We start from the raw sequence: 389,380 nt of genomic DNA, 5'->3' as shown, positions 1-389,380 counted from the left end.
TCAACATGGGCACCTCGGACGACGGCCGGGTCAACATCACCGACGGCGCCAAGGTCGCGGCGGTGCGGGCTCTGCTGGACAGGGCCTGATACAGGCCGTGCGGCGCCATGGTGCCTCTCTCTGTGACATCAACATGGGCACCTCTGACGACGGCCGGGTCAACATCACCGACGGCGCCAAGGTCGCAGCGGTGCGGGCGTTGCTGGACAGGGCCTGATACAGGCCGTGCGGCGCCATGGTGCCTCTCTCTGTGACGACAACATGGGCACCTCGGACGATGGCCGGGTCAACATCACCGACGGCGCCAAGGTCGCAGCGGTGAGGGCACTGCTGGACAAGGCCTGATACAGGCCGGGCGGCGCCATGGTGCCTCTCTCTGTGACGTCAACATGGGCACCTCTGACGACGGCCGGGTCAATATCACCGACGGCGCCAAAGTTGCAGCGGTGCGGGCTCTGCTGGACAGGGCCTGATGCGGGCCGTGCGGCTGCATGGTGCTCTGTTTTGCTCCCTTCTCCCCTTGCGGGAGAAGGGGTGGGGATGAGGGGGCCGATGTGAGGCGTCTCCCACCGGCGGGCAATTGAGGGGCGTCTTGGCAGCACGGTGCAAAAAAGTCTGTTATCATCCCGTCTCTTTTACCATCAGGACCCGGAGCAACCTCTCAATGTCCCAATACGACTCTATCGAACAGAAGGCCAGCTACGGCATCGGCCGCAACATGGGCGACCAACTGGCTCAGCAAGCCTTCGCCGGTCTGGATATCCCGGCCCTGCAACAAGGTCTGGCAGATGCCCTGAACGGCCTGGAGTTCGCGGTCAGCCGTGACGATATCAACGATGCCTTCCAGGTCATCACCGCCCGCATGCAGGAAGAGCAGGAAGCTGCCGCCAAGGCCGCAGCCGCCGAAGGCGAAGCCTTCCTGGCCGACAACGCCAAGCGCGCCGAAGTGAAGACCACCGACTCCGGTCTGCAATATGAAGTCATGGTCGAAGGCAATGGCGCCGTGCCGGTTGCCGGTCAGTCCGTGCGCGTGCACTACCACGGTACCTTCACCCACGGTGGCGTGTTCGACAGCTCCGTTGCGCGCGGCCAACCGGCCGAGTTCCCGGTGACCGGCGTGATCGCCGGTTGGGTGGAAGCGCTGCAGATGATGCCGGTTGGCTCCAAGTGGAAGCTCTACATTCCGCAGGCTCTGGCCTACGGTGCCCGTGGCGCCGGCTCCATCCCGCCGTACTCCGCTCTGGTATTCGAAGTGGAGCTGCTGGACATCCTGTGATCCGGCTGGCGTGATGCAAACGGCGACCCTGAGGTCGCCGTTTGTTTTTGGACCGCCCAAACGGGCCATGTGCCTTCGGCGGGGATTTGGATATAGTCAGAGCGTCGTCCATTCCGGCCATGTGAGGGAGACACGCCATGGCAGCCATCATCGAGGTCGTCGATCTCGTCAAGCACTTCCCCGGCGTCAAGGCGGTGGACGGGCTCAGCTTTGCCATTCCCGCCGGCAGCTGTTTCGGCCTGCTCGGCCCGAACGGGGCGGGCAAGACCACGACCATAGAGCTGCTGGAGGGGATCCTCACTCCGGACAGCGGCCGGATCCTGTTTCACGGCGCCCCGCGCGGCCCGGATTATCGCTCCCGCATCGGCATCCAGTTCCAGCACACGGCGCTGCAGGATTTCCTGACGGTGCGCGATACCCTGCGTCTGTTCGCCAGCCTCTACCCCAATCCCTTGCCACGGGAGCTGCTCATCGATCTGTGCGCCTTGGGCGAGTTCATCGACAGGGACAGTCGCAAGCTCTCGGGGGGCCAGCGTCAGCGCCTGCTGCTGGCCCTGGCCCTGCTCGGGGATCCCGAACTGCTGTTTCTGGATGAGCCCACCACAGGACTGGATCCCCAGGCGCGCCACCACTTCTGGCAGCGAATAGAGGCGATCAAGGCCCAGGGCAAGACGGTGGTGCTCACCACCCACTACATGGACGAAGCGCAGCAACTGTGCGATTTGATTGCCATCGTCGATCACGGCCACCTGCTCAGTCTGGATACGCCGGCGGCCTTGCTGGCGCAACACTTCGACGGCGTGCTGGTGCGCCTTGGGGGGCACCCGGCCCTGGCTGGGCTCGGCTATCCCCTGCGTCCGGTAGGCGATCAGGTGGAGCTCTGTTGCCCCGACGTGGCGACCCTGCTGCCAGCCTTGCTGGATCTTGGTGTGCCGCTCACCGGCATGCAGGTGCGCTCCCCCAATCTGGAAGATCTCTTCCTGAACCTGACCGGCCACAGCCTGCGGAGCGGCGCATGAGAGGGATGACCGAGTTCTGTCTGACCGTGGCCCCCGTGCTGTGGTACGCCTTGCCGACATGTAATCCCGGGAGTGGACGATGAAGGGATCCCTCAAGCGCATCGGGGCGCTCTTCTATGCCCGCACCCTCGAGTTCGTACGCGATCGCGCGGCCCTGGTGTGGAACCTGCTTTTCCCGCTCCTGCTGGTCATCGGCTTCTCCCTCATCTTCTCCGGCCCGCCCAAACCGCTGGTGCAGATCGGGGTGGTGGGGGAACTGCCCGCAACCTATGCCCCGCTGCGCGCCGTGCCGCTGCTCAAGATCATCCCCTATGACGAGGCGTCGAGAGGCCAGCTCAAGGTCCGTCACCATCAGCTGGACCTGCTGCTCTCACCCGCCGGGGGGCGTTACTGGATAAACCCGGACGCCCCTCAGGGGGCCATGGCCGAGTATCTGCTGCGCCAGGCGGTGCAGGAGCCCTTGCAAAGAGAGTCCCTGAGCGGGCGCGCCATCCGCTACGGCGACTGGCTGCTGCCCGGGGTGATCGGCATGAACCTGATGTTCTCCGGCCTGTTCGGGGTCGGGTTTGTCATCGTGCGTTATCGCAAGAACGGGGTGCTGAAACGGCTGCGAGCCACGCCGCTCGGCGCGCTGGAGTTTCTCTTCGCCCAGTTGCTGTCACGGGTGCTGATCACCCTGGTGGTGAGCCTGCTGGTCTTCTGCGCGGCCTACTGGCTGCTGGATGTGCCCCTCATCGGGTCGGGGTGGCTGCTGCTGGTGATCGCTCTGGCGGGAGGAACGGCCATGGCCTCCCTTGGCCTGCTCATCGCCGCTCGCCTGCAGAACGAGGAGCTGGCGAGCGGTTTGCTCAATCTCATCAGCTTGCCCATGATGTTTTTATCCGGTGTCTGGTTCTCGCTGGAAGGCGCCCCCGCCTGGCTGCAGCAGCTTGCGGCCAGGCTGCCCCTCAGCCAGATCATCGAAGCAGCCCGCGCCGTGATGCTGGAAGGGGCGGGATGGCAGGAGGTGGCAGGCCCTCTGGGTCAGGTCATGGTGTTCGCCCTGGTGTGCATCTCGCTGGGAACTATGCTGTTCAAATGGAGTGCAAAATGAAACCTGTTCTGTGGTTGTTGCTGGTGGCCGCCTTGCCTGTGCAGGCAGGTACCCTGCGTTGCAAGAACGCCTTGCTGACCGAGGGAGACACCACGGCAGAGCTGCTGGTTCGCTGCGGCCAGCCGATGCTCAAGGAAGATCTCACCCGCTTCGAGGAGAACGGCTTCGGGGCGAGAGTGACGGTCAAGTATGCCGAACGCTGGACCTACAACTTCGGCAAGCGGGAATTCATGCAGTTTGTCACCGTCGAAAACGGCGTCATCACCGACATTGCGGATGGTCCACGGGGAGGATGACCTCCTGGTTTTCTGAAGCCCAGCCTGCGGGAGATGAGGTCGCCATTTCCCCGCCTTTTACCTCTTTTTCTGTTTCTTTTCCCTGCCTGTTATCGCCATTTTTCCATATGGGGTCATGCTGCCTCACTCTGGTGCTTTTGGCATAAAACCGAATCTGATGAGTCAGTTGTCAGCAGAAATGGCTGCCCCAATGCGGTGCAGCCGATTTATTTTCGAAAAATAATCCTCATGCCATGAAGGGTTTTAAGCAGCAGGCTATTTGGCAAATAAGGGTCTACTTTTGATTCTGAGAGTGCATATTCCCCCGTTTAGATATTTTGTTCTGTTGCACCATGGTTGGGCCGGATTGCACCGATTGACAGGTTTTTCTGCGGCTGGATAAGCTGCCAAAAAGCAGGGAAACGATGGCATCTCGCTAGATTTTGATGCCTGTTCGAATCAAACCACAGGGAAGAGTGACATGAAGCAGATACACAAGGCAGGTATGGTGATGGCGCTGTCGCTGATGGCAGCCAATGCGTGGGCGGACGGTACGCTGGATGCCGTCAAGAAGAAGGGATTCGTGCAGTGCGGGGTCGGTGACGGCCTGCCCGGGTTCTCCAACCCGGATGCCAAGGGAACCTGGACCGGGCTCGACGTGGACGTGTGCCGCGCCGTGGCCGCCGCGGTACTGGGGGACGCCAGCAAGGTCAAGTATGTCTCCCTCACCGCCAAGGAGCGCTTTACCGCCCTGCAGTCCGGGGAAGTGGATCTGCTCTCGCGCAATACCACCTGGACCCTGACCCGGGATGGGTCGCTGGGCCTCACGTTCGCCGGGGTGAACTACTACGACGGGCAGGGGTTCCTGGTCAAGCAGTCCCTCGGGGTCAAGAGCGCCAAGGAGCTTGACGGTGCCGCCGTCTGTATCCAGTCCGGTACCACCACCGAGCTCAACCTGGCTGACTATTTCCGCGCCAATGGCGGCATGAAGTACACCCCAGTGGTGTTCGATACCTCGGATCAGACCGTCAAGGGCTTCGAAGCCGGCCGCTGTGACGTGCTGACTTCGGATCAGTCCCAGCTCTATGCCCTCAAGATCAAGCTCACCAAGCCAGAGGAGGCCGTGGTGCTGCCGGAGGTCATCTCCAAGGAGCCGCTGGGCCCAGCCGTGCGTCAGGGTGACGATCAGTGGTTCAAGGTGGTGCGCTGGAGCCTCAACGCCATGCTCAATGCCGAGGAGGCCGGGGTCACCTCTGCCAACGTGGACGAGATGCTCAAGTCCACCAATCCTGACATCCGTCGCCTGCTGGGGCTGGAAGAGCCCAAAGGGACTGTGCTGGGGCTGGATGACAAATGGGCCTACAACATCGTCAAACAGGTCGGCAACTACGGTGAATCCTTCGATCGCAACGTCGGTGCCGGCTCCCCCCTCAAGATTGATCGCGGCATCAATGCCCTCTGGAACAAGGGCGGTCTGATGTACGCGCCACCCATCCGCTGAGTCGACAGTCACCGGGGGGCCTGGCCCCCCATGTTTTCCCTGGCTTTGTCGGAGTCATCCTCATGGCGTTACACGCATCAAACCATAGGAAAGAACAGGGCCGCTGGTGGTATGACGCCAAGGTGCGGGCGCTGCTCTTCCAGTGCCTGGCCATCGCGGCGGTTATCGGGTTTCTGTTCTACATCGTCAACAATGCCCTGACCAATCTGGCCACCCGTGGCATCACCACAGGCTTTGATTTTCTGGGCAACACGGCCGGTTTCGGCATCTTGCAGAGCCTCATCCCCTACGACGAGACCTATACCTTCGGTCGCACCTTCGTGGTGGGTCTGCTCAACACCCTGCTGGTCTCCGTGCTCGGCATCCTGTTTGCCACCCTGCTCGGGTTCGCACTCGGGGTCGCGCGCCTGTCGCGCAACTGGCTGGTGGCCAAGATAGCGGCCGTCTACATAGAGACGTTTCGCAACATCCCGCTGCTGCTGCAGATCTTCTTCTGGTATTTCTCGGTGCTGCGTACCCTGCCTTCCCCGCGTCAGAGCGTGGATATTGGCGGGCTCGCCTTCCTCAACGTGCGGGGCTTCTATCTGCCCAAGCCCCTGTTCGAAGAGGGATTCGGCTACGTGCTCTGGGCACTGGTGCTCGCGGTGCTGCTGAGCTGGGGGCTGGGCCGCTGGGCTCGCCGCCGTCAGGCCCTGACCGGCAGGATCTTCCCGTTCTGGCGCTGTGTGGCCGCCCTGGTCATGCTGCTCCCGGGGATCACCTTCCTGCTGGCGGGCAGCCCGCTTAGCTGGAGCGTGCCTGCGCTGCAAGGGTTCAACTTCCGGGGCGGGCTGACGGTGCTGCCGGAGCTCGCGGCCCTCTTGCTGGCGCTCACCATCTATACGGCGGCCTTCATCGCCGAGATAGTGCGATCCGGCATCCTGGCCATCAGCAAGGGTCAGACGGAGGCGGCTTCCGCCCTCGGGCTCTCGCCCACCAAGACGCTGCGGCTGGTGATCATTCCCCAGGCCATGCGGGTCATCATTCCTCCCTTGACCAGCCAGTATCTGAACCTCACCAAGAACTCCTCCCTGGCGACCGCCATCGGCTATCCGGATCTGGTCTCGGTGTTCATGGGGACGACTCTCAACCAGACAGGGCAGGCCATCGAGGTCATCGCCATGACCATGGGGGTCTATCTCGTCATCAGTATCACCACCTCGGTGCTGATGAACATCTACAACCGCAGAATGACGCTGGTTGAGCGCTAGGGAGCTGTCATGTTCGTGAATGAATTGCAGGAGGCGCTGCCGCCTCCCAACCACCGTCGGGGGCCGCTCGCCTGGATCAGGCAGAACCTTTTCCCCAACTGGTGGAACGGCCTGCTGACCCTGGTGCTGGCCTATCTGTTGCTGCCACTCATCTGGTCTGCACTGGACTGGGCGCTGTTCTCGGCCACCTGGCAGGGGAGCAGTCGCGAGGCCTGCGTCCAGGGCGGTGCCTGCTGGATCTTCATCGAGAGCCGGCTGGGGCAGTATCTCTATGGCTTCTACCCGGCTGATCAGTACTGGCGCATCAACCTGACCTTCGCCGGTCTGGCGGCGCTGCTGGCCTTGCTCATCTGGCCAAAGACCCCGCGCAAGGGGTGGCTGGCGCTCTTCACTCTGCTGGTGTTCCCTGTCATCGCCTTCTTCCTCATCCATGGGGGAGCGGGGCTGGAGGTGGTGGAAACGAACCGCTGGGGCGGGCTGATGCTCACCCTGGTGCTGGCGGTGGTGGGCATAGTGGTAGCACTGCCGTTCGGCATCCTGCTGGCACTGGGGCGTCGCTCCCACATGCCGGTCATCTCCAGCCTCTGTACCGTCTACATCGAGTTCTGGCGGGCGGTGCCGCTCATTACTGTGCTCTTCATGGCGTCCGTCATGCTGCCACTGTTCATGAGTACCGAGGTGGAGCTCGACAAGCTGCTGCGGGCGCTCATCGGCATCATCCTGTTCCAGGCGGCCTATGTGGCCGAGGTGGTGAGAGGGGGGCTGCAGGCGATCCCCAAGGGGCAATATGAGGCGGGGGATGCCCTCGGGCTCTCCTACTGGAAGGTGATGGGCCTCATCATCATGCCCCAGGCCCTCAAGATCACCATTCCTTCCCTGGTGAACACCTTTATTTCCCTGTTCAAGGACACCAGCCTGGTGCTGATCATCGGGCTGTTCGATCTGCTGGCCATCTCCAAGGTGGCCCTGGCGGATCCGGCCTGGCTGGGGTATTCCACCGAAGCTTATGTCTTTATCGCCATGATCTTCTGGATGTTCTGTTTTGGCATGTCCCGCTACTCCATCTATCTGGAGCGCAAACTCAACACGGGCCACAAGCATTAGGAGTCGTTCTGATATGAAAACGGACGCAGTTGTCGAACTGAAAGAGGTCAACAAGTGGTACGGTGAGTTTCACGTGCTGCGCAACATCAACCTGCAGGTGGGCAGAGGGGAGAAGATCGTCATCTGTGGACCATCGGGGTCGGGCAAGTCCACCATGATCCGCTGCATCAACCGGCTGGAAGAGCACCAGAGCGGAGACATCCTGGTCAAGGGCACGGCCCTGACCTCGGATCTCAAGAACATCGAGACGGTGCGCCGGGAGGTGGGCATGGTGTTCCAGCACTTCAACCTCTTCCCCCATCTGACCGTGCTGGAGAACTGTTGCCTGGCGCCCATCTGGGTCAAGCAGTTGCCGCGCAAGGAGGCCGAGGAGATCGCCATGAACTTCCTGCGCCGGGTGCGGATCCCCGAACAGGCGCTCAAGTACCCGGGGCAGCTCTCCGGTGGCCAGCAGCAGCGGGTCGCCATCGCCCGCAGTCTGTGCATGAATCCCCAGGTGATGCTGTTTGACGAGCCGACGTCTGCGCTGGATCCCGAGATGGTGCGGGAAGTGCTGGATGTGATGGTGGAGCTGGCCCACGAGGGGATGACCATGCTCTGCGTCACCCACGAGATGGGGTTTGCCAAGCAGGTGGCGGACAGGGTGATCTTCATGGACCGGGGGCAAATCATCGAAGAGAACGTGCCGGATCAGTTTTTTGACAACCCCCAGTCCGATCGGACCAAGCTCTTCCTCTCCCAGATCCTGCAGCACTGAGGCAGGGCACAACCTTCAGAAAAACAGCCCGCACGCTCGAATGAGCGGCGGGCAAATGTGTACATGGAAGTCGACGACAGACAGAAAGGAGTATGTCAGCCCGGCAACAGGGTGGTGGTGCGCAGATCGCGCACGGCCAGGTTGATCTGCCGGGCCAGGCTCAGCGCCTGATGACAGCTCAACGGCTTCACATCGATGATCCCCCCTTGAAACTCAAACCGCCCCAGTGCTTCAACCATGAAACTTCCATGATGGAAGCTCTTGATATAGCGAGCAATTCGACGGGGAGACCACTGCTTGAACACCTTCATGGCAAGAGACCCTGTTGTTTGGACAGGGCACACTATGCCGACGGACCGTGACACTGATGTGACACTTAATAAAGATTTGTATGAATCTGTCTTGTGATCGACTGGCGTGCAGCCCCGGCGTTGAAAAAGTAGTGAGAGTCCGGGTCCGGGGCCCGATATACTGCGGCCATTGCAGACATGACAAAGGTGCCGCACGTGGAGTGGGTGGACATAGTAGACGAGCAGGACAGGGTGATCGGGGTGGCCGAGCGCGCCAGGGTGCGTCAGGAAAACCTGCGCCATCGTGCCAGCTACATCCTGGTGCTGGATGAGGCTGAGCGCATCCTGGTGCAGCGGCGCACCCCGAGCAAGGATTTTTGCCCCGGCATGCTGGATGCCTGCGCCGGTGGCGTGGTGACCACGGGGGAGGCCATGGCCCTTTCCGCACGGCGTGAGCTGGCCGAGGAGCTGGGGATCCGCGACGTGCCCCTGCAGGATTACGGCACCTTCTATGCCGAAGGGGAGGCGAGCGGCAGCCGCTACCGGGTCTGGGGCGGCCTGTTCAGCTGTCACTATCAGGGGCCGCTGCAACTGCAGGCCGAAGAGGTGAGCGAGGTGCACTGGATGAGCCTGGGCGAGATAGCCGATCGGGCGGACGAGTTCACGCCCGACTCCCTGCTCGCCATCGCCACCTGGCAGGCAAGGTGCCTGCCATCAGGCCAGAAATAGGGGCGACAGGCGTTCGCCCCCGATCGCTTTGTTGCTGCTCGATGGACCCCTTCGCCTTCTGGTGGAATGGGGTAGACTGGGCCTCTTTGAACCACAGAAGGATGCGTCATCATGATCACGGTCGGTCAATCCCTGCCCGCAGGGGAATTTACCTTTATCACCGCCGAGGGCAAGCAGGTGAAGGATACCCGGGCCCTGTTTGCCGACAAGCGGGTGGTGCTCTTTGCGGTGCCCGGCGCCTTCACCCCCACCTGCTCCAACGCCCACCTGCCGGGCTACGTGGTGCTGGCCGATCAGTTCAGGGCCAAGGGGGTGGAACTGTGCTGTCTGTCGGTCAACGACGCCTTCGTGATGAAGGCGTGGCAGGAGGCACAGAACGCCGCTGACATCACCATGCTGGCGGACGGCGACGGCAGCTGGACCCGAGCACTGGGTCTTGCCAAGGAGACCGGGGCCTTCGGCGGCGTGCGGGCCCAGCGTTTTGCCCTCATCGCCAACGATGGTGTGGTGGAGCGGCTCTTCGTGGAGGCGCCGGGCAAGTTCGAGGTGTCGGATGCCCAGAGCCTGCTGGCGGCGCTGTGAAAGATTAATCGGCGTTTGATTACACCTTGAAATAGCAAGCGGCCCCGTTACACTGAGGCCGCGTTTGGATGGAGCCAGGCAACTTGCCTGGCTCTCGTGTTTGCCGTGGATGAGATAGAACAATATGACCCTGGCTTTTGTTGCCCTGATTGCCGGACTGGCGTTGCTGGTCTGGAGTGCCGACAAGTTCGTGGACGGCGCCGCCGCCACCGCCCGTTACGCCGGTATGCCGCCGCTGCTGATCGGCATGGTGATCATCGGTTTTGGTACCTCGGCCCCCGAGATGGTGGTCTCCGCTCTGGCGGCTTCCCAGGGCAATCCCGGGCTCGCGCTCGGCAATGCCTATGGCTCCAACATCACCAATATTGCCCTGATCCTGGGTCTGACCGCCCTGATCAGCCCGATCGCCGTCGCCTCCCAGGTGGTGCGCAAGGAGATCCCCATCCTGCTCGGCATCACCCTGCTCTCCGGCGCCCTGCTCATCGATGGCAATCTGGGCCGGATGGATGCCGCCATTCTGGGGGCCGTGTTCGCAGTGCTGATGGGCTGGTCCATCTGGGCCGGCATGAACGGCAAGGGGGATGCGCTGGATACGGATACCGAGGAGGACATCGTCTCCGAGGGTATGTCTCTCAAGAGCGCCATCCTCTGGCTCATCGTCGGCCTGGTGCTGCTGATCGGGGCTTCCCGTCTGCTGGTGTGGGGGGCGGTGACCATCGCCCAGGGCTTTGGCATCAGCGATCTGGTGATTGGCCTGACCATAGTCGCGGTGGGGACCTCCCTGCCGGAGCTGGCATCGTCCCTCATCGCCATCCGCAAGAACGAGCACGATCTGGCCCTTGGCAACGTGCTGGGTTCCAACCTGTTCAACACCCTGGCCGTGGTGGGCATCGCCGCTGGCATCCACCCGCTCGAGGTGGCGCCCGAAGTGCTTTCCCGCGACTGGAGCATCATGATGGGGCTGACCCTGTTGCTGCTGGTGATGTGTCTGGGCCGCAAGGGGCAGGGGCGCATCAACCGGCTGGAGGGGGGCGTGCTGCTCGCCTGCTTCGTCGCCTACACCGGCTGGCTGCTGACGAGCCAGTTCATCTAGTATGGTGATGAAATGAAAGAGGGGACGCCGCGGCGTCCCCTCTTTTTTGTGCGCGGGGCCTGGTCTCAGGCCACGGCAACCAGCTTCTGCTTCTGGGCGCTGTCCAGGATCAGGATGCTCGCCTTGGGGAAGAAGTTGAAGGTGGACGCGGAGGCCCAGGTGTAGGCCCCCATCACCCGACCCACCACCAGCTCGCCGATCTCGAGATCCGGCAGCATGATGCTGTCGCGGATGACGTCCACGCTGTCGCAGGTGGGGCCGGAGAGCACCGCATTGTGCAGTTCGCCGTGGGCATAGGGCGTGCTCACCGGGTAGGTGACGTGGTCGTAGAGCTGGCCGTTGTAGCTGCCGTAGAGACCGTCATCCAGGTAGTACCAGATCTTGTCGCCGCGGTGGGCCTTGCCCATCACGCTGGAGACCGAGGTCATGGCCGGCGCGCTGATGAAGCGGCCCGGCTCGGCAATCTTCTGCACCGTGGCGGGCAGCTTGGCCAGGGCCTCGCGGATCGGGGCGCAGAAACCGTCGATGTCGAACTCGCCGCCGTCATAGTCCACCGGGAAGCCGCCGCCGATATCCAGCACCCAGGGCTTGAGCCCTAGCTCCCAGGCCTGCTCCATGATCTCGCGGCAGGCGTCGATGGCCTGCACGTGGCGACGGGCGTGGGGCACCTGGGAGCCGACGTGGAACGACAGCCCCATCACCTTGATCCCCTTGGCCTGGGCCAGTTGCAGCAACGGCAATGCCTGCTCCGGGGTGCAGCCGAACTTCTTGGAAAGATCGACCTTGGTCTCGGGGTTGGGGAAGCTGACCCGCAGCAGCAGTTTCACTTCATCCTTGTAGGGCAGGAACTTTTCCAGCTCCAGCGGGTTGTCATAGACAAACACGGTGCAGCCGAATTCCAGGGCATAACGGATGTCGCTGTCACGCTTGATGGGATGGGTATGGATGCAGCGTCCCGGGCGAACCCCTTGGCTGCGCACCAGATCCACTTCGCCATTGGTGGCCAGATCGAAACAGGCCCCCTCTTCCTTCAAGACAGAGACCACCGCCTCGTGGGGCAGGGGCTTGAGTGCATAATGCAAGCGCACATCGGGCAGGGCGGCCGCCAGGGCCCGATACTGTTTGCGGACGGCTGCCTTGTCGAGCAGCAGCAGGGGGGAGCCGAATTGTTCAACCAACTGACGGTAATCTTGTGCGACCAGGGTCTCGTTCATTCTCTTTTGATAGTCCTTAGGGGGCGTGATATGCCCAAGCCATATGCGATTGAACCGGCGACGGCCGGCTCAGGCGAGCGGTCCGGAGGGACCCACCAGGCACATTGCATAACTCCCTTGCAAAGTGCTTAGTTATGCGCGGGATTATCGGCTTATTGAGTTTGTGTGCAAGCATTTTGATTGGATATGTCGGCAAGTTTTTCTGGTCGAGACGAAACAGGCTCTTGATACGGGGAGCGATCAGGGCCGTGATGGGGAGCACCTCCGAAGGGAGCTTGATAAGCTGTTGATAGTTAACGAACTAATAACATCAGGCCTGGGGGTTGAGGCCAGGTAAAAAGGGGGCGCCGGGGCCAGGGAGTGCGAGACAGCTCACATTTTTTGGATTACCATGCCCGCTTCCTGATCCAAACTAGTTCGGATGAAGGTAGCAGGAGAGCGATGGGCAACCATCCACCGAAGAAGTGAATCTTTCAGGTACCGGGCAACCGGTGTGGACTGCTACTGGACGATACTCTGGAGAGACCCGTTGAATCGGGCGCCGAAGGAGCAAGGTACCGTGATTGCATCGCAATCTGGCGCCGGAAACTCTCAGGCAAAAGGACAGAGGGGATGGGATGGTTGTACCTGGGCTTGGCCCGCATCCGATCGCCTCTGGCCGATCGCGACACCTATGGGAAGATCATCCTTCTCCTCCTTAATCGTTGTTTTTTAAGGAGGATGCATGTCATCAATTCAATCGGCGCTCGCCGCCATCGATAGCTTTATCTGGGGTCCCCCCCTGCTGATCCTGCTGGTCGGGACCGGTATCTATCTCACCTGGCGATTGGGTCTGCTTCAGATCGTGCGTTTGCCGCTGGCCCTCAAGCTGGTCTTTGGCCGCGATCAGGGGCAGGGCAAGCAAGGGGATGTCTCCAGCTTTGGTGCCCTGTGCACCGCCCTCTCCGCCACCATCGGCACCGGCAACATCGTCGGGGTCGCCACCGCCATCAAGCTCGGCGGCCCGGGCGCCCTGTTCTGGATGTGGATGGCCGCCCTGTTCGGCATGGCCACCAAGTACGCCGAGTGCCTGCTGGCGGTGAAATATCGCCAGCAGGACGCCAACGGCCAGATGGCAGGTGGCCCCATGTACTATCTGGAGAAGGGGCTCGGCTCCAGGCCGCTCGCCAAGCTGTTTGCCCTGTTCGGCATCGGCGTCGCCTTCTTCGGCATCGGTACCTTCCCCCAGGTCAACGCCATCAGTGATGCCATGAGCCTCTCCTTCTCGGTACCCCGTGAAGTGACCGCCGTGGTGCTGACCCTGATCGTGGCGCTGGTGACCCTGGGGGGTATCCAGTCCATCTCCAGTGTGTCGAGCAAGGTGGTGCCCTTCATGGCCATCTTCTACATCGTCGCCTGTGCCGGGGTGCTGGTGAACAATGCAGGCGCCCTGCCCGATGCGGTCATGCTGGTGATCGGGAGCGCCTTCACCGGCCATGCGGCCACCGGCGGTTTCGTCGGCGCCGGCATTATGCTGGCGATCCAGTCCGGGGTGGCGCGCGGGGTCTTCTCCAACGAGTCGGGCCTGGGTTCGGCCCCCATCGCGGCGGCGGCGGCCAAGACCGATTCCTGCGTGGAGCAGGGGCTGGTCTCCATGACCGGTACCTTCATCGACACCCTCATCATCTGCACCATGACCGGCCTGACGCTGGTGGTGACCGGGGTGTGGAGCGGCGATGCAAGCGGTGCGGCCATGACCAGTCTGGCCTTTGCCCAGGGGCTGGATGCCCATGTGGGCCAGTATCTGGTGAGCATCGGCCTCCTGTTCTTCGCCTTTACCACCATCCTTGGCTGGAACTACTACGGCGAGCGCTGCACCGAGTACCTGTTCGGGGTGAAGGCGATCCAACCCTACCGCCTCATCTATCTGGTGCTGGTGGCGAGCGGTGCCTTCCTCCATCTGGACCTGATCTGGCTCTTGGCCGACATCGTCAACGGCCTGATGGCGGTGCCCAACCTCATCGGTCTCATCGGCCTGCGCCACGTGGTGATTGCCGAGACCCGCGCCTACTTCAGCCGGGACCGGGATACGGAGTCCGAGCCCGAGCCGCAGACGGCCTGATGAGAGGCGGGCCTGCGGGGAGCCCTGTCACCGGGCCCCCCGTCCATGGCGTCAACCGGGATCCGGGCTGGGATGGCAAAACCCGGGGCTTGATCCCGGCTCCTCTGACAATATCTGTGCGAAATACGCAAAAGCCACGACGCTCATCGTGGCTTTTTTGCATTTTACGCAATGAATGGCGGCGCTTGTCACCCAAAGAGGGTCAGGGGGAGGGAATATCTCCGGTGAGCCGCTGCGCCAGCGCCCTGCTCACCCGGCTCACCAGGGCCGCCTCATCCCCCTGCCAGCCAATGGCGTGGGCCAGGGTGGTGGAGGTGTCCGGAGCAAAGAGCAGCTCGCCCCCGGCCAGTTCGTAGAAGCGGCTCGCCATCCGGGTGCCCTCGTCCACATCCCCCGCCACCAGCAGCATGGCCTGGGCCAGCACTGCGCCGTCGTGATCCCGGCCCGGCGCCAGCCAGCGCTGGGCTGTGCCGGTCACCTTGCGCCCTCCGATCACCAGGTTGTACTGGCCGTCGCAAAACGAGCCGGGCACGAAGTCGTAGCTGCCCGCAAGACCGTGTTCCTCCAGCAGGGCGAGCAGGGGCGCCCCCAGCAGCCGGTAGTAGTGGGCCAGATCCGTGGTGGTGCGGGGCAGCATGAGGGAGAGGTTGAGGATGCCGGCGCCGTGGGGCACGGCGGTGCCGCCGCTGTCGCGCACGAACACCGGCCAGTCCTCGGCGGCCAGCTGCTCGCAGGCGGCCTGGTAGCGGGGCAAACGGGTATCCTTGCGGGTGACGATGAGGCATTGGGGGCCCTGCCAGAGGAGGGCCCTGGGCTCGCCGTCACCGGCGCACTCCCGCAGCCAGCGCTGCTCCTCGGCCAGGATCTGGTCGGGTGTCTGGTGGGCGGGCGGCGGGGGCAGCAGGGTATAAGGCATGAGAGGCATCCTTTGGCAGAGGCTGCCAAGCACAGTACGCGCGGGGGCAAACAAGGTAAAGCCCCGCATGGCGGGGCTTTGGTGCAAGGATGGCGGAGTGTCAGGCCTGTGCGGCGGCGCGCCTGGGCAGCAGCAGATTGAGCAGGATGGCGGTGAGGCCGCCGGTGGCGACGCCGTAGGAGAGCACGCTCCTGGCCAGCTCCGGCAGGTGTTGCAGCACCTCGGGCACCTGGGCCACTCCGAGACCCATGGCGAGCGACACCGCCAGGATCATCAGGGCGCGGCGGTCCAGCTCCTCCCGGGAGATGATGCGCACCCCGGCGGCGGCGATGGTGCCGAACATGACGATGGTGGCGCCGCCGAGCACGGGTTCAGGTATTTGTTGCACCAGGCTCGCCACCGCCGGGAACAGGCCGAGCAGGGCCAGCATGGCGGCGATGAAGAGGCCGACGTGGCGGCTGGCCACCCCGGTCAGCTGGATGACGCCGTTGTTCTGGGCGAAGGTGGACATGGGGAAGGTGGAGAAGACCGCCGCCAGCATGGAGTTGGCGCCATCGGCCAGCACGCCCCCCTTGATCCGCGCCATGTAGACCGGCCCTTCCAGCGGCTCGCCGGAGATGTCGGAAGTGGCGGTCATGTCGCCGATGGCCTCGAGCGCCGTCACCACGAAGATGATGGCGAGCGGCACGAACAGCTGCCAGTCAAAGCCGAGCCCGTAGTGGAGCGGAACAGGCACCATCAGCAGCGGGCCGTCGAAGGTGGGGACTGCCACCTTGCCCAGCAGCAGCGCCACCGCATAGCCCGCCAGCATGGCGATCATGATGGCGGAGAGGCGCAACCAGGGGTTGCGACTGCGCTGCATCAGCACGATGAGGCCGAGCACCAGCAGGGAGAGAAAGAGGTTGGTGTGGCTGGCGAAGCTGCCGTCCGCCAGGGCGCCATAGCCGCCCCCCATGCTGATGAGCCCTACCTTGATGAGGGTCAGGCCGATGAGCAATACCACGATGCCGGTCACCAGCGGGGTGATGATCCGTTTGACCAGGTGAAGGAAGCGGCTCATGACGACGATGGTGAGGGCCGCTGCCAGCATGGTGCCGAACAGGGTGCCCAGCAGATCGTCGGTGGGCATGGCCGCCTGCTTGAGGGCGAGGCCGGAGGCGATGATGGGACCGAGGAAGTTGAAGCTGGTGCCCTGTACCGAGAGCAGGCCGGAACCGAGGGGGCCGAAACGGCGGGTCTGGATGAAGGAGGCGATGCCGGACATGACCAGGGACATGGAGACGATGTAGCGGGTGTCGTCGGCAGGGAGGCCGAGGGCGTTGGCGATGATGAGGGGCGGGGTGATGATGGCGACAAACATGGCGAGCATATGCTGCAGGGCGGCGAACAGGGTCTGGGGCAGGGGGGGGACATCCTCGATGCCGTAGACCAGTTCGCTGTGGGCTCGCCTGGGGGGATGGGACTCTCGGATGGCGCTTGGGGCGGCAGCCTGTTCCATAAATACCTCGAATGTGTGGGGGGAGGGGAGAAAATTGGGCGCTATTTTAGTGATTGGTATCGCGCTTTCCAGCGCTAATTGAGCGCAAACTCGTTTATTTCTCGATGGGTTGAAACGTTTTCCTGTGGCGATTAAGATCCGCCGGTTTGTGTGAGACCGATCCCTCACAAAGGGGAGGGAGGCTGATGCATCAGGATGGGGACGGTGTAGAATGAGCCCTCGGTTCGAAGATGGAGACTCTGGATGCTGAAGCTGTCGGAGTTCTGGAGTGCCCGCGCCCACTCCGAAGATTTTACCCTGACCCGGATGGGCTTCATGACGGTGCGGCTGCGGCTGCTCACCTGTCTGCTGATGGCGGGGCTCCCGAGCTGGGCCCTGGTGGACTGGCTGACCCTGCCAGCCATCCAGTTCGAGGCGCTGTTCCAGGTCAGGATTTTCTGCCTGCTGGCCCTCTCGCCCCTCATCCCCCTCTCCTATCTCATCCACTTCAAGCGCGAGCGCATGAAGCTGGCGCTGGGCTACCTGATGGCGGTGATGATGCTCTTCTCCCTCATCTGCCTGCACAGCTTCGGCGCGGATCAGGAGATGCAGGCGGGCTACATGGCCTTCCCCTATCTGCTCATCAGCCTGTTCGCCATCTTCCCCATTCCCCTCTCCCTCAGCCTGCAACTGGCGGGGGGCATTCTGGCCACCATGCTGGCGGGCAACTGGTTGCTGGTGGGCCAGCCTCTTTGGAGCGTGCAGACCCTCAACCAGGTCTGGCTGCTGGGGCTCTTTGCCATCGCCAGCGCCTGGGTGCAGTGCGGCCAGCTCAACATGCTGCTGCAACTCTATCGGGAATCCACCACGGACGAGCTGACCGGCATGATGAACCGCCGCCTGCTGATGAAGCAGCTCGAGAAGGCGAGGGCCGCCATGATCCGCAAACAGGCTCCCTTCGCGGTGCTGCTGCTGGATCTGGACCGCTTCAAGCGCATCAACGACACCTTCGGCCATCTGGCGGGGGATGCGGTGCTCAAGGAGGTGGCGGCCACCCTGTCGGAGCAGCTGGAGCCCGGCATGGTGCTCGGGCGTTACGGCGGGGAGGAGTTTGCCATCCTGTTGCCCGGTTGCACGGATCTGGCACAAGCCAAGCGGGTGGCGGAGCGGCTGCGGGTCGCGGTGGAGGCGAGGTTGGTGAAGAGCCCCACCTCCGACGAGCTGCTGGAGGTGACGGTGAGCATCGGTCTGACCCTGGCCCAGCGTGGCGAGGGGGTGGAGGATCTGCTCAACCGGGCGGACGAGTGCCTCTACATGGCCAAGATGGCGGGTCGCAACTGCGTGGTGGCCGAGGCCGGCAAACCCGCTGGCGATGCAGGGCGCACAAAAACGGATGCCGCCTGAGGGCGGCATCCGGTGATGACGGGGCTGGCGTCAGGCCAGGGTGTATTTGCCGGAGAGCTGCTGGGCCAGCAGCTTGAACATGTTGAACACCGCCATGGTCTTGCCGGTCGGGGTGCCGTCTTCAGCCAGGAAGAACTCCCCCTTGAACACCAGAATGTCCCCCTTCTGCTCCACCGAGTCGGCGCGCATGCCGTGGATGAAGTCCTCGTGTTCACGAATGATCTTGTTGGCCATCTCCAGCAGGGCAGTCTCGGTGATCCGCTCTTTTTGTGGTTGCATGCTCGTCTCCTTAAACGACTACTGGGCAGGGGCACAAGGGTCGGCATGGCCGGCGCACCCCGCCTCTGATTGAAGAGGGGGCCAGCATACTGCAAAGCGGGATTTTCTGTCATTGATATGACCCCGCATTTTCCCGCTTTGCGCTCTTCCCTTATCCCAGCACCAGATTGCGCAGCCAGCGCCGCTGGCGAATGCGGCGCTGCACCAGCAGCACCTTGGAGAGCTCCTCCAGCAGGACCACCGCCACCACCCAGGAGAGGGGCCAGCCCAGCAGGCTGACCGCCACCCAGGCCAGCGGCAGGCCGATGCACCACATGCCGACGATGTCGATGAAGATGCTGTAGTTGACGTCCCCCCCCGAGCGCAGTACCCCGACGATCCCCACCATGTTGAACACCTTGAGCAGCATGCCCAGACACATGATGGCGAGCACCTGGCCGGCCTCAGTCATCAGCTCGCCCGGCAGGTTGCCGACCCATTGCAGCAGGCTGCCCTGCATCAGCCAGACGGCGGTCCCCACCAGCAGGGCGCCGACGGGGGCCAGCAGCAGGAAGAGCTGGGAGTGCTGCCAGGCCTCGTCATACTCCTCTGCCCCGAGCCGGTGACCGAGCAGGGTGGAGCAGGCCACCGCCAGCCCGAAGAAGAGGGAGATGAGGATGCTCTCCAGCGTGCCGAGGGTGGTCATGATGGCCAGGGCGTCGGTGCCGAGGTGCGCGTAGAGGAAGCCGTAGAGCAGCATGCCGAAGGCCCAGAGCCCGTCGTGCAACAACAGCGGCAGGGCGATCAGGGTGAAGCGCACCACCTCCTTGCGCCTGAAGGCGGCGAGCCAGTCTTGCTTGCGCGGGATGAGACGGGGCTCGGTACGCCACACATAGGCAAGCAGCAGCGCGGTCTGTAGCAGGCGCGAAAGGGTGGTGCCCCAGGCGGAACCGGCTACTCCCATGGCCTCGGCGCCGAAATGGCCGAAGATGAGGGCATAGTTGAGGATGACGTTGGCGATGATGGCGATGATGCCGATGCGGGTCGGCGCCGCGGCATTGCCCACCGAGCGCAGGGCCGACTCCAGGGGCACCACCACGGCGGTGCAGAGGATGGTGGCGCCGGTGATCATCAGGAACTCGTCGGCCAGCTCGCGCAGCGCGGGCTCCTGGCTGGCAAACCCGAGCACGCTGCCCGGTGAGAGCACATAGACGAGGGCAAAGGGCAGGCTCACCGCCAGGGCGCCCACCAGGGCCAGGGCCAGGGAGCGGCGCACCCCGGCCATCTCGCCACGGCCGAAATATTGTGCCGCCAACACCGAGACCCCGCCCGAGAGCCCCGCTATCACCAGCAGATTGAAGAAGAAGACCCGGTTGCCCAAGCCGACCGCCGCCACAGCCGTGGTGCCGAGCTGGCTCACCATCATGATGTCGATGAGGCCGAGCAGGGAGAACATCATGGATTGCAGCGAAACCGGCAGGGCCAGTCGCCACAGTCGCGTCATGAACTCGCGATCGGTGGTTTGTTTTAAAATCGCTTGCCAATAATTCATTTATGTTAACCGGGTTGGTAAAAATCAGGGTTTGTCGTGGGTATGATAGGGGTGATATCGGGAGGCTTCACTGTGAGCCTCTCTCGGCTTTCTTGTGCAAAACTATCCTGTTGAGGTGCTATGCCATTTATCAGCGAGTGTCTGGAAATCGCCCCGGCCTGCGAAGAGCGGATGCTGGGACGCGAAGGGCTGCCCCTGCTTGGGGAGGCAGGCGTCTTCCTGACCGGCCTCTCGACGATACGGGAGCACTACCTTATCCGCCGCAACCGACCGGAGTTTCATATCCTGATGGTGAGCCATGACGAGGGGGGCGCCCTGCTCACCGATGGCGGGGAGCAGCCCATCCCGGCGGGAGCCCTGGTCTTTCTCCCGGCCGCCGTGCCGGGGGGCCTCAGGCTGGTGGGGGAAGCCTGGCATACCAGCTGGATCCTGCTGGACGACGTGCCGCGCTGGCAGCATCTGCACCGGCTTGGCCATCGCATCTGGCAGGGGGAGGAGGGGGAGCAGCTCTACCACCTGCTCAGCCTGATGCAGGGGGAGGGAATACGTTCGCCGCTCCAGCCCCAGCTGCTGAGCCTGCTGCTGGCGCTCTTGGAGCGGACCCTGCAGGGGGAGGTGCGCGGCACGCCGGAGTTGCGGCTACAGGCGCTGTTTCGGCGGGTGGAGGCACGTCTGGACGAGCCCTGGAGCGTGGCCCTGCTGGCCGACCAGATGGCCTGCTCGGTGCCCCATCTGCACCGGCTCTGCCAGCAGGTGTTCGGCATGGGCCCCATGGCCTGGCTCACCGGACTTCGCATGAACAAGGCGCGCCAGTTGCTGCTCTACACCAACTGGCCGCTGGCCGAGCTGGCGGCCCGGGTCGGATACAGCGACGGCGCCAACTTTGCCAACCGTTTTCGGCGTCTGACGGGTCAGACTCCGGGGGCCTTTCGTCGACTGGGTCGCAAACCTTTCGCAAGGGAGGTGCAAACCCTTTGAAATTGTTGGCTCAAGCCCATAGGATCGACGGGCCACACAGTCAAGGTACCGATCCATGTTTGAAGATAATAATCAGAAACGTCCCCTCTACATTCCCTACGCAGGTCCAGCCCTGCTGGAGACGCCGTTGCTCAACAAGGGCAGCGCCTTCACCAGCGAAGAACGCAGTAGCTTCAACCTGGAAGGCCTGCTGCCCCAGAACATCGAAACCATCGAAGAGCAGGCAGAGCGTGCCTATCGCCAGTTCATGGCGTTTGGCAACGACATGGACAAGCACATCTATTTGCGCAACATCCAGGATACCAACGAAACGCTCTTCTACCGCCTGCTGAACAACCACCTCACCGAAATGCTGCCGGTCATCTACACCCCGACGGTCGGCAAGGCGTGCGAGGAGTTCTCCAACATCTATCGTCGTGCCCGCGGCCTCTTCATCTCCTATCCGGACAAAGACAGGATCGATGACATGCTGCAAAACGCCACCAAGCAGAACGTCAAGGTGATCGTGGTCACCGACGGCGAACGTATCCTGGGCCTCGGGGATCAGGGCATCGGCGGCATGGGCATTCCCATCGGCAAGCTCTCCCTCTACACCGCCTGTGGCGGCATCTCCCCGGCCTACTGCCTGCCGGTGGTGCTGGACGTGGGCACCAACAACCAGCAGCTGCTGAACGACCCCTTCTACATGGGGTGGCGCCATCCGCGCATCTCCGGCGAAGAGTACGACGAGTTCGTCGATGCCTTCATCCAGGCGGTCAAGCGCCGCTGGCCGGACATCCTGCTGCAGTTCGAGGATTTCGCCCAGGGCAATGCCACCCCACTGCTCAACCGCTACAAGGATGAGCTGTGCTGCTTCAACGATGACATTCAGGGGACCGCCGCGGTGACCCTGGGCAGCCTCATCGCCGCCTGCAAGGCCTCCGGTGCCAAGCTCTCCGAGAAGCGGGTCGCCTTCCTCGGGGCGGGCAGTGCCGGGTGCGGCATCGCCGAGCAGATCGTGGCGCAGATGAAGGCCGAAGGGCTGACCGACGCCGAGGCGCGGGGCCGGGTCTTCATGGTGGACCGATTCGGTCTCATCACAGACAAGATCCCCAACCAGCTCGACTTCCAGCGCAAGCTCTCCCAGCCGGTCGAGCGGATCAAGGAGTGGCCGGTGGGGGACAACATCTCCCTGCTGGAGGTGATGGAACACGGTCGCCCGGACATCCTGATCGGGGTCTCCGGCCAGCCCGGCCTCTTCACCGAAGAGGTGGTCAAGACCATGCACAAGCACTGTGCCCGTCCCATCATCTTCCCGCTCTCCAACCCCACTTCCCGGGTGGAAGCCACCCCGGCGGATCTCATTCGCTGGACCGACGGCCAGGTGCTGGTCGCCACCGGCAGCCCGTTCGCACCGGTGGAGTACAAGGGCAAGCGCTACGTCATCGCCCAGTGCAACAACTCCTTCATCTTCCCGGGGATCGGCCTTGGGGTGATCGCCTCCGGTGCCAACCGGGTGACCGATGCCATGCTGATGTCGGCCAGCCGCGCCCTGGCGGATTGTTCACCCCTGGTGAAGGGGGAAGAGGGCTCCTTGCTGCCGGATCTGGCGGACATCCATCAGGTCTCCCGCTACATCGCCAAGATGGTGGCCAAGACCGCCATGTTGCAGGGCAAGGCGGTGCAGACCCCCGATGATGTGATCGATCAGGCCATCGAGGCGAACTTCTGGCGCCCCGAGTACCGCCGCTATCGTCGTACTTCCTTCTGATCCCAAGGGGACAGACATGCAGAAGGGATGCCTCGGCATCCCTTTTTTGTGCACGGCGGTGAAGGAAGAGGAGGTTATTGTGCCGGTTGTTCAGCGGGGGCGGGCTCGGCGGGATTGCTGACACCGGTGACCCGGATTTCGACCCGGCGATCCGGGGCCAGGCAGTCGATGAGGGCAGCCCTGGCCTTGATGGCATCACACTGGGTGCCGGTGACCGGGTTGCTCTCGCCGTTGCCCTGAATGCTCACCTTGTCTGCGGGCAGCCCCTTGCCAATCAGGAAGTTGGCGACCGTGCTTGCACGGGCCTCCGACAGTGCCTGGTTGTTGGCATCCGAGCCGATGCGGTCGGTGTAGCCCATCACCATGGCGTTGCCATCTTTGGGTTTGACGTCGACGATCTGCTGGTAGAGGGCGTCGAGTGCCTGCATCCCCTCCGGTTTGAGCTCCGCCTTGCCAAAGGCAAACAGCACATCCGAACTCAGGTTGAAGGTCTGATCCACCGGCTCGGGAGCCGGGGGCGGCGGTGCCACGACCAGAGGCGCGGCCACCGGCACTGCGGCGACGGTGCGATTGGGGTGAAGTACCAGCTCGATGGTGGCGGTACTGATGTCGCTGACCCAGCGTTTGGTACCGCTGCCCACCTTGTCGTTGTCAGGATCGTCCCCGACTCGCACCATGTAGCGGTAGCGGGTCTGGATGTCTATCCAGTCGCTCAGTCTGGCGGTCAGTCCCAGACCCGCCAGGGGAGCCAGATTGTCATCTCCCCCGTTGACGGAGTCGACGTGATAGAGATAACCGCCCCCTTCGGCAAAGACAGAGAAGATGTCCCCCAGCGGCAAACGGCCAATGACCGACAGGGTGGCCCCTTTGCTGTTGAAGTCCTGGCCGGCAATATCCCAGTCACCGGTGGAGAGGTAGCCGAGCTCTGCCCCCAGATTCTCGTTGTAGTTGTAGCCGACAAAGGCGTTGATGGCGGTTGCGTCCTTGCCGACGTCCTGGCTGAAATCATCGATGTCATGGGCAAAGGCCCAGCCACCCCCAGCCCCCACATACCAGTCGTGAACAGGTGCCGCCTGGGCGGCACTCGTCGCCAGTGCCAATGCAATCCACACAGGTTTCAGTCTTATGTTCATCGCGTATCCTCGTCGATGTTGGGTGTTATAGGGCTCCCAGCCCTTTGCTATGTATAGCCAACATTATGTATAGGCGATGTGAGCGCTTTAACCATTTAAGTGACGCATCTGTATGGAGAATCGGTGGGGCAGGCAGGTGGGCAGCCCGCGTTGGTGGTGCCGTGCGGGCATTAAAAAAGGGGCCGGAATGGCCCCTTTTTGCAACAGGTGGTCAACCTCTTATTGCTGCACTTCCTGTACGCCGGTGACGCGCACTTCGACGCGGCGATCCGGTGCCAGGCAGGCGATCAGCTGAGCCTTGGCCTTGATGCCGTCACACTGGGTGCCGGTGACCGGGTTGGCTTCACCACGACCTTCGATGGATACCTTGCCAGCCGGCAGACCCTTGCCAACCAGGAAGTCGGCCACGGTGCGGGCACGGGCTTCAGACAGCTTCAGGTTGTAGGCATCGGAGCCGATGCGGTCGGTGTAACCCACCACCACGGCGCTGCCATCTTTCGGCTGGACGTCGACGATCTGCTGATACAGGGTGTTGAGCGCAGCAGCCCCTTCCGGCTTCAGGGTGGATTTGCCGAAGGCAAACAGCACGTCCGAGCTCAGGGAGAAGTTCTTGTCGACCATGACGGGCTCGGGAACCGGCTCGGGAGCCGGTGCCGGGGCCGGTGCCACATAGGTGGTGCGGTTCGGGTGCATCACCAGTTCCAGGGTGGCGACGCTCATGTCGGTTTTCCAGGTTTTCTGATCGTCACCCAGATCCCACATGTAGCGGTAGCGGGCCTGCAGGTCGATAAGGTCGGAGAGCTTGGCAGTCAGACCCAGACCCGCCAGCGGCGAGGTCCCGTTGTCGCTCTGGCCGTTGCCGTTGACGTGGTTGAAGTAGGCACCCCCTTCGGCGAAGACGGAGAAGATGTCATTCATGGGCAGGCGTGCGATACCGGACAGGGTGGCACCCTGGGTCTTGAAGTCGACGCCATCGACGCCAGCCTTGCCGGCATAGAGATAGCCGAGCTCGGCGGCAAAGTTCTCGGTGAAGTTGTAACCGCCGAACAGGGAGAGCGCGGTGGCGTCCTTGTCAGCATCCTGGCCGAAGGTATCCAGGTCGTGGCCATAGGCCCAACCTGCACCCATACCCGTGTACCAGTCGTCGGCCGCCTGAGCGGTGGTGGTTCCCATGGCTGCAATGGCCAGAGCAATCAGGGTTGGTGCCATTTTCATTTTCATCGTTTTATCCTCGTTGAGTTGCCGTGCTATGGGCGTACTGCGCACTCTTTGTTATACCGGTCGCAGATGACACTTCATGTGCGACACCGTGAGCGGATCACGGACGGCTTGAATAAAAAATGGATGGAAACCTGGATTCTCATGAAGCTGTTTCTCCATGGACAACTAACCGGGCACTGAGCACTTTTAATAGTTCATCCAATGTCTTACAAGCGTTGCTACTGTATTCTTTTGAATCAGCGTGATCAAGTTTCTGCACAGATATGCAGCGCCGACACCGGTGTCGCGGGGCCGCAATACGGGGGTAAAGGGGAGAAAAGGTGAGACAGAGAGTGTCGCTGGGGGGAGGAGAGAGACAGCAAAAGGGGATGCCGTGGCATCCCCTTTTTTACGTTACCTGAGCGAAGTCAGATTACTTTTGAACTTCTTGTACGCCGGATACGCGAACTTCTACGCGACGGTCCGGAGCCAGGCAGGAGATCAGCTGAGCCTTGGCCTTGACGCCGTCACACTTGGTGCCGGTGACCGGGTTGGCTTCGCCGCGACCTTCGATGGCAACCTTGCTGGCAGCCATACCCTTGCTGACCAGGAAGTTGGCAACGGTGCGGGCACGAGCTTCAGACAGCTTCTGGTTGTAAGCGTCGGAACCGATACGGTCGGTGTAACCAACAACAACGGCGTTGCCGTCTTTCGGCTGGAACTCAACGATTTGCTGGTACAGAGCGTTCAGGGCTTGCACGCCTTCGGCCTTCAGGCTGTCTTTGCCAAAGGCGAACAGCACGTCGGAGTTCAGGGCGAAGTTCTTCTCAACGATTTGCGGAGCCGGGGCCGGTGCTTCTTCAACAACCGGGGCCGGAGCAGGCGCTACGTAGGAAGTACGGAACGGGTGGTAAACGGCTTCCAGGGTCGCAACGCTCTGGTTGGACTTGTAGCGTACGTTGTCGGCGTGCAGGTCAGCCACGTCCCACATGTAGCGGTAGCGAGCTTGCAGATCCAGCGCGTCGTTGACCTTGTAGGTCACACCGGCACCGGCCAGCGGGGATACTTTGGTATCGCTGGTGCCCAGACCGTCGGTGTGGCCCCAGTAGGCGCCAGCTTCACCGAACAGGGAGAAATCGTTGCCCAGCGGCAGACGAGCGATACCGGACAGGGTGGCACCCTGGCTCTCGTAACGGTTGCCGTCGGTGTTGCCACGGCCGGTGTACTGGTAGCCCAGCTCGGAACCGAAGTATTCGTTGAAGTTGTAACCAACGAAGGCATTGGCAGCAGCCGCATCTTCTTCGCCAACGTTCACGCCTTCGATCTTGTTCAGACCGTTGAAGTGAGTTGCACCAACACCGGCGCCGAAGTAGATGTCGTCAGCGGCGTGAGCTGCAGTTGCACCCATGGTGGCCATAGCGATGGCGATCAGGGAAGGAGCCATTTTCATCATAAAATAATCCTCGTTGAGATGGCACGTTGTTCACGTGCTTCGCACTTTGTAATTTATGTAAGCTGCTGGCTCTGTCGACCAACGACGTTGGTGCGAACAGGGATCCTAGATCCATCCAGGAGGCACATATCTGGGTGCACAAGTGCGCGGGTTGCACTGTCGACAATGCATACTCCGCCACGAACAGCCGACGTCATTCCGATGACGTGGCGCACTTTATGCCCATTTCAAAACATGATCAAGCTCACAGATAAGGGATGGGGCAAATTGTGTCGTAGGGATAACTAGCTGTTTCTTGGGATTTATTAGTGATCCAAGTAGGCGCGATGCAGTTTCTTCTCAAGCTTCATATAAGCCTCAGCCCAAGCGTGCCGCGGGGTGGCGTCACCCGCCCTGACCGAGAGGACAGCAAGATAGTCCGCCTCAGTTGCTTCGCACAGCAAGGGTGTGAAACTGAGCAAGAAGTGACGGGCGAGGTAGGGATCGAGAGGCCAGATGTTGAGGATGGCCCGCGCCACGGGCTGGACGGCGGTGGAGCAGATGAAGTGCCGATGACCCGCTTCCAGCCATTGGGCCATCTCGGCGAGGCTTTCTTCCGGCACGATGCCGCCATCGCCTTTCTCCCTGGCCAGCGTCATCGTATGACCATTGCCCAGTGCCAGGGTGCCGTTTTCTGCCACGACGCCGTCGTGGCTGCGCAGGGGAAGCGTCGCCTGGCCTTCAAGATAGAGGCTGCAGCTGTCCGGGAGGGCCGCCAGCACGGTGGTGGCGTCCCCCTGCATGGCCATGGGCAACCAGAACGCTTCGGCCCGGGTCTGCAGACCCTGGGCGAGCTGACGGGGGAGGGAGTCCGGGTCGGAATGAAGACGGGAAATGATGCCGGGAAATGCCATGTTGATGACTCTCTTGAAAATAACCGGCGAATTATACGAGGGATGGCCGGGCAACAAGAAAGGTTTCTTTTCGAGACTGTTTACCTGAGGCGACGCAGCGATTACCATCCCCGAGGTTTGTGAAGGGTTGTCGTCGAAAGACGCTGATTATAGATAGAGGCTCGACCATAACGAGTCCGTTCAAAACTGATACACTTGACTACGAGTCGTCGCGAAAAATAAAGGTGGAGTCAATCCGCCGAACGGAGTATGGAACACATGAATTCAAATATCGTAACTGTTGGCAAGAAGATCCGTCAGATCCGCGAAGCGGTAGGCCTGAGCCGTCCCAAGTTTGCCGATCTGCTGGGCGTCCCCCCAACCACCCTGAAGAACTATGAACTGGGTTACCGTGAAGTTGGAGGCGCCTTCCTGGTTGCCCTGGCCCACCACCCCGATCTGCACAAGTTCACCCTCTGGCTGCTGGCTGACAAGAAAGTCGCCGAAATCGGCCAGATCGGTCCGGACGATATTGCCAAGGCTTGATTCAGTTCAACCTTGATAAAAATGCCGCCCTCGAGGCGGCATTTTTTATTTGTCAAAATGGATGATTATTTAATTAAATAATGCGTTGTGTGCGGTCAACGGCGATTTTCACTAAATCATCTTGTCGGGCTGGATTAATCCACGGAACACTCCGACCCTTTTAATTCAGGCGGTGATCCACACAGCGAGACAACGATGAGCCAATCCATTACCAAAGCCAGAGATGGGTTTACCAGCACCTTTGGCGTGCTGGCCGCGACCCTGGGGTCTGCCGTCGGGCTCGGCAATATCTGGAAGTTTCCCTATCTGACCGGTGAGAACGGTGGCGCCGGTTTTCTGCTGGTCTATGTCATCGCCACCCTGCTGGTGGGATTGCCGGTGATGATCTCCGAGATCATGCTGGGGCGCGAGGCCAGGACGGATGCGGTCAGCGGGCTCATCAAGCTGGCTCCAAAGGGGCAACCCTGGTGGCTGATCGCCGCCATGGGGGTGAGCGCGGCCTTCCTCATCATGTCGTTCTACTCCGAGGTGGCGGCCTGGGTGTTTGCCTACATCTTCAAGGCTGCCAGCGGCGAGATCCTCTCCACCGATCCCGCCGTCACGGGTGCTGCCTTCAATTCGCTTATAACGGATCCCTTGCAGAGTCTGCTCTGGCAGTGGCTGGTGCTGGCCCTGATGGGGGGGATCTTGCTGATGGGGGTCTCCAGGGGGATCGAAGCGGTCACCAAGCGGTTGATGCCACTGCTCTTCATCCTGCTGCTGGTGATAGGCGTGCGCAGCCTGACTCTGCCCGGAGCGAGCGAAGGACTGCATTTCCTGTTCTCGCCGGATTTCTCCAAGGTGACCGCAGGCGTCGTGCTGACGGCCATGGGGCTGGCGTTCTTCAAGCTCTCCATCGGGATGGGCTGCATGATGACCTATGGCAGCTACTTTCGGGACGATCAGCACATCCCTCTCACCACGGTACGGGTGATGTGCGCGGATCTCTTCGTCTCCATGCTGGCGGGGATCGCCATCTTCCCGGCGGTCTTTGCCTTTGGCTTCGAGCCGAGCGCAGGCCCCTCCCTGCTGTTCATCACCATACCCGCGGTCTTTGCCAGCATCCCGTTTGGACACCTCTTCATGGTGCTCTTCTTCGTGCTCTCCGCCATCGCAGCCACCGGGGCCATGCTCTCCATCCTGGAGGTGCCGGTCTCGGTGCTCTCCGAGCGCTTTCACATGAGCCGCACAAGGGCGACCCTGATCAACCTGCTGGTGCTGGGGGCGGTCGGCTCGACCTGTGCGCTCTCGAGCAGCACGCTGGCGGATGTGCAGGTTGGCGGGAAAACCTTCTTCGATCTGTTCGACTTCGTCTCTTCCAACGTGCTGATGCCCCTTGGCGGCATCTTCCTCTGCCTCTTTGTGGGCTGGGTATGGGGATTCGAGCGGATGACGACGGCGCTGACCAATGGAGGCAAGCTGGCGCTGCCCATCCTCAGCCCCCTGTTTTTCATCATCCGCTATGTGTCGCCGCTGCTGATCCTGGTGGTGATGCTCAAGGGGCTGGGGCTGTTCTGAGCCGCGTAGCCCGAAACAAAAAAGCGCCTATTGGCGCTCTTTTTGTCTTTTACCCCGATATGCCTTCATATCAGGCAGAGTCGTGACAGCTCCTCCTTGAGCTGCTCCAGGTTGCGCTCGACACAGGCTTCCCCCTCGTTGATGGCGTCGCTCGCGCGGTGAAAATCCATGATGGAGAGGTTGCCAAGGCGCGGGCAGAGCTGGATCTCGGGGGGATCCCCGGCCATCCGGGCACGGGTGATGCGCTCCTGCATGATGTTGATGGAGCCCGTCATCACCCCCCACATGCCGGGGGTACTGGGTTCGCGCTCGCCCCGGTTCAGCCACTGGCTGAGTAGCCCCCCTTGCACGGGCTCGTCCGGTTCGTCGGTCCAGGGCTGGTGCATGTCGGTGTTGAGGTTGACGGCGATCACCACCTCGGCTCCCATGGCGCGGGCTAGGGAGATGGGGACCGGGTTGACCACGGCCCCGTCCACCAGCCAGCGATCCTCCACCCGGGTCGGGGTGAGCAGGCCGGGCATACCGCAGGAGGCGCGCACACACTGGCGAAGCGGTCCTTCCTGCAACCAGATCTCGCGACCGGTATCGAGTTCGGTGGCGACGCAGGCAAAGGGCAGCGGCAGGCTTTCGATGGCGGGATCCCCCAGATGGCCGGCGGCGATGCCAAATACCTTGTCACCGCGAAACAGGCCGCCGGAGAGGGCAGGATCGAGCAGCCCCATGACCTGCAGGCGGCTGAAGCCGCGCACCCAGCTCTCCAGCTTGTCCAGTTCACCAGCGGCATAGGCGGCGCCGACAAAGCTGCCGATGGAGCAGCCAGCCACCAGATCCGGCTTGACGCCGAGTCGCTCCAGGGCACGGATGATGCCGATGTGGGCCCATCCTCGGGCCGCACCGCTGCCCAGGGCCAATCCCAGACGGGGTTTTCGTGACACAGTTGCGTCTCCTGACATGAAGTGGGAGTCCAGCTTACTCCGGCTTCTCCTGCCCGTCATCCCGCCACGCTTCGCTGCGATTGCGGCCGTTGGCCTTGGCCTGATAGAGGGCGATATCGGCGCGGCGGATCACCTCCTGCAAGGAGATGGCCGGTGACTGGCGACAGTGGCCCAGGCTGACGGTCACCTTCAGCTCGGCCGCGATGGCGCTCCAGGGATGCTCTGCTATGCACAGGCGAAGCCGCTCGGCCAAGGGGGCCAGAGGGATCGCTTCATCGGCGACGAGCAGCAGGAACTCCTCGCCGCCCCAGCGGATCAGGTGGCACTCCCGTGTCAGCAGGGACTGGCAGAGCTGCACCAGACGGATGAGAACCTGATCGCCCACCCCGTGGCCGAAACGGTCGTTGACCTGTTTGAAGTGATCGCAGTCAAACATGATGGCGCCGATGCGTTGGCGGCCTGCCAGGGCCTGGCGGTGTTCGAAGGCATCGAAGTAGTGGCGGTTGAAGGCGCCGGTCAGGGCATCGTGGCGCGACAGGTAGTTGAGGCGCCGGTTGAGGCGCTGGGCACGCAGGCTGGAGACGGTCGCCACCACCAGACAGAGAATGGTGATGAGCGCCGTCGCCGATTGCCACAACAGCGTCTGCAGCAGAGGCAGCAGCGGGATGCGATGGATGAGGGAGAGCGGTGTCTCCGGGATGGGGTAGACGAGCTGCAAGGCGCCCTGTTGCCACTCATATTCCGCTGACTGCGCCGTCCTGACCGGGGGCGGCGCGGTACCGGACTGGCTGCTGGCGAGGATCTGCTGATGGGCGTTGAGCAGGAACAGGGTACCAATCCGGGGGGCGAGGCGGTGCAAGGTCTGCGCCAGCGTGACGGTCTGGATGTCGATGCTGAGCAGGCCAATGATCTGGCCGCCCTGGGTAATGGGCTGGGAGAGGGTGATCATCTGCCCCCGTCCGGCAAAATCCTGGTAGGGGCGCGAGAGCATGGCGTGCTCCAGGTGGGGATACCTGGCCATCGCCTCCTGCCAGTAGGCCTTGCTGTAAATCACGGGATCGAAGCGAAACTGGCTGGATGGCACCCAGGGATAGAGGTAGATGAAATTGTCCGTACCGGTGAAGTAGATCCAGGCCACGTCCCTGTCCAGCAGCTTGCTGGCCGTGGCGAGCAGGGGAGAGAGGCTGAGGGCGAGATGTATTCTGGCTTGCCGCTCGCTGCCGTCGTGGGGCAGCGGGCCCTGCCCGGTCAGGTTGCCGATGAGGGCGGGGGGCAGATCGACGGGGATGCGATCCAGGTTGATGCCGTGCTCCCCGTCGGATTGCAGCGCCTGATAGAGCTGGCGAGAGAGCACGGACTGGGGATTGCTGCGCAGGCGCTCCTCCGCCTGGCCGCGCATGGCCTCAAGGAAGGTCTCCATCCGCTGGTGCTGGCTGCTGAGCTGGGTCGCGGCGTTGATGGTGTCACGCTTGTTGATCTCGGTAACCTGGCGAAACGCATGTTGCAGGGCGAGCAGCAACAGCAGCAGGCCGAGGCCCAGCAGCAGCCACTGCAATCGGTATCTGGCAAAGGCGGGGGAGGGAATGGACATGGGCGTACCGGAAGATGGCGAGAGTCGGCATCAGTGTAAGGCAGAACCCTGACGCGCGTGCCGACAAGATGCGTTTTTGATGATCTTCTCACCGGACTGTTACGTTTTGTCACATTTATACATAGTCACGGCATAGTCAGGGGGTAACATGGTGCCATCCTTGATGAAGCTATCTCTTCTTCCTCTCTCTTTGACTGCATGGATCTTGTGATGAAAACGCGCGTGTGGCTGTGGCTTTTCCCTCTTCTTCTATTGCTGGCGGCGGGCGCCTGGCATCTGCGGCAGGCTGAACCTGCCAGCAAGCCTGCACCAAGAGAGATCAATATCAGGGCCGAAACCGTCAGGCAGAGCCTGGCCGAGCCCTCCATCAAGCTGGTGAGCAAGCTTGCGGCCAATCGCTCCGTGGCCATCAGTCCCGAGGTGACCGGCCGCATTGCCACCATCGCGGTGAGCTCTGGCCAGCAGGTCACACAGGGGCAGACCCTGATCGCCCTAGATGCGGGCAAGCAGCAGGCGGAGCTGGCCGAGCAGAGCGCCAGCGTGCGCGACGAGGCCCGCAAGCTGCGGGACATGCGCAAGCTGGTGGCGCGAGGCGCCGTCACCACCTCGGAGCTGGAGGGGCAAGAGGCGACTGTTGCCCAGGCCCAGGCCCGGGTCGATGCGGCCCGTTACGAGCTCTCCCTGCGCACCCTGGCCGCCCCCTTCGACGGCACCGTCAGCCTCATCGATCTCAGCGAAGGAGCCCTGGTCAACAGCGGCGACGTGCTCTTGCATCTGGACGAGCTGGCAAAACTGCGGCTCGATCTGGCGGTGCCCGAGCGCTACCTCTCCCTGCTGCGCCCCGGCATGGCGGTGACGGCAACCAGCTCGGCCTGGCCGGATCAATCCTTTTCCGGCGTGCTGGAGACCCTCGACAGCCGGATCTCCAGCGACACCCAGAACATCAAGGCCCGCGTCATCCTGCCCAACACCGGCGGTCAGCTGCGCCCCGGCATGCTGATGAACGTGGATCTCTCTCTGCCACCCCAGAAGATGACCCTGATCCCCGCCCAGTCGGTGGAGTACGCCGGCGAGCAGCGCTTCGTCTATCGCCTGGAGGCGGACGGACGGGTGAAGCGGGTGCCGGTGGAGCTTGGCGACACCCATGGCGAGGCCGTCTGGGTGCTCAAGGGGCTCAGCGTCGGCGATCGCATCGCGGTGGAGGGGCTGGTCAATCTGCGCGACGGCGCCCAGGTACGTGATCTGGGCGAGGTGAAAGGCTGATGTGGCTCTCCGATATCTCAGTACGCCGTCCCCTGGTGGCGGTGGTCATCAGCGCCCTGCTCACCGTGTTCGGCCTGGTGGCCTTCAGCAAACTCACCGTGCGGGAGATGCCGGATGTGCAGACTCCGTCCGTCTCCATCACCACCACCTATGAGGGGGCGGCCCCCGAGGTGATGGAGAGCCAGGTCACCAAGCCTATCGAGGATCAGCTCTCCGGCATCAGCGGCATCAAGAACATCAACTCGGTGACCCGCAAGGGGCGCTCCTCCATCACGGTGGAGTTCAAGCTCGGCTGGAACATGCTGGAGGGCACCTCCGACGTGCGTGACGCCATCTCCCGGGCCAGACCCAAGCTGCCAGACGGGGCGGACGAGCCCATGGTGACCAAGGACAACGGCAACGGGGATGTGGCCATCTGGCTCAACTTCAGCAGCACCCAGATGGATCGTACCGCCATGACGGATTACGCCAATCGCATGCTGGTGGACCCTTTGAGCCTGGTGGACGGGGTGAGCGAGGTCTCCCTCTCCGGCGACCTGACCCAGGTGATGTACGTGCGGCTGCGCCCCGCCGACATGGCGGCCCGCGGCATCACGGTGGCCGACGTGCAGGATGCCCTCAAGCGGGAGAACATCGAGCTGCCGGGCGGCGAGATCCGCAACAACACCATGACCATGGCGGTGCAGATTGCACGGCTCTATCACAGTGCGGAAGATTTTCGCACCCTGCCGGTGAAAACCGCCACCAATGGTCAGAGCATCTATCTGGCGGACATTGCGGATGTGGAGGTGGGGGCCAAGAACGAAGACAGCGCCTATCAGCGCAACGGCCGCGAGAGCCTGGGGATTGGCATCGTCGCCCAGTCCACCGCCAATCCCCTGGCGGTGGCCCAGGGCATCGAGAAAAAGCTCGTGGAGATGCAGCGCTTCCTGCCGGAGGGGGCCACCCTTGAGGTCGACTACGACTCCACCATCTTCATCAAGCAGGCCATCGATGAGGTATACGAGACACTCGCCATCTGCGCCCTGCTGGTGGTCGCCGTGCTCTATCTCTTCCTCGGGCAGGGGCGCACCACGCTCATCCCCGCCATCACGGTGCCCGTCTCCCTGATTTCGGCCTTCATCGGTGCCTGGTATCTGGGCTTTTCCATCAACCTCATTACCTTGCTGGCCCTCATCCTCGCCATCGGCCTGGTGGTGGATGACGCCATCGTGGTGGTAGAGAACATCCACCACCACCTGCAACGGGGCGAGTCCCCCTTGATGGCGGCCTGGCACGGCACCCGGGAGGTGGGCTTTGCCGTCATCGCCACCACCGCCGTGCTGGTGATGGTGTTCGTGCCCATCGCCTTCATGGATGGCATGGTGGGGCGCCTCTTCACCGAGTTCGCCATCCTGCTATCCCTGGCCGTGCTCTTCTCCTCCCTGGTGGCGCTCACCCTGACCCCGGCCATGGGCTCCTGGCTGATGCGTGCCGTGGACAAGCCCAACGCCCTGACCGCCACCCTGGACAAGGGACTTGGCTGGGTGGAGGAGCGTTATCGCCGCGTGCTGGGGGCCGTGCTGCGCCGCGCCGTCTGGATGCCCCTGGTGTTGCTGCTCTGCCTTGGCGGCATTGGCGCCCTCTTTGGCAAGCTGCCCGCGAGCCTCACTCCGACCGAGGACAGGGGCGTGCTCTATGTGTTCGTGAAAGGGGCGGAGGGCACCAGCATCGAGCGGATGAAGCGCAACATGCAGCAGGTGGAGGCCGCCATCCTGCCGCTGCTCGGCAAGGGGGTGGTGCAGGCCATGAGCTTCAGCACCCCGGCCTTCGGGCGCGGCGGCGATCAGACCGGCATGGCCATCATCCAGCTCAGCGACTGGGCGGTGCGGGACGAAACGGCCACCGAGTTTGGCCGCTCCCTGAGCGGCCGCCTCGCCGGCATCCCCGACGTGATGATCCGCACCTTCCAGCCGGGGTTCAGAGGCGGCTCCACTGCGGCGGTACAGTTCGTGCTGCAAGGCTCCGATTACGGCGAGCTCAACCAGCAGGGGCTGGCGCTCAAGGAGGCGGCGGCCCGGAGCGGGCTGATGCAGAGCCCGGATCTCGACTATGCCGAGAAGACCCCGGAGCTGCAGGTGACCATAGAGCGGGAGCGAGCCACCCAGCTCGGCATTCCGGTCTCCACCATCGCAAGCTCCCTGCAGGCCCTGCTCGGCGGCGTCAGCCAGACCACCTATGTGGACAGGGGCGAAGAGTATGATGTCTACCTGCGCGCCAACCAGACCCAGTTCAACGGCATCTCCGACATCAGCCGCATCTATTTGAAGGCCGCGAGCGGCGAGATGGTGAGCCTCTCCACCCTGGCGACCGTCACCCAGGTGGCGAGCCCCCAGCGCCTCAACCACTACCAGCGCCAGAAGGCGGTCACCCTCACCGCGGACGTGGCCCCCGGTCACACCCTGGGGGAGGCGCTTGACTTCCTGGATGGCTGGGCCGCAGATCACCTGCCCACCGGCATGTCGGTGGATTATGCCGGCGAGTCCAAGGACTATCGCGACAACCAGGGGGAGATGGCACTGGTGTTCGGCCTGGCCCTGCTGGTGGTCTATCTGGTGCTGGTGGCCCAGTTCGAGAGCCTGCTGACCCCGGCGGTGGTGATGATGACGGTGCCGCTCGGCATCTTCGGCGGCCTGCTCGGCCTCTGGCTCACGGGGCAGGAGCTCAGCATCTACAGCCAGATAGGCATGATCATGCTCATCGGCATGGTGACCAAGAACGGCATCCTCATCGTGGAGTTCATCAACCAGCTGCGCCAGCGGGGTGAAGGGTTCGAGGAGGCGATCATCAAGGGGTCGGTGCGCCGCCTGCGCCCCATCTTGATGACCTCGCTCACCGCCATCATCGGCGCCGTGCCCCTGATGCTCTCCATGGGGGCGGGGTACGAGAGCCGGATGGCCGTGGGAACCGTGGTCTTCTTCGGCTTGTCCTTGGCGACCCTGGTGACCCTGCTGGTGGTGCCCGCCATCTATCACCTGATCGCCAGACGCGCGGGGATGACGGGAGCGCGGGACCGACTGGTGGACGAGGTACTGGCCACGGCAATCCCGGCCAGTCCCTCCACGGTGCCGGGGGCGGTGGCCCCCGAGGGGCGTGACAAACCGGCGGCCTAGCGTGCCGACCCGGATGACAGCAAGCAGGGCGCCAATGGGCGCCCTGCTTGTTGATGAGATCGGAGTCTGTCACGCCGACCCGTCGCGCCCGCTCGAAGGCGCCCCTTCCCCTCGCGTTCTGTAGGGGCAAAAAGCCGTCGCCCCCGCCTTGCTCTGCCGGTATAATGCGCGACCCGAATTGTTCCAGGTGGTCAAAATGCAGCCGGTTACCAACCTCTTCTCCTATCCCCGTTACTGGGCCGAGTGCTACGGCACAGCGCCCTTCCTGCCCATGTCCCGTGCGGAGATGGACAAGCTCGGCTGGGACAGCTGCGACATCGTGCTGGTGACAGGCGACGCCTACGTGGATCACCCGAGCTTCGGCATGGCGGTGATCGGCCGCATGCTCGAATCCCAGGGTTTTCGGGTCGGCATCATCGCCCAGCCCGACTGGTCATCGAAGGATGACTTCATGCGCCTGGGCAAGCCCAACCTCTTCTACGGGGTGACGGCGGGCAACATGGACTCCATGATCAACCGCTACACCGCCGACAAGAAACTGCGCCACGACGACGCCTACACCCCGGGGGATGTGGGCGGCAAGCGGCCGGATCGCGCCACCCTGGTCTATACCCAGCGCTGCAAAGAGGCCTATAAAGAGGTGCCGGTGGTCATCGGCGGCATCGAGGCATCCCTGCGCCGCATTGCCCATTACGACTACTGGTCCGAGACCATCCGCCGCTCCATCCTGATCGACGCCAAGGCCGACATCCTCATCTACGGCAACGCCGAGCGGCCGCTGGTGGAGGTGGCTCACCGCATCGCAGGCGGCGAGACCATCGACACCATGCAGGACATTCGCGGCACCGCCGTGATCCGCAAGGAACCGCTGCCGGGCTGGCGCGGGGTGGATTCGAGCAAGCTCGACCAGATTGGCCGCATCGACCCCATCCCCAACCCCTATATGGAAGGGGCCCCCTGCAGCGATGATGAAGGCACTGCACCGGCTGCGCAGGAGGCCAAGCCCATCCTGGTGCAGCCGCCCAAGCAGAAGCCGTGGGAGCAGACCTACGTCAAGCTGCCGGCGTTCGAGCGGGTGAAGGAGGACAAGGTGCTCTACGCCCATGCGTCGCGCATCCTGCACCATGAGACCAACCCGGGCTGCGCCCGCGCCCTCTCCCAGGCCCACGGTGATCGCATCATCTGGGTCAACCCGCCCGCCTTCCCGCTCGAAACCGACGAGATGGATGGGGTGTTCGGCCTGCCCTACCAGCGGGTGCCGCACCCGGCCTATGGCAACGAGAAGATCCCGGCCTACGACATGATCAAGACCTCGGTCAACATCATGCGCGGCTGCTTTGGCGGCTGCTCCTTCTGCTCCATCACCGAGCACGAGGGGCGCATCATCCAGAGCCGCTCGGAAGAGTCGATCCTCAAAGAAATCGAAGAGATCCGCGACAAGGTGCCGGGCTTTACCGGCGTCATCTCGGATCTGGGCGGCCCCACCGCCAACATGTACCGCTTACGCTGCAAGAGCCCCAAGGCCGAGCAGACCTGTCGCCGTGCCTCCTGCGTCTGGCCGACCATCTGCCCGCACATGGACACCGACCACAGCCCGACCATCAACCTCTATCGCAAGGCGCGCGACCTCAAGGGCATCAAGAAGATCCTGATCGCCTCCGGGGTGCGTTACGACATCGCGGTGGAAGATCCGCGCTACATCAAGGAGCTGGCCAAGTACCACGTCGGCGGCTACCTCAAGATCGCGCCGGAACACACCGAGGAGGGCCCGCTCTCCAAGATGATGAAGCCGGGCATGGGCAGCTACTACAGCTTCAAGGAGCTGTTCGACAAGTACTCCAAAGAGGCGGGCAAGCAGCAGTACCTGATCCCCTACTTCATCTCCGCCCACCCGGGCACCACGGATGAAGACATGGTGAACATGGCGCTCTGGATTAAAGCAAACCGCTTCAAGCTCGATCAGGTGCAGAACTTCTACCCGTCGCCGCTCGCCAACGCCACCACCATGTATTACACCGAGAAAAACCCGCTCAACAAGGTGAGCCGCCAGGGCGGGGACGTGTTCGTGGTGAAAGGGGAGCGTCGCCGTCGCCTGCACAAGGCGCTGCTGCGCTATCACGATCCGGCCGGCTGGCCGATGATCCGCGAAGCCCTGCTGGAGATGGGCAAGGGTCACCTCATCGGCAACGGCCCCGACTGCCTGGTGCCGCCGGAAGGCCGTGGTGAAGCCAAGGCCGAGCGCAGCCGCAGCAAGGGCCTCAAGCCCGCGTTGACCCGCCACAGTGCCATCACCCATCAGCGCAGTAACGGGGCTGGCAACAAGACAACGGGCGGCAAGCCGGTGGGCTCCCAGTTGCAGAAAGGGGCGGGTAATGGCAAACCGGCCGCACATGGCGAAGGCAAGGGCAAACCTACCGGAAAACCCGCCCACAAGGGTAAAACCCCGACCCGTGCAGGCTCTGCCAAGCCGGGTACTCAAGGAGGCAAGCCAGCGGCGAAAGGGAATGGTGCCAAGCGACCGGCTCGGTGAGTTTTCCTGATTTGAAAGCGATAGAAATAAGAAGGCGACCAGATGGTCGCCTTCTTATTGTTTTCTTATATGTATTTTTAATGATTTTTTGTGGATTTTATTTTATCTGAAAAATTACCGAAATATGGCTTTAATGCATCTTTAATAACGGTGCCATTGCTGCTGTTAGCAATTCTTACAACAAGTTCTGCAAGTTCACCATTAGATAGCCCCAAATGTTTACTTATTTGTGTTGACAGTGACTTTCTGTTGTATATTCTCAGAATTAGCTCGTAATCATTATTTTCCACTGCACCTGAGAATAGTGATTTATTTTCTGAATATATATCATCAATATTAATGCTTGATGTGAGACGTTTGAGTTCATCAATTATCCCCCCCTTTCCCTTTGCTTTTTCATTAAAGCAGTTAAGTCTGAATTTTATTTCATTGATGACTCGTAGTGATATTTGGGATTCAATCTCATCTCGTATGCTTTTTATTACGAATTTTTTTACTGAAATGACATCATCATTTTCTTCTCTAAGAAGTTGCTTGCTGGCAATTCTAATTACCTCAGGCACGCAGAATAAGTTTTCAACCTCTGCAACATTTAGTGTGTATATGTCTGAACGCTCTAATTCTTTTATTTCTATGTCGTTTCTTCTATCTCTATCAATTATGCCGAAAACAGTAAGTCTATGTATTTTTTTGTTAATCTTAAGAGATTTTACAATTTGAATAACCTGACTGCAGGAACCACATGGAATAACTAGGTAGTCACTAAGAATAGAACTGTAAAGTGATGAGTCATAGCTACCATTTTCCCCCTCAACAAATACAACAGGCTTTCTGCTTCCAAGTATCTGAATAAGTAAGTCTTCAGGTAAATCCTCCATTTGAGGAACAATCTGCCAATCCCAATTAATGCCATCAAATCCTTTTAGCCATATTTTTTTTGACTCTCGAAGTGAAATGGCAAAGTCGACATCATGAGTTAGATATATAAAAAGACAATCATTACGTAGATTTTCAATCTCCCGCCAAAGAGGAGCTTGGATCGATTTGTGTAAATGAATTTCAGGCTCATCAACGATGATTATTCCATCATTAGGAGCTGCCAGACATTGCCCAATAAGATAAAAAATGACTCGTTCACCATCACTCATTTCTGATGAACTGTATACAGAATCTTTGCTGCCCTTTACGCAAGTCTGAATCCTCAATCCACTTATAATTAGCTCTCTATGTGGAAGTATTTTTTCCCATGTATTTTTTACTAGATCAAGCTTTGTTATTGGTGGAGTTATTCTTGTTTGTGATTTTTTAGAGTCATCCAGATATTTAGTAGACTGTTCTGTATGCTCTGAAAATAAATATACCATTAATTTTTCGAAGTCATTGAGCGATGAAACCGCCGCACTTTTATTACTAGCCCCCCAGCGTCTGTACTCTTTGTACCATAGTGGCCCAGATGAATCGACATTCTGGCTGCCATATAGTAAGTCGCTTTCAGCTAAATTAATAGCAACTGGGGTTGTTGTATCTGGCATTGTTAATAGTTTTTGGGCGGATATTCTATGGACTTTTTCATTTTGTGGTGATTTTAGATCTATCCAAACTCCAAGCCTCGTTTTCCCTGAACCATTAGCACCTATAAATAGCATGCTCTGGTTTGATTCTATTTCAGTTTGATTCCCATTACTATCAGGCAATGTTATTTTAAATTTTTTCATACTCTTAAAAGCCTTAAATTTCTATTTATAAAAACTAGTAGAATTGGGAAATCTAGCGCAGGAATCTGGGACACCCACCTTTCTGTATGGGGCGTAACGTCACCAAATCCCACGCTACCGCCCATGGATTACAGCTTCCAATATGCGCCATTGACCAGCGAGAGGAATCTGGGACACCCACCTTTTTGTATGGGGCGTAACGCCACCAAATCCCACGCTACCGCCCATGGATTACAGCTTCCAATATGCTCCATTGACCAGCGAGGGCAGTGGCCCATCGCAGTTCAACAGGTTCCAGATAGCCACTGTAAGACAAACGAAACTACCCAAGCGAGCCTTAAAATGATGTAACCATCGGAATCACATCGTTTTTTGAACTTGATCAGCAAATTGTGCAATCTGGGGGTGAAATCTGGAGAAATCTGGGACACCCACCTTTTTGACAGCGGCGTAGCCCTGTACTTGGCTTGAGGTGTCACTGTCAGGGAGTGAGCCATGACCATTGCCCGTTCACGTCAAATCAGTTTGCAGGATACGCCTTACTATCATGTGGTCAGTCGCTGTGTGCGGCGGGCGTTTCTGTGCGGGGAAGATGCCCACTCCGGCCAGAGTTACGAGCATCGGCGTCAGTGGGTAGTGGACAAGTTGGGCCAATTGTCGCGACTGTTTGCCATCGGTGTGTGTGCCTATGCGGTGATGAGCAATCACTATCACCTGGTGCTCAAGGTCGAGTCGGATACCGCTGCCAATTGGAGCGAGCGGGAGGTGGCCGAGCGTTGGGCGGCGCTGTTCCAGTGGCCGCTGCTGGTACGACGCTGGTATCAGGGGGAATCCCTGATTGAGCCCGAACTGGCCGTGGTGCAACAGCTGATAGGACAGTGGCGGGATCGCCTGCATTCCATCAGCTGGTTTGTGCGGTTGCTCAACGAAAACCTGGCTCGGCAGTCCAATCGGGAAGATGGTTGCAAGGGCCATTTCTGGGAAGGGCGCTTCAAGAGCCAGGCCTTGCTCACCGAGCCAGCCCTGCTGGCCTGCATGGCCTATGTTGATCTCAATCCGATACGAGCGGGATTGTCCGACCGGCCTGAACAGAGCGATTACACCAGCCTCAAGCAGCGTCTCGATGGCGAGCAGTCCGCCGCCCCATTGCCGCCGTTGCTGTTGCCATTCGCGCACGACGCGCGACCCGATAGCCTACCATATGCCTTTGCGGATTACCTGATGCTGGTGGACTGGACAGGTCGCGCCATCCGAGTGGACAAACGGGGTCATATCCCGGCTTCTCTTGCCCCCATCCTGGTGCGGCTGGGGTTGGACGAGGTGCGCTGGCTCAAGCAAGTGACGCTGTTTCGGCGCCAGGGCATCAGAGTGGTGGGTGACAAAGAGCATTGTCAGCAGTTTGCTTGGCACTGTGGCCAGCGACGGTGTCATCAACCATCCCTTTGAGTGATGAATGCTCGCATCATAACAACGTCCGGTATCGCGCCAGCACCCCGCCTGTGTGATCGCATCTGAATTGGCGTCATCGATGCCAAGACATTCTCTTTAATCCCCCGAGTTTCACAAATGCCATCGCAAATGCTGGATGACGAGTTGTGCTGGGCGCTGGATGAAGGCTTTCTCCAAAAGGTGGCTGTCCTGATAAGGCGCCATGAATTGGCGTCATCGATGCCAAGACATTCTCTTTAATCCCCCCGAGTTCCACAAATACTATCGCAATGCTGGATGACGAGTTGTGCTGGGCGCTGGATGAGAGCTTTCTCTAAAAGATGGCTGTCTTGATAACTCTTTCTCCAAAAGATGGCTGTCCTGATAAGGCGGGTTGGGGAATAGGGGCTATCGGCCCTTTGTTATCAGGCCGTTTTTTCACAACGCTGCGACACCGTGGGTGTTGCTTGAGCAGGTGATTTTTGCATCAGTGAAACAGAGTGGGTGATATGGTTCCTCCAATGGAACAATCCGTACACAAAGATGGCTGTCCCAAATAAAAAGGGACCTTATCTTGCTCGGCCCATGGAGAAGGGGGGAGATGACGACGTCCCTTGGGGATCTTTTACAAGAGTCGGCAAATATGGGGATCCACCTTTCGCTCGCATGACCAAACCTGATGCCAAGGGGCGGGTTTGCCGATATCTCGAATGGGGGCAGCGTTGGCAATAAATAACAAGGGCGACCAGTTGGTCGCCCTTGTGTGATGGGCAGAAGCGCGTGCTCTGCCTGTGAAGGTGACGGTTATTGCAAATCCGTGCTCAGGCTGGGGGCGCCGAAGTTCACCAGGGTGGCATGGGAGTGCTCGAAGTACTGTGACCAGAAGTCACCGAGTGCATCCATGGTCTTGCCGGAACGATAGGCGTGTTTCACCGCGTCGGTCACCAGCCCGGCCCCCGTGACGTAGACGCGAGCGCCTTGCAGATCGGCAAACAGCCCCTTGCTCTTGGCCTGCTTGAGCTCGTCACCGACATTGAGCTGCTTGATCTTGTTGGTGGCATAGAAGCTGGTGTAATCGGAGTGCTCCAGCATGTCCGAAATGAGGAACACGACGCGGTCATTGACGCCTTGCTCGGCCTTCATATCTTCACCCACCTTGCGCAGCGAGTTCATGATCTCGCTCTTGGGGATGTCCTGGCGGGCATCACGCAGTGCTTTCACGAACTGTTTGCCAAAGCCGTTACGAAAGACCTTGGTCTGCGTCGTCAGGCAGGTGTCCAGGCCGCGCAATTTGCGCATGCTGACATCGTCCCGGATCTCCCCTTCCAGCGGCATATCCAGTTGCCCCGCGTAGGCCAGGCGAAGGTATTCGCCTGGCAAGAAGGCGGAGAAGGTATAGAGCTTGACGCGATCACCAGCCTGCACGAACCGCTCGATCTGCCCCCAACTGCTGCGTTGCAGATCGTCAGGCATCGGAATGGTCTGGTCGATGATGACCACCAGTTCGCGGCCGGTGCCCGCAGGCTTGATGTCGGTCAGGCCATTGCGCTCATAGCAGCTCTGTATGTCGTTACGCTCGGCCGCCAACGCTGCACAAGGTAGCGTCAACGCCAGTAGCAATACCTGGGTGATCTTCACGATTAGGCACTCTGCTTGGTGGGAAAGAGGCCCAGGGTCTTGAGGGCCATCTGCTGTTCACGGATATCACGCAACTGCGCTTCGTCCACCCCCAGTGCGCGGCTGGCTGCTGCCAGACTCTCTTCGGGCAGGCCAGTGACATCATGGAAATCGGCGGCCTTGACGGCAGCGCCGGTCTGGCCGGGGGCGTCAGTGGTGGGCGGGAGAGCCGCCTCTGCCTGCGCAACAGCCGGTTGTACGGCGGGTGCCGGCTCGGCTTGCACTGCCGGTGCGATCTGGGGGGCCGCCTGAGGGGCCGGCTTGGGCGGTACGGTGCCTGCCTTGTACTCGATAAAGGCCAGGAAATTGCGATGGGCGGATTTCTCCCCTTCCAGCGCCCCCAGCACACCCGAGTTGGTATGGTCACGGCTCGACAACAGGGTCTGCAAGCGGCGGAGCTTGTCATCGGCATGGCTGGCAATGGCGGTGCGTTGCTGGTCCATCGCGTCCAGCATCTCTTCGGCGGTCGCGTATTCGTGTGTCAGACGCCAGGCTGTTTTGGAATGGGTGCCCGCAAAGTGGTATTTGCTGGCAAGCCAGATGCTGATCCCCTGGATGGCGATGTAGATGAGCGACAGCATGACGTAGGTGGTCAGGCTGGCCTCACGGATGGCCTGCATCTTGTCTTCGATGGTGGCCTCTTCCGCCTCGTTGTTGATGGCTTGAGACTCTTCCGGCAGATCAAACGGCGACCCCATGCTGCTGTCACTCTGTGCCGTTGTTTCGGCGCGCATGTTGTTGACCATCTCGGTTTCGATGCTGTCGAGGGTGGCTGAACGCACCACGAAGGCGCCCACTGCCATGCAGGCAACAAACGAAGCACAGACAATCAGCCAGACAAACTTGCGGCTGACACCTGAATTCACGTCTTTCAGGCGGGCCAGCAGCTGCTCGTAGTCAGGTTTGTCAGAGTCCGAGAAGGAGTCTTCCAGATTGATGGCCTTGTTTGCCTTGAGGGTACGGGAGCGTTTTGAGGGCTCTTCCCCTTGCCACCAGTGACGCGCCCGGGCGATCAGGCTGTTGTGATGCAGGGAGTGTCCGGCCACTTCAGCCAGGAATGCGGATGCAACGGCGAGCAGCAGAGCCGTCGCGGCTGCCAGCAGGTGACGGTCATTGGTGGAGGCATCCATGTTCATCCAGCCTGCCAGCACGTAGGCAAAGCCCATTGCCTCGACCAGCACCAGCACCAGCACCAGAGCAAGCACCCACGCCGGGCGCGGGGAGCGGCCGGCCTCTCCTGCCTTGGCAAGGTAGTCGAGGGAGGCGTTGTAGGCATCTGTCCCCTTTAAATGTTTCTTGTATTCGCGGTAGTACACATTTGACAGGGTCACTTCATGGTTGATCCAGCCATCGCCATCGACCGAGGCCGGCTTGCGGGCGAGACGGGCCACTGTGCCGATCAGCGGCAGGCTGTGCCATACCCGGATCAGGAAGTAGGAAACATGCTCCCAATGCCGCCACACCACCACGGCGCTGACGAGGAATGAAACAATGCCAACGGTCAGCATCTGGTTGGCGAGGATCAGCGTCTTGAGCGCTGCCAAAGAAAAGTCTTCCACTAAGTTTCTCCGTTTTCTTATTTGGAATGGGTGGCGGGAATGGGCATGTACGAAGCCACATAAGCCTCGGAACCTGCCGGATAGAACAGGGCTCCCTGGCTTACCTTGGCGTTGCCTTTGCTGAACACGAGATCCATGCAGGACACCGACGCCTTGGGATCGCTGGTGAAGACGCGGTATAGCACCTCACTCTCGCCCTCATAGGTGTTGGCCACCGCCTTGAGGGTCTGGGGCTTCTTCTGATTCGAGGATTTGTAACCCTGAACGACTTGCAGGATCGGTTGACGATCGACCCGGGCGTTGTCACGCAAGATGGAAACCGGAGAGACAGTCACCAGGTGGCCGTTGACGGTATTGGCCCAGACGCGATTGTTATAGCCGGGCATGTACTCCTTGGTGGCATGGCGCGGGAGAGGCTTGTCGTCTGCCATGCTCAGTACCTGGCCTGCACTGCGTGGCTTATCTGCCTCACAGCTCGACATCGGCATGTCGCTTGCGTATGCGCTGCTGATCAGTGCAAAACCACTCGCCTTGGGTTTGATGTTCTGAGCCATGTTCCACTGATAGGTGCCGGCAGGCTTGCCGCCGAAGTCCACTGCGGCCTTGGCATCGGGCAGTGCCTTGGCCGTGCTGGTGTTTGAGGCGCTCTGCTTGGCGGCGGGTTGGCGAGGGGCGGTTTGCGACGTGGCCGCCACCTTGCTTGAACCGCTTGCGGACTGAGCCGCCGGTTTGGTCGCAGCCACACGCGGTTTGGCGGTATCGGAAGCCCCATAACGCAGATAGCGGGTGTTGTTCTCTTCGGATTGGGCCCGCATGACCAGAGCCTGCTCGTTCGCCAGTTCTACAATTTCGACCCGGCGATTCTGACCGCGAAGCAAGGGGTCGCTGTTGTCTGCGATGGGGCGCGACGAACCCGCGCCTTGATAGTAAATGGAAGAGGCCGGGATCCCCGATGCGACCAGGACCTTGCCGACGGCTCGCGCACGTTGCTCGGAGAGTCGCAGGTTGAGTTCTGCAGGGCCGGTGGCGTCACTGTGGCCGACGAGAAGGATACGGCGCTGATCCGAGGCGTCTGTGGCTGCGGGTTTGGCATAGAGCTGGGCCAGTTTCGTGACCACGCGCAGGCCGCTCTCTGTGAGTTGGGCAGAACCACTCGAGAACATGCCGGAATCGGGGATCTGGGCCACAAGGCCGGCGTCCTGAGGGACACCGGTCACTGCGGCTGGCTCGGCAACGGTCAGCTTCTCGGTAGCGATGTTGAGATTCTCTTCCTTTGCTATCCGGTCAAGCTCTTGTAGCCTGGACTGCCACATATAGCCTGCCGCGCAGCCCAGCGCTCCACCGAGGGCAACCCCCGCGACAGCCCCTTTTTTCCCGTTGATGGCGTAGCCCGCAGCCCCTCCTGCAATCATGCCAGCCCCACAAAGCACCGGCATGCCGTAATCCTTGCCGATATCATTGACCGTGGATTTGAAATTCTGCATCTGCTGAGAGCTGCAACCCACGGCGGCAATCAATACACAGCTGAGAGGTGCAAGACGAAACGATTTATCCATAGCGATTCCTTGCCATTTATATTTAATAGCGAGATTCAGACATGCCAGTGAGGCCAGAGAAAAGCGTCTTCGGGTGGAGTGAAATATCGACACTTGCTGACATAAGAGATATTAACGCGGGCTGATGTTTAATATCGGCGCCAGGCGTGCTCATTCTCGCAAGCGGCTGTGTCTGATATGTCCTGAGTGTCAGAAGAGGCAATTATCTATGCGGTTCAATAGGTATCGAGTGGCTATGATAAGCCAAACGAGCCTGTTCATGCGAGTGGAAAAGTGATGCAACCATAGGAAAAACATCAACTTTCCAATATCTTTGCCCATCTCCCCGACGCTGAACACAAAGAGGGTTATTGTGACGCTCTTGTGATTTGTGAAAGGCGCAGGCCGATTATCGCTATTGAGGATGAGGGCTGTTGGGGGAAGTATGTGGTTACCCCCACTGACAGTGCTGGAGAAATAATGTTCATGGGAAGGATAACGTCTGGCATCCCGTTTATATAATGGATTTATTGTCGATAAATATGTCTGACAACAGTTTATAGAGTGGGGCACAGGCAGTGCGAAGCATTGCAAGAGCATTGTTGAACGCATTGTTTGATAATATTGTCGAAAGGGTTTGGGCAGGAACAATCAGATGGCGATAACAACGCGATCCCGAAGAGAGAAGATTGGGAGCGGGCTCGGGCTGGTGATGGGGCTCATCGCCTTTAACCTGATTGTGCCCCTGCTTCCGGTTGCAACAGAGATGTCGGATATGACCCGGATGATAGGTGCCATGGTCAGCGCCATGCTTTGCGCCGAGCTGGGCGCCAGGATTGGCAAGTGGCGGGATGCCAAAGAGCAGGCCAGGTCGGCAGAGTAACTCGACGTGAGAAGAGCGCCAATCGCCCGAGTGCGGCGGTGTGTGCGGGTGTAACAGGCAGGGCGACATTTGTCGCCCTGCCTGTTTTGCTATCGCGGTTTGCCGCTCAAGCGCCGCGCCGCCAGGGGTCGCTTCGATGGGAGGAAGGTGGCCAGGGTGTCGCGGGGCGATGCCGCATTGCATCAGAAGGCGCCTGGAGCGAGATGACGCCAAGGCTGGATCTGCGAGGGAAATCCTGAGATCGTGCAGGCAGTTATCTGGTTATCCCCTTGAGAGGAGTACCCATGCGCATTGCCCTGATTGGCCTTGGCGATATCGCCCGGAAGGCCTATCTGCCGCTGCTTGCAAACGACGAGCGAGTCACCCCGCTGCTCTGTACCCGGAGTCCCTCGGTGCTCGGCAAACTGGCGCGCCAGTACCGGATTGGCGAGTGTTTTACCGAGGTCGATGCGCTGCTGGCGAGCCGACCTGATGCGGTGATGATCCACGCTGCCACCGCCGTGCACGGCAAACTGGCGGAGCTGTGCCTGCGTGCCGGCATTCCCACCTTTGTGGACAAGCCGCTGTGTGACAACGCAGGAGAGGTGGAGGCGCTCGCCAATCTCGCCATCGCCAGGGACTGCCCGCTATTTGTGGGCTTCAACCGTCGCTATCTGCCCGCCATGGCCGCCGCACGCGGCCAGCCGCTGACCGAGCTCCATTGGCAAAAGCACAGGCACGCCCTGCCAGGGGTGCCTCGCCAGTTTCTGTTCGACGACTGTATCCATGTGCTCGACAGTCTCTGCTGTTATGGCGGCGAGCCGGACGGGGAGCTGCATGCGGTGCTGCGACGCAGCAGTGAGCAGCCCGAGCTGCTGGCCGGGGTGAGCGTCGCCTGGCAGAGCGGGCAGGTGGCAGTGAACGGCAGCATGAATCGCAGCGCCGGCATGACCGAGGAGCGCATCGATGCCTATGGCGACAACCTCACTCTGCATATCGAGAACTGCACCCGTGGCCTGCTTGCGCGAGACAACACAGTGCAGACCCTGGCACCGGGCGACTGGCAGCCCGTGCTGGCGAGCCGAGGCTTTGTCGCCATGCTCGAGCACTGGTATGGGCAGATTGACGTCGGGCGGGCAGACGGGGCGCTGGTCGAGAGCTACCTGCAAAGCCATCGACTGGCGGAGCGCCTCGTCGCCCTAGCAAAGGGATGACCCGGAGGCAAGGGGCTGGTGACGCCGGCAGGCATCACTGGCCAGAGAAGCGGCAGAGCACTGTATGAGATGGTGGCTCCTTGCGCAGTCAGCCGGGAAAGGTGCCAGCGAGCGAGCCAAGCGAAGGCGGGTTTGTTATCTTGGCGGCCATCAAGAGCTGCAGGGCAAGAGATCGCAATGAACAAGGTGTCGAAGATGAGATGGCTGACCGCAGTGGGCGGGGTATTCCGTTCATGAGCATCATTCTGGGGATTGATCCCGGTTCGCGCATCACCGGTTACGGGGTCATTCGCATCGTCGCGGGCAAGGCGGAATATCTGGGATCGGGCTGCATCCGCACCGATCTGGGGGAGCTGCCGTCTCGCCTGAAGCAGGTCTATGACGGGGTGAGCGAGATCATTACCCAGTTCAAGCCGGACGAGTTCGCCATAGAGCGGGTCTTCATGGCGCGCAACGCGGACTCGGCCCTGAAGCTCGGCCAGGCCAGGGGAAGTGCCATCGTCGCGGCGGTCAATGCCCTGCTGCCGGTGAGCGAGTACTCGGCCACCCAGATCAAGCAGGCGGTGGTGGGCACTGGTGGCGCCGCCAAGGAGCAGGTGCAGCACATGGTGACCCATCTGCTCAAGCTCTCTGCCACCCCCCAGGCGGATGCGGCGGATGCCCTCGGGGTGGCGCTCTGCCACTTCCACACCCGTCAGAGCCTCATTCGCATGGCCGGGCGGGCCAGCGGATCGGTGCGCGGCCGTTATCGCTGATCCCCGGAGGAGGGCTACCCGGTGTTGGCAGGGGAGCGCCGGGTGCCGGAGCTGCTGGCAAAATCGCTGGTAGGGTCACAATCTGTCGCGTCCCTCCATAGGACTCCCGTGGAGAAGCGCACCGGGCGGGGGGATATCTTTCTACTTTATCAATAACTTGTGACCTTCATCACATATCCGCGATGAGCCGGGTCGGTTTCGTCTTGCTCCGCCACACTCCCATAATATGGCGCCTGTTCAATAACAGTGTCCGTATGAGCCTTTCTGGCTCTCGTGTTAATCATCATGGGAGAGACAAGAGTGAAACCTTTTGCTGCTGAATTTATGGGAACCTTCTGGCTGGTACTGGGAGGCTGCGGGAGCGCCGTGCTGGCTGCCGCCTTCCCCAATGTGGGGATCGGCCTGCTGGGCGTCGCCCTGGCGTTCGGTCTGACCGTGCTGACCATGGCCTATGCCATCGGTCATATCTCGGGTTGCCACCTTAACCCGGCCGTGACCGTCGGGCTCTGGGCCGGTGGCCGCTTCCCGGCCTCCAACGTGCTGCCCTACATCGTGGCCCAGGTGCTTGGCGGGATCGTGGCTGGTGGCGTGCTCTATGTCATTGCCAGCGGACAGGCGGGTTTTGATGTGAGCGCAGGCTTTGCTTCCAACGGCTATGGCGAGCATTCCCCCGGTGGTTACAGCCTGCTGGCCGCACTGGTGTGTGAAGTGGTGATGACCGGTTTCTTCCTGTTTGTCATCATGGGGGCCACCGACAGCCGTGCGCCGGCCGGGTTTGCTCCCATCGCCATCGGTCTGTGCCTGACCCTCATCCACCTCATCAGCATTCCGGTGACCAACACCTCGGTCAACCCGGCGCGCAGCACTGGCGTGGCGCTTTTTGTCGGTGACTGGGCCGTGGGCCAGCTCTGGCTGTTCTGGGTTGCCCCCATTGTCGGTGCCATTCTGGGTGCATTGGCCTATCGTGTGATCGCCACGAAAGAGTGATGTGTTGCTAGTTAACGTGTGGTATCGACACGCCCCCGGGCGTGTTTTTTTATGTCTGAAGGAATACCGGGCAGGGCGCCATGCTGACGATAGGGTGCGGCATGATCACAGTCCCTTGGCGCTCAGCATCTCTTTGTAGCGCTGATGCAGCAGCTTGACCCGTTCCACATAGGCCCGGGTTTCGGCATAGGGCGGTATGCCGCCGTGTTTTTGCACCGCACCGGCGCCTGCATTGTAGGCGGCGGTGGCCAGGGCCACATTGCCGTCATACTGCTTGAGCAGACCCGCCAGGTATTTCACCCCGCCAAAGATGTTCTGCTCCGCCAGCAGGGCGTTGCCGACCCCGAGCTCGCGCGCCGTGGCGGGCATCAGTTGGGTCAGTCCCATGGCGCCCTTGCGGGAGACGGCCAGAGGATTGAAAGCGGACTCGGCATGGATCAGTGCCCGGATGAGGGCAGGCTCGACCTGATAAGCCTTGGCTGCCGCCTGTATGGTGCTGGCGTAGTCATAGAGGAAGAGGCCTGTCGTGCGCCAGTTGACCTTGGACGCCGGATCGCAGGCATAGCAGTCGTTGAACAACAGCAGTTCGTAGTGACCCTGCTCCGGCATCATGTCGGAATAGCGTATGACCCCGTTCTTTTGTACCGACTTGTAGACCTGGATCTGACGGCTTGCAGGCTTAGCGGGTTCAGGGGAGGGGAGCGGCGCAGTGGTGAGCGCCACGGTACGCGGCGTGGGAACCGGGGGGGAGACAGCCGTCTCCGGGGTCAGGATCACCACCTCGGCCGGTGGCGGTATCTGAGCCGGGGCTGCGTGGGAAAACAGCGGCATCATGCCCAGCAACATCCATGCTTTCAACGGCTTGCTCCTTAAGCCTCGTTAGCCACGTTGAGTAAAGCATTCGGGATGGCGCAGAACAAGTGCCCGTGAACAGGGGAGGCTGGAAATGTGATGGCAGAGGGACGGCCGTCTGTGTGCTCACTCAGGACAAGGGGCGCGGCTCATGGCGTCAAGGGGCGGATGATCGCAACCTCGTCTTTTCCATCGAGTTATTGGCTTTTTTGTAAGTTAAAGCCGTGTTATCTTGCTGTTGCTCCACTCTGGTCAGATCTCTTCGTGGAGCCTGAGAGCGAGCAGGAGAGGGCCGGTATGGCCAGAGCGAAATGGGCATGACAAGCAGGCGAGCGATGGAGCTCACATTCGAAGAGTACTGTGATGCGGATCTTTCCCTCATCAGAGACTATTACGAGACGACGTTTTCCCACTATGTGCCGGATTTGGCAGAACGGATTTTTGTGGTTCGTGATGCGCACTGGCTGGTGGGGGCGGTGCGCCTGCGCGATGAACAGGATTACTACCACTTGTGCGGCTTTCGTCTGCTCCCTCACTACCAGTCTCTGGGGCTGGGGTCCCGCCTGCTGCAGCATGCCTGCCGCGATCTTTCCGACAAGCCCGTGATCTGTCACGCCCTGCCGTTCGAGAAACCCTTCTACCTCAAGGCGGGATTTGACCACCTTCCCCTGCATGAACTCGACGGACCCCTTCACTCCCACTATCACCAGCAGCACGAACAGGGTTACCAGATCGAGCTGCTGGTGCGTCAGGCGAAGGCGCCTGTTTTCAACTGACGTCTTATTGGGGTTTGGTCAGCAGGTGGATCTTGCCTGGTGACAGCTCCAGCCCCAGCAGATTTTCCTTGAGCCAGGCCTGATTGGGGTCCTTGTCATCCAGCTTGTAGACAGGCTGGGTCTCCAGCCGTTTCTCCATGCTTTGCAGCAGCATCCTCAGCATGAAACCAAACTTCTGTTCCGCCGCGGCAGGCTCCAGCTTGTAATCGATGAGCTTCATGTTGTCGAGGAAGAGCGCACTCCTGGCCTTGTCGTAGCGGGGCCTCGCCTCATAGGTCATGTTGAGGCGCGCGTCATACTCGGTCTGATCCGGGAGCGCGATTTTCAACTTGCCTTTGCCAAACACCCTGGCGGTATCCGGGCTCTGGCGACCAATCTGCACATCGCTCTGCTCGAGTTGCACATGGGCCTTGATGATGCCGGGCAATTCCAGCTGTTTGTCCACTTGCACCTGGGATTGCAGGTACTGATTTATCTGCTGCTCATTGATGTCATATGAGCCTTGACCTAGCATGGCCAGACTCAGCAGCATAGATTGCAGGATCATGCTAACGACCTGATAGAATGGGTGTGCCCCATAGCATACCATCCCGACCCTGTGGGGTCTGCCCGTGCCATCTGTCCAATACACCAAGGAGTCGCCTTGCTCGACGGTCTGGAATACGACATTCAGTTGCTGTTTTCCCGCTTTCTCGGCTGGTTGTTGCTGTTGTTTCACACCGTGATCGTGGCAGGGATCTCCCTGCGGGTGGTGATGAAGCGACGTCCCATCGGGGTATCTCTTGCCTGGTTGGCCCTCATCTATGCCATCCCCTTCGCCGGGGTCGGTTTCTACGTGCTGTTTGGCGAGATACGCCTCGGTCGCAAGCGGGCGGAGCGGGCCCAGGCCATGTACCGTCCTTACGCCATCTGGATCCGCCAGCTCGCGCGCCTCTTCCCCCAGCACTGCTGCGAGGTGGGCAGCAAGGCACGCCCGCTCCACGATCTGATCCAGGGGCGCTTGGCCATGCCTATGCTCTCGGGCAACCGGATGACCCTGCTGCACAAGCCCAAGAGCATCGTAGAGGAGATAGTGCGCGACATCCGGGGCTCCTCCCAATCCTGTTATCTGGAGTTCTACATCTGGCACCCCGGCGGGGATGTGGACGAGGTGTGCGAGGCGTTGATGGAGGTGGCGGCACGCGGCGTGGATTGTCGTGTCTTGCTCGACTCCATCGGCAGCAAGACCTTCTTCCGCTCCTCCTGGCCCAAAACCTTGCGTGCCGCTGGTGTCAAAGTCGTGGAAGTGTTGCCGGTCGGCGCCTGGCGCATCCCGTTTCAGCGCCAGGACTTGCGCATGCACCGCAAGCTGGTGGTGATCGATGACAAGGTTGGTTACACCGGCTCCATGAACATGGTGGATCCCCGTTTCTTCAAGCAGGATGCCGGGGTCGGCCAGTGGGTCGACATCATGATCCGGGTGCAGGGCCCCGTGGTGCCGTTGATGTGGTCCACCTTCGTCTGGGACTGGGAGATGGAGACCGGCGAGCGGCTGCTCGACAGTCTGCAACATGAGCCGGAAGCCTGGCCACAGACCAACTATCGAGCCCAGCTCATTCCCTCAGGCCCCTTCGTCGGCGGTGACTGCATCCAGCAGAGCCTGCTGCTCGCCATCTACCAGGCTCGTCACCATCTGGTGCTGACCACCCCCTATTTCGTGCCGGACGATCCGCTGGCTGCGGCCCTCTCTTCGGCGGCGGCCCGCGGCGTGCTGGTGCAGTTAGTTCTGCCTGCGCGCAACGACTCCCTGATGGCCAACCACGCCAGCAACTCCTTCATGGAGGATCTGCTGGCGGCAGGAGTGGAGATATACCGCTATGATGCCGGACTGCTGCACACCAAGAGCGTGTTGGTGGACGATGATTTCGCCCTGGTGGGCACGGTCAACCTCGACCGGCGCAGTCTCTGGCTCAATTTCGAGATCACCCTGCTCATCGACAACCCGGTGTTTGTCGCCGAGATGAACCAGCTGGTGCAGGGCTACATGCTGGAGGCGACCCCCATGTCACTGACCAGGTGGCGTGCCCGCCCCTGGTACAAAAAATTGCTTGAGAACATCTTCTACCTGTTCAGCCCCCTGCTGTGACAGCCAGAGCGTGGAACCCAAGCCGTTGTCTGGCTTGTGTTGATGCCCATCCTCCCCGTAGAGTGCGCCCATGCACCCGCCATTGAACCATTGTGGAGAAACAGAACTGATGAAGAAAAAAGTGGCCTTGGCCGTCGGAGCCGTGTTGGTGGTGGGAGGGCTTGGCGCCTGCTGGTACACGGGCAATACGTTCGACCGGATCCTGGCCGAGCAGATCGCCAGGGCGCAGCAGGAGAGCGGAATCGAAGTCACCTGGAGCCCGGAGACGGAGAATCTGTTCACCCGCGACGGCGTGCTCAAGGTGGTGGTGCCGCCCCAGACGCTGGCGAGTTTTGATCCCCAGCTGGCGGGAAGCGAACCCATCGAGATGCAGTTCGCGTTCAACAGCCGCCTGTTGCCGCTCTATATCAAGAGCCACCTCCAGCTTGATACCGCACAGGGCACGCTGGCGCCCATCCTGACCTCTCTGGGGATGCAGCAGTGGCAACTGGGGGCAGAATCGGCGAGCAGCCTCTGGACCATGAGCAACAGTTCCCGCTTCTGGGTGAGTGACTTCAAGGTCAAGGAGGGGCTCAACGAGTTCACCTTCCTGCCCTTGAACGGCGACTATCGCGGGGATCTCGACGGCAATGGCCATCTCACCGCCCACTGGTTGGGGATGACGGTCCACGATGCCCAGAGCAAGACAGATCTGGCCTTGGCGGATCTCAAGGGCAGTGCCGACATGGCCGAGATCAGCGGGCTCTGGCTCTCTCCCCGCAGCGATGCGACCCTCACGGCCTTCACCCTGACCCAGCCGGGGAACGTCAAGATCACGCTGGAGGGGCTGACCACGGCCACCGAGCTGGCGGGGGACGATCTTCAGACGCTCTCCACTCGCTATCAGATGAAGGTGGCGACCCTCAACATGGAGAGCGAGGAAGACCGGCTCGCGCTGACCCAGGGAAATCTGGATCTCTCCCTCAAGGGGCTGGATCTCGAGGGGTATCAGACGCTGCAAGAGGCCAGCAGCAAACGGGTGGACGAAGCGGCCATCCAGGAAGCGCTGGACAAGATGCTCCAGAGAGGGGCCACGCTGGAACTGGCGGATCTGAGTGCGCGATTGAACGGTGAGCCTGTCAGCCTGCAAGGGGAGGCCAAGCTGGCGTCCACCACCCTGGCACAGTTGATGGGCAGCGAGGAGGGGATGCAGGCACTCTCCGGTCTGCTTCATGCCCACCTTGGGGAGACGCTGGGCCAGGCCGTTCCCCAGTTGGCCCCCATGCTGGAGCAATTCACTGCCATGGGATATCTGAAGGCGCAGGAGTCACAGCTTCAGGCCGAGCTCAAGCTCGACAAAGGGGCCGTGACCGTCAATGGTCTGCCGCTGCACCCGTGAGTGCCGCGCAATGAAAAAGGCTCCCTCGGGAGCCTTTTTTCTGGGGGCGCGCAGCCGCTTACTTGAACACGACTGTCTTGTTGCCGTAGACGAAGACCCGCTCGTTCAGCACCAGTTCCAGCGCCCGGCTCAGCACGGATTTCTCCACGTCGCGTCCGGCCTTGGCCATGTCATCGGCACTGAAGGTGTGATCGACGTGGATCACGTCCTGCTCGACGATGGGGCCTTCATCCAGATCGTCTGTGACGAAGTGGGCGGTGGCACCAATCAGCTTGACCCCGCGGTCGAAGGCCTGACGATAGGGGCGGGCGCCGATGAAGGCAGGCAGGAAGGAGTGGTGGATATTGATGATCTTGCGCGGATAGGCTTCGACGAAGCTTGGGGTCAGCACACGCATGTATTTGGCCAGGATGACGTAATCCGGCTGGTAGCCATCAATGAGCGTGCGCACTTGCTCCTCATGCTCGGTGCGGCTCAGATCCTCGTGGCTCACGCAGTGGAAGGGGATGTCGAACTTGCCGGTCAGCTCGGCGAGGGTGTCGTAGTTGCCGATGACCGCGACGATGTCCATGTCCAGGGCGCCGGCATAGTTCTTCATCAGGATGTCGCCGAGACAGTGGGTCTCCTTGGTCACCAGGATGACGATGCGCTTCTTGCCCGCCTTGACGAGACGACGCTGGGCGCCGGCAGGCAGGGCATCATCGAGGTCGGCCAGCAGGGTCTCGTCGTTGAAGCGCCCTTCCAGCTCGGTGCGCATGAAGAAGCGGCCGTTTTCGTGATCCACGAACTCGTCGTTCTTGTTGATGTTGAGCTGGTGCTTGTAGCAGATGTTGGTGATCTTGGCGATGAGACCCTTGGCGTCGGGGCAATCGGTCAGCAGTATTTTCTTTTCCATCTCTGTCATGATTCCGTTTGTGATGTTGGCACCCGGTCTGCGCGGGCGCGCGCGTTTTTGCTGGCACTATGCCACAAACGAAATCAGAAAGGACAGCGCGCCGTGTATCGGGTGGTGCTCGCGCGAAAATTGCCGTGCAGCCAGCACCCGGTTTGTCTTTGATGGGTTTTTGGCTGGCATCCTGCGTCTTTTTTCTTTAGGCTGTCTGCGCTTATTCTCAGGGCGGGGCGAAATTCCCCACCGGCGGTATCCCGATGTGACTCGGGGAGCCCGCGAGCGCCCGACCCGGCATTCATCCGGGACGGGGTCAGCAGATCCGGTGAGATGCCGGAGCCGACGGTCATAGTCCGGATGAAAGAGGATAAGACAGATATTGCTGGCCAGACCCTGCCGGGTTGGCTGCCGCATGGCTACTTCTGTCTGCCTTTCCATGCCCTGATTCTGGTCCTTGTCTTTTTTAGGAGTCTTACCATGAATCAGTCTCTACTCAGTGAATTCGGTGATCCCATTGCTCGCGTCGAAGCCGCGCTGGCCGCCCTGCGTGCCGGTCAGGGTGTGCTGGTGGCCGATGATGAAGATCGCGAGAACGAAGGCGATCTCATCTTTGCCGCAGAAACCATGACCAACGAGCAGATGGCCATGATGATCCGCGAGTGCTCCGGCATCGTCTGCCTCTGTCTGACCGACGAGCGGGTTCGCCAGCTCGAGCTGCCGATGATGGTGGAGGCCAACTCCAGCCACTATCAGACTGCCTTCACTGTGACCATCGAAGCGGCGCAGGGGGTGACCACCGGGGTGTCCGCCGCCGATCGCATCACCACCATCCGTGCGGCCATCGCCGACGGTGCCCGGCCCTCCGATCTGCATCGACCCGGCCATGTCTTCCCGCTGCGCGCCCGCACGGGTGGGGTGCTGACCCGCCGTGGTCACACCGAAGCGACCGTCGATCTGATGCAGCTCGCCGGGCTCAAACCTTACGGAGTATTGTGCGAGTTGACCAAGGAAGATGGCTCCATGGCCAGGTTGCCGGACCTGGTGGCCTTCGGTCGCCAGCACCGGATGCCGGTCCTGACCATCGAAGATCTGGTGCAATATCGTCAATTGCTGTCAGAACGTTCAGCCTGAGCCTCATACGAAATTGTAATAAGCCCAAATTTTGGTTACGCTTTGTGCGAACCTCATCCAGGGACACTCATTTTTGCTTAAAGTTTGTACGGAAAGTGTGCAACTAAAAAAAAATGAGGGTTTTAACGCATTTATCTGTGATGAGGCCTATCCAAACTATGATTTTTTTGTGCCATAATCACGCCGCTTGCTAAACGTCTGGCGAGTTAAAGGGAGCTTTTAAAAATGAAAAAAATGTTGTTGGTAGGTGTTGTTGGTCTGTCCGCTCTGCTGGGCGGTTGTGCAAACACCAGCGAACTGGAAACTTCCGTTCAGAATCTGTCTAACAAAGTTGACCAACTGGCTCAAGATGTTAGCGCTGTTCGTGCTGATCAGTCCAAGATCGCTGCTGATGTTGCAGAAGCCAAGCAAGAAGCTATGCGTGCTAACCAGCGCATCGACAACATGGCTACTTCCTACAAGAAGTAATCCATGCGAAAAAATGGCGCATTTCAATGCGCCATTTTTTTTGCCTGAAATTCATCAAATTACCGCGTTTCCCCGCTGAAACCCGCCTGACAAGGCAATGCCGACGAATCGGCATCCCCTCTTCTGATTTTCCTGTCGCTCAATAGAGCAGGCTGTAGAGCTTGCGACGATAACTCTGCGCCGCCGGGTGCGCGCCCATGGTTGCCAGCACATCGAGATAGATCTTCTTGGCATCGCCAAAGGCGAGATCACGTTTGAGTATGGTGAACAACAGGGCCAATGCCTCTTCCTGTCGACCAACCTGGCTGTAGAGCACCGCCAGCTCCTGGGCGAGGGCATGATCATCCGGCTGTTCAGCGTGGCGCAGCTCCAGGGCGCGCAGCTCAGGGCTGTCGCTGGCCTGCAGCGCCAGTGAGAGGCGGGAGCTCAGGGTCTGGTAATGATCATCCTGTGCCACCATGGGGATGGTCGAGAGCAGGCTCTGCGCCTCGTCAAGGAGATTGAGATCCAGCGCCGCCTGTATCAGCCAGAGCGTGATGTCGTGACGCTCGGGGGCGAGGCGATGGGCCTGGCCAAGATGGGTGTGCGCCACATCGGCTTGCCCGTTCTCCAGCGCCTGCTTTGCCTGATCGAGCAGCAACTCCTCCTCTTTGGGGGCAAAGGCGGCGAAATACTGGCGCAATGTGGCTTCATCCTGCGGCCCTTCCAGAATGGCCTGCTCATCCGGACGTCCCTGATGGAACAGCACCAGCGCGGGCAGTGCGCGCAAGGCAAGCTGGCTGGCCAGAGGCTGCAACTGGGGGTCGTTCATGTCGACTTTGGCCAGGGTCACCGCCGCATTGGCCGGGCCGACCAGCGCTTCCACTTGCGGGGTCATGGCCTGGCACTCCGGCATCTGGGGCGCGTGGAAATAGATGACGACCGGCTTTTTCATGGACGCATCGAGCAATTCTGCGTGGAAGTTCTGGGGAGTGATGTCGACGATCATGAGTCTGACTCTCGAAAAATGGTGTGGATCAACATGGGGTCCAGCGGGGTGGAATTCAAGCGTGCGTCCAGCAGATGGGCATCGACCCGGCGGGTCGGGGCAGCCAGGCTGAGCCATCCGCTGCCCGTGGGCCAGTCACGGATTTCATAGTGGCGATTGTCGAGATGATTATTGAGCTGCCATGCCTGCTCCGGAAGGAAGCAGATCTTGTCGAGCCCGGCGGAAATACCATCGCCATGCGCCTTGAGCACAGCTTCCTTGCGAGACCATAGCCGATAGAAGGCCGAATGTTGCTCCTCTCGGGGCTGGGCGCTCAACCATTGGTATTCGCTTGGCGCATAGAAGCGTTTGGCCAGCGGCAGTATGGGGCGGTGACGCACTCCCATCTCGATGTCCACCCCAAGGGGGCCCTCCTCACAGAGGGCGATCACCAGCCACTCTCCGCTGTGGCTGAGGTTGAACTGCCAGCGATGACTGAGCAGTGTCGGTTTGCCATGCGCACCGATACCAAAAGTCAGGGCATCGGCCCGGCAATGGAGTCGCTCGGCCAGCAGGCGGCGCAGCAGCACCCGGCCGAGCAGGTACTCATGCTGGCGACCCGCCTGGTGGATCTCGTGCCAGTGACGGCGTTCATCCGGGGCGAGTTCGGATGCCAGCCTGATCACCAGGTCTGCATCAACGCTTGCCGTATTTAACAAATAGAGATCCGCAGATAGCATAATATTTCACTTAAAAATGGGGGTGAAATAGTGATAACAGTCCGTTTGATGCGCTCAAAACCGATGCTTTCAAGATTGTATATTGTTTGGGCATGATCACATAAATTGCGCTAAACAGAGCATTTCCTTGCAAAAATGTGAGGTCGATTGGGATTTTCGCTTGCCTCGATAGAATTCTTGGATATAGTCGGGTGCTGTTGCCTTATAAATTGCCCTTCGGGCTGCATTTTAACAAGTTTCACTCTTTTTGCGGGGATAAAGGATTGCGCCACCTGATGCTACTGCTGGTCGCGCTCGGAATGGTGGGTTGTGCATCGGCACCCCAACCCGAGGTCGCGAGCAAGATCGAGGTTTCCATGATGGAACCCGTGATTGAACCCGAAGTTTCACCAACCCCTGACGTCAACGAAATCCTGACCGTATACAAAGAGTGGCGCGGCGTTCCTTACCGGATGGGAGGCAGCAGCCAGCGAGGCATCGATTGCTCCGCCTTTGCCCGTGAAGTGTTCCGCAATGCCGTCGGCATCGAATTACCCCGTGATACCCGCTCCCAGGTCCATGAAGGCACCCGGGTTTCCAAACAGGATCTGGTCGAAGGAGACCTGGTCTTCTTCAAGATCAACCGCCGCCTCAATCACGTGGGCATCTATGTCGGCAATGGCGAATTCATCCATGCCTCCACCCGCGCCGGGGTGACACGCTCCAAGCTCGACAGCAGTTACTGGCGCAGCAAATTCTGGCAGGCACGCCGGATAGACATCTGAGTCAGGCTGGACAAACGGCTCGCAGTACGGACTGTTTTTCCAACCTCACTTGAACCGGGCCCTCAGGGCCCGGTTTTTTTATGACCCTCGTTTAGACTTTCCCTGGTCGACTCTCTATAGTGTGGCCCCCTTGATCCTCGGCAGGTCCAGCATGACACCCCAGCAGAAAACCGGATTGCACCCGCGCAATCGCCATCAGGCACCCTACGACTTCGACGCGCTCTGCCAGCGTACCCCGGCGTTGACGCCTTTCGTGTTCACCAACGAGCACGGCACCCGAACCCTGGACTTTGCCGATCCGGCCGCCGTCAAGACGCTCAACCGGGCATTGCTGGCACTGCACTATGGCATTGCGCATTGGGATCTGCCCCCCGGCTATCTCTGCCCGCCCATTCCGGGCCGGGTAGACTACCTGCATCGAGCCGCGGATCTGCTGGCCGAGAGCGCGGGATGCGTACCGACGGGCAAGCAGGTTCGAGTGCTGGATGTCGGTGTCGGGGCCAACTGCATCTATCCCTTGCTGGGCGCCCGGGAGTATGGCTGGCGCTTTGTGGGCTCAGACATCGATCCTGTGTCGGTGAAGGCGGCGACCCTGCTGGCCACCAGCAATGGATTGGGCAACCAGATCACCTGCCGTCATCAGGGTAACCCCAAGCATGTCTTTCGCGGGATCCTGGGGCCGAAGGAGCACTTTGCCCTGACTCTGTGCAACCCGCCGTTTCATGCTTCTCTGGCGGAAGCGAGCAAGGGGACGGAGCGCAAGCTGCGCAACCTGGGCAAGGGCCAGGCAGTGGCCGGGGCGCCCGTGCTCAATTTCGGCGGTCAGAAGGCCGAGCTCTGGTGCGAGGGGGGCGAGGCGGCGTTTCTGGCGGCCATGATAGAGCAGAGCAAGGAGTTTGCCAGCCAATGCCTCTGGTTCAGCTCGCTGGTGTCGAAAAAGGAAAATCTGCCGGCCGCCCGCAAGGCGCTGGTCAGGGTCGGTGCACGGGAAGTGCGGGTGCTCGAGATGGCGCAAGGCAACAAGGTGAGCCGGATCCTCGCCTGGAGTTTCCTGGACGATGGGCAGCGCAAGACCTGGTGGACAGCCCAGGGGAGATGATCGAGGACGGGGCTCAGTGGCGACACGGGCCCCGTCTCTTTTTCAGATCAGATGTTGATTCGTTTGCAGCCTTCCATTCAATCGTTTTCCTGCCCGTGTTTGCTCGCATGTTAGTGACCACTCTCGCGCCTGGTACAGGTGTACGCCGAGATTTTTTTGTACTTGCTGATGAAACTTTCATAAAATAGGACTGGTTAGACCTCTTTACAGGCTTTGAATCGAATAGGGATCGGTAAATGAAAGTTGTCGATTTTCTGAAACACAAGCGCGAAATTCTGGCGCAACACCCCTTTGAGCTCAAGGATTGGCTCTCTCCGGCGATCCGCGACTACTGGCGTGAGTTTCAGCAAAAGGCACACCTTCACCCCTTGCTGGGAAGAGTGCTGGATCTGCAGGGGGAGTCACAGGATGCCCGCCAGCAAGAGGCTGCCAGAGTCACCCAGGTCGCGAATGGCCAGCCTGCCCTGGCGCAGGATCCCGTGGTGGAGCTCGAAGGCGAAGCAGCGGCACTCTATGCCGAGTTGCAGACCCGCATCGGTGAAGAGACCCATGTAGGTGAGTGGTTGCAGGTCACCCAGGCGTTGATCAACCAGTTCGCGACCGTGACCGGCGATCATCAGTGGATCCACACCGATCCCGAGCGTGCGGCAGCCGAGTCTCCCTTCAAAACCACCATTGCCCACGGCTTCCTGACTCTGGCCCTGCTGCCCCAGTTGACCGGTTCGGTGGACGAGAGCACGCCGGAGTTCCCGACCGCTCGCATGGTGGTGAATTTCGGCCTGGAACAGGTCCGCTTCCCTTATCCTATCAAGGTGGACAGCAACATCCGCGCCCGTACCAAGCTGTCGCGTGTCACGCCCATCAAGGGAGGCATCGAGCTCCTCAAGGAGATCAAGATAGAGATCGAGGGGATCCGTCGCCCTGGCTGCGTCATCGAGTCGGTCACCCGGATCTATTTCTGACGCGCTCGTCTTGCACCCATGAACACAGGCCCACTTCGGTGGGCCTGTGTCGTTTCTGGCGGGTCAAAAACTCGCCCCCAGGGTGATGAGGTGACGCCACTCCTTCTCGCTCACATCCATGTTCAGGCCATGGTAGTCGAGCCAGGCATCGTCCCAATCCAGCTCGCTTGACCAAGAGAGACGCAAATGATCGCTGAAGTAATACCTGAGGCCCAGGCTGCCGCTGACGGACTGCTTTCTGGTCAGATAGGGGGATGGTTGGTCGACGAACCTTTCATAACTGCCCTTGCCAAACAGCTCGAACTTCTCTTCCCAGAGTGCCAAGGGCTGCCGGTAGTCCCAACCCAGGCTGACGAAGGGGTAATTGATGATTCTGTCGTCAAACAGGTCTGAGTTGCTCCACACCTCCGGCCTGAAATAGGCCCGCTCCAGGCCGAGCTGGCTGATGATCTCCAGCCGGCGTTGTCTGTCATTCCAGAAGCGGTATCCGGGACCGGAGGCATAGTCAATCTCCAGATAGCCTGCCTCGATCATGTTGTAATCGATGTCGACGGAAGATCGCAGGAACCAGTGATCGTCGAAGAAGAAGTCGAGCTTGGGTTTGAGCTTGTACTCGTGGCTGTCGGTGATGTTGTTCGCCGTTTCGTAGATGTACTCGCCATCTAGGCTGTAACGCCAGTCCAGATTGGCAAACTCGGTGGAGACCTTGAGATTGACGTTGTTGGTCTTCTTGGTGTTCTCCTTGAGCTTGATGTTGAGATCCCCGTTCCCCGTCAGCAGCCAGGCATTGGCCTCGTCAGGAGAGTCCAGCAGGGGGATCCCCGTCTTGGTGAGCGGCTTGGGTTTCTCCTGCTTGTCCAGACGCCAGCGCTTGATGGCGTGGCGCGGGACCGTCATGGCCTGGCTGTAGGCGGGCTTGATACGGATCTGCTCGTCCGTGATCTCCTCTATGGTCCCGCTCAGACGATCGCCGTTGCGCATCCAGAGGATGTCCGCCATCGCCGCGGAGCCAGGCAGCAGAAGCAACAGGCAAACCACATGACTGATTCTGTTCATGGTGGTCAGGCCTTCAGCCGCTCACGGGCTTGGGCAGCCCGCTCTTGTGCTCGAGCAGGGCGGTCACCCGGGCACTGTCGATGTCGGGGGCAGCGATGAACTGCTCGGCTTCGGGGGAGAGCACCAGCGGCGCCCCCTGTGCCATCTCCGCTTCGGTGCGGGAGAGGGGGGAGTGTACCTCCAGCCAGCGACGACCGTCGGGTTCCACCGCCATCTTGACCGGCTGGTTGATGACACGGACCGGGGTGCCGACGGGAACAAGACCAAACAGGGTTTCGATGTCATCCGGGCGCAGCCGGATACAACCCGCGCTGACTCGCAGACCGACCCCGAAATCCTTGTTGGTGCCGTGGATGAGGTAGTCCTTGTTGCCATAGCCAAGACGCATGGCGAACTTGCCGAGGGGATTGTCGGGGCCGGGGGGGACCACGGCGGGCAGATCGATCCCCTTCTGCTCCAGCCAGGACTTGCGGACCATGGGGCCGGGCACCCAGGTCGGGTTGGGATTTTTCGCAATGACGGTGGTGGTCATCTCCGGCGTCTCGCGGCCGATGTCACCGATCCCGATGGGCAGCACAATCACCTCCTGCTTGCCCTTGGGGAAGTAGTAGAGGCGAAGTTCAGGCAGGTTGATGACGATGCCTTCTCGCGGCACGTCGGGCAGCAGCATCTGGGTCGGCAGAGTGAGCCGGGTGCCCGGGGTGGGCAGATAGGGGTCTACGCCGGGATTGGCTTCGAGCAGTGCCAGAAAGCCTGTCCGGGTATGCTTGCCGACCAGTTCCAGATGATCGCCAGGCTGTACGATGTAATCTTCCAGGGCGCCGATGAGACGGCTGTCCGCTGGCGGCAGGGGATAGGTGTTGGACCAGACAGGTGCGGCCCAGAGGCTGGCGGCGGCCAGCAGCAGTGAGACGATACGAGTGTTGAGCATGGTTGTTCCTATCGGCTGGGGCGAGGGACGGGTTCCCTTCCAAAAAATGAGCAGAGATTGTCAACGAATCCCGCGGGGATTACCAGTCCGGCACCATGACTGCCGGGAGGGCGGTGGCGAGCGCGTCACAGGGTGTCACTGGCCCATCAGGCTCGCCGTATTCGCCCGCCCGGAACCGGGCACAAAGTGGAGGCCGTGAGTGGGGAGGCGCTGCCGGGTGAACGTCACTGGCGTTGGGAGGGGCGGGATCACCGGATGGCGGTTTTATCGCCAGTCGTCTGATCTGCAACGAGATTTACATTGATTTCCCGGCTAGGGTTGGGTCAATATGAGTGCCCGTGGAGAGATGCCGGAGTGGCCGAACGGGATTGACTCGAAATCAATTGTGGCAGCAATGCCACCCAGGGTTCGAATCCCTGTCTCTCCGCCATTTATTCCCCTCAAGCCCGCGCCCGTCGCGGGTTTGTCATTTCTACTGTCCATCCCCCGCCTCAGCCATCTCCCAATGTCTTTTCCGATTTGGGGCCTGTGGTCACGGGGTCGCGAAGTCTCACCCCATTCTCTCGAATGTCCATTCACCTGATTAGCCACTTGCCGGCCCAGACAGGTCTCCCGGGGTCATCACCAACATGGTGATGGGGCATGGGCCCGCACCTGCAGGGTCATCTGGCCGACCCCGCGAGCTCAGCCATCGCGATCCCCCTGATAGGCGCAGAAAGCCTGCGAGTAGATGTGTCCAGAGCTCGCTATTGGTGCTTGGTTTTCTATCCCGCAGCCATCATCAGAGCAACGTGTCTGCGGGTTGGAGACTCATGCCTTGCGGCTGGCGAGCTGGCGAAGGCGCTGGGTGCTCTGGTGCAGACTCTGGTGCTGCACCTCGTTCAGGGCGCAGTGCTTGAGCACGTACTCGGCGCTGGCCACCACCGTCTTCCAGCGCGGTGCCTTGGGCAGGGTGTCGAGGTTCAGGTACTTGTCGAGGGTGCGGGTCTGGGGACTGGAGCGGTCCATGTAGACCCGCCACAGCTTGCTCTTCTCCGCCAGCACTATCTTGCCCTTGCCGGTGCTCTGCTGCCAGGTCTCCAGGGTGAGACGCATGGTGTCCACCAGGGCGCGGCGCAGAGGTTCGTCATCCTGCTGGCGAATGAGGTCGTCCGCCAGCGACCTGAACTCCCCTCCCAGCCGGCTCAGTTCCCCCAGCAACTGGCCATCCTCGATGATGGCCTGGCGAGAGAGGCTCTTGAGGGCGTTCTCCAGTGCAGCCATGCGATTGTCGTCCTGGCGCGGTTCTGTGCCAAGGGTCAGCGCATAGGCGTGCTGCCCCCCCAGGTTGATGGGCAGGGCGCGGGCGTTGAGGGTGTCTCGCTGGCCCGCCACCAGGAAGTCCAGCTCCCGCTCCGGCTGCGCGGTCATGTCGGGCCACTGGCTTGCCAGCGGGGCGGCCAGCCACTCGTCCAGCATCTGCCCCTCCATGGCTTCCGGCTCCTGACCCAGCAGGCGCGCCAGGGCCCGGGAGGCAAACAGCACCCCTCCTTGCTCATCGAGGAAGACCATGGGGTCGGCCCCCTCGCCAAGCAGGGCGAGGAGCCGTTCCTGATCCTGGTGCAGTTGCTCCTGGAGCAGCAGACGGTGCTCTATCTCCTGTTTGAGCAGGCGGTTCTCCACCAGGGAGGCGCGCCCGGCGCTGGCCTCCAGCAGGGCTCTCACCCGGGCGAACAGCTCCTCCTTGCAGAAGGGTTTCACCAGATAGTCGTTGGCCCCGGCGTTGAAACCCTCTTCAATCTCCTTGGGCTGGTTGAGGGCGGTGAGCAGCAGCACCGGCAGCTTCTCCTTGGGGTGCTGCTGGCGCAGACGGCGGCAGACGTCGAAGCCCGAGAGGGTGGGCATCATCACGTCAAGCAGGATGAGATCCACCGGCTCCTGAGCCAGCTTGGTCAGGGCGTCGTGACCGTCGCTGCTGGGCAGGATGCGATAACCGCAGGGCTGCAGCAGGTGGCGCAGTATGTGCAAATTGATGGGCTCGTCATCCACCACCAGGATGACGGGGGCATCTTGCGGCGGGGGCGGCAGATCCTCGCTCTCCCAGTCCGGCAGGATGACGGGTTGCTGGCGCACCAGCTGGTGCTCTATCTGGCGGCTGTCGAGGGTCAGACTGCCCGCCTTGCCGCTGGCCAGCGGCAGGGTGAAGGCGAAGGTGGAGCCGACGCTCGGCTCGCTTTCCACGAACAGCTCCCCCCCCATCAGGTGCACCAGCTGGCGGGTGATGGAGAGACCGAGGCCTGCTCCCTGCTTGCTCACTTCCGGGCTCATCTGCACCAGGGGCTCGAAGATGTGCTCCAGATGGTCCCTGGCGATGCCGATGCCGGTGTCGGTCACCTTGATGCGCAGGAAGTTGCCCTCCACCAGGGCACTCAGCACCACCTTGCCCTGGGGGGTGTACTTGATGGCGTTGCCCACCAGGTTGTAGAGCACCTGTTCGAGGCGCTGCTCGTCCGCCAGCACAGGGGGCAGTTCGGCGGGGCTCTTGTCCACCAGGGTGAGGGGCTTGGCCTGCACGAGGTGCTGGCAGAGATCCAGCACCAGCCGGATGACCCCCTTGGAGGAGACCGGCTGGGGGTGGATCTCCAACTGGCCGTAGCGCATCTGGTGGTAGTCGAGCAAGTCGTCCACGAGGCGCGCCAGACCGTCGGCGCTCTTGATGATGAGGCCGAGCTGTTTCTGCTGCCCTTCGGTCAGGTCCTGCTGGCTGGCGAGCATGGACTCGGCCATCCCCTTGATGCCGTGGATGGGGGTGCGCAGCTCGTGGGAGGTGTTGGCCAGGAGCTCGTCTTTGAGCTTGTCCGCCTGTTGCAGGCTGAGGTTCTGCTTGTGGGTCAGCTTGACCTGCTGTTGCAGCTCCTGGGTCTGGCGTTCGATGAGCTCGATCTTGTCCTTCACCGAGCGCTGCATGTGGCGAAATGCCTGTGCCAGCCGGTCGATGTCATCGTCGGTGCGGGGGATGGTGATGGGGTGATCCAGGGCGCCGTCCGCCACCTGTTCGGCGGCGGCGGTGAGGGATCGCAGGGGCGCCGTGATGGAGTGGGAGAGCCAGCGGGAGAAGAGGATCAGCAGCAGCAGTGAGCCAGCTCCCAGCAGGATCACCAGGGTCTCGAGCTGGCGGATGGGGGCATAGGCCTCGCTGGTGGAGATCTCGGCGATGAAGGCCCACTCGGTATCGAACACCTTCACCTGGGTATAGGCGGCCAGCACCTCGTCATCGTGGTAGGAGAGGAAGGGGCCGACCCCCTGCTCCCCGGAGAGGGCCTTGATGATGAGGGGGGTCTGCAGCGGTCGGAAGTCGGGGCTGAAGCTGTTCTCCACGCTGAATTCGGGGGCGAGCCAGGCGTTGGCGCGCATCCGCTTGTCCGGGCCGATGAGAATGGTCTCGCCGGTTGCGCCGAGCCCCTCCCGCTCCGCCATGATCTGGTTGAGCTTGTCCGGCAGCAGCTCGAAGATGACCACGCCGCGCACATAGTCGTACTGCATCACGGGAGCGGCGAGGTAGGCGACCACCTGGCCGGTCAGCTCGTTGCGGCCAAAATCGGTGAACTCGAAGATCTGCTGGGGCTTCTGGCCGCCATCGAGGCGGCGCTTGATCTTGGCGAAGGTGTTGCCAAGACCGCTGGACTGGTAGGGTCCCGAGAGCAGGTTGGTGGCGAAGTTGGCCTGCTTGGTGACCGAGTAGACCACGTCACCGTTCAGATCCACCAGGAAGATGTCGCTGTAGTTGGACTTGCGCACCATGTCGGCGTACCCGCGATGGAAGCGCTGGTGGACGCGGCCATACATCTCGTCCGCCAGGATGAGGGCACTGATGGAGGGCTCTATCTCCACCTGACTGTCAGGTTGTTGCAGCTTGTCCCAGGAGCCCGGCACATAGCGGGCCTGGGCGCGGGCGCGGGCCTCCTGCGGCGTGGTGCCGAGCTTCTCGAAGGCACCGGTGAAACCGTAGAAGCGACCGATACTGTTGCCGGCAAAGTCCTGCTGGGAGAAGTTGATGATCTGCTCCTTGAGGTTGCCGAAGTAGTCTTGCAGCTGGTTTTTCTTGATGTTGCGCACCGAGACCAGATGGTTGGAGGTCTGGGTGGTGAGATCCTTGCCGTGGCTATAGAGGAAAAACAGGGTGACGACCAGGAAGGGCACCAGGCCCAACATGAAAAAAGCCAGCATCAGCTGCGGTCTGAGCCCCCGAGGCCTGAAGTTCCATTTCATCGCATGATTTTCAATTGAGAATCCAGTTACTAAGCGCGATGAGTTTCTGACTAAAGGCTAACTATTTCAATGGCTTTATCTTAAATTCGCTCGTCGGGTCACAGGGAGCGGGGGGATTTTCGACCAAGGCGTCTAAAGGGTGAGCAAATAGCACGGGAAAGGGCTCAAAGTGAGAAAAAAGGGTTGTGCCCGGGCTCGGGGTACGTATAATGCGCCTCGTTGTCAGGCAACTGGCACGCAAGCAGTCATGCGGGAATAGCTCAGTTGGTAGAGCACGACCTTGCCAAGGTCGGGGTCGCGAGTTCGAGTCTCGTTTCCCGCTCCAATACTCCATGGCACCAACCATGGACATCACTCTCAAGGCAATGCCTTGTCAGCATGGCGCGTTAGCAAAGCGGTTATGCAGCGGATTGCAAATCCGTTTAGTCCGGTTCGACTCCGGAACGTGCCTCCATCTTCTCCCTGTTTTCCATATCCCTGACGTTGTCCATCCGCCATGGCGGCCTAGGATGATGCTTCATTGCATGTCAGTCAGCCGTGAACAACCCTCCCGTTGCCACGTCTTGTGCAGATGCTGATCCATCTCGGCCAATGCCTCGCCCCTGGATCCGGACCTCTCTTCGCCCCCCTGTTCTGCCAGCGCGGCCATCTCCTTTATCAGCAAACCGCATTGCCACAGGCTGGCGGTGGGGACCCCGTGATAGGGGATGTCGATGGCATCGTCACGATTGAGCCGCCACTCCTGCCACTGGCTCCAGGCGAGCACGCCCAATGCCCCCAGCAGCGCTGCATCTGCAAGTTTCATCCTGTGTTCCCCCGTTCTGGTCCAGTCCTCGTTAACTCTGGAACAGGGGCCGCGTTTTGCCACCTTTGTTGTTTTTTAGTTAAAGAATGTAACCCGGTTTCATTTTTAGGCTTTTAGCCCCGTTTTTAATAAAAAAATGGCGCTGTCGGTGTAGTAATCCTACAATGATTGGCGTAATCTTTGTTCAGTGGTCTTACCAGTGAGGCGTTACATCATGTTTCATCCCTTCTCCCTGACTCAGATAATCCTTCGCCGCATCTTTGTCCTGATGGCGGGTCTGCTCGCCTTCCCGGTGATGCTGTTTCGCCGGGATCGCGCCCGTTTCTACAGTTACCTGCACCGCATCTGGAGCAAGACCAGCACCAAGCCGGTCTGGCTCAAGATGAGCGAGCGAGGGGAGCGGATCTTCTACTGATCCTCCCCGTGACGCCCGCTTCACCCGGCGCCAGACTGGCGTGGCAGGCAGGGCGCACCTCCCGATATAAAAAAACCGACACCCTGGTGTCGGTTTTTTTATGGGTCTCGAACCGCCACCGGCCTTGTATCCATGGCCGGTCCACGTTGTCTCTTGTCCCTGTGGGCGATCCTTTATGCGGCAAACGCCGGCGCACTCTCAGCCGCACTCTCAGCCGCATTCTCAGCCGCGCCCGTGCGACATGACGGGAGGAAGGGCTGGCGGTACTCAGGGCGCTGGCCCCAGGGTGGCCAGCGCCGCGCGCAGACGGGCGAGGCCGATGGGCTTGAACAGGCAGTCGTTCATGCCGGCGGCGAGGCAAAGCTCCCGCTCGCGAGGCTGGGCATGGGCGGTGAAGCCCCAGACGGGCAGGCCATGGCCAAGGGCACGCAGGCTGCGGGTCAGCTCGAAGCCGTCCATCACCGGCATCTGGCAGTCGGTGATGACCAGATCGAAGGGGTGGCTGGCGAGGGCGCGCAGGGCCTCCAGGCCATTGCTGCGCACACTGACGTCGTGTCCCAGGTGCTTGAGCTGCTGGCGCAGCAGGATCTGGTTGGCGTGATTGTCATCGACCACCAGGATATGCAGCCGATGGGGGAGGGGTTGAGCCTGGTGGGGCTGGGGCGCCGGCATTGCCGTGATCGGGGCGGGGGGTTGCAGAGCGAGCGTGAGGGGCAGCCTTATCTCGAGCCGGGTGCCTTCGCCGACCTGGCTGTGAACGGCTATCTCCCCCCCCATCATCTGGCACAGGATGCGGGCGATGTTGAGGCCCAGCCCGCTGCCGGGGAACTGGCCCTGGCCGTGGGCGCGATAGAAGGGGGTGAAGAGCCGGGGCAGCTTGTCCGCGGGAATGCCGGCTCCGGTGTCGGTGATGGTGAGGTGCAGCACAGGAGGCTGCTCGCCCCCGGTCAGGGTGGCGGTAATGGCGACCCGGCCCTGCTCGGTGAACTTGATGGCGTTGCCGATGAGATTGAAGAGGATCTGGCGCAGGCGAAGGGGATCGATCAGCACCCTTGGCATGGGGGTGTCGGGCAGCCTGACCTCATAGAGCAGCCCCTTCTGCTCGGCCATGCCCGCAAAGACCCGGGTGACGGACGAGAGCAGGGGAGCGAGATCGCAGGGGGTGGGAGTCAGGGTCATCTGGCCCGCCTCTATGGAGGCGATATCCAGGCTGTCCCCCAGCAGATCCAGCAGGCCGTTGGCGGAGTCGGCGGCGATGCGCAGCAGCTCGCCGCTGTGACGGCTGAGAGCGGGATCCTCGGTGGCCAGCTCCAGCATGCCGAGGATGGCGTTCATGGGGGTGCGGATCTCGTGGCTCATGGTGGCGAGGAAGTCGCTCTTGGCGCGGCTGGCGCTGTCGGCCTGCTGTTTGGCCTCGCGCAGCGCCTCTTCCAGCCGCTTGCGGTCCGTGATGTCTATCCAGCCGTCGATCACCCCGCTGATGGCCCCCTCCCCGTCGAAATAGGGCACCATCCAGTGATAGATGTCGCTCTGGGTTCCCCTGTGATGGAAGAGGCGATCCGCAAAGATGGGCTGCCCCTCCTGCAATACCCTGGCAAAGTCCTGCTCCAGCACGGCGATGTTGTCTGCATCGAGCACCCCTGACAGCCCCTGGGCGAAGGGCTGACCCAGGATGGCCTTTGGCTCGGCGCCGAGCTGGGTGAGGTATTTGCTGTTGCACAGCAGCACCTTGCCGCTCTTGTCCCGCACGACGATGGGGTGGGGCAGGCTCTCCCCCAGTGCCCGGATGAACCTGACATGGGCCTCCAGTTGCTGGCGGGAAGCCTGCTCGGCGCTGGCCATCCGCTTGAACATGCGGTTGCGATAGAGCAGCACCAGCGCCAGGGTGAGGAGCCCCACGAACACCAGGTAGACGATGTGGGCGTGGCGATCCATGAAGCCGGGCACAGGCAGTTTGCGGTTGCGCCACTCGTAACTCATCATGGCGAGCTCGTTGGGGGGGATGGCGAGGATGGTCTTGTCGAGGATCCCCATCAGCATCCCCTGTCCGGGCAGGCTGGCAAACCCCATCCGGATTGGTTCGTCATCGGCGGGGCCGGCGATGCGCAGCGGGCTCTGGGGATCATTGTCCAGCGCATGGCGGGCAAAATAGAGGGGCACGATGGCGGCATCCACCTGTCCCTGGGCGAGCACCTCCATCGCTTCTGCGGCACTCTCCACCTGGGTGATGCGGCTACCCTCCAGTCTCTGTGCGAGGGGCACATGGTGCGTCATCGCCACCGTCTTGCCCGCCAGACTCCGGAGGGTGTCGATCCCTTGTTCCTCCTGGCGGGTGAGGATCACATAGATGTTGTCGGTGGCGTAGGGCACCGAGGTGCGCAGCCCGTAGTGTTCGGCCACCTGCTGGGAGATGGCGCCGATGAGGTCGATGGCGCCTGACTGCATGGCTTTTGCCAGCTGACGCTCAGTGTCTGCCCGCACGAACTCGAAGGTGAGGCCGGTGCGTGTGCGGATCTTGTCCAGCATGTCCACCGTCATGCCGACCAGCTGGCCGTCATGATCCAGGGCGCCATAGGGGTAGAGGTTGTCCATCAGCCACACCCTGATGGGGGGCGCTTGCCGCATCCAGGCCCGCTCGGCGGCATCATAGAGATCGGCGCTTCGCTCGCTCATGTCGCGGATGGGCCCGTTCCACTGGGTGAAGAGGGTATTGCGCGCCCGGTCGTCGATGGCCGCCAGCCCCCGGTTGACCAGGCTGAGCAGGGCGGGCTCGGTGGCCGGGACGGCAAAGCGGAACTCGGCAGGCGCCAGCTCGGGCGGGGCCTCGCCCCGCTGGCGAAGGTTGTCGAAGCGCTCGCTGTTGAGGTAGTGGGTGGCGTGGGCATCCCCCAGCAGGATGTCGTCGCGGCCGAAGAAGACCGCATCGAACGCCTCCATGTTGGAGGGATAGGTCACCAGGGTGAGGGTGGGGTAGTAGCGGCCAAAGCGCGCCCTGTCTATCTGATCCCGGACGGCGGCCACCCGCTGTCCCGGTGTGAGCAGTGCCCCCCGATAACGTCTGGGCACGGAGAAGACGAGGGGGCTGCTGAAATAGGGGTTGCTCAGGCGGATCGCCCGGGTGTCACTGTCCGCCAGGGTGAGATTGCCGAGGCTGGCGAGGTGTATCTCCCCCCGTGCCAGGGCACGGAGCAGGTGCGCCTTGTCGGGGAAGGCGCTCAGGGCAACGGGTTTGTCCAGCATCCGGGCCAGCAGGTCGATGTAGTCGGCACTGAGGCCCTCGACGCGCTGGCGAGCGATCATGGTGAAGGGGCGGTAGTCCTCTTGCAGGATGCCGACCCGCAGTTGGGACTGCTGGCGCAGCCATCCGAGCTCCGCCTCCGACCAGCGGGGAGGCAGCGGGGCGGGATCGTAGCGGCTGTGCAGGGTCAGGGCCTGCACAGGTTGAAGGCAGAGCAGACAGAGCAGGATCAGTGTTCGATATAGGTTCATCTAGCCACCCGACGCGACAGCCATCCCTGCCAAGCCTCATCCAATGGCCGCCATTCTACCGGAAAATGGCTATAACGAGTCCGCTATTTCTCCACGCGCGTCGGCGGTAGCACGGCAAGCAGGGCGGCCTGGCCGCCCCGCCCTCAACCGAACTGGTAGGCCCCCATGTAGAGGCTGCCGTAATCCCAGCTGTCGTGCAGCTTTCGGGGTCTGTCGGCCCCCGCCGCGCCGAGCGCCACAAACAGGGGGCGCAGGTGATCGTCGTGGGGATGGGATTCCACCGCGCCCGGCGCCCGGGCCCGGTAATCTTCCAGCGCCCCCCTGTCTCCCTCTGCCATGGTCTGCTCCAGCCAGCGGGCAAACTGGCTCGCCCACTGGGGAACCGGCGAGCCGTCCGGCCCGAGGGCACGCAGGTTGTGGGTGATGGCGCCGGAGGCGAGGATGCCGATCCCTTGCTCGCGCAGCCCCTGCAATGCCTCCCCCAGTTGCCACAGCTGGGCCGGGGTGAAGCTGGCCGGGATGGCGATCTGCACCAGGGGGAGTTCACTGTCCGGATCCATCAGGGAGAGGGGGGACCAGACCCCGTGATCCAGCTCGCGGCGTACCGGGGTGGCGGGCAGGCCGGCCAGCAGCAGCTGATCGCTCACCGCTTCCTGCAACCATTGCGGGCTCGTCGCGGGCCAGCGGATCTGGTAGAGGGGCTCGGGGAAGCCGTAGAAGTCGTACATCAGGGCCGGGCTGGGCTCGACGTTGATCTGCAGCTCGCTTCGGCTGAACCAGTGGGCCGAGATCACCACCAGCCCTCTGGCACCCTCGAGGCGCAGTTGCTTCAGGAACCGGGTCGCGGGCTGATCGCGCAGGACCAGATCCGGGGCGCCGTGGGAGATGAACCAGACAGGGGCGATAGACATGACAGACTCCATATGCGTTGTGCCGATGCGCGCGGCGCACCGACAACCCGAGGCCAGGGCGACATGCCGCTGACGATGTGGTCATTATCTGCCCCTATTGATGGGTTAACAATCAGGCTTTATGGATAAGCACTCTTCAATATTGGTTGATAATCTGGCATCAGGGCGAGGGAGAGCGGGGCAGAAACGACAACGCCGGCGCAGTGCGCCGGCGTTGTGATCAGGGTCCGTCGGACGTGGCCTCTGACGGGATGCCCCGCAGCGCCACCGCCAAGATCAACGCGGGCCCCGGGCGGGTTTATTGAATGCCCAGCAGCTCCACGTCGAAGATGAGGACTGAGCCCGGCGGGATCTTGCCGGCGGCGCGATCGCCATAGGCCAGGTTGGCGGGGATGTAGAAGCGGGTCTTCTCCCCTTCCACCATCAGTTGCACCCCTTCGGTCCACCCCTTGATCACCTGGTTGAGGCCGAACTCGATGGGTTCGCCACGGGCGACGGAGCTGTCGAACACGGTGCCGTCCAGCAGCTTGCCCTCGTAGTGCACCTTCACCTTGCTGGTGGCGGTGGGGTGAACGGTACCGGTGCCCGGGGTCAGCACTTCGTACTGCAGGCCGGAGGCGGTGGTGGTCACCAGGGGTTTTTCCTGGTTGCTGGCGAGGAACTCGGCCCCCTTGCGCACGTTCTCTTCCGCCAGCTTCCGGTTGTTGCTGCTGGAGTAGAAGTAGTAGGCGGCGCCGGCGATAAGAAGGGCTATCAGAATGAATTTCATCGGGTTTTCCTGTTCCTTGAAATCAGAGTGCAATGAAGGGGCATCTTATCCCAGCCGGGGAGGGAGGGCGAGGGGGGATGCTGGAGGATGTGACCGGACGGGCAAGGCACCGGGGGCATGATGCCCCCGGTTCGGATTTACTTGACGGCCACCATCATCAGGGCGGGCAGGGCGAAGAAGAGCCCGGCCACGTAACCCAGCGCCAGCAGCTTGTTCTCGCTGCCGACCCGGGCCAGGGCTTCGGCGGCCTTGATGGGCAGCTCCCGCAGGAAGGGTACCCCGTAGATGAGCACCACGGCGAAGAGGTTGAACAGCACGTGGACCAGGGCGATGGTCAGGGCGAGCTGGGCACCGGCACCGCTGATGGCGGTGGCGGCCAGCAGGGCGGTGATGGTGGTGCCGATGTTGGCCCCCAGGGTGAAGGGATAGAGTTGGCGGGTGCTGAACACGCCGCCTCCCGCCAGGGGGATCATCAGGCTGGTGGTGGTGGAGGAGGACTGCACCATCACGGTGACCAGGGTGCCGGAGGCGATGCCGGTGAGCGGGCCACGGCCCAGGGCCTTGTGCAGCAGCTCCTTGGCACGGCCCACCATGACCTGTTGCAGCACCTTGCCAAGGGCGGTGACGCAGAACAGGATGAGCAGAATCCCGATGAGAATGGTGGCGATGGCGCCCCCCTTGCCCGGCAGGAAGGCGACGGCACCGTCGATGAGATCCAGGGACGGGGAGATGAGGGGCTTCATGAAATCCATCCCCTTCATCGACATGTCGGCGGAGCCCAGCAGCAGGCTGGCAATCCCTTCCGCACTCTTTTGCAGCAGACCGAACATCAGCTCCAGGGGCAGGAAGATGAAGACCGCCAGCAGGTTGAAGAAGTCGTGCACGGTGGCGGCGGCGAAGGCGCGGCGGAACTCGCCTCTGTCCCGGATGTGCCCCAGGGAGACGATGGTGTTGGTGATGGTGGTGCCGAGGTTGGCCCCCATCACCATGGGGATGGCCATGGCCATGGGCAGGCCCCCTGCCACCAGGCCGACGATCACCGAGGTGACGGTGCTGGAGGATTGCACCAGGGCGGTGGCCAGGATGCCGAGCAGCAGCGCGACGAAGGGGTTGTTGGCAAAGGCGAAGATCTGGGCCGCGCCCTCGGCGCCGCCGGAGAAGCCCTTGAAGCCGTGGGAGACGGCGCCAACGGCGACCAGGATCAGGTAGATCAGCGTGATCACCGCGAGCCAGTTGAACAGGGGGCCGGGACGACGGATCTGCTGGGGTGCGGAAGATGCGGTGCTGTGCATATGGCCTCTTGGGGTCGTTCTGCGTTGAAAATGGACGGGCGCATTACAACAAGGCTCCATGACAGAAATATGACAACGTGACACTTTTATGATGCTTTGGTGACAGGGCGGCAGGGGGCGTCGCAGACAAAAGGTGTCGGAGCAAACGCCGATATGACGCCATCCGGCTCATCACCGGCCCCTGCCCTTGCACTGGGATCCCAGGGTTATATGCTGCCGGACTTTCCTGTCTTGAAACTGAGGAAGTGATGATGCGTGCATGGGTTTTGTGCCTCTCCCTGGGTCTGCTGTCTGCCGGTGCGCAGGCCAGCGTGTTCAAGTCCGAGTGCAACCTCGACAAGGCGGTCAGGAACGAGGCGATGAACGCCACCCTGGGGGTCAAGGGCAACTGCGATGCCGACAAGCTGGTGCGCAAGCAGAAGGAGAAGGCCAATGCCGAGGTGAAGAAACACACCACGGACGTGCTGGACAAGAAGACGGCGGGACTGAAAGAGACCAGGCAGCACACCAATGCGGCCCTGAACAAGCAGAGAGCCGGTGTGAAGCAGGCGCAGGACAAGGTCAACCAGACCCGCAAGGATGTCAACGCCGTGGCCAGGGATCCGGTCAAGGCGGCCGCCACGGCCGTGCTCAATCAGGGGTGAGGGTCCGCGCACCGGACGTCTGAATGCAAGAAGGGGAGCCATGGGCTCCCCTTCTGTTTGGGCGTGTGTGCCGCCTTACTGGCCGTCGGCCGCTTCCTCGTACTGACGGAAGGGGATGCGGAACACGGCGAGGCGCAGGAAGAGGTAGGTGACCCCGATCCCCGCCCAGATGAGGCCAAGCTCCAGGGAGCTCTGCTCCAGGTTGATCCAGAGGGCGCCGATGGTGGCGGCCCCCAGCAGCGGCAGCACCAGGAACAGCAGGTGCTCCTTGAGGCTCTTGTTGCGCTTCTCGCGCACCCAGAACTGGCCGATCACCGAGAGGTTGACGAAGGTGAAGGCCACCAGGGCGCCGAAGTTCACCAGGGCCAGGGCCATGTCCAGATCGAAGGAGACCGCGGAGAGGGCCAGGGCCCCCACCAGCAGCACGTTGATGGCCGGGGTGCGCCAGGTGGGGTGGATATAGCCGAACACCCGCTCCGGGATCATGCGATCGCGCCCCATCACGTAGAGGATGCGCGACACGCCGGCGTGGGCCGCCATGCCGGAGGCGAGCACGGCCGCAGTGGTGCACACCAGCACCACGCTCTGGAACAGGGTGCCACCCACGTAGAGGGCGATCTCCGGCAGCACGGCGTCCGGCTCCTTGAAGCGGGCCAGATCCGGGAAGAAGAGCTGCAGGCTGTAGGAGACGGTGACGAAGATGATGCCGCCGATGAGGGCCGTCAGCACGATGGCACGGGGGATCACCTTGCCGGCATTCGGGGTCTCTTCGGAGAGGGAGCTCAGGCCGTCGAAGCCCAGGAACGAGAAGCAGAGGATGGTGGCGCCGGTGAACAGCGGCAGCATGCTGGCAGACTCCACATGGAACGGACGGCTGCTCATCAGGGTGCCGGCCCCTTCACCGTGACTCAGGCCCCAGGCGATGAGGCCGAGGAAGGTGACGATGATGGCGATCTGGATGAAGACGATGAAGCCGTTGAGGTTCGCCACCAGCTTGATGCCGCGCAGGTTCAGGAAGGTCATCACGGTCACCAGACCGAAGATGAAGATCCAGGGCTCCACGGTGGGGAACATGGCGGTCAGGTAGATCTTGGCCAGCAGGATGTTGATCATCGGCATGAACATGTAGTCCAGCAGGGAAGACCAGCCCACCATGAAGCCCACATAGGGGTGAAACACCTTCTGGGCATAGGTGTAGGCGGAGCCTGCGGACGGGAAGCGGCGCACCAGGTGGCCGTAGCTGAACGCGGTCAGCAGGATGCCGCCGAGCGCCAGCAGGTAGGCGGTGGCCACGCGACCATCCGTGATGTCACCGACGATGGCGAAGGTATCGAATACCGCCATGGGCGTGAGGTAAGCCAGACCCATCACCACGACCTGGAACAGGGTGAGGGTCTTGAGCAGCTTGGCACCGGCCATCACGCTTTCTCCTCTGCACAGGCCCCGTGGGCGAGATGGGACGGGATCAGGGACGCGGGAACGCGTCGCTGGACACAGGGGGCGCCCATCTGTGGCACAGATGCGTGGCGCACGCCGGCGGGGACCGGCAGGAAAGCAGTGAAATGCCCCATGTTTTTCCTCACAACGTCGGGAGATTGCTTGGCAATCTGGGTATCAATTCCGGCACATGGCCGGCCTCTTGGTGAATGGTGGTGTGCCCCAGAAAAGCAAAGAACCGATGTTGTTGAAACATCGGCTCTCAAGGGGCGCCGTATTGTGCCCTCAGGGGGGGGAGGAGACAAGCGAAAAAGGCCGCCAGCGGGGAATTTGTTCCCCCCGTGAGCGATCACTTCGCTACCGCTGCCGGAAAGTCGATGACAACCTTGTCATCAGCTGGCGCCCTGCTTTGCCGCCATGTGAAACCGGCGCCCTGGGGGCGCCGGTTTCGCTCAGGAGGCGTCCTGCTCGGGGCGGCCGAGGCGGACCCGGAACACGGTGAAGCGCAGCAGCAGGTAGATGGCACCGAGGGCGGCCCAGATCAGCCCCAGCTCGAAGGAGGCGGGCTCCAGGTTGAGCCAGAGCACCCCGATGCAGGCGGCGCCGCACAGGGGCAGGGCGAGGAACAGCAGGTGATCCTTCAGGGTCTTGTTGTGACCCAGCCTGAGATAGAAGTGGGCAATCACCGCCAGGTTGACGAAGGTGAAGGCCACCAGGGCGCCGAAGTTGATGAGCGCCAGCGCCATCTCCAGATCGAAGGCCACCGCCGAGAGGGCCAGCATGCCCACCAGCAGCACGTTGAGAGCCGGGGTCTGCCAGGTGGGGTGGATGTAGCCGAAGACGCGGCTCGGCAGGGCGCGATCCCGGCCCATCACGTAGAGCAGGCGCGATACCCCGGCGTGGGAGGCGAGCCCCGAGGCGAGCACCGCCACCGTGGTGCAGACCAGCACCACCGCCTGGAACAGCTTGCCGCCCACATAGAGGGCGATCTCCGGCAGCACCGCATCCGGCTGCTGGAAGCGGGAGATGTCCGGGAAGAAGAGCTGCAGGAAGTAGGAGACGGAGATGAAGAGCACGCCGCCGATGAGGGCGGTGAGCACGATGGCCCGGGGGATCACCCGATCCGCGTTCGGGGTCTCCTCCGACAGGGTGGTGATGGCGTCAAACCCGAGGAACGACAGGCAGAGGATGGAGGCGCCGGTCAGCAGGGGATTGATGTGCATCTGCTCGGAGAAGAAGGGGCGGCTGCTCGCCACCGTGCCGAGCCCCTCGCCGTGGCTCACGCCCCAGGCGATGAGGCCGATGAAGACGGCGATGATGCTGAACTGCATGATGACGATCAGGCTGTTGAAGTTCGCCACCAGCTTGATGCCCCGCAGGTTCAGGAAGGTCATGACGGCGGCCAGGGCCAGGATGTAGGTCCAGGGGGCCACGCCGGGGAAGAGGGCCTCCATGTAGATCTTGGCCAGCAGCATGTTGATCATGGGCATGAACATGTAGTCGAGCAGGGAGACCCAGCCCACCATGAAACCCACATAGGGGTGGAACACCTTCTGGGCATAGGTGTAGGCGGAGCCTGCCGAGGGGAACTTGCGCACCAGGTGGCCGTAGCTCATGGCGGTGAACAGCATGCCGATGAGGGCGAGCAGGTAGGCGGTCGGCACATGACCTTCGGTGATCTCGGTGACGATGCCGAAGGTGTCGAACACCGCCATGGGGGTGAGATAGGCCAGCCCCATGATGACCACGTGCCAGAGTTTCAGGCTTTTTTTCAGACCGGCGGGGTGCGGGTGCATCAGGCGATCCCCCGCAGGCTGGCTGACGGGATCAGGCTGACGGTGAGGTCATCCTGCACGGTGGGGGCGCCAGTCCGGGATGCGGACGGATGGCGCAGACCGGCGCGGGCCGGCAGGAAAGCGATGATATGCCCCATGGAGTTCCTCACTAAGAAGCGGGTGTCGTGAGATGGCGTGCCACCTCGTTATCATTTCCGGTCTGTTCCGGCCTCGTTATGGATTTGTTTGGCGCAAAAAAAGAACCGGGCTCCGATGAGCGGACGGTCCTTGAATACGGCGGCGCATTGTGCATTCGTGATGCCCCCTTGACAAGCATATCAAGGGAGCAAAAACGCATTTTTTTGCACGTGGGCGAACGCGGTCTTCCGGATCAGGCCAGGGAGGCGGACAGGGCCTGCTCCAGCAGGTCCAGCCCCTCGTCGACGATGGCTGCCGGGGCGGTCAGAGGGGCGAGGAAACGGATCACGTTGCCACGCACGCCGCAGGCCAGCAGCACCAGCCCCCGCTTGCCCGCCTCGGCCACCAACCGCTTGGTGAGATCCGGGTCCGGTCTGGCGGCATCCCCCTCCTTCACCAGCTCCATGGCCACCATGGCGCCGGGGCCGCGGATGTTGCCGATGCAGTCAAACCGTGTCGCCAGCTGGTGCAGGCGTGCCTTGATCTGCTCCCCCTGGGCCAGGGCCTTCTGGTTCAGGCGCTCCTCCTCGATCACCTCCAGCACCGCCAGGGCGGCGGCGCAGGCGATGGGGGAGCCCGCATAGGTTCCCCCCAGGCCACCGGGCTTGGCGGCGTTCATCACCTCGCTTTTGCCCACCACGGCAGAGAGCGGGAAGCCGCCGGCCAGGCTCTTGGCGAGCGTCATGATGTCGGGTTCGACACCGCTGTATTCGGTGGCGAAGGTCTTGCCGGTGCGACAGAAACCGGTCTGGATCTCGTCGCAGATGAGCAGGATGCCGTGCTGATCGCAGATCTTGCGCAAGGCCTGCAGGAAGCTGGCGGAGGCGGGGTAGAAGCCCCCTTCCCCCTGCACCGGCTCGATGATGATGGCGGCCACCCGGGTGGGTTCGATGTCGGCGCTGAAGCAGAGATCCAGCGCGGCCAGGGCATCGTCTTCACTCACTCCCAGGTAGTCGGCGGGGAAGGGGAGGTGATAGACCTCCCCCGGGAAGGGGCCGAAGCCGGTCTTGTAGGGCACCACCTTGCCGGTGAGGGCCATGCCCATCATGGTGCGGCCGTGGAAGCCCCCCTTGAAGGCTATGGTGCCGCTGCGACCGGTGTGGGCGCGGGCGATCTTGATGGCGTTCTCCACCGCTTCGGCGCCGGTGGAGAGGAAGAGGGTGCGCTTGGGGGTGGGGCCGGGCACCAGGGCATTCAATTTTTCCGCCAGCTCGATATAGCCGGGGTAGGGGGTGACCTGGAAGCAGGTGTGGCTGAACTTCTCGAGCTGCTCGCGCACCGCCGCCACCACCTTGGGGTGGTTGTGGCCGGTGTTGAGCACGGCGATGCCGGAGGCAAAATCGATGTAGCGGTTGCCTTCCACGTCCCACAGCTCGGCGTTGTGCGCCCGGTCGATGAAGACCGGCAGCAGGGTGCCGACCCCCTGGACCACGGCCGCTTCGCGGCGGGCCTGCCACTGCTGGTTGTTGCTTGAATGACTCATCTTTCCTCCCTGAGGGGCATGGGCCCCCGCTGTTCCTGTGCCATCTGGCCATATGTGTGCCGCCAACTGCCCTCGGGCAGGGCGGCCTGTTCGCAAAAGGGGGCCCCGGGTGTGCCCTCAGGGCCCACAAGGCGCTCGGTCGTGACCGGCGACCCCCTCTTTCTATCTGTAAAAGCGATAGGCTGCGTCATAACGCATCTGTTTTAACGATGCGATAGCCCTTTCATTTCCCTCAGCGAATGCCGCCAAAGCAGAGGTATTTGGTCTCCAGGTACTCCTCCAGCCCTTCGGCCGCCCCTTCCCGGCCCAGTCCCGACTCCTTGATCCCGCCAAAGGGGGCCAGTTCGGTAGAGATGATCCCCTCGTTGATCCCCACCATGCCGTATTCGAGCCCCTCGGCCACTCGCCACACCCGGGCGATGTCGCGGCCATAGAAGTAGGCGGCCAGGCCATAGGGGGTGTCGTTGGCAAGCGCAATGGCCTCGGCTTCCGTCTCGAAGCGCACCAGAGGGGCGACGGGCCCGAAGATCTCCTCGTCCAGAATGGGGTTGCCCCGGGTGACCTCGGTCAGGATGGTGGGGTGATAGAAGAGGGGACCGGCGGGGTGGGCGTCGCCCCCCACCAGCACCCGGGCACCGGCGGCGACCGATTGCTGCACCAGCTCGGCCACCTTGCTGGCGGCGGCCGGGTTGATGAGGGGCCCGATCTGGACACCCTCGCCCATGCCGTCCCCCACCTTGAAGGCCTTGACCGCGGCGGCGAGCTTCTCGGCGAAGGCGTCGTAGACGCTGGCCTGCACCAGGATGCGGTTGGCGCAGACGCAGGTCTGGCCGGCGTTGCGGTATTTGGACGCCAGGGCCCCGGCCACGGCGGCGTCGAGGTCGGCGTCGTCAAAGACGATGAAGGGGGCGTTGCCGCCAAGCTCCAGGGAGAGGCGCTTCATGGTGTCGGCGCACTGGCGCATCAGCAGTTTGCCGATGCGGGTGGAGCCGGTGAAGGAGAGCTTGCGCACCACGGGGTTGCTGCACAGCTCGTTGCCCACCGCGCTCGCCTGATGGGAGGTGACGATGTTGATGACCCCGGCGGGAATGCCCGCCTGCTCCGCCAGTACCGCCAGCGCCAGGGCGCAGAGGGGCGTTTCGGCGGCGGGCTTGATGACGATGGTACAACCGGCGGCCAGCGCCGGACCCGCCTTGCGGGTGATCATGGCGATGGGGAAGTTCCAGGGGGTGATGGCGGCCACGACCCCCACCGGCTGCTTGATGGTGGCCAGGCGCCGATCGGCGGAGAAGCCGGGGATGGTGCGGCCATAGGCACGTTTGCCCTCTTCCGCGAACCACTGGATGAAGCTGGCGCCGTAGGCCACCTCTCCTTTGGCTTCCGCCAGCGGCTTGCCCTGCTCGCAGGTCATGATGCGGGCGAGCTCCTCCTGGTTGGCCATGATGCGCTCGAACCAGGCGTAGAGTTTGCTGCTGCGCTCCTTGGCGGTGAGGGCCGCCCAGGCGGGTTGCGCCGCGTGGGCGGCCGCGATGGCGAGGCGGGTATCCTCCCCGTCCATGTCGGGCACCTGGGTGATGACCTGGCCGGTGGCCGGGTTCAGGACCTCGAACCGGCGCCCGCCCAGGGACTCGCACCAGCGGCCGTCGACATAGGCCAGGGATTTGATCAGGGAGAGAGCAGGTTGTGATGCTGACATAAGTAAGGGGCCTCGATAGTGGGTCTGGGTGGCGCGTTTATGTGGGCACCGCCGTATAGAATAATAAGCACGTAATGACCATAAAATGAGCCGAAATGTTTTTCAAGTGTTAAATATATTTGAGTGAACTGGGCGTCACATGCTAGAAATGGGGCTGTTAGCGCGATTGTAGCGGTTTTCATTGCGCAGGGTGTGCAAAATAATGAACGCTCTGGGTTGTGCAGGATAGTGAACGGGGCTGACGTTCCTGACTCACTATATTGACCAGTCGGCCCCAGGTATTCGAATGACCATGGAAGGAGGTGGGCGATGGAGCAATCCCGTGGCGAGGTCCGGTGGCGGACCATGACGGACAACCCCCTGGCGGAGCACGAGAGAAACATGGGGGAGCGGCTTGCCCGGATCCGCAGGGAGCTTGGGCTCTCCCAGCGCCGGGTGGCGGAGCTGAGCGGCCTGACCCACGGCGCCATCTGCATGATAGAGCAGAACAAGGTGAGCCCCTCGGTGGCCTCCCTGCAAAAGCTGCTGAGCGTCTACGAGCTGCCGTTGTCGCGCTTCTTCGCCGAAGAGGAGGTGGCGAGCACGCCCAGCGTGGTGATCAAGGCGGAGCAGCTCATCGAGCTCGGCAGCCAGGGGGTCTCCATGAAGCTGGTGCACAACGGCAACAATCGGCGCCAGCTCGGCTTCATGCTGGAGACCTATGCCCCCGGCACCGACACCGGCGGCGTGGTGAAGCATCAGGGGGAGGAGGTGGGCACCGTGCTGGAAGGGTCGGTGTTGCTGACCCTGGCCGGCCAGACCTATGAACTGTGCGCCGGGGACAGCTATGTCATCGACACCGGCGAGCCCCACAGTTTCAGCAATCCCTCGGGGCAGGTCTGCCGCATCGTCAGCGCCCACACCCCGGCCAGCTTTTAATGTGAACAACCCGTTGTGTTGGAAACGAACCGGTAAGGAAACAGGGATCATGACCGAACATGTAAAGAGTTACTACGCAGCCAGTGCCAACAAACACGCGCCCTATCCCACGCTCACCGAGCAGCTGGAGTGCGACGTCTGCGTCATAGGCGCAGGCTACACCGGCCTCTCCAGTGCGCTGCATCTGGTGGAGAAGGGGTACAAGGTGGTGGTGCTGGAGGCGGCCAGGGTCGGCTTTGGCGCCAGCGGCCGCAACGGCGGCCAGATCGTCAACTCCTACAGCCGCGACATCGACACCATCGAAGCGAACTGCCCGCCGGATCAGGCCAGGCTGCTCGGCTCCATGCTGTTTGAGGGGGGCCAGATCATCCGCGAGCGGATCAAACGCTACAACATCCAGTGCGATCTGCAGGAGGGCGGGGTCTTTGCCGCCGAGACCGAGAAGCAGCTTCACGAGCTCAAGGCGCAGAAGGCGCGCTGGGAGAAGTGGGGCAACGACCAGCTGGAGCTGCTCGATGCCGACGGGGTGCGCGAGGTGGTCGCGAGCGATCGCTACGTCGGCGCCCTGCTGGACAAGAGCGGCGGCCATATTCACCCTCTCAATCTGGCGCTGGGGGAGGCGGAAGCCATCCGCATGCAGGGGGGGCTTATCTTCGAGCAGTCCGCCGTCACCAGCATTACTCCGGGTCAGCCGGCGTTGGTCAAGACCGCCAAAGGGGCGGTGAAGGCACGCTTTATCGTGGTGGCCGGCAACGCCTACCTCGGCAATCTGGTGCCGGAACTGGCCAGCAAGAGCATGCCTTGCGGCACCCAGGTGATCGCCACCGAAGTGCTGGGAGAGGAGCGGGCCCGTTCACTCTTGCCACAGAACTACTGTCTGGAGGATTGCAACTACCTGCTCGACTACTACCGCACCTCCGGCGATCACCGGCTCATCTATGGCGGCGGCGTGGTCTACGGGGCGCGGGATCCGGCGGACATCGAGCGGCTGATCATCCCCAAGATGCTCAAGACTTTCCCGCAGCTGGCCGACGTCAAGGTGGAGTACACCTGGACCGGCAACTTCCTGCTCACCCTGTCGCGCCTGCCGCAGTTTGGCCGCATCGGTCACAACATCTACTACATGCAGGGCTACAGCGGCCACGGCGTCACCTGTACCCATCTGGCGGGCAAGCTGCTCTCCGAGGTGCTGAGCGGTCAGGCGGAGCGCTTCGATGCGTTCGCCAGGCTGCCGCACTACCCCTTCCCGGGTGGCCGCCTGCTGCGCATCCCCTTCACCGCCGCCGGCGCCGCCTGGTACACCCTGCGCGATCGCCTGGGGGTGTGATGTCACCGATGGCCCGCTAGGCTGGCTGGCGACAACAAGAAGAGGGAGGCGTTATGCCTCCCTCGTTTTTTGTCGTCAACCTGCCCGGGCACGGGGCTAGAAGCGGTAGGGGAAGCGGATCCCGATGGTGTAGTCCGGTGCATCCGTGGTGAGCCCGGCAGACCAGTTGACCGCCATGGAGAGGTTGTCGGTGATGGCCCAGGTCGACCCCATGCCAAAGCTGGCGGCGTTGGCATCGGAGCCGGTGACCTTCTCCATGGCAAAGCCTTCGGACCCCTGCTCGGACTCCATGGTGACGCGCTGGTTGATGTTGAAGGAGAGGCTGAAGCGTTCGTTGAGGGCGAATGCGACCCCCAGGCCATATTCATACCAGTCCCCCAGCTGGATGCTGCCGGGCTGGTTGCCGGGCTGGTAGGAGATATCGTCAAAGTCCTGCTTGAGGCTGTGACCATAGTTGAGGCTGGCAAACAGGATGGCGGGATCCATGGTCTTGACCAGGGAGAAGCCGGTGGAGAGCTGCCAGAGCCCGTTGCCGGTGGCGAGCTCCTTGGGGGTCACCAGGTTGCCCGATTCCGAGGTGTTGATCTCGATGCCGTAAGGATCCTTGCCGGTCGGCGCCTTGGCCCGGAAGTTCCACACCAGATCCGGCCAATCCTCGCTCTCGGCCATGACCCTGTAGTAGATGGCGAGGCTGAGATCCCCCAGACCGCCATCGCTGACGCTCTGCTCCTCGAAGTCGCGGCTGGAGTTCTCCTTGCCGGTGCTCTGGTAGTTGGTGTTGCGGAACATGTAGGGGAGGGCCAGCTCCAGTTGCCAGCGATCGTTGAGGGTGTAGCGGGTGATGACATCCGCCGTCCACTGATCGGAGCGCACCCGATCCAGGTTGATTTCGCCAAGGAAGATGGCGTCCAGGGCGAGGAAGCCGCGCAGGGCGAGATCCTTGCGGTTGTAGTGCTGATAGGAGAGGCCCACATCGACGGTCAGGGCGCGGTCGAACACATTGTGCTGTTCGATCATCAGGTCTTCGGTACTGCGGCCGACCTCCGGCGTGCGCCGTGAGGCGTCCTGCTGGGTGGAGGCGACGGCGGCCCCGGCTCCGACCCCGGCGGTTGCCGTCGTGGCACCGGCTGCCTTGACGGCCTCCAGGCGAGCCTGGAGCTGATGAAGGGCCTGGTTTTGCTGGATCAGTTGCTGGCGCAGGAGATCCAGCTGTTGTTGCAGGGCCTCCTCCTCGGCCGTGGCCCCCCAGCAGGCGAAGGGGGCGAGGGCAATCAACAGCATGCGAGACTGTTTCATCGGGATACGTCCTTGTTGTTTATCATCCTTTCTGATGGTTCAGCCCCCGGGCTCACCGGTGCTCAGCGCGAAAACCAGATGCGGGTCTGATTGAGCGTCTGCAAACCGTCCCCTCTGACCTTGTTGAACTGCAGCAGCCCCCGGCTGAAGTCGGTACCGCGCAGGCTCTGCTCCAGCAGGACCCGGCCGTCGGAAGAGTGTAGTTGCAAGCCGGCATAATTCCCTGAGACCCGATAGGTGGCGGTGCCAAGATCGCCCTGATGCTCGTAGCTGCCCGCCTGAACCAGGTGTCCCGTCATAGTGGGGGTGGTCAGTTCAATACCGGTCTGGTTGACCGAGCTGTTGCCACTCCCCTCCAGTTGAACGACCTGCACCAGCCCGGCCCCCTGCACCTGGGTCTCCTTGGCGGGCGTGGCCGCGGGCTTGACCTCATCCTTGACGCGCACATCCAGCTTGGGTTTGTTTTGCACAATGCTCAGCGCCAGGTTCATGGCCGCCGTCTGCTGGGCCTGGGCCGTGGTCAGTGACGAGATGAACTCGATGCCGAAGTAGCTGATGCCATGGCTGCTGACATAGCGGCCGCGCAGGTGGGCCAGCTCCCCGTCCGCCAGTTCGGGCGCAAAGTGGTCTGACAGATGGGCCAGCGGGTCCGGTGCTGCCAGCAGCGGAGAGGCGATGCCACCCAGGCTGCAGAGGAGGCATAGGGCGGGTCGGGTATTCATGATGACCTCACATTAGCTCTTTGTGCTGAAAACCGAATTCCAGCAGGGATGTTTCATTGACCGGGGCGAAGAGCCCATCCTTGCCTCTGACAGAGAGCGGGGGAGAGGGGTTGGCAAGGGGGGCATCGGGACGATAGCCCGCGCCGATGACGGCGAGGAGGATGCCGTTCCAGCTCTCCTTGAACTCCTTGAACGTGATCACCCGGTTGCCGAGGGCCGGGTCTGCCAGATAGACGCGATCGTGGCGATCGATGGCCCGCAGCACGGCAAAGTGCTGATAGCCGCGAATGTTGAGCAGGACGATGGTGGGCACCCTCACCTGGCGCAGTTTTTCATCGCCCAGTCGATACCCTCTGACCCGCATGCCGAGCATTTGCAGGTACTGCTTCATGTCGAGCATGGAGAAGCCGTAGTGCTTGACCTGCTCCGGGTCTGCCATGGCAAGCATGCCATCCATGACCCAGCGTTCATTGGTTGCATGGCCGTAGGCGTAGCGCAAGATGGTGGCGACGGCGGCGGCCCCGCAGCTGAAATCCGTATGTTGGCGCTCGATGTTGGCGTACCGACGCTCCAGAATGCTCTGCACCGGTTTGTTGAGATCCCCCAGCGCCGGGAGATGCTCCCCCAGTGGCACCGAGCCCGCCCAGACGGCAGGACAGCACAGCAACAGCAACAGCCAGCGCATTCAGACCTCCAGTGTCAGGGAAAAAGGGGGCACTGGGCCCCCTCGCATCGACTTACTTGGCAAACCCTGCGGCCAGCGAGAGATTGTTCGCTTGCAGGTTGTTGGTCCCCGAGGAGACGTTCACCCCGATGTTGCCCACGGCACCGTTGAAGGCGCCGCCATCGATGGTTGCCCGGTTGAAGGTTTCGCGGCTGGTGTAGGTGTTGACCACGGGAATATACCCGACGGCGTACCCACTGAGCTTGATGTCACCCTCTTCCTTGAACTCGAACTTGCCATCATCTTTCGGGTTGTTGTTGCCGTACCTGTCGTTGTCATTGTCGTGGTCATGTCCTTTCTTGACATCATGACCGGTACCGCCCCCCTCGTAATCGCCCCAAGCCTTGAGACCGAGGAACACACCCGCCTTGTCAACCGTCTTGGTTGCACTCAGGCTTTGGTTTTCGGTCATGTTCTTGGAGACGCTCTGGCTGTTGGCCACGGTGGCCACGGCCATGTTGCCGGTGGACACGGAGGCTGCCATGTTGTTGGCCTGGACGTTACCCGAGCCCGAGGTCACGTTGACCCCGATGTTGCCTGCGGCATCCTTGAAGGCCCCATCGCCCACACCGGCCTTGTTCTGATGGCCGTGATTGGTCGTCCAGTTGTTGCTGGCGCTCTGGGTGGAGAAGACCTCGGCATCCGACGATCCGCCAGGGGCGCCATGTTGTTGTTGACCACGACCCATGATGAACTCGGCATCGACCTCATCATAGGCGGCCAGGGAAGCGCTGTTGCCCTGTACGTTGGAGTCACCGGCTGCGACGTTGGCGCCGATGTTACCGGATGCACCCTTGAACGAGCCGTCGATCTTGCTCGTGTTCTCCGTTCTTGTATTGGCGGTGCCTATCATGGAACTGGACTGCTGGTTGTCCACGACGGCCATGCCGAGTTTGTTGACGTTGATGTAGCCGCCGACATTGACCCTGCCTTCGTATTCCACATCGACTTCTGCCTTGACCTTCTTGGTCAAGGTTGCCCCTGTCTCATCTCTGTCACCGCGGTAATCGGCGGATGCAGTGCCCGACATGGCCATGATGACCGCGGCGGCTAATGAGCTATAAATAAGTCCACGCATAATGAGTCTCTCCATTGAACTTTCAGCGGAAGATATGCCCATCGGCTGATACCCCCGGGCCTGGCTTCCTATCCCTGCGGCATCATGGGGATGCCGTTACTGCGCCAGCCAGGGGCAGGGAAACCATGTTGACTGACTGGTTTCCCTGTCCCGTGACCTGGTTCACCTGAATGACCCCCTTGCTGCCCGTGAGGGCGGTGTCATCCAGATAGATGCTGGTAGTGGTGTTGGCGGGGGGCTTTCCCCCTGGGGTCTTCGCGACGCTGGAGCTGAGATTGATGTCGGTCACGACACCCAGGCCGCTGTCATCGAGGGACAGGGCGAAGGCGTTCAGTTGCTGGTTGCCCTCACCCGCCCCCTGATTGATGCCGACCAGTCCCCGGTTCTGGCTCAGGGCCGAGCCCAGGATGGCGACGCTCTGGCTGCCGTTCAGATTGGTGGTGGATTGATTCAGCTGACCAAATTGAATGACGGCCGGACCCGAAATGGCGATGGCGGCAAGATTGCCTTGTTGGTTGTTATTGCCGGCAACCATATTGACGCCCATGGAACCACGAATATTGCTCAATGCCTGAGCACCGAGATCGACCCGGTTTTGTGCCATTGAGGGGGTGGCAAATGCCAGAAAAGGAAATGCTGCCAATGCAATATATATTTTCATGTTCTGTCTCCATATGCCAGGAGGGCTTATTGGAGAGAGCAACGACCATGCCAATTTACAACCATATGATTTTTAGTTGTTTTTTATTTGATATAATTGTTTTTACGTCTCAATGTTGAGAGCGACATATTATGTCGTGAAGTAAGCGCTTATTTATCAATGGATTTATTTTTTCTCACGGATAATTTGGCTGTCTCAATATTGTGGTGCCATCAATCTAAAGGCGGGATGGTTTATAGTTATCATCGTCTGGCCATATTAAATGGCGCCATTTGATGATAAAGGGAGTTATCTGGACAAGTCGTCAGACTCCTTCGTGCAGTGGCGATAACAAGGAGTTGTCCCTATGACAGAAACGGCATTGTTGCTCATCAATTCATGTGCCGTACTGGAAAGCCTGCTGGAACAAGGCGAGTGGCAGGTGGAGCAGGCAAGCTCCCTGGTGGTGGCAGAGAAAAAACTGCAGGAAAAGGACTATCCCCTGGTGCTGGTGGTGATCGAGCATCAGCAGCACGAAGCCCTCTACAACCTGATTGCGCAGCACTCCGGCGCCTTGTGGATCGGCCTCATCCAGCGGGACTGTCTCGCCAGCGAAGCCCTTCGCAATTTGCTGGCAGCCTGTTTTCATGATTTTCACACCTTTCCCCTGGACAGAGACAGGCTCTCCCACAGCCTGGGACATGCCCTGGGGATGGCGCGCCTCATCCGGCGACACCGCCCCCGACTGCAACCCCAGCTGCGTTTCATCCAGGGGGAGAGCGCCCCCATCCGCCAGTTGCGCGACCAGATCGTGCGGTTGCAGCATTGCCGCCTGCCCGTACTGGTGACGGGACCGAGCGGCACGGGCAAGGAGCTGGTGGCCCGGGAGCTGCACTACAGCACGTTCGGGGAGGAGAGCCCTTTCGTGGCGGTCAATTGCGGGGCCATGCCCCATCAGCTCATCCAGTCCGAGCTGTTCGGCCACGTCAAGGGGGCCTTCACCGGGGCACAGCACCACAAGATAGGCAAGATAGAGGCCGCCGATGGCGGCACCCTGTTTCTCGACGAGATAGGGGAGTTGCCACTGGAGGATCAGGCAACCCTGCTGCGCTTCTTGCAGGAGCAGTGCATAGAGGCGGTGGGCAGCCACCTGACGCGTCGTGTGGATGTGCGGATCATCGCGGCCACCAATATCGATGTGGAGCAGGCGGTGGCCAGCGGCGGCTTTCGCATGGATCTCTACTACCGGCTCAACGTGGTGCGCCTGCGCACCCCGGCCTTGTGTGAGCGGGCGGAAGACATCCAGCTCCTTGCCGATGACATTCTGGCGGAAGTGCGGGGCGGGCGGGTGCTCAGCTTCACCCGCAAGGCGCGCCAGGCCATGCAGTCCTATGGCTGGCCGGGGAATGTGAGGGAGCTGCGCAACCGGGTGCAGCGGGCGGTGGTCATGTGCAGCGGCCCCTTCATCGAAGCCGATGACATGGAGCTGACCAACATGGACAGCCTGCTGCTCGACGGCTCGCTCAAGGCGGTGCGCGAAGCGGCGGAGCGTCAGGCCTTGCAACGGACGCTGGCCCGCTTCCCCGATCAGCTCGAGGAGGTGGCCCGCACGCTCGATATCTCCCGGGCCACCCTCTATCGCCTGCTGGACAAGCACGATCTGCTGTGAGGGGACGGCAATATCGCCCCGTCATGCAAAATGCCCGGGCAGCAGGCCCGGGCTTCTTGTCTGGCCCCGTCGTGGGGACTCGTGACTTCCGATGAGCTTCAGGCCATCTCCATGGCGAGGTGACAGAGTCGCCGCGCAGCCTCCTCCTCGCTCTTGACCACCTGATGCACGCCGCGCACGCGCAGATGATGCACCTCCTCGTGCTGGTGGGCACAGGCGGCGATGCGCATCAGGGCGCCGTATTCCTGCGCCCTGATGGCTATCTCACCGGCCAGCAGGCTGTCATCCAGGGTGATCAGCAGCCAGCTGGCGTTGGGCAGCGCCGCCGTCAGCAGATCCTGCTGGATGGGATGGCCCGCCAGACAGGTGATCCCCATGGCGCGCCAGGGGGCCAGCAGTCGCTCGTCGGTATCGATCACCACCATCTCCCTGCCTTGTTCATGCAACTGCCGGATGAGGTGCTGACCTATCTCGTCGGCGCCCACTACCACCACATGGCCCTGCAAGGGGCAGAGGTGAGGTGACCCATCGGTGCGTGGATCGGGATGGCGCCTCAGCCAGCGCTCCGCCTGGTTGAAGACCAGCGGATTGAGCACGATGGAGAAACAGGCGCCGACCAGCACCAGATCACGGGCGACTCCGGGGACCAGCTCGAGCATGACTCCGAGACCCATCAGGATGAAGGAGAACTCCCCCACCTGTGCCAGGCTGGCGGAGATGGTCAGCGCCGTGCGCTGGCTGTGGCCAAAGAGCCGCACGATGGCGAAGGCGGCCACGGATTTGCCGATCACGATGACGAACAGGGTGGCCAGCACGGCCAGGGGCTCGCGCAGCAGGATGACGGGGTCGAACAGCATGCCCACGGAGACGAAGAAGAGCACGGCGAAGGCGTCCTGCAGGGGCAGGGTGTCGTTGGCCGCCTTGTGGCTCAGATGGGAGCTGTTCATCACGACGCCGGCGAAGAAGGCGCCGAGGGCAAAGGAGACGCCAAACAGCTTGACGGCGCCAAAAGCGATGCCAAGGGAGCAGGAGAGGACGGCCAGGGTGAACAGCTCGCGGGAGCCGGTGGCGGCGGTGCGGGCCAGCAGCCAGGGGATGAGGCGTCGCCCGCCGATGACCATCAGGGCGATGAAGGCAGCCACCTTGGCCAGGGTCAGGCCGATATCCGCCATCACCTGGGCCGGGGTCAGTGCCTCGCCCCCCTGCTGCAGGTTGGCGAGGATGGGGAGCAGTACCAGGGCCAGCACCATCACCAGATCCTCCACGATGAGCCAGCCGATGGCGATGCGTCCCTCGTTGGTGTCGAGCTGGCCGCGGCTCTCCAGGGCGCGCAGCAGCACCACGGTACTGGCGGTGGAGAGGGCCAGGCCAAACACCAGGCCGGCGGTCACGGTCCAGTCGAGCAGTTGGGAGAGGCCAAGGCCGAGCAGGGTCGCAAGGGTTATCTGGACGATGGCTCCCGGGATGGCGATGTGTTTCACCGACAGCAGGTCTTTCACGGAAAAGTGCAGGCCGACACCAAACATCAGCAGGATGACGCCGATTTCGGCCAGCTCGGGGGCGAGCCGCAGGTCGGCGACATAGCCCGGCGTAAAGGGGCCGCATACCACGCCGGCCGCGAGGTAGCCCACCATGGGGGAGATGCGCAGGCGGCTTGCCAGCATGCCGAAGAGGTAGGCCAGCACGAGGCCGCCTACCAGGGTGGTGATAAGGGGGAGTGAGTGGTCCATGTCGTCACCTCGCTAATGGCAGTCAGGGGCTACCAGATCACCCGAAGGCGAAGAGGGCAGCTGTCAATGAGCAGGGGGCGAAAGAGACAGAAGTTGGCCGTATCAAGGGGAAATCTTGAGGGCAACAGATGCCGTTTCTATTGAAAAGTAATGCATTTATATGCCATGAGCAACACTGTTCCAGTTTTAGCGTTGGTTTTGATGAAAAGCATCTTTAATGCATTGCGATTGGGTGAAAAGAGTGTGCAGTTAAAGAAAAATTGGCAGGAATAATCAATCGATGATGATATTGGGAGGCAAGGGAGAACAGCTATGAGCACAAGGCATGGAGGAGGCTGGCCTCCTCCATGGTGAACGAGGGTGCTGAAGGGGCATCACTCTCCCCTGGCGACCCCCTCACGTCTGGGGTCTGCGGCCCCCAGCCAGCCGCCGGCATGGCGCTGGACGCCCTGCAGCCCGGAGGTCTGCTCGTTAAGCAGGACCTCGTGCCCTCTGGCTTTGAGCCCCTGAACCACGGCGTCGGGCGTGCGCCCCTGCTCCAGCTCGGTGGGGCCGTTGCGACTGCCGAAATTGGGCAGGTTGATGGCCTGCTGCAGGTCGAGCCCCCAATCCTGGGTGCCGAGCAGCGCCTTGCCCACGTAGTTGATGATGGCCGAGCCTCCCGGGGAACCCAGGCTCATCTCCAGCTCGCCGCTTGCCTTGTCAAACACCAGCAGGGGCGACATGGAGGAGCGGGGGCGCTTGCCGGGCTCCACCCGGTTGGCCACCGGCAGGCCGGCGGCGTCCACCGAGGTGAAGGAGAAGTCGGTGAGCTGGTTGTTCAGCAGGTAGCCGTTGACCATCAGCCGCGAGCCGAAGCCATCCTCGATGGAGCTGGTCATGGCCACCGCCATGCCGCTCTTGTCCACGATGGAGATGTGGCTGGTGGAGGGCAGCTCCGGGGTGGCGTCCCGGCCCCAGGCCAGCGCCCGGGGCGGGTTGCCGGGCTGGGCGACGCCCATGGAGCGGTTGCCGATAAGGTGTCCCCGCTGCGCCAGATAGCCCTTGTCCAGCAGGCCTGTCACCGGCACGTCGACGACGTCGCCATCAGCCACGTACTGGTTGCGATCGGCGAAGGCGAGGCGTGCCGCCTCGCTGTAGAGGTGAATGGCCTCGCTGGAGGCGGCCAGTTGACCCTGCTCCCCCTGTACCGGTTTGAGGGCGGCCATGTCCCGGCTTTCCAGCATGCCGAAAATCTGGCCAAGGGCGATGGTGCCGGAGGAGGGGGTCGGGAAGCCGCAGATCTCGCTCTGGCGATAGTCAAAGCAGAGCCCGTCCCGCAGCTTGGCCTGGTAGCTGGCGAGATCGGCGGCGCTCAGCACCCCGGGGTTGGTCGGGTGGGCGTGCACCTTGGCCACCATGGCCTCGGCCAGCGGGCCGCGATAGAAGGCGTCGGGGCCGTCGCTTGCCAGGGTACGCAGCACCCTGGCCAGGGCCGGGTTGGTGAGCCGGGTACCTGCCGTCTTGGGAGTGCCGTCCGCCTGATAGAAGTAGGCACGGGCGTCCGGATCCCCGGCCAGATAGGGATCTTTTGCCAGCAGGGTGGCGAGGCGGGGGCTTATCACGAACCCTTGCTCCGCGAGGGTGATGGCGGGTTCGAACAGCGTGGCCCAGGGCAGCTTGCCATAGCGCTCGTGGGCCAGGGCCAGGGCTCGCACCGTGCCGGGGGCGCCGACGGAGCGCCCGCCCACCACCCCCTCATAGAAGGCCATGGGTTTGCCCTCCTTCATGAAGAGCTGATCGGTGGCAGCGGCGGGGGCTGTTTCCCGGCCATCCACCGCCGCCACCTGCTTGCCGTCCCACACCAGCATGAGGGAGCCGCCGCCGATGCCCGAGGATTGAGGTTCCACCAGGGTCAATACCAGCTGGACGGCGATGGCCGCATCGACGGCGCTGCCCCCCGCCTTGATGATCTGGTAGCCCGCATCCACCGCCAGCGGGTTGGCCGCCGCCACCATGAAGTCACGGCCCTGCCAGCCCGGTTTGTCAATCCAGCCGCTGGCCGCCTCCGGGGCGATCAGGGTCTGGGGAGGAGGGACATAGTGAAAGCCGTCCTGGGAGGCGCAGCCGCCAAGCAGGCCGAGGGCGACCAGCAGGCCGAGGGGTTTGAGGGACATGACAGGCTCCTTGTCGGTTTCTTGTTCACCTGCCGAAATGTGTCACACTTGGAGCTTGATTAAAAGTTTGTCTTAATACTCATATGGTTACAATGCTCTCAAGGAGGCGCTCATGACACACCGGGGGAAGCTGGCGAAACCTTGCATGGCGGGGCTGCTCTGCCTGTTGCTGACGGCCTGCGGGGAGCCGACCTTCAGACCGCTGGCCCAGGGGGAGACCCTGCTCGCCTTCGGGGACAGTCTGACCGAGGGGCGCGGGGTAAGCCCGTCCCAAAGCTACCCCAGCGTGCTGGCGACCCTGAGCGGCCATCCCGTGGTCAATGGCGGGGTGTCCGGAGAGCTGAGCCAGGCCGGCAGGGCACGCCTGCCCGGGTTGCTGGCCCGGCACAGACCCGCTCTGGTCATCCTGCTGGAAGGGGGCAACGACATCCTGCGTGGCAGCGGGGAGGCGGCCCTCAAGGCCAATCTCGCCGCCATGATAGAGGCGGTGCAGGGGAGCGGGGCCCAGATCCTGCTTGTCGGGGTGCCCCGAAAATCCCTGTTTGCCGATGGCGCTCCCCTCTACGAGGAGCTGGCAGAGCAGTACGGGCTGGTGCTGGACAACGACAGCATCGGCGAGTTGCTGCGAGACCCGGCCCTGAAGTCCGATACGGTGCATTTCAATGCCGAGGGTTACCGCACCCTGGCGCAGCGACTTCATCGACTGTTGCAGGAAAGGGGGGCACTCTAGCGAGGTGTCATGCTGCCGGGGCAGTTCGCCATGCTGCTAAAGCCTATGGGGTCAGGAGATTGCGCGGCGGGAGGGCGACGGCGCTACTCCAGAGGCGTCCAGCCCGTGGCGACAATGCCCGAAGACATGAAAAAACCGCCGTGAAGGCGGTTTTTTGCAATCAGGCTGAGCCAATTTGCTTAGATGGACTGCTCTTCACCACCCAGGGCGGCAAACAGGGCCGGGATGAACTGGGAGAGCTCGGCGGTGACCAGGGCGAAGTCGGCGTCCAGGCGGGCGGCGGGATCTTCACTGGTGACGTCGTCGTTCTGCTCGCGCAGCTCTTCGCTGAACTTGAGGCGCTTGATGGAGAGATCGTCCCCCAGCACGAAGCTCAGGGTTTCGCCCCAGTTGAGGGCCAGCTTGGTCACCAGCTTGTCGTTGGCCAGGTGATTCTTGATCTCCTCGCTCATCAGATCCTGCTGCTTGCAGCGGATGATGCCGCCGTGCTCCATGGCGCTGCGCAGCTCGGCTTCGTCCTCCAGGGTGAAGGCGGCGGGCAGGTTGCCCTCATTGAGCCACTCGGTCATGGTGATCTCGGGCGGGTTCTTGAGGGCCACCGGCACTACCGGCAGGGAGCCGATGGATTTGCGCAAGAGCGCCAGCAGATCGTCCGCCTTCTTGGCGGAGCCTGCATCCACCACCATCAGGTTGTCGGCAGGGTTTATCCAGGCGAAGGTCTGGCTGGTGCGGCTGAAGGCGCGGGGCAGCAGGGTGTGCATGATCTCCTCTTTCAGCGCCTCCTTCTCTTTCTTCTTGAGGGCGCGGCCCTGCTCGAATTCAATGGCCTCTACCTTCTCCGCCAGCATCTCCTTGACCACGGTACCGGGCAGCATCTTCTCTTCCTTGCGAGCGCACAGCAGGATGTGGCCAGAGGCGGCGTGGGTCAGGGTGGAGCCGAATTTGCCAAGGGGCTTGACCCACCCGAACCGGGAGATGTCCTGGCTGCCGCACGGGGTGAAGGCGCAGGCTTCCAGCTGGGTTTCCAGCTGCTCAACGGTCAGGTCGAAGGGGCGGGTAAAGCGGTAAATCTGCAGGTTTTTAAACCACATGGCGTCCTCGGTCTCTAGATTGTCCGGCGGGCATTGTACTAGAGAGGCGCTTTGTGATCAGCCAATCATTCTCGCTAAATAAAGGGCGATCGACCTCACAGGGCCCCACCTTGATCCCCCGGGAGCGGGCCCAACTCCCCTAGACTGCGAGTGTTCACATTGCTGACAAGGAGGCGACCATGTTGAGACAGAGTCGGCCGGAAGACATGGAAGAGATCGTCGAAATCTGGCTCCTGGCCTCCCTGCAGGCCCACGATTTCGTCGATGCCTCCTGCTGGTGGCAGGCTCAGGAGGAGCTGCGTACCCGCTACCTCGATCACGCCCGCATCTGGGTGTTCGAGGAGCGAGGGGACCTGCTCGGCTTCATGGCGCTGGTGGATGATTACCTGGCTGCACTCTTCGTGCGCCCCGATAGGCAGGGGCGGGGGGTGGGGCACGCCCTGTTGCAGGAAGCCAGATCCAGATGTGCCGAGCTGCATACCCGGGTCTTCGTGGAGAACGAGCCTGCGGTGCGTTTCTACCGCCGCCACGGCTTTGAAATCGGGGGGGAGGTGCCCGATCCCCTCACCGGTCATCTTCAGTACCAGATGCATTACCAAGCCGTCTGAATCTGACGTCTGGGGCTGCCCCGGTTGAAAACGGGGGGCTCCATCCTCATCTTGTTTCCATCCCGGGGCGCCCTCGCCCCCGCTCTCTTCTCCTTATCGAGCCGTTTTCCATGAAGATCCTGCACACCGCCGACTGGCACCTCGGTCATCAGCTTCACGGCCACGACCGCCGCTTCGAACACGACGCCTTCCTCGACTGGTTGGCCGACACCATCAAGACCCGCGACATCGATGCCCTGCTGGTGGCGGGCGATCTGTTCGACACCGCCAACCCTCCCGCCAGTGCCTGGCAGCAGCTCTACCGCTTCCTGGCACGGCTGCGGGCCGAGCACCCGGCACTGGAGATGGTGCTCATCGGCGGCAACCACGACTCTCCCTCCAAGCTGGATGCCCCCCACGAGCTGCTGCGCGCTTTCGACCTCCATCTGGTGGGCAGCATCAGCCGGGACGACGAGGGGCGCCTCGAGACCGAGCGCCTGCTGGTGCCGCTGCGAGGCAAGAACGGCGAGGTGGCCGCCTGGTGCGCCGCCGTGCCGTTTCTGCGCAGTAGCGATCTGCGCCCCGACGGGCTCAGGGAGGGGCAGGACAGACTCATCGAAGGGGTACGCCAAGTCTATGAGGCGGTGCTGAGCGAGGGGCGGGCGCGCTGCCATCCGGATCAGGCCCTCATCGCCATGGGCCACGCCTATCTGGCGGCGGGCCAGCTCTCCGAGCTCTCCGAGCGGCGGGTGCTCGGCGGCAACCAGCACGCTTTGCCTGCCGAGCTGTTTGCCGCCGCCGACTACACGGCGCTGGGTCACCTGCACCTGGCCCAGAGTCCGGCCGAGGGGGTGCACTACAGCGGCTCGCCGCTGCCGCTCTCGCTGGCCGAGGCGAATTACAACCATCAGGTGCTGGAGGTGACGTTTGAGAGGGGCAAACTGGCCCGCCTTGAGCGGATCCCGGTGCCCCGCGCGGTGGAGATGATCCGGCTGCCCCAGAGCGGCCTTGACGAGGCGCTCCAGGCCATCGAGGCGCTGGCGCTACCCGCTTGCCCGCAGCAGGCGCAGCCCTTCCTCGAGGTGCGGCTGCTGCTGCCCAAACCCGAGGCCCGCATCCGCGAGCGCGTGCTGGCCGCCATCGGCGACAAGCCGGTGCGCCTTGCCCGCATCACGACCAGTTATCAGGGCTCGGGCCAGGGGCTGGCGGATGGTGCCGGCCAGCGCAGGCTCGATGAGCTCTCCCCCACCGAGGTGTTTCGCCTCTGCTATCAGCGTCAGTTCGACGGGGAGCCGGAGGCCGAGCTGGTGGCGTCGTTTGAAGAGATCCTGGAGCAGGTGAAGGAGTCCAGCCAATGAAAATCTTGTCGCTGTCAGGGGAGAATCTGGCCAGCCTGACCGGTCAATTCACCATCGATTTTGCCGGTGGCGCTCTGGGGGCTGCCGGCCTGTTTGCCATCACCGGCAATACCGGCGCGGGCAAGAGCACCCTGCTCGATGCCATCTGTCTGGCGCTCTACGACGAGATGCCGCGCTTTATCGCCAATCGCAAGAATGTCGCCGAAGTGGGCCGCATGGATGACGAGGAGAAGCTCAAGGCCAACGACGTGCGCGGCATCCTCAGCCGCGGCCACGCCAGCGGTTTTGCCGAGGTGCAGTTTCGCGGCTGTGACGGCCGCATCTGGCTGGCCCGCTGGGCGGTGCGCCGGGCCCGCAACCGCGCCGAGGGGCGCTTTCAGGCCCAGGAGCGCAGCCTGACCGACGTGGCGTCGGGCCAGGTGTTCAGTGGCAGCAAGCGGGAGCTGCAGGATCGCATCGACGAGCTGGTGGGGCTCTCCTGGGAGCAGTTTCGCCGCGCCGTCATCCTGCCGCAGGGGGAGTTTGCCGCCTTCCTAAAATCGAGCGCCGATGAGCGTTCGGCCCTGCTCGAACGGATGACTGGCACCGAGCTCTACTCCGCCATTTCGGTCCAGACCCATGAGCGGGCGCGGGAGGAGCAGCAGAAACTGGCTGCCATCAGCCAGCGGCTCGGTGACGTGGCGCTGATGGACGAGGCGACCCGCGAGCAGTGGGTGAGCCAGCAGATAAGCCTTGCCACCAGCCTCAAGCACGAGCAGCAGCAACAGCAGCTGATGCAGGACTTGCGCGATCTCAACGGCCGCATCGCCGCCCAGTTGCAGGCCTGTCAGGAGGGAGAGGCGGCCCTTGCCGCGGCCGAGGTGGCCCACGCTGCGGCCGCCCCCGAGCGGGAGGAGTTCGCCCGCGCCGAGCAGGCCCAGGTGGCCCGCGCCGATCACGACGAGCTGGCTCGCCTCACCCTGGAGGTGCAGCAGCAGGAGAAGGCGCTGGCCGAGCTTGGTCCCGAACTTGGCAAGCTGGAGGAGCAGACCCAGCAGAGCGCCCTCACCGAACAGCAACTGCTGGCGGAGAAGATCGCCGCCGAGCGCGAGTGGGGCGCCCTGCAGCCCGAACTCAAACGGGCGCAGGAGCTCGATACCCGGATTCGGGAAAAGCAGCAGCAACTGCAGAAGATCCAGCAGGAGGGGGCGCAGGAGCGGGAGGTGCAGCTCACCCTGGAGCAGGGCTGGCGCCAGCAGAGTCAGCAGGTGGAGCAGCTCAAGCGCCAGCACCAGCAGTGGGGTGCCTGGCTCGAGGAGCACAAGGAGCTGGCGCCGGTCGCCCGCCAATGGCAGCCCCTGCTCACCGCCATGCAGGATTGGGCCGAGGATGCCGACAGGCTGCAGCAGCTCCTTACCCTGCGCGAACACAAGCTGCGCGCCCTCAGGCAGTTGCAGCACCAGCTGGAGCAGGGGCAGCAGGAGCGCGACTACTGGCTGCGCGAGCAGGAGCGGCTGCAGCAGCAACAGCACGAGCTGCAGGAGCAGCAGTGGGAGGGGCGCCTGGCCAAGGCGCAGGAGCAGTGGCAGCAGCAGAGCGAACAACTGGGCCAGCTGCGCCAGCTGCTGGAGCTGGCGGACTATGGCCGCAATCACGGCGAGCAGCATGGTCGCCTGCAGCAGGAGATCGCCCAGCTGGAGCAGGCGCTCGGCAAGCTGGCTATTCTCGGCGACGAGCTGGCGCCGGCCCGTGAGCGGCTCGCCCTGCAGCGGGACGAGGCGCGCCACGCGCTGGAGCAGTCCCGCGCCATCGCCAGTTTCGAGCAGCATCGCCACATCCTGCGCGACGGTGAACCTTGCCCGCTCTGCGGCGCCGAGGAGCACCCCTATCACCAGAGCCAGCCGCAGGTGGCCGGTATTCTCGGCCAGCTGGCGGAGCGCGTCCGCAGCCTGGAGCTTGAGTGGGAGCGGCTCAATCACCAATACATTCAGTGCGAGAGTGAACGCCAGGAGCTGGCCCGCCAGCTGGCGGTGCGTCAGCAACATCTACCTGAGCTGGAGACGCGCGCCGAGCAGCTGACCCAGCGCTGGCAGCAGCTCGGCGGTGCCGAGCTGCTGGGCCATCCGTTGCCGCTACGTCAGAGCCCGATCGAGTGGAACGAATTGATGAGTACCCTGCTCGGTCGCGGCCAGAGTCTGGAGCAGGGGCTGGTCCGCAGCCAGCAGCAACTGCGCGAGGCCCAGCAGGGGCAGCAGCAGTTGCAGGCCGTGCGCCAGCAGCTGAGTCAGCTGGCCAGCCAGCACCAGCAGTTCGAGCAGCAGTGGCAGGAGGCCGACCGCCAGCGCATCGCCCTGGAAGGGGAGGTGAAGGGGATGGGCGAGCAGGAAACGACCCTGCGCCAGCGCCTTGAGCAGGGGGGCAGCCGGCTCGACGAGCAGATGGGAGGCCAGCCCTGGCGTCAGTGGCTGGGCAGCCAGCAGTGGCATGAGTGGCAGCGGGCCTGCGAGGCCTGGCTGCACGGCCAGAGCGAGTGGGAGCGGCTGACCGGCGAGATTGCCAGCCTCACCCCGGCCCTGAGCGCCCAGGAGGCACGCCTGCAGACCCAGCGCGAGCTGCTGCACAAGCTCGAGCGCGACTACAAGGAGCACGAACAGCAACGGCAGGGGCTGGTCACCAGCCGTGCCACCTGTCTGGGGGGCGAGGAGATTGCCTTGGTCGAGAGCCGCTGGCAGCAGCGGCTGCAGCAGCTGGCGAGCGAGCTGGAGACGATGCAGGGGGCGGCCCGCGCCCTGCGCGAGCGCCAGACCGAGCTCAAGACCCGTCTCAGCCATCTGGAGCAGGAGAAGCAGGTGAGCAGCCGTCGGCGACGGGAGGTGCTGGGGCGCTGGGCTGCCCACGCCAGCAGCCTCGGCATCGCCGAATATGACCTGCGCCGCCTGCTGGCCATGAGCCCGGATGAGCTCAAGGGGCGCCGCGCCGCCTTGCAGGCGCTGGAGGATGCCCGCGCCGAGGCGCGTACCCGTTTGACCGAGCGGCAGCGGGCGCTGGCACTGGAGGAGAGCAAGCGGGATCGTTACCGCGAGCATCACCCCGAGCTGGCCGCGTTGGCGCCGCCGGAGCTCGACAGCCGGCTGACGGCGCTGGAGGCGCACTGCCGCGCTCTCGACGAGCAGTTGTTCCAGTGCAAGAGCACGCTGGCCCAGGCCGAGGCGGCGGCCCTCAAAGCGGGCACCTTGCAGGAGGAACTGGCTGCCCAGCAGGCGGTGGCGGATCACTGGCAGCGCCTCTGTGACCTTATCGGTTCGGCCAGCGGCGCCAAGCTGCGCACCTTCGCCCAGAGCCTCACCCTGGAGCGGCTGCTGCTGGAGGCCAACGCCCAGCTCGCCGAGCTCTCCCCCCGCTATCGGCTGGAGCGGGTGCCCGGCACCGATCTGGCGCTGCAGGTGGTGGATCTCGACATGGGGGATGAGGTACGTTCGGTGGATTCCCTCTCCGGCGGTGAAAGCTTCCTGGTGTCGCTGGCGCTGGCGCTGGCCCTATCCAGCCTGTCGTCGCGCCAGACCCAGGTCGAATCGCTGTTCATCGACGAAGGCTTCGGCACCCTCGACCCCGACAGCCTGGATCTGGCGCTTGCCAGCCTCGATTCCCTGCAGGCGGCCGGTCGCCAGATCGGGGTCATCTCCCACGTGCAGACCCTGGTGGAGCGGATCGGCGTGCAGGTGCGGGTGGAGGCCCTCGGTGGCGGCGAAAGCCGGGTGGTATTGCCCGGCTGACGACGTGTCGCCCATGGCCCTCCATGAACAAAAAGGCCTCTGTCACAGGGGCCTTTTTGTTGGTGTGCAACTCGTTGCTGGTTATTTGCGCTCGGGCAGCATATTGGTCAGGGTGTTGTCTTTGAGCACATGGTGGTGGTAGATGGCTGCCGCCGCGTGCAGGGCAATCAGGGCATAGCCAATGTTGGCCAGCGTCTCGTGCAACTCCTTGATGGTGCCCTTCAGGCCGTCGTCGGGCGCGATGAGGGCGGGGAGCGCCAGGCCGAAGAAGGGGATGGGCTTGCCGCCCGCACTCAGCAGCAGCCAGCCCAGCAGCGGAGTGAGGAGCAAGAAGCCATAGAGCGCCAGGTGGGCGAGCTTGGCCAGCGTGAGCATCAGGGGGGAGAGCTCGGGCACGATACGCGGTGAAGGGCTACCCACGCGCACCAGCAGGCGCACGACCACCAGCGCCAGGATCAGCAGACCCACCATGAAGTGAAACTCCTTCATCAGGTCGCGGCCGGCCGACCCTTTGGGGAAGATGTCCCTGAACTCCATCAGCGCATAGACGGCGATCATCAGCAGCAGGGTCAACCAGTGCAGCCCTATGCTCAGGCTGCCATAACGTTGTTCGGTATTTCTCAGCATCGTTGTCTCCTCGCCACTTAAGCGGTTTATCTCTTTTCATCCCGTCTCATATCGAGCCAAAGGACCCGCAGGTATCCCTCTTGAGGGTACTCGGCTTGCTTATGCCCGTGTTGATCTCGATAACATTTCTGCCTGTTTGCCGTCATGCTGACCTGTGCGGGAGCCCATGGAGTATCGGGAGATGGAAGGGGCAAAAAAAAAACCGAAGCACCAGGCTTCGGTTTTTGGCGGTCGCTGGCGTCAGGCCAGGGCGCATTATTTCTTGATGCGGATCACCGGGGTTTCGCCCACGGTCACGGCGCCAGTCATCTTCACCAGCTCTTTGATCTCGTCCATGTTGGAGATGACCACAGGTGTCAGGGTAGACTTGGCTTTGGCTTCCAGAACGGCCAGATCGAACTCGATGATGGTGTCACCGCGCTTGACCTGTTGACCTTCCTGAGCGATACGGGTGAAACCTTCACCCTTCAGCTCGACGGTGTCGATACCGAAGTGAACGAACAGCTCGATACCAGAGTCGGACTCCAGAGAGAACGCGTGGTTGGTCTCGAAGATTTTGCCGATGGTGCCGTCGCACGGAGCAACCATCTTGTTGCCGGCCGGTTTGATGGCGATGCCGTCGCCGACGATCTTCTCGGCGAAGACGACGTCAGGCACATCTTCGATGGGGACGATTTCGCCGGACAGCGGAGCAAAGATTTCGATGCCGCCAGTGTCAGAACTGTCGTCGGAAACCAGTTTCTTCAGTTTGTCGAACAGACCCATAGTAAAAGCTCCTAGAGATGATTGTCGCTGTTTGCAGCCGATCTTAGCAGACTGCCTTCTGCTTAATAAAGTTATCTACGCACGCTTCGATTTCGGCGGCGGTGGCAAAGCTCAGCGCCTGGTCGGCCATGGCCTTCACATCTTCGAAGTTGGTGTTGCGGATAAGCTTCTTGATACGCGGTACAGAGATGGCGCTCATGGAGAACTCATCCAGACCCATACCCAGCAGCAGCAGGGTGGCGCGTTCGTCACCAGCCAGTTCACCGCACATACCGGTCCACTTGCCATTGTCATGGGAAGCGTCGATCACCATCTTGATCAGGGTCAGGACGGAGGGTGACAGCGGGTTGTACATGGCGGAAATCATCTCGTTACCACGGTCGACAGCCAGGGTGTACTGGGTCAGGTCGTTAGTACCGATACTGAAGAAATCCACTTCCTTGGCCAGATGATGAGCCATCACGGCCGCGGCCGGGGTCTCGATCATGATACCGACTTCGATGGATTCATCAAAGGCTTTGCCTTCGGCACGCAGTTCGGCTTTCAGCGTCTCCACGGTAGCCTTCAGGCTGCGGAACTCTTCGACGGAGATGATCATCGGGAACATGATGCGCAGTTTGCCGAAGGCAGACGCACGCAGGATGGCCCGCAGCTGGGCGTGCATGATGTCGGTGCGATCGAAGAAGATACGCACGGCACGCCAGCCCAGGAAGGGATTCATCTCTTTCGGGAAATTCATGTAGGGCAGTTCTTTGTCGCCGCCGATGTCCATGGTACGGACGATGATCGGTTGATCCGGCATGGCTTCGGCCACTTCTTTGTAAGCCTTGAACTGCTCGTCTTCGGTCGGCAGCGCGTCACGGTCCATGAACAGGAACTCGGTACGGTACAGACCCACGCCTTCGGCGCCGTTGCGGATGGCACCTTCGGTGTCCTTGACGGTCCCGATGTTGGCGCACACTTCGACCTGGTGGCCATCCAGGGTGATGGCAGGCAGGTCTTTGAGCTTGGCCAGCTCGTCCTTCTCGGCCTGGAACTGGGCCTGGAACTTCTTGGCTTCGTTCAACTGGTCGGCGGTCGGGTTGATGATGACCTGGTTGTTGATCGCATCCAGCACCAGCATGTCACCGTTCTTGACGCGCTCGGTGATGTCGTTGGTGCCCACGACGGCCGGCAGCTCCAGGGAGCGGGCCATGATGGAGGTGTGGGAGGTACGGCCACCGATGTCGGTGACGAAGCCCAGCACGTATTTCAGGTTGATCTGAGCGGTTTCAGACGGGGTCAGGTCTTTGGCGACCAGGATGACCTCTTCGTCGATGGTGCTCAGGTTGACAACGGCGATGCCCAGTACGTTCTTGACCAGACGGGTGCCGATGTCACGGAAGTCGGTGGCGCGCTCACGCAGATAGGGGTCATCCAGATCGGCCATCATCTTGGCGTACTGTTCGATCACCTCGTGAACGGCTCTGTCGGCAGAGGCCTTGTGTTCTTTGATGAAGGATCTGATATCCCCTTCCAGCTCTTCATCTTCGAGCAGCATGATGTGGCCTTCGAAGATGGCCTCTTTTTCTTCACCGAAGGTGCGACCGGCCATCTCTTTGATGGCTTCCAGCTGTGCGGCTGACTTGGTGCGGGCTTCGAGGAAGCGGTTGATCTCGGCATCAATCTGTTCGGCGGGAATCTTGCCCTGATTGATAACGATTTCATCTTCTTTCAGAAGAAGCGCCTTGCCGAATGCGATACCGGGGGACGCAAGAATGCCAGATATCATAATCCTTCCTATTAAAACGACTGTGGGGGAGGAATAAAGCTGGATTACTCCAGCTCGTCCATCAGGGCAACCAGCTTCTCAACGGCTTTCTGAGCGTCCGGGCCGTCAGCCTGGATGGTCACGTTGGTGCCTTTGGTCAGACCCAGGGTCTGGAGCTTGAACAGGCTCTTGGCGCTGGCGGATTTGCCACCGGAGACCACAGTGATCTCACTTTGGAATTCTTTGGCTTCTTTCACGAACTGAGCTGCAGGACGGGTGTGCAGGCCGTTTTCAGCAGTAATAACAACAGACTTCTCGTACATGGTTTCACCCCATATTATTGATATTGTTTGGAGAGATGGTCGCCAATGAGGCTTCCTGTCTCACCGTGTCAGTATGGATATGTTGTAAAGTAACGAAATCAGACCTGCAATGGTTTAATCCAGGTCAATTTTCTGTGCAGTATTCGGCGTTGTGGCCAGGTATTTTTTCGCTATCAGGCTGCAAGCCGCGTCAGGACTGGCCTGAAATTATTTTATAACGAAAAATAACACTTTGTTACCTTGTGATACCTTGCCAGCAAACACCTCGTGACGCCGCACAGGATATGAGATTTATCACAGAATGTCTGCTTTTTTTGTCATATCCAATTTTGTTATTTTACCCCAAAAAATAAGGGGCCGAGTGGCACTGGTGGCTAGAGAGTTTAGCGCATAATGAAAACGGCGCTCCGAGGAGCGCCGTCGTGTTGGTGTTGGCTGATCAACTACTGCTGCAATTCCTGCTCGCTGAACACACCGGCGAAGAGGGCGCTGGAGAGGTAACGCTCGGCGGCGCTCGGCAGGATGACGACAATCGTTTTCCCTTCGAACTCCGGCTGCTCGGCCAGACGGTTGGCAGCGACCACGGCAGCGCCGGAGCTGATACCGGCCAGGATCCCTTCCTCTTCCATCAGGCGGCGGGCCATCTCGATGGCTTCGTCACTGCTCACCTGCTCGACGCGGTCCAGCAGGCTCAAATCCAGGTTGCCCGGGATGAAGCCGGCGCCGATGCCCTGGATCTTGTGGGGACCGGGCTTTATCTCTTCACCCGCCAGTTTCTGGCTGATGACGGGGGATTCGCTGGGCTCGACCGCCACGGAGACGATGGCCTTGCCTTTGGTCTTCTTGATGTAGCGGGAGACCCCGGTGATGGTGCCGCCGGTGCCGACGCCCGCCACGAACACATCCACCTCGCCATCGGTGGCGTCCCAGATCTCGGGGCCAGTGGTCTGCTCGTGGATTTCCGGGTTGGCCGGGTTTTCAAACTGTTGCAGCAGCACGTACTTGCCCGGCTCGGATTCGAGGATCTCGTTGGCCTTGGCAATGGCGCCCTTCATGCCGAGGGGACCTTCGGTCAGCACCAGGTTGGCACCCAGGGCCTTGAGCAGCTTGCGGCGCTCCAGGCTCATGGTGGCCGGCATGGTCAGGGTGATGGGATAGCCGCGGGCCGCAGCCACGAATGCCAGGGCAATGCCCGTGTTGCCGCTGGTGGGCTCGATGATCTCCTTGCCCTTGGTCAGCACGCCGCGTTTCTCGGCATCCCAGATGAGGTTGGCACCGATCCGGCACTTGACGCTGAAGCTTGGGTTGCGGCTCTCTATCTTGGCCAGCACGCGGCCCTTGGTAACACGGTTGAGACGAACAAGCGGGGTGTTGCCTATGGTCTGGCTGTTGTCCTCAAAAATTTTGCTCATGGTGCTATCCCTGTGTTTGTTAAGGCGATGAAACAAGATTACCCTGTGGTTTCTGAATGAGAAGTGACGAATCGTTATAACAATATGTTATTACAACATATAGAACTTATTCTCTCTTGCCGAGGGGGCTCCCGCTGCCTGGGCATCCAATGGAAGGGATCTCATGGGATTTGCAGGAAGCGACCGCTATCTCGCATCACAGGCACTGAAGATGGCCGTCGATGCCGCCATCGTGCTGGAGAAGCCGCTGCTCATCAAGGGTGAGCCCGGTACGGGCAAGACAGTGCTGGCGGAGGCGGTGGCCGAGTCCCTGGGCGCCGAGCTCATCAGCTGGCACATCAAGTCCACCACCAAGGCCCAGCAGGGGCTCTACGAATACGATGCCGTCGCCCGGCTGCGAGACTCCCAGCTCGGTGACCCCAGGGTAGGGGAGATAGGCCACTACATCCGCCGGGGTAAGCTGTGGCAGGCCTTCAGCGCAGAGCAGCGGCCAGTGCTGCTCATAGATGAAATCGACAAGGCGGACATCGAGTTTCCCAACGATCTGCTGCTGGAGCTGGATCGGATGGAGTTCGATGTCTACGAGACCGGCGAGCGAGTCAAGGCCCGCCAGCGACCCGTGGTCATCATCACCTCCAACAACGAAAAAGAGCTGCCGGACGCCTTCCTGCGCCGCTGTTTCTTCCACTACATCCGCTTCCCCGACAAGGCCGAGATGCAGGCCATCGTCAAGCTCCACTACCCAAACCTCAAGGATCGGCTGCTCGACGAGGCGATGACGCTCTTCTTTGAGCTGCGTGCGGTAGAGGGGCTGCGCAAGAAGCCGTCCACCTCCGAGCTGCTGGACTGGATCCGGCTGCTGTTGGCGGACGATATCGCCCCCGAAGCCCTGCGCACCCGTGAGCCCGGCAAGCTGGTGCCCGCACTCTACGGTGCCCTGCTCAAGACCGAGCAGGACCTGCATCTGTTTGAGAAGCTCGCTTTTCTGGCCAGACGCGGCAGCTGACCCATGCTGATCGACTTTTTTACCCATCTGCGCCGTCACAAGCTCCCCTGCAGCCTGCGCGAATTGCTGGACTTGCACGCGGCGCTGGCTGCCCAGCTGGCCAGCCTCGACATGGACGAGTTCTACCAGCTATCCCGCTGCCTGCTGGTGAAAGACGAGGCGCACTATGATCGCTTCGATCGCGCCTTCGCCGAGTATTACGAGGGGTTGGCCGCCATCCCCCTGTTGCCGGAGAGCCTGCCTGACGACTGGCTGCGCAAGGAGTTCGAGCGACTGTTAAGCCCGGAGGAGAAGGCGTTGCTCCAATCCCTTGGCGGGCTGGACAAGCTGCTGGCGACCCTCAACCAGCGCTTGAACGAGCAGAAGGAGCGTCACGCCGGCGGCAACAAGTGGGTCGGCACCGGGGGCAGCAGCCCGTTCGGTCACGGCGGCTATCACCCGGAAGGGATCCGCATGGGGGGAGAGGGCCAGCACGGGCGGGCGACCAAGGTGTGGGAAGCGCGCCACTTTCGCAACTTCAGTGACGACTCGCCCCTGGGGCAGCGCGCCATCCAGCTCGCCCTGCGCAAGCTCAGGCGCTGGGTGCGCCGGGGCAATCCCGACGAGCTGGATCTCGACGACACCATCCAAAGCTCGGCCAGGCAAGGCTGGCTCGATGTGAAGCTGCGGCCCGAGCGCCACAACGGGGTCAAGCTGCTGGTCTTCTTCGATGTGGGGGGCTCCATGGATGCCCATGTGGCCGAGGTGCAGCGCCTCTTTTCGGCCCTGCGCCACGAGTTCAAGCACCTGGTGTTCTTCTATTTTCACAACTGCCTCTACGACTTCGTCTGGCAGGACAATGCCAGGCGCCTTGATGATCGGTTCGATACCCTGCGGCTGCTGCGCACCTACGGCAGCGACTACAGGGTGATGGTGGTGGGGGATGCGAAGATGGGCCCCTATGAAATCACCTGGCCAGGTGGCAGCGTAGAGTACTGGAACGAGGAGCCCGGCCAGGTGTGGCTCGGGCGCCTGCAACAACATTTCCCCAAGATGGTGTGGGTCAATCCGCTGCCAAGGCAGGAGTGGCTGTGGCACCCCTCCATCAAGTTGATGAACGAATTGATCGGCGGGCGGATGCACCCGCTGACCCTGGCGGGTCTGGCTGCGGCCATCGACCAGCTGTGACCCTCTGAACCCTAAAAAACAGACAAGCCGGGATTGCACCCGGCCAGGAGCAAAGATGACCTCTATCGTAATCAGTGGCTCAGGCCTCTATACCCCTCCCTTTGCCGTCAGCAATGAAGCGCTGGTGGCGGCCTTCAACCAGTACGTGGATCTCTACAACGAGGAGAACGCCTCCGCCATCGATGCAGGGCAGCTGCCTGCCAAGCAGCACTCGAGCTGCGAGTTCATCGAGAAGGCCTCCGGCATCAAGAGCCGCTATCTGGTGAGCAGCGAGGGGGTGCTGGATCCCGACATCATGCAACCGCTCATGGCGGAGCGCCCGGACGATCAGCCCTCCATCATGGTGGAGATGGCGGTGGCGGCCGCCGAGCAGGCGCTGATCGCCGCCGGTCGTGAACCGGGGGAGATCGATCTTGTCATCGTCGCCGCCTCCAACATGCCGCGCCCCTACCCGGCGCTGGCCATCGAATTGCAGCACTATCTCGGCGCCAGCGGCCTGGCGTTCGACATGAACGTGGCCTGCTCTTCCGCCACCTTCGGGATCAAGACCGCCGCAGACATGCTGGCGGCAGGCACCGCCCGGCTGGCGCTGGTGGTCAATCCGGAGATCTGCTCGGGTCACCTCAACTTCCGCGATCGGGACAGTCACTTCATCTTCGGCGACGCCTGTACCGCCGTGCTGCTGGAGCGGGAGGCCGATTGCCAGGTGGCCAACCCCTGGCAACTGGTGGCCAGCAAGCTGGTGACCCAGTACTCCAACAACATCCGCAACAACTTCGGCTTCCTGAACCGGCTCAGCCCGCGCACCCGCTACGGCGACGACAAGCTGTTCCGCCAGCAGGGGCGCAAGGTGTTCAAGGAGGTGCTGCCCCTGGTGTGCGATCAGATAGCCTCCCAGCTGGCGGAGCAGGGATGGGCGGCCGATGGCTTGAGCCGGCTCTGGCTCCATCAGGCGAATCTGACCATGAACCAGTTCATCGGTCGCAAGTTGCTGGGCCATGACGCCTGCCAGCAGGAGGCGCCTGTCATCCTCGACCGCTACGGCAACACCAGCTCGGCGGGTTCCATCATCGCCTTCCACCTCTTCAACCAGGATCTGCCGAGCGGGGCTCGCGGAGTGCTCTGCTCCTTTGGGGCCGGTTACTCCATCGGCAGCCTGCTGCTGCAGCGGCGCTGAGCACCCTGTTTTGCCCATGAAAAAGCCACCCGGGAGGGTGGCTTTTTCATGCTGCCCGAGAGGCTTTTTCAAGCAGGCTCGATGGCCAGTACCTGACATTGCGGTTCTTTTATCTGAAATCGCACGTTCACATCGAACAATCTGACACCGTACACCTTGTCATCCGGCTTGCCCTTCTTGTAAGCAGGGCGGGGATCCTGAGCCAGCACCTCCCTCACCAGTTCACGCAGCTCCGGGTGGGCCTTGAGCCAGGGGGCGAGCTGCTGCTCGGCCTGGGCGCTGAAGCTCACCGCCAGCGGCGGGGTGGGGGCATCGGGGGCGAAACCGCCACGGGCGTGGGGCAGGCTGTCGGCATAGGGGACATAGGGCTTGATGTCGACGACGGGGGTGCCGTCGAGCAAGTCCACGGCGCCCAGCTCGAGCCAGAGCTTGCCGCGCTCACGTCCCACCCCGTGCAGCTCGACCACGGAGAGGCCAAGGGGGTTGGGGCGGAAGGTGGAGCGGGTGGCAAAGACCCCGACCCGCTCGTTGCCGCCGAGGCGCGGCGGGCGCACCGTCGGGTGCCAGCCCTGATCCATGGTCTGGTGAAACACGAAGCTGATCCAGAGATGGGAGAATTGCTCGATGCCGCGCAGCGCATCGGGCTGATCATAGGGAGGAAGCAGTTCGAGGCGGGCGCGAGCCGCGCTGACCAGGCCGGGCTGGCGGGGTATGGCGAACTTCTCCTTGTAGGGAGAGCGGATGATCCCTAGGGTATCGATATCGAACTTCATGGCGGATCCTGGCTGAAAACCCAGGCAATGTAGCACAGGCACGCCGAAAACGCAGGGGGAGTACCAGGACGCGGCCCCTGTGATCCCGATCCCAGACCCGGTGCCCGGGGACTGTGTCCTGATGCCAACTTGCGTAGGGTGGGGCGGCAAAAGGGGTGGCGGGGGAGCGGACAAGGAATCTGCTGCCCGCACCATGACGATATGCCTGGCGGCATCAGGGCGTGTGCTCACCATGCCAGGCCATGGCCGTTTCGGCTGCCCGTGGAGGGGCTGCAAGGAGAGGGCGCCATAGAGGAGAGACAGGGATGAAATTGTTGATTATCGGCGGCACCGGCTTTCTGGGTCGCCACCTGACCACGCTGGCCCTGGATTGGGGGCACGAGGTGACGCTGTTCAATCGCGGCCACCGCCAGCACCCGGATTGGCGGGAGCTGACCCAGCTTCACGGGGACAGAGACGGGGACCTGGCCCCCTTGCGGGGCGAAGGGCGGAACTGGGATCTGGTCATCGACACCTGCTGCTATCGCCCCGAACAGGCCGAAGGGCTCTCTGACGCCCTGCTGGGGCGCTGCGAACGGCTCATCTTCATCTCCACCATCAGTGTCTATCGCGATTTTTCCCAACCCGGCATGGATGAGTCGGCCCCCCTGCACGAGATGGCAGGAGCGCCCACCGACTACGGCCCCCTCAAGGTGCTGTGCGAGTCGGTGTATCGCGCCCGCTGGGGAGATCGCCTGTGCACCCTGCGCCCCGGCGTGCTCTGCGGCCCCTTTGACCCGACAGCTCGTCTTGCCTGGTGGGTGAGGCGGGTGCAGCGGGGCGGGCACTGGCTCTTGCCGGGGCTGGGGGAGGACAGGCTGCAATACCTGGATGTGCGCGACTGCGCCGAGTTCGTGCTGCGGGCTGCCGAGCAGCGACTCGCTGGGTGCTTCAACCTGATCAAGCCCGGCATTGCACTGAACGACTGGGTGGAGCGTCTCGCTGCCCGGCTGACGCCAGTGACCCCCTTGCTGCTCGAGTGGGCTCCCTGGCGTGACCTGATGGCGGCAGGGGTGGCGCCCTGGCAAAGCTATCCCACGCTGCTGCCAAACGAGCTGCCCGAGTATGCTGGGTATGGCACCATCAGCGCCGAGGCCGCCATCGTCCATGGGCTGAACTTTCGCCCCCTGGAGGAGACGGTTGACGATCTGGTGGTATGGCTTGCCAGCAACCCCCGGGGGCCGCTGCCGGGCATGACCCCTGACGAGGAACAGGCCCTGCGACGACGGGGGGCGCTTCCCCTGTCATCGAATGCGTACTAGCTGACATCATAAAGGAGAGGGCACCCCGGGGTGCCCTATTCTCATGTGGGGTGTTCATCCATGACGGGGCTCAGCGCAGCAATGCCCCCGCCTCGGCCAGCAGGGTTCTCAGCACACTGCGATGGCAGCGGGACTCCTGTTCGCAGTAGCATCCCACCGAGAAATGGGTGGTGTGGGAGAGGGCGGCCAGCAGGGCCAGATCGTGCCTCGCGGCCGGGGCGGCCATCTCGGCCTTGTACTGCTTGCAGAAGGCGGTCCACCGGGCCGGGGTGTCGGCAGTCTGACCGAGTTTCATGGTCTCGGCGCTGGGGGCCAGATTGGGGAACCAGACGTCGTACCAATCCTGGCTGGCGAACGCCGCTTTGGGCACGCCGCGAGGGGGGCGACGCACGGTGCCGATGCGAAGCCCCTCATCCTCGAGGCGGGGGCTGCCGAGTCGCACGATGGCGATCGCCATGGCAGGACTTACTTCTCTTCGGCCACTTTCAGCGCCTGACCGTAGCAGATCACCTGTTTCAGGCAGCCGGGCACGTCGCTGAACTCGGCACACTTGTCGAAGCTGACGCCGTTGCCCCCCATGTCCGCCACGCGGCGGCGGGCCAGGGTGCGGGCTTCACCGGCATTGGGCACCGCCTGATTGGCATCGCTCTGGCAGGATTCCCCCTCGACGGTGCCGAGATAGAGGTAGTTGAGGTCGGCGAGCTCGCTCTGCTCGTAGATCCGCACGCTCCCCGGCTTGAAGTACTCGTCGAAGTTTTCCTTGTCCAGATTGCTGTTGAAGGCGAAGTCGGCGCAACCGGAGGCAATCAGGGGCATCATCAGGATCAGGCGTTTCATATCGGCATCTTGTTGGGTGGCGAGTGGGCCATTATAGGGGGCAGTCGCCGATGGCGACCAGCCCCATTTTTAGCCATATCAATGGATTGTAGCGAGACGACCCCGGATCAGGCGGGGGCCAGCCGCCGGTGCAGGCTGCGGTAGTGATCATCTTCCAGCAGCTCCTGGTGGGGGGCACACAAACGGATGCGACCCTCTTCCATCAGGGCTACCCTGTCCATCCGTTCCAGCCCCAGCAGGCGGTGGGAGATGAGCAGCAGGGTGCGATCCGCCCCCAGGGTCAGCAGCAGATCCATGATCTCCCGTTCGGTCTGGGTATCGAGCCCTTCGGTGGGCTCGTCCAGCAGCCAGAGCGGTGCATCGTGGAGCAGGGCGCGGGCGATGCCGATGCGGCGGCGCTCCCCGCCGGAGAGCGGACGCCCGCCATCCCCGAGCCAGGCATCCAGCCCCTGTTCGGCCTGCTCACCCTCATCGCGCAGCAGAGTCCCGAGCCCCACCTGGGTGAGCACCTCGATGAGCCGTTCGTCGCTGGCTCCGGGGGCGGCCAGGGTGAGGTTGCCACGCAGGGTATCGGCAAACAGGTGGACCCGCTGGCTCACCACGGAGCAGGAGGCGCGCAGCGCCTCTTCGCTGTAATCGGTGAGGGGCTTGCCATCGAGCAGGATCTCCCCCGATAGGGCCGTCCATTCCCGGGTCAGCAACCCCATCAGGGTGGACTTGCCACAGCCGGTCTGCCCCAGCAGCGCCAGCTTCTCTCCGGCATGCAGTTGCAGGGTGCACCCTTGCAGCACGGGTGCATCCTGGCCTGGATAGGTGAAATACAGGTCGCTTATCTGCACGGCACCCCGGGCAGCGGGGGCTTGCTGTGCGCCCCACTCCGGCGCCTTGGCCTCTTGCAGGATCTCGTTGAGACGGCGGGCGGAGGTGAGGCTGGTGGAGAGGTGCTGGAAGGCACCGGCCAGCGGCAGCAGCGCCTCGAAGCTCGCCAGGGTAGCGAACACCATGAGTGCCGTGATGGGGTCAGGGGCACTGCCACCGACGCCGTGACCGGCCAGCCAGAGCATCAGGGTCAGAGTCCAGCCGCTCAGCAACTGCACCGAGAAGGCGGCCAGGCCGCTGACGCGGGCCATGCGGGCCTGGGCCCGGATCAGGGCCTGCTCCGCCTGCTGCAATCCGGTGAGCGCCTCGGGAGCGGCGGCGAACATCTGCAGTTCGGCCTGGCCGTCCAGATAGTCCACCATGCGGGTGCGCAGGTTGGACTTCTCGGCGATGAGCTGACGGCCCGGCGCGCGCCCGGCAAAATAGAAGACCAGGGGCAAGGCCAGCATGCCAAAGAGCAGAATGGCTCCCAGCGTCAGCGCTAGGCGACCATCGAAGAAGGAGAGGAAGAAGACCAGCCCGGCGCAGCTCAGCAGCGCCGCCCCAATGGGGGTGATGAGGCGCAGATAGACGTGATCCATGGCATCGATGTCGGCCACCAGACGGTTGAGCAGGTCAGCCTGGCGAAAACCGGCAAGGGAGCCGGGGGAGAGAGGGGAGAGCTTTTGCCAGAACCAGACCCGCAGCCGGGTCAGCACCCGGAAGGTGGCGTCGTGGCTCACGACCCGCTCGCCCCAGCGACTGGCGGTGCGCACGATGGAGAAGAAACGCACGCCCCCCGCAGGGGTCATGTAGTTGAAGGTGTCTCGGGTGGCGACCGCCAGCCCGGCGACGGCGGCGGCGGAGAGGAACCAGCCGGAGAGGGAGAGCAGGCCCATGCCGGCCACCAGGGTGACCAGGGCCAGCAGCAGGCCGATGGAGAGGCTGAGCCAGTGCTGGCGATAAAGGCGCAGGAACGGCAATAGATCAGTCATCGAGAGAGTCTCCGAAACCTTGGGATTGCGACAGGAGGCGGGCGAAGGGGCCCTGGGCCTCGCCGAGTGCGGCAAAACGTCCCTGCTCCACCAGCTTGCCGTGCGCCAGCACCAGGATGTTGTCCATCTGGCTGAGCTGATCGAGGCGGTGGGTGATCATCAGCAGGGTCTGACCTTGTGCGGCCTGTTCGAGGGCGCTCATGACGGCCCGCTCAGAATGGCGATCCAGGCTGGCAGTGGGTTCATCCAGCACCATCATTTGGGTCGTCTTGAGCAGGGTACGGGCAAGGGCGATGCGCTGGGCCTGGCCGACGGAGAGGCCGCCCGCCTGATCCCCGACCCGATAGTCCAGCCCTTTCTCATTGACGAACTCCCAAGCCTGGGCGCGCTTGAGCGCGGATTCCAGCTCGGCGTCGCTGGCGGATGGTCTGGCCAGCAGCAGGTTGTCCCGCAGGGAGCTGTGGAAGAGTTGGGGATTCTGGGAGAGCCAGCCTAGCTGCTGGCGCCACTGGCTGATGTCCAGGGTACGAAGTTCCACTCCGTTGACGCACAGGGAACCGCGATAGGGGGCAAAACCGAGCAGGGCATTGACCAGGGAGCTCTTGCCCGCGCCGCTGATGCCGACCAGGGCGGTGCGCGTGCCGGCTTCCAGCGTGAAATCGAGGGGACCGACCAGCACCTTGCCCTCGGCGCTCAGCACTTCCAGGCTGCGGGCTTCTACCTTGACGGGGCCATCCGCATGGAAGGGGAGCGTCCCGGAGGCGGGTTCGCTCACGTCGGCCTCGAGAAATTCCAGCAGTTGTTCGGCGGCGCCAATGGCCTGTGCCTTGGCGTGATAGTGGGCACCGAGTTCCCGCAGCGGCGCGTAGAACTCGGGGGCGAGGAAGAGCACGAACAGGCCGGTAAAGAGGGTGACCTTGACACCATAGCTGCCAAAGTTGAGGTGATCGATGTAGGAGAAACCGAAGTAGACGGCCACCAGGGCCACCGCGATGGCGGCGAAGAACTCCAGCACGGCCGTGCTCAGGAAGGCGAGGCGCAGCACCTCCATGGTGCGCTCGCGAAAATCTTCCGATGCATCGCGGATGGCCTCCCCTTCCGCCCGGGTACGCATGAAAAGCTGCAGGGTGCGCAGTCCCTTCAGGCGATCGAGGAAGTGGCCTGAGAGGCGCGCCAGCGACTGGAAGTTGCGGCGGTTGGCATCGGCGGCACCCACCCCCACCAGGATCATGAAGAGAGGAATGAGGGGGGCCGTGCCGAGCAGAATGAGGCCCGCCGCCCAGTTGACCGGGAACACGGAGACCAGGATCACCAGGGGAATAAAGACGGCGATGGCCATCTGGGGCAGATAGCGGGAGAAGAAGTCCTGCATCTCTTCGATCTGCTCGAGCAGCAGGCTGGCCCAGCTACCGGCGGGACGACGCTGGATATAAGCAGGGCCGAGCCTGGCGAGGCGGGTGAGCACCAGCTCGCGGATGGCCTGGCGCACCGCACTGCCCGCCTTGAAACTCGCCACCTCGCGGCCATAGGCCAGGGCCGCCTTGGTCAGGGTCACCAGCAACAGACTGATGAAGAGGGGGGCGGAGTGCTTCGGCGTGGAGCCTTCGATGATGAAACCGTGAAGCAGGGTCGCCAGCAACCAGGCCTGCATCACCATCAGGACGCCCTGACCCAGCCCGAAGGCGATGGAGATGCCGATCCAGCGCCGACCATGGCCCGATTGTTTGCGCAACCAGCCATAGAGATGTTTCTGTCTGTTCTTGTCCATTACCACCCTCCTCAAACGAGTGGCGCAAGACTATCGTCGCCCCCACGGCTTGGCAACCTTGCAGAACCGGGCGGAGGAACATCATTGTGTGAAAAATCGGCTTCATGCTCATTAGTTGGCCGAACAGCTTGATTTATGGCAAAAAATGCGAGGTCGGTGATTGCGCTCGGCGGCAAAATGCATATAGTAGAGGCCACTGACGCGGGTGTAGTTCAATGGTAGAACGGTAGCTTCCCAAGCTGCATACGTGGGTTCGATTCCCATCACCCGCTCCACATTCCAGATAGCGGCACGCGCCGTTGTCCATATCAGCCAGATGGCTGTCTGTCGTGGGGATTCCCCATCACACCAAGCAAGTTTTGATGCCTAGCGGGCATCGTATAATGGCTATTACCTCAGCCTTCCAAGCTGATGATGCGGGTTCGATTCCCGCTGCCCGCTCCAGTCTTCACACAAAAAGCCCACTCCTGCGAGTGGGCTTTTTGTTGTCTGTTTTTTGATGCCGGCGAGAGTGCCAGAGCGGCCAAGCTGAAAGGCGCAGACATGGAAAAGGCGCCACAGGGCGCCTTTTCAACTCGGGAGTGGGGAGGATTACTCCTGCTCCAGCTCGCCGCAGAAGCGATAGCCTTCGCCATGGATGGTGGCGATGATCTCCGGGGTGTCGCCCACGCTCTCGAAGTGCTTGCGAATACGGCGGATGGTCACGTCCACGGTGCGGTCGTGGGGCTTGAGTTCGCGGCCCGTCATCTTCTTGAGCAGCTCGGCACGGGTCTGGATCTGGCCCGGGTTCTCGCAGAAATGCAGCATGGCGCGGAACTCGGAGCGGGGCAGCTTGAACATGTCGCCAGCCGGGCTGACCAGGGCGCGGCTGTTGATGTCCAGGGCCCAGCCATTGAACAGATAACGTTCCACCAGCTTCTTCTCTTCGCCACCGGCGGCCACGTTCATGGTGCGGCTCAGCAGGTTGCGGGCACGGATGGTCAGTTCACGGGGATTGAACGGCTTGGTGATGTAGTCATCTGCGCCGATCTCCAGCCCCAGGATCTTGTCCACTTCGTTGTCGCGACCGGTCAGGAACATCAGGGCGATGTTGTCGTCTTCACGCAGCTCGCGCGCCAGCAGCAGGCCGTTCTTGCCCGGCAGGTTGATGTCCATGATCACCAGGTTGATGGTGTGGCTGGTCAGGGCCTGGTGCATCTCGTCACCGTTGTTGGCTTCGAGCACGATGTAGCCTTCGGCTTCGAAGATGCTCTTGAGGGTGTTGCGGGTGACCAGCTCGTCTTCGACGATCAGAATATGTGGTGTTTGCATGAGTATTCCCAGATTCTTATCAGTTAATTATCGAAATTTTAACACTCTTTGGCGTTATCCGACCGGTCCTGAAAATTTATTACGTCATCCTGGGTATGAATATCAGGTCGAATCATCGCGAATTTGGTAACTATGTCGGCAAGCATCCCTGTGCCGTACATGGGCTCTCAACAAGTCTGAACAAGAGAAGCCCGGAGAGGTAGTCCATTACAAAAGTTGCTGCATTTTATCAGTTAACAGGCGCATAACAACACTCTTTGCCGTCAGATAGCAACTTTTTAACTCAGCTTTGATATAAGTCAATCCCCGAGTTCGCTGCATCATACTTGGGCTGACCCGCTTTTTCGCCCTTAATAAATGTAATGGGATGTAACATGTGGTTGACATGACTTTGTGGGAAAACTACAGAAAAGTGTGCTTCATCGCCCCCTTTGCGCCTCCCTGCTGCCCAGCCTATGCCATTGTCACGGCCTGGAACCCGGCCAGCCGGTGGGTGGGGCTGCGCCGCAATGCCCGTCGCCAGCGAGCCCTTGTCCGGCAAGTGGGCGAGTGTCCCGTCATGGGAGAGGTCTGGGGGAGCGATGAGGATGAGCGCTGGCAGGAGGCGTCGCTGTTGTTGCCGCTTTCGCTGCCAGAGGCGATCCGGCTGGCCGCCCGATTTGGCCAGAATGCCCTCTATTGGGTGCGTGAAGGAGAGCTCTGGCTGGTGCCCGTGTTGCTGGAAGGGACGCCCTGTCATCTGGGGGCGCTTGCGTCCCGCTGGCGGTTCAGGCCTTCAGGCTGACATGGCTCCCCGCCATCCGGACAGGGCACCCGGCCGGTGGATTGTCAGCGCCCCGACATGATGAAAGAATGAGCGGACACATTTCACTCCATGGAAGGATGATGATCATGCTGGACCTGCTGCCCGACCTTTGCGATGAACATGGCGATGCCCTTAGGATCGCTGACCCCCTCTTTCACGACTATGGCGGCAAGGCGCTGTTTTACGGCGAGGCCGTGACCCTCTCCTGCTTTGAAGACAACAGCCTGGTGCGTGATCTGGTCAATCGTCCCGGCCATGGCAAGGTGATGGTGATCGACGGGGGCGGCTCCCTGCGTCGGGCGCTGCTCGGGGATCAGCTGGCCATCAAGGCGGTGGAGCAGGGGTGGGAGGGGATCCTCATCAATGGTGCCGTGCGGGATGTAGGGACGCTGGCGACCCTGGCGCTGGGGGTCAAGGCCTTGGCCCCCTGCCCGGTCAAGACCGAAAAACGGGGCCTGGGCACGCTGGACACCGTGGTCTCTTTTGCCGGTGTGACCATAGCGCCCGGCGACTATGTCTACGCCGACCTCAACGGTGTGCTGGTGAGCGGCGCCAGGCTCCTCTGAACCTCAGAAGTTGAAGCCCACTCCCAGAGTGAGAAAGTGTTCCGTACTGAAGGCGCTGAGTCCGTAATTGGCGGTGATGGCCAGGGAAGGGGTCACCAGCAGGCTGCTGTTGAGCTCAACCAGGGTGCTGGCCTTGCTCACCTCCAGTTGCTTGAGCTGGCTGCCGATGTTGAGTGACGGGGAGAGGCGATAGCGCACCCCAGAGCTGATATTGAACCCGGCCTGCCCACTTTGGGGGCCGATGGCGGGGCCGGCCTCCATGTAGAGGCTGATGTCATCCTGAAGCGGGTATTGATAGCCGGTATTGATGAGCCAGAGGTCGAAGTTGTCGCCCAGGTGGCTCTGGTTGCCGAGCAATACGCCGGAATAGCTTTTGACGTAGAGCGGGTTGTCCGATTCGGTCTGGAGAAAACTCCAGTCGGCGGCCTGAGCCGAAAAGACGAGGCTGGATGCCATTGCGATGACGAGAGACTTGACCATTCGTTTCCCCTCCCTGGGTCCGAACAGGACTACAAGCATGGCACATGCCAGCGGGGAGTAAAGGGAACCCCGATCACAATAAAAGAGTTTTGATTGACGCTGCAGTCATGGTACACAGGCCCATCACTCCGTGTCGTTACGACACGCTCCATCACGAGGTGAACTGATGAACAACAAACTGATCCTGCTGGCCGCTCTGGCCCTGGGAGGCTGCGCCATGACTACGGGTTCCACTCTGGCACAATTGCAGGCATCGACCTGGCAACTGCAAGGGGCGAGCGGTGACACCTTCACCCTGCAGGTCGCCGGTGACAAGGTGGCGGGCAAGGGCGGCTGCAACCGCTACTTTGGCGGCATCACAGAGCAGGATGACGGCGTGTTGACGCTGGGCGCCATGGGTTCGACGCGCATGATGTGTGCGGGGGATCTGGCCGGCAAGGAGATGAACTACCTGCAGACCCTGGAGAAGGTGGCGAGCTTCCAGATCAGCGGCAAACAGCTGGTACTCAAGGATGCCGACAAGGCCACCTTGCTGACCTTTGACGCCGTGAAATAAGCCGGGATCTCGTCAAAGGCTGTCGCAGGCGACCCCTGCGCCAGCGTGCAGGAGAATGTGAAAAGGGACGCCATGGCGTCCCTTTTTGTGCCTGATGCCGGGTCATCCCCCTCGCTGGAAGCGAAACCGCTTCTTGCGCCGGTAGGGATAGACATCCTCGAACATCCCCTCCTTGATGTTGCTCTGCAGCATCTTCCAGTAGTTGGCGTCGAAGAGCTCCTTGTGCAACTGCATCATGATCTCCCGCACCTGGGGTTTTTGCAGCAGGAAGGTGGCGAACTCCTCCGGGAAGATGTCGTTGGGTGCCACCGAATACCAGGGTTCGGCGCTCCACTCGTCCTCCGGGTAGCGTGGCGGCGGGATCTGGCGGAAGTTGCACTCCGTCATATAGCAGATCTCGTCGTAGTCATAGAAGACCACCCGGCCGTGGCGAGTCACCCCGAAGTTCTTGAACAGCATGTCGCCGGGGAAGATGTTGGCCGCCGCGAGCTGGCGGATGGCGTTGCCGTACTCCTCCAGGGCGAGGCGGGTCTGCTGTTCGTCCGCCTGATCCAGATAGAGGTTCAGGGGGATCATCTTGCGCTCGGTGTAGAGGTGTTTGATCACCAGCTTGTCGGCGGTGAGGGTAAGCGCAGAGGGCGCCACCGCCTTGAGCTCGGTCAACAGCTCCGGCGAGATGCGATCGAGGGGAAACTCGAAGTTGGTGAACTCCTGGGTATCTGCCATGCGGCCCACTCTATCGTGCTGTTTTACCAGCCGGTATTTCTCCTTCACCTGCTCGTGGCTCACCTCCTTGGGCGGGGTGAACTCGTCTTTTATCACCTTGAACACCACATCGTAGGAGGGGAGGGTGAACACGCTCATCACCATCCCCTTGATGCCGGGCGCGATGACGAACTGCTCCCGGCTCTGGGCCAGGTGCTGCTGGTAGTGACGATAGAGCTCGGTCTTGCCGTGTTTCTGGCAGCCGATGGCGTTGTAGATTTCATAGTCCGGCTTGCGGGGCATGATCTGGCGAAGGAAGGCCACAAAGAGCGCCGGCACCGGGGCATAGACCATGAAGTAGGCGCGGGCGAAGCCGAACACGATGGAAGCCAGCTCCGGCTCGAAGATGACGGTGTCCACATAGATGCTCTGACCGGTGCTGAGCAAGGGCAGGATGAAGGGATAGACTTCGCCCTTCACCCGGATGAGCCCCACCAGATAGGCTCCCTTGTTGCGATAGAACACCTCCCTGAGCAGCTCGATGGCGAAGGGCTCCTCGTGCAGGATGGCCGGGCCGCTCTCTGCCAGATGGCGGTGGATGTCCATGATGTCCCGCTGCTTGTCTTCGAAAGGGAGGGTGAAGCTGTAATCCCCGAGCAACTGGCTCAGGGTCTGGGGCAGGTGGGAGAGATCGGTGCGATAGATACGCAGCAAGGATCCCAGGTCAGGATTGTCACCCCGGCTCACGAAGGGGTGGATATAAAGGTTCTCGTCGCGGATGTTGCGATGGCGGAAGATGCGGCGATAGACGGAATTGAAGAAAGACTCCGCCACCTCGAAGTTCTCGCAGCGGGGCAGGAGATCGCTGAAGGCGCCTTTCACCTGCTTGAGCAGGGCCTGGGTCGGCAGCTGCTCCCCCATCATCTGTTTGATCTGCGCCGTGGTGGCGCCGACATGGTGATCATAGAGGCGGATGCGCTCTCGACCGGCGAGCTGCACCCCCAGCCAGTCGCTGTTCTCGAAACGGCTCTTGCTGCCCTGGGTTATCTCGAGAAAGCGGCTGTAAAACGACTCAAAACGTTGCAGGATCGTCTCGGCGACCGCCTGCTCCAATGGCTGCTGCATCTCTCTCTTCCTTGTGAACTGTCGGGCCCATGGCGTCAGTGCCCTGAGGCGGCGGACTCGCGTCCAAGGCCACTATGGCAACATCCAAACATCTGTTCAAGTGGCAATATTTCGGGATAAACGGTAGATTGCGCCCCTGTTTTGCCGACGGTTCGCCGCAGTTCGCGGCGTCGGCCTCATCCTGGAGAGAACCCGATGAAACTCTATTTTGTGCTGGTATCGCCAGCCCGTGCCGCCAACGTGGGGGCTGCTGCTCGCGCCATGAAGACCATGGGCTTCGATGCCATGCGACTGGTGGGGAGCCGGGTGCACGAAGAGGAGGAGGCGAGCTGGGTTGCCCACGGGGCGCAGGAGATCCTGACGGATGCGCAAGCCTTCGACACCCTGGAAGAGGCCCTGGCGGACATGGATCTGGTGGTCGCCACTACCGCCCGGCAGCGCGGCCGCTACCAGCACTACCTCACCCCGGCGGACATTCGCGACCAGATCCGGGCCAAGCCCTCCCTCGAGAAGGTGGCCATCGTGTTTGGCTGCGAGGAGTCCGGACTCTCCAACGAACAGCTCGCCCAGGTGGATCTCATCAGCTACCTGCCTCTCAAGGTCTCATACCCGTCCCTGAACCTGGGTCAGGCGATCATGCTGTATGCCTATGAGCTGAGTCCGCTGCTCGATGACCAGAAAGTGAGCGACGAGCAGGACGTAGCAGAAAATTTCGAGAGTGCCGGGCAGGTTCGCGTGCTGAAATCAAAAACAGCAGAATTGCTTGGTGAGATCGGAGTTTCGCAGGATGAAAAACTGCATCAATGGGTGATGGACCGAGTGCCCATGCTGCCGCAGCGGGATCTCAATATGCTCCATCTGCTCTGCAAAGACCTTGCCCGCAAGTTTGGCAAGGAGGTTTAGGTTGACAGCCCCTCGCCGGGCGCGGTATTGCTAACAACCAGATTCGTTCAAGAGTGTTCGTCATGCAGCTATTCACCAACGTCATCACCACCACCATTATTACCGGTACCACCACAGGTGGCACTGGGGCCGGTTGATGCGCTGACGAACAAGCACAGAAATCAGAAAAAGGCCCGTACCCACCCAGTACGGGCTTTTTTGTTGGATTGTTTTTAGACCAATTAGCAGATCAATTTGCAGGGAATACAGGGAGATAGCGATGAGAGTGTTGAAATTTGGCGGGTCGTCACTGGCCGACGCAGAGCGTTTCTTGCGGGTTGCCGATATCGCGGTGAATACCCACGGCCAATCCCAGGTGGCCCTGGTGCTGTCGGCACCGGCCAAGGTGACCAATCACCTGGTCGCCCTGGTGGAACAGACCAGTCGCGGCATGGATGCAAGCAGTACCCTGTTCGAGATCAACGGTATCTTCTCCCGTCTGCTGGCCGGCTTGAAGGCCGCCTATCCCGCGCTGGATGACAAGGCGCTGCAGGCCCGTCTCACCGCCGAGCTGGATCAGGTCGAGCGGCTGATGCAGGGTATCCGTCTGCTGGGGCTGTGCCCGGACAACGTCCAGGCACGCATCCTGAGCCGTGGCGAGAACCTCTCCATCGCCTTCATGCACGAGCTCTTGCGGGTGCGCGGCATCGAGCTGGATCTCATCGTGCCCGAGCAGTTGCTGGTCACCGATGGCGGCTACCTCGAAGCCCATGTGGACATCGAAGCCTCCCGGGTGCGCTTCGCCGCCAAGGGCCTGCGCTCTGATTGTCTCTACCTGATGCCGGGCTTCACCGGTGGCAGCGACAAGGGCGAGACCGTGCTGCTGGGCCGCAACGGCTCCGACTATTCCGCAGCCGTCTTGGCCGCCTGCGTCGATGCCGAGTGCTGCGAGATCTGGACCGACGTGGAGGGCTGCTACAACTGCGACCCGCGCCTGGTACCGGACGCCTACCTGCTCAAAACCCTCTCCTATAAAGAGGCGATGGAGCTCTCCTACTTCGGTGCCAAGGTGCTGCACCCGAAGACCATCGCCCCCGTGGCCCAGTTCCACATTCCCTGCCTCATCAAGAACAGCTTCAACCCCCAGGGTCCGGGTACCCTCATCGGGGTCGATCAGGGGGATGACGATCTGAAGGTGAAGGCGATCTCGGATCTCTCCGGCATGTGCATGTTCAACGTCTCCGGTCCCGGCATGAAGGGCATGGTGGGCATGGCGGGTCGCATCTTCTCCGCCGTTTCCCGCGCCGGGGTCAGCATCGTGCTGATCACCCAGTCGTCCTCCGAGTACAGCGTCAGCTTCTGTATCCACAGCTACGACAGCGACAAGACCCGCAAGGTGCTGGAGCGCGAGTTCGAGCTGGAGTTCAAGAACCAGTTGCTGGACCCGCTCGAGATCATGACCGATCTGGCCATCATCTCCCTCATCGGTGACGGCATGCGCACCTCCAAGGGGATGGCGGCGCGCTTCTTCACCTCCCTGGCCCAGGCCTCCATCAACATCGTCGCCATCGCGCAAGGGTCGAGCGAGCGCTCCATCTCCGCGGTCGTGCGCTCCGGCAAGGTGGCGGAAGCCATCAAGGCGTGCCACCAGAACTTCTTTGGCAGCCAGCAGTTCATCGATCTCTTCGTGGTCGGGGTGGGCGGCGTCGGTGCGGCCCTGGTGGATCAGATTGCCCGTCAGCAGCCGGTACTGGCCGAGCAGGGCACCGGCCTGCGGGTGGTCGGCATCGCCAACAGCCGTCAGATGGCGGTCAACAAGGATGGCCTGGCCCTCGCCAACTGGCGTGAACAGTTGGTGGAAGCACAAGGCAGTTTCAGCCTGGAGGCGGTGAAGAAGCTGGTGGAAGAGAGCCACCTCATCAACCCGGTGATCGTCGATTGCACCTCGAGCGAAGCCGTGGCCGTCCAGTACGCCGACTTCCTCGGGGCCGGTTTCCACGTGGTCACCCCGAACAAGAAGGCCAACACCGGGTCGCTGGATTACTACAAGGCGCTGCGTCGCACCGCCCGCCAGACCCGCCGCAAGTTCCTGTACGAGACCAACGTGGGCGCTGGCCTGCCGGTCATCGAGAACCTGCAAAACCTCATCAAGGCCGGCGACAAGCTGCGCGCCTTCGACGGCATCCTGTCCGGGTCGCTCTCCTTCATCTTCGGCAAGCTGGATGAGGGGATGGCCTTCTCTGAGGCTACCCAGATCGCCCGCGGCAACGGCTTCACCGAGCCGGATCCCCGCGATGACCTGAACGGCATGGACGTGGCTCGCAAGCTCCTGATCCTGGCCCGCGAGGCCGGCATGGCGCTGGAGCTCTCCGATGTGGAGGTGGAGCAGGCACTGCCGCCGGGCTTTGACGTGAGCGGCGACGTGGAAGCCTTCATGGCCCGCCTGCCCGAGGCCGACGGCTGGTTCCGCGACCAGTTCGCGGCGGCCCAGCGTGACGGCAAGGTGCTGCGTTACGTCGGCTCCATCGAGGGTGGCAAGTGCAAGGTGGCCATCAAGGCGGTGGGTGGCGACGAGCCCCTGTTCAAGGTAAAAGACGGGGAGAACGCGCTCGCCTTCTTCTCCACCTATTACCAGCCCATCCCCCTGGTACTGCGCGGCTATGGCGCAGGGACCGAAGTGACCGCCGCCGGTGTCTTCGCCGACGTGCTGCGCACCCAGAACTGGAAGCAGGAGCTGTAACATGAGTTCAGAGATGAACCCGAATGTAGAAATCGGCGGCAGCGTGGTTGCCTATGCCCCGGCCTCCAGCGCCAACCTGAGCGTGGGTTTTGACGTCCTGGGGGCGGCGCTCGCCCCCGTGGATGGCTCCCTGCTGGGGGACCGCGTCCAAGTGAAAGCCGCTGACGTGCCTTTCGCTCTCTCTTCCGTGGGCCGTTACGCCCACAAGTTGCCGGACGACCCGAAAAAGAACATCCTCCACGACTGCTGGGTCGCCTATGGCGAGGCGCTGGAGAAGCGCGGCCTTGGTCTCAAGCCGCTGGAAATGGTGCTGGAGAAGAACCTGCCGGTGGGCTCGGGCCTGGGATCGAGCGCCTGCAGCGTCGTGGCGGCGCTGGAAGGGCTCAACGCCTTCCACGGCGCGCCCCTGAATGAACACGACCTGCTGCTGCTGATGGGGGAGATGGAAGGGAAGATCTCCGGCTCCGTCCATTACGACAACGTGGCGCCCTGTTATCTGGGCGGCATGCAGCTGGTGCTGGAGGAGGGGGGCGTCATCAGCCAGGGCATCCCGGTGTTTGACGAGTGGTACTGGGTGGTCTGCTACCCGGGCACCGTGGTCTCCACCGCCGCCGCCCGCGCCATCCTGCCGGCCCAGTATCGCCGCCAGGACTGCCTCACCTATGGCCGCCGGCTGGCCGCCTTCGTGCATGCCAGCTACAGCCGCCAGGAAGGGCTGGCCGCCAGCGTCCTGAAAGATGTGATCGCCGAGCCTTATCGCGCGGCCCTGATTGAAGGTTTCAACGAGGTGAGGGCCCAGGGGGCCCAGAACGGGGCGCTGGCCACCGGCATCTCGGGGTCCGGTCCCACCGTGTTCGTGGTGATGAAGGATCTGGCCCAGGCCGAACGCATGAAAGAGTGGATGGAAGCGCACTTCGTGCGCAATGAAGATGGATTTGCCCGGGTCTGCAAACTGGACATGGCCGGGGCACGGGTAACAGGAAGCGAGCTATGAATCTTTACAACATCAAGGACAAGAGTGAACAGGTGAGCTTCGCCCAGGCGGTGCGTCAGGGTCTGGGCCGCGAGCAGGGGCTCTTCTTCCCAGAGACCCTGGAGCCGCTGGCCGACGTGGATGCCCTGCTGGATCTGCCGCTGGCCGAGCGCTCGGCCCGCATCCTGAGCCACCTGCTGGGTGACGAAGTACCAGCTGCCAAGGTGAGCGAGCTTATCGACGCCGCTTTCACCTTCCCGGCGCCCCTGGTGAAGCTCAAAGACGGCACCTATGCCCTCGAGCTGTTCCACGGCCCGACCCTGGCGTTCAAGGATTTCGGCGGCCGCTTCATGGCCCAGTGTCTGGCTGCGTTCAGAACCAATGACAAGATCACCATCCTCACCGCCACCTCCGGCGACACCGGTGCCGCCGTGGCCCACGCCTTCTACGGCCTGGAGGGGATTGAAGTGGTGATCCTCTACCCCAAGGGCAAGATCAGCCCCTTGCAGGAGGCGCTTTTCTGCACCCTCGGCGGCAACATCCGCACCCTCGCCATCGACGGTGACTTCGATGCCTGTCAGGCGCTGGTCAAAGATGCCTTCGACGATGAAGGGCTCAAGACCGCCATCGGCCTCAACTCCGCCAACTCCATCAACATCAGCCGCCTGCTGGCCCAGGTTTGCTACTACTTCGAAGCCGTGGCCCAGTTGCCGAAAGCCGATCGCGCTAAGGCGGTCATCAGCGTGCCGTCCGGCAACTTCGGCAACCTCACCGCGGGTCTCATCGCCAAGGCGCTGGGGCTGCCGGTGAAGCGCTTTATCGCCGCCACCAACGCCAACGACACCGTGCCGCGCTACCTGAAAACCGGCCAGTGGGAGCCGCACCAGACGGTCGCGACCCTGTCGAACGCCATGGACGTGAGCCGCCCCAACAACTGGCCGCGCGTGGAAGAGCTGTGCCGTCGCAAGGGCTGGGCGCTGGAAACCTTGGGCTCAGGGATGCGTGACGATGCCCAGACTCGCGACGCGCTCAAACGCCTGCATCAGCTGGATTACCTGTGCGAGCCCCACGGGGCGATTGCCTGGGATCTGCTGAACGAGCAGCTTGGGCAAGACGAGGTCGGTGTGTTCCTCTGCACCGCCCATCCGGCCAAATTCAAGGAGTCGGTGGACGAGATCCTGAATCTGGATGTGCCGCTGCCGGGCCCGCTCGCCAAGCACGCCGCGCTGCCGCTCCTGTCCCACGATCTGCCCGCTGACTTTGGCCGCCTCAAGGCCTTCCTGCTCGGTTAAGCCGTCATGAGACGCTGACGATCCCCCGCTTTTTCACGAGAGCGGGGGATTTTTTTATGTCCGGTATTGATGTCCGGTATAGGGCGGGGAACCCGCCCAGATCCCCCTGAAACAAGGAGCACGGCATGAGCCCGCATCCCCTTCGCACCCTGATCGAGACCTGTGACGCCGCCATCTCCCGGCGCGACTTCGACGCCCTGATGACCTTCTACGCCGAAGACGCCGCCCTGGTGGTCAAACCCGGCATGGTGGTGCGCGGCATTCCCGCCATCCGCCGCGCCTTCACTACCATCTCCGATTACTTTGACGGCCAGCTTGAGGTGACCCAGGGGGCCATGGAGGTGATCGAGGGGGCAGACAATGCCCTGGTGATCATGGAGACCCGGCTGCGCTACCCGGGCGGGGAGGGTTGGATCGACGAGACCCGGCGCGCCACCTATGTGTTTCGCAAGGAGACGGATGACCAGTGGCGCTGCACCATAGACAACTCCTATGGCACTGCGTTGCTGGAGGCGCAGCGGCCCGGCGATCGGCCTGCAACCGACTAGCGCAGTCACACTGACTCGGTGCAGCCAGAGTGCGTGTATAGCGTGCGTAATCAAGGCGCACCATCAAGGCTGTGCAGCCAGACCGGTTAGTCAGATTGAGTAGCCAGATTGAGTAGCCAGATTGAGTAGCAAGAGCCAAGCCATCCAGGCCGGAGAACCCGAGCCGCACGCAGGGCACCGCTCTGCCTGGGAGGGGGATCACAGCGCAGCCCACGGCGCAACTCCCCGTTTTGGTTGTGCCTCACAACCTGCTGGCAGAAAGTGCGCCGACAGTGATTGCTGCGACGTTTTTGCACATTTGATTTGCACTCTCGTTGTTATGCTCGCCCCTGGCAGCACAACCCTGTCTGTGGGTCATTTCCAGCCCCCCGGGGCCCGTTGACCCGGCCTGCCGTGGCTGCTAATCAGGGGACTGCTTGACACCCTTCATGGACGAGCAGGGCCGCAGATGCCTCGACGGCGCGGCCTATCGACAACAACAACACCACAGTGCAGGGAGCAGACCATCATGTGGCCGTACCGAAAAATAGTGACCCAGTCCCTCAAGACCCCCCTGATGATCGCCAGGATCATGTTTTACCTGGCCCTGTTATTGGTCTTCCCCCTGCCAATGATCATGCTATCGGACTCTCCAGCGGCAGAGATCGGGCGTTTCTCTTACATCCTGGTGACGTTTCCCATCGCCATGGGGCTGATGCTGATATCGAGCCTGATGGCCATCCTCATTGCCATGGTGGAGTCGCGCAACCAGCAGCCACCCCAGGGACGGTGGTAAGAGGGCCCTCTTTTTGCGAGCCATCCAGTAAAAAGCCATCCCGGGAGGGATGGTTTTTTTGTGTCCGCTCACCCAGCGCGGCGACGCTCTGGATTTGATATGACCTTGATATGGCCCTGATATAGCGCGAGAGTGCTGACCTGAGCTGCCAATCTGGGAGTGCCAACCCGAGACGCCCGCCTTGCTGGCCGCTGCTGCCCATCATCTGTGGCCATGCCGCCGAACAGAGCGCGCCACAGAGTCAGCCGATAGCGCCTTCTCCGGTTATCGAGGAGGCTGTTTGATACGCCAAGCACCGTGACGCGGGGGGCTCATCGACGAGTGGCTGGTGGCGGCAGGAACACAGGCACCCAATAAAAAAGAGCTCGACTTGTGATAAAAATCCAGTATTTTGGATTAACTTCCTTTATTTTGGATTTGAACATGGATTTTCAACAGATGCTGGCGGCGCGGCTGCACGGGCTGCGGGAACAACAGGGCTGGTCGTTGGAGCAACTGGCCGAGCGCTCCGGGGTGAGTCGCTCCAATATCTCCAATATCGAGCGCGGTCAGAGCAGCCCGACCGCCGTGGTGCTCGATAAACTGGCCACCGCACTGGGCGTGCCGCTCGCCTCGCTTTTCACTCATGAGCCCGAGGAGTCGGTCTCGCCCTGCCGCCGCGCTGAAGATCAGCCGGTCTGGACCGATCCGCAATCCGGTTATCAGCGCCGCCATCTGACGGCATTGCCGCAGGCGCCGCTGCAGATGGTGGAGGTGCACTTCCCCGCCGGGCAGAGCGTGCAGTATGCACCGCAGCCGCTGCCGACCCATTGGCACCAGCAGATCTGGTTGCTCGAAGGCGAGATGCAGATTGAATCGTCCGAGGGGCAGTGGCAGCTTCGCGCCGGCGATTGTCTCTGCATGAGCATTGAGGGGGACACCCGCTTTGTGAATCCGGGCAGTACGCCCGCCCGCTATCTGGTCGCCCTGGTACGCAGTATCAACTAAAGAAGGGATACGCAGTACCAATTAAAGAAAAATTACGCAGTACCAACTAAATAAAGGCGACGCAATACCAACGAAAGAGAGGCAGCGCAGTGCCTACAAAAGGCTGCGCAGTACCTGCTCAACAGGGCACCAAGTACCGACCAAGGACTACGCATTACCCGCCAAAGGCGGCCCGTGGCACGCACCAAAGAGGGGGCGTGCGGGGAGTCATGCAGACGCCGGTATATCCGACAATGTGCCGAGTCCCCGTCAGCGCTGCGAGCGGCGCGCTGCAAGGTCCGGCACGCAACAAGGGCAACAAGAGAGAGGAGAGAAGGGATGCAAATCAGACTGGATGATGTGACCGACCCGCGCGTGATGGCACTGCTGGAAGAGCACTTGAACGACATGCGTGCCATCTCGCCCCCCGAGAGCACGCACGCCCTCGATGGTGCGGCACTGCGCGCACCGGACGTCAGTTTCTGGACGTTGTGGGACGGGGAAGAGGCGGCCGGTTGTGTGGCCCTGAAACGGCTGGAGGCGGGACATGGCGAGATCAAATCGATGCGCACCGCTACCCGCTACCGCCGCCGTGGCATTGCCCGTCAACTGCTGGCTCATGTGCTGGAAGAGGCCCATCTGCGCGGCCTGACCCGCCTTAGCCTGGAGACGGGCAGCCAGCCCTTCTTTGCACCGGCGCATCACCTCTATCACGCCTTCGGGTTTGAGGAGTGCGGCCCCTTTGGTCATTACCGTGAGGATCCCTACAGCCGGTTTATGACCAAAGCATTGTGAGCCGTATGACGGCGCCCAGGTGGACAAATAGAAGAGGATAAATGGAGGGAAAATAGGGACACCCGCTTTTTTGCTGCTGTATCTGACCATGCGGCCCGCCGGGTAAATGTTGCTTGCCTGATACGGAGTGGATGATTGGAATAGGGTGGGATAATAAATAAAGCCAGCCGGTAATGGCTGGCTTAGAAAGGTGGGTGTCCCAGATTTCACTTATGACTTAGATGATATTTCTTTTTGTAAGGCCAACAACAGCCTATCCAAAATTCTTTGTTGTAATACAAAATAAGGTTCTTCTATTTGTGAGAAATTCTTGCCTTCAAAATCTTCATTTAAATAATTAATATAGTCTTGAGTGATATTAATCTTTAGATGAAGATGGTCAGCCTCATTTCTGTATACTTTAATTCTATGTAATGCAGGCCAAAGATATGGATACTCTCTTTTAATATCGGACCAGAAATATTCTTTTTTTGATATGTCTTTACCATAGCGTTCAATAGACTCGACAAAACATCTATTAACCGTGTTTATAAAAGAAAGAAAAGTCTGTTTATTGGAAACAACATTTGTTGACTTTAATTCTACTCCTTCAGGGAAAGAGTTTGAACCAAAGAGACTGATAGTCTTTCCGGTTGATACTATCTTTTGCAAAACGGAGAAATCATTAGATATTTCGTCTATCCGTCTTATCAACCATGGCTGACGAACACTTGAATCAATAATTGGATATATTAGTCCACGGTTATCTTTAGATCTAGATTCATGTGCTACACGTTGAGCTATTACTGGTATATTTGGGGTGTATCCACTGTTGTCGCATACTTTTCTTATTAGTTGATAGTTTATCAGATGTTTTAAGTATTGGGTTTCTTTAGAGTATTCATTGAAGTCAAGCTCTTGTCCTGTAGATAGAAGCTCAAACATAAGATACTCATCAGGATAAAAAAGTTTGATTTCAGAGATCGCATGATCACTATAGAATGTTAGCTCGGTATCGATTAGTTCTTTATGCTTGTCAAAAACATCTAAAGTAATAACAAAAGGTCGTTCTTCTTTTTTTGATAAAAATGAATTCAGAGTGCTACATGCTTGTCTAACTAAGAGTGGATGTCCACCATACCAGCGTCTAATTACCTCACATGTTTCTGAATTGAAGTCGATACCCATTCTTCGGCCTAGTTTCTTTAACATTGTTCGGCATTCATCATTGTTAAAGCCAGTTAGATATTTATGGGGCACTATGCCGAACAGCGGGTTTTGTACACCATCAACTAGATCTGTTTCAACAATGCTGGCATTAACACCAGCAATAATTAAACTTAAACACTTTACTTGGCTTTGAGCAGACCATAATGTTTGCCAGAATTCTAAATAATCTTTTTTCCAGTGAATATCTAGGGGGGAAATAAAAGATATATACTCGGCTTCATCTAGCATTAAGCAAATTTTCGCATTTCTTAAACTCACTTCTCTTATTAAATCAACAAAACTTTTAGATGCCAGCCTTTCATTGAATACATGTGCCTTGTTCTTTTTAATGTTTAAGCCTACGCGTATTTGTTCTGAAATATCCTCCAGTAGTTCAAACCATCTGGATTTCCTGATATGAGGCTGCTTACAATCTATGTAGTAGGTATGAATCTTTCTTTCAGATTCACACAAACGTTTCACCTTGAATAATAAGGACGTTTTACCTGTTTTTCGAAGGCCAAATATTCCTTTGTTTTCACTTCTCCTTACGGCATCAAAGTATTCCATTGTTTCAGCTTGTCTGCCAAAGAAATAAGTGTCTTCAACCAAAGGAAGAGAGTAGTTAAACAAGTCTCTCCCAAAAAAATTATTGCTTAGTTTGTTTCTTAGGTACCATCCATTATCTTTGTTTTCTAATAGTTCATCTTTGGAGAATGAGACTATTATTCTTGTCTCTTGTTTGGAAGATAAATATGAGTCAAGCCAGTCTGATATATTCTCATCATCAGATATGAGAAAGTAGTTTAATGTCTCCACCCTACCTTTTGCAGGTGAGTCTGAAAAGGTTTGTTCAATAGCTTGCAGTGTTCTTGGCTCCATTTTTTTGTAAGGAGCATATGCAAGTAGAACCTCATTTTCAAACCCGTATGATTCTTTGTAATGTTGGAGTGGTGATAAGAAATATATGGATAATTCAGTGTTGTGCGACCTTCTTTTATTAGCCCACATGATGTCAAAGCCATCAAGGAAAGGTGTGACAATAGCGCGTTCGTCAGGATGGTTTTTGAGATGATTATCCATGACGTCTTTTTTAATTATACCCATAAAATTCCTTTATTATAAAAGCCAAACATTTAATACTAAGCGGCATATCCAAATGGCTTTTTATAGATGCCATGACATTGATTATTTCTTTAAAATGGACAGTATAAATCGAGATATAAAAATATTTGGGTCTTAGTATTCAATATAAATTAAAACATTCCAACGCTACCGCCCCTGGATTACAGCTTCCAATGTGCTCCATAGACCAGCGGGCGGGGCCCGGATGGTGCTGTAGGCGCCGAATGACCAGCATATCCTCAAGCCTCATACGCAAACCAGTCAAAAGTTGACGCAACCGCAAGGAAGCGCTGGATTTTTGCGCCAGCTCAACAATTGAAGTGAAGGCGCCGGGTGGCCGGAGCGGGGGCAAGGAGGGGGTTGTCGAGGAGGAAGGGGCATTTTGTTGTCACGGGGCAGGGGGACTATAGTGCAGCGAGGCAAGAGTGCCTCGTTTGGCCCGCGTGAGTGGGGGCCAATCACAATGGATAGAACAATGGGAGTGTGACATATGAAGCGGATCCTGATGGTGTTGAGTCTGTGTGTGACGGTCATGGGCATGGGAATGGGGGTAGCCCAGAGCGCGACCTCTGGCGCGCAGCAAGAGTGCGAGGCCCAGGCGGCGGTGAAGAAGCTGGCGGGCGCCGCCAAGACCAGCTTTGTGGGCAAGTGCGTCAAAGATGCCTCTGCCAGTGCCAAGGCAAGCCAGTGCGAGAAAGCGGCCGCCGACAAGAAGCTGGCTGGCGCGGCCAAGAACAGCTTCGTGCAAAAGTGCCTGAAGACGGACGCAGCCGCCGACAAGGCGACCCAGTGCGAGAAGGCGGCAGCGGACAAGAAGCTCGCCGGGGCGGCCAAGAACAGCTTTATCCAGAAGTGCGTGAAAACCGCCTGAGCCGGTGAGGCTCTGACACCAACGCCGGTTGAGGCAGTGACGAGAAAGGGGCCCTGGGGCCCCTTTCTCTGTTGTGATGGGTTGTGGGGGCAGCCCTCGCCGCCAGTGTGCCCGGCCATAAGCTCTGGGCGGGGAGCTGACTTGATCCCTGCCTGGTCATCACTCTCCCTGGGTTGGCTGGGTATGTTCGGGGGCGCTGCTCAGCAGATCCTGCCCCTCGTCCTGGCTCAGCACCAGATAGCGCTCGTACTGGCGCAAGACGTCGGCACTCAGCTCGTCCCGGGTCAGGTACTGGATGTCGTACCCGGCGCGGCCATCGGCAAAATAGGTGATGGGCTCGAAGATGCGGGCCTCGGAATCGTGGTTGTGGGCCGCCTCCAGGGGGTTGAAGGCGGGGGCGGGGCGGGCCTCGATGCGCACCCCGTAGCAGAAGTCCCGGCGACCTTGCTGAGGCACCAGCAGATGGCACTGATCCGGCCCATCCTCTTCGACCCGGCAGGTGATGCCGCGGGCAGCGAACTCCTGACTCAGGGCCGTCAGGGCGGGCAGGGCGACCTTGTCCACAAAGGCGCGGGCTTCCTGCTCGGTGGAGGGGCGCAGCAGGTGATCCATCCGGGTGCGCCACTGCTTGCCGTTCCAGAAGTCAGTGGCGGGGGAGAGGCGCCTGGCCGAGTGCTCCTTGTCCGCGACAAGGCCGCGGCAGAGTCCGAGGCAGAGCAGCACCATGATGAAGGCAAACGGCAGGGCGGCGATGAGGGTCATGGACTGGAGTGCCGCCAGCCCCCCTGTGCTCATCAGGGTACCCGCGGTGACCCCGAGCAGCAGAGCCCAGAACAGGCGCTGCCAGACCGGTGAGCCCTCCTTGCCCTGGGTAGCGATGTTGTCGATGACGAAGGCTCCCGAGTCGGCGGAGGTGACGAAGAAGACGCTGATGAGGATCACCGCGAGGGCCGAGGTGATGTCCGCTCCCGGCAAGAGGTCAAAGAAGTTGAACAGCAGGGTGTCGATGTTGCCGACCGAGTCGATGAGGCTTGTGCCCCCCTCATGCTGGCTGGCCCAGATGGCGGCGTTGCCGAACACCGTCATCCAGAGCAGGTTGAAGGCGGTGGGCACGAACAGGACGCCGAGGATGAATTCGCGCAGGGTGCGTCCGCGGGAGATGCGGGCGATGAAGAGACCGACGAAGGGGGACCAGGAGATCCACCAGGCCCAGTAGAGCAGGGTCCAGTTGCCGAACCAGCCCGCCTGGCGGGTCTCGCTGTAGGTGAATGTGCGGAAGGTGAGCTGGCTCAAAGAGGAGACATAGTTGCCAATGTTCTCCGAGAGGGCCCCCAGCAGGTACTGGGTGGGGCCGGCCACCAGCACGAACAGCAGGAGCACGATGGCGAGAAAGAGGTTGAGCTCGGAGAGGCGCTTCACCCCCTTGTCGAGACCGGTGACCGCCGAGATGCCGGCGAGGGTGATGACGACCCCGATGAGGCCGAAGCGAAACAGCTCCCCCGAGGTGTCCATGCCGGTGAGGCGGGTGATCCCCGCCGAGAGTTGCATCACGCCATAGCCCAAGGTGGTGGCGATGCCGAAGATGGTGCCCACCAGGGCGAAGACGTCCACCGCGTGGCCGAGCGGCCCGTGGATCTTCTCCTTGAAGATGGGATAGAGGCCGGAGCGGATGGTCAGGGGCAGGTTGTAGCGAAAGCCGAAGTAGGCCAGCACCAGGCCGACGATGGCGTAGATGGCCCAGGCGTGAAAGCCCCAGTGGAAGAAGGTGGTGACCATGGCCTCGCGGGCGGCCACCTGGGTCAGGGGCGTCGCCTGGGGCGGGGTGACGAAGTGACTCATGGGCTCGCCCACCCCGAAATACATGAGCCCTATCCCCATGCCGGCGGCGAACAGCATGGCGAGCCAGGAGGTGAAGCTGAACTCCGGGCGGGCATCGTCCGGCCCGAGGCGAATGTTGCCAAAGTGGCTGAAGGCGATCACCAGCAGCAGGATCAGGAACATGCCGACCACCAGCACATAGAACCAGCTGAAGTGCTGGGCTATCCAGCTCTGGCCGCTGCCGAAGAAGCGGGCGGCGGCCTCCGGGGCCAGGGAGCAGATGGCCAGCAGCGCCAGGATGAAGAGCAGGCCCGGGATGAAGATGGGCAGCGACAGGGTGCATCTGGAGGGACGGGGAGCGTTCATGGGACACCTTTGGGTGGAAGGACTCAAGACACTATAGGCCCCTCGGGTGCAAAGCAGACAAGGGGTGGACGGCGAGTGACGGGGTCAACGGCCATGAACACCATGGGAGAGGAACTCGTCGTCCTGTTTTTTTCATCGTATGTTATGCCTTTAAATCAGATGGTTACCGATTTCTTGTTTATTAATAGCGAGTTGATGCCGTTTTTTGGGAAATCTTTTCCCCCCTCGTCCGGTTCTATTGAACGTAGCCGGATGAGATGCGCCGGAGACATCACTCTCGACAACAAGGAATAGAGACATGAACGTGAAAAAAAGTACTGCCATCGCCTCTGCCATGACGGGTCTGCTGGCCCTGGGTGCCCAGTTCATCGCCGCGCCGGCCATGGCTGCGGATGACAAGGAGAAGTGCTACGGCGTGGTCAAGGCGGGCAAGAACGATTGCGCCACCAAGGGCGGATCCTGCGCCGGCACCGCCAAGATGGATGCCCAGGGGGATGCCTTCGTGGTGGTGCCCAAGGGGCTGTGCGAGAAGCTCGCTGGCGGGTCCCTGCAACCCAAGTAAGCCGCATGCCATGGTGTGGCGCCCGCCACATCATGGCCCTATCTATTGAGAGCCCAGCCATGAACCCCTTGATCGGTATCGGTTTACGCCCCCCGCACTACGACGAGATCCGCCACACCCTGCCCGGAGTGGGCTGGCTTGAGGTACACAGCGAAAACTACTTCGAGCGCCACAGCCAGGGCTTCGAGGTGCTGGCGGAGCTTGCGAGGCACTACCCCGTGAGCCTTCACGGAGTCGGCATGTCGCTGGGCTCCGCCGATCCGCTCGATGCCGGGCACCTGCGCCAGCTGGCAGCCCTGGTGGCGGCCATCTCGCCGGTACGGGTGTCGGAGCACCTGAGCTGGGGCAGCATCGGCGGGCGCTATTTCAACGATCTATTGCCCATGCCCTACACCCGGGCCGCTCTTTTGCACATGAGCGACAAGATAGATCGGGTGCAGCAGACACTGGGCAGACAACTGCTCATCGAGAATCCCTCCTCCTACCTGCAACTGGCGGGGGAGATGGGGGAGGCCGAGTTTCTGGCCGAGCTGGCTGGGCGCAGCGGTTGCGGCGTCCTGCTCGATCTCAACAACCTCCATGTGAGTGCGGTCAATCACGGCCTGGAGATGGACGACTATCTGGCGACTATCGACCTCGACACGGTCGGCGAAATTCACCTGGCCGGTTTTACCGAGAAGCACCTGCCTCAGGGGCCCCTCTATATCGACACCCACAGCACCCCCGTGGCCGAGCCCGTCTGGGCGCTCTACGAGCAGGTCTGCCAGCAGCGCGCCATCCCCACCCTGATTGAATGGGATCTGGCGATCCCCCCGCTGCCGGTGCTGCTGGGAGAGGCGCAGCGTGCCAGCGAGATCCTGAGCGCGGCGCAGCAAACATCCAGGGAGGCCGCCCATGTCTGAGCTTGTTTCCCCGCAAGGTACTTTTGCGAGCGGCCTGCTCGGGGAGGCCACTTATGTCTGAGCTTGTTTCCCCACAAGGCCCTTTTGTGAGCGGTCTGCTCGTGGAGGCCGCCCATGTGTGAGCTTGCTTCCCTGCAACGCGCTTTTGCGAGCGGGCTGCTCGGGGAGGCCACTTATGTCTGAGCTTGCTTCCCTGCAACGCGCTTTTGCGAGCGGTCTGCTCGGCCAGGATGATACCATCCTCGGGCACATCCAGCCGGGACGCTTTGCCCCCGACGCCCTGTTGCAGATCTATCGCAACAACTTCATCCTCGGCCTCACCGAGGTGCTCGCCAGCAGCTACCCCGCGGTACGCGCCATGGTTGGCGAGACCTTCTTTGAGGCGGCGGCACGAGGGTTCGTGCTGGCGGCACCTCTGGAGGAGGGGTGCGTCATGGACTACGGGGAGGGCTTTGGCGACTGGCTGGCACGCTTGCCCACCACGGCCGCGTTGCCCTGGCTCGGGGATCTGGCCCGCTTCGAGTGGGGGCTGGAGCGGGTCTCGCTGCTTGCACCAGAGACGCGGCGCTGGCCTGCCGAGCGGCTTGCCGCCATGACCCCTGACCACTGGGAGCGGCTGGTGCTGCATCCTGCTTGCGATCTGCAACTCCTGGAGAGCCCCCATCCGGTGCTGGCGCTCTGGCAGATGGCCCTGCACGGCGGTGAGACGGTCAGGGAGCTGGATGCTGTCTGCTCCCTGGCACTGAAGAAACGCCCCGGACACCGGGTCGACCCCATTCCCCTGGATGCCGCCGCCTGGTGTCTGCTGCAAGGCTGCCTGCAGGGCAGGCCGCTGGCCAGCCTGCTGGCTCAGGATCCCGCCATGGCCGAACACCTGGCCCCCCTCATCACCCTCGACCTGCTGGTCGATCTGGAGCTTGCCCCATGACAACGCAAACCCTTGCCAGGCCCCTTGGCCCCCTTGTTGAACGCATCTTGCCCTGGTGCAGCGGTGGCCTGTTGCTGCTTGCCAGGCTCTGGGTCGCCACAATTTTTCTGCGATCCGGATGGCTCAAGTTCACGGCCTGGGACAGCACCCTCTATCTGTTCGAGTTCGAATATCAGGTGCCCCTGCTGCCCTGGCAGTGGGCGGCCTATGCGGGCACGGCGACCGAGCTGTTGCTGCCCCTCTTCCTGCTGGCGGGCCTCTTCACCCGTCCGGTCGCCTTGCTGCTGTTTGGCTTCAACGCCATGGCGGTCATCTCCTACCCAGCCCTCTGGGCGGGAGGCTTTCACGATCACCAGTTGTGGGGCTGGATGCTGCTGACCCTGGCCGTGTGGGGGGCGGGCCCCCTGGGGCTCGACAGCTGGCGCCTTGCCCGTCGCTCGCCTCCGGCGTAAGGTGGCCGCACACGAGCCCTGCCTGACTGACGGGTGGGAAAGGAATGCAAAGGAGAAGAGATGAAGGTACGCGAGGCCCTGGCGGCCGATATTCCTGCCCTGACGACACTGCGCATGGCGCTCTTTTGCGAGGTGGGGGAACTTGCCCGGCCCGATGAGGATCCGGTCCTCAGGGAGGCGACGCAGGCCTACTTCATTCAGGCGCAGGAAGAGGGCAGCGCCCGTAGCTGGGTGGAGGAGGAGGAGGGCGAGGTGGTGGCGTGCGCCACCCTGGCACTCTTCGTGCGCCCGCCCTACCCGGGCAATCTGGCGGGGCGGGAAGGGTACCTGCTCAACATCTACACCCGGCCGGCCTGGCGCAGACGGGGAATGGCGAACGCCCTGCTGGTGGCCATGGTGGCGTATGCCCGCGAGCAGCAACTGGGCAAGCTGTGGCTTCATGCCAGCAGTGATGGGCGCGCTATCTACGAACGGTTCGGCTTTGCCGGCAATCCCGCCTGTCTTGAGTGCGTTCCCGCTCGTTAGCCGCCTTTTTCACCGCCGGGCTGATCCTCTTTCGCCTGGGCTGCGTATTGGGAGCCCTTGGCGGCATCGCCGCTTTTCTATACACTGCGCGCCCCATTCGTTTCAGTCGTCCGACCACTTATGTCGGCGCTGGCGGTGCCGATACCCTCTGTGGGTGAGGCCGTGGTGCCCATGGGGATGGTCAACGAGGAAGAAGTGTCATGTTCAATCAGAAGCTCAAAGCGCAGTTGCAGGCATGCCAGACCCGGCTCGACGAGGAGCAGGGCATCATAGAGGCGATCAAGGCGGGTGCCGCCACCGTCATCTTCAGCCCGGAGGGGATCATCCAGGAGGCGAGCACTCCTTTCCTGGCCCTGATGGGATATGGTGCCGCCGAACTGATTGGGCAGCCCCACAGCCAGCTCTGTCCGAGGGCCTGGGGGGAGTCAGGTGACTATCGCCAGTTCTGGCGCCGCCTGGCCCAGGGGGAGGTGCAGTCAGGCACCTTCGAGCGCGTGAACCGGCAGGGGGAGACGCGCTGGCTGGAGGCGACCTATTTCCCGGTGAAGCACCAGGGCCGGGTGACCCGGGTACTCAAGATTGCCAGCGACGTCACCGAACAGCACCAGCGGCTTGGGCGGCTCGAGGCGCTGACCGAGGCGCTGGACCGCTCCCGGGCCATGATCGAGTTCACCCCGAACGGCGACATTATCCATGCCAATGCCAACTTCCTGAGCGTCATGGGTTACACCCTGGGGGAGATCGCGGGCAGGCACCACAGGATCTTCTGTGACGAGGCCTTTCTGCGCGAGCAGCCCCGTTTCTGGGAAGAACTGGCCCGGGGTCAGTTCAAATCCGGCCTCTTCATGCGCCACAACAGTCGTGGGCAGGCCGTCTGGCTGGAGGCGACCTACAACCCCATCCGGGATGGCAGCGGCAAGGTGGTGCGGGTGGTGAAGTTCGCCAGCGACATCACCGCGCGCATCGAGCAGAACCACGCGACCCGGGAGGCCGCCCGCCTGGCCCACAGCACCGCCCAGGAAACCCTGCACAGCGCAGAGGAGGGGGCGGGCCTGCTGCGCGCCGTGGTGCAGACCTCTTCCCTCATCGCTTCCCAGGTGGATGAGGCCATCGCCCTCATCGGCCAGCTCAACGAGCAGTCCAGAAGCATCGAGGCCATCGTCTCGACCATCAGCGCCATCGCCGATCAGACCAATCTGCTGGCCCTGAACGCTGCCATCGAGGCGGCGCGGGCGGGTGAGCAGGGGCGCGGGTTTGCGGTGGTGGCGGACGAGGTGCGCCAGCTGGCCGCCCGCACGTCGCTTTCTACCGACGAGATCGCCAGGGTGGTGCAGAAGAACCGCGAGCTGACCGCCAGGGTGACCGACGACATGGCCGGGGTGGCGGGCAGCGCCGAACTCGGCAAGCAGCAGATCGCCGGGGTGGACAAGCTGATGAGCGAGATCCACCAGGAGGCGGACAGGGTCTCCCAGACGGTGTCGGCCCTCTCCATCTGAGGGGCTGACCGCAAGATTGCCAACAGAGTGAGCGATCGGACGGCCAGGCTGAACCCTGGCTGTATGACGCCCCCCTTCGTCATTGTGCCGCCCGGCCCCCTTGTTTAGGCTGCCGCCTCCTTTTTATTGAGCAGGTAGACAACAATGGCAGTACGACAGAGAGGCAGGGCACTGGCCCTGCTGCTGGGAGTGGGGGCGAGCCTGGGGCTCGGTGGTTGCATGGGTCAGATGGGCCTCTCTTCCATGGTGACCAAGGGCAACCTCAGCGTGGTGGACAACCGCTACGGCCGTGCCGGCGTCTTCGTGCTGCTCTCCCCCGTCTATGGCCTGGCGGCCACGGCGGATCTCTTCGTGTTCAACACCATCGAATTCTGGTCCGGCAAGAACCCCATCACCGGCAAGGCGCCCGCCCTGGTGGATCAGAAGAGCGATGCGATCATCAAGGTGAACCCGCACCTGGATCCTGCCCTCAACCAGGTGCCGCTGGCCCTGCTGCCCCAAGGGGTGCGCGAGGTACAGGTGAGCTACCCGGACGAGCGCACCGCCCAGATGGAGATCCACTACATCGACGGTCAGCGCAGCCTGATGCGGGGAGAGATGCGCGGGGAGCGGCTGGATCTCTATCTGGATGACAAACTGGTCTCGACCCTGAGCCGCGAGCAGCGCGATGCGGCGGCAAGCCGGGGAGCGGTGAAGGTATAATTTGTCGCGCCCCTGATCCTTTACTCCCAACAAATGCTATACATGCCTGCGGGCAAGTACGCCCCGATGTAGAGGGAGTGGGCTATGACGGTAAATGGATTGCGTTTGGCAGAGCTGATTGGTTCTCTCAGCCATGCCCTGGACATGACGGAAGGGCAGCCGAGAGGCCATTGCATCCGCTGTTGCTGGATAGGCTCTCGTCTGGGGGAGCAACTGGGACTGAATGCCCGGCAGCGCCACGACCTCTACTACACCCTGTTGCTCAAGGATCTGGGGTGCAGCAGCAATGCCGCCCGCATCTGCGAGCTCTATCTCACCGACGATCTTCACTTCAAGCGCGACTTCAAGCTGGTGGATGGCTCCCTCTCCGAGGTGGTCAACTTCGTGCTGGGCCACACCGGCTTGCAGGCGGATCTGCTGGGCCGTTTTCGCAGCCTGTTCCACATCTTTCGCAACGGGGATCAGATAGCCAACGAGCTGATCCTGACCCGCTGCCACCGGGGGGCGGACATCGCCCGCCAGTTGCGTTTCAGCGACGAGGTGGCCCAGGGGATCCTCTCCCTGGATGAGCACTGGAGCGGCAAAGGGCGGCCGCAACAACTGGCGGGAGAGGCCATCCCGCTCTTCTCCCGCATCGCCCTGCTCTGTCAGGTGGTGGACGTGTTTCACGCCGCCGCCGGACCGGACGCGGCGATGAGGGAGCTGCGCGAGCGCAGCGGCAACTGGTTTGATCCCGCCCTGGTCAGGGCCTTCGAGGCGCTGGCAGACGAGGCCTTCTGGCAAGGGCTGGCGGATCCCGCGTTGGCGGAGCGGGTCTTCGCCCACCCGGCGGGGCAGGGGGAGGTGGCGCTGGATGAGGATTATCTGGACGAGATAGCGGCGGCCTTCGGCCAGGTGGTGGACTCCAAGAGCCCCTATACCGCGGGGCACAGCGGCAGGGTGGCGCTCTATACCGACATCCTCGCCGCCCAGATGGGGATGTCCGAGGCGCGGCGACGCTGGCTCAAGCGGGGTGCCCTGCTCCACGACGTGGGCAAGCTCGGGGTGAGCAACGCCATCCTCGACAAGCCGGGCAAGCTTGACGAGCAGGAGTGGGCGGCGGTGCAGATGCATGCCGCCTACACCGAGGAGATCCTGAGCCGCATCGGCGCCTTCGAGGAGCTGGCCCAGGTGGCTGGCGCCCACCATGAGCGACTCGACGGCATGGGCTACCCCAAGGGGCTCAAGGGGGAGGCGATCACCCTGGAGACGCGCATCATCACCACCGCCGACATCTTCGATGCCATCACCGCCAAGCGTCCCTATCGGGATGCCATCCCGGTGCCGAGGGCCCTGGAGATGATGGCGGAAAACCTGGGCACGGCCATCGACCCCGACTGCTTTGCCGCCCTGAAGGCGGGGATAGAGGACTTCTCCCTCTACCTCACTCCGGAGCAGCCCCTGGCTCGTGCAAGCTAAGGCGCGAGCCCGAGACAAACAAGCCCCGCATCGGCGGGGCTTTTTTGTGGGCGGTTGCAGGAGGCGCGATCAGGGGCGGGCCGAGGGCTTGGCATAGGGTTGCAGCACCAGCCCCAGCAGGCGATGGAGGTGGGCGAGCTGCTCGATGAGATGGAGATTGAGCCAGAGGTAGCCGCCAAGGGTGGGGTCGTGTCCCTGGCCTGGCGCCTGGCTTGCGTCCCCATCGAGCCTTGCGGCGGCCTCTTGCAGGTGGCCGATGGCCTGGTCGGCCGCCATGGTATCACCGCTCTTGAGCATGAGGGCGAGTTCGGTGAGCACTGACTCCGTCGCCTGCTGGCAGGCGCGAAGCCCCGGGTGGCTCTGCATCAGGAAGTGGCTCTGGCGATCCCGCCAATAGGTGTTGGCCAGCATCTCCAGGGTGCAGACGCTGTTGCGAAGGGTGGTCTGGGTCGCCTCGAACAGCGGGCTGCCAAGGCGGGTCTCCTTGACCGCCGGGACCAGCAGTGGGCGCAGGCTGACTATTTTGGCGAGCAGGCGGGCATGGCTTCGGGTGAGCTTGGGGCGCTCCAGCACGTTGGGGGAGAGGTGGGTGTGGTAGAGCCGCCCGGCCTGCTGCAGGGTGTCGTGCATCTGCAGACGCCAGTGGGTATAGGCCCGCTGGGGGTAGATGCTGCAAAACAGCAGGGCCAGCACCGATCCCAGGATGACGTCGCCGCTGCGCCAGAGCGCGGTCTCGATGTCCCCGGGCACCCCGCCGACGATGACCCCCAGGGTGATGCCGATGAGCAGCCCCACATAGGGGCGCTTGCCGAGCGCCAGGTAGCCGCACAGGAACATGATGGCGCAGCACCAGGCCAGCATCAGGGGCAGGGAGTAGAGCTCCAGATAGAGGGCCACCACCCCGCAGGCGGCGCCAAAGACGGTGCCCACCACCCGTTGCAGGGCGCGCGACAGCACGTTGCCCCAGAACGAGATGGGGCCCATCACCACCACCAGGGTGATGAGGGGCCAGGTGCTCTCCGGCAGCTTGAGCTCCCGGGTCAGCAGGAAGGTGAGGGTGAAGGCCAGGGCGATGCGCAGGCCGTGGACCAGGCGGTAGCGGCCATAGATGAGCAGATCGAAGCGGGAGAGCGGGGCATTGAGGCGCAAGGGCGTTCTCTTATCTCGGGTCAGGGTTGTGAGGATAGCAAGGGGGACGGCATTCGCCTTGACCTGCGTCGTTTCTCCGGTTCATGGGGGCGCACCTGTCGGCAGGCGCACCATGACCCGCTCGCCGGGGGGAAGGGCCGCGCTACCCGGCGCCCGTTCGATGCGGCAGTTGGCACTGTCGTGGCCCCCGTCCACCGGGCGCACCAGCAGGGTGCCCGCCTCGTCCTGACTGAGCAAGCCGGGCACAACGCCCTGCTCTGCCGATGGGGGCAGGGCCGCCAGCAGCCGGGCGCAGAGGCGAAGGGGCGGCGGGGCCTGACGGGGGGCGTGCGGGGGCAAGCGGGCGCAGATGAAGTCGGCGATGGCCTCCAGATCCTCGAAGGGGAACCGGGGCAGGGTCGTGGCCTGGGGGGCGTCGCTCACGAGGGCGACGATGTCAGGATCATCGGGGAAGAGCAGGGGTCGGCCGATGGCGGCGCGATACAGCTCCACCTTGGGAAAGCGCCTGTGCTTGAACCCCTCGACCAACAGCAGATCCAGGGCGCTCCCATCGAAGCGGGCCAGCAGCGCCTCGAAGGGGGGCTCCCCCTCCGGGGTCTCCCGGATCAGGGCGTGGCGCCGGTCGGAGGCCGCCATCACCTGGGTGGCGCCCGCCTGGCGCAGGCGGTGGCTGTCCTTGCCGGGTTGGTCCATGTCAAAGGCGTGGTGGGTGTGCTTGAGCACCCCGAGGCGCAGACCGCGGGCCACCAGGCGCGGGATGAGGCGCTCCAGCAGGGTGGTCTTGCCGGTGCCGCTCCAGGCGACGAAGCCGAGCAGGGGCAGGGGGCTCATGGCGCGCCCCCTTCCCGCAGCCTTGCCTCCCAGGCGGCGAGTTCGGCCGGGCTGTTGAGGTTGACGAAGGCGTCGGGCAGATCGGCAAAGGGCACCACCGCCATCCGGTGGCGGGCAAACCAGGCCCCGGTCTTGCGCTCCCCGTCCGCCAGCGCCTGGCTCAGGGAGGGGCGCAGGGCGCGGCGCAGCAGGGCGACCACGGGCTGGAGGTGCTCCCCGTCGTGGGCCACCACCAGATCGGTGTCCGGGGTGATGGCGGCGCGAAAGCGGGTCATCAGATCAAGGGGCAGGGCGGGGCCGTCACAGGGGACGAACAGCACCCAGTCGTGACGGGCCGCCGTCAGCCCCGCCAGCATGCCGGCCAGCGGCCCCTGGAAGTCGGCCTGCGCGTCCCCGATGACGGGAGCAAGCTGCCGGTAGCGAGCCTGGCTGCGGTTGGCGTTGATCAGCACCTCGTCCACCTGGGGGCGCAGGCGGGTCAGCACGTGTTCGATCAGCGGAGTGCCCGCGAGGGGCACCCAGCCCTTGTCATCGCCCCCCATGCGGGTGGCGCGACCGCCCGCGAGGATGACGCCGCTGACGAGAAAAGCGGGGGAAGAGGAAGGGGTCATGGTGCTCCGTTGCTCGCAAAGGGATGCCCACAGGGGCGTGTCGGGATCTTGCGCCAAGGCGGGCGTGGGAGCAACCTTCGGCTGCCCCGGCAAAGGCGCCTTTGGCCGCAGGGTTTGTCCAAGCTCACAAAACCGGATCGGCAAACGTCATATGATCCCCAGCATTCTGAGCCTTGCTCTCCTGCCTGATGGCAACTTCATGTAAATCAAAGAGAATGACTATGGCTACCGGACAATATCTGCTGTGGAAAGATGCACAGGGTCACGATTTTCGCCCCGTTGCGCTGACGGGCACCAATCTGCTCAACGATCGCAACCTCAACAAGGGCACCGCCTTCACCGAACAGGAGCGGGCCGATTTTGAGCTGGGCGGCCTGCTGCCGCCCCAGGTGCAGACTTTCGAAGCCCAGCTGGAGCGGGTCTATGAGGCCTTCCTGAGCGCCTGCAGCGACATCGAGAAGTACCAGAACCTGCGAGCCTTGCAGGATCGCAACGAAACCCTGTTCTACGCCCTCCTGTCCCGCCACGTGGAGGAGATGACCCCCTACATCTACACCCCGACCGTGGGCAAGGCGTGCCAGGAGTTCAGCCACCGCTTCCAGAAGCCGCGCGGCCTCTACATCACCCCGAAGAACGTCGATGACATGGGCTCCCTCGCCCGCCACATGGATGCCAAGGCGGTGCGCATCATCGTCGTGACCGACAGCCAGGGGATCCTCGGCATCGGCGATCAGGGGGTGGGGGGCATGGGCATTCCCATCGGCAAGCTCGCCCTCTATACCCTGGGGGCGGGCATCCACCCCGCCTGCTGCCTGCCCATCGCGCTGGACGTGGGCACCGACAACCAGGCGCTGCTGGATGACCCCATGTACCTGGGTCAGCCCCACAGGCGCATTCGCGGCAAGGAGTACGACGACTTCATCGACAAGTTCGTGGCCGGGGTCAAGCGCCACTTCCCCAACGCCGTGCTGCAGTGGGAGGACTTCAGCAAGTCCAACGCCTTCAACAACCTGGCCCGCTACCAGCAGGCGCTGCCGTCGTTCAACGACGACATCCAGGGCACCGGGGCCGTGGTGCTGGCGGGTATCATTGGGGCCGTCAAATCCAAGGGGGAAACCCTGGGCCAGCAGCACTACCTGGTCTACGGGGCCGGGGCTGGCGGGGTCGGGGTGGCGGATCAGATCTGCGCGGGGATGATCCGCGAGGGGCTTGACCCGCAGGCGGCGCGGGATCGCATCTATATCCTAGATACCCAGGGGCTGGTGTGTGACAACCGCGAGGGGCTGGATGAGTACAAGCGCCGCTACGCCAAGCCGGGCCTCTTGCTGGCCCAGTGGGATCTGCCGGGCAAGGCGGGGCTGACCGATGTGCTGCGCCACGTGCCCATCACAGTGCTGCTCGGCACCAGCGGCGCCGGTGGCGCCTTCCAGGAGGAGCACATCCAGCTGATGCTGACTCACTGCGAGCGCCCCATGGTGTTCCCCCTCTCCAACCCCACCGCCAACTGCGAGGCCCTGCCGGAAGACATCTTCCGCTGGAGCCAGGGGCGCGCCATCGTCGCCACCGGCAGCCCGTTCAAGGACGTGCACCATGAGGGGCAGGATTATCGCATCGGTCAGGGCAACAACGTCTTCATCTTCCCCGGCGTGGGGCTGGCGGCCATCGTCAGCCAGATCCGCGAGATAAGCCCGGACATCTTCACCACCGCCGCCTTTGCGCTCGCGGAGTGCGTGAGCGAGGCGGATCTCGCCCGGGGCACCGTCTACCCGAGGATCAGCGAGCTGCGCAACATCTCGGTGCACGTGGCGACCGCAGTGCTCAAGGATATCGTGCGCCGCGACCCCTCCCACCCGCTCATCGGTCAGGATCTGCAAGAGCACATCCTGAGCCATATGTGGGAGCCGGTCTACCTGCCCTATCGCCGGGTCTGAGGTGCGACCTGCCCGCACGTGTCGCGGGCATGACGATGCCATAGAAACAGAGAGGGTGGCCCAGGCCACCCTCTCTGTTTTCCGCCCTGCTGTGTGTGCGGGGCAGGACGATGCCACCTATTGAGCGGGCGGGGGCACCAGGCGGTCATCGATGCTGCCATCGCCCCGAAGCTTGTTGCCATTGGCATCGACGGCGTCCACGCCGTTGTCGTCCACGCTGCCATCGCCCCGAAGCTTGTTGCCATTGGCGTCGACGGCGTCCACGCCGTTGTCGTCCACGCTGCCATCGCCCCGAAGCTTGTTGCCATTGGCGTCGACGGCGTCCACACCGTTGTCGTCCACGCTGCCATCGCCCCGAAGCTTGTTGCCATTGGCGTCGACGGCGTCCACACCGTTGTCGTCCACCCGGCCACCGGCATGACGCTCCCCGCCTGCATGCTTGTCGCCACCGCCGTGGCGATCGCCGCCAGCGTGCTGGTCGCCACCGGCATGTTCGCCCTGACCACGGTCATCGCCGCCGTGGCCGCTGTCGTCCCCGCCATTGTTTCCGTTATGGCTACTATCGCCTCCATTTCCGCTATTGTTTCCACTGTGGCTACTATTGCCCCCACCGCTGCTGTTGCTGCCTCCGCCGCTGCTGTTGCTGCCTCCGCCGCTGCTGTTGCTGCCTCCGCCGCCGCTGTTGCCGCCTCCGCTACCACTGTTGCTGCCGCCATCCCCCCCTTTGTTGTGCACGATCAGCCCATTGGCCACATAGCTGTGGCTGCCATCGAGGATCAGGTTGAACAGCGCCGTGGCGGGCGGGGCATCAACCCAGGAGAGGGAGGCCACCGGCAGTTCGACAGGGTGCGGCGCCAGCGCCAGGTTGCCCGCGCTGCCCCCCTCTGACCAACCCAGCAGGTGCATGCCGGTAAAGAGCGGCAGCACGGCGAGGGCCGGGTTTTCGGTGCGGGTCATGGCCGGTGCGATGGCCGCCCAGCCCCGGGTGGTGAGGAAGGGGTGCTCGGCGGTAAAGAAGGGGGGCAGATGATTGAGCCCGTAGAGCCTGCGCGCCCCCAGCGCCACCCGCTCGATGGCCTGGATGCGGTTGCTCTGCCCGTGCCTGTCCCGCACCCGATCGCCGATCCGCAGGGTCTCGATGGGGCGTTCGCAGCCATCGGCCATCAGGATGCGGGTACCGGCAATGAAGCAGGACTTGGCATGGGCCTGGTTTGCCTGCCACTGGTGGTGGTCGAAGTCATAGCTCAGCGGGGTGGCGAACAGGGCCAGGGCGATGGCCGAGCCCAGCAGCAGCCGGCGCTGGCTGGGTTTGAACGAGGGCAGTGACATGGGGAACTCCTTGTCGGTGTGGGGTCACGCCTTCGAGTATAGAGAGGGGATTGGGGCGATATCTGCGTCGACCAGTTGAAAGCCTTGTCATGTCAACTCGCCGGAAAAACGATTGGCGTTGGCCATAAAAGTGCGTAAAATCGCTTCCTCGATGCTTGTAGCAGCGAATCCCGCCTAAAAAGCCAGTTTCATGCCCTCCCCAAGCAGTAAAAGGCAACAAATGACGCCGTTTGGCCCGTTGGCTGCCTTGAAAACGTCTTGTGATGACTGAAAAGTGTCAAATATCCCTGTCAGTTATCAAAAAATTAAGGATACCCATGTTTTCCTTGGTCAAGCAAAGCGTCGCCGGGCTGCAAATTCTGTTTGTCGCCTTCGGTGCCATGGTGCTGGTGCCCCTGCTCACCGGTCTGAACCCCTCCATGGCCCTGCTTGGCGCCGGTGTAGGCACCCTGCTGTTCCAGCTCTGCACCCGTCGTCAGGTGCCGATCTTCCTCGGCTCCAGCTTCGCCTTCATCGCCCCCATCATCTATGCCACCCAGACCTGGGGCCTGCCCTCCACCATGTTCGGTCTGTTTGCCGCGGGCTTCATGTATTTCATCCTGGCGGCCATCATTCGCGCTCGTGGCATGGGCTTCGTGCACAAGCTGCTGCCCCCCGTGGTCATCGGTCCCGTCATCATGGTGATCGGCCTGTCGGTGGCCCAGGTAGCCTGCAACATGGCCATGGGTCGTGCCGGCGGTGAGCAGGTGGTGCCTGCCACCACGGCGCTGACCCTGGCGGGCATCTCCCTGGCGGTCACCCTGATTGCCGCCGTGTTCTGCAAGGGCTGGATCAAGCTCATCCCCATCCTGTGCGGTGTCATCGCCGGTTATGTCTCTGCCGTGCTGATGGGTCAGGTGAGTTTCGACGGCATGGTCAACGCTCCCTGGCTGGCGCTGCCCCACTTCGAGACCCCGGAGATCAACTGGGCCGCGGCCCTCTTCATGCTGCCGGTGGCCATCGCCCCCTGCATCGAGCACATTGGCGGCGTGCTGGCCATCGGCGGCGTGACCGGCAAGGACTACACCAAGGATCCGGGCCTGCACCGCACCCTGGCCGGTGACGGCATCGGCGTCTGCTTCGCCGGTTTCATCGGTGGTCCCCCCGTCACCACCTATGCGGAAGTGACCGGCGCCGTGATGATCACCCGCAACTTCAACCCGGTCACCATGACCTGGGCCGCGGTGTTCGCCATCATTCTGGCCTTCTTCGGCAAGTTCAACGCCCTGCTCACCTCCATCCCCATGCCGGTGATGGGTGGCATCATGCTGCTGCTGTTCGGATCCATCGCCGCCATCGGTCTCAAGACCCTGGTGGAGTCCAAGGTGGATCTGGGGCTGTCCCGCAACATCGCCATCGTGGCCGTGACCCTGACCGTGGGTGTCGGTGCCCTGGAGATGAAGATCGGCGACTTCGCCCTGGCGGGTGTGGGGCTGGCCTCGGTGGCGGCCATCCTGCTCAACCTCATCCTGCCCCAGCACTCCGAAACGGGTGCCATGGAGAGCGCCAAGGATTAAGCGCCTGGCTTGCTGTACGTTGAGATGATGAAAAAGAGGCCACCTTCGGGTGGCCTCTCTCTTTTGGCCTGCGTACCACTGAACCCGGGCTCCCCATGTGAAGCGGCTACACTCAGGGGCACCATTGACGGGAGAGGACGAAAGGATGAAGAGGGCATGGATCCTGGCTCTGCTGGGGCTGATGGGGAGCGGCGCGGCCGAGGCCGGTGCGGTGCGCTACGAGGTCGAAGGCAAGCCGTTCGAGGGCTATTACCTGGCGGCTGCCGACAAGGATGCCCCCCTGGTGGTGCTGGTGCACGACTGGGACGGGCTCAACGGTTACGAGATCAAGCGGGCCGAGATGCTGGTGGCCCTGGGCTACAGTGTCTTTGCCGTAGATTTGTTCGGTGCCGGGGTCAGGCCGAGCACGGTGGAAGACAAGAAGCGCCTCACCGGAGCCCTCTATCAGGACAGGACCAGGATGCGCACCCTGCTGCAAGGGGGATTGGCGGAGGCGGGCAGGCAGGGGGGGCGGCTCGACAATGCGGTGGCCCTCGGTTACTGCTTTGGCGGCGCCGCCGTGCTGGAGCTGGCCCGCAGCGGGGCGGATCTCAAAGGGGTGGTGAGCGTACACGGCGGGCTGGAGACCCCGGCCGGGCAGGACTACAAAGAGGCGAAGGGACAGTTGCTTGTCCAGCACGGCAGCGCCGACGAGGCGGTCTCTCTGGGTCAGTTTGCGGCGCTGGTGGCCGAGCTGGAGAGCGCCGGGGTGAAGCACGAGGCGACCAGCTACAGCGGCGCCCCCCACGCGTTCAGCGTTTTTGGCTCGGACAACTACCGCGCCGATGCCGATGCCAAGTCCTGGCAGCGTTTCACCGGTTTCCTGAAGGAGGTGACCGGCTCCTGAGGGGGCCGGCTCACGCAGGCCATGGCAGTGCCATGGCTTTTTTTATGCCCGTTTTTTGCCATCTCAGGGGAGGGCGAGCACCCTCACCCACATGGCCCCCTTGCCCACCTCGCTCCGTGGGCCCGGGGTGAGCTGGCCGCTTTCGGGGTCGATGGCATGCAGTGCCACCTCATGGGATTGCTGCCCGGTCGCGATGAGCCAGTGGCCGCTGTGGTCGATGGCAAAGCCCCGGGGACAGGCCTCGGTCGGGAAGTGGCCGAGGGGGGTGAGGGCGCCATCTTGGGGGGAGACGCCGAACAGGGTGAGCAGGCTGCTGGCCCGTTCGCTGGTGTAGAGAAAACGTCCATCCGGGGTCAGGTGCAGGTCGGCGCCCCAGCGCTCCCCCTCATAGCCTGGGGGTAGCATGTCCAGGCTCTCGCGCGCCACTATCTGTCCGTCCGCCTCCCTGTGGTAGCGATTGAGGGTGGCGTCGAGTTCGTTGAGGCAATAGAGATCGCCGTTGTCCGGGTGCAGTGCCAGATGGCGGGGCCCGGCGCCGGGGGCGGTGTGAATGTCCCCCAACGGATGGGGAACCAGCCTCTCGTCCACCAGGGCAAAGCGGCGCACCCTGTCCTCTTTCAGGCAGGCCACCAGCAGCTCCTGCTCCCCGTTTTGCCCCGGGAGCCAGGTGACCGAGTGGGCCGCCATCAGGTGGTCGAGACGCTGGTGAGGGGGCTGCATCCGGCCCGCCTGATCCTGGCGGGAGACGGTGACGTGGTTGAAGGCGTAGGAGGCGGCAAAGAAGAGGCGGCCGCTGCCGTCCATGCAGGTGTGGGAGGCGCTGCCGAGCAGTGGCGCCGAGGTCGGGGCCCCGAGCCGCCCATCGGCGGCGATGGGGAAGCTCAGCACCCGAAAATCGGGGCGCACCCCCGCATGGAGCCAGCGCCGGTCCGGGCTGATGACCAGGGGCTGCACCTCGCCGCCGGTCTGCACTTCCTGCAGCGGGGCGAGGGTGCCTGCTTCGATGCGAAACACATGGATCAACCCGCTCACCGGGTTGGCCACATAGACCACTTGTTGCATTGCATCTCCTTTGCGACGGCCATCCGTCGGGTCAAGGGAAAGGGGAGTCCCGGCGTCTCAGGCGGGGATCAGGATCTCGCGAATGACGGGCACCACTGACAGCACCAGCAGGGCCGCCATCACCTGGTTGAAGCGGCGACGGGCAAGATCGTTTGCCAGCCAGCGCTTGAGCAGGGAACCGCACAGGAGCCAGAGTCCGACGCAGGGGAAAGAGACGATGAAGAAGGTCAGGGCGATGACGAGGTGCTGCTCAAAGGGGTCGCTCCCCGCGCTGGTGAAGGCGGCGATGGCGCCGGTGGCAACCACCCAGGCCTTGGCATTGACCCACTGGAACAGGGCACCCTTGAAAAAGCCGAACGGGCGGGTCCCGTTGCTGTCAGCCATCCCGTCCGTCGGGCGGGCGATGAGCCAGGCAAGATAGAGCAGATAGAGGGTGCCCGCGCACTTGATGAACATGTGGAGTTCGGGGAAGCGGGTAAAGAGCTGGCCAAAGCCCAGCCCCACCAGCAACAGCATCAGGGTGAAGCCGACGCAGATCCCCATGAGCAGGGGCAGGCTCTTGCGTATCCCGACGCTGGCGCCGGCGCTCATCACCATGATGTTGTTGGGGCCGGGGGTGACCGATGCCGAGATTGCAAAGAGCACCACGGCGTAGAGCGAGTCCATTGGGTTCCTCGTGCAGACAGTCCGTTGTCTTCCCTATATTGGGGGCGATCTGCGCTTTCCAAGGCGGGGGGCGGGCAGAAAAAAACAGGCCCCGTGACGGGGCCTGTGAAGTGGGCGGGATCAGACGGGCTGGTTCCCTGCCGGCGGCAGCGCCGGGCGGGATTCCACCTTCTGTTCGTCTCCCTGCATGTTCTTGATGTAGACGTCCATCTGGTTGAACGCGATCTCGATGCCATGCTCGCGGAACAGCACGTCGATGCGGCGGTTCAGCTCGTCGATGGCCGGGTTGCGATCCCCCAGCTCGCTCACGAAGAAGCGCAGCTCGTGATCCAGGGTGCTGGGCCCGAAGGTGAGGAAGTAGACGATGGGGGCCGGGTCTTTCAGCACCCGGCTGTTCTCCATGGCGGCCTGCATCAACAGCTTGCGGGTCAGATCCAGATCCGAGCCATAGGCCACCCCGACCCGGGCGATGACCCGGGTGACGGTGTCGGACAGGGACCAGTTGATGAGCCGCTCTATCATCAGCTGCTGGTTCGGTATGATCACCTCCTTGCGGTCGAAGTCGGTGAGGGTGGTGGAGCGGATCCTGATCTTGTTGACCGTGCCCGAGATGGTGCCGATGGTGACGGTGTCGCCGATCCGCACCGGGCGCTCGAACAGAATGATGATGCCGGAGATGAAGTTGGAGACGATCTGCTGCATGCCGAAACCTATACCGACCGAGAGACCGGCGGCCAGCCACTGCAGCTTCTCCCACTGGACCCCCAGCATGGCCAGCGCCGTCAGGCTGCCCACCCCGATCAGGGCGTAGTTGAGCATAGTGGTGAAGGCGTAGGCCGTGCCTTGAGCAAGGCGCAGCTTGGAGAGCACCAGCACCTCCAGCAGGCCCGGCAGGTTGCGGGCCAGCGACAGAGCCGCACCAAACACGAAGAGGCCGGTCAGCACGTCGCTCAGGCTGATGGGATAGAGCACGGCGTTGGCCCCGGTCCCCTCGCTCTTGTGCCACAGCACCACGCTGTCGAGGTAGGTGAAGACCGCCACCAGATCAGACCAGAGCCAGTAGAAGGCGACGCCGAACACCAGCAGCAGCATGATGCGGGTCAGACGCAGGGACTGCTGGCTGACCTCTTCCAGATCCATGGGTTGCTCTTCGATGGCTTCGCCCCCTTCCGCATCCTCCTGGGTCTTGTGTTCCCGCTTGGCGACCGCGCGGCGATAGGCCAGACGACGGGCCGCCAGCTCAAGACCGCGCAGGGCGGTGCGATAGACCAGACCCCAGATGATGATGAGGTAGAAGGACTCGATGAGCCTGCCGGTGAGTTTCAGGGCCGTGTAGTAGTAGCCAAGGGCTGCCAGCACCATCAGGGCCACCGGCGCCAGCGCCAGGGCGACGGCGGTCAGGGTCTGCAACATGCTCGCCTCGCCCTTGATGCGGGCGCGGGAGATGGGCAGCACCAGGTAGGCGGTCAGCCCCAGCAGCAGCATGGTCATGCCCTGGCCGATGACGTCGTTGCCAAGGGAGGAGGGCTCCACCACCGCCTTGGTCGACAGCATGATGAGGGGCAGCAGGGGCAGCCAGAGGTAGCGCATGCTGTTGCGCTTGGCCTGCAGTTCGTCCCGCGGCATGCGGAAGTGGGTCTCGCCGATGCCCCCTGGTCGCATCACCGACAGGTAGACGCTGAACACCAGGTAGCCGAGGGCCAGGTTCAGGGTGATCTGGAAGATGAGTCTCGGGCTCAGCAGGCCGCAATAGGCGAGCAGCAGGCCGGCGGCCAGGATGAAGAGGGTGCCCGGCAGGCGTTGCAGCACGGTGAACAGCAGGGCACGGGGGGTGTGCCACTGGCTGTCCTGACGAAAACGTCCCAGATCCTTGACGATCTTCTTCTGGCGCTCGAGCAGGGTGCCGCGCTTCCACAGCAGCAGGCCCCCCACCAGCAGCAGTGGCAGGGAGAGCAGGGAGACCGCCAGCAGCATGTCGCCCCAGCCGCTCCAGTCCGGTTTCAGCACCCAGTCGGAGGCCTGCTTGAAGGCCTGGGCCGGCCAGGTGATGAACCACTTGGCATCGATGGGCTTGTTGCTGCTCACCCAGAAGATGTGCTGCTGCAGGGTGAACTCGATGGAGGCATAGACCCGGGTCAGCTGCTGCTGGGTCAGTTGCAGGCTGATGGCGTTGGTGAGCTGGGCATCCATCTGGCGGTTGAGCTGATCCAGCAGGCCGATGCGGGTGTCGATGAGCTTGGCAAGGCTGGCCCTGTCTTCGTCGCTCACCGTCTCGCCGCTGCTGGCAATGAGGTTGTCCAGATACTGGTTCTTCTGGAACAGCTGGTCACGCTGCTGGCTCAGTTCGAACTGGGCCAGATGCAGGTCGGCGATCTGCTCCTCCAGGTTCTTCACCAGGGTGGAGGGGGCCGCTTCCAGTTGCTGGTAGAGCTGATAGAGGATGCGCGAGAGCAGCAGGTTGCCCTTGAGCATCTGCACCTGTTCGTTGAGGTTGCGCTCGGTCTGGGTGCCGCGCTCCAGCATGCTCTTCGCCTGCAGGTTCTTCTGGGCCAGGGTATTGAGGCTGTTGGTGGAGCTGATGAGTTGCTGGCTGAGCTGGTAGTTGAGCTCCTGCTCTTTTTGCACCAGGGGGTTGTCTTCGGCGGCCACCAGTTCGCCGGTCTCTTCGGCGGTCTTCTCGGTATCCCCCAGGCGCTTGGCGCTGCTCTGCTCCTGCAATGCCTGCAGTTTCTGCTCTTCACTGGCAAGGCGGGCACTCTGATAGTCCCGTTGCTTGACCACCAGATCCTGCATGCTGGTGCGGTTGTCCAGCTCCTTTTGCAGGTTGGCCAGTTGCAGATCCAGCAGGGCCAGTTCGGCATTAAGCTTCATTTTCTCGGCGCTGCTCACCCCGTCCCCGGCGTTGAGGCGGGTGCGGATCTCCTGGCTGCGCTGATAGGCGCGGCTCATGCTGGCCTGGGCCCGCTCCGGCAGGGTCTGCAGGTTGGTGATCTGGCTGCCGATGGTGCCAAGGGCCTCCTGGGCCGCCTGCATGTTGGCCATGATCTCGGGTTGGCGGGCATCGAGCTCCGCCAGGCTCATGGTGGCGTATTCGCTCTTGAGCTGCTCCGGGCTCTTGCCCTGGGTCAGGGCGTCGAGCTTGGCGCCGATCTCCTTGAGCTCTGCCGGCAGGGTGCGCAGGCGTTCGCTCTGGGTTTTGGCCTTGCTCTTCTCCTTGTCGATGCTGTCGAGGAGGGAGAGGGTGTCAGTCAGGAACTTCTGGTCCGCCTGCTGGCTGGCCGTGGGGGTGTCCGATTTGCCGAGGGCGTCGAGCGCCCGCTGCACGGTGGCGCGCTGGGGCAGATCCTGCGCCAGGGTGCTCGGGGTCCAGAAGGTGATGAGTAAACAGAGCAGCGGCAGCAGGGTGGCCGAGGCTCTTTTGAAGCGTGTTGAGAGCATAAAGCGTCCGGGTGATTATGCGATGTTCGGGGGATTTTCCACCAGGGTAAAATCCGCGTGGATTCTAGCACCGGCGCAAGAGGGGCAGCAGGGGGAGAGATAAAAAAAAACGGCGCCCGCAGGCGCCGCTTTCATCGGTTCAGGACGGATTACAGTACGTGAACGGAGGCGGTGTTGGTGGTACCGCTCGGTACCAGGGCACCGGAGACCATGACAACCACGTCACCCTTCACGCCCATGCCGATTTCCAGCGCAGCTTCTTTGCCGATGCGATAGAAGTCGTCGGTGGAGGCGATGGAGTCAACCACGTGAGCAACCACACCCTTGGTCAGCACCAGCTGGGCAGCGGTCTTCTTGTTGGTGGTGATGGCCAGGATCCAGGCTTTCGGGAAGTACTTGCGGATGGCCTTGGCAGACTTGCCGCCTTCGGTGGCAACCACGATCAGCGGGGCGTCCAGCTTCTCGGAGGTCTCTACCGCGCCTTTGCAGACCGCTTCGGTGATGCGCAGCTTGTTGCTGTCGTTGGCAGCAGACAGGTTGGACGGCATCACGGCATCGGTACGCTCGCAGATGGTGGCCATGATGGTCACGGCTTCCAGCGGGTACTTGCCCTTGGCGGACTCACCGGACAGCATGACTGCGTCGGTACCGTCCAGGATGGCGTTGGCCACGTCGCCAGCTTCGGCGCGGGTCGGACGCGGGTTCTTGATCATGGAGTCCAGCATCTGGGTGGCGGTGATGACCACTTTGCGGGCTTTGTTGCACTTCTCGATGATCATCTTCTGGGCGAAGATCACTTCTTCTACCGGGATCTCGACACCCATGTCGCCACGGGCAACCATGATGCCGTCGGAGACAGCCAGGATCTCGTCGAAGTTGTCCAGGCCTTCCTGGTTTTCGATCTTGGAGATGATCTGGATGTTCTCGCCGCCGTGGGCTTTCAGGTGCTCACGGATTTCCAGCACGTCTTCTTTCTTGCGAATGAAGGAGGCGGCAACGAAATCAACGCCTTGCTCGCAACCGAAGATGAGGTCGCGCTTGTCTTTCTCGGCCAGGGCCGGCAGCTTGATGGAGACGCCCGGCAGGTTGATGCCCTTGTTCTCGCCCAGGTCACCGTTGTTGAGCACTTTACAGATCACTTCGCGCTCGGTGATTTCGATGACGTCCAGGCCAATCAGGCCGTCGTCAACCAGGATGCGGTTGCCGACGCGCAGGTCGCTGGCAAAACCGGCATAGGTGACGGCGACTTTGTCTTTGTTGCCCACCACGGTCTGGTCGGTGGTGAAGGTGAAGGTCTGGCCGGCGACCAGGGAGACGTCGTTGCCGCCTTCGAGCTTGATGGTGCGGATTTCCGGACCCTTGGTGTCCAGCAGGATGGCTGCGTGCTTGCCGGTTTCGGCCATGACAGCGCGCAGGTTGCTGATGCGACCACCGTGTTCGGCGTAGTCGCCGTGGGAGAAGTTCAGGCGCATGACGTTCATGCCGGCATCCAGCATCTTGCCCAGCATTTCTTTGGATTCGGTCTTGGGACCGATGGTGCAGACGATTTTGGTCTTTTTCATGTCAGTCTTCATGGTTAAGGAATTTCCGCCGTGCAATATACACCAGTTTTTGGATACTTTTTATGATCCAGAAACAACGTTTTGAGCGAAAACGGCCTCAATTTGAAAGATAACGTTTTCGCTCACAGCTCATTTTAGGGGCTAAAATAATTGATTTTCCGCAACTGAGGCCATTTGGTTCCCATTTCTGGCCCCGCATCCTGCCCGATCCCATGTTGTTAAATGACAAACAACAGGGCCCCATTGCGGGGGCGATCCGGCCCGATGCCGTTGGCCGTCATCCAGTGTAGTCACTCCCTCCCGCGGCGTCAGGGCGAAGCAATGCAGGGCAGGAGCCGGTTGGCCTACAGCGGAAAAAACGCCGCCCCTCCCGGCACGCCGGGAGGGGCGGCAGCCCTCTGGATCAGCCGAAGAACCAGTAGCCGCGGTTGACCAGCCGGGTCAGCAGTTGCAGGAAGCCCGCCTGATCGGCCAGTTCCACCAGCGCGTCCTGGGTGATGATGTCCTTGTCGCACAGGAGCGCGATGGCGGCCGGATCCTCGCTTGGCAGGGTCCAGGCTTCGCCGTCGATGTAGCAGGTGCGGCTCTCGCCGCTGAACCAGACGCTGCGCAACCCCGGCACCTTGATGGCGGGCTCCCCCTGGCTCAGCAGGTCGGCCACCTCGTCGGCGCTGTAGTCCGGCTCCACCGGATTGACGTCCAGATCGTGCTTGGCCTCGGAGATCATGGTGCCGAACCACTCCTTGAACAGGGTCTCGTCGTCGAGGGCCTGTTGCATCAGCTCCCGCAGGCGGTGCAGCTCATGGGGCTGGATCTCCCCGTGGCGGGCGCGGGGCTGGAGGTCCGGGTCGCCGTAACGTTCGGTGCGGATCTCGTTGTCGATCAGGTGATCGGCAAAGGAGGAGACAAGGGCCTTGGCGTCCGGTGCGCGGAAACCCACCGAGAAGTTCAGGGAGGGCTCGATGGCGTAGCCCTCGTGGGGGAATCCGGGCGGGATGTAGAGGATGTCGCCCGGCTCCATGATGGCGTCGATGATCGCCTCGAACGGCTCGCAGTGCAGCAGGGCGGCGTGGGCGGCAAACTCGTTCAAGGGCTTGGCATCGCCGACCCGCCAGTGGCGCTTGCCCTGACCCTGGGTGATGAAGACATCGTAGTTGTCGATGTGGGGGCCGACACCGCCGTGAGGGGTGGAGAAGCTCACCATCACATCGTCAAAGCGCCAGCCCGGGATGAACTGGAAGGGCACCGCCAGCTCGTGCACCTCGGGTACCCAGTGGTTGCACGCCTGCACCAGCACGGTCCAGTTCTCTTCCCCCAGGTGATCGTAGGATTCGAAGGGGCCGTGGGCCGCCTCCCACTGGTTGTTGAAGCGGGTGACCAGGCGCGATTCGATCACCTCCTCCATGGCCAGACCCGCCAGCTCGTCCGGGCTGATGGGATCCTGAAAGTCGGTGAAACCGCCCTTGATGAGGAGCGGGCGCTTCTGCCAGTAGTGCTCGAGGAAGTGAGCGATATCCAGATTGAGTTGGTACATGGTGCTTCTCGTATCTTGTGAGAGGGCTTGCCCAAGGCGGGCTTGGGCAAGGGCTCTGAAATGGCCCGATAGAGGGTGATCATATCAAATGGGCCAAAATCAACGGGGGCCCTGCCGTCATGACAGAGCCCCCGCCGGTTCGGTTACATCACTTATTTCAGCAGATCGACCAGACGCTGGGCGTCGCCGATGTAGTTGGCCGGGGTCAGCTTCTTGAGCTCGACCTTGACCGCTTCCGGCAGTGCCAGGGTGTCGATGAAGGTGCGCATCCCTTCGGCGTCGACGCGGCGACCACGGGTCAGCTCTTTGAGCTTCTCGTAGGGCTTCTCGATGCCGTAGCGGCGCATCACGGTCTGGATGGGTTCCGCCAGCACTTCCCAGTTGGCATCCAGATCGGCGGCCATGGCGTCCGCGTTGGCTTCCAGCTTGGAGATGCCCTTCAGGGTCGCCTGATAGGCAATCAGGGAGTAACCCACCGCCACACCCAGGTTGCGCAGCACGGTCGAGTCGGTGAGATCACGCTGCCAGCGGGAGATGGGCAGTTTGCTCGCCAGGTGCTGGAACACGGCGTTGGCCAGACCCAGGTTGCCTTCGGAGTTCTCGAAGTCGATGGGGTTGACCTTGTGGGGCATGGTGGAGGAGCCGATTTCGCCGGCGATGGTGCGCTGCTTGAAGTGGCCCAGGGAGATGTAACCCCAGACGTCACGGTCAAAGTCGATCAGGATGGTGTTGAAGCGGGCCAGGGCGTCGAACAGCTCGGCGATATAGTCGTGGGGCTCGATCTGGGTGGTGTAGGGGTTCCAGGTCAGGCCGAGAGAAGTGACGAACTCCTCGGAGAACTGGTGCCAGTCCACATCCGGGTAGGCGCTGATGTGGGCGTTGTAGTTGCCCACGGCACCGTTGATCTTGCCCAGCAGCTCCACCGCCATGATCTGCTTGAGCTGGCGCTCCAGACGGTAGGCGACGTTGGCCATCTCCTTGCCCATGGTGCTCGGGGTCGCCGGCTGACCGTGGGTACGGGAGAGCAGCGGCATGTCGCGGTACTCGACGGCTAGGCGCTTGATCTCGCTGATGAGCTTTTCGCAATAAGGCTTGATCACCTCTTCCCGGGCGGTCTTCAGCATCAGGCCGTGGGAGTTGTTGTTGATGTCTTCCGAGGTGCAGGCGAAGTGAATGAATTCGCTGACGGCGGCCAGCTCCGGGTTCACTTCCACCTTCTCTTTCAGGAAGTACTCCACCGCTTTCACATCATGGTTGGTGGTGCGCTCGATCTGTTTGATGCGGGCGGCATCCTGCTCGTTGAAGTTGCTGACGATGCCGTCAAGCACGGCATTGGCTGCCTCGCTCAGGGCAGGGACTTCCGGGATCCCGGCGTGGCTGGCCAGTTTTTGCAACCAGCGCACCTCGACTTCGACGCGAAAACGCAGCAGACCGAATTCGGAGAAGATAGGGCGCAGGGCATCGGCCTTGTCGCCATAACGACCGTCAATCGGGGAAACGGCAGTCAGCGCGGACAGCTCCATGGGGTGAACTCCTGATGATTGGTGTGGGGGTTAAAATCGTTTGGCCAGTTCCACCATCTTCTTGCGGGCGAAGATGATCTGGGTACGGCTGCCGCCGAGCTGGCGCCACAGCACCACGGCGCGGATGCCTGCGAGCAGCAGGGCGCGCACCTTGTGCTGCACCAGGGGCTGCTGCAGGAAGAGCGGGGTGCCCGCCACCTGGATGCGCGGCCCGATGGGGCTGATAAGGTCGCTGTAGATGCTCGCCATGTTGGCCAGGATCTGCTCGTCGAGCAGATCGAAATGCTGTTGCTGGCGGCCGATCTGGCTGATCCGCTCCCCCAGCATGTTGAGGATGTCCTTGCGCTTGGCGAGCTTGCGCTCCAGCGCGATCAGGCTCACCACGTAGCGGGTCAGCTCGGCATTCTTCTGGCTGCCGTCGGCCCCCAGCTGTTCCACCAGGGCGCGATAGCCGTCGCGAATGGCCAGGTGGCTGCCGAACACTTCCAGCGGCTGCGTGGGGTTGGTGACCAGAATGCTTTGCAGGCTCTCGCGCAGGGAGGCTTCGTCGCAGGAGCCGTCACGGGCCACCTTCTGCACCAGATAGGCGGCCTGGCAGATGCCTGCGAAGGCCATGGTTCTGTCTTGGAATTTGTCGCTCATATCTTCACAGCCCTGTTCTGTTCTTTCACCGGCCGATGCCATTATCCGGCCTGGAATGTGTCGGCCATGTCTTCACAGCCCTGTTCTGTTCTTTCACCGGCCGATGCCATTATCCGGCCTAGAATGTGTCGGCCATGTCTTCACAGCCCTGTTCTGTTCATTCACCGGCCGATGCCATTATCCGGCCTGGACGTTGCCAATCATGTATCGCTGCCTGGTACTGTTTTTCTTTGTCCCCTCTCCCTCAGGGAGAGGGTCAGGGTGAGGGTGGTTACCCCCTCATCCCCAACCCTTCTCCCGCGAGGGGAGAAGGGAGTACAGCGCGGACGCTCGTGAGCGCCCAGCCCTTAGACCGGATGGCTGAAACGTTGTTCGATGATGCCGCCGCCCAGACACACTTCCCCGTCGTAGAAGACGGCGGACTGGCCCGGGGTCACCGCAGCCTGCTTCTCGTCGAAGATGACCCGGATGGTCTCATCGTCGATGGGCTGGATCAGGCAGGGGATATCTTCCTGACGGTAACGGGTCTTGACGGTGCAGCGGCGCGGCGCCCGAATGGGGGTGCGATCCACCCAGTGCAGCTGGCTCGCGACCAGGCCATCGGAGTAGAGGCGGGGGTGTTCCCCTTGTGCCACCACGAGCGTGTTGCGCTCCACCTCTTTGTCCACCACGTACCAGGCCTCTTCGGTGGCATCTTTGCGACCACCGATGCCAAGCCCCTTGCGCTGGCCCAGGGTGTGGTACATCAGCCCCTGATGCTCGCCGATGATCTTGCCGTCCACGGTTTCGATGGGGCCGGGCTGGGCGGGCAGGAACTTGGCCAGGAAGTCCTTGAACTTGCGCTCACCGATAAAGCAGATGCCGGTGGAGTCTTTCTTCTTGGCGGTGATGAGATCCAGCTGCTCGGCGATGCGGCGCACCTCGGGTTTTTCCAGATCCCCGACCGGGAACAGGCTCTGGCCCACCTGGGCTTCGCTCAGGGTATAGAGGAAGTAGCTCTGATCCTTGTTGGTATCCAGACCGCGCAGCAGGCGCGGGCGGCCGGTGCTGTCGTCACGGCGCACATAGTGGCCGGTGGCGATGTAGGTGGCCCCCAGCTCTTCGGCGGCGAATTCCAGGAACGCCTTGAACTTGATCTCCTTGTTGCACAGGATGTCCGGGTTCGGGGTGCGACCCGCCTTGTACTCTTCCAGGAAGTGCTCGAACACGTTGTCCCAGTATTCGGCGGCGAAGTTGATGGTGTGGAGTTTCATCCCCAGCTTGTCGCAGACGGCCTTGGCATCAGCCAAATCCTGGGCGGCAGAGCAGTACTCGTCCGTGTCGTCTTCTTCCCAGTTCTTCATGAACAAGCCTTCGACCTGATAGCCCTGCTGCTGGAGCAGGTAGGCCGAGACGGAAGAATCCACGCCGCCGGACATGCCGACGATCACCTTGATTTGGCTGTTGTCTGTCATTAGTCGAAGTTACCAGTTCGTTTAAACGGGGCGTATTCTACCAGAGTTTTGCGCCCCCGGTCACATCTCCCTGCCGCCGTTCCCCTTGGGAGCCCGGCGGCGGGAAATCGTTTTTCTTGTCTCGGCCCCATCGCGTCAAAAAGAGCGTCCAATGGCGCTTATATGAAGGCCTTGAGGGCCGACAGCGGCAGGCGGGTGCCTGCCAGATAGTCCTGGATGCACTGCCACACCAGGGGGCTTCGCAGGGCGGGCTTGCACTCGGCAATCTCCTCCAGGCTGAGCCAGTGACAGGCCAGTACGTCACCGTCGGGATCCTCTGGATGGTGCTGACCGGGCGACTTTTCAAGGTCGAAGATGACGGCTGTGCGCACAAAGGTGGCCTCGCTGTCCGCCGGTTTGAAGAGGTAGACCCCGAGCCAGCCGGTGGGCGCGGCGGTGAGTCCGGTCTCCTCCTTCAGCTCGCGGCAGGCCGCCTGGATGAGATCTTCTCCCGGCTCCACGTGGCCGGCGGGCTGGTTGAAGCGGCGCTTGCCCGCAATCTCCTCTTCCACCAGCAAGAAACGCCCCTGCCAGTGCACCAGAGCGGCCACGGTGAGGCGGGTGGGCAGCGGTGGGTGATCGCTCATTAGGACTCCTTGTCTTGTTGGCTGTGCCCCGGCGGGGGCGCTCGATGCAGATCCGCTGTCGCCTTCATTCAGAGGGCTTGGTGCGAGCCGGACGGCGGGCGGTGGTGCGCCCGCCGCTGCGATTGGCCTGGCGCGGGTCTGCCCCGCGGCGGTCCCGCCCCTGGGTTGGATCCTGATCTGTTGGCCGGGCGGTGCGGGGGGCACTGCGGCCAGTGCCCCCGGCTGCGGCGGATGCCCGTGGTTTGCCTTGCGTGGCGGCTGGTCGTGGCGCGGTTGCCAGCTCGGGGGCGGGCAGGGCGCGGCTCTCTCCCGGCGCCAGACCATCGAGGGTCCACTCCCCGATGGCGTAGCGGATGAGGCGCAAGGTGGGGTGGCCGATGTGGGCGGTCATGCGCCGCACCTGGCGGTTGCGCCCCTCCACGATTGTTATCTCGAGCCAGCAGGTGGGGATCTCCCTGCGCTCGCGAATGGGCGGGTTGCGTGGCCACACGGCAGGGTCATCCATGATGCGCGCCCCGGCGGGCAGGGTCATGCCGTCGTTGAGTTCCACACCGGCGCGAAGGGCCGCCAGTTTCTCCTCGCTCGGGATGCCTTCCACCTGCACCCAGTAGGTCTTGGGGGTCTTCTCTCCCGGCTGGGTGAGGCGTGCCTGCAACTTGCCGTCGTTGGTGAGCAGCAAGAGCCCTTCGCTGTCTCGATCCAGCCTGCCCGCGGCATAGATGCCGGGCTCTTTGATGTAATCCTTGAGGGTCTCGCGGCCCGCCTCGTCGGTGAACTGGCAGAGCACCATGTAGGGCTTGTTCAAGAGCAGCAGCTTGCGATCCGCCGGGGCGGGGGCCGGTTTGCGCTCGTTGACCCTCCCTGTGTGCCGGGCCTCCCGGCGTTGGGATGGGCGCGCCGTGGTGGGCCCGCTGGCCGTGCGGCCTGCGTCAGGGCGGGCGGAGAGGGAGAGACGGGGACGGGCTGATTTCATCGCATGCCTACCAAAAACAGGGGATGGCGGAGTGTACCACAGGGGGCGGCCATCAGGGGGAGAGCGGGGCTTGGCTCTCGGGTCAGGGGGTGGCGATGTCCGGCGCCAGTGCGAGGGAGAGGCGCAGCATGTCCTTGTGCTGGATGCCGTGCTCCATCAGGGGCTCGGGATAGTGGATGAGGAAGTGATCCTTCACGACGGCATGGACGCGAAAGCCGTGGCGCTGGTAATAGGTGAGCTGGTGGCCGAAGCTGCCGGTACCGAGCTCGACGCGGCCTATCCCCTTCCCGGCCAGGTTCTCCAGCACGAAGCGCAGCAGGCCGGAGCCGATGCCCTGCTGCTGGCGGTTGGGGGCAACGGCGATGTTGAAGATCTCGGCGGTTTGCTCCCCCACCAGGCCCGCCACGCAGGCCCCCACTACCTCGTTGTCCGCCAGGGCGGCAAAGCCCCAGGCCCCGGGCAGGTAGGCGGCGATGCGCGACGCGGCGGGATCGGCCTCCAGCAGCAGGGCCAGCGGCAGGTGGGCGGGGTTCATCTCGACAAACGTCATCCTTGTTTCTCTTCCTGTTTGTGACGGCGCGCGCCGCGCAGCACGATGGCGGGCTTGACCGATGTGGTGGCCCGGGCGGCGTTCCTCTCGCACGGCATCTCGCCCGGTGTGGATGCCACCAGCCGGATCAGGGTCGGCCACTGCCGCTTGCCGTGGGCACGCCCTTGCACCTGTATTCCGATAGGGTTCACCCGCGTCTCAGGGGGCGTCATGCCGGGGAACAGGGGGGCTGGTCCCCGGGATCGGCACCGGGCGGTTGAGCAGGAAGACCACCTCGCCCCGGTAGTGGGGGGAGGCGGCCAGTGTTGTCTGCCAGGCGGGATCCCACTCCCCATCCTGCACCAGCCCTACCTTGAACGGGATGGTCAGGTGCGCCATGGCGGGCAGATAGGCCTGATAGCCCGGCACAGTGCGCGTGCCCTGATAGGTCTGGATCACCAGCTCGTCCACGGGCAGGCGATTGAGCTCTGCCACGTCCCCCGTTTTTGCCCAGTCGAGCAGCCCCGTCACGCTGAGCTTGCACCCGGGAGGCAGGGCACGCCGCAGTTGTTGCAGGGCGTTGCCATAGCGATCGAGCTGGCGGGTCGCCGCATCGAAGTCGATCTGGATGCCCGCCACCCTGGCCCCGGCCGCGCGCCACGCCTCGTAGAGGCGCACCAGCACCTGCTCGTGGGCGGGGGAGAGGGGGAGGGCGTTGACACGCACCACCAGCCAGACCTGCCCGGCCTTGAGGGGGGAGGGAACCCGCCCCAGCTTGACGAAGCGGGGGCCGCCGGGCCTGTCCAGGATCTCCCCCTGATGCAGATAGAGGGTGCTGGCCTGTTCCAGTACCGGCTGGTGGCGGGTGGCGGACCAGAGCCAGAACCCGTGATAGGCGCTGGCATCGACACTGGCCTCAAGGGGGGTGGCCAGGGCCGTCAGCAGCAGCGCCAGCAGGGCGCGCTCAGGGGGTCTGCTCATGGCTCACCAGTAGTATTTGAGGGATCTGGCCCACACCGAGTTGCCATAGCGCTGCTTGAGGGTGTTGAACCAGGCCTGCCGGGTGCGTTTGGGGATCTCCTGGCTGTCGCAGCTGTTGTAGCCGGAGGGGGCATAGCACTGGATGGCGCGATAGAGGGCATAGCTCTTGTCTTCGGGCTCCGCTTTGGGGTTGGCCATCACGGCCTGATAGAGGGCGAGGCGACTCGGGAACGTGGGACGCTCGTCTTGCGCCAGCCCCCAGATCATCTCGCGATCCTGCCACAGGTCGATATGGGGATCCCGGCTGCGCAGGTACTCCCCGAAGCAGTTGAGGGCATGACCATCGTCGGGGCGCTGCACCAGGGTGCCAAGGGTCTGGGCCAGATCCCGGCAGTGGTAGCCCTGGGGCGTCCCCTCTCCGCGCCACTGGAACGCCGAGAGGCGCACATCCCCGTTGGGCACGGGCTCCCAGGGCGCGTCGGCGGGAGGGGTCGCCTCCTTGTAATCGGCGGGGATGAGGGCCACATCTTGCAAGAAGGTGGCCGGGTCGCTGGCGATGAGATCCCGCACCAGCAGGGTATGGAGCGCAATCTGCCGCTCCGCCGCGCTCGGGCCCTGACTGGCTTGCTGGCGCAACAGGGCGGGTTCGGCCTCCTGCTTGAGCACGGCCGCGCGGATGCGCAGCTGGGTGATGGGGCTGCCCGGCTGGAAGATGGCGGCCGTGTTGCCGGTGCGCACCCAGTGATCCGCCAGCACGTTCTCCACGAACGCCTGCTGGGCCTGACCCAGGGGGGAGGCCACCAGCGCCATCAGGGCCTGCTCGGCCTTGTCGAAGGCCTTCATGCCCTGCCAGGCCCAGATGCGCAGCATCTGGTGGCTGAATGCCAGGGTGGCGTCCTCCTGCCTCGGGGAGGGCAGGGCCAGCACCTGCTCGAACTGCTTGTCCAAAAAGAGGGCGTAGGCCTTGAGATAGGCCGCCTGCGCCTGGTGACCGGTTTTTTGCAGGTGCGCGATGGCGTCGTCCAGCTGGGCATCTTGCCAGTCCCGCGGCCGCTCATAGGTCGGTCTGAGACCCCGCAGGGCATTGACGAACAGCAGCGCCGGCTGGGCCGAGTCCTGATAGGCCGCCTGATGGCGATAGGCATCGCCACTGAGCAGGGTGAGATCGATCTCGTTGACCAGGGCCTCCAGCGCCGGCAAGGGCTGGCGGGTTGCCATGGCCTCGTCATAGGCATCCCGCAGGGCGCCGAGATCACCGGCCATCCACTGGATGCGTCTGAACAGTCCTCTGGTCGAGCTGGCGTAGCGCCCTTGCGGGTAGGCCACCAGATAGGCCTGACCCTGGGCCATGGCGCGGCGAAGGGCTTCCTTGTCGCTCCTGGTCACGTCCTGATCGCCGTATTCGTCCTTCGCCTCCTTCATCGCGAGGTTGATCTCCGTGCGCATCACCATGTAGGTCGCGCTCTCGGCCACCCAGGGGGCCTTGGCCTGCTGCAAGGCGGCAAAGCCTGCGCGGGCCTCCTCGAAGCGGCTCTCGTAGAAGTGTCGGGCGGCCTGCAGATACCCCTGCCACTCAAGGGCAGCACTGCTCATTTCGGTCGCGGGGGCGGGGCTCTCTTGCTGCCCCAGGATCAGCAGACGGCTTCGCAGCAGGGACGTGCGCTCCGGGGCGGGCACCTCGCTCTGCTCGAGGGCGTCCAGAAACGCGCTGACCGAGGAGAGGGAGTTGGAGATGGCGTGGCCGTAGAGGGAGTCGTGGCCCGCGTAGTGCTCGAGCAGCGGTGGGAGGGACGGGTCGTAGGCGGCCAGCCGGCTGCCGAGCTGCTCGCGCAGCGCCGGGTCCTCCACCTCCTCCGGCTGGGGGAGGCGGGTGAGGTAGAACAGCGGCTGGCTGCGCTCGTTCAGCGGATCTGCCGGCAGGGTGAAGGGGAGGGGGTGATGCTGGGCATCCCCCAGCAGCATCAGCAGGTTGCCCCGGGTGTCGTTCTCGTTGAGATAGAGCGGATAGGTGGGGAGAGGGCAGTCGGTGAGCCAGAAGCCGCACCCGTCACCGTCACCGGAGGCGAGGGCGGGCAGTGCAACCAGCGTCATCGCCAGCACCGAGCAGTGGGTCAGAGATGTCATGGGATCGCTATCCGTTTGTGGGCCCGCGCCGTGCGTGACGCCCGGGCCGGAAAAGGGGGTTCGCAGTGGCGGGCAATAGTACGAAAGAGGGTCACAAACGACAACCCATTCTGACCTGGTCGACGCTCTCTCTGTCAGGACGCCTGCGCCATCTCCCTGTCCCGAGCATGTGCTCTTTGCAGCTTTGCAGGTGTCAGCATCTGCCATCGCCATACAAAAAGGGCGAATGTGGATGCTTATATAGGGGGCTCTTCGGTGCGAAAGAGCGCCTTGCCGCAGGCGAGGCAGGTGTGGCGAAAGCGATGATCAGGCCAGCCGGTCTGGGTGTGGCCTAGCACCTTGTCGGAGCCGCAGGCGCAGCAGCGCGCCCCCAGTTCATCGTCGATGGCGCATTCGGGATGCTGGTGCAGGTAGTCGGCGCGGGTGGGCAGGCGCAGCCAGTCGGGCTGGGCATGGCGCTGGTTCCAGAAATAGCACCCATAGAAGGTGCCTGCGGCGACGGGCAGGGCAAACCACCAGAAGAGATCCATGTCATGACTCCGACGAGAGGGGATGAGGGCGGCAACAACCCGCTCAGCAGGCGCGGTGCGGCCCCATTTTATCGGGGCGGGAGTGGGGCGGGATATGCCCGGATGGGTAACAAGCGAACCTGCTGGTGGTCGGGCTGGCAAGCCGCAGGGCCGGGGTTGGGGATTATCTATCCATTAAAGAGATGGGTTGCGTCATAACCTATCGTGTTTTTGGATGGACAAGGGGGCCTTTCCGGTCGCAAAACCCGGAGAGCGGGGAGTTTTTGTGAAAAAAATGTGCATATACTCGTCATGCCGATCTCAAGGGAGTTATTGAGCGAATCATAAATTTCAAGATATTGATATCAATGGTAAAAACAGTGTTTTTATCAGGCGTTTTCAGGGTGGGCGATGGGGTTTCATAAGGAGCTTTAACCCATTTTCTAGATTGGTTTTTGCATAATCAATCGTTTATTTTGTTGGACAATTGGGGAAAACCTGGTGTCCAATCGGGTGAGCAGGTTGGCCAAACAGTGCCGTCAGCCAGTGTGTAACCCGAGATGTAAGGAGACATCCTGATGGAAAAACTTGACCAAAAAATCGACACCATGCGCCAGGAATTCGAGTCCCAGGGGCAAAAACAGGCCCAGGACAGATGGCAGGCCAGGGTCGATGAACTGCAACGGGAGCGCAGCGAAGCGCCCCAGCCGGAAGCGGCAGAACACTAGCCCCTGGCGGCCTTGTAGCCACCAAGTGAGCGCATAATGAAAAACCACCGCCCTGTTCGGGGCGGTGGTTTTTTTGCGCAGTGGCTAGAGGCGATAGAGGTTCTGGGCCGCATCGAACAGCTCCGCGCGCTCGCCGGTGCCGCCGTTGAAGACGGTGTGGAAGAAGCGCAGCACCTTCTCGTTGGCGAGGGCATCCCCTTCGAAGTAGGCGTGAGAGTCCCCCACATGGGGCTGATTGGTCACGTCCACGTAGGTGGCTGTTCTGGCATCCAGCCGCCGGGTGTAGTGGCCGAGCCTCGCCTTTTGCTGCTCCCCCATCTTCATGCGCGATGCCATCAGGGCACCATCGCGCTCATTGATGGTGATGTAGAGGCGGTTGCGACACTGGATGCGATCGACCCACTGGGCGTGAAGCTCGTTGTTGGTGTCGGCGGCGGCCATGATGATGTTGTCGAACAGCAGCTGGTTGGCGTGGTAGGTGGTGCTGCCCAGCAGGTGCTTGAACAGGTAGTTGCCCATGCTGTGCAGCAGCAGGTTGATGGTGAAGGGGCAGCGCTTGTTCACCTCCTTGGCGAAGTAGCGATCCCAGGCCTCGCCGTTGTCGGCGAACTTCTTCTGGGCTTTCTCTTCCAGTTGCGTCACATACTGGCCGTTGAACTCGTCGAGCAGCCCCTTCATCTTCTCCAGCACCCGGTCAAGGGCCCCGGCCGAGGCCAGGGCATCGCGCTTGTCGCTCTTGTAGCTCAGCACGCCCCGGGCACCGCCGCCATTGGCGGGCCAGCTGAAGCAGAGCACCTCGACGCCGTACCGGGCCTCGAGCCCCGCGGCCCGTTCCAGCACATCGTCAAGATCGTTGTTGAAGCCGTGTACGAACAGCAGCAGGTGTTTGCCGGTCTTGAGCTTCTGCTTGGCCGTGCTGCCGGTCCCGGCGCAGCGCTCCAGCAGCTTGCGCGCCACATAGGCGCTGGCCGGGTGGGGGAGGTCGGGGTCAAGGCCGACGCTGGCGGCCATCTCGGCGGTGATCTGATCCGGCAGCAGGTCCAGCTGCCACTGTTTGCCCTGACGCCGGGCCTCGGCGAGGCGCAGTTCGTTGGGGCCCTCTGCGGGTTTTTCGCCAAAGATCTCGCTGGGGGTCTTGCCCTGCTCGTTGACCATCCGGTTGGTGACGATAAACATGGTGTTCTCCTTGTTGTCGTGCTCTCTTCATGATCGGCCACGCCCCGGGCGCCCCGATCACTGGCAAAGAGCCTAGTCCGGATCCGGCTGCCTGTCCCTCGGCGCGCCTTGCCTCGCCAAAGGGGTTACGACGATGTAAAGGCGAACGGGATTTGGGGGAATGGCGCCTTCGGGGCGGCGAGGGCAGGAAGACGCTGTCATCACTAGAGGAAGAGGCCCGGATGGACGGGGCCTGCGCCTCGTCAGGACCAGAGGGCAGCGAGGGAGTAGGGGATCCTCAGGCGCACTGTGATCCACTCCCCGACTATGGTCTGACATGCACGCCCGCTATTTGATTATGCAAATGGATGGGCTTAAGATGGCCGCGCGCAACGATCAGATTGATAACAAACGGAAGTTAGGAGATGCCGATGGAAAGCAAAGTAGTTATCCCGACCCAGGGCCAGAAAATCACAGTCGATGCCAGCGGCAAGCTGCAGGTTCCCCACAATCCCATCATTCCGTTTATCGAAGGGGATGGTATCGGTGTGGACGTGACCCCGGCCATGTTGAATGTGGTGAATGCTGCGGTCGAGAAAGCCTACAAAGGCGAGCGCAAGATCGCCTGGATGGAGATCTATACCGGCGAGAAATCGACTCATGTCTATGGCGAAGGTGCCTGGCTGCCGGCCGAAACCCTGGATTTCATTCGTGAATACTGCGTGGCCATCAAGGGCCCGCTGACCACCCCGGTCGGCGGTGGTATTCGCTCCCTCAACGTGGCCCTGCGCCAGGAGCTGGACCTCTACGTCTGCCTGCGCCCGGTCCGTTACTACGAAGGGACCCCGAGCCCGGTCAAGCACCCCGAGCTGACCGACATGGTGATCTTCCGCGAGAACGCCGAAGACATCTACGCCGGCATCGAGTGGAAGGCGGACAGCGATGAAGCCAAGAAGGTGATTGCTTTCCTGCAAAACGAGATGGGCGTGAAGAAAATTCGCTTCCCCGAGTCCTGCGGCATCGGCATCAAGCCCATGTCCAAGGCCGGTACCGAGCGTCTGGTCCGTGCCGCCATCGAGTACGCCATCGACAACGATCGCGACTCCGTGACCCTGGTGCACAAGGGCAACATCATGAAGTTCACCGAGGGTGCCTTCAAGGATTGGGGTTATGCCCTGGCCCAGAAAGAGTACGATGCCCAGCTCATCGACGGCGGCCCCTGGTGCTCCTTCAAGAACCCGAAAACCGGCAAGACCATCGTCGTCAAGGACGTCATCGCCGATGCCTTCCTGCAACAGATCCTGCTGCGTCCGGCCGAGTATGACGTCATCGCCTGTATGAACCTCAACGGTGACTACATCTCCGACGCGCTGGCGGCACAGGTCGGCGGCATCGGCATCGCGCCGGGCGCCAACATCGGCGATGGCGTTGCCCTGTTCGAAGCCACCCACGGCACCGCGCCGAAATACGCTGGCCAGGACAAGGTCAACCCGGGCTCCCTCATCCTCTCTGCCGAGATGATGCTGCGCCACCTGGGCTGGACCGAGGCGGCTGACCTCATCGTCAAGGGGATGGAAGCGGCCATCGCCAACAAGACCGTCACCTATGACTTCGAGCGTCTGATGGAAGGAGCCACCCTGCGTTCCTGCTCCCAGTTCGCCCAGGACATGATCGACCAGATGTGATCCGGGTCGTTGAAATGCAAAACCGGCGCCATGAGCGCCGGTTTTTTTATGGAGGAGAGCAGGTCGTCAGGTGGTTTTTTCCACGTGCTGCTCGTAGATCTGCTGCCATTTGCTGGTCTCGGCCTCATCTCCACGGGCCTGCCAGAATTCGCAGATGGAGTTGGCGAGCTCGGATGCCATGGCGTGGTCTCCGTCACGGCGGCTCATCAGATATTGTCCCAACCAGCTTTGATATTGTTTCATCGCCCGATCTCCTTATCTAAGGTGCCCAGAGGGGAGTGCTCCTGGCGTCAAGGTCGCGCAGGAGCGATTCGAACTGGGCACATGTTGTGCTGCGCCCGGCAGGTGTTGGTCGCCGGATCCGGTGGTTATCTCACCGGAAAAAGGGGACAACGGGGCGCAGATGTCAAAAAACGGTCTCTATCGTATCACAAAATAACCAGTCAGTGGGGCTGGATGACAAATCAGGCTGTCCAGCAGTCTGGCCGTCTGTGTCATGGTGGCGAGGGCTGAGGTGCCATCTTGCTGATCTCGCAGCAGAAAAACCCGCCAGGTCGGCGGGTCACGGGGGCGAAAAAAAGATCAGATCCGGGCGCAGGCCAGGTATTTTCCCATCTCCTCGGCGGGCACCATGCCGCCGCCGGTGGCCCACACCAGGTGGGTGGCCCCGGCCATCTTGGCAGCATCCAGTCCCTGCCCACTCTGCCACTCAAGGTTGGTGGCCACTCGCCAGGGGCCTGCCATGCCCGCCAGTGCCGAGGGCTCGAGCCGGATCTCTTCATCCCGGGCCAGGAGCCCCAGCAGGTCGTACATCTCCTGATCCCTCAGGGTGTAGAAGCCCGCAAGCAGGCGTTCCATGGCGCGGCCGACAAAACCGGAGGCGCGTCCCACCGCGAGGCCGTCGGCGGCGGTGAGGTTGTCGATGCCAAGGTCTTGCACCGCAATGGCATCGTGCAACCCGGTGTGGACCCCGAGCAGCATGCAGGGGGAGTGGGTAGGTTCGGCGAAGAAGCAGTGCACGTTGTCCCCAAACGCCAGCTTGAGACCAAAGGCCACCCCGCCCGGGCCACCGCCGACGCCGCAAGGCAGGTAGACGAAGAGCGGATGGTCGGCGTCCACCCTGATGCCCATCTCGTCGAACTGCTTTTTCACCCGCTCGCCCGCCACCGCATAGCCGAGGAACAGGGTGCGGGAGTGCTCGTCATCGATGAAGAAGCAGTTGGGATCGCGCTCGGCTTCCTTGCGTCCCTGCTCCACCGCCACCCCGTAATCCTCGGCGTATTCCACCACGATGGCGCCATGTTGGCGCAACTTTTGCTTCTTCCACTCCCGCGCATCAGCCGACATGTGGACGGTGACGCGAAAGCCGAGGCGGGCGCTCATGATGCCGATGGAGAGGCCGAGGTTGCCGGTCGACCCCACCGCGATGCTGTACTGGCCGAAGAAGTGGCGGAACTCGTCCGAAAATAGCGTGCGATAGTCATCCGTCTCGCGCAGCAGCCCAGCCTGGATGGCCAGATGTTCGGCATGGGCCAGCACCTCGTGGATGCCGCCGCGCGCCTTGATGGAGCCGGAGATGGGCAGGTGGCTGTCTTGTTTGAGCAGCAACCTGCCGGTGAGTTCGACGCCATAGCGCGCATCGAGGGTCCCCTGCAGGGTCGGGATGGCGGCGATCCCGGACTCGATGATGCCGTGGCTGGCGCGGGTTTCGGGGAAGGCCTCGCACAGGTAGGGGGCGAAGCGGGCGAGCCGGGCGGAGGCGGTGGCCACATCGTGCCGGGTGAGCCCCACATGGGGCAATCCTTCCGCGAGGGAGGTGGCCCCCGGATTGAACCAGGTCACAGGGGTGAGGGCGATCAGCGGTTCGAGCAGGGGAAAGCGGGTGATGAGCCCGGCAATGTCGGTGTGTGTCATGAAAGCCTCGCGTGGGGTGGTGACGGAATCATCCCATTGAACGGCGCCAGTGTTGCCGTGACAAATGATAAAACGCGTCGCTTGGATGAGCCCAGTTGATGCAAATGGTCATCTACCCTGCTGTGTCTTCACATACAGGTGAGTTGAGTCTTCCTGGTGAATGCAAACCTCGCCCTTCTGGTATCATCTGCCAGATAAAAGAGAGGGAGGCCCAACCATGCAACGCGATGAGCACCCGGGGGTGAGGAGCAAGCTGCTCAGCAGCCATCAGCTCGCCAGGCTCCACACCTTCGAGGCGGCGGCCCGCCACGGCTCCTTTGCGCTCGCCGCCGACGAGCTCTCCTTGAGCCCAAGCGCGGTGAGCCACCGCATCTCGGCCCTGGAAGAGGCGCTCGGTTTTTTGCTGTTCCAGCGCTTTCACCAGGTGGCCTTGACCACGGAGGGGCAGCGCATCTTCTGGGCCCTCACCTCCTCCCTGGAGTTCATCAATCAGGAGGTGCTGGAGATCAGGGAGCAGGCGCTGTCGGGCTCCCTGACGCTGCACTCGCGCCCCTCCATCGCCCAGTGCTGGCTGGTGCCAAGGCTCGCCGATTTTTCCCGTCTGCATCCTCACATCGAGCTCAACCTGCTGACGGGCAACGAGCACATAAACCTGCACGGCTACGGCATCGATCTGACCCTCAACTTCGATGCCAGAACCCCGACGGGCCTGGCCATCCACCCCCTGATGGATGAATACATGGTGCCGGTGTGCAGCCCGCAATACGCCAGCGACCACGGTCTGATGGGGGAGGTGAGGAATCTGCAGCAGTGCCGCCTGCTCCATGACAGGCAGGCCTGGGGCCTGGACACCGACAGCGACGAGTGGCGCACCTGGGGGAGTCACTGGCATCTCTCCCTGGAGGTCTGCTCGTCACACATGGGATTTGATCGGGCGGATCTGGCGATCCTTGCCGCCACCCACCACGCCGGTGTCGCCATGGGGCGCAGGCAACTGGCAAGCCAGGCGCTGGCGAGCGGAGCGCTGGTGATGCCCTTCCCGGATATGGCGGTGCGCTGCGAGCCGCGTTATTACCTGGCGACCCTCCCTCATCGCCAGTGTCCCAAGATCCAGGCATTCATCCGCTGGATACAGGATCAGGCGCAAGGGGCATCCTGAAACGGGGCCTGGTTTATTGTCCGCGAAGGTGATGCCCATGAGCGCACTATTTGTACAATAAGTGCCGGCACTGCTGCTAAATGACCTGGCGCAGAGCGACGCAGGTAAGAGATAACAGCGTGTGCAACGGATGAGGTGAACCAGAGATTAACCGGGGAAAATAGAAAATAAAGTCCGTGAGGGTATTCCCAATAAGTATCAGGCAGGGAATTAACCACGGTGAATAATGCCCATATGGTGTCAGCGCGCTGCCGGATGGTATAAAAACATTATGTTGTTATCCAATGGGCATGCTATTCTCAAATCGTGTTATCCCTGTGACATACAAAAATAATTCTGTGAGGAAGTAATGAACGAGTTTCTGAAGGTTCTGCTGAACATTCGCAGCTTGCGCGCTGCCATTCGTGAACTGCCGTTTGAGCAACTGCAAGAAGCGAAAGAAAAGTTTGACCTGGTATATAACGAGCGTGCCGAGTCCGTTGAACAGGAACGTGCCGAACAGGAAGAGCGTCAGCGCAAACTGAATGAATTCACCGAAATGCTGCAACAGGCTGGTATCGATCCCCGTGAGCTGATCGGCAGCGTGGCGGCTCCGGCTGCGGCGGGCACCACCAAGAGCAAGCGTGCTCCCCGTCCTGCGAAATACAAGTACCAGGAAGACGGTCAGGAGAAGACCTGGACCGGTCAGGGTCGTATGCCCAAGGCCATCGCCGAGCAAGTTGCGCTGGGCAAGGATCTGAACGATTTCCTGATCTGATCGCCGGATCCGGTTTTCGATAATGCCGCCTGCAGGGCGGCATTATTATTTTCAGGGTTCAGATGATGTCGCAGTAAAACCCAATTGCGCAGGTTACTCCGGTTAATTGGAGAGCCTCGTCTGGAATAGCCATAACCATCATGTGCCCAATAAAGTTGGCGCATCATCTTCCATGCCACCTCGCCACTTATACGCACTGAGGACTCATACAGCCCGTGTTTCTTCGTCCCTTGCGAGAAGTGATCATGGATACCTGCTGTGACAGAATGAAATAGCGGCGGTGGATCCTCATCTGTATGCCTGAGCGGCCCGTCTCTTTTTCATGCTGATGCATGACGCCCACCGCCTATTAATTTATCCCCTCTATTTATGGTCTGTTTGACACCGCTCTTCTGCAATATATCCGCACGATGCCGGACAATGTGCGGATGAGGCAGACACGGATTGGTGGCAAACAAATAAACCGAATGCTAGATGACGGGTTGACCGAGTTCAGACTGAGCGGCGTGTGCGTATTTTCTCCGGGTGCGACGACGGGCCTGGACCGCCTCTGCCAGCATGGCAAGCAGGTGTTCACTCTCTTCCCAGCAGAGGCAGGCATCGGTCACTGACAGACCGTATTGCAGCTCACCCAGAGGAGCCGGTTTCTGGTTTCCCCCCAGCAAGAAGCTCTCGACCATGACGGCAGCGACGGCTTGGCTCCCTTCGCTCAGCTGGCGACAGAGCTCTTTGGCGACCTTCAGCTGGTTCGTGTGCAGCTTCTGGCTGTTGCCATGGCTGCAATCCACCATCAGGCGAGGGGGGAGTCCCTGGCGGGTGAGGCGGTCTGCTGCCTCCGCCACATCGCTCTGGTGGTAGTTGGGCAGGGTGCCGCCACGCAGAATGATATGGCCGTCGGGATTGCCTTCGCTCTTGATCACTACCATGCCGCCCTGGCTGCCGGGGGCGGTGAAGAGATGGGAGGCGGTACTGGCCTGGATGGCATCGATGGCGACCCGGATATTGCCGTCCGTACCGTTCTTGAATCCCACGGGGCAGGGCAGTGCGGAGGCCAATTGCCGGTGGACCTGAGACTCCGTGGTGCGTGCCCCGATGGCGCCCCAGCTGACGAGATCGGCGAGATAGAGAAAGCTGGTGGTGTCGAGGAATTCGGTGGCGGTGGCGAGCCCCAGCCCATTGATGTCGAGCAGCATCTGGCGTGCCAGATGCAATCCCCGATTGATGTCGTTGCTGCCGTCCAGGTGCGGATCGAAGACCAGCCCCTTCCAGCCCACCGTGGTGCGCGGCTTTTCAAAATAGGCGCGCATGACTATCTGAAGGCTGTCTTGATAGGCGGTGGCGAGCCCTGCCAGCCGTCCGGCATAGTCCAGGGCCGCGACGGGATCATGGATGGAGCAGGGGCCAATCACGACCAGCAGGCGATCGTCTTCACCTGCCAGGATCCGGCGTGCCTGATGGCGCTGGCTGTCGATGTGCCGGGCCATGTCGGCCGGACAGGGGTGCTGCGCCAGCAGCTCGGCAGGGGTGGGGAGCGCCTCTATGGCGAAGGCGCGCATGACCGAATTCAAAACTGCCATCTGGAGTTACCTTGCTGTGCATGTGTGCGATGGGGAACCCGTATGCGCCATCCTGTTGGGAGCAGACAGGTTCACGGCTCATCGCCGTTGTTGAGAATGATTGTCATTATCTTGGTGTTTGTCTCAAATGCAAGCGCAATGAAATCGCCAGGCGAAGATGGGGGAGAGGGAACGATGGCGGGGGAACCGCAGCAAAAGCAGGCCGCTCCCCGAGGGAAGAAGCCCGCCAGTCACAAGATAAAGAGGGGGTCAGCTGTCCATCACGGCGTGCCTGTCCTGGTGGTAGGCGTCTTCATCCTTGCCGCTGCGCCAGTAGGGGACTGCGTAGACCCGCTGGCGCTCGGCATCCAGGGCGCGTCTGACGTGGCGGCGCAGCGGCACGACCAAGCTCTCTTCCCCGCCAAACCAGAAATAGCTCCCCTCGGCGACCATAGGCTGGGCGGTGAAATGCGCCACCAGGGTCGCGGCCTGCTCCGGATTGCCCACGAACCAGCGCAGGTCGACGCCGGCCGGCAGCGACAGATCCTGCACGTCGTCCTGATGGGGGACCAGCAGGGCGATATGGCCGCGGGCATGGGCTGGCATCACTTCCACCATGGCGCTGATGGCGGGCAGGGCGGTGAGATCCCCCGCCATGTAATAGTGCTCGGCCGTTTGCAGCATGGGGTCGGGACCGCCCGGGCCCGAGATGGCGAGCCTGTCCCCCGGTTTGGCGTGCAGGGCGAAACGACTGGCGGGGCCGGCCTCGCCGTGCAGGGCGAAGTCGATGTCGAGCTCCAGCGCCTCCCGGCGAAACGCGCGTATGGTGAAGGTGCGAATGACGGGTTTCTGGGCGGGATCGAGCCAGCGAGGCCCCTTGTCGGTGGGGGTGGGCAACACTATCTCTCGCTGACCCGGTCGGGGCAGCATGATCTTGACATGAGCACCGCCACAGCTGAAGGGGTAGTCCACAAGCTCGGGGCTGGTCAGGCAGATTCGGCGCAGATGCGGGCTCACATCCTGAACATGCTTGACGGTGAGCAGGCGGGGGCGATTGGCCGGGGCGGGTTGAGACATGGGCATACTCCTGGCTGATGATGGCGCCCATTCTTGATGAAATGAAAACTATTATCAATTGGTTTGTGGGCAGAATGGGTCGCGATTGACCTCCTCGGGATGTCCATCGCGATCCCACACTCTCTGCCTGGGTCAGGTTCGATCGCTTCCCCCCAGCGCCCGATAGATGCCTGCCATGTTGTTGAGCTGGGCCTGCTGCTGTGCCAGCAGGGCGAGCTCGGCATCCCACAGGCGGTTCTGCTCATCCAGCCAGGGTTGCACCCCGGTGGCACCGGCCAGGAAACGGGCGCCAGCGAGCCTTTCGGCCTCCCGGGCATAGGCCCTCTGCTGCTCCAGATAGCGCAGCCGCTGTTCCCCTTGCTGACGGGCGGCCAAGCCATCCTCCACTTCCAGCAGCGCGGTATAGAGCTGCTTGCGAAACTCGGTTTCGGCAATCTGGTAGTCGATGTCGGCGCTGGCGATGGAGAGCCGGGTCTTGTTGTACTCGAGGAAAGGGAGCGCCAGCGTGGCGCCCAGGGTGCCGACCGGATTTTGCAGCACCTGGGTCAGGGTATCCGAGGTGGTGCTGGCACCGCCGGTCAGGCTCAGGGTGGGATAAAAGCCGGTGCGGATCTCGTCTCCCCTCGCAAGGGTCTTGCGCAGCCTGAGTTCGGCGGCGCGCACATCGGGCCGCCGGGCCAGCACATCGGCGGGGATGCCGGCCGCCAGGGACGGGATCGGGCCCATGATCAGGGCGTCGGGAGCGTCAGCGAGCGGCCCGCTGCTGCGGCCCAGCAGCAGGCGAAGAGCATTGCCAGCCTGTGTCCGCTGCTGGGTGAGGGTGGCGAGCTCCGCCTGCTTGCCTGCCTTCTGCTGGCTGGCCTGTACCAGATCGAGTCGGGTCACGGCGCCCGCCTCGTATTTGGCACGAGTCAGGCGCTCAATGCGTTCCAGATTGGCCAGTTGCTGGGTGCCCAGGGTCATGGCCGAGCCGAGGTAGGCCAGTTGCCAGTATTGCTCCAGGGTCTTGCCGATGAGCAGCAACCGGGTGGCGGCCAGATCCTGCTCGCTGGCTTGTGCCTCCCAGCTCGCCTGATCCCTTGCCGCGGCCAGTCTGCCCCAGAGATCCACCTCGTAGCTGAGGTTGAGGGAGGGGCCCAGGTTGCTGCTGGCGCTGCCATCTTTCATGTTCTTGGTGCTGCTGGCCCCGAGATTGGCGCTGACAGAGGGGGTGAGGTTGGTGTCAGCCAGATCGGCGCCGAGCAGGGCGTTCTTGAGCTTGAGCCCGGCCACCCGCATGTCCGGGTTGGCGGCCAGCACCGCCTCGACCAGGCGATCGAGCGCGGGATCCTGGAATCCCTGCCACCAGGGGCCAGCCTGCTGCACGGTGAGACCCCGGCTCTCCTGCTGCCATGCTGGCGCCACGTCGAGATCGGGTCTGTGATAGGTGCTCTGCTGGCTGCAGGCACCGAGGCTGGCGGTGAGCATCAGGCTTAGCCCGAGCCTTGATAGGTTGTGCATCGTCATTCCCTCGCCAGTGCCTCCACCGGATCGAGCCTGGCCGCATTGCGGGCGGGCAGGTAACCAAACAGGATCCCGATGAGGGAGGAGCACCCGAAGGCCATCAGGATGGAGAAGAGCGAGAAGCGCATCTGGAAGCTTTCCACGAGCAGGGAGAAGAGAGCGCCGATGAGCAGGGCGAGGCCGATACCGAGCAGCCCCCCCAGCAGGCTGACCATCACCGCCTCGATGAGGAACTGTTGCAGTATGTCGGACTGGCGGGCGCCGACGGCGATGCGGATCCCTATCTCCCGGGTGCGCTCCACCACCGAGACCAGCATGATGTTCATCACTCCGACGCCGCCGACGATGAGGGAGATCACCGCGATGGCGGAGACCAGCAGTGTCAGGGTGGCGGTGGTCTTCTCCACCGATTTGACGATGCTGTCGCTGCTGAAGGTGAAGAAGTCTTTCACGCCGTGGCGCTGGGTCAGCAGGGCGACTGCCGCCTGCTCGGCCAGGGCGGGCTGGACGCCGTCCTTGACCCGGATGGTGATCTGGGTGAAGTGCTGCTGGGAGAGGAGACGGCTCATGACGGCGCTGTAGGGGAGCCAGACATTGACCGACTGGCTGCTGCGGCCAAAGCCGGTCTCCTGGGTGACCACCCCCACGATGCGCACCGGCAGGGTGCCGACCAGCACCACCTGGCCGACCGGGTCCACCTGGCCGAGCAGGCTCTCTATGGTCTTACCATCCACCACGGCGACTGCCGTCCGGTTGCGAATGTCCCGCTCATCGAGCAGGCGCCCCTGGGTGAGCGTCATCCCCTTGACCCGGAAAAAGTCGTTGCCGACCCCGATCACGCTGCCGCTGCTGGTCTTGTTGCGATAGCGAAGCTGGCCCGACGTCGCTATCTGGGGGCTGGCCCCCTCCAGATAGGGCTGGCCGAGCAGCGCGTCGAGATCCCGCTCGTTCAGGGTCTGGATGCTGGCGGCCTTCTCGTCTCCCCAGTCCTTGCCGGGGAAGATGTCGATGGTGTTGGTGCCCATGGCGTTGATGTCGTCGATCACCTTGGCGCGCGCCCCCTGACCCAGCGCCACCACGCTGACCACGGCGGCGATGCCGATGATGATGCCGAGCATGGTGAGGAAGGTGCGCATGCGATGGGCCAGCATGGCGTGCAGGGCCATGCGCCCCGCCTCCCGGTAGCGATCCCAGCCCCGGCTTGCGGTGCGGACGGCGGCGCCTGTGGCCTGTGCATCTTGCCCGACAGAGGGAGCGGCCAGCTGGCTGCCGTCACCTGGCTGCGGGTGGGCCGGCGCCCCGGATGGGGAGGCTGCGTTGTCATCGGTCGCCCGATGGCCGCTGTCCTCCACCACCCGCCCGTCACGCAGGGTGATGATGCGATCTGCATGGCTTGCCACCGCCATGTCGTGGGTCACCAGAATGATGGTGTGGCCCTGGGCGTGCAGCTCCTTGAGGATGGCCATCACCTCCTTGCCGCTCTGGCTGTCGAGAGCGCCGGTGGGTTCGTCCGCCAGGATCACCTCGCCGCCGTTGGCGAGCGCCCGGGCAATACTGACCCGCTGCTGCTGACCGCCGGAGAGCTGGCCGGGTCTGTGGTGGCTGCGATCCTGCAGTCCCAGGCGGGTCAGCAAGGTGCGGGCTCGGGCCTGGCGATCAAGGCGGGCAGTGCCGGCATAGATGGCGGGGATCTCCACGTTGGCGGCCGCATCCAGATGGGGCAGCAGGTGATAGCGCTGGAAGATGAAGCCGAAGTGGTGGCAGCGCAGCCGTGCCAGGGAGAGGGCATCCAGGGTCGCGGTATCCTGACCGCGAAACAGATACTGGCCCCCGCTCGGGCGATCGAGGCAGCCCAGCAGGTTCATCAGGGTCGATTTGCCGGAGCCGGAGGCGCCGACGATGGCCACCATCTCCCCGGCATCGATGGCGAGATCCAGCGGGTGCAGCACGGTCACTTCGTGCTCTCCGCTCTGGTAGCGCCGCTCGATGCCCTTGAGACGGATCAGGGGCTCGCTCACGGCTCCATCTCCCCTTCATCGTGCAGGGCCGGCTTGCCCTGCTCCAGGATCACCTTCTCCTGCTCGGTCAGGCCGCTCACCACCTCAATCTTGATGTCATCCTTCATGCCGGTCTTGATGCGGCGGATCTCTCTCTGGTCCCCTGCCTTGAGCAGGCTGACCTCGTACTCGTTGTCGCCAGTCTTCTTGCCGAGGGCGGTCTGGGGAATGGCCAGTACCTGCTTGCGCTCGCCGAGCACGATGGTGACCTGGGTCGTCATGGCGACCCGCAACTGATGGCCGGGGTTGGGCACATCGAACAGGGCATAGTAGTAGATGGCCGCATTGCTGGTAGCTGTGGTGCTGGCCGTCTGCTCATTGATGTTGGTGGGGGCCAGCTCGACCGTGCGCAGGGTACCGTGGTAGCGAGTATCCGGATCCCCTATCAGGGTGAAATAGACCGGCATGCCCGCCTTGACACGGGTGACGTCCGCTTCGGAGATCTGGGCCTTGACCGTCATGGTGTCGAGATTGGCGAGCTTGAGCAGGGTCGGTACCGTCTGGCTGGCGGCCAGAGTCTGCCCCTGCCGGGTGACGATGGAGACGACGGTACCATCCATGGGGGCCTGAATGCGGTTGTAGCCGAGCTCCGTCTTGGCGCGCTCCACCTTGATGATGGCGTTGTCGATGTCGGCCTGGGCGCTTTGCAGCTCGGCCCGGGTGACGGCAAGCTGGGCTTCGGCGCTCTCCAGATCCGCACGAGAGCTCGCTTCCTGCCGAAACATCTGCTGCTGGCGGCGCCAGGCAAGCTCGTTCTGTTTGAGCTGTGCCTGCTTGATCTTGAGCTGGGCGCGGCGGCTGGCCAGCTCCGCTTCGGCGGTCTTGAGGTTGTTCTGGGCGATCAGGGGATCGATCTCCGCCAGCAGCTCTCCTTGTTTGACCTGTTGACCCGCTTCCACCGCGAGATAGGTGACCTGACCCGAGACCTGGGCCCCCACATCCACCTGCTCGATTGCCTGCAGTACGCCACTGGCGAGCACCGTCTGCTCCACATCCTGGCGGGTTACCGTTGCGGTCAGTACCGGGTCAGGTGTGTGGCCTGGCCAGGCCAGCCAGGTGACGAGAGGGACCAGCACAAGGGCGAGCAGGGCGAGCTTGCCGGGTTTTCGAAGAGCTTTCATTTATCACCTGAACGAAACGAGCGAAGGCGTGCAAGGGCCATATCGTGCAGCAAATGGCCCTCAAAAAGAAGCGAGCAATGTGTAAGAAATCGTGTGGTTCTGGCGGTGACGCAGTGGAGGAGGTCAAGCTGGGGGAGGGTGACGGCGGGGCGTCAGAAACAAGAAGACCCGCTCAGGGAGCGGGTCTTGTGGTGTCAACCGACGGCTTTGAGCAAGGCGGCGTGAGGCTCGTGGCAGATCTGGATATCGAGGGGCAGTTTGTAGAGGAGCAGACGGGCCAGCGAGCCCTCCATCCAGTGATGACGGCTGCCGACCAGCAAGAGGTCGGCGGGGTGAGCGGTCAGCCAGCGCTGGAGATCCGGCACCACGTCATCCACCACCAGGCACTGGTAATCCACCGGATGAGACAGCTGGGTGATGAGTTCACTGATGATCGCCTTGGCATCCAGGGTGCCCTGGGGGCTGCGCTCCTCTTGTGACAGGGACAGACTATTGCGACGGGTCTTGCTGCTGTGGGTCAGGTGCAACAAGGTCAGGTTGGCGCCCAGCCCTTGTGCCAGACGGCTCGCCTTGGCCAGTGTCTCCTGCTCGTAATCCTTGCCTTCCAGCAACAGCACAATATTGGTCGGGCTCATAAGCAGTTCTCCTTGGCAGGTGCGGGTCAGACGGCGGAAGCGCGCTCCCATCCTCCCTTCCCGCGAAATGTCAGCTCAAACGAACCCGGTGTGTTTGCATCAAGCGTCACCTTCTGTCGATGGCAACTGAAGGTACCGAGTCCGTTTACATCATCATAACAGACTGAGTTGAATGGAAAATGAAGGAGTGGGTCCGTTCGAAATGTGAATGAGTGCAACGAAGATGAGTGGCGTCCTGACCATGGCGATGGAAGCCCGACTGGGTGATGACCAGTCTGACAGACTCAGACTGAGCATCAAGACACGTGCCGCGGATTAGCCAGGGCAGCCCCTCGTTCTTTCTTGCGGCTCACGGCATCGGTCAACCAGGCCGGCGCCGTCGGCAAGAGGCTTCAACTGGCCACCGCGATGATGACTCGGTCAATCTGAAAGGGCCGACATGGACGGGAGGATGTCCCGCCCGCCCCGTGGTCAGCTTGCGAGCAACTCACGGGCGTTGGCCAGGGTGTTGTCGGTGATCTGATCGCCCCCCAACAGGCGGGCCAGTTCGTTGAGCCGGGCGCCCGGGGTGAGTGCCTGCATCTGGGTTTCCGTTGTCTTGCCGTCGGTGTGTTTGCTCACCACCATGTGCTGGTGACCCTTGCCTGCCACCTGGGGCAGGTGGGTGACCACCATCACCTGGGTGGATTCGCCGAGCTGGCGCAACAGGCGACCCACTACGGCGGCGGTCGGGCCGCTGATCCCCACATCCACTTCGTCGAAGATAAGGGTCGGGGTGGAGATCTTGCGTGCACTGATCACCACGATGGCGAGGCTGATACGCGACAGCTCGCCGCCGGAAGCCACCTTGCCAAGGGGTTGGATGGGCTGACCCGGGTTGGTGGTGACCATGAACTCCACCCGATCGATGCCAAGGGGCGAGAGGCTGCTCTGGGCATCGGGTCGCACCTCGATGGCGAAGCGGCCATCGGGCATCGCCAGTTCGTGCATGCTGGCGCTTACCTTCGTGCCCAGCTCCTCGGCATAGCGCTGGCGGCTCTGGCTCAGGGCCTCGGCGGCCTGCACGAAGGCCTGGCGGGCCGAGGCCAGCTCGTCCTCCATCCCCTCGAGTCGCTCTTCGTCGGAGTTGAGGCGGGCCAGATCGGCGGCCAGCTCCTGATGGTAGTGGGCCAGCTCCGCCGGTTTGACATGGTGCTTGCGTGCCAGGTTGATGGCCTTGGAGAGGCGGCTCTCCAGCTCGTTGAAGCGCTCTGGATCCAGTTCCAGCCGGTCGAGATAGCTGCGCAGCTCGCTGTGGCTCTCCTGTACGCCGATCAGGGCTTCGTTGAGCATGCCGAGCACGTTGCCAAGCCGGCTGTCCATGCCGACCAGGGTCTCGGCTCTGTCCACCGCCGTCTGCAGCAGCCCGGCGATGGTGGTCTCTTCATTGTCATAGAGCAGATCGAGGCAATACCCGCACTCCTGCATCAGATCGGTGCCATTGGCGAGCCGCTGATGCTCCTCTTCAATCTCTTCAAACTCTCCCGGCTGAAGGGCAAATTCGTCCAGCTCCTGCACCTGGTATTCGATGAGTTGACGGCGGGCTTCCCGCTGCTGCTGCTCGGCCTTGAGCCGGTTGAGCTCGTTTTGCAACTGGCGCCACTGTTGGTAGTGGCGGCGCACATCGTCGAGGAGCAGATGATGACCGGCGTAGCCGTCCAGCAGGGCGAGCTGGTAATCGGGTTTGAGCAGCATCTGGTGAGCGTGCTGACCGTGGACGTTGACCAGCAACTGACCCAGGTTCCTGAGCTGGGCGAGGGGGACGGGAACCCCGTTGATATAGCTGCGAGAGCGCCCCTCGGCGGACAGTACCCGCCGGACGATGCACTCACCGTCATTTTCAAGCTCGTTGGTGGCGAGCCAGGCCCGGGCGGCAGGATTACCCTCCAGCAGGAAGCGGGCACTCACCTCGGTCTTGTCGCTGCCCGGGCGCACCATGCTGGCTTCGGCGCGCTCCCCCAGGCACAGCCCCAGAGCATCGATGGCGATGGATTTGCCCGCCCCGGTCTCCCCGGTGATGCAGGTCATCCCCGGTTGCAGATCGAGCTCGAGAAACTTGACGATGGCGAAGTTGTTGACGGTCAGCTGGGTCAGCATGGTCTCATCCTGTATGGGTCAACATTACTGTGTATGCATCCAGTATATACTGGTCTTATATACAGTAAAGTGGGCAGGGAGGATTTTTGCGAAACAGGGGGAGGGCAAGGATGTCAGGGCCGCGGCATGGGAATGACGACGAGCCGATGGCCTGCAAAATCAACCTGCGTACCTGGCATGGGCTAGGCGATGCGAGAAGCCACCTTGAGGCGCTCTCTTGTGGTGAGTGGCTGGCTGAGACACACTCGAAACAGTCCTGGTTGAGCCTGGGCTGTGCACAGACCTCTTCGCAAGGATGCGTCACGATGATCCATACCCCGACCCTGCTGCTGATCTCCCTGGCAATCAACCTGATGTCGGGGCTGATCATGCTGTTCATCCACTCCCTGAAGCCGGGTCGAGGCAACTTTCTGTACTGGTCCCTCTCCGCTTTTCTCTTCTCCCTCTCCATCCTGCTGCTCAGTCTGGGGGTATTGGGAGGGTATCCGGCGCTGGGCATCCGGGTCGGCGGCCTGGTCTCGCTCATGAGCATCCTGCTGTTGCTCGCCGGTTTTTGTGCGCTTTACGAGCGCGCATGGCATCCCCGTGCCGTGGGGGGAGGCGTGGCGGTGTTGCTGCTGCTCTATCTGGGATTGTCCAGCCTCGCCCCCGTGCGCATTGTGCTGGCACTGATGGAGTCGATTTTGTACCTGTGGTGCGCCTGCCTCATCGTCTCTCTCGGCCGGCAACAGAAGCGGGTGCTCCATGTGGTGGCGCTCATTTACCTGCTGCATTTCACCATCCTGCTGAGTCAGGGGGGGCTGCTCTTGCTGGGAGTCGAAGAGCGGATTGGGGGCGGAGGTTGGCTCGATCTCATCTTCTTCATGCACATGGTGCTGACCATCGGCTCGGTGTTGCTGCTGCCTCTGGTGGCCTATGTGGAGACGGAGGAGGCATTGCTGGCGTTCTCGGAGCGGGATCCCCTCACCGGGGTGCTCAATCGGCGCGGCCTCTTCAGGCAGGGAGAGGGGGCTACGCCTGGCCAGACGCGCTGCGTGGTGGTCCTGGACATCGATCACTTCAAGCGGGTCAACGACCAGTTTGGTCACGGCTGCGGGGATGAGGTCATTCGCTATGTGGCCGGGGTGCTGGTGGCCGAGGTACGCAAGGATGATCTGGTGGGGCGCATCGGTGGCGAGGAGTTCGCCATCATCATGGGGGGCGTGAGCGGCCAGATGGCCCGCGACATCTGTGACCGGATCCGCCGTCAGATAGAGACGGGCTCCCGGCAGGGGGCCTGCCTGCCGTGCGAGGGGGTTACGGTGAGCATGGGGGTCGTGTGCGCCAGTGCCGAGGCTGACCTGGCACTGATGCTGACAAAAGCCGATGCTGCCATGTACCGGGTGAAGGAAGCGGGGAGAAACGGGGTGCATCTGGCATTCGAGCCGGCACTGCTTCGGCTGGTCGAAAGCAGCGAGGGGTAGACCCTCGCCACCGGTGTTGCCTGGCTAGAAGAGCTTGCTGCCCCAACCGAGCTTGTTGCGCAGCACGTGGAAGTAGCTGTAATCCAGCGGATGCACCAGATGCAGCTTGTGGCTGCTCTTCTTGATGAGGATCTCGTCCCCCGGGTGGACCGCCAGGGTGACCTGGCCGTCGCAGCTCACTTGCATGGCGTCGTCCTGGTTGTCTGGCGAGACCAGCAGCCGCACTTCGCTGTCCGCATCCAGCACGATGGGGCGGCTGCTCAGGGTGTGCGGGAACATGGGCACCAGCGTGATGGCGTTGAGTTTGGGGGTGAGAATGGCGCCCCCTGCCGACAGGGAGTAGGCGGTGGAGCCGGTGGGTGTCGCCACTATGATGCCGTCCGAGCGCTGGCTGTACATGAAGCTGCCGTCGATGTAGACCTCGAATTCGATCATGTGGGCGATCTTACCCGGGTGAAGCACCGCCTCGTTGACCGCGAGGTTGCTCGACTTGCGCTCCCCGTGGCGATAGACGGCGGCCTCCAGCAGGAAGCGATGCTCGCTCTTGAAGTGACCCGAGAGCACCTGCTCCAGGGGCAGCAGATAATCCTGGGGCGAGAGATCGGTCAGGAAGCCGAGGTTGCCCCGGTTCACCCCGATCACCGCCACATCGAACCGTGACAGCACCCGGGCGGCCCCCAGCATGTTGCCGTCACCGCCGACGACGATGGCGAGATCCGCCTGCTCGCCGAGCTGCACCAGATCCATCACGTTCTCCCCGAACAGCCCCAGGGTATGGGCCACCCGGCTCTCCAGCAGCACGCGAAAGCCACGGCTGGTCAGGAACTGATACAGGCCGGTCAGGGTCTGGTTGGCCCCCTCGTGATGGGGCTTGCCGATGAGGGCAACGGTTTTGAACGGAGAATCCATAGGTTATCGGGTCTGGGGGAGTCTTGGGGGGAGTATACCGCGCTTTGCCGGGGATTTGTCTGCCTCCGTGGCGGTTGGTGCAATCGGCCCCGAAAAGGGGCTGCCTGGCACGCGGATGGGCGCCATTGTGCCCGATCTGCCCTTTTCCCCTTGAAAGCCGGGGCTGTGTCCCCATAATAGCGCCAACACAGGGTCTGCTGGCGCGTGTCGCTTGTCTGAACGCCAGCCACCCTCACACGCAACCCCTGAATATTGGAGATGTCATGAGCCACGAAGAACAAAAGGTTGAAGCGATGGAGCAAGTGGAAGCCCAGCCAGTCGAGCCGACCGATGTAGACAGTGAAGTGACAGCCGAACAGGCCCGCATCGCCGAGCTGGAGGCCCAGCTGGAGGCGGCCCAGCAGGCCTCCCTGGAAGAGCGCGAGCGCGCCATTCGCGCCGTTGCCGAGATGGAGAACCTGCGTCGCCGTGCCGCTCAGGACGTGGAGAAAGCCCACAAGTTTGCACTGGAGAAGTTCGCCGCAGAGCTCTTGCCGGTGCTGGACAACCTGGAGCGCGCCATCGAGCTGGCGGACAAGGAGAACGACACCCTCAAGCCGATGATTGAAGGGGTCGAGCTGACCCTGAAATCCATGCAGAGCGGCGTGGCCAAGTTTGGCCTGGTGGCGCTGGACCCGACCAACCAGCCGTTCGACCCCAATGCCCACCAGGCCATGAGCATGGTGCCCAGTGCCGACGTGGCGCCGAACACCGTCATCGCCGTGATGCAGAAGGGCTACGAGCTCAACGGCCGCGTCATCCGTCCGGCCATGGTGATGGTCTCCAAGTCCGCTGACTGATCACGCTGTTCTCACCAAGCCCGCCGCTTGGCGGGCTTTTTGTTGGATGTGGCGCCAGAAAACGTGTCTGGCGTCATTTGGCTGTCAGGTGGCCTGTATGCAGGTTTTTTCAGGGCCGGACTTGAAGCGCCGACTTGAGACCCCATATAGGTTGCAAGGCCACGGCGGCACAAAAAATTTGATGCCGGGAGCTTGAAAGCCACAGTGGCAGGCCCCACCTAGCCGTTAACGTATCAAGGCGAGCCCCTCGCCAGTTTATTCAAAGTATTTGGAGATTCGTCAAATGGGTAAAATCATCGGTATTGACCTGGGTACTACCAACTCCTGCGTCGCTATTCTGGATGGCGACCATGCTCGCGTGATCGAGAACGCGGAAGGCGACCGTACTACTCCGTCCATCATTGCCTATGCCGATGACGGCGAAATCCTGGTTGGTCAGCCGGCCAAGCGCCAAGCCATCACCAACCCGAAGAACACGCTGTTCGCCATCAAGCGTCTGATCGGCCGTCGTTTCGAAGATGACGAAGTACAACGTGACCTGAAAATCATGCCTTACGCCATCGCCAAGGCCGACAACGGTGACGCCTGGGTTGAAGTAAAAGGCAAGAAAATGGCACCGCCGCAGATCTCTGCCGAAGTGCTGAAAAAGATGAAGAAGACCGCCGAGGACTACCTGGGCGAGCCGGTGACCGAAGCGGTCATCACAGTACCGGCCTACTTCAACGACGCTCAGCGTCAGGCCACCAAGGATGCCGGTCGCATCGCCGGTCTGGATGTAAAACGCATCATCAACGAACCGACTGCCGCGGCTTTCGCCTACGGCGTCAACAAGGTCAAGGGTGAGCGCAAGGTTGCCGTGTATGACTTAGGGGGCGGTACCTTCGATATCTCCATCATCGAGATCGACGAAGTCGAAGGCGAGACCACCTTCGAAGTGCTGGCAACCAATGGTAACACCCACCTGGGTGGTGAAGACTTCGACAACCGCGTCATCAACTACCTGGTTGACGAGTTCAAGCGCGAGCAGGGCATCGACCTGCGCAACGACCAGCTGGCCCTGCAGCGTCTGAAAGACGCCGCCGAAAAAGCCAAGATCGAGCTCTCTTCTGCCCAGCAGACCGACGTCAACCTGCCGTACATCACAGCAGATGCCACCGGTCCGAAGCACATGAACATTAAGGTGACCCGCGCCAAGCTGGAATCCCTGGTGGAAGACATGGTGAAAGACTCCCTGGAGCCGGTTCGTGTCGCCCTGAAAGACTCCGGTCTGGCGGTTGGCGAGATCGACGACGTCATCCTGGTGGGCGGTCAGACCCGTATGCCGCTGGTTCAGAAGACCGTGGCCGACTTCTTCGGCAAAGAGCCGCGCAAAGACGTCAACCCGGACGAAGCCGTGGCCATGGGTGCTGCCATCCAGGGTGCCGTACTGTCCGGTGACAAGACAGACGTACTGCTGCTGGACGTGACTCCGCTCTCCCTGGGGATCGAAACCATGGGCAGCGTGATGACCGCGCTCATCGAGAAGAACACCACCATTCCGACCAAGAAGTCCCAGGTGTTCTCCACCGCCGAAGACAACCAGTCTGCCGTGACCATTCACGTGCTGCAGGGTGAGCGCAAGCGCGCCAGCGACAACAAGTCCCTGGGCCAGTTCAACCTGGAAGGCATCCGTCCGGCACCGCGCGGTCTGCCGCAGATCGAAGTGACCTTCGACATCGACGCCAACGGCATCCTGCACGTCTCCGCGAAAGACAAGGAGACCAACAAGGAGCAGAAGATCACCATCCAGGCCTCTTCCGGTCTGTCTGATGACGAGATCGAACGCATGGTACGCGAAGCCGAAGCCAACGCGGCCGAGGACAAGAAGTTCGAAGAGCTGGTGCAGGCCCGCAACCAGGCTGACGGTCTGGTCCACTCCGTGCGCAAGCAGGTCACCGAAGCCGGTGAAGCCCTGCCTGCCGACGAGAAGACCAAGATCGAGACTGCCCTGAGCGAGCTGGAATCCGCCATCAAGGGTGACGACAAGGCTGCCATCGAAGCCAAGCAGCAAGCGCTGCTGGAAGCGTCCCAGAAGCTGATGGAAATTGCCCAGCAGCAGGCTCAGGCGCAAGGCGCCGCCGGTGCTGACGCCGGTCAGTCCTCCTCTTCTGCCAAGGCTGACGACGACGTGGTCGACGCCGAGTTCGAAGAAGTGAAAGACGACAAGAAGTAAGCCCGACCCGGATGGGTGAAGTCCGCTTCGCCCATCGGCTCAGAATCTGTTCACGGTCTGTCGCGAGAGGCCGTCAGCAAGGTAAAGAGCAGCGCAGGAACCGGAGTGTATGTGAATACATGAGCACTCTTGGTTACAAACAAGCGAGCTGCACATGAGCCTTGATCACGGCTTCGTAGTAAGAGTGTGAGCAGATTCGTCAATGAATTTACGGGCGTTGGGTAACCAACGCCCGTCTGCGTAACTGCTGATATAGCAACAGGATGAGTATGTCGAAGCGCGATTTCTACGAAGTGCTCGGGGTATCGAAAGGTGCCGACGAGCGCGAGATCAAGAAGGCGTACAAGCGTCTGGCCATGAAGTATCACCCGGATCGCAACCAGGGTGATGCCGGGGCTGAAGAGAAGTTCAAAGAGGTCAAGGAAGCCTACGAGGTCCTGACCGACGAGAACCTGCGTGCCCGTTATGACCAGTACGGTCATGCCGGGGTGGATCCGAGCCAGGGTGGCGGCCACGGCGGCTTTGGCGGTGGTGCCGATTTCGGCGACATCTTCGGCGACGTGTTTGGCGACATCTTCGGTGGTCGCGGGGGCGGTCGTCGCGGCCCGGCCCGTGGTGCCGATCTGCGCTACAACATGGAGCTGACGCTGGAAGAGGCGGTGCGCGGGGTCTCCAAGGAGATCAAGATCCCGACCCAGGTCCACTGCGAAGTCTGCAACGGCTCCGGTGCCCATACCGGCAGCCAGGCCCAGACCTGCCCCACCTGCCACGGCTCCGGCCAGGTGCAGATGCGCCAGGGCTTCTTCGCGGTGCAGCAGCCTTGCCCCCACTGTCACGGTCGCGGCAAGATCATCAAGGATCCGTGCCGCAAGTGCCATGGGGAAGGGCGCTACCAGAAGACCAAGACCCTGTCGGTCAAGATCCCGGCCGGGGTCGATACCGGGGATCGCATCCGTCTCTCCGGCGAAGGGGAAGCGGGGGAAACCGGCGCATCGGCGGGGGATCTGTACGTACAGGTTCACGTGCGCGAGCACGAGATCTTCGTCCGTGACGGCAACGACCTCTACTGCGAAGTGCCCATCAGCTTCACCACCGCAGCGCTCGGCGGCGAGATTGAAGTGCCGACCCTGGATGGCCGGGTCAAGCTCAAGGTGACCCCGGAGACCCAGACCGGCAAGCTGTTCCGCCTGCGGGGCAAGGGCGTCAAATCCGTGCGCTCCGGCCAGGTGGGGGATCTGATGTGCAAGGTGGTGATCGAGACTCCGGTCAAGCTGACCGAGACCCAGAAAGATCTGCTGCGCCAGCTGGACGACTCCTTCAGCGGCGCCGCTGCCAAGACTCACAAGCCGAAATCCGAAGGCTTCTTCGAAGGGGTGAAACGCTTCTTCGACGACCTGACCAAATAAACGCGACCCGCGTTACCCAAGCCGGCACGGATGTGCCGGCTTTTTTTTGCCCGCCATCTGGCCTGGATCCCCCCTTATTGAGTGGATCCCGATGAGGGATCCTCCTCACAACTTCCACCAATTCCTCCTGTACAAATGTTATCCCGCTCACACTCCTGCTGAAACGGTTTAGCTGGCATATTGAGTTAGCTAAAGCGGTTTAGCTATCCTCGGCTCGTCAACAACAACAGAGCCCGGACGGGCGACAGAAGACAGGTGAGGACGATGACGATGTTCAAGAGCAAGTTGGCGCTGGCCGTGGCGCTGGGATTGGGAATGAGCAGCCCGCTGTGGGCGGCGGATGGTGGTATCGAAGCCAGGCTGGCGGCGCTGGAGGCGCGGGTGCAGGCAGCCGAGGCGCGCGCCACCGCTGCCGAAGCGCGGGCCGATGAGGCCCAGAGCAAGGCGAGCGAAGCCCGCGAGACCGCCGCCGTGGCCAAGGCCCAGAGCGAGAAGGTGGACAAGCAGACTGCCGGTGCCCAGGGCTTCGAGTTCCACGGCTATGCCCGCTCGGGCCTGCTGGTGAACGGCAACGGCAACGGTGGCCGCGGCGGCCCCTACATCACCCCGGCCGGCTCGGTGGGCGGCGCCGTGGGTCGCCTTGGTAACGAGGATGACACCTACATGGAGGCCAACCTGCTGAAGACCCAGACCTTCGATGATGGCAGCTGGGCCCGCTACAAGCTGATGCTGGCGGACGGGGTGGAGACCAGCAACGACTGGACCGCCAGCGATTCCAGCCTCAACACCCGCCAGGTGTTTGCCGAAATCGGCGATCTGGCGAGCTTCAGCGGTCCTTTCCAGCACTCGGTGCTCTGGGCGGGCAAGCGCTTTGACCGGGACAACTTCGACATCCACTGGCTCGACTCGGACGTGGTCTTCCTGGCCGGCACCGGCGGTGGCGTCTACGACGTGCAGATGGCCGACAGCTGGAAGGCAAACTTCTCCCTCTACGGGCGCGACTACGGCGACATCAGCGCGAGCGGTCTCTCCGACATCGAGAGCTACATCCTCACCATGAACAACCGCGTTGGCAACTGGCAGTGGATGCTGAACGGCCTCTCCGCCAAGGACAACGAGGCGCGCATCAATGACGGCGGCGCGGGCAGCGAAGCGGCGAACAAGGGGGCCCACACCCTGGTGGCCTACCACGCCGACAGCTTCTTTGGCATCAACCCCGGTTTCTCCAAGGCGGCGGTGCTGTATGGCCACGGTCTGGGTGCCGAGCTCAAGGGGCTGGGCTCCGACAGCGAGCTGCTGCCGGATGCCGATGCGGTGCGGGTCGCCGTGTTTGGCGCCACCGATCTTGCCCCTCGCTGGCGTGTCGCCCCGGCCCTGCTGGCCGAGCACAGCCAGGATCGTTACGTGAAGGGGGACGAGTACCGCTGGGTGACCCTCAATGGCCGCCTGGCCCAGGTGCTGAGCCAGAACGTCGAGCTGGTCTACGAGGCGACCTGGCAGTACATGGACCTCGATCCCAAGGGCTACAAGGGTCGTCAGGCGGTGAGCGGCGATTTCACCAAGCTTACCTTCGCGCCGACTTTCAAGGCGCAGACCGCCGGCTTCTTCGAGCGGCCCGAGCTTCGGGTGTTCGCCACCTGGATGGACTGGTCCTCCGAGCTCGACAACTACGCCAGCTCCGATGCCATGGGCCAGAGCAACTTCACCGCCGGGGGCGAGTGGAACTTCGGCGTGCAGATGGAAACCTGGTTCTAGTTCGTTATCCCGATCACAAAAATGGCAGGCGGCCCCGGGATCTGTTGGTTAGCTAAAACGGTTTAGCTGATAATGCGGACCCAGAACCCGGGGCTGACCCCGGCAAATCCTGTGCAGCAGTGGAGTAGCAACAAGGTGACGAATCGTGTGTGGGTAATGGGGGATGCGGTAGTGGACTTGATCCCGGAAGGGGAGCAGCACTACCTCAAGTGTCCGGGTGGTGCACCGGCCAACGTGGCGGTAGGCGTTGCCCGGCTCGGCGGGGAGTCGGCCTTCATTGGCCGGGTCGGCGCGGATCCCTTCGGCCGCTTCATGGGGGAGACTCTGGCCAGGGAGGGGGTCGACATTCGCCACCTGATCCAGGATCCGGCCCATCGCACCAGCACGGTGCTGGTGGATCTCGATGAGGCAGGGGAGCGCAGTTTCACCTTCATGGTGCGCCCGAGCGCCGATCAGTTCCTGAGCCCCGCCGATCTGCCGGTTTTCCAGGCCGGGCAGTGGCTGCTGACCTGCTCCATTGCGCTCGCCAACGAGCCGGTGCGCAGCAGTTGCCTGCAAGCCATGGCGACCATCCGTGCCGTCGGGGGGCGGGTCTGCTTCGACCCCAACCTGAGGCCAGAGGTGTGGGGCAACCCTGCCGAGATGCTGCCCGTGGTGCGCGAGGCCATGGCCCTCGCAGACGTGGTCAAGCTCTCGGTGGAGGAGCTGCAACTGCTGAGCGGTCTGGACGATCTGGCGGCGGGGCTTGCCACTCTTTCAGGCCCGGCACTGGTGCTGGTGACCCGGGGGGCGGGGGGCGTGGTGGCCCGTCTGGGTGGCGAGTTGCTGGAGTGGGTGGGGCCCAAAGTGACGCCACTCGATACCACGGGGGCGGGGGACGCCTTTGTCGCCGGGCTGCTGGCGGCCTTGGCCGAACGGACCTCGCTGCCGACGCTGGCCGAGCTGCCCGCCATTCTGGCTCAGGCCCACGGCTGCGGGGCGCTCGCCACCACCGCCAAGGGGGCGATGACGGCACTGCCCACCCGCACCCGGCTGGATGAATTTTTGCGATCAGGCGCAGACGGCTGTTGATCTGCGGCTAGAAGCCCGGCTCGACAGCCCCTACTCTCATGTGACAAGGGCCCGCCAGCGTGGCGGGTCATAAGAGGAAGAATATGAATATCAGTGCGATAGCCCAGGATCTGGTGCCCCTGCTCGGGGGCAGGGAGAACATCGTCAGCGCCGCCCACTGCGCCACCCGGCTGCGGCTGGTGCTGGCGGACGACAGCAAGGTGAACAAGGCCGCCATCGACAAGCTGGAGGGGGTCAAGGGGTGCTTCAGCAACGCCGGCCAGATCCAGGTCATTTTCGGCACCGGCCTGGTCAACAAGGTCTATGCGGAGTTCGTCACCCTGACCGGGACCGGCACCGCCAGCAAGGCGGAGCTGACCGACATGGCGACGGCCAAGCTCAACGTGGCCCAGCGTCTGGCGCGGACCCTCTCCAACATCTTTGTACCCATCATTCCGGCCATCGTCGCCTCCGGCCTGCTGATGGGGCTGCTCGGCATGGTGCGCACCTACGGCTGGGTCAACGCCGACAGCGCCCTGTTCGTCATGCTCGACATGTTCAGCTCGGCAGCCTTCATCATCCTGCCGATCCTCATCGGTTTTACGGCGGCGCGGGAATTTGGCGGCAATCCGTACCTCGGGGCGACGCTGGGCGGCATCCTCACCCACCCGGCCCTGACCAACGCCTGGGGCGTGGCCGGGGGCTTCAAGACCATGGATTTCTTCGGCCTGGATGTCGCCATGATCGGCTACCAGGGCACCGTCTTCCCGGTGCTCCTGGCGGTCTGGTTCATGTCCCACCTGGAGAAGCAGCTGCGCAAGCGCATCCCTGACGCCCTGGATCTCATCCTCACCCCGTTTTTGACCGTCATCATCACCGGCTTCGTGGCGCTGCTCTTCATCGGCCCCGCCGGTCGGGTGCTGGGGGATGGCATCTCGTTCGGTCTGAGCGCCCTCTATGAGCAGGCAGGCTGGCTGGCGGGGCTGGTGTTTGGCGGGACTTATTCCCTTATCGTCATCACCGGCATCCACCACAGCTTCCACGCCATCGAGGCGGGGCTGCTGGCCAACCCTGCCATCGGCGTCAACTTCCTGCTGCCCATCTGGGCCATGGCCAACGTGGCCCAGGGCGGGGCTTGCCTCGCGGTCTACTTCAAGACCCGGGACGTGAAGATCAAGGCCATCACGGTGCCGGCGGCCATGTCCTGCCTGCTCGGCATCACCGAGGCGGCGATCTTCGGGGTCAACCTGCGCTACATCAAGCCCTTCCTGGCCGGTCTGTTCGGCGGGGCCTGCGGCGGCGCCTACGTGGTGGCGGCCAAGGTCGGCATGACGGCGGTGGGCCTGACCGGCATCCCGGGCATGGCCATCGTCCAGCCCATGAGCCTCATCCACTACGTCATCGGTCTGGTGATCGCCTTTGGCGCCGCTTTCGTCGCCTCCTACCTGCTCAAGTACAAGGTGGAGTGATGAAGGAAAGCCATCTCCTGAACCAGGTTGTCCGGTCCCTGCTGGCCGGACAGCTCAAGGCGGCGGCCGATCCCCATCGGCCCCGCTGGCATCTGGCAGCCCCGGTGGGGCTGCTCAACGATCCCAACGGCTTCATCGAGCACGACGGGCACTACCATCTTTTCTACCAGTGGAACCCGCTCGGTTGCGAGCACCGCAACAAGGGCTGGGGGCATGTCACCTCCACCGATCTGCTGCACTGGCAGCACGAGCCGGTGGCGCTGCTGCCCACCGAGGCCTATGAGAGCCACGGCTGCTATTCGGGCTCGGCGGTGAGCGATGAGCAGGGGCGTCTGACCCTTATCTACACCGGCAACGTCAAATACCCGGACGGCAGCCGCACCGCCTACCAGTGTCTGGCCCGCGCCGACGGTGCGGGGGGCTTCGAGAAGCTGGGCCCTGTGCTGGATCTACCCGCAGGCTACAGCGGCCATGTGCGCGACCCCAAGGTGTGGCACGACGGTCGGCAGTGGCTGATGGTGCTGGGGGCTCGTACCCTGGACGATCGGGGTGAGGTGCTGCTCTATCGCGGTGATACCCTGGATGCCTGGACGCTGGTGGGTTCCATCGCCGGCAGCGGGCGCGGCGGTCTCGGGGAGTTTGGCTACATGTGGGAGTGCCCGGACCTCTTCCCCCTGGGAGATCGCCATGTGCTGATCAGCTGCCCGCAGGGGATTGCCCCGCAGGGAGAGGATTATCGCAACCTCTACCAGTGCGGCTGGCTGGCGGGTGACTTCGACGGGACGCATTTCGCCCACGGGGCTTTCCATGAACTGGACCGGGGATTCGAGTTCTATGCCCCCCAGACTACCCAGGATAGCCAGGGGCGGCGCCTGCTGTTCGGCTGGCTGGGCTTGCCGGAGGAGAACGAGATGAGCCAGCCCACTCTCGAGCACGGCTGGATCCACCAGATGAGCTGCCCGCGGGAGCTGTTCTGGCAGGATGAGTGGCTCTGCCAGCGGCCGGTGGCAGAGCTGGGCGCCCTGAAAGGGGAGCAGACCCGCTTCGAGGGGGCGCCGGATGAGCTGCCTGCCCTGGCCATCGACTCGGCCTGGCTCGATCTGGCGCTGTGCGGTGAAGGGCGCATCGGGTTCGGGGCCGTGGTCGAGCTGGTGTGGCAGCCGGGGCGTCTTGTCCTGCGTCGCCAGAACTGGCAGAGCGGGGAGTGGGAGGAGCGAAGCGCCCCCTGGCTTGGGGGCAAGATCACCGTCTTGTGTGACCGCTCCAGTCTGGAGTGCTTCGTCGATGGCGGGCGCCAGAGCTTGTCGACCCGTTACTTCCCCGGCGAAAACCCAGTACTTTCCGCACGTTGTGGTGGTGATGGCAGCAAAATTTGCCTCGATCACTGGCCGCTGGCGACCTGCCTAGTACAATAGCCCGGTCTCAGTGTGCCGGGAGGTCAGGTGGAGAAGAAGAAACGGATCACGATTGCCCAGATAGCCACGCTCGCGGGGGTCTCCAAGGCCACCGCCAGTCTGGTGCTCAACGGTAAGAGTGCGGAATACCGCATCGCCGACGATACCCGCAAGCGGATCCAGGCGGTGGCGGACGAGTGCCACTATCAGCCGAGCATCCACGCCCGCTCCCTGCGGGAGGTGCGCAGCTACACCTGGGGGCTGGTGATCCCCGACCTCACCAACTTCGGCTTCGCCAGCATCGCCCGTGCCCTGGAGGCCCGCTGTCGGGAGGCGGGGATCCAGCTGCTTATCGCCTGCTCCGAGGATGATCCCACTCTGGAGCAGCGGGTGGTGGACAACCTCATCAGCCGTCAGGTGGATGGCCTCATCGTCGCCTCCAGCGGCCACAGTGACGATATCTATGCCCGCATCCACGACCGCTTGCCGGTGGTGCAGCTCGACCGCCACATCGGTGAGTCGCGCCTGCCCATGGTGATCTCGGACGCCTGCAAGGCTACCGCCGAGCTGGTGCAGGATATGGCCGAGGATTGCGGGGAGGAGATCTACTACTTCGGCGGTCTGCTGGATCTCTCCCCCAGCCGCCACCGGCTGGCGGGTTACGAGCTCGGATTGCACCGGGCCGGGCTGGAGGCCACTTCAGACCGGGTCCGCCACCGTGACTACCAGCCGAGCTCGGGTTATCAGCTGATGTCTGAGCTGGTGGACGAACTCGGGGCACCGCCGAAGGGGCTTTTTACCGCCTCTTTCACCCTGCTGGAGGGGGTGCTGCGCTACCTCAACGAGGCGGGACTGATGGAGACCGGCATGCGCCTGTGTACCTTCGACGATCACGATCTGCTCGACTGCATCCCCATGCGCATCGATTCCGTGGCCCAGGATTGCCCGGCCCTGGCCCGGGCCGCCTTCGAGATGATGCAGCAACTCATCGCGGGCAATCCCCCAGCCCAGACCGCCCAGGTCATCAACCCCAGGGTGCGCTGGCGCAGCCGCCGCTAGGCATACGGCTTCCCTTTCCTGTGAAAAAGCCCCGCCGGTTCCGGCGGGGCTTTTTGTGCTGCGACTGGTATGAGGGCGTCAATCGGTAATGCTGGCTCGCCAGAAGATCTGCTTGATGTGAGGGTGCTCCCCGAGCGTGTTCATCAGGGCATCGAGCTTGGTGCCATCGATGGCAGTGGCGAGCAGCGCCGCCGAGATCTCGAGATCCTGATCGCCGAAGGGGGTGATGTCGAGCTCGCTCAGGGGGTAGTGGGCCTGCTCCAGCATCTGCTCGAGCCAGGGCAGTACCTCCTTCTGGTGAGCGCGACCGATGAGAGCGGTCACGTGATAGGTCACTTCGGTGTCCATGTTGTCCACCGGGTCACGGTTTATCTGGTTGACCAGGGGGCGCAGCAGGGTGTTGGCGGCCAGCACGAAGAGGGCGCCGAGGATGGCCTCCAGGGCGAACCCGGCGCCGCAGGCGGCCCCGACCGCGGCCACGCCCCACAGGGTGGCAGCTGTGTTGATGCCCCGGATGTTGCCGGATTCCCGCATGATGACGCCGGCGCCGAGAAAACCGATGCCGGAGACGATGTAGGCCACCACGTGGACGACCCCGTAACTGCCACCATGCAGGTCATAGATGCGCTGGGCCAGGTTGACGAACAGGGCCGCCCCCACGGCGACCAGCACGTTGGTGCGAAGGCCGGCGGTGCGCTGGCGGTACTGGCGCTCCAGGCCGACCAGGCTGCCCAGCACGAAGGCGAGCAGCAGGCTGGCCAGGGTGTCGAGCAGGGCGAGAAAATCGAGTTGTTGCCACATTCTCATGAAGGGTCTCCTTCTGGGGATGCCGACCAGCCTGCTCCCCCGGGTTGTGTGAGAGACGGGTGGCAAGGTCGACATTGTGGTGAATGCAAGGGCGCGACCCGCCTCCTGACGGGGCGGGATGGCGCAGAACAGGGTACAGGCCCTTCACGGTTGCCCGGGAAGGACCTCGCCTCATTCGAGGGTCAATGCCTGGTGGCGTCGTCCCCGGCGCGGGGGCGCAGTTCCCAGCGTACCGGGTGGACAGCCCCGACCTGGTGGATGAACTGCACCAGATAGCGGCGCTGGGGCGGCGTGCAGTAGAGGCTCAGCACCAGCACGCGGCCTTCACCGCGCCCGGGCTTCATGGACTGCAGGGGACTGAGTCCGGCCGGTTGCAGGGTGTGGCTCACCGCCGCCAGCACCTGCTCCATGTCGGCTCTGTCTTCGCAGCGGATGTGCAGCCGATAGAGGTGCTGACGCCGTCTGCCACGTTGCCAGAGTGGTCGCAGGCCCCGCCCCAGTCTGCTCAGCAGGGAAGGGGATTTGTCAGCGACAGGGTTGTTTGAAATCAAGCGCATAGCAGCCTCCTTTTGGGAAGCAGAAACTATGCAGGCAAGGTGTCGGGGGATGAGTCCGCGTCACCTGACGTCAAGTGTGAAAAGCGGGGAAAAGAGGGATCCACTTCTCGCAGGGTGGCGAGTCGCGGCAGAGAATAACCTGCGGCTAGCTCGCGACCAGGGTGCCGACGACAAGGGCCGGCGTGCGTCTGTCACTTGATGAGTTGCCCACCGATGGTCTCCGCTAGTGATAAAGAGGCGACATGGTAGCCGATACGGCGGCCTGGGTAAACCCCGAGCCATTGATAGCAACATATTGAAACATAATAAAAAAGAGATGAAATCGCCGGTAAAGGGAGCCCTCTTCCCTTCACCGGCGGGCCCTTGGGGGGTTACCGGGTCTTGTCGATGCCCAGGTATTTGAGCATCAGTTTTTCATAGATGGGTTCGGTGTCGCCCACCTGCATCTTGTGCAGGAAATACTTCTCGAACGCTATCTTGGCCAGGTGGACCCACTTCCCTTTCTTGAACCAGGCGACGTTGCGCGGCGGGATCTGCGGCATGGCCACGAAGGCGGCCCCTGTGTCCCCCATGTCCGCCAGACAGATGGCATTCCACACCGCCCGGGTGACCGGGGGCTGGCCGTCCAGCTCCGCCTTGATGTTGTGGCTCAGGGTGCGCACCATGGCCTCGATCATGTAGCCGGTCTTGGGCACCCCGGTCGGGACCGGCGTCTTGTGCTGGGGCGGGATGGCGATGCAGACCCCGGCGGCGTAAATCTGCGGGAAGACAGGGTTGCGCTGGTGTTCGTCGACGATGACGAACCCGCGGGGATTGACCAGCCCCTCGAGGCCCCGCAGGGGGCTGATGCCGGCGAAGGCGGGCAGCATCATGGCATGCTTGTAGGGGAGGCTGTGAGTGCGCTTGACGTTGCCATCTTCATCCAGCTCCTCCACCGTCATCACCCCATCCCTGGCCGCCACGGTGCGGGCATTGCAGATCCATTGCATGTCGCGCATGCGCAGCTCGCTCTCCAGCATGCCCTTGGAATCCCCCACGCCGTTGAGGCCGAGGTGACCGATGTAGGGTTCGCTGGTGACGAAGGTCATGGGCACGTCCTTTCTCACCTTCTTGTCGCGCAGGTGGCGATCGAGGATGAAGGCGTATTCGTAGGCCGGGCCGAAGCAGGAGGCGCCGGGCATGGCACCGACGATCACCGGACCCGGTTCGTCGAGCAGCCCGTTGACACTGTGCAGGCACTCCTCTGCGTGGGAGAGGGTACAGACGCTGGCGGTGCCGCCCGCCGTCGGGCCTGCTCCCTGCACCTCTTCAAAGGCGAGTGCGGGGCCGGTGCAGAGCACCAGAAAGTCGTAGTGCAGGTGCTGGCCATCGGAGAGGCGGATCTGCTGTTCGAGGGGTTGCAACCCGGTCAGGGCGGCGTGGATGAAGCGGATCCCCTTTTTCTTCACATGAGGCTCTATCGGGAGGGAGATATCCTTGCGCTCTCGCCACCGGACCGCAATCCACGGGTTGGAAGGGTTGAATTCAAAGTCGGGTTTGTCGTTCACCAGGATGACGTCGTGCTGCTTGCCGAGTTCGGCCTTGAGCTCGTAGGCGGCCGACATGCCCCCCAACCCTGCCCCGATGATGATGATGGTTGCCATAATGAGCCTCCGCTCTATTACACGGCTCCTGTGAGCCAATATGTCCGCCTGCCTATTTGAGCCCCATTCGCCTGAGCACGGCGGCGGCGGGACAGACCCCGGTGAACGCGCTCTGGATCAGGTTGACCCCGACAAAGACGCTCAACCAGACAAAGCCCGGGTGGACCCAGGCCGTGAGCAGCAGCGACAGCAGCAACATGCCACCCGCGACCACTCTGACTCCGTTATCGACGGTCATTTCTCGTCTCCCTTTTGTTTAGTGATTGCTAATTTAGCGTTGTTTTATACAATAGAACAAATATCAGCAATTGCTAATTTAATCTTATGAGCCACTTCGACGAGATGAACCGACATGCGACTGCCGCCGCCGGCCTGCTCAAGGCGCTGGCTCATCCCGAACGCCTGATGGTGCTCTGCCAGCTGGTGGAAGGGGAGAAGGGGGTCGGGGAGCTGCTGGCCCACAGCCAGCTCGGGCAGTCGGCCTTCTCCCAGCAACTGTCGGTATTGAAGCGCCAGGGCCTTATCCGCTCGCGCAAAGTCTCCCAGCAGATCTACTACTCCCTGGTGAGCGAGGCGGCGGCCGATGTGCTGGCGGCGCTGCAAACCCATTTTTGTCACTCAGATGAGGAAATTCGATGATGGAAAGCCAATGGCTGCTCTCGTTGGGGGGCGGCATGCTGGCGGGGCTCTCGGCCCTGATCCTGATGTTGTTCAACGGCCGGGTGGCCGGGATCAGCGGCATTCTGGCCGGTGCAATGCAGTACAAGACCCCCTGGCGGGTGCTGTTTCTGCTGGGATTGGGACTGGGGGCCTGGCTGGCGCTGACCCTGGGTTGGGCCACCATGCCCGCCTTTGATGCCTTGCCCGGCTGGCCCGTGGTGCTGCTGGCCGGCCTGCTGGTGGGCATCGGCACCCGTCTTGGCAATGGCTGCACCAGCGGTCACGGCATCTGCGGCATGGGGAGGCTGTCGACGCGCTCCGTGGTGGCGACGCTCACCTTTATGGGGATGGGCGTGGCGACCGTGTTCTTTACTCACCACATATTCTGACGGGTTGATTGCCATGAAATTGCTGACAAGTGTGTTTGCGGGTCTGTTGTTCGGGCTGGGAATGGCCCTCTCCGGGATGATGGATCCGGCGCGGGTCACCGGGTTTCTCGATCTGGCCGGTGCCTGGGATCCCAGCCTGGCCTTCGTGATGGGAGGGGCCCTGGCTGTCTTCATGCCGGGCTACTTCCTGCTGGTGAAACCCCGTCGTCTGAGCCTGCTGGGGGAGCCCATGGCCCGGGTTCCCGCTCCCGTGCTGGATCGCCGCCTGATGGGCGGGGCCGCACTGTTCGGGATCGGTTGGGGCCTGGTCGGCATCTGTCCAGGGCCTGCCTTGAGTCTCATTTCCAGCGGACAACCCATGATATTGTTGTTCATCGGGGCCATGGCGGCCGGGATCCTGCTGGTGGACAAGGTCTGGAACAGGGTGCTGGAGAAGGCTCGCCAGCACCGTATTGCCTGAGTTTTCAAGGTGCCCATGAGCCAGGGAAGGAGAATCATGATGAACACAATCCGGTTGCTGGTGACCACCCTGCTGGTCATGACATCCACCCTGGTGGCGGCCGAGGAGGCCAAGGGGTCGCTGACGCTGACCCCGCAGCGCGTCACCGACTGGCTCACCCTGAGCGGTACCGTGAGCGCCATTCATCAGGGGACGGTCGCGGCCCAGACCAGTGGCCGGGTCTCCCGCATGCTGGTGGATGTGAACGACGAGGTACAGGCCGGGCAGCCCCTGCTCGAGATAAGCGGCAAGGAGCAGTCTGCCGCCGTGACCGGCGCCGAGGCGCGGGTGGCCAGGGCCCAGGCCCAGCAGGTGGAGGCCGAGCGCCAGCTCACCCGTTATCAGGCCCTCATCGCCAAGGGGGTGATCACCCGGGCCCAGCTCGACAACGCCCAGGCAACGGATCGGGCCGCCCGCGCCGAGGTCAATGCCGCCGAGGCCGCCCTCATCCAGGCCCGGGAAGCCTACGGCTATACCCGTATCCTCGCCCCCTACGCCGGGGTGGTGACCAGGCGGCTGGTGGAGCTGGGGGAGACGGTGGCCCCCGGTACGCCGCTGCTATCCGGTTTCTCCCTGGGCGAGCTGAGGGTGGAGCTGGAGCTGCCCCAGTCCGCACTGGCTCTCGCCGGCCAGCCGTCGGATGTGCAGGTGCTGCTGCCCGGTGGCAAGGCCGTGACTCCCGTCAAGCTGACCCGCTTCAACTACGCCGACAGCCAGAGCCACAGTTTCCGGCTGCGCCTCGATCTGCCGCCGAACACGGCAGGGGTGCTGCCCGGCATGTGGCTCAAGGTGCAGCTCAAACAGGGTGAGCGTCAGGTGTTGCAAGTGCCGGAGCCCGCCCTGCTGCGGCAGGGGGAGTTCAACGGCGTCTACCTCAAAGAGGGGGAGGGCTGGGCCCTGACCCCGGTGCGGGTCGGCCACTGCGAGGCTGGGCTGTGCGAGGTCCTGGCGGGTCTCAAGGGCGGTGACACCCTGGCCCCCGATGCCTGGACCCGTCAACAGGAGGTGTCCCATGAGTAGCGAGCTGAACGGCAACCATGGCCACCTGGGGCCGGCGGGTCGGCTGGCGGCCCTGTTTCAGGGCTCGGCCATTACCCCGCTGCTGGCGCTGGTGGGGCTCTTGCTCGGCCTCTTTGCCGTGCTGGTGACCCCCAAGGAGGAGGAGCCCCAGATCGATGTCACCTTCGCCGATGTCTACATTCCCTTCCCGGGGGCCAGCCCGGCAGAGGTGGAGTCCCTCGTCACCACCCCTGCCGAGCAGGTGGTCTCCCAGATAAAGGGGATAGATACCCTCTACTCCTTCTCCCAACCCGATGGCGCCCTGCTGGTGGTGGTGTTCAAGGTAGGCGTGAGCCGGGAGCAGGCCATCGTGGATCTCAACAACCAGCTCGACTCCAACCGCGACTGGTTGCCACAGGGGATCGGAGTCGGTCAGCCGCTGGTAAAACCCCGGGGGATCGATGATGTCCCCATCGTCAGTTTGACCTTATGGAGCAAAGAGGGGAGCAAGCAGCTGGGGGCCCCCGATCTGACCCGGGTCGCCCATGAGCTAGAGACCGAACTCAAGCGCATTCCCGGTACCCGGGACATCTACAGCCTGGGGGGACAGCGCGCCGTTCTGCGGGTGATCCCGGACCCGGCGGCCCTCAGCGCCCATGGCATCAGCTGGGGCGAACTTAGCCAGCGTCTCTCGGCCGCCAACCGGGTGGGCAGCGAGCAGGCCGTGGTGCAGGATAACCGGGAAATCAAGGTGCAGGTGGGGCAGTTCCTGCAAAGCGAGCAGGAGGCCCGGGAGCTGGTGGTGGGGTTGCGCGACGGCAAGCCCGTCTATCTCGGTGAGGTGGCCCGGGTGGCGCTTGGGGAAGAGACCCCGGTCCAGCGCAGCTGGATGGGGCAGGGGCAAGCCAGCTACCCGGCGGTGACCCTGGCCATCGGCAAGCAGCCGGGGCAGAACGCGGTGGAGGTGGCTAAGCGGGTGGAGGCACGGGTCGAGAGCCTCAGGAACCGGCTCATCCCGGCTGGCGTCGAGGTGACGGTGACCCGTGACTACGGCGTCACCGCCGAGACCAAATCCAACACCCTCATCGGCAAGCTCATCTTTGCCACCACGGCGGTGGTATTGCTGGTGCTGGTGAGCATGGGGTGGCGCGAGGCGCTGGTGGTGGGGGTCGCCATCGTCATCACCCTGGCACTGACCCTGTTCGCCTCCTGGGCATGGGGCTTTACCCTCAACCGGGTGTCCCTCTTTGCGCTTATCTTCTCCATCGGCATCCTGGTGGATGACGCCATCGTCGTGGTGGAGAACATCCACCGCCATCGCGGCCTGGGCAAGGGGTCCCTCAAGGATCTCATTCCGGGCGCGGTGGACGAGGTGGGGGGGCCGACCATACTGGCGACCCTGACCGTCATCGCGGCCCTGCTGCCCATGGCCTTCGTCAGTGGCCTGATGGGCCCCTACATGAGCCCCATCCCCATCAATGCCAGCATGGGGATGCTTATCTCCCTGCTGGTGGCCTTCATCTTCTCCCCCTGGCTGGCCAATCACCTGCTCAAGCGCGAGGGGCATGTCGCCCACGGGGAGGCCAAAGTCGGGCTCTTTCACCGTCTGATGACCCCTTTCCTGATGGGGGCGGGTGCCAAAAGAGCGAGACATAAGCTCTGGCTGGTCATTCTGCTGTTGGTGGCGGGGGCGGCCGTCATGCCCGTGGTGCAGTGGGTGGTGCTCAAGATGCTCCCCTTTGACAACAAGTCGGAATTCCAGCTGGTGCTCGACATGCCGGAGGGGGCGACCCTGGAGCAGACCGAGCGCACCCTGCTGGCGGTGGGTCGGGAGCTTGCCAGGGTGCCCGAGGTGAAGGATTACCAGATCTACGCCGGCACCGCCGCCCCCATCAACTTCAACGGGTTGGTACGCCACTACTTCATTCGCAGCGGCGCCAACGTGGGGGACCTCCAGGTCAATCTGGTGGACAAGCATGAACGGGATCGCAGCAGTCATGAGATTGCCCGGTCGGTGCGTGCGCCCTTGCAGGCCATCGCCAGCGCGGCAGGGGGCAATCTCAAGGTGGTGGAGGTGCCCCCGGGACCGCCTGTCTGGTCACCTATCGTCGCGGAAGTGTATGGCCCGACGCAGGCCGCTCGCGAAGCCGCTGCCCGCGCCGTAGAGGCCCGCTTTGTGGCCACGGCGGATCTGGTGGACGTGGACATCTATCTGACCGACCCCCAGCCCAAGTGGCGGCTGGTGGTGGATCGCGCCCAGGCGGCCCTGATCGGGGTCGATCTCGGGGATCTGGTGGCGACCCTCAACGGGGGCGTGGGTTATCAGGATGCCAGCTGGCTGCAGGGGCAAGGCGCCAAGTATCCGGTACCGATCCGTATCGAGCTCGCCCCCGGTGACAAGCGGGATCTGACCGGCATCCTGGCCCTCAAGGTGCGCAGCCAGAGCGGCCAGCTGGTGCGGGTCTCCGAGCTGGTGAGCCGTCGTGACGAGGTCGCCCCCAGCTACCTCATGCACAAGAACATGCAACCCATGGTGATGGTGGTGGCTGACATGGGCGGCCATGCCGACAGCCCGCTTTACGGCATGTTTGCCGCCGGTGCCGACATCTCGATGCCACAGTATTACGTGCATCAGCCCGACAAGCTGGGGGAGGTGGCGCTCTTGTGGGACGGGGAGTGGAAGATAACCTACGAGACCTTCCGCGACATGGGGCTGGCCTATGGGGTGGGGATGATCCTCATTTACCTGCTGGTGGTGGCCCAGTTCCGCTCCTATCTGGTGCCGCTCATCATCATGGCCCCCATTCCGCTCACCCTCATCGGGGTGATGCCGGGTCACGCCCTGCTGGGGGCCCAGTTCACCGCCACCTCGATGATAGGGATGATTGCACTGGCCGGGATCATCGTGCGCAACAGCATCCTGCTGGTGGATTTCATCGAGCAGCAGCGGGCGAGTGGCATGGCGTTCGAGCAGGCGGTGATCGAGGCGGCGCAGGTGCGAGCCAAACCCATCATGCTGACGGCGCTGGCGGCCATGATAGGGGCGCTTTTCATCCTGGATGACCCCATCTTCAATGGCCTCGCCATCAGCCTTATCTTCGGGATCCTGGTTTCCACCCTGCTGACCCTGGTGGTGATCCCGCTGCTCTACTACAGCCTGCTTGTTCGCCGAAGTCAGAGGTAAACACAGGGGGCACGTGCCCCCTGTTTTCTGGCATCACACCGCCTCGCGGGCATCGCAGGTTTTCATCAGGGGGAAATAACGGCGATCCGCCTGGCTCATGTGACCCACGACCAGCTCCTGGATGATGAAGTTGAGCAGGGCATCGTTGCCAAGGGTGCCCGCCTGTGCGGCCGCCATCAGCTGACCGGCTTTTTTCAGCAGATGCTGGTGCTCCTGGCGATGGGCCGCCAGCTCCTCATAGCCATATTGCGCGAGGACCTGCTCTTCGAGGAGGAAGTGCTGGCGCGCCATCTCGAATATCTGCGCCATGTCTGCCAGCAAGGCATCGGGATGGATGCCGGGATCCTGCATGTGCTCGAGCAAGCGGTTGGCCAGCAGGTAGAGCTGGCGGTGGTCCGCATCGATGCGGGGGTGGCCGCATGCGTGGGCGGGCTGCCATTGCAGGGTGCCGGGGAGAGGATCCTGCCCGGTGGAAAACAGGCAGACCCTGCCCCGGCCATGGTGCTTGGCCTGATACATGGCCTGATCGGCGTGGTGCATCAGGGTCTTGGGGTCGGTGCCGTGATCCGGATAGAGGGCGACCCCTATGCTGCCGGAGATGCGCAGCGCCTGCTGTTCAAGCTGGAAGGGGTGATGCAGGCAGTGGTGCAGCTTGTCGGCGACCGCGAGGCCTGAGACATCCGTATCGGGCAGCATGATGACAAACTCGTCCCCCCCAAGGCGTGCCACCAGGTCTTCTTCCCTGACGCACTCCCCCATGCGCTCGGCCACCAGCTTGAGCAGCAGGTCGCCGGTTTCGTGGCCGAAGGTGTCATTGATGGGCTTGAAGTGGTCGAGATCGATGAAGACCAGGGCCAGGGGCTGCTGTGGAGCCTGCTCCAGGGTCTCCTTGAGCCGCTGTTGCAGCAGGCGGCGGTTGGCCAGGCCGGTGAGGGGGTCATAGAAGGCGAGGCGGCGCATCATCTCCTCCCGGGCCGAACGTTCGGTGACATCCCGGGTCACCCCCAAAATGGCGTCCGGTCTTGTGCTGGTGCTGCCGTGCAAGGTGGTGACCGTCTCGATGGTCACCAGATGACCCTGCTTGTGGCGCAGCTGGGAGTGGATGACGCACCGGGTCTGTCCATGATCCCCCCGTTGCCAGGCCTCGAGGGAGACGGTGATGCCGTCGCGAAGCTGTTTCCAGGACTCATCGGGGAGCAGCTGGCGCAGGGAGAGGGCAAAGAGTTCGGCGGGTTCATAGCCGCTCAGGGATGCGATGGCGGGGCTGATGTAACGAAAACGCAGGCTATTGGTATCCATGGTCCAGATCACGTCGCCGCTGTTCTCCGCCACGAAGCGGTAGTGCTGCTCGCGCTGGGCCAGTTCCCGGGTGAGCCGCTGTCGGTCACTGGCCTCTTCCCGCAGACGCAGATAGAGGTGCAGGAAGACGCCGAGCAGGGCCAGCAGGGAGAAGGAGATCAGCATGGCGATGGCCACGCTCCTGTCGAGCAGTTGGCGCTGCTGGCGAAGGCTCGCCTGGGTACTGTTGTAGAGGAAGGGGGTGAGGTTGGGCACCGCCTTGATCATCCCGGCCTCCTGGTAGGTGCGGGCGATCTGCTGCCAGCGATCCTGCTGCATGTAACCGGGCTCGATGATGTCGGGCTGCATCAGGGTCCGGGTTTCACGGGCCTCGAAGGCGAGCGCCTCGCGCCCGGCCCCGCTGGGGTAGTGCTCCAGGATCAGGTTGATCATCTCCTCGGGATGATCCATGGCATAGCGCCACCCCTTGAGGCTGGCCTGCAAGAAGCGCTGGACCCGCTCCTGCTGGTTGATGACCTCACTCTCCGAGGTGAAGAGGTTGTCTCCGTAGAAGTCGTAACCGATGTCGCGGGGGCTGAACACCCGGAAGGGAATGCCCAATTGCTGCAGGGTGAAGGGCTCGGTTGTGCTGTAGGCGCTGATGACGTCCGCCTCGCCCCTCAGCAGTGCCTGGACCCCCCGCTCGTAGGGCAGGGTCTCCCACTGCCGGCTGCGGGTGTAGCGATGCAGGTAGGTGAGCAGCTCGTTGGAGCCGGGTTCGAGCATCAGCCGCTTGTTGGCCAGATCGCCCGGGGTCTGGATATCCGGCCGCTCCAGGGTGATGAGCATCAGGGGGGAGTGCTGCAACATGGCGGCGAGCACCACCACAGGGCGGCCTGCTGCCCGGGCCAGCAGCAGATCGCTGCCGCGGATGCCGAACTGGGCGCGACCCGTGGTGACTTCATTGATGACGTCGGTGCCCAGCCCCGCCTCCCGCAGGGTGACCTGCAGGCCGGCCTCCCGGTAGAACCCCTTGGCGATGGCGGCGTAGTAACCGGCAAACTGGAACTGGTGCTGCCAGGGAAGTTGCAGGATGACGCGCTCATCCGCCCTGAGGTGAGCCGTGGTCAGGGTGGCAATCATCACCCAGAAGGGCAGAAGCCAGCGTACAGGCTGGCGAGATGCATCGGACTCCGTCATACCGCTGTTCTCTCGGGAGGTGCTCTTCTGGCTAGAGTCAAACAATTTCCTGTTATTCGCAAGGGGAGCAAGCCCCAATAAGATGGGGCGCGGGAGGCAGTAAAAGTCATTTTTGTGTCATTCATCACGTCAATGGGCGTCACGGCTCATTTTGAAACCTTGTCAACCCGTCACCGGCCCGGTGACAAGGGCATAAGGTGTCATTCCAGGAGGGGTGGCTGCCGCCTCTCTTCTCGCCTGTTAATGATAAGCTGCATGTTTTCGGCGACTCCCTCTTGTCTTCTCCTGTCGTATCAGAAGTTGATGCTCTTGCCCCGATCGGGTGTCGACCTGTGGCGGTCGGGGGACGCCTTCCTTCGTTCAGGGTGGTATGGTAGTCATCCGTTTCCTGTTTTCCGAGAAGGTCCTGTCATGTCTTCCTTGCGCCTGCTGCTCTCCGATTCCCACGATCCCCTGTTCAACCTCGCGGTGGAGGAGTGCATTTTTCGCCAGATGGACCCGGCCCAGCGGGTGCTGTTCCTGTGGCGCAACGACAATACGGTGGTGATAGGCCGGGCCCAGAACCCCTGGAAGGAGTGCAACACCCGCCGCATGGAAGAGGACGGGGTGACCCTGGCCCGGCGCAGCAGCGGGGGCGGCGCCGTGTTCCACGACCTTGGCAACAGCTGTTTCACCTTCATGGCGGGCAAGCCCGGCTATGACAAGAGCGTCTCCACCACCATCGTCATTGATGCCCTCGCCAGACTCGGCGTGAGCGCTTTTGCCTCTGGGCGCAACGACCTGCTGGTGGCGACCCCGGACGGGGATCGCAAGGTGTCGGGTTCGGCCTACCGGGAGACCCATGATCGCGGCTTTCACCACGGTACCCTGCTGCTGGACGCCGATCTCGGCCGCCTCGCCCACTACCTCAATCCCGACCCCAAGAAGCTGGCGGCCAAGGGTATCAGCTCGGTGAGAAGCCGGGTGGCGAACCTTGGCGAGCTGTTGCCTGGCCTGGGTCATGAGCAGGTGGTGCAGGCCCTGTGCGACGCCTTCTTTGCCCATTACGGTGAGGTGGTGCCGCCCGAGCACATCTCCCCCGAGCGGATGCCCGACCTGCCCGGCTTTGCCGAGACCTTTGCCCGCCAACGCAGCTGGGAGTGGAACTTCGGCCATGCTCCCGCCTTCAGCCACCTGCTGGAGGAGCGTTTCCCCTGGGGTGGGGTCGAGCTTCATTTCGACGTGGAGAAGGGGGTGATAGGAAGGGCACAGATCTTCAGCGACACCCTGGCCCCTGCGCCCCTGGATGACCTGGCCGCACGCCTGCCCGGGGTGGCCTATCGTCCCGACGCCATCGCCGCGTTGCTGCGTCAGTGGCGGGCGACGTTTTCGGCCAACTCCGAGCTGGAAGGGTTTTCGGCATGGCTGCTGACCGCCCTGCGCTGACCTTGCCCATGGCCAGGATCACAAGATGAACAGGGGAAAAGAGGGGAGAGAGGGCGCGGCGCCCGTCAGGGCGCCAACATGACAAAAAGTAGGGCAGACCATTAGTTATTGTCTCTGTTGATAGAGGTGTCACTGGAGTATAAAAACCGCACCTCAGCAGTATCAATGGTATAAAAATGAATCACTTGGTCTATCTGAAAGATGAGGGCGTCAACGCCGTCTCCCCCGAATTCGCCCGCCGTTTTGCCGCCGTCAAAGCCCACTTCTTCTCCCGCAACCCCGACCTCTGGCCGGTCTTTCGCGAGCCCGGCTTTGCCACCCTCAACGAGTTTCGCGCCCGTGGACTTGCGCCGGATGCGCGGCTCAATGCCTGGCCCGATGGTCGCGCCCGCCTCGCGGATCTCTGCGAAACCATGCCGGTGCCAGCCACCATGCGCACCCCGGGGGAGCCCATGGCCGAGCTGCTGTTTGCCGGCGCCTTGTCAAAGGATTGGGAGAACCCCTCCAGCGTCGAGAACGTCATCACCATGTCGGCGGATCCCGCCATCTATGGCGCCCAGATGGGCATATTGGCCAACCCCAACCTGGTCTACTCCGAATACGCCGGGGTGGCGGAGGAGCTGGAGAAGAAGGTGGTGCGCCAGATAGCGCTGCTGGCGGGTTATGACCCGGCCCGCGCCACCGGCATCTTCACCCAGGGAGGGACGTTTTGTAACCTCTACGGCTACCTGCTCGGCATCCGCAAGAGCCTGCCACAGGCCAAGCACAAGGGGCTAGGCCATTATCAGGACTACCGCATCATCAACTCCCAGGGCGGTCACTACTCCAACATCACCAACCTCTCCCTGCTCGGGGTGGACATCGAGAACAAGACCATCCGCATCCAGGTCGGCGAGAACAACGACATCGATCTCGACCACCTCGAGCGTACCCTGACCGCCTGCTTTGCCCTTCATCACGTGGTGCCCACCATCATGCTCACCATGGGCACCACCGACACCTTCGGGGTGGATAGGGTCAAACCCGTGGTCGAGCTGCGGGATCGCCTCTGCGAGCGCTTCGAGGTGGCGGTCAGGCCCCACATCCACGTGGACGCCGCCATCGGCTGGTCGATGATCTTCTTCCTGGATTACGACTTTGCTGCCAACCCGCTCGCCATCAACGCCGCCACCCTGGCGGGGATCGAGCGCAACGTGAGCCGCTTCGCCGAGCTCAGATACGCCGACTCCTTCACCGTGGACTTCCAGAAGTGGGGCTATGTGCCCTACACCTCCAGCCTGGTGATGATAAAAGAGCAGAGCGATCTCAAGGCGATGGAGAACGATCCGGAGAACTTCTCCTACTTTGAGCGGGACATCCAGGGTCAGACCCACCTGCAATCCACCATCGAGTGCTCCCGTGGGGCTAGCGGCCTGTTCGGTGCCTATGCGGCCCTCAACTACCTGGGGGTGGAGGGGTATCGCACCGTGCTGGCCCACTGCCTGCAAAACGCCAACTACTTCCGCTTCCGGTTAAGCCAGCTCGGCAACGTCAAGCTGGTGGCCCAGGAGAATCAGGGGCCCAGTGTCGGCTTCAAGATCTACAACCCCGAGTGGGTGCAGGACCCGGAAGCCGAATTCGCCTTCGAGCTGGCCCGCAGCCCGGATGCGGCCTACAAGGCGCGGCTGGCACGCAACACCGACTACCACCGCAGCCTGTTCAAGGGACGCGGCAAGGTGGGGCTCTACACCAACTGGGTGGAGGCGGTGGCGCACTCGGAATACGACGAGCGCGGCAAGTACTCCTACATCGCCGGCGAGAAGGCGGTCTTTATGAACCCCGCCTGCACCCGCGAACAGATCGACGCCTTTATCGCGCATATTCGTGGCTGAAAGAGCCACATCTTGTGATGTCATAAATAAAGACGGCGGATGATCCCGCCGTCTTTATTGAAATGACTCCGCTTACTGTTTCTGGATGGCGGTCACGGTGAGCTTGCCGGCCGGGTTCTCGGCGTGAAAGCGCACCGCATCCCCCACCTTCAGATCCTTGAGCAGGGCTGGATCAGCCACCCGAAAGACCATGGTCATGGCGGGCATCTTGAGGTTGTCGATCGCCTCGTGCTTGATCCCGACCTTGCCGCTCGCGGCATCGAGGCGGGTGATGGTCCCCTTGATCAGGGTCTGCTCGGTTTGCATGGCGGCCATGTCGTGGCCCTCATGGTTCATCCCCTCCATTTGCGCCATGTCGTGCCCCTGGTGGTTCATCATCTCCTCGGCCTGCAGGCTGGTGTTGGTGGCAAGGCCGAGCAGCAATGTCAGGGTCAACGTCTTGTAATTCATGATCTTTTCCTCGTCGTTTATTCAAAGTCGGTGGTGAAGTCGGGTCAATCGGCTTGCCGGGTTTCGGTCTTGCCAAGGCTGCGGCTACGCCACAGGTAATAGGCGGCGGGCAGCACCAAGAGGGTCAGACCTAAGGCGCTCACCATGCCGCCAATCATGGGGGCGGCGATGCGCTGCATCACCTCGGAGCCGGTGCCGTGGCTCCACATGATGGGCAGAAGGCCCGCGATGATGGTCACCACCGTCATCATTTTGGGGCGCAGGCGCAGGGCGGCGCCGTGGATCACTGCCCGGTGCAGGCCCGCCTGGTCCGGCTTGCCGCAGGCGACGAGGTCATCCCAGGCGTGGTTGAGGTAGACCAGCATCAAGACGCCTGTCTCCACCGCCACCCCCGCCAAGGCGATAAAGCCCACCCCTACGGCGACTGACAGGTTGAAGTCGAGCAGCCAGAGGGTCCAGATCCCGCCCACCACCGCCAGCGGCAAGGTGGTGAGAATGAGCAGCACCTCCTGAACGTGGCGAAACGCCAGATAGAGCAGCAGCACTATGATGGCGACCGTGAGCGGCACCACGTAGGCGAGGCGCGCCTTGGCCCGCTCCATGTATTCGAACTGACCGGACCAGGTGAGGGCGTAGCCCGCTGGCAGCACCAGCTGCTTACCCACCTCGGCCTTGGCTTCATCGACGAAGGAGCCGATGTCACGGCCACGAATGTCGACGTAGACCCAGCCGTTGAGGCGCGCGTTTTCACTGCGCAGCATGGGGGCCTCGTCGCTGATGTAGACCCGGGCCACGTCCGCCAGGGCGATACGAGCGCCACTCGGAGTGACCACCGGCAGCAGCTCCAGGCTCGCCACCGAGTCGCGATAGCTCTGGGGGTAGCGCAGGTTGATGGGGTAACGCTCGCGCCCCTCGATGGTCTGGCCCACCTCCATGCCGCCCACTGCGGTGGCGAGCACCGCCTGCACGTCGGCGATATTGAGGCCGTAGCGGGCCGCCTTGAGCCGGTCTATGTCCACCTTCACATAGCGGCCGCCCGCTACCCGCTCGGCGTAGACCGATGAGGCGCCCTCCACCTTGCCGATGATCTGTTCCAGCTGCTGGCCGAGCTGCTGGATCACCTTGAGATCGGGCCCCGCAATCTTGATGCCGACCGGGGTCTTGATGCCGGTGGCCAGCATGTCGATGCGGGTCTTGATGGGGGGCACCCAGGCGTTGGTGAGACCGGGGAAGCGGATGAGGGAATCCAGCTCCTCCTTGAGCTTTTCCGGGGTCATGCCGGGTCGCCACTGATCGCGGGGCTTGAGCTGGATGCTGGTCTCCATCATCACCAGATCGGCGGGGTCGGTGGCCGATTCGGCGCGCCCCGCCTTGCCGAACACGTTCTGCACCTCGGGCACGGTACGAATGAGCTTGTCGGTCTGCTGCAAAATCTCCCGCGCCTTGCCCACTGAGATATTGGCCGCCGTGGTGGGCATGTACATGATGTCCCCCTCATCGAGCGGCGGTATGAACTCAGAGCCCAGGTACTTGAGCGGCCAGAAGCCCGCCACAGTCACCACGGCGGCGATGGCCAGGGTGGTTTTCGGACGAGCCAAGACGGCTTTCAGCAGTGGCACATAGCCCTGGCTCAGCCAGCGGTTGAGCGGGTTGGCCTGCTCCGCCAGCACCTTGCCACGGATGAAGTAACCCATGATCACCGGTACCAGCGTGATGGCGAGCCCGGCCGCCGCCGCCATGGCATAGGTCTTGGTGTAGGCGAGGGGGTGGAACATCCGCCCCTCCTGCGCCTCCAGCGCGAACACCGGCAGGAAGCTGATGGTGATGATGAGCAGGGAGAAGAAGATGGCGGGCCCCACCTCGATGCTCGCCTCGGTGATGATGCGCCAGCGGTTCTTGTCGGTGAGCGCCTCCCGCTCCATGTGTTTGTGGACGTTCTCGATCATCACGATGGCACCATCGACCATGGCGCCGATGGCGATAGCGATGCCGCCCAGCGACATGATGTTGGCGTTGATCCCCTGCAGGTGCATCACGATAAAGGCGGTCAAAATCGCAATAGGGAGGGAGATGACCACCACCAGCGACGAGCGCAGGTGGAACAGGAAGGCGAGGCAGACCAGCACCACCACCGCGAACTCCTCCACCAGCTTGCCGGAGAGGTTGTCGATGGCTCGCTGGATAAGGTCGGAGCGATCGTAGACGGTGACGATCTCTACTCCTTCCGGCAGGCTGCTCTTCAGCTGGGCGAGCCGCGCCTTGACCCCGTCGATGGTGTGCTGGGCATTCTCGCCATAGCGCATCACGATAATGCCGCCCACAACTTCCCCTTCGCCATTGAGCTCGGCCAGACCGCGCCGGCTCTGGGGGCCGGTGACTACATCCGCCACGTCACCCAGCAGCAGCGGGGCACCGCGCACAGTGGTGCCGAGGGGAATCTGTTTTAAGTCCTCCACGCTTTTCAGATAGCCGTTGGAGCGCACCATGTACTCCGCTTCCGCCATCTCGATGACGGAGGCGCCTGTCTCCTGATTGCCCTGCTTGATGGCTGTCTCGATAAGGGAAAGCGGGATGCCGTAGGCGCGCAGCTTGTCCGGGTCGACCCGCACCTGATACTGGCGCACCATGCCGCCCACGGTGGCGACTTCGGAGACCCCGTCCACCGTCTGCAACTCGTACTTGAGGAACCAGTTCTGCAGGGAGGTGAGCTCGCTGAGATCATGCTTGCCGGTTTTGTCCACCAGCGCGTACTGATAGACCCAGCCCACCCCGGTAGCATCGGGGCCGAGTTGGGGGCGGGCGGAGGTGGGCAGATTGGGGGCCACCTGACTCAAATACTCCAGCACCCGGGCGCGGGCCCAGTAAAGGTCGGTGTTGTCGTCAAACAGCACATAGACGAAGGAGTCGCCGAAGAAGGAGTAGCCGCGCACCGTGGTGGCCCCCGGCACCGCCAGCATGGCGGTGGTGAGCGGGTAGGTCACCTGATCCTCCACCACCTGAGGTGCCTGGCCCGGATAGGCCGTCTTGATGATCACCTGCACGTCGGAGAGATCCGGCAGGGCATCCACCGGGGTTTGCTTGACCGACCAGAGCCCCCAAGCGGTGAGCATGAGGGTCAACAGCAGCACCAGAAAGCGGTTGCCGATGGACCAGCGAATGATGGAAGGGATCATGATTGGGCTCCTTGCTCATTGGGTGCAGAGAGCGAAGAGCGGTTGCCTGTCAGGTAGCGAATGATGGCAGGGATCATGACTTCTTCTCCATCTCGGGCATCGCCATCTGACGCTGGCTATGGTCCATGCCTTCCATCTTGCCCATCTCACCTGCCGCAGGCTTGGCGTCGCCGTCAGTGGCGGGGGCCTTCTCCTGATGGATGCTGGTGATGCGGTACTCATCCCCCTCCTGCATTACTTGCAGGTGCAGGGTCTGTCCCTCGGCCAGCTTGCTGATATTGACCCCTTCGGCGACGGTGAACTCCATCTCCATGGCGGGCCACTGCCACTCGGGGATGGGCTGGTGGGAGACCATCAGGGTGCGGTTGGCCAGATCGATGCTTTCAACCTCGCCCTGAGTCCACACCTGGGCGGGGCGTACCGCCGTCATGCGCTGGAAGTCCGAATCGATGGCCGACTCGGAGTCGAGCAGGAACTGGGCCGAGCTGACGATGTTATCCCCAGCCTCTACCCCTGCCTTGATGGCGACCTTGTCGCCAAACTGGGGGCCCAGGGTGACAGCGACCGACTTGAAGCTGCCATCCCCCAGTGCCAGCACCAGCCTGTCCTGGCTGCCGGTGCGGATCACCGCTTCGCTCGGCACCACCAGTTGCGGCTCTCCCTTGCCCGCCTGAATGGTCACCTTGGCAAACATATTGGGTTTCAGGAACTCGTCCGGGTTGGCGAAGCGCAGCCGCACCTTGAGGGTGCGGGTGGCAGCATCCAGAGTCGGGTAGAGGTAATCCACCTTACCTTGCCAACTGCGACCGGGGGCATAGTCGAGGGTCATGGTGACCGGATCGCCCACCTTCAGCTGGGCGGCCTGACGTTCGAACACCTCGGCGCTCACCCACACCTGCTTGAGGGTACTGATGTTAAAGAGCGCTGCGGCGGGCTCCACATACTGGCCCTCGCGCACCTTCAGCTCGGAGACATAACCGCTGCTGGGGGCATAGATGCGCACAGTCTCCTGCACCTGACGGGTGCGCTTGAGGGCCGCAATCTGATCAGCCGGTACCTGCAGAGATTTGAGCTTGCCCTCGGCGGCGCGCAGCAGCAGTGGATTGGCGGTGTTGAGGGCGAGCAGATACTCGTGCTGGGCGTTGACCAGATCCGGGGCGTAGAGCTCGTAAATAAGGCTCCCCTTGCTCACCTGCTGCCCCTCGCTCTTGATGGCGAGGGTGCGGATCCAGCCCGCCATGCGGGCGTTGACCGCCTCCAGCTTGTCCTCGTCATAGCCGATATAGCCCACCGTCTCGATCTGCTGGTGGATGGGGAGCTTCTCCACCTTGGCGAGCCGCACCCCCAGGTTCTGCTGGATCTCGGGGCTGATGGTGACGGTGCCCGGTGAGCCGCCCTGTTTTTCCTCATAGACGGGGATGAAGTCCATCCCCATGTTGTCCTTGGCGGGGGCATCGCGCTTGTCGCGGGGATCCATGGGGTTGACCCAGTAAAGGGGCGTCTTCTCCTTGGCTGCAGTGCCAGCGGAGGTCTGTTTGGCGGCCCAGTAGCCGCCACCGGCACCGAGGGCCAGCAGCAGGGCGGACATCAACAGCGTCTTGTTCATGACAAGCCTCCGGCGCGCGGGAGGCGAAGGGAGGGCTGGCACGGCTGCGCACAGGCAGACCGGGTAACGGGGGTGGATGACATGGTATCTCTTCTCTTCTGTCAGGCCGCCAGTGTGGTGGTGCGCGCGGGCAGGGCATCACCATGAGGCGGCAAACGGGGCGCAGCTGTATCAGCGCGCACGGCTCCCTGCGAGCGGGCCGGTTTGGCCAGGGCGCAGGGTCAGGCAAGGCGGCAGAAAACGGGCAAGCCGAGGCGTGCTGTTGCCGCGAGAGAAGCGCTTTCTAGTGGCGCAGCACCGACAGCATCAGGTGTCGGCGCGGCCAGGAGGGAGGGTGGGCACCACGCAGGCGCAGGAAGAGATCCCGCAACCAGTTGTCCAGCAGGGGGGCGAGGCGCCACGAAGGGAGCAACAGCAGGGGAAGCAGCAGTGACAGCAGCAGGCCGAGCAGGGGCGGCGCACTGGTGGCGCCGAAGAGGCCGCTCTGCATCTGGCACTCCTCCCCGGGCGGGGCCGCCTCACTCAGGGGGCCGCCGTGGCAGGAGAGGGAAGCTGTGTCGGCCTGGTGCATGGCGGTGTGCTGCATCGGCTCGCTCTGGTGCCGTCCATGAGACAAAGGGGACTGCGCCGGAGTCAGGATGGATGCGGATGCACTGCTTGGCAGGGCGGTGGCCGCCCCATGCCAGCCGATGCACAGGGTGAGATTGCAGACGAGCATCAGCCCCAGCAACAGCCGGGCGATGAACGTGGTGGGCAATCTCGATGAGAGCATGGGTGGTTTCCCTGTGACGGATGGGCCGAATCTAAACCTTGCCGAAAGGAGAAGGTCAAGGCCTGGCAAGCGCCGTCTGCCTGGGAATTGACATGGATTAAGAAAGGGCGGGGCAGTGAACAGAAAAAGCCCCCGCATGGGCGGGGGCAGGTTCTTTTGGCGAGGGCTAGCCTGGCGTGGGGATCAGGCGAAGCAGGTCCAGATGGGGGCGTGATCCGAGGGCTTGTCGATGCCGCGCAGCTCGTAGTCGATGCCGGTCTCGGTCACTTTGTCCTTGAGGGCGTCGGAGGCCATGATGAGGTCGATGCGCAGGCCCCGGTTCTCGTCAAAGCCCCTGGAGCGGTAGTCGAACCAGGAGAAGCGCTCGCACTCGGTGGGGTTGGCGGCGCGGAAGGTGTCGGTCAACCCGAAGCCTTTCAGGCGCTCCATCCATTCCCGCTCGATGGGCAGGAAGGAGCACTTGCCATCCCGCAGCCAGCGCTTGCGGTTCGCCTCGCCGATGCCGATGTCGAGATCCGTGGGGGAGATGTTCATATCCCCGATCAGCGCAATCTGGTCGTCCGGGGTGTGGTGGGTCTCGAGGTAGTGCTGCAGGTCTTCATAGAACTTCTGCTTGGCCGGGAACTTGGTCTCGTGATCCTGGCTCTCCCCCTGGGGGAAGTAGCCGTTCATCACCTTGATGACGGAGCCGTCTTCCCGCTTGAAGCTGGCCATGATCATGCGGCGCTGGGCATCTTCCGGATCGGTGGGGAAGCCCTTTTGCACCTCGATGGGAGCCTGCTTGCTCATGATGGCGACCCCGTAGTGCCCCTTCTGGCCGTGGAAGACCACGTGGTAACCCATGGCCTCCACATCCGCGACCGGGAAGGCTTCGTCGTGCACCTTGATCTCCTGCAGGCCGATCACGTCCGGCTGGTGCTTGTCGATAAGGGCTTGCAACTGATGAAGACGGGCGCGCAGGCCATTGATATTGAAAGAGATGATCTTCATGTTCGGGGTGCTCATGTCGTTTTTGTTCGTCGCTTATTGGACTAGGAATCCGCGATGGATGCAAGTTCGGGGACTGTGACTGGCGCAGCGGCTCGGTAATCTGTTCACGATCTGTCGCGTGAGTCTGTCAGCAAGGTGACGCGCAGCAGAGGAACCTGAGTGTATATGTATACATGAGAGCGCCTGGCGACACATAAGCGAGCAGCACATGAGCCTTGGAAGCGGCTTCCCAGCAAGATCGTGGACAGGTTTCTAGCGGGTCATCTTCTTGACAAACACCACCACGAACAGTGCCAGCGTGAAGCTGCCGGTAAAGGCTTCGAAGGCGGCAAAGATCCGCGACAATCCCACCGGGGTGAAGTCCCCATACCCCAGCGTGGTGAAGGTCACCACGCTGTAGTAGAGGCACTCCATCAGGAAGATGGTGTTCTGCTCCAGAGGAGCGTCCGGGCGATAGATGAGGTGGGTGCCCGCGAAGTTGAGGCCGCAGAAGAAGTAAAAAATGCTGCAGATGACGATGAGCAGCAGGGAGAAGAGTACCACCCGCATGGGGGCCTCGCCGTAGCCGCAGAAGAGATCCACTATCCAGGAGGCGAAGCGGCGGTAGGACCAGAACGGCATCTGCAGGCGGCGCATGGTGAGCTCCTGCTGGATGTAGCGACCGGACATGGTGAAGATGCCCTGGGCCTCCGAGGCCTTGCGCAGATCCCGGTAGGTCTCCTCCGCCTCCTTGAACCAGACGCGGGCCTGCGCCGGGTCCCGCTCGCGGCGCCCCTTTCTGTCCTGCATCAGCCGCTTGCCCGTCTCCAGGTTGTCGAGGCGGGTGTTCTTCCAGCGGATGCCGAGCAGGTTGACGTCGTCGAGGGTGGCGCAGTGGAGGTTCGCTTCGCTCAGATCGGCCTTCATCAGGCTGCCGCCCTTGATGCGAATGCCGTAGAGATGGGCACCTCGCAGGTTGGCGCGATAGAGGTTGCACTGCTCCAGCAAGAATCCCTCCGGACCCTGCCTGTTCACCAGGTTGAGATCCGCCAGCTCGGCGCGGGCCAGTTGCAGGCCGTGGCACAGGCCTCCCTGGCGCACATAGCGCTCCAGCGCCTCGGCGGTATCAGGGGTGTTGTGGGCCGCAGCGGGGTCGTGCCAGCGGCAGAGATCATGATCCTCTGCCTCTTCGGTGCAGTGGCGGCCATCGGCCACCAGGTATCGGCACATTGCCATGGTGTTGCCCCTCCCTTCCCTGAGTCAGTATCAGCATAGGTGAGGGGAGGAGGGGGATTCAGCTGTGCTGATGATATTCCTGGCGCAGCTTGCGAAAACGTTCCTGCTGGGCGGGGTTGAGGGGGATGCCCTCCAGCACCTCCAGGGTCTCCTTGCACTCGGCGCCAAACTCCGGGCTCTTGCGGTTCTTCTGCATGAGTTGCAGCAGCACCTGGATCTTGTTGAGGGCGGCCCCGGTATTGGCGGGCGCCCGGCGCAGGGCCTCGCGAAAGTGGCCGAGGGCCTGCTCCAGCTCCCCGGCCTGATAGGCCTTGATGCCCAGATCGTTGAGCTGCTGATAGCGCTGGCGCCGCTCCTGCACCGTCTTGTCATCCCGGGTCACCTGGATGCAGGTGGTGAGCAGCCGATCCTCATCCTCCGCCAGCAGGGGTTGCAGGCTCTCGGCGTACTCGAACTCCCCGAGCTGATAGAGGGCGAGTATGGTCTCGCCAAGGAGGGCCGGAGGCATGGTGGCGGGCTCGTCCAGCCAGTTCTGGTTGGCGCGATAGAGCATCTTCTTGCCCTTGAGCAGCTCCCCCAGGGCGATGCGCACCCGGGCCTGGCAGATCTGCTCGAACACCGGGTAGTTGAACTCCGACATCATCAGGGAGTCGCGGATGCGCGACAGGGCGGAGTTCACCTGCTTTTGCAGGTTGGCGATGTGGTAGCCGTCGTTGCTGTTGAGGGCATAGAGGGTAAGGGTCTGGATATAGGCCCCGAGATAATGCGGCGTGCGGTGGATCGAGTTGCGCGACAAGTCGATGAGGGCGAGCAGCACGTCCTTTGCCTGGGCGTAGTCGTGCCGTTGCAGGCACACCTCCGCCAGACGGCGGGAGAGCTGCACCGACTGGGGAGAGATGTCCACCGCCCGGCGCAGCTCCTGCTGGGCCTGCTCGTCATTGCCCAGCGCCAGCAGGGACTCCGCGAGCCAGAGGTAAGCCTCCACCATCAGGGGGGTGTGTTTCAGGGTGGCTTGCAGGTGGCTCACCGCCTCCTCGTGCAGACCCAGGGTATGGCACGCCTTGCCCAGGGTGAGGCGAGCCCAGCTGTTCTCCTGCCCCGCCAGCAGCTGGCGCATCAGGCTGCGGGCCTCCTTGGCCTGGCCCAGCTTGAGCTGGGTATCGGCCTGCAGGCAGCGGCAGAAGTTGGCAAAGCGGGGCACCGCGTCCGCCTGTTTGGCACAGGCCTCCACCAGGGCGGGCAGATCGTCCCGGGTGAGGGCGCTGAAGACGCTCTCCAGCGCCTGGCGACGGGCGAGGGCACGTTTGAGACGAAACGAGAACTGCTCCTGGGAGAAGGGCTTCATCAGGTATTCGTCGGGCTCGGCTTCCAGCGCGCTCAGCACCATGGCGCGGGAGCCGTCGCTGCTGACCATGATCACCACGCTTTGGGGCGGAATGAGTTGCTGATCCCGCAGGCTTTCCAGCAACTGGCGGCCGTTCTCGCCCGCCCCCAGCTCATAGTCGAGCAGATAGATGTCGAAGCTCTCTTTCTGGCAGCGGCGGCGCGCCTCGTCGGCGGAGTTGGTGTAGGTGATGCGGTTGATGCCGATGTTGATCAGCATCGCCTTCATCATCATCTGGAAGGAACGCTGTTCGTTGACCAGCAGGATGCGCTTGGGCTTGGGCTGGGGTTTCTTCTCGGGTACGGAGTCCGGTGTCTGCATCTGTCTGGCATCAAGGCGCTACGGGCTGGTGGGAGAAGTGTGCCACCAAAGTCCGCAGGCAGGCAATTGCACATGGGGAGGGGCCCCGGTTTTTCCCGCAGACCTTGGGTGAAAAAAGGGTGTCTTGCCTTTGATCCCGGTCAAGGGAAGGCGAGTTGGCACTGGCAGGCGCTGTCCCGGTTTTTAGACTTGAAGAGCGTCAGCATGCGGGAGGCAACAGAGGGCAGAGTGCCCGTCTGCTCCCTTGCCCGCTCACAAGGAGGGATCAGATGAGTTTGCTACCAAGTCGCACCAGCCTGTTTGATGACCTGTTCCACGACATGGCCTCCGGCTTCTACATCCGCCCCCTGCACGGGGACTCGTTGCCCGGCCAGATCAAGCTGGATCTGCGGGAGAGCGGGGATGACTACCTGCTGCAGGCGGAATTGCCCGGGGTGGCGAAGGAGGACATCCACGTGGACGTGCACGGCAAGCTGGTGACCCTGAAGGCGGAGATCCGCCAGTTTGACAGCCAGAACAAGGATGAACGGGCCCTGCGCAGCGAGCGCTACTATGGCAGCGTGTCGCGCAGCGTCGAGCTGCCGGTGGAGGTGTCGCCAGAGCAGGTGAGCGCCCGCTTTGACAACGGCATCCTCACCCTGCGCCTGCCCAAGCAGGCGGCCAGCCCCGCGCCCCACCGCATCCCCATCGAATAGGCGGTCAGTGAACGAGGCCCCGCACTGCGGGGCCTCGTCATTCAGGGCTGCTTGCGCACCAGATAGGGGGCAAACTCGGGGGTGTGGCTGGCGGCAAAGCCCGTGGCGGTCTTCTCGATGAGATAGACCGCCAGCTTGTGCTCCCTGGCAAAGGCCATCGCCCGCTCGGGGCCCATCACCATGAGGGCGGTGTCGAGGGCATCGGCCTCCAGGGCCGTGGGGGTGATGACGGTGGCGGAGACCAGCTTGTGGGTCACGGGCTCGCCGGTGGCAGGATCGATGATGTGGGAGTAGCGCTTGCCGTCGAGCTCGTAATAGTTGCGATAGCTGCCGGCGGTGCTCACCGCCATGCCGCTCGGGGTCACCACGTCCTCGATGGCGCCCGGTCTGTCAGAGGGCTCGACGATGGCCACCCGCCAGGGATTGCCCTTGTCGTTGTGCCCCTTGCTGCGCACCGCCCCCGCCACCTCGATGAGGTAGTTGTGGACCCCTTTTTGCTCCAGCAGCCCGGCTATCTCGTCGGAGGCCGCCCCCTCGCCCAGGGTGGAGAGATCCAGATAGAGGTCTGGGATGGCCTTGCCGAGCAGGAAGTGATCCCCCTCGGGGGTCAGGGTGAGCTTGTCGATGCCGACCCGCTCCCGCGCCTTGGCGATCTGCTCTGCGCCGGGCCGCCTGACCGGGCGCTTGTCCGGCCCGAATCCCCACAGATTGACCAGGGGGCCCACGGTGACATCGAGAACCCCCCGGGTGAGGTGCCCGGCGTCAATCCCCTGTTGCACAATCTTCGCCATGGTGGCCGGGATGACCTGGGGGGGCTGCCCCGTTCCCTGATTGAAGCGGGAGATGAGGGAGCCCGGATCATAGGTGGAGATCTCCTTGTTCAGGCGTGCCAGCAGCGCCTCCACCTCCTGTTGCAGTGCCCCCTGTCCGCCGGGGAAGGGGTCGCTCAGGGTCACCGCATAATAGGTGCCCATGGTGTTGCCCTGGATGCGGGTCTGGGTTGGGGCCGGCTGGCAGGCGCCAAGCAGCAGGATCAGGGAGAGCAGCAGGGTGCGCGCCAGCGCAGGCGCAAAGGGGAACTTCATCTCTCATTCTCGCGGGAGTCATCGACGGGGGAGCAGCTTAGCCAACGGCTGTGGTGTTGGCGAGTGGCCGTGGGCGGGAAGGCCGCAAATAATTAAGCTGGAGGGGAATTTGATCAACCCGCTTTGGGCCCGGGGTCGGGAGAAAAGAAGTGACCGGGCCCGCAGGCTGGCCCAAAAGCGGTCGTCCTTCGGTGACATTTGAATACAATGAAGATCGATCCTGACAGCATCTTTGCGGGTCTCGCCCACGGGGGCGAGATGCCTGTGCTGTCATCCTTCGTCAATCAAAGGAGAACGTGATGAAAAAGGTGTTAACCCTGCTGCTTCTTGGCTCCCTCGCCACCCCGGTCCTGGCCGACGAGTGCGCACTGGTGATCGAAGGCAATGACGCCATGCAGTTCAACCAGACGGCGATGAGCGTGCCGGCCACCTGCAAGGAGGTAACGGTGACCCTCAATCACACGGGCAAGCTGCCGGTGGCCAACATGGGCCACAACTGGGTGCTGGCCAACACCGCCGACTATCAGGCCATCGCCACCGCCGGCATGAGCGCCGGGGTCGATCACGACTACCTGCCCAAGGATGACCCCAGGATCCTGGCCCACACCAAGCTGGTGGGGGGCGGCGAGAGCACCAGCGTCACCTTCAAGACCGACGGCCTGGCGGGCAAGGATCTCACCTTCTTCTGCTCCTTCCCGGGCCACTTCGCCCTGATGAAGGGGGCCTTCAAGGTGGGGTAGTGCCAAGGACTGTGTCGCCGCCAGCACAAACAAAAGCCGGGAGGGTCCCGGCTTTTTTGTCTTCGCTTGCGCTGCGTCGCGGTGCTTTCATGATCTGGTCTGGGGTGGCAAGGGGATGAGCGGCGTAGAATAGGCCGCAAATGGGCCAGTGGCCCGCCTACGCCCCTTCGGAAAAGAGAGCATGAACGCAGTGAAATGGATGCTTGGCTGTTGCCTTATGCTGTTGTGTGCCATGGCGCTGGCCGCCGAGCCCCCGGTGAAGAAGAGCCGGAGCGGCATCTGTCACCCCAAGGGCGGCACCTACTACAGCCGCACCAGGCACTATACCCCCTATGACACCATGCAGGCCTGCCTCGACAGCGGGGGCCGTGCCCCCCGGCGTTAAACGGCGGCTTGCTTGGGCTGCAGGGTAAAGAAGGCGAGGGTGGTCTTCTTCCCGCACTCGAAGCGGATGCTCTCCTCCCCTCGCACCACCAGGGTCTCTCCCGGTGCGACCTGTTGCCCCTGCACGGTGAGCTGGCCCTCCAGCAGGTGGCAGAGGTAGCACTTGTCCGCCTCCAGGGTGAGGCTGAGGGGGAAGGGCAGGTTCAGCACCCGCACGTTGGCGCTGATGCGCGCCGGGTGGTAGATGAGCCCGAGATCCGTCACCTCTTTTTTCAGCAGCTCGCAGCGGGTCTCGTCATCCCCGCTGAAGTGGGCTGCCTCGAAGGTGGCGTAGGGGTGGCCGTTGAGCACGAAACCGGCACCGCTGACGGGCAGCAGGATGCGCTGGTAGCCGGGAAAGCGTGAGAAACTCCCCGCTTCCTTGATGGGGGCCGAGCTCAGCCGGTAGTCAAAGTCGAGCTTGTCCAGGGTCGAACCAGGGGGGGAGATCAGGATCTGGGCCGTGGTGCCCTGCCTGTTCTTCCAGGGCATTTTCAACTGGTCGGACTCTTTAATCAGGGTGATCACGATGGCGCCTCGGCGGGAAGGGGAGAGTGGGGCCAGTGATACCATCTCCGGGAGTGGCTCACAAGGCGCCGCCAGCACAGGCCGCGCTGGTTGGCCACAAATCAGGCAGCGGCCCCCCTGACGCTGACCCTAATCGGTCGACTCAAGCCCTTTTTCTATCTTGTCCAGCAGTTGCTGCAACTGCGCTATCTCCGCCGGCGTCAGCAGGGAACACAGCCGTTCGTCGAGCCGTGCGGCCTCCTGCTCCCCCTGGTTGACCCGCTCGCAGGCCAGCGGGGTCAAGGCCAGACAGATGCTGCGTCTGTCAGTGGGATGGGGCCGCTTCTCGATGAGCCCCTGTTTCTCCATCTCCTGCAGCAGGCGCGTCACCTGCGCCTTGTCGCGGCCCGACCGCTGCGCGATGAGCTGCGGCGTGGCGGGATCCAGCGCATGGATCAGTTGCAGCACCTTGTAATGGAGGGGGCTAAGGGCGATCTGCTGTGCCCGGAAATGCTGCGTCATGGCGATTTTGTACTGATCGAGGATCCGGAAGAGGCGGTTTGACAACTTCATGGTTGATAAAGTCAACTTAAAAGGGTTTAATTGATTTTATCAACCATATGGGCAAAAGCCCAGCCCGAGAGGAGATGAAAGATGCCACACACCTATCGTGTACAGGTCCAGTCGCTGGACCGCGAGGTGCCCCCGTTGCAGTTCGACTGCCAGAATCACGACGACATCTTTGCCATCCTGGCGCTCAGCAAGGGGAAGCTGGCCATGTCGGAGCAGGAACATCAGGCGTTTATCGTCGGGTTGAAGCTGTTTGGTGAAGTCATGATGCAGCATCGCAAAGAGGAGCTGTTCAAGGGGTTTCTCCCCCATTTCAAGCAATTCATGGGGCAACTGAAACGCACCGCCAGGGGAGAGGAGGCCGTGGTCGCCCCTTCCGAGTAACCCTGCCCTGACCCAAAGGGCGAGTGGTCCCGCCAGCATGCCTGATGCAAAGGAAACCCCGAGGTTGTGATCCCGGTGCTGTCAAAGCGGCGACGGCCCGCTACACTGGCAGCTCGTTTCACGGAGGACCCATGACCCACAAGATCATTCTGGATACCGATCCCGGCATCGACGATGCTATGGCCATTCTGTTTGCCGAGGCGCACCCTGCCATCGAATTGCTCGCCATCACCACTGTGTTTGGCAATGCCACCATCGAAAACGGCACCCGCAACGCCCTCTGGCTCAAGCAAAAATATGGCATGAAGGCGGACGTGGCCCGGGGCGCCGCCGCGCCGCTGCTGCGCGAGCCCGTGGGCCCGACGACGGTGGTGCACGGCCCGAGCGGGTTTGGCGACGTCCAGGCGGGGGAGGTGACCCTCATCCCGGATCCCCGCCCGGCCTGGCAATACATCGTCGAGACGGTGAAGGCCCATCCCGGCGAGATCACCCTGGTGACCATCGGGCCCCTCACCAACCTGGCGCTGGCGCTCGAGGCGGCCCCCGAGGTAGCCGCCCTGGTGAAAGAAGTGGTCGTGATGGGCGGCGCCTTTGGCGTCAACGGCCATCGCGGCAACGTGACCCCCTATGCCGAGGCCAATATCCACGACGATCCCGATGCGGCGGACCGGGTCTTCACCGCCCCCTGGCCCCTGGTGATCATCGGGCTCGACGTCACCCAGCAGAGCATCTTCACCGCCGACTATCTGGATGCCCTGCGGGACGATGCGGGGGAGCCGGGCCGCTTCCTGTGGGATGTCAGCCGCTTCTACCTGCGCTTCTATTCCGAGCGCATCGGCATGGCGGGGTGCCATGTGCACGATCCCTCCGCCATCGCCTATGTGATCGATCCTGCGCTGTTCACCCTGCGCAAGGGGCCGGTGCGGGTCATCACCGAGGGGCCCGCCATCGGCCATACCCTGCAAAAATTTGACGACACCCGCCATCCCCATGACGAGTGGGCCGACTGCCCGGCCCAGCAGGTCGGGATCGCGGTGCGGGATCAGGCCCTGCTCGCCCTCTATCGGGATACCCTGGTGGCCTGGGGCAAGGGGCGCCGATAAGGCCCGGCAGTGAGTGAAAGCGTGATGGCGGCCGGGTCATGGTGAGGCGCCCCCGGTTATACTGGCGAACATCGGGTTGACGGGAGGAAGACGCAATGGCCTGGTTGTCTCTGTTGGTGGCGATAGCCCTGATCGGGTGGTTGATGACGCTGGGGCGCGGCGCCCTGTTCGAGGTCCGGCTCGCGCCGGGCAAGGTGGTGGTGAAGCGGGGCTCGGTGCCGCCGCGCTTTGTGACCCAGGCGACCCAGATCCTGCACCATGAGCCGGTGCGCGGGCGCATCCTGGGCTTGCGGGACGGCAACGGGGTGAGGCTGGTCTTCTCCCGCTCCATCCCCGAGCCCGTGGCCCAGCGCCTGCGCAACATCTTCCCCTACGGGGATTACCGGGGGCTCTCCCCAAGCCCTGACGGGCGAAAATCACGCTGAGCGGTCGCCGTGGCGACCCTCATTTCCAGACGCCGGGCCCTGTGCCCGGCGTCTGCGTTTTCAGCGTTTCGCCAGGAGGCCCTGTTGCGGTCAGCGCGGCCCTTGCAGGGGCCTGATCGCCTCGACCAGAAAGTCGATGAAGGCGCGGGTCTGGGGTTTGAGGAAGCGGCCGCCACGAAACACCGCGTGGATCTCGTCCTGGCGATCCTCGTAGGGGGAGGCGAGCCACTCTGACAGCAGCGGCAGCAGGGTGCCCTCGTCGATGCTTTGCTGCACCATCCAGCTCGACAGCAGCAGCACGCCGCACCCCGCGAGGGCGGCGCAGAGCAGGGGCGTGCCCCCGACCGAGGCAAGGTTGCCCTGCACCGCCACCTTCTCGCGCTCCGTGCCCTGCTGGAAGTACCAGTGCTGGCGTTGGCGCCCATGCCCGCGAATGAGGCAGTTGTGGTGGGCCAGCTCGGCGGGATGGACGGGTTCGCCATGGCGGGCCAGATAGGCGGGGGAGGCGACCAGCAGCGAGCGGTTGGTGAGCAGATGGCGAGTGTGCAGGCTGCTGTCGGCGGGCTTGCCGATGCGCACCGCCACGTCCACGTTCTCGGCATCGAGATCCACCATGCGGTTGTCCAGCGCAACCTCCAGGCGCACCCCGGGGTAGCGGGCGAGGAAGTCGGGCAGGCGGGGAGAGAGCCAGGACGCGCCGAAGCTCTCGAACACCGAGACCCGCAGCGGCCCCTCTGGCGCCACCGAGAGGGGTTGCAGGGATTGCACCAGCTGATCCGCCTCCTCCAGCAGGGGCAGGGAGCGGGCGAGAAAATAGGCGCCCTGCTCGGTCAGCACCAGTTGGCGGGTGCTGCGCTTGAAGAGCGGGATCCCGAGCTGCTGCTCCAGGGCGTCGATGGCACGGGTCACGGAGGAGGGGGCCTGGTTGAGGGCGCGGGCGGCACGGGAGAAACTGCCCGATTCCACCACCTGGGCCAGGATGCGGATGCGATCCAGCATGGATTCACCTTTGCGATAAACGCAAAACTGTTGCAGGTTATGACGATATTCTAATCAACAATGAAAAAGTGAACAATCAGCTCACCGCCCCATCCGGGGTCCATCACAGGAGTCTTGCCATGTCACACCGTATCCAGCTCGCCAACCAGGTGCCCGCCGCCGTCTCGGCCATGATGGGCCTTGAGTCCTACCTCGGGGGCACCGACATTCCCCTGTCGCTCAAGGAACTCATCAAGCTCCGCGCCTCCATGATCAACGGCTGCGCCTACTGCATCGAGATGCACGCCGACGTGGCGATGAAGCACGGAGAGAGTGCCCAGCGTCTGCTGGCGCTGGCCGCCTGGCAGGAGTCGCCGCTGTTCGACGCCCGGGAGCGGGCGGTGCTGGCCCTGACCGACGAGGTGACCCTGATCGCCGACAAGGGGCTCACGACGCAGACCTATGAGGCGGCGCTGGCCCAACTGGGAGAAACCCTGCTGGCCCAGTGTCTGGTGCAGGTGGTCACCATCAACGCCTGGAACCGGATCGCCGTGGCGACCCGGATGGAACACGATCACTCCTGACTCCGACTCCGAGGGAGGGAGAGAAAACGATTGTCAACGGGCCCGCACAAGGGCCCGTTTTGTTACGAAGTGTGCCTTCTGGCGCCAGGGGTTGCGACCGTTGTCGGGGGGCGGGAAGTTAATCATACATTCGTTTGATTAATTATTTTTTTAATCTTCCCCGAAAAATACCCATCCAGATCAAGGTGTGGAAAAATGACCTGTGAGTCGAAAAGGGGCTGTATGGCTCTTTTTTGATCGCAATGGCGGGTTAAAAACAGACCAGATGGATCTTTTTGGTTAATTGGTGGTCACTTTTGGTGGCGCGAGAGATTAACGGAAGATGAATTGCCGCGGTGTAACTTGAATAAATTGGTCATTGTCAAGGGATTAACATCTGATACCGCTTTCCATCACCTTTTGAACATTTTTGGGATTAATTTTTCATGTTGTTCACATGCCGGTCTGATGCAATAAAATGCTGCATTTTTTTATACCAATAAGCCTTCAAAAGATGAGGACATTGCATGAGACTCTTTGATGTGAAGAGGGGCTTGGGCGCTTTGCTGCTGCTCGCGACCGCCAGCTTGCTGAGTGGCTGCGACATGGCACTGATGAGCCCCAAGGGGCAGGTCGGTATGGAGCAGAAGTCACTGATACTCACCGCACTCGGCTTGATGCTGATCGTGGTGGTGCCCGTGATTGTCATGGCGGTGGCGTTCGCCTACAAATACCGGGCGTCCAACACCAGTGCCACCTATGCGCCGGACTGGGCCCACTCCAACAAGATTGAGGCAGTCGTCTGGACTGTACCCGTCATCATCATCGTCATCCTGGCGGTGATCACCTGGAAAACTTCCCACTCCCTCGACCCCTACAAGCCGCTGGAATCGGACGTCAAACCGGTTCAGGTGGATGTCATTTCCCTGGACTGGAAGTGGTTGTTCGTCTATCCGGAGCTGGGCATTGCGTCGGTCAACGAGCTGGCCTTCCCGGTCAACACCCCGGTCAACTTCCGGGTGACCTCCGACACCGTGATGAACTCCTTCTTCATCCCGCAACTGGGCGGCCAGATCTACGCCATGGCCGGCATGCAGACCAAGCTGCACCTGATTGCCAACGAAGCGGGCGAGTACAAGGGCATCTCCGGCGGTTACAGCGGTGCCGGTTTCTCCGGCATGAAGTTCAAGGCCATCGCGACCCAGGACCAAGCCGGTTTCGACGCCTGGGTAGCCAAGGTGAAGGCCTCTTCCAAGGCCCTGAGCACCATGGATGAGTTCAATGCCTTGGCCAAGAAGAGCGAAAACCACCCGGTGGAGTACTTCGCCAGCGCCGATCCCAAGCTGTTCGTCAACATCATCAACAAGTTCATGGGCGGCATGTCCCATGGTGGTCACGCCACCCCGGCTGCGGGCTCCGCGGATCACGAGGGCATGAACCACGAGGCCATGAACCATGACGCCGCCCCGAAAGCGGGTGCCATGGACCACGAAGGGATGAACCATGAGGCCTCGCAAGAGGACGCCATGGAGAACCAGGCCATGAACCATGACGCCCATGCCGGACACATGGCCATGTCGGCCGACAAGAGTGTGAAAGCAGGATCCGAGGAATAATCGATGTTTGGAAAATTGACACTCGAGGCTATTCCGTACCATGAACCCATCATCATGGTCACGATAGCCGGTATCATTCTGGGGGGCCTGGCCATCGCCGGTCTCATCACTTACTACGGCAAGTGGCAATATCTGTGGAAAGAGTGGCTGACCTCGGTCGACCACAAACGCCTCGGTATCATGTATCTCATTCTGGGCATGGTCATGCTGCTGCGTGGCTTTGCCGACGCCGTGCTGATGCGTGGCCAGCAGGTCATCGCCTCCGGCGGTGGCGAAGGCTACCTGAATGCGCACCACTACGACCAGATTTTCACCGCCCACGGCGTCATCATGATCTTCTTCGTGGCCATGCCGCTGGTGATCGGTCTGATGAACATCGTGGTGCCGCTGCAAATCGGTGCCCGTGACGTGGCCTTCCCCTTCCTGAACAACCTGAGCTTCTGGTTCACCGCCGCGGCCGTGGTGCTGATCAACGTCTCCCTCGGGGTCGGTGAATTCGCCCAGACCGGCTGGCTGGCCTATCCGCCCTTGTCGGGGCTGGAGTTCAGTCCCGGGGTCGGGGTCGATTACTGGATATGGAGTCTGCAGATTTCGGGTCTGGGGACCCTGCTGACCGGCGTGAACTTCTTCGCCACCATCATCCGTATGCGTGCCCCTGGCATGACCATGATGCGCCTGCCGGTCTTCACCTGGACCGCCCTGTGTGCCAACATCCTGATCATTGCCTCCTTCCCGATCCTGACCGTCACCATCGCCCTGCTCACCGCAGACCGCTACCTGGGTACCCATTTCTTTACCAATGACATGGGTGGCAACATGATGATGTACATCAACCTGATCTGGGCCTGGGGTCACCCCGAGGTGTACATCCTGGTGCTGCCGGTGTTCGGGATCTTCTCCGAAGTGGTAGCGACCTTCTGCAAGAAGAAGCTGTTCGGTTATACCTCCCTGGTGTGGGCGACCGTGGCGATCACCGTGCTGTCGTTCATCGTCTGGCTGCACCACTTCTTCACCATGGGGTCCGGCGCCAACGTGAATGCCTTCTTCGGCATCACCACCATGATCATCTCCATCCCGACCGGGGTGAAGATCTTCAACTGGCTGTTCACCATGTACCGGGGTCGCATCGAGTTCACCTCGCCCATGCTGTGGACCGTCGGCTTCATCATCACCTTCACCGTGGGTGGCATGACCGGGGTACTGCTCTCCGTGCCGGCCGCCAACTTCGTGCTGCACAACAGCCTGTTCCTCATCGCCCACTTCCACAACGTCATCATCGGCGGCGTGGTGTTCGGCTGCTTCGCCGGTATCACCTACTGGTTCCCGAAAGCGTTCGGCTTCAAGCTGGATGACGTCTGGGGCAAGCGAGCCTTCTGGTGCTGGATCACCGGCTTCTTCGTGGCCTTCATGCCGCTCTACGTGCTGGGCTTCATGGGCATGACCCGTCGCGTCAGCCAGAACATCGATCCCGAGTTCCACGGCTGGCTGGTGGTCGCCGCCTGCGGCGCCGGTCTGATTGCCCTGGGCGTGCTGTGCCAGGTCATCCAGATCGTGGTCAGCATCCGCGACCGCGAGAAGAACCGCGACCTGACCGGCGATCCCTGGGGTGGCCGTACCCTGGAGTGGGCGACGTCCTCTCCGCCGCCGTTCTACAACTTCGCCATCGAGCCGAAGGTCACCGGTCTGGACGCCTTCTGGGAAGCCAAGGCTGACGGCAGCGCTTACAAGAAGCCTGCCCAGTATGCCCCCATCCACATGCCGAAGAACTCCGGTGCCGGTGTCATCATCGCCGCCTTCAGCGTGGTGTTCGGCTTTGCCATGATCTGGCACATCTGGTGGATGGCCATCGCCGGCTTCATCGGCATGATCGCCACCTGGATCATCCACAGCTTCAACGACGATGTGGACTACTACGTACAGGTTGACGAGATCGAGCGCATCGAAGGTCAGCATTTCGACAACATCAACAAGGTGGCTTAATTCCATGGCGACTGACGTACTACATCACTCTCACGGTGCCCATGAGGATGGGCACCACGATGCCGGTGCCACCAAGGTATTCGGTTTCTGGATCTACCTGATGAGTGACTGCATCCTGTTCGCGACCCTGTTCGCGACCTATGCGGTCCTGGTCAACGGCACTGCCGGCGGCCCCACCGGCAAGGACATCTTCGAACTGCCGTTCGTGTTCGCCGAAACCATGCTGCTGCTGCTGAGCTCCATCACCTTCGGGTTCGGCATGCTGGCCATGAACAAGAACAAGGTCGCGGCGGTCAACACCTGGCTGTTCGTCACCTTCCTGCTGGGTGCCGGCTTCATCGCGATGGAAATCTACGAGTTCCATCACCTGATCGTGCACGAGGCGGGCCCGGATCGCAGCGGCTTCCTCTCTGCCTTCTTCACCCTGGTGGGGACCCACGGTATCCACGTGACCAGCGGCCTGGTCTGGATCATCGTGATGATGGTGTCGATCACCAAGAAGGGGCTGACCGAGCGCAACCGCACTCGCCTGATGTGCCTGAGCCTGTTCTGGCACTTCCTCGACGTGGTATGGATCTGCGTCTTCACCGTGGTCTATCTGATGGGGGTCATGTAAATGAGTCATTCCGTTGACAATCACGGCGCCAGCCACGGCAGCGTCAAGTCCTACATGATCGGTTTCGTGCTGTCACTCATCCTGACCGCCGTGCCGTTCTGGATGGTGATGGACGGCTCCGCCTCCCACGCCGTGGTGCTCGGCACCGTGGTGGCCATGGCGGTGGTGCAGATCTTCGTACACCTGGTCTACTTCCTGCACATGAACACCTCCTCCGAGGAGCGCTGGAACCTGGTGGCACTGGTCTTTACCGTGCTCATCATCGCCATCGTGGTCGTGGGTTCCCTGTGGATCATGTACAACCTCAACATCAACATGATGGTTCACTGAGCGGGTTGATGATGATGAAGCAATACCTGCAAGTGACCAAGCCGGGCATCATCTTCGGCAACCTCATCTCGGTTATCGGGGGATTCCTGCTGGCCTCGAAGGGGAGCCTGGATGTGCCCCTGTTCATCCTGACCATGGTGGGGGTGTCACTGGTGGTGGCCTCCGGTTGCGTGTTCAACAACTACATCGACCGGGACATCGACTGCATCATGGAGCGCACCAAGAACCGCGCCCTGGTGCGGGGGCTCATCGCCCCCGGTGTCTCCCTCTGGTATGCGACGGCGCTGGGCGTTGCGGGCATTGCACTGCTCTACTTTGCGGCCAATCCGTTGGCCGCCTTGCTGGCGGTGCTGGGCTTCCTGGTTTATGTGGGGGTCTACAGCCTCTACATGAAGCGCCACTCGGTCTATGGCACCCTGGTCGGCAGCCTCTCCGGCGCCGCGCCGCCGGTCATCGGCTACTGCGCGGTGAGCGGGCAGTTCGACTCGGGGGCCCTGATCCTGCTGGCGATCTTCAGCCTGTGGCAGATGCCGCACTCCTATGCGATCGCCATCTTCCGCTTCAAGGACTACCAGGCCGCCAACATCCCGGTGTTGCCGGTGGTGAAGGGGATCCCGGTGGCCAAGCTCCACATCACCCTCTACATCCTGGCGTTCATGGTGCCGACCCTGATGCTGTTCCTCGGCGGCTACGCCGGGTACAAGTATCTGGTGGTGGCCACCGCGGTGAGCGTCTGGTGGCTGGGGATGGCGCTGTCGGGCTACAAGGCGGCGGTGGACGACTCCCTCTGGGCGCGCAAGCTGTTCATGTTCTCCATCGTCACCATTACTTGCCTGAGCGTGATGATGTCGGTGGACTTCCAGCCGGACGCTGCGCCGGTGCTGGTGAGCATGCTGCCCTGATAGTGTGAACTGCACCCCTGAAATGCATGAAATCCAGAGCCGGGAATCTTCCCGGCTCTGCTATTATGGGCGCCGCCCTGCGAGGGGCATCGCCGATTTTTCGGGGGCGGCCGGGCGCCTGTCACCCCTTTCTTTTCCTCTTCTTTTTGACTCATCGAGGCCCTCATGAATGATTTCACCATGACGAGGGGCGAGCGACGCGCGACCTGGGCGCTCGGCTCCGTCTTCTCGCTGCGCATGCTAGGCATGTTTATGGTGCTGCCGGTGCTGACCACCTACGGCATGTCCCTGGCGGGCGCCTCCGAGGCGCTCATCGGGCTTGCCATCGGCATCTACGGCATGACCCAGGCCCTGTTCCAGATCCCCTTCGGCCTGCTCTCCGACAAGGTGGGGCGAAAGCCCCTCATCGTTGGCGGCCTGCTGATGTTTGCCCTTGGCAGCGTCATCGCCGCCCTGAGCGACGCCATCTGGGGGGTCATCGTCGGGCGCGCCCTGCAAGGGAGCGGCGCCATCTCCGCCGCCGTCATGGCGCTCCTGTCGGATCTCACCCGGGAGCAGAATCGCACCAAGGCGATGGCCTTCATCGGGGTGAGCTTTGGCATCACCTTCGCCATCGCCATGGTGACCGGCCCCCTCATCACCCATGCCCTGGGCTTGTCCGGCCTCTTCTGGCTCATCGCCCTGCTGGCCCTGGCCGCCATCGCCATGGTGCTCTGGGTGGTGCCGACCCCGGCGGCACACCTGCAAAATCGCGAGTCCGCCATGGTGCGAGGCAGCTTTCGTACCGTGCTCACCAACCCTCGCCTGCTCAAACTCAACCTCGGCATCCTCTGCGTCCACACCCTGCTGATGTCGAGCTTCGTGGCCCTGCCGCCCCTGCTGGAACGTGCGGGCCTGCCCCGTGACAGCCAGTGGCAGGCCTATCTGGTCACCATGCTGATCGCCTTCGTGAGCGTGGTGCCCTTCATCATCTATGCCGAGAAGCACCGCCAGATGAAGCGGGTCTTCATCGGGTGCGTGGTGGTGATGCTGGCCGCCGAGCTGGTGCTCTGGCAGAGCGGCCAGCAGCTGTGGGGTCTGCTCGCCGGGTTGCAGCTCTTCTTCATCGGCTTCAACGTGATGGAGGCGCTGCTGCCGTCTCTCATCAGCAAGGAGTCCCCGCCGGGCTACAAGGGCACCGCCATGGGGGTCTACTCCACCAGTCAGTTCCTCGGGGTCGCCATCGGCGGCAGTCTCGGCGGCCTGCTCTACAGCCTGGGGGGCGGCCCCCTGGTGTTTGGCGGTTGCGCCGCCCTGGCCCTCGCCTGGCTCGGGGTGAGCCTCACCATGGCCGAGCCCCCTTATGTGAGCAGCCTGCGCATCGTGCTGCCGGAAGGGGTCGAGGCCACCCCGGCCCTGGAGCAGCGGATCCGCGCCTGCGAGGGGGTGAGCGACGTGCTGCTGGTACGCGAGGAGCACTCCCTCTACGTGAAGGTGGACAGCAAGCGCCTGACCCGCAGCGATCTGGAGCGGCTGGTCTCTTTGTGATGGCTGGCTGCGCGGGGCGGCGCAGAGCGCGGGCTGAAGGGCGGCTGCTATGCTGAGATCCTCACTCACTGGAGGAACCTCTGATGTCATACGTGGACGGATTCGTGCTCGCCGTGCCGACGGCCAACAAGCAGGCCCTGATCGATCATGCGGGGCAGTTTGACCCCATCTTCCTCGAATACGGCGCCACCCGGGTGCTGGAGTGCTGGGGGGACGATGTGCCTCACGGCAAGCAGACCGACTTTTATCGGGCGGTGGCGGCCAGGGAGGATGAAACCGTGGTCTTCTCCTGGGTGGAGTGGCCGAGCAAGGCGGTGCGGGACGACGCCATGGGCAAGATGATGCAGGACCCCAGGATGGATCCCGCCAATCCCCTGCACCAGACCATGCCGTTTGACGGCGCCCGCATGATTTTCGGAGGCTTCACCACCGTGCTGGAGCTCAAGGGCTGAGACCTGCCATCGGGGCTTCACCCTGATGGCAGGAGCGCAAGGGCCGATAGCAACACCCAGTCCCGTCAGATGATGAAAAAGCCCGCCAGCCGGCGGGCTTTTTGCTGGGCGTTATCTCATGGTCGCTCTCCATGGGGGACGTTCAGCCCGGGCGCCAGAAGGGCTTGTCCCCGAGAATGGTGGCCCTGTGCATCACCCGGCGGGCCGGCAGGTAGTCGGCATTGGCATAGTGCTGGGTCACCCTGTTGTCCCAGATGGCGATGTCGTTCTCCTGCCAGCGCCAGCGCACCTGGAACTCGGGGCGGGTGATGTGCTCGAACAGAAAGCCGAGCAGGGCCTCGCTCTCTTTGGGGGGCAGCCCGGGCAGCCGGGTGGTGAACCCCTCGTTGACGAACAGGGCCTGACGGCCGCTCACCGGATGAGTGCGGATCACCGGGTGGCGCAGGGGCGGGTGACGGGCCACGGCCGCCTGCCAGCGCTGGCGCGCCTCCTCGCTGTCATCATGGCGATGGGCCGGGAAGGACTTGGTGAAGTCGTGCTCGGCTTCCAGCCCTGCCAGCAGGGTTTGCAGGGGAGGGGAGAGGGCCGCCAGCGCCGCGATGCCGCTGGCCCAGAGGGTGTCCCCCCCGGTGGGGGGCAGCTGCTTGGCGGCCAGAATGGCCAGTGCCGGGGGCGTCTCGATAAAGGTCACGTCGGTGTGCCAGTTGTCGTTGTCCGGCGGATTGTCATCGTGGGTATCGAGCACGATGATCTCCTCGGCCTCCTCCGTGTGGGGGTAGACGGGGTGGATGTGCAGATCCCCGAAGCGGTTCGCCAGCGCCCGCTGGGCTCGCGGGGTGATGGGCTGGTTGCGAAAGAACAGCACCTGGTATTTGAGCAGGGCGCGATGGAGCTGCTCGAACTGCCCCTGGCTCAGGGGCTCGGCCAGATTGACGCCGGCGATGACGGCGCCGATGTGGGGGCCGAGGGGGGTAATGGTCAACTTGTCGGTCATGGTCTTGCTCCATGTCTGGGGGCGTGAAGGCCCGATACCAATAGGAAAGGGAGGCGAAGGAAAGAGGTCAGCCTGTGGCTCATTGTCCTTCTCCATGCCAGGGGGTGAGCCTGCGCTGCAGGGCGCGCAGTCCCAGTTCCAGTACGAAGGCGATCAGGGCGATCACCAGGATGCCCGCCAGCACCACGTCGGTGGCGAGAAACTCGCCGGCGGATTGCACCATGAAGCCCACCCCCCGGGTGGCGGCGATAAGCTCGGCCGCCACCAGGGTGGACCAGCCCACCCCGAGCCCGATGCGCAGCCCGGTCAGGATGTCCGGCAGGGCGCCGGGCAGGATCACGTGCCAGAGCACCTGGGACCGGGATGCGCCAAGCGCCTGGGCCGCCCGCACTCGCACCGCGTTGGCGCTCTGCACCCCCGCCAGGGTCGCCAGGGCCACGGGCGCGAAGATGGCCAGATAGATGAGCAGCACCTTCGATGTTTCACCGATGCCAAACCAGATCACCATGAGTGGCAGGTAGGCGAGCGGCGGCACCGGGCGGTAGAGCTCGATGAGGGGATCCAGCACGCCGCGCACCGTGGGGGAGAGCCCCATGGCGATGCCCACCGTGATGCCAAAGAACGCCGCGGCAGCGAGCGCCACCAGGATGCGCCCCAGGCTGGCCCCCAGGTGTTGCCACAGGGTGGCATCCATAAAGCCCGTAGGGCCTGCGATGGTGATGAGCTGTGCCAGCACCCGCTGTGGGGGCGGCAGGAACAGGGGATCGACCCAGCCGAAGTGGGCCACCAGCCACCACAGGGCCAGCAGCACGAGCAGGGTGGCGAGGCTCAGGGTCAGACGGCGGGACAGGGGCCAGCCCGCTGCCCGTGCGTGGGTGAGATCCCGTTGCCGGGCGAGGGCGAGGGTCATGCGAAGGCCTCCCGCTCTGCGAACACCCGTTCCAGCACGTATTCACGGCGCTCGATGAAGGCCGGATCGGACTTGATGCTGCGGCAGGGCTCCCCGGCGGCGAAGCGGCGACCGAAATCCAGGGTCAGCCGCTCCGTCACCCGCCCGGGGGAGGGGGAGAGCAGCACCAGATCGGTGGCCATGAAGATGGCCTCCTCGATGTCGTGGGTGATGAGCAGCACCTGACGCCGGTGCTCGTGCCACAGGCGCAGCAGCAGAGTCTGCATCTGCTCCCGGGTGAAGGCGTCCAGGGCGCCGAAGGGCTCGTCCAGCAGGAGCAGGCGGGGCTGGGTGGCGAGGGCCCGGGCGATGCCGACCCGCTGGCGCTGGCCGCCGGAGAGCTGCCAGATGGCGCGATCGCCGGCCCCCTCCAGCCCCACCTGACGCAGCAGTGCCTGGGCCTGTTCGGTGCGCTCGGCTCTGGGCACGCCCGCCAGCTGCAGGCCGAGGGCCACGTTGTCTCGCACGTTGCGCCAGGGCAGCAGCCCCTCGCTCTGGAACACCACGCCGCGCTCGGCGCCGGGGCCGGTGACCGGCTTGCCCTCAAGGCTTATCTGGCCGTGGTGGCAAGGCTCGAAGCCCGCCACCAGGTTGAGGAGGGTCGTCTTGCCCGAGCCCGAGGGCCCCAGCACCACCATCAGCTCCCCCTCGGACAGGGAGAGGTTGATGTTGTCGAGCACCCGCCTGCCGGCGTACTCGGCGCACACATGAGAGAGCTGCAGCATGGTCGTCTCCTTGGATTTACTGGGCCACGGCTTTCACGAAGCGATCGGTCACGAACTGGCGGTAGTCCGAGGCGGCGTTCGCGACCTTGCCCTGGCTCTCGAGGAAGCGGGCGGTGTCGATGATGGTCTGGTTGACGAGGCGCCCGAGCTCGGCACTCTGGGCCTTCGCATCGAGGTAGGTGTTGCCCTTCACCAGAGCGGGAACGTCCGCCTCGGGAACGCCGCTCAGCTTGGCCAGCTTGGCGAGATTGTCCGGCTTGGTGAGCCAGCCGTCGGGGTTGGCCAGGTAGTCGCGCTGGGCGGCCAGGGTGCTGTTCACGAAGGCCTGCACCACTTCGGGGTGGGCCTTGGCAAAGTCCTTGCGCACCACCCAGACGTCCAGGGTCGGCGCCCCCCAGTCACCCACCTGGGCGGAGTCGGTCAGGACCTTGCCCTCCTTGGTGAGCTGGTTGAGGGCGGGGGCCCAGACATAGGCGCCGTCGATGTCGCCCCGCTGCCAGGCGGCGATGATGGCCGGTGGTTGCAGGTTGACGATCTGCAGCGTCGCGGGGTCGACGTTCCAGTGCTTGAGGGCCGCCAGCAGGCTGTAGTGGGTGGTGGAGGTATAGGGCACGGCGATGCGCTTGCCCGCGAGATCCTCGGGTTTCGCGAGCCCCTGCTTCACCACCAGGGCCTCGGACTCCCCGAGCTTGGAGGCGAGCAGGAACACCTCGATGGGCAGGTTCTGGCTCGCCGCCACCGCCAGGGGGCTGGAGCCGATGTTGCCTATCTGCACGTCGCCGGAGGCGAGCGCCCGTACCACGCTGGCGCCGCTGTCAAACTTGCGCCAATCCACGGTGGCGCCGCTCTCCCTGGCGAAGCTGTTGTCGGCCTGGGCCACCTTGGCGGGTTCGGCGGAGGTCTGGTAGGCCACGGTGACGTCGAGGGCCTGGGCGGACTGGCCGAGCAGCATGGAGGCCGCGAGCCACAGAGAGATGCCTTTTGCTGTCATGATGCACTTCCTTGTTGGGGGTGTTGGAAGCCACATCTTTATCTGAACATCCCCGGGGGCGAAGGAACGAGAAGGGTGCTCTCATGCCGTTTGGTTCTTAGAAAAAGAACGGTAAATCAATGATCTGATTGAGATATGCCAGAAAGTGGATAGCTTGCTCACCCGCCGTCTATCGGGTGGCTGGCGCAAGGGGCCAGCAGGTGCGTGCAGGGGCCAGCCACCAGGGGGCGCAGTGACTGGCAGGGGGAAGAGAGGAAAAGGCCCCGCCAGGGTGGCGGGGCCGGGGGATCAGCGCTCCACCAGCGGGGCCGAGCGGTAGCTCCACAGGCCATAGGTGCGCAGGGCGTCCCGGTAGATGCCAAGCAGCTCCTCCGGGCTTGCCTTGGCCAGGGCCGAGAGGGGCTTGTCCGGGTAGGCGACGCTGTCGATGCGGATGTTCGCCGGGCCGCTCTGCCAGCAGGCGATTTCCAGCAGGGTCTGGCCCCGGCGCACATGGCTCGCCGAGCTCACCAGGGTGGCGAACTCAATCTCGTGGCGAGCGAGGGCATAGCCGCTGTAGAGGGCGTTCTCCACCGTGCTGGTGGCGTAGTTCTCCTCGATGATACGGGAGCGGTCGATGCCCTTTTTCGCCAGCCAGTCCGCCATCAGCTTGCCCTCGGTCTGGCGGTTCTGGGGCACGCCGCCGGTGAGGATGACGAGGGCCGCCGGATCGGCCTGGGCCAGGGCGCGGGTGGTCTCGAGGCGTCCCAGCAGGATGTCGTGCATGGAGCCATCGGGATTGAGGGCATAGCCCAGGGTGACGATGGCGCGGCGCCCCTTTTTCTCGCCCCGTCCCTGACGCTCCTTGAGGGGGGTGGCGACCACCCTGTCCACGGTGGCGAACAGTCGCTGCAAGTCGGCGGCGCGACCGGCATTGAGCTCACCGACCCGCTTGAGGTAGCCATCGGATTTGGCCTGGTTGCCCTTGAAGCGCTGCCAGGTGGCCAGATAGGTGTTGATGTCCAGATCGTCCGGGGCGGCGGTGAGGGCCTGCTCGAACAGGGCGATGGCCCTGTCCACGTTGCCGTTGTAGATCTGGGCGTTGGCCGCCGAGATGAGCAGATCGGTGCGATAGGGCTCGAGCTGGTGGGCCTCCAGCAGCAGGGTGGTCACCTGCTCCATGTTGCTCGGCATCTTGGCGGTAAAGCCCGCATCGGAGACCCGGGCGGGGGAGTGGAAGATGCGGGCGGCGTCTGCCAGCAGTTGATCCACCACCTGGCGCTTGCTGATGAACTGCTCGTAATTCTGCTCCTTTTGCAGGGAGCGCACCGGGGCGGCCCAGGCATCGGATGAGACAACGAGCGGCAGCGTCAGCAGGCTGGTGAGGGTCAGGGCAATCGCGGTTTTCTTCATCATGGGGCTCCCTGTGGGGTGCGGGGCGCGATGCCGTGGCTCGTCCCCTGAATGCTTTTCCAATAAAAACAAATGTTTGGTTTGCTGCTTACTCTACTCCCTTCCCGATGAAAAAAACGTGAACCGTTCCGGTTATCCCGATGCCCCCCTCAGCGCAGCCCCAGACGTTCCTGCAGGAAGGCCAGCCAGGCCTCCACCTTGGCGGGCAGGTGGCGGCGCTTGGGATAGACGCACCAGATGCCGTGCTCGGGCAGGGCATGGTCTGGCAGGACGGGCACCAGCCGCCCGATGGCGAGATCCCGCGCCACGATGAAGTCCGGCATGTTGCCGATGCCAAGCCCCGCCAGCAGCGCGGTGTGGATGGCATCGCTGTTGTTGACCTCGAAATTGCCCCTGGGGGTGATGGCCACCTCTCCTTCGGGCCCGTGCAGCCGCCACTGGGTGCCGCCGCGAAACAGGGAGTAGAAGAGGCAGTTGTGGTGCTCGAGATCCGCCGGGATGCGGGGCGTGCCGGCCTGCGCCAGGTAGGCGGGGGCGGCGCACAGGGTGCTGAGACAGGGGGCGAGGCGGCGGACGACCAGGCTCGAATCCTCCAGCTCGCCGATGCGCACCGCCACGTCGAACCCCTCGGCCACCAGATCCTGCCGGGCGTCGCTCATCTCCAGCTGCAACTGCACCTCGGGGTGAAGGGCGAGAAACTCGGGGACAAGGGGGGCGATGTGACGCCGGCCATAGACCATGGGCACCGTCACCCGCAGCAGGCCGCGGGGGGCCGATTGCAGGGCGCCGATGGCATCTTCCCCGTCGCTGGCCAGGCGCACTGCATGGCGCACCGTCTCGAAGTAGCGCTCCCCCGCCTCGGTCAGGGTGAGGGAGCGGGTGGTGCGATAGAGGAGCTGGCAGCCGAGGGCCTGCTCGAGCTGGCTCACCTTCTTGCTCAGCACCGACTTGCTGAGGCCGAGCTGACGGGCGGCGCCGGAGAAGGTGCCCGACTCCACCACGGCGACGAAGGCCGGGAGCAGGGCGAAGGCTTCCTGGTTCATGTTGTTCTCGTTATGGAAACAATGTTGTTCCAGGAGGGTAGATTATCCCCAAATCAAAAACAATTTACCCTGCTCGTCAGTTCAACCAAGGAGCAACCCCATGATCCCCCCGCTTGTTGACCGCGGCCCCGGCCGCCCCGCCCTCGGACAGACACTCGGCCAGACCCTGGGCGCCCTGGCCGCCTTCGCCGCCGGCCTGCTGCTGGCGCTGATGATCGCCCAGAACGGCGCCCTGTCCCGCGCCACCGACCCCTGGCTCGCGAGTTGGCTGGCCCACGGGGTCGGCACCCTGGTGGCCGGGCTCCTGTGGTGGCTCTCCCCAAGGCCCCCGACGCCGGAGGCGGCCCCGCCCTGGGCCTGGCTCGGTGGTCTGCCGGGGGCGCTCACCGTGGTGCTGGCGGCCCTGTGCCTCAACTCCCCCCTCGGCATGGCGGGCACCCTGGCCCTGCTGCTGCTCGGCCAACTGCTGTTTGGTGCCCTGTGCGATGGCCTCGGCTGGCTCGGACTGGCTCGCCGCCGCCCCTCGGGAAAAGACGCGCTCGCCGCCCTGCTGGTGCTGGCCGGCGCCCTGCTTATCGTGCTGCATTAGGAGAGACACCATGACCTTATTGATCCTGCTGGGATTGCTGAACGGCGTGGCGGTGAGCCTGTCGCGCACCCTCAATGGCCGCCTCGCCAGCGCCCGGGGCGCCATGACGGCGTCCCTTGCCAACCACCTGCTCGGCTTCGGGCTGCTCGGCGCCCTGCTCATCCTCAAGGGGGCGCCCTGGGAGCGGCTCGCCGGGCTCGATCCCTGGCTGCTGCTCGGCGGCGTGCTGGGGGCGCTGTTCGTCGCCATCAGCAGTTGGGCTGTCGGCCGGGTCGGCGCCCTGGCCTGCGCCCTGCTCATCGTCACGGGCCAGCTGGCGGGGGGCGCCCTGCTCGATGCCCTGGCCGGACGGCTGGCCGCGAACGATCTGCTCGGCATCCTGCTGGTGCTGGCGGGTGCTGCGCTGCAACGCTGGCAGGGCGGCAAGTCGCGCTCCCGAGGGTGAGTGATGCTGTGATGGCCTGGGTAAACCGGCAGGGATGACAGGAGCGCCTCCCTGCCTGGATGCCAAAGGCGGCCTGCCAGCCGGATCAGGGCCCAGATGAAAAGGAAAAGTCGAAAGAAAGGGAGGGAAAGGAAGACAAAGGAAGGCAACAGAGAGCAAAGAAAGAGAGGCGCCTGTAACCCTGGGCCGCCCTTAACAGCAGAACACCGGCGCAAGGCCGGTGTTCTGAACAGCATGGCGGCGGGCCCGGCGGGGCGCGCGGTCAGGGCCGCTTAGGCGTAGAAAGCCTCGACGGTTCCCTTGACGGTGATCAGCATGGGGTTGCCGTAGCGATCCTTGGCCTTGGGGGAGGGGATCTTCACCCAACCTTCGCTGATGCAGTACTCCTCGACATTGGTGCGCTCCTTGCCGTTCACGCGAATGCCGATCTCGTGCTCGAAGCACTCCGCCACATGGTGCGGGCTGCGCGGGTTGGCCGCCAGACGGTCGGGCAGTGCAGGTTTGTTGTCGCTCATTTTATTTACCTGAGAGTGATAAAAAGTGGGTCATTGTAGGCAATGCCCGCCATGGGCTCAAGGCTGCGTCTGCGCAGCCTTGAGAATCTGTGATGAGGTCGGTCAGGAGGCGCGCCAGGCCTTGATCCTGCCATAGGTGGTGCCAGCCAGAGTGACAAGAAACATGACGACATAGCTTAAGAGCGGCGGGTCGAAATAGAGATCCTCCGGCAGGCTGCAAAGATAGAGGAAGGCAACCGCCAGAAGCGGTGTCAACAGAAGTTGGATAAGTGTTCTTATCATGGGGCGATTCACTTATTGGATGCGAAATATGGAGGATCAGGCGCTTGTCGCTAGCCTTTCGCTGCGTTAATCAGCCATGCCAGCTGGTGTGATTCAACGATGGGTCTTCTTCTTCGGGCATTCTATTTTGTCACGTGCGTGCTATTTTGCGATTCCGGCCTGACGGGGTGTTGCCTTGTCACTCCGGTAGTTGAGATAACCATGCGACAAACCATTCAGCAGGCATGGAGGCAGACTCTTTATTCAGTGCAACGTGGATATCCCAGTTCGTTTCTACCTCCGCGAGTATGGGCATCACGGCATCAATCTCTGCGGGGGCATCTATATCAGCGTATTTGTTCCAGAAAGCCTCACACCAGTGAGCAATGGACTCATGATGGTGAGGTGCACTTTCTGGATGGGCGCCCCATGTCAAAACCTGTTTTACATTGTCTGGCGTAAATGCCAGCTGTATTTCATCGGGCATATTGCTTTACCTGCAACATCTGGTGTGGTGACGATGGTTGATATGTCCAGTGACACGACTCTGTGTAGGGCATGTATTTGCACCAAGACATTCGTCGCTCTTTTTGGGGCGCAAGTCGTTTGCGCAATGCAGAAAAATAAGGGTCAACACAGTACGCTAGTTCGCGCAGTGGTCCTGCCGCTGCGCCTGTAGAGACTGGTTGTGCATACAGACGAAAACGGGATGGCTCTCTTTTCTCACATAGCCCCAGACCCGGATACCACGCTCCAGCATGGTAAATTTGACACCGGCCTGGCTCGCAATATGAATCGCTTCATCCGTGAAATCTTCAATATCCGGTGCCAGCAATGCCCCTCTGGAGTGAGCCTGGTATGCCAGGACATCCAGGAACTCCATGGCCCAGAAGTTGCCCCAATATTGGGCCAGTTCTGGTGTATAGCTCTTGCCATCTTCTGGAAATGTGGAACCATCCAGATCCGTTCGCCGGTATTGGAAGAACCTGTTGCTCTGATGCAGCAACGCAAAAAGACGATTCCATTTGGAATTGTTCGAAACAGACGTCATGCCTGCCTTGATAACATACTCTTTGACGGGTTCTCTATGTCGAATGTCCATCATTATCCTCCCGATCGAATGACACCTTGCCCGGGAAATCTACGCCGCCCTGTCGTGACACGACCCACTAAAACCAGATATGGGTTTGATAAACGACAGGTGTTGTAGATCACCTGTCAAGCGCCATTTTTATAACGCGGTCAAGCAGTTCTTCATCCTCATAGAGCTCGCGGTACGCGGTGAAAGAGAGGTTGCCTTCATTGTACTGTTTTTCAAAGAATATTTTTAAGCGCCATTCGTCGGGATCTGGCTTGTTGAAATCAAAGTCTATTCCACCGACAGAAGCAGTTCGGTATATATCGACACCAACACCATGAGTACGATAGACCCAATGAGTCCCTGGTATGGTCATGCTTCCCCTATGCTTTGGCTCCAATATTTCCTCTGCGGAGGCCAGATGAAAAACACGTACAAGCAGCTCTTCAGCCCACTTCCTTTGTGCATACCATAGCGGAATAAGGTTTTTGATTTTTTCCAGATTGTCCATTTTGCCTTCTCAGATTCTATGTTATGGCGTGTTATATCCAGCGGCGGCGGTCGACATGCATAACAGAAATTTGTTCTGCGGCAGATTCTGTGTTTGGGATTTGGCTTCAATATTGCCCGACCTGTTGGCAAGATGGGGTGTTCAATCCAGACCAGTGAAGGCTATGAACGTCTTGAATGACAGGCCGACAAGACAAGAGTGATCATGGGAACAACCGCTCATAAAGCTCTTGTTCAAATGGCATGCCAAACGGGCTGGCAGTCACCAGATTCTTGCTGTAGCCATGTTTGTTTCCCTGTGCAATAAACCCCAGTGGCGTACCCTTGACCAACAGGGCGACGGAATGACCGTCAGGCGCCCAACGCAGCTCAATATCGCTTTCGAGGGGCGCATCACCTTCACTACCAGGAACAACAAACTTGAGGATTGCCGGCGGTGCGTTGTTGCCGCAGTACTCATTCAGATGTTCAGGGGATGGTACCGTATTGAGCAGCCAACAGTCCGCTGCAGGGTAATCAGACCCGGAGTCTGTCATGTAGAGCCAGACCGAAGTTCCTTCATCAGCAAGAATGGCCGCCTTATGGGAAACAGGATGTCTTTCGGATAGAAAAAGGGGGTTCATTTTTGATGAGCCTCAGATTGAGAGCATGAGCGCACCATCAGATACCAGGTCCGTACCGGGATATCCGAATATGTCTGATGGAAATATATTCATGGTGAGGGATTGATACACGGCCTGGATTGCGGTGCAAACATGAACATTAACCAGGGAAATTCATATAGCGCCAGTTCACAGCGATATAATTTGTTTTTTCCAAGCATATTGACTGATTTTTAGAGCCTGCCAAATTGATAAAAATGAATCGCTACATGATCCACCTGTTATCAAAAAATTGAAAGGCATCATGGTTAAAGCATGTCTTGTCATTGACTTTCTGTTCTTTTTGGAACCAGAGCCAATATCAATGTTGCAACCGGGCCTAGCAGCAATGAAATAAAAAACCAGGCCAAACCGCTGCGATTCTTCCCTTGGGCGAGGACAGCATTGATTAGCATCAATGTCCCCCACCCAACAAAAAACTGTTTGCCGGTTTCAAGGTAGTCTGGGTTCAAAAGATGCTCCTTTTCTTTTATCTGCTGAGGTCCGAGTTCAGGCGCCGTTATGAGAAGCCCGACAGGAATGGGTGACCGCTGACACCTAGTAGTTTTCCAGCTCATATGCCAGGGCTGCCGATAACGCTTGTGCCGTCATGGTCACAGCGGCGTCCTGAGGGGTGGGGAATATTGCGAGCGGAATGCCCAGTCTGGACATTTCAGGCAACCACTCGCCTATCAGGTCGTCCAGGCCAATGATCTCAGGTTTCGCCGTTGACCAAGGACCCGTGGCACATACGCTGGCGTATTCAGGGTGAGGCCAGATGGCAAATGCTGGCTTGCCACAACCATCAATATCGCCAGACACCCAGCCGTCAGATGCACGCAATCCCCAGGCAGACTCCTGGTCTGCGACGCGTTTGATGAAATGCATGACACGCTCTGTCGACGGAAGAGCAAGGACGTTTTGCATTTCCTTTTCAGTGAGTCGGTAGCTCATATTTTCTCAATGGTTAATATAGAACCCGTGGCTGTTTTCAAGTGCCGGTTTTTGGTGAGTGGTGTGCTGCATGGTTTGCCAACAACTGGCTGCTACAGAGACATCTCAATGTTGGCAAGCGCCATTTGCTTTTTTGGATCCCAGTTTAATGGAATCGATTTTTTTACTCCCCCACCATGCGCAATTTTTTGTTTCAACCCATTGATGACGGATCTTGGCAAAATGCTCAGGTGTGGAGTGTTGATCATAATCAAAACCTGACTCGGCACCACAACATTCGCAAATATCAAAAGTGGTGCAATTTGACTCATCCAACACGGTTATATCTGTAAAGTCACAGATTGGGCATCCTTCACTTTTCAAGAATACCTCAATAGTAATTAGCCGGAAAGGCGGTAATAATAAAAAGGTGGTCTCATCATCAAAGAAGAACCACCACTGGTCAATAGGCAGGTGAACTGATTATCCCGCCTGTTTCAAAGCGTCCCTGGTCTCAACACATGCATCTGTTTATAAATATCAAGACCATTTCACCAAACCCGAGTAGTTTTCAATGGCATCAACCAATCGGGTGATAGTGGCATCATCGACAGTGAAATTATGATTCGTATCAAAATAAGAGATCTGAATATTCTCACTGAGAGGGTAGTGATCTTCTATACCCAGACCACCATATTCATCATGAACACCCTGGATAATCAGCATGGGAGTTTGGAGATTGGCCAGATGCTGATAACGTTCTGGCTCATCCTGCGAATCAGGATGTTTGAAAGGGTAGCCCAGGCAAATTATTTTCTTGAGACCCAGTTCATCGGCGATCAATGATGACACCCGTCCACCTGAAGAGCGTGCAAGCACGATGACACGCTCAGCGATACCCTGGCTGCTGATTGTCTTCTTGAGAAAATCACAACGAGATAACACAGCGTTGTCTTTCCTGTGATACAGATAGGAAAAATACGATGGGTGCAAGATACCATAGAGTACCTGTGCCGCCCGAAGATGTAATCGTTCCAGGCGTTTTGGAAGAAGACGGAGCCGTTTTACCCATTTTCTGAATGAAAAAATGAAGCCGGCCGCTGGATCCTCCCAACGAATGTCGACATTGTTTTTTCTCAATCTGGTCAGCAGGGCCTGGTTCAATGCCTCATCTCTTTGCCAATCGTCGCGGCCGACTAAAAGCAGAATTGGAGTCTTGGTCACACTCAGATCTCGATACGATGGAAAAGTCCCGGCTATGTTGCCGGATTATCGGTCGATATCGAAGCCCTTGCAGTGGTTGAACCTGCATTGAGCGCCATATTTTTCGAGTCTGGCGCCACAATCCTGGCAAGGCTACCGCCCCTGAGTTCCAGCCCCCAGTCTGCTGCCTGTCATCTGCGAGATAGCAACAATCGCTGTCATGGCCTTCTCCCGAGAGAGGGATTGTCGTTTGGATATCTTAAGGGCCCTGAACGAGGCATGGGAAGGGGTGGTTGATAGAAATCTGAGCCGGTTCAATCAATTAGTGAGCAACTGTCGTTCTAGTTGGCTGTTGGGTGAGCAGAATAGAGGGAATTCCCCTCACCCCAACCCTCTCCCGGTGGGAGAGGGAGCTTGTTTGCGGCTAGACGGGGGCTGTGGGCTGGCACGGTTTTGTCTTGATCCCCCTCCAAGCTGCCGAGTCGAGCTCAATGGGTCAGGAGCGCCGTCAGGGATGACGGCGCAGTCGCAGTTGGTACAGGGATGTACCATCTGCGGCGTTCCGTCCGACCCAGAGAGTGAGGCGAGGGAAACCGCCGTAGGCGGGCGGCTTGGTGGGGGAGAAGACCTTTGGTGACTTTGGGTCTTTCCAAAGTCACTCGCCCCAGCCCGAAGGGCGGGCGAAACCCTGTCGAGGGCAGTGCCCTCGCGTTCCATGCGGCGAAGCCGCACCGCATCAAGGGCTCAACCGCTGGCTCGGGAATTCGGCGAGAGTCTGTCGTCGTGGAACAGACGATTTCTTGCGGTGCAATGCGCTGCGCTTATTGCACCCTACGGTGCTCCATTGCATGGCGAAGCCGCGCCATCAGATCAACGTCGCGAACGTCTGATTACGCTTCGCTAATCAGACCTACAGAGAAGCCAACCGCTGATGCAGGATAACAAAAGGGAGCCTATCAGGCTCCCTTTTTGCAAACATGGCCAATGGCATCTGACCCATGCCGCCCCTTATCGATTGGTCGCGGCCTTCATCCCTTCCACAAACTCCTTCAGACGGGTGAGCATATGCTCCGGGTTCTGGTGGTGGGTCTCGATGATCTTCACCACGGCGGAGCCGGAGATGGCACCGGCGGCGCCAGCGGCAATCGCTTCACGCACCTGAGCCGGTTCGCTGATGCCAAAGCCGAGCAGGGCGGGGGGGGCGTTGAACTCGCGCAGGGTGTTGATGAGGCCCTCCACCGGCATGCCGGCCTTGGTCTCGGCACCGGTCACGCCGGCGCGGCTCACCAGATAGGTGTAACCGGAGCCGAGCTCGGCAACGGCCTTTAGCGTCTCGGCATCGCCGTTGGGCGGGGCGATAAAGATGCTGTCGATGCCGAACTTGTCGGCGGCCGCCTTGTAGGGTTCGCACATCTGCACCGGCACGTCCGCCACCAGCACCGAGTCCACCCCTGCCTGCTGGCACTTCTCGTAGAAGCCGTCGATGTGGCGCACATAGACCAGGTTCGCGTAGACCAGGAGGCCAATGGGCAGCTGTGGGTACTTGGCGCGGATGCGGGCGAGCAGGCCGAAGCAGTCATCCGGGGTGGTGTGGCTGGCAAAGGCACGCAGGGCGGCACCCTGAATGGTGGGGCCGTCCGCCACCGGATCGGAGAAGGGAATGCCGAGTTCGAGGGCGTCGGCGCCCCCTTCGACCAGGGCATCGACGATGGCCAGGGACAATTCGGGGGTGGGGTCACCCAGCATCACGAAGGGCACGAAGGCGCCCTGATTGGCCTTGTCCAGACGGGAGAAGAGTTGTGCGTAACGGTTCATGACAAGGTTCCTTCTTTTTCAAAGATGTCGGCAACGGTGAAGATGTCTTTGTCGCCACGGCCGGAGAGGTTGACGATGAGCACCTGCTCTTTTTCCGGTTCACTGCGGGCCATCTTGAGGGCATGAGCCAGGGCGTGGGAGGACTCCAGCGCCGGGATGATGCCTTCGGATTTGGCCAGCTCCTGGAAGGCGTCCAGCGCCTCCTTGTCGGTCACCGAGGGGTACTCGGCGCGGCCGATGGCGGCCAGGTGGGCGTGCTGGGGGCCGACGGAGGGGAAGTCCAGCCCCGCCGAGACGGAGTAGGACTCCTGGATCTGGCCCTGGTTGTCCTGCATCAGGAAGGAGTGCATGCCAAAGAAGACCCCCTTGCTGCCGTGACCGAGCGGCGCCCCGTGCTCGCCGCTCTCGATGCCGTGACCACCCGGCTCGACCCCGATAAGGCGAACGGAAGGCTCATCGATAAAGTCGGCAAACATGCCGATGGCATTCGAGCCGCCGCCGACGCAGGCGATCACCGCATCGGGCAGGCGCTCTTCCTTCTCGAAGCACTGGGCCTTGGCCTCTTCCCCGATCATCTTCTGGAACTCCCGCACGATGGTGGGGAAGGGGTGGGGACCGGCGGCGGTGCCGAGCAGGTAGTGGGCGGTTTCATAGTTGGCGGCCCAGTCCCGCAGCGCCTCGTTGCAGGCATCTTTGAGGGTGCTGGAGCCGGAGTGCACCGGGATCACGGTGGCGCCCATCAGCTTCATGCGAAACACGTTCGGCTTCTGGCGCTCGCAATCCTTGGCCCCCATGTAGACCCGGCACTTGAGGCCGAGCAGGGCGCAGGCCAGCGCAGTGGCCACACCGTGCTGACCGGCGCCGGTCTCGGCGATGATTTCGTGCTTGCCCATGCGCTTGGCAAGCAGGGCCTGACCCAGCACCTGGTTGGTCTTGTGGGCGCCGCCGTGCAGCAGATCTTCACGCTTGAGGTAGAGGCGGGTCTTGGTGCCCTTGGTCAGATTGCGGGTCAGGGTGAGCGGGGTCGGGCGACCGGCGTACTCGGTCAGGAGCGCCTGAAACTCGGCGATGAAGGCCGGATCGTCCTTGGCATCGACGAAGGCCTTCTCCAGCTGGAGCAGGGCGGGGATGAGGATCTGGGGCACATACATGCCACCAAATTCACCGAAAAACGGATTGAGCAGGGTCATGGTTATCTTCCTTTACATTCTGCAATTGAGATCAGGTATGAGCCTTGGCGGGCTGAGGCGTATGGCTGGGGCACATACATGTCATCGACGAAATTCACCAAAAAACGGATTGAGCAGGGTCATACATTATTCCTTGTGCTTATGGGCAAACGCAGTTCATTAATTCGTTGAATGAGTCACGGGGGCGCTCACAGTTGGCGCAGGGCGCCAAAGGCGGCCGCCAGCTTGTGGGCATCCTTCCTGCCCGGGGCACTCTCCACCCCGGAGTTGAAATCAAGGCCCACACAGCCCACCCGGGCGGCCTCGAGGGCGTTGTCGGGGTTGAGCCCCCCTGCCAGCATCAGTTTGCTCTTGTCGAGGTGGGCCAGCAGAGTCCAGTCGAACGCCTGACCGGTGCCGCCGCTCTGGCTGCCGACTTTCGTATCCAGCAGCAGGCGATCCGCCGGGTAGTCGAGGGCGGGCAGGGGCTCGCCACTTGTGACTCCGACGGCCTTCCAGATCTGGCAGCCTGCCGGCAGCAGGGGGCGCAGGGTCTCGATATAGGCGGCGTCTTCATCCCCGTGCAGTTGCACGGCGGCGAGCCCCAGCGCATCCACCGTCTTGGCGATGGTGGCGGGCTGGGCATTGCGAAACACCCCGACGTAAGAGAGCGGCGCACCCGCCATCACGGCGCGGGCGGCGGGAATGTCCACGTAGCGCGGGCTTTTCGCCACAAAGATGAGGCCGCCGAACACGGCGCCCGCCTGATGGGCGGCGGCGGCGTCCTCGGGACGGGTCAGGCCGCACACCTTGTTCTGGCCGAGCACGAGCTTGCGCACCGCGGCTTCCAGATCCGGCTCCGCCATCAGGGAAGAGCCCACCAGGAAGCCCTTGGCGTGGTGGCGCAGGGCCGCCACCTGGGCGCGGTGGTTGATGCCGGATTCGCTGATCACCACCCGATCCCCCGGGATCCTGGCCGCCAACTGCTGAGTGCGGGCAAGATCGACGCTCAAATCCCGCAGATCCCGGTTGTTGATGCCAATCACCGGGGCGCCGAGGTCGATGGCGCGGGTCAGCTCCTCCTCGTTGCTCACCTCGGTGAGCACCCCCAGGCCCAATTCTTTCGCCACTTTGAACAGGGCGCGATACCCCTCGTCGGTGAGCACGGAGAGCATCAGGAGGATGGCGTCCGCCTGATAGTGGCGGGCCAGATAGACCTGATAGGGGTCAATCATGAAGTCCTTGCAGAGCACCGGCTGCTGGACGCGGCCGCGTACCCGGGGCAGGAAGGCGAAATCCCCCTGGAAGAACTTCTCGTCCGTCAGCACCGAGATGGCGGTGGCGTAGTGGCCATAGATGTCGGCGATGGCCTCCGGGCTGAAGTCGTTGCGGATCAAGCCCTTGGAGGGGGAGGCCTTCTTGCACTCCAGAATGAAGCGGGTGGAGCCTTTGCGCAGATCCCCCTCGAAATCCCGATCGCTCGGGGTCAGCGCGTCCTGGAAGCTCGCCAGGGGCTGGCTTTCCTTGCGGGCGGCGACCCACTCCTGCTTGGCCGCCACGATCTTGCCGAGAATGGTCTGGCTGATGGAGGCCATGTTCAGAAAGGCGTGGGGAGCAATGACATCTGACATCTCGTTATCCTTGCGAAGCTGGCTGTTGCCCGTCGGGCGTTCTGGGTGAGTGCCCCTGGGGCACGCTGTGGTGGTGGCTGACATCATGCCTCCTGATGGCTCAGGGTAGCGAGATCCCGGGCGAGGAGGGCGGCCTGGCCGCTTGCCAGCACCGCCAGCACCCGGGCGGCGGCCTGCCGAAAGTCCGGGGCCTCGCCCGCCATCACCAGGAGCGGCGCCACGTTGGCGGCGATGGCGGCGTTGTGGGCCGGGCTGCCGCGCCCTTCCAGGATGGCGGCGGTGATGGCGCGGTTCTCCTCGGGCTCACCGCCCTGGATGGCGCTGACCGGGTAGGTGTCGAGGCCAAAGTCCGCCGGGGTGAGCAAGTACTCGCGAATTTCGCCGTCGCGGATCTCCGCCACCTGGGTCGGGCCGTGGATGGCAATCTCGTCGAGGCCGGCGCCGTGCACCACCATACCGGTTTTCAGGCCGAGTGCCAGCAGGGTTTCGGCGATGGGGCGCACCAGCTCGGGGGCATAGACCCCCATCAGCTGGAAGCTGGGGCGAGCGGGATTGATGAGCGGCCCCAGCACGTTGAACAGGGTGCGGGTCTTGAGGGCCTGGCGCACCGGCATGGCATGGCGCACCCCGGCGTGGTACTGGGGGGCGAACAGGAAGCAGACCCCGAGCTCGTCCAGGCAGCGGCGGGCCTGGGCCGGGCTCATGTCGAGCTTGATGCCCATTTTATCGAGCAGATCGCTCGACCCCGACTTGCTCGAGACCGAGCGGTTGCCGTGCTTGGCCACTTTCAGGCCGCAGGCGGCGGCCACCAGGGCCGAGGTGGTGGAGACGTTGATGGTGTTGAGGCCGTCTCCCCCGGTGCCGACGATGTCGCAGAAGGCATAGTCCGGGCGCGGGAAGTCGCGGGCTTCGGCCAAGAGCGCCTCGGCGGCGCCGGCGATCTCCTCCGGGGTCTCCCCCTTGATCTTGAGGGCGGTCAAAAGGCTCGCGAGCACGATGGGATCCACTTCACCACGAACCACCTGGCCGAAGGCGTCGCGGGCGGCGTCGCGGGTGAGAGACTGACCCTGATAGAGGGTGTTGAGATGTTGATGCATGGTCTCTTCCTTACCGCACGTGGCTTTCTGGACGGGTGACATGGGCGAGGGCCTGGGTGAGCAGGCGGGCCCCTTCGCTGGTCATGATGGATTCTGGGTGGAACTGGAAGCCCAGCACCCGCTCGTCACGCTGCTCGATGGCCATGGGCATGCCCTGATAGTGGGCAATCACCTGCAACTCTTGTGGCACATAGGTGGCCACCAGGGAGTGGTAGCGGGCCACCGGCAAGGGGCTCGGCAGCCCCGCGAAGGCGCCATGGCCGTTGTGCTCGATGAGGGAGCGCTTGCCGTGGACGATTTCCCCCGCCGCCCCGACGGTGCCGCCGTAGGCTTCGCACAGGGCCTGATGACCGAGGCAGATGCCGAGGATGGGCACCCGGCCCCGGGCCAGCTTGATGAGGTCGATGAGGCAGCCCGCCTCATGGGGAGCGCCCGGCCCCGGGGAGAGCACCAGCACGGCGTCCCCTTCGCAGGCGTCGATCTCCTGCATGATGCGGCTCGCAGGCAGGCTGTTGCGGTAGATGCGCACCGGGTAGCCCAAGGTGCGGAACTGGTCGACGAGGTTGTAGGTAAACGAGTCGAAGTTGTCGAGCAGGAAGATGTTAGTCATGGGACTGCTCCTTCGAAGTGCGGAACTGGTCGGCCAAAGCGTTGTAAGTGAACGAATCGACGTTGTCGAGCAGGAAGATGTTAGTCATGGCTCACGTCCTTGTGTTGTTCCTGCTGGGCGCTGAGGGCCTGCAGGGAGGTGCCATGGCTGGCAGCGATGGCGGCCAGCACGGCCGCCGCCTTGGCGCGGGTCTCGTCCGCCTCGGCCTGGGGTTTGGAGTCATAGACCACCCCGGCGCCGGCCTGGACATGGGCGACCCCCTCTTTCACGAAGGCGGAGCGGATGACGATGCAGGTGTCCATTTCCCCTGCGCCGTTCAGGTAACCCACGGCGCCGCCGTAGCTGCCGCGACGCTTGCCTTCCACCATGCGGATGAGCTCGCTGGCGCGCAGCTTGGGGGCTCCGGTCAGGGTGCCCATGTTCATGCAGGCCTGGTAGGCGTGCAGGGCGTCAAGGTCGTCGCGAAGGGTGCCCACCACCCGGGAGACCAGGTGCATGACGTGGCTGTAGCGATCCACTTTGAGCAGATCCTTGACGTAGCGGGTACCGGGGGCGGAGATGCGGGCGATGTCGTTGCGGCCCAGATCCACCAGCATCAGGTGCTCGGCCACCTCTTTCTCGTCCTGGCGCAGCTCCAGCTCGATGCGGCCGTCCAGATCCAGGTTGATGCTGCCGTCCGGGTTGAGCCCACGGCGGCGGGTGCCGGCGATGGGGTACATCTCCACCTGGCGGCTGTTGGCGCAGAACTTGACCGCGCTCTCGGGGGAGGCGCCAAACAGGGTGAAGCCCTCGTCCTGCACGTAGAACATGTAGGGGCTGGGGTTGGTCTGCTTGAGGCGGCGATAGGCGGCGACGGGATCCGGGCAGGGGAGGGAGAAGCTGCGGGACGGCACCACCTGGAAGATGTCACCACGGCGGATGAAGCCCTTGAGTTTCTCGACCTCGGCGCAGAATTGCTTGTCCCCCTTGTCGACGGCCAGGGCGCCGGTCAGCGGCGCCGTGCCCTGTGGCGCAGGCAGCGGCTGCAGACAGGCCTGCTTGAAGGACTCGAGGCGAGCGGTCAGGCGGGCGTAGCGCGCGTCCAGCTGCTCATCCTCTTCACCGCCGAACAGGCAGGCCACCAACTGGGTGCTCTGCTTGATGTGATCGATGGTGATCAGGGTCTCGGCCACATAGAAGCAGTAGTCAGGGCAGTCGTTGCTCCCCTCTGGCACCTCGGGCAAGTCTTCAAAGGAGGCGATGAGGTCGTAGGCGAAGCTGCCCGCCATGAAGAGGGCCTCTTTGCCCTGCGGGCATTGCAGCTCCCGCTGCAGGGTGCGCAGCACGTCCAGCACGCTGCTGCCCTTGAGGCGGCTGTCTTCGTCAAGCTCCCGATCGGACGCCGGGAAGTCGAGGTGCAGCTCGTCCGCCACCCGGGTCTGGGTGATGACGGTGGGCAGGCGCTGCTCCAGCAGGCGCAGCAGGGCGGCGCCGTTGTCGCTGAGGGGGCGCACCTGCACGGCGCGGCCGCGGCACTCGATGCGCAGGCAGGCGTCCACCAGCAGCAGGCTCTGGGTGCCGGCCTTGGAGTCGATCTCCACCGATTCGAGCAGCAGGTTGTTGGGTCTGTCCTGGCAGAGTCGGGTATAGAGTGCCAGGGGGTCTGTCACATAGGGGGCATTGAGCCGGATGGTATCGAATTCGCCCAGGGGCAAACGGGTCTTGTTGCCTGTCATAATGCCTTCCCTTGCATGTGTTGTGTGTCACCGATGGTCATGGCGCTGTCTCTCTTGAAAATGGGTCGGGTTCGGGTCACGTCAGCGAGTTCGCCATCGCCATGTCAGTGTGCTTCTCTGAATTGTCGGTTTCATCACAGGTCCATTTGCCGGATAATAAAAAAGCCCGCTGGGGTCAGCGGGCTTTTTCTTTGGGTTCTTAACTTGCTGTCAGATTACAGGTACAGCAACGACCACACGCCCGCATGTCAGGGAGTGTGCCACCACCAGATGGTCAGGATGGAAGTCGCTTGCATGAGATTGAGTCCTGTAAAAAGATGTTTGCAATGAAGTGCCTACAGAAAACGATAAAGCCGCGGCCAAGTCAAGTCGCTTTTTTGCCGGCCTTTTCCAGGCAGGTCCCAAACAAGAGCGAAACACGCCGATGAGATTCGATCTTCATTGCCACACCACCGCCTCGGACGGGGTGCTGAGCCCCGCCGACCTGGTGCGCCGCGCCGCCGAAAAAGGGGTGGAGGTGTTAGCGGTCACTGACCACGATACCCTCGACGGGCTTGAGGAGGTGCGCCAGACCATCTCGGCCGACCAGTTGCCACTGCGCCTGGTTAGCGGGGTGGAGATCTCCACCGGGTGGGAGCATCACGAGATCCACATCGTGGCCCTCGGGGTGGACGAGAAAAATCCCCAGTTGCTCGCCTTTCTGGCAGGGCAGCGGGCTCGCCGGGAGGCGCGCGCCGAGGAGATCGGGCGTCGTCTGGAGAAGTGCCTCATCCCGGGCACCTATGAAGAGGCCAAGCAGCTCGCCGGTGACGCCGCCGTGACCCGGGCCCACTTTGCCCGGGTGCTGGTGGCGCGCGGGGTGGCCGACAATATGCAGAAGGTGTTCAAGAAGTACCTGAGCCGGGGCAACAAGGGCTATGTGCCCGCCGAGTGGCCCGGGATGGGGGAGGCCATCGAGGCCATCCACGCCGCAGGCGGGCTGGCAGTGCTGGCCCACCCGAGCCGCTACAATCTCACCGCCAAGTGGATCAAGCGGTTGCTGGTGGCCTTCAAGTCCGTCGGGGGGGATGCCATGGAGGTCTCCCTGCCCCAGCAGAGCCCACAGGAGCGGGCGAATCTCGGCCAGTGGGCCAGGGAGCACGATCTCTATATTTCGGTGGGGTCCGATTTTCACTTCCCCTCCAACTGGACCGAGCTTGGCCGCCACCTCTGGCTCCCCAAGGAGGGGATGCCGCTGTGGCTCGGTCACCCCGGCCATTTCGGGCTCACCCCCGAGGAGCATGCGGGCCTGCTGGCCAGCCGCTGACCCCCCGGGCCAGCATCTTTGATGCAGGCGAGTCTGCGTCAAACAGGTTAAGGTAGTGTCATGGGCCAAGGGGCCCTTGACCATGAAGCGGGCAACGAGCGTGCCCCCTATCGCGAGAAGAGCATATGAGTCAGCATTTTTACGTACATCCCGACAATCCCCAGGTTCGCCTCATCAGCCAGGCGGTGCAGATCCTGCAAAACGGCGGCGTCATCGTCTATCCCACCGACTCCGGCTACGCCCTGGGCTGCCAGATGGGCAACAAGGATGCCCTGGAGCGCATCTGCCGCATCCGTCGCATCGAGCCGAACCACGACTTCACCCTGGTGTGCCGGGATCTCTCGGAGATCTCCACCTATGCCAAGGTGGACAACACCGCCTTCCGGCTGGTCAAGAACAACACCCCCGGACCCTACACCTTCATCTTCAAGGCCACCAAGGAGGTGCCGCGTCGCCTCATGAACGAGAAGAAGAAGACCATCGGCATCCGGGTCCCGGCCAACAACATCGCGCTGGCCTTGCTCGAGGCCCTCGGTGAGCCGCTGCTCTCCACCACTCTGATCCTGCCGGGCTCCGAGATGGCGGAGTTCGACCCCGAGGAGATCGCCGACAAGCTCGGCAAGCAGCTGGATCTGGTGGTCAACGGCGGGTATCTGGGCGAGCAGCCCACCACTGTGGTGGACTTCTCCGACGACGAGCCCGTGCTGCGTCGCCGCGGTGCCGGGGATCCGACGCCGTTTGAGTGATCTTGCCGACCCCGTGCCCGCGCTGACAACCCCCGCGGGCACGACGGGGGAGGCTTCCCTTCCCCCGCCCATCGCCACCGTGCTGGGGCAGCCCTACCATGAGCTGCCCCAGGACTTGTTCATCCCCCCCGATGCGCTGGAGGTGTTTCTCGACACCTTCGAGGGGCCGCTGGATCTCTTGCTCTACCTCATCCGGCGCCAGCAGCTCGACATCCTCAACCTGCCCATCCTGCAGATCACCGCCCAGTACATGGAGTACGTGGATCTGATGCAGGGTCTCAACCTCGAGCTGGCGGCGGAATACCTGCTGATGGCGGCCTGGCTCGCGGAGATAAAGTCCCGCCTGCTGCTGCCCAAGGCCCCGGAGCTGGAAGACGAGGAGGAGGGAGAAGACCCTCGCGTCACCCTCATTCGTCGCCTGCAGGAGTACGAGCGCTACAAGCTGGGGGCGGAGCGGGTCAATGCCCTGCCGAGGGTGGAGCGGGAGATCTTCGTCGCCGCCGCCATGGCGCCGGATTTTGGTGCCTTGAAGCCATTGGCGCCCGATGTTTCTCTGGTTGAACTCGCCCTTTACATGCAAAGTGTGGTAAAACGCGCGACTCATTTTGAACATCACCAGATCCGCCGCGAGCAGATCCCGACCCGGGTACGGATGGCGGAGATCCTCGCCATGCTCTCCCTGGGCCAGACCCTGCGCCTGGAGCAGGTGCTGCGGGCCGAGGAGGGGCGCATGGGGGTGCTGGTGACCTTCCTGGCCCTGCTGGAGCTGTGCAAGGAACAATTGATCTGGATCTTGCAGGCGGAGCCCCTGGGCCCCATCCATTTTGCCCTGGCCAGTCAGGGGAAAGGGGAGGAGCATGAGCATCTACACTGAGCGAGGGGCTGCGCCAGGGGCGTGGACCCGGGAGGTCCACCGTGGCGCTGCCTGCTGAACGATTGAAGACCCTGATCGAGGCGGCGATCTTCGTGGCGGGGCGTCCCCTCACGGTGAGCGAAATCAAGGGCAGCGTGCTCTCGGACTACCCGGTCACCGGCCGCTATGTCCAGTTGCTGCTGGCAGAGCTCAGACAGGATTACAGCGAGCGGGGGGTCGAGCTCAAAGAGGTGGCCTCCGGCTGGCGTTTCCAGGCCCGCCAGGAGTATGCCGAGGAGCTGTCGCGCCTGTGGAGCGAGCGGGCTCCCCGTTATTCCCGCGCCGTGATGGAGACGCTGACGCTGATTGCCTATCGTCAGCCCATCACCCGGGCGGAGATAGAAGCCATCCGCGGGGTGGCGGTGTCGAGCCAGATCGTCAACACCCTCAAGGAGCGTGGCTGGGTGCGCAGCATCGGCCACAAGGAGGTGGCGGGTCGCCCCGAGCTGCTCGCCACCACCCGTGAATTTCTGGACTATTTCAACCTGCAGAGTCTGGAGCAGCTCCCCGAGCTGGATCCCGAGCTGCAGGCCCCCTTGTCGCTCATGCCGGGCGAGGGCGGTGACGGTCAGCCTCTGGCAGGCCGTGCTGAGCATGAACATGGTGGGGAGGCCAACGGGGCCTTCCCACAAGAGCCAAGGTTGTCCGCGATGTCGGCGGGCAGCGATCAACAATCAGGTAAACCCGATGAGTGAAAAACTGCAAAAAGTATTGGCCCGCGCGGGTCAAGGCTCCCGTCGTGAGATGGAGGCCCTGATCACCGCAGGTCGGGTCAGCGTGGATGGCAAGGTCGCCACGCTGGGGGATCGTGTCGAAGTGAACGCCGTGATCCGGGTGGATGGCCACCAGGTCAAGACCCGCGCCGCAGAGGAAGTGATCTGCCGCGTGCTGGCCTACCACAAGCCCGAAGGGGAGATGTGCACCCGTCACGATCCGGAAGGACGTCCCACCGTGTTTGATCGTCTGCCCAAGATGGATGGCGCCCGCTGGATAGCGGTCGGCCGCCTCGACGTCAACACCTCAGGCCTCTTGCTGTTCACCACCGACGGCGAGCTGGCGAACCGCCTGATGCACCCGAGCCACGAAGTGGAGCGGGAATACGCGGTGCGGGTCTTTGGCGAGATCACCGAAGCCATGCTGCAGCGCCTGCGCAAGGGCGTGCAGCTGGAAGACGGCATGGCCAAGTTCAACAAGATCAAGCCGGCTGGCGGTGAAGGGCTGAACCAGTGGTTCAACGTCACCCTGACCGAGGGCCGCAACCGGGAAGTGCGCCGCCTGTGGGAGTCCCAGGAAGTGCAGGTGAGCCGCCTGATGCGTATCCGCTACGGCGACGTCAAGCTGGATCGCGGCATCCCCCGCGGCGGCTGGCAGGAGCTGAAACTGCCCGAAGTGAACTACCTGCGCGGCCTGGTCAACCTGCCCAACGAGACCGAGTCCAAGGTCGATTTGCAGCAGGATGGCAAGAGCACCCGCCACAAGCAGGCCGCCCAGATCCGTCGCGCCGTGAAGCGTCACAAGGAGATGCAGGGCAAGGAGCCGCGCGCCCGTGCCACCACCGCCCGTCGCAAGCCGACCTCCTCCACCCGCAATTCCGGCACCGGCAGCAAGTAAGCCGCCGCCACGGGCCGCTCGCCCCCGACACGGCACAAGCCCGCACCCCAAGGTGCGGGCTTTTTTGTTTTCTGCTCCTGCCGGGCTCCTTGAGACTGAATCGCACAGGGGAGAGAAAAGGGCCAGACAAGCTCCTCCCCCTTTTGAAGGGGGAGGCTGGGAGGGGGTGAGTAGTTGTTATGCTGACAGGGGTCATAGTCGGAGGAATACTGTCATGAACGAGAAGCCAGTTCGTGTTTTCAACCGCGAGGCCACGCTGGATAAACGGCGTGAACAGCGAAACAATCCAACAGAGCCTGAACGGCGATTGTGGCAGGCGCTTCGGGCTGGGCAACTCGGAGTCAAGTTTCGCCGTCAGCAAGGTATAGGCCCATACATTGCGGATTTTTACTGCCCCGGGCGGTTGTTGGTCATTGAGGTTGATGGCGACAGCCATTTCGACATGCGGGGTTTGCGTCATGACAAGCGACGGGATGCCTACATGGCGGCCCTGTCGCTGACGGTACTGAGATTTAGCAACAGGGAGGTGATGGAAAATCTACCCGGGGTGGTTGTCTCTATTCGGGCATGGCTTGATCGCGTCTGACCCCACCCCAGCCCTCCCCTTGCCAGGGGAGGGGGCCAGAGTGCCCTCTGTACGGGCTGGAAAGCGCCATACACTTCCCTTTTTTGAAGGGGAGGTGGTTGCAGACGGGGATGTGCATCAGGATGGTTGCCCTGTCGGGACGGGCTTGTTAGCCTTTCGCGCACAAAGACAGGAGAAACCAATGAGCAAGGTACTGGATGAGCTGCTGGCGTTGCTGGCGCTCGAAAAGATCGAGGAGGGCCTGTTTCGGGGCCAGAGCCAGGATCTCGGGTTGCGATCCGTGTTTGGCGGACAGGTGATGGGGCAGGCCTTGTCAGCCGCCAAGCAGACGGTGGCAAGCGACCGCCAGGTCCACAGTTTCCACTCCTACTTCCTGCGCCCCGGGGATGCCAACAAGCCCATCGTCTACGACGTGGAGAACATCCGCGACGGCCAGACCGTCTCCACCCGCCGGGTCAAGGCCATCCAGAATGGCAAGCCCATCTTCTACCTCAACGCCTCCTTCCAGGTGGAAGCCGAGGGCTTCGAGCACCAGGCGAAGATGCCGGGCGGCATCACGCCTCCCGAGCAGCTCAAGAGCGAGCTGGAGCTGGTGCGTCCCTACGAGCAGATGATCCCGGCGGCCCTGCGGGACAAGATCCTGTGCGAGAAGCCCATCGAAATTCGCCCCGTGACCCTGGTGGACCCCATTCGCCCGGATGTTCACGAGCCCCTTCGCTACACCTGGTTCAAGGCCAATGGCCCGGTGCCGGACGATCAGCGGGTCCACAACTACCTGCTGGCCTATGCCTCCGACTTCCACTTCCTGTTCGCCGCCCTGCAGCCCCACGGGGTCTCCTACTGGGAGCCGGACATGCAGGTGGCCACCATCGATCACTCCATGTGGTTCCACCGGGAGTTCCGGCTGGACGACTGGCTGCTCTACGTGGTGGACAGCCCGAGCGCCAGCGGCGGTCGGGGTCTGGTGCGCGGCCAGTTCTTCACCCGGGATGGGGTATTGGTGGCGAGCACCATGCAGGAAGGGGTGATCCGTCGCCGGGGCTGAGACGCCCTCTTGCGCCAACGAAAAACGGGAGCCGATGGCTCCCGTTTTTTATTGCCTGCGCTATCAGGCTGCGTCCTGCTCGGTGCTGAGTGCTGGCTCGCCCCGGGCGAAGCGGTCGGCCCACAGGGCGATGACGCCGTCACCGGTGACGTTGCAGGCGGTGCCGAAGCTGTCCTGGGCCAGGTAGAGGGCGATCATCAGGGCGATGGAGGCCTCACCGAAGCCGAGCATGGAAGTGAGCAGGCCGAGCGCGGACATGACACCGCCACCCGGTGCGCCCGGCGCGGCAATCATGATGACGCCCAGCATCATGATGAAGGGCACCATGGTGCCGTAGCCCGGAATGGCCAGGTGTTCGGAGAGGAACATCACCGCCGTGGCGCAGGTCACCAGGGTGATGGTGGAGCCGCACAGGTGGATGGTGGCGCACAGGGGCACGGTGAAGTTGGCGATGCCGTCGCTCACGCCGTTGCGCTTGCTGGCTTGCAGGGCCACCGGAATGGTGGCGGCGCTGGACATGGTGCCAAGGGCGGTGAAGTAGGCGGGCAGCATGTTCTTGATGAGCATGACGGGGGAGCGCCCCTGAGCGAGGCCGGTGCCGACGAACAGGACGCAGAGCCAGATCCAGTGCATGACGATGGCCATCACCAGTACCACTCCGAAGGTCTTGAGGGTGGCGAAGACGGTGCCTTCCACCGTCATCTCGACGAAGACGCCGGCGATGTAGAAGGGGAGCAGGGGAATGATCACGCGTGCCAGCAGGCGGTCGATGATGTCACGGCCCTGATCGGCGACCCGGCGCAGGTCGGTGGCCTGGGTGGCGCTGATGCCGATGCCGAACACGAAGGCGGCGGCCAGGGCCGACATCACCCCGAACAGGGGCGGGATCTCGAGATTGATATAGGAAGCGAGCTTGGTGGCAGCCTCGGCGGTGGGCTCGGCGGCCGTGGTCAGGTGCGGGATCAGGTGGCTCGCCACGGTGAAGGCGAACAGGCCCGCCAGTATGGTGGAGCAGTAGGAGAGCCCCACCGTTTTGCCCAGCAGCTTGCCGGAGTTCTTCGGCAGGCTGGCGATGCCGCTCATGATGAAGAAGAGGATGATGAGCGGGATGGTGAAGGTGATGAGCTGGCCTATCACCGTCTTGGCGGTGAACAGCACGCGGGCGACCCATTCGGGGGCATAGAGACCGAGCAGCAGGCCGGCGAGGATACCGGCAACCAGATTGAGAACGAGTTTCATGGGGGAATCCAGGTGTTGGTGTCTGATTTGTTATTTAATTTTGATTTTAATGCCGCTTTTTAACACAAACACCGCATCTTGTCTGCTTTATGGTGGTTAACTCAGGGTTAAATATTGTTAATGGGCTGAATGCCGTGAGGTGTCACTGCCCCCGGGGGCTTTCGCGGATCAGCGCCGCACCAGCAAGGCGTGCAGCCAGGGGCCGTTCACCTCATCTTCCCCCACCCAGCCATGGTGCAGGGTGAAGGGGAGGGGAGCGATCAGGCGTCGTAGTCCCGCCTCGTCGAGCCGGGTCTGCAGGGGATATTCCCCCGACCGTGGCAGCGGTTCGCCCTTCCCGTGGGGGAAGGAGGCGTAGAGGGGGCCCCCGGCCTTGAGCAGGGTGGCCAGATGACCGAGCGCCGGGGCTATCTCGTGCTCGGGCAGACAGGGGAGGGAGCCGCTGGCCCAGATGCCGTCATAGGGAACGACGCTTTGCATCTGCTCGACGCGGCAGACTCGCACCGGCTGACCGCACAGGCGCGAGGCGGCAGCGGCCTGCGCCCGGCTCGCATCGAAGGCGGTCACGGTGAGGCCTTGCTGGCGAAAGAGGCGCAGATCCTCTCCTGCCCCGCAACCGGCCTCCAGCAGATGACGGCCGTTGCCCAGCAGGGCCAGGAAGGGGGCATGGGCGCCTGCCACGAGGGCGGGGCGAGGGGCGGCGTCGTGCGCCGGCGCGGGGGCGTGTGGCAAGGGTGTCGGGCTCATCGTGGTGGGGGGGCGTTACTCTAGCAGGTTTGCCCCCGGCTGTTGAGCATTGGCGGGGGCGGCGCGTCTTGCTGACTCAGGGGTGGCGGCGAAGGGTGGGGCTCGCGATGAGGGTGAACAGGGTATCGAGGAGGAAGTCCGACTCCTCAATCAGATCGATGCGATCCGGGAAGTGCAGCCAATTGATGATGTAGCCGTCCAGAGTGCAGTGGAGCAGGGTGGCGGCGCGGCGCAGATCCAGCCCCTCGGGCAGTTGGCCGCGGTGCACGGCATTGGCCAGGGTGATCTCCAGATCCCGGAAGAAATTCATGGATTGCAGGTGCATGTGCTCGCGCATGACGGCGGCCTCTCCCTCCATGGATTCCAGATTGAACATGATGGTGAACATCTGCTGGTGGGCGGGCTCGGTGCTGATCTTGAGCATCACCTCCTTGAGAAAGCTGCGCAGCTTGCCCAGGGGATCCGGCTCCGCCTCGTCGACGCAGGCATCGAGCTGGTGGGAGAGGGGGGCACACAGCTCCTCCCACAGGGTGACGAACAGCTCTTCTTTATTCTTGAAGTGCCAGTAGATGGCGCCCCGGGTGAGGTCCGTCGCCTTGGCGATATCGGTCAGGCTGGTGCGTGCCAGCCCCTGTTGGCAGAAGAGATCCAGGGCCGTGCTCATGATGTTGCAGCGGGTTTGCTGCGCCTCTTCTTTGGTGCGTCTGGCCATTGACTCCGGTCCTGTTTAAAAGTGAAAAAAGTTTCTTACATACATTCATGAATGTATGTATATTGCCTCATCTTCGCCGTTTTACCAACAGGGGCCTTATAAACCCTGTGGTTTTGTCGCTTCTTTTTGATTGAAACTGAGGTTCAGAGACTTGATGCATAAACATATTCTCGCACGTTCGGTCGGCCTTGCCTTGCTGGCAAGCGGCCTGCTGGCTGGCTGTGGTGACAAGGACGGGGCCCAGCAGGCCATGGGGGAGATGCCTCCCGCCGCCGTGGACGTGGTCACCCTCCATACGGCCCCCCTGCAACTGTTGTCCGAGCTCACCGGCCGCACCGCCCCCCTGCGGGTGGCCGAGGTGCGTCCCCAGGTGAACGGCATCATCCTCAAGCGCCTGTTCACCGAGGGGAGCGACGTCAAGGCCGGTCAGCTGCTCTATCAGATTGATCCCGCCGTCTATCAGGCCGAAGTGGCTTCCGCCAAGGCCAACCTCGCCAAGGCCGAGGCCAACGAGCGCAGCGCCCGCCTCAAGGCCCAGCGCTACGCCGAGCTGGTGAAGGTGAAAGCCATCAGCAGCCAGGAGTATGACGACGCCGACGCGGCCTGGAAACAGCAGCTGGCCGAGATCGGGGCCGCCAAGGCCGCATTGCAGACCGCCAACATCAACCTGGCTTACACCCGCATCACGGCCCCCATCAGCGGCCGCATCGGCAAATCGGCGGTGACCGAGGGTGCCCTGGTGACCGCCCAGCAGGCGGACAGCCTCACCTCCATCTCCCAGCTCGATCCCATGTACGTGGACGTGCGCCAGTCCACCGCCGACCTGCTGCGCCTCAAGCGCCTGGTGGCCGAGGGCAAGCTGACCCAGGGGGAGAAGGACGGGGCCGGTGTCAGCTTCCAGCTGGAAGATGGCAGCCAGTATGGCGAGAAAGGAGCCCTCCAGTTCTCCGACGTGACCGTGGACGAGGCGACCGGCATGGTGACCCTGCGGGTGATCGTGCCCAACCCGGATCAACTGCTGCTGCCCGGCATGTTCATGCGCGCCACCTTGCAGGAGGGCGAGCGCCCGCAAGGCCTGCTGGTGCCCCAGACTGCCGTGACCCGTACCCCCAAGGGCGGTGCCACCGTCATGGTGGTGACGGCGGACAACAAGGTGGAACTGCGTGAAGTGCAGGTCGGCCGCATGTCCGGCGACAGCTGGGTGGTGGAGTCCGGTCTCAAGGCTGGCGAGAAGGTGATCGTCGCCGGTCTGCAGAAAGTCAAACCCGGGGTCGTGGTGGCGCCCACTGAACGTGCCGGCAACAGCGCACAACAGACCCCGGCAACCAAGCAGTAGGATGGAGTAGTCGCCTCATGGCACGTTTTTTCATAGATAGACCCATTTTCGCCTGGGTGATCGCCCTGGTGATCATGCTGGCCGGGGCCATGGCCATCATCGGCCTGCCGGTGGCCCAGTACCCGACCATCGCCCCGCCGGCGGTTGGCATCTCCGCCAGCTACCCGGGGGCCTCCGCCAAGACGGTGGAAGACTCGGTGACCCAGATCATCGAGCAGAACATGACCGGGCTGGATCACCTGCTCTACATGTCGGCGCAATCCGACTCGTCAGGGAACGTCAGCGTGACCCTCACCTTCAAGCCGGGCACGGATCCCGACATCGCCCAGGTGCAGGTGCAAAACAAGCTGCAACAGGCCATGTCGCTCCTGCCCCAAGAGGTGCAGCAACAGGGCGTGCGGGTCCAGAAGACCTCCAGCAGCTTCCTGATGGTGGCCGCCTTCATCTCCACCGATGGCGCCATGACCAACGATGACCTAGCGGACTATGTGGTAGCCAACATCAAGGAGCCCCTGAGCCGTCTGGACGGGGTCGGTGACATCACCTTGTTCGGCAGCCAGTACTCCATGCGCGTCTGGCTCGATCCCCACAAGCTCAACCGGGTGCAGATGACCCCGGCCGACATTCAGGCCGCCATCAAGGCCCAGAACGCCCAGGTTGCCTTCGGCAAGCTGGGGGGGACCCCTGCGGTGAGCGATCAGCAATTTACCGCCACCATCATGGGCCAGACCCGGCTCTCCACCGTGGAGGAGTTCAACAACATCCTGCTGCGGGTGAACCAGGACGGCTCCAAGGTCCAGCTCAAGGACGTGGCCCGGGTCGAGCTTGCCGGTGAAAACTACGACGCGACCGCGCTCTACAACGGCCAGGCCACCGCCGCCGTCGCCATCAAGCTGGCGACCGGTGCCAACGCCCTGGACACCGCCGAGCACGTGCGGACCAAGCTGGGTGAACTCTCCGAGTACTTCCCGGCCAACATGGAGATCGTCTATCCCTACGACACCACGCCGTTCGTGAAGATCTCCATCGAGGAGGTGGTGCAGACCCTGATCGAGGCGATCTTCCTGGTCTTCTGCGTCATGTATCTGTTCTTGCAGAACTTCCGGGCAACCCTGATTCCGACCATCGCGGTGCCCGTGGTCCTGCTCGGCACCTTCGGGGTGATGGCGGCCTTCGGCTTCTCCATCAACACCCTGACCATGTTCGGTCTGGTGCTCGCCATCGGCCTCTTGGTGGATGACGCCATCGTGGTGGTGGAGAACGTGGAGCGTCTGATGAGCGAGGAGGATCTCTCCCCCCTCGAGGCGACCCGCAAGTCCATGACCCAGATCACCGGCGCCCTGGTGGGCATCGCTCTGGTGCTGTCGGCGGTGTTCGTGCCCATGGCTTTCTTCGGTGGCTCTACCGGTGCCATCTATCGCCAGTTCTCCCTCACCATCGTCTCGGCCATGGTGCTCTCGGTGCTGGTGGCCCTGATCCTGACCCCGGCCCTGTGCGCCACCCTGCTCAAACCCATGAAGCACGGTGAATTCGGCGCCCAGCGCGGCTTCTTCGGCTGGTTCAACCGCTTCTTCGACACCAACGCCAACCGTTACCAGAACGGCGTGCGCAAGGTGATCAAGCAGGGCACCCGCTACGGCATCATCTATCTGGCCATGCTGGCGGTGCTGGCGGTGCTCTTCATGCGCATGCCCACCTCCTTCCTGCCGGAAGAGGATCAGGGGGTCATCATGTCCATGGTGCAGCTCCCGGTGGGGGCGACCAAGGAGCGGACCGAGGTGGTGCTCGGGGAGATGCGCGACTACTTCCTCGAGAACGAGAAGGAGAACGTGGACTCCGTGCTGACGGTGGCGGGCTTCAGCTTCGCCGGTAGCGGTCAGAACAGTGGCATGGCCTTCATCAAGCTCAAGGACTGGAGCGAGCGCAAGGGAGAAGAGCGCAGCGCCAATGCCATCATCGGCCGCGCCATGGGGTTCCTGTTCAGCATCAAGGAAGCCCAGGTCTTCGCCTTCAACCTGCCCCCCATTCCGGAACTCGGCACGGCCACCGGCTTCGACTTCTTCCTGCAGGACCGCGGCGGTCTGGGTCACGAGAAGCTGATGCAGGCGCGCAACCAGTTGCTCGGCATGGCGTCGCAGGATCCCAACTTGGTGCGGGTACGCCCGAACGGGATGGAAGACACGCCCCAGCTCGACATCAAGATCGATTACGAGAAGGCGCTGGCCCAGGGGCTCTCCATCACCGACATCAACAACACCCTGTCGGCTGCCTGGGGCTCCTCCTATGTGAACGACTTCGTCGACAGAGGCCGGGTCAAGAAGGTCTATCTGCAGGCGGATGCCCCTTTCCGGATGAACCCGGAAGATCTGAAGCTGTGGTACGTGCGCAACAGCGCGGGCCAGATGGTGCCCTTCTCCGCCTTTGCCAGCACGGAGTGGAGCTTCGGCTCACCCCGTCTTGAGCGCTACAACGGTGTCTCCGCCATGGAGATCGTCGGTGAGGCGGCCCCTGGCAAGAGTACGGGTGATGCCATGGCGGCCATCGAGGAGATGGTGAAACAGTTGCCGGAAGGGATCGGTATCGAGTGGACCGGCCTCTCCTTCCAGGAGCGTCAGGCAGGCTCCCAGGCGCCGGCCCTGTACGCCATCTCGCTCCTGGTGGTCTTCCTCTGTCTGGCCGCCCTCTACGAGAGCTGGAGCATTCCGTTCTCGGTCATGCTGGTGGTGCCGCTCGGGGTGCTGGGGGCCATTTTGGCCGCGACCCTGCGCGGGCTTGAGAATGACGTCTACTTCCAGGTGGGCCTGCTCACCACGATCGGGCTGTCGGCCAAGAACGCCATCCTCATCGTCGAGTTTGCCAAGGAGCTGCACGACAAGGGGATGAGGCTCGGGGATGCGGTGGTGGAGGCCTCGCGTCAGCGTCTGCGCCCCATCCTGATGACCTCGCTCGCCTTCATCCTGGGGGTACTGCCCCTGGTGATCAGCACCGGGGCGGGCGCCAGCAGCCGAAACGCCATCGGGACCGGCGTGATGGGGGGGATGATCAGTGCCACCGTGCTCGCCATCTTCTTCGTGCCGCTGTTCTTCGTGCTGGTGATGCGCTATTTCACCGAACGCAAGCATGCCGGGGAAGAGAGTGTCCACACCAAGGAGATCAACCATGACTAAGACCCTGATCGCCCTGGGCGTGACCCTGATGATGGGGGGCTGCTCCATGGCCCCCGACTACCAGCGCCCCGAGCTGCCCCAAGGCGCCTCCTGGCAAGCTGACCTGGCCGCCAAGGGGGAACTTGCCCCCTGGCGCCAGCAGTTCCAGGACCCGGCCCTGCAGACGCTGATCGGCACCGCCCTTGAGAGCAACCGGGATCTGCGCCTGGCAGCCCTCAACGTCGAGGCCTACGAGGCGAAATACCGTATCCAGCGGGCGGCCCAGTTGCCGACCCTGGCCGCCAGTGGCAGCGGCACCCGCCAGCAGGGATCCGACGATCTCAGTAGTACGGGGCAGGGCACCATCAGCAGCCAGTACGGCGCCAACATCGGCATCACCGCCTATGAGCTGGATCTGTTTGGCCGGATCCAGAGCCTGAAAGATCAGGCCCTTGAGACTTATCTGGCGCAAATCGAGACCCAGCGCAGCACCCAGATTGCGCTGGTGGCCTCGGTGGCCAATGCCTACTTCACCCTGCTGGCGGATCAGGAGTTGCTGGCCCTGAGCCAGGCGACCCTCGCCACCGAGCAGGAGAGCTATGCCCTGACCGAGCACAAATACCGCCTGGGCGCCGCCTCCGAGATGGAGCTGGCCCAGGGGCGCACGGCACTGGAAAACGCCAAGGTCAGCCAGGCGCAATACCAGCGTCTGGTGAAGCAGGACAGAAACGGTCTGGCCCTGCTGCTTGGCACCGATATCCCGGTGCTGGCGGCACAACCGGCCACCCTGGCCGAGGTGAAACTGGCGCCGATCCCGGTGGGGGCTCCCTCCAGCCTGTTGCAGCAACGCCCGGACATCCTGGCGGCGGAGCACAACCTGAAGGCGGCCAACGCCAACATAGGGGCGGCCCGCGCCGCCTTCTTCCCGACCATCTCGCTCACCGCGACGGCGGGCACCGCCAGCAACCAGCTGAGCGGTCTGTTTGACGGCGGCACCGGCACCTGGACCTTCATGCCCCAGATCAATCTGCCCATCTTCGATGGCGGCAAGCGCGTTGCGGATCTGGACGTGGCCGAGGTGGGGACCAGGCAGGCGGTGGCCAGCTACGAGAAGAGCATCCAGACCGCCTTCAAGGAGGTCGCGGACACCCTCGGTGCCCAGGCGGACTACGCGCAGCAACTGCAGGCGCAACAGGCGCTGGTGGATGCCAACCAGACCTACTTCAGGCTGGCGGAGGTGCGTTACGAGCAAGGGGTGGACAGCTACCTGACCCGCCTCGATGCCCAGCGCTCCCTGTTCAGCGCCAAGCAGGGGCTCATCAGCACCCGGCTCGCCCAGCTGAGTAACCAGGTCGCCCTCTACAAGGCCGTCGGTGGCGGCTGGCAGGCGCCGAAGGACGCAGAGCCGGCATCAGACAAACAGGGTTGACCCCTCGGGGTTGACGTAAAAAGCATCAGGGGCGAACCACTAGGTTCGCCCCGTTTTTTATCTGTCATGTCGAGAAGCCAAATTGAGGCAGGTGACAACGGCGCTCCCTGCCCGTGGCAGGGCGCGGGCAGGAGGAGCCCCACGCTCATGGGCGCCGCCCTCGGCAGTCATCATGACCCGCCTGGAGGTGACCATCTCATCGCCGTCATCCGTTGCGCCGGACCCAGGAGATGCCATTTATCGCATAAGCTGTGCCGTAATTATTCTTTCAAAGAATAAATGGTCGGCTCTTATAGTCAGTCACTCGCCCCTCATTCCAAGGATGTGAAATGAAACGACTCGTGCCCGCCACCCTGCTTGTTGCAGGACTGGCTCTCGCCCCGCTGGCCCAGGCGACCACCCTGCTCAACGCCTCCTATGACGTGATGCGCGATTTTTACAAGGAGTACAACGGAGCCTTCCTGAAGCACTGGCAGGCCGAAGGCGGGGAGCCACTGCAGATCAACATGTCCCACGGCGGATCGAGCAAGCAGGCGCGCGCCGTCATCGACGGCCTGCCCGCCGATGTCATCACCATGAACATGGCCACCGACATCAACGCCCTCGCCGAGCATGGGGGCCTGGTGCCCAAGGGGTGGGCGGATCGCCTGCCGGATCACAGCGCCCCCTTCACCTCGGCCACCGTGTTCATCGTGCGAAAGGGCAACCCCAAGGGGTTGAAGGATTGGCCTGATCTGCTCAAGGAGGGGGTACAGGTCATCGTGCCCAACCCCAAGACCTCGGGGAACGGCCGCTACACCTATCTGTCTGCCTGGGGGTATGTGCTGGAGCAGGGGGGAGATGAAGATGCGGCCAGGGCATTTGTCGGCAAGTTGTTCAAGCAGGTTCCCGTGCTCGACACCGGCGGCCGCGCCGCCACCACCACCTTCATCCAGAACCGCATAGGGGACGTGCTGGTCACGTTCGAAAACGAAGCCGAAATGATTGCCCGGGAGTTTGGTCGTGGCAGCTTCGAGGTGGTCTATCCGAGCGTCACCGCCGTGGCCGAGCTGCCGGTGTCAGTGGTGGACAAGGTGGTCGACAAGCAGGGTACCCGCAAGGAGGCCGAAGCCTATCTGGCCTATCTCTGGTCCGACGAAGGCCAACGCATTGCTGCCAGCAACTATCTACGCCCGCGCAACCCGGCGATCCTCGCCGAGTTTGCAGACCGTTTCCCGAACGCCACCTTCCTCGACGTGGTGAAGACCTTCGGCGAGTGGCCTGTGATCCAGCGCACTCACTTCAAGGAGGGCGGGGTGTTCGACCAGATCTATGCCCAGCGCTGAGGGGCCTCTGGATAACGATGCTCACCCAGGTGCAGCCGGGGCGTGGCTGCCTGGCTGCCCTCTCTGATGGTGGGGCCAGGTTGGTGCGTCAGGCTCTGAAAGATGAACAGGACTGTCGCGGTGGTGGTGTCCTGGAAGGGGAGGGTGTTCTGGCGCAGTCACACCGGCGTCTTGGCCCGAGACCCGGGACAAAAAGCACGAAGGGTTGGCCTCGCACTGAGGCCAACCCTTCGTCTGTCTGGTGCCGGTAATAGGAGTCGAACCTACGACCTTCGCATTACGAATGCGCTGCTCTACCAACTGAGCTATACCGGCGGCTTGATGTTCAGAGTCGTGAAAAAAGCCGGACAAGTCAATTGAGCCAACTCGATTTTATGAGTTGGCTCATGATGTTAAGGCATATCAGAGGTCAACGAACTCCGGGATGTGAGCACGGCCGCGGCTCTCGAGAAAATCGAGCAGTGCGCGGGGGGAGCGGGCCAGGATCCGCTCATGTGGGAAGTTGGCTTCGGTGACCAGCCGATGGCAGTGATCAAAGTCGCCGAGGCTGAAAGCCACGTGGGAGTCGGAGCCGAAAGTGAGGTAGGCACCCAGATCGCGCGCTGCCTCGACGATGGCGCGGCAGTTGCTTTCGCTGCCTGCACGGGAGTGACTGAACGAGGAGTTGTTAACCTCCAGCGCCACTCGATACTCTGCCGCTGCCTTGACCACCGCCTGGATATCGATGGGGAAGGCGGGGTTGCCGGGGTGGCTTATCATGTCGACCCGACCACTTCGAATGGCGTTGATCATGGCCTGGGTATGGGTCGCCTGATCGCAGGGGGGAAACACCGGTTCGTGAAAGCCCGCCATGATCATGTCGAGCCGCGATTCGTAGCGCTCGGGGAAGTCTATTTCACCGTCGATGTTCTTGATATTGGCTTCGATGCCGCGCAGGATACCGACCCCGTCCACGACCCTGGGCAACACGTGCAGATTGACGAAATGCCAGTAATGCGGGGCATCTGCCATGTCCGGGCCATGGTCCGTGGTGGCGAACAGCTTGATCCCCTTGGCTTTGGCGATGGGCAGGTAATCGTGAATGGTGCTGTAGGCGTGGGTGCTGGCGACGGTGTGCGTGTGGGTATCGACCGTATACTTCATCTTCTCTCCCCTCTGGCATGAGGCGACAGCATAGCAAGATTGGCGAAGCCGGGCCATGTGGCTGGTTGCCATACTTTGTCACAATTTGGGTCTGTGCTGACAAAGTCTGATGACGTTTCACTGCGAGGATGGCGACATCGATGCAAGCCTGAACACCCATCGATGGGTCGACATTGGATGGTCAGACCCGTTTTCCCCGCCGTCGCCCCTGCGACGGTTTTTTTTGGTTCTCTGTCGGCGCATCGGGTGACGGCAGGGCAAAAAAATGCCCAACTAGCATGACGCAGGTTGGGCGAGACTTAATGTTTAATTGCAGTGGCATAGATATAGAGTGCCGTCTCGCCGCGAAGTTCCCGCCATCTTCCCTCTTTTTTGATTAAAAACATTTAGCCAACACTTGTTCACATTCTCTTGACATGAGTGGGCGTGAAACGTACTTTTTAAACATTCGTTTAAGTGAGGTGTCCAGTGAGTAAAATAGATACCAAGAACCGTATTCTCGACGCCGCCGAGGTGCTGTTTGCCGAGCGAGGGTTCGCCGATACCTCGTTGCGTCTGATCACCAGCGAGGCCGATGTGAACCTGGCTTCGGTCAATTATCACTTCGGCTCCAAGAAGGAGCTTATCCAGGCGGTGCTCGACCGTTATCTGAGCCTCTTCATGCCGGCACTGGACGGGCGGTTGCAGACGTTGATGGCGCAGGATCAGCTGACCCTGTTGCAGGTGTTCGAGAGCTTTGTCGAACCTCTGATGAAACTGTCGGCCGTCAGGGCGAATGGTCCGGCGCTCTTCATGCAGTTGCTGGGGCGCGGCTATATCGACAGTCAGGGCCACCTGCGCCGCTTTATTACCACCCATTATGGGGCGACCCTGCACGGGATCACCCAGGCCATCTCCAAGGCCAATCCGGATTTGTCGCCAGCGGATCTCTTCTGGCGCCTGCACTTCACCCTGGGCACCGTCGTCTTCACCATGGCCTCTGCGGATGCCCTGCGTGACATCGCCCAGGCCGATTTTGGCCAGCAGCTCGATGTGGAAGGGCTGGTGCGCAACGTCATTCCTTATCTGGCGTCCGGTGTCGGGGCGCCCGTGGAGTCGACCAGGCTCTCCCTGGCCGTGTAACACCTAACAATAATCAACGGAAACAGTGAAATAGAAGGAACTTCGGTATGATCACATTGCTTGTCCTGCTGGTGCTGGCGATAGCCGTGGTGCTCGGTGTCCCCGCCATCCGTAAAAAGGTGGTGACCCGCCCCGTGTTCGGCATCTTCAAGAAGATACTGCCGCCCCTGTCGGCCACCGAGCGGGAGGCCATGGAGGCCGGCTCCGTCTGGTGGGACGGGGAGCTGTTTCGCGGTAACCCGGACTGGAAGAAACTGCACGGCTACGGCAAGGCCGAGCTGAGCGCAGAAGAGCAGGCCTTTATCGACAACCAGGTCGAAACCCTGCTCGCCATGGTGGACGACTTCAAGATCGTCAACGAGACCAAGGACCTGCCGGAGCCGGTGTGGGACTATCTGAAGAAAGAAGGCTTCTTCTCCCTGATCATCCCGAAATCCTACGGCGGCCGCGAGTTCTCGGCGATTGCCAACTCCACCATCGTCACCCGTATCGCCACCAAGAGCCTGAGCGTCGCGGTCACCGTCATGGTGCCCAACTCCCTCGGCCCGGGCGAGTTGCTGATGCATTACGGCACCCAGGCCCAGAAAGATTTCTGGCTGCCGGGGCTGGCCAACGGCAAGGAGGTACCCTGCTTCGCCCTGACCGGGCCGGAAGCGGGCTCCGATGCGGGCGCCATCCCGGACAAGGGGATCGTCTGCAAGGGGATGCACAAGGGTGAAGAGGTGCTGGGCATTCGTCTGAACTGGAACAAGCGCTACATCACCCTGGCGCCGCGTGCCACCGTGCTGGGGCTGGCGTTCAAGCTCTATGACCCGGAAAAACTGCTGGGTGACAAGGAAGAGATCGGCATCACCTGTGCGCTGATCCCGACCAGTCACCCAGGCGTGCGCGTCGGCGATCGCCACTACCCCATGGGGTTGGCGTTCCTGAACGGCCCGACCTTCGGCAAGGATGTGTTCATTCCGCTCGACTGGATCATCGGTGGCCCGGATTACGCCGGCCGTGGCTGGCGCATGCTGGTGGAGTGCCTCTCCGCCGGTCGCGGCATCTCGCTGCCTGCCCTTGGCACCGCCTGTGGTCACATGGCGAGCCGCACCGTGGGCGCCTACTCCTACGTGCGCAAGCAGTTCGGCATGTCCATCGGCAAGTTTGAAGGGGTGCAGGAAGCGCTGGCCCGCATTGGCGGCCTCACCTATCAGCTCGAAGGCGCTCGTCGCATGACCGCAGGTTCCCTGGATTTGGGTCAGGCACCGGCCATCGTCACCGCGATTTCCAAGTACCACATGACCGAGATGGCCCGCCAGGTGATGGATGACTCCATGGACATCCACGCCGGTCGTGCCATCCAGCTGGGCCCGAAAAACTACACCGGCTACGCCTACATGGGCATTCCGGTGGCCATCACGGTGGAAGGGGCCAACATCCTGACCCGCAACCTGATGATCTTCGGGCAAGGGGCCACCCGCTGCCATCCGTATGTGTTTGCCGAGCTGGAAGCGGCGGCCGACACCGATGTGGAGCGCGGTCTCGAGAAGTTTGACGCCCTGCTGATGAAGCACATCGCCTTCGGTACCGGCAACTTCTTCGGTGCCCTGTTCCAGGGGCTGACCCTGGGCCAGTTCAACAGCGCCCCGGTGGCTGGCGAAACCGCCCGCTACTACAAGCAGCTCTCTCGCATGAGCAAGGGGCTTGCCCTGTGCGCCGACGTCTCCATGCTGATGCTGGGCGGGGATCTCAAGCGCAAGGAGATGATCTCCGCCCGTCTGGGTGACGTGCTGAGCCACCTCTACCTGGCCTCCGCCACCCTCAAGCATTACGAGGATCAGGGCCGCATGGTCTCTGACCTGCCGTTCGTCCAGTACGCGGTGGAGCGCAACCTCTACCTGATTGGCAAGGCGTTCGAGGGCTTCTTCCAGAACTTCCCGAACAAGGTGGTGGGTGCCGTACTCAAGCGGGTGGTGTTCCCGTTCGGCGTCGGTTACAAGATGCCGGCGGATGATCGCTGCCATGCCATCTGTCTGGCCATGATGACGCCGGGCGAGTTCCGGGATCGTCTGACCGCGCTCTGTTATGTGGGCAAGGACGAGGCGGATCCGGTGGGGCTGATGGAGCGTGCCTTCCAGGCCATGGTCTCGGTGCAGCCCATCGAGAAGAAGCTGGTGCAGGCCCAGAAAGAGGGCAGACTGCCCCGCAAGCTGGCGCTGCCTGAGCTGGTGGCTGCGGCCCTGTCCCAGTCCATCCTCGGCAAGGAGGAGGCGGACAAGCTGCTGGCCGCCGATGCCCTGCGCTACGAGGCTATCCAGGTGGACAACTTCGCTCCTGGCGAGCTGGAAGGATTGTCTCAACCGAACCCGGTCGAGCACGCAGCCTGACCCGGAGCGTAAACCGACAACCGGCCCTAGTGGCCGGTTTTTTGTTGTTTAACCAGGCATTTACAAGGTCGATTAATTCCAGTTTAATGCAATGGCCCCCACCCTTGGGGCAGGAAGCAAGGCCATCGGAATGGCCGATAACAACAACTCAGGAAGAGTGAATGAACCTCGCCAAAACGGCGATCGAACGCCCCATCTGGGTGGCGGTCTCGGTCGTGCTGATTTTTTTGCTGGGCCTGCTCAGTATCCGGGGACTGCCCGTCCAGCTGTTTCCCGACATAGACCGTCCTCACCTCAACATCACGGTGGACTGGCGCTCGGCCTCGCCCCAGGAGATGGAGTCGGAGATAACCGATCCCATCGAGCAGGAGATGCAGGGGGTACAGGGGCTCAAGAGTCTCAGCAGCAACAGCTACCCCGGCTTCACCGAAATCGACATGGAGTTTGCCCTCGGCACCGACATGCAGCGGGCCCAGCTTGACGTCATCTCCCGCCTGAACCGGGTCTCGGGGCTGCCGGACAACATCGGTGGTCCTTACGTCAACAACTACAGTAGCAACGACACCCTGACCTTCTTCTTCATCCAGCAGCTGCCCGGCGCCAAGGGGGAGATAGACGATCACCAGGCGCTGATCGAGGCGAGGGTCAAGCCCGAGCTGGAGCGGATCCCCGGGGTGTCCACGGTCGACATCGAGGGGATCAATGAGCGCCAGATCCAGATCCGCTTCGACCCTTACCGCGCCGCCGAGCTGGGGGTGGAGATCCCGGTGCTCGCCAGCCGGGCAACGACGGGCTGGGATGTGTCGGCCGGGACCCTCGACATCGGACGCTGGGAGTACAAGCTGCGCTTTGCCGGTCGCTATGACGTGGCGGCCCTGGGGGACAAGGTGGTGGACTGGCGTGACGGCCTGCCCATCTATCTGCGGGACGTGGCCGAGATCAGAGTGGCCCGGGAGGAGCACCCGGTGCTGCGCATCCAGAACGGCAACACCGCCATCGCGGCGCAGATCTTCAAGGAGAGCGGCGCCAATGCACTGGCGGCGCTCGAGGGGATCAAGGCCAAGGTCGGGGAGCTCAACCGGGAGGTGCTGGAGCCGGTTGGCCTGCACATGGAGCAGTCGTTTGACGCTTCTCTCTATATCAACCGGGCGGTGAGCATGGTGACAGCCAACCTGGGGCTCGGGGTGTTGCTCTCTTGCGCCATCCTCTGGGTCTTTCTGCGCCAGCTCAAGGCGACCCTGATGATCGCGATCGCCATTCCCATCAGCATCATGCTCACCTTCTGCCTGCTCAAGGTGATGGGGCGGACCCTCAATATCATCTCCCTGGCGGGCATTGCGTTTGCGGTCGGCATGGTGCTCGACGCCGCCATCGTGGTGCTGGAGAGCATCTACCGGCGCCATGAGCGGGGTGACATCAACAAGGGAGAGGCGGCGCTGGAGGGCACCCGCCGAGTGTGGACCGCTCTGGTGGCGTCCACCCTGACCACGGTCGCCATCTTCCTGCCGGTGCTCCTGCTCAACGATGTGGAAGGGCAGTTGTTTGCCGATCTTGCGCTCACCATCGCCTGCGCGGTGACCGTCTCCATGGTGGTGGCGGTCACGGTGTTGCCTGCGGTGGCGGCGCGCTGGATGGGGCTCGAGCGGCTGATTGATCCCTTTGAGCGCCTGTGGTGCCGCGCCACCCGCCATGTGATCCGCTGGACTGCCACCGCCCCCAGGCGCTGGGCCATCATCGTCCTGATGATGACGGGGCCTGTGCTGGCGAGCTGGCTGCTGCTGCCCAAGATGAACTACCTGCCGGATGTGAAGCGGGACGCCATCGATGTCTGGATGAGTTTCACCCCGGGGGTCAATCTCAAGGCCCAGCGGGAGGAGGTGATCGATACCCTGATTGCTCGCCTCGACCCCTATATGAAAGGGGAGAAGGAGCCTGTCCTCAAGAACTACTACATCCTGCGCTACCCGGGCGGTGCCCAGATCGGGGTGCGGCCAAAGGAGGAGAGCCAGATCAAGGTGCTGGAGCAGCTCTTGATGAAGCAGTTGCTGGTGGGCATTCCCGACACCCGGGTGTTTGGCGGTCAGGGGTCCCTGTTTGGCGGTTTTGACAGTGAAAACAGCATCTCCCTGCTGATCCAGGGAGGTGGGCTGCCCGAACTCTATCAGGCGGCCCGGGAGAGCATGACCATAGTGCAGCGGGACTTGCCCGGCGCCCAGGTCAGGCCAGAACCCGGACTCGATTTCACCGCTCCCGAGCTTCGGCTGGTGCCCCAGGACAGGCGCCTGGCCGAGGTGGGCTGGGATCGTTCCCCCATGCCCGCCATCATCCAGACCTTCGGTGATGGCCTGCGGGTCGGCGAATATTTCGACGGGGATGAGCGGCTCGACATCCTGCTGATGGGGCAGGCCTCCGCCAACCCGGACGAGCTCAAGGCGGTGCCGCTTGCTACCCCGTCCGGGCGCATCGTTCCCCTAGGGGAACTGCTGCGGGTGGAGCCGCAACTCGGGCCTGAGAGCATCTTCCGATCCGATGGGCGGCGCAGCATCAGTCTGCAGATTTCCCCCCCTGCGGGGATGAGCATGGAGCAGGTGCTCGACACCCTGCAGCACAAGAGCTTTGCCGCCATCCGGCCGTTGCTGCCGGCCGGGGGGGAGCTGCGGGTCGCCGGCAATGCCGACAGCCTGCAGCAGGCGCTCGGCAACCTCGGCAGCATCTTCCTGTTCGCCGTGATGATACTGCTCATTCTGCTGTGGGGGGTCTTCGCCTCCCTCAAGGATGCCGTGCTGGTGCTGCTCACCTTGCCGCTCGCCACCGTAGGCGGCGTGCTGGCGCTGCACCTGAGCGGTCTGGTGGCGCCGCTGCCGATGGACTTGCTCACCATCATCGGCTTCGTCATCCTGCTCGGGTTGGTGGTCAACAACGCCATTCTGCTGGTGCACCAGACCAGGATGGCCGAGCGGGAGGGGATGAGCCGACAGTCGGCAGTCACCGATGCTCTGCAAAGCCGGATGCGTCCCATCGCCATGACCAGCCTCACCAGCATCTTCGGTATGCTGCCCCTGATGCTGAGTCCGAGCGAGGGGAGCGAAATCTACCGGGGGCTGGCCACCGTCATCGTCGGCGGCATGAGTTGCAGCACCCTCTTCACCCTGATCCTGTTGCCCGCCTTCCTGCGGTTGGGGGAGCAGACCGACATACCGCACGCCCTTCGGCAGCGTGCCTGAGCAAGGAGCTCATCGATGACACAAGGTTTCACAAGGATGGTGGTGGGGGCCCTGCTGCTGGCTGGCGGGCTGCCTGCGCTTGCACAAAGCAAGATGGTGACGCTGGCGGAGGTGGCCCAGGGAGAGGCGGGGGCCAGCATCTGGGTCAGCGGCACGGTGGCGAGCCGCCAGCAGGCGGCGCTCAGCGCCGAAGTGAGCGGTCGGGTGGAGTGGATAGCCGAGTTTGGCAGCCGGGTGAAGGCGGGGGACGAGTTGCTGCGCCTGGACAGCGCGACTCTGCGCCTCTCGCTGGAGCAGGCGAGAGCGGAACAAGCCAGAGAGGGGAGCAACCTGCGTTACGCTCGCGCCGAGTTCCAGCGCCTGGATCGTTTGCACCAGCAAAAGAGTGCCTCCCAGAGCCAGTATGACAAGGCGCGCTATGACGTGGAGCAGGCTGAGCTGGCCGATCAGTTGGCGCGGGTGCAGGTGCGCCAGATTGAGGAGCAGCTGCGCAGAAGCCGCATCTTTGCCCCGTTTGACGGGGTGGTGAATGAACACTTCATCCAGCCGGGGGAGCATGTGGATGCGGGCGAACAGGCGCTTGAACTGGTCAATCCGGATCAGCCGGATATCCGGTTGCGTGCGCCTATTGCCTGGGCCCGGCAACTGGCCACCCAGACCCGGTTGCGGGTGGAAGGGGAGCAGCTCAGCAGCCACGCCATCTATTACCAGCGGGCGGCGAGCGCCGATCCCAAGTCCCGGCTCATCGAGCTGCGCCTCAAGCCGGAAGCGGGTACCTTCATCATCGGCTCGCCAGTGCGGGTGGCGCTGCCGATGGGAGAGCAGCACACCATGCTGCTGCCACGGGATGCCCTGGTGCTCGGCACCGAGGGAAGCGTGGTCTATCAGGTGGAGCAGCGCGGCGAGGCGCTCACGGTGAACCGGGTGCCGGTCACCGTGCTCTTTGGGGACAGCCGGGAAGTGGCGGTGAGCGGCGCTCTCAGGCAGGGAGACAAGGTGGTGGTGCGCGGCGCCGGCAGCCTGCAGGATGGAGACAAGGTGGAGCTGTTTCGCGGTTGAACCTGGGCAGATCCCATAAAAAAACGGCTCCCGCGGGAGCCGTTTTTGTGGCAGGGAGGAGGGGCGATTACTCGACCATCATCACCTTGCAGGTGTTGGTGCTGCCGACGGTCTCCATCTTGTCGCCGTGGGTGAGCAATACCATGTCGCCGCTTTGCAGCAGTCCCTTGGCCTTGAGCACGTCCAGCGCGTCGCGGCACACCTCGTAGACCGGCTTGGTCTCGTCGCCATCAAACAGCACGGGGGTGACGCCGCGGTAGAGGTTGGCCCAGGCCAGGGTCTTGTTGTGAGGAGACATGGCGAAGATGGGCAGGCCGGAGCTGATGCGGGACATCAGCAGCGGGGTGGTGCCCGACTCGGTCAGCGCCACGATCGCCTTGACCCCTTCCAGGTGGTTGGCCGCATACATGGTGGACATGGCCACCGCCTCTTCCACCGAGGTGAAGGTGTAGTTCATGCGGTGGTTGGAGACGTTCAGGCTCGGGTGCTTCTCGGCGCCCACACAGACGCTGGCCATGGAGGTCACGGTCTCGATGGGGAACTGGCCGGCGGCGGTCTCGGCGGAGAGCATCACCGCATCGGTACCGTCCAGCACGGCGTTGGCCACGTCCATGACTTCGGCACGGGTCGGGAGCGGTGCGTTGATCATGGACTCCATCATCTGGGTCGCGGTGATGACCACGCGATTCAGGCGGCGGGAGTGGCGAATGAGCTTCTTCTGCACACCCACCAGTTCGGGGTCGCCGATTTCGACACCCAGGTCACCACGGGCCACCATGACGGCATCGGAGCCAAGGATGATGTCTTCCATCGCCTCGTCGCTGGCGACGGTCTCGGCGCGCTCGACCTTGGCCACGATCTTGGCGTTGGAGCCGGCTTCGCGGGCCAGTTCGCGGGCGTAGCGCAGATCATCGCCGCTGCGGGGGAAGGAGACCGCCAGGTAGTCCACGTTCATGCGGGCGGCGGTCTTGATGTCTTCCTTGTCCTTCTCGGTCAAGGCTGGGGCAGAGAGGCCGCCACCTTTCTTGTTGATGCCCTTGTTGTTGGAGAGAGGGCCGGCCACGGTCACCGTGGTGTGGATGCGGGTGCCTTCGACCTGTTCGACCTTCAGTTGCACGCGGCCATCGTCCAGCAGCAGGATGTCACCGGATACCACGTCCTGCGGCAGGCTCTTGTAGTCGATGCCGACCTGCTCCTGGCAGCCTTCGCCCTTGCCGAGGGCGGCATCGAGAATGAACTTGTCACCGATGGCGAGGTAGATCTTGCCATCCTTGAAGGTGGAGACGCGGATCTTGGGGCCTTGCAGATCGCCCATGATGGCCACGTGGCGGCCCAGCTTGGCGGCGATGTCACGCACCTGGTTGGCGCGCTGGATATGATCTTCAGGAGTGCCGTGGGAGAAGTTCATCCGCACCATGTCGGCACCGGCGCGAATGATCCCCTCGAGAATGCCGTCGCGATCGGTCGCCGGACCGAGTGTGGTAACAATCTTTGTACGTCTTGGCATGAAAGACTCCAATGTGAAGTTGATATGACTTGAAATACTGCCCCGTCAAGCATGTGGCATGGCGCCAACTGGCAGGCCATCTGGGTGGCCTTGTTTGATTGAATTTCGATACTACACCAAGCCCGTTGGCATAGACAGTCGGGGGCGGACCCCCGAATGATCAGGAGGAGTGCGGGGTATCAAAGCGGGATTCGCGCAAACCTTCTTTGACTTTCTTCAGGTTTTCGCGAAATTTCATGCCACGGCGCAGGGTGAAACCGGTGGCCAGCACGTCCACCAGGGCGAGCTGGGCGATGCGCGAGGCCATGGGCATGTAGACGTCGGTGTCTTCCGGCACGTCCATGGAGAGCACCAGGTTGCATTCGCGGGCTAGGGGAGAGTCCTTGGCGGTCATGCCGATGACGGTGGCATCGTTTTCCCGGGCCAGCGCGGCAATTTCCACCAGGGCCTTGGTGCGGCCTGTGTGGGAGATGAGGACAACCACGTCCCCTTCGCTGCTGTTGATGCAGCTCATGCGCATCATGACGATGTCATCGAAGCTCACCACGGGGATGTTGAAGCGGAAGAACTTGTTCTGGGCATCCCGGGCGACGGCGGAGGAGGCGCCCAGACCAAAGAAGCTGATCTTCTTGGACTGGGTCAGAATATCGACGCAGCGGTTGATGGCCGAGATGTCCAGGCTGTTCTTGGCGGCATCGAGGCAGGCCATGGTGGATTCGAAGATCTTGGCGGTATAGGTATCCGGGCCGTCTTCCGCTTCCACGTGGCGGTTCACATAAGGGGTGCCGTTGGCCAGACTCTGGGCCAGGTGCAACTTGAAATCGGGAAAACCCTTGGTATCGAGGCGACGGCAGAAACGGTTGACGGTCGGTTCGCTCACATCGGCCAGCTTGGCCAGGGTAGCAATGCTGGAGTGAATGGCGGTCTGGGGTGAGGCCAGGATCACTTCAGCCACCTTACGCTCTGATTTACTGAAACTTTCCAGATTGTTCGTAATTTTATCGAGGGTATTCATCATTACCACCAGGCATTTTTGTAATTTAACTTCAGTGTCTGTGCACTAAATTCACAGCTCAAGCAGGTTTCCAGTCTCCGCGATGACTATACAAGACAAGCGCTTATCGGAACTAATCTCGGCCCTGCAAAGTATGACTCATGTCTAATTATTTCGTGTTTTTAGTTGCAAACTTCCATTTGCGTCTTGAAAACGCTTACAAATGTTGCAAAGCAACAACACTGTGAGCGGGCGCACACTTGTCTGCATAAATCGCGCAGCCCGGCTGCGGGCTCGAGTAGTATTGCAGCCAAATAATAATGTCGGGACGGTAAGGGCCGCCCCGAGTCGGTAACGAAGGAGTTTGTTATGCAGCATACCCATGCGCTGGTGGGCGACGTTGGCGGTACCAATGCCCGACTGGCCCTCTGCGAACTGGCGACGGGCGCCATTTCCCAGGCAAAAACCTATTCGGGGCTGGCCCATCCCAGCCTGGAGGCCGTGGTGCGCCTCTATCTCGAAGAGCACGATGCCACCGTGGGCGAGGCGTGCATCGCCATCGCCTGTCCCATCAATGGTGACTGGGTCGCCATGACCAACCACAGCTGGGAGTTCTCCATCCGCGAGATGCAGGCCAACCTCGGCCTTGCGCGCCTGCAGGTGATCAACGATTTCACTGCCGTCTCCATGGCGGTACCCGTGCTCGGCGAGAGCGATCGCATCCAGCTCGGGGGCGCGGCTCCGGTAGCCGGCAAGCCCATCGCCATCTATGGCGCAGGGACCGGCCTTGGCGTCGCCCACCTGGTGCAGGCCGGTGAGCAGTGGCTGAGCCTGCCGGGTGAGGGCGGTCACGTGGACTTCGCCGCCAACACGGAAGAGGAAGATGCGGTGCTGCAGGTGATGCGCGGCGAGCTGGGCCATGTGTCGGCGGAGCGTTTCCTCTCGGGCCCCGGGCTCGTCAATCTCTATCGCGGCCTGGTCAAATCCGATGGCCGCGAGCCCGAACCTTTTGTCCCCAAGGACATCACCGAGCGCGCGCTGGCGGGGGATTGCCTCGATTGCCGTCGCACCTTGAGCCTGTTCTGCGTGCTCATGGGCCGCTTTGCCGGCAACCTGGCCCTCAACATGGGCACCTTCGGTGGTGTCTACATCGCCGGTGGCATAGTGCCGCGCTTCCAGGAGTTCTTCATCGGATCGGGCTTTCGGGTCGCCTTCGAGGACAAGGGGCGCTTCAAGCCTTATCTCAAAGACATTCCGGTCTTCCTCATCACCCATGAAGGGCCGGGGCTGCTCGGGGCGGGAGCTTATCTGCGCCAGTCCCTCGGGATCCGTCTCTGAGCCTTGCCAGGGTGAACATGGTTCAGTCCCGATTCAGTGACCGGGGCGTAAAGTGAACCTACGTACTCAAGAGGACGGGGCTTCATAGGGAATTGAAACCGGTCTTCATCCGCTGGGTGCGCATTGTCACCTGACAAGCCTGAACTGTTTTACCGGCCCTCGCGGCCGGTTTTTTTATGCCTGCCGTTTCTGCGCGAGCATGGGGCCGAGGGGAGCGGCAGGCCAGCTTCTGATGGGGGCGCAAGCTCGTCAGCCTCGCTGCCATGTGATTGGCCTGGTCGAGGCATAAGGAGTGAGGCGTGAGACATGGAAAGCACCGGGATGGCAACGCCCGAATGCGGCAGGAGCCAGGTACTGGCTCCTGCGCTGTCAGGGGAGGGTGATGTGGAATCTCGCGCCGCCGAGCGGGGAGTCATCCACCCGGATCTCGCCGCCGTAGCTGTGCACGATTTCGGTCACCACGGCGAGGCCAATCCCCTGGCCGGGGGAGCTGTCAGCCCGCACGCCGCGCTGGAAGATCTGCTGCGATTTGCCGGGATCGATGCCGGGGCCGTCGTCTTCCACCACGATGAGCAGACCGCTCTCCCGGTGGCGGACATGAACCCGGATCTCGCTGATGGCGAACTTGCAGGCGTTGTCCAGCAGGTTGCCCATCAGCTCCATCAGATCGCCCTGTTCGCCGTGGAAGAAGACATCGTCGTCAAACTGGAAGCCGGTCTGCAGTTTCTTGTGGCGATAGACCTTGGCGAGGCTGGCCAGCAGCTTCTCGATGAGGGGAACCGGTTCGGTGCCCTTGCTCGCGAGGCGCTTTCGCCCGGTGACGGCGCGGCGCAACTGGTACTGGATGATCTGATCCATGGTGGTGATCTGTTCATTGATGTTGTCATGGATGTCGTGGCCGAGCTTGAGCTCCTGGGCGGTGATCTGGATGAGCGCCAGCCGGGTTTTCAGGCTGTGGGCGAGATCGTTGAGGGCGTGCTGGTAGCGCTGGGTCTGCTGGCGTTCGTTCTCCAGCAACTGGTTGACCGAGCTTGTCAGGGGGGTCAGCTCGCGCTCGTAGTCGTTTGACAGCGCCTCTCGCGTACCGGCGCGGATCTCGTCAATCTGGCGCGCCATGGTGCGCAGGGAGGAGAGGCTCCAGAAACTGGTGAGCAGCAACAGAGCGCCCAGCAGACAGTAGGCGAGCAGCGCCTGGCGAATGCAGCGGTAGAGGTAATCGCGGGTCTGGGCCTGATAGCGCCGGGCGGAATCGACCATCACCACGTAGTAGGTGGTGGGGCCGGCGCCATGATTGCGCAGGAAACGCAGGCTGTAGATGAAGTAGCTCTCGCCGTTCTTGATGGTATGCAGCTTGAAGAAATAGTCCTGATCCAGTCCCCCCAGGTATCTCATCAGATCCCGGCAGATGGTCTCCTTGATGGAGACCACCTCCGGCATGTGGAGGCTAGACCAGCTCAGCACTCCGTCGGCGCGGCAGATCAGGGTATCGAGATTGGGATCGATGGCATCCGGGGTGAGCTTGCCTAGATCCGTCATGGCGTGGGGCTCCGGCTGCTTGGACGAGAACAGCTTGGAGAGGTTCTCCTGCATGCGGACACTGGCTTTCTGGGCCTGCTCCTCGGCATGGCCGAGGTAGAGTATGTAGACGGAGAAGGCCATGATGAGCGCGATGACCAGCATGGCACTCAGCATCAGCTTGAGGTGCAGGGAGCGGCGGATCAGGGTCAGGGGATGCAACATGGCAAGGCGCATCAGCTGCAGGCGAGGTTGAAGATGTAGCCCTGGCGGCGGATGGTGGAGATGGGCTGGATGCTCCCTTCCGGATCCAGTTTTTTGCGAAGCCGGCTCACCATCACCTCGATGGTGTTGGGATCCCCTTCACCATCCCCATAGAGCTGATCCAGCAACTGCTGTTTGGAGACCACCTGACGGGCATTTCGCATCAGGTATTCCAGGATCAGATATTCGAAACTGGTCAGCACAGTGACCTCGCCGGCGATGGTCAGCTCCTTGCGGGAGAGATCCAGCTCGTAGTCACCCGCCTTCACTCTGGGGGAGATGAAGCCGGCGCTGCGGCGTACCAGCGCATTGAGGCGGGCCAGCAGTTCGTCCTTCTGGAAGGGTTTGACCAGGTAGTCGTCCGCCCCGGCTTCCAGTCCTTCCACCTTGTCCTGCCAGTTGCCTCTGGCCGTCAGCACAATGATGGGAAAGGGGATCTGCTGCTCGCGCAGGCGGGTGATGAGCTGAAGGCCATCCATGTCAGGCAGGCCCAGATCGATGATGGCGACATCGATGGGGTAGTCAGCCGCGTAGTGCAGCGCCACCTGGGCATTGTCCGTGCTGTAAACCTGGTTCTGGGCCTCGGTCAACAGGGTGGAGAGGTGGTGATTGAGCAGCTTGTCGTCTTCAACCAGTAGGATTTTCATAAGATGCATGATGATGAGGGTCCAGGCTGTCAATTAGAGGGTCAACAAGAGGGAGAGTCAATCCGGATCCTACCTGACCCCGCTGTATCGGGACTGAATCATCCCAGACTGAACTCCTCAATAGAGTGTTTAATAAGATGCCAAAACTCTGTGACACGAAGCGATTTACATACGGTGACAGCAGTATGCGACCGTTATGATCGCAGTGGAGGGGTAGTAAGGTACGTTAATGGATCAACAGAAGAGCTCACTCTTGATCTCTTGGAAGCTGATGCCCAAGAATGAAGCGATCAGAGCATACATGCTAGATATGTTGTTTCTATTTTTCATCGAGAGGTTTCAATAGAGGATTATGAGTAGAAACATCGGTGATGCTGATGTCAGTTGAGGTTAGTGGGAATGCTGTTTAATCCTTATCCTATTCAGGGTCTTTCACACCTTGTGACTATTCACTCTTGGGTTAAACAAGATAGAATCTGATCCGCGATCGGGTTTGGGGCACAAAAAGCCCTAGATGTGAGCAATGCAGGTTCCGGACGGCTGCTACGGCAAGGGAATGCTGCTAAATTGTTAAACATCAATCAAAACAAGAAGCTGGAGGATCTGATGGCCAACAGCACGGACAATCAGGTTAAAAGCAGCATGTTGGGAGCTGTAACCCAAGGGCGGTAGCGTTTTCGTTTGACAGTGAGTGCATAATTTTAGTTACCATCCCTCCTAAATCTCACTATAAATGAGAATTATTTCTTTTTTATAGAGTCTATAGACTTTCAAAAAACAACCAACTTTGTACCTCCATAGATGCCTTTAAGGTACTAGAAGCATTAACATTCAACGTTGAGTGTCCGGTTTAAGCAAAACTTGTAGTGATAATGCTTGAACGCAAATATCAAATTAATATCTTGCAATTTCGTTACCTTGAAATCGGGAACCCTTGAATGAAGATCCTTGTGACAGGCGGTGCCGGCTTTATCGGTTCAGCCGTTGTTCGCCATATTATCCAACATACCCAAGACTCAGTGATCAACCTCGACAAGCTAACCTATGCGGGCAACCTGGAATCCTTGGTCGCTGTCTCTGCTAGCGATCGCTATGTGTTTGAGCAAGTGGATATCTGCAACCGCTCCGAACTGGATCGGGTGTTTGCTACCCATCAACCCGATGCCGTGATGCACTTGGCCGCCGAGAGTCACGTTGATCGCTCCATCACCGGCCCGGCCGACTTTATCGAAACCAATATCGTCGGTACTTATATGTTGCTCGAAGGGGCTCGCGCCTATTGGAACGGCCTGGACGAGATGCGCAAGTCTGCTTTTCGCTTCCATCATATCTCTACTGACGAGGTGTATGGCGATCTGCCCCATCCGGATGAAGTCGCTGCAGGTACTGAGCTGCCACTGTTTATCGAAACCACGCCTTACGCCCCAAGCAGCCCCTATTCAGCCTCCAAAGCTTCAAGTGACCATCTGGTGCGCGCTTGGCGCCGCACCTACGGCCTGCCCACCATCGTCACCAACTGCTCTAACAACTACGGCCCGTACCACTTCCCCGAGAAGCTGATCCCGTTGGTGATCCTCAATGCGCTGGATGGCAAGCCACTGCCAGTTTATGGCAAGGGTGACCAAATTCGTGATTGGCTCTATGTGGAAGACCATGCGCGTGCGCTCTACAGGGTAGTGACCGCGGGAGTGGTAGGGGAGACCTACAACATCGGTGGTCACAACGAAAAGCAAAACTTGGAAGTCGTGCATACCATTTGTGACCTGCTCGATGAAATGGTACCGAAAACGGGCTCCTATCGTGAGCAAATCACTTATGTGGTGGATCGCCCCGGCCACGATCGTCGTTATGCCATCGATGCCCGCAAAATGAGCATTGAGCTGAACTGGCAACCTCAAGAGACTTTCGAGTCTGGTATTCGAAAAACTGTGCAGTGGTATCTGGAAAATCAGCAATGGGTAAATAATGTCAAGAGCGGAGCCTACCAAACGTGGATAGTTCAACAATATGGGGATAGAAAATAGTGAAAGGTATTATTCTTGCCGGCGGCTCTGGCACACGTCTTTATCCAATTACCATGGGCGTCTCAAAACAGCTTTTGCCAGTTTATGATAAACCTATGATTTACTACCCCTTGTCTGTATTGATGCTGGCAGGCATTAGGGATGTACTTATTATTACCACTCCAGAAGATCAGGCTAGCTTTCAACGTCTTTTAGGCGATGGTAGTCAATTTGGCATTGAACTGGAATATGCCGTACAACCAAGCCCAGATGGGCTTGCACAAGCATTTATTATCGGTGAGAAGTTTATTGGAAATGATTCGGTATGCTTGATCCTGGGGGATAATATGTTTTGGGGGCAAGGATTCTCACCGATGTTACGTGAGGCTGCCAAAAGGGAAAAAGGTGCAACAGTGTTTGGCTATAAAGTTCAAGATCCAGAACGATTTGGAATCGTTGAATTTGATGATAAGCAAAGTGTTCTTTCTATTGAAGAAAAGCCAACACAACCTAAGTCGCACTTTGCTGTAACTGGACTCTATTTTTACGACAGTCAAGTAGTCAGCATTGCCAAGCAAGTAAAACCGTCCAAACGAGGAGAGCTAGAGATAACTAGTATTAACCAAGTGTATTTGGAGCAGGGACAGCTGAATGTAGAGTTATTGGGGCGAGGTTTTGCCTGGCTTGACAGTGGAACACATGAAAGTTTACTCGAAGCATCGAATTTTGTGGCAACGATTGAAACTAGACAGGGTTTCAAGATTGCATGTCTTGAAGAAATTGCATTACGAAATAATTGGTTAAGTAGAAATGAAGTAGCTGTTACAGCAGAACGCATGGCTAAAAATAGCTATGGTCAATATCTACTAGATTTGATAAGGAATTAAAATGAACCTTATTAAACTAATTGAGTTTCCAATGCTCGGTGATGAGCGAGGTTCTTTGCTATCATTGGAAGGAAATAAGAATATCCCTTTCGAAATAAAACGGGTTTATTATATTTTCAATACAGTAAAAGGCATATCTCGTGGATATCATGCCCATAAAGCACTAAAACAGGTTGCTATTGCGGTGTCTGGATCTTGCCGTTTTGTCCTTGATGATGGAATGGTTAGATCAGAAGTTATTCTTGATAGACCGACAAAAGGGTTGTTAATAGAGTCTTTTATGTGGCGTGAGATGCATGATTTTTCTGAAGATTGTGTCCTGATGGTATTGGCTGATCAAGAATATGATGAATCTGACTATATAAGAAACTATGAAGATTTCTTGTGCCTAGCTAGGAGAAATATAAATGTTTATTCATCATCTTAGCGACGTGATGTCAAATGATATAGGTAATGACACTCGTATTTGGCAGTACTCGGTTGTATTGCAAGGCGCAAAAATTGGTAAGGAATGTAATATATGTGCACATACTTTGATTGAGGGGGACGTCACAATAGGTGATCGTGTCACGATCAAATCTGGTGTATATGTCTGGGATGGTGTCACAATTGAGGATGACGTTTTCATTGGTCCCTGTGTTGCATTTACAAATGATAAACATCCTCGCTCTAAAATTTACCCAGTACAATTTCCTAAAATGATAATAAAATGTGGCGCATCGTTAGGTGCCAACGCAACTATATTACCTGGTATCACCATCGGAAAATATGCAATGGTAGGCGCTGGTGCCGTTGTCACCAAAGATGTACCAGATTATGCTGTTGTCGCTGGAAATCCAGCTAAAATAATTCGTTATGTTGAGATGGAAAAATGATTAACTTCCTCGATTTGAAAGCTATAAATAATCAGTATAAAAATGAACTGAAAGATGCCTGTGCCAGAGTCATTGATTCTGGATGGTATATTATGGGGCATGAGCTTGCTCAATTTGAAAAAGAATTCTCTCACTATTGTGGAACCAAGCATACGATTGGTGTAGCAAATGGACTAGATGCTCTTAATCTAGTACTGAGAGCATGGAAAGAACTTGGTAAGTTACAAGGTGGCGATGAGGTTATAGTACAAGCAAATACATATATTGCTTCCATTTTAGCAATAACTGAGAACGACTTGGTTCCTGTTTTAGTCGAACCCAATCCAGAAACTTTTAATCTGGAGCCAGCCCAAGTGAGAGAGGCTATCACACCTAGAACTAAAGTTATACTACCTGTACACCTGTACGGCCAGCTATCTCCTATGCCAGAACTGATGACAATTGCTACGGAGTTTAATTTATTAGTGTTGGAAGACTGTGCCCAAGCGCACGGAGCTGAAATTCATGGAAAGCGTGCTGGTAACTGGGGAGATGCTGCAGGTTTCAGCTTCTATCCAGGTAAAAATCTAGGTGCTTTAGGAGACGCCGGTGCTGTGACAACCAATGATGATGAATTGGCACAGACAATCAGTGCACTGCGCAATTATGGTTCACATAAAAAGTATGAAAACTTGTATCAAGGAGTCAATAGTCGGTTAGATGAAATTCAGGCTGCTATGATGCGCGTGAAACTACCTTATCTGGAAAAGGAGACTGCTCGTCGTCAGAATATCGCTCAATCTTATCGTACAAGAATTAAAAACCCTTTAGTGAAATTACCTAATGTGGAAAATGAAGGTGCACATGTGTGGCATTTATTCGTTGTACGCTGCGATGTACGCGAGAAGCTTCAGCAGTGGTTATTGGAACAAAAAATCCAAACTCTGATCCACTATCCAATACCTCCTCATAAGCAACAAGCATATCCACAGTATCGGGATTACCTATTGCCAGTGACAGAACGCATTCATCAGCAAGTACTTTCCCTGCCTATGGATCCTACCATGAGCGATGAGGCAGTGACACAGGTGATAGATGCGGTAAATGGCTTTACAGCATGAGACGCTTGCTAAAAGTGACTGCCATGACAGGGCTTTTAACATTGCTCAAAATGGCGATGGGTTTTGTTATTGCAAAGGTTGTCGCTATATATACAGGCCCTACTGGTATGGCTATGTTAGGCCAAGTACAAAGTCTGGTGGGCAGCCTCAATGGAATTATTAATGCTCCTGTTGGTAGTGGTGTAGTACGTTATACCGCTGAAAATAAACAGCAGGGTTTTGAGTCTTGTGCACCTTGGTGGCGAGCATCACTGCAGTGGGTTTTAGTCATTTCTGCTCTACTCATCCCTAGTGGACTGTTATTGGCTGAGCATATCGCTAACTGGCTGTTCCAAGATACGAAACTGGCTTGGGTTGTGATGGCTACTGTGTGTGTTTTGCCTTTATCTGCTGTAGGCACACTTTGTAATTCAGTTATAAACGGTCAGCAACTTTATCGTCGCTATGTTTTACTGGGTATGTTATCGGTAGTCATATCCAGTAGTGTGATGTTGATGATGATTGTGATGGCGGATATCCGAGGTGCCTTATTTGCAGCGGCAGTACAAGCCGGACTGATAGGGTTGGTTATGTTGATCGCGAACTTCCATCAAGCCTGGTTTCGAGTACAGTATTGGTGGGGGGGGACAAGTGTTGAGGCAAGGAAATCAATTGGTGGATATATGCTGATGGCGATCACCAGTGCCTTAACATTTCCAATATCACTCATCTTGGTCAGGACAATTTTAATCAAATCAGTTGGATGGGAGGCTGCTGGGTATTGGCAAGCAGTGTGGAAAATATCTGAAGTTTATCTTGGTGTTATCACGATGGCTCTAAGTACATATTACCTTCCACGTTTGTCATCTTTAGTTGGTGTTGATGCCATTGTCGATGAAATTCATAGAACTGCTCGGGTTGTAATCCCTGCTGTAGCAGTGATGGCATTGGTAGTTTATTTGTTACGTGATATAGCTATTTGGCTTCTTTTCACTGCAGAGTTCAGTGCTGCACGTGATTTATTTGCCATTCAGTTGTGTGGTGACATAATGAAAATCGCCAGCTGGTTGTACGCATATCCCATGTTGTCCCGTGGTGCTACCAGAATTTTTATTACGAGCGAAATATTATCCTCAATGACACTTGTGGCTTTATCGTATTCGCTTATCAGTGTTATAGGGGTTGAGGGAGCACCTATGGCATATCTAGTTAATTATTGCATATATTTTATTTTTGTTTTTTTCAATGTAAGAAAAATATCCAAGTGAATTGCATTAATTATCATCACCGAGACTAAATATATAGCCATGAAAAAAACAATATCTGTTGCTGTTATAACTTACAATTCAGCAAATACTGTTACTGAAACATTAGACAGTATCTATAGTCAAACGTATGGTGCGGAAAATATTGAATTGATAATTTCCGATGATGCATCACCAGATAATACTGTGGCAGTTATTCATGACTGGTTGACACTACATGAGTCTAGTTTTAACAGAGTTGTCTTTTTCGAAAACAAAAAAAATGGTGGTGTTTCAAAGAATATCAATGTTGCATGGACTGCATCTACTTCAGAATGGATAAAAACTATTGCGGGAGATGATATACTCTTGCCAAATTGTCTCGATGACAATATTGACTATGTTCTTGATAAAGGAAACCATGAAGTTGGTGCTGTCTTCTCATTAATGCAAGTTTTTTATGTTGATGAACAGTCTAATAAGATCAACTCTCATTTAATGCCATCATCAGCGTATCATCACTTTTTTGATCTGACTTCTGAAGCTCAGTATGACTATTTGAAAATTAATGGTATTCCCATCGCTCCCTCATCCTTTATTAAAAGAAGTGCATTGATATCGGTAGGCTACGCAGATGAACGATTCAGATTAATAGAAGATTACCCGTTATGGCTTAAACTGACAAAGCATGGTTACACGCTTAGATTTTTTAAAAAAACCACTGTTCAATACCGTAAATCTGATAGCATTAGCAGCAGTCGATCAAAAATCATCAATGAACATTACTTCAATGAGATGGCATTAATTGATGACATAGTTGTAATACCTGACCTGAAGAAAAGTCAGTATATTTTAAAGTTAAGAAAAAAAGCATGGCCAAAAGCGATGGTGTATGTAGCCAGGATTTTTAATAATACTCCCAATGCCATTTCCAATATCATTGTTGGTTTGATTAACTTCTTGAAGCCAGGATTTATATCTCTTCAATTGAGGAAGTTTAAAATATATATTGGTTGTTAATTTTCAATGCTTGTTATTGAATGCAGTTGAAATTTACTATGTGTAACTTACTTCACAACTAAGGACTAAATAATGGTTAGTGAGGTTATCATAGCAGTTCTAGTTGGGGTGCTTTTTAGTATACTGGTGATAAGCATGCTCCAACGAAAAGAGCAAAGCATGTCTTGTTCTATATTGATAGCATTTAATATTTTCTTTACCTCTTGGCTTTCTACAGTGCTGGTTGTATTTGTTCCAGATATATCGGCTAGACTAGATGGGTTCAATAAAGAAGTCATACATAATGTTTATTACATGACATCGTTTTCAGTAATTATTATTTTAACAGGGTTGCTCGTATACTTTTTTTCAGTAGATAATAAAAGAGTTTCATTACATGACCAAGCGGAAGTTAATGAAGCTGTATATATCATCAATCCATTATCTTTACTTTTTATTATATACTGCTTGGTAAAATTTATACTTTTTTATCAACAATCCCCACTCTACTATGTTGCGATAGGTGATTATACGCAAGCTGCATTATCTAGAGCTTCGATTCAGAAAGGGGATGTTTTTGTGGATATCCCTTATATCGGGAAAATATTTTATTTCTTCTGTTTTTATATAACAATATCCACAATGATATTGGTAAGCAATAATAAAGCATCTAGAGCGAGACTATTCCTTATTATTGTAATATCTTCAATTCAGCTCACGTTTGATGGTCAGAAAGCACATTTATTCTTGCTCTTTATGATGATGGGAGTGACGTATTTTTTGCTATCTAAATCAGTATTTAAAATCGTCATTTTTTTGATCGTCTTCGCTTTTTCTAGTGGTTTAATTTATTCTACGATGATGTCTGGGGATGGGAACGCCTTAGTCAGAATTCTTGATCGAAGTATATTTGGTCAAGCGCAAGGTATGTACTATATCATGCAGTATTATAAACCCCAGCTTACAGGAGTATTCTCTGATTTACCATTCTCACATCTTCTTGGATTAAAAGAATTAAAGCCAGATGAATGGATAGTTCCATATATATATAATGATAGCGGACATGTAATCAACTCTAACACATTTGTTGTTGGTGAGATGTGGGCATACTCTGGAGAGTCAGGAGTGTATTTGTTCTCTTCTTTCATATTATTCTCATTATTGGTCTATCTGATATTCTTTCGATGGTTGACATCGCTGAACAATATAGTTTACTGGCCAATTTCACTTATATTTTTCTCAACATTGCCAATAAACCAATCTTTACAGTTTATTATATATCAAAAGTATTTTTTATATGTTTTGTTTTTTTTGGTTTTGCCAATATACACTGTTGGTGCTCTAAGGTATTGGGGATGTCATAAAGTAGGTGATAATAGTGATCAATCAATGCTAATAAAATGACGTGATACAATCTGAGCATTTTAATTAAAACATTAAACCTTTCTAAGTGATTATATGGCCTCTTTGTCAATAGCAATTTCTACATATGCTAATAGGGTTAGCAATTTAAAGCTGGACTTCAACCCAAATGTTGAATATGTGATTGTTCACCAAAAACCACATGAGGCGCTTTTGGATGTAGTCAATAAATTTAAAAATAGAGATGATGTCTCATATATCCCCACTGATACCAATGGCTTGTCTATTAGCAGGAATATAGCATTAGAAAATGCTAATGGTGAATACGTGATGATCATGGATGATGATGTCGTTTTTTCCATCGAAAAAATTCTAGACATTATCAAGAGAATGAAGAGAGATAATGCTGATGTAGGTACCTATTATCATAGGTACCTAGATGGAAGAACTACGCTAAGTACCCAAGTGTCACATAAATTAAATTTTTTTACTATCGCCAAGCCCTCATCAATTGACATCTGCTTTAATAGGGACGCCATTTTAAGTAACCAGATTAGGTTTGATGAAAAGTTTGGGTTAGGGACAGATAATCCTTCAGGTGAGGAAATGATTTTCCTGTCAGACTGTTTGAGGAATGGATTATCCATCCAGCGTTATCCTGTTGAAGTATCTTCGCACCCACCGATTACTTCAGGGGCTGACTTTTATTCAACGAATAAAAAAATAATAGCTAAGAGAAATATGTTTGTAAGAGTCTCTCCTCGCTACGGTCTATTTCTCTTTATTCTATTTGTTATGAAAAAAAGTGCTATCGCATACAAAGCTGGCTTTGGGTTTTTCTTTATCAAAACGGCACTAAAATCCGTTCTATGGCGAGGTTGAATCAGGTTATGAAAAAAACATCGCAACCCTTGGTTTCAGTTATAATGCCAACGTATAACTCATCCAATACTGTTCTTGATAGCATAAACAGTGTATCGCATCAAAGCTATGATAATTGGGAGCTAATTATTACGGATGACTGCTCTGAAGATAATACTGTGGATCTCATTGAGAAAATGGCAATAGATGAACCAAGAATTTCCATTGCTGTTAACGACAAAAATAGAGGTGCTGGTTTTTCAAGAAATGCATCTATTGAGCGGGCTAGTGGAAAATACATTGCATTTCTAGATGCGGATGATCTTTGGTCTACAAATAAGCTGGAAATGCAAATCTCATTTATGGAAAAGAATAACTATTTTTTCACTTTTACATCTTACCAGATGTTTTCACATCTTGGTGATGGAAAAATAATTAATGCACCGGAGTCTGTGTCATATAATGAGCTTCTCTATGGTAATGTAATCGGGTGTCTTACTGCCGTATATAATGCCGAGGCTTTAGGTAAACAGAGAATGCCCTTAATAAGAAAAAGGCAAGATATGGGGCTTTGGCTAACTCTTCTTACAAAATGTAGTAAAGCCTATGGTTTACCGGATATTTTGGCGAAATATAGAACTGATTCAGGTATGACTCAAAACAAAATGAATGTTGCAAAATATCAATGGGAATTTTACAGGGAGGTAGTCAAGCTAGGTTTTCTAAAATCCTCTTGGTATTTTTTCTGGTATGCCCTTAATGGGATTAAGAAGCATAAACAATAATAATCAACGCTTGATGGTTTCTGTAACTTTAACATCTGACATATAACATGCAATGTGTGATTGTTTCTTCACGGATAGATCATTCTATTTAAATTTAATCTAGAGGTTTTTACAAGTAATGTAGCTTGGGATATAACAAGAGCTGTAGTGCAAGCCTTGATGACATGTGTTAAGCAATCTACACTCTAGAATTGTTATACTCCTGGCTTCCGAGCGATGTTGAATTTCATTTTATAAGAATAATCCCGAGGTAATAATTGAGCTACCAACGCCGTCACTCACGCTGGTATGAGCGTGTATTATTTAGCCCACCCTCTTTGTTTCTGTTTGGAGCCTTACTAGCCGTATGCGTCCCTGCGATTGAACGCTGGGGATGGGGTTTTTGGGGAGGACTCGATGCTGTAAGAGTCAATACCTTGGCCGGAGCCTTTGTTGCCTTCCTACTCACAGGCATCGTTCTTCATCGTTTTCTGAGATACCCAGGTGCAAGCCCTGTTGCCTACATGATCCCAACAGTGACGGCACTTTATGGTCTGCTGGTCGGAATTCTCTTCTTCCTGCGTTTACCTTACAGTCGTCAGGTTTTGTTTGAATCATATGTTGTGGCGTTGCTCTGCTGTTGGCTTGTTTATTTTATCGGCCGTCGTTATCGGACACCCAAGTATGCCTTGCTCCCATTTGGGGATTATCAGCCTCTGACCAGGCATGAGAGTGTACAGTGGCGCCTGCTGGATAAACCTGATCTGGGGGAAGTTCGTTATGATGCAGTAGTGGCAGATCTTCGAGATGAGAAGTTGGCGGGGGAATGGGAGCGCTTTCTGGCACGTTGTGCTTTGGCTCATATCCCCGTTTATCACATCAAGCAGATCAGTGAGACCCTGACAGGGCGTGTCAAGATCGACCACCTCCATGAGAACCAGCTTGGCTCCCTCTTGCCGTCACCCATCTATGCCTTCATCAAACGGGGAATGGATATTCTGGCTGCGTTGATCGCGATTCCGGTGTTTTCCCCCTTGATGCTGGTGACGGCGATCATCATCAAGCTTGAGAGTCCGGGCCCCGTGATGTTCCTGCAAAATCGGGTAGGGAAGGGGAACAAGGATTTTCGCATCTACAAGTTCCGCAGCATGTGCAAGGATTCGGAAAAAGCCGGCGCCCAGTTTGCCCAGGACGGTGACATGCGCGTCACCCGGGTGGGCAAAGTGATCCGCAAGCTGCGCATCGACGAGCTGCCGCAATTCTTCAACGTCCTTAAAGGGGACATGAGCCTGATTGGTCCAAGACCGGAGCAGCGCACGTTCGTCGATCAGTTCGAGCGGGAGATCCCGTTCTACATGTACCGTCATATCGTGCGGCCCGGGATCAGCGGTTGGGCCCAGGTCGTGCACGGCTATGCGGCTGATGCCGATGATACCCGCATCAAGATCGAGCACGATTTTTACTACATCAAGCATTTCTCCCTCTGGCTGGATGTGCTCATCGTGTTCAAGACCATTCGTACCATTCTGACCGGTTTTGGCGCACGGTAATCGCAATGAAGATCTTGTTGCTAGGGGCTCGTGGCCAGCTGGGACGAGCCTTTTTTTCTACACTGTCTCTGAATTATCCTCATTGGCCCGTGGCTGCTTTGGGCAGAGACGAGTGTGACATTACAAAGGCGGCTTCCTTGAAAGGTGCCATGAACCGCTATCACCCCGACGTGATTATCAATTGTGCAGCATATACGGCTGTCGATGAGGCACAGACCAAGACTCAGCTCGCAGAGCTCATCAATCATGAAGCTGTCGTAACTCTTGCACGAGAGGCAAGGACATACGGCGCTTTCTTGGTGCATTTCTCGACCGATTATGTCTTCGATGGCAGCGGTACCGAACCTTGGATAGAGACGGATGAACCCAGACCTCTGAATATTTACGGCGCCAGTAAATATGCAGGTGAACAAGCTATTCAAGCCTTATGCCCTGACCATTTGATTGTGCGTACCAGCTGGCTTTATGGTGGCGAGGGGAGGCATTTTGCGAGCACCATACTTGGCCGAGCCAGAGAAGGACTCCCCCTCCAAGTTGTAGATGATCAATGGGGTGCTCCGACTCAAGTGCATTGGTTGGCGCGTATGGTGCTATCTGCCTTGGAGCAGGTGTCGATGGTTCCTGGCAAGCGAGGCCTCTATCATCTGAGTAGCCAGGGAGAAACGAGTTGGTATGGTTTTGCATCCGATCTGGTGCATGCAGCCTATGGGTTGGGTCTATTGGCTAAACCCGTACCGGTGAAACCCATTTCTTCGGCAATCGGGTCCCAGGTAGCTACCCGGCCTCTGAACTCCAGGCTCGATTGCGGATTATTCTCCACCACCTTTGGTATCGTTCAGCCCTCTTGGGAGGAACAGATGATGGATTGGTTGCTCAGATTGAAGGCTGAAGCCAATCCCAGGGATGAGGAACACCTCCCATAATATCCACCACATCCACCGTATTGTTGGCTATCTCTATTCGCTAGCGTTGCCTGCAATTTCCCTGTCGAGTGAATGAGGCATGTGATAGCTCTCTTCCATTTGCTACAACGCAACCTCCTGATTCAACATCTGAAAAGGCTTATGAAATACCAATCTCTTGCGATTCCAGACGTCAAATTGTTGCTGCCTACTCGTCGTACGGATGAGCGTGGTTTCTTCATGGAGACTCTGCGCCAGAATGAGTTTGAACGCCAATGTGGCCCATACACCCTGGTGCAGGATAATCACACTCGCTCCTGGCAAGGCACGCTACGTGGGTTACATCACCAAGTGGATAAGCCACAAGGAAAATTGGTGAGGGTTGTTCGGGGCTGTATCTTTGATGTGGCGGTGGACGTGCGCCCTGACTCACCGTCATATGGTCAATGGGTTGGCCAAATTCTGTCAGAAGAGAATGACCACCAGATGTGGATTCCGCCTGGTTTTGCTCACGGTTTCTATGTATTGAGTGACGTGGCTGACCTGCTTTATCGGTGCAGTGACTATTACTACCCTGCGGGAGAAAGGGCCCTGCGCTGGAATTCCCCCCATCTGGCTATCGATTGGCCTCTGCTGAATGAAGTGCCATTGCGCTTGTCCGAAAAGGATGCCAATGCTCCCTGCTTCTACCCCCGGGATTAGTGTAAGTCCGTGTTTTTGTGGCACAATTGCTGACTAGAATCAGACCCTTAATTTAATTAATCAGGTAGTCCCATGGTGAAAATTGCCGTAGCGGGAACCGGCTATGTCGGTCTGTCCAATGCCGTGCTGCTTGCCCAGCACAACGAAGTGGTTGCTCTCGATCTGGTGGCTGAAAAAGTTGAGCTTATCAATCAAGGCAAATCGCCCATCGCAGACAGTGAACTTGAGCACTATCTTGCCCATAAGGCCCTTAACCTGACAGCGACGTTGGATAAGCACCAAGCTTATCAAGGCGCGGATTTTGTCATCATTGCGACACCGACCGACTACGATGCGGATACCCACTATTTCAACACCCATTCTGTTGAGACGGTGATCCGGGATGTGATGATCATCAACCCGACTGCCGTCATGGTGATCAAATCCACAGTCCCTGTGGGTTATACCAAGACGATAAGGGACAAGCTGGGCTGCAATAATGTCATCTTTTCACCCGAATTCTTGAGAGAGGGAAGGGCGCTTTATGACAATCTGCATCCCTCGCGCATCATCGTAGGGGAACGTTCCGAGCGTGCCGAGCGTTTCGCCGCCCTTTTGCAGGAAGGGGCCATCAGGCAGGATGTGCCGCTGTTGTTGACCGACAGCACGGAGGCGGAGGCGATCAAGTTGTTTGCCAATACCTATCTCGCCATGCGGGTTGCTTATTTCAACGAGCTGGATACCTACGCGCAGACCCATGGTCTCGACAGCCGCCAGATTATTGAAGGTGTGGGGCTGGATCCACGTATTGGCTGCCACTACAACAACCCCTCTTTCGGGTATGGTGGCTATTGTCTACCCAAGGACACCAAGCAATTGTTGGCCAACTATGATGATGTGCCAAACAATCTGGTGCGGGCTATCGTAGATGCAAACACTACCCGTAAGGACTTCATTGCTGATTCCATCATTCGTCGCGATCCCAGGGTGGTCGGTGTCTATCGACTGATCATGAAGTCGGGCTCAGACAATTTCAGAGCCTCGGCCATTCAGGGGGTAATGAAGCGGATCAAGGCCAAAGGAATAGAGGTGGTGGTGTTTGAACCTGCGCTCAAGGAACAGACCTTCTTCAACTCCCGGGTGATGGCCGATCTGGAAGCGTTCAAACAACTCTCCGATGTGATCCTCTCCAATCGTATGGCCAGTGAATTGAACGATGTGGCTGACAAGGTGTATACCCGTGATCTATTTGGCTGCGACTAGCCAGAACGCTGGTGTTCCCTCATGCAAGGGTGGGGGATTATGTCACCGCCTTGCACAAGTAGGCAGTGATCATCATCACTAACGTCGTCAAGCGTCCACTCGTGACATGCCAGTCTGCCGTTGGTGATCAAGTGACATTGGCAATCGCAGCGATGGGAAGATTCAACGCCATGATCCTGTCCCGATAATGCTCCTGGCACAGTGTCATGCAGGTGATGTTATCGCGCGTGCAGGCATGGCTCGGCTGTTCGATGAATCTTGCGATGTGGCGTCATCCAATCAAGCATCTGAACCGGCAAAATGCTTGTTCAAGACAACCCGCGAGTCTGTGCTCGCTGTCTTGGCCACATTGCTAGAAGTACACAACAATGGTGTCATTTTGTGTGTCGATGACCTTCTGCCTGCAGTCTGGTCTTGGCAATCAGGAGGGATTTGGTGTCACGGAGTGGCATATCCTCGTGATCGCGAAGCCAGCGACAAGCCTGCCAACGAAGCTGATGCTGCATGATAATAGGTTTGACTCCTCAGCCATGGTTGGGGATGCCATCGGCTATCAACCAAGGCTGGCAGCCAGCGGATGTGAAAACCGGCCGCGATGGATATCGTGGCAAGAATGTTCAGCCTGACCAGGCTTGCAGACCCTCTTTTGCCGTGGGCTTGCCTACCCAGTTTCCAATCAGAGAAATGTAACAATATGAGTAATCAAGAACCGACCCTGACTCCTTCCAACGCAGACTTCCCTCAAGGCTGGGTTTCGTCCCGTCCTAGCCACTACATCGATGTGAGAGCACTGCTACTGGAGCTTTGGCGCAGCAAACTGCAGGTTCTCTGCGTGGCTGGTCTGTTTGCCGTGGCAGGTATTGCTTATGCGCTGTTGGCTCCTCAGGTGTGGATCAGCCAGGCAGAGATCAAGAAACCTACGCTCAAGGAAGTCGAATCCCTGGAACTCAACATCAATCAGCTCATGAATGCGCTGGTGCCGGCAAACGCCTTTTCTTCTTTTGAAAAGAAGGCTATCTATGATGATTTTGTTAATAATTTCAACAGCTTCAATAACAAACGCCAATTCCTGATGGCGCAAGGCTATCTGGATGCGGAAGCGACGAAGAACGATATAACGGATGAAAGGGGTAAGCGCCTGCTGCTCAAGAAGCTGACCGAAGGGATTGATGCCCGAAGCCCAGACAAGCTGAGCGAGGAAGTTACCCTCTCCTTTGCGGCAGAGTCTGCAGACGAAGCAAAGTCCCGTCTGGAGAAGTACATTGCCTTTATCCAGCAACAAGAGATAAATGCCAAGGGCAAGGAGCTAAATACCATCTGGCAGAACCGGATTAAAACCCTGCAGAGCCAGTATGAAAGCGCCCGGGCAGATACCCTCAAACAGTTGCAAGATGACATTCTGAGGACGGAATACAGCTTGCGTATCAGCCAGGCTGCCGGCATCGAGACCCCGGTGCAAAATCTGCAAAATCAAGACAGCTTTGCCATCGATCTGGGGGCCAGAGCGTTGGCAGAGAAACTCAAGGTACTCAAGGAGATCAAAAATCCTGAGTTCATGAACCCCAATATCAGTGACCTGCGTTTGCAGTTGAGCAGTCTGCAGGCCATCAAGCTGGAAGCGCTACCCTTCCAGTCCTTTGCATACCAGGCATCTCCGAGCGAGCCTTTGTCTCGTGACAAGCCCAAGCGTCCTCTGGTGGTCGTGTTGGCCACGTTACTTGGCGGAATGCTGGGGGTGGGCATCGTAGTAATACGGTACGCAATAAAAGGTCAAAAAAGTATCCACTAATAGGATGTATTCATGACTCAAGGAGGCACAGGCCTCCTTTTTTAATGTCTGTGGCAGGGATAGCCCCCATTTCGAGGGAGAAAAATCAGCACAAAATGAGCGGGAAGATATAGAAGAGAGCCATGGATGTCTTTTGAGGCCCATAATTGAGTGGTATTTCTATGTCAATGAATTTGTTGTAATTCCCCCTGATATGGGGGGGTAAAAGTTTATTCGGCAATGCTAATTGGTTGTTTTTTGGTCGATCGAAAACTGATTAGACCAGATTGGCTACCCTTTTGAGCAAACCATAGGTAGAATCACGCCCGCCGATTCAAAATTAATCTTGTATCTTCTTGTGCTTAATAGGCTCAGCATGATCATGGTTATCACGACGGATAAGCATAACGAGCGCCTCGCCGTCATGCTTGCCAAGGTGAGCAGGATAAAAACTGTCATAAATCTTTGGCAAACTTAACAATATGTGGACTGCGAGCACACTGGGAGCTGTAACTCAGGGGCGGTAGCCACTTTATTGCTTTTTTGAATCGGTTCCTATCTGGGTTGTTACGGTCAATTTTGTCATTAAATAAGTGCTGGCTGCCGTCAGGCAAATTAAAAGCAGGTCGTTCCAAGAGGCGAACCTGATAATTTCTAGGGATGAAACAAAATGGAAACGTCTGGTCTGGTTGCCTTTCTTGGGACCGCGCTGGCTATCGCTTGCTTGCGCCCATTGTCAGCTAAATTACAACTTGTTGATCTGCCGAATCAGCGTAAACAACACGTTGGTGCAGTCCCTCTGATTGGAGGCATTGCAGTGTGTCTGGGGGTTTACCTCAGCGTCTTCTTCACGATCCCCTTGCAAAGTTCGATCATCATCATGCTGAGTTGTGCCGGTTGCATGATGATGATTGGTGCCATTGACGATGCCAAGGATATCTCCCCCTGGATCCGGCTGAGCTTGCAGGCCCTCCTGATCCTGGTGCTCTGCCTCTCGACCAATATCAGCCTTCATCAGTTTGGTGATGTGCTGGGGGTCGGAAATCTCACCATCCCATTTGTGGATCTGCTGGTCGCCATAGTCGCGGTCTGCGCCGCCATTAATGCTTATAACATGATGGATGGCATTGACGGGCTTGCTGGCAGCATGGCTGGCATCTCGCTGATCGGGCTCTCCATCCTGTTTACCGACACCATGCCTGACATGGCCCAGCTCTGTCTGGTCATCACCATTGCACTGGTGCCTTATCTGCTGGTCAATCTCAATATTCCTCCCTTCAAACGAAAGATATTCCTGGGGGATGCCGGCTCCATGTTCCTGGGTTTTGTCATCGGTTACCTGGTGCTGTTCGGTTCACAACATCATGAGCTGGAACCGGCGTTTCGACCCGTGACCGCCCTCTGGCTGATCGGCCTGCCGTTGATGGACATGGTAGGCATCATGATCCGTCGTATTCGTAAAGGCCAATCCCCCCTGCGTCCTGATCGCAATCACCTGCACCATATTCTGCTTCATGCCGGCTTTACCTCCCGCGAGGCCCTGCTATTGATCGTGGTGGCCAATCTGGGCATCGTCTTCTTCGGCATTTTTTCCGAACATGCCCAACTGCCTGAATGGCTGATGATGGCACTTTATCTGTTGCTGTTTGCCGCTTATTCCTACTGCTTGACACATGCTTGGAAGTTGGGGCGGTTGATTAAAATTCTAAAGAAGTCACATAGCGAACCTATTAAGAACCGTAACTAGGATATATGACGAGATGGAGATGAATAGCATAAAATCTAGGTGATTTTTGCTATGGTTCGAGATGAAATAGCAATCAATCACCATATATATACAATTATGGTGTGTAATTATAGATATAGAAATATATTAGTGATTGGAATTCAATACCCGACTAATCTCTTTGTATCTAAAGCAGTCATGTCAGTTTTTCTTCATCATATAATGGTCAAAAATATTTTACGGGATATAAAGGAGGGGGGGAGCAGTGCTAGGCTGTGTTCTTAAAGTGATGAATATATGATCTCAAATCTTCTCAACAGCTTAAGACCTATGCAGTGTCTCGTCGTTACCAGTTAACCGATGCACAATGGGGACTTATCGAGCCCCTTTTTCTATGCCGCCGCATAAGCGGACGCCCTACTAGTGAGCCACGCCAAGTGCTTGATGGCATTCTCTGGATACTTCACACCGGCGCACCTTGGCGAGATCTGCCAGAACGTTTCGGCCCATGGAACTCGGTCTACAACGCCTTTCGACGTTGGCAAAGCACAGGTCGTATCGATGCCATCCTTGCAGCACTGCAACTGCATCTCAATCAAGAAGGGCTTATCGACTTCGACCTCTGGTGCATTGACGGCTCCAATGTCAGAGCATCCAAAGATGCTGCCGGAGCGCGTAAAAAAACACTCCGGTGAATCAAGCTCTTGGTCGTTCTCGTGGTGGTGTTGGCAGCAAAATTCACTTGGTCACTGATGGTAATGGTTTACCGCTGGGGTTCTGCCTTTCGCCGGGGCAGTCAGCGGAAATCAGATATGCGACAAGTGCGTTGGCCATGGCAAGGATCCCGACTTCATCAGGCCGTTATCGCACGCGGCCAACGCATCTTGCCGCAGATAAGGCCTATAGCAGCAGGGCTCTGCGGGCAGAACTCCGGCGCAGAAAAATAAAAGCGGTTATCCCGCAACGCAGCGACCAGCAACGGCACCATAAGGGACGTCCACTGGTGTTAGACAAAGCTCGTTATCGTAGGAGAAATGTGGTCGAACGGTGCTTCGGATGGCTGAAGAAGTTTCGCTGCTTTTATCAAGCTGGCTTTCTGCCTTCGTTACTTACGGGAACTATTAGTGGACAGAAAACCAGCATTTTGAAAACACAGCCTAGCTGTTTCCTTAAAATTTTTATAAGTCGAACGTAGAGGCATATAGAAAGACTTACTTATTTCATTAATCACCCATCAACTACGCATAACTTTTTCAACTAAAAGTTTTTGGGAATTGATTTTATATTTTATATAAACATTATCTTAATATGTATTGTACGCTTTTTTAATCGAATAATGCTACAAAATCATGGGAAATAAAATTACATGTTACGTATAATAGCTAAAGTATTAAGTGGTAATATATTATATTTTGGCTCTTCATGGTTGATGTTGGCATTTACATCTAAATATTACAGTATAGAAGCTATGGGGGTCATGGGATTATCTATCTCAATTTGTGCTCCATTATTAATATTATTTGGTCTATCCCCTAGGCAGCTAATTGTTACAGGGGTTGTAAGTGATAAAAAATCTTATCTTGGGTCTAGAAATGTCCTCTTAATTACATGCTTTGTTATTATCATCACTACCTCTTATTTTTTAGTAGATGAACAATATTACTTAATTTTTTCTTTATTCTCTTTTTTCAAGATTTTAGAATCTTTCTATGATTTTGAGTATGCCTGCTTTAGTAAAGAAAAGATGTTTGATAGAATAATAAAAATACAGAAAGTTAGATCGTTCCAGCTAGTTATATTCATAGCAGCATCATTGTGGATAAGTGATCTGAATATAGCTTTAATATCAATAATATTTTTTAATTTTATCATCATATATAAATTCAAAATATCGTTTTTAATATCATTCAATGTCAGGCAACTTTTTTCAAATATTAGGCTGTCTGGTGTTATCTCTATAGCTACGTTCGTGACTCTTCTCTATCTAAATTTACCAAGATACTTTTTATCAGCAAACAGCTTATATATCGTAGGGATATTTACGGGCCTAGTAAATATAATTAATGTCATGAGACTGATCATTGAATCCAGCACCCAGTCATTGTTGCCATTTCTTACAGAACGTTTCAATACAAAAGAATATATAGGCTTCAAGAAAATAATAAAAAAGCAGGTTTCTGCCATTCTATTACTAACAGCAATAGTGTTAATAACATACTTATTGTTTGGTGGTGTAATATTTAATGTTATATACGGGAATGACTTTATAGTGGATAATGCCACCGTAATTCTTGCAATAATATATGGATTTTGTTTATGTACAGCCATGGTTTTTAATAATGCAGCTACAGCAGTTAAAATATTCAACCGACAATTATATATATCATTAACGCTCTGTGTTTTTATGCTGTCCATTGGAGGGTATCTGATCAATCTATATAGTGTAAGTGGAGCATTTATATCACTCATTATATCCTCAATGGCTCAGTCTTTATTACTTGCAGGATTAGTTTCAAAAAGATTAACTAATAAATAATGGAAGTTTTAAACAATGAATTTAATATCATTTTCAATTTGCGGAGTGCTCTATTTCTCTTTATGCATGTTATTTCCATTTGATGTAACGATAGGGCTTTTGTTCGTTGTATTTGTTTCCCAGATTATCGTTATTTGCTATTCCCAGTTGAGATATGAGTCACCAGTTCTTTGGTATTCTACTGCAGTATTTACCTATCATTTTTCTTCATTATTTCTTTATTATGTTGGGTTTTACAATTTTGAAAATTTATACAGCTCATCAATTATATATGGATTGATATATTATTTCTCAGTCATGCCATTGTTTTTTTGCCGCCGCTTTAATGTTGATAAAGAACTCTATATAAGATTCGATAAATATTTTGATAAAAAAATTATATTTATAGTGTACGTTGTATCTTTCTTTATGGTTATTCTAGCAAATATATATTTTTTTAAAAGTGGCTTCTCTAACAAAGGCGATGCAATACTATCTGGTGGAACTAAGTTTAACTTTATTTATAACTGGGCTAATATAGCAGCATTATTATTCCTGATAAGATATAGAGATTCTAAGCTATTCTACTATGCAATGGGGTACAGTTTTATAATATGTACATTTACATCGCTGAACACAGGAGAGAGAAATGTAATATTGAGTTATGCATTAAGTGCAATTATACTTCTTGTGTTGTTTGAAAAGGTTACTAGAAGAAAGTCTATTGTGTTATTTATATCCATTGCATCATGTATTCCAATACTTCAGGAACTTAAAACTGTTTTTTCAAAAGACATGGTTGATATATTTTCAAGTTCAGATGCATTACCATTTTACGTTAAATTGTTACAGGGAGAGTTTCGGAGTGCATCCAGAAATATTGATTGGTTGTTGTCTAGAGAGCATGAATACAATATAACGTATGGCGTTAATATAATAAAAGACATTGTCGTTGGCGTTTCTCCTATTAATATAGGCCTGACAAATAGTCAGACTTGGTTTAATACAACTTTTTTCCCGCATGTAGTTCAAACGGGGCAAGGATATGGTTTTTCTATTTATGGATCATTTTATATAGCGTTCTATTGGCCTGGATTGATCATTTTTGCTTTATTGTATTCATGTATAATTGTCGGTATTTTTAATAAAGCAAGAAACAATGTTTTTTTATTTCTTCTATCAATTTTGATGATTACACCACTGATATATGCCCAGCGCGGGGATCTATCGGTTTCTCTTGCATTTATAACTAAGCAAACACTTCTACCACTTGTATTAATTTATCTAACATCCAGGTTTTCGAAGAGGATAATGTCAAAGTGAAAATTTTAATTTTTTATAGATTTTTCAAAAAGATAATTCTTATCTTTATATATAAGATGATCTATTTAAGAAAATTAAAAATAAATCCTTTTAAGAGTTACTTTAACGGAGTGGTTAATATATCTTCATCTGGATATGTTTCCATTGATAATGGATTAAGAAATAAAAATAATCTTATTTTAAATGTAGGCAGTGGCCAACTAATTATTGGCAGAAACAACTTCTTTAATAATAATGTATCTATTAATGTAAGGTCGAAAGTAATAATAGGAAGTAATTGCCTCTTTGGTGAGAATATTTGTATTTATGATCACAATCATAATTTTTCTGCAATAGATAAAAACATTCGCGAGCAAGGTTTTAGTTCACAAGAAATAAAGATAGGTGACAATGTTTGGGTGGGAAGTGGGGCAATAATTTTATCTGGTGTATCTATTGGTGCTGGTTCAATAATTGCCGCAGGGACTGTTTTGACAAAAGATGTTCCGGCAAACTGTATCGTTCTTCAGAAAAGAAAGTCCTCTGTTATCTTTAGGCGAAATGAATTTACATGAGAAGCATATTATTTTTTGATAGTTATCATACTGGTCTTAATGGTGCACCTACTAGCATGCTTTCATTAGCTGTTGGCCTAAAAATTAAAGGGTACTCTGTTTCTGTAGGTTCATCTAGCGAGGGGGGATTACTAAAAAAAGCGACAGATAGTAAACTAGATACGATAAGTATTAATGCACCTAAAATTCTGTTGCTATCGAGAAAGCAAATATCCTTCTATAGAAGATTTATTTACTTTTTTTCTCTACTACTGCTGTGGTTTAAATTACTTCTCTTAAAAAGACAACAATTTTCTAGTCATGACTTCATTTGTATTAATGATATTAGAAGTGTGTTATTGTTACTACCATTACTTTTAATTTATAAAAGAAAAGTTATTTGGTATGTCAGAATAAATGAACGTGTGAAATTTGTATCCTCAATCGCTGCTTTTTTATCAGAAAAAATAGTTCTTATTTCTAGTGACTGTAGTAATGTACTTTCATGTAATGAGAAGAAAAGATACCAAAGTAAGTTGATAGTTTTAAACACTGGATTTAAGTTTTCTGAATTAAATGAATTAGTGCGTAAAGACATTGTCCAATCTCTACCCCGCGGCAGTAATCGTGTATATATAACTGTTGGTAGTATTTGTAAAAGGAAAAATCAGCGAGATATTATCCATGCATTTGGAAAGTGTTCAAGTGATAATGATTTATTGTTTTTGATTGGAAGCCCAACCTCAGAAGAAGATGTTGGGTATCAAAATGAGTTGATCCACCTAATTGATGAACTTGGTATTAGTGGTAATGTTATTAGAGTTCCTCATACTCCCTATGTTCATGAATATTTATCAGTGTCTGATATTTTTATGTTCTCAAGTCATAGGGAAGGATTACCAAGAGTAGTTATCGAGGCACTACATGCCGGGTGCTTTGTATGTTCATCCTTAGTTGATGGGATAACTGACATTATATGTGATAAATCTAAGGGATTAATTACTAACAAAAAGTCACAGCATCCTGATTTCTTTGATGAGTTTATATCTATCGTTTCAGCGGTTGACGATAAAGATTTAGAGCAGAGAGCCGAGAGAAGTAAATATGTTAGTCGGCGATTTGATTATGATATGTTTATTAAGGGATTCATTGAAGTGTTGGAATCAATAAATAGAGGGGGGCATGGGATTGAGAAAAGAGGTTAAGAATTTTGTTCGAGATACTTTGAGATTTTTTATCGGTTCTAAAAAATATAACAAATTGAGGTTCATATTAACGCATAAGTATTATCCTAATTTTGTATCTCCTAGGACTTTCTCTGAAAAAATTTTTGCTAGAAAATATGATGTATCATCGAATAACTTTTCATCTTATGTAGATAAGTACGCTGTTCGGTCTTATGTGAGAGATACAATTGGTGAGAAATACTTAGTTCCTTTATTAAAATTTACCACGCATGTAACCCCCGATTTTTTTAATGATCTGCCTGAGCGTTTTGTAATGAAGACGAGTAATGGAGGGGGAGGGGAGAATGTAAAAGTGGTTTTAAATAAGACGGAATTAGGAGATTTAGCTAGACTTTCCAAGCGTTTTAATAGCTATCTTCAATGTCGAATTGGATCTAAAATCGATGAGAAATTTTACGATATTGAACCAGCAAGACTCATTGTTGAAAAACTTCTCATGCACCAAGATGGCTCCCTTCCATCAGACTATAAGTTGCATATTTTCCAAGGTAGGGTTGATGAGAATGAAAAAGTTATCATTCAGGTAGATACAGATAGATTTGAATGTCATAAAAGATCTTTATATTCTGAATCGCTTAGGAAATTAGAGTTTGATATTCAGCCAAAATACATGGGTGTTGATGCTAATTATATATTTCCTAACAACATGGCAGAAATGATCGCTTTGGCAAAGCAACTCGCTAAACCATTTCCATATGTTCGTATCGATATGTACAATGTTGATGGTGCTATTTATTTTGGCGAAATGACATTTTGCCATGGAAGTGGCTGGGAGCCTTTATCTAGTAAAGATGCTGACTATTTGTTAGGCAGTTACTGGAAAGAATATGATTTATAGAAAATGTCGAAAATTAAACTCATTATGAATATATTTTAATTTTAAAATCACCTTTCATAAAAATTGCATAATGACAACTTATAGTTGTATACATCACTTTGATATTGTCATTCATTAAATCTGCAATGCAACCATGTATAAGTAGAGTTTTTTCATTAACTATCGGGATGATATAGTGAAATATGAAGTCAAAAACTATAAGGGTAATGATAGTAATCACACTATAGTTGCTATATCCGCTAATACTAGCTGGTATTTGTATAACTTTAGAAAAAATACTATTGCAGCCCTTCTTGAAAATGGTTGTGAAGTTATAGCGATAGCACCACATGATGACTATTCTATTAAATTAGAGCAGTTGGGAGCTAAATTCGTTCATCTCGATATAGATCAAAGTGGTACTAATCCAATCAATGATATCACTACATTCCTATCACTTAAGTATATTTTTGTAAAATACAAAGTTGATGTCGTGCTCAATTTCACACCCAAAAACAATATATATGGTACTTTGGCTGCGAAATTATGTGGAGTAAAGTCTATCAATAATATTGCAGGCCTTGGTACATTATTTGTCAATGAGACCTTTATATCCAAAGTCGCACGCATGTTGTATAGGGTTAGCCAACGATATGCACATAAAGTATTTTTCCAAAATGAAGATGACAGAGCTCTTTTTATTAATTCTGGTATAGTAAGAGCTGAACTTACCGACCGCTTACCAGGCTCAGGCGCTGATTTGTCACGTTTTTCTATCACTCCTGCGATTGATGATGGTGTTACCCGTTTTTTGTTGATTGCAAGAATGTTATATGAAAAAGGTATCAATCATTATGTCGAAGCAGCAAGAATTTTGAAGAAAAAGTATGGCCTGCGAGTTGAATTTTCATTGTTGGGTTTTTTGGATGTAAATAATCCATCTGCTGTTTCTAAAGCAGAAATGCAAGCTTGGGTTGGTGAGGGTATAATAAATTATCTTGGGACCACTGATACGGTTGAGAACGAAATAGCTAAAGCTGATTGCATGGTCTTGCCATCCTTTTATCGCGAGGGCGTACCTAAATCATTACTTGAAGCTGGTGCTATGGGAAAACCCATTGTAACGACGAAAAACATCGGATGTAAGGAAACTGTTGATGATGGTGTAAATGGTTTTTTATGTGAACCACGTAATACTTTGAGTCTTGTAGATGCATTAGAAAAGATGATTATGATGGGCCATGCGCAGCGTCTGACTATGGGTAATAATAGTCGTAAAAAAATGGAAAATGAATTTGATGAGAAAATAGTTATTGATAAGTATATTGACGCCGTGTTGAAAATATAACGTTGAAAGTGCATACAAGGAGAATCTCGTGAAGTATTTAGTTACGGGTGCAGCAGGATTTATTGGCTGTGCTGTCAGTCAGCGGCTTTGCCAACAGGGTCATACCGTTATTGGTATCGATAACCTGAATGATTATTACGAAGTCTCGTTAAAAGAGAACCGCCTCGCCCGGCTGGCGGGTGAAGCCAATTTTGATTTTCGCAAACTTGATCTGGCCGATCGGGCAGGCATGGCCGAGTTGTTTGCCAAGGAGCAATTTGAACGGGTTATTCATCTGGCTGCGCAGGCCGGTGTGCGTTACTCCCTGGAGAATCCCTTTGCCTATGCTGACAGCAACCTGGCAGGGCATTTGGCCATCCTGGAAGGGTGCCGTCACAACGGTGTCAAACATCTGGTCTATGCCTCTTCCAGCTCTGTGTATGGCATGAACGGCAAAATGCCGTTTGCCACCCAAGATGCCGTCGATCACCCCGTCTCACTCTATGCCGCTTCGAAAAAGGCCAATGAGCTGATGGCGCACACCTATTCCCATCTGTACGGCATTCCAACCACAGGTCTGCGCTTTTTCACCGTCTATGGACCATGGGGTCGCCCTGACATGGCGCTGTTCAAGTTCACCAAAGCCATGTTGGCTGGCCAGCCAATCGATGTGTATAACAACGGCCAGTTGAGCCGTGACTTTACCTATATCGACGATATTGTTGAGGGTATCTTGCGCATTGCCGATGTGGTACCGGTTGCCAATCCTGACTGGCAGTCAGAGAAAGGTTCGCCCGCTGACAGCAGTGCCCCTTATCGTATCTTCAATATCGGTAATGGCAGTCCTGTCAAATTGATGGACTTTATCGATGCCCTGGAAAAGGCGCTTGGCATTGATGCCATCAAAAATATGTTGCCAATGCAGGCTGGTGATGTGTATGCCACTTGGGCCGACACCGAAGATTTCTTCGAAGCAACAGGGTATCGTCCTGTCATGTCTGTTGAAAAAGGGGTTCAGGCCTTTGTCGAATGGTATAAAAACTATTATAACGCGCAGCGGTAAGCGAGGTTTGTTGTGAAAATTGCGATTTGTGGTACGGGTTATGTCGGTTTGTCCAATGCGGTATTGCTGGCACAGCACCATGAGGTGGTGGCCGTTGATGTGATTGCCAGCAAGGTCGAGATGATCAATCAGGGCCGCTCTCCCATCGTGGATAAAGAGATAGAAAGCTATCTGGCCAGCCGAGATTTGAATCTGCGTGCCACGCTGGATAAAGAGGCGGCTTATCAGGGCGCTGCCTTTGTCATCATTGCCACGCCGACCGATTATGATCCAGAGACCAATTATTTCAACACCAGTACCGTGGAGTCCGTGGTCAAGGATGTGATGGCCATCAATCCTGATGCAGTCATGGTGATCAAATCGACGATTCCGGTGGGCTTTACTGCTCGGCTGCGGGAGGAGTTGGGATGTGCCAATCTGATCTTCTCACCAGAATTTTTGCGTGAAGGGCGCGCACTTTATGACAACCTGCATCCTTCGCGCATCGTAGTGGGGGAGCGTTCAGAGCGGGCTCAGGTATTTGCCAACCTGCTGCTGGAAGGCGCCATCAAGCAAGATGTGCCGGTGCTTTTCACTGACAGCACAGAAGCAGAGGCGATCAAGCTGTTTGCCAATACCTACCTTGCGATGCGAGTGGCATTTTTCAACGAGCTCGATACCTATGCCCAACTGCACGGGCTGGACAGTCGGCAGGTGATTGATGGCATCGGCCTCGACCCACGTATTGGCAGCCATTACAACAACCCCTCCTTTGGTTATGGTGGCTATTGCCTGCCAAAAGACACCAAGCAGTTGTTGGCGAACTACAACAATGTTCCCAATAACCTGATCCGTGCTATTGTGGACTCCAATACCACACGCAAGGATTTCATTGCCGATTCGGTGATCCGTAAAAATCCATCCCGTGTCGGTGTTTATCGACTGGTGATGAAAGCGGGGTCGGACAATTTCCGTGCCTCTGCCATCCAAGGGGTCATGAAACGGATCAAGGCCAAAGGCATTGAACTGGTGGTCTATGAACCTAGTCTGACAGAATCCGAATTCTTCCATTCCCGGGTAATGACTGATCTTGCCGAATTTAAAGCAAGCTGCGATGTGATTCTGGCAAACCGCATGGTCGATGAGCTGAGTGATGTCATGGACAAGGTATATACCCGCGATCTGTTTGGTAGTGATTAATCCCTGACACAGGCTGCCCTTTGGGGCAGTCTGTCATGGCGCGTTTATCAAGCATCATCCGTCGCTCATATCGGATCGTCCATCATGTTTTCATCATGGGACCCTGCCACTGGACCTGGCAGGGTCATGACCCGATATAGGAAGCGATTGGGTTGGGGGTTGTTGATGGGCATGTTATGCATGTGGTTACTTCGTGCTTGATGCCTTGTGTCTTCAGACGATCTATCCGTTTTTCTTGGTAAATATTCCTCATGATTTTCCCTGAACTCCGCTATCATACTGCGATTTTTTCCAGTCAGTTTTTGATGGCAAGCTAAATAAGGTGTGGAAGTGAAAAGGATTCAGCTCATCCCTCTGTTGTCGGCCGTGGCTCTGCTCAGTGCATGTACTGTGGTGCCGGGTACCAATCTTTCAACCAGCGGCAAGACCGAGGTGGCTACCGGAACGGTTGATGTTGATCAACTGGCCGATGTCTACCCGGTGACGCCAGCACTGGTCAGCGAGTTGCGCAAGGCGCCGGTGGTGGGCAAGGCCAACCCTGAGCTCAATCGCCAGATCAGCAGTTATGAGTACCGTATCGGGGTTGGTGACATCCTCAATGTGACGGTGTGGGATCACCCGGAGTTGACCATTCCTGCCGGCTCTTACCGCAGCGCGAGCGAGGCGGGTAACTGGGTACATGCGGATGGCTCCATCTTCTACCCCTATATCGGCAAGGTCGCCGTGGTGGGAAAAACGGTATCTGAAATCCGTGTGGATATTGCCAAGCGGTTGGCTCAGTTTATTGAAAGCCCACAGGTCGATGTCAGCATTGCCGCTTTCCGCTCCCAGAAGGTCTACATCTCCGGCGAAGTAGCCAAACCTGGCGCGCAGCCCATCACCAATGTGCCGATGACGCTGCTCGATGCCTTCAATCTGGCCGGGGGCTTGAGCCCGACGGCAGATTGGCACCATGTGGTCCTGACTCGCCAGGGCAAGGAATACCCGCTGTCGCTGCAGGATCTCTTGCAGTATGGCGACCTCTCTCACAACCAGCTGATGCGCGATGGCGACATGCTCTATGTGCCGCGCAATGATGCCCAGAAAGTGTTTGTCATGGGGGAAGTCAACAAGGCTTCAACCTTGACCATTGGTCGTGAGGGAATGAGCCTGACGGAAGCCCTGAGCAGTGCCGAGGGGTTGAACCAGAATGCTGCCAATGCCACAGGGGTTTTCGTATTGCGCCCGGCAGGCAAGTCACAGCAGAAAGCCGCCATCTATCAACTTGATTTGAGTGACGCCACTGCGCTGGTGATGGGGACGGAGTTTGCTTTGCAACCCTATGACGTTGTGTATGTGACAACCGCACCTGTGACGCGCTGGAACCGCGTGTTGAGTCAGTTGGTTCCCTCCATCAATGGCTTTAACGAGTTGACGGAAGGTATGTTGCGGGTTCGCAACTGGTAACGCTCAATGGATATTGACTCGGAGCCCTTGGCATCGTGTTGAAGATGAAAGAGTGACAGTAATATGTTTGAGAAAATTCTCGTCGTGTGTGTGGGCAATATATGTCGTTCCCCGACGGGTGAGCGTCTGCTGCGGGAGCGTTTGCCCGGCCGTGATATCCGTTCTGCCGGAGTGAGCGCCCTGGTCGACAAGCCTGCCGATCAGGTCGCTAGCGAAGTAGCCCAGCAACATGGGGTCTCGCTGGAAGGGCATGTTGCGCGTCAGCTTAACCGCGCGTTGTGCCAGGAGGCCGATCTCATCCTTGTCATGGAGAAAGGGCATATTTCCGCCGTGACCGCCATTGATCCTGGCGCCCGCGGCAAGACCATGCTCTTTGGCCACTGGCTGGGGGAGTGCGAGGTGCCAGATCCCTATCGCCTCAGCCGGGAAGCCTACGAGCACGTTTATCAGTTGCTGGTGCGTGGCGCCGATGGCTGGGTGAAAAAACTGTAACCACAGCCTGTGTCTGTGTTCGGGTTTATCTGACAATAAAAATGGACTCTGTGTAATGACGACTTCTTCTGTTTCGTCCCGGCAAAACAGTGCCGCGGTGGAGAACGATGAGATCGATCTGGGACGCCTGCTGGGCTACCTGATCGATGGCCGTTGGTGGATTGTGAGTATCACCGGCTTCTTTATGGTGATGGGTGTTGCTTACGCCTTGTTGGCAACACCTGTCTTCAAGGCCAATGCCCTGCTGCAAGTGGAGAAAAAGGCCAGCGGCACCGCTCTTCTCGGTGATATGGCTGATGTGCTGGGGGGTGAGCAACCTGAGGCAGCAGCAGAAATTGAACTCTTGACCTCGCGCATGGTGCTTGGGCGCACGGTACAAGAGCTCCATCTTGATACCGTGGTGACCCCCGATTTCTTTCCGCTGATTGGCCGTGGTGTGTCACGCATGAGCGGTCAGCCCTATCCCAAGATGGCGATTAGTCGTTTCGAGGTGGCTCCCGAGCTGATTGGCACCCCCTTCACCTTGACCTTGACAGGAGAAAACCGTTTTACCCTGGAGGTGGAAGGTCGGGTGCTGGAAGGACAGGTGGGCAAGCTGCTGGAAAAAGAGGATGTGACCCTGCTTGTCGCAGACGTCGCCGCACAAGATGGCCAGGAATTTACCCTGGTCAAGCAGCCGTTGCTGGATGTGATTGGCGAGCTGCAGCGGGATCTTCAGGTCAGCGAGAAGGGCAAGAATACCGGGATCATCTCCCTGGCGCTGGAAGGAGAAGACAAGGGGCGCATTCGCGCTGTGCTCGATAACATCAGCCAGAACTATCTCCAGCAGAACGTGCTGCGCAAGACTGAAGAAGCCCAGAAGAGCCTGGATTTCCTGCAGACCCATCTTCCCCAGGTCAAAAATGACTTGAATCACTCGGAAGAGCTGCTCAATGCGTATCGTCAGCAGAACGAGTCGGTTGATCTGTCGCTCGAAGCGAAAGCGGCACTGGATACCATGGTAGGGATTGAGAAACAGCTCAATGAGTTGACCTTCCGTGAAGCCGAGTTGCAACAGCTCTATACCCGTCAGCACCCGGCCTATATCGCATTGATTGAAAAGCGCCAGACCCTGCTCAACACCAAGAACAACATCAACAAGTCGATCAAGCGCCTGCCGAAAACCCAGCAGGACATCTTGCGGTTGACCCGTGATGTGCAAGTGGGCCAGGAGATCTTCGTCCAGCTGCTCAACAAGCAGCAAGAGCTCAATATCATGAAGGCGGGGACCATCGGCAATGTGCGTATCATCGATGATGCGGCGGTCGAAACGCAAGCTGTCAAGCCCAAGAAGCCGCTGATCGTGGTGCTGGCGACGCTGCTTGGAGGCATGTTGTCAGTGGGCCTTATCCTTGTGCGTGCTGCATTCCACCGCGGTGTCGAGAGCCCCGAACAGTTGGAAGAGATGGGGCTGTCCGTCTACGCCACTATTCCCTATTCCGAAGATCAGGCCAAGATAGAGCAGCAGCAGAAGAAAAAGCGGCGCCAGGCGATGTCACTCAATGAAGCCTTGCTGGCCGCCCGTAATCCGGCCGATCTGGCAATGGAGTCGCTGCGCAGTCTGCGTACCAGCCTGCATTTCGCCATGATGGAGGCCAAAAACAACATCGTCATGATCTCGGGCCCTGGTCCTGGTCTCGGTAAAACCTTCGTGTCGACCAACTTTGCTGCCACCTTGGCCATGGGGGGCAAGAAGGTACTGGTCATCGATGCGGACTTGCGCAAGGGCTATATGCAGAAAGTCATGGGGCAAGAGATGGGGGCTGGCTTGAGCGCCTATCTGGCGGGTCAAAGCGAGATGATGCAGGTGATCAGCAAGACTGGCTTTGACGGACTCGATTTTGTCTGTCGTGGCGCAGTGCCACCTAACCCCTCAGAATTGCTGATGCATCCTCGCTTCAAAGCGCTGCTGGATTGGGCCGCTGAACATTACGACTTTGTCATTGTCGACTCCCCGCCGATCCTGGCGGTCACGGATGCGGCCATCGTCGGCCAGCATGTCGGGGCGTCTTTGCTGGTGGCTCGTTTTGCCAAGACGGCTGTGAAAGAGGTGGAAGTGGCGATTCGTCGCTTCGAGCAAAATGGTGTGGTCATCAAGGGTATTCTGCTCAACGCGGTAGAAAAGAAAGCCAGCAGTTATTACGGTAATTACGGATATTATCAATATAGCTATGGTGATAAAACCAAAGCCTGATCCGGCTGCAGATGATAGGTAAGGGATTAGTAATATTCAGGGAGGCGAAATTGAAGGTTCAATTGATGCCTCCTTTGAGTAATACTAGATAAGACTGAGAGCGTTAACCTTCTCAGTATTATGTTTTAGCTGTGTCAACAAAAAGGAAGATAACATGAAGAAGACTGCGTTTGTTTTGGCCGCCCTGCTGGCTGTTTCTGCTAATGCCATGGCTGCCGAAGAAACTGGCGGTGCTGCAGGTGCGGGGGCGAGCGGCGCTGCTGCGGGTGTGGCTGGTACCACTATTGCAGTGGGTGCTGCTGCTGCGCTGGTAACTGTGGTTGCGGTATCTGAATCCAACAACCGTAACAACAATACCAATACCACCACCTCAACCCGATAATATTCAACAAGGCTGCTCTGTTTGAGCAGCCTTGTTTTCTTCTTATCCCTCATGGATGGTGTATTGCGCGTGGCACAGTATTTATCTTATTTCCCCTCCCGATTATTGGCATGGTCAGCCACATTGTTATTGGCTGGCTGCAGCACCTCGACCCATCAGACGATCGAGACTCTGGGTTATGTGTTCAACAAGCCTGATGATATTGTACTGACCTCATCCGAGCTGAGAGCGCTACCCTATGCGAGTGCCTATATCAAGGTGGGCGATCTTCCCCAGGCGTTGGTTGTACTGGCATATGTCAATGGTCCGCGCATGTCATGGATGAGCGCCGATGGTGTGATGTTTGTGACTCAGCATGGGCGCTTGATTAAAACAGTGGGTTTGCCAAATGATTTGCGCTATCTGGGGAGTCTGGATAAGGATCCGCTGAAGACTTCCCGGTTAGACAAGACACCCTCGATGGTGTGGTATAGCGTCGCTGAGTGGTCGAAAAAATACACCAGTGGCTATCCCTTGAGTATGCATTATACGCAGATGGGGAATGAGGTTCTGAATATTATGGACCGCCCCTATAAAACGACGATTGTAGAAGAGCATGTCGTTACCGCCCCGAATGAAGAGCGATGGCTGAATCATTTCTGGATCGATGAGCAGACAGGTCAAGTTCGTAAATTCCAGCAGCAATTAGGCCCTTCCTTGCCAATGATCGAAATGACATTCCTTAAGCCCTATTCATCATGAAAATAATATATAGCTTATTGCTCGCAACCTTGGGGGCTGCCCCCGTTATGGCAGAAGTGTCCGTGTCTGTTTGGTGGCAAGGTCAACCGACAGCAACAATGACTCATCCCCAGTCCATGCTGTTGAGTGACGCGTTGTTAAACTCGGCAGTCTCTCAGTACGATAATTATTGGCCTGTCGCTCATATTTCTACTCCTGCGCGCCAAAAAGACATTGAGTATCAACAGGAAGCCGTGCTGAAGGATCTCAGATTGCTGGCAACGTACTGGCAGCAGCATGATGAAGTTGAACTCGCCCATGCCGCTTTACAGTTGAATCAACAGTTACAGCAGTTGCATTTGACAGGGCGTTTCGAATTGCCTGTGGATCCGGATATCAGCTTGGTGCCATCAGGTGCCAACCCCGTATTGCAGGGGGATTATCAGCTGTATCTTGCCCCTCGCCGTTCGCAAATCTATCTGGCTGGCTTGATTGGTCGCCCTGGCGAGGCCCCGGTTTTGCCTGCGGCAGGGCTGAGAGAGTACTGGAAAAAGCTGGATCGCTTGTACGGAAGTGATGACACCGGCGCGTATCTGATTTCCCCCAGTGGCAAATCTGAGTGGATCCCCGTTGCCATCTGGAATGAACGCCATGTTGAAGCCATGCCTGGTGCCACTCTGTTTGTCGGTTTTGCTCCGAGTGTGCTGCCTGAGCAATATACAGACTTGAATACACGCATGTTGACGTTGTTAGCGAATCGGATGCCCAAATGACCTATCCAAGACTCTCACTGATTGCCCTGCTGGTATCCTTTGCAACACACGCTGATGCCGACATTTTTGAGCCGTTGGGTCCATCACAAAGTGACTTCGGCGGCGTTGGCTTGCTGCAAATGCCAACCGCCAGAATGGCCAAGACGGGTGAATTCAGTGCCAATTATGTTGATGATGATCAGTACCGTCGCTGGTCTATGTCAGTGCAGCCGTTCGACTGGCTTGAAGCCACTTTGCGTTATACCGACGTAAGAACTCGCCTTTATAGTGCAAACTCCGGATTCAGTGGTGACCAGACTTACAAAGACAAGGGCATGGATGTCAAAGTCAGGTTGCTGGAAGAGTCTACCTGGATCCCGAATCTCTCTCTGGGTTTTCGTGACCTGATGGGGACGGGGCTGTTTGACAGTGAGTACATTGTCGGCAGCAAGCGTGTTGGCCCGTTTGATTTCACCCTTGGTATGGGCTGGGGAAATATGGGGGAAAGCGGGAACATTACCAATCCTTTTTGCGAGTGGAAAAATGATTGGTGTTCACGAGATAATGGTTATTCCAGCGGTGGTGGCAAATTTGAAACAAAAAATATGTTCCACGGTAATGCTGCCTTGTTTGGGGGGGTTGAATACCAGACACCTTGGCAGCCACTTCGCCTGAAGCTGGAATATGATGGCAATGATTACAGCAATGAATTTGCCGGGAAGATTGATCATTCATCTCCTATCAATATAGGTGCTGTTTATCGTCTTTTTGATTACATGGACACTCATCTTAGTTATCAGAGGGGAAATACTCTGATGTGGGGTGTTACTCTTCGGACCAACTTTAATGATTTACGTCAGAATCATTTAGATGAGCCTCGCCCTGTGTATACCGCTGAAAAGGCCCCGATAGACTCGTCACACGTTGATTGGCCTGTCATGGCAGGACAGTTTGAAAGCAATGCTGGTTGGAATACAGCATCACTTTATAGTGACCAGTCCACTGTAACCTTGCTGGGTCAACAGCACAAATATAGGGACCAGCAAGAAGCGATCGATCGTACTGCTCTGGTTGCGATTAATCATCTGCCTGACACTGTCGAAGAGTTGAGAGTCATTGAGCGCCAGCGAGATTTCCAGTTGCAAGAGACGGTGATTGATCTCGACTCTGTGCGAAAGGCGAACCAGCCCCAGGTTCTTGGGCAGGAGGCAGTGGTAGAAGAGCATCAAAAAGTACCTGCTCCTGTTCAGGGAACGCTCCGTTACCAATCTGAACCAGAGTGGTTCTCTTATTCATTTGACCCGGCCCTGACGCAATCTTTTGGTGGTCCTGAATCATTTTATATGTATCAGATAGGCATTAATGCTAACAGTGAGCTGCGTCTTTCCGATAAGGATTGGTTACAGGGTACGTTGTTCTTCAATATTGCGAACAATTACGACAAATTTAATTACAAAACACCACCTGCCGACACGGATGCGTTACCGAGAGTACGCACTTGGGTGAGAGAGTATGTCGACTCTTCCAATATTCTGCTGAACAACCTCCAGTTAACACATATGGAGCAACTTGGTCAGGAGTGGTACGGCCAGGCATACGGCGGCTATCTGGAAATGATGTACGCCGGTGTCGGGGGAGAGGTGCTTTATCGTCCTTTCGGTCAGTCATGGGCTCTGGGTCTGGATACCAACTGGGTCAAGCAGCGTGATTGGAACAACACCCTGAAGATGGCTGATTACGACGTTGCTACGGGTCACTTGACTGGCTATTGGCAGTTGCCTTTCATGGACAATGTCACTGCCAAGGTAGCTGTCGGGCGTTATCTGGCTGGTGACCTAGGGGCCACGTTTGATTTCTCCAAGCGCTTTGACTCCGGGATTGTGATGGGAGCATACGCGACCTTGACGGATGTGTCGGCCGAAGAGTATGGGGAAGGCAGTTTTACCAAAGGTATCTACATCACGATTCCCTTTGACTTGATGTTGATTCGTCCCACAACATCCAAGGGAACAATTGGATGGGTTCCTCTGACAAGAGATGGGGGGCAGATGCTCAGCCGTAGCCATACCTTGTATGACATGACCGAACGCCTGCCGCTGTAAGGCTCTTCTCGGTATTGATTCGTTAGTCTAATGAGCCGTGATAGTGTTTTCGCTGTCACGGCTTTTTTTATGCATGATGAGGCATAAATGGGAAGAGAGTGCAGTTTGGTTCATAAGGTTTTTTGGGGAACATCAGTCTTGTACTGGTTGCTTGGCATGCATTTTTTCATGCACAACCCAGGCGGGGCAGGGCTCTATCTGCCGTTCAATGCCTGGGGCTGGATCTTCGCCAGCCTGGTGATGGCGCTGGGGCTGTGGCATGTGACCCTCAGCCAGCGACTGGTGGTCTCGCCGCTGCTGACTGCCCAGTGGCTGGGGGGCATCTTGTTGTTGCTGCCCATGGCCTATCCGGGATTCGAGCTCAAGGACTATGCCATTCCCCGGCTGCTGGGGCTGTTTGCCGGCCTGCTGTTTCTGGCAAGCCTCTATCAGTGGCGATTCGGCCGCGAGGCGCGAGACAGGCTGCTCTATCTGCTGCTGGGGGCCGTTGCCATCGAGGCGCTGCTCGGCCTGGTGCAGTATTACCTGCTGGTGCCGGGCAACTGGATTGGGTACGACACCCAGACCAACCGCCCCTATGGCATCTTCCAGCAACCCAACGTGATGGCGAGCTTCATGGCGACCGGCCTGTCACTTGCCATCTGGCTGGAACTGCGCGGTGATGCCAACCCCTGGCTCAAGGGGCTGCGTTATGGGGTGATCCTGGCCACTTCTCTGCTGTTGATGGTCCTGCAATCGCGGGTCGGGCAACTGGGCGGCGTGATGGCTCTCTTGCTGCTGTCTGCCCAGCTGGGTCGTGAGCGGCGGCTGGGCCGGATGCTCGCACTGGTGGTCCTTGGCATTCTGCTCGGGCTGGCCTCGCAATACCTGATGGCCGGAGCCAGACGAGGGCTGGAGATCTACCAGTCCGGCGGCATGCGCTCCATCTACTGGCCCTACGCCGCCAAGCTGATTGCCAAGATGCCCTGGACCGGTTGGGGCTATGGCAGCTTCGAGTCGGTGTTTCTCCATCACTACATGGCCGACAAGGCGCTGAACCCGGCCATGGTGCAGATCGAGTACAACCTGGATCACCCCCACAACGAGTTCCTCTACTGGGCGGTGGAAGGGGGTCTGGCCCCCATGCTAGGCATGGTGCTGATGGGCGGGGCCCTCCTGTGGCGTCTGAGCCGGGCGGGCTGGGTCAAGGGCGCCGCCTTGCTTGCGCTGGTGACCCCCATCTTGCTGCACACCCAGACCGAGTACCCCTTCTACCACGCCATCGCCCTGTGGTGGGCGCTGCTGCTGCTCCTGTATGCGATGGATGCGGAGGTGGAGGAGCAAGACCACGGCAACTGGCGCGACCATCTGTGCCGCCCCTGGTTGCTGCTGCGCTTCATGGCCATCGCCATTCCCCTGATCGTCATCCCCTTCATGCTGACCGCCCTGCATACCGCCTGGGTGGTGACCAAGTATGAGCGGGGCGGTTACAAGCAGCCTGCGCTCCTGCTCGACATCGTCAACCCCATGGCCTGGCTGACCCGGGTGGAGTTCGACGTGAACGCGGTGCGCCTCATGGTCGGTCTGCAGGCCAACAACCAGGCGGAGCTTGAAGCCTACCTCGACTGGGGGCAGGCCTTCGTGCGCCATACCCCGAGGGCCAACATCTACGCCAACATGGTGATCGCCCTCAATGCCCTGGGGCGCACGGCGGAGGCGGACAACCTGCGGGCAAGCGCCCTGATGCTCTATCCGGGTGAGCCTTTGCTCACCGTGTCGGCCGCAAGAAAGGTGGCCGCGACCCTGGAGCGCAAGCCCTCTTCGTGAGGGTCGTTTCAATCTGTCTACCATCACGGCCGCCTTTGCGGCCGTGATGGTTTTTGTGCCCGCCTCGTTGAAGGGGGAGGGGCTTGTTGCCAAAGAGGTTCCCGGCCATCCGTTCACCTCGCCCGTGCACCGAGGCCGTTTTGCTGTACAAGGTTGCAGCAAGGGTTTCATCGGCTCGCAAAAATGGGGTTATCTGCTGGACGGCGCAAGCGCCTTGGCTAAGATAACCGTCTTAACGTCTTGTTTGGCAAGGGAGTATGACATGGAGATAGTACTAGGCCCATTAGAGGCCCGCGTGATCGGCTGCCTGATTGAGAAAGAGATCTGCACGCCGGATCAGTACCCTCTCTCGCTCAATGCACTGGTCAATGCCTGCAACCAGAAGAGCAACCGGGAACCCGTGCTGGAGCTCGCCGAGCTGGATATTCGTGCCGTGATCGACGAGCTGATCCGCCGCCGTCTGGTGGTCAATACCGCCGGTTTCAACGCCAGGGTGCCCCGCTATCAGCATCGTTTCTGCAATACCGAGTTCGGCGAGCTGAAGTTCTCGGCCCAGGAGCTCGGCATTATCTGCGAACTCTTGCTGCGTGGCCCGCAGACCCCGGGTGAGCTGCGCTCGCGCACCAACCGGCTGTGCAGCTTTGACGATGTGACCGAAGTGGATGCCGTGCTGGCCACCCTCATCGAACGGGGGCCCTATGTGGTGAAGCTGCCCCGTGAGCCGGGCAAGCGGGAATCCCGCTACGCGCACCTGTTCAGTGGCGAGGTGGATCTGCAGGCGCTGGCCGACGCGGCGCCCGCTGGCAACCTTGTGTCACCGGCGGCAGACAGACTGGCAGCGCTCGAAGAAGAGGTCGAGCACCTCAAGGGGCAGTTGCAGGGGCTGGAAGCCCGTCTGGCCCGGCTGGAAGGCTGAGCCAACAACCTGTTTCCAGAAGGCGCTGCGGCGCCTTTTTTGATGACAGCGCCCCTCCTGCAGCCCGTTGCCCGGTGGCAGGGACGAGTGCCCTGTCAGCCCTGTCGCTCGCGTACCCATCAAAGGCGCCAGCTTTTTTGCACTATTTCGCGCTTAAGGGTCGAGCCGCCGCCGCTTTCCCGTTAAAATTCCGCCTTTGCACTTGCCCGTGAGTTCTGATGTCAGCCTTCACCCTCTCTTCAGATTGCCATGCCCTGCTGTGCGAGCTGCAATTGCAGCGCGCCGCCAGCACTCGTTACCTGCAAGACACCCTCTATGCCCCGGGCGCACCCGGGCGTGCGCTGCTCGATACCCTCGATCAGTTGCAGCAGTGGGGGCTTGTCCGTCAACGAACGGAGCAGCAGTGGAGTCTGACGGCAGAGGGAACCCTGACCCTGATCCTGGCGGTGCGTGCGGGGGAGTGCCCCATGCCGCAGTGGTCCCGCATCCCCTCGGTCACGGGCCTGGAGCGGGCACAGGAGGTGGTGCGCGAGCTCTGTCTGGGAGACGCGGGGCAGATCCCGGCCTATTACCAGAGTGCCGAACTCCTGAGCCTCCTGGATCTCCCCGATGCTCCCCGCCTGCTGGCAGGCTCCAGCCCCGCCTGGCAGGCCCTGCTGCTCGAGCACTTCGCCCTGCAGGCCCTGCTTGACGCAGAGCCTGACGAGGGCTGGCCGCTGGCAACGCTGGTCACCTCCTGCTCCCCGGCGCTCTCTGGCCAGCTCCAGGCTCGCGCCCGAGAATGGGAGTGGCTCTGCGGTTCCTTTGGGGGCGAGGTAACCACTCACTGGCCTGCACTGCAACAACTGGCGCAGCAGGGGGATGAGCAACCTCTGGCCGAGCGGCTGCTGGGGGCGCTTGGCCAGTGGCAGGGGCAAGAGGCGTCGCCCTGGCCTCGGATGTTCAGCGCCTTGCTCTGGCTCGGCTGGTTGCAACAGGCAGATCCGGTGCAGGGGAGCGAGCAGCGCAAGAAGTGGCAGCGCAGTCTGGGCCATCACTCCCCCCTGCTGGCCGATCTGCTGGGGCAGTGGGCCGGAGATCGCCACGGCCAGGCGGTCGGCCTGTTCGATACCCTGCAACTGCCGCTGGAGGAGCTCCACTGGGGTTACCTCTGGCTCGATCTCTGCGCCCTGGCGCGCCACGGCGAGCAGAGCCCCCAGGTGACCATCTTGCACAAGTGGGACCTCTCCCACGTGCTGGACGCCGAGCCCCGGCATCGCCTGATGGCCTTCTGCCAGGATCTGCTGCGACTCCTGCTTGGCCGGGAGGCCGCCCATTGGCCCCTGCGCGCGCTGCGCCCTGCTCAAGGGGAGGAAGAGGATGCCACCGAGGAGGAAGGCAAGGCCCCCGCCTCGGCAAGCTGGCTCAACTGGCTGCAGGGGTTGGGACGCTCGAGCGGGGTGCGCAAGCCCCAGGAGCGGCTGGTCTGGCTGCTCCACGCGGAGGGGCCTGAGCTTGAGTGCAAGATCCAGAAGCAGAGCACCAAGGGGGAGTGGACCGCCGGGCGAAGGGTCGATCCGGCCCTGCTTTCCACCCAGTACGCCAGCCTGCTGGACGAAGCTGACTGGGCACTGGTGCGCACCCTGCCGCGCAACATGGGCAAGCTGCCCCGGGATGCCTGGGTGCCCCTGGCAAACCATCCTCGTCTCTTCAATGCCAAGGGGCAGAAGCTGCAACTGGCCGTCAGCGCCCCCCTGCTGCAACTGGTACAGAGCGGGGAGGGCATGAGTGCCAGACTACATCCTGCTCCCGCCGCCCGCGGTGCGCACATCGTCCCTCTGGCTCAGGATTTGTGGCAGCTTATTCTGACACCGCAGGCACTGCTGGACAGATTACCGGCCCTGGAGGCCATTCCGGCATTGCCGCCGGCCGGGCTCGAGGAGCTGCAACGCACGCTGGATGCGATCCCCGATCTCCCCTGGCACAGCCAGGTGGCGGGGCTCAGGGGCAATGCCGAGCTGGCCCCCTGGCCCGGCGTTCCCTCCGTCCTGCTCGACTGGCAGGAGGGGCAGCTCGTGGTCCAGCTGGTGACCCGGGAGGGGGACCTGCCGCCCTTGCCTCTGGGCAAGGGGGAGGCCATCGTGCGCCAGGGTATCCGGGAGTATCACTACTGGCAGCGGGATCTGGCTGCCGAGAAGGACGATGCCCAGCGTCTTCGCAACCAGTTGCCCATCGGCCTGCCCGGCAACGAGTGGAAGCTGGACGGGGAGCAGGCGCTCACCCTGGTCAACGCCCTGCCGGAGCTGGTGGACGCCGGTGTGGTGGTGCACTGGCACCAGGACAGCGCCCGCCTCAAGAGCCTCGATGAGGCGGCCCTGAGCCTTCGCATCGAGCGGCGTCAGGACTGGTTCCAGGTGGAGGGGGCGCTCTCGCTGGACGAGCACCAGATCCTCGATCTTCGCCTCATCCTGCGCCAGCTGACCCCGGGCCAGCGCACGGTGCAGCTCGACGAGAAGACCAGCCTGATGCTGAGCGACAAGCTGGTGGAACGCCTCACCGTGCTCGGCGCCATGCTGGACAACGAGCAGCGCATCAACAACAAGCTGGCCTATCCGCTGGCCCGCCTGCTTTCCGTCATCACCACCGAGGGGGATGCCGCCTGGCAGAATCTCCAGCAGGAGTGGCAGCAGGAGGTGAGCTGTCCCCCCGAGCTGCTGACGGCGCTGCGGGACTATCAGAAGGAGGGGGTACGCTGGATGGCGACCCTGGCCCATCACGGCTTTGGCGCCTGTCTGGCCGATGACATGGGCCTGGGCAAGACCTTGCAGGCCCTCATCGTGCTGCGCATGCGCCAGCACCTGGGCCCGGCGCTGGTGGTGGTGCCCAAGTCAGTGGTCACCAACTGGCAGGAGGAGGTGGCCCGCTTTGCCCCCGAGCTCGAGGTGGTGGTGTTCGACCATCCCGCCGAGCGGGAGACCCTGATCCAGGGGGCCAGGGCCGGACAGATCGTCCTGGTCAACTACGGCATGCTCGGCAGTCTCTCCCAGGCGCTCAAGTCCCGCCGCTGGTCGAGCATGGTGCTGGACGAGGCACAGCAGATCAAGAATGCCGGTACCCAGCGTGCCAAGCTGCTGTTCCAGCTCGACGGGGATTTTCGCCTCGCCCTCTCCGGCACCCCCATCGAGAACCATCTGGGGGAGCTGTGGAGCCTGTTCAGCTTCATCAACCCCGGCCTGCTCGGGAGCCTCGGGGAGTTCAAGCGCCGCTTTGGCAAGGCGGTCAAGGATCCCCAGCACATGGCGATGCTGCGGGCGGTGATCAGCCCCTTCATCCTGCGCCGCCTCAAGCAACAGGTGCTGACGGAGCTGCCGGACAAGACCGAGATCATCCATCACATCAGCCTCTCCCCCGAGGAGCGTCAGCTCTACGAGGCGACCCGGCGCGAGGTGGTGCAGCAGGTGCAAAGTGCCGATGGCCGTGCCCTGATGCATGTGCTGAGCGGCCTGACCCGGCTGCGCCGACTCTGCTGCTCCCCCCAGCTGGTGATGCCGGAGTGGTCCCAGACCAGCAGCAAGCTGGACGAGGCGATGGCGCTGCTGGACGAAGCCATCGATGGTGGCCACCGGGTGCTGGTGTTCAGCCAGTTTGTCGATCTGCTGAGCCTGCTGCGCAGCCGTATCGAACAGCGGCAGTGGGACTACTGCTATCTGGATGGGGGCTGCTCGGCCAAGTCCCGTCAGGAGTCCATCCTGCGTTTTCGCCACGAAGCGGTGCCGCTCTTCCTCATCAGCCTCAAGGCGGGGGGCACGGGCCTCAACCTGACCCAGGCCGACACCGTGCTGCACCTCGATCCCTGGTGGAACCCGGCGGTGGAGGATCAGGCGAGCGATCGGGCGCACCGCATGGGCCAGACCCAGCCGGTAACCGTCTATCGCCTGGTGTGCGAGCAGACGGTGGAGGAGAAGATAGTGGCGCTGCACGACGAGAAGCGGGCACTGGCCGACGGCCTCCTGAGCGGCCAGTCCGAGGTGAAGGGGCTGGATGTGGAGAGCCTGCGGGCACTGCTGATGAGCTGACGGCGGGCTGTCGCCCGATGTGACAAGGGGAGCATCCGTGATGCTCCCCTTGTCGTTTGTGGCGGTGCCGAGCCTGCGCTACCCCTGATAGAGGTAGAGGTGCAGCCGCTCTATGATGGGGTCACCGCCAATCTTGCGATCCCGGCGTGCCTGGCGCAGCTTGGGCGGGTAGTGGCCCAGATGGGTGACGGCCGGCTGGGTATCGGAGCAGAGCAGCAGGGGAAGGCTCGCCTTGATCTGCTGCTTGCGGGGCTCCCGGTCCTGCCAGAGCAGGTTGATCATGGGGTGGGTCTTGACCGGCCTGCGGATCCGCAGGCCGGCATCCGCCGGCAGGCGGCGAATGTCGTATACCTCCTGATCCACCATCTTGCTCCACTCTTCGTTGTCAAAGAGCGCCGGTACATACCGGCGGCTGCGCTCCAGCATCTCCAGTACCTGCTCCCGGCTGAGGCGGCTGATGCTCTGCTTGTCGGCCCAGGTGAAGCCCAGCGAATGGAGATCCCCCTGAAGCCAGGTCAGCTTGCGATAGACCTGCAGGGTGATGACGCCGGGCAGGGCGCCGTGCACCAGCTCGAACTTCTCGTCCCGCCCGCCCGCCGCCTGCACCATGGCCTTGAAGGCGAGCTTGTGCGCGTTGATCTCCTCGATGACGGGTGCCAGCTCCCTGGCGCAGGCGGCAGGAAAGCGCAGCCAGCCGGGCAGACGGTGGGTCGCCTTGGTGGAGCAGCCGGGGCGGGCGCTGTGGTCCTGAAAGGCGGCGAGGGTGGCGGCCAGGGCCGCCTCGCCCGAGAGATAGCCCACCTCGATGGCCTCGATGGGCTCATGCTCTTCCCCCTGGGCCACGGCCGGGAGGGGATAGACATGAGCCTCCAGCAGGTCGAGCTGGCCCAGTTGCCGGGCAAGGCGTGCCAGCGACGCCTCCAGCAGGGCCATCTGTTGACGCAGGGCGGCGGTGGGGGTAAAGGTGTCCATCGGCAGATCCTGTGTGTGTGCCGCTCCCCTGTTCAGCATGATATTGGGGCAGTGTGGGGAGGCAGCATGATAAACCACTGTATAAATAACCATACCAGTATGATGGCAGGGTGCCAAGTGTCCGGTGCCACCCTGACGATGGGGGTGACATGGGGGCATCCGGTTCAGGTTGCCTGTTCGTAACTTTTTGTTAAATAACGATCTTGTTGCGATCTATTTGTTAACAAACCCTGGTGACCGAGAGTTTGCACCCTGCTGACTCGGCGTCGTGCCGTGCATAGCTAGCGTGGGAAAGTGCATAGTTAGAAGTGGGTGGCGCAGGAGAAAATGCTGTCAGGCTGCCAGGGGGAAATTTTCAGCATTATTTCATTTTAAAATCATATGGTTATGGTTATTGCCCTGGCGATATCAACCATTACTTTTACTAATGTCATGTATCAAAATTCGTCAATTGAGGCACCTCCCCGCCCTGACTAAGCTTTGCGCATCAAATCCGAGCCTTGCGCAGAACTAGAGAGAGGAGCCATATCATGGCCAACATGACTTATACCGAAGCCGGTTACCAGCATTCCAGCGAATCGAATCTGGTTGCTCGCGTCAAGATGACCGTCCTGACCTGGCTGGAACGCAGCCGCAGCCGTCGCCAGCTCTCCGAGCTGCCCGCCTACCTGCTCAAGGACATCGGTCTGAACGAAGCCGACCGCTATCAAGAGACCACCAAGCCGTTCTGGCGTGGTTGATCAGCCGGGCATGGATGCCTTGTTTTTCTGCTGATCCCAGGGGCATTCTGCCCACCCGTCTGCCGAAGGCATGCTGTCTTCACCTGCCGATACCCGTTCACCACTTTCCCTCTCCCGTGTTTCCCCTCGCTTGATCCTGTTGCATGAGTTGTCACTCATTTTCGCCACTTTTGTATCCTTACTGTTTGAATTTGTTTAAAAACTGATTTTAAGCCCGGTTGCCTTGCGTATAATCCGGCCATGGCATTCCAGACTAAAGGGTGAGACGGATGATTCCCCAGCATGACTTTTTGGCCCTGACGCGCCGCCATGAGTGGCAGCTCGAGCCTTTCGCCTTCAATCTGACCGACGGTACCCGGGTGAGCGTGTGGGATACCGGCGTGATCTGCCTGGAACCCGCTTCCGAGGCGGGGCAACCCGGGCACAAGGACATCGTCCTCTCCTGCGGCATCCACGGCAACGAGACCGCCCCCATCGAGATCTGCAACCAGTTGCTGACCCGGTTGCTCGCAGAGGAGCTCAAGGTTCGTCACCGGGTGCTCTTCCTCTTTGGCAACCCCGCCGCCATGAACCAGGGGGTGAGGGAGGTGGAAGAGAACATGAACCGCCTCTTCTCGGGCGCCCACAGCAAGGGGGAGGGGCTGTGCAACCGGGAGCGCATCCGCGCCATGCGTCTGGAGCAGTATGTGAGCCGCTTCTTTGCCGACTCGGCCAGGCCCCGTTACCACTACGATCTGCATACCGCCATTCGCGGCTCGCGCCACGAGAAGTTTGCCGTCTATCCCTTCCCCCACGAACGCCCCCACTGCAAGGAGCAGGTACGTTTCCTCGGTGCCTGCGGCGTGCGCACCATACTGCTCTCGAGCGGCCCGACCACCACCTTCAGCTATTACAGCTCGCACCAGCACGGCGCCCATGCCTTTACGGTGGAGCTGGGCAAGGTGCGGCCCTTCGGTGAAAACGACATGACCCGCTTCATCGAGGTGCGCCAGACATTGCAGGAGCTGGTGACCCGGGATGATGTGGCCCTCGAGCCCTGGCGAGCCGATGACTTCACGCTTTTTGCCATAGATCGGGTGATCAACAAGCAGTCGGAGCAGTTCCGCTTCCTGTTTGCCAGCGATGTGGACAATTTCACCGAATTTCCCCAGGGTTTTGTGCTGGCAGAAGATGGGGATCGGCAATACAGGGTAGAGAAACCGCGGGAGGCGGTGGTCTTCCCCAACGCCAACGTGGCCATCGGACAGCGCACCATGCTGCTGGTGGTACCCACCCGTTTGTGGGAGTGAATTGACGCCTTTTTGTCATGCTGATCCTGCGCCACGGGCGGTGGCAAGCAGCATGGCGGTGATGGGCGTGATCCCGAACTCGATATGACAGGGAGCCTGAACAGGCTCCCTTCTTTGTTTCTGCTCGCCGAAAATTCCGATTACCTTCGAAAATAAAAGAAGTTTCTACTGGTCTTACCTGGATGAATCTCGTTGCCCTCTGATTAACATGTTGTTTACATTTTAAATGTCACCTCATGGTGGTGACGCTGACAACGGCAAGGAGCCAGTTATGACCCATGTCGACATCCCCTTCCTTCGTTACCTCGATGAGGAGGGGCGCCCGGTCGCGACACTGCCGACCTGGCTGGACAAGGCGATGCTGCACACCTTCTACCGCAACATGGTGATGGTGCGCAGTTACGACAAGAAAGCGATAGCACTGCAGCGAACCGGCAAACTCGGCACCTTTCCCTCCCATCTTGGGGCGGAAGCGGTGGGGATCGGGGTCGGGCTCGCCATGCAGTCAGAGGATGTCTATGTGCCCTACTACCGGGACATGCCCACTCTCTACGTGAGGGGCGTGCCCATGGAGCAGAACCTGCAGTATTGGGGCGGCGATGAACGGGGCAGTGTCTTCTACAAGGCCGATGGCGAGTTGTCGGAAGACTTGCCCATCTGCGTTCCCATCGCCACCCAGATCACCCATGCTGCCGGCATCGCGGCTGCCTTCAAGCTGCGCAACCAGCCCAGAGTCGCCGTGGTGACCATCGGCGATGGCGGCACCTCCAAGGGAGACTTTCTCGAGGGGCTCAACTGTGCCGGTGTCTGGCATCTCCCCATGGTGATGATCATCAACAACAACCAGTGGGCCATCTCGGTGCCGCGCAAGTTGCAGTCGAGCGCGCCCACCCTGGCCCAGAAGGGTATCGGGGCCGGGGTGCGCAGCCTCCAGGTGGATGGCAATGACGTGGTGGCGGTCTATGAGGCGACCCGCGCCGCCGTCGAGCGGGCTCGCAGCGGCAAGGGGCCGACGCTCATCGAAGCCGTCAGCTACCGGCTCGGGGATCACACCACCGCCGATGATGCGACTCGCTATCGTGACGGTGCCGAGGTGGAAGCGGCCTGGGCCAAGGAACCGGTCAAGCGGCTGCGCCAGTTCATGTTTGAACGGGGCTGGTGGGATGAGCAGCAGGAACAGGCGCTGCTGGCAGAGGCGGGCCGGGAAGTGGAACGCGCCGTTGCCGCCTACGAGGCCATCACGCCCCAGGCGCCGGAGACCCTGCTCGATTACCAGTTTGCCGAGCTGCCGAAGGCCTATCTTGCCCAGCGCCAGCGCATCATCGCCAAGGGCATGCTGCAGAGCGGGGAGGGACTATGAGCGATATCACGCTGCTCGAAGCGATCAATCTGGCGTTGCACCACGAGATGGCACGCGATCCTGATGTGGTGGTACTGGGGGAGGATGTGGGGGTCAACGGCGGTGTGTTTCGCGCCACCGTGGGGCTTCGCGATAAATTCGGGTTCAAGCGGGTCATCGATACGCCGCTGGCCGAAGGACTCATCGCCGGTGTGGCGGTGGGCATGGCGACCCAGGGGCTCAAACCCGTGGCCGAATTCCAGTTCCAGGGCTTCATCTTCCCGGGCATGGAGCAGATCATCTGCCAGGCGGCACGGATGCGAAACCGGACCCGTGGCCGCATCACCTGTCCCATCGTTTACCGCTCCCCCTACGGCGCCGGCATCCATTCACCCGAGCACCACAGCGAGAGCGTCGAGGCCCTGTTTGCCCATATCCCCGGGCTGCGGGTTGTGATCCCTTCGAGCCCGAAGCGGGCTTACGGCCTGCTGCTGTCGGCCATTCGGGATCCGGATCCCGTGATGTTCTTCGAGCCGGATCGCATCTATCGCTCCATGAAGTCGGATGTGGTGGATGACGGCGTCGGCCTGCCGCTGGATGTCTGCTTCACCCTGCGTCCCGGCCGGGACATCACTGTGGTGGCCTGGGGTGCCTGCATCCAGGAAGTCATGCGTGCGGCGCACCTGCTGGCGGAGCAGGACATCCAGTGCGAGGTGCTGGATCTTGCCACCATCAAACCCCTGGACATGGAGAGCATCCTGACCTCGGTACGCAAGACCGGGAGGCTGCTGGTGGTACACGAAGCCTGTGGCAGTTTCGGGGTGGGTGCCGAAATCGTGTCCCAGGTGACCGAAGAGGCGATGACTGCCCTCAAGGCGCCGCCAAGACGCCTCACCGGCGTGGATGCCGCCGTCCCCTACTATCGCAACGAGGAGTATTACCTCATCACCGAGCAGGAGATCGCGCAGGCGGCTCGGCAACTGATGGAGAACCAGTGGCTATGACGCACGACAGGTACGGATGCGCAAGTGCCAGGGCCACAGGGCTCCATGGTGTCTGTCAATGTTTGGTGATGTCCCAGCAGAGGGAGAGCAGGTCATGAAATTTTTCAAATTGCCGGATCTGGGCGAAGGACTGGCCGAGGCCGAGATCGTCGAGTGGAAGGTGAGCGCCGGTGATACGGTGCAGGTAGATCAGGTACTGCTGTCGGTGGAGACAGCCAAGGCGCTGGTGGATGTGCCCTCACCGGTGGCCGGGGTCATCGCCAGATTGTGCGGGCAGGAGGGGGACATCCTCCACATCGGGGCACCGCTGGTGGAGTTTGAAGGGGGCGAGGATGACGGCACCGTCGTTGGCAAGGTCAGCGCCCATCAGCAGCATATCGAGGATCATTTCGTGGTGGGGGCCATGGCGCCCGGCGGCACGCTGGTGCAAGCCATGCCAGCGGTACGTCTGCTGGCGCAAAAACTGGGACTGGACATCGACAAGGTCAAGGGAACCGGCAGCGCTGGCATGGTGACCGAGCAGGATGTGCAACAGGCGTTCGAGGCCCAGCAGGAGAGCGGCAATGAATTCCTGAAAGGCTCGCGCCGGGCCATGGCCAAGGCGATGGAGCTCTCGCACCGGACTGTGGTGCCGGTGAGCATCACCGACGAAGTGGACTTGCGCCACTGGCGCCCGGATGAAGATGTGACGGTGCGCCTCATCAAGGCGATCGGCGTGGCGTGTCGGGCCGAACCCTCCATGAATGCGTGGTTTGACGGAGAGACCCTGTCGCGGCGTCTGTTCAGGGAGGTCAATGTGGCCATCGCGGTCGACTCCAAGCATGGGCTCTATGTGCCCGTGATGGAAAACGTGGCAGAGCGGGACCAGGCTGACATACGGCAGGGGCTGGATCGGATGATCGCCGATGTGAAGGCCCGTGCCGTGCCGCGGGAAATGCTGCAGGGGGCAACCATCACCCTCACCAACTTTGGCGCCATCGCTGGCCGTTACGCCAGCCCCATCGTCACACCACCCCAGGTGGCCATCATAGGAGCGGGCAAGTTGTTCGAGAAGGTGGTGTTCATCCACGGCGAGGCGCGCCCGGTGCGTGCACTTCCCCTGTCGATGACGTTTGACCACAGAGCCTGCACCGGTGGAGAGGCGGCTCGCTTCCTCAAAGCCCTGGTTCAGGCACTGGAGTCGGCACAGGTCTAAACCGCTGTACCCCGCCGCTGGCGGGGTACAAATTTGTTTGCGTAATCGACAAAGGCACGTATAATCTCAACCAGCTTGAAAGGGCGATAGTTATGTCAATGAATATGATGTTTTACATCTTTTCCTGTTGTTCATAAGTAATCCCGTTTTTTGAGCTTTACCCGCTGAAAAGCATAAGTAATTATTTTGAATACAGGTTTAAAGATATGTCTAACATGATCACCGGTACCGTTAAGTTTTTCAACGAAACCAAAGGTTTTGGCTTCATCCAGCAAGAAAACGGCCCGGACGTTTTCGTTCACTTCAGCGCCATCCAAGGTAACGGCTTCCGTACCCTGGCTGAAGGTCAGCGCGTACAGTTCTCTGTGACCCAAGGTCAAAAAGGCCCGCAGGCTGAGAACGTAACTGCTCTGTAATTCTTGCAGAATTTAAGAAAGCCGTGGTACCTCTGGTGCCACGGCTTTTTGTTTTCATGGCTTCATCAATACGCGTCATGACCCTGCTCTCCTCCCTCTTGCTGACCGTGGCGTTGACCGGTCAGGCCAGCCCGCCAACGCCGGATCCTGCGGTGAATGATGCCGTGTCCGTGTGTCAACAGTTTGTACATGTTCGTCTGGGAAACGCGGTGAAACCCGATGAGATCAGGGTACAGCCGGTGCCAAAACGGGCGGGAGAGTGGCTGGTCGATGGCAAGATAAAAGGACCCGAAGGTCCTTTGCTGTTTGCTTGTCTACTGCGACAAGGAGAGCGCTGGGAGTTGCTCAACTTCTCGCTCTGGGCACCACAACCGCTCAATTCGGCTTGAGTGCAACCAGCAGGTGTTGGAGATGCTCCAGCATGGTCATGCCGAAAGGGGTCAGATAGCCGCCATCTGCCGCGGTGATCAGGCCCTGGCTGTGCAGGCGCGCTGCCGCCTGGCAAAGCGCTTCCGACATGTCGCTGCGCAGCTTGATCCCCAGGCTCATGTTGGCCGGATCAAAACACGCCAGTATTTTCAGCTCATTCACAAAATCGTCAGAAACCTGGTTGATCCCACTCATGGATGCACTCCTTACGCTAAAGATGTATGCAACCTAGCATCCCCGGTGCCTCTTTAGTGGGCGCTGGCTCAAACAATTGGCCTTTATCGGGGCCGCTCTGGTTCAAACGCTGCTTTTTTGGACGCTATCTATCACCGGCCCGGCTGGACGCAAACGCCCCCAGCAAGGCAAACATGCTAGAATGGCACCCTCGTTCACCCTCATGACCAGGCGTGATGCCAGGTCATCTTGTTCAAGGCGCGTCTCATGATCACTGTTACTCTGGTCTCTCTGCTGCACTCTCTGGGTCCCCGTTTTCCTGTTTATGCTCCCTCCTTGCTGCTCCCTCTCCTGGCGAAACATCAAGGAGATCTCTGGCTGCCGGCCATTCGTGGGGAAGATGTGACGACCCTGCGCCAGCATGGCAAGGATGCCCAGAGTCTGGCTACCTTGTCGGCAGGCTGGTGCGAGTTCGCGGCCCAAAGCAAAGAGACGCCGGAGCTCGATGCGCTGGCAAGTTACGATGAGGAGATGCTGGACAACCTGCAGATGTACTGGCGCCACCCGAGCAAGATAAACAGCCCGATCACCGATAACCTGTTCGAGCTGCGCCGTGAGGTGGTGGACGAGGCCCATGGCGGCAAGCTGGTTGCTGCCTGGAGTACCGCCCAGCAAGCACGGCTTGAGCAGATCATGGTGGGGGCTGCTTCGGGGCGGGATCAGCTCTGCTTTGTGGAAGTGGAGTCCGCCTATTGGCTGAGGGAGCAACTGGGTGAGACCGCGGGACTCCGGCTGTTGACCCCCGAGCTGGGGTGAGGCGATGGAAAGACGGTTGACCCATTACTCCTGCTGGACAAGGGGTCGGCAAGATGTGAACATGTCGCCCTTTATTGAACGAGAGACTTGACCGATGAGCTATGAACTTAGCGACACCGAGCGCAATGCCGCGCTGCAACTGAACGCCGATTACCGCTTTGATCACTTCATCAGCAAGCTGGTCGAGCACGAAGAGCTGTTTGTCCTGACCGACGAACACGGCGTCATGATGCTGACGACCGAAGAGGAAGACTGCATCCCGGTATGGCCGCATCCCGACTACGCCAAGGCCTGGGCCGAAGGGGAGTGGGCCGAGTGCAAGCCGCAGTCCATCACCCTCAAGGTGTGGCTGGATCGCTGGGTGGACGGCATGGAGCAGGATGATCTCTGCGTGGCCGTGTTCCCGACACCGGATCAGGAAGGCATTGTGCTGGACCCGGCCGACGTCGCCGACGCCATTGCGCAAAAGCAGGCCAAACGCGGCTGAATGCCCTCTGCCTGGTGCCATCCCGGTTGTAACAAAGACCCCGCCAATGTGCGGGGTCTTTTGTTTTGGGGCTGACGGTGCCAGCTGCCCTATTTCTGTTGGTAGGTGGTATCCGTGATGGTCACTGGCGGGAAGGTCTGCCCCCCTTTGATGGCGGCCCGGGTCTGCGCCTTTGCCGCTTCGTCAATCCAGAGCAGGCCGCCGAAGCTGTAACCCGAGTTGGAGCCGTCGAGGGGCCAGTAGAGCAAGTCGCTCTGAGGGGTTGCCGGCACCTTGGGCAGGCGTATCCAGCGCCAGGCGCCGGCCCGGGTATAGGGCACCTGATAGGCGGGGACGAAGCTGGCGAGCTCATAGAGTCGCTGCTGGATCTGGCGGGAGAGGTCGGCCTTCTTGCCGAAATCGAACGCCTTGTCGTATTGCTCCACCAGGGCCGAGATCCTGTCGTCATCGATGTTCATGATGTTGTTGGTCTGGGGCTTGTTGGCATTGACCCTGTGGAAGTGTTCCCAATAGGCGGGATAACGACCACCGCTCCAGGCCATCCAGGCACTCTGGTGTTTTTTCTCCAGCATGGATTTGAAGCCGGCAGACGCATCCATCAGATTGAGCTCGAGGTTGAGCCCCGCCTTTTTCGCCTCTTCCCGCAGCAGGGTGAGACGCTGGGCATGTTCCGCCGTGGTGTAGGTGATGCTGAGGGAGAGGGGCTGGTCCTTGTCGTTTCGCAAGATGCCATCCGGTCCGGTCTTGGTAAAGCCCGCCTTGGCAAAGAATTCGCGAGCAAGGGCGGGATCGAAGGGGCGCGCCTTGAGGTCGGTATTGGTGAACTCTCCCTGGCCCGAGCCATAGGTGTTGAGACGCTGGTAGTCCCCCCGCAGCAGGGTCGCGATCATCTTGTCCAGGGCGAGGGCGTGCTGGATGCCGAGTCTGACGTCGAGATTGCTCAGCAAGGGATCGGCGGTGTTGAGATAGAGCCCCATGGGGGGCTGAGGCGTCTGGTTGTAGAACCAGAGCCGCTCGATATAACCCTTCTCGAATTCGGCGGTCTTGCTCTTGTCGTGCCACCAGTTGGGCATCACGAGGGGGAAGGTGTCGAGCTCACCGCGCAGGAAGTGCTGCCAGGCGATGTTCTGATCCCTGAGCACCTTGATCTCGATGCGATCCGGATTGAAGCGGTGCTGGAAGTAGCGCTCGTCGTTCCCCCACCAATCCTTGACCCGGTCGAAGGTAACCGACTTGCCCTTCTTGAGCTCGCCAATCTGGTAGGGGCCGGTGACCGGCAGCACCTTCCAGTTGTACTCCTTGACCCAGTTGGCGGTCAGCTTGATGGCGTGGCTGGGCTCCGGGGTGAAGGGGAGAGCTTCGAGCAGATCTTCCCGGCTCTTCTCGGTGCCGCTGGTGATGGCGAGGGTGTGATCGTCAAACTTGGTCACTTCGCTTATCTGGGTGCTGTAGTAGTTGTTGTACCAGGGGTCGTTGATCTCCTTGCTGCGCATCATCTTGAGGGTGAAGACCCAGTCGTCCGCAGTGACGGGCTGGCCGTCCGACCAGCGGGCCTTGGGGTTGATGCGAAAATAGAGCGTCTTGTTATCCGCGCCGAAAGCCCACTGGTTGGCCAGCATGGGGATGGGATTGCGCGTCACGGGATGGGTGCTCAGAAGCGGCAGGTTGGTCTCGCGCACGTAGGCCGCAAAACCGCCGTTGGAATCCGGCCCGTATTTGCGCAAGGTGAGCGGAAAGCTCGACATGAAATCCCGGAAGGTGCCGCCTCGCTTGGCCTCGGGGTCTGCATAGACGGGATCGGTGTCGTTGCTCTCCCATTTGAGATCTGCCGGCAGGGTGGCACTCCAGCCGAACGGGCTCCAGCAGAAGGGGAGCAGCATGGCCGTGACCCGCATGATGCCTGGTAAAGAGGGGATGATCGAAAATGACGGATGACGCATGTCCTTGCTCTCCTGATGATGGCATCCTGCCGAAATAACGGGGTGGGCCCAAGAGGACCTGACCCATGATGGGAAGTTTCCCGGGCGAGGTCAATCCTCGGTTTGGGTCTTCAAGAAGCGCATCTTGCCCCCCAGCAGATGCACCACGAAGCCGAGCAGCACCAGACCCGAGCCCAGCCATTGCAGGGGAGTGGGGTGTTCATCGAGCAGCAGGGCGGCGGCCACCATGCCGACACAGGGAACCAGCAGGGAGAGGGGGGCAACCTGGGCCACCGGATAGCGCATCAGCAGCCTCCCCCACAGGCCATAACCGAGCCAGGTGGCGATAAACGAGAGATAGAGCACGCACAAGACGCCCTGCCAACGGATGTTGAGCAGGCTGCTTGCGATGAGTTCGGGCCCCTCGAACAGCCAGGAGAGCGCGAAGAAGGGCAGGATGGGCACCAGCCCGCCCCAGGCGACCAGGCTCGGCAGAGAGGTGCGATAGCGCAGACCTATCTGGCGATTGATGACGTTGCCAAGGCCCCAGCAGGCGGCTGCGCACAGCGTCAGCACAAACCCGATGAGGGTGAGGTTGCCCTCGCCATGGGTGGCAATGAGATAAAGACCTGCTCCCGCCAGCGGCAGTGCCACCCAGTGGTGGGGCTGCCAGCGCTCTCCGAGCCAGATCATGGCGAACAGCAGGGTGAAGACCACCTGGGATTGCAGCACCAGGGAGGCCATGCCGGCGGGCATGCCGAATTTCATGGCGCAGAACAGGAAGGCAAACTGGCCCAGGCTGATGGCACCGCCATAGGCCAGCAGCCAGCGCCAGGGCATGGCAGGCCTGGGAACCAGCAGAATGGCGGGGAAGACGACTCCGACGAAACGCAGTGCTCCCAGCAGCAGTGGGGGGATGCCTTCCAGCCCCCATTTGATGGCAACGAAGTTGAGTCCCCAGCAGAGAATGACCAGGGCGGCCAGACACTTGTCCTTGGTTTGCATGCAGCATCCTTGTTTGAGCGGCGCCGGCACGGCAGGGCGCCGAAGGGGTCGAGCATACCTGCTACAGGGTGGGCACCGTCAAGGGCGCAGGTGTCTGCCGGGCGAGTGCGGGCGGGCTAAGCTAAAAGTGAGAGCCCGGATTGACGGGCTGGCGTCGATGGCTGACCGGAGGTATTCCATGAGCGACCATACCCTGCTGCCCCATGGTGAAGACTTGCGCCGCGCGGTGCGCTGGCTCAGCGAACACCATCAACACGACATCCGGGCCATCGAAGAAGCCTGCCTGCGCTTCGATCTCTCCCCTCTGGATGAGGAGTTCCTGATTCGCCATTGCCGCGAGCAGCCGCCAACAAGCCGGACAGGTTAGACGAAGTTGGCCAGGTTGATGCCAAACTCCTTGGGGTCCACCGTGCTCTCTATGGTCTCCTGAACCCCGTTTTTGGCGAGATCCAGCCACTGCACCTCGAGATAATGGCGATGGCCTGCGTGATAGATCACCTTGACCACGGGCTTGAGCGGTTGCTGTTCGTTGCGCTGCATCACGATGGCCAGGCGCTGGTTGGAGAGCTGCACCAGGGTACCCACCGGATAGACCCCCATGCACTTGATGAACCTGGTTACCAGGTCGGCATCAAAATGCAGATCAACCCCCTTGAGCAGAATGCGAAACGCCTGGGTTGGCTGCATGCCCTGTTTGTATACCCTGTCTGCCGTCACCGCATCGTAGACATCGACGATGCCGCTCATGCGGGTGTAGAGGGAGAGCTGATCCCCCTTGAGGCGCCGCGGGTAGCCGGTGCCATCGATCCGCTCGTGATGGTTGGCGGCCACCTCCAGCATGATGGGGGTGATGCCGGCGGTGGCGGCCAGGATGTCGTGGCTGTGGACCACGTGCTCGCGCATCACCTCCAGCTCCTCATCGGTGAGCTTGCCCGGTTTGTTGAGCACCTCGTCCGGGGTCATGATCTTGCCCACGTCGTGGAGCAGGCCACCCAGGGTCAGCTCCTTGAGCACGCTGCGATCCAGCCCCAGGTAGCGGCCGAAGTTCGCCAGGAGGATGGCGACATTCATGGAGTGCTCCATCAGGTAGGCATCCTTGGCACGGATCCGCGCCAGACAGAGCATGGCATCGCCGTGGGTGAACATGGTATCGACCATCTCTTCGGCCACGGCGGCAAGGGGCGTGATGTCGATGGGCTCTCCGGCCTTGAGATGGCGAATGAACTTGCCCTGGAGTTCGCGCGCCTCCTGATAGAGCCGACGGATCTTGAGCTCGCGCCCTTCACCACTGCCGATCTGACGAGAGGAGCCCGCCCCGTTTGTCACCACATCCGCCGGGCTTGCCGTGCCCCCTCCCGGCAGCTTGCTGCGGGCAAGATCCACCCGCACCGTCAGCACGCCACGCCGGATCAGCGCCTCCACCTGCTGAGGGTTGGTCACCATGCCCGTCTGGGCAATTTCCATGGCGCCGGTCTGGCTGGCAATGGCAATGACATACATGCCAGGTTTCAACTGGCTGACGGGGATGACGGGGTGAGACTTCGTCGGCTTCATGGGTACATCCTGGGCTTATTATTATGTGTGATGTCGGTCTGCTGACGGCAGTCTATCACTGGCGCATCATGGCGTCAGGCGCCATCTTGAGTCCCTGTCGCTTAGTACTGGTGTTGTCGGGTCTGACCGATATAATGTCGCCCCCAATCATGATGGATTCCGAGGTTTTTGCATGCGGCTCGACAAATTTCTTTGCGATTGCTCCGATTTGACCCGTTCCCAGGCGGGCAAGCTGATCCGTCAGGGGGAAGTGCTGGTAGACGGCGTGCTGGTCAAGCAGCCCGCCTTTCACATCAATGAGCAACACCAGATCGAGTTTGACGGTGTGACCTTGACCCTGAACCTGCAGAATCGCTACTTCATGCTGCACAAGCCGGAAGGATATGTCTGCTCCAACGAGGACCCGGATCACGCCACCGTGTTCCACCTGCTCGACGAGCCGGCCATGGGCAAACTGCACGTGGTGGGACGCCTCGATCTCGATACCACCGGGCTGGTGCTGATCACCGATGACGGCCAGTGGTCCCATCGCATCACGTCGCCCCGGCACGAGTGTGCGAAGACCTACCATGTCTGGCTGGCTGATCCCGTGAGTGAAGAGGCTATCTCGCTCTTTGCCGACGGTATCTACCTGCGCAACGAGAACGACAAGACCCGCCCTGCGGAGCTGGAAATCCTGGACGATCGGGAAGCACGCCTGACCATCCACGAGGGCAAGTATCACCAGGTGAAGCGGATGTTCGCCGCCATCGGCAACAAGGTGGTCGGGCTGCATCGGGAACGCATCGGCGATCTGGCTCTGGACGATGAGCTGGCACCGGGGGAATACCGGGAGCTGACCGAAGAGGAAGTGGCTCTGTTCTAGGGGCGCGATCGCCTCTCTCCCTGTCCGGCACGGGGGAGCATCGGCGGCTCAGTGCCGCCGATGGGCGTGTTGGTCCTTCCAGCAGGATAGACGGGGCTCAGTTCCCCATTCCCAGCACCAGGGCCGTGCCCAGGGTGGCCAGCAGGGCTCCGGCCCAGGCGGGGAGCGAGGGACGCATCCCCGAGTGCCACCACAGCAAGGGCAGCAGAATGACCGGTGTGGTGGAAGACAAGATGGCCACCATGCCCACATCTCCCTGACGCAGGGCCACCAGGATCAGGGTCATTCCCAGCGTCATCGCCAGAAATCCGTTGATGCCTATCATGCCGAGCACCTGCCGGTTGATGGGGTTGTGCGGCATGGCGAGCGGCAGGCGCAGTGCCCGCAAGACGCAGTGTGCCAAGAGGGCGCTGCCCATGCGCACGCCGGAAGCGCTCACCGCGTCCACGGTGCCGCTCATCATCACCGGCTTGGCGATGATGGCTCCGAGGCTCTGGCACAGGGCTGCGGTGAGGCCAAGGGCTATGCCGACCACGAGGCGGCCGCGCACCTGCTCCCATTCGTTCTGCTGATTGTCGCCACGACGACCAAACAGGATGGCGAGCATGACCCCGGCCAGGACCAGCAAGGCGCCCGGCAGGCGCCAACCATCGAGCCGCTCGCCAAAGAGCCAGAGCCCGAGCAGGGCGGAGAAGAGGGCGTGGCAGGAGAAGAGCAGACCGCTACGCCTGGGGCCGAGTCGGTTCATGCAGGCAAAGAGGGCGGTGTCGCCGACGAAGATGCCGATGAGGCCGGAGAGGGCCAGCAGGGGAAGGGCGCTCTCGGTGAGGGTCTGCCAGCCTCCCGTCACCAGACTTGCGCTGGCCAGCATCAGGCTGACCAGGAACATCCGCCAGCGACTGTAGGCAAAGGCCCCCAGATGGCGAGCCGGTTTGACGGAGATGAGGGCGGCGATCGCCCATAAACTGGCGGCAGCCAGCGCCAGCCATTCGTAACCCATAAAGACCCCTGAAACGGTAGACGACAACCGGACTTGCAGGCGACACATCGCCCCGGGCCGATTGCCAACGGGGCAGGGGAGTGCGCCTTCTGGCGATTGCGCCCACCCGTGGCGGCCGTGTCGTCATAAAACCTTGAAAAAAATAGCCCGAAAGACTCCCTCTATCGGGCAGGCCCGATACAATACGGGTCGTCTTCGGGGATAACAAGCGCGGCATGATGCATTCGGTTCCAGGCGCGCCGTCGGCCTTCCCCCCATTGCAGTCAAAAGAATTGAACGAGGTTGATGTCATGTTTTACCGTTTCGCCGCCAGGCCAGCCCGCCGCTGGCTCTCTCCCTTGCTGTTCGGGTTGATGGCGGTGCCGCCGCTTCAGGCCACTACCGTGGTGCAGCAGCCCGTGCTGTCGGACAGGCAGACCCTGGTCAAGGGCAATGGCGCCGAACCCGAGTCCCTCGATCCGGCCCTGATCCGCTCCGGTTTCCCGGGGGAGGTGGTGCTGGTGGACCTGTTCGAGGGGCTGGTGAGCGAGGATGGTCAGGGCAAGATAGTGCCCGCCCAGGCCCAGCGCTGGGAGACCAGCGAGGATGGGCTGGTGTGGCGCTTCTTCCTGCGCCCCCAGCTCAAATGGTCCAACGGCGAGCCCCTCACCGCCCGGGATTTCGTCTACGCCTGGCGGCGGCTGCTGAACCCGGCGCAGGCTTCCCCCTCCGCCGGCCTGCTGTTGGCGACCGGCATCAACAATGCCCAGTCCATCTATGCCGGGGCGCTCGACCTCGATGCCCTGGGGGTGGAGGCAGAAAGCGACCAGATCCTGAAAGTGACCCTGGAGCGCCCCGTTCCCTATTTCCTGCAACTGGTCAGCCAGCGCCCCTTCGTGCCGGTCAACGAGCGAGTCATCGCCCAGTTTGGCAAGCAGTGGACCCAGCCAGGCAAGATGGTGAGCAATGGCCCCTACAAGCTGGCGAGCTGGGTGGTGAACGAGCGCATCGAAGCCGAACGCAACCCCCAGTACTGGGATGATGCCCATACCCGGATCCAGCGGGTGACCTACCTGCCGCTCGCTTCCCAGCATGGGGAGCGGCTGCGTTACGAAGCGGGGGAGATCCAGCTCACCAACAAGGTGGCGCTGGAGTACTACCAGAAGACCATGCAGGAGGCACCGGAGCGGATCTGGGGTCTGCCGCTGCTTGGCACCTATCTTTACACCTTCAATCTCAATCGCCCCGAGTTGCAGGATGTGCGGGTGCGCCAGGCGCTCTCCATAGCCATCGATCGCCACCTGCTGACCGAGAAGGTGAGCGGCCAGGGGGAGCGCTCTGCCTGGTCACTGCTGCCCGCCATGCCGGGTTATGACGAGCTGGATATCCCCCTCTCCCGGGAAGACCAGCCGACCCGGTTGGCCCGGGCCGCTGCACTGTTGGCCCAGGCGGGCTACAACAGCGCCCATCCCCTCAGGCTGACGCTGACCTACAACACGTCGGAGAACCACAAGAAGCTGGCCCTGGCGGTGGTGGCCATGTGGAAACCGCTGGGGGTCGAGGTCTCTCTCAACAACATGGAGTGGAATGCCTATCAGGTAGCCAAGGACAGTGGTGATTTCATGCTGGCTCGTTCATTTTTGTTTGGTGATTATGTCGAGCCGTCGTCCATGCTTGGCAGTTTCCGCTGCCAGGATCCCCAGAACGAGAGCGGCTACTGCAACCCCGCCTTCGATGGTCTGCTGCAGCAGGCCTCCGAGACCCTGGATGCCAACGCCCGGTCCGGGATCTATCATCAGGCCGAGCAACTGCTGATGGAGGAGGTGCCCGTCATCCCCGTCTATCACTACAACCAGATGCGACTGGTGGACCCGGCACTGCGCGGCTTGCCGAGCCGCAACCTCAAGGGCGCCATCGCCACCAAGGATCTCTATTTCAGCCAGCCATGAGGAGTGTGGAATGAAGATTGCCATTATCTCGGATCTGCACGGCAGTCTGACTGCCCTCGAGCAGGTGCTGGCGCAACTCGCTCCCTGGCAGCCTGATCACTATCTGCTGCTCGGGGATCTGCTCAATCACGGGCCGCGCAATCCGGTGCCGGCGGGGTATGATCCTGCCGCCGTGGCGGCAAGGCTCAACGAGCTGGCCCCCCGCATCATGGCGGTGCGTGGCAATTGCGATTCGGAGGTGGACCAGATGCTGCTCCACTTCCCCATCACGGCGCCCTACAACCAGCTGCTGGTGGATGGGCGGCGCTGGTTTGTCAGCCACGGTCATCTCTATGAGCCCGGCAACGTGCCCCTGCCAGCAGGGAGCCTGTTCATCAGCGGTCATACCCATGTGCCTGTGCTGCGCCAGGAGGGAGAGATTTTCCTGATGAACCCGGGGTCTATCTGTTTTCCAAGGGGCGAGTGGGTGGCCAGTTATGGGCGCTATGACGACGGCTGCATGAGCATCCATGCCTGCAAGGATGGAGAAACCCTGATGCAGCTGGTGCTCTGACTAGGGGCTGACAAGGAGAGAAAATCAGAAGGGGGAGAGGAGATCAGGCCTTGATCCCGAAAGAGCGGGTGCCTGAGCGGGTATTGCCTTTGGCGTCATAGGTCAGGGAGCTGCTGTCTCTGAGCTTGCTGAGGAAGCTGGCGAGACGGCGATTGGAGACAATGCTGAGTTCGAGCAGACGTCCATTGAGGTTGTTCTGCTCCTGACAGGCTTCCAGCTTGGCTTGAAGGGCCTGCAATTGGGTCGGGAAGGCGCCCAGCTGTTGCTGCAAGTCTGGTAGCTCTGCCAGAGTCTTGTCCAGCATCTCGATGGCCACCAGCAGTTGTTGCTTGCGATCGGCGAGTGCCGGCAAGGCAAGGGCCCGGTGAGCCTTGAGGAGGTCGAACTCCTCTGCCAGCAAGCCTTGCATCTGGGAGAGGTTGTCGTCCTGAGCGCGCAGCAGCGAAGGGAGGTCCATCATCCCAACCGTTTATCCAGATCGGCTTCGAAGCTGAACATCTTTCTGGCCACGGCTTCGCTGTTGACCTTGTACTCCCCACTGGCCACGGCCTTCTTCAGGCTCTCGACGCGGCTCTCGTTACCGGTGGAGGCGGTGTTGAGGGTCTTCTGCATCTGTTGCAATTGCTGCGCCTCACTGGTCAAGGAGACAGAGTCGCTCTTGACGGTCGTCGCACGGCTGCTCTCGCTGGAGGTCGCCGACTTGGTGGCTACACCTTGGCTGTTGCCGCTGTTTTGCAGGCGGTTGTTAGCCAAGTTGTTGATATTATTGATAGCCATAAGGTTTACCTTCGTCTGCTTTGCTGTTCGCTTACCTGTGTATCGGTGACGGCGGTCAGAACTTTAGAAAAAAATTGCGCAGTGCATTCCTGTGTCAGAATGTCACGACCACGGAGCCCACTGCACTGACCTGGCCTTGCACCGTTCTGCCCGAGCGCGTGTTGACAAGCCGGATCATGTCTCCGAAGCTGCCATCTTGCAAGGCGCGGGCCATGGTTTTGATCTGCATGCTGCTGTTTTCGGCGCTCAGGGTGACCTGGTCTCCCTTGCAGACCACGCATACCTGGGTGAGCCTGATTGGCTGGCCCGGTTTGAGCTCACGCTTGCTGCGTACTCCGATGAGGGCGGTCGGGTCGGTAAGGTAGTCGCCACGGATCAGGGTTTGGTCCTGGTATGCCAGGGTCAGCATGGGTTCACTCAGAATGTCTCCCTTGGCAACCGGGACGGCGACGGTGACATAGGGTTTCTGGATGCTGACCCGGACCGGTAGATAGAGATCCCAGGATTTCTCTCCCTCACACTTGAGGTAGACGGTGGTGTTGCGACGGATCTCCATCCTGGCGGGGAGGGAAATAGTGAGGGCATCTTCGCAGCGCGTGAGGGGGAGGCGCTCGTCAATGGTACCGGCCTTGACGTCGGCCTGTGCATCGAGGGGAATATCGAGCTGGTCGAGCACGAACGCCTGTGCCTGTTCTTGCAGATAGTCGGTGACCTCGGACGCCATGGCGTGAGACAGACTGCAAAACGGCAGTAAGATAAGGAAAAGTCTACTAATCATTTTTGCTTACCGGTCGATAAGTTATTCACGTATACCACCGTAGTTAACTATGCTTGCTCCAGAATTATTCGATTGTTGAAACAACGATGATCTGATGCAAGCCAATGTGCATGCATAATGACATGCACGATCAGTGCCAAGCATTTTTAGGGAGTGTTTATGGCGAGTATTCTGGACTCGGTCAACCAGCGAACCCAGCTAGTGGGACAAAACAGGCTGGAGCTGCTGTTGTTTCGTCTCAATGGACGTCAAAGATTTGGCATCAACGTATTCAAGGTACGCGAGGTGCTGCAGTGTCCCCCTCTGACCGTCATGCCCAAGCTCAACTCCTGCATTCGCGGCGTGGCACATATCCGTGGCCAGACCATCTCGGTGATCGATCTCAGCATGGCGATGGGCAAGCGCCCCATCCAGGACCTCTCCAAGTGCTTCATCATCATCTCCGAGTACAACCGTTCCATTCAGGGGTTCCTGGTCCACTCGGTCGAGCGCATCATCAACATGAACTGGGAGTCCATCCTGCCGCCACCCAAAGGGGCAGGTCGCATCAACTACATGACGGCGGTGACCGAGGTAGATGGTGAGCTGGTGGAGATCCTGGACGTGGAGCGCATTCTCAACGAGATCTCGCCGGTCTCCACCGAGGTGTCCACCGAATTGGTGGAAGCAAGCGTGGAGCGCAATCCTCACGGGCGTCCCGTGCTGGTTGCGGACGACTCTTCGGTGGCGCGCAAGCAGGTTCAACGGGCACTGGAGGCTATCGGGGTGCAGTGCGTGCTGGCCAAGGATGGACGGGAAGCGCTCAACATGTTGCTGGAGATGTCCAAGAACGGTCCCATCAAGGATCAGATAGCCCTGGTCATTTCGGACATCGAGATGCCGGAGATGGACGGTTATACCTTCACCGCCGAGATCCGCAACAATCCCAACCTCAAGGATTTGCATGTTATCCTGCACACTTCCCTCAGTGGGGTGTTCAATCAGGCCATGGTGCAGAAAGTCGGAGCGAACAATTTCATTGCCAAATTCCAGCCGGATGAATTGGCCAAGGCCGTACAAGGCGCTCTCTAATCAAGAAGAACAACTGCATGAAGACACTTTCGGACGACTTATACAGGCAATTCAGCAATTTTCTGGCGCAACAGAGCGGCATAGTGCTGGGTGACAACAAACAGTATCTGGTCAAGAGCCGCCTGTCGCCCTTGATGACTCAGTTTGGTATCGAGAGTCTGTCTGATCTGGTCACCCGGGCGATGAGCGTGCGCGAGCGGGAGCTCAAGATGGCGGTGGTCGATGCCATGACCACCAACGAGACTCTGTGGTTTCGCGATACCTATCCGTTCCAGCTGCTGAGCGACAAGATTTTCCCGGAGCTTGGCAAGAGCGGTCGTCCCATCAAGATATGGTCTGCCGCCTCTTCATCCGGGCAGGAACCCTACTCCATCGCCATGACGGCGCTGGAGCAGCAAGTCAAGCGGCCGGGTACCTTGCCGGGCGGGGTGCAGATAGTGGGGACCGATATCTCCAGCACCATGCTCAACCAGTGCAAGGAGGGGGTCTACGACAGCCTGGCGCTGGCTCGCGGGCTCTCCCCCGAGCGCAAGCGACTCTTTTTCGAACCCTGTGGCGACAACAAGATGCGGGTGGTGGAGCGTGTCAGAAAATTGACCAGCTTCCGTCCCCTCAACCTGCTGGAGAGCTACAGCCTGCTCGGCAAGTTTGACATCATCTTCTGCCGCAACGTGCTCATCTACTTTGCGCCCGAAGTGAAATCCAAGATCCTCAACCAGTTCGCCAGCAGCCTCAATCCTGGCGGCTACCTGATGCTGGGGGCCTCCGAGTCTCTGGCCGGCCTCACCGACAAGTTCGAGATGATCCGCTGCAACCCCGGCATCGTCTACAAGGTCAAATAACCCCGCTCAATACCCTCTTGGCACACCTCTTGCTAAATATTCATGAAGCAGGAGGTGTGCTATGGCAATTTCATTCGACAAGGCATTCGGTGTTCATCAGTACACGCTGAGCGTGCGCGCCAAGCGTGCCGAGGTGTTGTCCAGCAACATCGCCAATGCGGACACGCCGGGCTTCAAGGCTCGTGACATCGACTTCTCACAGGCGTTGCAGGATGCCCAGGGCCAGCAAGGGTTCGGGCTCAGCACCACCAGCGAGAAGCACTTCGCCTTGCAGATGGATACCCCGGGCACGACCCAGTACCGCAATCCCCTGCAACCGGATACCGGTGACGGCAACACGGTGGACGTGCAGCAGGAGCGCAGCGAGTTCCTGCGCAACAGCCTCGAATACCAGGCCTCCCTTGAATTCATGAACAGCAAGATAAGCGGCCTGCTCAAGGCACTGAAAGGAGAGCAAGGATGAGTTTGTTCAAGGTCTTTGACATTGCAGGCTCTGCCATGAGCGCGCAGTCCGTTCGCCTCAACACGGTGGCGAGCAACATGGCCAACGCTGACAGCGTCAGCTCCAGCGTGGAAAAAACTTACCACGCCAGGCGGCCAGTCTTTGCCGCCCAGCTGGATCAGGCCATGTCCGACAAGCAGGCCTCGGTCGGGGTGGATGTGAAGGGCATCGTCGAGAGTGATGCGCCCCTGCTCAAGGAGTACAACCCGAATCACCCCATGGCGGACAAGGATGGCTTCATCTTCAAGCCCAACGTCAACATGGTGGAAGAGATGGCGGACATGATAGCGGCGTCGCGCAGCTACCAGACCAACGTCCAGGTGGCCGATGCGGCCAAGAAAATGTTGCAGCAGACCCTGGGTCTGGGCAAGTCCTGACAGAGGTGAACCCGGATGAGAGTGACCCGTGATCGCCTGCCAGGCGGCAACAATCGGCCCAGTGGGCACGCCCTAGAGGGGGGAGCATAAGTGGCAGATACCTATGACAGCCTGCTGGGCGTCAACCGGACGACGTCGGCCCAGACCAGTACGGTCAACACCAGTACCCAGAAAAAGGAGCTGGATCAGGAGTCCTTCCTGAAGCTGCTGACCATGCAGCTCTCCTATCAGGATCCGTTCAAACCGGTGGACAACGCCCAGATGCTTTCCCAGATGACCTCGATGTCGACGTCTCAGGGGATCAGCAGCCTCTCCACCCAGATGGAGAGCCTCAACAGCCTGATGACTTCCAGCCAGGCGCTGCAGGCCTCCGCGCTGGTGGGACAGAACGTGCTGATCCCGTCCAACACGGGTTACGTGGAGAAGGGAGGCACCCTCACGGGGGTCATCGCCACCGGCGATGGCGGCAGCAACATCAAGGTGACGGTGAAGGACGAGAGCGGCCAGGTCATCCGAGAGTTCGCCATCGAAGGGAGCCACAAGGGGAACGTGGCCTTTGAATGGGATGGCAAGGACAAGTCCGGCAACCAGGCCAAGAGCGGCAAATATTCGATAGAGGCGCATGCCACCGTCGACGGCAAGTCGGAGAGCGTCCCCGCCCTGACTTACGCCAAGGTGGAGAGCGTCACCCTGGGAACGAGCACCAACCCCAGCACCCTCAAACTCAAGGGACTGGGCGGCATCTACCTGACCGATGTATTGGAAATTGGCGCGACGACCGGCAAGACCACCACCCAGTCGGCTTCGTCCTCTAACGCAGTGATCTAAGGAGAAAGACATGTCATTCAACAATGCCCTCAGCGGCATCAATGCGGCTCAAAAAGACCTGAACGTCACCGCGAACAACATTGCCAACGTCAATACCACCGGCTTCAAGGAGTCCCGCGCCGAGTTCGCCGACGTCTACGCCAACTCCATCTTCGTCAACGCCAAGACCCAGGTCGGCAACGGAGTGGCGACTGGCGCTGTGGCCCAGCAGTTCCACCAGGGCGCGCTGCAATTCACCAACAACGCGCTGGATCTCGCCATACAGGGCAACGGCTTCTTCGTGACCTCGGACGGCCTGACCAACCTGGATCGCACCTACACCCGTGCGGGCGCCTTCAAGCTCAATGAAAGCAGCTACATGGTCAGCAACTCCGGCGGTTATCTGCAGGGGTACGAGATCAACTCTGACGGCACCCCCAAGGCGGTGAGCATCAACGCCACCAAGCCCATCCAGATCCCGGACAAGGCCGGTGAGCCGGTGCAGACCACGACGGTCGAAGCTGGTTTCAACCTGCCTTCCAGCACGAAAACGCTGATGGATGTCAATGCCTCCAAATTCGATCCCACTGACTCGACCACCTACTCCTCCTCTACTTCCGTGGTGGTCTATGACTCCCTGGGCGAGCCACACACCATCACCCAGTACTTCACCAAGGAAGCGGATCCGGCCGATCCTACCCAAGCGGCGGTGCCGACTGCCTGGCGCATGTACCTCTATGAAGGGGACAAGCCCATCGACATCGTAGGCGGTACGGCCACCACCATGGCGACCGGCCTGAGCCAGGCTCCCCTGAGCGCCCGGGTGACCTTCGATGCCTCCGGCAAGATGGTCACACCCACCACCCCGGCGGTCATCAAGACGGAACCCCTGGGGGCGGCGGGGGCCGGTATCATCACCAATGGCGCCGATGGCACCCAGGAGATTGAGTTCAAGCTTGGTACCGTGACCCAGTACGCCTCCCCCTTTGAAGTGAGCAAGCTGACCCAGGACGGCTCCACCGTCGGCCGCCTGACCAAGGTGGAGATCGGGGCGGATGGCATAGTCTCCGCCACTTACAGCAACGCCACCACCGTCAAGGTGGCCATGGTGGCCATGGCGAAGTTTGCCAATGCCCAGGGTCTCACCCAGGTCGGCGACACCTCCTGGCGCCAGTCCCTGCTCTCTGGCGATGCCTTGCCCGGCACCCCGAACTCCGGCACGTTCGGCTCCATCAAGTCGTCGGCACTGGAGCAGTCCAACGTGGATCTCACCACCGAGCTGGTCGACCTCATCACCGCCCAGCGCAACTTCCAGGCCAACTCCCGTTCCCTGGAAGTGAACAGCTCCCTGCAGCAGAACATACTGCAGATCCGCTAAGACGGCGGGTAGTTGGAAGGGGCGCTTCGGCGCCCCTTGTCGTGTCAGTCCCGCCTCATTTCCTCCTTTCATTCCGTCTTCGTCATCTCTCTTGGCATTCAACTTGCAGTTGAGCTGTGAGAGTCATCTGTTTGACGGAGGATCCCATGGATCACCTGCTTTACATCGCCATGTCCGGGGCCAAGGAGAACATGAACAGCCTGGCTGTTCGTGGTAACAACCTTGCCAACGCCAACACCATTGGCTTCAAGTCTGACTTCGAGCAGGCGCGCAGCATGCAGGCGTTTGGCGAAGGGCTGCCCACGCGGGTGTTCGCCATGACCGAGCGGCCGGGCCAGAACCTGCAGCACGGCATGCTGATGACCACGGGTCGGGATCTTGACGTTGCCGTCGATGGGCCGGGCTGGATTGCGGTGCAGGATCCCAACGGTGCGGAAGCCTATACCCGCATGGGCAACCTGCAGCTCAATGCCACCGGCAATTTGCAAACTTCTACCGGTCTGAATGTGGTGGATGATGCCGGTCAGCCCATCGTGCTGCCCCTGCCCATGGAGAAGATCGAGATCAATCGTGACGGTACCATCAGCGGCCGCCCCGAGGGGGCCGCCGCCAACCTGCCGGAAGATTTCCAGCGTATCAAGCTGGTCAACCCGGCGGCAGATGCGGTGGAGAAAGGCCAGGACGGCCTGTTTCGCCGCAAGGATGGCCAGAGTGAGGCCGCGTCTGCGGATGTGGGCCTGATCGCCGGCTCCCTTGAGGGGAGCAACGTCAACGTGGTCGACGAGATGACCAACCTTATTCGCTTGCAACGTCAGTTTGAAACTCAGGTCAAGATCATGAAGACCGCCGAGGAGAACGACGAGGCACAAACCCAGCTGCTGCGTATCAGCTAATCAAGGAGCACCCCATGAATCCTGCACTCTGGATCAGCAAGACCGGCCTCGATGCCCAGCAGACCAACATCTCGGTCACCTCGAACAACCTGGCGAACGCCAGCACCGTGGGCTACAAGAAGGCGCGGGCCATCTTCGAGGATCTGCTTTATCAGAACATCAACCAGCCTGGCGGTCGCTCCTCGGCGGACACCGAGCTCCCTTCCGGCCTGATGCTGGGGGCGGGGGCCAAGGTGGTCGCCACCCAGAAAAACCACAGTCAGGGCAACGTCCAGACCACGGACAACTCCCTTGACCTGATGATCAGCGGCCGCGGCTACTTCGAAATCCAGCTGCCCGATGGCAGTGCCGCCTATACCCGCAACGGCCAGTTCACCCTGAACGACGAGGGGACCATCGTCACCCCGGGCAACGGTTACCCGCTGCAACCGGAGATCCAGATCCCCGAGAACGCCCAGAGCGTCACCGTGGGGGAGGATGGCCAGGTCTCCGTCCAGCTCAAGGGGGATGGCCAATCCCAGGTGGTGGGCCAGATCAACACCACGGACTTCGTCAACCCCACCGGCCTGCAGCCCATGGGGGAGAACCTCTTCCTCGAGACCCAGTCCAGCGGCGCCCCCATTCAGGGGACTGCCGGCGCGGACGGGCTGGGGGTGATCAAGCAGGGGATGCTGGAGACCTCCAACGTCAACGTGACCGAGGAGCTGGTGAATCTCATCCAGGCTCAGCGGGTCTACGAGATGAACTCCAAGGTCATCTCCGCCGTCGACTCCATGATGTCCTTCCTGACCCAGCGGACCTGATGAAAGGAGTGTCATGATGAAAGCCATATGGATGCTGGGACTGCTGACGCTGGCGGGTTGCACCAGTACCCCCAATACCGCCAAACCGGATGACCCGGATTTCGCCCCCGTCTACGGGGAGTCGGAGCCGGTGTCGGTGCGCCCGACCGGCGCCATCTTCCAGCCCGAGCAGGTCAACGGCATCTACTCGGACATCAAGGCGCACCGGGTGGGTGACATCATCACCATCCAGTTGGCGGAGTCGACCTCGGCGTCGAAAAAGGCCAACACCCAGAGCGGCAAGGACAACAAGCTGGCGCTCGACCCCGTCACCCTGGGTGGCGTGCCGGTCACGGCGGGGCCCTACGATCTGTCGGCCTCCATCGGCCAGAACAGTGCCTTCAAGGGGCAGGCCAAGGCGGATCAGAGCAACAGCCTGCAGGGCAACATCTCGGTCAGCGTGGTCAAGGTACTGCCAAACGGCAACCTGCTGGTGCGCGGCGAGAAGTGGATCATGCTCAACAATGGCAACGAATACATCCGTATCACCGGTCTGGTGCGCCCGGAGGACGTGAGCTCGGAAAACAGCGTCTCCTCCCAGCGGGTGGCCAATGCGCGTATCTATTACGGCGGTACCGGGGATCTGGCGAACACCCAGGAACAGGGCTGGCTCACCAGCTTCTTCAACGGCCCCTGGTGGCCCATTTAAGACTCAAGAGTCCGGGGTGTTCACGGGTCCCGGATCAGGAAGGTTTTGTTAGGAGATGTCATGAACCGATTCCGTCTGCTTGCCCTGCTGTGCTGCCTGCTGCCCTTCGGGCTGGCGCACGCATCCCGCATCAAGGACCTCGCCTCGGTGGAAGGGGTGCGCAGCAACCAGCTGATCGGTTACGGTCTGGTGGTGGGCCTGCCCGGCACGGGGGAGAAGAACAACGCCTTCACCGAGCAGACCTTCAGGACCATGCTCAACAACTTCGGCATCAAGGTGCCTGACAACATCAAGCCCAAGATCAAGGACGTGGCGCCGGTGGCCATCCACGCGGATCTGCCCCCCTTCTCCAAGCCGGGCCAGACCATAGACGTCACCGTCTCCGCCATCGGCGAGGCGAAGAGCCTGCGTGGCGGCACCCTGCTCCAGACCTTCCTGAAAGGGCTGGATGGCCGCGTCTATGCGGTGGCCCAGGGCAGCCTGGTGGTCGGTGGCCTCGGGGCCGAAGGGGCGGACGGCTCCAAGGTGGTGGTGAACACGCCCACAGTGGGGCGCATCGCCAACGGGGCGACCGTGGAGCGGGAGGTTCCCAACTCCTTCAGCCAGGGCGACACCATCACCTTCAACCTGAACCGGCCGGACTTCACCACCGCCCGCCGTCTGGCGGACGTGGTCAACGATCTGGTGGGTCCGAACACCGCCCAGGCGATGGACGCCACCTCCATCAAGGTATTCGCACCGCGGGATCCGGCCCAGCGGGTCTCCTACCTCTCCACCATCGAGAACCTGGAAGTGGACCCGGCGAGCGAGTCCGCCAAGATCATCGTGAATTCGCGCACCGGGACCATCGTCATCGGCAGCGAGGTCAAGCTGCGCCCGGCGGCCATCAGTCACGGTGGGCTGACGGTCACCATCGCCGAGAACCAGCAGGTCTCCCAACCCAATCCGCTCGCTGGCGGGCAGACGGCGGTCACCAACAACTCCACCATCAACGTGCAGCAGGATCCCGGTCGGATGTTCAAGCTCGATACCGGCGCGACCCTGGACGACCTGGTGCGTGCGGTGAACCAGGTGGGGGTCGCCCCCGGGGATCTGATGGCGATCCTGGAGGCGCTGCAGCAGGCGGGCGCGATCCAGGGCCAACTGGTCATTCTGTAATTTCGTGAGCGGCAAGCGGTTGCCACGGGCGGCAAAGAGGTAGGTTATGGCAGAGTTCGACACCCAGAGCGGTATCAATATTGGCATGGTGCAGGACGTCCAGAACCTGGACAAACTGCGCCAGATGAGCCTGAGCAAGGAGGGGAAGCAAGGGGCCCTGATGGCGGCCGCCCGCCAGTTCGAATCCATCTTCACCCAGACCCTGTTCAAGGGGATGCGCCAGGCCAACTCGGTGCTCACCGAGGGCAACCCGATGAACAGCAGCTACACCCAGTTCTATGAAGGGATGCTGGACGAGCAGCGGGTTGCCGACATGTCGAGCAAGGGGGGGCTGGGCATCGCCGAGATGGTGGCCAGGCAGCTCTCACCCGAGCAGACCTTCACCCATCAGGATGGCCGGGTACTCAAGTTGCCCCAGCGTACCGAGCGGGTCTACAAGCCCTATCAACCCCCCAGTGCCTCCAACGATCTGATTGCTGCCTCCAAAGTTGGCAAAGATTTTGCTGATAACGAAATGAAGGGTGAGCTGAATGGGGCCGAGCGTACGCTGGCCATGCCAAGACGCCCCCACCGCACCATGCCGCCCATGGGCAGCAGCCAGAGGCCTTCGGCCCTGGATGGCAGCGCCAAGGTGTTTGACAGCCCGGAAGAGTTCGTCGACAGGCTGATGCCGCTGGCCAAGAAGGCGGCGGACAAGCTGGGGTTGAGCCCGGCGGTGCTGGTGGCCCAGGCCGCCCTTGAGAGTGGCTGGGGCAAGCGGGTGATCAAGGATGCAGACGGAAACGTGACGCACAACCTGTTTGGCATCAAGGCCGATCCGCGTTGGGAAGGCCCCAAGGCGGTGGTGAGCACCCTCGAATACGAGCAAGGGGTGGCCTCGCGCCAGAAGGCGGCGTTTCGCTCCTACGAGTCGTTCGAAGAGAGCTTCAACGACTACGTGGATTTCCTGACCTCTGGGAGTCGCTACAAGGGGGCGCTGGCCAAGGTGGACAGCCCGGACCGTTACTTCGAGGCGTTGCAGCAGGCCGGTTATGCCACCGATCCCCAGTACGCCAGGAAACTTAAACAAGTGTTGCGCAGTGATGCCATCGCCGGTTACTCGACGTCCGGCAACATTGCAGACAGGAACACAGAGATGGAGCTGTAAGCTATGGCAAGCGATCTGCTTGGAATTGGGACCTCGGGTGTGCTGGCCCAGCAGCGACTGCTGCAGACCACCAGCAACAACATAGTGAACGTCAATAGCCAGGGCTATGTACGTGAACGCACCCTGATCTACACCAATTCCGTCGGATTGGGGACGGGCGACATGGTGAGCGATCGCATCATCAACGCCTATGCCCAGGCCGAGGTGCGCCGGGATACGTCCGCCTATCAGGCGGCCAACACCCGCTACGATCAACTGTTCCAGCTTGACAGCCTGCTCGGTGATGCCAGCAACAGCGTGGGGACCACCATCACCTCCTACTTCAAGGCTTTCCACACCGCCAACGAGTCACCGTCCGAGATCGGAGGGCGCAAGACGACCCTGAGTGAACTGAGCGGCATGGTGGACAGGTTCCATACCCTCTCCGCCCAGTTCGACAAGCAGTCCGATACCATCAACGCCACCATAGGGGACGAGACGGACAGGGTGAACAGCCTGCTGAACAGCATCAACGATCTGAACCAGGCCATCGTCCGCACCCAGGGCTCCCCTGAAGAGAACCTGATGCTGTTCGATCAGCGGGATGAGGCCATTCGCCAGCTCTCCGAGAAGATGGAGATCCGCACCGTGACCCAGCCCAATGGCAGCATGCTGGTCAACATGAGCACAGGGCACTCTCTGGTGCTCGATGGCGGCGTGGCCCAGTTCAAGGTGGTGCCGGGGGATCCGGATTCCCGTGAGCCTTCCCTGCAGCTGACCCTGGGCAAGAACCAGGCCAGCATCAACGACCAGGATATTGGCGGTGCCATCGGTGGCCTCTTCACCGCGCGCCGGGATCTGGAGCCCGCCAAGCGGGAGCTGGGGCAGCTGGCCGTCGCCCTGGGGGATGCCATGAACCAGCAGAACCGGCTGGGGATGGATCTCGACAACGAGCTTGGGGGGGATCTCTTCACCCTCAAGGGAAGCCAGGGGCTGCCCTACGCCAGCAACCAGGGTAACGGGGCGGCCAGCGTCAACTTCGTCCCCGGCAAGGGGAGCGAGGTCACCACCTTCGACTACGAGGTGCGGTTCAACAGCGCCACCGGTTACGAGGTGTTCGCCATCGACGGCAGTGGGCAGCGTACCTCGCTTGCCACGGGGACCACGCCGCCAGCCACCTTCGAGGTGGCGGGGCACGGTATCGAAATCGATCTCTCCGGCACTCCGGTCGCGGGTGACAAGATCTTGTTGCAACCCACCCGGAATGCGGCTGCCAACCTGGATCAGGCGATCACCCGTCCCGAGGATATCGCGCTGGCTTCCCCCTTGAAGTCGGACAAGGGATCCCAGAACCTGGGCTCGGGCGAGATAACGCTGGGCGGTGTCTACAACACCGGCACGGGCTCGGGTTTTGGCACCAACACCCTGGATCCGAGTGCCCCCCAGGTCATCAAGATCGACGGCAGCGGCAACTACGAGGTCTATGACAAGAACAACAACCTGCTCGGTGTGGCCCCCGCCTCCAGCAAGGGACAGAACCTGATGGCCGCCCTCGAGAGCCCCCTGGGGGGGCCCAAGGTCTACGCCGATCCGACCCAGAGCCCGGGCTATGAGTTCAGCATCACCGGCAAGGTGGAGGCCAGCGACAGCTTCACGCTCAGCTACAACAAGGACGGCTTCGCGGACAACGCCAACGGCCTGGCGCTGGCGGAGCTGCAGAACAAGGAGCTGGTGCGCAAGAACAACAACGCCGCCACCAGCAACGACAAGATGACCTTCAACGATGCCTACTCGGGTCTGGTGAGCGGCATTGGCAACAAGACCAGCCAGGCCAAGACCCTGCTGCAGGCCAACGAGGCGAAGCTGACCCAGAGTACCGCCATCTTCGAGAGTGTCTCCGGCGTCAATCTGGAGGAGGAGGCGGCCAACCTCATCCGCTTCCAGCAGTCCTATGCGGCCTCGGCCCAGATAGTGAACACCGCCAAGACCATCTTTGACACCCTGCTCTCCTCCGTGAGGTAAGTCATGCGCATCACCACCAACATGATCTATGACCGCAACCTTGCCTCCATGAGCAAGGTGAGCGAGCGCCAGAACAGCGCCTACAACCAGTTGATGACGGGGGATAAATTCTCCCGTTCCGGGGAGGACCCGGCCGGCATGAGCCAGAAGATGGCGCTGACCAAGGAGATCGATCTCTTCAAGCAGTACGGCGTCAACGGCAGCCTGCTGGAGAACAGCCTTGGCCACGAGGAGACGGTGCTGACCTCCCTCAACAACGCCATGCTGAGTGCCCAGACCCTGATCCAGAAGGCGAACAACTCCGCCATGGGCTCCGAGGAGCGCAACGCCATCGCGAGCGAACTGGAGGGACTGCAAAAGCAGATGTTCGACCTGATGAACAGCAAGAACTCCCAGGGGGAGTACATCTTCGGCGGCAATCAGAGCAAGACCCAGCCCTTCGTCAAGGATGCCAGTGGCAACTATGTGTTCCAGGGGGACACGGGGCAGCGCAACATCCAGGTCTCTCCCACGGTGCAGATCCCGGCCAACGACTCCGGTTTCGATCTGTTCGAGATGGTGGCGACCCGGCGCACCGCCAGCGCCGCCAGTGGCAACATCCAGGTGTCGGTGGCGGATCAGGGGAACTTCGAGAGCTTCTATCGCAACAACTATGACTCTTCCCTGCCGAGCAACCAGTATGCGGTCAGCACCCTGGCCGGGCCGCCGGACACCTACGAGATCCGTGACAGCGGTGGCACCCTGCTGCAAAGCGGCGACTATGTGGCGGGCAACAAGATCCCCTTCAACGGCCTGGCGCTCACCCTCGACCTCCCTGCGGGATCGGCGACCCAGAACTTCGTGCTGGATACCCCGAAAAACGACAACATCCTCAATGGCATGTCCGATTTCATCTCCGCCATGCGCGATCCGACCCTGTCCGAGAGCGATTTCCAGCTGGCGGTCTCCGATGCCACCACCCACATGAGCAACGCCAGAACCAAGATAGACCGGGGACTGGGGGAGCTGGGGGGAAGGATGAACAGCCTGGAGCAGGTGATGAGCTCCAACGACGGACTCAGCACCCTGAACCAGCAGGCGCGGGCCAAGGTGTCCGAGGCGGACATGTACGAGGTGATCGCGGCCCTCTCCAAGGAGGATGCAGCCATGAGCGCCTCCCAGCTCGCCTTCAGCAAGATAAGCAAGCTGACCCTCTTCGACTATATCCGCTGACGTTCGTCCGTTGACCGCAGGCTCCCCCGTGCCACGCACGGGGGAGCCTCGTTTCATGAAAGGCCCGCCGTCCGGCCAATTTGTAACAACCCGTTGCCAGGGGCCCGTTTGCCTTGACTCGACCTGCGCCTGGGCAGATGATGCCGCCCGCACGGTAGCGCCGTGCAATCAATGTTCGCAGCATCTCGTTAGGCGAGGCTCCTGCATAAACACAGGCCACTGATCTCACGACGTCCAGAGACGCCCAAGATCAGGACAGTTTTCATCGGATTAAGGTGTCAACCCAAGTGGCTTCCGGCATGCCGGATACGTTATGCAGTGCTAAAGCTGGTACGTGGGGATGAAAACACGCCGGACGGCGTCATTTCCTGCCTGTTACTCGTCAATCAAATTGCTGTTTTCTTGCCGTTGCATCCGGCCAGGTGCCGGAGGCGTTCAGGTTCGCCTGAAATCACATGAGGACATCTGTGATGAAGAAAACACACACCCTGCTCAATCGTCATCAACTGCTCGACCCGGTTGCCCTGCGCAACTGGCTGGCGCACAACCTGGATCCGGTGGCCCGTGCCGATCAGCTTCTGACCCTGCGCCCGGAAGAGCTCAACTGCATCTTCGATACTCTCTCCATGCCGGAAGGGGCGTCCTTGCTTGCCTCCCTCCCGGCGGAGTGTGCCGGCCATCTGCTGCTCAGGCTGCATGGCAGCATCGTGGGAATACTGCAGGGCACCCTGGCCCGTCGTGACCTGCTGGCCATCCTGCGCAGGCTCGACGAGCACGATCGCAAGACCCTGCTCGCCCGGCTGCCGGAGCCCGCCCGCAAAGCCTTCCAGTCCCTGCTGGCCTGGCCGAACGAGTCGGTGGGGGCCAACATGCGCCACGAATACCTGGCAGTGGAGGCCGATGCGACGGTGGAAAGCGCCAAGCAGCTGATCCACGGGGCCTGGGATCAGGCCAGGCTGTTCGGTCATCTCTATGTGGTTGACGGCGAGCAGCGCCTGCTTGGCAGCGTCTCCCTCAAGTCGCTGCTGATCGCCGATCCTCTGCTGCCGGTAGGGGAGCTGATGGAGGGGGAGGCGGTGCGCATCAACGCCCGGGCGGATCAGGAGCTGGCGGCCCGCCTGCTCATTGACCGCGACCTCTCGCTCCTGCCGGTGGAAGATCAGGGTCGTCTGGTGGGGGTCTTCCACGTGGACGATGCCGCCGACATCCTGGAGCTGGAGTCCACCGAGGATGCGGAGCTGCAAGGGGGCTCCTCGCCGCTGGATACCCCCTATCTGCAGGCCACCCCCTGGCAGTTGTGGCGCAAGCGGGTGGGCTGGCTGCTGATCCTGTTCGTGGCGGAAGCCTACACAGGCACCGTGCTGCGGGCCTTTGAAGAGCAGCTGGAGGCAGCCATCGCCCTGGCCTTCTTCATCCCGCTCCTCATCGGTACCGGTGGCAACAGCGGTACCCAGATCACCACCACCATAGTGCGTGCCATGGCGGTGGGGGAGGTGAGCCTGAAAAACCTCGGCACCGTGCTGAAAAAGGAGATCTCCACCGGTCTGCTCATCTCGGCCGCCATCGCGCTGGCGGCCTGGGTGCGGGCCTGGAGCCTGGGGGTGGGGCCCGAGATCGGCATGGTGGTGACCCTGACCATCGTCGCCATCGTGCTCTGGAGCGCCACCGTCGCCTCGGTGATCCCCATGGTGCTGCGTCGCTTTCGCATCGACCCGGCGGTGGTCTCCGCCCCCTTCATCGCCACCCTGGTGGACGGTACCGGCCTCATCATCTACTTCGAGATAGCCAAGCTGATCCTGCCGGATCTGCAGTAGGAAAAGACAAGAGACAAAAAAGGCAGCCATCGGCTGCCTTTTTGCACAGAGGGGCGGGTTACCCGAGCTGGAACAGCAGGGGCCAACCCTGCTCGTGGCAGTAGCGGTGCTCCTTTTCCAGGTTCTGCATCAGCAACTTGTTCTCGTCGCACCAGTCCAGGGGCAGGGTGACCACCAGCTGATCCCCGGCGGCCTGCACGTTCCACTCGGGCAGCAGGTTGTCCTGACGCCTGTGGTGGGCCGCCACCGCGAGGCGCAGGATGCGGATGCAGCGCAGCACCGTCTGCTCGTCGTGGTTGGGCAGGGCCGGCAGCTCGGAGAGCTTGAGCCCCTTGCGATGAAAGCGCACCAGGGCCGCCAGCAGGGCCTGATCGTCCTGGTTGAAGCCGGGCAGGTCGGTGTTTTGCAAGATGTAGGCGGAGTGTTTGTGGATGCCGCTGTAGTTGATGGCAAGGCCGATTTCGTGCAACCGCGCCGCCCAGCCGAGGATGGCGCGATAGGGCTCTTCCGGCATCTCCCAGGGGCCGCTCAGGGCGTCGAACAGGGAGAGGACGCTGCTCTCTACCCGGGTGGCCTGGCGCTTGTCGATGCGATAGTGAGTGCTGAGTGCAAGCGCGGTACGTTCGCGAATGTCGTGATGCTGCAGGCGCTCCTCGAACTCGTAGAGCAACCCTTCGCGCAGGGCGCCGTCGGAGTACTCCATCCGCTCGATGGGCAGGGAGGTGAAGAGCCCGAGCAGGATGGCCACCGCGGCGGCGAACACCCCCTGACGCTCCTCGGTGAGGCCCGCCAGTTTGAGCTGATCGACCCGCTTGTGCTTGAGCATCTCTTCCTTCAGCCGCTCCAGTCCCGCCAGGGTGATGGCACCATCGGTCCACTCTTCCCCCTGCAACACGTCGCGCACGGTGCGGATGGAGCCCGAGCTGCCGAGGCAGCTCTGCCAGCCCAGCTTGCGGTACTGGTTGATGATGGGGGCGAGCTGGTGCTGGGCTTCCAACACGGCGGCGTTGAAGGCCTTCTCGCCGAGCTTGCCGTTGCCAAAGAAGCTCTGGGTGAAGCTCACGCAGCCCATCTTGCGGCTGGTGAGCGCCTTGTGCTCAAACCCTTCGCCAATGATGAGCTCGGTGCTGCCGCCGCCGATGTCCACCACCAGCACCTGGCCCTCGATGTGCTGGGTATGAGCGACCCCTTGATAGATGAGGCGGGCCTCTTCCTGGCCGCTGATGATCTCGATGGGGTGGTTGAGCACCTTGGCCGCCTCGCGCACGAAGTCGCGGGCGTTGCTGGCGCGGCGCAATGTGTAGGTGCCGGCGATGCGGATCTGATCCGGCTTGATGTTGGTGAGCCGCTCGGCGAACAGGGCGAGGCAGTCCAGCCCGCGCGCCATGGCCTCCTGGGACATGCGGCGCTGCTCATCCATCCCTTCGGCGAGGCGCACTCGCTCCTTGATGCGATCGATGATCTGCATCCGCCCCTCGGTGAGGCGGGCAATGACCATGTGGAAGCTGTTCGAGCCCAGATCGACAGCGGCGTACAGACTATTGTCCATGGTTTGACTCTATGCGTTTGAGGTAGTCGTAAATCGCCACCTGGGAACGGACCTTGCGGCGGTTGCCCCGCTTCACGTACTCGTTCTTCTGGTCGGCATCGATCACCCGCGCCTTGCAGGTATCACTCAGTTGTAGCTCGAGAATGTCGAGGATGCGCTGCTTGAGCCGCTCGTCATAGATGGGGGTGCCCACCTCGATGCGACCGTCGATGTTGCGGCTCATCCAGTCGGCACTGGAGATATAGAGCTGGGGATTGCCCTTGTTGTGGAACACCATCACCCGCGGATGTTCGAGGAAACGGTCGATGATGCTGATGACCCGGATGTTGTCGCTCAGACCCGGCACCCCCGGGCGCAGGGCGCACATGCCCCGGATGATCATCTGGATGGGCACCCCGGCCTGGCCGGCGGCATAGAGCCGGTTGATGAGGTCTCTGTCCACCAGATTGTTGATCTTGAGGGTGATGCCGCTGGGTTGCCCCGCCTTGGCGTTGGCCAGCTCGTTATCGATGAGGCGATAGAGCTGGCGGCGGCTGTTGATGGGGGAGACCAGCAGGTGGTTGAACTTGTAGCGCCGATAGGGGTACTCGATGTACTCGAACACGCTTTCCACCTCGGCGGTGATGTCCGGATGGCGGGTCAGCAGGGAGAAGTCTGTGTAGATCTTGGCGGTCTTCTCGTTGAAGTTGCCGGTCCCGATATGGGCGTAGCGCACCGCCTCGCCGTTCTCGTGGCGGGTGATGAGGCAGAGCTTGGAGTGGATCTTGAGGCTGGGCACCCCGAACACCACCTTGACGCCTGCGTCGGTCAGGATGTTGGCCCAGTCGATGTTGGCCGCCTCGTCGAAGCGGGCGCGCAGCTCCACCACCACGGTCACCTTCTTGCCGTTGTTGGCGGCGTCGATGAGGGAGTGGATGATCCGCGACTTCTTGGCCACCCGGTAGATGTTAATGCGAATGGCGCTGACCGCCGGGTCGAAGGCCGCCTGGCGCACCAGCTCGGTGAAGTGGTGGAACTTGTGGTACGGGTAGTAGAGCAGGATGTCCTGCTTGGCGATGGCGTCGAAGGCGTTGACGAAGCCGTCAAAGTCGCGGCAATCGAGGGCCGGCAGCTTGGGGTTTTCCAGATAATCCCGGCCCACATTGGGGAAGCCGATGAAATCCTTGAAGTTGTGATAGCGCCCACCGGGCATGATGGCGTCGTAGGAGCTGATCTGCAGCTTGAGCTTCAAGAAGCTTATCATGGCCGCCGGCATCTCCCGCTCGTAGACGAAGCGCACCGGCATGGCGGTGAGGCGCTGTTTCAAGCCGTCACTCATCTTGTCCACCAGGCTCAAGTCCAACTGGTCGGAGAGGTCATATTCGGCATCCCGGGTCAGCTTGACCGCGTAGGCGGCAATCTCGTCGTAGTCGAAGAAGCCCTTGAAGATCTCGTCCAGACAGAAGCGGATAACGTTGTCCAGGATGATGATCTGCTTCTTGCGACGGGTGCCCTCCGGCGGTAGCTGGAAGAAGCGGGGCAGATCGTCGGTGGGTACTTCCACCAGGGCGTACTGGATCACCTGGCCGTTCTTCTTCATCTCGATGGCGAGATAGGTGTGCTCGTCTTTCAGGAACTTGACCGGGTTGACCTCCTTGTTGAGGAGGATGGGAATGATGTGGCGCAGCACCTTTTCCCGGAAGAAGATCCGCAGCCACTGCTGGATGGACTCGGAGAGCTGGCTTTCGTTCACCAGGAAGATGTTGTGGCGAGCCAGCGCGATCAGCAGCTCCTTGTAGGTGTTGTCGAACGCCTCGCCGAGCGCCATCACCTTCTGCTGGATGGCGCGCAGCAGCACCTTGGCCTCGTCGTCGCCGCCGTGGACTTCGTTGATGAGGATGCGGCGCTTGACGTCCGACACCCGTACCTTGAAGAACTCGTCCTGATTGGAGGAGAAAATCCCGAGGAAGCGGACCCGCTCGATGAGGGGTACCGTCTTGTCCATCGCCTCTTGCAACACCCGTTCATTGAATGAGAGCCAGCTAAGCTCTTTCTCTTCATACTGCTTGTCGGTGCTCATCTGGTGCCTCTTTGCTCTGGTTGCGTCTGCGCGGAAGTTATGGCGTCAAACCATGACAAATTTATGACAGGCGACACTATTCGCTCAGATCCTGATCGATGTCGACGACGAGGTCGTCGGAGAGGGACTCCAGGGCCGTGACGAGATCGTCCAGTTCGAGCTGCGGCGGCAGGGCCACCAGAGCGTGGGCATAGAAGAGGGGGGCGCCTGAGTGGGGCGCAGGTTCGCAACCTGTGGTGAGGTCGGCGACGTTGATGTTGAGTTGGCGCAGGATGCTGGCCACTTCATGGACGATGCCCGGTCTGTCGTTGCCGGTGACGCTCAGCATCACCTGATGGGCCGGTTGCGGGCTGAGCTGCCCTTCGGCGAAGCTCACGGTGAGGCCAGGCAGCATCACCAGGGCCTCGCACAGGCTGCGGTAATGCTCGTCAGGCACGGCGACGTGCAAAATGCCGGCAAATTGCCCCGCCAGCTCGCTCATGGAGCTGGCCAGCCAGTTGCCCTGCTGCCGGGTGATGGTATCGGCCAGGCTCTCGACGATGCCGGGTTTGTCTGCGCCGATCACGGTGACGACCAATTGCTTTTGCATCCTGCTCTCCTTGAATGGGGCTGCGTGGGGTCCGTTGACGCCTGGCGGCGACGGGGAGTGCGCCAGAACGTCCATGGGCTCTAGCATTGTGCCTGCTGTGACAGGCCATATGAAGCCCGCCTTGCGCAAATTCAGTGAAAAAACGCGAATGCCGGGACGGGCTTGATTTCTGCGCTGCCTGAGTCGCTTTCCCCGTGGTAGAGTGTGCCCCTTCCTCTGGTGTGAACTGAATTTGTCTTGTAAACGGGATGTGCGTGTATGAATAGCCTTGTCGTATCGGGAGCTGTGTTGCTGGGGTTGCTCCTGCTGGTGATCGTCTGGCGCAGGGAGAAAGGGGGCAAGGCCGAGCCCTATGATCTGCAGGAAACCTTGATGAGCCCAGCCGAGCGCACCTTCTTCGGGGTGCTTGATCAGGCGGTGGGGGACAAGGCCCGTGTGTTTGCCAAGGTACGAGCCTCCTATGTACTGACGCCCGACGCGCACCTTGGCAAGGGCAAGCGCCAGCAGGCGCTCGGCAAGATAGGGGAGAAGCACTTCGATTTTCTGCTCTGCCACCCGGCGGATCTCTCTTTCCTGTGTGCCGTGGAGCTGGATGACGAGGGGCACCGCCACCAGAAGCGCAAGGTGCGGGATCTCTTCCTGAAGGCGGCCTGCGATGGCGCCGGCCTGCCGCTGTTGCAGATCCCGGCCAGCAGCCACTACCAGGTCGACGAGTTGCGGGAGCAACTGCTGCCCCTGCTGGCGAGAACGATGGCGCCGGTGGATGACCTGCTGCCCGGCGAGCGCCGCGAACCGACCTTCAGCCCGCTGCTGCTCGATGGTGTCGATCTGGGTATGTCACACCCGGGGGCTGCCAGGGAGCCCCAGGTGCCGCCCCCCCAGGCCGAAGAGGCAATGCCCGCGTTGATGGAGGAGAATCCCTTCCTCGATCCGGATGAGGAGGAGCCCCGGGAGACGACCCCTCATTGCCCCCGCTGTGCCGCGCCCCTGGTGGCACGGGAAGCACGAAAGGGTCCCCATGCCGGTCGCCTGTTCCTCGCCTGCAGCCGGTTTCCCGAGTGCCGCTATGCCGCTCCCCAGGAGAGCGTGAAACACTGATCCCTCCTCTGACGCCGCACCCTGTCGGCGTCATTCTTTCCCCTTCGCTGGTTTTCATCCGATACTCAATCTGGCTGGAAGCGTGATCCCCGTCCCGCCAGGGTCCGGGAGGATGCGACAAGTTTTGACAATCCGCCAGAATTTTGGCACTTTGTCCCCCTTATGACACAGTGCGAAATTGGTTTTAATAAGCACTTAAAAAACAATAACTTGGCGTCAGGTGTGAAAATATGGATAGGATGGCTATGGGTGTGCTGCTTGTTGATGCCGATGATGTGCGGCGCCAACAACTGGGGACTGTGCTCTCCTTCATGGGGATCCCCTGGCAGGAGGTGGTGGAGAGCGATCTCGATGTGGCCATCGAGACTGCCGGGCCCTTGCAGGGGATTCTGGCCGGGGAACTGCGCGAGCGCGCCCTGAGTGAGCTGCTTGCCGCCCATCCTCGTCTGCCCTTTCTCTCCCTGATGCCGGCGAGCCATGGCTGCAGCAACTTCATCGGGGTGGCCGAGGCGCCCTTTACCTATGAGTCCCTCACCCGTCATCTGCACTTCTGCCAGGCCTTCATCTCCCTGCATCCCCGTCATCAGACCCACGACAAGGGTCAGACCCTGCTGCGCCTGCTGGTGGGCAAGGGGAGGGGCATTCAGGAGGTGCGCCGTCTCATCGGCCAGGTGGCCGAGACCGACGCCAACGTACTGATCCTCGGTGAGTCCGGGACCGGCAAGGAGGTGGTGGCTCGCGCCATCCACGAGCTGTCCGCCCGAAGCGCGGGCCCCTTCGTGCCCATCAACTGCGGCGCCATTCCGGCGGAGCTGCTCGAGAGCGAGCTGTTCGGTCACGAGAAGGGGGCCTTCACCGGTGCCATTGCCGCCCGGCGCGGCCGCTTCGAACTGGCCCAGGGGGGCACCCTCTTCCTCGACGAAATCGGCGACATGCCGCTGCCGATGCAGGTCAAGTTGCTGCGGGTGCTGCAGGAGCGCCAGTTCGACCGGGTCGGGGGCGGCAAGGCCGTCCAGGCAGATGTGAGGGTGATCGCGGCGACCCACCGGGATCTGGAAGCCATGATCCGCACCCAGGCGTTTCGCGAAGATCTCTACTACCGCCTCAATGTGTTTCCCATCGAGACCCCCCCCCTGCGGGATCGGGCCGACGACATCCCGCTGCTGCTGCAGGAGCTGCTCAATCGCCATGCCGAACAGCACAAGGGGATCATCCGTCTGACCCAGCGCGCCATGGAGTCCCTGATGCAGTACGCCTGGCCCGGCAACGTGCGCGAGCTGTCCAACCTCATCGAGCGCCTGCTCATCCTCTATCCGAACCAGATCGTCGATGTGGCGGATCTGCCCGGCCGCTATCGCCTGCTGCCCTGCGAGCCACGAGATGAGCGGCTCACCGAGATGGACGAGCGGGACGCCCTGGCTGCCGTGTTCCAGTCCCCACCAGAGCTGGATCCCGGCATCGCCATACCCCTGCCCATGCAGTTGCCCCAGGAAGGGGTCAACCTCAAGGAGATGCTGGCCGACCTCGAGGTGGAGCTGATCCGCCAGGCCCTGGAGTCCCAGGACGGGGTGGTGGCCCGCGCCGCCGACCTGCTCAGCATGCGCCGCACCACCCTGGTGGAGAAGATGAAGAAGTACGGCATGAGTAAGGACAATTGAGGTCAATGCTTTGACGCATTGACCCAATACATTGATAAATAACGTCTATTTTGCTGGCATGGAAATTGAATAAGCTGACTCAATCGCCAGTTTGAGGTCAGCTTTATGACAATCTTGCAGCAGGATGCCCCCCTCCAGTCACATGAAGTGAGTCAGCTTTACGCCATCTTCACGGCGCTGCCGACCGGCGTGCTGCTGCTCGATGGCGAGGGGCTGATCACCCGCGCAAACCCTGCCGCCCTGGCGCTGCTGGGAGAGCCACTGGAAGGCCTTTCCTGGCGCCAGATCATCGCCCGCTGCTTCGAACCCCGTGAGGATGACGGTCACGAGATCTCCTTGCGCGACGGCCGCCGGGTCCAGCTGTCGACTCAGCCGCTGCTGGATCAGCCGGGCCAACTGGTGTTCATTACCGACTTGACCGAGACCCGCCAGTTGCAGGACAGGGTCAACCACATGAAGCGTCTCTCCGCCCTTGGCAACATGGCGGCTTCCCTGGCGCACCAGATCCGCACCCCGCTCTCCGCCGCCATGCTCTATGCGGCCAACCTGGCCAACCGCACCCTCAAGCCTGAATCCCGCAGCCAGTTCCAGCAAAAATTGATGGCGCGCCTGCAGGATCTCGAGAAGCAGATCAACGACATCCTGCTGTTTGCCCGCAATGGCGACAACCAGGTGGTGGCGCCCCTCTCGGTGCAGGGCTTGCTGGCGGAAGTGCAGGCGGGGGCCGAAGCCTTCTGCCAGCAGCAGGGCTGCGCCTTGCATCTGGAGGCCCCTGAGCCCGACCTCTATCTGCTTGCCAACAGCAGTGCCCTGGCGGGGGCCATCAACAACCTCATCGCCAATGCCCGGCAGGCAGGCGCCGATTCGCTCCTGGTGAGCGCTGTGCGCAGCGGCAACCGGGTGGAGATGCGGGTCATCGACAACGGCAAGGGGATGGCCCCCTCCCTGCTCAACCAGATCTTCGAACCCTTCTTTACCACCCGATCCCAAGGCACGGGCCTCGGTCTTGCGGTGGTGCAGTCGGTGGTACGAGCCCATCAGGGGGAGGTAAGCGTGGCCTCGGTCCCTGGCGAGGGCACCTGTTTTACCCTGTCCTTCCACCTGCATCAGCAACAGGTTCAGTTGGGGGGAGTGGCATGAGGCGCGCAAAAGCCGGAGCGCCGGTGAAGATGATTCTCGACAAGGCCATGTTGGTTGTAGGAGGTGTGGCATGACCCAGGCTCGCATTCTGGTGGTGGAAGATGACAACGGCCTGCGCGAGGCGCTGGTGGATACCCTGCTGCTCGGTGGCTATGAGTGCCGCGAGGTGGACAGCGGCGAGCGGGCCCTGCTTGCCCTGTCCCGTCAGCGCTTTGACATGGTGATCTCCGACATCCAGATGGGGGGCATGGATGGTCTGACCCTGCTCGCCAACATCCGCCAGCAATATCCCCAGGTGCCTGTGCTCCTGATGACTGCCTACGCCAACATCGACGGGGCGGTGCGCGCCATGCGCGAGGGGGCGATCGACTATCTGGCCAAGCCCTTCTCCCCCGAGGTGCTGCTCAACCAGGTCAGCCGTTATGTGCCGGCCCAGAAGGTGGAGAAGCGTGCCGTAGTGTACGGGGACCCCAGGACTGCGGAGCTGTTCCAGCTGGCGACCCGGGTGGCCAGAAGCGAAGCCACCGTCATGGTGACCGGACCGAGCGGGACGGGCAAGGAAGTGCTGGCTCGCTACATTCACGACCACTCCAGCCGGGCAGAGCAGGCCTTCGTCGCCATCAACTGCGCCGCCATTCCGGAGAACATGCTGGAAGCGACTCTGTTTGGCTACGAGAAGGGCGCCTTCACCGGTGCGGTGCAGGGGTGCCCTGGCAAGTTCGAGCAGGCTCAGGGAGGAACCCTGCTGCTCGACGAGATCACCGAGATGGATCTGGGACTGCAGGCCAAGCTGCTGCGGGTCTTGCAGGAGAAAGAGGTGGAGCGGCTCGGCAGCCGCAAGATGATCCCCCTGGATGTGAGGGTCATTGCCACCAGCAACCGGGATCTGAAAAAAGCGGTGCAGGACGGGCTGTTCCGCGAAGATCTCTACTACCGCCTCAACGTCTTCCCCCTGCGCTGGACGGCGCTCTGGGAGCGCCCGGGGGACATTCTTCCCCTGGCGGAGCATCTGCTGGCGCTGCATGCCAGCCAGATGGGGCTGCCGACGCCGCAGCTTGCAGAGGGCGCCCGAGAGCGTCTGATGGCGCACCCCTGGCCCGGCAACGTGCGCGAGCTCGACAACGTGGTGCAGCGCGCCCTGATCCTCTGCCCAGACGGCCTCATCGACTGTGAGCACCTGATCCTGGAAGAGACGGACGAGACCCTGGTGCGGCCGCTTGAGCGGCTGTCAGGGGAGGGGCTTGGCGGCGAACTCAAGCAGCAGGAGCACCAGATCATTCTGGACACCCTGCAGGAGTGCAACGGCAGTCGCAAAGCGGTGGCCGACAAGCTCGGCATCAGCCCGCGCACCCTGCGCTACAAGCTGGCCCAGATGCGTGACGCCGGCATCGAGCTGCCCGCCTAGGCCTGACAGGCGCATGGCCTTGCCGGTCCGGCTCGATTATCATGGGCCCTGACGATCGGAATCCGGCTCCCCGCACAGTGCGTGGGGAGCCCAGCTAGGAGACCCCCATGATCTCTCATCGTAAACTGGAAAGCCTGCTCAACCACCTGCTCGAACCTCATGCCATCAAGGATTACTGCCCCAACGGCCTGCAGGTGGAGGGGCGCGAGCGCATTCGCAAGGTGGTGACCGGCGTCACCGCCAGCCAGGCTCTCATCGATGCCGCCGTGGCCGCCGGGGCCGATGCCATCCTGGTTCATCACGGCTACTTCTGGAGCGGCGAGCCGGCCCAGATCACCGGCATGAAGCAGCGTCGTCTCAAGACCCTCTTGACCCACGACATCAACCTGTTTGCCTACCACCTGCCGCTGGACGTGCACCCCGAGGTGGGGAACAACGCCCAGCTTGCCAGGCTGCTCGGCATCAAGGTGCGTCGCGGTCTCGAACCCTGGAACAGCAAGAGCGTGGCCATGGTGGGCAAGCTGGAGGAGCCCATGAGCGGCAGCGATTTTGCCAAGCTGATTGCCGAGCGTCTCGGTCGCGAGCCGCTTCATTGTGGTGACAGTGGTCCCGAGCTCATCCGCTCCGTGGCCTGGTGCACCGGCGGTGGCCAGAGCTACATCAGCCTGGCGGCGGAGCAGGGCATCGATGCCTTCATCTCCGGCGAAGCCTCCGAGCAGACCATCCACACCGCCCGCGAGATGGGCATGCACTTCTACGCCGCAGGCCATCACGCCACCGAGCGCTACGGCGTCAAGGCGCTGGGAGAGTGGCTCGCCACCGTACACGGGTTGGAGGTGACCTTTATCGATATCGACAATCCGGTGTAGGGCCGATTAGCCGCGCAGCGGCGTCATCGGACGTGATGACAGCCATTGCGCTGGTCGATAGAAATGACAAGGGAGGCCTGAGCCTCCCTTGTGGTGTCTTACTGCTGCTCGCGGTTACTCGCTGGCATAGCCTGCCAGGCCAAGCTGCTTGCCATCGAGGCAGGCAGACCCTTCTCGCATCTGCAAGCGCCCTTCGCAGAACCACTGCACCACCAGGGGGTAGATGCTGTGCTCCTGCACCTGGACCCGGGCGGCGACCTCGTCTGCACTGTCCCCTTCGAAGATGGGGACCCGTGCCTGGAGGATAACCGGGCCGCCGTCGAGCTCTTCGGTGACGAAGTGGACGCTGGCGCCGTGCTCGTCATCACCGGCCTCGATGGCGCGCTGGTGGGTGTGCAGACCCTGGTATTTCGGCAGCAACGAGGGGTGGATGTTGATCATCCTCCCCGCGAAGTGGCGCACGAGGTCGGCGCTCAGGATCCGCATAAAGCCGGCCAGCACCACCAGATCCGGCTGATAATCCGCCATCAGGGCCAGCAGGGCGGCATCATACTCCTCCCGGCTGGCGAACTGCTGCTGGGCCAGGATGGCGGTTGCCACCCCGGCTTCCCTGGCACGCACCAGGCCATAGGCATCAGCCTTGTTGCTGATGACGCCGACCACCTGACCGGCAATCTTGCCGCTGGCACAGCCATCGAGGATGGCCTGCAGGTTGCTGCCGCTGCCTGAGATGAGGACGAGGATGCGTTTCATAGAGGAGGTCATCTGGCCGTTGATCCGATCATTCATTGAATGATGACCTGCTCCTCACCATCGGCCGCCTTGGCGATGTGGCCGATGTGCCAGGCGTTCTCGCCTTCGGCCTTGAGCAGGGCCAATGCCTTGTCCAGCTGATCCGCCGGCAGGGCGATGATCATGCCGACGCCGCAGTTGAAGGTGCGATACATCTCGTGGCGGGTGACGTTGCCTGCCTGTTGCAGCCAGCTGAACACCGCCGGCCACTGCCAGCTCTGCTCGTCGATGACCGCCTGGGTATTGGCGGGCAGCACGCGCGGGATGTTCTCCCAGAAGCCGCCGCCAGTGATGTGGGACAGGGCGTGGATCTCGCACTCCTTGATGAGCTTGAGCACGGGCTTCACATAGATGCGGGTCGGCTCCAGCAGGGCGTTGGCCAGGGTGGTGTCACCCAGCGGTTGCTGCACGTCGGCCTTGGAGACTTCCAGGATCTTGCGAATGAGGGAGAAGCCGTTGGAGTGGGGACCGCTGGCGGCCAGGGCGATCAGGGCATCCCCTTCGCCAACCTTGCTGCCGTCGATGATCTCGCTCTTTTCCACCACGCCGACGCAGAAACCGGCGATGTCGTAATCTTCCCCTTCATACATGCCAGGCATTTCGGCAGTTTCACCGCCGACCAGGGCACAGCCGGACTGTTCGCAGCCGGCGCCGATGCCGGTGACCACGGCAGCGGCAGTGTCCACGTCCAGTTTGCCGGTGGCATAGTAGTCGAGGAAGAAGAGGGGCTCGGCGCCCTGCACGATGAGGTCATTGACGCACATGGCGACCAAGTCGATCCCCACGGTGTCGTGCTTCTTCAGGTCGATGGCCAGACGCAGCTTGGTGCCCACCCCGTCGGTACCGGAGACCAGTACCGGTTCCTTGTAGCCAGCAGGGATTTGACACAGGGCCCCAAAGCCGCCAAGACCACCAAGGACTTCAGGACGACGAGTGCGTTTTGACACGCCCTTGATACGTTCAACCAGTGCATTGCCGGCATCGATATCTACGCCAGCATCCTTGTAGCTCAGTGAGGTTTTGTCAGTCACGCGTATTCCCCGTCATATAAAGAAGTGGAGGGTAAAATTCGGGGCGTATTCTACCAGCGGGCACGAAAAACCAGAAAGAAAATCGTTTGCGCGTTTTTGAATCGAAAAGCTCTACAAGCCGTGGCTTTTGTTGTATGATTCCGCGATTTTTTTGGCGCCGGTTAGAGGAGATAATAATGAAAGTCGTTGAAGTCAAACACCCCCTGGTCAAGCACAAGATCGGCCTGATGCGCGAAGGCGACATCAGCACCAAGCGTTTCCGTGAACTGGCCAAGGAAGTGGGCAGTTTGTTGACCTACGAAGCGACCTCTGACTTCGAAACCGAAAAAGTGACCATCGATGGCTGGAACGGCCCTGTGGAAGTCGACCAGATCAAGGGCAAGAAGGTCACCGTCGTGCCCATCTTGCGCGCTGGTCTTGGCATGATGGACGGCGTGCTTGAGCACATGCCGAGCGCCCGCGTCAGCGTGGTCGGTATCTATCGCGATGAAGAGACCCTGCAGCCTGTCCCCTACTTCGAGAAGATCGTCAGCAACATCGAAGAGCGTCTGGCCCTGGTCATCGACCCCATGCTGGCCACCGGCGGCTCCATGATCGCCACCATCGATCTGCTCAAGAAGAAAGGTTGCCAGTCCATCAAGGTGCTGGTGCTGGTTGCCGCGCCGGAAGGCATCAAGGCGCTGGAAGCCGCTCACCCGGACGTGGAGCTGTTCTGTGCCTCCATCGACCAGGGGCTGAACGAGAAGGGCTATATCGTCCCGGGTCTGGGGGATGCTGGCGACAAGATCTTCGGCACCAAGTAAGCATCACCCCATCGCCGCGCCCAAGGCGCGCAAACGGAGCCGGCACCCTGCCGGCTCCGCTGTTTCTCCCCCCTTTGCTTGCTGCCATGCGCGCCTTGCCGCTACCATAAGCACCATCCCCCATTTCGAGAATCTTCTTTATGCTGAAACGCTTAGCGACTCTCCTCTGCTGCTGTCTGCCACTCGTGGTGTCGGCCGCCCAGGTAACCGACCTCTATCAGGGCAAGGCTCCCACCAGTGGCGACATGACGGCCGCCCAGTCCCAGGCGCTGGGGGATGTGCTCGTCAAGGTGACGGGCAAGCGCGATATCCTCACCCAGCCGGATGTGGTGAAGGCCCTGGCGGCGCCGGCGGATTACGTGCAGCAATACAGCTATCAGGACATCGGGTCGGTCAAGTTTCTCAAGGCGGATTTCAATGTGGCCAAGGTGAACGCCCTGGTCGGCCAGAGCAAGTTTGCCCTGCTTGGCCCGGTGCGGCCGCAGGTTGCCATCTGGCTGGTGGTCGACGAAGGGGAGCGGCGCATTCTGCCGGATCAGTCCGGCGATGGCTGGTCCGAGGCGCTGCGTGCCCAGACCCAGGCCATGGGGCTGCCGGTCAGTCTCCCGCTGATGGACTTGGATGACAACATGGCGGTCAATGCCACCGATGTCTGGGGCCGCTTTGCCGATCCCGTGCTCAAGGCAAGCCAGCGTTACGGCGCCGAAATGGTGGTGCTCGGCAAACTGAGCCCGGAGGGGGAGGTCTGGAGCATCGATTGGGGTCTTTATGGGTCCAAGCCGGGGGCGCAGGCAGGAGAGCTGACCGAGCTGACCAAGGGCTCGGGTTCAGGTACCCAGGCCGAGGTGGCAAAGGGCTTTGCCGATGCCCTGGCCGGTTGGTTGGTGCAGCAGTACGGTACCCGTCTCTCCGGTGTCGCCTCCAGCCAGACCCTGGTGGTGGAGGGGCTGTCCGATATCGATGGCATGATCCAGATCCAGAAGCTGCTGCAGGGGATGGCCAGTGTCACCAAGGTGGCCATCGGCAAGCTGGAAGGGGACAAGGTGACCTTCAACCTCTCGCTGCAGGGGGACAAGGCCGAGCTGGTGAGGGGGTTGCAACTGGAGAGCCGCCTGCATCAGGTGGAAGACAACGAGAGCGGCCTGCGCTATCAATGGTCGCAGCCCTGATCCCGGGGAAGGATCCTGACCGCCCGGCATGGTCCGGGCGGTTCTCTATCTGCCCCGCTGGTGATACACTTGCCCGCAAATATCACAGTCAAAGCCCAACGAGTGAAGCAACCGGCCCAACTGTCTTTAGCCGTACAACTACCGGATGATGAAACCTTCGTCAGTTTTTATCCCGGCAACAACGCCCATCTGATCACCGCCCTCAAGAATGCGGCCATCGGTCAGGGCTCGCCCTTCCTCTATTTCTGGGGAGCCAAGGGGTCGGGCCGCTCCCATCTGCTCCATGCCACCTGCGCCGAGGTCAACGCCCGCGACGCGGCGGCGGCCTATCTCTCCCTCGATCAATTCGAACAGCTTGACCCCAGCATGCTCGATGCCTTGGAGAGCCTGCCCCTGGTCTGTCTCGACAGCCTGGAGGCGATCGCCGGCAACGCCCTGTGGGAGCGGGCCCTGTTCGACTTCTACAATCGCTGGAAGGAGAAGGGGGAGGGGACACTCATCGTTACCGGCTGCAGCGCGCCACGCAAGCTGGGGCTGCAACTGCCGGATCTCGCGTCCCGTCTCGACTGGGGAGTGAGCTTTCACCTCGACGAGCTGGACGACGAGGGCAAACTCAGCGCCCTGCAACTGCGCGCCGAGCTGCGGGGTTTCAAGCTGCCCATCGACGTGGGCCGTTTCCTGCTCAACCGCCTCTCCCGCGACATGCGCACCCTGCTTGCCACCCTCAATCGTCTCGACAACGCCTCCTTCCGTGCCAAGCGCAAGCTGACCATTCCCTTTGTCAAAGAGATACTCGAGCTCTGAAAACCTATCCCATTAGGCTATCTTATTCGCCATTTTGAACCTGGGCAGTGCTCGAAATCCTCACGTACTACAGTACGCTCCGGTTTCTGCGCGCTGTCCGTGTTCAAACTGCCTTCAACGATTACGCCTACTGGGATAGGTTCTAAGCCCCATAACGACAAACCCCGGGACTTGGCCGGGGTTTGTTTGCGAGCATTACACAGCTATCAGTGGAACTGATCTTCTTCGGTGGAGCCGGTCAGCGCGGTCACCGAGGACTGGCCGCCCTGAATGACGGTGGTCACCTTGTCGAAGTAACCCGTACCCACTTCCTGCTGGTGTGCCACGAAGGTGTAGCCACGTTCGGCAGCGGCGAACTCGGGCTGCTGCACCATCTCGACATAGTGCTTCATTCCCTCGCCACGGGCGTACTGGTAGGCCAGCTCGTACATGTGGAACCACATGTTGTGGATACCCGCCAGGGTGATGAACTGGTACTTGTAGCCCATGTCGGAGAGCTCCTGCTGGAAGCGGGCGATGGTGGCATCGTCCAGGTTCTTCTTCCAGTTGAAGCTCGGGGAGCAGTTGTAGGCCAGGATCTTGTCCGGGTACTGGGCCTTGATGGCCTCGGCAAATTTACGCGCCTCGTCCAGATCGGGCTTGGCGGTCTCGCACCACACCATGTCGGCGTAAGGGGCGTAGGCCAGGCCGCGGGAGATGGCCTGCTCGATGCCGGCCTGCACCTTGTAGAAGCCCTCGCTGGTGCGCTCACCGGTCAGGAAGCCGGCATCGTAGGGGTCGGCATCCGTGGTCAGCAGGTCTGCCGCGTTGGCGTCGGTACGGGCGATCACCAGGGTGGTGGTGCCGCAGACGTCGGCTGCCAGACGCGCTGCGATGAGCTTTTGCACCGCTTCCTGGCTCGGGACCAGTACCTTGCCGCCCATGTGGCCGCACTTTTTCACGGACGCGAGCTGATCTTCGAAGTGCACGCCGGCGGCGCCCGCTTCAATCATCCCCTTCATCAGCTCGAAGGCGTTCAGCACGCCGCCGAAACCGGCTTCCGCATCCGCCACGATGGGCAGGAAGTAGTCGATGAAGCCCTTGTCCTCTGGTCCAACCTTGTTGGCCCACTGGATCTGGTCGGCCCGGGCGAAGGAGTTGTTGATGCGCTCCACCACGGAGGGGACGGAGTTGGCCGGGTAGAGGGACTGATCCGGGTACATGGTGGAGGAGAGGTTGTTGTCCGCCGCCACCTGCCAGCCGGAGAGATAGATGGCTTCGATGCCGGCCTTGGCCTGCTGCACCGCCTGGCCGCCGGTCAGGGCGCCGAGGCAGTTTACATAGCCTTTCTTGGCGCCGCCGTGGATCAGCTCCCACAGTTTGTCGGCGCCGCGTTGGGCCAGAGTGTGTGTCGGCTGCAGGCTGCCACGCAGGTTCACCACGTCCTCGGCGCTGTAGCCGCGCTTGATCCCTTTCCAGCGGGGGTTTTCTGCCCAGTCTTTCTCGATAGCCTGGATCTGTTGCTCACGGGTCAGTGCCATATCAGTTCCCTCTTTCATTGATTTCACGTTTCCATTGACTTGTTATGGGGGCCGTTACCGGCCCGGGTCTCACAGCCGCTCGTAGCCGGGCAGCGTCAGAAAATCGATGAGTGTGTCGGCGCAGGTGATCTCGTCCATCAGGGCGCTTGCCTCGGCGAAACGGCCCGATTGCCAGCGGGCCTCGCCCACTTCGCCTCTGACCACCTCCTGCTCCTCGGCCAGCATCTGGCGGAACAGCGCCTTGGTCACTGCCTGACCGTTGGAGAGGGTCTTGCCGTGGCGGATCCACTGCCAGATGGAGGTGCGGGAGATCTCGGCGGTGGCGGCATCTTCCATCAGTCCGTAGATGGGCACGCAGCCATTGCCGTTGATCCAGGCTTCCAGGTATTGCAGGGCGACGCGGATATTGGTGCGCATGCCCGCCTCGGTGCGATCACCCTCACAGGGGGCCAGCAGGTCGGCGGCCGTGATGGGGGCATCCTGCTCGCGCAGCACGCCGATCTGGTTCTGGGCACCCACCGGAATGGTGGCGTTGAACACCGCCATGGCGGTATCGGCCAGACCGGGGTGGGCGACCCAGGTGCCATCGTGGCCGTTGTCGGCCTCGCGCTGCTTGTCTGCGTGCACCTTGGCAAACACCTGTTCGTTGACTGCCGCGTCCTTGGCCGGAATAAAGGCGGCCATGCCCCCCATCGCCAGCGCGCCGCGTTTGTGGCAGGTCTTGATAAGGAGTCGCGAATAGGCAGAGAGGAACGGCTTGTCCATGGTCACCACCTGACGATCCGGCAGGACGCGATCCGGGTGGTTTTTCAAGGTTTTGATATAGCTGAAGATGTAGTCCCAGCGACCGCAGTTGAGGGCGACGATGTGATCCTTCATCTGATAGAGCAGCTCGTCCATCTCGAATACCGCCGGCAGGGTTTCGATGAGCACGGTGGCCTTGATGGTACCGCGGGGCAGACCGAATTTGTCCTCGGTCCAGGCGAACACCTCGCTCCACCAGCGCCCTTCCAGATGGCTCTGCAGCTTGGGTACGTAGAAGTAGGGACCGGAGCCCTTGGCCAGCAACGCCTTGTGGTTGTGCAGGAAATAGAGGGCGAAGTCGAACAGGCCGCCGGGAATGGGGGCACCATCAAAGGTGACGTGCTTCTCCGGCAGATGCAGACCGCGAACCCGGCAGATGAGCACGGCCGGATTTGGATTCAAGGTATAAGCCTTCCCCTCCGGGCTCTGGTAGGCAATGGTGCCGTTGACCGCATCGCGCAGGTTGATCTGGCCCTCGATCACCTTGTTCCAGGCCGGGGCCAGGGAGTCCTCGAAGTCGGCCATGAAGACCTTGACGTTGGCGTTGAGGGCATTGATCACCATTTTGCGCTCGACCGGGCCGGTGATCTCCACACGGCGGTCCTGCAGATCGGCGGGAATGCCGCGCACCGTCCACTCACCATCGCGAATATGGGCGGTCTCTGGCAGGAAGTCCGGCAACTCGCCGCCATCGATACGGGCCTGGCGTGCGACTCGCTGCTTCAGCAGCTCGTTGCGTTGGGGAGCGAAACGTTCCACCAGTTCGGACACCAGGGCCACCGCATCCGGCGTCAGGATCTGCGCGTAATCGGGAAGCATCTCGCCTTGAATGCGCAGGCGGGTGCTGCTGATGGTCTGGGCCGGTGCCGACATAGTGGGTACTCCTCCAAAAGTTACATTTTGAATTTATTAACTACGACTAACGTCTATATCCCTTTCTTTCAAACTCCCCGTAACAGCGGGGTAACACGATTCATAAGGTGCAAAATAATGGCGGATTCGTCAACTTGATTTTTAAAACGGGTGTTTTTTGATGATAGTTAAGATGCTGTTTTAAATGGATTTATGTGATTAGTGTAAAAGCTCTTTGCAGATGGTTATGCTCTTGGGTCGCCGGGGCGGCAGGGGGGAGGATTTCGGTAGAGGGGATGGGTTAAAAATGTAATTAATTACGTAATAAAATTACAAATGCAAAAACAAATCCCGACATTACTCCAAGCTTTGCAAAAACAGCTGTATGAAATGCCTTCGTTCAATTCAGCCTGCATGGGGGCTATGAAGTGACCGGGTAGTGAACTGGTGTTTAAAACTAAAATGTCAGATTGGGTCAAAATGGCGAAGGCGAACAGGAGAGAGGGAAATGACGAGCAATAACGTAGGTTTGTATCAAGGCGTGTCCATGAAGGAGAGGGAGGTTGGGGCGCGAAGATGGTCAATTAAACTGATTTTTGAAGGAAAACTGGCATTTTGTCGTTATTTGCGGTGGCGGTCTGTTGGCCGGGGTCAAGGGCGGTGCCGGACAGCAAAACCGGCGTCTTGAACCGCACTATGGCACGGGCTCGTCTCAGTAATCTTCATCCGGGGCGGCGAGATCGATCACATCGAGGTGCACTGAACTGCCAAACCCGTGCTCTGCGGAATCGAGCTCGGAGGGCGTGGGGGAGATCAGGGGCTGAACGGGCTGGGAGTCAACAGCTTGGGTCATGGATGCTTGCCTCATTGATTGCAAGCCGGTCGGTGATTCCATCACCCTAGTGTCCACCTCCCTGTTTTTATGGCCGGCGGAAAAGTTGCGTATCCTAGCGGCACTTTATGAAAGCTTCAAGTGGTTCTGTATAAAATTCATGCCAATAAAAAGCGGCGACCCGATGAACGGGGGAGGCGAGAGGAAAAAGAGGCAAGCGTCGGGCGTGCAGGCAAAAAAATAGCCCAGTCGTTTGACTGGGCTATTTTCGGGGAATTTGGTCGGTGTGAGAGGATTCGAACCTCCGACCCTCTACACCCCATGCAGATGCGCTACCTGGCTGCGCTACACACCGACGGAGTC

Annotated in this window: 338 protein-coding genes, 7 tRNA genes, 7 pseudogenes and 3 riboswitches; of the genes and pseudogenes, 199 read left to right on the top strand and 153 right to left on the bottom strand. The window is 60.6% G+C overall.

Translation table 11 applies throughout. The features are described 5' to 3' along the window. From AB5Y47_RS07135 to AB5Y47_RS07085, 11 genes and pseudogenes are all read left to right on the top strand, one after another. Window positions 1-217: pseudogene (locus tag AB5Y47_RS07135) on the top strand (hypothetical protein); the annotation flags it as partial. A gap of 41 nt (window positions 218-258) precedes the next feature. Beyond that, window positions 259-345 (top strand): annotated as a pseudogene (locus AB5Y47_RS07130) (copper homeostasis protein CutC); the annotation flags it as partial. Between the two features lie 38 nt (window positions 346-383). Next, window positions 384-473, top strand: a pseudogene (locus AB5Y47_RS07125) (copper homeostasis protein CutC); the annotation flags it as partial. Window positions 474-664: 191 nt separating this feature from the next. Further along, window positions 665-1,276, top strand: a complete 612-nt coding sequence (locus tag AB5Y47_RS07120) for an FKBP-type peptidyl-prolyl cis-trans isomerase (protein WP_368220059.1) — start codon at window positions 665-667, stop codon at window positions 1,274-1,276. A 137-nt stretch (window positions 1,277-1,413) separates the two neighbouring features. After that, window positions 1,414-2,295, top strand: coding sequence for an ABC transporter ATP-binding protein (locus AB5Y47_RS07115; RefSeq protein ID WP_045523520.1), 882 nt, complete (start codon window positions 1,414-1,416; stop codon window positions 2,293-2,295). 79 nt (window positions 2,296-2,374) lie between these two features. After that, window positions 2,375-3,388 (top strand): ABC transporter permease, encoded by a 1,014-nt coding sequence (locus AB5Y47_RS07110; RefSeq protein WP_253585344.1) that lies wholly within the window; start codon window positions 2,375-2,377, stop codon window positions 3,386-3,388. Continuing rightward, the gene (locus AB5Y47_RS07105; protein WP_029313965.1) at window positions 3,373-3,684 is read left to right on the top strand and encodes a DUF2845 domain-containing protein; all 312 of its coding nucleotides are present in this window, start codon (window positions 3,373-3,375) and stop codon (window positions 3,682-3,684) included. The genes AB5Y47_RS07110 and AB5Y47_RS07105 overlap by 16 nt, the downstream gene beginning before the upstream one ends. Window positions 3,685-4,144: 460 nt before the next feature. Beyond that, window positions 4,145-5,164, top strand: a complete 1,020-nt coding sequence (locus AB5Y47_RS07100; protein WP_010673482.1) for an amino acid ABC transporter substrate-binding protein — start codon at window positions 4,145-4,147, stop codon at window positions 5,162-5,164. Window positions 5,165-5,226: 62 nt separating this feature from the next. Beyond that, window positions 5,227-6,414 (top strand): amino acid ABC transporter permease, encoded by a 1,188-nt coding sequence (locus AB5Y47_RS07095; protein WP_048208147.1) that lies wholly within the window; start codon window positions 5,227-5,229, stop codon window positions 6,412-6,414. A gap of 9 nt (window positions 6,415-6,423) precedes the next feature. After that, on the top strand, window positions 6,424-7,518 hold the full coding sequence (locus tag AB5Y47_RS07090; RefSeq protein WP_010673484.1) for an amino acid ABC transporter permease: 1,095 nt from the start codon (window positions 6,424-6,426) through the stop codon (window positions 7,516-7,518). Window positions 7,519-7,531: 13 nt separating this feature from the next. Next, on the top strand, window positions 7,532-8,275 hold the full coding sequence (locus tag AB5Y47_RS07085) for an amino acid ABC transporter ATP-binding protein (protein ID WP_010673485.1): 744 nt from the start codon (window positions 7,532-7,534) through the stop codon (window positions 8,273-8,275). 95 nt (window positions 8,276-8,370) lie between these two features. Here AB5Y47_RS07085 and AB5Y47_RS07080 read toward each other — a convergent pair whose 3' ends face one another. Further along, on the bottom strand, window positions 8,371-8,586 hold the full coding sequence (locus tag AB5Y47_RS07080; RefSeq protein WP_010673486.1) for a DUF1107 family protein: 216 nt from the start codon (window positions 8,584-8,586) through the stop codon (window positions 8,371-8,373). Between the two features lie 177 nt (window positions 8,587-8,763). Here AB5Y47_RS07080 and yfcD point away from each other — a divergent pair, with 177 nt between their 5' ends. The 3 genes from yfcD (at window position 8,764) to AB5Y47_RS07065 (ending at window position 10,969) form a co-directional block, all read left to right on the top strand. After that, window positions 8,764-9,294 carry an NUDIX hydrolase YfcD gene (gene yfcD / locus AB5Y47_RS07075; protein WP_139737332.1) on the top strand — a complete coding sequence of 177 codons (531 nt, stop codon included), beginning with the start codon at window positions 8,764-8,766 and terminating at the stop codon, window positions 9,292-9,294. Window positions 9,295-9,405: 111 nt separating this feature from the next. Beyond that, window positions 9,406-9,876, top strand: coding sequence for a peroxiredoxin (locus AB5Y47_RS07070; RefSeq protein WP_041213349.1), 471 nt, complete (start codon window positions 9,406-9,408; stop codon window positions 9,874-9,876). Window positions 9,877-10,000: 124 nt separating this feature from the next. Continuing rightward, window positions 10,001-10,969 carry a calcium/sodium antiporter gene (locus tag AB5Y47_RS07065; RefSeq protein ID WP_010673489.1) on the top strand — a complete coding sequence of 323 codons (969 nt, stop codon included), beginning with the start codon at window positions 10,001-10,003 and terminating at the stop codon, window positions 10,967-10,969. 65 nt (window positions 10,970-11,034) lie between these two features. On the opposite strand, the gene AB5Y47_RS07060 is transcribed toward AB5Y47_RS07065, so the two are convergent. Then, window positions 11,035-12,183: a type III PLP-dependent enzyme gene (locus AB5Y47_RS07060; RefSeq protein WP_010673490.1), complete on the bottom strand. Its 1,149-nt coding sequence runs from the start codon at window positions 12,181-12,183 to the stop codon at window positions 11,035-11,037. Between the two features lie 506 nt (window positions 12,184-12,689). Next, window positions 12,690-12,800: riboswitch (glycine riboswitch) on the top strand. 107 nt (window positions 12,801-12,907) lie between these two features. Between AB5Y47_RS07060 and AB5Y47_RS07055 the strand changes: the two genes are divergently transcribed. Then, window positions 12,908-14,284, top strand: coding sequence for an alanine/glycine:cation symporter family protein (locus AB5Y47_RS07055; protein WP_368220058.1), 1,377 nt, complete (start codon window positions 12,908-12,910; stop codon window positions 14,282-14,284). A gap of 202 nt (window positions 14,285-14,486) precedes the next feature. On the opposite strand, the gene AB5Y47_RS07050 is transcribed toward AB5Y47_RS07055, so the two are convergent. Beyond that, a complete protein-coding gene (locus tag AB5Y47_RS07050; protein WP_368220057.1) occupies window positions 14,487-15,200 on the bottom strand; it encodes a protein ligase in 714 nt (237 codons plus the stop codon). A 100-nt stretch (window positions 15,201-15,300) separates the two neighbouring features. Beyond that, on the bottom strand, window positions 15,301-16,698 hold the full coding sequence (locus tag AB5Y47_RS07045) for a nucleobase:cation symporter-2 family protein (protein ID WP_368220056.1): 1,398 nt from the start codon (window positions 16,696-16,698) through the stop codon (window positions 15,301-15,303). 243 nt (window positions 16,699-16,941) lie between these two features. Here AB5Y47_RS07045 and AB5Y47_RS07040 point away from each other — a divergent pair, with 243 nt between their 5' ends. Continuing rightward, window positions 16,942-18,081 (top strand): diguanylate cyclase, encoded by a 1,140-nt coding sequence (locus tag AB5Y47_RS07040; RefSeq protein WP_010673494.1) that lies wholly within the window; start codon window positions 16,942-16,944, stop codon window positions 18,079-18,081. Between the two features lie 30 nt (window positions 18,082-18,111). On the opposite strand, the gene AB5Y47_RS07035 is transcribed toward AB5Y47_RS07040, so the two are convergent. Together AB5Y47_RS07035 and AB5Y47_RS07030 are read right to left on the bottom strand one after the other, a co-directional pair. Continuing rightward, window positions 18,112-18,360: a YciN family protein gene (locus tag AB5Y47_RS07035; RefSeq protein ID WP_010673495.1), complete on the bottom strand. Its 249-nt coding sequence runs from the start codon at window positions 18,358-18,360 to the stop codon at window positions 18,112-18,114. A 151-nt stretch (window positions 18,361-18,511) separates the two neighbouring features. Then, complete coding sequence (locus tag AB5Y47_RS07030) at window positions 18,512-19,891, bottom strand: MATE family efflux transporter (protein WP_368220055.1); 1,380 nt, start codon at window positions 19,889-19,891, stop codon at window positions 18,512-18,514. A gap of 120 nt (window positions 19,892-20,011) precedes the next feature. Here AB5Y47_RS07030 and AB5Y47_RS07025 point away from each other — a divergent pair, with 120 nt between their 5' ends. Together AB5Y47_RS07025 and AB5Y47_RS07020 are read left to right on the top strand one after the other, a co-directional pair. Then, window positions 20,012-20,869 carry an AraC family transcriptional regulator gene (locus AB5Y47_RS07025; RefSeq protein ID WP_041213342.1) on the top strand — a complete coding sequence of 286 codons (858 nt, stop codon included), beginning with the start codon at window positions 20,012-20,014 and terminating at the stop codon, window positions 20,867-20,869. Window positions 20,870-20,924: 55 nt separating this feature from the next. Then, window positions 20,925-22,619, top strand: coding sequence for an NAD-dependent malic enzyme (locus AB5Y47_RS07020; RefSeq protein WP_039039301.1), 1,695 nt, complete (start codon window positions 20,925-20,927; stop codon window positions 22,617-22,619). Window positions 22,620-22,693: 74 nt separating this feature from the next. On the opposite strand, the gene AB5Y47_RS07015 is transcribed toward AB5Y47_RS07020, so the two are convergent. From AB5Y47_RS07015 to AB5Y47_RS07000, 4 genes are all read right to left on the bottom strand, one after another. Beyond that, window positions 22,694-23,752, bottom strand: a complete 1,059-nt coding sequence (locus AB5Y47_RS07015; RefSeq protein WP_368220054.1) for an OmpA family protein — start codon at window positions 23,750-23,752, stop codon at window positions 22,694-22,696. A 219-nt stretch (window positions 23,753-23,971) separates the two neighbouring features. Then, window positions 23,972-24,973, bottom strand: a complete 1,002-nt coding sequence (ompA, locus tag AB5Y47_RS07010) for a porin OmpA (protein WP_039039303.1) — start codon at window positions 24,971-24,973, stop codon at window positions 23,972-23,974. Window positions 24,974-25,385: 412 nt separating this feature from the next. Further along, window positions 25,386-26,405 carry a porin OmpA gene (ompA, locus tag AB5Y47_RS07005; RefSeq protein WP_010673501.1) on the bottom strand — a complete coding sequence of 340 codons (1,020 nt, stop codon included), beginning with the start codon at window positions 26,403-26,405 and terminating at the stop codon, window positions 25,386-25,388. 305 nt (window positions 26,406-26,710) lie between these two features. Next, window positions 26,711-27,298, bottom strand: coding sequence for a hypothetical protein (locus tag AB5Y47_RS07000; RefSeq protein ID WP_103244459.1), 588 nt, complete (start codon window positions 27,296-27,298; stop codon window positions 26,711-26,713). Window positions 27,299-27,556: 258 nt separating this feature from the next. On the opposite strand from AB5Y47_RS07000, the gene AB5Y47_RS06995 reads away from it, so the two are divergent. Then, window positions 27,557-27,823 carry a DNA-binding transcriptional regulator gene (locus AB5Y47_RS06995; protein ID WP_010673503.1) on the top strand — a complete coding sequence of 89 codons (267 nt, stop codon included), beginning with the start codon at window positions 27,557-27,559 and terminating at the stop codon, window positions 27,821-27,823. A 195-nt stretch (window positions 27,824-28,018) separates the two neighbouring features. Then, window positions 28,019-29,380: a sodium-dependent transporter gene (locus AB5Y47_RS06990; RefSeq protein WP_102948779.1), complete on the top strand. Its 1,362-nt coding sequence runs from the start codon at window positions 28,019-28,021 to the stop codon at window positions 29,378-29,380. Window positions 29,381-29,445: 65 nt separating this feature from the next. Here the strand turns inward: AB5Y47_RS06990 and rssA are convergent, their stop codons facing one another. Both rssA and AB5Y47_RS06980 read right to left on the bottom strand, forming a co-directional pair. Further along, window positions 29,446-30,315: a patatin-like phospholipase RssA gene (gene rssA / locus AB5Y47_RS06985; protein WP_029313973.1), complete on the bottom strand. Its 870-nt coding sequence runs from the start codon at window positions 30,313-30,315 to the stop codon at window positions 29,446-29,448. A gap of 34 nt (window positions 30,316-30,349) precedes the next feature. Next, window positions 30,350-31,906: a sensor domain-containing diguanylate cyclase gene (locus tag AB5Y47_RS06980; RefSeq protein WP_039039306.1), complete on the bottom strand. Its 1,557-nt coding sequence runs from the start codon at window positions 31,904-31,906 to the stop codon at window positions 30,350-30,352. Between the two features lie 210 nt (window positions 31,907-32,116). Between AB5Y47_RS06980 and AB5Y47_RS06975 the strand changes: the two genes are divergently transcribed. The 3 genes from AB5Y47_RS06975 (at window position 32,117) to AB5Y47_RS06965 (ending at window position 38,851) form a co-directional block, all read left to right on the top strand. Further along, entirely contained in the window at window positions 32,117-33,169 is a 1,053-nt protein-coding gene (locus tag AB5Y47_RS06975) for an efflux RND transporter periplasmic adaptor subunit (protein ID WP_319895856.1), read from the top strand. Continuing rightward, complete coding sequence (locus AB5Y47_RS06970; protein ID WP_368220053.1) at window positions 33,169-36,321, top strand: efflux RND transporter permease subunit; 3,153 nt, start codon at window positions 33,169-33,171, stop codon at window positions 36,319-36,321. The genes AB5Y47_RS06975 and AB5Y47_RS06970 overlap by 1 nt, the downstream gene beginning before the upstream one ends. A gap of 196 nt (window positions 36,322-36,517) precedes the next feature. Continuing rightward, the gene (locus tag AB5Y47_RS06965; protein ID WP_210601650.1) at window positions 36,518-38,851 is read left to right on the top strand and encodes a YgiQ family radical SAM protein; all 2,334 of its coding nucleotides are present in this window, start codon (window positions 36,518-36,520) and stop codon (window positions 38,849-38,851) included. 77 nt (window positions 38,852-38,928) lie between these two features. Here AB5Y47_RS06965 and AB5Y47_RS06960 read toward each other — a convergent pair whose 3' ends face one another. Then, window positions 38,929-40,566, bottom strand: a complete 1,638-nt coding sequence (locus tag AB5Y47_RS06960) for a DUF4435 domain-containing protein (protein WP_368220052.1) — start codon at window positions 40,564-40,566, stop codon at window positions 38,929-38,931. Window positions 40,567-41,061: 495 nt separating this feature from the next. On the opposite strand from AB5Y47_RS06960, the gene AB5Y47_RS06955 reads away from it, so the two are divergent. Continuing rightward, window positions 41,062-42,012 carry a transposase gene (locus tag AB5Y47_RS06955; RefSeq protein ID WP_368220051.1) on the top strand — a complete coding sequence of 317 codons (951 nt, stop codon included), beginning with the start codon at window positions 41,062-41,064 and terminating at the stop codon, window positions 42,010-42,012. A gap of 786 nt (window positions 42,013-42,798) precedes the next feature. Here AB5Y47_RS06955 and AB5Y47_RS06950 read toward each other — a convergent pair. From AB5Y47_RS06950 to AB5Y47_RS06940, 3 genes are read right to left on the bottom strand one after another with little or no spacing between them, the layout of a single operon-like run. Next, window positions 42,799-43,632 carry a hypothetical protein gene (locus tag AB5Y47_RS06950; protein WP_104454538.1) on the bottom strand — a complete coding sequence of 278 codons (834 nt, stop codon included), beginning with the start codon at window positions 43,630-43,632 and terminating at the stop codon, window positions 42,799-42,801. A 2-nt stretch (window positions 43,633-43,634) separates the two neighbouring features. Beyond that, complete coding sequence (locus tag AB5Y47_RS06945; protein ID WP_324042113.1) at window positions 43,635-45,230, bottom strand: hypothetical protein; 1,596 nt, start codon at window positions 45,228-45,230, stop codon at window positions 43,635-43,637. A gap of 17 nt (window positions 45,231-45,247) precedes the next feature. Then, entirely contained in the window at window positions 45,248-46,786 is a 1,539-nt protein-coding gene (locus AB5Y47_RS06940; RefSeq protein ID WP_324042112.1) for an OmpA family protein, read from the bottom strand. A gap of 634 nt (window positions 46,787-47,420) precedes the next feature. Between AB5Y47_RS06940 and AB5Y47_RS06935 the strand changes: the two genes are divergently transcribed. From AB5Y47_RS06935 to aqpZ, 4 genes are all read left to right on the top strand, one after another. After that, the gene (locus tag AB5Y47_RS06935; protein ID WP_113977825.1) at window positions 47,421-47,648 is read left to right on the top strand and encodes a hypothetical protein; all 228 of its coding nucleotides are present in this window, start codon (window positions 47,421-47,423) and stop codon (window positions 47,646-47,648) included. A gap of 284 nt (window positions 47,649-47,932) precedes the next feature. Further along, window positions 47,933-48,841, top strand: a complete 909-nt coding sequence (locus tag AB5Y47_RS06930) for a Gfo/Idh/MocA family protein (protein WP_368220050.1) — start codon at window positions 47,933-47,935, stop codon at window positions 48,839-48,841. Between the two features lie 233 nt (window positions 48,842-49,074). Then, complete coding sequence (ruvC, locus tag AB5Y47_RS06925) at window positions 49,075-49,596, top strand: crossover junction endodeoxyribonuclease RuvC (RefSeq protein ID WP_010673515.1); 522 nt, start codon at window positions 49,075-49,077, stop codon at window positions 49,594-49,596. 300 nt (window positions 49,597-49,896) lie between these two features. Further along, window positions 49,897-50,583 (top strand): aquaporin Z, encoded by a 687-nt coding sequence (aqpZ, locus tag AB5Y47_RS06920; RefSeq protein ID WP_010673516.1) that lies wholly within the window; start codon window positions 49,897-49,899, stop codon window positions 50,581-50,583. A 105-nt stretch (window positions 50,584-50,688) separates the two neighbouring features. On the opposite strand, the gene AB5Y47_RS06915 is transcribed toward aqpZ, so the two are convergent. Beyond that, window positions 50,689-51,429 carry a lytic transglycosylase domain-containing protein gene (locus AB5Y47_RS06915; protein ID WP_368220061.1) on the bottom strand — a complete coding sequence of 247 codons (741 nt, stop codon included), beginning with the start codon at window positions 51,427-51,429 and terminating at the stop codon, window positions 50,689-50,691. Between the two features lie 323 nt (window positions 51,430-51,752). Here AB5Y47_RS06915 and AB5Y47_RS06910 point away from each other — a divergent pair, with 323 nt between their 5' ends. Next, window positions 51,753-52,211 carry a GNAT family N-acetyltransferase gene (locus AB5Y47_RS06910; RefSeq protein ID WP_124813657.1) on the top strand — a complete coding sequence of 153 codons (459 nt, stop codon included), beginning with the start codon at window positions 51,753-51,755 and terminating at the stop codon, window positions 52,209-52,211. Between the two features lie 4 nt (window positions 52,212-52,215). On the opposite strand, the gene AB5Y47_RS06905 is transcribed toward AB5Y47_RS06910, so the two are convergent. Continuing rightward, complete coding sequence (locus AB5Y47_RS06905) at window positions 52,216-52,758, bottom strand: DUF1439 domain-containing protein (protein WP_029313991.1); 543 nt, start codon at window positions 52,756-52,758, stop codon at window positions 52,216-52,218. 96 nt (window positions 52,759-52,854) lie between these two features. Here AB5Y47_RS06905 and cls point away from each other — a divergent pair, with 96 nt between their 5' ends. Together cls and AB5Y47_RS06895 are read left to right on the top strand one after the other, a co-directional pair. Beyond that, window positions 52,855-54,336, top strand: coding sequence for a cardiolipin synthase (gene cls, locus AB5Y47_RS06900; protein WP_010673520.1), 1,482 nt, complete (start codon window positions 52,855-52,857; stop codon window positions 54,334-54,336). A gap of 109 nt (window positions 54,337-54,445) precedes the next feature. Then, entirely contained in the window at window positions 54,446-55,714 is a 1,269-nt protein-coding gene (locus tag AB5Y47_RS06895) for a DUF945 family protein (protein ID WP_368220049.1), read from the top strand. Between the two features lie 58 nt (window positions 55,715-55,772). Here the strand turns inward: AB5Y47_RS06895 and purU are convergent, their stop codons facing one another. Next, window positions 55,773-56,609 (bottom strand): formyltetrahydrofolate deformylase, encoded by an 837-nt coding sequence (gene purU / locus AB5Y47_RS06890; RefSeq protein ID WP_029313992.1) that lies wholly within the window; start codon window positions 56,607-56,609, stop codon window positions 55,773-55,775. Between the two features lie 209 nt (window positions 56,610-56,818). Further along, a riboswitch (FMN riboswitch) is annotated at window positions 56,819-56,976 on the top strand. A gap of 104 nt (window positions 56,977-57,080) precedes the next feature. On the opposite strand from purU, the gene ribB reads away from it, so the two are divergent. Further along, window positions 57,081-57,734: a 3,4-dihydroxy-2-butanone-4-phosphate synthase gene (ribB, locus tag AB5Y47_RS06885; RefSeq protein ID WP_010673523.1), complete on the top strand. Its 654-nt coding sequence runs from the start codon at window positions 57,081-57,083 to the stop codon at window positions 57,732-57,734. Window positions 57,735-57,959: 225 nt separating this feature from the next. Beyond that, a complete protein-coding gene (locus AB5Y47_RS06880; RefSeq protein ID WP_010634682.1) occupies window positions 57,960-58,202 on the top strand; it encodes an Lpp/OprI family alanine-zipper lipoprotein in 243 nt (80 codons plus the stop codon). 139 nt (window positions 58,203-58,341) lie between these two features. Here the strand turns inward: AB5Y47_RS06880 and AB5Y47_RS06875 are convergent, their stop codons facing one another. Then, a complete protein-coding gene (locus AB5Y47_RS06875) occupies window positions 58,342-59,190 on the bottom strand; it encodes a tetratricopeptide repeat protein (protein ID WP_041214740.1) in 849 nt (282 codons plus the stop codon). After that, window positions 59,187-59,909: a 4'-phosphopantetheinyl transferase superfamily protein gene (locus AB5Y47_RS06870; protein ID WP_043152441.1), complete on the bottom strand. Its 723-nt coding sequence runs from the start codon at window positions 59,907-59,909 to the stop codon at window positions 59,187-59,189. The genes AB5Y47_RS06875 and AB5Y47_RS06870 overlap by 4 nt, the downstream gene beginning before the upstream one ends. Before the next feature lie 275 nt (window positions 59,910-60,184). Here AB5Y47_RS06870 and AB5Y47_RS06865 point away from each other — a divergent pair, with 275 nt between their 5' ends. The 3 genes from AB5Y47_RS06865 (at window position 60,185) to AB5Y47_RS06855 (ending at window position 62,734) form a co-directional block, all read left to right on the top strand. Further along, window positions 60,185-60,673, top strand: coding sequence for a C40 family peptidase (locus AB5Y47_RS06865; protein ID WP_039039319.1), 489 nt, complete (start codon window positions 60,185-60,187; stop codon window positions 60,671-60,673). A 151-nt stretch (window positions 60,674-60,824) separates the two neighbouring features. Beyond that, complete coding sequence (rlmF, locus tag AB5Y47_RS06860) at window positions 60,825-61,772, top strand: 23S rRNA (adenine(1618)-N(6))-methyltransferase RlmF (protein WP_043152443.1); 948 nt, start codon at window positions 60,825-60,827, stop codon at window positions 61,770-61,772. 236 nt (window positions 61,773-62,008) lie between these two features. Further along, complete coding sequence (locus AB5Y47_RS06855; RefSeq protein ID WP_010673529.1) at window positions 62,009-62,734, top strand: MaoC family dehydratase; 726 nt, start codon at window positions 62,009-62,011, stop codon at window positions 62,732-62,734. A gap of 63 nt (window positions 62,735-62,797) precedes the next feature. Here the strand turns inward: AB5Y47_RS06855 and AB5Y47_RS06850 are convergent, their stop codons facing one another. Together AB5Y47_RS06850 and AB5Y47_RS06845 are read right to left on the bottom strand one after the other, a co-directional pair. Continuing rightward, complete coding sequence (locus tag AB5Y47_RS06850) at window positions 62,798-63,781, bottom strand: DUF481 domain-containing protein (RefSeq protein ID WP_182958787.1); 984 nt, start codon at window positions 63,779-63,781, stop codon at window positions 62,798-62,800. Window positions 63,782-63,803: 22 nt separating this feature from the next. Further along, window positions 63,804-64,721, bottom strand: coding sequence for a L,D-transpeptidase family protein (locus tag AB5Y47_RS06845; RefSeq protein WP_043152447.1), 918 nt, complete (start codon window positions 64,719-64,721; stop codon window positions 63,804-63,806). A 340-nt stretch (window positions 64,722-65,061) separates the two neighbouring features. On the opposite strand from AB5Y47_RS06845, the gene AB5Y47_RS06840 reads away from it, so the two are divergent. Further along, window positions 65,062-65,151, top strand: a tRNA-Ser gene (locus AB5Y47_RS06840). Between the two features lie 380 nt (window positions 65,152-65,531). Here AB5Y47_RS06840 and AB5Y47_RS06835 read toward each other — a convergent pair. Then, window positions 65,532-68,969, bottom strand: coding sequence for an ATP-binding protein (locus AB5Y47_RS06835; protein ID WP_010673541.1), 3,438 nt, complete (start codon window positions 68,967-68,969; stop codon window positions 65,532-65,534). A 249-nt stretch (window positions 68,970-69,218) separates the two neighbouring features. Here AB5Y47_RS06835 and AB5Y47_RS06830 point away from each other — a divergent pair. Both AB5Y47_RS06830 and AB5Y47_RS06825 read left to right on the top strand, forming a co-directional pair. After that, a tRNA-Gly gene (locus tag AB5Y47_RS06830) sits at window positions 69,219-69,294 on the top strand. Window positions 69,295-69,349: 55 nt separating this feature from the next. Then, window positions 69,350-69,423 (top strand) — tRNA-Cys (locus tag AB5Y47_RS06825). Window positions 69,424-69,486: 63 nt separating this feature from the next. On the opposite strand, the gene AB5Y47_RS06820 is transcribed toward AB5Y47_RS06825, so the two are convergent. Then, window positions 69,487-69,774 carry a hypothetical protein gene (locus tag AB5Y47_RS06820; RefSeq protein ID WP_010673542.1) on the bottom strand — a complete coding sequence of 96 codons (288 nt, stop codon included), beginning with the start codon at window positions 69,772-69,774 and terminating at the stop codon, window positions 69,487-69,489. 214 nt (window positions 69,775-69,988) lie between these two features. Between AB5Y47_RS06820 and AB5Y47_RS06815 the strand changes: the two genes are divergently transcribed. Further along, window positions 69,989-70,189: a YbfA family protein gene (locus tag AB5Y47_RS06815; protein ID WP_010673543.1), complete on the top strand. Its 201-nt coding sequence runs from the start codon at window positions 69,989-69,991 to the stop codon at window positions 70,187-70,189. Window positions 70,190-70,456: 267 nt separating this feature from the next. Here AB5Y47_RS06815 and AB5Y47_RS06810 read toward each other — a convergent pair whose 3' ends face one another. The 4 genes from AB5Y47_RS06810 to AB5Y47_RS06795 all read right to left on the bottom strand — a co-directional run bounded on the left by AB5Y47_RS06810 (window position 70,457) and on the right by AB5Y47_RS06795 (window position 76,650). Next, window positions 70,457-73,678 (bottom strand): transporter substrate-binding domain-containing protein, encoded by a 3,222-nt coding sequence (locus AB5Y47_RS06810; protein WP_368220048.1) that lies wholly within the window; start codon window positions 73,676-73,678, stop codon window positions 70,457-70,459. Window positions 73,679-73,821: 143 nt separating this feature from the next. After that, window positions 73,822-74,589, bottom strand: coding sequence for a class III extradiol ring-cleavage dioxygenase (locus AB5Y47_RS06805; protein ID WP_041213317.1), 768 nt, complete (start codon window positions 74,587-74,589; stop codon window positions 73,822-73,824). Between the two features lie 298 nt (window positions 74,590-74,887). Beyond that, a complete protein-coding gene (locus AB5Y47_RS06800) occupies window positions 74,888-75,358 on the bottom strand; it encodes an FKBP-type peptidyl-prolyl cis-trans isomerase (RefSeq protein ID WP_010673545.1) in 471 nt (156 codons plus the stop codon). Window positions 75,359-75,495: 137 nt separating this feature from the next. Next, window positions 75,496-76,650 carry a Na/Pi symporter gene (locus AB5Y47_RS06795; protein WP_042881131.1) on the bottom strand — a complete coding sequence of 385 codons (1,155 nt, stop codon included), beginning with the start codon at window positions 76,648-76,650 and terminating at the stop codon, window positions 75,496-75,498. Between the two features lie 251 nt (window positions 76,651-76,901). Between AB5Y47_RS06795 and AB5Y47_RS06790 the strand changes: the two genes are divergently transcribed. Beyond that, a complete protein-coding gene (locus AB5Y47_RS06790; RefSeq protein WP_319895795.1) occupies window positions 76,902-77,294 on the top strand; it encodes a hypothetical protein in 393 nt (130 codons plus the stop codon). A 75-nt stretch (window positions 77,295-77,369) separates the two neighbouring features. Here AB5Y47_RS06790 and AB5Y47_RS06785 read toward each other — a convergent pair whose 3' ends face one another. The 5 genes from AB5Y47_RS06785 to AB5Y47_RS06765 all read right to left on the bottom strand — a co-directional run bounded on the left by AB5Y47_RS06785 (window position 77,370) and on the right by AB5Y47_RS06765 (window position 83,883). After that, window positions 77,370-78,713 (bottom strand): APC family permease, encoded by a 1,344-nt coding sequence (locus tag AB5Y47_RS06785; protein ID WP_039039328.1) that lies wholly within the window; start codon window positions 78,711-78,713, stop codon window positions 77,370-77,372. Between the two features lie 470 nt (window positions 78,714-79,183). Then, entirely contained in the window at window positions 79,184-80,527 is a 1,344-nt protein-coding gene (locus AB5Y47_RS06780) for an APC family permease (RefSeq protein WP_324042228.1), read from the bottom strand. Further along, window positions 80,527-80,664, bottom strand: a complete 138-nt coding sequence (locus AB5Y47_RS06775; protein WP_164882979.1) for a hypothetical protein — start codon at window positions 80,662-80,664, stop codon at window positions 80,527-80,529. Before AB5Y47_RS06775 ends, AB5Y47_RS06780 begins: the two co-directional genes overlap by 1 nt. Before the next feature lie 233 nt (window positions 80,665-80,897). Further along, window positions 80,898-82,187 (bottom strand): 4-aminobutyrate--2-oxoglutarate transaminase, encoded by a 1,290-nt coding sequence (gabT, locus tag AB5Y47_RS06770; RefSeq protein WP_109112432.1) that lies wholly within the window; start codon window positions 82,185-82,187, stop codon window positions 80,898-80,900. Between the two features lie 232 nt (window positions 82,188-82,419). After that, complete coding sequence (locus AB5Y47_RS06765) at window positions 82,420-83,883, bottom strand: NAD-dependent succinate-semialdehyde dehydrogenase (protein WP_109112434.1); 1,464 nt, start codon at window positions 83,881-83,883, stop codon at window positions 82,420-82,422. A 309-nt stretch (window positions 83,884-84,192) separates the two neighbouring features. Here AB5Y47_RS06765 and puuR point away from each other — a divergent pair, with 309 nt between their 5' ends. Both puuR and AB5Y47_RS06755 read left to right on the top strand, forming a co-directional pair. Next, the gene (puuR, locus tag AB5Y47_RS06760; RefSeq protein ID WP_029314011.1) at window positions 84,193-84,801 is read left to right on the top strand and encodes an HTH-type transcriptional regulator PuuR; all 609 of its coding nucleotides are present in this window, start codon (window positions 84,193-84,195) and stop codon (window positions 84,799-84,801) included. Between the two features lie 49 nt (window positions 84,802-84,850). Further along, a complete protein-coding gene (locus tag AB5Y47_RS06755) occupies window positions 84,851-86,128 on the top strand; it encodes an FAD-binding oxidoreductase (protein WP_042014744.1) in 1,278 nt (425 codons plus the stop codon). A 96-nt stretch (window positions 86,129-86,224) separates the two neighbouring features. Here the strand turns inward: AB5Y47_RS06755 and AB5Y47_RS06750 are convergent, their stop codons facing one another. The 5 genes from AB5Y47_RS06750 to AB5Y47_RS06730 form a co-directional block, all read right to left on the bottom strand. Further along, window positions 86,225-87,424, bottom strand: a complete 1,200-nt coding sequence (locus AB5Y47_RS06750) for a transporter (protein WP_041213311.1) — start codon at window positions 87,422-87,424, stop codon at window positions 86,225-86,227. Between the two features lie 62 nt (window positions 87,425-87,486). After that, window positions 87,487-88,146 (bottom strand): hypothetical protein, encoded by a 660-nt coding sequence (locus tag AB5Y47_RS06745; RefSeq protein ID WP_069651683.1) that lies wholly within the window; start codon window positions 88,144-88,146, stop codon window positions 87,487-87,489. Window positions 88,147-88,153: 7 nt separating this feature from the next. Continuing rightward, window positions 88,154-88,831, bottom strand: a complete 678-nt coding sequence (locus AB5Y47_RS06740) for a C39 family peptidase (protein WP_039039335.1) — start codon at window positions 88,829-88,831, stop codon at window positions 88,154-88,156. Window positions 88,832-88,883: 52 nt separating this feature from the next. After that, a complete protein-coding gene (locus AB5Y47_RS06735) occupies window positions 88,884-89,843 on the bottom strand; it encodes a hypothetical protein (protein WP_081331937.1) in 960 nt (319 codons plus the stop codon). A gap of 187 nt (window positions 89,844-90,030) precedes the next feature. After that, entirely contained in the window at window positions 90,031-90,609 is a 579-nt protein-coding gene (locus AB5Y47_RS06730) for a hypothetical protein (protein ID WP_223924172.1), read from the bottom strand. A gap of 346 nt (window positions 90,610-90,955) precedes the next feature. Here AB5Y47_RS06730 and AB5Y47_RS06725 point away from each other — a divergent pair, with 346 nt between their 5' ends. Beyond that, entirely contained in the window at window positions 90,956-92,257 is a 1,302-nt protein-coding gene (locus tag AB5Y47_RS06725; protein ID WP_010673560.1) for a sigma-54 dependent transcriptional regulator, read from the top strand. 98 nt (window positions 92,258-92,355) lie between these two features. On the opposite strand, the gene ybaL is transcribed toward AB5Y47_RS06725, so the two are convergent. Together ybaL and ggt are read right to left on the bottom strand one after the other, a co-directional pair. Next, on the bottom strand, window positions 92,356-93,987 hold the full coding sequence (gene ybaL, locus AB5Y47_RS06720) for a YbaL family putative K(+) efflux transporter (protein WP_139737264.1): 1,632 nt from the start codon (window positions 93,985-93,987) through the stop codon (window positions 92,356-92,358). Between the two features lie 374 nt (window positions 93,988-94,361). Next, complete coding sequence (gene ggt / locus AB5Y47_RS06715; RefSeq protein ID WP_323950041.1) at window positions 94,362-96,143, bottom strand: gamma-glutamyltransferase; 1,782 nt, start codon at window positions 96,141-96,143, stop codon at window positions 94,362-94,364. Between the two features lie 112 nt (window positions 96,144-96,255). Between ggt and AB5Y47_RS06710 the strand changes: the two genes are divergently transcribed. Then, window positions 96,256-96,873, top strand: a complete 618-nt coding sequence (locus AB5Y47_RS06710; RefSeq protein ID WP_368220047.1) for an arylesterase — start codon at window positions 96,256-96,258, stop codon at window positions 96,871-96,873. Window positions 96,874-97,052: 179 nt separating this feature from the next. Here the strand turns inward: AB5Y47_RS06710 and rdgC are convergent, their stop codons facing one another. Then, a complete protein-coding gene (gene rdgC, locus AB5Y47_RS06705; protein WP_010673564.1) occupies window positions 97,053-97,964 on the bottom strand; it encodes a recombination-associated protein RdgC in 912 nt (303 codons plus the stop codon). A 179-nt stretch (window positions 97,965-98,143) separates the two neighbouring features. Between rdgC and AB5Y47_RS06700 the strand changes: the two genes are divergently transcribed. The 3 genes from AB5Y47_RS06700 (at window position 98,144) to AB5Y47_RS06690 (ending at window position 103,661) form a co-directional block, all read left to right on the top strand. Continuing rightward, window positions 98,144-98,572, top strand: a complete 429-nt coding sequence (locus AB5Y47_RS06700) for a GNAT family N-acetyltransferase (RefSeq protein WP_010673565.1) — start codon at window positions 98,144-98,146, stop codon at window positions 98,570-98,572. A gap of 110 nt (window positions 98,573-98,682) precedes the next feature. After that, window positions 98,683-99,909, top strand: coding sequence for an exonuclease SbcCD subunit D C-terminal domain-containing protein (locus AB5Y47_RS06695; protein ID WP_043155829.1), 1,227 nt, complete (start codon window positions 98,683-98,685; stop codon window positions 99,907-99,909). Continuing rightward, the gene (locus AB5Y47_RS06690; RefSeq protein ID WP_109422229.1) at window positions 99,906-103,661 is read left to right on the top strand and encodes an AAA family ATPase; all 3,756 of its coding nucleotides are present in this window, start codon (window positions 99,906-99,908) and stop codon (window positions 103,659-103,661) included. Before AB5Y47_RS06695 ends, AB5Y47_RS06690 begins: the two co-directional genes overlap by 4 nt. Before the next feature lie 81 nt (window positions 103,662-103,742). Here the strand turns inward: AB5Y47_RS06690 and AB5Y47_RS06685 are convergent, their stop codons facing one another. The 5 genes from AB5Y47_RS06685 to cysK all read right to left on the bottom strand — a co-directional run bounded on the left by AB5Y47_RS06685 (window position 103,743) and on the right by cysK (window position 108,538). Beyond that, the gene (locus AB5Y47_RS06685) at window positions 103,743-104,288 is read right to left on the bottom strand and encodes a cytochrome b (protein WP_010673568.1); all 546 of its coding nucleotides are present in this window, start codon (window positions 104,286-104,288) and stop codon (window positions 103,743-103,745) included. 255 nt (window positions 104,289-104,543) lie between these two features. Continuing rightward, entirely contained in the window at window positions 104,544-105,053 is a 510-nt protein-coding gene (gene crr, locus AB5Y47_RS06680; protein ID WP_010673569.1) for a PTS glucose transporter subunit IIA, read from the bottom strand. Between the two features lie 43 nt (window positions 105,054-105,096). Further along, on the bottom strand, window positions 105,097-106,824 hold the full coding sequence (gene ptsI, locus AB5Y47_RS06675; RefSeq protein WP_041213301.1) for a phosphoenolpyruvate-protein phosphotransferase PtsI: 1,728 nt from the start codon (window positions 106,822-106,824) through the stop codon (window positions 105,097-105,099). 44 nt (window positions 106,825-106,868) lie between these two features. Beyond that, entirely contained in the window at window positions 106,869-107,126 is a 258-nt protein-coding gene (locus AB5Y47_RS06670) for an HPr family phosphocarrier protein (protein ID WP_005303128.1), read from the bottom strand. Between the two features lie 443 nt (window positions 107,127-107,569). Then, the gene (cysK, locus tag AB5Y47_RS06665; protein ID WP_010673571.1) at window positions 107,570-108,538 is read right to left on the bottom strand and encodes a cysteine synthase A; all 969 of its coding nucleotides are present in this window, start codon (window positions 108,536-108,538) and stop codon (window positions 107,570-107,572) included. A 163-nt stretch (window positions 108,539-108,701) separates the two neighbouring features. Here cysK and AB5Y47_RS06660 point away from each other — a divergent pair, with 163 nt between their 5' ends. Genes AB5Y47_RS06660 through AB5Y47_RS06650 form a run of 3 tightly spaced genes read left to right on the top strand, consistent with a single transcriptional unit; the run spans window position 108,702 to window position 111,888 of the window. Beyond that, window positions 108,702-109,544, top strand: a complete 843-nt coding sequence (locus AB5Y47_RS06660; protein ID WP_323951922.1) for a MoxR family ATPase — start codon at window positions 108,702-108,704, stop codon at window positions 109,542-109,544. Window positions 109,545-109,547: 3 nt separating this feature from the next. Further along, complete coding sequence (locus tag AB5Y47_RS06655; protein WP_109422231.1) at window positions 109,548-110,711, top strand: VWA domain-containing protein; 1,164 nt, start codon at window positions 109,548-109,550, stop codon at window positions 110,709-110,711. Window positions 110,712-110,766: 55 nt separating this feature from the next. Beyond that, window positions 110,767-111,888, top strand: a complete 1,122-nt coding sequence (locus tag AB5Y47_RS06650; protein ID WP_368220046.1) for a beta-ketoacyl-ACP synthase III — start codon at window positions 110,767-110,769, stop codon at window positions 111,886-111,888. Window positions 111,889-111,956: 68 nt separating this feature from the next. On the opposite strand, the gene tsaA is transcribed toward AB5Y47_RS06650, so the two are convergent. Beyond that, the gene (gene tsaA, locus AB5Y47_RS06645; protein WP_111736035.1) at window positions 111,957-112,661 is read right to left on the bottom strand and encodes a tRNA (N6-threonylcarbamoyladenosine(37)-N6)-methyltransferase TrmO; all 705 of its coding nucleotides are present in this window, start codon (window positions 112,659-112,661) and stop codon (window positions 111,957-111,959) included. A 305-nt stretch (window positions 112,662-112,966) separates the two neighbouring features. On the opposite strand from tsaA, the gene AB5Y47_RS06640 reads away from it, so the two are divergent. Then, window positions 112,967-113,962, top strand: coding sequence for an NAD-dependent epimerase/dehydratase family protein (locus AB5Y47_RS06640; protein WP_368220045.1), 996 nt, complete (start codon window positions 112,967-112,969; stop codon window positions 113,960-113,962). 70 nt (window positions 113,963-114,032) lie between these two features. Here the strand turns inward: AB5Y47_RS06640 and AB5Y47_RS06635 are convergent, their stop codons facing one another. The 4 genes from AB5Y47_RS06635 to cydD all read right to left on the bottom strand — a co-directional run bounded on the left by AB5Y47_RS06635 (window position 114,033) and on the right by cydD (window position 118,420). Then, complete coding sequence (locus tag AB5Y47_RS06635; protein ID WP_125117404.1) at window positions 114,033-114,419, bottom strand: DUF488 domain-containing protein; 387 nt, start codon at window positions 114,417-114,419, stop codon at window positions 114,033-114,035. Window positions 114,420-114,427: 8 nt separating this feature from the next. Then, complete coding sequence (rcsF, locus tag AB5Y47_RS06630; protein WP_010673578.1) at window positions 114,428-114,799, bottom strand: Rcs stress response system protein RcsF; 372 nt, start codon at window positions 114,797-114,799, stop codon at window positions 114,428-114,430. 107 nt (window positions 114,800-114,906) lie between these two features. Then, window positions 114,907-116,652: a cysteine/glutathione ABC transporter ATP-binding protein/permease CydC gene (gene cydC, locus AB5Y47_RS06625; RefSeq protein ID WP_102948739.1), complete on the bottom strand. Its 1,746-nt coding sequence runs from the start codon at window positions 116,650-116,652 to the stop codon at window positions 114,907-114,909. Next, on the bottom strand, window positions 116,645-118,420 hold the full coding sequence (cydD, locus tag AB5Y47_RS06620; RefSeq protein ID WP_139737425.1) for a cysteine/glutathione ABC transporter permease/ATP-binding protein CydD: 1,776 nt from the start codon (window positions 118,418-118,420) through the stop codon (window positions 116,645-116,647). Before cydD ends, cydC begins: the two co-directional genes overlap by 8 nt. A gap of 201 nt (window positions 118,421-118,621) precedes the next feature. On the opposite strand from cydD, the gene AB5Y47_RS06615 reads away from it, so the two are divergent. Both AB5Y47_RS06615 and AB5Y47_RS06610 read left to right on the top strand, forming a co-directional pair. Next, window positions 118,622-118,695 (top strand) — tRNA-Gly (locus AB5Y47_RS06615). 94 nt (window positions 118,696-118,789) lie between these two features. Then, a tRNA-Gly gene (locus tag AB5Y47_RS06610) sits at window positions 118,790-118,864 on the top strand. Between the two features lie 147 nt (window positions 118,865-119,011). Here AB5Y47_RS06610 and arcA read toward each other — a convergent pair. Beyond that, complete coding sequence (gene arcA, locus AB5Y47_RS06605) at window positions 119,012-119,731, bottom strand: two-component system response regulator ArcA (RefSeq protein ID WP_010673581.1); 720 nt, start codon at window positions 119,729-119,731, stop codon at window positions 119,012-119,014. Between the two features lie 385 nt (window positions 119,732-120,116). On the opposite strand from arcA, the gene AB5Y47_RS06600 reads away from it, so the two are divergent. Next, window positions 120,117-120,515: a DUF3293 domain-containing protein gene (locus AB5Y47_RS06600; protein ID WP_081000902.1), complete on the top strand. Its 399-nt coding sequence runs from the start codon at window positions 120,117-120,119 to the stop codon at window positions 120,513-120,515. A 107-nt stretch (window positions 120,516-120,622) separates the two neighbouring features. Then, window positions 120,623-121,102 carry a putative 4-hydroxy-4-methyl-2-oxoglutarate aldolase gene (locus AB5Y47_RS06595; RefSeq protein WP_113977884.1) on the top strand — a complete coding sequence of 160 codons (480 nt, stop codon included), beginning with the start codon at window positions 120,623-120,625 and terminating at the stop codon, window positions 121,100-121,102. Window positions 121,103-121,105: 3 nt separating this feature from the next. On the opposite strand, the gene AB5Y47_RS06590 is transcribed toward AB5Y47_RS06595, so the two are convergent. After that, on the bottom strand, window positions 121,106-121,582 hold the full coding sequence (locus AB5Y47_RS06590) for a hypothetical protein (protein WP_039039355.1): 477 nt from the start codon (window positions 121,580-121,582) through the stop codon (window positions 121,106-121,108). Between the two features lie 166 nt (window positions 121,583-121,748). Between AB5Y47_RS06590 and AB5Y47_RS06585 the strand changes: the two genes are divergently transcribed. Beyond that, the gene (locus tag AB5Y47_RS06585; RefSeq protein ID WP_010673585.1) at window positions 121,749-122,138 is read left to right on the top strand and encodes an META domain-containing protein; all 390 of its coding nucleotides are present in this window, start codon (window positions 121,749-121,751) and stop codon (window positions 122,136-122,138) included. Between the two features lie 102 nt (window positions 122,139-122,240). Here the strand turns inward: AB5Y47_RS06585 and aceK are convergent, their stop codons facing one another. Continuing rightward, window positions 122,241-123,968, bottom strand: a complete 1,728-nt coding sequence (aceK, locus tag AB5Y47_RS06580) for a bifunctional isocitrate dehydrogenase kinase/phosphatase (protein ID WP_041214766.1) — start codon at window positions 123,966-123,968, stop codon at window positions 122,241-122,243. Between the two features lie 195 nt (window positions 123,969-124,163). Here aceK and AB5Y47_RS06575 point away from each other — a divergent pair, with 195 nt between their 5' ends. From AB5Y47_RS06575 to AB5Y47_RS06540, 8 genes are all read left to right on the top strand, one after another. Next, entirely contained in the window at window positions 124,164-124,871 is a 708-nt protein-coding gene (locus AB5Y47_RS06575) for a tRNA/rRNA methyltransferase (protein WP_042878886.1), read from the top strand. Between the two features lie 259 nt (window positions 124,872-125,130). Beyond that, window positions 125,131-127,590 (top strand): bifunctional aspartate kinase/homoserine dehydrogenase I, encoded by a 2,460-nt coding sequence (thrA, locus tag AB5Y47_RS06570; protein WP_368220044.1) that lies wholly within the window; start codon window positions 125,131-125,133, stop codon window positions 127,588-127,590. Between the two features lies 1 nt (window position 127,591). Further along, a complete protein-coding gene (gene thrB, locus AB5Y47_RS06565; protein ID WP_225315803.1) occupies window positions 127,592-128,584 on the top strand; it encodes a homoserine kinase in 993 nt (330 codons plus the stop codon). Further along, window positions 128,581-129,855 (top strand): threonine synthase, encoded by a 1,275-nt coding sequence (gene thrC / locus AB5Y47_RS06560; RefSeq protein ID WP_049636630.1) that lies wholly within the window; start codon window positions 128,581-128,583, stop codon window positions 129,853-129,855. The genes thrB and thrC overlap by 4 nt, the downstream gene beginning before the upstream one ends. Window positions 129,856-129,980: 125 nt before the next feature. Beyond that, window positions 129,981-130,403 (top strand): DUF4440 domain-containing protein, encoded by a 423-nt coding sequence (locus AB5Y47_RS06555; RefSeq protein ID WP_368220043.1) that lies wholly within the window; start codon window positions 129,981-129,983, stop codon window positions 130,401-130,403. Window positions 130,404-130,911: 508 nt separating this feature from the next. Continuing rightward, window positions 130,912-131,178, top strand: a complete 267-nt coding sequence (locus AB5Y47_RS06550; RefSeq protein ID WP_010673592.1) for a hypothetical protein — start codon at window positions 130,912-130,914, stop codon at window positions 131,176-131,178. A gap of 423 nt (window positions 131,179-131,601) precedes the next feature. After that, window positions 131,602-132,165: a helix-turn-helix domain-containing protein gene (locus tag AB5Y47_RS06545; RefSeq protein ID WP_368220042.1), complete on the top strand. Its 564-nt coding sequence runs from the start codon at window positions 131,602-131,604 to the stop codon at window positions 132,163-132,165. A 318-nt stretch (window positions 132,166-132,483) separates the two neighbouring features. Continuing rightward, entirely contained in the window at window positions 132,484-132,939 is a 456-nt protein-coding gene (locus AB5Y47_RS06540; protein WP_323923490.1) for a GNAT family N-acetyltransferase, read from the top strand. Window positions 132,940-133,149: 210 nt separating this feature from the next. On the opposite strand, the gene AB5Y47_RS06535 is transcribed toward AB5Y47_RS06540, so the two are convergent. After that, window positions 133,150-135,234: an ATP-binding protein gene (locus AB5Y47_RS06535; protein WP_368220041.1), complete on the bottom strand. Its 2,085-nt coding sequence runs from the start codon at window positions 135,232-135,234 to the stop codon at window positions 133,150-133,152. Between the two features lie 508 nt (window positions 135,235-135,742). Here AB5Y47_RS06535 and AB5Y47_RS06530 point away from each other — a divergent pair. Beyond that, the gene (locus AB5Y47_RS06530; protein ID WP_128345253.1) at window positions 135,743-136,123 is read left to right on the top strand and encodes a hypothetical protein; all 381 of its coding nucleotides are present in this window, start codon (window positions 135,743-135,745) and stop codon (window positions 136,121-136,123) included. A 159-nt stretch (window positions 136,124-136,282) separates the two neighbouring features. On the opposite strand, the gene AB5Y47_RS06525 is transcribed toward AB5Y47_RS06530, so the two are convergent. Then, window positions 136,283-138,307: a BCCT family transporter gene (locus AB5Y47_RS06525; protein WP_324046332.1), complete on the bottom strand. Its 2,025-nt coding sequence runs from the start codon at window positions 138,305-138,307 to the stop codon at window positions 136,283-136,285. A gap of 298 nt (window positions 138,308-138,605) precedes the next feature. Between AB5Y47_RS06525 and AB5Y47_RS06520 the strand changes: the two genes are divergently transcribed. The 8 genes from AB5Y47_RS06520 (at window position 138,606) to AB5Y47_RS06485 (ending at window position 145,332) form a co-directional block, all read left to right on the top strand. Further along, window positions 138,606-138,869 (top strand): DUF2282 domain-containing protein, encoded by a 264-nt coding sequence (locus AB5Y47_RS06520; RefSeq protein WP_010673595.1) that lies wholly within the window; start codon window positions 138,606-138,608, stop codon window positions 138,867-138,869. A gap of 59 nt (window positions 138,870-138,928) precedes the next feature. Then, the gene (locus AB5Y47_RS06515; protein WP_324046331.1) at window positions 138,929-139,771 is read left to right on the top strand and encodes a DUF692 domain-containing protein; all 843 of its coding nucleotides are present in this window, start codon (window positions 138,929-138,931) and stop codon (window positions 139,769-139,771) included. A 175-nt stretch (window positions 139,772-139,946) separates the two neighbouring features. Further along, complete coding sequence (locus tag AB5Y47_RS06510; RefSeq protein WP_368220040.1) at window positions 139,947-140,699, top strand: putative DNA-binding domain-containing protein; 753 nt, start codon at window positions 139,947-139,949, stop codon at window positions 140,697-140,699. Next, entirely contained in the window at window positions 140,696-141,151 is a 456-nt protein-coding gene (locus AB5Y47_RS06505; protein ID WP_045523951.1) for a DoxX family protein, read from the top strand. Before AB5Y47_RS06510 ends, AB5Y47_RS06505 begins: the two co-directional genes overlap by 4 nt. Before the next feature lie 60 nt (window positions 141,152-141,211). Then, on the top strand, window positions 141,212-141,676 hold the full coding sequence (locus AB5Y47_RS06500) for a GNAT family N-acetyltransferase (protein WP_279963014.1): 465 nt from the start codon (window positions 141,212-141,214) through the stop codon (window positions 141,674-141,676). Window positions 141,677-141,876: 200 nt separating this feature from the next. Next, complete coding sequence (locus AB5Y47_RS06495; RefSeq protein WP_125117388.1) at window positions 141,877-143,172, top strand: PAS domain-containing methyl-accepting chemotaxis protein; 1,296 nt, start codon at window positions 141,877-141,879, stop codon at window positions 143,170-143,172. Window positions 143,173-143,316: 144 nt separating this feature from the next. Then, a complete protein-coding gene (locus AB5Y47_RS06490) occupies window positions 143,317-143,874 on the top strand; it encodes a DUF3332 domain-containing protein (RefSeq protein ID WP_151028715.1) in 558 nt (185 codons plus the stop codon). Between the two features lie 84 nt (window positions 143,875-143,958). Then, entirely contained in the window at window positions 143,959-145,332 is a 1,374-nt protein-coding gene (locus AB5Y47_RS06485; protein ID WP_368220039.1) for an HD-GYP domain-containing protein, read from the top strand. A 69-nt stretch (window positions 145,333-145,401) separates the two neighbouring features. Here AB5Y47_RS06485 and AB5Y47_RS06480 read toward each other — a convergent pair whose 3' ends face one another. From AB5Y47_RS06480 to mobA, 3 genes and pseudogenes are all read right to left on the bottom strand, one after another. Then, window positions 145,402-146,481 carry an FUSC family protein gene (locus AB5Y47_RS06480; protein WP_368220038.1) on the bottom strand — a complete coding sequence of 360 codons (1,080 nt, stop codon included), beginning with the start codon at window positions 146,479-146,481 and terminating at the stop codon, window positions 145,402-145,404. A gap of 345 nt (window positions 146,482-146,826) precedes the next feature. Continuing rightward, window positions 146,827-147,312: pseudogene (gene mobB, locus AB5Y47_RS06475) on the bottom strand (molybdopterin-guanine dinucleotide biosynthesis protein B); the annotation flags it as partial. Further along, the gene (gene mobA / locus AB5Y47_RS06470) at window positions 147,309-147,923 is read right to left on the bottom strand and encodes a molybdenum cofactor guanylyltransferase MobA (protein ID WP_045523963.1); all 615 of its coding nucleotides are present in this window, start codon (window positions 147,921-147,923) and stop codon (window positions 147,309-147,311) included. The pseudogene mobB and the gene mobA, both read right to left, overlap by 4 nt. Before the next feature lie 221 nt (window positions 147,924-148,144). Here mobA and AB5Y47_RS06465 point away from each other — a divergent pair, with 221 nt between their 5' ends. Continuing rightward, complete coding sequence (locus AB5Y47_RS06465; protein ID WP_324042209.1) at window positions 148,145-149,854, top strand: NAD-dependent malic enzyme; 1,710 nt, start codon at window positions 148,145-148,147, stop codon at window positions 149,852-149,854. A 117-nt stretch (window positions 149,855-149,971) separates the two neighbouring features. On the opposite strand, the gene AB5Y47_RS06460 is transcribed toward AB5Y47_RS06465, so the two are convergent. Beyond that, window positions 149,972-151,183 (bottom strand): hypothetical protein, encoded by a 1,212-nt coding sequence (locus AB5Y47_RS06460; protein WP_368220037.1) that lies wholly within the window; start codon window positions 151,181-151,183, stop codon window positions 149,972-149,974. 317 nt (window positions 151,184-151,500) lie between these two features. Between AB5Y47_RS06460 and AB5Y47_RS06455 the strand changes: the two genes are divergently transcribed. After that, a complete protein-coding gene (locus AB5Y47_RS06455) occupies window positions 151,501-152,739 on the top strand; it encodes a uracil-xanthine permease family protein (RefSeq protein WP_041213272.1) in 1,239 nt (412 codons plus the stop codon). 145 nt (window positions 152,740-152,884) lie between these two features. Beyond that, on the top strand, window positions 152,885-153,625 hold the full coding sequence (locus AB5Y47_RS06450) for a dienelactone hydrolase family protein (protein ID WP_201893486.1): 741 nt from the start codon (window positions 152,885-152,887) through the stop codon (window positions 153,623-153,625). Window positions 153,626-153,688: 63 nt separating this feature from the next. Here AB5Y47_RS06450 and AB5Y47_RS06445 read toward each other — a convergent pair whose 3' ends face one another. The 15 genes from AB5Y47_RS06445 to AB5Y47_RS06375 form a co-directional block, all read right to left on the bottom strand. Then, a complete protein-coding gene (locus AB5Y47_RS06445; RefSeq protein ID WP_368220036.1) occupies window positions 153,689-154,687 on the bottom strand; it encodes a beta-propeller fold lactonase family protein in 999 nt (332 codons plus the stop codon). A 57-nt stretch (window positions 154,688-154,744) separates the two neighbouring features. Beyond that, window positions 154,745-155,353, bottom strand: a complete 609-nt coding sequence (locus AB5Y47_RS06440; protein ID WP_010673613.1) for a LysE family translocator — start codon at window positions 155,351-155,353, stop codon at window positions 154,745-154,747. A gap of 120 nt (window positions 155,354-155,473) precedes the next feature. Beyond that, the gene (gene mscK, locus AB5Y47_RS06435) at window positions 155,474-158,791 is read right to left on the bottom strand and encodes a mechanosensitive channel MscK (RefSeq protein WP_053288265.1); all 3,318 of its coding nucleotides are present in this window, start codon (window positions 158,789-158,791) and stop codon (window positions 155,474-155,476) included. Between the two features lie 149 nt (window positions 158,792-158,940). Continuing rightward, window positions 158,941-160,353 carry a pyruvate kinase PykF gene (pykF, locus tag AB5Y47_RS06430; RefSeq protein ID WP_010673615.1) on the bottom strand — a complete coding sequence of 471 codons (1,413 nt, stop codon included), beginning with the start codon at window positions 160,351-160,353 and terminating at the stop codon, window positions 158,941-158,943. A gap of 403 nt (window positions 160,354-160,756) precedes the next feature. Then, window positions 160,757-161,887 carry a cupin domain-containing protein gene (locus AB5Y47_RS06425; RefSeq protein ID WP_323922132.1) on the bottom strand — a complete coding sequence of 377 codons (1,131 nt, stop codon included), beginning with the start codon at window positions 161,885-161,887 and terminating at the stop codon, window positions 160,757-160,759. A gap of 152 nt (window positions 161,888-162,039) precedes the next feature. Continuing rightward, entirely contained in the window at window positions 162,040-163,410 is a 1,371-nt protein-coding gene (gene purB, locus AB5Y47_RS06420) for an adenylosuccinate lyase (RefSeq protein ID WP_069785343.1), read from the bottom strand. Between the two features lie 30 nt (window positions 163,411-163,440). Next, window positions 163,441-164,052: a high frequency lysogenization protein HflD gene (gene hflD, locus AB5Y47_RS06415; protein ID WP_010673618.1), complete on the bottom strand. Its 612-nt coding sequence runs from the start codon at window positions 164,050-164,052 to the stop codon at window positions 163,441-163,443. Between the two features lie 347 nt (window positions 164,053-164,399). Then, a complete protein-coding gene (gene mnmA, locus AB5Y47_RS06410) occupies window positions 164,400-165,506 on the bottom strand; it encodes a tRNA 2-thiouridine(34) synthase MnmA (RefSeq protein ID WP_010673619.1) in 1,107 nt (368 codons plus the stop codon). Between the two features lie 158 nt (window positions 165,507-165,664). Further along, the gene (locus tag AB5Y47_RS06405; RefSeq protein ID WP_010673620.1) at window positions 165,665-166,132 is read right to left on the bottom strand and encodes an NUDIX hydrolase; all 468 of its coding nucleotides are present in this window, start codon (window positions 166,130-166,132) and stop codon (window positions 165,665-165,667) included. A 64-nt stretch (window positions 166,133-166,196) separates the two neighbouring features. Then, the gene (locus AB5Y47_RS06400) at window positions 166,197-167,105 is read right to left on the bottom strand and encodes a pseudouridine synthase (RefSeq protein ID WP_368220035.1); all 909 of its coding nucleotides are present in this window, start codon (window positions 167,103-167,105) and stop codon (window positions 166,197-166,199) included. A gap of 82 nt (window positions 167,106-167,187) precedes the next feature. Continuing rightward, window positions 167,188-167,655 carry a GNAT family N-acetyltransferase gene (locus AB5Y47_RS06395; RefSeq protein WP_368220034.1) on the bottom strand — a complete coding sequence of 156 codons (468 nt, stop codon included), beginning with the start codon at window positions 167,653-167,655 and terminating at the stop codon, window positions 167,188-167,190. Continuing rightward, window positions 167,652-167,846, bottom strand: coding sequence for a hypothetical protein (locus AB5Y47_RS06390; RefSeq protein WP_368220033.1), 195 nt, complete (start codon window positions 167,844-167,846; stop codon window positions 167,652-167,654). Before AB5Y47_RS06390 ends, AB5Y47_RS06395 begins: the two co-directional genes overlap by 4 nt. A gap of 7 nt (window positions 167,847-167,853) precedes the next feature. Next, on the bottom strand, window positions 167,854-168,615 hold the full coding sequence (locus AB5Y47_RS06385; RefSeq protein WP_368220032.1) for a DUF3142 domain-containing protein: 762 nt from the start codon (window positions 168,613-168,615) through the stop codon (window positions 167,854-167,856). 3 nt (window positions 168,616-168,618) lie between these two features. After that, entirely contained in the window at window positions 168,619-170,739 is a 2,121-nt protein-coding gene (locus AB5Y47_RS06380; protein ID WP_368220031.1) for a hypothetical protein, read from the bottom strand. A 236-nt stretch (window positions 170,740-170,975) separates the two neighbouring features. Continuing rightward, window positions 170,976-171,269 (bottom strand): hypothetical protein, encoded by a 294-nt coding sequence (locus AB5Y47_RS06375; protein ID WP_202044342.1) that lies wholly within the window; start codon window positions 171,267-171,269, stop codon window positions 170,976-170,978. Between the two features lie 557 nt (window positions 171,270-171,826). Between AB5Y47_RS06375 and AB5Y47_RS06370 the strand changes: the two genes are divergently transcribed. Then, a complete protein-coding gene (locus AB5Y47_RS06370) occupies window positions 171,827-171,976 on the top strand; it encodes a hypothetical protein (RefSeq protein WP_010673628.1) in 150 nt (49 codons plus the stop codon). Window positions 171,977-172,060: 84 nt separating this feature from the next. Here AB5Y47_RS06370 and AB5Y47_RS06365 read toward each other — a convergent pair whose 3' ends face one another. After that, window positions 172,061-173,152 (bottom strand): alpha/beta hydrolase, encoded by a 1,092-nt coding sequence (locus tag AB5Y47_RS06365; RefSeq protein WP_042864175.1) that lies wholly within the window; start codon window positions 173,150-173,152, stop codon window positions 172,061-172,063. Between the two features lie 410 nt (window positions 173,153-173,562). Here AB5Y47_RS06365 and icd point away from each other — a divergent pair, with 410 nt between their 5' ends. Continuing rightward, window positions 173,563-174,816 (top strand): NADP-dependent isocitrate dehydrogenase, encoded by a 1,254-nt coding sequence (gene icd / locus AB5Y47_RS06360; RefSeq protein ID WP_010673630.1) that lies wholly within the window; start codon window positions 173,563-173,565, stop codon window positions 174,814-174,816. A gap of 66 nt (window positions 174,817-174,882) precedes the next feature. Here the strand turns inward: icd and AB5Y47_RS06355 are convergent, their stop codons facing one another. Further along, window positions 174,883-175,059: a hypothetical protein gene (locus AB5Y47_RS06355; RefSeq protein ID WP_080944224.1), complete on the bottom strand. Its 177-nt coding sequence runs from the start codon at window positions 175,057-175,059 to the stop codon at window positions 174,883-174,885. A 339-nt stretch (window positions 175,060-175,398) separates the two neighbouring features. Then, on the bottom strand, window positions 175,399-176,730 hold the full coding sequence (gene dsdA / locus AB5Y47_RS06350) for a D-serine ammonia-lyase (RefSeq protein ID WP_368220030.1): 1,332 nt from the start codon (window positions 176,728-176,730) through the stop codon (window positions 175,399-175,401). 217 nt (window positions 176,731-176,947) lie between these two features. Between dsdA and dsdC the strand changes: the two genes are divergently transcribed. After that, entirely contained in the window at window positions 176,948-177,889 is a 942-nt protein-coding gene (dsdC, locus tag AB5Y47_RS06345) for a DNA-binding transcriptional regulator DsdC (RefSeq protein ID WP_368220029.1), read from the top strand. 349 nt (window positions 177,890-178,238) lie between these two features. After that, window positions 178,239-178,646, top strand: a complete 408-nt coding sequence (locus tag AB5Y47_RS06340; RefSeq protein WP_010673634.1) for an H-NS family nucleoid-associated regulatory protein — start codon at window positions 178,239-178,241, stop codon at window positions 178,644-178,646. Window positions 178,647-179,116: 470 nt separating this feature from the next. On the opposite strand, the gene AB5Y47_RS06335 is transcribed toward AB5Y47_RS06340, so the two are convergent. The 7 genes from AB5Y47_RS06335 to recN all read right to left on the bottom strand — a co-directional run bounded on the left by AB5Y47_RS06335 (window position 179,117) and on the right by recN (window position 188,731). Further along, window positions 179,117-180,223, bottom strand: coding sequence for a 3-deoxy-7-phosphoheptulonate synthase (locus AB5Y47_RS06335; RefSeq protein ID WP_043154697.1), 1,107 nt, complete (start codon window positions 180,221-180,223; stop codon window positions 179,117-179,119). 249 nt (window positions 180,224-180,472) lie between these two features. Continuing rightward, window positions 180,473-181,279 carry a siderophore-interacting protein gene (locus tag AB5Y47_RS06330; protein ID WP_124244881.1) on the bottom strand — a complete coding sequence of 269 codons (807 nt, stop codon included), beginning with the start codon at window positions 181,277-181,279 and terminating at the stop codon, window positions 180,473-180,475. 132 nt (window positions 181,280-181,411) lie between these two features. Continuing rightward, window positions 181,412-182,785 (bottom strand): efflux transporter outer membrane subunit, encoded by a 1,374-nt coding sequence (locus AB5Y47_RS06325; protein WP_368220028.1) that lies wholly within the window; start codon window positions 182,783-182,785, stop codon window positions 181,412-181,414. Next, window positions 182,782-184,800: a MacB family efflux pump subunit gene (locus tag AB5Y47_RS06320; protein WP_368220027.1), complete on the bottom strand. Its 2,019-nt coding sequence runs from the start codon at window positions 184,798-184,800 to the stop codon at window positions 182,782-182,784. Before AB5Y47_RS06320 ends, AB5Y47_RS06325 begins: the two co-directional genes overlap by 4 nt. Further along, the gene (locus AB5Y47_RS06315; RefSeq protein WP_368220026.1) at window positions 184,797-185,960 is read right to left on the bottom strand and encodes an efflux RND transporter periplasmic adaptor subunit; all 1,164 of its coding nucleotides are present in this window, start codon (window positions 185,958-185,960) and stop codon (window positions 184,797-184,799) included. The genes AB5Y47_RS06320 and AB5Y47_RS06315 overlap by 4 nt, the downstream gene beginning before the upstream one ends. Window positions 185,961-186,154: 194 nt before the next feature. Next, the gene (locus tag AB5Y47_RS06310; RefSeq protein ID WP_041213254.1) at window positions 186,155-186,595 is read right to left on the bottom strand and encodes a universal stress protein; all 441 of its coding nucleotides are present in this window, start codon (window positions 186,593-186,595) and stop codon (window positions 186,155-186,157) included. Between the two features lie 471 nt (window positions 186,596-187,066). Next, window positions 187,067-188,731 carry a DNA repair protein RecN gene (recN, locus tag AB5Y47_RS06305; protein WP_368220025.1) on the bottom strand — a complete coding sequence of 555 codons (1,665 nt, stop codon included), beginning with the start codon at window positions 188,729-188,731 and terminating at the stop codon, window positions 187,067-187,069. 305 nt (window positions 188,732-189,036) lie between these two features. Here recN and AB5Y47_RS06300 point away from each other — a divergent pair, with 305 nt between their 5' ends. Continuing rightward, window positions 189,037-190,194, top strand: a complete 1,158-nt coding sequence (locus tag AB5Y47_RS06300; RefSeq protein ID WP_368220024.1) for a diguanylate cyclase — start codon at window positions 189,037-189,039, stop codon at window positions 190,192-190,194. Between the two features lie 24 nt (window positions 190,195-190,218). Here the strand turns inward: AB5Y47_RS06300 and nadK are convergent, their stop codons facing one another. Beyond that, complete coding sequence (nadK, locus tag AB5Y47_RS06295) at window positions 190,219-191,103, bottom strand: NAD(+) kinase (protein WP_368220023.1); 885 nt, start codon at window positions 191,101-191,103, stop codon at window positions 190,219-190,221. A 263-nt stretch (window positions 191,104-191,366) separates the two neighbouring features. On the opposite strand from nadK, the gene grpE reads away from it, so the two are divergent. From grpE to AB5Y47_RS06255, 8 genes are all read left to right on the top strand, one after another. Next, a complete protein-coding gene (gene grpE, locus AB5Y47_RS06290; RefSeq protein WP_029314044.1) occupies window positions 191,367-191,942 on the top strand; it encodes a nucleotide exchange factor GrpE in 576 nt (191 codons plus the stop codon). A 283-nt stretch (window positions 191,943-192,225) separates the two neighbouring features. Then, window positions 192,226-194,154, top strand: coding sequence for a molecular chaperone DnaK (gene dnaK, locus AB5Y47_RS06285; protein ID WP_010673646.1), 1,929 nt, complete (start codon window positions 192,226-192,228; stop codon window positions 194,152-194,154). A 269-nt stretch (window positions 194,155-194,423) separates the two neighbouring features. Beyond that, a complete protein-coding gene (dnaJ, locus tag AB5Y47_RS06280) occupies window positions 194,424-195,560 on the top strand; it encodes a molecular chaperone DnaJ (protein WP_010673647.1) in 1,137 nt (378 codons plus the stop codon). 264 nt (window positions 195,561-195,824) lie between these two features. Beyond that, on the top strand, window positions 195,825-197,315 hold the full coding sequence (locus AB5Y47_RS06275; RefSeq protein WP_368220022.1) for a carbohydrate porin: 1,491 nt from the start codon (window positions 195,825-195,827) through the stop codon (window positions 197,313-197,315). Window positions 197,316-197,426: 111 nt separating this feature from the next. After that, window positions 197,427-198,386 (top strand): aminoimidazole riboside kinase, encoded by a 960-nt coding sequence (locus AB5Y47_RS06270; protein ID WP_080767827.1) that lies wholly within the window; start codon window positions 197,427-197,429, stop codon window positions 198,384-198,386. A gap of 83 nt (window positions 198,387-198,469) precedes the next feature. Further along, window positions 198,470-199,834, top strand: coding sequence for a sucrose-specific PTS transporter subunit IIBC (locus AB5Y47_RS06265; RefSeq protein WP_368220021.1), 1,365 nt, complete (start codon window positions 198,470-198,472; stop codon window positions 199,832-199,834). Continuing rightward, window positions 199,834-201,249, top strand: a complete 1,416-nt coding sequence (locus AB5Y47_RS06260) for a glycoside hydrolase family 32 protein (protein WP_368220020.1) — start codon at window positions 199,834-199,836, stop codon at window positions 201,247-201,249. Before AB5Y47_RS06265 ends, AB5Y47_RS06260 begins: the two co-directional genes overlap by 1 nt. 27 nt (window positions 201,250-201,276) lie before the next feature. Beyond that, window positions 201,277-202,287, top strand: coding sequence for a substrate-binding domain-containing protein (locus AB5Y47_RS06255; protein WP_104451701.1), 1,011 nt, complete (start codon window positions 201,277-201,279; stop codon window positions 202,285-202,287). Between the two features lie 78 nt (window positions 202,288-202,365). Here AB5Y47_RS06255 and AB5Y47_RS06250 read toward each other — a convergent pair whose 3' ends face one another. From AB5Y47_RS06250 to AB5Y47_RS06235, 4 genes are all read right to left on the bottom strand, one after another. Next, on the bottom strand, window positions 202,366-203,094 hold the full coding sequence (locus AB5Y47_RS06250; RefSeq protein WP_041213246.1) for an MgtC/SapB family protein: 729 nt from the start codon (window positions 203,092-203,094) through the stop codon (window positions 202,366-202,368). Between the two features lie 182 nt (window positions 203,095-203,276). Next, window positions 203,277-203,651, bottom strand: a complete 375-nt coding sequence (locus AB5Y47_RS06245; protein ID WP_043154730.1) for a hypothetical protein — start codon at window positions 203,649-203,651, stop codon at window positions 203,277-203,279. Window positions 203,652-204,022: 371 nt separating this feature from the next. After that, window positions 204,023-205,294: an NAD(P)/FAD-dependent oxidoreductase gene (locus AB5Y47_RS06240; RefSeq protein ID WP_039039227.1), complete on the bottom strand. Its 1,272-nt coding sequence runs from the start codon at window positions 205,292-205,294 to the stop codon at window positions 204,023-204,025. 52 nt (window positions 205,295-205,346) lie between these two features. Then, complete coding sequence (locus AB5Y47_RS06235; protein WP_041213243.1) at window positions 205,347-205,532, bottom strand: DUF2892 domain-containing protein; 186 nt, start codon at window positions 205,530-205,532, stop codon at window positions 205,347-205,349. An 86-nt stretch (window positions 205,533-205,618) separates the two neighbouring features. Between AB5Y47_RS06235 and AB5Y47_RS06230 the strand changes: the two genes are divergently transcribed. The 5 genes from AB5Y47_RS06230 to AB5Y47_RS06210 are packed head-to-tail and all read left to right on the top strand — an operon-like array spanning window position 205,619 to window position 211,025. Next, window positions 205,619-205,933: a helix-turn-helix transcriptional regulator gene (locus tag AB5Y47_RS06230; protein WP_039039225.1), complete on the top strand. Its 315-nt coding sequence runs from the start codon at window positions 205,619-205,621 to the stop codon at window positions 205,931-205,933. Next, complete coding sequence (locus AB5Y47_RS06225) at window positions 205,930-206,343, top strand: YeeE/YedE family protein (protein WP_043154735.1); 414 nt, start codon at window positions 205,930-205,932, stop codon at window positions 206,341-206,343. The genes AB5Y47_RS06230 and AB5Y47_RS06225 overlap by 4 nt, the downstream gene beginning before the upstream one ends. A 13-nt stretch (window positions 206,344-206,356) precedes the next feature. Continuing rightward, window positions 206,357-206,803 (top strand): YeeE/YedE family protein, encoded by a 447-nt coding sequence (locus AB5Y47_RS06220; RefSeq protein WP_043154736.1) that lies wholly within the window; start codon window positions 206,357-206,359, stop codon window positions 206,801-206,803. A 39-nt stretch (window positions 206,804-206,842) separates the two neighbouring features. Next, window positions 206,843-207,862, top strand: coding sequence for an efflux RND transporter periplasmic adaptor subunit (locus tag AB5Y47_RS06215; protein ID WP_043154738.1), 1,020 nt, complete (start codon window positions 206,843-206,845; stop codon window positions 207,860-207,862). Continuing rightward, window positions 207,855-211,025 carry an efflux RND transporter permease subunit gene (locus tag AB5Y47_RS06210; protein WP_368220019.1) on the top strand — a complete coding sequence of 1,057 codons (3,171 nt, stop codon included), beginning with the start codon at window positions 207,855-207,857 and terminating at the stop codon, window positions 211,023-211,025. Before AB5Y47_RS06215 ends, AB5Y47_RS06210 begins: the two co-directional genes overlap by 8 nt. A 33-nt stretch (window positions 211,026-211,058) precedes the next feature. Here the strand turns inward: AB5Y47_RS06210 and AB5Y47_RS06205 are convergent, their stop codons facing one another. After that, complete coding sequence (locus AB5Y47_RS06205) at window positions 211,059-213,446, bottom strand: diguanylate cyclase (protein ID WP_368220060.1); 2,388 nt, start codon at window positions 213,444-213,446, stop codon at window positions 211,059-211,061. 468 nt (window positions 213,447-213,914) lie between these two features. On the opposite strand from AB5Y47_RS06205, the gene AB5Y47_RS06200 reads away from it, so the two are divergent. Further along, on the top strand, window positions 213,915-214,928 hold the full coding sequence (locus AB5Y47_RS06200; RefSeq protein WP_323925585.1) for a lipoate--protein ligase: 1,014 nt from the start codon (window positions 213,915-213,917) through the stop codon (window positions 214,926-214,928). 176 nt (window positions 214,929-215,104) lie between these two features. After that, complete coding sequence (locus AB5Y47_RS06195) at window positions 215,105-216,799, top strand: pyridoxal-dependent decarboxylase (protein WP_263309182.1); 1,695 nt, start codon at window positions 215,105-215,107, stop codon at window positions 216,797-216,799. A gap of 72 nt (window positions 216,800-216,871) precedes the next feature. On the opposite strand, the gene AB5Y47_RS06190 is transcribed toward AB5Y47_RS06195, so the two are convergent. The 7 genes from AB5Y47_RS06190 to AB5Y47_RS06160 form a co-directional block, all read right to left on the bottom strand. Further along, window positions 216,872-217,249, bottom strand: coding sequence for a copper-binding protein (locus tag AB5Y47_RS06190; protein WP_263309183.1), 378 nt, complete (start codon window positions 217,247-217,249; stop codon window positions 216,872-216,874). A gap of 44 nt (window positions 217,250-217,293) precedes the next feature. Then, on the bottom strand, window positions 217,294-220,422 hold the full coding sequence (locus tag AB5Y47_RS06185) for an efflux RND transporter permease subunit (RefSeq protein ID WP_368220018.1): 3,129 nt from the start codon (window positions 220,420-220,422) through the stop codon (window positions 217,294-217,296). A gap of 73 nt (window positions 220,423-220,495) precedes the next feature. Continuing rightward, entirely contained in the window at window positions 220,496-222,028 is a 1,533-nt protein-coding gene (locus AB5Y47_RS06180; RefSeq protein WP_368220017.1) for an efflux RND transporter periplasmic adaptor subunit, read from the bottom strand. Window positions 222,029-222,311: 283 nt separating this feature from the next. Further along, entirely contained in the window at window positions 222,312-222,800 is a 489-nt protein-coding gene (locus tag AB5Y47_RS06175; protein WP_368220016.1) for a hypothetical protein, read from the bottom strand. 183 nt (window positions 222,801-222,983) lie between these two features. Next, complete coding sequence (gene xthA, locus AB5Y47_RS06170; protein WP_010673667.1) at window positions 222,984-223,790, bottom strand: exodeoxyribonuclease III; 807 nt, start codon at window positions 223,788-223,790, stop codon at window positions 222,984-222,986. A 252-nt stretch (window positions 223,791-224,042) separates the two neighbouring features. After that, a complete protein-coding gene (locus AB5Y47_RS06165) occupies window positions 224,043-225,005 on the bottom strand; it encodes an ion channel (protein WP_368220015.1) in 963 nt (320 codons plus the stop codon). Window positions 225,006-225,063: 58 nt separating this feature from the next. Beyond that, complete coding sequence (locus AB5Y47_RS06160; protein WP_010673669.1) at window positions 225,064-226,710, bottom strand: response regulator; 1,647 nt, start codon at window positions 226,708-226,710, stop codon at window positions 225,064-225,066. Window positions 226,711-226,979: 269 nt separating this feature from the next. Between AB5Y47_RS06160 and AB5Y47_RS06155 the strand changes: the two genes are divergently transcribed. After that, window positions 226,980-227,405, top strand: coding sequence for an Hsp20/alpha crystallin family protein (locus AB5Y47_RS06155; RefSeq protein ID WP_368220014.1), 426 nt, complete (start codon window positions 226,980-226,982; stop codon window positions 227,403-227,405). Window positions 227,406-227,446: 41 nt separating this feature from the next. Here AB5Y47_RS06155 and AB5Y47_RS06150 read toward each other — a convergent pair whose 3' ends face one another. After that, complete coding sequence (locus AB5Y47_RS06150) at window positions 227,447-228,490, bottom strand: FAD:protein FMN transferase (RefSeq protein ID WP_113725082.1); 1,044 nt, start codon at window positions 228,488-228,490, stop codon at window positions 227,447-227,449. Window positions 228,491-228,789: 299 nt separating this feature from the next. Between AB5Y47_RS06150 and azu the strand changes: the two genes are divergently transcribed. Continuing rightward, a complete protein-coding gene (gene azu / locus AB5Y47_RS06145; RefSeq protein ID WP_010673672.1) occupies window positions 228,790-229,230 on the top strand; it encodes an azurin in 441 nt (146 codons plus the stop codon). 181 nt (window positions 229,231-229,411) lie between these two features. Continuing rightward, the gene (locus tag AB5Y47_RS06140) at window positions 229,412-229,615 is read left to right on the top strand and encodes a hypothetical protein (RefSeq protein WP_103244534.1); all 204 of its coding nucleotides are present in this window, start codon (window positions 229,412-229,414) and stop codon (window positions 229,613-229,615) included. Here the strand turns inward: AB5Y47_RS06140 and AB5Y47_RS06135 are convergent. Together AB5Y47_RS06135 and AB5Y47_RS06130 are read right to left on the bottom strand one after the other, a co-directional pair. After that, window positions 229,612-230,181 (bottom strand): HutD family protein, encoded by a 570-nt coding sequence (locus AB5Y47_RS06135; protein ID WP_324041967.1) that lies wholly within the window; start codon window positions 230,179-230,181, stop codon window positions 229,612-229,614. The genes AB5Y47_RS06140 and AB5Y47_RS06135 overlap by 4 nt on opposite strands. A gap of 129 nt (window positions 230,182-230,310) precedes the next feature. Next, window positions 230,311-230,733 carry a MarR family winged helix-turn-helix transcriptional regulator gene (locus tag AB5Y47_RS06130; RefSeq protein ID WP_050498310.1) on the bottom strand — a complete coding sequence of 141 codons (423 nt, stop codon included), beginning with the start codon at window positions 230,731-230,733 and terminating at the stop codon, window positions 230,311-230,313. An 81-nt stretch (window positions 230,734-230,814) separates the two neighbouring features. On the opposite strand from AB5Y47_RS06130, the gene AB5Y47_RS06125 reads away from it, so the two are divergent. The 3 genes from AB5Y47_RS06125 to AB5Y47_RS06115 all read left to right on the top strand — a co-directional run bounded on the left by AB5Y47_RS06125 (window position 230,815) and on the right by AB5Y47_RS06115 (window position 232,642). Further along, the gene (locus AB5Y47_RS06125) at window positions 230,815-231,114 is read left to right on the top strand and encodes a DUF3861 domain-containing protein (protein ID WP_042881651.1); all 300 of its coding nucleotides are present in this window, start codon (window positions 230,815-230,817) and stop codon (window positions 231,112-231,114) included. A gap of 131 nt (window positions 231,115-231,245) precedes the next feature. Continuing rightward, on the top strand, window positions 231,246-232,217 hold the full coding sequence (locus tag AB5Y47_RS06120) for a nucleoside hydrolase (protein ID WP_239053847.1): 972 nt from the start codon (window positions 231,246-231,248) through the stop codon (window positions 232,215-232,217). Window positions 232,218-232,312: 95 nt separating this feature from the next. Then, window positions 232,313-232,642 carry a DUF3634 family protein gene (locus AB5Y47_RS06115; RefSeq protein ID WP_039039207.1) on the top strand — a complete coding sequence of 110 codons (330 nt, stop codon included), beginning with the start codon at window positions 232,313-232,315 and terminating at the stop codon, window positions 232,640-232,642. 90 nt (window positions 232,643-232,732) lie between these two features. Here AB5Y47_RS06115 and AB5Y47_RS06110 read toward each other — a convergent pair whose 3' ends face one another. Then, a complete protein-coding gene (locus tag AB5Y47_RS06110; protein WP_368220013.1) occupies window positions 232,733-233,641 on the bottom strand; it encodes a LysR family transcriptional regulator in 909 nt (302 codons plus the stop codon). A gap of 119 nt (window positions 233,642-233,760) precedes the next feature. Between AB5Y47_RS06110 and AB5Y47_RS06105 the strand changes: the two genes are divergently transcribed. The 8 genes and pseudogenes from AB5Y47_RS06105 to AB5Y47_RS06070 all read left to right on the top strand — a co-directional run bounded on the left by AB5Y47_RS06105 (window position 233,761) and on the right by AB5Y47_RS06070 (window position 241,606). Further along, a complete protein-coding gene (locus AB5Y47_RS06105) occupies window positions 233,761-234,204 on the top strand; it encodes a carboxymuconolactone decarboxylase family protein (protein WP_010673680.1) in 444 nt (147 codons plus the stop codon). A gap of 506 nt (window positions 234,205-234,710) precedes the next feature. After that, on the top strand, window positions 234,711-235,799 hold the full coding sequence (gene cyoA, locus AB5Y47_RS06100; RefSeq protein WP_080767819.1) for a cytochrome o ubiquinol oxidase subunit II: 1,089 nt from the start codon (window positions 234,711-234,713) through the stop codon (window positions 235,797-235,799). Between the two features lie 3 nt (window positions 235,800-235,802). Further along, window positions 235,803-237,779 carry a cytochrome o ubiquinol oxidase subunit I gene (cyoB, locus tag AB5Y47_RS06095; protein WP_041211612.1) on the top strand — a complete coding sequence of 659 codons (1,977 nt, stop codon included), beginning with the start codon at window positions 235,803-235,805 and terminating at the stop codon, window positions 237,777-237,779. Next, a pseudogene (locus AB5Y47_RS06090) lies at window positions 237,748-238,395 on the top strand (cytochrome o ubiquinol oxidase subunit III); the annotation flags it as partial. The gene cyoB and the pseudogene AB5Y47_RS06090, both read left to right, overlap by 32 nt. Then, entirely contained in the window at window positions 238,396-238,725 is a 330-nt protein-coding gene (locus tag AB5Y47_RS06085) for a cytochrome o ubiquinol oxidase subunit IV (protein WP_010673684.1), read from the top strand. An 8-nt stretch (window positions 238,726-238,733) separates the two neighbouring features. Then, on the top strand, window positions 238,734-239,627 hold the full coding sequence (cyoE, locus tag AB5Y47_RS06080) for a heme o synthase (protein WP_010673685.1): 894 nt from the start codon (window positions 238,734-238,736) through the stop codon (window positions 239,625-239,627). Window positions 239,628-239,792: 165 nt separating this feature from the next. After that, window positions 239,793-241,154: an MFS transporter gene (locus AB5Y47_RS06075; RefSeq protein WP_041213223.1), complete on the top strand. Its 1,362-nt coding sequence runs from the start codon at window positions 239,793-239,795 to the stop codon at window positions 241,152-241,154. A gap of 83 nt (window positions 241,155-241,237) precedes the next feature. Further along, window positions 241,238-241,606: a DUF1428 domain-containing protein gene (locus tag AB5Y47_RS06070; RefSeq protein WP_010673687.1), complete on the top strand. Its 369-nt coding sequence runs from the start codon at window positions 241,238-241,240 to the stop codon at window positions 241,604-241,606. A 142-nt stretch (window positions 241,607-241,748) separates the two neighbouring features. Here the strand turns inward: AB5Y47_RS06070 and tauD are convergent, their stop codons facing one another. The 6 genes from tauD to AB5Y47_RS06040 all read right to left on the bottom strand — a co-directional run bounded on the left by tauD (window position 241,749) and on the right by AB5Y47_RS06040 (window position 247,700). After that, window positions 241,749-242,600 (bottom strand): taurine dioxygenase, encoded by an 852-nt coding sequence (tauD, locus tag AB5Y47_RS06065; protein WP_043155533.1) that lies wholly within the window; start codon window positions 242,598-242,600, stop codon window positions 241,749-241,751. 79 nt (window positions 242,601-242,679) lie between these two features. Next, window positions 242,680-243,510: a taurine ABC transporter permease TauC gene (tauC, locus tag AB5Y47_RS06060; RefSeq protein WP_102948679.1), complete on the bottom strand. Its 831-nt coding sequence runs from the start codon at window positions 243,508-243,510 to the stop codon at window positions 242,680-242,682. Further along, entirely contained in the window at window positions 243,507-244,274 is a 768-nt protein-coding gene (gene tauB / locus AB5Y47_RS06055) for a taurine ABC transporter ATP-binding subunit (RefSeq protein WP_368220012.1), read from the bottom strand. Before tauB ends, tauC begins: the two co-directional genes overlap by 4 nt. Before the next feature lie 16 nt (window positions 244,275-244,290). Beyond that, entirely contained in the window at window positions 244,291-245,265 is a 975-nt protein-coding gene (tauA, locus tag AB5Y47_RS06050; RefSeq protein WP_042014206.1) for a taurine ABC transporter substrate-binding protein, read from the bottom strand. Between the two features lie 288 nt (window positions 245,266-245,553). Beyond that, entirely contained in the window at window positions 245,554-246,657 is a 1,104-nt protein-coding gene (locus AB5Y47_RS06045; protein ID WP_010673688.1) for an ElyC/SanA/YdcF family protein, read from the bottom strand. Between the two features lie 149 nt (window positions 246,658-246,806). Then, the gene (locus tag AB5Y47_RS06040; protein ID WP_368220011.1) at window positions 246,807-247,700 is read right to left on the bottom strand and encodes a LysR family transcriptional regulator; all 894 of its coding nucleotides are present in this window, start codon (window positions 247,698-247,700) and stop codon (window positions 246,807-246,809) included. A 100-nt stretch (window positions 247,701-247,800) separates the two neighbouring features. On the opposite strand from AB5Y47_RS06040, the gene AB5Y47_RS06035 reads away from it, so the two are divergent. Together AB5Y47_RS06035 and AB5Y47_RS06030 are read left to right on the top strand one after the other, a co-directional pair. After that, the gene (locus AB5Y47_RS06035) at window positions 247,801-248,289 is read left to right on the top strand and encodes a DMT family transporter (RefSeq protein ID WP_103261420.1); all 489 of its coding nucleotides are present in this window, start codon (window positions 247,801-247,803) and stop codon (window positions 248,287-248,289) included. Between the two features lie 10 nt (window positions 248,290-248,299). Further along, the gene (locus AB5Y47_RS06030; protein WP_368220010.1) at window positions 248,300-248,734 is read left to right on the top strand and encodes a DMT family transporter; all 435 of its coding nucleotides are present in this window, start codon (window positions 248,300-248,302) and stop codon (window positions 248,732-248,734) included. A 272-nt stretch (window positions 248,735-249,006) separates the two neighbouring features. On the opposite strand, the gene AB5Y47_RS06025 is transcribed toward AB5Y47_RS06030, so the two are convergent. The 17 genes and pseudogenes from AB5Y47_RS06025 to AB5Y47_RS05945 form a co-directional block, all read right to left on the bottom strand. Then, complete coding sequence (locus tag AB5Y47_RS06025) at window positions 249,007-249,249, bottom strand: DUF3297 family protein (protein ID WP_010673692.1); 243 nt, start codon at window positions 249,247-249,249, stop codon at window positions 249,007-249,009. Between the two features lie 102 nt (window positions 249,250-249,351). Next, window positions 249,352-249,531, bottom strand: a complete 180-nt coding sequence (locus AB5Y47_RS06020; RefSeq protein ID WP_139736969.1) for a hypothetical protein — start codon at window positions 249,529-249,531, stop codon at window positions 249,352-249,354. 178 nt (window positions 249,532-249,709) lie between these two features. Then, on the bottom strand, window positions 249,710-249,997 hold the full coding sequence (locus AB5Y47_RS06015) for a hypothetical protein (protein ID WP_081396122.1): 288 nt from the start codon (window positions 249,995-249,997) through the stop codon (window positions 249,710-249,712). A gap of 156 nt (window positions 249,998-250,153) precedes the next feature. Beyond that, complete coding sequence (locus AB5Y47_RS06010; protein WP_103260459.1) at window positions 250,154-250,612, bottom strand: DUF6678 family protein; 459 nt, start codon at window positions 250,610-250,612, stop codon at window positions 250,154-250,156. Window positions 250,613-250,721: 109 nt separating this feature from the next. After that, window positions 250,722-251,099: a hypothetical protein gene (locus tag AB5Y47_RS06005; RefSeq protein WP_113725068.1), complete on the bottom strand. Its 378-nt coding sequence runs from the start codon at window positions 251,097-251,099 to the stop codon at window positions 250,722-250,724. Between the two features lie 202 nt (window positions 251,100-251,301). Continuing rightward, entirely contained in the window at window positions 251,302-251,721 is a 420-nt protein-coding gene (locus AB5Y47_RS06000; RefSeq protein ID WP_144034704.1) for a hypothetical protein, read from the bottom strand. A gap of 302 nt (window positions 251,722-252,023) precedes the next feature. Next, window positions 252,024-252,212, bottom strand: a complete 189-nt coding sequence (locus AB5Y47_RS05995) for a hypothetical protein (protein ID WP_048208017.1) — start codon at window positions 252,210-252,212, stop codon at window positions 252,024-252,026. Between the two features lie 85 nt (window positions 252,213-252,297). Further along, window positions 252,298-252,693, bottom strand: coding sequence for a DUF2750 domain-containing protein (locus AB5Y47_RS05990; protein WP_368220009.1), 396 nt, complete (start codon window positions 252,691-252,693; stop codon window positions 252,298-252,300). A 105-nt stretch (window positions 252,694-252,798) separates the two neighbouring features. Beyond that, on the bottom strand, window positions 252,799-253,056 hold the full coding sequence (locus AB5Y47_RS05985; protein ID WP_324035218.1) for a hypothetical protein: 258 nt from the start codon (window positions 253,054-253,056) through the stop codon (window positions 252,799-252,801). Window positions 253,057-253,212: 156 nt separating this feature from the next. Beyond that, window positions 253,213-253,896, bottom strand: a complete 684-nt coding sequence (locus tag AB5Y47_RS05980; protein ID WP_147273913.1) for an alpha/beta family hydrolase — start codon at window positions 253,894-253,896, stop codon at window positions 253,213-253,215. 987 nt (window positions 253,897-254,883) lie between these two features. Further along, window positions 254,884-255,690 (bottom strand): tryptophan synthase subunit alpha, encoded by an 807-nt coding sequence (trpA, locus tag AB5Y47_RS05975; protein ID WP_113725446.1) that lies wholly within the window; start codon window positions 255,688-255,690, stop codon window positions 254,884-254,886. Next, window positions 255,687-256,880 (bottom strand): tryptophan synthase subunit beta, encoded by a 1,194-nt coding sequence (trpB, locus tag AB5Y47_RS05970; protein ID WP_010673695.1) that lies wholly within the window; start codon window positions 256,878-256,880, stop codon window positions 255,687-255,689. The genes trpA and trpB overlap by 4 nt, the downstream gene beginning before the upstream one ends. A 188-nt stretch (window positions 256,881-257,068) precedes the next feature. Then, window positions 257,069-258,574: a bifunctional indole-3-glycerol-phosphate synthase TrpC/phosphoribosylanthranilate isomerase TrpF gene (gene trpCF / locus AB5Y47_RS05965; RefSeq protein ID WP_368220008.1), complete on the bottom strand. Its 1,506-nt coding sequence runs from the start codon at window positions 258,572-258,574 to the stop codon at window positions 257,069-257,071. Then, window positions 258,574-259,587, bottom strand: a complete 1,014-nt coding sequence (trpD, locus tag AB5Y47_RS05960; RefSeq protein ID WP_010673697.1) for an anthranilate phosphoribosyltransferase — start codon at window positions 259,585-259,587, stop codon at window positions 258,574-258,576. Before trpD ends, trpCF begins: the two co-directional genes overlap by 1 nt. 10 nt (window positions 259,588-259,597) lie before the next feature. Beyond that, window positions 259,598-260,197, bottom strand: coding sequence for an aminodeoxychorismate/anthranilate synthase component II (locus AB5Y47_RS05955; RefSeq protein ID WP_039039194.1), 600 nt, complete (start codon window positions 260,195-260,197; stop codon window positions 259,598-259,600). A 16-nt stretch (window positions 260,198-260,213) separates the two neighbouring features. Continuing rightward, window positions 260,214-260,285, bottom strand: a pseudogene (locus AB5Y47_RS05950) (anthranilate synthase component II); the annotation flags it as partial. Further along, window positions 260,278-261,912, bottom strand: coding sequence for an anthranilate synthase component 1 (locus tag AB5Y47_RS05945; protein ID WP_368220007.1), 1,635 nt, complete (start codon window positions 261,910-261,912; stop codon window positions 260,278-260,280). The gene AB5Y47_RS05945 and the pseudogene AB5Y47_RS05950, both read right to left, overlap by 8 nt. Window positions 261,913-262,336: 424 nt before the next feature. Here AB5Y47_RS05945 and AB5Y47_RS05940 point away from each other — a divergent pair, with 424 nt between their 5' ends. From AB5Y47_RS05940 to tesB, 7 genes are all read left to right on the top strand, one after another. Continuing rightward, complete coding sequence (locus AB5Y47_RS05940; protein WP_010673701.1) at window positions 262,337-263,218, top strand: PHP domain-containing protein; 882 nt, start codon at window positions 262,337-262,339, stop codon at window positions 263,216-263,218. A 125-nt stretch (window positions 263,219-263,343) separates the two neighbouring features. Further along, window positions 263,344-263,964 carry an L-threonylcarbamoyladenylate synthase gene (locus AB5Y47_RS05935; RefSeq protein WP_010673702.1) on the top strand — a complete coding sequence of 207 codons (621 nt, stop codon included), beginning with the start codon at window positions 263,344-263,346 and terminating at the stop codon, window positions 263,962-263,964. Beyond that, entirely contained in the window at window positions 263,957-264,838 is an 882-nt protein-coding gene (locus AB5Y47_RS05930; protein ID WP_010673703.1) for a ScpA family protein, read from the top strand. The genes AB5Y47_RS05935 and AB5Y47_RS05930 overlap by 8 nt, the downstream gene beginning before the upstream one ends. 41 nt (window positions 264,839-264,879) lie before the next feature. Continuing rightward, a complete protein-coding gene (gene scpB / locus AB5Y47_RS05925; RefSeq protein ID WP_042014199.1) occupies window positions 264,880-265,572 on the top strand; it encodes an SMC-Scp complex subunit ScpB in 693 nt (230 codons plus the stop codon). Next, entirely contained in the window at window positions 265,565-266,488 is a 924-nt protein-coding gene (gene rluB / locus AB5Y47_RS05920; RefSeq protein WP_039039190.1) for a 23S rRNA pseudouridine(2605) synthase RluB, read from the top strand. Before scpB ends, rluB begins: the two co-directional genes overlap by 8 nt. A gap of 214 nt (window positions 266,489-266,702) precedes the next feature. Further along, the gene (locus tag AB5Y47_RS05915; protein WP_039039189.1) at window positions 266,703-267,074 is read left to right on the top strand and encodes an endonuclease domain-containing protein; all 372 of its coding nucleotides are present in this window, start codon (window positions 266,703-266,705) and stop codon (window positions 267,072-267,074) included. A gap of 181 nt (window positions 267,075-267,255) precedes the next feature. Beyond that, complete coding sequence (gene tesB, locus AB5Y47_RS05910; RefSeq protein ID WP_041214836.1) at window positions 267,256-268,119, top strand: acyl-CoA thioesterase II; 864 nt, start codon at window positions 267,256-267,258, stop codon at window positions 268,117-268,119. Window positions 268,120-268,182: 63 nt separating this feature from the next. On the opposite strand, the gene AB5Y47_RS05905 is transcribed toward tesB, so the two are convergent. From AB5Y47_RS05905 to AB5Y47_RS05895, 3 genes are all read right to left on the bottom strand, one after another. Then, a complete protein-coding gene (locus AB5Y47_RS05905) occupies window positions 268,183-269,358 on the bottom strand; it encodes a dicarboxylate/amino acid:cation symporter (protein ID WP_042014198.1) in 1,176 nt (391 codons plus the stop codon). Window positions 269,359-269,526: 168 nt separating this feature from the next. Further along, entirely contained in the window at window positions 269,527-270,090 is a 564-nt protein-coding gene (locus tag AB5Y47_RS05900) for a bifunctional 2-polyprenyl-6-hydroxyphenol methylase/3-demethylubiquinol 3-O-methyltransferase UbiG (RefSeq protein ID WP_223954481.1), read from the bottom strand. A gap of 91 nt (window positions 270,091-270,181) precedes the next feature. Further along, window positions 270,182-270,817 (bottom strand): TetR family transcriptional regulator, encoded by a 636-nt coding sequence (locus AB5Y47_RS05895; protein ID WP_045524073.1) that lies wholly within the window; start codon window positions 270,815-270,817, stop codon window positions 270,182-270,184. 154 nt (window positions 270,818-270,971) lie between these two features. Here AB5Y47_RS05895 and AB5Y47_RS05890 point away from each other — a divergent pair, with 154 nt between their 5' ends. The 4 genes from AB5Y47_RS05890 (at window position 270,972) to AB5Y47_RS05875 (ending at window position 278,053) form a co-directional block, all read left to right on the top strand. After that, a complete protein-coding gene (locus AB5Y47_RS05890; RefSeq protein ID WP_010673710.1) occupies window positions 270,972-272,153 on the top strand; it encodes an efflux RND transporter periplasmic adaptor subunit in 1,182 nt (393 codons plus the stop codon). A 17-nt stretch (window positions 272,154-272,170) separates the two neighbouring features. After that, window positions 272,171-275,320, top strand: a complete 3,150-nt coding sequence (locus AB5Y47_RS05885; RefSeq protein ID WP_010673711.1) for an efflux RND transporter permease subunit — start codon at window positions 272,171-272,173, stop codon at window positions 275,318-275,320. Next, the gene (locus AB5Y47_RS05880) at window positions 275,313-276,728 is read left to right on the top strand and encodes an efflux transporter outer membrane subunit (RefSeq protein WP_043155092.1); all 1,416 of its coding nucleotides are present in this window, start codon (window positions 275,313-275,315) and stop codon (window positions 276,726-276,728) included. Before AB5Y47_RS05885 ends, AB5Y47_RS05880 begins: the two co-directional genes overlap by 8 nt. A 329-nt stretch (window positions 276,729-277,057) precedes the next feature. Further along, window positions 277,058-278,053 (top strand): sulfate ABC transporter substrate-binding protein, encoded by a 996-nt coding sequence (locus tag AB5Y47_RS05875; RefSeq protein WP_202042254.1) that lies wholly within the window; start codon window positions 277,058-277,060, stop codon window positions 278,051-278,053. Window positions 278,054-278,292: 239 nt separating this feature from the next. Here the strand turns inward: AB5Y47_RS05875 and AB5Y47_RS05870 are convergent. Together AB5Y47_RS05870 and AB5Y47_RS05865 are read right to left on the bottom strand one after the other, a co-directional pair. Next, a tRNA-Thr gene (locus AB5Y47_RS05870) sits at window positions 278,293-278,368 on the bottom strand. 87 nt (window positions 278,369-278,455) lie between these two features. Further along, window positions 278,456-279,196, bottom strand: coding sequence for a phosphatase (locus AB5Y47_RS05865; RefSeq protein ID WP_005324180.1), 741 nt, complete (start codon window positions 279,194-279,196; stop codon window positions 278,456-278,458). Between the two features lie 468 nt (window positions 279,197-279,664). Here AB5Y47_RS05865 and AB5Y47_RS05860 point away from each other — a divergent pair, with 468 nt between their 5' ends. The 4 genes from AB5Y47_RS05860 (at window position 279,665) to AB5Y47_RS05845 (ending at window position 286,973) form a co-directional block, all read left to right on the top strand. Continuing rightward, window positions 279,665-280,318 carry a TetR/AcrR family transcriptional regulator gene (locus AB5Y47_RS05860; RefSeq protein WP_005324182.1) on the top strand — a complete coding sequence of 218 codons (654 nt, stop codon included), beginning with the start codon at window positions 279,665-279,667 and terminating at the stop codon, window positions 280,316-280,318. A 47-nt stretch (window positions 280,319-280,365) separates the two neighbouring features. Then, window positions 280,366-282,690: an acyl-CoA dehydrogenase gene (locus tag AB5Y47_RS05855; RefSeq protein ID WP_041213197.1), complete on the top strand. Its 2,325-nt coding sequence runs from the start codon at window positions 280,366-280,368 to the stop codon at window positions 282,688-282,690. 161 nt (window positions 282,691-282,851) lie between these two features. Next, window positions 282,852-285,914: an efflux RND transporter permease subunit gene (locus AB5Y47_RS05850; RefSeq protein WP_103261402.1), complete on the top strand. Its 3,063-nt coding sequence runs from the start codon at window positions 282,852-282,854 to the stop codon at window positions 285,912-285,914. Between the two features lie 15 nt (window positions 285,915-285,929). After that, entirely contained in the window at window positions 285,930-286,973 is a 1,044-nt protein-coding gene (locus AB5Y47_RS05845) for an efflux RND transporter periplasmic adaptor subunit (RefSeq protein ID WP_103261401.1), read from the top strand. Between the two features lie 67 nt (window positions 286,974-287,040). On the opposite strand, the gene pyk is transcribed toward AB5Y47_RS05845, so the two are convergent. Together pyk and AB5Y47_RS05835 are read right to left on the bottom strand one after the other, a co-directional pair. After that, complete coding sequence (gene pyk, locus AB5Y47_RS05840; RefSeq protein ID WP_005324189.1) at window positions 287,041-288,480, bottom strand: pyruvate kinase; 1,440 nt, start codon at window positions 288,478-288,480, stop codon at window positions 287,041-287,043. 160 nt (window positions 288,481-288,640) lie between these two features. Next, window positions 288,641-289,495 (bottom strand): MurR/RpiR family transcriptional regulator, encoded by an 855-nt coding sequence (locus AB5Y47_RS05835; protein ID WP_029314760.1) that lies wholly within the window; start codon window positions 289,493-289,495, stop codon window positions 288,641-288,643. Between the two features lie 348 nt (window positions 289,496-289,843). Here AB5Y47_RS05835 and glk point away from each other — a divergent pair, with 348 nt between their 5' ends. Further along, the gene (gene glk / locus AB5Y47_RS05830) at window positions 289,844-290,812 is read left to right on the top strand and encodes a glucokinase (RefSeq protein ID WP_368220006.1); all 969 of its coding nucleotides are present in this window, start codon (window positions 289,844-289,846) and stop codon (window positions 290,810-290,812) included. Window positions 290,813-291,181: 369 nt separating this feature from the next. Here the strand turns inward: glk and AB5Y47_RS05825 are convergent, their stop codons facing one another. Together AB5Y47_RS05825 and AB5Y47_RS05820 are read right to left on the bottom strand one after the other, a co-directional pair. Next, entirely contained in the window at window positions 291,182-292,564 is a 1,383-nt protein-coding gene (locus AB5Y47_RS05825; RefSeq protein WP_191967212.1) for an ATP-binding protein, read from the bottom strand. Continuing rightward, the gene (locus tag AB5Y47_RS05820; protein WP_041207018.1) at window positions 292,564-293,238 is read right to left on the bottom strand and encodes a response regulator; all 675 of its coding nucleotides are present in this window, start codon (window positions 293,236-293,238) and stop codon (window positions 292,564-292,566) included. Before AB5Y47_RS05820 ends, AB5Y47_RS05825 begins: the two co-directional genes overlap by 1 nt. A gap of 938 nt (window positions 293,239-294,176) precedes the next feature. Here AB5Y47_RS05820 and rfbB point away from each other — a divergent pair. The 35 genes and pseudogenes from rfbB (at window position 294,177) to AB5Y47_RS05645 (ending at window position 336,110) form a co-directional block, all read left to right on the top strand. Beyond that, window positions 294,177-295,262 (top strand): dTDP-glucose 4,6-dehydratase, encoded by a 1,086-nt coding sequence (gene rfbB, locus AB5Y47_RS05815; RefSeq protein ID WP_109112226.1) that lies wholly within the window; start codon window positions 294,177-294,179, stop codon window positions 295,260-295,262. After that, a complete protein-coding gene (gene rfbA / locus AB5Y47_RS05810; protein ID WP_109112227.1) occupies window positions 295,262-296,128 on the top strand; it encodes a glucose-1-phosphate thymidylyltransferase RfbA in 867 nt (288 codons plus the stop codon). Before rfbB ends, rfbA begins: the two co-directional genes overlap by 1 nt. Before the next feature lies 1 nt (window position 296,129). Then, entirely contained in the window at window positions 296,130-296,555 is a 426-nt protein-coding gene (locus tag AB5Y47_RS05805; protein WP_109112228.1) for an FdtA/QdtA family cupin domain-containing protein, read from the top strand. Beyond that, a complete protein-coding gene (locus tag AB5Y47_RS05800; RefSeq protein WP_124245425.1) occupies window positions 296,536-297,003 on the top strand; it encodes an acyltransferase in 468 nt (155 codons plus the stop codon). Before AB5Y47_RS05805 ends, AB5Y47_RS05800 begins: the two co-directional genes overlap by 20 nt. Next, window positions 297,000-298,103 carry a DegT/DnrJ/EryC1/StrS aminotransferase family protein gene (locus AB5Y47_RS05795; protein WP_124245424.1) on the top strand — a complete coding sequence of 368 codons (1,104 nt, stop codon included), beginning with the start codon at window positions 297,000-297,002 and terminating at the stop codon, window positions 298,101-298,103. Before AB5Y47_RS05800 ends, AB5Y47_RS05795 begins: the two co-directional genes overlap by 4 nt. Continuing rightward, window positions 298,100-299,350: an O-antigen translocase gene (locus tag AB5Y47_RS05790; RefSeq protein WP_324031667.1), complete on the top strand. Its 1,251-nt coding sequence runs from the start codon at window positions 298,100-298,102 to the stop codon at window positions 299,348-299,350. The genes AB5Y47_RS05795 and AB5Y47_RS05790 overlap by 4 nt, the downstream gene beginning before the upstream one ends. A 39-nt stretch (window positions 299,351-299,389) precedes the next feature. Next, window positions 299,390-300,346 carry a glycosyltransferase gene (locus AB5Y47_RS05785; RefSeq protein WP_202042262.1) on the top strand — a complete coding sequence of 319 codons (957 nt, stop codon included), beginning with the start codon at window positions 299,390-299,392 and terminating at the stop codon, window positions 300,344-300,346. 72 nt (window positions 300,347-300,418) lie between these two features. Beyond that, window positions 300,419-301,729 carry a hypothetical protein gene (locus tag AB5Y47_RS05780; RefSeq protein WP_162540547.1) on the top strand — a complete coding sequence of 437 codons (1,311 nt, stop codon included), beginning with the start codon at window positions 300,419-300,421 and terminating at the stop codon, window positions 301,727-301,729. Between the two features lie 54 nt (window positions 301,730-301,783). Beyond that, entirely contained in the window at window positions 301,784-302,569 is a 786-nt protein-coding gene (locus tag AB5Y47_RS05775; RefSeq protein WP_324031666.1) for a glycosyltransferase, read from the top strand. A gap of 8 nt (window positions 302,570-302,577) precedes the next feature. Then, window positions 302,578-303,333 (top strand): glycosyltransferase family 2 protein, encoded by a 756-nt coding sequence (locus tag AB5Y47_RS05770; RefSeq protein ID WP_368220005.1) that lies wholly within the window; start codon window positions 302,578-302,580, stop codon window positions 303,331-303,333. A gap of 257 nt (window positions 303,334-303,590) precedes the next feature. Next, complete coding sequence (locus tag AB5Y47_RS05765; protein WP_109112235.1) at window positions 303,591-304,862, top strand: sugar transferase; 1,272 nt, start codon at window positions 303,591-303,593, stop codon at window positions 304,860-304,862. A gap of 5 nt (window positions 304,863-304,867) precedes the next feature. Continuing rightward, a complete protein-coding gene (gene rfbD / locus AB5Y47_RS05760; RefSeq protein WP_124245282.1) occupies window positions 304,868-305,785 on the top strand; it encodes a dTDP-4-dehydrorhamnose reductase in 918 nt (305 codons plus the stop codon). Between the two features lie 141 nt (window positions 305,786-305,926). Beyond that, window positions 305,927-306,466: a dTDP-4-dehydrorhamnose 3,5-epimerase gene (gene rfbC, locus AB5Y47_RS05755; RefSeq protein ID WP_109112239.1), complete on the top strand. Its 540-nt coding sequence runs from the start codon at window positions 305,927-305,929 to the stop codon at window positions 306,464-306,466. A 75-nt stretch (window positions 306,467-306,541) separates the two neighbouring features. Continuing rightward, on the top strand, window positions 306,542-307,708 hold the full coding sequence (locus AB5Y47_RS05750) for a nucleotide sugar dehydrogenase (protein WP_202042416.1): 1,167 nt from the start codon (window positions 306,542-306,544) through the stop codon (window positions 307,706-307,708). A 694-nt stretch (window positions 307,709-308,402) separates the two neighbouring features. Beyond that, entirely contained in the window at window positions 308,403-309,497 is a 1,095-nt protein-coding gene (locus AB5Y47_RS05745) for an LPS O-antigen chain length determinant protein WzzB (protein WP_124245283.1), read from the top strand. 649 nt (window positions 309,498-310,146) lie between these two features. Then, window positions 310,147-311,223, top strand: coding sequence for a UDP-N-acetylglucosamine--undecaprenyl-phosphate N-acetylglucosaminephosphotransferase (gene wecA, locus AB5Y47_RS05740; protein ID WP_324036673.1), 1,077 nt, complete (start codon window positions 310,147-310,149; stop codon window positions 311,221-311,223). A 314-nt stretch (window positions 311,224-311,537) separates the two neighbouring features. Next, window positions 311,538-312,350 (top strand): annotated as a pseudogene (locus AB5Y47_RS05735) (IS5 family transposase). Window positions 312,351-312,568: 218 nt separating this feature from the next. Next, window positions 312,569-313,738, top strand: coding sequence for a lipopolysaccharide biosynthesis protein (locus AB5Y47_RS05730; RefSeq protein ID WP_368220004.1), 1,170 nt, complete (start codon window positions 312,569-312,571; stop codon window positions 313,736-313,738). Window positions 313,739-313,753: 15 nt separating this feature from the next. Beyond that, window positions 313,754-315,040, top strand: a complete 1,287-nt coding sequence (locus AB5Y47_RS05725; RefSeq protein ID WP_368220003.1) for an O-antigen polymerase — start codon at window positions 313,754-313,756, stop codon at window positions 315,038-315,040. Continuing rightward, window positions 315,037-315,594 (top strand): acyltransferase, encoded by a 558-nt coding sequence (locus AB5Y47_RS05720; RefSeq protein ID WP_324036676.1) that lies wholly within the window; start codon window positions 315,037-315,039, stop codon window positions 315,592-315,594. The genes AB5Y47_RS05725 and AB5Y47_RS05720 overlap by 4 nt, the downstream gene beginning before the upstream one ends. Beyond that, a complete protein-coding gene (locus AB5Y47_RS05715; protein WP_368220002.1) occupies window positions 315,591-316,778 on the top strand; it encodes a glycosyltransferase in 1,188 nt (395 codons plus the stop codon). The genes AB5Y47_RS05720 and AB5Y47_RS05715 overlap by 4 nt, the downstream gene beginning before the upstream one ends. After that, on the top strand, window positions 316,756-317,658 hold the full coding sequence (locus tag AB5Y47_RS05710) for an ATP-grasp fold amidoligase family protein (protein ID WP_324036678.1): 903 nt from the start codon (window positions 316,756-316,758) through the stop codon (window positions 317,656-317,658). The genes AB5Y47_RS05715 and AB5Y47_RS05710 overlap by 23 nt, the downstream gene beginning before the upstream one ends. Before the next feature lie 175 nt (window positions 317,659-317,833). After that, window positions 317,834-318,985 carry a glycosyltransferase family 4 protein gene (locus AB5Y47_RS05705; RefSeq protein ID WP_324036679.1) on the top strand — a complete coding sequence of 384 codons (1,152 nt, stop codon included), beginning with the start codon at window positions 317,834-317,836 and terminating at the stop codon, window positions 318,983-318,985. 28 nt (window positions 318,986-319,013) lie between these two features. Further along, complete coding sequence (locus tag AB5Y47_RS05700; RefSeq protein ID WP_323583128.1) at window positions 319,014-320,027, top strand: NAD-dependent epimerase; 1,014 nt, start codon at window positions 319,014-319,016, stop codon at window positions 320,025-320,027. 12 nt (window positions 320,028-320,039) lie between these two features. Continuing rightward, the gene (locus AB5Y47_RS05695) at window positions 320,040-321,206 is read left to right on the top strand and encodes a nucleotide sugar dehydrogenase (RefSeq protein ID WP_103859177.1); all 1,167 of its coding nucleotides are present in this window, start codon (window positions 320,040-320,042) and stop codon (window positions 321,204-321,206) included. A gap of 330 nt (window positions 321,207-321,536) precedes the next feature. Then, a complete protein-coding gene (locus AB5Y47_RS05690) occupies window positions 321,537-322,652 on the top strand; it encodes a polysaccharide export protein (protein ID WP_324036680.1) in 1,116 nt (371 codons plus the stop codon). A gap of 63 nt (window positions 322,653-322,715) precedes the next feature. After that, a complete protein-coding gene (locus AB5Y47_RS05685; protein WP_043156573.1) occupies window positions 322,716-323,144 on the top strand; it encodes a protein-tyrosine-phosphatase in 429 nt (142 codons plus the stop codon). 55 nt (window positions 323,145-323,199) lie between these two features. Then, window positions 323,200-325,377: a polysaccharide biosynthesis tyrosine autokinase gene (locus tag AB5Y47_RS05680; RefSeq protein ID WP_368220001.1), complete on the top strand. Its 2,178-nt coding sequence runs from the start codon at window positions 323,200-323,202 to the stop codon at window positions 325,375-325,377. Between the two features lie 154 nt (window positions 325,378-325,531). Beyond that, on the top strand, window positions 325,532-325,759 hold the full coding sequence (locus AB5Y47_RS05675; RefSeq protein WP_109111973.1) for a hypothetical protein: 228 nt from the start codon (window positions 325,532-325,534) through the stop codon (window positions 325,757-325,759). A 21-nt stretch (window positions 325,760-325,780) separates the two neighbouring features. Beyond that, window positions 325,781-326,500 carry a YjbF family lipoprotein gene (locus AB5Y47_RS05670; protein ID WP_161648140.1) on the top strand — a complete coding sequence of 240 codons (720 nt, stop codon included), beginning with the start codon at window positions 325,781-325,783 and terminating at the stop codon, window positions 326,498-326,500. A 47-nt stretch (window positions 326,501-326,547) separates the two neighbouring features. Beyond that, window positions 326,548-327,252 (top strand): capsule biosynthesis GfcC family protein, encoded by a 705-nt coding sequence (locus AB5Y47_RS05665; protein WP_202042275.1) that lies wholly within the window; start codon window positions 326,548-326,550, stop codon window positions 327,250-327,252. Beyond that, window positions 327,249-329,333, top strand: a complete 2,085-nt coding sequence (locus AB5Y47_RS05660) for a YjbH domain-containing protein (RefSeq protein WP_210557099.1) — start codon at window positions 327,249-327,251, stop codon at window positions 329,331-329,333. The genes AB5Y47_RS05665 and AB5Y47_RS05660 overlap by 4 nt, the downstream gene beginning before the upstream one ends. Before the next feature lie 168 nt (window positions 329,334-329,501). Continuing rightward, window positions 329,502-331,139, top strand: a complete 1,638-nt coding sequence (locus AB5Y47_RS05655; protein WP_368220000.1) for a Wzy polymerase domain-containing protein — start codon at window positions 329,502-329,504, stop codon at window positions 331,137-331,139. A 262-nt stretch (window positions 331,140-331,401) separates the two neighbouring features. After that, on the top strand, window positions 331,402-332,055 hold the full coding sequence (locus tag AB5Y47_RS05650) for a YceH family protein (RefSeq protein WP_039040218.1): 654 nt from the start codon (window positions 331,402-331,404) through the stop codon (window positions 332,053-332,055). A gap of 218 nt (window positions 332,056-332,273) precedes the next feature. After that, on the top strand, window positions 332,274-336,110 hold the full coding sequence (locus AB5Y47_RS05645) for a DEAD/DEAH box helicase (RefSeq protein WP_368219999.1): 3,837 nt from the start codon (window positions 332,274-332,276) through the stop codon (window positions 336,108-336,110). Window positions 336,111-336,188: 78 nt separating this feature from the next. On the opposite strand, the gene AB5Y47_RS05640 is transcribed toward AB5Y47_RS05645, so the two are convergent. After that, entirely contained in the window at window positions 336,189-337,082 is an 894-nt protein-coding gene (locus tag AB5Y47_RS05640) for a DNA replication terminus site-binding protein (protein ID WP_103261376.1), read from the bottom strand. Between the two features lie 530 nt (window positions 337,083-337,612). Here AB5Y47_RS05640 and AB5Y47_RS05635 point away from each other — a divergent pair. The 7 genes from AB5Y47_RS05635 to AB5Y47_RS05605 all read left to right on the top strand — a co-directional run bounded on the left by AB5Y47_RS05635 (window position 337,613) and on the right by AB5Y47_RS05605 (window position 343,454). Next, window positions 337,613-337,822, top strand: coding sequence for a DUF1127 domain-containing protein (locus tag AB5Y47_RS05635; protein ID WP_010675316.1), 210 nt, complete (start codon window positions 337,613-337,615; stop codon window positions 337,820-337,822). A gap of 269 nt (window positions 337,823-338,091) precedes the next feature. Further along, window positions 338,092-339,111 (top strand): succinylglutamate desuccinylase, encoded by a 1,020-nt coding sequence (gene astE, locus AB5Y47_RS05630; RefSeq protein WP_368219998.1) that lies wholly within the window; start codon window positions 338,092-338,094, stop codon window positions 339,109-339,111. Window positions 339,112-339,382: 271 nt separating this feature from the next. Next, complete coding sequence (gene pdhA, locus AB5Y47_RS05625; protein ID WP_368219997.1) at window positions 339,383-340,471, top strand: pyruvate dehydrogenase (acetyl-transferring) E1 component subunit alpha; 1,089 nt, start codon at window positions 339,383-339,385, stop codon at window positions 340,469-340,471. After that, window positions 340,468-341,454 carry an alpha-ketoacid dehydrogenase subunit beta gene (locus tag AB5Y47_RS05620; RefSeq protein WP_039040222.1) on the top strand — a complete coding sequence of 329 codons (987 nt, stop codon included), beginning with the start codon at window positions 340,468-340,470 and terminating at the stop codon, window positions 341,452-341,454. The genes pdhA and AB5Y47_RS05620 overlap by 4 nt, the downstream gene beginning before the upstream one ends. Window positions 341,455-341,548: 94 nt before the next feature. Next, window positions 341,549-342,649 carry a dihydrolipoamide acetyltransferase family protein gene (locus AB5Y47_RS05615; protein WP_042864127.1) on the top strand — a complete coding sequence of 367 codons (1,101 nt, stop codon included), beginning with the start codon at window positions 341,549-341,551 and terminating at the stop codon, window positions 342,647-342,649. 206 nt (window positions 342,650-342,855) lie between these two features. Further along, complete coding sequence (locus AB5Y47_RS05610; protein WP_005302803.1) at window positions 342,856-343,065, top strand: cold-shock protein; 210 nt, start codon at window positions 342,856-342,858, stop codon at window positions 343,063-343,065. 77 nt (window positions 343,066-343,142) lie between these two features. Then, window positions 343,143-343,454 (top strand): hypothetical protein, encoded by a 312-nt coding sequence (locus tag AB5Y47_RS05605; protein ID WP_089503662.1) that lies wholly within the window; start codon window positions 343,143-343,145, stop codon window positions 343,452-343,454. Here AB5Y47_RS05605 and AB5Y47_RS05600 read toward each other — a convergent pair. Further along, complete coding sequence (locus AB5Y47_RS05600) at window positions 343,441-343,689, bottom strand: TIGR02647 family protein (protein WP_010675310.1); 249 nt, start codon at window positions 343,687-343,689, stop codon at window positions 343,441-343,443. The two genes, AB5Y47_RS05605 and AB5Y47_RS05600, sit on opposite strands and share 14 nt — an antisense overlap. 246 nt (window positions 343,690-343,935) lie before the next feature. Here AB5Y47_RS05600 and AB5Y47_RS05595 point away from each other — a divergent pair, with 246 nt between their 5' ends. Beyond that, on the top strand, window positions 343,936-344,484 hold the full coding sequence (locus AB5Y47_RS05595; protein WP_368219996.1) for a hypothetical protein: 549 nt from the start codon (window positions 343,936-343,938) through the stop codon (window positions 344,482-344,484). 94 nt (window positions 344,485-344,578) lie between these two features. Then, window positions 344,579-344,971, top strand: a complete 393-nt coding sequence (locus AB5Y47_RS05590; RefSeq protein ID WP_010675308.1) for a DUF2750 domain-containing protein — start codon at window positions 344,579-344,581, stop codon at window positions 344,969-344,971. Window positions 344,972-345,060: 89 nt separating this feature from the next. On the opposite strand, the gene AB5Y47_RS05585 is transcribed toward AB5Y47_RS05590, so the two are convergent. Beyond that, the gene (locus tag AB5Y47_RS05585; RefSeq protein ID WP_043153815.1) at window positions 345,061-346,911 is read right to left on the bottom strand and encodes an extracellular solute-binding protein; all 1,851 of its coding nucleotides are present in this window, start codon (window positions 346,909-346,911) and stop codon (window positions 345,061-345,063) included. A 90-nt stretch (window positions 346,912-347,001) separates the two neighbouring features. Then, window positions 347,002-347,895, bottom strand: a complete 894-nt coding sequence (locus AB5Y47_RS05580) for an EamA family transporter (protein ID WP_010675306.1) — start codon at window positions 347,893-347,895, stop codon at window positions 347,002-347,004. Between the two features lie 178 nt (window positions 347,896-348,073). Here AB5Y47_RS05580 and AB5Y47_RS05575 point away from each other — a divergent pair, with 178 nt between their 5' ends. Further along, window positions 348,074-348,262, top strand: coding sequence for a hypothetical protein (locus tag AB5Y47_RS05575; RefSeq protein WP_010675305.1), 189 nt, complete (start codon window positions 348,074-348,076; stop codon window positions 348,260-348,262). Here the strand turns inward: AB5Y47_RS05575 and AB5Y47_RS05570 are convergent. Further along, complete coding sequence (locus AB5Y47_RS05570) at window positions 348,259-349,449, bottom strand: HD-GYP domain-containing protein (RefSeq protein WP_041213169.1); 1,191 nt, start codon at window positions 349,447-349,449, stop codon at window positions 348,259-348,261. The genes AB5Y47_RS05575 and AB5Y47_RS05570 overlap by 4 nt on opposite strands. A gap of 172 nt (window positions 349,450-349,621) precedes the next feature. Here AB5Y47_RS05570 and rsuA point away from each other — a divergent pair, with 172 nt between their 5' ends. Next, a complete protein-coding gene (gene rsuA / locus AB5Y47_RS05565) occupies window positions 349,622-350,314 on the top strand; it encodes a 16S rRNA pseudouridine(516) synthase RsuA (RefSeq protein WP_043153817.1) in 693 nt (230 codons plus the stop codon). Window positions 350,315-350,411: 97 nt separating this feature from the next. Here the strand turns inward: rsuA and AB5Y47_RS05560 are convergent, their stop codons facing one another. Beyond that, entirely contained in the window at window positions 350,412-351,314 is a 903-nt protein-coding gene (locus tag AB5Y47_RS05560; RefSeq protein ID WP_010675302.1) for a DMT family transporter, read from the bottom strand. A 290-nt stretch (window positions 351,315-351,604) separates the two neighbouring features. Between AB5Y47_RS05560 and AB5Y47_RS05555 the strand changes: the two genes are divergently transcribed. Both AB5Y47_RS05555 and yfcE read left to right on the top strand, forming a co-directional pair. Further along, a complete protein-coding gene (locus tag AB5Y47_RS05555) occupies window positions 351,605-353,242 on the top strand; it encodes a peptide ABC transporter substrate-binding protein (protein ID WP_043153818.1) in 1,638 nt (545 codons plus the stop codon). A 10-nt stretch (window positions 353,243-353,252) separates the two neighbouring features. Then, window positions 353,253-353,795, top strand: a complete 543-nt coding sequence (gene yfcE, locus AB5Y47_RS05550; RefSeq protein WP_049637068.1) for a phosphodiesterase — start codon at window positions 353,253-353,255, stop codon at window positions 353,793-353,795. Window positions 353,796-353,838: 43 nt separating this feature from the next. Here the strand turns inward: yfcE and AB5Y47_RS05545 are convergent, their stop codons facing one another. From AB5Y47_RS05545 to flgA, 3 genes are all read right to left on the bottom strand, one after another. Continuing rightward, on the bottom strand, window positions 353,839-354,255 hold the full coding sequence (locus AB5Y47_RS05545) for a flagella synthesis protein FlgN (RefSeq protein ID WP_010675299.1): 417 nt from the start codon (window positions 354,253-354,255) through the stop codon (window positions 353,839-353,841). Further along, window positions 354,252-354,572, bottom strand: coding sequence for a flagellar biosynthesis anti-sigma factor FlgM (flgM, locus tag AB5Y47_RS05540; RefSeq protein WP_042864123.1), 321 nt, complete (start codon window positions 354,570-354,572; stop codon window positions 354,252-354,254). The genes AB5Y47_RS05545 and flgM overlap by 4 nt, the downstream gene beginning before the upstream one ends. A 94-nt stretch (window positions 354,573-354,666) precedes the next feature. Beyond that, entirely contained in the window at window positions 354,667-355,272 is a 606-nt protein-coding gene (flgA, locus tag AB5Y47_RS05535) for a flagellar basal body P-ring formation chaperone FlgA (RefSeq protein ID WP_039040281.1), read from the bottom strand. Window positions 355,273-355,509: 237 nt separating this feature from the next. Between flgA and AB5Y47_RS05530 the strand changes: the two genes are divergently transcribed. From AB5Y47_RS05530 to mgtE, 14 genes are all read left to right on the top strand, one after another. Further along, window positions 355,510-356,421: a chemotaxis protein CheV gene (locus tag AB5Y47_RS05530; protein ID WP_010675296.1), complete on the top strand. Its 912-nt coding sequence runs from the start codon at window positions 355,510-355,512 to the stop codon at window positions 356,419-356,421. A 17-nt stretch (window positions 356,422-356,438) separates the two neighbouring features. Further along, window positions 356,439-357,263 carry a protein-glutamate O-methyltransferase CheR gene (locus AB5Y47_RS05525; RefSeq protein WP_010675295.1) on the top strand — a complete coding sequence of 275 codons (825 nt, stop codon included), beginning with the start codon at window positions 356,439-356,441 and terminating at the stop codon, window positions 357,261-357,263. 61 nt (window positions 357,264-357,324) lie between these two features. Then, window positions 357,325-357,726 carry a flagellar basal body rod protein FlgB gene (gene flgB, locus AB5Y47_RS05520; RefSeq protein WP_010675294.1) on the top strand — a complete coding sequence of 134 codons (402 nt, stop codon included), beginning with the start codon at window positions 357,325-357,327 and terminating at the stop codon, window positions 357,724-357,726. Continuing rightward, window positions 357,723-358,142, top strand: coding sequence for a flagellar basal body rod protein FlgC (gene flgC, locus AB5Y47_RS05515; RefSeq protein WP_005329775.1), 420 nt, complete (start codon window positions 357,723-357,725; stop codon window positions 358,140-358,142). The genes flgB and flgC overlap by 4 nt, the downstream gene beginning before the upstream one ends. 90 nt (window positions 358,143-358,232) lie before the next feature. Further along, window positions 358,233-358,970: a flagellar hook assembly protein FlgD gene (locus AB5Y47_RS05510; protein ID WP_010675293.1), complete on the top strand. Its 738-nt coding sequence runs from the start codon at window positions 358,233-358,235 to the stop codon at window positions 358,968-358,970. 10 nt (window positions 358,971-358,980) lie between these two features. Further along, the gene (gene flgE / locus AB5Y47_RS05505; RefSeq protein WP_042017542.1) at window positions 358,981-360,327 is read left to right on the top strand and encodes a flagellar hook protein FlgE; all 1,347 of its coding nucleotides are present in this window, start codon (window positions 358,981-358,983) and stop codon (window positions 360,325-360,327) included. A 146-nt stretch (window positions 360,328-360,473) separates the two neighbouring features. Then, the gene (flgF, locus tag AB5Y47_RS05500; RefSeq protein WP_039040234.1) at window positions 360,474-361,220 is read left to right on the top strand and encodes a flagellar basal-body rod protein FlgF; all 747 of its coding nucleotides are present in this window, start codon (window positions 360,474-360,476) and stop codon (window positions 361,218-361,220) included. Window positions 361,221-361,234: 14 nt separating this feature from the next. Next, on the top strand, window positions 361,235-362,023 hold the full coding sequence (gene flgG, locus AB5Y47_RS05495) for a flagellar basal-body rod protein FlgG (RefSeq protein ID WP_010675290.1): 789 nt from the start codon (window positions 361,235-361,237) through the stop codon (window positions 362,021-362,023). 16 nt (window positions 362,024-362,039) lie between these two features. Next, window positions 362,040-362,711 carry a flagellar basal body L-ring protein FlgH gene (gene flgH, locus AB5Y47_RS05490; RefSeq protein ID WP_010675289.1) on the top strand — a complete coding sequence of 224 codons (672 nt, stop codon included), beginning with the start codon at window positions 362,040-362,042 and terminating at the stop codon, window positions 362,709-362,711. Between the two features lie 60 nt (window positions 362,712-362,771). Next, window positions 362,772-363,869, top strand: a complete 1,098-nt coding sequence (locus AB5Y47_RS05485; protein ID WP_010675288.1) for a flagellar basal body P-ring protein FlgI — start codon at window positions 362,772-362,774, stop codon at window positions 363,867-363,869. A 46-nt stretch (window positions 363,870-363,915) separates the two neighbouring features. Beyond that, window positions 363,916-365,016: a flagellar assembly peptidoglycan hydrolase FlgJ gene (flgJ, locus tag AB5Y47_RS05480; RefSeq protein ID WP_043153827.1), complete on the top strand. Its 1,101-nt coding sequence runs from the start codon at window positions 363,916-363,918 to the stop codon at window positions 365,014-365,016. A gap of 3 nt (window positions 365,017-365,019) precedes the next feature. Then, window positions 365,020-367,017, top strand: coding sequence for a flagellar basal body rod C-terminal domain-containing protein (locus AB5Y47_RS05475; protein ID WP_049637069.1), 1,998 nt, complete (start codon window positions 365,020-365,022; stop codon window positions 367,015-367,017). Between the two features lie 3 nt (window positions 367,018-367,020). Next, window positions 367,021-368,229, top strand: a complete 1,209-nt coding sequence (gene flgL / locus AB5Y47_RS05470; protein ID WP_139736372.1) for a flagellar hook-associated protein FlgL — start codon at window positions 367,021-367,023, stop codon at window positions 368,227-368,229. A gap of 177 nt (window positions 368,230-368,406) precedes the next feature. After that, a riboswitch (M-box (ykoK) riboswitch) is annotated at window positions 368,407-368,576 on the top strand. Window positions 368,577-368,699: 123 nt separating this feature from the next. After that, window positions 368,700-370,043 (top strand): magnesium transporter, encoded by a 1,344-nt coding sequence (mgtE, locus tag AB5Y47_RS05465; RefSeq protein WP_041213161.1) that lies wholly within the window; start codon window positions 368,700-368,702, stop codon window positions 370,041-370,043. Window positions 370,044-370,101: 58 nt separating this feature from the next. Here the strand turns inward: mgtE and ppx are convergent, their stop codons facing one another. The 3 genes from ppx to AB5Y47_RS05450 form a co-directional block, all read right to left on the bottom strand. Next, a complete protein-coding gene (gene ppx, locus AB5Y47_RS05460; protein WP_041214872.1) occupies window positions 370,102-371,592 on the bottom strand; it encodes an exopolyphosphatase in 1,491 nt (496 codons plus the stop codon). Continuing rightward, window positions 371,582-373,651, bottom strand: coding sequence for a polyphosphate kinase 1 (ppk1, locus tag AB5Y47_RS05455; RefSeq protein ID WP_010675282.1), 2,070 nt, complete (start codon window positions 373,649-373,651; stop codon window positions 371,582-371,584). The genes ppx and ppk1 overlap by 11 nt, the downstream gene beginning before the upstream one ends. Before the next feature lie 76 nt (window positions 373,652-373,727). After that, entirely contained in the window at window positions 373,728-374,240 is a 513-nt protein-coding gene (locus tag AB5Y47_RS05450) for a glycine cleavage system protein R (protein ID WP_010675281.1), read from the bottom strand. A gap of 258 nt (window positions 374,241-374,498) precedes the next feature. Here AB5Y47_RS05450 and AB5Y47_RS05445 point away from each other — a divergent pair, with 258 nt between their 5' ends. The 5 genes from AB5Y47_RS05445 (at window position 374,499) to AB5Y47_RS05425 (ending at window position 380,410) form a co-directional block, all read left to right on the top strand. Further along, window positions 374,499-375,338, top strand: coding sequence for a DUF2726 domain-containing protein (locus AB5Y47_RS05445; protein WP_039040241.1), 840 nt, complete (start codon window positions 374,499-374,501; stop codon window positions 375,336-375,338). Window positions 375,339-375,577: 239 nt separating this feature from the next. Further along, complete coding sequence (locus tag AB5Y47_RS05440) at window positions 375,578-376,996, top strand: sigma-54 dependent transcriptional regulator (protein ID WP_041201656.1); 1,419 nt, start codon at window positions 375,578-375,580, stop codon at window positions 376,994-376,996. 105 nt (window positions 376,997-377,101) lie between these two features. After that, entirely contained in the window at window positions 377,102-378,136 is a 1,035-nt protein-coding gene (locus AB5Y47_RS05435; RefSeq protein ID WP_368219995.1) for a PAS domain-containing sensor histidine kinase, read from the top strand. 70 nt (window positions 378,137-378,206) lie between these two features. Beyond that, window positions 378,207-379,541, top strand: coding sequence for a sigma-54 dependent transcriptional regulator (locus AB5Y47_RS05430; protein ID WP_041214874.1), 1,335 nt, complete (start codon window positions 378,207-378,209; stop codon window positions 379,539-379,541). A 107-nt stretch (window positions 379,542-379,648) separates the two neighbouring features. After that, window positions 379,649-380,410: a Nif3-like dinuclear metal center hexameric protein gene (locus tag AB5Y47_RS05425; protein WP_368219994.1), complete on the top strand. Its 762-nt coding sequence runs from the start codon at window positions 379,649-379,651 to the stop codon at window positions 380,408-380,410. Window positions 380,411-380,524: 114 nt separating this feature from the next. Here AB5Y47_RS05425 and purN read toward each other — a convergent pair whose 3' ends face one another. Both purN and purM read right to left on the bottom strand, forming a co-directional pair. Then, window positions 380,525-381,163: a phosphoribosylglycinamide formyltransferase gene (gene purN, locus AB5Y47_RS05420; RefSeq protein WP_319892240.1), complete on the bottom strand. Its 639-nt coding sequence runs from the start codon at window positions 381,161-381,163 to the stop codon at window positions 380,525-380,527. 32 nt (window positions 381,164-381,195) lie between these two features. Beyond that, the gene (gene purM, locus AB5Y47_RS05415) at window positions 381,196-382,233 is read right to left on the bottom strand and encodes a phosphoribosylformylglycinamidine cyclo-ligase (protein WP_010675274.1); all 1,038 of its coding nucleotides are present in this window, start codon (window positions 382,231-382,233) and stop codon (window positions 381,196-381,198) included. A 176-nt stretch (window positions 382,234-382,409) separates the two neighbouring features. On the opposite strand from purM, the gene upp reads away from it, so the two are divergent. The 3 genes from upp (at window position 382,410) to hda (ending at window position 385,009) form a co-directional block, all read left to right on the top strand. Then, window positions 382,410-383,036 (top strand): uracil phosphoribosyltransferase, encoded by a 627-nt coding sequence (gene upp / locus AB5Y47_RS05410; protein ID WP_005302745.1) that lies wholly within the window; start codon window positions 382,410-382,412, stop codon window positions 383,034-383,036. A gap of 140 nt (window positions 383,037-383,176) precedes the next feature. Beyond that, the gene (locus AB5Y47_RS05405) at window positions 383,177-384,205 is read left to right on the top strand and encodes a DUF2066 domain-containing protein (protein ID WP_368219993.1); all 1,029 of its coding nucleotides are present in this window, start codon (window positions 383,177-383,179) and stop codon (window positions 384,203-384,205) included. 102 nt (window positions 384,206-384,307) lie between these two features. After that, a complete protein-coding gene (gene hda / locus AB5Y47_RS05400) occupies window positions 384,308-385,009 on the top strand; it encodes a DnaA inactivator Hda (protein ID WP_010675272.1) in 702 nt (233 codons plus the stop codon). A gap of 206 nt (window positions 385,010-385,215) precedes the next feature. On the opposite strand, the gene aceA is transcribed toward hda, so the two are convergent. The 4 genes from aceA to AB5Y47_RS05380 all read right to left on the bottom strand — a co-directional run bounded on the left by aceA (window position 385,216) and on the right by AB5Y47_RS05380 (window position 389,372). Then, window positions 385,216-386,529, bottom strand: coding sequence for an isocitrate lyase (aceA, locus tag AB5Y47_RS05395; protein ID WP_010675271.1), 1,314 nt, complete (start codon window positions 386,527-386,529; stop codon window positions 385,216-385,218). A gap of 69 nt (window positions 386,530-386,598) precedes the next feature. Beyond that, window positions 386,599-388,206 (bottom strand): malate synthase A, encoded by a 1,608-nt coding sequence (aceB, locus tag AB5Y47_RS05390; RefSeq protein ID WP_368219992.1) that lies wholly within the window; start codon window positions 388,204-388,206, stop codon window positions 386,599-386,601. 691 nt (window positions 388,207-388,897) lie between these two features. Beyond that, window positions 388,898-389,038 carry a hypothetical protein gene (locus AB5Y47_RS05385; protein WP_010675269.1) on the bottom strand — a complete coding sequence of 47 codons (141 nt, stop codon included), beginning with the start codon at window positions 389,036-389,038 and terminating at the stop codon, window positions 388,898-388,900. A 257-nt stretch (window positions 389,039-389,295) separates the two neighbouring features. Beyond that, a tRNA-Pro gene (locus AB5Y47_RS05380) sits at window positions 389,296-389,372 on the bottom strand. Between the last annotated feature and the right edge of the window lie 8 nt (window positions 389,373-389,380).

It is taken from the genome of Aeromonas sp. R7-2 (assembly GCF_040908105.1).
In the GTDB taxonomy this organism is placed as follows: domain Bacteria; phylum Pseudomonadota; class Gammaproteobacteria; order Enterobacterales; family Aeromonadaceae; genus Aeromonas; species Aeromonas caviae.
The sequence above is the reverse complement of the archived record's forward strand: the minus strand, read 5'-3'. Positions and strand labels throughout refer to the sequence as shown.

Bases quoted from the DNA above. Each gene is read 5' to 3' on its own strand.
- AB5Y47_RS07120 (WP_368220059.1), top strand. From the start codon at position 665: ATGTCCCAATACGACTCTATCGAACAGAAGGCCAGCTACGGCATCGGC.
- AB5Y47_RS07115 (WP_045523520.1), top strand. From the start codon at position 1,414: ATGGCAGCCATCATCGAGGTCGTCGATCTCGTCAAGCACTTCCCCGGC.
- AB5Y47_RS07110 (WP_253585344.1), top strand. From the start codon at position 2,375: ATGAAGGGATCCCTCAAGCGCATCGGGGCGCTCTTCTATGCCCGCACC.
- AB5Y47_RS07105 (WP_029313965.1), top strand. From the start codon at position 3,373: ATGGAGTGCAAAATGAAACCTGTTCTGTGGTTGTTGCTGGTGGCCGCC.
- AB5Y47_RS07100 (WP_010673482.1), top strand. From the start codon at position 4,145: ATGAAGCAGATACACAAGGCAGGTATGGTGATGGCGCTGTCGCTGATG.
- AB5Y47_RS07095 (WP_048208147.1), top strand. From the start codon at position 5,227: ATGGCGTTACACGCATCAAACCATAGGAAAGAACAGGGCCGCTGGTGG.
- AB5Y47_RS07090 (WP_010673484.1), top strand. From the start codon at position 6,424: ATGTTCGTGAATGAATTGCAGGAGGCGCTGCCGCCTCCCAACCACCGT.
- AB5Y47_RS07085 (WP_010673485.1), top strand. From the start codon at position 7,532: ATGAAAACGGACGCAGTTGTCGAACTGAAAGAGGTCAACAAGTGGTAC.
- AB5Y47_RS07080 (WP_010673486.1), bottom strand. From the start codon at position 8,586: ATGAAGGTGTTCAAGCAGTGGTCTCCCCGTCGAATTGCTCGCTATATC.
- yfcD (WP_139737332.1), top strand. From the start codon at position 8,764: ATGACAAAGGTGCCGCACGTGGAGTGGGTGGACATAGTAGACGAGCAG.
- AB5Y47_RS07070 (WP_041213349.1), top strand. From the start codon at position 9,406: ATGATCACGGTCGGTCAATCCCTGCCCGCAGGGGAATTTACCTTTATC.
- AB5Y47_RS07065 (WP_010673489.1), top strand. From the start codon at position 10,001: ATGACCCTGGCTTTTGTTGCCCTGATTGCCGGACTGGCGTTGCTGGTC.
- AB5Y47_RS07060 (WP_010673490.1), bottom strand. From the start codon at position 12,183: ATGAACGAGACCCTGGTCGCACAAGATTACCGTCAGTTGGTTGAACAA.
- AB5Y47_RS07055 (WP_368220058.1), top strand. From the start codon at position 12,908: ATGTCATCAATTCAATCGGCGCTCGCCGCCATCGATAGCTTTATCTGG.
- AB5Y47_RS07050 (WP_368220057.1), bottom strand. From the start codon at position 15,200: ATGCCTTATACCCTGCTGCCCCCGCCGCCCGCCCACCAGACACCCGAC.
- AB5Y47_RS07045 (WP_368220056.1), bottom strand. From the start codon at position 16,698: ATGGAACAGGCTGCCGCCCCAAGCGCCATCCGAGAGTCCCATCCCCCC.
- AB5Y47_RS07040 (WP_010673494.1), top strand. From the start codon at position 16,942: ATGCTGAAGCTGTCGGAGTTCTGGAGTGCCCGCGCCCACTCCGAAGAT.
- AB5Y47_RS07035 (WP_010673495.1), bottom strand. From the start codon at position 18,360: ATGCAACCACAAAAAGAGCGGATCACCGAGACTGCCCTGCTGGAGATG.
- AB5Y47_RS07030 (WP_368220055.1), bottom strand. From the start codon at position 19,891: ATGAATTATTGGCAAGCGATTTTAAAACAAACCACCGATCGCGAGTTC.
- AB5Y47_RS07025 (WP_041213342.1), top strand. From the start codon at position 20,012: ATGCCATTTATCAGCGAGTGTCTGGAAATCGCCCCGGCCTGCGAAGAG.
- AB5Y47_RS07020 (WP_039039301.1), top strand. From the start codon at position 20,925: ATGTTTGAAGATAATAATCAGAAACGTCCCCTCTACATTCCCTACGCA.
- AB5Y47_RS07015 (WP_368220054.1), bottom strand. From the start codon at position 23,752: ATGAACATAAGACTGAAACCTGTGTGGATTGCATTGGCACTGGCGACG.
- ompA (WP_039039303.1), bottom strand. From the start codon at position 24,973: ATGAAAATGAAAATGGCACCAACCCTGATTGCTCTGGCCATTGCAGCC.
- ompA (WP_010673501.1), bottom strand. From the start codon at position 26,405: ATGATGAAAATGGCTCCTTCCCTGATCGCCATCGCTATGGCCACCATG.
- AB5Y47_RS07000 (WP_103244459.1), bottom strand. From the start codon at position 27,298: ATGGCATTTCCCGGCATCATTTCCCGTCTTCATTCCGACCCGGACTCC.
- AB5Y47_RS06995 (WP_010673503.1), top strand. From the start codon at position 27,557: ATGAATTCAAATATCGTAACTGTTGGCAAGAAGATCCGTCAGATCCGC.
- AB5Y47_RS06990 (WP_102948779.1), top strand. From the start codon at position 28,019: ATGAGCCAATCCATTACCAAAGCCAGAGATGGGTTTACCAGCACCTTT.
- AB5Y47_RS06980 (WP_039039306.1), bottom strand. From the start codon at position 31,906: ATGTCCATTCCCTCCCCCGCCTTTGCCAGATACCGATTGCAGTGGCTG.
- AB5Y47_RS06975 (WP_319895856.1), top strand. From the start codon at position 32,117: ATGAAAACGCGCGTGTGGCTGTGGCTTTTCCCTCTTCTTCTATTGCTG.
- AB5Y47_RS06970 (WP_368220053.1), top strand. From the start codon at position 33,169: ATGTGGCTCTCCGATATCTCAGTACGCCGTCCCCTGGTGGCGGTGGTC.
- AB5Y47_RS06965 (WP_210601650.1), top strand. From the start codon at position 36,518: ATGCAGCCGGTTACCAACCTCTTCTCCTATCCCCGTTACTGGGCCGAG.
- AB5Y47_RS06960 (WP_368220052.1), bottom strand. From the start codon at position 40,566: ATGAAAAAATTTAAAATAACATTGCCTGATAGTAATGGGAATCAAACT.
- AB5Y47_RS06955 (WP_368220051.1), top strand. From the start codon at position 41,062: ATGACCATTGCCCGTTCACGTCAAATCAGTTTGCAGGATACGCCTTAC.
- AB5Y47_RS06940 (WP_324042112.1), bottom strand. From the start codon at position 46,786: ATGGATAAATCGTTTCGTCTTGCACCTCTCAGCTGTGTATTGATTGCC.
- AB5Y47_RS06935 (WP_113977825.1), top strand. From the start codon at position 47,421: ATGGCGATAACAACGCGATCCCGAAGAGAGAAGATTGGGAGCGGGCTC.
- AB5Y47_RS06930 (WP_368220050.1), top strand. From the start codon at position 47,933: ATGCGCATTGCCCTGATTGGCCTTGGCGATATCGCCCGGAAGGCCTAT.
- ruvC (WP_010673515.1), top strand. From the start codon at position 49,075: ATGAGCATCATTCTGGGGATTGATCCCGGTTCGCGCATCACCGGTTAC.
- AB5Y47_RS06915 (WP_368220061.1), bottom strand. From the start codon at position 51,429: ATGTTGCTGGGCATGATGCCGCTGTTTTCCCACGCAGCCCCGGCTCAG.
- AB5Y47_RS06910 (WP_124813657.1), top strand. From the start codon at position 51,753: ATGACAAGCAGGCGAGCGATGGAGCTCACATTCGAAGAGTACTGTGAT.
- AB5Y47_RS06905 (WP_029313991.1), bottom strand. From the start codon at position 52,758: ATGATCCTGCAATCTATGCTGCTGAGTCTGGCCATGCTAGGTCAAGGC.
- AB5Y47_RS06895 (WP_368220049.1), top strand. From the start codon at position 54,446: ATGAAGAAAAAAGTGGCCTTGGCCGTCGGAGCCGTGTTGGTGGTGGGA.
- purU (WP_029313992.1), bottom strand. From the start codon at position 56,609: ATGGAAAAGAAAATACTGCTGACCGATTGCCCCGACGCCAAGGGTCTC.
- ribB (WP_010673523.1), top strand. From the start codon at position 57,081: ATGAATCAGTCTCTACTCAGTGAATTCGGTGATCCCATTGCTCGCGTC.
- AB5Y47_RS06880 (WP_010634682.1), top strand. From the start codon at position 57,960: ATGAAAAAAATGTTGTTGGTAGGTGTTGTTGGTCTGTCCGCTCTGCTG.
- AB5Y47_RS06875 (WP_041214740.1), bottom strand. From the start codon at position 59,190: ATGATCGTCGACATCACTCCCCAGAACTTCCACGCAGAATTGCTCGAT.
- AB5Y47_RS06870 (WP_043152441.1), bottom strand. From the start codon at position 59,909: ATGCTATCTGCGGATCTCTATTTGTTAAATACGGCAAGCGTTGATGCA.
- AB5Y47_RS06865 (WP_039039319.1), top strand. From the start codon at position 60,185: ATGCTACTGCTGGTCGCGCTCGGAATGGTGGGTTGTGCATCGGCACCC.
- rlmF (WP_043152443.1), top strand. From the start codon at position 60,825: ATGACACCCCAGCAGAAAACCGGATTGCACCCGCGCAATCGCCATCAG.
- AB5Y47_RS06855 (WP_010673529.1), top strand. From the start codon at position 62,009: ATGAAAGTTGTCGATTTTCTGAAACACAAGCGCGAAATTCTGGCGCAA.
- AB5Y47_RS06845 (WP_043152447.1), bottom strand. From the start codon at position 64,721: ATGCTCAACACTCGTATCGTCTCACTGCTGCTGGCCGCCGCCAGCCTC.
- AB5Y47_RS06835 (WP_010673541.1), bottom strand. From the start codon at position 68,969: ATGAAATGGAACTTCAGGCCTCGGGGGCTCAGACCGCAGCTGATGCTG.
- AB5Y47_RS06820 (WP_010673542.1), bottom strand. From the start codon at position 69,774: ATGAAACTTGCAGATGCAGCGCTGCTGGGGGCATTGGGCGTGCTCGCC.
- AB5Y47_RS06815 (WP_010673543.1), top strand. From the start codon at position 69,989: ATGTTTCATCCCTTCTCCCTGACTCAGATAATCCTTCGCCGCATCTTT.
- AB5Y47_RS06810 (WP_368220048.1), bottom strand. From the start codon at position 73,678: ATGAACCTATATCGAACACTGATCCTGCTCTGTCTGCTCTGCCTTCAA.
- AB5Y47_RS06805 (WP_041213317.1), bottom strand. From the start codon at position 74,589: ATGTCTATCGCCCCTGTCTGGTTCATCTCCCACGGCGCCCCGGATCTG.
- AB5Y47_RS06800 (WP_010673545.1), bottom strand. From the start codon at position 75,358: ATGAAATTCATTCTGATAGCCCTTCTTATCGCCGGCGCCGCCTACTAC.
- AB5Y47_RS06795 (WP_042881131.1), bottom strand. From the start codon at position 76,650: ATGCACAGCACCGCATCTTCCGCACCCCAGCAGATCCGTCGTCCCGGC.
- AB5Y47_RS06790 (WP_319895795.1), top strand. From the start codon at position 76,902: ATGCGTGCATGGGTTTTGTGCCTCTCCCTGGGTCTGCTGTCTGCCGGT.
- AB5Y47_RS06785 (WP_039039328.1), bottom strand. From the start codon at position 78,713: ATGGCCGGTGCCAAGCTGCTCAAGACCCTCACCCTGTTCCAGGTCGTG.
- AB5Y47_RS06780 (WP_324042228.1), bottom strand. From the start codon at position 80,527: ATGCACCCGCACCCCGCCGGTCTGAAAAAAAGCCTGAAACTCTGGCAC.
- AB5Y47_RS06775 (WP_164882979.1), bottom strand. From the start codon at position 80,664: ATGGGGCATATCATCGCTTTCCTGCCGGCCCGCGCCGGTCTGCGCCAT.
- gabT (WP_109112432.1), bottom strand. From the start codon at position 82,187: ATGAGTCATTCAAGCAACAACCAGCAGTGGCAGGCCCGCCGCGAAGCG.
- AB5Y47_RS06765 (WP_109112434.1), bottom strand. From the start codon at position 83,883: ATGTCAGCATCACAACCTGCTCTCTCCCTGATCAAATCCCTGGCCTAT.
- puuR (WP_029314011.1), top strand. From the start codon at position 84,193: ATGGAGCAATCCCGTGGCGAGGTCCGGTGGCGGACCATGACGGACAAC.
- AB5Y47_RS06755 (WP_042014744.1), top strand. From the start codon at position 84,851: ATGACCGAACATGTAAAGAGTTACTACGCAGCCAGTGCCAACAAACAC.
- AB5Y47_RS06750 (WP_041213311.1), bottom strand. From the start codon at position 87,424: ATGAAACAGTCTCGCATGCTGTTGATTGCCCTCGCCCCCTTCGCCTGC.
- AB5Y47_RS06745 (WP_069651683.1), bottom strand. From the start codon at position 88,146: ATGAATACCCGACCCGCCCTATGCCTCCTCTGCAGCCTGGGTGGCATC.
- AB5Y47_RS06740 (WP_039039335.1), bottom strand. From the start codon at position 88,831: ATGCGCTGGCTGTTGCTGTTGCTGTGCTGTCCTGCCGTCTGGGCGGGC.
- AB5Y47_RS06730 (WP_223924172.1), bottom strand. From the start codon at position 90,609: ATGAAAATATATATTGCATTGGCAGCATTTCCTTTTCTGGCATTTGCC.
- AB5Y47_RS06725 (WP_010673560.1), top strand. From the start codon at position 90,956: ATGACAGAAACGGCATTGTTGCTCATCAATTCATGTGCCGTACTGGAA.
- ybaL (WP_139737264.1), bottom strand. From the start codon at position 93,987: ATGGACCACTCACTCCCCCTTATCACCACCCTGGTAGGCGGCCTCGTG.
- ggt (WP_323950041.1), bottom strand. From the start codon at position 96,143: ATGTCCCTCAAACCCCTCGGCCTGCTGGTCGCCCTCGGCCTGCTTGGC.
- AB5Y47_RS06710 (WP_368220047.1), top strand. From the start codon at position 96,256: ATGACACACCGGGGGAAGCTGGCGAAACCTTGCATGGCGGGGCTGCTC.
- rdgC (WP_010673564.1), bottom strand. From the start codon at position 97,964: ATGTGGTTTAAAAACCTGCAGATTTACCGCTTTACCCGCCCCTTCGAC.
- AB5Y47_RS06700 (WP_010673565.1), top strand. From the start codon at position 98,144: ATGTTGAGACAGAGTCGGCCGGAAGACATGGAAGAGATCGTCGAAATC.
- AB5Y47_RS06695 (WP_043155829.1), top strand. From the start codon at position 98,683: ATGAAGATCCTGCACACCGCCGACTGGCACCTCGGTCATCAGCTTCAC.
- AB5Y47_RS06690 (WP_109422229.1), top strand. From the start codon at position 99,906: ATGAAAATCTTGTCGCTGTCAGGGGAGAATCTGGCCAGCCTGACCGGT.
- AB5Y47_RS06685 (WP_010673568.1), bottom strand. From the start codon at position 104,288: ATGCTGAGAAATACCGAACAACGTTATGGCAGCCTGAGCATAGGGCTG.
- crr (WP_010673569.1), bottom strand. From the start codon at position 105,053: ATGGGTCTGTTCGACAAACTGAAGAAACTGGTTTCCGACGACAGTTCT.
- ptsI (WP_041213301.1), bottom strand. From the start codon at position 106,824: ATGATATCTGGCATTCTTGCGTCCCCCGGTATCGCATTCGGCAAGGCG.
- AB5Y47_RS06670 (WP_005303128.1), bottom strand. From the start codon at position 107,126: ATGTACGAGAAGTCTGTTGTTATTACTGCTGAAAACGGCCTGCACACC.
- cysK (WP_010673571.1), bottom strand. From the start codon at position 108,538: ATGAGCAAAATTTTTGAGGACAACAGCCAGACCATAGGCAACACCCCG.
- AB5Y47_RS06660 (WP_323951922.1), top strand. From the start codon at position 108,702: ATGGGATTTGCAGGAAGCGACCGCTATCTCGCATCACAGGCACTGAAG.
- AB5Y47_RS06655 (WP_109422231.1), top strand. From the start codon at position 109,548: ATGCTGATCGACTTTTTTACCCATCTGCGCCGTCACAAGCTCCCCTGC.
- AB5Y47_RS06650 (WP_368220046.1), top strand. From the start codon at position 110,767: ATGACCTCTATCGTAATCAGTGGCTCAGGCCTCTATACCCCTCCCTTT.
- tsaA (WP_111736035.1), bottom strand. From the start codon at position 112,661: ATGAAGTTCGATATCGATACCCTAGGGATCATCCGCTCTCCCTACAAG.
- AB5Y47_RS06640 (WP_368220045.1), top strand. From the start codon at position 112,967: ATGAAATTGTTGATTATCGGCGGCACCGGCTTTCTGGGTCGCCACCTG.
- AB5Y47_RS06635 (WP_125117404.1), bottom strand. From the start codon at position 114,419: ATGGCGATCGCCATCGTGCGACTCGGCAGCCCCCGCCTCGAGGATGAG.
- rcsF (WP_010673578.1), bottom strand. From the start codon at position 114,799: ATGAAACGCCTGATCCTGATGATGCCCCTGATTGCCTCCGGTTGCGCC.
- cydC (WP_102948739.1), bottom strand. From the start codon at position 116,652: ATGACTGATCTATTGCCGTTCCTGCGCCTTTATCGCCAGCACTGGCTC.
- cydD (WP_139737425.1), bottom strand. From the start codon at position 118,420: ATGGACAAGAACAGACAGAAACATCTCTATGGCTGGTTGCGCAAACAA.
- arcA (WP_010673581.1), bottom strand. From the start codon at position 119,731: ATGCAAACACCACATATTCTGATCGTCGAAGACGAGCTGGTCACCCGC.
- AB5Y47_RS06600 (WP_081000902.1), top strand. From the start codon at position 120,117: ATGACTTTGTGGGAAAACTACAGAAAAGTGTGCTTCATCGCCCCCTTT.
- AB5Y47_RS06595 (WP_113977884.1), top strand. From the start codon at position 120,623: ATGCTGGACCTGCTGCCCGACCTTTGCGATGAACATGGCGATGCCCTT.
- AB5Y47_RS06590 (WP_039039355.1), bottom strand. From the start codon at position 121,582: ATGGTCAAGTCTCTCGTCATCGCAATGGCATCCAGCCTCGTCTTTTCG.
- AB5Y47_RS06585 (WP_010673585.1), top strand. From the start codon at position 121,749: ATGAACAACAAACTGATCCTGCTGGCCGCTCTGGCCCTGGGAGGCTGC.
- aceK (WP_041214766.1), bottom strand. From the start codon at position 123,968: ATGCAGCAGCCATTGGAGCAGGCGGTCGCCGAGACGATCCTGCAACGT.
- AB5Y47_RS06575 (WP_042878886.1), top strand. From the start codon at position 124,164: ATGAAACTCTATTTTGTGCTGGTATCGCCAGCCCGTGCCGCCAACGTG.
- thrA (WP_368220044.1), top strand. From the start codon at position 125,131: ATGAGAGTGTTGAAATTTGGCGGGTCGTCACTGGCCGACGCAGAGCGT.
- thrB (WP_225315803.1), top strand. From the start codon at position 127,592: ATGAGTTCAGAGATGAACCCGAATGTAGAAATCGGCGGCAGCGTGGTT.
- thrC (WP_049636630.1), top strand. From the start codon at position 128,581: ATGAATCTTTACAACATCAAGGACAAGAGTGAACAGGTGAGCTTCGCC.
- AB5Y47_RS06555 (WP_368220043.1), top strand. From the start codon at position 129,981: ATGAGCCCGCATCCCCTTCGCACCCTGATCGAGACCTGTGACGCCGCC.
- AB5Y47_RS06550 (WP_010673592.1), top strand. From the start codon at position 130,912: ATGTGGCCGTACCGAAAAATAGTGACCCAGTCCCTCAAGACCCCCCTG.
- AB5Y47_RS06545 (WP_368220042.1), top strand. From the start codon at position 131,602: ATGGATTTTCAACAGATGCTGGCGGCGCGGCTGCACGGGCTGCGGGAA.
- AB5Y47_RS06540 (WP_323923490.1), top strand. From the start codon at position 132,484: ATGCAAATCAGACTGGATGATGTGACCGACCCGCGCGTGATGGCACTG.
- AB5Y47_RS06535 (WP_368220041.1), bottom strand. From the start codon at position 135,234: ATGGGTATAATTAAAAAAGACGTCATGGATAATCATCTCAAAAACCAT.
- AB5Y47_RS06530 (WP_128345253.1), top strand. From the start codon at position 135,743: ATGAAGCGGATCCTGATGGTGTTGAGTCTGTGTGTGACGGTCATGGGC.
- AB5Y47_RS06525 (WP_324046332.1), bottom strand. From the start codon at position 138,307: ATGAACGCTCCCCGTCCCTCCAGATGCACCCTGTCGCTGCCCATCTTC.
- AB5Y47_RS06520 (WP_010673595.1), top strand. From the start codon at position 138,606: ATGAACGTGAAAAAAAGTACTGCCATCGCCTCTGCCATGACGGGTCTG.
- AB5Y47_RS06515 (WP_324046331.1), top strand. From the start codon at position 138,929: ATGAACCCCTTGATCGGTATCGGTTTACGCCCCCCGCACTACGACGAG.
- AB5Y47_RS06510 (WP_368220040.1), top strand. From the start codon at position 139,947: ATGTCTGAGCTTGCTTCCCTGCAACGCGCTTTTGCGAGCGGTCTGCTC.
- AB5Y47_RS06505 (WP_045523951.1), top strand. From the start codon at position 140,696: ATGACAACGCAAACCCTTGCCAGGCCCCTTGGCCCCCTTGTTGAACGC.
- AB5Y47_RS06500 (WP_279963014.1), top strand. From the start codon at position 141,212: ATGAAGGTACGCGAGGCCCTGGCGGCCGATATTCCTGCCCTGACGACA.
- AB5Y47_RS06495 (WP_125117388.1), top strand. From the start codon at position 141,877: ATGTTCAATCAGAAGCTCAAAGCGCAGTTGCAGGCATGCCAGACCCGG.
- AB5Y47_RS06490 (WP_151028715.1), top strand. From the start codon at position 143,317: ATGGCAGTACGACAGAGAGGCAGGGCACTGGCCCTGCTGCTGGGAGTG.
- AB5Y47_RS06485 (WP_368220039.1), top strand. From the start codon at position 143,959: ATGACGGTAAATGGATTGCGTTTGGCAGAGCTGATTGGTTCTCTCAGC.
- mobA (WP_045523963.1), bottom strand. From the start codon at position 147,923: ATGACCCCTTCCTCTTCCCCCGCTTTTCTCGTCAGCGGCGTCATCCTC.
- AB5Y47_RS06465 (WP_324042209.1), top strand. From the start codon at position 148,145: ATGGCTACCGGACAATATCTGCTGTGGAAAGATGCACAGGGTCACGAT.
- AB5Y47_RS06460 (WP_368220037.1), bottom strand. From the start codon at position 151,183: ATGTCACTGCCCTCGTTCAAACCCAGCCAGCGCCGGCTGCTGCTGGGC.
- AB5Y47_RS06455 (WP_041213272.1), top strand. From the start codon at position 151,501: ATGTTTTCCTTGGTCAAGCAAAGCGTCGCCGGGCTGCAAATTCTGTTT.
- AB5Y47_RS06450 (WP_201893486.1), top strand. From the start codon at position 152,885: ATGAAGAGGGCATGGATCCTGGCTCTGCTGGGGCTGATGGGGAGCGGC.
- AB5Y47_RS06445 (WP_368220036.1), bottom strand. From the start codon at position 154,687: ATGCAACAAGTGGTCTATGTGGCCAACCCGGTGAGCGGGTTGATCCAT.
- AB5Y47_RS06440 (WP_010673613.1), bottom strand. From the start codon at position 155,353: ATGGACTCGCTCTACGCCGTGGTGCTCTTTGCAATCTCGGCATCGGTC.
- mscK (WP_053288265.1), bottom strand. From the start codon at position 158,791: ATGCTCTCAACACGCTTCAAAAGAGCCTCGGCCACCCTGCTGCCGCTG.
- pykF (WP_010673615.1), bottom strand. From the start codon at position 160,353: ATGAAAAAGACCAAAATCGTCTGCACCATCGGTCCCAAGACCGAATCC.
- AB5Y47_RS06425 (WP_323922132.1), bottom strand. From the start codon at position 161,887: ATGTACCAACTCAATCTGGATATCGCTCACTTCCTCGAGCACTACTGG.
- purB (WP_069785343.1), bottom strand. From the start codon at position 163,410: ATGGAGCTGTCCGCGCTGACTGCCGTTTCCCCGATTGACGGTCGTTAT.
- hflD (WP_010673618.1), bottom strand. From the start codon at position 164,052: ATGAGCGACAAATTCCAAGACAGAACCATGGCCTTCGCAGGCATCTGC.
- mnmA (WP_010673619.1), bottom strand. From the start codon at position 165,506: ATGACAGACAACAGCCAAATCAAGGTGATCGTCGGCATGTCCGGCGGC.
- AB5Y47_RS06405 (WP_010673620.1), bottom strand. From the start codon at position 166,132: ATGAGCGATCACCCACCGCTGCCCACCCGCCTCACCGTGGCCGCTCTG.
- AB5Y47_RS06400 (WP_368220035.1), bottom strand. From the start codon at position 167,105: ATGAAATCAGCCCGTCCCCGTCTCTCCCTCTCCGCCCGCCCTGACGCA.
- AB5Y47_RS06395 (WP_368220034.1), bottom strand. From the start codon at position 167,655: ATGACGTTTGTCGAGATGAACCCCGCCCACCTGCCGCTGGCCCTGCTG.
- AB5Y47_RS06385 (WP_368220032.1), bottom strand. From the start codon at position 168,615: ATGAGCAGACCCCCTGAGCGCGCCCTGCTGGCGCTGCTGCTGACGGCC.
- AB5Y47_RS06380 (WP_368220031.1), bottom strand. From the start codon at position 170,739: ATGACATCTCTGACCCACTGCTCGGTGCTGGCGATGACGCTGGTTGCA.
- AB5Y47_RS06375 (WP_202044342.1), bottom strand. From the start codon at position 171,269: ATGGATCTCTTCTGGTGGTTTGCCCTGCCCGTCGCCGCAGGCACCTTC.
- AB5Y47_RS06370 (WP_010673628.1), top strand. From the start codon at position 171,827: ATGGAAAAACTTGACCAAAAAATCGACACCATGCGCCAGGAATTCGAG.
- AB5Y47_RS06365 (WP_042864175.1), bottom strand. From the start codon at position 173,152: ATGTTTATCGTCACCAACCGGATGGTCAACGAGCAGGGCAAGACCCCC.
- icd (WP_010673630.1), top strand. From the start codon at position 173,563: ATGGAAAGCAAAGTAGTTATCCCGACCCAGGGCCAGAAAATCACAGTC.
- AB5Y47_RS06355 (WP_080944224.1), bottom strand. From the start codon at position 175,059: ATGAAACAATATCAAAGCTGGTTGGGACAATATCTGATGAGCCGCCGT.
- dsdA (WP_368220030.1), bottom strand. From the start codon at position 176,730: ATGACACACACCGACATTGCCGGGCTCATCACCCGCTTTCCCCTGCTC.
- dsdC (WP_368220029.1), top strand. From the start codon at position 176,948: ATGCAACGCGATGAGCACCCGGGGGTGAGGAGCAAGCTGCTCAGCAGC.
- AB5Y47_RS06340 (WP_010673634.1), top strand. From the start codon at position 178,239: ATGAACGAGTTTCTGAAGGTTCTGCTGAACATTCGCAGCTTGCGCGCT.
- AB5Y47_RS06335 (WP_043154697.1), bottom strand. From the start codon at position 180,223: ATGGCAGTTTTGAATTCGGTCATGCGCGCCTTCGCCATAGAGGCGCTC.
- AB5Y47_RS06330 (WP_124244881.1), bottom strand. From the start codon at position 181,279: ATGTCTCAACCCGCCCCGGCCAATCGCCCCCGCCTGCTCACCGTCAAG.
- AB5Y47_RS06325 (WP_368220028.1), bottom strand. From the start codon at position 182,785: ATGACGATGCACAACCTATCAAGGCTCGGGCTAAGCCTGATGCTCACC.
- AB5Y47_RS06315 (WP_368220026.1), bottom strand. From the start codon at position 185,960: ATGAAAGCTCTTCGAAAACCCGGCAAGCTCGCCCTGCTCGCCCTTGTG.
- AB5Y47_RS06310 (WP_041213254.1), bottom strand. From the start codon at position 186,595: ATGAGCCCGACCAATATTGTGCTGTTGCTGGAAGGCAAGGATTACGAG.
- recN (WP_368220025.1), bottom strand. From the start codon at position 188,731: ATGCTGACCCAGCTGACCGTCAACAACTTCGCCATCGTCAAGTTTCTC.
- AB5Y47_RS06300 (WP_368220024.1), top strand. From the start codon at position 189,037: ATGATCCATACCCCGACCCTGCTGCTGATCTCCCTGGCAATCAACCTG.
- nadK (WP_368220023.1), bottom strand. From the start codon at position 191,103: ATGGATTCTCCGTTCAAAACCGTTGCCCTCATCGGCAAGCCCCATCAC.
- grpE (WP_029314044.1), top strand. From the start codon at position 191,367: ATGAGCCACGAAGAACAAAAGGTTGAAGCGATGGAGCAAGTGGAAGCC.
- dnaK (WP_010673646.1), top strand. From the start codon at position 192,226: ATGGGTAAAATCATCGGTATTGACCTGGGTACTACCAACTCCTGCGTC.
- dnaJ (WP_010673647.1), top strand. From the start codon at position 194,424: ATGTCGAAGCGCGATTTCTACGAAGTGCTCGGGGTATCGAAAGGTGCC.
- AB5Y47_RS06275 (WP_368220022.1), top strand. From the start codon at position 195,825: ATGACGATGTTCAAGAGCAAGTTGGCGCTGGCCGTGGCGCTGGGATTG.
- AB5Y47_RS06265 (WP_368220021.1), top strand. From the start codon at position 198,470: ATGAATATCAGTGCGATAGCCCAGGATCTGGTGCCCCTGCTCGGGGGC.
- AB5Y47_RS06260 (WP_368220020.1), top strand. From the start codon at position 199,834: ATGAAGGAAAGCCATCTCCTGAACCAGGTTGTCCGGTCCCTGCTGGCC.
- AB5Y47_RS06250 (WP_041213246.1), bottom strand. From the start codon at position 203,094: ATGAGAATGTGGCAACAACTCGATTTTCTCGCCCTGCTCGACACCCTG.
- AB5Y47_RS06245 (WP_043154730.1), bottom strand. From the start codon at position 203,651: ATGCGCTTGATTTCAAACAACCCTGTCGCTGACAAATCCCCTTCCCTG.
- AB5Y47_RS06240 (WP_039039227.1), bottom strand. From the start codon at position 205,294: ATGGCAACCATCATCATCATCGGGGCAGGGTTGGGGGGCATGTCGGCC.
- AB5Y47_RS06235 (WP_041213243.1), bottom strand. From the start codon at position 205,532: ATGACCGTCGATAACGGAGTCAGAGTGGTCGCGGGTGGCATGTTGCTG.
- AB5Y47_RS06230 (WP_039039225.1), top strand. From the start codon at position 205,619: ATGAGCCACTTCGACGAGATGAACCGACATGCGACTGCCGCCGCCGGC.
- AB5Y47_RS06225 (WP_043154735.1), top strand. From the start codon at position 205,930: ATGATGGAAAGCCAATGGCTGCTCTCGTTGGGGGGCGGCATGCTGGCG.
- AB5Y47_RS06220 (WP_043154736.1), top strand. From the start codon at position 206,357: ATGAAATTGCTGACAAGTGTGTTTGCGGGTCTGTTGTTCGGGCTGGGA.
- AB5Y47_RS06215 (WP_043154738.1), top strand. From the start codon at position 206,843: ATGAACACAATCCGGTTGCTGGTGACCACCCTGCTGGTCATGACATCC.
- AB5Y47_RS06210 (WP_368220019.1), top strand. From the start codon at position 207,855: ATGAGTAGCGAGCTGAACGGCAACCATGGCCACCTGGGGCCGGCGGGT.
- AB5Y47_RS06205 (WP_368220060.1), bottom strand. From the start codon at position 213,446: ATGATTGCCACCCTGACCACGGCTCACCTCAGGGCGGATGAGCGCGTC.
- AB5Y47_RS06200 (WP_323925585.1), top strand. From the start codon at position 213,915: ATGTCTTCCTTGCGCCTGCTGCTCTCCGATTCCCACGATCCCCTGTTC.
- AB5Y47_RS06195 (WP_263309182.1), top strand. From the start codon at position 215,105: ATGAATCACTTGGTCTATCTGAAAGATGAGGGCGTCAACGCCGTCTCC.
- AB5Y47_RS06190 (WP_263309183.1), bottom strand. From the start codon at position 217,249: ATGAATTACAAGACGTTGACCCTGACATTGCTGCTCGGCCTTGCCACC.
- AB5Y47_RS06185 (WP_368220018.1), bottom strand. From the start codon at position 220,422: ATGATCCCTTCCATCATTCGCTGGTCCATCGGCAACCGCTTTCTGGTG.
- AB5Y47_RS06180 (WP_368220017.1), bottom strand. From the start codon at position 222,028: ATGAACAAGACGCTGTTGATGTCCGCCCTGCTGCTGGCCCTCGGTGCC.
- AB5Y47_RS06175 (WP_368220016.1), bottom strand. From the start codon at position 222,800: ATGCTCTCATCGAGATTGCCCACCACGTTCATCGCCCGGCTGTTGCTG.
- xthA (WP_010673667.1), bottom strand. From the start codon at position 223,790: ATGAAGATCATCTCTTTCAATATCAATGGCCTGCGCGCCCGTCTTCAT.
- AB5Y47_RS06165 (WP_368220015.1), bottom strand. From the start codon at position 225,005: ATGGCAATGTGCCGATACCTGGTGGCCGATGGCCGCCACTGCACCGAA.
- AB5Y47_RS06160 (WP_010673669.1), bottom strand. From the start codon at position 226,710: ATGCAGACACCGGACTCCGTACCCGAGAAGAAACCCCAGCCCAAGCCC.
- AB5Y47_RS06155 (WP_368220014.1), top strand. From the start codon at position 226,980: ATGAGTTTGCTACCAAGTCGCACCAGCCTGTTTGATGACCTGTTCCAC.
- AB5Y47_RS06150 (WP_113725082.1), bottom strand. From the start codon at position 228,490: ATGAAGTTCCCCTTTGCGCCTGCGCTGGCGCGCACCCTGCTGCTCTCC.
- azu (WP_010673672.1), top strand. From the start codon at position 228,790: ATGAAAAAGGTGTTAACCCTGCTGCTTCTTGGCTCCCTCGCCACCCCG.
- AB5Y47_RS06140 (WP_103244534.1), top strand. From the start codon at position 229,412: ATGAACGCAGTGAAATGGATGCTTGGCTGTTGCCTTATGCTGTTGTGT.
- AB5Y47_RS06130 (WP_050498310.1), bottom strand. From the start codon at position 230,733: ATGAAGTTGTCAAACCGCCTCTTCCGGATCCTCGATCAGTACAAAATC.
- AB5Y47_RS06125 (WP_042881651.1), top strand. From the start codon at position 230,815: ATGCCACACACCTATCGTGTACAGGTCCAGTCGCTGGACCGCGAGGTG.
- AB5Y47_RS06120 (WP_239053847.1), top strand. From the start codon at position 231,246: ATGACCCACAAGATCATTCTGGATACCGATCCCGGCATCGACGATGCT.
- AB5Y47_RS06115 (WP_039039207.1), top strand. From the start codon at position 232,313: ATGGCCTGGTTGTCTCTGTTGGTGGCGATAGCCCTGATCGGGTGGTTG.
- AB5Y47_RS06110 (WP_368220013.1), bottom strand. From the start codon at position 233,641: ATGCTGGATCGCATCCGCATCCTGGCCCAGGTGGTGGAATCGGGCAGT.
- AB5Y47_RS06105 (WP_010673680.1), top strand. From the start codon at position 233,761: ATGTCACACCGTATCCAGCTCGCCAACCAGGTGCCCGCCGCCGTCTCG.
- cyoA (WP_080767819.1), top strand. From the start codon at position 234,711: ATGAGACTCTTTGATGTGAAGAGGGGCTTGGGCGCTTTGCTGCTGCTC.
- cyoB (WP_041211612.1), top strand. From the start codon at position 235,803: ATGTTTGGAAAATTGACACTCGAGGCTATTCCGTACCATGAACCCATC.
- AB5Y47_RS06085 (WP_010673684.1), top strand. From the start codon at position 238,396: ATGAGTCATTCCGTTGACAATCACGGCGCCAGCCACGGCAGCGTCAAG.
- cyoE (WP_010673685.1), top strand. From the start codon at position 238,734: ATGATGATGAAGCAATACCTGCAAGTGACCAAGCCGGGCATCATCTTC.
- AB5Y47_RS06075 (WP_041213223.1), top strand. From the start codon at position 239,793: ATGAATGATTTCACCATGACGAGGGGCGAGCGACGCGCGACCTGGGCG.
- AB5Y47_RS06070 (WP_010673687.1), top strand. From the start codon at position 241,238: ATGTCATACGTGGACGGATTCGTGCTCGCCGTGCCGACGGCCAACAAG.
- tauD (WP_043155533.1), bottom strand. From the start codon at position 242,600: ATGACCGACAAGTTGACCATTACCCCCCTCGGCCCCCACATCGGCGCC.
- tauC (WP_102948679.1), bottom strand. From the start codon at position 243,510: ATGACCCTCGCCCTCGCCCGGCAACGGGATCTCACCCACGCACGGGCA.
- tauB (WP_368220012.1), bottom strand. From the start codon at position 244,274: ATGCTGCAGCTCTCTCATGTGTGCGCCGAGTACGCCGGCAGGCGGGTG.
- tauA (WP_042014206.1), bottom strand. From the start codon at position 245,265: ATGACAGCAAAAGGCATCTCTCTGTGGCTCGCGGCCTCCATGCTGCTC.
- AB5Y47_RS06045 (WP_010673688.1), bottom strand. From the start codon at position 246,657: ATGAAGAAAACCGCGATTGCCCTGACCCTCACCAGCCTGCTGACGCTG.
- AB5Y47_RS06040 (WP_368220011.1), bottom strand. From the start codon at position 247,700: ATGAACCAGGAAGCCTTCGCCCTGCTCCCGGCCTTCGTCGCCGTGGTG.
- AB5Y47_RS06035 (WP_103261420.1), top strand. From the start codon at position 247,801: ATGATCCCCCCGCTTGTTGACCGCGGCCCCGGCCGCCCCGCCCTCGGA.
- AB5Y47_RS06030 (WP_368220010.1), top strand. From the start codon at position 248,300: ATGACCTTATTGATCCTGCTGGGATTGCTGAACGGCGTGGCGGTGAGC.
- AB5Y47_RS06025 (WP_010673692.1), bottom strand. From the start codon at position 249,249: ATGAGCGACAACAAACCTGCACTGCCCGACCGTCTGGCGGCCAACCCG.
- AB5Y47_RS06020 (WP_139736969.1), bottom strand. From the start codon at position 249,531: ATGATAAGAACACTTATCCAACTTCTGTTGACACCGCTTCTGGCGGTT.
- AB5Y47_RS06015 (WP_081396122.1), bottom strand. From the start codon at position 249,997: ATGCCCGATGAAATACAGCTGGCATTTACGCCAGACAATGTAAAACAG.
- AB5Y47_RS06010 (WP_103260459.1), bottom strand. From the start codon at position 250,612: ATGGACATTCGACATAGAGAACCCGTCAAAGAGTATGTTATCAAGGCA.
- AB5Y47_RS06005 (WP_113725068.1), bottom strand. From the start codon at position 251,099: ATGGACAATCTGGAAAAAATCAAAAACCTTATTCCGCTATGGTATGCA.
- AB5Y47_RS06000 (WP_144034704.1), bottom strand. From the start codon at position 251,721: ATGAACCCCCTTTTTCTATCCGAAAGACATCCTGTTTCCCATAAGGCG.
- AB5Y47_RS05990 (WP_368220009.1), bottom strand. From the start codon at position 252,693: ATGAGCTACCGACTCACTGAAAAGGAAATGCAAAACGTCCTTGCTCTT.
- trpA (WP_113725446.1), bottom strand. From the start codon at position 255,690: ATGAACCGTTACGCACAACTCTTCTCCCGTCTGGACAAGGCCAATCAG.
- trpB (WP_010673695.1), bottom strand. From the start codon at position 256,880: ATGACCCTGCTCAATCCGTTTTTCGGTGAATTTGGTGGCATGTATGTG.
- trpCF (WP_368220008.1), bottom strand. From the start codon at position 258,574: ATGTCAGCCACCACCACAGCGTGCCCCAGGGGCACTCACCCAGAACGC.
- trpD (WP_010673697.1), bottom strand. From the start codon at position 259,587: ATGCATCAACATCTCAACACCCTCTATCAGGGTCAGTCTCTCACCCGC.
- AB5Y47_RS05955 (WP_039039194.1), bottom strand. From the start codon at position 260,197: ATGACTAACATCTTCCTGCTCGACAACTTCGACTCGTTTACCTACAAC.
- AB5Y47_RS05945 (WP_368220007.1), bottom strand. From the start codon at position 261,912: ATGACAGGCAACAAGACCCGTTTGCCCCTGGGCGAATTCGATACCATC.
- AB5Y47_RS05940 (WP_010673701.1), top strand. From the start codon at position 262,337: ATGAGATTCGATCTTCATTGCCACACCACCGCCTCGGACGGGGTGCTG.
- AB5Y47_RS05935 (WP_010673702.1), top strand. From the start codon at position 263,344: ATGAGTCAGCATTTTTACGTACATCCCGACAATCCCCAGGTTCGCCTC.
- rluB (WP_039039190.1), top strand. From the start codon at position 265,565: ATGAGTGAAAAACTGCAAAAAGTATTGGCCCGCGCGGGTCAAGGCTCC.
- AB5Y47_RS05915 (WP_039039189.1), top strand. From the start codon at position 266,703: ATGAACGAGAAGCCAGTTCGTGTTTTCAACCGCGAGGCCACGCTGGAT.
- tesB (WP_041214836.1), top strand. From the start codon at position 267,256: ATGAGCAAGGTACTGGATGAGCTGCTGGCGTTGCTGGCGCTCGAAAAG.
- AB5Y47_RS05905 (WP_042014198.1), bottom strand. From the start codon at position 269,358: ATGAAACTCGTTCTCAATCTGGTTGCCGGTATCCTCGCCGGCCTGCTG.
- AB5Y47_RS05895 (WP_045524073.1), bottom strand. From the start codon at position 270,817: ATGGCCAGACGCACCAAAGAAGAGGCGCAGCAAACCCGCTGCAACATC.
- AB5Y47_RS05890 (WP_010673710.1), top strand. From the start codon at position 270,972: ATGCATAAACATATTCTCGCACGTTCGGTCGGCCTTGCCTTGCTGGCA.
- AB5Y47_RS05885 (WP_010673711.1), top strand. From the start codon at position 272,171: ATGGCACGTTTTTTCATAGATAGACCCATTTTCGCCTGGGTGATCGCC.
- AB5Y47_RS05880 (WP_043155092.1), top strand. From the start codon at position 275,313: ATGACTAAGACCCTGATCGCCCTGGGCGTGACCCTGATGATGGGGGGC.
- AB5Y47_RS05875 (WP_202042254.1), top strand. From the start codon at position 277,058: ATGAAACGACTCGTGCCCGCCACCCTGCTTGTTGCAGGACTGGCTCTC.
- AB5Y47_RS05865 (WP_005324180.1), bottom strand. From the start codon at position 279,196: ATGAAGTATACGGTCGATACCCACACGCACACCGTCGCCAGCACCCAC.
- AB5Y47_RS05855 (WP_041213197.1), top strand. From the start codon at position 280,366: ATGATCACATTGCTTGTCCTGCTGGTGCTGGCGATAGCCGTGGTGCTC.
- AB5Y47_RS05850 (WP_103261402.1), top strand. From the start codon at position 282,852: ATGAACCTCGCCAAAACGGCGATCGAACGCCCCATCTGGGTGGCGGTC.
- AB5Y47_RS05845 (WP_103261401.1), top strand. From the start codon at position 285,930: ATGACACAAGGTTTCACAAGGATGGTGGTGGGGGCCCTGCTGCTGGCT.
- pyk (WP_005324189.1), bottom strand. From the start codon at position 288,480: ATGCCAAGACGTACAAAGATTGTTACCACACTCGGTCCGGCGACCGAT.
- AB5Y47_RS05835 (WP_029314760.1), bottom strand. From the start codon at position 289,495: ATGAATACCCTCGATAAAATTACGAACAATCTGGAAAGTTTCAGTAAA.
- glk (WP_368220006.1), top strand. From the start codon at position 289,844: ATGCAGCATACCCATGCGCTGGTGGGCGACGTTGGCGGTACCAATGCC.
- AB5Y47_RS05825 (WP_191967212.1), bottom strand. From the start codon at position 292,564: ATGCGCCTTGCCATGTTGCATCCCCTGACCCTGATCCGCCGCTCCCTG.
- AB5Y47_RS05820 (WP_041207018.1), bottom strand. From the start codon at position 293,238: ATGAAAATCCTACTGGTTGAAGACGACAAGCTGCTCAATCACCACCTC.
- rfbB (WP_109112226.1), top strand. From the start codon at position 294,177: ATGAAGATCCTTGTGACAGGCGGTGCCGGCTTTATCGGTTCAGCCGTT.
- AB5Y47_RS05805 (WP_109112228.1), top strand. From the start codon at position 296,130: ATGAACCTTATTAAACTAATTGAGTTTCCAATGCTCGGTGATGAGCGA.
- AB5Y47_RS05800 (WP_124245425.1), top strand. From the start codon at position 296,536: ATGTTTATTCATCATCTTAGCGACGTGATGTCAAATGATATAGGTAAT.
- AB5Y47_RS05795 (WP_124245424.1), top strand. From the start codon at position 297,000: ATGATTAACTTCCTCGATTTGAAAGCTATAAATAATCAGTATAAAAAT.
- AB5Y47_RS05790 (WP_324031667.1), top strand. From the start codon at position 298,100: ATGAGACGCTTGCTAAAAGTGACTGCCATGACAGGGCTTTTAACATTG.
- AB5Y47_RS05785 (WP_202042262.1), top strand. From the start codon at position 299,390: ATGAAAAAAACAATATCTGTTGCTGTTATAACTTACAATTCAGCAAAT.
- AB5Y47_RS05780 (WP_162540547.1), top strand. From the start codon at position 300,419: ATGGTTAGTGAGGTTATCATAGCAGTTCTAGTTGGGGTGCTTTTTAGT.
- AB5Y47_RS05775 (WP_324031666.1), top strand. From the start codon at position 301,784: ATGGCCTCTTTGTCAATAGCAATTTCTACATATGCTAATAGGGTTAGC.
- AB5Y47_RS05770 (WP_368220005.1), top strand. From the start codon at position 302,578: ATGAAAAAAACATCGCAACCCTTGGTTTCAGTTATAATGCCAACGTAT.
- rfbD (WP_124245282.1), top strand. From the start codon at position 304,868: ATGAAGATCTTGTTGCTAGGGGCTCGTGGCCAGCTGGGACGAGCCTTT.
- rfbC (WP_109112239.1), top strand. From the start codon at position 305,927: ATGAAATACCAATCTCTTGCGATTCCAGACGTCAAATTGTTGCTGCCT.
- AB5Y47_RS05745 (WP_124245283.1), top strand. From the start codon at position 308,403: ATGAGTAATCAAGAACCGACCCTGACTCCTTCCAACGCAGACTTCCCT.
- wecA (WP_324036673.1), top strand. From the start codon at position 310,147: ATGGAAACGTCTGGTCTGGTTGCCTTTCTTGGGACCGCGCTGGCTATC.
- AB5Y47_RS05730 (WP_368220004.1), top strand. From the start codon at position 312,569: ATGTTACGTATAATAGCTAAAGTATTAAGTGGTAATATATTATATTTT.
- AB5Y47_RS05725 (WP_368220003.1), top strand. From the start codon at position 313,754: ATGAATTTAATATCATTTTCAATTTGCGGAGTGCTCTATTTCTCTTTA.
- AB5Y47_RS05715 (WP_368220002.1), top strand. From the start codon at position 315,591: ATGAGAAGCATATTATTTTTTGATAGTTATCATACTGGTCTTAATGGT.
- AB5Y47_RS05710 (WP_324036678.1), top strand. From the start codon at position 316,756: ATGGGATTGAGAAAAGAGGTTAAGAATTTTGTTCGAGATACTTTGAGA.
- AB5Y47_RS05685 (WP_043156573.1), top strand. From the start codon at position 322,716: ATGTTTGAGAAAATTCTCGTCGTGTGTGTGGGCAATATATGTCGTTCC.
- AB5Y47_RS05680 (WP_368220001.1), top strand. From the start codon at position 323,200: ATGACGACTTCTTCTGTTTCGTCCCGGCAAAACAGTGCCGCGGTGGAG.
- AB5Y47_RS05675 (WP_109111973.1), top strand. From the start codon at position 325,532: ATGAAGAAGACTGCGTTTGTTTTGGCCGCCCTGCTGGCTGTTTCTGCT.
- AB5Y47_RS05665 (WP_202042275.1), top strand. From the start codon at position 326,548: ATGGCAGAAGTGTCCGTGTCTGTTTGGTGGCAAGGTCAACCGACAGCA.
- AB5Y47_RS05660 (WP_210557099.1), top strand. From the start codon at position 327,249: ATGACCTATCCAAGACTCTCACTGATTGCCCTGCTGGTATCCTTTGCA.
- AB5Y47_RS05655 (WP_368220000.1), top strand. From the start codon at position 329,502: ATGCACAACCCAGGCGGGGCAGGGCTCTATCTGCCGTTCAATGCCTGG.
- AB5Y47_RS05650 (WP_039040218.1), top strand. From the start codon at position 331,402: ATGGAGATAGTACTAGGCCCATTAGAGGCCCGCGTGATCGGCTGCCTG.
- AB5Y47_RS05645 (WP_368219999.1), top strand. From the start codon at position 332,274: ATGTCAGCCTTCACCCTCTCTTCAGATTGCCATGCCCTGCTGTGCGAG.
- AB5Y47_RS05640 (WP_103261376.1), bottom strand. From the start codon at position 337,082: ATGGACACCTTTACCCCCACCGCCGCCCTGCGTCAACAGATGGCCCTG.
- AB5Y47_RS05635 (WP_010675316.1), top strand. From the start codon at position 337,613: ATGGCCAACATGACTTATACCGAAGCCGGTTACCAGCATTCCAGCGAA.
- astE (WP_368219998.1), top strand. From the start codon at position 338,092: ATGATTCCCCAGCATGACTTTTTGGCCCTGACGCGCCGCCATGAGTGG.
- pdhA (WP_368219997.1), top strand. From the start codon at position 339,383: ATGACCCATGTCGACATCCCCTTCCTTCGTTACCTCGATGAGGAGGGG.
- AB5Y47_RS05620 (WP_039040222.1), top strand. From the start codon at position 340,468: ATGAGCGATATCACGCTGCTCGAAGCGATCAATCTGGCGTTGCACCAC.
- AB5Y47_RS05615 (WP_042864127.1), top strand. From the start codon at position 341,549: ATGAAATTTTTCAAATTGCCGGATCTGGGCGAAGGACTGGCCGAGGCC.
- AB5Y47_RS05610 (WP_005302803.1), top strand. From the start codon at position 342,856: ATGTCTAACATGATCACCGGTACCGTTAAGTTTTTCAACGAAACCAAA.
- AB5Y47_RS05605 (WP_089503662.1), top strand. From the start codon at position 343,143: ATGACCCTGCTCTCCTCCCTCTTGCTGACCGTGGCGTTGACCGGTCAG.
- AB5Y47_RS05600 (WP_010675310.1), bottom strand. From the start codon at position 343,689: ATGAGTGGGATCAACCAGGTTTCTGACGATTTTGTGAATGAGCTGAAA.
- AB5Y47_RS05595 (WP_368219996.1), top strand. From the start codon at position 343,936: ATGATCACTGTTACTCTGGTCTCTCTGCTGCACTCTCTGGGTCCCCGT.
- AB5Y47_RS05590 (WP_010675308.1), top strand. From the start codon at position 344,579: ATGAGCTATGAACTTAGCGACACCGAGCGCAATGCCGCGCTGCAACTG.
- AB5Y47_RS05585 (WP_043153815.1), bottom strand. From the start codon at position 346,911: ATGCGTCATCCGTCATTTTCGATCATCCCCTCTTTACCAGGCATCATG.
- AB5Y47_RS05580 (WP_010675306.1), bottom strand. From the start codon at position 347,895: ATGCAAACCAAGGACAAGTGTCTGGCCGCCCTGGTCATTCTCTGCTGG.
- AB5Y47_RS05575 (WP_010675305.1), top strand. From the start codon at position 348,074: ATGAGCGACCATACCCTGCTGCCCCATGGTGAAGACTTGCGCCGCGCG.
- AB5Y47_RS05570 (WP_041213169.1), bottom strand. From the start codon at position 349,449: ATGAAGCCGACGAAGTCTCACCCCGTCATCCCCGTCAGCCAGTTGAAA.
- rsuA (WP_043153817.1), top strand. From the start codon at position 349,622: ATGCGGCTCGACAAATTTCTTTGCGATTGCTCCGATTTGACCCGTTCC.
- AB5Y47_RS05560 (WP_010675302.1), bottom strand. From the start codon at position 351,314: ATGGGTTACGAATGGCTGGCGCTGGCTGCCGCCAGTTTATGGGCGATC.
- AB5Y47_RS05555 (WP_043153818.1), top strand. From the start codon at position 351,605: ATGTTTTACCGTTTCGCCGCCAGGCCAGCCCGCCGCTGGCTCTCTCCC.
- yfcE (WP_049637068.1), top strand. From the start codon at position 353,253: ATGAAGATTGCCATTATCTCGGATCTGCACGGCAGTCTGACTGCCCTC.
- AB5Y47_RS05545 (WP_010675299.1), bottom strand. From the start codon at position 354,255: ATGATGGACCTCCCTTCGCTGCTGCGCGCTCAGGACGACAACCTCTCC.
- flgM (WP_042864123.1), bottom strand. From the start codon at position 354,572: ATGGCTATCAATAATATCAACAACTTGGCTAACAACCGCCTGCAAAAC.
- AB5Y47_RS05530 (WP_010675296.1), top strand. From the start codon at position 355,510: ATGGCGAGTATTCTGGACTCGGTCAACCAGCGAACCCAGCTAGTGGGA.
- AB5Y47_RS05525 (WP_010675295.1), top strand. From the start codon at position 356,439: ATGAAGACACTTTCGGACGACTTATACAGGCAATTCAGCAATTTTCTG.
- flgB (WP_010675294.1), top strand. From the start codon at position 357,325: ATGGCAATTTCATTCGACAAGGCATTCGGTGTTCATCAGTACACGCTG.
- flgC (WP_005329775.1), top strand. From the start codon at position 357,723: ATGAGTTTGTTCAAGGTCTTTGACATTGCAGGCTCTGCCATGAGCGCG.
- flgE (WP_042017542.1), top strand. From the start codon at position 358,981: ATGTCATTCAACAATGCCCTCAGCGGCATCAATGCGGCTCAAAAAGAC.
- flgF (WP_039040234.1), top strand. From the start codon at position 360,474: ATGGATCACCTGCTTTACATCGCCATGTCCGGGGCCAAGGAGAACATG.
- flgG (WP_010675290.1), top strand. From the start codon at position 361,235: ATGAATCCTGCACTCTGGATCAGCAAGACCGGCCTCGATGCCCAGCAG.
- flgH (WP_010675289.1), top strand. From the start codon at position 362,040: ATGAAAGCCATATGGATGCTGGGACTGCTGACGCTGGCGGGTTGCACC.
- AB5Y47_RS05485 (WP_010675288.1), top strand. From the start codon at position 362,772: ATGAACCGATTCCGTCTGCTTGCCCTGCTGTGCTGCCTGCTGCCCTTC.
- flgJ (WP_043153827.1), top strand. From the start codon at position 363,916: ATGGCAGAGTTCGACACCCAGAGCGGTATCAATATTGGCATGGTGCAG.
- AB5Y47_RS05475 (WP_049637069.1), top strand. From the start codon at position 365,020: ATGGCAAGCGATCTGCTTGGAATTGGGACCTCGGGTGTGCTGGCCCAG.
- flgL (WP_139736372.1), top strand. From the start codon at position 367,021: ATGCGCATCACCACCAACATGATCTATGACCGCAACCTTGCCTCCATG.
- mgtE (WP_041213161.1), top strand. From the start codon at position 368,700: ATGAAGAAAACACACACCCTGCTCAATCGTCATCAACTGCTCGACCCG.
- ppx (WP_041214872.1), bottom strand. From the start codon at position 371,592: ATGGACAATAGTCTGTACGCCGCTGTCGATCTGGGCTCGAACAGCTTC.
- ppk1 (WP_010675282.1), bottom strand. From the start codon at position 373,651: ATGAGCACCGACAAGCAGTATGAAGAGAAAGAGCTTAGCTGGCTCTCA.
- AB5Y47_RS05450 (WP_010675281.1), bottom strand. From the start codon at position 374,240: ATGCAAAAGCAATTGGTCGTCACCGTGATCGGCGCAGACAAACCCGGC.
- AB5Y47_RS05445 (WP_039040241.1), top strand. From the start codon at position 374,499: ATGAATAGCCTTGTCGTATCGGGAGCTGTGTTGCTGGGGTTGCTCCTG.
- AB5Y47_RS05440 (WP_041201656.1), top strand. From the start codon at position 375,578: ATGGCTATGGGTGTGCTGCTTGTTGATGCCGATGATGTGCGGCGCCAA.
- AB5Y47_RS05435 (WP_368219995.1), top strand. From the start codon at position 377,102: ATGACAATCTTGCAGCAGGATGCCCCCCTCCAGTCACATGAAGTGAGT.
- AB5Y47_RS05430 (WP_041214874.1), top strand. From the start codon at position 378,207: ATGACCCAGGCTCGCATTCTGGTGGTGGAAGATGACAACGGCCTGCGC.
- AB5Y47_RS05425 (WP_368219994.1), top strand. From the start codon at position 379,649: ATGATCTCTCATCGTAAACTGGAAAGCCTGCTCAACCACCTGCTCGAA.
- purN (WP_319892240.1), bottom strand. From the start codon at position 381,163: ATGAAACGCATCCTCGTCCTCATCTCAGGCAGCGGCAGCAACCTGCAG.
- upp (WP_005302745.1), top strand. From the start codon at position 382,410: ATGAAAGTCGTTGAAGTCAAACACCCCCTGGTCAAGCACAAGATCGGC.
- AB5Y47_RS05405 (WP_368219993.1), top strand. From the start codon at position 383,177: ATGCTGAAACGCTTAGCGACTCTCCTCTGCTGCTGTCTGCCACTCGTG.
- aceA (WP_010675271.1), bottom strand. From the start codon at position 386,529: ATGGCACTGACCCGTGAGCAACAGATCCAGGCTATCGAGAAAGACTGG.
- aceB (WP_368219992.1), bottom strand. From the start codon at position 388,206: ATGTCGGCACCGGCCCAGACCATCAGCAGCACCCGCCTGCGCATTCAA.
- AB5Y47_RS05385 (WP_010675269.1), bottom strand. From the start codon at position 389,038: ATGACCCAAGCTGTTGACTCCCAGCCCGTTCAGCCCCTGATCTCCCCC.